Genomic DNA, 451765 nt, shown 5'->3' on the forward strand with positions numbered 1-451765 from the left:
TGCCCGATGGGACGAGGAGTTCTGCGCTCCCCGGGCGCGTCGCAGCTTGAAGTCCTTGGTGATCGATTCGACCGTGAGAGCGATGTCCGTCCCGTTGGTGGCTGAGCTTGTCGTCATCCTTCTCGCCTTCCCGTGATGCCCGCCGGATCCCACTCCAGTTGGGGAACCGCTGCAAGCAAAGACTTCGTGTAGGGGTGCTGCGGCGAGTCGTAGATCTGTCCGACCGGCCCTGTCTCGACGATCGTGCCGTCGTACATGACCGCGACCTTGTCGCACATCTGCGCGATGACACCGAAGTCGTGGGACACGAGCACCATCGACATCCCCAGGTCACGACGCATCTCGGCGAGCAATTCCAGAATCTGCTTCTGAGTGAGCACGTCGAGTGCGGTCGTCGGCTCGTCTGCCAAGAGCAAGCGCGGCTTCGAGGCCGTCGCCAGTGCGATCATCACCCGCTGTCTCATGCCGCCGCTCAGCTCGTGCGGGTACGAGAGGTAGTTACGATCTGGTCGAGGAATCCCGACCCGCTCGAGCAGCGCAATTCCTTCGCGACGTGCGGCCGCGCGATCCAGTCCAAGGTTGCATCGCAAAGTCTCCGAGATCTGAGCACCCACGCGATACACCGGATTCAGCGAGCTGAATGGATCCTGGAACACCATGCCGACGTCGCGGGCTCGAAACCTCCGCAGCTCCCTGGACGTCATGCTGAGCACGTCACGTCCGTCGAAGCGGAGATCCTCAGCCCTGATACGTCCCGGATACTGGATGAGCCGCATCACCGCTCGGGAAGTCAGGCTCTTGCCCGAGCCTGACTCCCCCACCAAGCCCATGACTTCCCCGTTCTCGACCGTCAGATTCACGTCCTTCACGACGGGGACCGGCAGCTTGGTGGTTCCGAACTCGACGCACAAGTTGCGTATGGACAGGAGGGTCATGCGGTGGCCCTGCCCGTCTTGCCGTCCGACAATCCGTCACCGATGAGGCCGACTCCGACGCCGAAGACGACGAGAACCAGTCCTGGCACGGTCGCGACCCACCACGCACTCATGAGGAGCGGCTGCCCCTGCGAGATCATCGCTCCCAGCTCAGCTGTGGGCGCTTGCGCGCCCAGACCCAGATAGGACAAGCCAGCCAGGAGCAACAGGTTGCCCACCAGGTCGACCGTCGAGTAGACCAAGCAGGTGCGCATGACGTTCGGGATGCCGTGACGAAAGATCGCTCTGGACCGAGAGTAGCCGAGCGCCGTCGTGGCCTCCATGAACGGCAGCTCCCGGATCACGACCATCTGCGACCTCGCAAGTCGGGCGTACAGGGCCCATGCAACGATCGGCACCCCGATCAACACTCCGGACATACCCGGGCCGACGATCGCGATCACCGCGATCACGAGGACGATGAACGGGAAGGCAATCATCACGTCAACGAGACGAGAGACCACGGAGTCGACCGCACCACCGAAGTAGCCTGCAGCCACGCCGGCGATCACTCCGAGCGGAAGTGGGACATAGGTGATGAACAGGACCACGAGCAGATCCAGTCGCAGGCCATAAAGGACCCGCGAGAAGATGTCGCGGCCGCTGTCGTCAGTTCCGAAGAGGTGCTGGGGCGACGGCGCGGAGAGCGTGGCTGAGAAGTCCAGGCCATTGGGGTCGTGCGGAGCCACCACGGGTGCCAGCACTGCTCCCAGGACGAGGACGGCAACGATGCCGACACCGATCCTGGCTGGCACCGGCAGCCCGTTCCAATGCGACCACGCAGAACGGGCTCTTGATGTTTGCAAATCTGTCGAGTTGGTCATCGTGCTCCCAATCGCACTCGTGGATCGATGGCGACCTGGACCAGGTCGGTGAGGAGGCTGATGGCCACCACGGCGGTGCCCGAGATGAGCGTCAGAGCCTGGACGATCTCGTAGTCGCGTTGCTGCACGGCCTTGACCAGCAACGAGCCGGCACCAGGGATCTGGAAGACCGCCTCGATGACGACGGTCCCGCCGATGAGATAGCCGATCGCCACCGAGAGGATCGTCAGTGTCGACATCACCGCGTTGCGCATCGCGTGGATACCGACGACACGCATCTCTGAAAGTCCACGGGATCTCGCGGCCTCGACGTACTCGCTCTTGAGTACCTCGATGAGGTTAGAGCGGAGCGTCCTGACCACGATGACCGCGAGGGACAACCCGAGTGTCAGAGCGGGCAGTGTCAGGGTCTTGATGATCCCCCCTACTCCGGTCTCGTAGCCCGACACGGGAAACCAGCCGAGGCGCAGACCGAAGATCAGCGCGAGTATCAGACCGAGCCAGAACGTCGGCATGCCGAAGGCGAAGGTCGCGAAGAACCGGACGGCATGGTCGACGACGCCGTTCGGACGTAGCGCTGCAGCTACAGCAAGCGGCACCCCGATGACCAGAGCGATCACGAGTCCGTAAGCGATCAACCACAACGTTGGTTGAGACCGCGGAGCGACGACTTCTGAGACAGACGAGTTGAGAGCGAGCGATTGACCGAGATCGAAGTGCGCCAGATCGCGCAGAAATGATCCGTACTGAACGAGGATCGACCGGTCGAGACCCAGTTCGTGCCGGAGGCGTGCCACCGTCTCCGAGCTTGCATGCGTACCGAGCGCTGAGCGCACTGGATCACCGGGCACGAGGTGCATGATGAAGAAAGTCGCCGTCGCGAGGCCGAACACCACCACAATGGACAGTGCGAGTCTGTAGAGCAGGAATCGAAGCACGTGCTGGCGCCTCCTCAGTCATGCGGTCAGTGACCGCTTCGGTCGAATACAAGGTCGAGTCGATCGCCGGCGAGCCCCCCTGAGCCAGCCGGCGATCGAGCCGTCAGCCGGCAGCTATCCAGGTGTTCTGGAGCTGATCGGCGCCCAGGATGTTGACGTCAGTTCCGCAGACGTTGGTTCCATGGGCATTGAGGAACGGGACATCGAGGATGTTGACCGTCGGACTAGCGTCCATGAACGCCTGCTGGATCGCCGGCCACTGCTTGGTGCGCGACGCCTCGTCGGGCGTAGAGATGAACGTGTTCACCAGCTTCGTGACCGCCGGGTCCTTCCAGTCGGTGTCGAAGCCGTTCGTTGCCGCATAGAAGTTGGCGAACTCGTCGGGCGCTGCGATGTCACTGGTGAGCTGGGGGTACGGGAAAGTCATCTCGTACTTCGTGTCCGAGAACTTGCTGACGATCTCGGCTGCATCCTGGGTGACAAGCTTGACGTTGATCCCGATGGCCTTCAGGTTCTGCTTCAGCAGCACCGTCATCTGGTTGTAGTAGTCAAAGCCCGTCGGATAGGTCAGCGTCACGCTGAAGCCATCCGGATAGCTCGACTCCGACATGAGCTTCTTGGCTTTTGCGAGGTCCAGATTGAACGGCTTGACGACGTCGTCCGGTGCGTCGTACTTGAACTGCGGAAGCATGCTGTTCGGGATCGTTCCGACACCCTGGAAGATCGAGTCGTTGATTGTCTTGCGGTCGATCGCGTACTGGATCGCCTGACGTACCTTCTGGTCGCCGAGCGGCTTGAACGAGTTGTTCAACGACAGTCCGATCCAGGCAGGCACGGGCACCTTCTGCAGCAGCAGCTTCTTGTTGGCCTTGACGGTCTTGATCTGCGAGAAGGGGATGCCGTCAGCGATCTGCGCCTCGCCACTCGTGAGAGCCAGCAGGCGACTGTTGCTGTCCGTCGCGAAGTTGAATCGGACCGTGTCGAGGTACGGCTTCTTGGCTTCCCAGTAATAGGGGTTTCGTTCGAAGGTGATGTGCGAGCCGCTCACGAACTCCTTCACCTTGTACGGACCCGTGCCGACCGGATTCTTGAAGAAGGCATCACCCTGCTCCTCCACGAGCTTTTTGGGGACGATGAAAGAAGGGAAGATCGCTGCGTTGTCGAGGAACGTCGGCGTGGGCCGGCTCAGGCTGATCGCCACGGTCCGAGGATCGATGACCTTGGCTGTCTCGTAGCCATCGGCAAGCACACCCATGATCTGGTTGATCTTGGGATCGCCGAACCGATCCAGGCTGAACTTGACGTCTTCGGCGGTGACCGCGTCTCCGTTGGAGAACTTGATGCCCTTGCGCAGGGTGAAGGTGTAGGTCTTGCCGTCGGCGGAGACCTTCCAACTGTCCGCGACTCCTCCCTCGATCTTTGCGGACCCGGACGGGTCGTACGAGACGAGCCCGTCGTAGATCAGCTCGTCGGCGAAGATGTCGCCGTTCGCATTGCGGATCGCGATGGGATCGAGGGACTTCGTCTCCACCTGACGCGCGTAGACAAGGTTGCCACCTCGCTTCGGTTCGCCCTTGCAGACGGCAGCGACCTGGTTGGTCCCAAGATCCACCTTCTTGCCGTCCGACGAGCCGCCGGTGCACGCGGTCAGCAGGCCTGCGGCCAGCCCTACGGCGACCATCACTCGAGTCGTTCGCATGTTCACTCCTTGATTGCGGGAAAGGCCGTCGCAACGACGCCTGACGAGCTCGAAGGTCAGGGCCCCCGAGCCTCACCATCGATGGAGTCGGACACTAGCATCACTTCGCAATTCTATGGAAGTAGTAAAATAGTGATGCACTGATGAGGGGTGGAGCAGCCCTGACCGCCTCGAATCAACGGGTGCATGACGAAATCCCCCGTCGCCGAGCGGCGACGGGGATGTTCAGAAAAGTCAGTCGACCGGCGGCCGCAGGGCTTCCGGGTCTGTCGACGGCAACATCAGCACTGACGACATTGCTCCATCGACGGTGAGCGTGGTCCCTGAGATGTAGCTGGCTTCATCAGAGATCAGGAACGAGATGGCGGCAGCGATCTCACCCGTCTCGCCGAGCCTGTTCAGCGGAGCCTGACGCTGCAGATGCTGTCGAGCTGCGTCGGGATTGGCTGCGGTCTCGAATGACTGCTGGAGCGCCGGCGTCGATATCGCCCCAGGCGCGACAGCCACCGCACGAATCCCCAGCGGTCCATAGGTGATCGCGATGTTGCGCGCCAGGGCTTCGATGGCCGCCTTGGTCATCTCGTAGATCCCGGATCCGGAGGCAGCATGCCGCGCATGTACCGACGAGGTGACGACGATCGTCCCGGGACGCCCGGACGCCTTCCAGATCCTCAGAGCCTCGCTCGACCCCCACAGCATGCCGAGCTGATTGATGTCGATGAGTCTGCGCACGTCGGCCTCCGAGACAGTTGTCAGGTCGTGATTAACCGCCACTCCGGCGACGCCGACCCAGGCACCCAACGGAGCCAGCTGCTCCGCAGCTACGATCGCCCGCTCGTGCGTCTCTCGAAGTGCGACGTCGCCACAGACCGCGACCGCTCGATGTCCATCCGCCGTCAGCTCGTCGACCAGACTGTTGAGGGCGTCGCCGTTGGTGTCGACGCACGCGAGTGCCCAGCCATCGCCCGCGAGACGATGGGCGGTCGCGAGACCGATGCCCGATGCCGCACCGGTCACCACCGCGCTTCGAGCGCTTCCCATCACCGTGTCCCGCCCATCATGGGCGCACAGCCTCGCGTAGGGCAGCGACGTACTGGTCGGACTTCTCCTTCAGCCGGTCAGTGGGCGCGAGGACCGTCAGTGCGAACTCAACGCCCTTGTGCTCGAGGCAGGCAGCGATACACGTCACCCTCGGCACGAGCTCTTCGTCGTCAATCGCCCAACCGTCGACCGAGGCCCGCTCGATCGCCTGCTCCAGCGCCGCGCGGCGCGTGATCGTGTGGTCGGTGAACTTCTTGAGCTGTATGTCCTTGAGGATGCGCGCACGTTTCTCCTCGTCAGCACGCGCTAGCAGCACCTTGGCCGACGCGCGGGCATGCAAGGCGCCGCGCTGGCCCACCCGGATGTCCGCGACGCGCACCGCATGATCTCCCGGCTCTTGGGCGATGAGGACCACGTCATCACCGGACCAGACGGAGAGCGAGCAGGTCTCGCCCGTCACGTCACGGAGCTTACGCAGCCGACGGAGAACAGCGTCAGGAGGCGTGAACTGTCGTTCATACCCCTCGATAATGGTGGGGATTGCTCGCCCCAGTCGATAGCGCTGACTCGAGTCCTGCTCGACATATCCGACCTGCCGAAGCGTGTGCAGGAGGTGGTAGGTGGTCTGGGACGAGACACCGATCCGTCGACTCAGCTCTGCCGCCGTGAGCTCTCCATCGCTCTCCGCCACCGCGGTCACGATGGCGAGCCCGCGCGCAAGCGACTGAATCCGAAACGAGCCTTCAGACATAGCAATCCTTAGCTGTCAAACAATCTTGGGCGGAGACTAACACTCTGATACTGGGGCCGTGCGAGCTCATTATCGAGCGTCGCGGATATAACTCGCGATCTGATGTATTGCATCAGAGTACGAACACTGAGTAGCCTATCGTATGACCTCGCCGGAAGGCGGTGGTCGACACATGCACTCGCCGCAGGACGCGACCATTAGAGGAGCAACGATGCCAAGCACCATGAGCCCAAGCGGGACGGTGATCGTGACCGGGGGCGCCAGCGGAATCGGTCTCGCGACGGTCGAGACACTGCTCGAAGGTGGAAGCACGGCGTGCGCCATACTCGACCTCAACCCGGACCCCACCGTCATCGATCGGCTGACCGAGCGCTTCGGGGAGACGCGAGTCTCGGCCGCGGCCTGCAACGTGGCGGACCGAGATGCCGTTGCCCAAATCGTTGACTCCGTCGCTGCCAGCAGCAGCATCTCCGGAGTCGTCAACTGCGCCGGAACCCTTCTGGCAAAGCCCAGTCTGGACCTGACGCTCGAGGACCTGCACCGACTGTTCGACGTGCACGTCGCTGGTTCGTTGTTCGTAGCGCAGGCTGCAGCTCGGTCCTGGATCGAGGCGGGCACGACCGGCGCCATTGTCAACGTCAGCTCTGTCGCAGCGCCGTTCGGTTGGCCAGGTCGACTGCCCTACCCGGTCGCAAAGGCCGGCATCGAAGCCGTGACGAGAACACTTGCTGTCGAGTGGGCTCGCTGGGGCATCCGCGTCAATGCTGTGGCACCCGGGTCCGTCGACTCCCCTCTCATGGCAGAAGGCAAGCGGCCAGCCGGTGTCAGGTCGATCGAGGAGATGGCTGATCGGCACGCGCTGGGTCGGCCCGCAGCATCATCGGAAATCGCTGCCGTCATCGCCTTTCTGCTCTCGGAGCAGTCGTCGTTCATGACCGGGGCAGTCGTTCCGGTCGATGGCGGATTCACCATCACCAAGGACTCAGCGAAGGAGCTGGCACAGTGAAGCGAGTAGTGGCCAAGGCACCATGGGTGGCGGACTGGGGCTACTCACGCGCCACACGCATCGGACCACTGATCGAGGTCGGAGGGACGACCGCTGGCAAGCCGGACGGCTCTATCGAGGGACCGGGAGACCTCTATGCGCAGACCGCCTACGCACTGTCCGTTGTCCTGGCAGCAGTCGAGGAACTCGGTGGACGCAAGGAGGACGTGCTCCGCACGCGAGTCTTCCTCCGCAACATCGAAGACTGGCGCGAAGCTGGACGCGCCCACGCTGAGATGTTCGGCGAGCACCTGCCGACCAGCACTGCAGTCGGCGCCATCGAGTTCCTCAACCCCGATCTCCTGGTGGAGGTCGAAGCAACGGCCTACATCCAGGATCAGTAGAACAATGGCGCTCGCCCGCCGCGCGCGGACAAAGGACGCAGGATGATCGCTGTCGACGACGGCGCCCTCGATCTTCGCATCATTGGTTCGAGGGTTGACGAGCTGGTGTTCACGATGGACCCACCGCTCGAGCTCGCCGGTCGCCAGGTTCCCACGCGAGAGTATGTCGTCGTCCAGGTGGAGCTGGAGGACGGTACCACCGGCACGGCATACGTCCTCACCCGCGGTCAGAAGATTGGCGCCGCTGCCGAAGAGCGAGCGCAGCAGGCCATCGGGCGACCGCTTCGAGATCTGTTTCATCGAGCGGATCGCGGCCCCTCCACGGACCAGCGCGCCAGCGCGGTGCTGGACTGCGTCGGCTGGGATCTCCTCGGCAAGGTGCATCAAGTGCCTACATGGAAGCTCCTGGGCGAGGCGGCGCCACACCGGCCCGCGTTGTTGGTCGCTGGGTACCGCCGTCGTCAGGAGAGCGATCTCGCGATGGCCGAGCGGCTGGTCGGATGGCGGGAGAGAGGCTACCGAGCAATCAAGATCGCGTCAGGTCTCGACGTAGACCGGACGACAGGACTACTGGCGGCTGTCCGTGATCTCGCCTCGCCCGAAGACCTCCAGCTGGTCCTCGACCTAGGATTCGGCGGCCGGGAGGTCACTGCCATCGTCGACGCGACGCGCGCATGGGAATCGTTCGGGATTACGTGGGTGGAAGATCCGATACCAGTGGCTGCTGCCTCCGACATGGCCGCGATACGCGCCGCCTCTCCGCTCCCCATCGCAGCCGGCGACGAAGCCCCGCTCGAGCAGCTCTCGGATCTGCTCGAGCACTCGGCCGTCGACGTGCTCCGAGCCGACGCCACGACGGTCGGTGGCCTCACAGGGGTTCAGACGGTCTTGGAGAACGCGAGCGTGCCTGTGTCCCTCCACATCTATCCCGAGATCCATCGTCACGCAGCGTTCGTGATGACGACCGACAGCCCGGTAGAGCTCTTCCCAGCGGATGACGCCTTCGACTTCGTCGACCGGTTCATCCACACGCAGGACCTTCAGGCCATTGAAGGACAGTTCTCAGCGCCGAGCTCTCCGGGGCTGGGCATCACGTATCGGCCTGAACACGTACTCCCACACGTCGTGCGGTCCAGCTCGTTCGGGCACGGCTAGAAAGCCCACCATGATGGACACCATCGGTCGCGGATTCTCCTTCACCGAGGCTCCTCGCTGGCATGACGGCGCCCTGTGGTTCTCGGACTTCTACACGCAGCGTGTGATCCGCTCGGACGGAGTGAACTTCGAGACCATCTGTGAGGTGCCAGGCCAACCTTCCGGACTGGGATTCACACCCGACGGAGATCTCCTCGTCGTCTCCATGTCCGAGCGTCGACTGATGCGATGGCGGGATGGGGTTCTGGAGGTCGTGGCAGAGCTCGCGCCTTACTTCCCCGGCCTGGCCAACGACATGTGGGTCGACTCGGCGGGCAGAGCGTACGTCGGCAACGACGGGCCTCTCGACCCTCTCGGGCCCACGGTACTCGTGAGGTGCGATCCCGACGGCAGCGTCACGGTGGCCACCGAGGACGTCGTCACCCCGAACGGCGTCATCGTCTCCCCCGACGGCACACAGCTCTTCCTCTCCGAGTCGTTCGCGGGCCGGGTGAGCTCATGGAACGTGCTCACCGACGGTTCGCTGGTCAACCGCCGGACGTGGGCCAGCTTCGGGGATCCGGTCATCGGACGCTCCGTGCGAGACGCCCGACGACGTGTCCTGATGATCCCCGACGGAATCACTCTCGACGCGGCCGGTCACCTCTGGATCGCCGACGCCGCCGGGTCAGGCGTCTGGTGCATCGCCGAGGGAGGTGTCATCGTCGGCCACGTCGACACAGGTCCCTACACCGCTTACTCAGCGGTCCTCGGCGGCGACGACGGGAAGAGCCTCTTCATCACCGCCGGCCCGCCCCTCGACGACATCCGGGCGGACGGACGGGATGCGGCAATCATCATGACCCGGGTGGACGTTCCTGCAGCTGGCTTCTGACGCCGACGCCCCCACGGAGCGCCGGCGTCAGCGGCTGTCTGCCTAGGCAAGCTCCAGATAGCGGGCCAGCTCCCAGTCCGGGACGTGCGCGTCCCGGAGCCCCTCATACGTCGAGGCCTCAGACACCCGGGACGCCGCGTAGTGGTCGACGAAGTCCTCGCCGTACCACTCTCGGGCCAACGAGGAGCCGTGAAGCGCAGCAGCGGCAGCCCTCAACGTCGACGGAAACGCCTCGGCCTGATCGTCCTCGTAGGCGGCCCCGGTCGATGCCATGGGCGGCTCAATCCGATTCTGTATGCCGTACAGCCCGCCGTCCAAGCTGGCTGCGATCGACAGATATGGATGGAAGTCCGCGCCACCTCGCCGATGCTCCAACCTCGTCGCTGACCGCGAGTCCGTGATCACGCGTAGGCACGACGAGCGATTGTCGATGCCCCACGAGATGTTGGTGGGCGCGAAAAACTCCGGGTTGAGGCGCCGGTAGCTGTTCGGGTAGGGGCACTGGAAGACCGACACCTCGCCAGCGGTCGCAACAACCCCACCCACGTAGTGTCGGAAGGCGTCCGACATTCCGGTGCTCACCCCGTCCTCGGGACAGAAGGCGTTGTTCCCGTCTCGAAGCAGACTCTGGTGGAGGTGAGCACCAGCGCCCTCCTGCTGCATGTCCGGCTTGGCTACGAAGCTCGCGATCATGCCGTTTCGGCGCGCCACGTCTTTGCACACCTGCTTGAACCGCGCCCCGTTGTCGGCAGCGCGAAGGGGCGGAGCCGGAGACAACGCTACCTCCACCATGCCGTAGCCGAGCTCGGTCGACCAGGCCTCGATCTCGATGTCGTAGGACCGCAGCGCGAGGTCCAGATCGGCCACGAACTTCCCGTGATCGGGCCAACGGTGAACGCTCAGCGCCTGTCTCTGCCTCCCGACAGGACGCAGGCTCGTGGGTCGACCCTCTCGCAGGATCTGTTCGCCCTCTTCACCGAGCTGGTAGAGATAAAACTCCATCTCGACGCCGATGAGCGCCTCGAATCCTGCGGCGTCCAGGCGATCACATGTCCTGCGCAATGCTGAGCGCGGATCGAACTGTACGGGCTCGCCGGCCTTGGAGCGCACGTCACAGATGACCGCGGCGACGCCTTCCTCGTTCGGTGCGGGCCGAAGCGTCGACCAGTCAGGCAAGGCAAAGAAGTCCGGGAACCCGTGATCCGCCGAAGCGATCGGCACATCGTACGTGCCGTCGTCCACACCGAGTGCGTAAAAGAACTCAGGGAGTCCAATCCCGCCCGAGGACAGCGCCTTCTCCACAGTGACGTACTTGCCGCGAATCCGGCCGTCGGTGTCGATGAACTCCACCCGAACGCGTCGCGCCGCGAGCTTGTCAAGAACCGCCCGCGCGTCGGTCACATCCATCACGGCGTCATCTGGCATCGAGTGTCTCCTCTAGGTCGTGGACTGCCACGGCGTCAGCCCGCAGGTCCTCGGGTTGGCCAGCCTCAGGGCTGGAGTCTTGGGTGCCGCCCACTAACCAACCGAACGCGGCGACAACCACGAAGAGCATGGGCGACCAGGTGATGATCGGTGAGGAGAACCCCGTCAGGTCGGCGTAGTTGGTCAGCACGAGGACGAGAAAGACGGTCAAGGCGACGCTCGCAAGTGCAGGCGACAACACTGTCGTCCACACGCGTCGGTCACGAGTACGTCTGAAGTAGATAAAGATCGCGACGGCGCAAGCAATCTCGAGCCCGAAGACCGCCACCGCGCCCAGGACGCCGAGCAGCGCGGAGACCTGCACGTACGGATCGAGCCCGGCGATCCTGCAGACGATGATAACCGCACACACCAGACCAGCGAGGGCGATCCCGGCGCTGGCCGGCGAGCCGTGGGTGGGATGCAGGCGAGCCAGTCGTGCCCGAGGCGCCACGTCTCGGGCCATGGTCTGCACGTACTGCGCGGTCGTCGACGAGACCGCGATCAAGGTCGCGAAGAGGCTAGTCATCAGGATCACGTTGAAGAGCACGCCCATCCACTCCCCCACGTTCGCCTCCGCCACCCGGGGAATCAGCTGGCCCGAGTCTGGGCCCTGCGAGATCGCGAGTGCCGAGGCCGAGCCCAAGCCGGCGATCGTCACCCACGAGCCCAACGAGAACACCACGATGAGAATCGTGATACCGACCATCGTCGCTCGGCCGATGCTCTTTTCAGGGTCGCGGACGTGGTTGGTGAACACGGCCGTCACCTCGAAGCCGATGAAGCTGAGGAAGGCCAGTGCGAGCGCGAAACCGGGCGCCCCGCTGAAGACATGAGACGGGGAGAAGCTCTCGAGCGGAAAACCGCTCGGCCCTCGGCGGACGAGAACAGCGACAGCAAGCGTGGTGAGGATCAGGAACTCGATCATCAACAGGCCCGCCGTGATGAGTGCGCTCTCCTTCACCCCGATGAAGATCAGGACAGCCACCACCAACACGGCACCGAGTGCCCACACGGCCCAGTCGATGTTCGCTCCTGCGTGCGCCCGGACAAAGGCGTTGGCGAAGTAGGCCAGCAGTGACGCCACGTAGACGGTGATGATCGCGTACGCGCTCGCGGCAACGAAACCCGCTGAGACTCCCGTTCGCTGCCCGAGTCCAGCGCGGATGAACCCGAAGAAGCCACCGGCCGACGGTATAGCGCGCGCCATGGCGGCGAAGCCGAAGGCGAATAGCAGAAGGACCACGCCGATCAGAACGAAGGCGCCAGGCGTCCCGATGCCATCGCCGAGTCCGATCATGAGAGGAACAGTCCCGACGACGACACCGACGGGCGAAGCCATGGCCACGACCATAAGAGCCAGCGTCGTTGGGCCCATAAGTTTGCGGGGGGGTGCCTGAGATTCAGTCGTCATGTTCGTACCTCGCTCTACGGCGATCACCGGGACGGTGGCGCAATCAGTAGGAGCCAACATTACCACCGCCTCATGATTCTATGGAAGGAATAATATGACGATGTTGTCGCGAAGAGTTCTCATCCGTCAGCACGCCCGGCGCGCGACTGTCGCTGCAAGCGGCGCTCCCGTTGACGTCGTGGGTCCGGTACCGGCGCTGCCTCGAGCAAAGCACGCGTGTAGTCCGTGGCCGGCGATGCTGTCACTTCGCGAGTGCCGCCCTCTTCGACCACTTCGCCCCAGCGCATGACCACAAGGCGGTCGCACAGATGCTTCACGACATCCAGGTCGTGGGCGATGAACAGGTAGCTGAGTCCGAGATCGTCCTGCAGCTCGCGAAGAAGATTGAGCACCTGCGCCTGTACGGATAGATCGAGTGCGCTCGTCGGCTCGTCACAGATGATCAGACGTGGCTGGACCATCAGCGCGCGAGCGATCGCGATCCGTTGCCGCTGTCCACCCGAGAATCGACCCGGGTAGCGACTGGCCGCCTCGCGTGGCATGCCGACTCGCTCGAGAAGATCTCCGACCCGCCCCGCGACCTGCTCACGCGTGAGCTCTCGATGCACGCGGAGCCCCTCGGCGAGAGTCTGACCAACTGTGCGCGCGGGGTTCAGGGAGCTGTACGGGTCTTGGAAGACCACTTGCAGCTCCGACGTCAGCGCACGTCGGCGACGCGGCGCGATGTTCGTTATCTCCTCGCCGTCGAACACGATTTGGCCCGAATGCACGGGGGTCAGACCGAGAATCGCGCGGCCGACGGTTGACTTGCCCGAGCCCGACTCCCCCACGACACCGACCGTCTCGCCCTTCGCGACGCTGAGACTCACGTCGTTGACTGCCCTGAAGGGTGGGCGACCACGACCGCCCGCGTACTCGACCGTCAGCCCGCGAACATCCAGCAGAAGCTCGGGCCCGGCGCCCTGATCCACCGTCATGCGCGCACTCCCCTGACTCGTTCGTGATGGAGGCACCGCGTCTCACGCGCGTCGCCCACAGAGAGGAGCGGCACCGGTTCCTCGCGGCAGTCGTCCGAGACGACCGCACACCGATCCTGGAAGTAACAGCCCTTCGGTCGAGAACCGGGAGCGGGAACGCTGCCTGCGATGCTGGGCAGAAGCCGAGCGCCTCCCGCGCCATGAGGGTTGGCCGCGAGAAGCGCTGCCGTGTAGGGGTGCTGCGGCTCTTCGAAGACCGGCACGATCGGCGCCTTCTCGATGACCTGACCTGCGTACATGACGACAGCACGGTCGCACATGTCGGCGACGACGCCCCAGTCATGGGTGATCAGCAGGATCGCCATACCCGTCTGTGCCTGCAGGTTGCGCAGAAGATCGAGGATCTCGGCCTGGACCGTCACATCCAGGGCCGTGGTCGGCTCATCTGCGATCAGGAGCTTCGGCTCGCCCGACAGAGCCCGGGCGATGGAGGCACGCTGTGCCATGCCTCCCGAGAGCTCATGCGGATAGCGGCCGTACACGGCCTCCGGGTCCGGCAGGTTGACCTGACGCAGGAGATCGATGGCGATCAGTCGCGCCTCACTGCGCGAGACCTTGCGATGCTTTCGCACGACTTCTGAGATCTGCCAGCCGACCGTGAAGGTCGGGTCGAACGCAACCATGGGCTCCTGCGACACCAGCCCGATCTCCTTGCCCCGGATGGCACTCATGCCACGTTCCGACAGACCTGCCAAGTTCGTGGAACCAAACATGATCGAGCCCCCCGTAACCCGGCCGTTGCTGGCGAGCAGGCCCATGATGGACATCGCCGTCTGCGTCTTCCCGCAGCCGGACTCGCCGACCAAACCGACCGTCTCGCCCGGCTCGACCAAGAAGCTCACGTCCTCGACGACGCCGACCTCTCGTCCGTCGGGAAGTGTGAAGTCCACCCGAAGTCCCTCGACCGCGAGCAAGGTCGCCGGTTCACGTGTGCCGGTCAGCCGAGTGTCACCACGACGAGACCTGCGAGCGCGACCGCCCTTCTGGTTGGACGGGGCCCACCCCTCGGTCAACGCGTCACGCACTCCGTCCCCGACGAGACCGAGGCACAGGATCGTGAGGGCAGTGGCGATACCGGGAGGCCAGATCAACCACGGCTGGACCAGGATCACATTCACCCCGTCCGCGATCATCCCGCCCCAGCTGGGTGCTGGGGCCTTGATCAAGAGACCGAGGAATGACAAGCCGGTCTGGACGATGAGGGCCGTGGCAGCCAGCACCGAGGTTTGCACGATGATCGGTCCTGCCGCACGCGGGAGGACATGCCTGGTGATGATGTAGAGGTCCGAAAGACCGGCCGCCTTCGCAGCATCGATCGAGAGCTCCTCGCGTAGCGGCAGAACGGCTGCACGCACCACTCTCATCAGAGCCGGGGACACGAGAACACCGAAGGTGACCATCGCCGCGAGCATGCTGTTCTTGAAGACGCTCAACGTCACCAGCACGACCACGAGGCCCGGCAGAGACAGCAGCGCGTCGCAGATCCACATCAGGACCCGATCCAGTCGGCCGCGGAAGTAGCCGGCTGCCAGTCCGAGTGGCACGCCGATGATCAGGATCACGACGACAGCTTCGACCACCCCAAGGATTGTCGGCCGTGTACCCACCGCGAGTCTCTGCAGCACATCTCGCCCCAGGGTGTCCGTGCCAAGCCAGTGACCGGACGATGGACCTTTGCTGATGTTCGTGAGGTCGCCGGCGTCCTGACGCGCTGCGTCGGGCCATAGCAACGGTGCGACGATCGCGACCAGAGTCACGGCCATGAGGAAGACGATGCAGGCCACCGACACACGCTGTTTCAGGAATCGCCTGATGAACCCGGGCTCGCGTGAAGCGACGACCGGTGCTGCGACGAGGTTCTCAGTCATGCGACCCGCACCCTCGGATCGAGCCACGCATAGGTCAAGTCGACCAACAGGTTGACGACCACCACGATGATGGTGAATGTCACGACGACTCCTTGGATCGTGGGAATGTCTTGCTTGGACGCCGACGTGGCGACCAGCCCGCCGAGACCTGGCATCGCGAACACGGTCTCGACGTAGACCGTCCCTCCCAATAACGCTGCGAAGTGCACGCCGACGACGGTCACCACCGGCATGGCGGCATTCCTCAACGCGTGGCGGTAGACGACGGAGCGCTCCGAGGTACCGGCTGCTCGTGCCATGCGAACGTGCTCGCTTCCCAAGGCAGTCAGCATCGATTCACGGGTGAGCCTTGCGAAGGAGGCGACACCGCCGATGGCCAAGGCCGCGACGGGGAGGACGAGCGAGCTGAGCCAGAGGGACGGCGATGCGCTAAAGCTGACGTATCCGGTTGCCGGGAACCATCCCAGCGTCACCGCGAAGACGACGATGAGGATCGCGCCCACCCAGAAGGTGGGTAGAGAGAATCCGATCAGCGAGATGCCGTCGCCGACGTACCCCACCCAGCCGCCACGGACCGCGCTGACGACACCGAGCACGACACCCAGAACCAGGCTGATGAGCAGCGATCCGAGAATGAGGCACAAGGTGATCGGGAGACGCTCCCCTATCGCGTGAGTCACAGGCTGTCCGGTGAAGATCGAGTTACCGAGGTCCCCATGGAGCGCTGATCCGAGCCAGTTGAGGTACTGCTGCAGGATCGGCTGATCAAGGTGCAGCTGCTGACGCACGCGCTCATAGTCCGCCGCACTTCCCTCGAGTCCCACGATCTGTCGGGCCGGGTCGCCCGGCGCGATCGCGATCAGCACGAAGCTCGCAAACGAGACCCCGATGACGAGCACGAACGCCGACGCGAGTCGACGTAGCACCAGACGTACCAATGGACCCCCGACTGTTCGCCGAGTCTGCTCAGCGCCACGGCGCCGAGTGAGCTGTTGGATCGTCATGCCTGCTTCCCTCCGGTCGGCAGGGATGAAGCGAGTCCGAGGACTCGCCGCATCCCTGACGCGTGCTGGTGATCAGTTCTTGAACTGCCACTCGGTCGGCAGCGCGGTCTTGTGCGCCGTGCTGACCTTCACGCCCTCGACCTTGTCGGAGACGTAGTACAGCGTCGGATCCGTGACGACAGGGATCATGTACGCCTTGTCGACGAACTCCTTCATCATCTGCGTCCACGCCTCCTTCGGGTCGCTCGCCGTTGCACCCTCCGTGTAGAGCTTGTCGACAGCCGTGTCCTGCCCGAAGAAGTTCAAGGCCCCACCCTTGGCAAGCCACGACCCGTAGTACGTCGGCACGGTGCTGACAGTCGGCACCAGCTCGAACATCGGCGCGACCTTTCCAAAGACGTCCTTCGCGTATGCCGCATCCGTCGTGTACGACGTGATCTTCATCGTGATGCCCACCGCCTTCAGCTGCTGAGCGACCGCACGCATCAGCGGCTCGCCGGTCAGACCCTTGTAGGGACCTTGGACCAAGGCGTCGAACGAGAAGCCGTCCTTGAAGCCTGCTTCTGCAAGCAGCTTCTTCGAGAGCGCCGGGTCGTACGTCCAGTAGTCGTTGAGGCCGGTGTCGGTGTCGGAGAACAACGGCGACGACGCTGGATCGGCACGGCCGTCCAGCAGAGTGCTCGCCAGCTTCTTCCGGTCGATGGCGTGCGCGATGGCCTGACGGACACGGACATCCTTCAGCACCGGCTGCTGCTTCTCGTTGAGCAGGTCGAAGGTGTAGGCGACCACGCCTTGAGCGACCGTGAGCACCTTCAGCTTCACCTTTGACGCCGCGTCGGCAGTCGTAAGGTCACCGAACGCCACATCGAGCTGTCCCGATTGCTGCGCCTGCAGACGCGAAGACGCCTGCGCGATGACCTTCACGTCCACCTCGCTGAACTTGACCGCAGACTTCTCGAAGTACGTCGGGTTGGGCTTGTACGAGTAGTGGTCGCCCGTCACCGAATTGCCGGCATCCAGAACGTAGGGGCCAGCGCCGTACGTGCCCTTCGCGAAGAGGGCGGGGTTGGCGACCGCCTTGGGGCTCGCCACGAAGCCGATGTTGGGACCGGCATCCGAGAACGTCACGCCCAGGCTGGGGTTGGGTGCTGTCAGCTCCACCCGGACGGTCGTCGCGTCGGTGGCGGTGATCACGGGGTCCGTGCCGAGTGCACCGGCGAAGGCACCACCGGCCTTGATGAAGTACTTCAGCCATGTGACGACTGCGTCGGCATCGACGGGTGCGCCGTCGGAGAACTTGGCGCCGGTCCGAAGCTTGAGCTCGAACACGGTATTGGGAACCTTGCTGTCCTTCACGTAGCCCCAGGACTCTGCGAGAGCCGGCTTGAGCTCGCCCTCCGTGTCGAGGTGGATGAGGGGCTCGTAGGCGAGGTCGTACACGGTCGCGGCCCAGAGTCCGCTGACGGTGGCCTTGGCGGGATCGGGAAGCGCTTCGGTGCCGATGCCGATCCGGAGGACCTTGCTGCTCGAAGCGGAGCTACCCCCGCTGCTGCCACCCGTACACGCTGACAGCAGCAGACCGAGGGCCGCCGCCGCTGCGATCGCGGCAGTGCGTCCACGCTTTCGACTCACCCCGTGACCTGTTGAGTTCTTCATGTGCCCAACCACCTTCCGGCGTTCGTGTGAGCCAGCGTGGCTCGCAACTAAGTGACGGAACGTTAACACCACGTCATGATTCTATGGAAGTAGTAAGATAGTGATGTTCTTGGAGAACAGGCAGACCTCGAACGCCGCGAGGGCAGGCCAAAGCAGGCGCCGACCTCGGCGCCTGCTTCAGAAGATGCCGGTCAGATGAGCGCGCGCAACGCACCCTCGGCCGCATCGACCAACTGCTCGAGGGCGCCTCGAGCAAGGACCGTCTGCCAGGCCTGATACGCGTTTCGGTCGTATGCCTTGTCGTCGGGCAGGTACACCGATCGGCCGTTACTGACGTTGAACACGAAGATGGGAACGCCCGGGATCCGACGTCGCAGCTCGGTCTGGAACCAGTTGTACGCCTCGCCGGGCTGGGCCACCAGCAACGCATCTCCGATGCGCGCCACCCAGAGCCCGTGATCCACCGATTCCGGCCTGTTCTCGAGATCAACGTATCCATCGCGGACGTTGGAGACACGACGAAGTCGCTCTTCGCGACTCTGGGCGGGAATCTCCGCCCATTCGATCTCGAGCTCGGCCACGGACTTCAGTGACTGCAGCGGCAGCTCCACGAATTGCAGCGTCGTCATCAGGCGGGTCGAACGCTCTGCTGGCTCGGGCGTCCAGTACGCGAGAGGAGCACCCGACTCGACTGTCTTGGTCAGGGCCAGGTCCGTGGCAGGCGGCGGAAGGGTCTCGAGCGCTGCGACCACCGCATGACCGATCGCGCGGCCATGCCTGTCGGCAACACCCACGTCCCCGCTGTACTGCTCACGCGGGGAGATGTCGCCCGAGGCACCCTGGAAGAAAATACAAGGGCCGCCGGTTGCGGTTTCAACCGTCTCCCTCAACGCTCCCACGTAGTCCGGGGACAGCAGCAGGTTCTCCGGACCGAGCGTGGTCCCGTGGCAGGCGTAGTTGACCATCGTCGCAAGCGCGGCTCCATCGTCAGCGGTGACCCGACCGATCAGGATCGTCGGGTCAGCAGTCCCTTCGGGGTTGTACCCGACCAGAGCCTCGCCGTCGATGAAGAGGTCACGGTTGACCGCGATGTCCGAGCGACCTGTAGTCCACTCGATGACTGCTGGGCGCAGAGACTCGATGGCTTCGCGTGACGCATCGATGACAGCAGCCGTGATCGCATCCATGTACGCCGGCAGCTCCGCCCCGCCTGGCAGATCGACATCGTTCCGACAGGTGTGAACGCCCGAATGGGTGTGGGACATGTTGATGATGAACTGATCGGCCGTCAGACCCAGAGCGTCCAGCACTGCCGCCTGGAGCAGCTTCCAGTCGTCGACTCGATTCCAGACACAGTTGTCCCATGCCACCAGCACGAGCAGCCCAGAGCGGTCTGCATTCGCCACGACCAGACTCGCGATCTCCAGCGGACGATGGACCCCGACGGCGAGATCCGAGACTGCCGCGCCCCAGTTCCTGTTGCGTATGCCGACCGGACCAGTGACGTCTCGGCGCGCAAAACCTGCCAGACCCCTGAAGCCGGGAATCGGATCACTCAATCGTTCGGGGGAAACAGTCACGCGTACTCCACATCATCATTCACGAAGGATGATGCCCGGAGAGGTTCTCCATACATCATCATATTAGTAGTGTCATAGAATCCTGAGTCAATGATAATCTAGTCCGCACCGCCTGACCAGATGCCGCGCCTTGCGCAAGATGAGGATGGAGCTCTCTATGCCCACTGAAGCCCAGATCGCTGTCTTGCGAGCCGGCACCACGAACCTGGTCATCGAGGACGTCGAGCTTCCCGATCCCGGTCCGGGCCAGGTCCTCGTCAAGAACCTCGGCTCCGGCGTGTGCCACAGCCAGCTCCACGAGCTGCACGCCGACCGCGATCAGACCTACTTCCTGGGCCACGAGGCATCCGGGATCGTCCAAGCCGTCGGACCGGATGTCGAGTCAGTCCGACACGGCGACGCCGTCTCCGTCTCGTGGGTGCCGGGATCGGGAGATGGTCAGGCGTGGAGAGCAGGCGCCACCCTCGCCAACGGCGAGTACGCCAGCACCGCCGAGATGGTCTTCACGTGGGGCACGCACAGCCTGATCGACCAGCGGTACGCCCACCCCATTCCTCACGAGATCGCGAATGACGCCGCGGCCGTGCTGGGCTGCGCCGTTATGACAGGCGCCTCAGCCGTGACTCGAGTCGCTGAGGTGCCGAGCGGTGCCAGCGTCGTCGTCTGGGGCGCCGGCGGCGTGGGGCTTTCGGCGCTCGCAGCCGCCCGTCGTTCCGGGGCCGACACGATCATCGCCGTAGACGTCTCGGACGAGAAGTTGGTCCTGGCCCGTCGCTTTGGCGCCACTCACACGGTGAACGCATCCGAGACGAACGCCGTGCACGCCGTGCATGAGATCACAGCACGGACGAACCAGCCGCCAGGTGCGGACTTCGTATTCGATTGCGTCGCCAGTCAGCAGACACTGGACACTGCGCTCGAGGCGGTACGTCGCGGCGTCCTCGGCAGGGTGCGAGGCGGACAGCTCGTCGTCGTCGGGGTACCGGCACCCGGTGTCGGCATTGCTGCTCGAGAGCTCCTGATCGGGCAGAAAACTGCCACCGCCAGTCTCGGAGTTGCGTCGGACATCGGTACCGAGATCACCCGGCTGGCCGAGTGGTGCGCACACGGTGACATCGATCTGCAAACTCTCGTGACAGACCGCTACGCGCTCACCGACATCAACCGTGCGATCGCGGACCTCGAGAACGGTCGAGTCCGCGGTCGCGCGATCCTCACCTTCGAATAGGGATCCCATGGTCGTCGAAACCTTCGAGGTCACCCGCGCCTGGCTCGTAGGCGACAAGGCGGGACGCGAACCGCATGACCTCGCCAGGAGCAAGGACCCGGACATTTCCAGCGACGATCGCGGCGTCGAGCCGGGCGGGGTGCCCGGTCCACGGCTCGACGCCGATGCAGCGGATGTCGCGCCAGCCTCCATCGACGGCCCATAGCCACACGCTCGGAAGCACCTCCGCAGGGAAGATCATCGCGAATCCGACGTTCCAGACGGCGTCCTCGACCGCGACCCACCCGTCCTCGAGGCCGCACGCGTAGTCGAGCGACCACGTACCGCCCGGTATATCAGCGAACTGTCGCTCCCCTGCCCACGCACGGGGGTCGACTATCGGCTGGACCTCGTCACCAGGACCCGATTGTCCCGGCTCGAGACGGCGTGACGGTACGCGAACCGTGGTCGACGGCCCGATAGGGATGGTGGGGTGCATGCCCCACAGCAGGGGCATCGGGCTAGCGCCGGTATTGGTGAGCTCGTGCTCGAGGCTCACGAAGGTTGCATGCGACTCCAACCGCATCGTGCGCGACACCGTCAGCGGTGAGATCACGGCCGCGCGTGAAAGCTTGACCGCGTTGTCATCGAGCTGCTCGACGGTCCATGGCAAGGACCACAGCTCTCCCATGGATGGCACGTCGATGCCGTCGACCTGGCACGCATGGCCCGTGGGTGCGCCTTCATCGATGCCGCCGGACCACCACATGTCGTACGGCGCACCGAACGGCGCCGGCCGTGGTTCGACTCGCGGGTGGTGGAACAACAAGTCACGATCGGATCGCTTGCAGATCATCGAGTCGATTCGTGCTCCGACCTCAGGCAGGACGACCATCTTCAGGTGCCGGTTCTCCAGCACGACCGTGGTGAGGCCGCTCATGGTCCATCGCAGATCAATCGTCATCGTCATCTACTCCGAGGTCAGAGCGACCAACGCCTGTGTCGCGTCATCCGCGAACTTCTCCAGGGCTCCGACCGCGAAGACCGTCTGCCAAGCCTGATAGGCGTCGCGGTCATACGCGCTCTGGTCCGGAAGGTAGACGAAGCCCGGCCCATTGGTGAGGTTGAGGACCATCACCGGCACGTCGGGAAAGCGCCGACGCAGCTCAGTCTGCAACCAGCTGTAGGCCTCGCCCGGGTGGGCCAGGAGAAGAGCGTCCCCGATCTGAGCGATCCAGTACGGGTGATCGACACTGTCGGGACGTTGTTCTAGATCGATGTAGTCCTCACGGAGATCTCGCACGCGGCGAAGCCGCTCGTCGCGGCTCTGCGGGAGGATCTCTCGCCATTCCTCCTCGAGCTCGGCCAGGGAGGACAGCTCTCGTAGTGGCAGAGCGCTCAGGCCGCTGGCAATGCGAAGGATTGGGGAACCGGACCGCGGCTCGGCCTTCCACACGGCAAGAGGGGCACCCGACTCGACCGCTTCCGAGAACTGGAGGTCGGTCGCGGGAGGCGGCATCGTCTCGAGCGCGGCGAGGACGGCCAGGCCGATTGCCCGACCGTGCTGGTCGGCGAGACCCGTGTCACCGCTGTACTGGAGACGTGGGGACAGGTCACCGGAAGCACCTTGGAGAAATATGCAGGGTGCACCTGAGCCTTCCTCGACAGTCTGCCGCAGCTCGCCCACATAGTCGGGGGACAACTCGTTGTTCTCCCACGCGAGCGTGGTGGGATGGCACGCGTAGTTGACCAAGGTCGTCACGAGCGAACCGTCAAGCGCGCTGACGCGTCCGACGACCACCGTGTCGTCTGCAGGAATCTGGGGGTTGAAGCCGACCAGAGCCCGACCATCGAGGTCGAGATCACGGTTGACCGCGATGGCTGATCGCCCGACGGTCCACTCGACCGATCCCGCTCGAAGGCCTGCCATTGCCTCTCGGCAGCCATCGACCAGCGCGGACGCAAGGTCGTCGAGGTACGGCTGCAAGTATTCGCCGCCCGCAAGATCCGCGTGGCTCGAGGCCAGAACTGGGCCCGAGTGGGTATGGGAAAGGTTCACGATCAGCTGCGACGGCTCAAGTTGCAGCTGACTCAGAGCCGCCTCTTGCAAGCGGGCCCAGTCATCGACCCGTCGCCAGTGGGTTCCATCAAGACCCACGATCAGGAAGGGCTGACCTCCGTCGTTCGAAGCCAGGGCGAGGACCGAGAGACTGAAAGGTCGGTGGACCCCGCGCGCCACATCTGTCGTCGCAGCGCCCCAGTTGCGGCTGCGGATGCCAACCGGAGGCGTGACATCTCTTCTGCTGAACCCCACCAGCCCTTCAAATCCAGGAGTCCTAACCTTCAGGTCGGTCTCATTCGCGTCACTCATCAGCCCTCCATCCGCGCATACGGCGAGTGTGTCGAAATCCGCGTCCGACATTAGAACAGATCGGTCATATGACGAAAAGTGATGTCATATAGCGATGTGATGACTCGCTCTTGCCACACGCATCTGAAAATTGCGGCTGACCTCGGGGCGAGCATCAGACGATGAAGCCAACCAGGGACACGCATGGTCCGGAGTCCGCTCACGATCAGAGGCGCCCAGAGCCATACCGACTCGCACGCTCAGTCTGTACGCAATCGGCTCCGCGTCGCTCGCCTTCTGCCATCGCAGATGGCGGAACATTTCGCCGCTCGGAGATCTCGAACACGAACATCCACACACCCGGTGCATTCTCGGTGGCCCCTTGCGTCCGTACGAAAGGCCTTAGGGGTCATGAGTGCAGACAAAGAGCGAGAAAAGCGCGAGGAGAATGGACGAAAGGTCGCAGGGGGGAACATGCCCTAGATGCGGCAAAGACGTGCAGCGGAAGGCGACCGGTCGGCCACCGATTTGGTGCTCACACGCCTGCCGAAGAGCCGCATACGAGGAACGCCGCGCGGCCGCTCGAGGTGCCATCGCCGTAGAGGTAATCGGCCGAGTTGAGACACTCGAGCACCAAATCGCCGCCTGCGTCGACCGCACGTTGGCCTCACCAGCTGGCTGCCGCCGCGTGGTCTACGAACTGGCCAGACTCGGTCGCGAGGGAACCCTGCAAACAGATCCCAAATGGGAATCGACCTATAACGCCATACGCAATGGACTTATGGACGCCATCTATCTGCCGATGATCCGAAGGCCATGAACTTGAGTAGCGCTAGCCCGGTCGAACCTGCGTCCATATTTGATGCGCAGCACGGCAGCAGGTATTCGACAAATTCACCCTCGCAGCGACTATCTCCGCCTCCCGATGCTGAGCCCCTGGAGCGTGGCCACCCGTGCTTCTTGGAGTTGGGCTGCATGGACAGGAGTCGCCGTCTCGAAGAGGTTCGGGCAGCGGCGCAAGGGCACTTCCACTGAGTTCATCAGAACTCACGACATGCCTTGAACGCTCCCACGCGCCGCTAGTCTCTTGCCTGTGCTCACCGACCTAGCTGACCTCGCCGCGCAATGGCACAGCCACCGCGCGCAGCCCTACTCCGGGCCCGGGACATGGCTAGGTGGCACGCTGCCCCAGTGGCTCGGGGTACTCGCGACCGGGGTGGCATTCGGATGGGCTGTGTTCCTTTACCAGCGCAGCCTTGCGGACAAGCGCGAGGAGAAGGCGCGCCTCGTCTACGCAGTTGCCGCTGGCGTCTGGCAAACCCCCGCCGGACAGGTGCTCGCAACGAGCACAGCGCACGATTCAGTCACGATACCGAGGACCGACATCAGGCCCCTCGACCAAAGCGACTCAACTATCTTCGACAACTCGGACGGTGGAGTGTTCCTTTCCGATAAGGACTTTGCCCATGTCAACGTGCTGCTGTACAACGACTCAGATGAAGTCATCTCGCGCGTGTGGGTCGAGCTCCAGAACGACTACCTGCTGACCTTTCCTCGCGCGATCAGCGATGTGCTCCCGTACGTCACCCCGCGCTCGTCGAAGACGTTGGAGATTTGGTTCCCTTACGAGAAGGACAAAAGCATCCAAGAGAGGGTCTTCCCGATGGTGGTATTCACCGACTGCACCGGTACGCGGTGGCAGCATTCGGTCATCGATCCTGTCCAGCGCGCGGACCCTGGGATCCGCTCCAGGATTGGTAGCCGCCTTCTCGCGCTCATCCACCGGGTCCCATGGCTGGGGCCGCGCGCGCAGCGCTGGGTCATCCGCCATATGTTCAAGAATCGCCAGGGCGACGTCGCGCGGCACTGGGCGGATAGAGCGCTTCCAGACGTGGGATGATGCCGCTTCGCCGCGCTTACGTCATCACGTTCCTGTCAGCTCTCGATTTGGCGGTTTCAGTAAATCTCCAAGCCGCGTACTACGCCTGATAGCTTGCGTCGTAGGCCGCGAACAGATCCTGGTGAATACGTCCCCGGGTTCCGACGGCATACCCGTTCTCGCGGGCCCACTGACGGACCAATGCCGGGTCGGCCGTCGATGCGGTCGGTGGTCTGTCCTGATCGATGGGATGATTCGCCGGGCGCGCGCTCGGGGTCGAAGTTTTCGGCATCTTCTTCCGCTGCCTGGGCAGGGCTGGTTGCAGGTGTTTGAGCATCTCGCGAAATACATCTGGGTGCACGATGTTGCAGTCGACCTGCTTAGCCGCTTCGGCCTTGGTGCCCACGAATCCGCCGTCGCTGATCAACATTGCGGTCTTCGTGGAGACGTTGTTCATGACTCGCACCCCGAGCTTCTCGGCCCGCTCCTCGAGACGCGCCCGGAGCTGCTCGTCACAACCGGTGAAGGCGACCTTGTCGCCGACTCGGAGCGGCTCACCGTGGGGCCACCCGTCGGGGAGCGGTTGTAGACCTGCGCTGAGTCGCTCGTGTCGCGCTGCCTCAGCCTGATCGAGGGTGTGCGCCAACACCGACTTCGGCTGCCCGAGCATCTCGCTGACGGCGACGAGTTCGGCCTTCTCGGCCCGGCTGACCATGCCGTCTTCAAGCGCCAGATGACTGAGCGCGAGCAACAGCGAACGGTTGGCGCTCACGCGATCTTCGTCGGTCAACCCATGCGCTGCGGCCACATCGTTGAGAGCCTGGACCTCCTCTTCGGTGATCTCGCCGTCCTCGAGAGCCTCCGCGAGCTTCTCCAGGTAGGCCAGTGCAGCGGGTGGGGCGCCTTCGTCCATGGCGTCGATCAGCGAGAAGTCCGCGAGCAACTCCACCAAGTCCAGCTGTGGGGGTTTGGGCTTCGACATGCTGATCTGTATGCGGGCCTGGATGTGAGCGGTGGACTCAGGGGTCTGGGGTCGACGTGGGGCCGCTGTCGGCCAAGTGACGCCCGTGGCCTCGGGCAGGAGCGCGAGATGCTCGGGTCGTGGAGTCCCTGTGCGAGGGTCGAGGTAGTAGGCGAGTAGCCCAGCTGTCGCCCGGGCGTCGCCGAGTGCCGAATGCGCGCCTCGGAGTTGGACGCGCGCTGCTGCACAGCAATCGGCCAGCCGGCGCCGGTCCATGTTCGGCAGATAGTGATTGCTGGCGTCGAGGGTGCACAAGGAGGGGAGCCACGGCAGCTCCCATCCGGCGTACGAGTACTCCGCGCGCATGAAGGCCAGGTCGAAGCGTGCGTTGTGGGCGACGATCACAGTTCCTTGGAACCAGGCGTTGAGATCAGGGATGAGGTCGCGGAACTTCGGGGCACCGCGGACGTCGTCTGCCGTGATGCCGTGGATGTGAGTTGCGCCGACGGGTCCTTCGGGATCGACCCGCCGTGACCATTCGCCAGCAATGCGCCCCTGGGTGTCGGTACGCACTACGGCGATCTCTAGGACGCGGTGCTGCCGAGCGCTGAGTCCAGTGGTTTCGACGTCGATGACCGTGAAGCCACCAATCGGCTCGCTGGGTTCGCCGCGGTGTTTGCCCGGCTTTTGCTCGCTACGTCGAAGGCTGCTGAAGATGCCCATGGCTCCTACTTGGTCATGCTGTTCGGGAGCCCTCTGTCTATCAGCGGCGCGGGAAGTGCGTGGGCGTATCTGGGACTTCGCCGCTAGCAATTTGGCCGGCCGTGGACGAGCAGGCGTCGATGCGGACAAACGGCTGGCTTCGCGGATGCCGTCGGGAACAGCGAGGGGGACGTTCCCCCGAACGTTCCCCCTCAACGTTCCCCCGAAAGTTCGACGTTCCCTGGCCCTAGGACGCATGGAATCGGGCCTTAGGGGTTGTGCCCGTATTCCACAGGCGCAGGCCATGCAAGTGGTTCTCCACAGATGTCGATCGAGTCGGAACGTTCCCCACCTCACCGGCTCAGACTGGAGGGTCGAGATGGCTATCCACTATCGGGGTGGGAGGACGGACGAGTGCCATGACAGAGATTCAGCTGCTGACGCCGGCGCAGGTTGGGAAGATCCTGGGCGTCACGCCTTCGACGCTGTGCCGGTTGCGCCAGACCGGCAAAGGCCCACGATTCGTGTGGGTCACCGACCACACGCCGCGCTACCGCGAGGACGAGCTACTCGCGTACATCGAGGAACGAGCGTCCTGATGCCCGTTCGGAAGGACCGCTCGGGTCGGTGGCGAGCGACGCTCAAGAACGGTCGCGAGTACGTCACCAGCAAGACGTTCGACACCAAGCGCGAGGCTGACGGGTGGCTCAGCCGGGAGAAGGCGGCGCTGGCCGGCGGCACCGATCCGCGCGCTGGGGAGATCGCGTGCCGCAAGGCGTTCGCGACCTACATGGAGTCGCGCCGGCACACCGTGGCGGTGAAGACCTACAAGGCAGACATGGAGATGGTGAAGCTGATGCCGCCCAATCTCGGCAACCTCCACGTCGGCCGGGTCACCGATCGCGAGGTCCAGCGGGTCCTGGACGCGTGGTCGCGCCGGTACGCCGAATCGTCGGTCAGGAGGTTTCGCGCGGTGCTGTCGGGCTTCTTCTCGTGGACCGTCCGTGAACGTCTGCGGGTGGACAACCCGGTCGCTCGCACGAGCGTGGCGCACCAGCTGCTGCCCGCCCAGGGCATGCAGCCGTTCACCGAGCCGGAGCTGGTCGAGGTCCGCAGCGACATCGCCGCGTACGACGAGCAGCTTGCCGATGTGGTCTGGCTGCTGGCCTGGACCGGTCTGCGGTGGTCGGAGGCGCGTGAGCTGCGCGTCGCCGACTTCATCGAGGTGCCGATGCCTCGGCTGGTCGTCCGCCGATCGGCGCCCGAGTCGGTGGAGCCCAAGTCGACCAAGAGCGGCCGGACGCGTCACATCCCGCTTTCCGAGGAGCTGCTGCCGCTGGTCCGCAGCATGGCGAAGGACAAGGGTGCCGACGACCTGCTCCTCACGTCGTCCAGCGGCGGGCGTCTGCACGCCGCCGGGTTCAAACGGTCCATCCGCTGGGCCACCACCGGACGAGGCCGGCGTCTCCACGACCTGCGGCACACCGCGGCATGCCTCTGGCTCGCCTCCGGGGTGTCGATCTCCACGGTCCAGGCGTGGCTCGGACACTCGTCCCTGCAGACCACCCAGATCTACGTGCACTACCTCGGCGACAGCGCCGATCGGGCCGGTCTGGAGGTCCTCAACCGGCGGGGGAGCGCCGGGGGTGCGCGGCCCGATTCATCGAACCCGAATTTTCCCTGAGCCTCCGACAGGATTCGAACCCGCGACATCCTCATTACAAGTGAGGCGCTCTACCAACTGAGCTACAGAGGCGTACGGGCCGAAGCCCGGGGTCCATCGTAGTAGGTGCGGGCTGAGGTGGTTTCGAGGCTAGGCACATCAGCCACCGAGCAACGTCAGACCTGGCCGTCGCGGCAGCGCTTGAGGTACTCGGCGTCGACCCGCTCCTGCGCCGGCAGCTCGGGCATCTCGAGCTTGGTGCCCTTGCCCACGCGGATGAACGTCTTGAGGTCCTTGAGACTCTCGTCGCGGTCGCTGTCGGGCACCAGCGAATCGTCGAGGGCCAGGTCGCAGTCGCCCGCGCCGAACTCCTGCCACCCGCCGCCGACGCCGAAGTCGTCGACCGTGTCCTTGTACGCACTGAGGCTGTGCACGCGCAGCACGCCGATGACGCGGGTGCCCCCGTTGCCGAGACGCACCTCGTACGCTGCGCGGGTCTGCAGCTCCAGGCTCATGAACGCCTCGTTGGCCGGGTCCTTGCCGGTCGAGACCTTCCACGCTGAGGTGATCATGGGCGAGCCGACGACCGTGATGTCGTCGCGGAAGACGTTGGCGATCGCGAGGTGCGGCGAGACCTGGCCCTTGAGCTGCTGTTCGTACGTCTCGGCGGCGTCCTTGGGCAGCACGGCCCGGATGTCGCTGAGCGGGTCGTCGCTGTGCCACATGCCCTCGTCCACGGTGCTCAGCCGGGCCCACTTCTCGAGCACGGTCGCCATCCGGTCGAGCGTCGCCGTGTCGAAACCGCCAGGCGCGGCCGGCAGCTTGGGCGCCTCGAGCTTGCCCTGAGCCTTGGGCCAGTCGAGGTCGAGCGACTGGAAGGTCACCGCCCGGGTCGCGTTGGGTGCGGGGCTCGGCGACGGCTCGTCCGACCCCGAGGTGCATGCCGCACACGACATCGCGACGGCCAGGACGAGTGCTGGGAGCCTGCGCATCGGTCCAGTATCCGTGACCGGTTCCTGCACCGACGGTGCGACATACTGACGGCGTGCCACAACTGTCCAGCCCGTACGCCCGACTGCTCGCCGCGACCCAGGACCTGGACACGCCGTTCGCGGTGATCGACGAACCGGCACTGTGGGCCAACGCCGACGACCTCGTGCGGCGCGCCAACGGCGTCCCGATCCGGATCGCCAGCAAGTCAGTACGCGTGCGGTCGATCCTCGAGGGCACGCTCGCGCGCGACGGGTTCGCCGGCGTCATGTCCTACTCACTCGCCGAGTCCAACTGGCTCGTCGACAACGGCATCGACGACATCCTGCTGGCCTACCCGACGACGAGCCGCCGCTCGCTCGACTACCTCGTCGCCGACGAGCGGCGCCGCGCCCAGATCACCGTGATGGTCGACAGCACCGAGTCGTTGGACCACATCGACAGCCTCCTCGGTGCTGGGCACCCGCCGATCAGGGTGTGCATCGACGTCGACTCCTCGCTCAAGCTCGGCCCGGTGCACTTGGGCGTACGCCGCTCCCCCGTGCACACCGCCGAGCAGGCTGGAGCGCTGGCCGCGGCGATCGCCGACCGGCCGGGATTCGACCTCGTCGGCGTCATGTTCTACGACGCGCAGATCGCCGGGCTGCCCGACTCGTCGCCGGCCGTGCGCCTGGTCAAGAAGCGTTCCGCCGCGGACCTGCTGGAGCGCCGGTCCAAGGTCGTCGCCGCGGTGTCCGAGCACGCGAAGCTCGAGATCGTCAACGCCGGCGGCACCGGCAGCCTCGAGGTCACCGGCGCGGATCCGGCGATCACCGAGCTCACTGCCGGGTCAGGCCTGTTCGCGCCTACGCTGTTCGACGGCTACGACGCGTTCGAGGCGCGGCCCGCGGCCTACTTCGTGCTCTCGGTCGTACGCAAACCGGCTCCCGACATCGCGACGCTGTTCGCCGGCGGCTACATCGCGTCGGGGCCGACCAACAAGAACCGCCAACCCACGCCGACCTGGCCCGCAGGGCTCAAGGCGATCGGCACGGAGGGTGCCGGCGAGGTGCAGAGCCCGGTCAAGGGCGACGCCGCCCGCAACCTGAACATCGGCGACCGCGTAGTGATGCGCTACGCCAAGGCCGGCGAGATGTGCGAGCGGTTCGACGAGGTCGCGCTGGTCTCGGCCGACGGCACGATGCGGCAGGTCCCGACGTATCGCGGAGAGGGCAAGAACTTCGGATGACCGAGCTGACCACCTGGACCAACTGGAGCCGCAGCGTCGAGGCCCATCCCGTACGCGTCGAGCATCCCGCCTCGACCGCCGACGTCCAGCGGATCGTCCGCGAGGCCGCAGCAGCTGGCCTCACGGTCAAGGCCGTCGGCGCCAGCCATTCCTTCACACCGATCGCCGCGACCGACGGTGTCCAGCTGCGGCTCGGCCGGATGAACCGGGTCGTGGCGTATGACCCGGCGACCGGGCGCGTACGCGTGCAGGCCGGCATCTCGCTGCACGACCTCAACCCGCAGCTCAAGGCACTGGGCCTGGCGCTGCCCAACCTCGGCGACGTCGACCCGCAGTCCGTCGCGGGCGCGGTGTCGACCGGCACGCACGGCACCGGCGGCAAGCTGTTCGGCATCTCGGCGGCCGTCGTCGGGGTGCAGCTCGTCACCGCCGACGGTGAGGTCCTCGAGATCGACGAGAGCCACGCGTGGTTCGGCGCAGCCCGGGTGACGCTCGGCGCGCTCGGCATCGTGACCGAGGTGACGCTGCAGTGCGTACCCGCGTTCCTCCTGCACGCCCGCGAGGAGCCGATGGCTCTGCCCGACGTGCTCGACCAGGTCGATGCGCTCGTCGACGACAACGACCACTTCGAGTTCTACTGGTTCCCGCACACCGACAAGGCGCTGACCAAGCGCAACAACCGCGTCGCCGAGGGCACCGAGCGCAGGCCCGTCGGCCGGTTCCGGCACTGGCTCGACGACGAGTTCCTCAGCAACACGGTGTTCGAGGGGCTCAACAGGGTCGTCGCCCGCAAGCGCTCCTGGATCCCGCGGGTCAACTCCGTCGCGGCCTCGGTGCTCAGCCCGCGCGAGTACGTCGACGACTCCTTCAACGTGTTCGTCTCGTCGCGCACCGTGCGGTTCCGCGAGTCTGAGTTCGCGATGCCGCGCGAGGCGCTGCCGTCGGTGCTGGCCGAGCTCAAGGCGTGGTTCGGCGCCGGCCACGAGAACATCTCTTTCCCGATCGAGGTACGTTTCACGGCCGCCGACGACGTGTGGATGTCGACCGGCAACGAGCGGGACAACTGCTATGTCGCGGTGCACCAGTACTGGCGCACCGACTACCAGGCGTACTTCGCCGCCGCCCAGGACATCTTCACGGCGCACGAGGGTCGGCCGCACTGGGGCAAGATCCACACCCTCGACGCGTCGTACTTCGCGAAGACGTACTCGAGGTTCGAGGAATTCGTGAACGTACGCGACGAGCTCGACCCGAACCGCACCTTCACCAACGACTACCTCACCCAGGTCCTCGGCTGACCGGTTGCGTCATACCTTCTGAGGCCCCCGACCCCAGAAGGTATGACGCAAGGTCCCTACGCGCTGACCACCGCAGTTTCCCGCGCGTGGAACTGGTTGGCGGGCTTCGCGAGACCGTAGTGCTCCCGCAGCGTCGACCCCGTGTAGTCCTCGCGGAACAGCCCCCGCGCCCGCAGGATCGGCAGCACGTGCTCGATGAACGCCTCGAGCCCCGACGGCAGCGCCGGCCCCATGACGTTGAAGCCGTCCGCCGCACCGCTCTCGAACCACGTCGTGATGGTGTCGGCGATCTGCTCGGGCGTGCCGGCGACGGTGTAGTGACCACGACCCCCGCCGAGCTTCGACAGCACCTGGCGGACCGTGAGGTCCTCCCGCGTTGCGAGCTCGACGATCAGGTCGGCACGGCTCTGGAAGCCCTCGACCGTAGGCCGGTCGACGATGAACTGCGGCAGCCGTTCGTCGAGCGCCAGCGCGTCGGCCGGCACCTCAAGGATCGTCGACAGCTGCAGCAGGCCGTACTCCGGCACCCGCAGGTCGTCCAGCTGCTGCGCAAGCAGCTGGGCCTCCGCCTCGGTCGAGCCGATGACCGGCACGATCCCCGGAAGCACCTTGATCCCCTCGGGATCACGGCCGATCCTGCGGGCGCGGTCCTTGATGTCGGCGTAGAAGTCCTGCGCCCGCTCGATCGTCTGGTGCGCGGTGAAGATCGCCTCCGCGTACGCCGCGGCGAACTGCTTGCCGTCGTCGGACGACCCGGCTTGCACGAGCAACGGATAGCCCTGGGGCGGACGCCGTACGTTCAGCGCACCCTCGACGCGGAAGTACTCACCGCGGTGCCGGATCGGGTGGATCCGCGACGGGTCGGCGAACCGCCCGGCGGCCTTGTCGCCGACGCGCGCCTCCTCCTCCCAGCTGTCCCAGAGCTTGAGCGCGACGTCGAGGAACTCTGCCGCCCGCTCATACCGAGCCCCGTGGCCGAGCGTGAAGTCGAGGCCGAAGTTGTCCGCCTCGCGCTGCGTCGCCGAGGTCACGATGTTCCAGCCGGCGCGCCCGCCACTCACGTGGTCGACCGAGGCCAGCCGGCGCGCGAGGTTGTAGGGCGAGTTGTACGTCGTGGAGACCGTCGCGATGAGCCCGATCCGACTGGTCGCCGCTGCCAGGGCGGTCAGCAGCGTCAGCGGCTCGAGCTGTCCCGGCGGCCGGAATTCCCCCGAGCCTTGCAGCGCCGGACCGTCGGCGAGGAACAGCGAGTCGAACTTCGCATCCTCCGCGAGCCGCGCCAGGCGTACCCAGTGCTGCAGGTCGAAGTCGGCGTCGACGTTGCTCTCCGGCAACCGCCAGGCGGCTTCGTGGTGACCTGCCTCCATCAGGAACGCGTTGAGATGGAGCTGTCGCGTGCTCATGAGGCACCGAACCCAGCAGGCAGGATGTTGTCGATGACCTGGTCGACGTCGACCTTCGTGGTGATCTCGCCCGCGTCGTAGAAGTTGTCGGCCAGCTTCTGCTCACCCTTGGCCTGTGCCGGGGTCACGGCGCCGATCTTGAAGCTCCACGCCGCGATGTTGCTCTCGATGACCTTGGGGTCGAGCCCGGTCTCCTTGACCAGCGCCTCGACGTGCTTGTCGGGGTTCTTGTGGGCATACCCGTACGCCTTGGAGAGCCGGGTCAGCACATCCGCGAGGGCCTTGCGCTTGACCGGGTCGTCGAGCGTCTTCTTGGAGCCGACGTAGAACTGGCTGCCGTAGTCCAACGGCGGCACACCCTTGGCGATGACCCGGGCACCCTGGGACACCGCGAGCGAGGATTGCGGATCCCAGATCGCCCATGCGTCGACCTTGCCGGCGGCGAACGCGCTCTGCCCGTCGGCCGGCGGCAGGAACACGAACTTCACGTCCTGGGGCGTGAGCCCGACGCTCTGGATCGCGTTGAGCGCCAGGCCGTGCGCCGAGCTGCCCTGCGGGATCGCGATGCGCTTGCCCTTGAGGTCCGCCAGCGTCTTGATGGGCGACCCCTTCGGCACGAGGATGTTCTCCAGCGCGCGATTCGGGTCGGTCGGGGTCTGGATCGCGACGATCCGGAAGCCGAGGGTCTTGGCGGCTCCGGTGATCGGCGGCACCGCGCCGACACTGCCGAGGTCGATGTCGCCGGACGCGGCAGCCTGGACGAGCGGCGGGCCGTACTCGAACTTGGCGAACTTGATCTTGTACGACGCGGAGTCGAACGCGCCGGACTCCTTGGCGAGCTCGACGATGCCGTCGCTCTGCTCGCCGATCGTGAAGGTGTACTTCTTCCACTCCGGGTTGACCTTCTTGACGGTCGACGAGTCGGCAGCCCCACCGCACGCGGTGAGCGTGCTCGCGAGTGCGAGCGCGGCGAGCGCGGCGGCGATTTTGGGCATGGTGCGGTTCATGGTGGTGCTCCTTGTGGGGGTTAAGGGGTTACAGGGGATGGTCAGTGGACGGAGGCCAGGCCGAGGTCGCCGAGCAGCGACGCCCGGAGGTCCTCACGCGCGGTGCCGACGTCGCGTTCGTCCTGGTCGAGCCGGACGTCGTACGTGCTGCCGATCCGGCCGTCGCTCATCACGAGGATCCGGTCGGCGAGCGCGATGGCCTCGTCGACGTCGTGGGTGACGAGCAGCATCGCGGCGTTGTGCCGGTGCCGCAGGTCGCGCACGAGGTCGTGCATCCGCAGCCGGGTGATGGCGTCGAGGGCGGCGAACGGCTCGTCGAGCAGCACCAGGTCGGGATCCGAGACGAGTGCGCGGGCCAGCGACACCCGCTGCGCCTCTCCACCGGACAGCGTCTTGGGCCAGGCCCGTGCCCGGTCCTTGAGCCCGACCTCGGCCAGGACGGCAAGCGCACGTTCGTCGGCGCTGGCTTCGTAGAGGCCGATCGTGACGTTGCGCAGCACTCGCTGCCATGGCAGCAGCCGGTCGTTCTGGAACACGATGGCTCGCGCCTTCGGCACCCGAACCGTCCCGGCGTCGGGGCGGTCGAGGCCTCCGAGCAGTCGCAGCAGCGTGCTCTTGCCGCACCCCGACGGGCCCAGCAGCACGACGAACTCGGACTCGCCGATCGTCAGGCTCAGGTCGTCGAGGACGACCCGGTCGCCGAACTGGCGGCGGACGTTGCGTACGTCGACGGAGGTCGTGGTCGTGGTGCTCATTGCGCCTCATAACTCGGGCGCCACTGCAGCAGCACCCGCTCGAGAATCCGGACGAACTGGTCGGCCAGGAGCCCGAGGACGGCGTAGATCACGAGCCCCAGGTAGACCTGATCGGTGCGCAGATAGGTCTGCGCGCGGTTGATGAGGTAGCCGATCCCCGCATTGGCGTTGATCGTCTCCGCCGCGACCAGCCCGAGAACGCTGTACGCGAGGGAGAACCGCAGCCCGACCAGGAATCCCGGGAGGGCGCCGGGCAGCAGGACCCTGGTGATGAGCCGCCATCGGCGAACTCCGGCAGCGCGGGCCATCTCGATGAGCCGTTGGTCGACGCCGCGGATCGCCGCGAACAGGTTGAGGTACATCGGCACCCCGGCGCCGAACGAGATCAGCAACACCTTGGTCAGCTCGTCGATGCCGAACCAGACGATCATCAACGGCAGGATCGCGAGCAGCGGGATCGTGTGCACGATCTGTACGACACCGTTGAACAAGTACTCCCCCGAGCGCAGGAGCCCGGCGATGATGCCGGTCGAGATGCCGATCGTGAGGCCGATCGCCAGCCCCAGGCCGACCCGGTGCAATGAGGTGGTCAGGTCCGTCGGGAGCTCGCCGATCTTCCACAGGTCGATGCCGGCCTGGACGATCGCGGTCGGCGCGGGGGCGATCTTCTCCGGAAGCCAGCCGGCCTTGCTGGTGACCTGCCACAGCACGAGGATCGCGACGGGCGTCGTGTAGATCCCGAGCGGCCAGCTCAGCCGGCTGCGCAGTCGGTTGACCCGGCTGCCCTCGCGACCGGCCGGGGCCGTGAACGTCTCGGTGGCCCGCTCGCGCGGAGCTGGCACCGCATGACGTGGCGGACGTACGCGCGCGGGCGCGAACCCGGTGCTCATGCGGCCGACCGGCTCTCGGCGATGCTCGAGTAGTGGCTCGAGTCGCCCTTGATGGCGTACGACTGCTTGCCGTCGATCGAGACGGGGACGTCGCCGGCGACCGTGATCCGCTCGAGGCGCCGGGGCTGGTCGTCGTAGTTGTCGATCGCGTAGTGCTGCGTGATCCGGTTGTCGAAGATCAGCAGCTGACCCGGCGACCACGACCAGCGCAGGATGTTCTCGGGCCGCGTGACGTACGACTGCAGGAGGCGCAGCAGGTCGCGCGACTCGGTGTTGGACAGCCCGACGAGCCGGCGCACGAACCCGCCGATGAACAACCCGCGCTCCCCCGTCTCGGGGTGCACGCGGACGACCGGGTGCGCGGTCTCGTAGACCGTCGAGGTGAACGTCTCGTTGTACGCCTTCTGGTGGTCGCTCAGCGTCTCGGGCGGCACCGCGTAGTCGTAGTCGTTCGAGTGCACCGCCCACAGGCCGTCGGCGAGCTCGCGCAACGCCGGAGGGAGGTCGCGGTAGGCGCCGGCCGAGTCGGCGATCAGCGTCTCCCCGCCATACGGCGGCACCGTGATGCTGCGCAGTGTCGAGATCGCCGGCGGGTTGACGACGAACGTCACGTCGGTGTGCCACTGGTTGGCCTTGCTCTGCGTGCTGTCGACCGCGAGCACAGCGGCGCTGCCGTCGGCGGCGGGCACGGTCGGGTGAGCCGCGGTGAGGTCGCCGAGGTAGCCGGCGATGCGCTCCTGGCCCCGCTGGTCGAGGTCGGCCCCGTCGAACACGATCGCCTTGTGGGCGTTGAGCGCCTGGCGGATCGCCGAGATCGTCTCGGGGTCGAGCGGGGAGCTGAGGTCGACGCCGGAGATCTCGGCGCCGATGCGGCTGGTGAGCTTGCGGATGGAGATGGTCATGCGAGTTCCTTCGATGGACATGAGGACGTACGGGACGGACGCGGAGCTGGTCAGCAACAGGTCGCGCTGTGGGTCCGCATCAGGTCGACCGCAAGGCGTGCGACGAGCGTGGTCATCGAGTTCATGCCAACGACGCTAGGGCGGTGAAAGTGCAGGTCGCGGGCGGTTTCGCGGGTTGGAACGCCCTGTCGCGTCGTCGCGAACTGTGCTATCTCGCGCAGCGCGCGCGAAACCACATCTCGGCGGGTTCCGGCATCCGATCTCAGGATCCGGGCAGCCGCCTGGCAGTAAGTCGTACGGCCCAGACTCGAAACCACATGCTCTCGGGAGAGGACACACGAATGACCGTCACCACTGACATGCGGCTGGAGCAGGGGCTGCGGGCCACGATGGGCAACCTCGTCGCCGGGCTGAACGTCGTCACGACGTCGGCCGGTGGCTCCCCGCACGGTACGACCGTCAGCGGCGTCATGTCGTTGTCGATGGATCCGCCGATGGTGCTGGTCTCGCTGGGCGTACGTTCACGGCTGCTCGCCCGGCTCTCCGAGGGAGCCCGGTTCGGGATCAACATCCTCGCGTCACACCAGGATCAGGTGGCGCTGCGGTTCTCCGGGTCCGCCGAGGACCGGTTCGCCGACATCCCGTGGTTCGAGGACCATGGCGCACCGCGCATCGTCGACGCGCACGGCTGGGTCGCCGCCGATGTCGAATCGCTCGTGCCCGGCGGAGACCACGTCATCGTGCTCGGCCGGGTGGTCGACGCGATCCCGTCACCCGGAGCACCGCTGGCGTACCACCAACGAACCTTCGGCACCCACCAAGCCTTCTAGATCCCCCGAGATTTGGATGCTGTTGCACCACGTCGGCGCCCCGCGTGGTGCAGAACGATCCAAATCTCGGTGACTCAGCCGCGGACTTGGGCGATCGCGTAGAGCGCGATGCCCGCAGCGACGCCGGCGTTGAGCGACTCGAGGCCCGTCGACATCGGGATCGAGACGATCTCGTCGCAGGTCTCGCCGACGAGGCGGGACAGGCCCTTGCCCTCGCTGCCGATCACGACGACGACCGGGCCGTCGACCATCTGCGACTGACCGATGTCGACCGTGCCATCAGCAGCCAGACCGATGACCATGCAGCCGGCGTCCTGGAACTGCTTGAGCGTGCGGGTCAGGTTGGTGACCCGGGCGACCGGCACGCGCGCTGCGGCACCAGCCGACGTCTTCCACGCCGCCGCGGTGATCTGGGCGGCGCGGCGCTCGGGGATGACGACGCCGTGCGCGCCGAACCCGGACGCCGACCGGATGATCGCACCGAGGTTGCGCGGGTCCGTGACGCCGTCGAGCATCACGATCAGCGCAGGCTCGTCGCGCTCAGCCGCCAGGTCCAGCAGGTCCTGCGGGTTGGCGTACTCGTACGCGTTGAGCTTGGCCGCGATGCCCTGGTGAACGGCGCCACCGGTGATCTTGTCGAGCTCGATGCGGCCGATCTCAAGGAGGCTGACGTGCTGCTCGGCGGCAAGCTTGAAGATCTCGCGGATCTTCTCGTCGCGGTCGGTGCCCTCGGCGACGTAGAGCGCGTGCACCGGGACGGTCGCCCTCAGCAGCTCGAGGACCGAGTTGCGTCCGGCGACCCATTCGGCGGCGTCACCCTGCTTGCGCTTGGGCCGGGCGGCCTCGCGCTTCTGGGTGGCGTTCTTCATCTTGTAGATCTTGTGGTTGGGGCGGTCCTCCGCACGCGGGGTCGGGCCCTTGCCTTCGAGTCCCTGGCGGCGGCGGCCACCCGAGCCGGCGGTGGGGTTGCCCTTGCCGGTCTTCTTGATCGCGCCCTTGCGCTTGCTGTTGCCTGGCATGTCTAGTTGTCGCCCTTCACGGACCATCTCGCGCCCTGCGGAGTGTCCTCGATCTCGATGCCGGCGGCCGTGAGCTGGTCACGCACTCGGTCTGCCGTGGCGAAGTCCTTGTTGGCTCGCGCCTCCTGGCGCTGCTCCAGCAGGCCGCCCACGAGGGAGTCGATCACCTGCGCGTACGCCGCATCGTCACCTCCACGGTCCCACGTCGGGGACAGTGGGTCCAAACCGAGCACGTCGAGCATCGAACGTACGCTCGCCAGGATGCCGGCCAGCTCGGCGCTGTTGCCGTCGGCGAGCAGCTTGTTGCCCTCGCCGATCGTGGCCTGCAGCACCGCCAGCGCGGCGGGCACCGACAGGTCGTCGTCCATCGCAGCGGCGAAGGCCTCGGGCACCTCGCCGACCTCGCCCCCTACTCGCAGAGCTCGTGGGGGGACCCCCACCTCCCCGGCGATCTCGGCCGCCCGGCGTACGAATCCCTCGATCCGCTGGAACGCTGTCGCGGCCTCGGCGAGCGACTCCTCGGAGAACTCGACGATCGACCGGTAGTGCGACGCCGCGAGGTAGTAGCGCAGGTCGATCGGGCGTACGCGCTTGACGACCTCGCTGACCAGCAACGTGTTGCCGACCGACTTGGACATCTTGGACCCGGCGAGGTTGAGCATCGCGTTGTGCATCCAGAGCCGGGCGAACTGCTGGCCCGCCGCGCGGGACTGCGCGAGCTCGTTCTCGTGGTGCGGGAAGCGCAGGTCGAGCCCGCCGCCATGGATGTCGAACTCGTCGCCAAGGAACTTCGACGCCATCGCCGAGCACTCCAGGTGCCAGCCCGGACGGCCCCGGCCCCACGGCGTCGGCCACGAGGCCGACTCGGGGTCGCCCTCCTTGTGGCCCTTCCACAGCGCGAAGTCGCGGGCGTCGCGCTTGCCCTCGGGTGGCGCGTCCTCGGCGGCTTGCATGTCGTCGATCTTCTGGTTGGACAGTTCGCCGTATGACGGCCACGAACGTACGTCGAAGTAGACGTCACCCGAGCCGTCCTCCGCGGCGTACGCATGGCCGCGCTCGATCAGCGTCTGCATCATCTCGATCATCTCGGGCACGACGCCTGTCGCCCGCGGCTCGTACGTCGGAGGGACGCAGCCGAGCACCTCGTAGGCAGCGTGCAGCGCGCGCTCGTTCTCGTACGCGACGGCGAACCACGGCCGGTCCTGCTCGACGCCCTTGGTGAGGATCTTGTCGTCGATGTCGGTGACGTTGGCGACGATCGTGACGGCGTATCCCGAGCGCTCGAGCCAGCGCCGCAGGACGTCGAACACGACCTCCTTGCGGATGTGGCCGATGTGCGGCGGGCCCTGCACCGTGAGCCCGCAGTGGTAGATCGAGACTCGTCCCGGCTGGACCGGGACGAGGGGCTTGATCTGCCGGGACGCAGTGTCATAGAGCTGGAATGCCACGCGCCAACCTTATCGGCTCCGCTCGCATCCTCCCGACGCTCGGCCGAGCGGGCAATTGGTCACTTCAGTCCCACAAGCCCCACTGGTCACTTACCATGGGTCGATGCGCCATCTTCCCCGACTCGCCGCCGTCGCACTGCTCGGACTCGCGATGTTGCCGGCCGTCCCGGCGGCCGCCGCTGGCGACCAGGCGGCATACGCACGCTGGACCACCACAACCGACTTCGCCACGGGCACCTCGATCGGTCTCGCCGCCAAGACCGGCGCCGTCACCCTGGGCGCGGGCACGTCTGTCATGGCGTACGACGATCCGAGGGTGAGCGGTGGGGTGCGGCACTACGACCGCGGCTACTGGACCTCGCCGTGGCAGACGACCGCGTTCCCCGCCAAGAGCCTGATCCCGTCGTGGAACATCAGCACCCCGAGCGGCACCTGGGCGAAGGTCGAGGTGCGGGTCCGCAACGGCACCACGACCGGCAGCTGGGACAGCGTTGCTCGCTACTCCGCGGGCACCGCCTACATCAAGCGCTCGTCCTACTCGAGCCAGACCGACGACCTCGCCAAGGTCTCGACCGACACGATCATCGCCAACACCGGCACGACGTTCACCGGCTGGCAGGTCCGCGTCCAGCTCATGCGACACGTGTCGGTCGACGCCGGCCCGACCCTGGAGGCGGTCGGCGGTGTGGCCGCCACCTACACGACCCGCACGGTCGGCACCAGCACGACGACGATGACCGCGTCCAAGGAGCTCGCGGTCCCGCGTTCGTCGCAGATGATCCACAAGGGTCAGTTCCCTCAGTGGGGTGGCGGCGGCGAGGCCTGGTGCTCGCCCACGTCGACCTCGATGGTCATGCGTTACTTCGGCAAGGGCCCGACCCCGTCGGCGTACGCCTGGTCGCCCTACACCGACAGCTTCGTCGACCATGCCGCGCGCGACACGTTCGACTACGGCTACGACGGCACCGGCAACTGGCCGTTCAACACCGCGTACGCCTCCCGCTACTCGCTCGACTCGTTCGTCACGCGGCTCTACAACCTGCGCGAGGCCGAGGCGTTCATCAATGCCGGCATCCCACTCGTCGCGTCGATCGCGTTCGCCCGGGGCGAGCTGGACGGTGCGCCGATCTCGTCGACGCCCGGGCACCTCCTGGTGATCCGCGGGTTCACCGCAGGCGGTCGCGTCATCGCCAACGACCCGGCGGCTGGGAGCAACTCGACGGTGCGGCGCGTCTATTCGCGGGCACAGTTCGAGCGTGCCTGGCTCAAGGGCAGCGGCGGCGTGGTCTACGTCATCCGCCCCGCGAGTCGTGTCCTGCCACCCGACACCGCCCGCTGGTGAGCGAACATTCCTGATGCGCACCACGGCATCCGGGGGTCGATTCCGGGATGGCGATCAGCCCGCGGCCCGGACAACGAATCCCCAAGGCGCCGCTCGCGCAAGTGGTTAGCTCACCGGCTACACCACCGATTCCTCACTCCACCGTGACGGTGATCTTCGGGTAACCCGTCGCGCCGTCCGGCAGCACGCCTGCTCGTTCCTCGGTCTGCGGCTTGCCATGGGCGTTCGTCGCCCGCGCCTCGATCGTGTGGTCCCCTGCCTCGGCGGTCCACTCGAGCCGCCACTGGACCCAGGTGTCGACGTTCGGGACCGTGCCGAGCGTTGCCGGCTGCCACGCCCCGCCGTCGATCCTGATCTCAACGCCCTCGACTCCCACGTGCTGCGCCCACGCGACGCCCGCGATCGCGGTCGTACCGGCATCCAATGTCTGACCGCTCTTCGGCACGTCGATGCGTGACTCGGTCTTGACCGGTCCGCGCTCGCCCCAGCCGCGCTGGGTCCAGTACGCCTCGAAGTCCGCGAACCGGGTCACCTCCCAGTCGACGACCCACTTTGTCGCGGAGACATAGCCGTAGAGGCCCGGGACCACCTGGCGTACGGGGAAGCCGTGCGGGATCGGCAGCGCCTCGCCGTTCATCGTCAGCGCCAGCAGCGCGTTGCGGCCGTCGGTCAGCGCTGCGAGCGGCGTGCCGCAGGTCCAGCCGTCGTCGGACGTCGAGAGCAAGGCATCCGCGCCGGCGTGGACCCCGACCTCGTCGAGGATTCCCTTGATCGGCACGCCACCCCAGACGGTGTTGCCGATCAGGTCGCCGCCGACCGGGTTGGAGACGCAGCAGATCGTGATCCACTCGTGCTCGAGGCCGCGGTCGAGCAGGTTCTGATAGGTCAGCGTCAGCTCCTTGTCGACCATCCCGTGGATGCGCAGGGTCCACGACCCCGGATCGACGAGTGGCGGCGAGAGGGCGGTGTCGATGCGGTAGAAGTCGCGGTTGCTCGTCAGCCACGACCCCTGGCCCTTGACCGCGAGGTCGGCGCCCTTCGGCGCTTCCACCTGGCCCGACGGGAGCTTGAGTGCCGCGCGCACGCGTTCGATCGCCTGCCTGCGGCGGTGACGCGAGGCGAGCACCTCGCCCGCGGATCCGACGATGATCGTGGCGATCGCGATGACGGCGGACGTACGAATGAACGAACGCCGGCTCTCGTCCACGGTGTGCTCAGGGCGCCTCCGGAGCAGGTGGAGCGCTCCGATCATCACGCCGCCGGCCGCAACACTGGCCAGCACTCCGCCCGCGTCACCATACGGACGCGACAGCACCGCGGCGGACGCGAGGACGACGAGCGCGACCACGAGGGCGTATGCACGTGGGCGCGGCCACCAAGTGCCCGCGAGCGCTCCAAGCAGCAGGATCGCGACCACGACGCTCGCAACCGCCAGGGGCTTGTCGGCATGACCGACCACGCCGATGATCGCCTCGGCCATCGGCCCGGGCGTCAGCTTGATGACGGACTGGCCGACGGCCAGCACGGGCGACTCGCGCAGGTTCAACAGCGCCGCCAGGCCCTCACTCGTCGCAATGGCTGCAGCCGCCGCGAGGAGACCGCTGAGGACCGACCGCCGGGACGTCACCCGTCCATCCTCTCGCGCATGTCCCAACCGCCACGGGCGTACGGCATGATCGACATGTGACATCTGCGCGCATCGGCATCGGCACCGACGTCCATCGACTCGTGTCCGGCCGCCCGATGTGGCTCGCCGGCCTGTTGTGGCCCGACGAGGAGCAGGGGCTCGAGGGTCATTCCGACGGAGACTGCGTCGCCCACGCGATCGTCGATGCGGCCCTCGGTGCGGCCGGGTTGGGTGACATCGGCAGCATGTTCGGCACCGGCGAGCCCGAGTGGGCCGATGCGTCCGGGGTCGACTTCCTGATCGAGATCGAGCAGCGCCTCCGCGATCACGGCTGGCGGGTCGGCAACGCGTCCGTGCAGATCATCGGCAACCGCCCCAAGATCGGGCCTCGCCGCACCCAGGCGCAGCGCGTGCTCGCCGATGCGCTCGCTGCGCCGGTCAGCGTCTCGGCGACCACGACCGACGGCCTGGGGCTCACCGGCCGCGGCGAAGGCATCGCCGCGATCGCCACCGCCCTCGTCCTCCCCCTCTGACCCCACCGGACATGACGAAGCCCCCGTCTGCGTGAGACGGGGGCTTCGTACGTGTGTCAGATCAGGACGCGAGGACCTCGTCGAGACGGGTCTCGGCCTTGTCCTCGTTGGTCTTCTCGGCGAGCGCAAGCTCGGAGACCAGGATCTGGCGAGCCTTGGCCAGCATCCGCTTCTCACCGGCCGACAGTCCACGCTCGTGATCCCGGCGCCAGAGGTCACGGACGACCTCGGCAACCTTCAGCACGTCACCCGAGTGCAGCTTCTCGAGGTTTGCCTTGTAGCGCCGCGACCAGTTGGTCGGCTCCTCCACGTGCTCGGCACGGAGGACTCCGAAAACCCGCTCAAGCCCTGCTTCGTCGACGACGTCTCGAACTCCGACGAGATCAAGGTTGCAAGCGGGGACGCGAACGACCAGGTCGTTCTGCGAGACGATGCGCAGCACGAGGTATTCACGCTCCTCGCCCTTGATCGTCCGGGTCTCGATGTCCTCGATGACTGCAGCGCCGTGATTGGGATAGACAACGGTTTCGCCGACAACAAAAGTCATAGAGAAAACACCTTTCCTAGGTGACCAGTCTAACATGCGTAACGGATGTCGATCCCTGCCGTTTCAGGCCATCCCGCCCATAGCAGATGACATCGCAGCAGGTCAAAGGCAGAGTTCGAAGCGTCCTCCGATACGATCTCGGAGACCCTTCGACGCATCAACGACGGACTGAAAGCAGTGATCTCGTGAGCACCGTACGACGTCGCCGCCTCGCGGCCACCGCCCTTGCCACGACGGCACTTCTGGCCCTCGGCGCCTGTGGCACGGGCTTCAGCGCCCAGACCAATCAGGTCTACCAGGCCGGGGTCGGCGCCAACCATCGCGGCGACATCGACGTGCTCAACACGTTGTTCGTCGCCAACGATGACGGCTCCGCCACACTCTCGGCGGCGATCGTCAACAACACGGGCGCCAAGGACAAGCTGACGTCGGTCACGGTCACGACCCTCGACGACAAGCAGCTTCAGGTCAGCGGCTCCAAGCACGTGGACCTGCCCGCCGGCGACCTCAAGACGGCCGACGGCTTCTTCATCTCCAAGGGCGCGACGGCCGGCGACTACGTCAAGGTGACGCTGGAGTTCGACGACACGGCACCCGTCACGATCGAGGCTCCGGTCGTGACCCGCAGCGAGGAGTACGCCGACGTCGCCTCGGCGCCCGAGCCCACACCGACGCCCACCGAGACCGAGTCCACCGAGGACTCCACCGAGTAAACCTGTCACCAACCTGCTCCGCGAGCCCTAGGCTGCGGGGCATGAAGCCGCCCGCGCGTCAGTTCATCGCGCTCGCCACGACCCTGTTCATGCTCGCCTCGTGCGGCTCGGAATCTGATCCCGGCAAGAGTGCTCCCAAGCCGTCAACCAGCGCGACCCCTCGCGCTGACGTCGAAGTGCTCGACGCCGTGCTCGTCATGAACGACGACGGCTCAGCCACCCTGTCGGCCCAGATCGTCAACCACACGGACACAGACCAGGAGATCTCCGACGCGTATGTCGGGGAGCAGTACGGCGACGGGCCCACGGTTCGCGTCTTTCGATCTGATCACAACGTCATCGCGGCCGACGGGACAGCGACCACAGGCGGCGAAGACGACCCGGCTACGATCCGGATGCCAGACGCGAACAAGCTCGGGGACTCCGCGCCACTCAGCCTGGAGTTCCGCCAGGCCGACAGCGTTGTCGAAGCCCCAGTCATCGTCCCGCTCAAGGTCCCCGTCGTGGCGCGCTCGCCCAAGTACGACGCCGTCGTCGGCAACGAGCCCAACACGGCGATCAAGGTCGAGCACGCCCGCATCACGGTCCTCCCGGGCCAGCGCAAGGCGTACGTCGACGGCACCGTGATCGCCACGATCAACGACGGCGCGTTGGAGCTGCCCACGGCCGTGGACGCGGACGGCAAGCCCGTCCGCTACCGGCACCAGACGGCGACTGGCGGACCGTACGGAATCGAGGCAGTGAAGGGCGAGAAGACCGAAATCGGCAACGGCGCGCCCTACGAGGAACACGAGGGCGACGCCGACTACTTCGACGCCGAGGACCTCACGGTCGGCGAGACGATCACCGTCACGATCCCGTTCCAGTCCGGCGACGTGATCGTGCCGTTCAAGGTCGTCGCCGGCTAGGCGTACGTCAGCTCAGCTGGCCGGTGACGAGGTAGACGACACGGCGGGCCATCGAGACGGCGTGGTCGCCGATGCGCTCGTAGTAGCGGCCCAGCAGTGCCAGGTCGACCGCCGGCTCGACGCCGTACGACCAGCTGTCGCCGAGCAGCGAGCGCAGCAGCTCCTTGCGGAGCCGGTCCATCTCGTCGTCCTCGTTCTCGAGCTGGCCCGCGGCGTCGACGTTGCGGTTGGCGACGATGCGCGAGGCCGAGTCGATCATCGAGTCGGCGACGGTCGCCATCGCGGTGATGTTGGGGTGCAGGTGCTCGGGCACCGCGGAGTCGGGCATCCGGCGCCGGGCCACCTTGGCCACGTGCACCGACAGGTCGCCCATCCGCTGGAGGTCCGTCAGCATCCGCAGCGTCGCGACGAGCTGCCGGAGGTCGGTGGCGACCGGCTGCTGCGTGGCGAGCAGCAACAGTGCGCGCTCCTCGATGATCTCGGTCGCCTCGTCGATGTCCTTGTCGCCGGCGATGACGGACTCCGCGATCTGGGCGTCTGCTTCGAGCAGAGCCTTGGTCGCGTCGGCCACGGCACGGCGTACGGTCCCGGTCAGGTTCACCAGGTCGTCGACGATGGCATCGAGCTGTTCGTAATACTGATCGCGCATGACCCAGACGTTAGGCAGCCGGGATGAACGGACGGCGACCTCCGGTGAACGCGGTGTGAACAGCAACCGAAAGGCCTGTCGCTGCAGGGGTCAGAGTGACTACTGAGCGTCGAAAGCCCTCTACGATCGATGCTGTGGACACCAGTGCAGGATTGTTGATCGCGGGGGCGATCGGCGCCGTCGTCGGCGCGATGATCACCTATCTGTGGCGCTACAGCGAGCGCCGCGAGGCGACCGTGCCCGAGCCCTCACCGCTCGTACCGCCCGGGGCCGACCAGGTGCTGTCGGTCATCTCATCCTCGGCTGTGTTGATCGATTCGTCCGACACCGTCATCAAGGCGTCGGCCCCCGCGTTCGCAATGGGCATCGTCCACGAGGACCGGCTCGAGCCCGAGGAGCTGATGACCCTCGTCCGGCAGGTGCGCCGCGACGGCCAGGTGCGCGAGGCCGACGTCTCCCTGCAGCCGCGCCGCGGGACCACGTCGTACGTCCACGCGCGGGTCGCGCCGCTGACCTCGCGGCTGATCCTGGTGCTGGCCGACGACCGTACGCGTGAGCACCGGGTCGAGTCGATCCGCCGTGACTTCGTCGCCAACGTCAGCCACGAGCTCAAGACGCCGGTCGGCGCGCTCAACCTGTTGGCCGAGGCCGTCGGTGAGGCCAAGGACGATCCCGAGGCGGTCGTCCGGTTCTCCAGCCGCATGCACCTCGAGAGCGAACGACTGACCCGTCTGGTGCAGCAGATCATCGACCTGTCGCGACTCCAGAACGACATGCTGAGCGACGACGCGACGACGATCAAGATCGGTGAGCTGGTCTCGGAGGCGACCGAGCACTCCGCGACCGACGCCGAGCACAAGGGCATCGAGATCGTCACGGCTGTCGAGCCCGATCTCTTCGTCCACGGCGACCGGGCCCAGCTGCACGCCGCGGTCAGCAACCTGGTCGAGAACGCCGTGACCTACAGCCCCGACGGTTCGCGAGTCACCGTGACCGCGCAGCTCGACGGCGAGGACGTACGCCTGACCGTCGCCGACAACGGCATCGGCATCCCCGGCGACGAGCTCGATCGCATCTTCGAGCGGTTCTACCGCGTCGACCCGGCGCGCGCCCGCACAACCGGCGGCACGGGCCTCGGACTGTCGATCGTCAAGCACGTCACAGCCAGCAACGGCGGCACGGTCGAGGTGTGGAGCGAACCGGGACTCGGGTCGTCGTTCACGCTGGTCCTGCCGGCACACAGCCATGAGATCGATGAGGAGAACGCGTGACCAAGGTACTGGTCGTCGAGGACGAGACGAGCTACAGCGAGGCGCTGTCGTACGTCCTGCGCAAGGAGGGGTTCGAGGTCGCGATCGCCGAGACCGGCCCTGATGCGCTGACCGAGTTCGACCGCGGCGGCGCGGACATCGTGCTGCTCGACCTGATGCTGCCGGGGCTGTCCGGCACCGAGGTGTGCCGTGCCCTGCGCGCCATCTCGTCGGTGCCGATCATCATGGTCAGCGCCAAGGACACCGAGGTCGACAAGGTCGTCGGCCTCGAGCTCGGCGCCGACGACTACGTCACCAAGCCCTACTCACCCCGCGAGCTCGTCGCCCGCATCCGCGCCGTGCTGCGCCGCGGGTTCACCGACGAGGTCGATGACAACGCCTCGCTCGAGCAGGGCCGCGTACGCATGGACGTCGACCGGCACCTCGTGACGATCGACGGCGCGGAGACGAAGTTCCCGCTCAAGGAGTTCGAGCTGCTGGAGTACTTCCTGCGCAACCCCGGCCGCGTGCTGACTCGCGGACAGCTGATCGACCGGGTGTGGGGCGCGGACTACGTCGGCGACACCAAGACCCTCGACGTCCACGTGAAGCGGCTGCGCGCCAAGATCGAGAAGGACCCGGCGAACCCCATCACGCTGACGACGGTGCGAGGACTGGGCTACAAGTACGATTCCTGACCCCTCGCCGCAAGGCGTTGAGCTCGCTGCGGACGGCGCCGAGCTGACGAGTCCGTTAGCGCGCGTCGACGAGCGGACGACGCAACGCGAGCTGGTCATCGAACGGCGCTTGTCGATGGGCGCTAACTGACTTGTCAGCGCTGGTGAGCGCCTCGAAGAGCAAGCCAACGAGCTGAATGCGGGAGCCCGAGTCTTGGAAGGTTCAGCGCCCCTGGCTTGCCACAGCTGCGATTGCCTCTTCGGCCGCCGCCGGGTCGAGGTACTTGCCGCCCTTGACCGTTGGCTTCAGGTTGTCGTCGAGCTCGTAGACCAGCGGGATGCCGGTCGGGATGTTGAGGCCGACGACGGCCTCCTCGCTCAGCCCGTCGAGGTGCTTGACGAGGGCACGCAGCGAGTTGCCGTGCGCCGTCACCAGGACCACGTGGCCGTCGAGCAGGTCGGGGACGATCGAGTCGTACCAGTAGGGCAGCATCCGGTGCAGCACGTCGGCCAGAGCCTCGGTGCGCGGCAGGAGCTCATCGGGCAGCGCGGCGTAGCGGGCGTCGGAGGCCTGGCTGAACTCCGAGTCGTCCTCGAGCGGTGGCGGCGGGGTGTCGTACGACCGACGCCACGTCATGAACTGCTCCTCGCCGAACTCCTCGAGCGTCGCCTTCTTGTCCTTGCCCTGCAGCGCTCCGTAGTGGCGCTCGTTGAGCCGCCACGACCGGCGTACGGGGATCCAGTGGCGGTCGATGCCGTTGAGCACGATCTCGGCGGTGCGGATCGCGCGACGCAGCAAGGAGGTGTGCAGGACGTCGGGCGCGAGGCCGGCCTCGGCCAGCAGCTCGGCGCCGCGGGAGGCCTCGGCGAGCCCCTGCTCGTTGAGGTCGACATCGACCCAGCCGGTGAACAGGTTCTTGGCGTTCCACTCGCTGTGACCGTGGCGCAGGAGGATCAGGGTGCTCATGGAACTGAGCCTATTGGGGGTTTCGACAAGCTCAACCGGCGGGAGGGGCTCATTCGGCGGGAGGGGGCTCAATCGGCGGATCGGATTCCTTCCACTCGCGATAGATCTGGCTGAGCGCCTGCACGTAGTCGTTCTGCGAGTGGATGCCCTCAAGCGTCCACTGCTGCTCGATCACGATGTACGGCAGCTGCGTGATGCCGAGGGCTTCCCCGGTCGCCACCTGCGCACGGACCTCCTCGGCGTACTCCGTGCTGGCCAGCAGCGCCTCGGCGGTCTCGAGGTCGAGCCCGACGAGCGCCGCCCTGGTCGCCAGCGCGAACGGGTCGCCGATGTCGGACCCTTCGAGGAAGTGCGCGCGCCACAGCTGATGGGCCAGGTCACGCTGGAACCCCGGCCCCGCCTCGTCGGCCCAGGTCAGCAGCCGCCAGGCATCGAACGAGTTGGCGTGCACGGCCTCGTCGAAGTTGAGGTCGATGCCGGTGATCTTGGCGGCCGCGGTGACCTGCACGTTGATGAACTCGGCCTTGTCGGCGCCGCCGAGCTCGTCGGCGCTGACGTCCATCAGCAGCCGGCCGTCGTTGGCCGCGTCGGGATCGAGCTGGAAGGCCCGGAGCGTGAACTCGATCGGCTCGCCGGTGAGGATCGAGAACATCGCGGCGGCGCGCTCGAACCGGGTGGCGCCGATGTAGGACCACGGATCCGTGACGTCGGCGAAGATCAGGACCTTCACGACCGCAACGCTACGCGATTCCGAAGGCGTCGTTCTCCCCCTCTAGATTCGTGTCATGCCTCATCACGACGCGACCGGCATCAGCTGGAACGAGCTCGGCACCGGCATCCCGGTCGTCATGCTCCACGGCCTGGTCGGTGACCACCGCCTCATCAGCCGGTTCACCGAATCCGTCCTCGGGCCGCGACCCGGGCTGCGGCGGCTCCACGTCGACCTGCCCGGTCACGGGATGAGCAGCGGCGACGGCGTCTCCTCGTCGGATGACGTCGTCGAGCGGGTCGCCGCATTCCTCGACGACGTGCTCCCCGGGGAGTCGTACGCGGTGGTGGGCAACTCGTTCGGCGGTGGCGTCGCTCGGGCCCTGACGGCGCGCGAGCCGTCGACGGTGCTCGGCATGGCACTCATCGCGCCGATGATCATCGCCGATCACGCGCGCCGCGACGTGCCGGCTCTCGTCCCGATCGACGTCGAGCCGCTTGACGGTGGCACCGACGACGACCGGCAGGACTTCGCCGAGTTCACGTTCCGCCAGACGAAGCAGCATTGGCAGCTCTACCTCGACGAGGTCGCGCCCGGCGCCCGCCTGGCCGACATGGACGCCATCGGGCGCATCTCCGCGGCATACGAGTTCTCCGTCCGCCCCGAGTCACGCTTCACGACGTATGACCGCCCGGTCACGTTCATCCTCGGCCGGCAGGATCCCGTCGTGGGTTACACCGATGCGCTCGCGCTCGCGGCGTCATACCCGCGCGCGACCTACCTGGTCGCCGACGGAGCGGGCCACAACCCGCACCACGAGCAGCCCGAGCTGTGCGCGGCCGCCCTCGGATCGTGGATCGACGCGGTGCTCAGCTCGACGGCTTGAGGTGCTTGAACGCCTCGAGGTTGCGGGTGGACTCCCCGCGCGACTCCCGCCACGCCCACTCCTTGCGGATCGACGACGCGAAGCCGAGCTCAAGGATCGTGTTGAACGACTCGTCGGCATACGTCAGCACGGCGCCCAGCACGCGGTCGACCTCGTCCGCCGTGACGGCATGCAAGGGCAGCCGGCCGTCGAGGTAGATGTCGCCGGCCGAGTCGACGGCGAAGGCGACGCCGAACATCTTGAGGTTGCGCTCCAGCAGCCAGCGGTAGACCGTCTCGTGGTTCTCGTCGGGGTTGCGGCACACGAACGCGTGGATGCCGAGCGCGTGCTTGCCGATCTCGAGCCGACACGTCGTCTGCAGCTTGCGCTCGCCGGGCAGGGTGACCTCGAAGACGCCGGGCCGGTGCTCGGTGTGCTCCAGCTCGGCTGCGCGCAAGGCTTCCAGGATCGTCTCGCGAGCATCTGTCATGCCTCGTTCTCCACGTGCGTGAGGTGCCACTCGATGGCTTCCTCGTAGACCCTGAGCGTACGGTCGGCCGTCACGTCCCAGCCGAAGCCCTCGGCATGGCGTACGGCCTTGTGACTCATCGCGTCGCGCAGCTCGGGATCGGTCAGCAGAGGGTGCAGGGCTGCGGCGTAGTCGCGCGGATCATGCCCGTCGACGAGTACGCCGGAGACGCCGTCGGACACGGCCGTCGAGAGGCCGCCGACCCGGGCCGCGACGACCGGGGTGCCACAGGCCTGCGCCTCGATCGCGACGAGACCGAACGACTCGTTGTAGGACGGCACGCACACGACGGAGGCTGCGGCGTACCAGTCGGCAAGGTCCTGCTGCGCCACGGTCGGGATGAAACGGACGACGTCCTCGAGGCCGAGCCGCGCGCTCAGGTCGGTCAGCGCCGTCGGCCGGTCGAGGCCAGACCCGGACGCGCCGCCGACGATCGCGACGACCAGCCGCTCGCGCAGCTCCGGGTCGTGCTGCAGCATCCGCGCTGCCGCCTCGAGCACGATGTCGGGTGCCTTGAGCGGCTGGATCCGGCCGGCGAACAGCAGCAGCGCGGCGTCGTCGGGCACGCCGAGCGTCGCCCGTGCCTCGGCCTGCCGGCCGGCACGGAAGACCTCGAGGTCGACGCCCGGGTGCACGACCGCGACGTGCTCAGGCCGGGCTTCGTACATCTCGATGAGCTCGCGGCGCTCCTCCATCGTGTTGGCGATGAGGCGGTCGGCGAGCCGGACGATCTCCTCCTCGCCGTAGATGCGGCCGATCGGCTCGGCGTCGTCGCCCTCGGCGAGCATCGCGTTCTTGACCTTGGCCATCGTGTGCATCGTGTGGACCAGCGGCACGTTCCACCGCTCGCGCGCGACCGTGCCGACCTGGCCCGACAGCCAGTAGTGCGAGTGCACGAGGTCGAAGTGACCGGGCTCGCGCTCGACCTCGGCGCGGAGCACGTCGCGTACGAACGAGCACAGCTGCGACGGGAGGTCGTTCTTCTGCAAGCCCTCGAACGGCCCTGCGGGCACGTGATGCACACGTATGCCGGGCTCCGCGTCGACGTGCTGAGGCTGGTGTCGGGAAGTGGCGCGGGTGAAGATCTCGACCTCGATGCCGCGCGAGGCGAGCTGCCGGGAGAGCTCGAGCACGTAGACGTTCATGCCGCCGGCGTCCCCGTCGCCGGGCTGCTCGAGGGGCGACGTGTGCGCCGAGAGCATCGCGATTCGCTTGATCATCGATCAGCCGCCTTTCGGCTCCATCGTCTCACCCGGTGCCCAGCCCGCATCGGTGTGGCCGTCTGGCACCATGACGTCATGCCCACCGCCGTCGTCACCGGGGCCAGCAGCGGCATCGGCGCTGCCACCGCACGCGCCCTTGCCCAGGCCGGATTCCACGTCTTCTGCGTCGCGCGACGCACCGAGCGCATCGAGGCACTCGCCGGCGAGATCGACGGCACCGCGATCACCTGCGACGTGACCGACGAGGCGCAGGTCGCCGCCCTCGCCGAGGCGGTCGGGCCGTCGCTGGACCTGCTGCTCAACAACGCCGGCGGTGCGGTCGGCACCGACCACGTCGCCGTGAGCAACCCTGACGACTGGCGGCACATGTACGAGGTCAATGTCATCGGCACGCTGCTCGTGACCCGCGCACTGCTGCCCGCGCTCGTGGCCAGCGGCGCCGGAACGCTGGTCAACCTGGGCTCGACGGCGGGCCACATCACGTACGAGGGGGGTGGCGGCTACACCGCGGCGAAGCACGGCGTCACCGCGATGACCGAGACGCTGCGGCTCGAGCTCAACGGCCAGCCCGTGCGCGTCACCGAGATCGCGCCGGGCATGGTGCGCACCGACGAGTTCTCGCTCAACCGTTTCGGTGGCGACCAGTCCCGCGCCGATGCGATCTATGCCGGGGTGCGCGAGCCCCTCGTCGCTGAGGACATCGCCGACGCGATCGTCTGGGTCGCGACCCGGCCGCAGCATGTCAACGTCGACCTCATGGTGCTCAAGCCGATCGCCCAGGCAGCCGCCCACAAGGTGCACCGCGAATGACGAATGGCCCCACCGCGTCACGGTGAGGCCATTCGTACGGGCGAGGGTCAGTGCAGGATGACCGGCGTTGCACCCTCTTCGTCGTCGAGCAGGTGCACGACCTCACGCTTACGCGGGAGGAAGTAGACCGGGATCAACGTCGCGAGGAGCACGCCGAAGGCCACCCAGTAGGACGACTGGAACGCATCGGCCAGGTCCTGGAAGCCCTTCTGCAACGTCGCGTCCGAGACATTGAGCAGCTCGACGAGCTTGCCGCCGTTCTCGGTGTGCGAGCTGGCCGCCAGCTGTGCGGCGGTGAGGCCACCGTCGACGCCCGGCAGCTTCTCCGAGCCGGCGATGATGTCGCCGCTCCTCATCGACTTGGTGAGGACGACCGAGATCGTCGCGATGCCGGTGGCGCTGGCCACCTGCTGGGTCACGTTGAGCAGGGTCGACCCGCGAGCGACATCCGCTGCCTTGAGCGTCTTGAGCGCCGAGGTGAACAGCGGCATCATGGTCGCCCCCATGCCGAGGCCGGTCACGAACAGCCACGCCATGATCGTCCAGTCCGAGGTGCCCGGGTCGGTGTTCTGAGCCAGGCCGAACACGCCGATCAGGATGCCGAGGAAGCCGAACGGGACGATGCGACCCACCGGCATCTTGTCGGTCAGCGCACCCGCGATCGGCATCGTCAGCATGGCGCCGATGCCCTGGGCTGCGACGAGCACACCGGCCTTCTTGACCGAGTAGCCGTCAACCTGCTGGAAGTAGGTGGGGACCAGCAGCAGCGCACCGAAGAACGCACCGGCGAACAGGAACATCGTGATGATCGACACCGTCAGGTTGCGGTCCTTGAACAGCCGCAGGTCGAGCAAGGGGTGCTCGGGCTTGAACGACCAGTAGACGAACGCGCCGATCAGGGCGATGCCGATCGCTGCCGGGATCAGTACCTTGCTGGTGAGGACGGTGCCCTCAGCCATGCTGGACACGCCGTACAGCAGCGAGGCGAGACCCGGCGACAGCAGGATCATCCCGACGACATCGAACGACTCGCTCGGCTCGGGAGCGTCCTTGGGCAGGACCCGCCAGGAGTAGACCAGACCGATGAGGCCGATCGGCAGGTTGATGAGGAAGACCCAGTGCCACGAGGCCGCGTCGATCAGGATGCCACCGAGGATCGGGCCCATGATCGGCCCGAGCAGCATCGGGATGCCGAGGATCGCCATGAGACGGCCCATGCGGTGCGGGCCGGCGGCCTTGGTCATGATCGTCATGCCGAGCGGCATCAGCATGCCGCCACCCAGGCCCTGGAGCACCCGGAAGCCGATCAGCGCTTCGATGTTCCACGCCGTCGCGCACAGCAGCGAACCGATCGTGAACAGCGCGATCGCGGTCATGTAGAGGCGCTTGGTGCCGAACCGGTCGGCCGCCCAGCCCGTGAGCGGGATGACCGCCGCGAGCGCGAGCATGTATGCGGTGGCGGTCCACGCCACGGTCGAGTACGCGAGCGGCTCGTCGCTGCCGGACAGCTCGGTCTGGAACGTCGGCAGCGCGACGTTGACCACCGTGACGTCCAGGATCGACATGATGGCGCCGAGCACGACGACGCCGGCGATCTTGAGGAGCTCAGGTGTGATCTTGTCGCTGTCGTCGATCTGTCCCGTTGGGGAAGTCATACGCAATCTCCTAATGGGTATGCCGGCGCAGGGTGTCGCCGGCGAGGATGGTGCTGAGCGCGCGATGAAGGTTGTCGCGCTGGTCTTCGGGCAGGTCCGCCGTGAAGGCCTTGATCGACTCACGCTTGGAGTCGATGTGTTGCATGCTGAGCTTCTCGCCGACCGGGGTGAGCGAGACGAGCTTGACCCGACGGTCGTCGGGACTTTCCTGCCGTTCGACGACGCCGAGCTTGAGCAGCTGCTCGACGTTGCGGCCGGTCGCCGCGTCGGAGAGGCCGAGCGCCTTGGCGATCGCATGGATCGGCGTGGGCTCGCCCTTCTTGGCGAGGAAGAACAAGGTGCGTGCCTGGGAGAACGAGAGATCGAGCTCGACCATGGCGTCCATGCCATCGCTCTCGGCCAGCGTCATCAGGCGCATGACGAAGTCCTCGAGCACGGCGTAGAGCTCGTCCGGTGAGGTGGGCACCGAAAAACCATAACCAAAACGCAACCTTTGATCAAATGAAGTCTTTGTGAACCGTCAATGACCAGAGCACGACCGCGATTCGTCTCCCAGCGGTCGTCCCCCGTAGAATGGCAAGGCTCCGAGGTTCTCGAGCATTCCCCACGCATAGGACTTTTTTCGCATGCCCATTCGCTCCGACCTGCGCAACGTCGCAATCGTCGCCCACGTCGACCACGGCAAGACCACGCTGGTCGACGCCATGCTCCAGCAGCAGGGCCACTACGACGAGCACCACCAGCTCGCTGAGCGCGCTATGGACTCCGGCGACCTCGAGCGCGAGAAGGGCATCACGATCCTCGCGAAGAACACCGCCGTTCGCTACAACGGTCCCGGTGCGCCCGACGGTGGCGTGACGATCAACATCATCGACACCCCCGGCCACGCCGACTTCGGTGGCGAGGTCGAGCGCGGCCTCTCGATGGTCGACGCCGTCATCCTGCTCGTCGACGCCTCCGAGGGCCCCCTCCCCCAGACCCGTTTCGTCCTGCGCAAGGCGCTCGCCGCCCACATGCCGGTCGTCCTGGTCGTCAACAAGGTCGACCGTCCGGACTCGCGCATCGCCGAGGTCGTCGACGAGACGTACGAGCTGTTCCTCGATCTGCTCGAGGACGGCGCCAGTGAAGACGCCCTCGACTTCCCCGTGGTCTATGCCTCGGCCCGCGCCGGTCGCGCGTCACTCAACAAGCCCGACGACGGTGGCATGCCCGACAGCGACAACCTCATCCCGCTGTTCCAGACGATCATGGATGCCGTACCGGCTCCGGAGTACACCGAGGGTGCGCCGCTGCAGGCCCACGTCACCAACCTCGACGCCTCGCCGTTCCTCGGCCGGCTCGCGCTGGTCCGCGTCTTCGAGGGCACCCTCAAGAAGGGCAGCCAGGTCGCGTGGATGAAGCACGACGGCACGACCGAGCGGGTCAAGATCACCGAGCTGCTCGTCACCAAGGAGCTCGAGCGCGTACCCGGTGAGAGCGCCGGCCCCGGCGACATCGTCGCCATCGCGGGCATCCCCGACATCACGATCGGCGAGACCCTGGCGGACCCCGAGAACCCCGTCGCGCTACCGCTCATCACGGTCGACCAGCCGGCCATCTCGATGACGATCGGCACCAACACCTCGCCGCTCGCCGGTCGCGAGAAGGGCACCAAGGTCACCGCCCGCCTCGTCAAGGACCGCCTCGACCGTGAGCTGGTCGGCAACGTGTCCCTCAAGGTCCTCGACACCGAGCGCCCCGATGCCTGGGAGGTCCAGGGTCGCGGCGAGCTCGCACTGGCGATCCTCGTCGAGCAGATGCGCCGCGAGGGGTATGAGCTCACGGTCGGCAAGCCCCAGGTCGTCACGCGCGAGGTCGACGGCAAGCTGCACGAGCCGATGGAGCGCCTGACGATCGACGCACCCGAGGAGTACCTCGGCGCGATCACGCAGCTGCTGGCCGTCCGCAAGGGCCGTATGGAGCAGATGATCAACCACGGCACCGGCTGGGTCCGTATGGAGTTCATCGTCCCGGCGCGTGGCCTGATCGGCTTCCGCACCGAGTTCCTCACCGACACCCGCGGCACCGGCATCGCGCACCAGACGTTCGAGAAGTACGAGCCGTGGGCCGGCGAGATCTCGACCCGCCCGTCCGGCTCGCTCGTGTCTGACCGCGCCGGGGCTGCGACGTCGTACGCGATGACCAACATCCAGGAGCGCGGCACGCTGTTCATCGAGCCGGCGACCGAGGTCTACGAGGGCATGATCGTCGGCGAGAACTCCCGCGCCGACGACATGGACATCAACATCGTCCGTGAGAAGAAGCAGACCAACGTACGCTCGAACGCCGACGAGTTCGAGAAGCTCGTCCCGCCGCGCAAGCTGTCGCTCGAGCAGTCCCTGGAGTTCTGCCGCGAGGACGAGTGCGTCGAGGTCACGCCCGCGAACGTCCGCATCCGCAAGATCATCCTCGACGCCACCGAGCGCAACCGCGCCAACCGCGGCAAGAAGTAACCCTCCGCCCACCGGGGGGTGGGTTAGGCACCTATCGAGCGCGTTGATGGGTGCTTAACCCACCGCTCGCTCGGGCTGGAGGATCGAATCGACTCGAACAGCGAGCGCCAGCGCGGTCCGAAGGTCGGGGCAGGTCCGTCGTAGCCTCCGCGGACCAGTTGCCCGAACACTTCCGCAACCAGCTTCTTTGGAGTGTCGAGCTTCTCGTTCGTTACCTGCACATAGCGCCATCCGTCGTCGCGAAAGCCGCCATACCGATCGATGTCCCGGTTCCACTGGCTGACATCCGTCAGGTGCTGGCGGCCCTCGTACTCAACCAGCAACTTCCACAGCAGATAGACGAGATCGCCGCAGCCAAGGAGCTCACCGCGAGCAGTGCGTACGTCCTTGTTGACTTCGGGCTTGGGCAGGCCCGAGAAGACGAGGACCGCTCTCGATTCCGACTCCTTGAGCGATCGGGAGCCCGCCTCCAAATGAGGGATCACCCGACGTATCTTGTTGGCCCCCGGTCGCCAATGGTCGCGGCGGGCGAGCTCCGCGACCTCCAGCACCGTCATGTGGCGGCGATGCAGGAGCCAGTCGCCGACCTTGATGGCGTCAATCATCCGAGCGTCTGCGCAGTACTGAATGAACGCGGCTGCAGGAGTCACTCCGACACCATCGAGCGGCGGTAGCACCTCGGTCCGGTGCAAGAAGATGTCGTCGACATCGAGATGCAGGTCGCCGGCAACTGTGAAGTGGAACGGCTTCGTGTTGCCGAAGTCGAGCCCGAGCGCCTGGATCCGCGTGATGTGGCTCAGCTGCGCACGCTCGGGCGTCGACATGTCGGCAGCCCTAATCCAGTCGAGATCGCTAATCGCGTAGTCGCTCAAAACCCACACGCGGGGAAAGAGCCGCTTGTATCGAATCCCGTTGAGCATGCGGGGCGTCAGTCCGAGCGCCCTCGCTTGTGCGCGGGTGAAGGGGCCGTGTCGGAGTTGATCTGGAATGCGCGGATGAGGTGCCATCTGCCCATCCGACCTAAATCGCGGCGTCGATGGCAGCGCTCGCGCATCGCTTGTGGACAACGGCGGCCGACATGAGATCTGGGGACCACGGAGCGGTGGCTGGCGCACCTATCGGCGCAGTGCATAGGTGCCGGACCCACCGCGCTTGGAAGGGACAGGTGCCTAACTCACCGCTCACGCCAGCGACTGGGCCCTAACTCACCGCCCAGTTAGAGGACGTTCTTGGGGCGGAACTGGATGCTGATGCGGGGGCCGACGGGCCTGGCGGTCTTGAGGATCGCGTGCTCCCACGTACGTTGGCAGGTCCCGCCCATCACGACGAGGTCGCCGTGACCCAGCGAGAAGCCGATCTGCTCGCCGCCGCCACGCGGACGCAGCGACAGCCGACGGGCGGCGCCGAGGGAGACGATCGCGACCATCGTGTTGTCGGTGCGGCCCCGGCCGATGCGATCACCGTGCCACGCCACACTGTCGCGGCCGTCGCGGTAGTAGCAGAGCCCGGCGGTCACGAAGCGCTCACCGAGCTCGCGCTCGTAGTGGTCGCTCAGTGTCTCGCGGGCCTCCAGCAGCAGCTGATCCGGCAACGTCGCGCCGACGCCGTAGTGGCACAGCAGCCGCGGCACGTCGACCATGCGGTCGTACATCTCACGGTTCTCCGCCCGCCACGGCACCTCGGCCTGCAGACGGAGGAACAGCTCGTCGGACCCGGTGACCCAGCCCGGCTGCAGGTCGACCCAGGCCCCGCGCGTCAGGACGGTGCGCTTCGGCGTCAGCGGCCCGAGACCGGTCGGTTGACCCATGTCGAGCAGCGACCCCTGGAAGAACTCCTCCATTCCGCAATCGTACGCCTCGTCGAACGTATGTTCTAGTCGCTAGGGTGGCCGTGTGACGACCGAGACCGCGTGGGACCGGCTGCTCGACCTGCTCGACCACTTCGCCGCCAACCCCGACCTGCCGCTCGGCCCCGACGTCGAGCGTACGTTCGCGACACTCTGCGCGCAGGCCATCGCGGACGGCTCAGTGGATCGCGAGCTCCACGTCGACGACACCGCACGGTGGCTCACCGGGTTGGTCGTCGCTCACCGGGCCGTGCGCGACACCCACCCGGAGGTGCCGGCCGACGCCGACCTGGGCGTGCTGCGGGTCGTGGTCACCCGCTGGCTGCACCCAGCCCGCCCACGCTGACGTCGACGGCTAGTGCGAGGCCGCGCCCCGCACCTGGGCGAGGTAGACCAGCGCGCCCACGGTGCCGGCGAGGTTGAGCAGATCGAGCGGGTTCCACCACACCAGGTGCGCCAGGACGGCAAGCACCAGGATCACGAGCCAGGTCTGCTTGGGCAGCGTCTCGATGTAGGTGAACTTCACGGACGGGCGCGCGACACAGTCGACGAGAGCGAAGCCCTTCGCGGCGAACAGCGCGATGGAGATGATGAACATCAAGCCGTTCTGGATCTCGAACATCCCCGAAGGCTATCCAATGACGTACGCGAGGCGGGCCCCCGTATGGGGACCCGCCTCGTGTGGTGCTGCAGTGGATCAGGCCTTCTTGGCCGGAGCCTTCTTCGCGGGCGCCTTCTTGGCCGGAGCCTTCTTGGCGGCCGGAGCAGCCTTCTTGGCCGGAGCCTTCTTGGCCGGCTCGGGCGTCTTCTTGACGGTCGTGTCGACCTTCTCGGCAGCCTTGCGAGCCGTGGTCGGCGCCTTCGACGTCACCTTGGTGACCTGCGTCTTGGCGTCCGTCACGAGCTGCTCGGCACGCTTCTGGGCGTCGTCAGCGAAGCCCTTGGCCTGCTTGGTGACGTCCTCGACGCCGCTGTCGACGGTCTTCTTGATGTCCTCAACGGTGAGGCCCTTGGCCTTGGCGACGAGCTCCTCACCCTTCTTGGCGAGGTCGGCGTATGCGCTCGTGGCGGTGCCGACTGCGGTCTGCGCGAAGCCCTGAGCCTGCTTCTGCAGCTCCGCGACATCGACCTTCTTGAGCGTCTCGGGCAGCGCCTTGACGTCGTCGACGATGGACTTCACCTGGGCGTTGATGGTCTCGGTGATGGTGGTCATGTGGTTTCCTCCTGGTTGGCTTCGGTCACTGTTGCGGCCAGCTCGGTGTCCGACGCTTCGTCAGTGCCGACGAAGGAGCGATAGATATCGAGCAGCGCGGTCTTCTGTCGCTCCGTGAGACGGGGATCGAGGGCAATCGCGTCCTCGACCATCCGTGCTCCGCTCTCGTCGGCATCGAGGATGCCGGCTCGAACGTAGAGCGACTCGGCGGAGATCCTGAGCGCCTTGGCGATCTGCTGCAGGACCTCTGCTGAAGGTCGGCGCAGACCCCTCTCGATCTGGCTGAGGTACGGATTGGAGACATCCGTGAGCTCGGCCAGCTGCCGGAGAGACATCTGTGCCTGACCCCGCTGCTCACGCAGGTAGTCGCCGAGTCCTTCGACGGTCCGCTGCATGCTCAACTTGGCCATGACTCCAGTGTGCTTGCAAAAGTTAGCAAATGCAAGCAGGGTTGCTTGCGACCTCAGTCACATGCATCACCGCAGGTCAGAACGTGGTTCTGACCTCACCGACAGGCTTGCCTCCGCCGAGCACCCGGGGACGTTCGTGCAGGATCGACGCATCGAGGCCGGCCAGCTCGAGCGCCCGGCACATCACGGCGTACAGCGGTCGCTCGCTGCCGTCCTCGATCTTGATCGCGTACGCGGAGCCGTCCGGCAGGCCCACGACGTAGACACTCTCGGCGCCTGACTTGGCCAGCAAGCCGGGGAACGCGAGCATCAGCTCTCGCTCGGCGCGCGTGGTGCCGCTGAGGTATTCCGGGTGCGCCGTCACGGCACCGACGAGCCGGGCGCCCGGGCTGCCGACGGGGCTCTGCATGATCCGGCCCACGGCGCGGGCGAGCTGCTGCAGCGGGGTGGCGAGCAGGGGGGCACCACAGCCGTCGACGCCGACAACCGCCGGTGGGCCGTCCGTGAGCTCGGTGAACGTCGCGGTGATCTCGAGCTGGAGCGGGTGCTCCGGGTCGAGGTAGTCGTCGATCGTCCACTCGTTCGTCATGCAGGTCAGGAGCATCGCGGCGTGCTTGCCTGAGCAGTCCATGCAGATCGGGTCCCGCGTGCCGCCGGCGCGCAGGTAGTCGGCGTGGACGTGCGGATCCAACGGGTAGGACGGCGGGGTCTGCAACGTCTGTTCGTCCAGTCCGGCCAGCGCCAGGATCTCCCGAACCCCGTCGAGGTGGAACGGCTCACCGGAGTGACTCGCGGTCGCGAGGGCCAGCAGCCGCCCGTCGAGCGGCAGCCCAGCGCGGAGCATGCCGAGCGTCTGGATCGGCTTGTTGGTCGACCGTGGGAAGACCACAGTGCCGGGATCACCGATCGACCAGATCACCTCGCCGGCCGGATCGACCCCGACAGCGACTCCCCGATGACGGCTCTCCACCAGTCCAGAACGTACGACTTCGGCTAGTACTTCCACGTCGGCCACTCTAGGAGACGACGCGGGTCGCCGCGCCGGGCAGCGCCGCGATCGAGGTGTCGTCGTGGCGGCGGCACACATCTGCGATTCGCATTCCTCCGGCATTCTGGGGAGTTTTCATCTATCCTCGGATGACTACTGGTCGGCTCAACCGAGCCGCTTCCCCACCAGCGAGGTTGATTCTCATGCTCGACGCGTTCCGCCGCATGTCCATGCCATCCGTCGAGGGCGACGTCCTGTCGCGCATGCCTCATGCTCACACGGCGCTGATCTCGTGATCGCCGGACACGGCGGCCTGCGCCGATCTACGATTCGACACATGCGAACCGCTCTCGGGGGCCTCGCGGCCGTTCTCCTTGTTCTCCTCGCCGGCTTCCAGCCTGCCCAGGCGGCGACGACGCCGCCCAAGGTCGGCCTGGTGTCGTTCATCTCGGCGTCGTACTCGACCAGCACCGGGACAGCGGGCCTCACGATCGACTGGCCTGACACGCGCTACGCCAAGTCCTACCAGGTCTACATCTCGCGCAGCTACACGATGTCCAACGCCAAGCGCTACGGGTCGACCTCGAGCGCCAAGACGTTCACCGGCCTGGTGCGCGGCGTCCCCTACTTCGTGCAGGTCCGCGCGCTCAACGGCAGCGCGGTCGGCCAGAAGTCGTCACGGGTCGGCCACTCCACGATCCGGCAGATCCCGCCCGGCACCGGACCGACCTACCGCGTCATGACCTACAACCTGTGCTCGCAGAAGTGCTCCAACTGGGCTGGTCGGCAGCCGGCAGCCTTGGGACGCATCCGGGCCTACCTGCCCGACGTCATCGCCGCCCAGGAAGCGATCTACCTGAGCGTGCCCGCAGAAATGGGCTACACCGAGGCGATCGAGAAGAGCTCGAAGCGACTGCTCTACAAGACCTCACGATTCACCCTGGCACCCGCGACGACGTCCGTGCCCGCGAAACCGGCAAAGACGTCCGCAGGCTGCGACGCGACGTGGCCGCAGAGCACCAAGGGCTACGTCCTGCTCGGCTACCACGGCGGCGGCTGCCGGTATGCCGTGTGGGCCGTGCTGGTCGACAAGCAGACGGGTGACCGCACGGTGTTCGTCGACGTGCATCTCGTCTACGGCGACACCGAGACCGCCGCCACCCAGCGCAAGGCCGAGATCACGACGCTCACCCAGCACCTCGCGTCGATCAACCCGGGCAATCTTCCGGTGGTCTACGCCGGCGACTTCAACTCGCACAAGAACCGTTCGAACGACTATCTGGCCGGCGTGTTCCACAACCAGGGCTACTACGACGCGTACGACCTGGCCTCGAAGCTGCGCCTGCAGCACACCAACAGCTACAACGACTTCCAGGTCGTGCCGCGGATCAGCTACAAGTGGGGCGACCACGTCGACCACGTCTGGATCAGGCCCGACGAGGGCCGCATCCTGTCGTGGGCCAACGGCGCATACATCTCGGCCAGCCGGATGGTGACGCCCATCCCGTCGGACCACAGCCCCCTCATCACGGACGTACGGCTCAGCCGCTGACGGGACTCCGCGCGGCAATCACAGGGCAACCCGTAGAATTCAGCCACCTGTACACCCGCGTACGTCCTGGAGCCTCCCGTCGTCACCCGAAGAAAGATCGCCCCGCGTCGGCGTGCCGACACGCCCGGGCGGTCCCGCCGCACCGCGCGCATCGCCGGCCGCCGCAGGACTCGCGATCGTCGTCGCCTCCTGATGGGTGTCGTCGGCGTGCTGGTCGTGGGCGTGCTGGCCACGGGCCTCGCGGTGACGTACGCGACGCCTGACTCGCTCGACGCACCCACCGAGCTGTCCGCCACCCCCCTGTCACCGACGAGCGTCAAGCTCGCCTGGGATGGCTCCGATGATGTCGACTCCTACATCGTCAAGGTGGGATCGGACCGCGCGCTGTCGAAGGCCCGGACGACCAAGGTGCCGGCCAAGGGCACGAGCGTGACCCTCGCCGACCTCGGAGCCGCGACCCCCGGGATCGACCAGTTCTACCGCGTCGACGCGGTCCGCGACGGCAAGATCAGGTCCTCGCGGACCGCCCGCTTCACCCTCAAGCCCGCCGCCGTCGGCCGCCTGAGGATCAGGCAGACCACCGCCGACGGCGTTCGAGCGACGTGGAACAAAGTCGCGAACGCACGCCATTTCGACGTCGAGGTCGCCCGCGACCGGGCCTTCACCAAAGAGGTGACGTCGGTTCGTACGCTCGGCGCAGCCAACTCGTTCGTGACCCGCGGCCTCTCGGCGGCGACCGCCTACTGGATCCGCGTCCGGCCGGTCAACGGCGACCAGGTCGGCCGGATCAGCGAACCCGTCAAGTTCCGCACGATGGTCCGCAAGACGTCGTTCAAGGTCGGCACCTGGAACGTGTGCTCCGAGAAGTGCTCGGGCTATGCCGGACGGGCGCGCATCGGCGCGGCGTTCTTCAACGAGAACAAGATCGACATGTTCGGGCTCCAGGAGTCGGGCGGACAGCGCGTTGGCCGCACCACGAACGCCATCTGGAGCGGTGGCTCGCAGAATTTCGTCCGTGCGACCGGTGGTGCCGAGGCGCGCTACATCTTCTACCGGCCCAAGCTGTTCAAGCAGCTCAGCGGCAGCTACTTCCCGATCGGCGACGGCCGCCACACGACGTGGGCCAAGTTCAAGGTCAAGGAGACCGGCCGCGTCTTCTACTTCGTCGACATCCACCTCGACAACGGCAAGGGCAACGACTCCGCGAGGGCTCGCGAGATGAATGTCGTGCTCGCGCGGATGGCTCAGATCAACGACACGAACCTGCCGGTGATCTACGCCGGCGACTTCAACTCCGGCAAGCACCGCAATCCGGACTCCCCCGGCGTCAAGATGCGGGCCGCCGGCCTGCAGGACAGCGTCGACCTGGTCAAGAACCCGGTCAACGCGCAGTTCAACACCAGCTATCCCGACGGCGGAACTCTCCGGTCAGGAGCACACGTCGACCACATCTTCGTGTCCAGGCAGTTCACGGTGCTGGGGTGGAAGCAGCTCGTACGCCTCTCCGGCACCAGCTACGCCAGACCGGCCGTCTCGGACCACAATGCGCTCAGCGCAGTCGTGGCTCTTGACGCTGTGGCGAAGGAGCTCGGCGAGCCCACCGCGACGACCACCGTGGGTGGCCTCAGCACCCCGTCGCCCTAGATCACCACACCCTAGGATGACGTGGTGCCTGAATCGTCCGACGTGAGCCTCGCCCATTTCCATGCCGTGATCCCTGCCGGCGGTGCGGGCACCCGGCTGTGGCCGCTCTCGCGCGCCTCGCGACCCAAGTTCCTCCTCGATCTCGACGGCTCGGGGCGCTCGCTGATCCAGCAGACCTGGGACCGCCTGGCCGACCTGATCCCGCCTGAGCGCATCCACATCGTGACCGGCAGCGCCCACGCCGACGCCATCCGCGCCCAGCTCCCGGAGCTCACGAACCTGCTGGTCGAGCCGTCACCCCGCGACTCGATGCCGGCGATCGGCCTGGCTGCCGCGGTCATCGGCACGCTGGATCCTGACGCCATCATCGGCTCGTTCGCCGCCGACCACGTGATCGACGACCAGGTGTCGTTCGCCGAGGCCATCGGTCAGGCCGTCGCCGTCGCCGCGGAGGGCCTCATCACGACGATCGGGATCACGCCCGCAGGCCCGTCAACGGCATTCGGCTACATCGAGTCCGGCGAGCACCTGACGGTCGACGGTGCGGGATCGGCTCGTGCCGTCGTGAAGTTCGTGGAGAAGCCCGACGCCCCGACCGCAGCGACCTATGTCGCCAGCGGCGTGCACAGCTGGAACGGTGGCATGTTCGTGACCCGCACGGATGTCCTGCTGGGTCACCTGGCGCGCCTCCAGCCCGGCCTCCACGCTGGACTCACGACGATCGCGACGGCCTGGGCCACCGACAAGCGGCAGCACGTGCTCGACGAGGTGTGGCCGACACTGACCAAGATCGCGATCGACCACGCGATCGCCGAGCCGGTCTCCCTCGAGGGCGGCATGGCCGTCGTGCCCGGAGCGTTCGACTGGAACGACGTGGGCGACTACGCGGCTCTCCAGGACGTGGGCGGCATCTCGTCGTCAGACACCGTGTGGGTCGACGCCGATGGCCTGGCGATCGCCGACGACGGCACCACGATCGCGGTGGTCGGCCTGCGCGACGTCGTCGTCGTGCGTACGTCCGACGCGCTCCTCGTGACGACCCGCGAGCACGCTCAGCAGGTCAAAGATGTCGTCACGGTGCTGAAGGACCGCGGTCGCGCCGACGTCGTCTGAGCTGGCGCTCGCTGAACGGCGGGATGAGGTCGATCAGCTCGCCTGCCACGGTCTCGGGCGTCGGCATGTAGGCCTGCGCGACCTCACCCGTGCCCACGACACGGACGTCGCCGTCGTCCGGGCCGGCATAGACCGAGTCGCCGCGACTCAGCTTGAGCCGCTCACCCGCCGTGTTGACGAGCTCGACCTCGCCGCCCGTGCACACGACGATGCGCTGCCCCGCGGACGGCAGGAGGGTGCCCGCGGGCTCGGCGCGTGAGCACTGGCTCACGGCGAGTGCGAACTCCCGCACGTCCGGACTGAAGACGTCGGTGGAGAACCCGAACGGCTCGGGTGTCACCCGGGCGAGCCGGGACATGCCGCGGTCGAGGCACTTGATGAGCCCCTCGGGGTCCAGCGGCTTGCTCGTGAGTCCGGCGCGCAGCACGTTGTCGGACGCCGCCATGACCTCCAGGCACATGCCGCGCAGATGGGCATGGATGATGCCGGTGCCGAGGAATGCCGCTTCACCCGGCTGCAGCGTCAACCGGTTGAGCGTCAGGGAGATCACGACGCCGACGTCGTCCGGGTAGTGGTCAGCGATCTCGACGGCCGTGGCGTACGCCCGCTTGACGTCGATGCCCTGGTCGACGAGGTCGCGGCAGCACACCACGATCTGCTCGATGTCAGCCGCCGAGACCTCTTCGGTCAGCAGCCGCTCGATGAGGCGCACGATGCCGCGGAAACCGGGCTCGGCGTGCAGGTCCTCCGCGAGGCTCTGCGCCAGCGGCGTCTCGACACCGTTGAGGACGCGCAGGATCTCCGCCGTCGGCCGGAACCCCACCAGGGTGTCGAACGTCGTCAGGGCGTACGCCATCTCCGGCTTGTGGTGCGGGTCCTTGTAGGTCCGGTGCGGGGCGTCGAGCGGCACGCCCGCGGCCTCCTCGGCTTCGAAGCCGGAGCGGGCCATCGCCTCATTGGGGTGCACCTGGAGCGACAAGGGCCGGTCGGCCGCCAGGATCTTGAACATGAACGGCAGCTCGCCTGCCACCTCGGCCAGCGACATCGAGCCGTCCGGACCTTCGATCGTCGACGATCCCAGCGGGTGCGTGCCCATCCAGATCTCGGCGAGCGGGATCTCGCCCGGTTCGCCGCCGACGAACTGCGGGATGTCGGTCCGCGAACCCCAGTCGTACGCCCTGGAGGCGTTGTCGAGCCTGAGCATCACTTGTGCCGCGGCTTCCGCCCTGCGGGTGCGGTGGCCGTCTTGTCGGTGGTCGACGCCTTCTTCTTGTACGGCTTCTTCTCGGGCGCCTTGGACGGGTAGGCGCGATTCTCATGGCTCTTCTTGTACGGCTTGCGATCCTCGCGCGTGCGGCGGATCGGCGGGCCGGTGTCGGGCTGCAGGTCGATCAGCTTGCCGGAGATGCGGGTGTTGGCGAGGGCCTCGAAGACCGCATCGGGCAGGTCGGCGGGCAGCTCGACGAGCGTGTGGTCCTGGCCGATCGTGATCTTGCCGAAGTCGGACCGTTTGAGGCTGCCTTCGTTGGCCAGCGCGCCGACGATCGCGGACGGCCCGATCTTGTGGCGCTTGCCCACCGCGACGCGGTAGACCGCCGCACCCTCGGCAGGCAGCCGGTCGGAACGGTCGAAGCCAGCGGGCTTCTTGCGCGGCTCGAAGTCCTCGCGGGGAGCGCGGACGGTCTTGGGCGGGTCGGGCCGCAGGAAGAACTCCTTGTCCGACTGGCTCATGACGGCGAGCGCGGCGGCGACATCGGTCATCGAGACGTCGTTCTCGCTGGCGTACTCCTCGACCAGCGAGCGGAACGCGTGGAAGGACGGCGACCCCATGCTGGACGTGATGGCCTGCGCGAAGCGGCCGGCGCGGCGCTCGTTGACCTCTTCGGCGGTCGGGACGGACATCTCCTCGACGGGGCGACCCGACACCTTCTCGATCGCCGACAGCATGCGGCGCTCGCGCGGCGTGACGAAGAGGATCGCTTCGCCGGTGCGGCCCGCACGCCCCGTGCGGCCGATGCGGTGGACGTACGCCTCGGTGTCGTGCGGGATGTCGTAGTTGACGACGTGCGTGATGCGGTCGACGTCGAGGCCGCGCGCGGCGACGTCGGTCGCGACGATCAGGTCGATCGCGCCGGACTTGAGCTGGGCGACGGTGCGCTCGCGCTGGGCCTGGACCAGGTCGCCGTTGAGCGCCGCGGCGGAGTAGCCCCGGCTGCGCAGCTTGTCGGCGAGCTCTTCGGTCGCGGACTTGGTGCGCACGAACACCAGCATGCCGTCACCGGTCTCGACCTCGAGCAGTCGAGTCAGTGCGTCGAGCTTGTGGTGGTGCGAGACCTGGATCCAGCGCTGGCGGACCGTTGCGGTCGACGTGGTCGCCTTGGGCGTCGCGATGTCGACCGGGTCGTGCAGGTACTTCTTGGCAAGCGACCGGATCTGGCGAGGCATCGTCGCCGAGAACAGCGCGACCTGCTTGTACTCCGGCGTGTCCGCGAGGATCCGCTCGACATCCTCCGCGAAGCCCATGTTGAGCATCTCGTCGGCCTCGTCGAGCACGAGGTACTCCAGCGACGTCAGGTCGAGGCTGCCTCGCTCGAGGTGGTCGATGACGCGACCCGGCGTGCCGACGACGATGTGCGCGCCCTTCTGCAAGCCGGAGAGCTGGAAGCCGTAACCCTGGCCGCCGTAGACCGGGAGCACCCGGATGCCCGGGATGTTGGTCGCGTAGGCCGTGATGGCCTCGCAGACCTGCAGCGCGAGCTCACGCGTCGGCGCCAGCACGATCGCCTGGGTCTTGGTGTTGGCCGGATCGATCTTCTGCAGGATGGGCAGCGCGAACGCGGCGGTCTTGCCGGTGCCGGTCTGGGCCAGGCCGACGACGTCCTTGCCCTCGAGCAGGGTGGGGATCGCGCGTGCCTGGATCGGCGTCGGGGTCTCGTAGCCGAGCGACGCGAGTCGGTCGACGAGCGTGTCGACGAGGCCGAGATCCGAGAAGGTCGGCGTCTCGACGGGTGTGTCGGTGGTCATGGAAGCTCCTGGGTTGATGGCGCGGGACCGGATCGGCCAAGTCCCGTGCAACCCGTCGGCAGCCACATGCATGCCAAGGTCGTGTGAGACGTACGCGCCCACGTCCAACGGTATCGGTCGAGCACTGCTTCGGAGAAACTCAGCGACAGTGTGATGCGACTCAGTAGGCGCCGGCGGACGACACGACGGCGCGGAACGTCTTCCAGAGGATCAGCATGTCCCCGACGAGTGACCAGTTCTCGACGTAGTAGAGGTCGAGGCGCATGGTCTCCTCCCAGTCGAGGTCGGAGCGACCGGAGATCTGCCACGGCCCGGTCATGCCGGGGCGGACGAGCAGGCGACGACGGGCCTCGGCGGCGTATCCGGAGACTTCGGACACCAGAGGCGGCCGGGGGCCGACGAGGCTCATGTCGCCCTTGACCACGTTGAGCAGCTGCGGCAGCTCGTCAAGGGAGTAACGGCGCAGGATTCGGCCCACGCGAGTGACCCGTGGATCGTCGCGCATCTTGAACATCACGACGTTGCTGGTGTCGGGCTGGAGGTCCGCGAGCATGGCGTCGGCGCCCTCGACCATGCTGCGGAACTTGATCATGCCGAACGAGTTGCCGTCACGGCCGACCCGCTCCTGCACGAAGAAGACCCGGCCCGGACTGGTGAGCTTGATCGCCGCCGCGAGGGTCAACAGGATCGGCGAGAACAGCAGGAGCAGGCCCAGCCCGCCCACGCGATCGAGGAGGTCCTTGGCCCAGCGCTGAGCACCGCGGTAGGACGGCTGCTCGACGTGCAGGAGCGGGAGTCCGGCGACCGGGCGGATGTGCACGCGAGGACCGGCGATGTTGGCCAGCGAGGGCGCGATGATGATCTCGATGCCGTAGCCCTCGAGGTCCCAGCCCAGCCGGCGGACCATCTCGGGGTGCGTGGCATCCGATGAGGTGATGATGACGGCGTTGGCGCCCGACGACACCATCGTCGTGGTCAGCTCTTCGACACCCCCGATCACCGGTACGCCGGCGACGTGGCTGGGTCGCTCGCCACTCGTGATGCAGGCCCCGGCGAGCCGGTAACCGAAGACGGCGTTGCGGTCGATCACGGCCGCCAGGTGCTCGATCGCGTCGATGCTGCCCACGACGATCGCCTGGTGAGTCATCTTGCCGTGCTGTCGACGCACCAGGAGCCACTGCCGCCACGACCAGCGGCTGAGGGCCAGGAGGATCAGGCCAAAGGGCAGGAGGACGACCACGTAGCTTCGCGGCACCTGGACCTTGAGGACGTAGCCGACGAAGGCGATGACCGCGAAGACCACGAGCGTCGAGTTGAAGACGCGCTTGTACTCCTCAGGCCCAGCGCCGAAGACGCGGTAGTCGCGGGTGCCGGCGGCGGTGAGCACACCGTGCCACAACAGCAGCATCGCGACCGACACCAGGATGGGATAGGGCCCGTAGGGGTTCGCGTCCATGTCCGGGAGGTTCTGGGCCCACACGACGTGAGCCGTGATGAACACCCACGTCAGGACCACGAAATCGGAGATCACGAGTCGGCGGCCGTAGCGGCGTTCCCACGCCGTGCCACGGTAGTCCGCCGCCGGAGCCACGTGTTCGCCCCTCCCGTCCGGTACCGGAGGAGCTGTGGTCTCCGCCTGAAGTGTCACGCCCGCGCTGGGCGCCGGACCAAGCGACGACCGATCGAGACCACCAGGACAGGTGCCCCGATCACCGCCGCAGTCAGCGCCACACTACCTGCCACGAGGAGCGCACCGCGGATGGCTCCGCCCTGATCGAGCGCAAAGTAGAGGACGGGAAGGAGCGCGACGAACATCGTCAGCGCGAATGCCACGAGGACACGGCGTGTGCTGATCGGCGTGTAGTCCATGCTCACTCAACTTCGGATGGGGCGCCTCGGGGGCGGCGCCTGTCACAGTAGAAACGATTCTGTGCGGCGTGGGTTACGTTCACATCGATGATGAGTCGGCAATTGGCGACCGGGTGTCGTAATCTTCCCGGTGACACGGTGTCCACGTCCCTGAAGGAGTGAATGGGTGAGCCAGCGCCAACTCGCCAAGCCGCTGGCTCGACGGTGGCCGTCCATCATCCTCACGATCCTGATCGGTGTCGGCCTTGCCGTGCTCTGGCTGAATCTCGCGACCCCGCGCTACACGGCGCATGCCGACGTCCTCGTCTCCCCGCCGGCCGCCAAGAGCACCGACGCGGTCGCCGAGCGGACGATCGCGTCCTACGCCCATGTGCTCGGCGGCCGCAGCATCGCCGGCCAGGTCGTGGATGACCTCGGGCTCACCGGCACCACGGGTTCGGCCGACCGGAACCTCTCCGCGCGGGTCCTCGACGGCACCTCCGTGCTGCGGGTCACTGCTGACAGCACCCAGCGCCAACAGGCCGCGGACATGAGCCAGTCAGCTGCCGAGGCATTCGTGACCTGGCTCTCCGAACAGAAGACCAACCTGTCGGCATCAGTCGTCGATCCGGCGACCGCCCCGTCAGATCCTTCGAGCCCGGCACCCGTTCCGTGGATCGTCGCCGGCGGCCTCCTGGGCCTGCTGGCCGGCCTCGTGATCGCCGCGGCCCGCAACGCGTCCGATCGCAGCGTCCACACCCCAGCGGAGCTCGAAGAGGCCGCCGGCGCGCCCGTCCTCGGCGCGATCGCCTATGACCGCGTCGCCGTGCACACTCCGCTCATCACCTCGCTCGGCACGCACCATCCGCGGTTCGAGGCCGTACGCATCCTGCGCACCAACCTGCAGTTCCTCGACATCGACAGCGACACCAAGGTCATCACGATCACCAGCTCGCTGGCCGGCGAAGGCAAGTCGACCACAGCCTGCAACCTCTCGATCGCCCTTGCGCAGGCCGGTTCGCAGGTGGCGCTCGTCGAGGGCGACCTGCGGCGTCCGCGCGTCAGTGAGTACCTCGGCATCGAGAAGTCCGTCGGACTCACGACGGTCCTCGTGGGTCGCGTCACCCTCGACTCCGCGCTCCAACAGGCCGCCACGCCGGGGCTGGACGTCCTGGCCAGTGGTGCTCTGCCCCCCAATCCATCCGAGATCCTCCAGACCAACGCGATGCGGTCCCTCATCTCGGAGCTGCGCCAGCGCTATGACATCGTCCTGATCGATGCGCCGCCCCTGCTCCCGGTCACCGATGCGTCGCTGCTGGCGTCCATCTCCGACGGCGCGATCCTGGTCGTCCGGCACGGCAAGACGGGGCTCGAGGAGGTGCGGACCGCCACCGAGCGCCTGCACTCGGTCGGTGCCCGGTTGCTGGGGACCGTGCTCAGCATGGCGCCGGTCAAGGAGCTGTCGCGCTACGGCTATGGCTACGGGTACGGCTATGGGCCGGAGTACTTCGAGAAGACCACGAGCGGCAGGCGCAGCAGCCGGACGCCCTAGGCTCAGCCGACCGCGACGAGGGCGTTGAGACGTTCGCTGATGGTCTGCACCGCGGCATCGATCTGATCGGCTGTCTTGCGGTGGACGTCCGGGCTGCGCCGGTAGGGGTCTCCGATGTCGATGTCGGCGGGGGCCTTGCTGCGCTGTCGCGCCGCCTCGGCTACGAGGTCGCCCGGATCGGCGCCGTGGACCAGGTCGCAGAGCGCCGCGAACTCACGCAACGTGAAGGTACGTCGGAGGGCGCGCGGGTTGACGCTCAACACATCCGAGCGGTGCACCCGGGTCGCCGTGACGATCAGGTCGGCCGAGTCGACGAGATAGGAGTCGATCGCGTGGGAGCGGAACGACTCTGCCGAGTGCCCCAGCCGCAGGAGCTCCATGGCTGCCATGGCATCCATCGGCTGGCGGTCCCAGCCCTGCACTCCGGCGCTCGCCACCTCGAACTTGTCACTGTCGAGCCGGGCTCGCAGCAGCGCCTCGATCATCGGCGACCGGCAGATGTTGGCCGTGCACACCGCGAGGATCGCGAAGCGTTGCGCCGGCATCAGCGCAGGACCGGACGTACGTGGAGCCCTGCCTCGGGGTCGACGAGCACCTCCTGGTTGGCTGCGACGCCGTCGGCCAGCAGCGTCGCGCCGGGATCGACGTTGCGCTTGATCACGGCGAGCGCGATCGGCCCCAGCTCGTGGTGGCGGGCGGACGAGCCGGCGAATCCCACCCGGACGCCGTCGAGGGTCACGTCCGAGCCATGCGCAGGAAGGTGGTCGACGGAGCCGTCGAGGAGGAGACGGACGAGCCGGCGCGGCGGACGGCCCAGCGTGTGCACGCGAGCGACGGTCTCCTGTCCGCGGTAGCACCCCTTGTCGAGGTGCACGGCGACGCCGAGCAGCCCGACCTCGTTGGGGATGGTCTTGTCATCGGTGTCGAGCCCGACCCGCACGATGCCGGCCGCGATGCGCTCGGCCTCCCACGCCCACAGCCCGACCGGGTCGCCGAGCTCGGCCGGCAGCTCCATCAGGGATGCGCGCGGGACGAGCTTCCACTGCAGTCCGGGCAGGCCGATCACAGCCCAGTCGTCCGTGACGGTCGCGACCTCAACGCGCATCATGAACCGCATACGGTCGAGGAACTCCGCGAGCGCCGAGCCGGCCCCGGGTTCGGTGTGCGCCCAGAACGTCTCGCCGTCGTCGATGCCGGAGAACCCGTGCTCGATGCGCCCCTGCGGCGACAGCAGCAGGACTTCGGTCGGCACACCCGGCGCGAGGTTCTCGAGGAACTGCGTCGTGAGCGAGTGCAGCCAGGTCAAGCGGTCGGGACCGGTGATCGTCACGACGTCGCGGTGCGACAGGTCCACGAACGTATGGCCTGCGGTGAGACGGCGCTGCTCGGCCGAGATCGCGCCGTAGTGCGCTGCGACTGCGTGATCCGGCGAGTCGCCGCCGACGGCGCCGTGCAGGGCCAGCAGGGGGCTAGACACGGGCCAGCCTCCCCCACAGGTGCGACTGCATCTCCTGGCCCTCGGCGGCCATGTCGTACGCGTACATCAGGTCGCCCTCGACCAGGCCGTACATGCGCTGGCCGGCCGTGTACTCCTTGGCGGTCGACGTGCGCGCGACGACGTCGGTCGCGAGCGTGATCCGCGGGCCGTCGACCTCGCCGTACCAGACCTCGGCATAGCCCGTGGGGTGCGCGAGGACTAGCTCGAGCTGGCCGTCGTCCTTGGGTCGCAGGAAGCCGGTCTCGAGCGCTCCCGGACGTACGCGTTCACCCTTGTCGTCGGTGATCCACGTCCGGCTGAAGTAGTGAAGGAACGGGCGGGTGTCGTGCGCGAACACCACATCCTGCTCGAACGTGAAGGAGTCGATCGTCGGGTAGTCGCCGTGCCCGTCGCCGTGCCAGTTGCCGAGCAGCCACACGACCGGCATGAGGTCAGGGTGGAGGTCGGACGGGATCTCGAACGGCATGTTCCCAGTCTACGGGCGCCCTTTACGCTGACGTGCATGAGAGCGGTCGTGCAGAGGGTCAGTCAGGCCCGGGTCGAGGTCACCGGGAAGACCGTCGGCGAGATCAGCACGGGACTCGTGGTCCTGCTCGGCGTCACGCACGACGACACCACGGACCTCGCAGACCGGCTGGCCGCCAAGATCTGGAACCTGCGCATCCTGCGTGAGGAGAAGTCCGCAGCCGAGCTCGGTGCCGGGATCCTCGTGGTCAGCCAGTTCACGCTCTACGGCGACGCACGCAAGGGCCGGCGCCCGACCTGGACCGCCGCGGCGCCGGGGCCGGTCGCGGAACCGGTCTACGACCACTTCTGCAACGCCCTGCGTTCGCTCGGCGCGACCGTGGCCGAGGGCGTCTTCGGAGCGGACATGGCGATCTCCCTGACGAACGACGGACCGACCACGCTGGTCCTGGAGCTCTGACTGCGTACCGACTTGGACGCGCCTTGACGCGACCCGGCAGAATGGTCGGGATTCCCTGAGGACGGAGCACGATGGCAGGCAGGCTCGGCAATTACCGCGACGCCGGCAAGAGGCGAGCGGATGGCGACAAGTTTCGCCGGCGCCACCGCAAGACCTTCCTGACCCTCGTGACCCTGGCAGTCGTCTTCAGCGTCGGTGTCGCCGCGACCGCCGCATACGCCTACATGCTCAACAACAAGCTCGGCAACGTCGAGAAGGTCAAGCCGAAGATCAAGGAAGAGGACCGCCCCGACCCCGACAAGGGCAAGGCGCTCAACATCTTGCTGATCGGCTCGGACAAGGGCAAGAAGATCGCCGGCGAGCCTCAGGACACGTCGATCGCCGACGACGCCAAGGCCGACAAGTGGCCGACCGGCAAGTACCGCTCGGACACGCTGATGATCGTGCACATCACGTCCAACCGGAAGTACGCCTTCTTGATGTCGATCCCCCGTGACACGTTCACGACGATCTACAACGAGAAGGGCGAGCCGCAGGGGCAGAACAAGATCAACGCGGCGTTCTCCGAGTACGGCCCCAGTGGCACCCTCTCGACGGTCGAGCACCTCACCGACCTCCGCATGAAGCACCTCGCGATCATCGACTGGGAGGGCTTCAAGGACCTGTCGACCGCGGTCGGCGGCGTCCCGGTGACGATTCCCAGGGCGTTCTACGACCCCAAGCAGAAGATCCAGTGGGATGCCGGCCAGCAGAACCTCGAGGGCAAGAAGGCGCTCGCCTACGTCCGCACCCGCTACGGCCTCCTGCGCGGCGACTTCGACCGCATCGCGCGCCAGCAGAACTTCCTCCGCGCGCTGATGGGCAAGATCCTCGCGAAGGGCACGATGCGCAACCCGGTCAAGCTCATCAACACCGTCAGCGCCCTCACCAAGAACCTGACGGTCGACGAGGCCTGGACCGCAGGCGACATGCGCGGCCTCGCGCTCTCCCTGCGGGGCGTGCAGACCAAAGACGTCATCTTCCTCACCGCGCCGGTCGCCGGCACCGAGACGATCCCGACGTTCGGCAGCATCGTGCGGCTCGATGAGCTCAAGTCCGACGAGATGTACACCGCGTTCCGCAAGGACAACCTGCGGGCCTATCTCAAGAAGTACCCGGACGACGTCCTGAAGCCGCCCGACGAGGTCGGCTGACCGTCAGTCGCACGCGGAGTTGACCCGTACGTCGTTCAGCGTCGGCTGAACCCCAGGCGTGGTGCTGAACACCCCGTCGCCGCCCTGGCCGCGTCCGGAGATCATCGTGGCGGTCACGGAGATCTGCTCGCCGGGCTTGATCGTCACGGTCACCGAGGAGATGTTGCGACCGCCCACGCGACCCGCGGACACGGTCTGCGATTCACCGTTGATCCGGACGCCGGTGATCCCACCGTCGTACGGAGAGTAGATGTGCAGGGTGATCCGCATCGTTCCTCTCGGGGTGAATCCCCCGATCCCCGCGATATAGGGGGACAGCTGCGCGGCGTTGGCCGGCGCGTTGGAGACCAGCTCCGTCGTCGTGCTCAGCTCCTGGATGTCCCCGTTCAGGCAGCGACCAGGACGCACCACGGTCGTGTAGTCGAGGTAGTACTCCATCTTGGTGGAGGCGGCGTCGCTCAGGTAGACGCCGATGTGCGGCCGGTTGCCGTCGTCACCCCCGACGCTGCCCGACAGCCCCGTCGGAGCGATCTCCTTCTGCTCGACCTCATGGCTCGACCACATCGTGAGCCGGTTCTCGTTCGCGGCGGTGACCAGCGCGGAGATGACCGTGCGCGAGTCCCCGCGGCCCGACTTGACGACATCGAAGATCTTGCGGGCGGCGCTCTGGAACACGTCGTCCTGCTTGTCGTTGTCCTGGTACGCGGCATAGATCCCGTTGAGCAGCACACCGACAGCGTTGGACTGGTCGAGCGACGTGCCATCGGACAGCTGCACCGGCCCAGTGCCCCCCAGGATGTAGGACAACGCGATGGGGTCGACCGAGATGACCCCGTCGACGTCGACGTCGAGGCCCTTCTTGACCAGGGCGCGAGCGATCTCCGCACTGCGCGGGAAGTCAGGGGTGCTGTTGACGTCACGGATGTCGGTCACGAGGTCGGAGGAGAACACCGACCGTTCATCTGCCGTCATCGGCACGACCGGCTTGCTGGCCGGCGGCAGGTCCTGGATCGACCCCTGCTCACCCATCGACAGCTTGCCCTTGTCGGCCTTGAGGATCGCGAACGATCCGGCGATGCCGCCGGTAGGTCGTACTTCGGCGTTGTTCTGGATCAGCAACAGGTAGCGACGAGTGCCGTTGGCGCCCAGCATCGAGGGCATCAGGCGAGCTGCGGACCGGCTGGACACGGCGGCGGACTGTGCCGAGGCGATCTTGTACTGGATCGTGCTCACCGGCCCCCGGATGGGGACCAGCAGAGAGGACGCGTCGATGCCGCTCAGCTTGTCGTCCGCCCGGGTCAACGCGTCTGCGGCGGCGATGACCGAGGGCCGGATCTTGCGGATCTTGGCCAGATCGACCTTGCCGTTGCGTGGGCTGAAGGCGTTGAGGTTGACCTGCGCCGACAGGTTGACCAGTGGCGGCATGGCCTGGGTGGCGATGTCATCGGCCACGACGGCGACCGTCCGCACGGCCGAGACGTTCTTGCCGAAGTACGGCACCTTGGAGCCGATCGACCACAACGGCCCTTCGGTCTTGGCACGCGCCCGCTCTGTCGACGTCTGGAGGCCGCTGAGCGTGACCTTGGCCCCGGCCTCGTCGCCTGCCACGATCTGGTTCTGGAGCACCTCGGCCTGGTTGGAGGCCAGGCGTAGAGACGAGCTGGCCTGGGACGCCTGGAACGCGAAGACGACGAGCAACAGACCGAGGACCACGCCGACGGCGAGAACGACATGACCACCAGTGATCCGCCGATACCAGGGACCGGCGTGTCGCTGGGGTGGCCGCGACCTGAGCTGCGGAAGTCTCATGGCGTAGGTGCTCCGACATCACTCATGCGAGCCCCGATGACAGGGCTCGCATGAGTGGTGGTGGACTTTCGAGGAATCAGTGCGAGGAGCGACGACGCGCGGCGTACGTGACGCCGGCTCCGCCGACCACCAGGGCTCCGCCCAGGGCCAGGAGCCAGAGCTTCGAACCACCGGTGTCGGGCAGTGCGCTGTCACCTTCGTCGCCAACGCCATCGGCGAGCAGCGTGACGGTGGCCGAGATGGGGCACGTGACGTCGACGGCCTGCAGGGCGGTGGCGGTTCCGGTCGAGTAGAACGCCGGCGTCACGTCCGAGGAGGCGCTTGCCGTCGCGGCGGAGGACTCGGTGGCCTCGTGCGTGCACTTGGCGACGATCTTCGACGAGGTCGTCTTGTCGACGTCGGGAGTCGAGAACGAGCCGGTGATCGAGGTGCCCGATCCGGTCTTGGTCTTGCCCCGGTAGGTCACGGTCCAGGCGCAGTCGGTCTCGCCCGCATCAGCCTTGAACGTGAAGCTCTTGCCACCCACGACGGTCGAGTTGTTGAGGCTGAGCGACACACCACAGGCGGGATAGGCCTGGGCAACACCCGACGACAGCAGGGTGATCCCGCACGCGATCACAGCCGCGGCGACAAGCCGAAGTTTGAACATTGAATACTCCCGTGAAGATCCTGGTTTGACAGGCCGTGACCATGAATGTGGAACATGTTGCCGCAGTGAGACGAGTTACGCGTGGAACAACGAGCGTCACCGGCACTTCGTTACGCGGAACTCTAGCGCAACCGACGGCGGGTTCGAGCCAGTTAGTGCCTACCTGTCATCGACGGGTCCCGCCGGCTCTCCCGACGTGACGACGAGGTGCACCCGGCTGAGCCGGATGCACCTCGTCATGTCCTTCTGCGCAGGTCAGACCGCGACGGCAACCTCGGCAACGACGCCCTTGGCGGCCGTCACCGCGTTGTCGACCGAGATCGACTTCGGAGCGAGCGTGCGGAGGGTCCACTCGCCGGGTCCGGCGAAGAACCGGAACTGGCCGGTCGCCGAGGTGGGAACCTCTGCGGTGAACTCGCCGGTGCGGTCGAGCAGACGTACGTACGCATTGCCGACCGGCTGGCCGTCACGCGTCACGATGCCCTGGATCACAGCTTCATTCGCGACGTCGACGCCGTCGAGGCTCGGACCGCCCTTGATCGCGCCGCACATCAGGCGACACCCGGCTCGTCGCCGAGGGCCACCGGCACGGCACGCAGGGCACCGTATTCGGTCCACGACCCGTCGTAGTTCTTGACGTTCTCGTGACCCAGGATCTCCTTGAGCACGAACCACGTGTGCGAGCTGCGCTCACCGATGCGGCAGTAGGCGATCGTGTCCTTGGCGTCGTCAAGACCAGCGTCGGCGTAGAGCTCCTTGAGCTCCTCGTCGCTGCGGAACGTGCCGTCGTCGTTGGCAGCCTTGCTCCACGGCACGTTGCCGGCGGTCGGGATGTGACCGCCGATCTGGGCCTGCTCCTGCGGCAGGTGCGCCGGGGCGAGGAGGCGGCCGGCGTACTCATCAGGGCTGCGGACGTCGATGAGGTTCTTGGTGCCGATGGACGCGATGACTTCATCGCGGAACGCGCGGATCGACTCGTCCGCGTCCTTGGCGACGTACGTCGTCGCGGGACGCTCGGTGACCTCGGTCGTCAGCTCACGGCTGTCGAGCTCCCACTTCTTGCGGCCACCGTCCAGCAGACGCAGGTTGTCGTGGCCGTAGTACTTGAGGTACCAGTAGGCGTACGCGGCGAACCAGTTGTTGTTGCCGCCGTAGAACACGATCGTGTCGTCGTTGCCGATGCCCTTGGCCGACAGGAGCGCCTCGAGCTTCTCCTTGCTGACGAAGTCGTGGCGGACGCCGTCCTGGAGATCCTTCTTCCAGTCGAGCTTGATGGCGCCGGGGATGTGCCCCTTGTCGTACGCCTCGGCGTCCTCGTCGACCTCGATGAGAACGATCGACGAGTCATTGAGATGTTCCTCGACCCAGTCTGCGGTGACGAGCGCGGATTCGCGGCTCATGCTGTACCTCCGTTGTGTGCCCTGGATGGGCGTTGGTTGATGAGACAGTGCTTGTTCGTGGGGCAGATGAAGTTGTCAGGCACGTGCCGGCGTGAGCCGGCGCAGCACCAGGTAGAGCTCGCATCCGAGGCACAGGCCGACGGATGCGTTGAGCAGGGCTGCCACGAGTGCGAACACCGTGGCGAGGTAGCCGACCGTCGTCGCTCCCGCGAGGAAGGCGATGAGGGCGGCGCTGGTGAACGCGAGTCCGACGACTTGCGCGAACCGTGGCGGTCGGGCGTCCTCCACGTCGGCAGGCGGCCCGATCCGGGGACGCACGACCTTGGCGAAGAAGACCGAGTAGGGCGAGACCTGCAGGCTGACCAGTGCCGAGACCGCGAAGACCGCGACCTGGATCGCGAGCAGCACGACGTTGACCGGCTCAGGCGTCACCAGCACCAGCGCGAGCACGACGGCGGTGATGCCAGCGGCTACGCGCAGACCACGAGGGTCCACGTGTGTGGGTTGGGGCATGTTGCTCCTGCGCTGAGGCACGGCCCGGCATGGCCTGGGCGTGCGGGAACTGACGGACGAAAGGTGTCAGCGCATTCGACACAGCGAGGAGCGGGTGCGGCAGTTGTCGACTGCGCGCCGCCTCGTCAGGTGTGTCGTCTCAAGCATGTGTCCAAGAGTAGGGACACCTGCTGGGTTAATCACTCCATTGTCTCGCGATGTGGACACTTGTCCCACATGTTGGCGCACTTGCTGGCATTGCAGGCCTTTATCGTGGGTCTCCGACGGCCTCTCCGAGCGCTGCGAGCACCTGTTCGCGACGCGGTAGGCCCGATGCGCGGGTCGAGACGACGCCGTCAGCGTCGAGCACGAAGACCGTCGGCGTGCGCATGATGCCGAACCTGCGGACCATCTCGAGATGCTCCTCGGCGTCGATGTCGACAGCCACGACGCCGTCGACCTTGGCTGCAATGTCGTTCAGCAGCACACGGGTTGCCCGGCACGGGCTGCAGAAGGCAGTCGAGAACTGGACGAGCGTCGCACGCTCGCCCAGCTCGGTCCCGATGTCGGACGGGAAGAGCACCTGGGCGTCGGCTCGTGGCGGCTGCTCGGCGAACCGGCCATTCCTGGCCTCGACGATCGCCGCCACGGCCACCGTCACCACGACGGCGGCAAGGAGCGCCACGATTCCAGCCATGCTTCCAGCGTACGTGGGGCGGCCCGGGCTACCTTGGCTGTCTCAGAGGCCGGGCGCACCCACGAGCTGGCCGCCGACGTAGACCAGCGGGGCGGCGAGCGCGACCGACATCGCACCGGGAAAGCCCCAACCGGCAGCTGCGTGCGTACGCCCTTGGGACCAGGCCCGCCCGAGCACCTGACCCAGGACGCCGAACAAGGCCGCAGCCGAGCCGATCGCGGCGCCATAGACCCAGGTGAGAATCGTCGAGTCGACGCCGAGCACGACCGCGGCACCGCCAGCGGCTCCGGCGACCACGGCCATCGAGGCACAGATCCAACGGTCCATGGGGATGAGCCAGACCAACAGCCCGGCGGCGAGCCCGCCGGCTCCGACGGCGACGGCTTCGGCCTCGGCGAGCGACTGGGCCGCGCCGATCCATCCCGACGACAAGGCCGCGAACGTCCCGAGCGTCACGGCGTACGCCGTCGACGGCACGAGGTCGGGGCGGCCGTCGGTGCGAAACATCTGTGCGACCAGGGCCACGAACACCGATACTGCGATCGCCGGAAGGATCCCGGCCAACATCCCGTTGTCGGTCGCACCCACCACGTCGGCCGTCGTGCCGTCCGCCCCATTCAGCAGGTCGGGCGCCAGCGTGATCACCGTGGCCACCGCGCCGCCGCTCAATGCCGCCACGAAGTGGGGTGACTGGATGGAACGTCCGGACGGGTCGACCGCGCGGGGCGCCAACGCGATCAGCACCTGGACGAGGAAGACAGCCGCGCCGACGAAGACCGGATCGGTGTAGGCCGCGAGCGTGATGACCCCGGCCAGTGCGAGGGACAGCAGGGTCGATCCAAGGCGTGACACCCCCGCATGATGCCAGTACGTGGAGGGCGGTCGTGCGCTAACCGCCGGCGAACGGCGGGAGGAACTCCACGGTGTCACCCGGATGCAGCGAGATCGTCGCCGGTTCGCGCGCGCCGACAGGGGTGTCCCCCAGGAGGATCGAGCAGGTCGAGATCACGTCGTCGAACCGGTCGCGGTCGCGATGCCGCCGACTGATCTCGTCGAGGAGCTCAGCGAGGGTCCCAGCGGGAACCTGCTCCTCGGCGATGCCTGCCGCAGAACGTGCGGACGCCCAGTAGTGCACTGTGACGTCCTTCTCATTCACGTCACCTCGTGGCAATTGGTCGGACACATGAAGTATTGTTGACCATGCAACGAGGCCACGGTGTTCCGCCATGGCCTTTTCGCATATCTGGACCAGATCGACCCGGCTAACTCACGCGGCACCGGAGGCTGACCTCATGTCCCACCTGCTTCTCCTCACCAAGAGCACGCAGTCGTCGGTGGAGGTGCTGCCTGCCCTCGCCCTGTTGCCGCACCACGTCAAGATCCTCCCCGCCGAGGCGAGCGCCCTGCTCGATGCACCGCCCTGCGACGCCGTTCTCGTCGACGGCCGCCACGACCTCGCCCAGGTCCGCAGCCTGACCCGGGTCATCCGCACGACCGGCATCGAGTGCCCGCTCATCCTGATCCTGACCGAGGGCGGCCTCGCCGTCGCTGCGTCCGACTGGGGCATGGACGACGTCATCCTGACGACCGCCGGACCCGCCGAGCTCGAGGCCCGCCTGCGGCTGGGAATCGGCCGCGTCGCCGCGACCCACGACGGCGACAACGAGAGCCACGTCATCTCCTCCAGCGGACTCGTGGTCGACGATGCGACCTACACCGCCAAGCTCGAGAACCGCACGCTCGACCTCACGTTCAAGGAGTTCGAGCTCCTCAAGTTCCTCGCCCAGCACCCGGGCCGGGTCTTCACCCGCCAGCAGCTGCTGCAAGAGGTGTGGGGCTACGACTACTTCGGTGGCACGCGCACGGTTGACGTGCACGTACGCCGGTTGCGGGCCAAGCTGGGCACCGACAACGAGACCTTGATCGGCACCGTGCGCAACGTCGGCTACCGTTTCGTTGCCACCAAGACCGAGCCGGCCCGCGACACCGCCGACGCCTAGGCGCTAGAGCAGCATCGTCAGGCCCACGGTCAGGCCCATCGCGACGACGAGGACCCGGAAGAGCCACGGCGGAAGCCTGCGTCCGATGAGCGCGCCCAGGTAGCCCCCGACGAGCGAGCCCAGGCCGACCAGCACGACGGCAGCCCAGTCGAGGTCGGCCCAGAAGACGAACACGACTGTCGCCACGACATTCGACGCGAAGATCGCCAGGGTCTTGAGGGCGTTGATGATGCGCAGCTCGACATCGATGCCGAGGGCATAGAACGCGACCAGGATGACACCCTGGGCGGCGCCGAAGTATCCGCCATAGATGCCCAGGAGGGTCGAGAGCCCAGCGACGGGTCCCGACATCGTCTGCCGGTCGCGGGGCGCGAGGCCTCGTCGGAGGGTCCTTCGCCGCGCCCATGCCGAGATCGCCGGCTGCGTGGCGACGAGTGCCGAGGAGAACAGGATGAGCCACGGCACGATCGCCTCGAACACACCGGGGTTGAGGACCAGGAGCAACGTCGCGCCGACGACGCCGCCCAGCCCGCTCGTCGCGATGACCGCCCCGCTGAGCCGCGGGTACTCCCGCAGCTCACGGCGGTAGCCAACAGCCCCACCGACGCCGGCCGGCACGAGGCCGACGGTGTTCGACGCGTTGGCGACGACCGGCGGCAGGCCGACCGCGACGAGAATCGGGAAGCTGATGAGCGACGCGGCGCCGACGGAGGATGACGCGATGCCGGCCAGGAGCCCGCCGGCCAGCAGCGCGAGCTGGTCCAGGTTGTCCATCCCGAGGTCAGTCGCGCAGCAGCGCCACGTCGCTGACCATCTCGACGTGGTCGTGCATCGCCTCGGCTGCGGCGCGGGGGTCCTTCCGCCGGATTGCCTCGGCGATCTTGCGGTGAGCCTTGAGGGAGTCGCGGGGGCGACCAGGCTGCGACAGCGACTCGATGCGGGTCTCGAGGATCAGGTCACTGATCTCCGCCATCATCCGAGCGAGCAGGGATGAGTGGGCTGCTGCGGTGATCGCGGCATGGAACTGCTCATCGCCCTCGACCCCGCGGCCACCTGCTTCGATGTCACGCTCCATCTCGTCGAGGGCGCCGTCGATGCGAGCCATGTCGTCGTCGCTCCGGCGCTGGGCGGCGAGCGCGGCGAGCTTGGACTCGAGGGCGTCGCGCGCCTCGATGACCTCAGGCAGCCGGGTCGCGTGGGCGCGGATCGCGTCGATGATCTTGGTGGACGAACGGGTTTCCGTCAGCATGGCGCCGTCACCGTGGCGTACGGCCACGACACCGATGACCTCGAGTGCGACCAGGGCCTGGCTGACCGTCGCCCGGCTGACGCCGAGCCGCGCCGCGAGCTCGCGCTCGGGCGGGAGCCGGTCACCCGGCTTGAGCCCGTTCTCGTCGATCCACCCCATGATCTGTTCGGCCACCTGCTCGTACAGCCGAGGTCGACTGACCGGCTTCAGGCCGGTGAATGATCTGCTGCCCATGGGACAAGGGTATTGACAATTGGCAAAGATGACTATTGGCTAGGCCACTGAACCAGTGATGGTGACGTGGCTCACGGGGGCCGCATCGAGAAAGGAATCGATATGGGTCCGGAATGGGTTGCGATCATCGCGCTGGTCGCGCTGTTCGCCATCGGCACGCTGCTGCCGATCAACATGGGGGCGCTCGCGTACGTCGCGGCGTGGCTCGTCGGCATGTACTCGCTCAAGCTCGACGAGAAGGAGATCCTGGCGGGGGTGAGCGGTGACCTGGTCCTGACGTTGATCGGCGTCACGTACCTGTTCGCGATAGCCAAGAACAACGGGACGGTGGACCTGATCGTCACCAAGGCGGTCAAGGCCGTCGGCGGTCGCGTCGCCCTGATCCCCTGGGTCATGTTCGGCGTCACGGCGTTGCTGACCGGCATCGGGGCAGCGAGTCCCGCCGCGTGCGCGATCATCGGTCCCATCGCTCTCGGGTTCGCCGGCAAGTACAAGATCAATCCGCTCATGATGGGCATGTTCGTCGTGCACGGCGCCCAGGGCGGTGGCTTCTCCCCCATCAGCATCTACGGCACGATCACCAACTCCGTGATGCGCGAGAACGGCCTCGAGGTTGGCGAGATGACGCTGTTCCTGTCGAGCCTCGTGGTCAACCTGATCATGGCCAGCATCCTGTTCGTCGTGCTCGGCGGCGGCAAGCTGATGTCCCAGCGCATCGATCTTGACGAGGACGAGCTGCTCGACGACCTGCACAGCGGCGGCGCGACCGTCCCGGCTCGCGGCTACGGCACCACGGCACCGACCGGCACCAAGGCGCAGGGCGTGCGGGTCGACCAGCTGCTGACCCTCGTCGCGTTCGTCGGGGTCGCGGTCGTGTCCCTCGCATTCGACAAGAACATCGGGTTCGTCTCGATCACGGCGGCGGTCATCCTCAACATGCTCGCCCCGAAGCAGCACACCGACGCCGTGCGCGCGATCGCCTGGCCGACGGTCCTGCTGGTCGCGGGCGTCAGCACGTACGCCGCCATCCTCACGCAGGCGGGATCGCCCGAGTTCGTCGGCAAGTGGGCGGCCGGCCTCGGCGCAGCCGCGATCGGCGCCCTGATCCTCTGCTACGTCGGCGGCGTCGTCTCGGCGTTCGCCTCCTCCACCGCGCTGCTGCCGATCATCATCCCGATCGCGCTGCCGATCATCGCCGAGCACGGCATCAATGCCGTGGCGCTCGTCGCAGCCCTCGCGATCGCCTCGACGATCGTCGACGTCAGCCCGTTCTCGACCAACGGCGCGTTGATGCTCGCCAACCGGCCGGACACGATCGGTGAGCAGACGTTCTACAAGCAGATCCTGACGTACAGCTTCATCGTCGTCGCGGTCGGTCCATTCTTCGTGTGGGCAGCCCTCGTGCTGCCGGGATGGTGACGGATGACATCACGTTTCGGACCGCTCAAGGACCTGCTGGTCGTCGACCTGTCGCGCGCCCTCGCCGGGCCGCACGCCACGATGATGCTGGGCGACCTCGGTGCTCGCGTCATCAAGGTCGAGAACCCGCGACACGGAGATGACACCCGTGGCTGGGGGCCGCCGTTCCGCTGGCCGGAGGACGGCGGGCACACCGGGACAGCCGGCGACGACGCAGCTCGTGAGTCGACGTACTTCCTGTCGGCCAACCGCAACAAGGAGTCGATCGCGCTCGACCTGAAGGACGACGCTGACCGCGACGTCCTGCTCGAGCTGGTGTCGCGTGCTGACGTGCTCGTCGAGAACTTCCGTACGGGAGTGCTCGAGCGCCTCGGGCTGGGGATCGCCGCACTGCACGAGCACAACCCCGGACTCGTCGTGCTGTCGATCACGGGATTCGGCCACGACGGCCCTGAGGGCGGGAGGGCCGGCTACGACCAGATCGCTCAAGGCGAGGCCGGGCTGATGTCGATCACGGGATCAGGCCCCGAAGACCCGCAGAAGGTCGGCACTCCCATCTCCGACATCCTCGCCGGGATGTACGGCGCGTACGGCGTCATAGCGGCGCTGCACGAGCGGGAGGCGACCGGTGTTGGCACTGTCGTGCGTACCTCCTTGTTGGCGGCGACGGTTGGCGTGCACGGGTTCCAGGGCACGCGGTGGACCGTCACAGGCGAGGTAGGGCAGGCGCAGGGCAACCATCACCCGTCGATCTCGCCGTACGGGCTGTTCCACTGCCGCGACGGCGCTGTGCAGATAGCGGTCGGCAGCGAGGGCCTGTGGCACGACTTCTGCGCAGGGTTCGGCCTTGACCCGGCCGCGCCCGGGATCGCCACGAACCCAGAAAGGGTCGCCCAACGCGAACGAGTCGTCGAGATCGTCGAGAAGGCATTCGCCGATTGGGACGCCGCCGCGCTGCTCGACCGGCTCGCCGAGGTCGGCATACCTGCAGGCAGGGTGCGGACCATCGACGAGGTGTACGAGTGGGAGCAGACCGCGAGCCAGGGCTTGCTGATCGACGTCGAGCACAGCACGCTCGGTAGGTTGACCCTGCCGGGGCCTCCGCTGCGGTTCTTCGACGCCGACGGCGGCGAGGTCACGGTGACCTCGCACGACTCCCCGCCGGTGCTCGACGAGAATGGTGACGACATCAGGGCCTGGCTGAAGGAGACGTCATGAGCGAGCAGGAGGGAAAAGCATGAGCGAGCGCCAGCGAGCGAATCATGAGGCAGGGATCATGCCGGCGCCTCCGTATCGTGGGTTCTTCTCGGAGGCGGCGGCATGAGCGATCGGCTGATGGCGCGGGAGCTGCTCGACCTCGTGCTGGACGAAGGCTCCTTCGAGTCGTGGGACGAACCGGTCGACCACTCCGGGCTCGACCCGAAGTACCAGCAGGAGCTCGTCGCGGCCGCCGAGCGGGCCGGTACCGACGAGTCCGTGCTGACCGGCCGCGGCCTGATGCACGGCCGGCCCGTCGCGGTGCTGGTCAACGAGTTCCGCTTCCTTGCCGGGTCGATCGGGCAGGCGGCGGCCAAGCGGATCGTGTCGGCCGTTCGCCGGGCCACGGCTGAGGGCATACCCCTGCTGGCGACCACGGCGTCCGGTGGCACGCGTATGCAGGAGGGCACCCCGGCCTTCGTGCACATGGTCGACATCTCGCGGGCGATCATGGATCACCGTGCGGCGGGGCTGCCGTACCTCGTCTACCTGCGGCATCCGACGACCGGCGGCGTGTTCGCGTCGTGGGGATCCCTGGCACACGTGACCGTTGCCGAGCCCGGGGCGCTGATCGGATTCCTCGGGCCGAAGGTCTACGAGCTCATGGAGGGCCGGCCGTTCCCGCCCAACGTGCAGACCGCCGAGAACCTCGCCGATCGCGGCATCATCGACGCGGTGGTCCTGCCCGACGAGCTGCCGCTCCTGGTCGATCGTGCGCTCAGCCTGCTGATCGACCCGCCGAAACCGCAGACCCGCGAGCTGCGCACCGGCGAGGTCACCCGCAAGCGGTCGGCATGGGAGTCGATCCAGATCACGCGCAGCCGGCACCGCGCGGGCGTACGTGAGGTGCTGCGTTACGGCAGCGACGCGACGCTGCGCCTGCAGGGCACCGAGAAGGGTGAGCGCGACAGCGCCATGATCGTGGCGATGGCCAGGATCGACGGCCAGCCCTGCATCGTGATCGGTCAGGACCGTACGACCCAGACCCGCTTCAAGCCCATGGGTCCCGCCGCGCTGCGCGAGGCCCGGCGCGGGATGCGCCTGGCCAACGAGCTGCGCTTGCCGCTGGTCTCGTTCATCGACACCCCCGGCGCCGAGCTGTCCCCCGAGGCCGAGCAGGGGGCGATCGCCGGCGAGATCGCCCGCTGCATCTCGTGGATGTCGACGATGCGGGTGCCGACGGTCTCGGTCATCCTCGGTCAGGGTTGTGGCGGCGGAGCGCTGGCGTTGCTGCCGGCGGACGTCGTGATCGCCGCCGAGAACGCGTGGTTGTCACCGTTGCCGCCTGAGGGCGCCAGCGCGATCGTGCACGGCGACCTCGACCATGCAGCCGAGATGGCCGAGGCGCAGCGGGTCAGCGCGATCGACCTCTACGAGAACGGCACGGTGCACCATCTCGTCGCCGAGCCCGAGGGCGACACGCCTGAGCTGCTGGCGCAGGCGATCGCCGCTGAGGTGGGATCGCAGCTCGTGGCGCTGCGGGCCCGATGAGCATCCTCGCCCTGGCCGAGCGGGCCGCAGCCGCCGACGGAGTCGAGCCGTTCAACGAGGCAAGCCTGTTCGCGCTCAGGGACGGTTCGCCTGCGCGGGTCCTGGTGCAGCAGACCGAGCCCGACGGAACGATCTCGGCAGCGGCGTACGCGGTGGGCGATGCGCCGGTCGAGATCGTCGTCGACCCTGCGCACCGGCGCGCTGGCAAAGGGCGCCGCATCCTCGACGAGCTCATGGCCGATGGCGAGGACCGCTACTGGGCGCACGGTGACCTGCCGGCTGCCCAGGCGCTGGCAGCCTCCGCGGGGCTGACGGCCGAACGCATCCTGCTGGTGCTGCGGCTCACGTTCGACGGCCCGCCGGCACCCGAGCGCGTACGCGACGGCGTCACGATCCGGTCGTACACGCCCGCGGATGCCGAGCAGGTCATCGCGGTCAACGCCCGCGCGTTCGCCTCACATCCGGAGCAGGGTGCGATGGACGCCGCAGACTTCGGCCGGCGTACGTCCGCGGAGTGGTTCGACCCGGCCGGGCTCTTCGTCGCCGAACGCGACGGCCGGATCATCGGGTTCCACTGGACCAAGGTGGAAGACCATGTGGGCGAGGTCTATGTCGTCGGCATCGACCCGGATGCGCAGGGCGGCGGGCTCGGCACGGCGCTGACGGCTCGCGGACTGCGCCACATGTACGAACTCGGGGTCCCGGTCGTCGACCTCTACGTCGAGGGCGACAACGCGCCCGCGTTGGCCGTCTACCGCAAGCTCGGCTTCCAGGACTGGAAGAAAGACGTCCTCTACGCTGCCGGCTGATTGAGGTGCGAAGGCCGTCCGCGGCCGTAGCCTCGAAATCGTCGGTGGTTTCGAGGCTCCGCTTCGCTCCGCACCTCAACCACCAATTGTCAGCTCAGGCCGCGTTGGAGGGCGTTGGCGGCCCGGCGCATCGCCCGCGGGGCGGAGGTGCCCACGCCGACCATGTTCGCGAACGAGTGGATCAAGCCCTCCTCGCAGACGTACTCGACCGGCACGCCGGCCGCCTTCAGCTTGTCGGCGTACGCCTTGCCCTCGTCGAGCAGCAGGTCGAAGCCGGCCGTCACGACGTATGCCGGCGCGACGCCCGCGACGTCCTGCTGCAGGGGCGACAACCGCGGGTCGGCCCGGTCCTCGTCGCCCAGCAGGTAGCTCTCCTCGCCGAGCGTCATGTACGCCTCGGTGAGGTAGAACCCGTCCGCGTACGTCTTGCGGCTGACGCTGGTGTCGAGGAAGTCGGTCACCGGATAGATCAGCAGCTGGAAGGCCGGCTTGATCCCCTCGTCCTTGACGGCGTGCTGCGCGACGAGAGCGGCGAAGCAACCACCCGCGCTGTCGCCGCCGACGGCGATGCGAGTGGGGTCGATCGCGATGCCCTTGGCGTGCTCCGTGATCCACTTCCACGCCGCCCGCGCATCCTCGAACCCCGCGGGGAACGGGGCCTCTGGCGCGAGGCGGTAGTCGACCGCGATGACCCTGACCTGCGCCTCCTCGGCGAGGAACCGGCAGATCGCGTCGTGGCTCTCGAGGTCGCCGTAGATCCACGCGCCGCCATGGAAGAACACGAGCGCAGGCGCATCGCCGGTCAGGCCGCGCGGCGTGTAGAAGCGCAGCGTCAACGGACCACCCGGCCCGTCGATGGTCCGGTCTGTCACGGCGCCGATCGGCAGGTCGCCACCCACGATCCGCGCAGCGTCGACGACCTTGGCCCGGCCCTTCCGGATCGGCAGGGTCTCGGTGGCCGGCCCTTCGATCCGCTGCAGGCGCAGCAAGAGCTGCATCTCGGGATCAAGCGTCTTGCCGTCGATCACGACGGGCGCTCCGGCCAGCCGCCGGATCACCGGGCGGGGCAGCTTGAGGAGCGAGCGGGCGGTGACCCCGCGAGCGGTACCGGACAGCTGGGCCACGAGCGACATGGTGGCCAAGGTAGCGCATCGCGATTTCGTTCAATCCGCGTTCATCTTGGCCTGTCAAACTGGACGACGTGGAGACCCATGACATGGCCGTTGCCGACCTCGAGGCCCCGGCATCGCCCGACGAGTTCGACGTCGACCCGCCGTTCGACCCTGCGGAGAGCACCCTGCCGCACGACCGGTTCCTCGACCGCGAGCTGTCATGGATCGCGTTCAACGCCCGCGTCCTCGAGCTCGCGCAGGACGACGCTCTGCCGCTGCTGGAGCGCGTACGCTTCGCGGCGATCTTCGCGAGCAACCTCGACGAGTTCTTCATGGTCCGCATCGCCGGCCTCAAGCGCCGCATCGCGGCCGGCGTCGCGGTGCCGTCGGCCAGCGGCCTCAACCCCCGCGACGTGCTCTCCCGCAGCCTCGCGGCGAGCCTGGAGCTCATGGTCGCGCACGCCCAGACGTACCACCACGAGCTGGTGCCGGCCCTCGCGGCCGAGGGCATCGAGCTGCTCCACTGGGACTCCTTGCGACCCACCGAGCAGGAGCAGATCAGCGCGCTCTACCGCGACCGTGTCTTCCCGATCCTGACGCCGCTGGCGGTCGACCCCGCCCACCCGTTCCCCTACATCTCGGGGCTCTCGCTCAACCTCGCGCTCGTGATGCGCAACCCCGAGACCGGCAAGGACCACTTCGCGCGGGTCAAGGTCCCGCCGATCATCAACCGGTGGATGGAAGCCGACCCGGGCCGGTTCGTCCCGCTCGAGGAGGTCATCGCCGCCCACCTCGACCTGCTGTTCCCGGGCATGGAGCTCATCGCTCACCACGCCTTCCGGGTCACCCGCAACGAGGACCTCGAGGTCGAGGAGGACGACGCCGAGAACCTCCTCAAGGCGCTCGAGAAGGAGCTGCTGCGGCGCAAGTTCGGTCCGCCCGTACGCCTCGAGGTCGAGGAGTCGATCGATCCCGGCGTGCTCGACCTGCTCGTGTCCGAGCTCGGCATCAGGGTCGACGAGGTCGTACGCCTGAGGGGCCCGCTCGACCTGCGCAGCCTCAACGAGATCGCCGACCTCGACCGGCCCGAGCTCAGCTACGAGCCGTTCGTCCCCGGCACCCACGAGCACCTCGCCGAGGTCGAGACCTCCAAGCCCGCCGACCTGTTCAGCGCACTGCGCAAGCGCGACGTGCTGGTGCACCACCCCTACGACTCGTTCGCGACGAGCGTGCAGCGCTTCATCGAGCAGGCCGCCGCCGACCCGCACGTGCTGGCGATCAAGCAGACGCTCTACCGGACGTCGGGCGACTCCCCCATCATCGACTCGCTCGTCGACGCCGCGCGGGCCGGCAAGCAGGTCCTCGTGCTCGTCGAGATCAAGGCACGATTCGACGAGCAGGCCAACATCCGCTGGGCGCGCAAGCTCGAGCGGGCCGGCTGCCACGTCGTGTACGGCCTGGTCGGCCTCAAGACGCACTGCAAGCTCGCCCTCGTCGTGCGCGACGAGCCCGACGGGCTGCGCCGCTACGCGCACATCGGCACCGGCAACTACAACCCCAAGACCGCGCGGCTCTACGAGGACTTCGGGCTGCTGACGTCCGATCCCGACATCAGCCACGACCTCACGGACCTGTTCAACAACCTCTCGGGCTTCGCGCAGGACTTCTCCTACCGCCGGCTCATGGTGGCCCCCGCCGGCCTGCGTCACGGCATCGTCGAGCGCATCGACACCGAGATCGCACACCACGCGGCGGGACGACCCTCAGGCATACGCATCAAGGTCAACTCCCTCGTCGACGAGACCGTGATCGACAAGCTCTACGAAGCGTCACGAGCCGGGGTCCAGGTCGACCTCATCATCCGCGGCATCTGCACGCTACGGCCCGGAGTCCCCGGCCTGAGCGACAACATCCGGGTGCACAGCATCCTCGGCCGGTTCCTGGAGCACAGCCGGATCTACTGGTTCGCGGGTGGCGGCGAGCCCGAGGCATGGATGGGCTCGGCGGACCTGATGCACCGCAACCTCGATCGCCGCGTCGAGGTGCTCGTACGCGTGCCGTCCGCCGCGCACACCGAGCAGCTCGGCGACCTGCTCGCCCGGTCGGTCGACGCCGAGACCACGTCATGGCACCTCGGCCCCGACGGGGAGTGGAAGCGCTACGTCGGCTCGTCCGACCTGCAGTCGGTGCTGATCGATCGCGCCAAGGCCCGCCGAAGCCGCTGAGGCAGGACTCGATCCCTAAGGAGGCCGCCCGCGGCCGACTGGGAGCGAGCTCTGCGAGCGAAGGGCGGTGACTTGCCCCGCTCGCCCAACCCTCTCGCCGTACGCCCCTTCGGTCGCTCGTCCCTCGCTCCCTCCCGCGACTTCGTCGCTAGGGGCCGGGAATCTACACAGGGCAGCTGGCGAAGAGGAGGGGGCCGTCGCCGGTCATGTATCCCGCGGTGTCCGGATCGTGCCTGAACCGCAGCACGGCAGTGCTTCCTTGCACCGACGACGAGCGCAGCACGAGTGAGTCCTCGACTCGCCCGGATCGCCCGATGAACGCCCCCGACGCGAGCGCCGTACGCGTGCGCAGCTGACCAGCGGCCTTCGACGGCGAGCGGAAGCCGAGCGCGAATCGCATCGTCTCGCTCTTCTTCGAACCGGCGTCGAGGGCGCGGCCGGCGTATTCGGGCTTGGCGAGCTCACCGGCCCGGTCGATGGCTGCGCGGGCCTGGGCCTTGACGTCGGCGCCGGCCTCCTTGAGCGAGGTGGCCAGGCACGCGGACGAGCCGGCCTGCAGGATGACGCTGTCACCCCCGGCGAGCGTGCCCGCCACATCGGCCGCGCTCCGCACGCCCAACAGTGAGGGTGCATCGCGGTCGATCGTCTCGAGGACCGTCGACACGTACGTGGCGCGGTCTGCCGCGATCACGAGGCGACGACCGGGGACCAGTGCGATCGCGCTCAGCGTCGAGGCCAGCTCGGGGCTCTCGACGTCGCTGCCGTCGGCGATCGTCCACACGCGACCATCGCGCGAGTAGCCGAGCTCTCGCAGGTGCGACTGCACCGACCCGAACGACACCGAGTCGTCGAGCCGGGCGACCATCGCGGCGCCATCCGGGGCCTGTCCGTACGCCTCCCAGTCGAGGTCGGCGGTCGACCAGCCGTAGGCGTCGTGCATCTCCTCGGTGAACTGACCGATGACCGAGCGGGTCGACAGGTCGCGCAGACCGGCATCGTCGGCCAGCGCCGCCCGGTCCGCTGCGGTCGACGCCGAGCCGAGCCCGAGCACGCGGCGGATGCGCGACCAGTCGGTGAAGCCGGCCACCTGGGTGTCCGCGGGCAGGGAGTCGAGTGCGGAGGTCAGGGCCGAGCGGGTGTCGCCTCCGACCTCACCGGCGGCCCAACGGCCGCCCACGACGGCAGCCACGATGACGAACGACGGGACGACGACGGAGATCAGCACGAGCCGCAGTCGCATCCCGTCCATACCTCCTTCATCCCCCGGTCATCTCCTCAGGGGAGAATACGCGTATGCCAAGTGAACGGATCATCAACGCTGCGGGCGGAGTCGTGTGGCGCAAGCGGGCGGGATCCGGTCGCGCCGAGCCCCGGGTCGACGTGCTCGTCGCGCACCGGCCGTCGTACGACGACTGGACCTTCCCCAAGGGCAAGGTCGATCCCGGCGAGGCACTGCAGGCCACGGCGGTCCGCGAGATCGCCGAGGAGACCGGCCTGCGCGTGCGCCTGGGCCCGCGGCTGGTCCAGGCCAGCTATCCGGTCGCGGCCGGCACCAAGGTCGTCGACTACTGGTCCGCGCGCGTCATCGGCCCAGGTGCGACCGAGCCGTTCACCCCCAACAAGGAGGTCGACGAGATCCGTTGGGTCGGCATCCGCGAGGCCCGCGAGCTGCTGACGTACGAGCACGACATCGAGGTGCTCGAGGACTTCCGCCGCCTGCGCGAACAGCAGGGCCACCGCGCTCGTACGCTCATCGTCGTGCGCCACGGCAAGGCCGCGCCTCGCGAGGACTACGACGACGACCTGGAGCGCCCGCTGACCCCGGTCGGCGTCGAGCAGGCCTCCGCTCTGGTGCCGCTGCTCTCCGCGTATGGGGTGCGCCGCGTCGTGAGCAGCCCCGCGGTGCGGTGCGCGCAGACCGTCGAGCCGTACGCGCACTCCATCAGCACGTTCCTCGAGATCGACGACCGGCTCTCCGAGGACAGCCGCGCCGCCCAGGTCGACCGCTCCGTCACCGCGCTGCTGGATCGCAAGAAGCCCGTGGCGCTCTGCTCGCACCGCCCGACCCTGCCGTGGATCTTCGACGCGATCGGCACGGATGTGCAGGAGCTGGCCACCGGCGAAGCCGTCGTCGTTCACCATCGCAAGGGCAAGGTCGTCGCGACCGAGAAGCTGCCCTGACAGGGCATACGGCCATCACCGGGCACCACCGTTACATCACCGTTCACCCCGCGTTCACCCACGGTCGGACATCGATACACCTGCAACTCATAGCGTCACGGGACGTAAGCATCTAAAGATCCCAGAGAGGGACCCCCGTGAACCGCAACCCACTGCGCATCGCCGCCCCCGCGGCCGCGCTCGCACTTGCCCTCGGCCTCAGCGCCTGCGGTGCAGCGAACGAATCTGACGACTCCGGCTCGAAGGACTCCGGCACCAAGGTGTCCGGCACGCTCAACGCCGGCGGATCCAGCGCCCAGGAAGCCGCTGTCGGCGCCTGGAAGAAGGCCTTCCAGACCGAGAACCCCGACTCCACCGTCAACTACGACCCAGTCGGTTCGGGCGGTGGCCGCGAGCAGTTCCTCGCCGGTGGCCTCGCCATCGCGGGCTCCGACGCCTACCTGGACGACGACGAGCTCGCCAAGGCGAAGGACGTCTGCAAGGGCGACGTCGTCGAGGTCCCCGTCTACGTCAGCCCCATCGCGGTCATCTACAACCTCGACGGTGTCGACGAGTTGAACCTCGCGCCGAAGACCATCGGCGCGATCTTCCAGGGCAAGATCACCAAGTGGGACGACGCGGCCATCAAGGCCGACAACCCCGACGCGAAGCTGCCCGACAGCAAGATCACCCCGGTGCACCGCTCGGACGACTCGGGCACGACGGAGAACTTCACCGACTACCTCGATCAGGCTGGTGAGGGCTCTTGGACCGGTGGAAAGACGAAGACGTGGCCGCTCAAGAGCGGTGAGGCCGCTGAAGGCACCTCCGGCGTCGTGGCTGCGGTCACCAGCGGCAAGGGCACGATCGGCTACGCCGACGAGAGCCAGGCCGGCGATCTCGGCCAGGCCAACGTCAAGGTCGGTGACGAGTTCACCGCCCCGACGCCCGAGGCTGCTGCCAAGATCGTCGACTCGGCGACTCCGGTCGCCGGCCGCGCCGCGACCGACATCGCACTCGACATCGACCGCAAGTCGACCGAAGCGGGCGTCTACCCGATCGTCCTGGCGTCGTACCAGATCGCCTGCCAGGCACCCGCGAAGGACGCGGCGCTCATCAAGGCCTGGCTGACCTACGTCGCCAGCGACGAGGGCCAGGCCGCAGCCGCTGAGAGCGCCGGGTCCGCCCCGCTCACCGCGGAGTTCGGCAAGAAGGTCCAGGCCGCGATCGAGACGATCAAGGTCAGCTGACCCCGACCCTTGAGCTTGTCGGAAGGGCGCACGTCCTTTCGACAGGCTCAAGGACCGGGTTCCGGTCCCCCACATCCTGAAAGGCACCACCTGTGACCAGCACGCAGGCTCCCGCTCCCGGCCGGACCCCGGTCCGCCGGCCTGGTGACCGCATCTTCTCCGGGCTCTCGCTGAGCGCGGGACTGCTCATCCTCGCGATCCTCGCCGGGGTCGCGATCTTCCTGACCGTGCAGGGCATCCCAGGCATCACCGCTTCTCCCGACGAGGTCAAGAGCGGGCAGCACTTCCTCCCGTACGTCTGGCCGCTCGTCTACGGCACGCTGATCGCCGCGACCATCGCGATGCTGATCGCGGTGCCGGTCGCCGTCGGCGTCGCCCTCTTCATCTCGCACTACGCACCACGCAAGCTCGGCCAGAGCCTCGGCTACCTGATCGACCTGCTCGCCGCCGTGCCGAGCGTCGTCTACGGCCTCTGGGGCATCCAGTTCCTGTCGCCCCGCATGGTGCCGTTCTACGAGTGGCTCGAGAAGCACCTCGGCTTCCTCCCCTTCTTCGACGGTCCGGTCTCCGCCACCGGACGTACGATCCTCACCGCCTGCGTCGTCCTGGCCGTCATGATCCTGCCGATCATGACCGCGATCTGCCGGGAGATCTTCCTCCAGACCCCGCGCCTGCACGAAGAGGCAGCCCTGGCTCTCGGCGCCACACGTTGGGAGATGGCTCGGCTGGCGATCTTCCCGTACGCCCGCTCGGGCATCGTGTCGGCCGCGATGCTGGGTCTGGGCCGTGCCCTCGGCGAGACGCTCGCGGTCGCGATGGTCCTGTCGGCCACTGCCGGCGTCGTCACCGCCGACTTGATCAGCAGCACCAACCCCAGCACGATCGCCTCCAACATCGCCCTGACCTTCGCCGAGGCCAGCGGCAAGAGCGTCAACGCCTTGATCGCCAGCGGTCTGGTGCTCTTCGTGATCACGTTCCTCGTCAACTTCGCCGCGCGGGCCATCGTGGACCGCCGCAAGGAATTCTCCGGAGCCAACTGATGACGACCACACTCACTCCTCCGCCCGTCGACGTCACGCGGGAGCTCTATGGCGCCCGCCTGCCCAGCTGGGGACCCCAGGTCGTCGTCGCGGCCGGCGTCGTCGCGGCCGGAGGCTCGTACGCCGCGGGCGCCAACGCCCTGCAGGCCGCGCTGCTCGCCTGGGTCGTCTGCATGGGTCTGCCGCTGTGGTCCGTCGTCGTCGAGGGTCGCCGCAAGGCCACCGACCGGCTCGTCACAGTGCTGGTCTCCTCGGCCTTCGTGCTCGCGCTCTTCCCGCTGTTCAGCATCCTGTGGACCGTCGTCAGCAAGGGCAGCAAGGTCCTGTCGGCGGACTTCTTCACGTACTCGATGCGCAACGTCGTCGGCGAGGGCGGCGGCATCTACCACGCGCTGGTCGGGACGCTGCTGATAACCGGTGCAGCCGCCGTCATCTCGATCCCGATCGGCATCTTCTCGGCGATCTATCTCGTCGAGTACGCCGAGGGCAACCGGCTCTCGCGCTGGATCCGGTTCCTGGTCGACGTCATGACCGGCATCCCGTCGATCGTCGCCGGCCTGTTCGCATACGCGATGTTCGTGCTGTTCTTCGGCGAGGGCGTGCGCATGGGCATCGGCGGCGCGGTCGCCCTGTCGGTGCTGATGATCCCGGTGTTGGTCCGCTCGACCGAGGAGATGCTCAAGCTCGTCCCGAACGAGCTGCGCGAGGCGTCGTACGCACTCGGCGTGCCGAAGTGGCGCACGGTCGCGAAGGTCGTCCTGCCGACGTCGCTGGCCGGCATCGTCACGGGCATCACGCTCGCGATCGCCCGTGTCATCGGTGAGACCGCTCCCCTGCTGATCATCTCCGGCATGACCGACTCGGTGAACTTCAACCTGTTCGACGGCCGCATGGCGACCCTGCCGGTGTTCGCCTTCGCCTCGCAGCGCAACCCCGGCATCCCGCCGGAGTTCAGCCTCGACCGCGCCTGGGGTGCGGCCCTCGTGCTGCTGCTCATCGTCATGCTGCTCAACCTCATCGCCCGCCTCGTCTCCTACTTCTTCTCGCCCAAGGGCGAGCGCTGAGTTCAGAAAGGACTCTGTCATGGCCAAGAGCATCGATGTCTCTGACCTGAACATCTACTACGGCGACTTCCTCGCCGTCGAAGATGTCACCATCCCGATCGCCGCGAAGTCCGTCACGGCGTTCATCGGCCCGTCCGGCTGCGGCAAGTCGACGTTCCTCCGCTCGCTCAACCGTATGCACGAGGTCATCCGCGGCGCCCGAGTCGAGGGCAAGGTGCTGATCGACGGCCAGGACCTCTACGGCGCCGACATGGACCCTGTGAACGTACGCCGGATGATCGGCATGGTGTTCCAGCGGCCCAACCCGTTCCCCACGATGTCGATCTACGACAACGTGCTGGCCGGGCAGAAGCTCAACAGCAAGCGCATGAAGAAGACCGAGGCCGACGACATCGTCGAGCGGTCGCTGCGCAGCGCGGGCCTCTGGGCCGAGGTCAAGGAGCGCCTCGACCGTCCCGGCTCGGGTCTCTCCGGCGGCCAGCAGCAGCGCCTCTGCATCGCCCGCGCGATCTCGGTCGAGCCGGAGATCCTGCTGATGGACGAGCCGTGCTCGGCCCTCGACCCGATCTCGACGAGCGTCATCGAGGACCTGATCCACGAGCTCAAGTCGCAGTACACGATCGTCATCGTCACGCACAACATGCAGCAGGCGGCCCGCGTCTCGGACGAGACCGCGTTCTTCAACCTGTCGGGCGTCGGCAAGCCCGGCCGGCTCATCGAGCACGGACGCACGGAGACGATCTTCTCGAACCCGACCGACTCCGCGACCGAGGCCTACATCCAGGGCCGATTTGGCTGAGGTCGAGGCCGCCCGCGGCCGAGCGCCGAAGCCAGGTTGAGCCGAGGCGCGGCGAAGCCGCCACCTAGTCGAAACCTCGTGAGATCAAGCCCGAGCGCGACCACGGTTGCGTTGGGACTTGATCTCACGAGGTTTCGAGGCTTCGGGCGCTGAGCGCCCTCGCACCTCAACCACCTCGACCGGTCGCGCGCGGAGCGCGCTCGGGCCTCGGTCAGTTGCCGGGGATGAGGATGTGCAGGAAGAAGTACGTCACGGCGCCGACGGTGGCCGCCGCGGGGATCGTGATGACCCAGGCGGTGACGATGCCGCGGGCGACTCCCCAACGTACGGCGCTGAACCGCTTTGTCGCTCCGGCTCCCATGACGGCAGACGTCATGGTGTGCGTCGTCGAGACCGGGGCGTGCGCGCCGATCGCCATGCCGTAGAGCACGATCGCAGCGGTCGACTCGGCGGAGAATCCGCGCGGCGGGTCGAGTGCGATGATGCGACGGCCCATCGTGCGCATGATGCGCATGCCACCGGACATCGTGCCGAGCGAGATCGCAGTGGCCGACGCGAGGATGACCCACAACGGGATTTCGTCACCCGTGTGCTCACCCCCGGCGATCAAGGCGAGGACGATGACGCCCATGGTCTTCTGCGCGTCCTGCAGGCCGTGACCGAGCGACAGCGCTGCAGCTGAAACGGTCTGGGACAGCCGGAACCCGCGGTTGAGCGTGTGCGGGTTGGCCCGGCGGAACACCCACATGATCGTCAGCATGATGAGGAACGCTCCGCAGAAGCCGAGCGCCGGGCTCACGACCATCGGGATGGCGACCTTCTCGACGACCTTGTCCCAGTCGACCGTCACGCTGGCGGCTACGCCGGCGCCGATCAGGCCGCCGATCAGGGCGTGGGACGAGGACGACGGGATGCCGAAGTACCAGGTGACGAGGTTCCACACGATCGCGCCGACCAGGGCGCTGAGGACAACTGTCAGGGCATGGTTGGGCGTCATGTCGTCGAAGCCCGTGAGGATGTCCTTGATCGTCTTGGCGACGCCGACACCCAACAAGGCGCCGACGAAGTTGAGGATCGCGGCCATCGTGAGGGCCAGCCTCGGGGTCAGGGCCCGGGTCGAGACCGAGGTCGCGATCGCGTTGGCGGCGTCGTGAAAGCCGTTGGTGTAGTCGAAGAACAGGGCGATGGCGACAGTGGCGATCACCAGCGCCAGGGTGAGGTCCACGACTCAGGACTCCTTGACGGCGATCTGCTCCACCGTGTTCGCGACGGATTCCAGCGCGTCGATGGCGTGCTCGAGGGAGTCGACGACGTCCTTGAGCTTGAGCACCTCGAGCGACTTGAAGTTGCCGCTGAAGAGGTTGGCCAGGATCCGGCGATAGGAACGGTCGCCCTGGTTCTCGAGACGGTTGATCTCGATCCAGTACTCGTCGAGGTCCTTCATGGTGCGCAGCCGGGGCATCGCCTCGGCGGTCAGCTGCGTCGCGCGCTGGAGCACCTCGACCTGCGGGGCGAAGTCGGCCGGCAGGTCGCCGAGCTCGTACAGCCCGACCAGGTCGACGGTCTCCTCCATGAAGTCCATGACGTCGTCGAGGCTGCTGGCGAGGCGGTAGATGTCCTCGCGGTCGAACGGGGTGATGAACGTGGAGTTGGCGCGCTTGATGATCTTGTGCGTCGTCTCGTCGGCCTGGTGCTCGGCCTCGCGCATCTGCTCGCCGATCAACTTCTTGTCGGTGCCGGAGTCCAGCATCTGTGCCAGGAGATCGGCACCGAGGACGAGGTGGGTTGCCATTTCGGTGAACAGCTCGTAGAACGTCGTTTCAACCGGTCGGATGCGAAAACGCACGACTAGCTCCTGTCAATGCTGGGTAGGCCACGCCCATGCTAGAGGCACGGCGTTCCAGAGTGTCAATCGCGGTGCCGCTCAGGCGTCAACCAGCTTTCGCGATCCCGAGGATCTCGTCGACTTCGCGTTGGGAGAGGTGACCGTCCTTCGACGAGGCCGCAATGATCAGCCGACTCGTCAGCTCGATCTCGTCGAGCGCTTGGTCGTCACGAAGGCGACTGTCCAAGGGCTCCGGCATCAGGGGCGCTCCATCTTGCATCGATCTGCTCAACACACGGTCAGCCTGATCGCAGCATCACGACAGGATCGTCCTCCCCTTGACCTCAGGTTATCGGGTCGCTCAACCCGGCGCACCCCCTTTGCGGTTTCACGACCGGTTGCCCGCGCCCATGTCACAAGATCCCGGGCTGTCTCGTCCCAGTAGCAAGGAGAGTCTCGAATCTGAAAGGTGATGACCATGCGAGTTTTCGTGGCGGGTGGGACCGGAGTGATCGGGCAGCGTCTCGTGCCGCAGCTGGTGGCCAACGGGCACCAGGTGACGGCGACGACCACCAGCAGGGACAAGGTCGACATGCTGCGGCAGCTGGGTGCTGAGCCGGTCGTCATGGATGGCTTGAACGCGGCAGAGGTCGGCGAGGCGGTCGCCGCTGCTGCGCCGGACACGATCATCAACCAGATGACCGGCCTGTCGCCGACTCATGGTGGCCGGATGAACCCACGGAAGGCCGACCGATACTTCGCCGCGACCAACCGGCTGCGCAGCGAGGGCATCGACCACCTCCTGGCAGCGGCAGAGGCGACCGGCGTGTCCCACGTCGTCTCGCAGAGCCACGCCAGCTTCAACGGGATTCGCGAGGGTGGATGGGTCAAGACCGAGGAGGATCCGCTCGAGGTCGTCGAGGGCACCAAGGCGGTGAACTACCTCGAGGACGTCGTGGCCAGAGCCGGTGGCGCGGTCCTGCGCTACGGCGGGTTCTACGGCGCCGGCGCCGACGACGAGCAGCTGAAGTTCGTACGCAAGCGCCTGGTCCCGATCGTGGGCGGTGGCACCGGATACACGTCGTTCGTCCACATCGACGACGCCGCGAGCGCCACGGTCCTGGCGGTCGAGCAACGAGCGCGAGGCGTGTTCAACATCGTCGACGACGAGCCGGCACCCTTCAGCGAATGGCTCCCCTACTACGCGGCGTGCGCCGGCGCCAAGCCTCCACGACGGATCCCCGCCTGGCTCGCTCGGCTGGTGATGGGCGAGATGATGGTGGGCATGATGACCGAGGGCCGGGGCTTCGCCAACGCGAAGGCCAAGCGCGAGCTGGGCTGGGAGCTGCGCTACCCGTCGTGGCGGCAGGGCTTCGAGAAGGAGCTCGCGTGACCCGCGCCGAGGAGTTCGAGGACCTGCGAGGCCTGCTGTTCTCGATCGCCTACCGGATCCTCGGCAGCGTGGCCGAGGCCGAGGACGCGGTCCAGGAGACCTGGCTGCGCTTCGAGTCCACGCCGACAGAGCCCATGTCGACCAAGGCGTTCCTCTCTGCGGTCGTGACGCGGATCTCGATCGACGTGCTCCGCTCGGCGCGCGTGCGACGGGAGTCGTATGTCGGTGAGTGGCTGCCCGAGCCGTTGGTCGAGGATCCGTATGAAGACCCGGCGCGATCGGCGGAGCTGGCGGACTCGGTGTCGATGGCCGCCCTGCTGCTGCTCGAGCGACTCAGCCCGCTCGAACGTGCCGTGTTCGTGCTGCGAGAGGTGTTCGGGTTCGGCTTCCCCGAGGTCGCCGCTGCCGTCGGCCGGTCCGAGGTCGCGTGCCGCCAGCTCGCCGCACGGGCGCGACGTCACATGGATGGCGGACGCACCCGCTTCGAGGCCGACCGCAAAGAGCGGGACGAGCTCGCTGCGCGGTTCTTCGACGCGCTTCTGGGCGGAGACGTCGATGGTCTGCGGGAGCTGCTTGCCGCCGACGTGCAGATGGTCGGCGATGGCGGCGGCAAGGCGCCCGCGTTCGCCAGGGTCGTCCTCGGCGCCGACAACGTGGCGCGGGTGCTTGCCGTGAACTTCCCGCTGTTCGCCGACATCGACGCCACGATCGAGCCGTGCCAACTGAACGGCGACCCGGGCGCGGTCCTCCGCGATCGCACGGGCCGGGTCGTCGGCACCATGACGTTGGACGTCCTCGACGGGCGGATCCAGGCCATCCGCTCGGTCGTGAACCCCGACAAGCTCGGGCACGTCGGCCCCGTGGGTGACGGCTGGGCCGTGGCCCGCGAGATCCAGCAGGCCCGACGGTCGAGCAACTGACCTTTCCGGTTTAACGAACACGTCTGGCCACTGGCAGACTGTGTACGCGCGTCGTACGACGCGGGCCTCTAGCTCAATTGGCAGAGCAGCGGACTTTTAATCCGCGGTCGCTCGTTGCAATGGCGGGGAATAACCCGGCTTTGACAGCCAGCGTGTCAGCCAAGGACCCTTAAGCTAATCCGTGGGGGGCGAACCCATCGGCGTTCATCAGCTCCGCGGGCGTGACCTCGAGCGCCTCCGCGATCCGCCCAATGTCGTCCGCGTTGAACACCCGGTCTCCAGCGAGACTCCGGTGCAGCGTCATGTGATTGATCCCTGACGCCGCCGCAGCCTGCCTGATCGACATCCCGCTACGGAAGATCGCCGCCGAGATCTGGTCATTCAGATATTCGGCGAAGGTTCGCCCCTGGCCATCACGGAGACCTGCGTGGGAGCGCACGCCTCATCATGAGCGCTACAACCTGTCAGGCGGGGGTTAACGCAAACATCGTCTTGCGCTGTCTCAGATTTGTGACACGTTAGAGGGTCAAGGCTGGCCGTCTCAAATCTGTGACACGTTTGTGGGCGGAGGAGAGGGAGGGGGTAGTCATGGCAAATACACCAAAGCGAACGTTCCGATCGCCTGCCCGGATCTGGAATCTAGCGGTGCGCAAATCGAAGCGGACAGGGAAGCCAATCGCTCACGTACTGAACGAGTGCCTGTGGGTGTGGACCAAAGATGAGCGCGAAAGGCGCCGGGATTCGAGCACGGATTAAGGGTGTCATGACACCTGAGCGGCGAATCCGTAACCTTTTCCGCTCAGGTGCCGCACCCTTTGGCTATGCCTTTCGACAACCAAGGGCACATCATCTCGGGGAGAACAACAATGGGGATTGACTTCGTGCGAGTGCTGGGTGTCCAGGTCTATGAGGTGGATGGACTCGAAGACGTCGCACTCTATCTAGAAGAAGATGGCATCCTATTCATCAGGTCCGGCCTTGACCCCGAGGAGTGTCGGACGATTTGTGATGACGTGCTGGGTTGCCTTGTCCCCCTGGCTTCTTAGCTGCCGACTTCGCCTTGCGCACGGTCTTCTGACCTTCATCTTCCTGCGCTGGTTGCGAAGCCTTCGGGTGCCGGACCGTGATTGCCAAACCCAAACGACTAGCAAGCTCCTTGACAAGTTCCTCATCACTGACCGCCTTCACCTCGTGCGTAATTGAGGGGGCCGCAGAACGCGGCAACCCCATCGCCTCGGCGACGGCAGACCAGACCGATTCATCGGAGAGTCGGAACGCTTTTGCCAAGGCTTGCACAGTCTCTGCGTGGGGTGGCTGTGGCAGCCGGCCCCTGTCATCGGTTACTAGCCGATGTACCTGCGCCCGCGAAAGCCCAGCCTCCCGCTCCAGGTCCTGGCGGTCCCATTTGCGGGCCACCATTTCCTGGTCGATGAGCTTCCGGTATGCGTGCATAAAACAACCTTCCGCCGTGACAACTTGCCGTGTCCAATGGACAATTCTGTTCGCGTCAAGCGCCTTCGTCGCATTTCGTGAAGCAATCCGTCAAGCAAGAGTATCGGGCGTCAAGCGGTTCTGACCGGTGGCTGAGCAATTTCTCGACGATTTGGTCTTGACGACTTGTCAAGCACTATGCAACACTCGGTCACACGGGGGTTGACAATCAAGAAGGAGGCGACAACAATGAGGAACACACCCAAACGCCGACGTTCCAGGAGTCGATGGATGAAGCTCGAAAAGCCAGAACTCATGGCCGACTACATGAAGGCCAAGGGCTTTTCTCAGGCCCGCCTTGCCCGATACGCAGAGTGCTCCCGCCAGTTCATCTGGGCGCTTCTCAACGGAGACCGGAACACCTGCACCAAGGCGGTGGGCGACCGCATCGAAGAGGCGCTGAGCCTCCTGCCCGGAACCCTTTTTTTGGACTCGGTGTCAAGTGATGCGCGACCGACCGTCAAGGGGCATGCGACAGACAAGGTCGCCGTATGACGACGCTCTCGGTATCGGTCAGAACCGCGGCGCAGCTGACCGAGATCAGCGAGACGACGATTCGTGACGCGATCAACAAGCAAGCGCTGCCGGCGCATCGCGTTGGGCGATCCATCCGCATCCTCACCAGTGACCTCGAGCAGTGGCTTCGCACCCTTGTTCGCGTCGGAAGCGAGGACGACTCATGAGCCAGACCAAAGCCTCGCTCGCGTGGCACAGGCACCCAGACCGCGAGGCACGGTGGCAGCGCAAGTACGGCGACCTGACGACCGCCAAGTACTACGTCTACTTCCTCAACGACGCTGATGGCAACGCGGTCTACATCGGCCGCTCAGTCGATCCCAAGTCTCGCCTTCGCGCCCACGAACGCAACCAGGGCAATCCGAACGGCGGCTTCTACGACACCTCGAGCTGGTACCCACTGGTCGATCACATGGAAGTCGTCGGCCCGTTCCCGTGGGACGAAGCCGTTGCGGTTGAGCGCGAGGAAATCGGCAAGCACCAGCCGCCGGCCAATCGTGACCTGACGGCCCGTGACCACCGCCCCGCTGTTGCTGCCGAGTCGCAGCGAATCCGTGACGAGTACCTGACCGAGCTTGGAGAAGCCTCATGACCGCCCTCCAGCGCCGCCTCAACGCACCCAAGCCACTCCCTGCAACCGATGTAGCCGACCGCATCCAGGTCCGCAGCGCATCAGCAACCTTCGAGTCATCCACCCGTGCGCAACTCGAAGCCGCGATTGCCAGTCGCACGTGGTCGCAAGGGTGCGAGGTGTGTGGCTCGGTGCAGATGTTCACGGGCAGCCTCGACGAGTGGCTGTCGAAGTCCGCAGCGTGGGATGAGAGCCACGAGTGCATCGCGCAGGTGTCGGCATGAGTTACGAGATGTGCGCTTTCCTCGTCGCTGCGTGGTTGATCGTCTGCCCTTGGATTGTGTCGCGTCGTCCTAGTGGCGGTGCGCGATGAAGACGCCGATCGAGGTTTCCGAGATCCGCAAGGGTGATCGGATCGTCGCAAAGTACAAGGTGTTCGACGCCGAGTACGAGGTCACCTACACCGCGTCTGGCAGCGGGCAGCCGTGGAGGTCGAAGAAGGATGTCGACATCAACTCGGAGGTGGAGCACTACCTCTTGGACCGTCCCGCACCCGCCGTGGACCTGCCGACCGAGCCGACGTTGGGATGGCTGGAGGTCAGCGACACTGGGCAAGCGAACTTCACGCGAATTCCCGGCCGCGTTCTTGGTGTCTTCAAGAATCGCAAGACGGTTGTTGATGGCGGCACCATCGGCTCTTGGTCGCACGATCTGGTCACCGCCTTCACTCCCGCGACCGCCGTCCCAACGTCCGCGCTGGACGAGTTGCGCGAGTACATGAGGAAGTTCTCAGACGGCGCGATGCTGACACGTTCCGGCAACCAGATTCGCGACTTCCTCGCCGCCGTCGACAGGGCCGGTGATCCCCGATGACCGCCGCATCCACATCAGACGCACGTAAGCGCAACACGTCGCCAGTCGATCCGGTCGAGGTTGTGGCGCGGGCGATCACCACAGCAATAGGTGAGGACTTCGACGACAACGACCGCATTGATCAGGCACTCGCGCTCGACTGTGGCCGCGATGTCGTCAACGCCCTCCGAGCCGAAGGACTACTCGCATGACCGCCCCCGACCTCGACGCAACGATCGCCGAAATCGTCGACACGGCCACCGTCATCAACGCGGCGTTCGATCGGATGCTCGCTGATGAGGACGCGCGACATGCGGCGTGGATTGCTGCGTTGGGGGGCGTGGCATGAGTGCGCAACAGGGCAGGGCCGTGCTGTTCATCATGCAGGCCAACGGTCGTGTCACGGCAGACGAGTTCTTCGAGGGAAGCTCAGAGACTGATCCGTATCACCGTGCGCGCCAATTGTGGGCGTCTGTCGAGGACGACTTCCCCGACGCTGCACACGCGATCTACATGGACGATCGCGCTCGCGAACTGATGACTGCGGCGCGCATGGCGGCGATGGGACTTTCCTCATGACCATCGAGACACCGGACCTGTTCGACGCGATTGCCGACGCGGAAGCTGAGGCGTATCCCTCGGCGCCGATCGAGGGTGAGACGAAAGCGACTGTCGATCTGGTCGCGAATGACTGGCGCAGTGATGAGGACTGGCTGTCGTTCGTCCTCGCCGCTCGCAGTGCCGCCGTGCCGGACTACAACGATCCGGTCATCAGGATCATCTGGCGCGTGGACCCCAATGTCGTCAGAGAGCGCTTGACCAACAAGCACGGCCTCACCATCGAGCCTCGCCGCTACTCCGCGTTCTGGAGTCGAGCGGCTGGCAAGAACGGCTTCCTGATTGCCGACGGATGGACGGTCAACGACGACGCCAAGGGTCACAACAAGGGCAAGCCGCAGCGGATGTATCGACTCCGCACCTGATCGCCCTGCGGCGGGGTCGTCGGCACTCCACCCTCCCCCGAGTGCGCGACAACTCCTGGCCCTGCCGCAGGTGCCTACTTCACCAACAGCAAGAAGCCCGATCGCATCAACCGACCGGGCTCCATACAAGAAGGAGTCTAGCAATGACTTGTCCACACGCTCAGTCCAAGTGGGTCGGCATCGTGTCGAACAACCCGCACCCGCCGATCACTGGAGCGCACATGTCGCAGGTGACGTGCGCCCGCGAATCCTGCATCAAGAGAGCAATCAGCGAGGTTGCAGGATTCACCAACCAGACCGCGCGGCTCTACACCTACGAAGAGTTGCGTGCCTCATGATCCCCGCCGACGCATCAACCGCAACAGAAGCTCGACACAGCGAACCGTACTCAGGTCTCGTTGACCACCTGTTCGCGATCGGCAACGCAGGCTACGAGGGGCGTCACATCGCACGCGGTCGTCACGCTGATGGTGACTACTCGTATCTCGCCGAGGAAGCAGCGCACGTCGTCTGGTGCGCACAGTCGTACCCGCTGGTCCCGTGGCCGCAGCACGCTGGGGTGACGGCATGAGTGCGGGCATCGACCTCGTCGTCGACCACGACGGCGACCGGAAAGCATGGGTCGTTCGACCGTTCGGCGACTACGGGATCAACGGCAAAGTCTTTGCCGTCACGCACACCAAGGCTGAGGCCATCGCGATCGGCGAGGTGCTGGGCAAGGTCTTCGCCGAGTTCAACAACAACAGCGATGCGTGCGAGCTCTACATCCGCACGAAGAACGGGCGCATCCAGGACAAGCGCACCTATGGCCGCGACCCCGAAACGAGTGTCGGATGACCGCCATCATCGTCGCTGGCATCGCAACCGCCGCAGCCATCGTCACCCTCTGGCGACTCGCGTACAGGTTCGCGTGGGGGCTGTGATGACCGCCGACTACTACAACGCGGCCGGTGTCATCTGCGGACTCATGGCACTCATCGTGCTCGCGTGCTGGACGTGTCTGCGGAGGCCGATGTGATGCAACTCGACCTGTTCGCCGACGACACAACGGCCGGCGTCACACACATCTGCCTGCCTGACTTCTCACTCGCATGCGGCATCGGCTACCTCGAGAAGCCTGCCAATGACCGCGTGCTGTTCGGCTGGTCCAAGCCGCCGACATGCCCGTGGTGTCACAGCCTTGGACGCGCGTATTGCCAGCACGTTGCCAGCGAGATGCAACAGAGGGCCGCATGACGTGTCACAGCCCAGATGCCTGCACTGCCGACCAGTGCTGGGTCTGCGAACCCGACGAATGCCCAGATTGCCTGCCGCGGTCCGAGTGCCTGGCTTGCTCTGACGACCGCAGATACGACGAAGAACGCGACGCCCGACTTGAGGAGAACCTATGACTTTCGAACCCGGACTGCACGAGGACGTCCCGAACGCGGCCTACCACAGTGGCCTCAGATCGAACCCGAAGCCACTATCGGCATCCATGGCGAAGTGCTTGGTCACGAAGTCGCCCGCCGAGTTCAAGTGGGAGCAGGAGAACCGCACCGAGAAGACGGCGTTTGATGAGGGGCAAGCGGTTCACGAGCTCGTCCTTGAGGGTGAGTTCAAGACGATCGACGTGTACGACTTCGATTCCTGGCGCACGAAGGAATCACAGCAGGCGAAGGCTGAGTCGTATGCCAATGCCCGTCACCCGATGCTGCGTAAGGATGTGCGCAACCTTGAAGCAATGGCGCTCGCGGTTCATTCGTCGCCGCTCGCATCGTCCATCTTCACGAACGGTCGCGCTGAGGTGTCGGCGCTCGTACAAGACCCCGGCACCGGCATCTGGTTACAGGCGCGGTTCGACTGGCTGACACTCCCCGACATTGGCGCACCACGCATCGGCGAACTGAAGACGACGGCCAAGGGTGCGAATCCGCGTTCGTTCAACCGTGAGATTGCCGAGTACCGCTATCACCTTGCGGGCGCGTTCTATGGCCGCGTTCTCAAGCTGCTCGGTTACGACGACCCGACATTCACGTTCGTCGCTGTCGGCAAGAGCGCACCGCATTTCGTGTCGGTGCTCGAACTGTCCGAAAAGGATCGGCTGATCGGCGACATGTTGGTCGACAAGGCGATCAGCACGTATGCGACCTGCCTCGAGCGTGACGACTGGCCTGGTTTCGATCGGGAGATTCACGCGACCGACCTGCCGAATTGGAGCCTGTACGAGGCCGAAGAGATCGCGGGTATCAATGGCGACATCCAGGTTCCAGCATGACCGCCCGGAAGTACGCGCCGATCTGTTCGTACCCCGGATGCGGCAGGGCGCATAACGCCCGTGGCCTATGCAACCCGCATGGGGCCATGCAGCGCCGGGGTGAACCACTCCGACCAATTCAGGACCGCACCGGGCCTGTCGCACGACCTGTCGTCGATCGATTCGCAGACATGGTCGCACTTGCCGACAGTGGGTGTCTTGAGTGGATCGGTGGGCTAACGCTGGGTGGCTATGGTTCGTTCGCCGTAGATGCCACGAAGGCGACACCGCGTAGGGATATGGCGCACCGATGGTCATACGAGCATCACGTCGGCCCGATCCCGGATAGCTACGACATCGACCACCTGTGCCGCAATCGTCGATGCGTCAACCCTGACCACCTAGAGGCAGTCACCCGGCGCGTGAACATCCAGCGCGCCACGGCCCTCATTACTCATTGCCCACAGGGTCATGAGTACAACGCGGGGAACACGGTCGTCAATGCAAAGGGTCACCGCAAGTGCCGTGCCTGCGTGCAGGAACGAGAGCTGAAGCGCAGACCGGTCCGCCTCGCAACCAGGCGGGCAGAACGCGCCGCACGAGGGCTCAAGCGGGGCGGCCCTGAGCGCAAGACCCAGTGCCATCGGGGACACCCGCTAGCTGGCGAAAACCTCTACGTCTCCCCGAAAGGCACTCGAGGCTGCCGCGAATGCAGGCGCCTCAACCACCTACAGCGAAAGGCAGCATGACCATGGACATCACAGCAACCACGGCGCCACGCAGTGACCAGCAGAACTTTGATGACTACGCAGCCGGCGTGGCGCGTGTCGTCACCATCACCGAGGTCAAGGCTGGGTCATCGGAGCAGCCCGTCGAGATTCACCTGACTGAGTTCCCTGGCCGCCCGTACAAGCCATCCAAGAGCATGCGTCGCGTACTCGTCGCAGCATGGGGGGCGGAAGCGTCTGAGTACGCAGGCCGGCGCATGAAACTCGTAGGCGATCCAGACGTGAAATTCGGCGGCGTTGTCGTGGGGGGCATCAAGATCGCAGCCCTGTCGCACATCGACAAGCCGCTGAAGTTGGCGCTCACTGTCACCCGCGGCAAGAGAGCACCGCACGTCGTCGACCCGTTGCCCGACGCCCCATCATCCCCGCCACTCGAAACAACAGCCGAACGTGCAGCCAAAGCCGTCGACTACTTCGCAGGCCGCAACGTGTCCCAGAGCAACCTCGAAGCACACGTCGGCAAGCCAATCGCCGAGTGGGATGACGCGGATCTCGCAGACCTGAAGTCGAACGCTGACTCGATCGCGGACGGTGCAGCATGAGCGCGGAAGAGTTCGGCATCGAAGACCTGCCGACAATCATGGAGGGCCTTTCGCCCAGCAGTATGGCTGCGCATCTGGACCGTGACAGACCCTATGACGGCCAGCCACACACAGACATGGGCGAGCGTGGCAAGACGCTGGTAGAGGGTCTGACCTACCGCGACGTGCGCGACTGCTTCATCCGTGCATGCTTTGAATCCAGCGGCCTGCCGATCAGTGGGTGGCCCGGAAGCGTGTACGACCTGCCGTGGGACGACATGGACATCATCGCCGTCGCTCAGAACCTCTCGGTCCAGATGGAGAAGTACCAAGGCATCTATCCGAACGTGCCGAGGTTGCTGCCGACCGATCCAACCGAACCGCACTGGTGTGGTCCCACCCTTGAGCGGTCCGACTGGGGCACGCATACCGGTCCGTGTGACGGACGCTTCGGCTTTCGCGAGGCGGCGATATGAGCACCCACGAAACCGAAGCCGACCTCGAAGCCGCACGCCAGATCGACCAGTCCTCGAACGAAACTCGCGCCTTCGAACGGTCGGACGCGGCGAAGGTTGCGGCAGTGGCGGCGCTCGCGGATTGGTACGACGCGCAACCGAACTGGCGCGAGTGGCGAATCGGAGCATCTATCCGGAATGCCGTCGCAGATCCGGACGCAGCGCTGGCGAGAGTGCGGGCCGAGACGCGCGCGGAGGTGGCGTGGGAGATCGCACGGGCAATTGAAGCGGCGGGCGTCAAGGTGGCGGCGATGGGCACGCCCGAATTCGCGCAGGCCATACAGGACGCCCGCATCGCCCGCGCCAAGGCGGTGACCCCCGATGTCTGAGCACACCATCACCCGTCGCAAGGTCGACCGCTACCCACTCGACCCCCACTTCATCGCCACATGCTCAACCTGCGGCCCGCTCGGACCACCCGTCGACCTCGAAGACGCAAGACGCGCTGGCAGACGGCACGAGTCGTCACAGGCGCAGGAGTCGGTTGCGGGAGGGGTGAGCGAGTGATGGCGGCAGACATTCTAGACCCGGCATCTGGTAGTCGGATGTTCTATTTCGACAAGGCCGATCCGCGCGTCGAGTTCGGAGACATCCGCACCGAGGAACACATCCTCTGTGATGGCCGGACGCTGACCATTGCGCCAGACCGGGAGATGGACTTCCGCGACTTGCCGCACGATGACGAGTCCTTCCATCTCGTCATCTTCGACCCGCCACATCTCGTCCGCGTGGGTGAGAACGCATGGATGGGCAAGAAGTACGGACGCCTTGACCGGGACCACTGGCAGGGCGACCTACAGGCCGGATTCGCCGAATGCTTCCGCGTCCTGAGGCCCAACGGCGTGCTCATCTTCAAGTGGAACGAGACCCAGATACCCGTCCGCGAAGTCCTCGCCCTCACACCCCTTGCGCCGATCGTCGGACACCGCTCCGGCAAGACCGCCCGCACTCACTGGGTCACATTTATGAAGCCGGTGGCCACCTCATGACCCCCCGGCGCAACGTGCACATCCTCACCGCCGCAGGAACCACACGCGACACCACAGCCACCCTCACCACCCGCGAAACCGACCGCGCAACACACGTCGTGATCGCCATGGACGACGGGGAGACGTGGGAATGCGAGGTGGTGGGGAAGTGAACATCTACTCGAACGACGACTGGAAAGAACAAGCACTCTGCGCGCAAGTCGACCCCGAGCTGTTCTACCCCGAAGAGGGCGGATCGGGAAGAGAAGCCAAGTTCATCTGCTCACAATGCCCCGTCCGCGCTGAGTGCCTAGAAGCGGCCATCGACGAGGTCCACGGCTACTGGGCAGGCACATCACCCACCGAACGAAAGCTGATGCGGAGGGACGCGGCATGAGTGTCAAGACAGTTGTCCACACGCACCTCACACAACCTCGCGAGGTGTCGCACCGGTCGACCACAATAGAAGCAGCCCCGGAGAAGGCTGCAACCTCGCTCCAGGGCCTAACCAAATCCGCACCCGCACCAGCAAAGACACAGGGAGCATCAATGGCCTCACCTCAGGATAAACCAGCCCTCAGACCGGACGACAACCGTCACGGAACAACCCGCGGATTCCATGCCGGATGCCGGGATACATGCTGCCGCCGAGCCATCGCACGCTACGAGAAGCTGACCAAGCACCGCCGTCGCGCCGGCATCTCGTGGGCAATACCCGCCACCGGCACCCAGCGCCGACTCCAAGCCCTCATGGCCCTCGGATGGACCAGTACGCAGATCGCGCACGAAGCGGGCTGGGGGAACCGTAACGGCGTATTCCGCATCCTCCACGGACAAAAGGGCCGCCCCTGCCAATGGATTGAACGGAAGACATACCGCACCGTGGCCGAGGTCTACGAGCGGCTGCACATGACCGTCCCCGAACACACCCCCGCCAACGCCCGGACGAGATCCCTCGCAGCCAAGAAGGGATACGCCCCGCCTCTCATGTGGGACGACATCGACAACGATCTCGCACCAGCCGAAGCCGACGACGACGCCGACACGGTCGACGAGGTGAAGGTACAGCGCATCCTCAACGGCTGGCTCGAGGACTGCAACATGGCCGAACGCTTCGCCGTCATCGAACGCTGGGACGGCTCGATCGCCAAGCTCGAGCAACTCACCGGCTGGCACGTCCACCGCATGATGAAACGAGAGGCAGCCTAGTGCGCATCCGATCCATTCGCCCCGAGTTCTGGAGCTCAGAAGACGTCGCACAGATGGACTGGCACACCCGCCTCGTCTACATCGGCCTCTGGTCTTACGTCGATGACAACGGGGTCGGCAGAGATGTCGAGCGTCTCATCACCGCCGCTCTCTTCCCCCTCGATGAAGACCTCAGTGAGTGCTCACTGAGGGTTCACGGAGCCCTCAAGCACCTAAAAACAGGTGGTCAGATCACTCGGTACAAGGTCGACCGGAAGCCCTACCTGCATGTCACGGCGTGGGAGACGCATCAGCGCATCAACAGACCGTCCGCCGACCGCTACCCCATCCCCACCAGCGGAAACGCCAAACCCGCACGTGCATTCAGTGAGCCCTCAGTGAGCCCTCACGACACCCTCAGTGCTGGAGAAGGGGAGAAGGGGAGAAGGGGAGAAGGGGAGAAGGGTAAAGAACTTGCGCGAGTCGACCCGGTTCTGTTCGACGAGTTCTGGAACGCCTATGGCAAGAAGGTCGGTCGCGGCAAGGCGGAGGCGGCATTCGCGAAAGCCCTGAAGGCTGCAACCGGCCTCGACCTGATCCGCGCCGCAGCCGAGCATGCCGAGTGGCACGCACGCGCAGGAACCGAGTCTCGATTCATCCCCCACGCAACGACATGGCTCAACGAGAAGCGCTGGATGGACGAGAGACCCGAGCCAGCCGCACCCCGTGGCACCAACAAGGCGGCCGACCGAATGCAAACCAACCTCTCCGTTGTCGAAGAGCTCAGACGACGAGAAGCGCAACAGGCAGACCCAACCCGGCTAGCGATAGGCGACAACACATGAGTACCTACATCAGTGACAAGCAACTCGGAGACCTACTCAGCCCCGCTCATGGATTCGTCGACGTCGCCCCCTGTGTCCTCGGTGGCGGTGTCCGCCTGATCGTCCACGATGGCACCCTCCGCCTGGAACCCGACGAGGCTCGAGCGCTCGCCGCTGCGCTGGGTCGCGCCGCAGACGACACCGAAATCTGGGCCAACGAATGAACGCGTCAGACGTGGCAGCAGTCCTCACAGTGGCATCAGGCATCGACAACCGCACCATCACCACCGACGTCGCAACCATCTGGGGCCAAGCGCTACTGGCCGACATGTCACCGAGGGAAGCGATCGACGGGGTGATAGCGCACTACGCCGAGTCCGCCGAGTTCGTGAAGCCCGCACACATCAACGCCCTGGTCCGACAGAAGCGCCGAACGATGGCCCGCGATGTACCACCCGTTGTGCCACCGCGCGAGCTTGCCGACGAACCCGCAAAGGAGATTCGTTGGACCCGGCTGTGGGAGGACGCGTTCATTGCGGGTCACACGGAGGACGCGTCGAGGGTCATTGCGAATCGCGAGTTCGACATCACCGAGGACGAACCGCCACTTGCGATCGAGTCACACGTCGGCGCGCTACGGGAATCGCTGGACCGGACTGCGCGCGAGATGGCTGACAGGGCACGGATGGCACAGATCCAGGCCGAGGTTGATCGACAGGCCAAAGCGAAACGGCGCGAGGAACAGGCCGCACGTATCGAAGCCGAGAAGAAACTCACCGCCGCACGTGAACCCGAGCCGACGCGTGAAGTGCGCGATGCGGCGGAAGTTGTCCAGTCGCACCTTGAGGAGTCCGCATGAGTGCAATCCATCAGCCCTACACGGATGACGGTGTGACCTACTGCGGCTGGGACGGACATGAAGGTTGCGGAGAACTCTGGCCGTGCTCAACCGTTCGGCCACCACGACTCGCATGCATCTGCCTTGGCCGATACGAGAGCGCCCACCCCCGATGCCCGATTCACATCCCAACATCAACCCCCGCCGACACGACGCCGGCCAGATTGCAGGAGGACGCATCGTGACCCGCGACGACGGATTGCTCACCGACGTCGATTGGGACGTGCTCGGCGGGGACCAGATCGAGGCCGCACAGATAGCCGCCGCGAACAACCGCGCACCAGTGAAACCGGTGGTACCGCCCGTAGTACCACCGGACGACCAGCCGCGTCTCGTTGGTGACTTAGCGGCCAGCGCTATACCCCGCGGCTACGGAATCGCACACAGGATCGCGCGCAATGTTTGGCAGCGAGCAACGACAGAGGGAGATGTGGCATGAGTGAGTTTCGCGACCGATACCCGCATGGAGTCCTGACCGAGCAGGAGGGTGGCGTGCCGAACGACGTCTACTGCTGGGAATCCGCCCGCCACGTCTGCCGCAAACACCGCGTTCCCGAATCTGTCTGCATTGACGCCACCACCGAGGGAGTAGCCGAATGAGCACCGAGACGATCTGCCAGGTAGCCACATGCGACAGACCGAGCGACGACTGGATCGTGTGCAAGACGTGTGCGGGCCACTTCGAGCAAGTGCTGGCCGAGATGCCGTGGATGCTGGACGAACTCGACACGGTCATCACGCAGCAGACCCGCTACACGACCGAGTCATCTGGCAAGGCTGCCGAGACTCCGATGATGTTCAACGTCAAGGCGTCCGACATGCGTGGCCGACTGGTGACCGAGCTCGAGACGGCGACACGAATGGTCGCCGAGTCCAACGGCTGGAAGTTGTCGCACACCGACGCGGCCGGCGCTTCGAGGTGGCTCATGCGCTCACTGACGGCGGTTCGGCTCCACGAGGGTGGCGCGCTGATCGTTGACGGGATCATGGCGACGAACGCGGGGTGCCTCTGGGTGATCGACCGACCAGCAGCGAAGCAGTACCTCGGCGACTGCCCGCAGACTCACGGTGAGTCCGCACTGGCCGAGAAGTGTCAAGGCCGCATTTACGGGCGCCAGGGACGCGACACGGCAGCGTGCGACACATGCGGCACCGAGTGGCAGGCGGCAGTGTTGCGCGAGTACCTGCTCAAGCAACTGGACGACCGCCTCTGCACGGCGTCGGAGATTGCGCACCTGTCGACGTACCTCGGTCTAATCGCAGGCCGTGAGCAAGTCCGGAAGCGGATCAACCAGTGGCACGCGCGCGGCCTGATCGCCTCCCACGAAACCAGTCCCGATGCGATGTTCAGGTTCGGCGAGGTGTACGTGATGCTGGCTCAGGACGATACTGCTAGGCGGTCTGCATAGCACGGTGCGTCGGTCCTTGACAAGGGGCCTTCTTGCCGTCACCATTGGATGAGAGCGACCGACGCATCCCAGAACCGGGAACCGGTCGCTCTTGTCATGCCCGAGACGCGGGAGGTCACATGCCCCGCCTCCGCGTAGACCGCGACACGTCCGAAGCTGAGATCGTTGCCGCGATACACAACCTGTTCGACGCGTCCCACACCATCGACGCCGAACTCGCATCCGGTCGTCTAAGTCGGGCGCATCGTGAGATTCGCAACCTGGCCCGCGACAACATCCACGACGAGATCGAGCGACTGACGAACATCGTCAGGTATCGCCGCTCTCGTGTACCGGCGTAACTGATATCACCCCGATAGCGGGTGATATCACGACGTACAACATCTTGTACGTCTTGTACAACACGCTGACATCGCACGCAGCGCCGACCCACCACGAACGTGAACCGCGGCCGACTCGTGCGACCAGCAACACCCCACTTCTCGTTTAGCGACCTAAGTGGGAATACCGACAGACCAGTTCCCACTTGGGAACCTGTCCGTCAATGGGGATCAGCAGCGTCAGGGCACAAGGCACCGACGCGCTAGAGAACGGCAGTCACATGTCGCTTGTTGAAAGAATCCAAACGCCACGGCAACGAAGCTACGGCCTAGAATGCTCAGTCGGCGTCATCCTAGACACGCTCAAGGGTGACGAACTCGACGCGTTCAAGGTCATGCTCGGGACGCCCGAGAAGCGCGGATGGTCACAGCAAGAGATCTACGAAGCGCTCACATCAGAGGGCTACGAGGTGGGTCGCCAGACGATAAATAGGCACCGCGCCAAAGGGTGCAGGTGCTTCAAATGAGCCGCGTCGGTTGCCCGTCCTGCGATCGGGACCTCTCGTATCCCGGCGCACCCGGTCACGAGTGCTACACCTACGACGAGTGGCTCGAACGCATTGCGGCCAACGAGCGGTCCGAATCATGACCCTCGCCGAGCAGGTCGAGGCCAAGACCGCCCCGATGCTCAAGGGTCACAACATTGTGACGCTGGACATCGAACGCATCCCCGGCGTGTTCACCGCCGACTTCTGGGACCTCAACGCGTTCAAGAACCGCCGCATCCACCCCGACCTCGTTGTCTCATGGCCGCGGACCATCTGCCTCGCATGGCGTTGGTACGGAGCGAAGAAAGTCGAGTTCGCCGCAGAGTGGGAGCCCGGTGGACATGCGGCCATGCTCGTTGCTGCGTGGGAGGTGTACGACAAGGCCGACATCATCGTCGGCCACAACGTTGCACGCTTCGACAGCAAGCACCTGCAAACCGGGTGGCTCGAGCTCGGACTACCAATGCCGTCGCCGTACAAGACCGTTGACACGCTCGCGGTCGCACGCAAGCACTTCGGCATGGAGTCCAACACCCTCGACGCCATCTGCAAACGTCTCGGCGTACCCCACAAGACGGACAAGTACGAGGTCCAGGTAGCCAAGGACGCATGCGCCGGCGACGTGAAGATGCAGCGGAAACTGCGGGCCTACAACTGTGGTGACATAGTTGCTTCCGAGGGTCTGTACGACCGGCTTCGAGGTCGCATCCCGAACCACCCGCACGTCACGTCCGGCAACTCGCTGGACGCGTTGCACTGCAATCAGTGCAACGGTCGCAACCTTGACCGGAACGGCGTCAAGCTCGCCGACCAGATCCTGTACCTGCTCTATCGCTGCGACTCGTGCGGGGCCAACGTCCAAGGCACCCGGCACTCACGGGCTGCAACCACACGTGGTGCAGCATGAGGCGGCATAAGCACAACTGGCAAGACGGTGGATCGTGGTCGGGCGAGGGTCGTGCCGACTTCACCTATCGGCAGTGCCACGGTTGCCGGGTTGTTCACATCACGTTCGTTCGCTCACGGCACGAAGTCGAGCCGGTGATAATGCTGTGGCTGACATTCGGCTACTCGATCAGCATGGAATCCGGAGCCATGCGACCCCGTCCAGCCGGTGCGCGATGACCGCGCCACAGTGGATACCGCTGGTTCGCGATGAAGCCAAGTTCAACGCCGCAATGGGACGACTGATCGAATCCACTGCTGGCCTCGTCGGATACGCCAACGACCTGCAACTGACACGCACCGTTGGACTGCGACCATGCCCACACGGTCAGCACGATGACGGCTGCGGGTGTTTGTTGTGAGACTGCGCATCAAGTTCTCCATCAGCCTCAACGAACCCGAGTCGCAAGGTGTAGATGCGCCCGACAATGAAGCGCAGATCGGCCACATTGAGACCGCTGGCTATGTCGACACGGGTCTCGGCTTCGTGCCACCCGGACCCAAGCAAGACGAGGCGTGGGAATGACTGAGCCACACGATCGATTCGAGAACGACCGCGAGGCACACCCCGACTGGCAGCCAACGCCCAAGCCGTGGTGCCGCGAGTGCTGTGTGCCGTTGGGATCATGCGGATGTCCTGCTGCTGAGGCTGAGCTCGACAGGCTGAGGGCCATGCACCTTGATGGCATGGGCAGCGAGTAGGTGGCCAAGCATCCATGCCTTGAGGTCGGATGTCCCACCCTCGTCGACCCTGGCACCACACGCTGTACCAAGCACGAGCGCGAGAGGGACAGGGCACGAGGCACCAGCAGTGAGCGTGGGTATGGGTCGAAGCACCAGCAACTACGCGCACGCTGGCAACGCAGGCTAGACGCAGGCGCACTCGTCCGATGCTGGCGATGCAGCAAGCCGATCGACCAGACCAGCTGGACACTCGGACACTGCGACATAGACCGCGCCAAGTACCACGGCCCCGAGTGCCCACGCTGCGACTACGCGGTGGCAGGACGCACGGGTTGTCCACACCCCTCGCACGGCATATCACCACGCGGGTAAGCCTGTGGACAAGACCCAGGGGGATGGGCCTAGCCCCGCCTGAGCCTAGACCGTGGGTGAGGTGTCTCGCTGTCCAAGCACTCTGAGTTTTGTATCGAGGCTTGTACCAACATGCTTCCCATGAGATATCCCGTGCCGTAGCGCGATGCTGCGGCTGTTCGGCGCGATGCCGTAGGAGGAACCATGACGACAACCCCCACCGGTCTTGGTCCTGGCGGTCACTCGCTCTGGACCTCTGTCACTGAAGCGCATGAGCTCGAAGCGGTCCAACTCGTTCAGCTCGAGGAAGCGTGCCGTGCGAAGGATCGTTGCGACCGTCTTGCCGTGCTGCTGAACGAGGCGCACGACTCCAAGATTCAGGCTGATGCGAACACGACCGCGAACCTGATGAAGCAACTTCTCGCGGCGCTGCGTCTTCCTGATCCCGAGTCGGGCAAGCGTCCGCAGTTCCGTGGGGCGCGCGGTGCTCAGAAGCCGTCGATCGCTGGCGGTTCGCAGGTTTCCTCGCTCGATCGGGCGAGGGCTCGCAAGTCTGGTGCGTAGACCTCATGGGCTTCGTCCCGCTGTTCGACGGGCAGGTTTGCTCGCTCGGCTACATCGCAGTGGACTGGATCATCGAGAACTGCTGCTACGGTCCTGGCGATCTTCAGGGCGAGTACCCGGTCCAGGTCGATGACGAGATCTTCGACTTCATCGTCGATGCCTACGAGCTCGATCCCACGACTGGCCGCAAGGTCCGCGACGAAGGTGTCCTGAGCCGGCCGAAAGGTCGCGCGAAGACGGAGATCGCGGGTTGGCTGGTCTGCTTCGAGGCGTTCGGTCCCGCACGGTTTTCGCATTGGGGTGACGATGGTCAGCCGGTTGGCAAGCAGGTTGTGTCGCCGCTGATCAAGTGCCTTGCCACTGAGGAGTCGCAGGCTACGGCTGCGTTCTCGGTAGTCGCGTACATCGTGAACGACTGGGGCAAGGAGAACCGCCCCGAGGTCTACGGCGACATCCGCGGCGTCCGTCAGTATCAGTCGGCGACCGCGATCTACCTGCCGAATGGTGGTGAGATCCGCGCCTCAACTTCCGGCTCTGCGTCGAAGGATGGCGGCAAGGAAACCTTCGTCGTCGCGGACGAGACCCACCTGTACGTACTGCGCGAGCTGAAGTTGATGTACGGGACGATCCGCCGCAACCTCGGTAAGCGCAAGTTGGCTGAGCCGTGGCTGTTGCAGACCTCGACTGCGTACCGCCCTGGCGAGATGTCGATCTTCGAGGAAACGCTGACCGCTTGGCGCAAGAAGGAACTCTCGCCGCGGGTGTACGTGAATCATCGCGAGGCCAAGGGCAAGATCGACATTCTTGACGAGGAGCGCACGCTCAAGCAGTTGCGCTACGTCTACGGACCGGCGTCTGAGTGGATGGACCTGGACCGGATCTATCGCGAGATGCTGGACCCGCGTTCGTGTCCTGATGAGGCGACGGCGGCCCGGTACTTCCTGAATCGGCCGATGTCGGGTCAGGATGCGTGGATCGCTAAGGCCATCCACGAGCGCCAGACCCGACCTCGACCCAACGAAGACCCAGCACCGTGGACCGTTACGCACGGTACGGCGATCGCGCTCGGCTTCGACGGCTCCCTGAACGATGACACCACAGTCCTACGGGGATGCCGGATGTCGGATGGTTTCCTGTTCAAGATCGGCGCATGGGCCAAGCCTGACGGTGCTGCCGGCGAGGGCTGGCAGGTTCCCCGGCTCGAGGTGCTGGCGACCATTCGCGAGACCCACGAGCTCTACACGGTGGCTCGCGGCTACTACGACCCGCACGAGTGGCGCTCTGACATTGACACCCTCGCGCAGGACCTAGGCGAGGATCGCGTCGTCGAGTTTGCGACGTCGAGCTACGTCCGCATGAATGAGGCGTTGGACCGGCTGCACAGTGGCTTGACCATCGGCGAGGTGTGGCACGACGACGATCCGTTGGCGGCCGAGCACTACGGCAACGTCATGGTGGCGCCCCGTGGCCGCATGCGCCTCGTGCGCAAGGAAACCCCGAACTCCGCACGCAAGATCGACTCTGTCGTCGGTGACGCGCTCGCGCTCCAGGCCCGCGCAGATGCCATCGCGGACGGCTGGTCCGAAGAACCGACTGAGACGTACTTCCGCCTACCGCGATGACCCGAAGGAGGGCTTGTGGCGCTCTCCACGGACGAACTTGACCTGATTGCTCGCCACAAGTCCGAGCTCGACTCACGGTCGCTCAATGACGAGTTGCTGCTCCGGTACTACAAGGGCCGGCAGCGCGTCGAGCAGCTGGGCATGGCGATCCCGCCGAACATGCGCCGCTTCCTGACGATCGCGAACTGGTGTCGTGTCGTCGTCGACACGATCAACGACCGCCAGCAGGTCCGCTCGCTGATTCTGCCTGGCGAGGAGACGGCCGACCCAGCGCTTCGTGAGATCTGGGACGCGAACAACCTGACCTCGCATGTCGGCATGTTCAACCGTGACCGGATGATCTACGGCCGCTCGTTCATGTCGGTCGGCAGCAACGAGGCAAACAAGGAACTTCCCCTCGTCCGTGTCGAGTCACCACGCGAGTTGAACGCGATCGTCGACGTTCGCAAGGAAACGATGTCGTCGGCTGCGCGCTTCTACGGCACGACCAATCGCGGCCACGGCCCCACGCAGGTCACGTTGTACCTGCCGGACGAGACGATCTGGGCCAGCCGCGAAGGTGTCACTCAGGAGTGGGAAGAGGTCGACCGCGACCCGCACAAGCTCGGCGCGGTGCCTGTCGTGATGCACCTCAACCGCCGCATGTCGGGCGGCTGGGAGGGCGAGTCGCAGATGAGCGACACGATCCCCCATGTCGACGGCGCAGCGCGGTCGCTGACCAACCTGCAATTCGCGCAGGAGGCCCACGGCATTCCGCGCATGTGGATGACCGGCGTGGCCAAGGGTGACTTCGTCGATGTAGACGGCAAGCCCATCCCGCAGTTCGAGGCGTACTTCGACGCGATCCAGATGCTCACGAGTGACAAGGCGAAGATCGGCCAGCTTGACGCTGCCGACCTGAAGAACTTCGAGACGTCGCTGAACATCTACCGCACCGAGGCTGCGAACGCGAACGGCTTCCCGGCCAGCTTCTTCGGCATCACGTCAGCCAATCCTCCGACCGAGGGTTCCATTCGTGCCGAGGAGGCGCGGCTGGTTCGTAGCGTCGAGTCCCAGAATGACGAAGTCGGTATGACGATCGGCTGGGTTGGTGCGCTGGCTCTGCGGTTCCGTACCGGCGAGTGGGTCGAGGGTAACCGGGTTCGTGTCGACTGGTTCGATCCGTCCACGCCGACCGTCTCGCAGCGTGAGGATGCGCTGGCGAAGCGACGTGCGGCCGATGTGCTCTCGCGTGAGGGCTACTGGGACGAGCTCGGCTGGTCTGAGGCCCGCAAGGCTAAGGAGCGCGCCTACTTCGCCGCGGAATCTTCGGATGCCCTGATATCCACACTGCTGCGACCCACCGCGGGTACGCCACCGACCACGCCGCCTGATGCTCCAGTCGGCGCTTGAGTTCTACCGGCGACAGCAGCAGTTCACCACCGCGGCCCTGATCGCGGCGCGGCGCAAGGGGATCACTCCGCTCGAACTCGCCAAGATCATCGCCGCGATCCAACTGACCGCAGCGCGGGATTCGTTGGACTGGATTCAGCCGATGCTCGATGAGCAGAACATCTCGGCACCACTTCCGGGCGCAATCCCCGCTAGCGCGTTCGCCGGCACGGCGACAGATGGCCGCCCGCTCGAATCCCTGTTCGGCCAAGCGACCAGTCCCGAATCGCTGGGACTGATGGCAATCACTCAGATCCAGGATGCGGCACGACAGGCGGCCTCGGTCTCGATCGCGGCACGTCCCCACATCGGCTATGTGCGGATGCTGAATCCGCCCTCATGCTCACGGTGCGGCGTTCTGGCCGGGAAGTTCTACAGGTTCAACGCGGGGTTCGCCCGCCATCCCCGTTGCGACTGCCGCCACATCCCCTCCACCGAGGATCGTGCTGGCGACTTGACCACCCGGCCTGACGTGTACTTCGACAGCCTCTCCAAGGCCGACCAAGACCGCATCTTCACCGGCGCGGGCGCCGAGGCTATCCGAAGCGGTGCCGACATCTCGCAGGTCGTCAATGCGCGCCGCGGCATGACAACCGCACAGTCCAACCGGTTGGTAAGAAACCAGTACGGCGACTTCTCCACGACGGCGGGCATTAGCTCGCGCAGCGTGTACGGGCGCACGCAGACCCGCGAGAAGTTGGCCGGCAATCGCTACACGACCGCGACCCGGATCAGGTTGATGCCTGAATCAATCCTCGAGATCGCGAAGGACCGCGAGGACGCACTGCGCCTCTTCCGGCTCTACGGCTACATCTCCTAGCCCCCCACATTCTTCCTGACGGCGCGAGGCCGACAGGACAACTCCGCGATGGAGGAAACCATGTCCGACACCACTGCTGTACCCACTCCCCCCGCACCGCCCGTCACACCCGCCGAACCTGTCACTCCGAGCGATTCGGAAGACAAGCCACTCGGCGAAGGTGGCGAGAAGGCGCTGAAGGCCGAGCGCGAAGCGCGGGCCGCTGCCGAGAAGTCGGCCGCAGCCTTGCAGAAGCAGCTCGACGAGATCAACGCAGCGAACCTGTCTGATCTCGAGAGGGCACAGAAGGCCGCCAAGGATGCCGAGGAAGTCGCCACGAAGGCGACCATCGAGGCCCTTCGGTATCGGGTCGCCGCGAAGCACGGCATCAGTACGAAGCCGGGCGACAACGGTGAGCCCTCGGACGCAGACCTGTTCTTGACCAGCTCCGACCCGGAGATCGTCGAGAAGCAGGCCGTCGCACTAGCGGCACGGACATCAACGGCACCCCGCCCCGACCTCAGTCAGGGCGGCAAGCCCCCGACTGGTTCCTCCCCTGAGGGCGACTTCGCGTCGTTCATCAAGGGCCAACTCTCCTAGGAGGAGAACCCCAAATGGCTACATCACTCTCCGCAATCAACAGCACCCTGCTGCCGGCAACCATCGCCGGACCCATCTTCGACCAGGCCGTCGAAGAGTCCGCCGTCATGAAGTTGGCGCGGCGTGTACCGCTGTCGCTGACGGCTCAGACCGCGATCCCCGTTTCCATGGACGTCCCCGCTGCTGGCTGGGTGTCTGAGGGTGGCGTCAAGCCGGTCGGTAACGGTCAGGTCGGCATCAAGACGATGGTCGGCAAGAAGGTCGCCCTGCTGGTCCCGGTCTCGCAGGAGATCGCCATGACCAACGCGGCCGGCCTCTACGACCAGCTTCGTCAGGATCTCCCGACCGCCATCGCGCGCGCGTTCGACTACGCCGCGATCCACGGTCTGGACCTCCGCACCGGAGCGGCTGGCCCGTTCGCCGACTACCTGAAGCGTGGTGTCAGCTCGATCGAGCTCGGTACCGCGTCGCAGGCCACTGGCGGCATGTACGCCGATCTGGTCGGCGGTGAAAAGCTCGTGGTCGATGCTGGCTACGACTTCACCGGTTTCGCGGCGGACCCCCGCCTCAAGCCGACACTGAAGGTCACCACGGACACGACCGGTCGCCCCCTGTGGGTCGACTCGCCCGACAACGGCCGCATCTCCGGCAACCTCATCGGCTACCCGGCGTACTACAACCGCGGCGTCTCGGGCGACTACCGTCGTCAGGGCGGTCGTGTTCAGATCGTGACGCTCGTCGGTACGCCGACCGGTGGCACGTTCACCGTTACCTACGGTGGCAACACGACGTCGGCACTGGCCTACAACGCGGCCGCTGCCACGATCCAGACGGCCGTCCGGCTCCTGCCGGGCCTGTCCGCTGCGACCGTGACCGGTACGGCTCCCGGCCCGTTCACGTTCACGCTGAACGTGGTTGGCGGCGCCTCTGGCCCGCTGAGCGTCGATCAGCGTTCGCTCACGGGTGGCACGGCTGCGGCCTCGCAGGCGACCATCACCGAGTCGCCGGTCCAGGACACGAAGCTGCGCGCCATCGGCGGCGACTTCTCCCAGTGCGCCTATGGCGTCGGCATGGACATCAACATCAAGGTGTCCGACTCGGCGTCCTACGTCGATGAGAACGGCACCACTCACTCCGCGTTCCAGGAGAACCTCGTTCTCCTGCTCGTGGAGGCGTACTACGGCTTCGTGAAGTCCGACGCGCTCGGCGCGTTCGTGGCGTACACCGACGCCTCGTAGTCCGCACCAACCACCGATAGACGAGAGGGGCGGTCATGTCATACGCAAGTCCTAGCGATGTTGCTGTAGAACTTGGCCGTCCCTTCTCGTCCGTCACCGACGAGGAATTAGCACAGTGGCAGGCGTGGCTTGATCGGGTCGAGCGTTCGATTGAGCGCGGCTTCCGCCGTGCCGGTTTGGTGCTTGAGGATCAGATCGCGCTCGGCGATCCGACTGAAGAAGATGTGCTCGATGTCGAGGTCGCACGCGTCGTCGACCGCGTCAACAACCCGAAGAAGATCACATCGGTAACGCGCTCGGTGGACGATGCTTCGATCACGGAGCGCAACGAGTCCGGCGAGACGGGCGACCCGCTCGACCTGACCGATTCGGACTGGCAGGCGCTGTTGCCAAACGATGACCGGGCGGCATTCTCGACTCGCCCCGGCTTCGAGGCGGACTACGGGTCGGGCACACCGCAGACGACGTTCGACGCTTTGAATCCGACTGGCGTCTGGCCGTGACCGCTGACTTCTGGTCCGCCGTCGAGCAGGTCACGTTCGAGGGCCGCGCACTGGCTGAGTCGCTGATGACGGCAACTGTGCGGGTCTCGTACAAGACTGGTCAGACGTCGCAGAACGAGAGCAGCGGCAAGCAAGAGCCGGTTTACGCAACACGGTTCGAGTCCCCTGCCAAGTTTCAGTCGACAACTCTCGCCACGTCGGACGTCGATGTAGCCGGGCGTCGCGAGGTCATCGACCAACTCCAGATTCACCTGCCCGTCAGCACCGCACAGGTCCATCAGGACGACGTGATCGAGTGCCTGACGAATCCAAGCGACCCGCGCCTCGTTGGCCGCAAGTTTCTCGCCGGTGCGCCGATGAACAAGACCTACGCCACGGCGACTCGGCTGAACGTCAAGGAGATGGCATGAGCATCTCTGTTTCGACCAACGCGCCTTCGGTCATAGCCGACCTGGGCAAGATCTCGGGTCGCGCATTCCGCAATGTCGAGGTGGCTGTGCGTGTCGGCGGTCGTCAGGTCGAGCGGGACTGGAAGGCGAACGCCACGCAGACGGCCGGCGAGCATGGCAAGTGGTACCCGCTGGCGATCAAGGGTCGTTCGACGGGCGCGCTTGAGTACACAATCAAGCCCGACGAGGCGATGAAGCAGGGAGCTATGTCGTTCGAGGACGGCTCCCGTAACCAGCCCCCCCACCTCGATGCCTTGCGCGCTTTTCAGGGTCGCGAGGCGTCTGTTCAGCGCATGATCAAACGCGCCGTGGAGAACTCGCTGTGATCCGCGCTCACGCTCGAGCCGTTGAAACCCTGTTGAGCACTGCGACGAATCTGGTCTGGTACGACGGCGCGGCACCCTCGACGGCGTCCGGTCCATACGCGATCTACTTCTTGGCAACACCCGCAGGCGTGTCTCAGTCGCGCAGGGTTTCGGCGGACATGCCCAAGGCACAGTTCAACCTCGCCGTGATGTACGTCGGCGACACGCCGGATGAGATGCGGTGGGTTGCCGAGAAGGTCCGCACAGCCGTGATCCGCAACCGGCTGACTGTGACCGGCCGCACCTGTGACCCGTTCCTGCCGCCTGCCACATCTTCGACGCCACGCAAGGACGACTCCGCGCTACCTGTCGCGTGGGTCTCGACCGACGTGTGGCAGTTCAATTCCTCACCCGCAACCTGACCAGGAGGCACCATGCCTGAGTTCATCGTCGTCAAGCCGAAGGGCGGCGGCTCGAAGTTCGTCATCGACCGCATCAACTTGAACGACTCTCTTGAAGAAGTCGGCGAGCCCGAGCTTCGAGCCGGTGGCCCCGTGTCGCCCAAACCGCACGTCTCGCTAACGAAAGCGAGCACCGCGAAAGCGGATACCACCGCCGGGGACACCGGCTCCAAGAAGGAAGGCTAGTCATGCCTGTTGTGATGCCCGAAGGTGTCCCAGTTCTGGGGAACACCGCCGTCAAGTGGGTGGCGACCATCGCCGACACGGCTGCGCCGAAGCTGGCCACCGAGCTGAATGCAGCCTCGCCTGCGTCGCTGGACATCTCGTGCTATCTCCTCGCAGATGCGTGGGAGCCAGGTCAGGATGTGTCGAAGGGTTCCGGCCCTCGGCGCCTCTGCGAGCGTTCGCAGTTTGAGCGCTTCACGACCACGACCGTTCAGCTCGGCGATCTGAGGTACGTCATCAGTCCGCAGGCTGCCGCTGGCTCGGATGGCAAGAAGGCATACGAGATTCTGACGGAGGGCCTGTCGGGCTACTTCGTCGAGCGCCTCGGCCTGGATGCCAAGACGTCGGCGTGGGCCGTTGCTCAGTTCGTGAACGTCATCCCGGTCACGCTTGGCCCGCGCATCATCGTGGGCGACACGGACGAGAACGGCGACTACACGGTCATGCAACCGGTCTCGATCCGGTCGGCGATCATCCCGAACGTCGCGATCGTCACCTGATCCGACCCATCAACACCCTCGCGCCCGTTGGCAGGCGGGCGCGAGGGCCTGCCACTACTGCCGTGGAGAAATCATGAGTAAAGCCAAGGTTGACTTCGCCGCCGTCATGGCCGCGAAGACGAATGGGCGCAGGCGGTCACACACACAGGTCTGCTTCTCGTCCGAGTTGGACTCCGAGTTCGAGCAGCTCGGTTTTGAGTTGCGCGATGCTCTTGCTATCGAGCAGGCGGCGTCGGGACCGAAAGATCCCGACAAGGTCAACACGAAGCGACGGCTGGCTGGCGACGAACTGGCTTCGAAGGTCATCGCGCAGAAGATGGCGTCCCTCATGGAGGCCAACCCCGAGGCGTTCTACGAGCTCGAGTTCGAAGCGCTTGAGCGCGACGGCTGGCTTGCGTTGCGCGACCAGCATCCCCCGCGGGATGGCAACACTGACGACCAGGGCATGTTCAATTCGGCCACATTTGGTCCCGCTGCGATCGAGGCTTGCCTGGTCGACCCCGAGCCCTCTGCGGAAGTCATGGCCTTCTTCGCCTCGAAGCTCTCGACGGGCGAGTGGGAGCGGCTGTCGATGCTCGTCTGGTCGCTGAATGAAGGTGGTCGCGAGGCCCCAAAACTGGATCTGGCCTTGTCGATTCTGAACGGAAACGCAGCCGGGTAGAGGCCGCCCGCGCGTGGGGTGTCACCCTGCGCGAGTTCAACGGTTGGATGTCCGAAGAGGTTCACATCCACTACGACGTCGAAGGCAATGAGGCTGGGAGAACCGTTGTCACACGGCAGTCGCCGTGGGATGACGAGCAGCGCGAGATCGCGTTGGACATGCAGTCCTATGAGCGGCAGCTATGCCCCTCGTGCCACGGCCACATGTCAAAGACGATGGACGCCTCCGTAGCCCGGGACGTGCAACATGAGCACGTTGAGTGCTTGGACTGCAAGGCGATTGATCAGGTGCGGGCCGCGCATCACAAGAACAGTGGTCACACCGACGACCGTTGCGACTGTAATCGGTTCATGACGTGGGTCGACCGGTACGTGCCCGTCCCGCCCCCTCGTTAGGGCGAGACGTGTACGCCGGTCGTCGTCCAGTGGCCTCCGTCGCCCGACTCGGCCGTGCACTCGTAACTGCTGCGAAGGCTCGCGCCATAGGTGTTCTCGGCGTCGACACTGCCCCTCACGTACCACCTATTGTCGCCGACCTTCTCAGACGTCTCGTCTGAGTACTCGGCAGAGCGAGGGCTTTTCAGCATCGTCTCAACATCCGTGTGGCAAGCCTTAGCGGCACCATCTCCGGTCGGACCAGCGCCGTAGCCGAACAGGCCGCCAACCCACACGGCGACAACGAGAACTACCAGCGTCGCGCCGACCCCCGCGGATAGCTTCAGCGCCCTCATGGGGTCATTCAACACCACATCGACGTCACGGGAGGCTGCCACGTGTCTAGTGACCTGATGGTCCGCATCCGCGCCGACGTCTCGGGGCTGTTGAACGGCGTCCGTTCAGCACAGCAGTCCGTGGCGAATTTCGACAAGGAAGTTCGCAAGTCGGCGGCGAAGCGTCAGGCGATCAACGACCTGGGCACGTCGTTCGGCAAGGTCGGTTTGGCCGCTGCGGCTGGTCTTGGTCTGTCGGCTAAGGCTGCGATGGATTGGGAGACCGCCTGGGCGGGCGTCACAAAGACGACCAGCGGCAGCACGGCCCAGATGGCGGCGCTCGAGAGTGAGCTCCGCGGACTAGCGAAGACCCTGCCGACGACGCACGCTGAGATTGCCGCCGTCGCTGAGGCTGCTGGTCAGCTCGGCGTGAAGCGTCAGGATATAGCGGCGTTCACGAAGACGATGATCGACCTTGGTCAGTCGACGAACCTGTCGGCCGACGAGGCTGCGACATCGATCGCTCAAATGGCCAACGTCATGGGCACCGCTCCAAGCGAGATCGACAACCTCGGCGCGGCCCTGGTCGCGCTCGGCAACAATGGCGCATCGACCGAGCGAGACATCATCCAAATGTCGCAGCGCATCGCAGGTGCGGCGAAGGTGGTCGGCGCCAGCGAGTCGGACGTCCTTGCGATCTCCAACGCGGTCGCCTCGATGGGCATCGACGTAGAGGCGGGCGGCACGGCGGTCTCCCGCGTCTTCGCGACCATGTCTCAGGCGGCAACGTCTGGCGGCAAGCGCCTTGAGGCGTTCGCGAAGATCTCGGGCGTCAGCGCGTCGCAGTTCGCCAAAGCGTTCAAGGAGGACGCAGCCGGCGGCCTGGTCACATTCATCAAGGGTCTTGAGAAGACCCAGAAGGCCGGCGGCGACCTATACGGCCAGCTGAAGGCGGTCGGTCTCAGTGACATCCGCGTTTCTCAGGCGCTCATCGGCATGGCCTCGTCGGGCGATCTTTTGACGGACTCATTGGAGCTCGGTTCGAAGGCGTGGCAGGAAAACACCGCCCTCACGAAGGAAGCGGACAAGCGCTACGCCACGACCGCCTCGCGCGTAAGGGTGGCCGCGAACCGCATCAAGGACGACATGATCCAGGTAGGCGACGCGATCCTGCCCGTGATCGCCGAAATGACGGAACACATCTCAGGCATGGCGGACGCGTTCGGCGACTTGCCCGCCCCGCTAAAGGACACGATCGTCAAGGCCCTGGCTCTCACGGCAGCGCTTGGAGGCGGCGTCTTCGTTCTCTCGCGAGCGATCACCGGATACGCGAACTTCCGGAACAACCTCACGCTGCTCGGCGAGACGATGGCCGACGTCAACAAGAAGCAAATGTTGATGCGCGGTGGCGCGCTGGTCGCCGGCATCGGCCTCATTGCGTTGTCGGACAAGGCGCGCAAGAGCGATGACAGTCTCGGTGACCTCACGCAGACGCTGGGATACGCCGCGACCGGGTTCGCGATCGGTGGTCCGATTGGTGCGGCCATCGGCGCCCTGACGGGCATCGCAACAGCATCGGGCAACACGTCGAAGAAGTTCGACAGTGGCCGCGCATCGGTCAAGGAGTACGCGGCCACGTTTGACGGGCTGAGCGCCTCAATCACAAAGGCCACCCGCGCGCAGGCGTTCGACGATCTCACCAAGACCAACGCGCTCAAGGCGGCATCGGCACTCGGCATCGCCAACCGCGACCTGGTTGGCTTCACTCTCGGGAACGAGGACGCTACTCGGCGAGTGAACATCCAGCTCGACAAGTACCAGAAACTACTGATCGCGGGCAAGGACGTTCCGATGATCAGCCTCGCCAACGGCGGTCAGGTCGACGCGGTCAACGCGCTGTCTCAGGCGCTGGGTCTCGTCACCCCGAAGATCGCGAAGGGGCGGGCGGAGGCGCTGACGGCTGCGCGGGCGACGGCAACGTGGAGCGAGGCTTTGCGAGGCCTGCCGAAGGGTGTCCAGGTTGAGCTCAAGAACCTAAACTACGCGCCGACGACGGCCGAGATCGAAAGCCTGCGGAAGAAGTACAACCTGACGCCGAAGCAGGTCAAGACGATCCTTAAGGCTATCGACAATGCGTCCGGCCCGATCGGCACCGTGCAGCGTGCGCGCGACCGCTTGCAGGACAAGACGATCACGATTACGACGATTCGCCGAACGATCCGAGAGTTCTACGACGCATCGAAGGATGCGCCGAGCCAGCACAGCCTTTCCGAGATGTTGCAGCCGTACACGGGCATGCGGCTGCCGACCGGCTATGCGGGCGGTGGCGTGGTGCCGGGATCTGCCCCGGCCGACCCGACGGTCGACAACGTGTGGGCGCGCGGCGCAAACACGGGTCGTCCGCTGATGGTTCGTTCTGGTGAGTGGATCATCAACGAGAAGCAGTCCAAGGCGAACGATGCGTGGCTGCGGTGGGCGAACTCGGGCGGGAACTTCAACGACCTCTTTGGCCGCGCTCAGGGCTTCGCGGGTGGCGGCACGCAGCGCGGAAGTTCCACCTCGCAGACACCCGGCCGCCCAAGTATCAGCAAGGCGGATCTCAGGGATGTGCTGCGGGAAGTCCTGCCCGGCCTCGAGTTCGGCCTCACCGGCACGGTCGGCAATCAGCGACTCAAGATTAACGGAGCCTAACTGTGCCAACTTACGCATTCGTGGACGCGCCAACCACGAGCCCGACGATTCTGCTGAACCTGGATGACCAGTTGCCGCTCTCGGTGGTCGAAGGTACTTCGACCTCGCCCCCACAGCGCCGGGTCTCCTCGTTCGGTTCGTCGGCGCAAAACGGCGACGTGGTGTCGCAGAAGTCGTACCAGGACCGCCGCATCACGATTGTGTTGAAGTTCAAGCTGGGTACTTCAGCCGATGCGCAGGCCACGACCATCCAGGCCCTTGGGCGCATGCTCGATGGTCCGCAGTGGCTGAAGTGGCAGAGCCAAGCCAAGACGGCCCCCGTCTTCTACCGCACGAAGTACGGCGACATCGACATTGATGACGTATTTCTCGACAACACCCCCGAGCGTCTCGTAACTCTGACTATTGTTGCGGACCCTTGCGCATACGGCATCGAGGTCACCGGCAGCGCGACGATCACGAACGACACCTCAACCGGCACCAACCGCATGTCGTACACGATGCCCACGATCACGGGTGACGTCCTCACGCCGTTGCGCCTGAAGATCAGCTCGGCAGCAACCCCTTCGTCCATGGTCGTGGCTTCGTGCTCGCATCCGACCGCTCCCCCGACGCCGTACTTTGGCGATTACACGGCGACTCTCGGTGGCGCTGCGTCAGGTTGGACGCACAGCACTGACACGGTTTCGACGTACATCGGTGGCACGGCTGGCAAGGGCGTGAAGGTCAACCCTGGCGCGGTCGAGGATCTGTTGGCGTCGGCAACGTCGGCAGCCAGCGGGCCGATTGGCAACTATCGACTGTTCCGCCGCGAGTCCGTGCCTGTCGGTTGGACAGCTTCGACCAAGGGCAGCACGGGTATCACGGCTCTGGCGACTCACACGTCGACTGACGCAACGATGTTCTGGCGCGACTATGGCGTGGTTGCGGTTCCGAAGACTGCGGCGAAGGATCACCAGTGGCCTACCACGGAGACGGCGACTCAGACGTCAACGGTTCCTGCCACGATTGTCACCCCGGCGACCACGAGCGCGGGAACGGTCATCGAGGACGCATGGATCATGGTCCCGGCCGGTTTGGTCAACTCGCGCGACTCTGCGATTGCGCTGATCCAAACCGTTGACGGCACCGCGCTGCCGATGTCGACGTATGACCTGTGGGTGGACGGCTACACGACCGAAGCGTCTTTGAAGACCGGCACAGTCCGCAACCCTCTTGGCGTCATCGCTGTTGGCGGCTTCCCGAACGTTGTGCCGGGTGCCGCGAATGTGCTGCACGTCTTCAGCCCCAAGGATGCGAAGACTGTCACGTTCACGGTCAACTGGTCGTACTACCCGGCGTACCTCTATGACCGTCCGGCGACCACGTGAGTCTTCAGCTTCGGATGGGTGACACGATCATCACCGATCAGGTCTCCAACATCCAGACGAAGAACATTCAGTTTGGTGGCTACGCGTCGGTCACGTTCAACGTGAAGCGCAAACTCGATCAGTCGTTGTTCGACACGTTCACGGACGTGTTCACGTATGACCCGATGACTGCCGAGCAGACTGGTGGCGGCCGGCTGCTCGAGCAGGGCCGCAATGATGACGGCACGTGGCAGGTTACGTGTCTTGGTGAGGGTTTGGCGTCGATGCAGGATGTGACGTCGCCGTGGTTCGCGATCGACACGAACCTTGACACGTTCTACCGGAACTACCGCAGCACGAAGCGCATGGATGCGACGGTCGGGAACTACCCGGTGCAGTCCGATGACGAGCCGACCATTGTCTGTGACGTGACGCAGGAGGGCATCCAGGTTGCGGCCCTGTCGTCCGTTGAGATGACGACGCGACTTCCGACCCTGTGCAATCAGCGCCTTGGTGGGATCGCGTTCAAGGACAAGGCCGGGATCACCAACTCGAACTGGCGAACCATCGCGTGCGTACTGAGTTTTGACCGGGTGACTGTTGATGTGGTTCAGGACGATTCGTGGTCGACGACGATCAGCCCGTTCAGGATCAAGACCGTCAATGGCGATTTCACTGACCGGTATGACGTGTTGTTTTTGTTCAAGCGGATCACGTCGTTGTCGTCGGTCACGGATGAGGACTATTGGGCGACGGTTCGTGACTTTGCGATGCGTGCCCAGTTGTATGGCGCTGATGGTTCGCTGACGACGACGGGTTATGACACTCGGTACAACTATGTTCTGCCGCAAGAGGTTTTGACTGATTGGGTTGTGCGTTACTGCCCGCGGTTGAACGCTGCGACCGGGAGCATCGGTACGAGTGCCCAGTTCATTTACCAGATGGCGTATATCGACGGCATCCACGGCATGCAACTTGCTGATGATGTTGCTGCGATTGAGCCGGGGTTTGTGTGGCAGGTTTGGGAGCAGGGCACGGATGGGCGCTGGCCGTTCAACTATGTGGCGCTCCCGACAACCGTCCGCTACGAGGCTTCCACGGATGACGGGTTCACTGCGCCGACGCCGACGACCGAGCTTTACAACAAGGTCATCGTCACGGGCAAGACTCCCCTAGGCCGTGACGTCAACAGCACGGTCACTTCAACGGTTCCGGTTCTCGACGCTGAGGGCATCACTCGTTGTGCGACGATCCCGCTTGGTTCGGAGATTTGGTCAACGTCGGCGGCTACGGCTGTCGGTACCGCATTCCTTGCCGCTCATGCCGTGGCACCGAACGCCGGCACGATCACGATTGCTGGACCGATTAGGGATTGGACGACGGGTCGCATGGTTGGCCCGCAGCACATTCGCGCGGGTGAGTTGATTCGCGTACGTGGCGTGCAGCCGACACCGAGCACCTTGACCGCTACGGCTTCGGATGGTGCGACGGTGTTTCGGATTGTCAGCGCCAGTTTCGACAATGACAGCAACTCTGCCGTTCTGGAGCTCGACTCGTACACGCCCACGGAGGAGCGCGCGATTGCCGATCTGGCTCGTGCGCGCATCCGTCGCAAGTGAACTAGTCGGACTCGTTAATGACGCGGGCGCGTTCACGCAGCCAATGCGCGATCTCGGCGCGGGTTGGCTGCATCCCCATGCCGATTCCGCTCCCTGGTGCGAGGAGGTCGGCCGCTTCGAACAGCGTCTCGGCGGCGACCTCCCGCGCGAGGTGTTTCCGTTGAACGGCTAGGATCTCGGCCGCGTAGTCAGCCTCGTAGCCATCCCGGTCACGCTCGTAGCGCCGCAGCATCGCGCACACATCCTCGGTCATCTGAAACGCGCTCACACCGTATCCCCATTCCGCCACGACACGCTGTCAATATCGGTACTGTTCATTTGTCTACCTCTCCGACTTCGCGTTTCCAGCGTTGAAGGGTGTTGGTTGAGAGGCCTGTCAGGTGGGCTACGTTTCGCACCGACGACTTACCCATCATCTCGACGCACACGCTCCGGTAGCGGGTGCGCATGGCTTCGGCCTCCTGGTCTGCGGCTTTGGCTTGCAGGAGGCGGTCGAGGTCTTCGGCGGATAGTTCTCCGCGTTGCGTCACGGTCATAGTGTCCACTGTAGCGCTACTCGCTGCACTTCTGTAGCGCCTATCGCTTCACTTCTGTAGCGGAATGCGCTACGGTGACTTGCACCAAGACTTAGGAGACCCGCACGCATGACCGGATTCAAAGAAATCGGCCGCTTCATCACCGTTCTGGTGGCTACCATTGCCATCATCGGCGCGAGCATCGCAGCCACGATCGCCGTGAACACTCCCGAGTCTGAGCCGGTCATCGCGTCACAGTCCGGCATCATCGAGCGCACGGCTGTGATCCGTCTCGGTACGTCGGTCTACCTGCACACCAACAGCGCACATGGGTCCATTGGCATCACGTCCATCAACCTGTCCGGTGGTTGCCGTCTCGTCGTCAACATGGATTTGCAGCCGGGTGAGAAGGTGCTGCAGGTCGACGCCGAGGAAGACGAGTTCATGGCGAAACTCGGCGTGCAGGCTGGCGGCAGTGGCGGTCTCGGTTCGGTGACGATCTTCCTGTACCGGGCTGGCAAGGAAGTGTGCGCGAACTCCAGCATCTTCGGCACCACGTCGAACGTGTGGCTTGAAGTCACGTCCGAGATTCCGACCGCCTGACCTAATCCACGGCCCCGAAAGCCGCGCACACTCTCCGGAGTTGGCGCGGCTTTCGCATACCCCAAACTCCCGGAGGATCTGTGACCGACTTGCCACCGCCCATCGTCGAATCTCCCGCCGTACAGGCAGCCCGCATGGAAGGAAAGATCGACCGGATATTCGACAGAGTCGACGACCTTCGCGGGGATGTCAGAGAGCACACCGACCATCTCGGCAGGAATGACGAGAAGCTCGACAATCACGGCTCGCGCATCCAATCGCTCGAGGAGGGCGCAGTCGCCGACAAGAAGACCGTCACCGCGACCGCCCTGGCCCTCAGTGAAGCGCAGGAAAAGGTGGAGAAGGCCGCGAAGGCCGAAGCCGACAAGGCCGACAAGTCGTGGAAGCCGATCCAGTATCTCGGCTGGTTCATCGGCGCAGCGATGGTGCTCATCGAGATCTTCCAGCGCATCAGCACCGCCAGTTAAACCAGCCCACCAGACCGAGCGAAGGAATGCGCCATGCCCGAAACCGACGAGCAACCCACCGACCTATTTCAACTGACGATCACCGCCTCGGGGACCGTCTCGCAAGGCACCGCCCCCGATGAAGGAGAACAGTCATGACCGCAGGGATTTCGACCGTCAACACGGCCAACGCTTGGTTGAACTGCATCCGCGCGTCCGGCACGACTCGCACCGTTGTTGCCGGCACGTTTGTGAAGCTGCACACGGGCGATCCTGGTTCGGCTGGTGCATCGAACGCCGCAGCCGGTTCGACGACTCGTGTTGCTGTCACTCAGGCCGCGGCGTCGGGTGGCGCAATCGCGCTGAACGGCACCGCTCCGGTTTGGACGAATGGTGGCACGTCGGAAACGATCACGCATATCAGCGTGTGGGACGACATCTCGGCGGGCAACTTCCTGTATTCGGCCGCTCTGACCGCATCGCAGGCTTGGGTGTCTGCGAACACGTTCACGCTGAACACTTTGGGAGTCTCGCTTACGCCGCTCGCCGCCTGATCCACGTCGTTGAGGCGGTCCCATCGCCGACTAAATAGTTAGGCGGTGGTGACTGTGACGATCGCTCACGAAAGCGCCAACAACGGCAACGGGTTCGCCGGTTCGGGCACGGTTGGATTCGTCGGCACCGCTTCGACCAAGGCCGCCGTCGTCATGATCGAGCAGAACGCCTCGACCACCGACGCGGTCACTGGCGTCACATACCTCGGGGTCGCAATGACCCGGGCGCTGTTCCAGACCGAATCCACCGAATCCGGCGCGGTCTACATCTACTACCTGCTCGGCCCGCCCACAGGCTCGGGCAACGTCGTAATGACGGCGACCGGTACGCCGGCTCTTCAGATGTTCGTGGCGTCCATGTCAGGCGATCCGGCGAGGTCGATCGCGGTGGCGGGCACCGGGACTGGAACTTCAACGTCGGTCGCTAACCCGTCGTGGAACATCACCAGCCTGCCGACCGGCGTAAAACTTGAAGCCTACGAGATCATCCACACCGGCCTGAATGCGATCACCTCGACCCCGGCATCCGGCTGGACCCTGATAAACAACCCAGATCTTGGCAACCAGGGGGTTGGGACCGCGCGGCAAACCGTCGCGTCGTCCAGCGCCACACTGGCCTCTGGGTGGACCGCCTCCACCGCCGACGACTTCGTAGGCGCGTCGATTGCGTTCTACGAAGTGGTCCCGCCCAACGGGGACGCCTCTGTTCCGGCAACGGCCACCCTGACCGCGACCGGCACGGTGGGCAGGTTCGGTGACGCATCCCTCCCGGTCACCGCGAACCCCTCTGGCGCAGGTGCCAACCAGCGTAGTGGCGACACCTCCCAACCGGTAACCGCGACCCTCGCGGCTTCGGGCGCCAAGGGCTTCGTTGGCACCAGCGCGCTCGTCGCAGCAGCAGCCATCGCCGCGACCGGCATCGTCGGCACCGTGGGCAACACCAGCCAGCCCGTCACGGCTACAGTCTCCGCGACCGGAGTGGTGGGTCGCTCTACCGGTTCCACGCTCGCCGCGACTGCCGCTCTCGCCTCAACAGGTACGGTCGGCAAGGTCGGGGACTCGCCACTTGTCACCACGGCAACGATCACCGCAGCGGGCGTCGCCGAAAGCCCCGGCGTCAGTGCAGACGCAGCACTCGCCCCGACCGCGAGTGTGTCCACTACCGGTGCGAGGGGCGTGTCCGCCGACTCTGTGTTGGCGACCACCGCAGCCATCACGGCCACCGCGTCACTGAACCGCAACGCAGACTCCAACCTCGCGACGACCGCCACAATCTCGGCAAGCGCGACGGTTGCCCGGAGTGGCGACTCGGCACTAGCCACAACCGCCACGACCACAGCAACCGCCACGGTCGGACGCAGCGGCGACATCACCATTGCATTCGCCTCGCCAATAACGGCCACCGGCTCGCGAGGAACGGCGACGAGCTCCGACCTTCCGACCACGGCCGCCATCGACGCATCCGGCACCATCTCTGGCGCAGGAGTGGCACAGCTCGCACCAGTCGCCACGATCACCGCTTCGGCCATCGTCGGCACCTACGCGAACGCCACAAACCCTGTCGCCACCACATTCGCCGCCACGGGTTCGGTCAACAGCAACGCCAACGCGGACACACCCCTTGTCGCCACGCTCGCGGCAACGGGAACGGTCGGCACGCGGGCCGACTCAACGCTAGCGACCACGGCGACCATCGCCGCGTCCGGTTCAGTCTTCGATCCTAGCGCACCCCGAGACGTCCAGATCCTCGCCGTCATCGAGGGCGCACGAGTCGTCACCACCGCCGAAGCCTCACGCAACGTCCCGATCACCCAGACCACGCGCAACATCCCGATCACCGAAGGCGCGCGCGACACGGCGGCCGTCGAGGGAACACGCACCGTCACCATTGCCGAGAGGACTTGACATGGAGTTGCACAAAGAGGCACGCGAGTTCTACCGGCTCCAGATCGCCACCGAAACCAGCGACGGAACACCCATCGAACTCGACGAGTGGCAGGCATCGTTCGACAACGGCGGCACCTGGCACGACTCCCAGATCGTCGAATGGGACGGACAGGACTGGGCGGCATGGCTCGTCGCTGGCCCGAACGCCGACAGCACGGGCGCAGTTGCAGTCATCCGCGACACGCCCTCGAAGAATCCCATCGTCCGCGTGACCGACAGCCCCGAAGTTGTCGTCCGTGACGGGCCGACCATCAGCCTGACGTAACCCCCCAACTCGCAACACACGGGACGCCGCAAGCCGCCGCGCTCCCGAACTTCGCAAACCCAGGAGCCGACATGGCCTTGCCCGTAGGAATCACCACATGCGCTGTCAGTGTTGGCCCCCTGAGTGACTTCGCGGGTGACGGCTACATCGAGAAGGTCGAGTGGCAGCCCGTCCTTGATGGCAAGGGTTCCGCGGGGAATGTCCGCTCGATCGTGTGGACCGCAACCGGTCAAGCCCTCGCGTCCTTCCCTGAGAAGGTCGAGTCAAGTCCGGGTGGCACGGTCACGCTTCAACTGCCGCACGTCGACCAGCCGGGATTCATTGACGGCTCCGGTGATGCGGTCACCGACTGGACGTACCGGATCAAGGTCACCGCACGAGACAGCGCACGCAAGACGTACACCAAGGTCAAGTACATCCAACCCGTTGTCGGTCAGTCGACGCTCGACTTCGACCTGATCGAAGACGGCACAGTCGTTGTACCTGTTGTCACGCCGACCGGTCGAGTGACGTCGGTCAATGGTGACGTCGGTGCAATCACGGTCCCCTCGCTGGCTGACCTCGCCGACGAGATTGAGGCCCGCGAAGATGCCGACGCGCTCTTGCAGCCCATCGCGACATTGCCCGACGCCATTGAGGCGCGTGTCGGCGCGCTCTACGCCGGCCCAACACTCCCCGCCTATGACCCGGGCGCGAAATACGTCTGGATCAAGACCGACGCCGTGACGGGCGACCTCATCGACATCATCACGGGAGTTGCATCATGACCAGCCTCACCGCCGCGCTCGGAGCCAAATATCCGGACAGCACGGTTCTGTACGACTACGACTTCCTAGCCAGCCCAAACCTTCACGGGTTCGAGCAGCTCTACTCCGGCACGTACAACCCGCCGATTGGGTGGGACCGCAACGGCATGTGGATCGGGCTGGATAACACCAACGGCCAGATCGCCACAGCCATCAAGCGCCTGACCCATTACCAACGCTTCAACCGGATCACCGTCGAAGCGTGGGTGTCACTGGCGCAGTGGTACGGCGACAACAACATCCGGTCCATCGAGATCGGCGTCGACCAGGCAGACAACGCGGGCGCACGCAACTACTACTCGCTGCGTCGGGTGTTCACGAAGACCACGGGCGCAGTCGACGCCACGGACCGCTTCGACGTAAAGACTGGCACCGATTCTGTGCCGTCGTACACGATCCTTCCCGGCCATGGTGGCGCATCCGGCACAGTACTTGGCGCTGCTGACACCGAGCCGACCATCAGCACCTTCGACTGGTCCGCGTGGCCACCGAACGAGAACAAGCGCAACGTCGTATTGATGGCGTTGGAGATCGACCCCGTTGCCAACGCCTACAAGGGTGCCCGGTTCAACGACAGCAAGTACGGGACGCTGCGTGACTCCGGCGCCAACGACACGACCATCTCGGCACTACAGGGCCAGTCGTCCACGCTGACCCGGTTCGCGAATGGTCTCAACGTGTCGATCGACCTGCGCGGGCTGACCACGGGCTCGAGGACCGCAGCAGACGCCTACGTGTCACGGATTCGCCTGACCGGAAGGAACGTCTGATGGTCATGCACAAGATGGGCTTCTACCGAGGTCAGGCATTCACGGCATCGTTCGCGTCGTTCCGCATCCCCGCACGTTGGGCCAACGAGATCGACTGGCTGCTGACCGTCGAGGGTGTCACTGGCACGCCGACCACCGCATCGTTGCGGGTCTATCCCCAGATCGCGGCCATGCACACCCGCAACCAGACCGAGGATGTCCGGTTCGCTTCCACACAAGACCCACTGTGGCTGTCGCTCAACCCGGTCGAACATCGCGGGATGCTGCCCGATGGCGCGTTCGGTGAAGTCGCCACAGAGACCATCGGCCCCGTCGACAACACCGGAGCCAACAGTCTCGTGATCCCGAAGCGTCAGGCGGGCGGCTACTGGTCCCGGCTGTACTTCGACATGACATTCACGGGCGGTTCGACTCCTGGTTTCCAAATCTCCCTTGAGGCGGTCCTGAAATGATGACGATCCCCTTCACCGGCAACCTCGACGCCGCGCGCAGGATCAAGACCTGTCACCGCATCGACGTGACCGAGAACGCCGGCACGTCCGCGGTTGCACGCGTCCAGCTGAAGGACACCAACTCGTCCGGCACGCTCTACTGCGACATCCGGCTGAACCTCGCTGAGGACAAGCACATCACGTTCGATCCGCCGTTGCAGTTCCCCGGTGGCATGTACGTGCAGGTCTCGGCTGGCACCGTCCGCGGCTCCGTCACCGGCCAGTAACCCCCACAAACACAACAACCCGCCAACGTGCGGGCATCTCGTCGACCCTTCAGGAGGTCACCATGGCCGCACCGATGACGTATGACCAGATCGTCAAGGCACTCAAGGCGGAAGGCTGCACCGTCGTCCAGTACGCCGGGTCACGTGATCGTTGCCGATGCCACACCGGTTCGCATGCAGCCGGTGGGACGAAGGTTCGCGCATGGGGTCCGATCAACGGGACGATGACCCACATCACGGCAGGCAACCTCGGCACACGCACCGTTGAGCAGTACATCGCCAGCATCATCAACGGCGACCCGAACACGCCATGCAAGGCACAGTTCGTCGTCGCACCCAATGGCACCGTGTACGTCAACTCTGTCGGCCGCTGCAACCACGCTGGGACGATCGGCTCCAAGTCGCTCGCACACGCCGTTGCAGCCGACTTCCCGCTGACCGGTTGGACGGGTGCATGGCGCGGACACGACGTCGACGGCAACACCCACTTCTACGGCATCGAGAACATCGCCGCATCGTCCATGACCGCAGCACAACGTGAGGCATCGGTTCGCATCAACGCCGCCATTGCCCGCTTCTATGGCTGGGACGGTGGCGAGTCTGTCGGTCACGGCGAATGCTCAGACCAGCGCGGCTATGCAGACCCGAACCTGGACATGGGCAAGTTCCGAGCTGACGTTCGGGCGCGCGTGAAGGCTGGTACCACCAGCAGTACCACCCCCGCGCCAGATTCTGTACAGAATCCTGTACAAGATCCTGTACCTACGTCCGATCCGAAGCCGACGCCTGTCCCTGACGATGGCGTTCTGGTCGAGACAATCAGCGCCAACCTCGCGGGCTACGACAAGGTCCACGGCATGGCCAACCGGGTCAAGCGCGCACAGACCAGCATCCCGGCCTACTTCAACACCAAGTCGCCGCTGTGGTTCCACTTCCAGGAATGCGCGATCGACATGTGGCCCGAGCTCGACAAGCGCATGCCGAAGTATGCGCGCGTGCCACAGGGTGGCAAGGGCCGAGAGTCGTACTACCTCAAGGGTGCTGGCATCAGGATCATCGAGGCGCGACTTCTGAACGTTGAGCACATGCTGTTGAAAGACACGAAGGAACACCTCGTGATCGCGTGGGAGAAGGAAGGACATCGGGCGGTAGACGTTAACTTCCACAACGAGAACGAAGGGAGTACCTACCAGGCTGTCCAGTTGCGCGACGTGATGAACCACGCCCGCGACATGGCAGACAAGCACGGCATCCCCCGCGCCAACATCCTCGTCACCGGAGACTCCAACACCAAGGCCGCGGCATCACTCGCGCGGCTGTGGGGCTGGACCGAAGCCATCTACAAGGCCGCGAAGAAGATCGACCTGCAGTATCACTCGACGAACGGGTGGCGCACGTGGCTGACCGGTGGCCTGACACTCGGCCGGCGCATCGATGTTGACATCACGCAGCGCGACGCCGACGTCCTCGAGGCCGAGCAGTTGTACGGCGCGCTGACCGGAGACCACTGGGCGCACCGACTGTTGCGCCGACTCAAGTAAGCCCACCACTTCACATCCGCCGATATTAGGAGAAACGCATGAGCAATCCGTCCCCCACTACCCGCCGCTACATCTACCGTCTCGTCAACGCTGGCCTCGCTGTCGTCGTCCTGTACGGCGTCATCAATGGTGAGCAGTCGGCCGCGTTCCTCCTGGTCGCCAATGCCGCTCTTGGTCTCGCCGACCTGAACGTCAGCGAGTAGCCCGTCATGTGCTCGCCCTTCGATGTTGACGGGTTCCTAGCCACCCTCGGCCCCGAGTTCGACGACGTGGGTGTCGATCCGTGGGGCGGCGGGAATGCCGTCTGCCACTGTCTCGCACCGGTCAGATGGGGCTATGACGACAACCCGCACCACCATCGCGGCATGTGCGACCACTGTGACTCGGTGCGTTGCGACGTTGATCCACGAAGCTGCGGAAGATGAGGCTCGAGCAGGCGCGCGCATACGCCGTTGGTGTAGGCGCTGTCGTCCTCGTTGCCGTCGCCGCTGTCGTGTTCCTCGTCGGCCTCGGCACCTCCGCGTACTTCATCGGCCGGTGGACAGTATGACCAGCCACCACCCACCGTTCGAGTCGCTGGCCCACTTGCCCGCCGACCTCGGCAAAGCGTTCTACCTCGTCACATGCGCCCTCGTTGGTATCGGCGTCGACTACGTGCGACCACGACTCTCACACGCGCTCACTGCGATGGGTGCACGGTTGGCGTAGGATCGTCGCACACAGAGAAGAACCGCCCCGTCTGGACTTCGGTCTAGGCGGGGCGGTTCTGTGCGTTGGTGGATCAATCGTCGTAGTAGCCGTTCAACCACCAAATAGCGCTGGCGTCGCCGTTGATCAGTTCGATGTCCCGAAGTATCTCCATCTCGTCGCTGGCCGCACTGTCGCCAACCCACTTCTCAATCCCGTTGACGATGCCACGCCAGTTCGAGAGAGGCATCCGCAGTGTGACCATCGGCTCCGCATTCTCGTCACTCACAGCGCCCACCTCGCGTCGTAAGAGTCGTGGTCGGCCCAGATGGATGCGAGGGCGCGGAGGGTGAGTAGCGCCAACTCCTGCGCATCCTGATCGTCTTGGTACTCCCAAAGGTGAACGTCGAGGGGGACGCGACATCCCTCCACGATCGCCCGGTGCGCCTTGCACGTGGCGAGGATGATCCCCGGCTGCACGAGCAACTGGCCGTAGTTGTCGCGTTCGAAGTCACGGTCCCATGGCGTGAACGATCCCGCCTTGTTCGCCTCGCGTTCCCACTCGTCAAGGCGCTCCAAGACGAACGCGGTGATCGTGAGGGTTTCGGTGGTCATGCGGGAGTTGCCCTGATCTGCGCAGCGTTGAACATCGCCAGGAACTCATCCGCAGGCATCGTCGCGATACCGTCCCAGCGGATCACCGCGTGTTCACCGACGACCGTCCAAGTCATCGACCCGGCGAGAGCTTGATGCGGGTCGGCCTCAATTCGCTCGAACACGATCTGGGCGAAACGATCAGCCTCGGTGTTGTCTATAGAATGAACCATGGTCGACTCCTAACAGTCGGCTGGCCCTCATCGCCCTTGCCGGCGGTGGGGGCACTTTCGTTCATCCTACGCGCTGCCACCCACGTTTGTCCGCAGTCGCGAGGGGTGGCGGGTGGGGTGGGGGCTAGTCGTCATACACGAGCTCGGTCAATGCGTCCATGGCAGAACGGCGCCGCAACTCGTCGCCATGTAGGTAGTGGCGCTGAGTAGTCGACACCTGAGCGTGTCCTAGGATCTCGGCAATCAGCGTGGGGGATACGCCGGCATCCTCCAGTAGCGAGCCACAGGTAGCGCGCGCAGCGTGCAGCGGCCGGTGAGGGACGCCGACTTCGGCGAGCATGTCTTTCCATGCCTGCCAGTCGGCGCGAGGTCCGATCGGTTTGTCGCCGCCCCACACGTATCCGGTGTCGCGTCGCTCCTCCCACAGGAGCGCACGGACGGGCTCGAGCATCGGGATAGCGCGGTGGGCCGCGTTCGACTTCAACCCGACGACCTGCAACCCCTTGCCGGGAACCTGCTGGATCGCCTGCTCGATGATGATCAGGCCCTCGTCAAAGCTCACCCGCTCCCACGTCAGGCCCAACGCCTCGCCTTGACGCAGGCCCTCTAGTAGCGCGCACGACCAGCGGGACCGCATCGGGTCGCTGCCGATCGACCGCAAGATGAGCTTGGCTTCGGGCAGCGTGAACTTGCCGTGCGATCCCTGCCCGATGGACGGCGGCTCCTCGACTTTCTGGGCGGCGTTGAACATCACCTTGTCGCGCTTCTCCGCGATCGACAGCGCCCGGTGCATGATCGCGTGGACTTGGCGCTGTGTTGCATCGGAGCGACCCGCGTCCTCCATGTCGGCGTACAGGGCCTCCAGGTGCTCGGCCCGGAGTTTGTCCAGCCGCTTCTTGCCGATGCTCGGTATCACCCACTTGTCGACGTAGCGGCGGTAGGTCGTGAGGGTGCTCGGCCTCAGCTTCTTGGCCGCGATGTTGTCCAGCCAGTGGTTCATCCACTGCTCGACCGTGCCGTCATCGGGAGTCACCCCGGACTCGACTTGCTTTTGTAGCGCCTTGTACTTGGGGCGCAGATCCTTGAGCGTCTTGGCACTCACGGTCTTGCGTACCCGCTTGCCGTTGACCCACCCGAGATCAACGACACCGATCCATCGCCCGTCCGATTCGCGCTGATAGATGCTGCCCTCTCCGGGCTGTCTCCGGGTCGGCACTAGACTGGACTCAGAGTGTAGCCAACATGACAGCCTAGCCAGTGATATGTAGCCATACTCCACCGTAGCAGAATCCCCGGCATTTCAGGGCATTCAGGCTACGGGCCTCTAGCTCAATTGGCAGAGCAGCGGACTTTTAATCCGCGGGTTGTGGGTTCGAGTCCCACGGGGCCCACTCTCATCCCGTCGGTGCGGCCGGAATGACTCCCAGCTGCTGCATGAAGCTCAGCTGGTCCATCGACAGCCAGTGCTCGGTGATCCGGCCGTCACGTACGCGCATGATGTCGACGAACTGGAGCGTCACGGGCTTGCCGGTCGGCGGGATGCCGGCGAAATCGGCCGTATGGGTTCCGCGGAACGTCTTCTTGGTCACCACCTGGTCCCCCTCGGCGATCATGTCGTCGACAGTGAAGGTGCAGTCCGGGAAGCCGTTGAGGAAAGCGCCGAGGTACTCCTTGCTTCCCTCCTTGTCGGTCATCCCCGGAGGGCCGCTGTGGTTGACGAACTCGGGATCGTTGAGCTCGTCGTAGACCTCCCAGTTCTTCTGGTTCTGGACCTCCTCGACGAACCTTTGGATGACGGCCTTGTTCCGCTCGGTCTCGGTGTTCGCATTCATGCTGACCTCCTGGTGGATTCCTCCTGATTCCACTATGCGACTTCGATCAGCTTTGACCACCGGAGCGGACGGCATCACCGCCTCGGTCCGCCCGTCGGTCCCCGACATGGGTCCCCAGCACGCCGACCGCTGCCACGAGCGCGATCGCGGCGAGGATGAGAAACGCGTCGCGCTGGCTGCCGGTCGCGGTCGCCAGGACCGCGCCCGCGAATGGCGCGACGGCGGCCGCGAGCAGGATGGGCGCCGAGAGGATCGAGCTCAGGTGCCCGTACTGGGAGGTCCCCCACCGGTCGCTGACCGCCGTCGCCTGGATGAGCGTGTAGAGGCCGCGGGACACTCCGACCAGGGCCGACACGGTGAACAGGACCCAGACCTCTGTCGGCGCGACCGCGAGCATCGCTGTCGTGACGCCGACCGACGCGATCACGACGGATGCCCTTGAGACCGGGCTCGTGGCGGCGGCGAGACGGGCATACCCGAGGCGACCGGCGACCTGGCCGAGACCACCGATGCCCAAGCCGATGGCCGCCTCGGTCGAGCTGAAGCCGCGCTCGACAAGGAGCGGTACGAGGTTGACGACGGCGGCGTACACGACGAAGGCGGCCGCCGCCGAGGTCAGCATCAGGACGAGGAACGGTCGCGTCCGTGCCGCGCCGCCCGACGCCGGGTCCTCCTCCGCTGAGCTGGATCCCACCCACGGCAGATCGAGACCGCGCCAGTGCAGCGGGATCGTCACGGCTCCGAGGATCAGAGCCATGACGACGTAGGTCGTACGCCAGTCCGTGGCTGCCTCGAGCCCGGCGGCAAGCGGCGCGAAGATCGTGCTGGCGAGGCCGGCGACGAGTGTGAGAGTTGTGAGCGCGGCAACCCGCCGGCCCCCACCCCAGTGCGTCAGTGCGGCGAACGCGGCGGGATAGAGAACGCCGGCCATGCCGACGCCGGTGATGATCCATGCGGCGAAGAACCAGACGTACGACTGGGCGGCCGCGATCGCGAACAGGCCGAGGACCGACACCACCGAACCCGCCGTCATGATGACCCGAGGGCCGTACCGGTCCAGCCTCCGGCCGAGCACGACCCCGATGATGCCGGAGACGACCTGGCTGGCCGAGAATGCTGCGGTGAGCTCGACTGCGCTCCATCCCGTGTCGTCGACGATCGCGGACGACAGCACGGCGAACGTGTAATAGAGCGCGCCATAGCTCGTGATGACCGTGGTCGACAGGACCCAGACGACACGGCGCAGTCCGGGACCGTCGAGGGTCCCGGGCCGGCTGGTCTCCGTCACGAGGAAGGGCGGCTTCCGAGCGTGATGAGCTCGGGCGCCGCAGGTGCGCCGCAGCATCCGCCACCAGCGGCTTCGTCGTCGAACAGGCCCGAACCACCGCAGACTCCGGTCTCGGGCAGGGTCAGCTCGACGCGAGCGGCCGACTCGTGGTCGCCGGCGATCTCGGCCACCACCGAGCGGGTCTGCTCGAAGCCGGTGAGCGTCAGGAACGACGTTGCCCGGCCGTAGGACTTCATGCCGACGAGATAGAACCCGGCCTCGGGCTGGGCGAGCTCCTTGGCGCCATGGGGATAGACGGTGCCGCAGGAGTGCACGTTGGGGTCGATCAGCGGGGCGAGCTGGCGGGGCGCGGCGAGCACCGGGTCGAGGTCGAGCCGGATCTCCGAGAGCATCGACAGGTCAGGGCGGAATCCCGTCAGCGCGATGACCTCGTCGACCTTGTCGACGACCTGGCCGTCAATCGACGTCAGCGTCAGGGTGCCGTCGGTCTCGCGCTCGATCGAGGTCGTGCGGAAGCTGTTGAGCGTACGGACTGGGCCCGATGCCACCGCCTCCTTGGCGCGACGACCCAGTGCCCCGCGCTCGACGAGCTCGTCATCCTCACTGCCCTCGAAAGCCGCCCCGACGCTCGCCCTTCGGACCAGCCACGAGACGCGGGTCGACGGGTCGTTCTCCGCGAGCGCCGCCAGCGCGATCAGCGCGCCCTTGGCGGAGGCACCGGTGCCCGCTACGACCACGTGCCGACCGGCATACCTCGCGTGCGTGGCGGGGTCGTTGAAGTCCGGGATCCGGTACGTGATGCGGTCCGCCGCCGCGCGTTCGCCGAGGGCGGGGAGGCCATCGCCGCCGAGCGGGTTCGGCCCGGTCCACGTGCCGGAGGCGTCGAGGACGGCGCGGGCGGCGATCAGCTCCTCGCCGGCTCCCGTCTCGACATGCACCGTGAAGACCTCGTCCTCGCGACCCGAGTCGACCAGGCGATCGCGTCCGCGCTTCGCGACTCCGACGACCTTCGTGCCGAACCGCACGGTGTCGCCGAGGGCGTCGGCGAGGGGCTGCAGGTAGTCGTCGGCCCACGTGCCGCCGGTGGGATAGCTGTCGTGCCTGGGGCTCTTCCAGCCCTTGCTTTCGAGCAGCTCTGCGGCAGCCGGGTCGACGAGCTCGGACCACGGGGAGAACAGTCGTACGTGCGACCACTCGCGCACCGCAGCGCCGGCGACGTCGCCTGCCTCGAGTACGAGGAACGGCAGCTCGCGGCTGCGCAGCTGGGCGGCGGCGGCGAGTCCGGCCGGTCCGGCGCCGATCACGACGACGGGGAGCTCGGGGTTCTGCATGATGTCTCCTGATTCATTCAAAAGTTTCGATGAATGCGACGATACCCTTTCATCGATAGATGTCAATGAAGGGGTATGCTGACTCCATGACCACCCAGCTCACCGTGCTCGAGTCCGCCGCCACCGCGTGCTGCTCCCCCATCACCGGCGGAGCCATGAGCGCGGATGAAGCGACTGCCCTGGCCGCCCGGTTCAAGGCGATCGGTGATCCAACCCGCCTGCGACTGCTGTCATTGGTCGCGGCGCACGAGGGTGGCGAGGCGTGCGTGTGTGACCTCAACGAACCACTCGACCTGTCCCAGCCGACGGTGTCGCACCACCTCAAGATCCTGGTGGACGCCGGGCTGCTGACCCGCACGAAGCGGGGGACGTGGTCGTACTACGCGCTGGTGCCAGGCGCCCTGCCGATGCTGGCCGACACGCTCAAGGTCTAGCCGCGTCGCAGGGCTCGTGAGTCCATCCTTGCAGAAGGGTCGGACACTCAATTTTGTTTGCAATTCCAGTAGATTCCTCTTGACGATCGAACATCTGTTCGACTAGAGTCGAGGCATGAATTCGGGGGCTGTGGTGGACGCGATGCGCACTGCCGCGCAGACGCTCGCTTCCGGTGATGTGCGGGACAAGATCCACGCAATCCAGGCTGCGCAGGACGCTCTCGATGCTGCGAAAGCCGTGCTGCTGGCCGACCTCGAGGCGTCCAAGGACTTCGAGCTCGACGGCGCCTCCACTCTGAACGCCTGGGTCCGCACCCAGCTGCGGATGAACTCCGGACAAGCCCGCACCTTGGTCAAGAATGTCCTGGCAATGCGCGACCTGCCCTTGATGGGCGAGGCCGCGTGGGCTGGTGAGATCAGCGCCGCTCATGTTCGCGTGTTCGTCTACGGGCTCGCGCACATCGGCCTCGGACCGATGCGGCAGTTCGAGGACGTGTTCGTCCAAGTCGCTCGTGACTACGAACCCGGAGAGCTGTTCGAGGCCGTCAAACACCTCAAGGACAAGGTCCATCCCGAAGACCTCGACGACGCGTGGGAACGCGGCATGGACAAAGAAGACTTCCAGGTCAACGCCGTGCCCGACGGCTGGCACGTCAACGGGTTCCTCAACACCGTGACTGGTGCGAAGCTCAAAGCTGTCCTCGACTCGGTGTCGGCGCCGCGGGACAAGGACGACGACCGCACCGGCTCCCAACGCCGGGTCCAAGGTCTGGACGACCTGTGCGACGCGGTCCTTGCCAACGGCCTCCCCTCGGACAAGGGCGTCCGTCCGCACCTGTCAGTGTTCGTCGACGCCGACACCCTCGAAGCTGCCGCCCAGCACGTCAAGCAGACCAGCGAGAGGCGCTACCTGATCCCTGACCCCATTCCACCCACCGAACCAGCCAAGCTCGCCGGGCACGGCGCGATCGGCCCCCACCTGCTCATGCACTTCCTGTGCATCTCCGACTTCACCGCGTTCCTGATGAAACAGGACGGCGGCAACCGTCAGGCGCAGATCCTCAACGCCGGCACCGCCCGTTACCAACCCAACATCCTGCAACGCCGTGCGGTGATCGCCCGCCAACAGGGGGTCTGCGCCACACCCGGCTGCAATCACACGCATTTGCAGATCCATCACACCATTTGGTGGTCACACGGCGGACCCACCGACCTCGACCTCCTCATCGGCCTCTGCACCAGATGCCACACGCTCCTGCACCGCGGCCGGCTCCACATCACAGGCAACGCCGTCGACGGATTCACCTTCACCAATCGCGACGGCCGGACCCTCCGCAAACGACGACGAACCACCTACCGCCAAGCCGCCTGACCACGAGTCCGGCGGCCCGGAGGGCTGCGCGGGGGTGAAATCAGAAGGTCTACTCGCAACAACCGTCCGAGCAGCCCTGCGAAGCCGCGGGCGCGCAACAGCCTTCGCCCCGCCAGGCCTCGAGGCCCTCGCGGACCGCGACGGCGGCGATCACCAGGCCGGCGACCGGGTCGGCCCATGACCAGCCGAGCGTCGCGTTGAGCACGAGGCCGATCAGCAGCACTGCCGACAGGTACGTGCAGAGCAGAGTTTGGGTTCCGTCGGCGTAGACCGCGTTCGACCCGAGCGCGCGCCCGGTTCGCCGCTGAGCGTACGAGATGAACGGCATGATGATCAGCGAGGCGATCGCCAGACCGATGCCGACCCGCGAGTGATCCGCCTCGGCTCCGGTGACCAGGGCTCGTACGGACTCGAACCCGACATAAGCCGCCAGGGCGAAGAACGAGACGGCCAGCAGCCGCAAAGCCTCCCGCTCACGGGACTCGGGAATGCGATGCGAGAACTGCCACAGGATGATCAGGCCGCTCGAGACCTCGACCGCGGAGTCGAGGCCGAACCCGACGAGGGCGACCGAGCCAGCCGCGATGCCTGAGGTGATGGCGATGACGCCCTCGACCACGTTGTAAGCCACCGACAGCATCGCCAACAGCTTCGCCCGGCGGCCGAGAGCCGCCCGGTCGGTCAGGGTCGTAACGCCGAGCTCAGCCATGAGAGATCTCGACGAACGGCAAGGGACAATCCTCTTCCTGCGCGCACTGGGCGAGGTCGTCGCAGCCTGCTTCCTGTGCCGCGACCAGGCTGGCACGGATGACGTTGAGGTCGGCGATCTTCTGGTCGACCTCGGCGATCTTGGCCTCCGTACGAGCCAGCAACCCGGCCCCGGCGCCATGGTGATGCTTGCCGGTCTCGAGCAGTTCGGCCACCTCATCGAGCGTGAACCCCAGCCGTTGAGCGACCTTGATGATCCGCAACGTCGTGACGGTCTCCTCGGGATACAGCCGGTGGCCTCCCAGGGACCGCTGCGGTTCGTCGATGATCCCGCGACGCTCGTAGTAGCGCAGCGTCTGCACGTTGACCCCGACCGCCTCGGCAACCTGACTGGTCCGCATCGCGGTGCTCATGCTGCTGTCCCGACCAGCGAGGCGGCACGAGACGCCAGAGCAGCGAGAACGTCTTCGTGCCGAGGATCTGACGAGACGACCATGTCGAGTCGCCCTTCGGTGATCGTGATGCCGAACGTGAAGAACGAGCAGCAGTCGGTTTCAGCTGCGGCCAGGTGCGCCGCGCGCGCCGCGACGTGCGACTCCGGCCTCAGGGCGAGGGCAATTTCGCGCGATGACGTCTGCTCGACCGAGAGGACATCCTCGGCGAACAGCGCGTCGAACTCAGCGAGACGCAGCGGCTGCTCGGCCGTCGGCATCGTGCACGAGGAGGGGATCCAGCCGCCTGGCATCTGGAGATCCTGGTTCATGTCTCGACCATAAACCTGTACCCAAGTACCGGATGCAAGCCCGCAGTTGTCAGCTCAGCTCGGGTTCGAGCGACTCGATCAGTCGCTCCACGCGACGCTTGATCTCGTCGCGGATCGGGCGGACCGCCTCGATGCCTTGACCGGCAGGGTCGTCGAGCACCCAGTCCTCGTAGCGCTTGCCCGGGAAGTACGGGCACTCGTCGCCGCAGCCCATCGTGATGACGACGTCGGAGGCGACGACGGCGTCGTCGGTCAGCTTCTTGGGCTGCTCGCCGGCGATGTCGATGCCGACCTCGGCCATGGCCTCGACGGCGACCGGGTTGATCGCGTCGCCAGGCATGGACCCGGCCGAACGTACGTCGATGCGTCCCTCGCCGAGGGACTGCAGGAAGCCCGCCGCCATCTGCGAACGACCGGCGTTGTGCACGCAGACGAACAAGACGCTGGGGCGATCAGGCATGAGGTTCTCCTTGATGGGCGTGCGGTGTGACCGCTTGCGCGGGATAGAGCGCGAGGACCAGGGCGACGCCGATTGCACCGCCGATAACCTGCGCGAGGACGAACGCCGGCACGGAGCTCGGCGCGATGCCGGCGAAGGTGTCGGAGAACATCCGACCGAGGGCCACCGCGGGGTTGGCGAAGGACGTCGAGCTGGTGAACCAGTACGCGGCGCCGATGTAGGCCCCGACCGCGGGCGCCGCCAAGGTGACCCGGTCGGAACGGACGAGCGCGAAGATCAGCAGGACCAGTCCCGCCGTCGCAACGACCTCACCGAGCAGATGACCGCCGCTCGCACGTTCGTGATCGGAGAACGTGGTGCCGACGTCGAACATCGCGTTGGCCAGGAGGGCACCCGCCACGGCACCCACAGCCTGCGCGGCCACGTACGGCGCGATGTGACCCGCCGAGAATCCTTCGGGATCGCGGCGGGTCAGGAACCAGTCAACAATCGTGACCACGGGATTGAAGTGCGCACCGGACACCGGGCCGAGCATGAGGATCAGGGCGGCCAGGCCGAAGACCGTCGCCATGCTGTTCTCGAGGAGCTGCAGTCCGATGTCGTCAGGCGAGAGGTCACCTGCGGCGATGCCCGAGCCCACCACGACGGTGACGAGCAGGCCCGTGCCGAGGAACTCCGCGAGCAGTCGCCGGCTGAGTGGCTGCGGAGAGCTGGGTGCTGCCGGCGAGTTCACCCACCCATCTTGGACCTTGCCCATGAACGCTGGATGAACGGGGACGCTGGGACAACGACCGCCGAGATCACACCTTGACGGCGGGCATGTCGACGTCCCGGACGACGCCCTGGATGGCGGCGTTGCCCTCGGTTCGCCGGTCCAGCATCGGGTTCAGCAATCCGCGCAGGACCGAATAGACCGTCCAGCGCCTCGGCGCGATGATCCGGGCGGCCCGTCGCTCGATGCCGTCGACCAGCACCCGGCCGGCGACGGACGGAGCGAGTCGTCGACGCAGGAAACGCGGGAAAGTCGCCTCGAAGCGCTGCGCGACGGGGCTCGCGAAACCCTCACGGACCATCGCGGTGTCGATGAACCCGAAGTACGCGACGCTGGCCGAGGCGCCATGCGATGTCAGTTCGGCTCGGAGCGCGCGGCCGAACTGCTCGACGCCGGCCTTGGTCATGGCATACGGAGCCATCATGACGCCGTTGACGAACGCGTAGACCGACGCGATGACGACGACGTGCCCACCAGCCGCCGTCACGTGCGGCAGCGCGGCGTGCACCGTCCGATAGACACCCAACAGGTTGACGTCGATGACCCGCTCGAACATCGCAGAGTCCATCGCCCGCACCGTCTCCAGCTGCGGCGCAATGCCGGCGTTGGCGACGACGATGTCGAGGCCGCCGAGCTGTCGGACGATCTCGGCGACGACCTCGCGCATCCCGTCAGCGTCGGTGACGTCGGCGGCGATGCCGATCGCCCCGCCGCCCAGCTCGCGCACCGCCTCGGCCGTTGCGACGGGGCCGAGGTCGACCAGCGCGACGCGAGCACCTCTCTCACACAGCTGCCGCGCCGTCTCGAAGCCGATGCCTCGAGCGGCGCCAGTGACGAGCGCGACCTTGCCGTCGACCGGGTATGAGTTCATGAGCTGCGCACTTCCTGGGAGACGAGTGATGATCTGGTCGCGAGGTGCCGGCCGAGGAACTCGATCTGGTCGGAGAGAGCACGTTGCTGCCCTTCACCGTCGTAGACGTCGAAGTGATCGACCGGGTACGTGAGCACCTCTGCGTAACGTCCGGCCCGACCAGCAGCCCGATGAGCCGCGGCGGGCGGTGCGACGGAGTCGTGATCTCCGATCTGCACCAGCAGCGGAGAGCGCACTCGTGAGGCAAACCGGATCGGCCGGTTCAAGCCGACCTCCAACGCGGCGCGTGCGCACACCTCGTTGCGCCACGTCGGTCCGGCCACGGCCGCGTAGCCCTCGAGTGCGCCGGCCGACGTGATCATGGCGGTCGTACCGGGCTCGCCGACGACCGCGAGGTGATGGGGCGCCCGACGCAGGACGGCACGTACGACATCGCGTACGCCGTGGACGACGAGCGGCACCAGCGCCCGCACTCCGTGGTGCCTGGCGATGGCGAGCATGGCCGCGAGCCCGTCCATCGCAGGTGTCATCGACACGATCGCGGCGATGCGTCCGTCCGCGACAGCGACCGGCAGGACGTGGCCACCGGAGTACGACGTGCCCCACAGGATGATCCGATCGGGGTCGACGCCGTCGAGCTCACGTGCCGCAGCGACCGCCGCGCGATAGTCCGCTCGCTGGGCGCGGTACGAGACCCGCTGACGGGGCGTGCCGTCCGAGCCACCGAACCCGCGATAGTCGAACACGACGACATCGAGTCCCGCATCGGCGAACCCCTCGGCGTATGAGAGGAGCCCCGTGTCGCGCGTGCCGCCGAAGCCGTGCGCCATGACGACGCAGGGACGCCGGCCGTCGTCGCCAGTGAACGTCGAGGGCGAGCCGGGCAGGTGCCACGCGGCGCAGCGCACGCCGTTGCTGGTGAACTCGATCTCCCGGATCTCCGAGGTGCTCATGAGCGGCCGCCCGCTGCAACGAGCTGGCGCGAGCCGTCGACCGCCCCGGACTCGAACCGCAGGAGTCCGTCCTCGATCGGGTCCTCCAGCAGCAGCTTGGAGTCCTGGCCGTAGTGCATGAGCACCTTCCACGGGTTCTTGGTGCCCTGGCGCGGGAGCGTCTGCTTGGCCCGCTGCACATAGCCCGACTGCAGCTGGTCGAGCATGCCCATGTCGAGCGCGGAGTTCTCCGTGTCGCGCGGTGTCGCGACGACCTGGCCGTGGTCGTCCATGTACCTGAGCAGCCGGCACAGGTACTCACCGGCGATGTCGGACTTCAAGGTCCACGGCGCATTGGTGTAGCCGAAGATCCAGGCGAGGTTCGGCATGCCCTCGAGCAGGACGCCCTTGTACGTCATCTGGTCGTGCAGCTCCCGCGGCTCGCCGTCGACGCTCAGCTTGAGCCCGCCGAGCATCTGGACGTCGAGGCCCGTCGCGGTCACGATGATGTCCGCCTCGAGCTCGTCGCCGGAGGTGAGCCGGATGCCGTTCGTCGTGAAGGTCTCGATGTGGTCCGTGACGATCGACGCCTCACCGGAGGCCAGCGCTGTGAACAGGTCACCGTCAGGGACAGCGCACAGCCGCTCGTCCCACGGCATGTACGCCGGGGTGAAGTGCTTCATGTCGATGCCAGGTCCGACCTTGCGGCGTACCTGCGACAGGAGGAACCGGCGCATCGCCCTGGGCCAGCGCCGGCACGCGATGTAGAGGCCGCGCTGGATGGCGATGTTGCGTCGGCGCGCTGCGGCATACACCCATCGGTCGGGCAGGACCCGGCTGAGCACGGCAGAGATCTTGTCGAACGCCGGAACCGAGAAGATGTACGACGGAGAGCGCTGCAGCATCGTCACGTGGTCGGCGCCCGCCGCCATCGACGGCACGAGGGTCACGGCGGTGGCGCCGCTGCCGATGACGACCACCTTCTTGCCGGTGTGGTCGAGGTCCTCGGGCCAGTGCTGGGGGTGCACGAGCTGACCCTCGAAGTCAGCGGCACCGGGAAACTCCGGCAGGTAGCCGGCGTCGTAGTTGTAGTAGCCGGTGCAGCTGATCAGGAATCGGCAGGTGTAGGTCTGAGTGTCCCCAGTCGCCTCGTGCAGCGCGGTGACGGTCCAGAGGCTGTCACCGCTGTCCCAGTCTGCGGTCACGATCTGGAGGCCGTAGTGGATCTTCTCGTCGATGCCGTACTCGGTCGCGGTGTCGGCGATGTACTGACGGATCGAGGCACCGTCGGCGAGGACCTTGAGCTCGTGCCACGGGCGGAACTTGTAGCCGAACGTGAACATGTCGGAGTCCGACCGGATGCCGGGATAGCGGAACAGGTCCCACGTGCCGCCCAGTCGCTCGCGCCGCTCGAGCACGGCGATCGTCCGGTCGGGGAACTCACCGGAGATCTGGCAGGCGGTGCCGATGCCGGAAAGCCCCGCTCCGATGATCAAGACGTCGACGTGCTGTGCGGTCATGGCAGATCCTCACCCTCATCGCCTGCTGGTCAGCAGCGCGCTCACCTCGAGGATGGCCGTCGCAAGGGCGACAGATCTTGACACGATCGGACATACTTTTGTCATTTCCCGACACTGAGGCGGCGCCATGGGCAGCATGATCCGGGCGACCAACCTCTGGGGCTACGTCGACCTGGTCCGTGAGCTCGGCGGTACGCCCGAACGTCTCCTCTCGCGGTTCGACATCCCGGCGGGCATCGAGCACGAGGATGACGCGTTCGTGCCGTTCGCCCCGTTCGTCCGTCTGCTGGAGGCCAGCGCCGACGAGCTCGGCTGCCCGGACTTCGGGCTGCGCCTCTCGCGCTGGCAGGGGCTCGACATCCTCGGCCCGATCGCGGTCATCGCCCGGAACGCGGCGACGCTCGAGAGCGGTCTCGCGTCGATCGCCCACTACCTCTACGTGCACTCGCCGTCGCTCCATCTCGCGGTCGAACCCACCGCCACGGCGACCCGGTACGCGTACGAGGTGACCGAGCTGGGCCTCCCGGAGCTGATCCAGGGTTACGAGCTGAGCATGGCCAACGGAGCCCGCATGATCCGGCTCCTCGGCGGACCTGAGGTGGAGCCCGAAGCCGTCTCGTTCCTGCACGATCAACTCGGTTCCGATGACGCGTATGCCGAGGCGCTCGGCTGTCCGGTGCGATTCGGCCAGGCTTGGTGTGGTTTCGAGCTTCGCCCCGACCTGGCCGGGACGCCGATCCCCAACGCAGACGCGGAGACGCGGCGGATCGCGACGAGCTACCTGGAGTCCCGCTACCCGCCGAGCACCGCGTCGCTCGCGGAGCGCGTCGCAGAGCTCGCCCGACGCCTGCTGCCGACCGGACACTGCAATGCCGACGAGATCGCCGGGCAGCTGAACCTGCATCCGCGGACGCTGCAGCGGCGGCTGGCCGACGAGGGCGTGCGGTTCCAGGACGTCATCGACCAGGAACGAAAGACCCTCGCCGCCCGCTACCTTGCCGAGCCCATGCTGCACCTGAGCCAGGTCGCCGGGCTGCTCGGCTATGCCGAGCAGAGCACGCTCAACCGTTCGTGCCGGCGGTGGTTCGGGATGACCCCGCGGCAGTACCGCGCGGCGCTCCGGCCAGCCTGAGCATCACCCCACGTGCATCAGGTCGCCGGCCAGGGCGAACAGGCGGCCGCCCAGCTTCATGACCGGGATGCCCAGCGGGATCAGCAACACGGTCAGGCACAGCACGAAGCCGAGCACCCACACCACGGACGCGACGACTCCGAGGAGAACGCCTCCTACGGCCGAGACCAGGCCGAGCACCACATTGAGCAGACCGTTGAGAGCTCGCATGTCCTTCCTCCTTGTTCACCGGCCCCGTCATTCAGAGCAGGCTCTTGGGCTTCCGGCCGGTCAGCGTGCGCTTCGTGGTCTTCTTCCGGATCTTCTTCTTGGCCTTCTTGGTGGAGTCCGAGACCAGCGAGCCGACGCCCTCGCCCTTCTCCTTCGCCTTGTCGCCGACGTCGGAAACGGCAGAGCCGGCTTCCTTGCCCTTCTTCTTGGACTTCTTCTTGGATTCCTTGACCGGGTGCGCGAGCGAGTGCGGCAGCATCAGCTGCACGGCCCGCGTGATCAGCCGGCGGGAAAGGCCGAGAATGGGTATGCCCAGGGGAAGCAGGATGAGCGTCACGCACATCACCAGGCCGACCAGGCCCAGGAGCGCCGCGACGATCCACAGCAGTGCGCCGAGCAGACCACGAAGTAGTCGCATTGGGTATCCCTCCCGTAGGGAGGACTACCCCGTCGCGAGATGACCAACCCCGTCGAGCCCCGCGCTGCATACTGACTGGATGACGACAGCCACCGTCGTCGGCAGTGGCCCCAACGGCCTCGCCGCGGCCCTGACCCTCGCGGCGGCAGGTGTCGATGTCACGGTCCTCGAGGCGGCGGAACGGCTCGGCGGCGGTGCCAGGTCGAGCGAGCTCACGCTGTCCGGACTCGTGCACGACGAGTGCTCCGCGATCCATCCCCTGGCGGTCGGCTCGGCGTTCGCGAAGGAGTTCGACCTGGCAGCCGCCGGCCTGGTCTGGCGCTGGCCCGAGGTGCAGTTCAGCCATCCGCTCGACGGTGGGAGCGGCGCGGCGGTGTGGCGCTCGGTCGACGCGACAGCGCAGGGTCTGGGACAGGACGGTCGCTCGTGGCGACGTCTCATCGGACCGCTTGCCGAGCGGTTCGGCGACCTGACGGCCGACATCCTCGGGCCGGTCGTGCACCTGCCGGCTCACCCGATCGATCTGGCGAGGTTCGGCGCGTATGCGGCACTGCCGGTCCCGATCCTCGCCCGTCGGTGGGAGACGCCCGAGGCGAGAGGCCTGTTCGCGGGTGCGGCAGCGCACACGTTCCGGCCGTTTTCCGGGGTCCTGTCCTCGTCGATCCCGCTCGCCCTGGCCGCATCTGCCCACGCGTTGGGCTGGCCGGTCGCCGAGGGCGGCACCGGTGAGATCAGCCGTGCGGTCATCGAGCTCGCCACCGCCCACCGGGTGACGTTCGAGACCGGCGTCGCGGTGAACTCGCTCGATCAGATCGCGGCCGACATCGTCATGCTCGACACCTCTCCACGGGCCGCAGCCGCCATCGTTGGTGACCGCATGCCGTCGCGCGTGTCCCGGGCGTACCGGCGCTATCGACACGGGCCCGGCGCGTTCAAGGTCGACTACGCGGTCGAGGACGGGGTGCCGTGGACCCACGAGCCGTCCCGCTCGGCCGGCACGGTCCACCTCGGCGGGACGTTAGAACAAATCGCCGCCGCCGAGCTGGCCGTGTCGAAGGGGCAGATGCCCGATCGCCCGTTCGTGCTCGTCGGTCAGCAGTACCTCGCCGATCCCACCCGCTCGCGCGACGGCGTGCATCCCTTGTACGCCTATGCGCACGTGCCGTCGGGCTACACCGGCGACGCCACGGAAGCCATCACGAGTCAGATCGAGCGGTTCGCACCGGGATTCCGCGACCGCATCCGGGCGACCAACGTACGCTCGACGGCCGACCTCGAAGCCGGCAACGCCAACTTCATCGGCGGCGACATCATCGCCGGCGCCAACACCGCACGGCAGCTGGTGTTCCGGCCGCGCACGACCCTGCATCCGTACGCGACGGGCGTCGCAGGCGTCTACCTCTGCTCCGCCGCAACCCCGCCGGGTGCCGGGGCCCACGGCATGTGCGGCTACAACGCAGCGCGCTACGCCCTCCGGCGCGCCTGACCGGCCGCGGCATCGCGCAGGCGGCGCGCCTTGACGAGCCGCACGGCCAGCCGGCTGTAGGGATCCCGCGGCTCAGGGCAGGCTGCGATCCACCGCTCCAGCACCTCGACCTCCGCGGCATGGTCCCGCCGCCGTCGGTGGATCACGGCTGCCCGGTGCGCGTAGACCGGCGTCGGGATGCCCTGCGAGGCCCACGCGTCACGCTCGGCCGCCGCCATGCACTCGACCAGCAGCTCGAGCCCCGCCTCGTCCATGCCTCGCGCGCGCAGCCGGTCCAGGGTCGCCATCCACTCACTGTGGTGGCGACCCCGGACGCCGCGGTCCAGCTGATGCAGCACGGCCATGCCTAGCGCGTGACCCGCAGCGTCACGGTGCGGGTCACCGGATCGACGGTCGAGCTGCCGGCATACGAGACGCTCAGGGTGTACGACCGGGCGCCCAGCTTCGGCAGCGTCACGCTCACGCGTCCGCTCGAGTCGAGCGTCACGGTGCGCCGCACGTAGTCCTTTCCGTTCGCCCTGACCCGTATCGTTGCGCGACCGGCGACCGGTGTCGTCGGGCTGGCCAGGACGGCGACCTTGATCTTCGCCTGCGACGACTTGGTGATCCGCGACGGGATCGTCAGCGAGACCTTCGACGACGCCTTGGTCACCGTCAGGGTCACGACGTCGTCGGAGGCGCGGTACTCGGCGTCCCCGTCGTACCGCACGGTGAGTGCGTGCGTCCCGACCCCGCCGAGGTCGGCGGTCTTGACGGTCACCGTGGTGCGGCCGTCGACCAGTGTCCCCGTGCCGACGAGGGTGTCGCCGGAGAGCACCCGGACGGCACCGGTCGGTGTCGGTCCGGAGCCGTTGACCTTGGCCGTGACGGTGACGCTCGAACCGTAGCGGACCTTGGTCGCCGACAGCGTCGCGACGGTCACCGAGTCGTGCAGGCCCTGCCCGACGGCCGGCACGGTCACGGTGTTCGGCGTCTCGGCGTTGCCGGCCTTGTCGACCGCGCGGAACTGCACGACCGTCTCGCCGGAACCAACGGCGACCGATGCTCCCGCGACCCACTCCCCCGTGCCGATCCGCGACTCGACGTGGTCCACGCCCGAGGTCTCGTCGGCGGAGACGATGCTGACGGTACGCGCTGCGGTGTTGACCGAGCCCTTGCTGATCGGCGCAGCGGTGTCGATCTTGAGGTCGAGCGTCTGCACCGGCGAGACGTTGCCGCTCGCGTCGGTCGCCCTCGCACGTACGGAGTGCTCGCCCTCGCCGGTGACCGGCACCGTGACCTCGTCAGCATCGACAGGGGTCCACGGACCCTCATCGACGGACGTCTCGACCTTGGCGACCTCGCGGTCGTCGAAGCCGGATGCCGTGACGCTGACCGGCGCGGACTTCCACCAGCCGGCCGCACCGTCGGGGTTGACCGGGTCGGTCGTCAGCGTGACGCTCGGGTCCAGCGCGTCGGTGACCGTGACGGTCGCCTTGGCGCGGACCGTCGAGCCCGGCGCGACGTCACCCTCGACCTCGAACGTGCCGACGTCGGCGTACTTCGCGGGGTCGATCTCGTCCCAGTCGACGGTCTTCTGCTGCGTCGAGCCGTCGGCGAAGTGCACCGTCGCCTTCTCCGGCAGCACCGGCGCGGTGCCGGCCTTGGTCGTCGCCGTCAGCGCGTCGACCGAGTCGACGAGCAGGTTGGGCTGCAGGTTGAGCCGCATGCGATCCAGCTCTTCTTGCGTGACGGGCAGGACCGTGCCGTGCCGCGGGCTGCTCGGCAGGTCCGCGTCGGGCACCGACGTCCAGTCCGCCGACGCGATGTCGTGCGTCTCGAACGCCATGTAGCCCTGACCGCCGTGATAGCTCGGCTGGTCGATGAACATGATCCAGTGGTCCGGGTCGTCGTTGTCGCGGAAGACCGTCGGGCCCTCGCCGCCGGTGAACGTGCCGCCCCAGGGGTTGGGCTGGCCGAGGCCGACCTTCTCCTTGATGAGCTGCCAGCCGGGTGAGGAGGTCGTGGTCGGCAGCGAGCCGGTGACCGTGGCACGGAGGTCGGTCGACTTCTCCTGGCGCGGGATCATGTACGCCTCGTCCTTGACGACGCGATAGAACGTGTCGCCGTCCTTGACGACGGTCGCGTCGATCATGCCGCGGCCCGTGCCGCGCTTGACGTCGATCCACGGCTTCGGGTCGCTGAACGTCACGAAGTCGCGCGTCGTGGCGTACATCATCCGCTGGTACGACGTGTTGATGTCGCGGCCGGCCGTCGAGGGCGTCGGGTAGAGCGCGGACGCCCAGTAGACGACGTACTCACCGGTGTTCTCGTCGTAGAACGACTCCGGCGCCCACGTGTTGCCGGCGAAGTCCGACGACACCTTGATGTGCCGCTGATTCGACCAGTTCACCAGGTCGGTCGACTCCCAGACCTCGAGGTACTTGCTGCCGGTCTCCTGCGCCTCGCCGAAGTCCACGGCGGGGTACGCCTTGAGGTCGGTCGCGAGCAGGTAGAAGCGGTCGCCCTCGTGCGAGCGGATGATGAACGGGTCGCGCAGGCCCTTGGTGCCGAACTGCGACGACAGGACGGGCTTGCCGTCGTTGAGCTCGTCGTAGTCGAGCGGGTCGTCGCCCTTGCTCGCGCCCATGTAGATCTTCTCGCCGTCGTCCGTGCTCTCGCCGGCGAAGTACGCGAACGCGTACGCCTCGAAGTCGAGCGCGGCCGGCGCCGGCTTGACCGTGACCACGAACTCGCGGGTGTCGGTCGTGGAGTTGAGCGTGCCGGTGGCCGTCAGCGTCACGTCGACGGGGTCGGCACCGTGCGCGGGGCGCGTGACCTCACCGGTCGGTGTCACGACGCCGGGCTTCGACGACGCCCAGCTGAACGCCGTGTTGGACGAGCCCTTCGTCGGCAACGTGAGGTTGCCGCGTACGTCGTCGGGGTGCACGAGCTCGATCGCATCGAGCGCTGCCTGGACCTTGCCGGCGTCGTCGACCTCTTCCTCGAGCACCGTGATCTGGAACTCCTTGGTCGTGCTCACGGCGCCGTGGGTGATGGTCGCCGTGAGGGTCACGGCGGCGTTGCCGGCACCGTGCGCGGGCCGGGTCACGGCACCGGCGTTGCTGACCGTGGTGGGGGCTGACGAAGCCCACGTGATCGTCGACCCGGCGCTGCCCGTGGCCGGCAGCGTCAGGTTGGCGATGACGGCCGAGGTGTCGCCGAGGCTCAGGGCTGCCTTGTCGGCGTTGGTCGCGGCAGTCGACGTCTTGGCCGACAGCGTCGCTGCGTCCGCCGCGTCGAGCGCCCGGCTGTAGATCCGGAAGTCGCGGATGTTGCCCTTGAAGGAACGGTCACCCGAGTACGCCGAACGGCCGATGAAGTTGCGTGTCGACGTGCCGTCCGGCTCGCCAATCTGCGACGGCTTGGCGGTGACGTTGTTGTTCGTCGCGACGAGCACGCCGTCCTCGTACAACTTGCTCGTGCCCGGCTCTGCCGGTGTGCCACCGTCGACCGTCAGGGTCACGTGTTTCCACACGCCCGTGCTCAAACCGCCGGCGCGTGAGGCGCTCTGCTCCGTCGCGAAACCGCCCGAAGCCATCGTTCCGCGATAGAAGCCGTTGGAGTCCTTGCCGGTCACGAACAGATAGCCCGTGCCGTTGGGGTATGTCGCGAGGTTGCCGAGGTTGAACATGAACCAGTTGCCGGTCAGGGTCGGGTCGACCTTGACGTCGAAGTCGACGCTCACGTCGTCGAGCCCCGACAGCAGGTTGTTGGGCAGCGCGATCGCGTTGCCGGCGCTGCTCGCGCCACCCGCGAACGTGAACCCGTCGCCGGCGTTCCACGACGCCGTGCCGGTCACCGTGCCGTTGCGCCCGTTGCCCGACGAGTCGACGGCGGTCGTGCCGCTCGTCTCGTCGAGCTTGTACCAGGCGACGAGCCCGGTCGAGACGTCACTGGCCGAGGCCGGCATCGCCGCCAGACCCGCAGCCGTGACCGCGATGAAGCCGCGCGAGACCTTGGTGGTGACCTTCATGGAACGCCCCTTGCTGATGGTGGTGAACACGGCGGCCTACTTGACTCGGAGGGAGACGGATGCGGCGGACGAGCCGAGCACGGTCGGCGACCCGGCGTACTTCACCCGGAGGGTGTAGGTGTCCCGCCTCGACAGCTTCGGCAGCGTGATGCTGGCCTTGCCCGTCGAGCTGACCTGGACTGTGCGCTCGGTGACGAACTTGCCGTCGCGGTAGACCTTGACGGTCGCCGTGCCGGCGAGGGTCGTCGTCGGGCTGGCCGAGACCAGCACCGACACCTTGGCGTGCTGCGACCTCGTGACGGTCGTCGACGAGAGCGACGCCTTCGTCTTCGAGGACGCCTTCGACACCGTGATGGCGACCGAGTCCTCGGAGCCGGCGAAGTCGGCGTCGCCCGCATACCTGGCGACCAGCGTCTTGGTGCCGACACCGATGCTGGCTGCCTTGATGCTCAGCACCGCCTGACCGTTCGTCAGCACCTTGGACCCGAGCAGCGTCGAGCCGGACAGGATCGACACCTCGCCCGTCGGGACACCACTGGTGCCCTTGACCCGCACGGTCGCCGTCACCTTGTCGCCGACCTTGACCGCGGTGCTCGACAGCGTCAGTGCAGTGACGGTCGCGCCGAGCTGCTTGCCCTTCGCCGGCACGGTGCTGGTGTTGGCCGCCTCGACGTTGCCGAGCTTGTCGAGCGCGCGGAACTCCACGGTCGTCTCCTCGTCACCGACCGTGACGGGATCCGCGTACGTCGACCACTCTCCCGACGTGCCGACGCGGTACTCGATGTGGTCGAGGCCTGCGCCGGAGTCCGCTGCCGTGATCGTCACGGTGCGGGCATCGGCGTCGACGACGGCCTTGGAGACCGGCGGCGTGGCGTCGATCGTGAACGTCACCGGCCGGATCTCGCCGACGTTGCCGGACGAGTCGACCGCGCGGACGGCCACGGAGTGCACGCCGTTGCCGGCCACCTCGAACGATGCCGTCGCACCGTCCTTCGAGGTGAACCCGCCACCGTCGACGGAGACCTCGACGTGGTCGACCTTGCGGTCGTCCTGCGCCTCGACCTTGACCGTCACCGGGTCGGCGTAGTTGCCGCGCACGTTGTCGCCCACGAGCTCGAGGCTCGACACGACCGGCGCCTCGGCGTCGACCGTCTCCATCCGGAGGAACGTGACCGACGAGGCCGGGAACTCGTACGCGAACGAGTCCGACAGTCCGTTGACCGAGCTGGTGACCGGGACGACCTTGGTCGGGTTGGACTTGGAGTTGGTGTCCGTGAGCGACGACGCGGTCAGCTGCGTGACCTTGCCGGCGCCCTTGATGCCGACGCCCGAGACGTCGACCGTCGTGCGGACCGGCTTGGTCGAGGTGTTGACGACCTTGGCGACCAGGTCACCGGACTTCTTGTCGCGGGTGACGACCTGGAACAGCTTCTCGGTCGAGGCCGCCTCGTCGTACGTCATCTGCAGGTCACCGTCGAGGTAGAGCTTGATCGTGTGCCCCTCGACCACGACCTTCACGTGGTACGTCTGACCGGTCACCAGGCTCTTGTTCTCCAGCGCCTTGACCTCGCTCGCGGCACCGCCGGACGCCTTCTGCAGCACCGAACGGGTGTTGCCCCAGCCACCGATGTTCCACCAGTAGAAGTCGTTGGTGCTCTTCGCGCCGAAGCCGACGAGGAATCCCTCGGCGCCGGACTGCTTGGTGGCGTCGAGCTCGAGCGTGTAGTTGCTCCAGTCCTTGGCGTACGCACCCGTGACGATGCTGCGCGCGTCGTTGACCGACGTCGACGACTGGACGTACTTGCCGCCGCTCGCAGCCCAGGTGCCCGACTGCGGCGACCACTTGGATGCGTCGTCGAACGTGTCGGAGAACAAGGTGCTGCCGTTGTCGTTCGACTTCACCGTGAGGTTGTCGTACGACGCTGCGGTGCTCCAGGTCGACAGGAAGACCCCGCCTGAGATGTCTTCCGGCTGGTTGACCGCGCCATCGAACGTGCTCGGCACGACCTCGTCGCCGACGTTGTTGCCGAACATCTTCTGGACTTCCCAGTTGGCCGACGACCACGACTCGTCGTTGTCGAACCAGATCGCGTCCGGCGTCCACTGCACGTTCGACTCGTTCGCGAGCAGCGGTGCGTACGACGCGAGGCGTACGACGTCGGCGTTGCGCTGGAGGGCCGTCATGTAGGACGCCTCCGAGAGCGCGTTGCCGAACGTGTTGCCGCGCGAGGCGTACTCACCGAGGAAGACCTTCGGTCCACTGCGGTCGTACGTGTCGTAACGGTGGTTGTTGGCCAGGAACCAGCTCGGGTCGCGGTAGTAGTGCTCGTCGACGAGGTCGACCTTCTGCGCCTGGTTGAAGTTCCACAGGGTGTCGAAGCGTGCACCCGACGAGTCCGGGCCTGAGTTCGAGATGATCTTCATGTCCGGGTACTTCGCCTTGATGGCGTCACGGAACTGCGGGAAGTTCGCCTCGAACGTCGTGGTGTTCTCCTCGTTGCCGAGGCCGATCATCTTGAGCCCGAACGGCTTGGGGTGTCCGAGTGCGGCACGCCTGGCGCCCCACTCCGTGTCGGTGCCGCCGTTGGCGAACTCGATCAGGTCGACCGTGTCGTCGACCCAGCGGGCGATCTGCGTCGGGTCGTGCATCTCGGCCAGCCCGGCGCCGCCGCAGCCATTGGCGCCGACGGACAGGACCGGGAGCGGCTCGGCGCCGAGGTCCTCGGCCAGCTCGAAGTACTCCAGGTAGCCGATGCCGTACGACTGGTTGTAGCCCCAGAAGTTCCAGTTAGTCGGGCGCTGCTCGACCGGCCCGATGGTTTCCTTCCACTGGTACGTGCGCTTGCGGTCGGTGTAGTTGCTCTCCTCGTACGACTTGAACGTGCCGACGTTCGTGACGCACCCGCCCGGGAAGCGTACGAACGAGGGCCTCATGTCGGCGACCTTCTCGGCGAGGTCCTTGCGGAGCACGGACTTGCCGTTGACCGGTCCGACCCAGCGGTCCTCCGGCACGAACGACACCATGTCGAGCCGGACCGTGGAGGCGGCACCGGCGAGCACGGCGTAACGGCCCGCATCGGTCGTCGCTGTGGCGGTGACCTCGACGTCGTACTTCTTCCAGACGTCACTGCCGTCGATCGCGACCGTCGCGGTCGCGGCTACCGCGGTGTTGCCGGTGTTCTCCACGCGCAGGGTCAGGTCCTGGGCGGTCGTGCTGCGCGCCCAGACCGACGCGGTGTAGGTCGCGTCCTTCTTGACCGCGACACCGTTGTTGAAGCTGATGTTGCGCACGCCGTCGCCGGCAGCGGCCGCGTCGAGCTTGAGGTAGTTGCGGTTCATCGCGTTGAGGCGCTCGCCGTCGTTGAGGACGGTCGCCGTCGTGCCGTTGCCGCTGCGGTTCAGCGTCTCCCAACCGGTCATGCCGTTGAAGCCGCTGCGGTCGGAGGAGTTGAACTCGAACGAGCGGTTGCGGACCAGCTCGGCGTAGAGGCCGCCGTCGGCGGCGTAGTTGATGTCCTCGAAGAAGATGCCGAACATCGTGTCGCTGATGGACGCGCCCTTGCCGTCGCCGTCGATCTGCAGGGAGGCGATGTTGTCGTCGACCTCGATCAACGTGAAGCGCGCGGCGTCCTGTCGGTCGCCCATCTGGATCGTGCCGTTGTCGCCTTCGGTCGCGTACGCGTCGCCGTCCGACGAGCGGATGAACAGCTTGCCGCCGCCGGCGTCCGTGAGGCGCAGCGCGGTCGGGTCGTCGGACGCTGTCCCCAGGGTCAGCTTGTCATCGGCGATGACGACGGGCAGGCCGCCGTCCTTGGTCCGCAGGTTCGCAGCACCGTCGCCGGCCGCCTCGGCGGTCAGCCGCAGGCTTGCCGTCGGGGGCGTGTCGCTGAGCGTCAGGTCGGTGCCGTCGCTGACGAGGTAGGGCTTGTCGCCGGCGCTCTTGAGGGCGAAAGTCGTGGCGGGCACGATGTCGGCGCCCTGCGCCGCGTCGACCGAGAAGTAGTCGAAGGTGGCCGGCAGGGCCGTGCCGTCCTGGGCGCCGAGGGCGTAGAGGCCCACCTCGGTCGTGTCGAAGGCGACGTCGACCGATCCGGCGGCAACCCACGCGTTGGTCTCGTCGTTCCAGTAGCTCGTGGTGATCGTGTTGCCGGTGCGCTTCAGCTGCAGGGTCGCTGACGTCGCGCCGGGGCGGTCCGCGAAGGACGCGGCACGGAACGAGGCGCCGGTCTCGACGTCGTTCTCGATCGCGACGCCGGACGGCGAGAAGCTCCCGACGAACGTCAGCCCGGAGCGTACGTAGTTGTCGATGTCCTTCCACGCGATCAGGCCGGCGCCCTGGTAGACCTTGCCGACCGGCGCCGAGACCTTGGTGACCGCGGTGAAGTCACCGGCCGGGATGTCGACCATGAAGATGTTCTTGGCGGTGTTGACGTCCTGGTACGTGTCGCCGGCCTGGCCGGTCAGCGCGAGCTTGCCGTCGGCGATCGAGTAGTTGCCGGCGTCCTCGTTCGTGACGCTCCAGTCGGCGCCGAGGCTGCTGCCGTCGAAGTCGTCGCGCCACCCCGTCGTCGTGGGATCGGCCGCGCCTGCGATCTGCGGAGACAGCATTGTGAGCGTTAACAATCCGGCGACGAAAAGAAGGATGCCGCGGCGCAGCGAGCGCCGTCCGGTGGTCGAGGTCTGAGTTCTCACGATGTGCCTTCTCCCGATTGACGTGCCGACAGCTGGTGATGGATTGAACCGGCCGGCACCACCTCACTGGAGGAGAGGAGGTGGTGCCGCCCGGGGCTTCAGCGGACGCGGATGGTGACCGAGTCCGAGCTTGCGAGCACAGCGGCCGATCCTCGGTACGAGAACCGGAACGTGTGCAGACCCCTCTTGACGACGCGGTAGCTCGACGAGATCTTGCCGTCGCGCACCGTGAGCGTCTTGATCAGCCGGCCGCGATACGAGACGTCGACCTTGCCGTCGGGCACGATGCCGCTGGCGCTGATCGTCGCGCGCAGCTTGACGGTCGTGCCGCTGCGCACCGAGGTGTCGTTGAGCGAGGCGCTCGTACGGCTGACAGCCTTGGCGACCGTGGCCGTCGGGGCCGAGACCGCGGTGCCCGGAGTCACGCCGGCCTTGGTGACGGTGACCTGCACCGAGATCCGGTGGCCCGCGTCCTTGCCGGTCAGGCGGTACGTGCGGGCGACCTCGCCCTTGATCGCCACGCCGTCCCGCAGCCACTTCCGCGAGAACGTCAGCCCGGACTGGTCCCAGTCACCGTCGAACGCCGTCAGGAGCGACCCGACCCGCGGGACCCCGAGCACGACCGGTGCGGTCGTGGCGACGGGTGCCGGTCCCGGACCCGGGTCGACCGCCTTGGCGATCTCACGGGAACCGGTCGCGCCGGTGTTGCCAGCCACGTCCGTCGCACGGAACTCGATCGTGTGAGCCGCGCCGTCGACCTTGACCGCAGCGGTGTACGCCAGCCAGTCGCCGCCGTCGAGGCGGTACTGGATCCCGGCAACGCCCGAGTCGTCATCCGACGCCGTCAGGGTCACCGTGCGGTCGTCGAGCTGGTCCGAGACCGTCGGGTCCGTGAGGTCGACCTTGGCGTCAAGCGACGAGACATCGCTCCACACCAGGTTGTCGCCCTGGGCCCGGTAGTCGATGCCGTACGTCCCGGCGTCAAGCGTGACGGGTACGTCGTCGTACGTCGCCCAGTCCCCGTCGCCGATCCGGTACTGCAGCTTCTTGACGCCAACGCCGCCGGTGAGGGTCAGCGCGGCACCCTTGCCGTACCAGCCGTTGCTGCCGGGGTGCGAGATCGCGGCCTGCGGTGCCGGGCCCTCGTACGTCAGCGCGGCGATCTCGCGCGAACCCGTCGCGCCGGTGTTGCCGGCCGCATCGGTTGCGCGGAACCCGATCGTGTGAGCCGCAATGCCGTCGACCTTGACCGGAGCGGTGTAGGCCAGCCAGTCGCCGCCGTCGAGGCGGTACTCGATCCCGGCAACACCCGAGTCGTCATCCGACGCCGTCAGGGTCACCGTCCGGTCGTCGAGCTGGTCCGAGACCGTCGGGTCCGTGAGGTCGACCTTGGCTGCCAGCGACGAGACGTCGCTCCACACCAGGTTGTCGCCCTGGGCGCGGTAGTCGATGTCGTACGTCCCGGCGTCAAGCGTCACCGCGCTGTCGTACGTCGTCCAGTCGCCGTCGCCGATCCGGTACTGCAGCTTCTTGACGCCGTCGCCACCGGTCAGGGTCAGCTCGGCACCCTTGCCGTACCAGCCGTCGCTGCCCTCGTGCGAGATCGCAGCCTTCGGGGCGGCGCCCTCGTACGTCAGCGGGTCGACGCTCTCCAGGGTCGGCACGACCTTCTTGATCGAGCCGTCCTCGTTGAAGTAGAGCCGGTCGATCGTGGTCTCCCGGTGCGTGCCGTCGCCACCGGGCATTCCGAAGCGGTGATACGCGATGTACCAGTCGTCGGTGCCTGGCACCTGGATGATCGAGTGGTGTCCTGTGCCGAGGATGCCCAGGCTCGTGTCCTTGTTGAGGATCTCGCCCTTGTTGACGAACGGGCCGGTGGGGCTGTCGCCGATCGCGTAACCCACGCGGTAGTTCTCGCTGCCCGTGTCGTCGATCGACCACGAGGCGTAGTACTTGCCGGCCCGCTTGTTCATGAACATGCCCTCGCGGAAGTTCGTCAGGCCGGTGAGCTTCACGCGCTTGGTCACGTCGTACGACGTCATGTCCGAGTTGAGCGGCACGACGTACGCCGAGCCGTTCCCCCAGTAGAGGTAGGACTGGCCGTCGTCGTCGGTGAACACCGCGGGGTCGATCTGCTGGGCGTTGTTGTAGTCGGCCTTGCTGACCAGCGGCTTGCCGAGCGGATCCGTGAACGGTCCGAGGGGTGAGTCGGAGACCGCGACGCCGATGTTCTGCTGCGCCGAGAAGTAGAAGTAGTACTTGCCGTCCTTCTCCGTCGCGGTCGGGGCCCAGGCGTTGCTGTCAGCCCACGAGATGTCCGGGCCCAGGTCGAGGATCGTGCCGTGCTCCGTCCAGTCGACCAGGTTCTTGGACGACCACACCTTGAACTTCGAGCTGCCCCAGCCGGCGAAGCCGTCGGTCGTGGCATAGATGTAGTAGGTGTCGCCGAATCGCACGATGTTCGGATCGGCGTTGTAGCCCGGCAGGATCGGCGACTTCATCTCGACCGCGCGGACCTTCCAGTCCTGGGTCGCTCCGCCGGCCGCCGTGACCGTGAACGTCTTCTCCTGGCTCAGGTCGATCGGGCCGGTCACCTCGGGCGTGATCGTCGAGGTCGAGGTGATCTCGAACGTCGGCTGCAGCGCCTTCAGGTCGGTGCCCTTCTTGACCGGCAGTGTCACGGTGTGCGACGCCGCGTCGATGATCGGGTCGATCTTGAGGCTGTCGAGCTGCACGCCCGTGATCGCGGTCGGATCGGCGCCGATGTCCTTGACCTCGGTCGCGGACAGGGCGCGGTTGTAGATGCGGAAGTCCCGCACCTTGCCCTTGAGGTACTTGTCGGCGTTGTAGACCGACCGGCCGATGTAGTTGGCCGTCGTCCTCCCGCCGCCGATGTCACCCGGGACGATCGTCACGCCGGTCTTCTGACCGACCTTGATGCCGTCGAGGTAGATCGTCGCGGTGCCGTCCTTGAGCGTGTAGGTCATGGTCTTCCAGGCACCCCGCGGTGCGGACGCGTCGTCCGTCGCGGTCTGCTCGGTCGTCCAGTTGCCCGTGGCGATTGAGGTCCGGTACTTGTCGTTGCCGCTCGTGAACAGGTAGCCGCTGCCGACGCCTCCGGAGTCGGTGTTGCCGAGACCCCAGATGAAGTACGGGTTGGCCTGGGTGGGATCGATCCACACCTTGGTCGACACCGTGATCTGGTTGAGGCCCGTCAGGATGTTGTCCGGCAGCTTGACGTGCCCGTTCGTGCCGCCGAGGTTCAGCGAGCCGTCGGTCCAGGACGCGTCGCCGCTCAGGGTCCCGTCATAGCCGTTGCCGGACGAGTCCTTGGCCGTCGTCCCGGAGGTGTCGTCGAGCTTGTAGTGCACGACCTCGCCGTCGGCGTTCGCCTTGACCGGATCGGGATCGTTGCGCAGTCGCTTGAGCTCGGCAGCCGTGACCGGGATGACCGTGCCGTGGCGCGGGCTGCCGGGGAGCTTGTAGCTCGCCGGGACCTGCCAGTTCGGCGCACTGAGGTTGTCGGTGCCGAGCGGGATGTAGCCGCGGCCGCCGAACTCGTCGGTGAACAGGTAGTACTTCGAGCCCGACGTGTCGCCGGCATTGGCCTTGAACGCCGTCGGCCCCTCGACCGCCTTCGTGCCGGCCTTCTTGCCGATGCAGGAGTCCTCGATCGTCCACGCCGGGTTGTTGATGTCCCAACCGGGCACGCTGGCGTCGTCGGCCTCGAGCAGGTCGTCGTTCTTCTCCTGGATGATGTCCGAGCAGCCGGTCACGCCGCCCTCGTCCTTGGTGAAGCGGTGGTACGTGTCGCCGTCCTTGAGGACGGTCGAGTCGATGCGCGAGGCGCCGAAGTCCTGCCAGATCTTGGGCTTGCTGAACGTCCGGAAGTCGCGCGTCGTGGCGTACAGCATCTTCTGGTAGGTCGAGCCGGTGTGGTTGGTGTCGCTCTCGGCGTACAGCTTCGACGCCCAGAACACGACGTACGAACCGAGCTCGTCGGACCAGTAGGCCTCGGGCGCCCAGGTGTTGCCCGCGGTGTCGGGCGAGACCTTGACGTGCCGCTGCGCGGACCAGTTGACCAGGTCGGTCGACTCCCAGACCTCGAGGTACTTGCTGCCGGTGCGCTGCGAGGCGTCCCAGTTGGTCGCCTCGATGTCGAGGTCGGTCGCGATGAGGTAGAACTTGTCGCCCTCGGGAGAGCGGATCAGGAAGGGGTCACGCAGGCCGGTCGTGCCCTGGGTGGACTTGAGCGTGGCCTTGCCGCCGTTGAGCTCGTCCCACTGCAGCGCGTTGTTGCCGCGGCTCGCGGCGAAGAAGATGCTCTCCTCGGCGCCGGTGAAGTAGCTGAAGGCGTAGCCCGCGTACGGGCCTAGGTCCGGCTTGGGCGTCACCGTCGCGGTGATCTGGCGGGTGGCGGTGGCCGAGCCGACCTTGACCGTGGCCGTGAGGTGGACCGTCACCGGGTCCGAGCCGTGGGCTGGACGGTGCACGATGCCGTCGGTGTCGATGACCGAGGTGTTGTCGGATGCCCATGCGATCGTTGAGCCGTGGCTGCCGCTGGTGGGCAGCGTGATGTTGCCGCGCACGTCGTCGACGTCGGGGATGCTGATGGCCGCGGCGTCGGCATCGGCCTTGGCCTGGTCACCCTCGGCCGGCAGGACGGTCGCCTGGAACGTCTTGGTGTCCGTGGCCGAGCCACGGGTGAGCGTTGCGGTGAGCGTGACGTTGGCCGGGTCGTCGGTCGCCGCCGGGCGGGTCACGGTGCCGTTGTTCGCGATGACCGCGGTGTTGCTGGACGCCCAGGTCACCGCGGACCCACGCTGGCCAAGGGTCGGCAGCGTCAGGTTGCCGGTGACCGCCGAGAGGTCGCCGAGCGAGAGCGCAGCCTTGTCGGACGCCACGATGTCGGCGTCACTCGGTGCGAGCGACGTGACCTCGGCGGCCGTCAGCGCGCGGTTGTAGATGCGGAAGTTGCGCAGCTTGCCCTTGAGGAACTTGTCGGCCGCGTAGTTGGACTTGCCGATGTTGTTGTTGGTCGTGGTGCCGCCGCCGATCGCGCTGGGCGCGACGGTGACGGCGGTGTTCTGTGCGACCTGCACGCCGTCCTCGTAGAGGGTGCCGGTCGTCCCGGTCTGGGTGTAGGTGACGGTCTTCCAGACGCCGCGGGCCAGGTTGGAGCCCTTGCTGGTGACCTTCTCGCCCGACCAGTTCGTCAGCGTCAGGCCCGTGCGGAACGCGTCGCCGCTGGCGAAGAAGTAGCCCGTGCCGGCCGACGAGGTCGCCGAGTTGCCGAGGCCCCAGATGAAGTACGGCGCCGCCTGCGTCGGCTCGATGTAGACCTCGGTCGACACCGTGATCGACGAGAGGCCCGCCATGATGTTGTTGGGCAGCTTGACGTAGTCGTCGGTGCCGTCGAGCGTCAGCCCGTTCGCCCCACCCCAGGTGCCGCCGCCGTTGAGCGTGCCGTCCTTGCCGTTGCCGGAGGAGTCGACGACCGTCGTGCCCGACGCCTGCGTCAGGTCGTACTTCAGGACGAGTCCGGCGGTGACATCAGCCGCAGTTGCGGTCATCGGCAGGCCGACGACGAGGCTCGCGATGAGCGCGAAGACCGCGACGACCGCCGATGTGACCCGGGTCACAGACCGAAAATGGGTAGGGCTGCTCATGATGTCTCCCGAAAAGGTGGTTGGGGTGAGGGTCAGAGACCGGCGGCGAGCCGGTAGTACGCCTGGTTCCAGCGGAGCTCCCTGAGGAAGCTCTTGGGCGTCGTCTCTGCGTTGATGTGCAGCAATTCGGTGCTCAGGATCTCGGCGAGGTCGTCGAACTCCTCGATCCCGACTGCGGTGGACAGCACCGTGTGGTGCGGTCCGCCGGCCATGATCCAGGCCTCGGCAGCCGTCGCGAGCGACGGATGCGCCTGCCAGACCGCGCAGGCGACCGGCAGCTGAGGCAATGGCTCGTCGGGCTCGACGAGCGTGATGTCGTTCGCGGTCAGCCGGAACCGGTCGCCCATGTCCGACAGGCCGACGACGATGCCCTCACCCTGATCGGCGATGAACCGCATGCGTACGGGATCCTCGCGGCCGCCGATGCCCAGCGGGTGCACCTCGATCGTCGGCTTGTTCGACGAGATCGTGGGGCACACCTCGAGCATGTGGGCTCCGAGCGACTTCTCGTTGCCCGGCTCCAGGTGGTACGTGTAGTCCTCCATGAACGACGTGCCGCCGGGGCGGCCGACCGCCATGGCCTTGGTCGTACGGACGAGGACCGAGGTCTTCCAGTCGCCCTCGCCGCCGAAGCCGTAGCCGTCGGCCATGAGGCGCTGGACCGCGAGGCCCGGGAGCTGGCGCAGGCCGCCGAGGTCCTCGAAGTTCGTCGTGAACGCGCGGAAGCCACCCTCCTCGAGGAACTGCCGCATGCCGGCCTCGACCCGAGCGCCGTAGCGCAGCGAGTCGTGGCGCGATCCGCCGACGCGCAGCTCGGCCGCTACGTCGTAGAGGTCCTGGTACTCGCCGACGAGCTTGTCGACCTCGGTCTCGTCGACCGCGTCGACGACCTCGACGAGGTCGTTGACGCCGTAGGTGTTGACCGAGACGCCGAAGCGCAGCTGGGCCTCGACCTTGTCGCCCTCGGTCACCGCGACATCGCGCATGTTGTCGCCGAAGCGGGCGAGCTTGAGCGACCGCATCTCGGCGGCGCCGGCGGCTGCCCGGACCCAGACGCCGATGCGGCGGCCGACGTCAGGATTGCTGACGTGGCCGACGACGGTCTTGCGGGCGATGCCGAGCCGGGTCTGGATGTAGCCGAACTCGCGGTCGCCGTGCGCGGCCTGGTTGAGGTTCATGAAGTCCATGTCGATCGTCGACCACGGAATCTCACGGTGGGCCTGCGTGTGCAGGTGCAGGAACGGCTTGCGCAGCGCGTCGAGGCCGTTGATCCAGGCCTTGGCCGGCGAGAACGTGTGCATCCAGCCGATCAGGCCGATGCACGCGTCGTCGGAGTTCGCCTCGAGCATCATCCGGCGGATCGCGTCGGACGAGGTCAGGACCGGCTTCCACACGATGCGGATCGTGAGGTCGGGGTGAGCAGCCAGCGTCTCGGCGACCTCGCGGGACTGGTCAGCGACCTGCTGGAGCGTCTCCTCGCCGTAGAGGCCCTGGCTTCCGGTGAGGAACCAGATCTCGCGTTCGGCGGTGCTCATGGACGTCTCCTTCTGATGGGTCGCGGGGCTCACTGGCCGTACGCGTTCTGGTAGCGGTCGAACAGGCTGGCGATCTTCTCCGGCGGGATGGGCACCGGTTCGCCGAGCTGGCGGGCAATGTGGGTCGTGCGCGCGACGTCCTCGCACATCACGGCGGCCTTGACCGCCGAGCGGGCGTCCTTGCCGATCGCGAAGACGCCGTGGTTCTGCATCAGGACGGCCGGGGAGTTGCTGTCGCGCAGCGTGTCGACGATGCCGCGGCCGATCGAGTCGTCGCCGATCAGCGCGAACGGGCCGACCGGGATCTCGCCGCCGAACTCGTCGGCCATCATCGTGAGCACGCACGGGATCGGCTCTGCGCGCGCGGCCCACGCCGTGGCATACGTCGAGTGGGTGTGCACGACGCCGCCGACCTCGGGCAGGTGCCGGTAGACGTACGCCTGGGCGGCGGTGTCGGACGACGGTGCCAGGTCACCCTCGAGCACCGTGCCCTGGAGGTCCGTGACGACCATGTTCTCCGGCGTGAGGTCGTCGTAGCTGACTCCGCTGGGCTTGATGACCATCATGTCGGCGCCTGGCACGCGTGCCGAGACGTTGCCTGCTGTCCAGACGACAAGCTCGTAGCGGGTCAGCTCGGCGTGCAGGGCGCAGACCTCCTTGCGCAGGCGGGCGATCGTCGCCTGCACGTCCTGGGTGAGCGTCATGACGCAGCTCCCGTCAGTGCTTCGCGCCGCAGCGCGTTGAGCCGGTGCATCACGTCGTTGCCGCCACGACCGAAGTGGTCGTGCAGGGCGGTGTACTCGGCGAACAGCCGGTCGTAGACCTTGGAGCGTCCCTCATCGGGCAGCACAACTGCCCGATTGAGGGAGCCCATAGCCTTCGCGGCGGCGCGTATGTCCGCGTACGCGCCAGCCGCGACGGCAGCATGGAGGGCAGAGCCCAGAGCGGGGCCCTGCGCGGACCCGATCACCGAGAGCGGCAAGCGAGTCACGTCGGAGTAGATCTGCATGAGGAGCGGGTTCTTGGACAGTCCGCCGGCGATGATGAGCTCCTCGACGGGAACGCCGCTGGCGTTGAACGTCTCGATGATCGTGCGGGTGCCGAACGCGGTCGCCTCGATCAGCGCGCGGTAGATGTCCTCGGGCCGCGTCGCCAGGGTCTGCCCGACGATCAGCCCGCTGAGCTCGTGGTCGACGAGCACCGAGCGGTTGCCGCTGTGCCAGTCGAGCGCGACGAGCCCGTGGGCGCCGACGGGCTGGCGGGACGCGAGCTCCGTGAGGTGCTCGTGGACGCTCACACCCGCGGCGTCAGCCGCCTCGCGGACGTACGCCGGCACGCCGTGGTCGACGAACCAGCCGAAGATGTCGCCGACACCGCTCTGGCCTGCCTCGTAGCCCCACGTCCCGGCGACGATGCCGCCGTCGACGACGCCGCACATGCCGGGAACCTCGCGAAGGACGCTGCCGTTCATGACATGGCACGTCGAGGTGCCCATGATCGCGACCATCTGGCCGGGGTCGACCGCCTGGGCGGCAGGTGCCGTGACGTGCGCGTCGACGTTGCCGACTGCGACCGCGATGCCCTCGGGCAGTCCGGTCCAGCCGGCGGCCTCGGCCGTCAGCGTGCCTGCCGGGCGGCCGAGCTGGCCGATCGGCTGGTCAAGTTTAGCGTTAACAAAGTCTGCAAACAGAGGGTTGAGCCCTGCGAGGAAGTCATCCCCCGGGTAGGCGCCGTCCTGCAGGATGCCCTTGTAGCCGGCCGCGCACGCGTTGCGCACGTACGTGCCGCAGAGCTGCCAGACGATCCAGTCGGCTGCCTCGACCCAGCGCTCCATCGCGGCGTAGACCTCGGGGTCCTCCTCGAGGACCTGCAGGCCCTTGGCGAACTCCCACTCCGACGAGATCAGCCCGCCGTAGCGCGGCAGCCACGACTCGCCGCGCTCCTCGGCGAGGGCGTTGATGCGGTCGGCCTGGCCCTGCGCGGCGTGGTGCTTCCACAGCTTGACGTAGGCGTGCGGCCGGTCGGCGAACTGCGGCAGCTCGTTGAGCGGCGTGCCGTCAGCGAGGGTCGGCACCATGGTGCAGGCGGTGAAGTCGGTCGCGATGCCGATGACCTCCGACGGGTCGATGCCCGACGCGCGTACGGCCTCGGGCACCGCGATGCGCAGGACGTCGACATAGTCCGACGGCACCTGCAGCGCCCAGTCGGGCGGCAGCGGCGAGCCGGGCGTCGTGGGCAGTGCGTCGCTGATCACGGCGTGCGAGTACGGGTGCACCGCGCTGGCGAGCTCACGGCCGTCCTTGACCGAGACGACCAGGGCGCGCCCCGACAGGGTGCCGTAGTCGACTCCGACGACGTACTGTTCGCTCACTTCTGGGCCTTTCGGGGGGTCGGTGCGGAGGTGCTCGAGCGGATGATCAGTTCGGGCTCGATGAGTCGTGGGAGGTCTTCGTTCTCGCCGAGGATCGCGGCGTGCAGGACGGCGATCGCGCGGCGACCGACCTCCTGGAAGTTCTGTCGTACGGTCGTGACGGACGGGTTGAGGAACTCCGTCTCGGGAGCGTCGTCGAACCCGACGATGCTGATGTCGTCCGGCACCGAGATGCCGGCTTCGGCGAGCGCGTGCATCACACCGATCGCCATCTGGTCGTTGGCGATGAACACCGCCGTCGGATCGGTCTCGGTCAGCAGCTGGCGTCCGGCGATGTAGCCGCTGCGCGGTGTCCAGTCGCCGAGGTAGAGGGGCCCGGGCGCGAGGCCGGCATCGCGGAGTGCGGCTTCCCAGCCCTCGCGGCGCGCCTCGGCCTCGGTCCATTCCAGCGGACCGCGGACGTGCGCGATCGAGGTGTGCCCGAGGTCGATCAGGTGCTTGGTCGCCTCGTACGCCCCACGGTGCTGATCGACGCCGACGGCGAACTTCGCCCGGGACAGGTCACCCTCGACGACCACGAGCGGAACGCCCGGGTCCTGGTGGTGGATCACGTCGAGAGCGGCGTGCTGTGCGGCGATCATGACGATGCCCTCGACCGACTGGCGCAGCAGGTGGTCGATCGCATCGGTCAGCGACTGGGTCGTGACGGTCGAGAGACTCACGGATCCGGCGAAGTAGCCGGCCTGACGTGCGGCGTCCTCGACGGTGCGGTGGATGCTGGCGGGCCCGTAGAGGCCGGTCTCGGTGCTGATGATCCCGATCGTCGAGGACTTGCGGGTCACGAGCGCACGGGCTGCGGTGTTGGGGCGGTAGCCGAGCTCCTTGATCGCGGCCTCGACGCGCTGACGAGTCGAGTCCTTGATGTTGGGCATGCCGTTGATGACCCGCGAGACCGTCTGGTGCGAGACACCGGCGACCTTCGCGACATCGGCCATCACTGGCGCGTGGTGAGGGGTGGCCGTCATACGGATCTCCGTGTGAAGATCCGCTGGATCAGCACGAACACCAGCAGCAGGACGCCGATCGTGATCTTGGTCCACCATGAACTGAGTGTCCCATCGAACGAGATGAACGACTGGATCAGGCCGAGCACAAGCACTCCGACTGCCGAGCCCAGCACGAAGCCGGAGCCGCCGGTCAGCAGCGTGCCGCCGATGACGACGGCGGCGATGGCGTCGAGCTCCATGCCGACAGCGGTGAGGCTGTAGCCCGACAGCGTGTAAATCGCGTAGAGAAGTCCCGCCAGCGCCGAGCAGAAGCCGCTGATGACGTAGACACCGACCTTGGTGCGTGCGACGGCGAGGCCCATCAGCAGGGCTGACTGCTCACTGCCGCCCACCGCGTAGACCGTGCGACCGAACCGCGTCATGTGCAGGACCACCGCAGCGATGACCAGCACCACCAGGGCGACGATGACCGATGGGGTGATGAAGTAGTCGCCGATCGTGATCGTGCCGCTGGCGAAGGACGTGAAGGTCTCGTTCTTGATCGGGATCGAGTCGACACTGATGACGTAGCAGAGGCCACGTGCGAGGAACATGCCCGCGAGCGTCACGATGAACGGCTGGATCTCGAAGTAGTGGATCACCAGTCCCATCAGCAGTCCGAGGACGGATCCCGTCAGCAGCACCGCGACGACCACGAGTGGCGCTGACCAGCCGGAGCGCAGGGCCGAGGCCGCGATCATGGCCGACAGCGCGACAACCGAGCCGACCGACAGGTCGATCCCGCCGGTCAGGATCACGAACGTCATGCCGACCGCGAGGACGATGAGGAACGAGTTGTCGACCAGCACGCTGAGGATGGTCTGCGGCGAGGAGAACCCCTCGTAACGGATGCTGCCGGCGCCGAACATCGCGATGAACAGCACGATCGTCGCGATCACCGGCAGGAAGCGCGTCGGGAAGGTGAACCCGCGCGACGAGCGGGGCGATGGGTTGCCGGCAGGGGCCTCGGGCGGAGCCGTGATGGTGGTCATGCCGCTGTTCCCTTCGCGAGCAGGGACGACGGTCGTCGTATGGACAGTGCAGCGCGCGCCTTGGGCGACTGCAACAGGCAGACCACGATGACGACGACAGCCTTGAACAGGTAGTTGGTCTCGGCCGGGATCTTCATCGTCGGGATCGTGGTCGCGAGGGTCTGGATGAACATCGCGCCGATCAGCGTGCCGGTCAGCGAGAACCGTCCGCCGGCCAGCGAGGTGCCGCCGATGACGACCGCGAGGATGGCGTCGAGCTCGATGAACAGGCCTGCGGCGTTGGCGTCGGCCGCGTTGGTGTTGGACGCGATCATCAGCCCGGCGATGCCGGAGCAGAACGCCACGAAGACATAGACGGTCCAGGTGATCGTGCGGGCCCGCACGCCGGCGAGCCGGCTGGCCTCCGGGTTGATGCCGACCGCTTCGATCAGCATGCCGAGCGCCGTGCGGCGGGTCAGCAGCGCGGTGATCGCGAAGACGGCCAGGGCGATGAGGATCGCGATCGGGAGGCCCAGCACGAACCCCGTGCTCACCTTCGAGAACAGCGAGTTGTTGACGGTGGTGATCTGACCGTCGGTGATCAGCATCGCCAGGCCGCGGCCGGCTGTCATGAGCACGAGCGTCGCGATGATCGGCTGGATTCCCAGGACGGACACCAGGAAGCCGTTCCAGACTCCCAGGAGAATGGCCACCCCCACGGCCATGGTCATCGCGACGATCGCACGGCTGGCGGTCGACTCGTTGGGCGACCCGGCCATGTAGGTGCAGGCCACGGCGCCGGAGATCGCGGCGACCGCGCCAACCGAGAGGTCGATGCCGCGGGTCGCGATCACGAGCGTCATGCCGAGCGCGATCAGCAGCGTCGGGGCACTGTTGCGCAGGATGTCGATCAGGCTGCCGTAGAGATGCCCGTCCTGGACCCGGATGGAGAAGAAGTCGGGTGTGCGGGTGACGTTGAGCACCAGCAGCAGCACCAGCGCGAAGGTCGGCCAGAACAGGGCGTGGCCCGTGAGCTTGCGAAAGAGGTCAGGCATCGTTGCGCGCCTCTCCCGCGATGATCTCGAGCACGTCGGAGACGCTGACGTCCTCGTTGGCCCGCTCGTCGATCTTGCGGCGGTCACGCATCACGACGAGACGGTCGCTGAGGCGCAGGACCTCCTCGAGCTCGGCGGAGATGAACACGACGGACATACCGTCCTTTGCGAGGTCGGCGACGAGCTGCTGGATCTGCGCCTTGGCGCCGATGTCGATGCCACGCGTGGGCTCGTCGAGGATGAGAAGCTCCGGCTCGGTGATGAGCCAGCGCGCGAGCAGCACCTTCTGCTGGTTGCCGCCGCTGAGGTTGCGCATCAGCGCCTGCGGGTTGGCGGGGCGGATGTCGAGGGCCTCGATGTACTTGCGGACGAGCTTGTCCTTGGTCCTGGCCGGGATCGGTCGCAACCAGCCGCGAGACGCCTGCATCGCCAGGACCATGTTGTCGGCGATCGACAGGTCGGCGATGACGCCCTCGGAGCGCCGGTTCTCGCTGGAGAACGCGATCTTGTGGTCGATGGCCTGGCGCGGTGTGCGCAGCTTGGTGTGCTGGGAGCGCATCCGCATGTCGCCGCTGTCGGCGGTGTCGGCGCCGAACAGCAGACGGGCGAGCTCGGTGCGTCCCGAGCCGAGCAGGCCGGCGACGCCGATGACCTCACCTTCGAAGACCTTGAGGTCGACGGCCTCGACGCTGCCCTTGCGGGTGAGCTGGAGCACCTCCATCAGCGGAGCGCCCTGCGTCTTGACGGTGTGCTCCTCGGCCTCCTGCTCGATCTTGTCGAGCGTCTCCAGCTCGCGGCCGATCATGGCCTGGACGAGCTGCAGCTGCGTCGTCTCGGCGGTGACGTACTCACCGACGAACTTGCCGTTGCGTAGGACCGTCATGCGGTCGGAGATCTCGAAGACCTGCTCGAGGAAGTGCGAGACGAAGACGATGGCGACGCCGTCGGCGCGGAGCGTACGCATGACCTCGAACAGCTTGGCGACCTCGTCGGCGTCCAGGCTGGAGGTGGGCTCGTCGAGGATCAGGAGCTCGGCGTCGATGTCGACGGCGCGGGCGATCGCGACGAGCTGCTGGATCGCGATGGGGTGCGTGCCGAGCTGTGACTTGGGGTCGATGTCGAGGCCCAGGCGGGTCAGGGTCTCGCCGGCGCGGCGGTTCATCGCGCGGGTGTCGATGCGACCGAGGGAGCGGGGCTCACGGCCGAGAAGCATGTTCTCCGCGACGGTGAGATTGGTGCAGAGGTTGACCTCTTGGTAGACCGTGCTGATGCCGGCGGCCTGCGACTCGGCCGGGCTGTGGAACGTACGCGGCTCGCCGCCGACGATGATCGTGCCCTCGTCGATCGAGTAGACACCCGTGAGCGCCTTGATCAGGGTGGACTTGCCGGCGCCGTTCTCGCCCATGAGGGCGTGAACCTCGCCGGGCCGCAGCGTGAGGCCGACCGACTGGAGGGCCTTGACGCCGGGGAAGCTCACCGACACGCCGCTCATCTCCACGACCGGCTCGGTGCGCGTGACCTGCGCGGCTTCGGCTGTCATCTGGATCATCTCTTCGTTCCTAGAAGTTGGAATGGGGCCCTGCGCCCTGCGGACGCAGGGCCCCAGCTCTTGGTGTTGCTCAGTACTGACGGTCAGCCAGGACGGCCTTGGCCTGTGCCTGGTCGAACTCGCCTTCCTTGGTCTCGACGCGCGCGGGCACGTCCTCGCCTGCGACGACCTTCTTGGCCAGGTCCATCAGCTGCGGGCCGAGGAGCGGGTTGCACTCGACGATGTAGTTGATCTTGCCCTCGGACAGCGCGGTCATGCCGTCCTTGACAGCGTCGATCGTGACGATCTTGATGTCGACGCCCGGCTTCTTGCCGGCCGCCTCGATGGCCTCGATCGCGCCGAGTCCTTCGTCATCGTTGTGCGCGAAGACGACGTCGATGTCCTTCTGGGACTTCAGGAACGCCTCCATGACCTTCTTGCCGCCGTCACGGGTGAAGTCACCCGTCTGCGAGGCAACGACCTTGATCTTGGGGTCGGCGCCGATCTTGTCCTCGAAGCCCTTCTTGCGGTCGATCGCCGGAGCGGCGCCCGTCGTGCCCTGGATCTCGACGACGTTGATCTTGCCGTCCTTGTTGACGTCGTTGGCGTCAGCGTTGTCGACGACCCACTGGCCGGCCTTCTCGCCCTCGAGGACGAAGTCGGAGCCCAGGAACGTCTTGTAGAGCGACTTGTCGCTCGAGTCGACCGCACGGTCGGTCAGGATGACGGGGATCTTGGCGCGCTTGGCTTCCTGCAGGACGGTGTCCCAGCCGGTCTCGACGACGGGGCTGAACGCGATGACGTCGACCTTCTGCTGGATGTAGGAGCGGATCGCCTTGATCTGGTTCTCCTGCTTCTGCTGCGCGTCGGAGAACTTGAGGTCGATTCCGGCGTCCTTGGCCGAAGCCTGGATCGACTTGGTGTTTGCCGTCCGCCAACCACTCTCGGCACCGACCTGGGCGAAGCCCATGGTGATGTCGTCGGAGCTCCCCGAGCCGCCGGAACCGCCGTCGCTGCTGCTGCCGCCACAGGCAGCAAGTCCGCTGGCCAGGACTACGCCCGCGCTCACGGTGATGAGTTTCTTGAACACTGTTTCCTCCATCGGGATGAGACACCCCAAGTCACTCGACTTCGGGAGAGCCAGGACACTCGCGGGCGGACATCCGCTTGCATCCTTGGAGCGTGGCCTCGGATTGAGGTTCGGCCCCGTTGTTAGCGTTCACCTTTGCCACGGTGTGATGTGGACCACGTGAACCCTGCGATGAATTGTTAACGCTAACAACTCCGGCGTCAAGTTAATCTCTCAAGAAATTTTCATGTCGGTCTGTGACAGCCCCGCCAGAATGTGAGCGTGAACAATTTGTTGCCTCAACTAGCAGAATTGGTTGGAATCACTGCGGTTTCAGCCGAATTGTGACATGTCACAACGTGTGGACGACGCGGCCGTGAGCGTACGTCCGGGTGACGCGGACCTCGCCGATCACCTCAGAATTGATCGCGAGGATGTCGGCGTCGATGACGGCGAGATCGGCCGCCATGCCGATCTCGATGGTTCCGCTGCGCTTCTCCCGCCGGTTCACGAACGCGCTGCCCCGGGTGTAGGCGTCGATCGCTTCGACGATCGTGAGCTGTTGTCCCTGCAGGAGCGGCTCGGTGTCGGCGTCGAGTGCCACCCGGTTGACCGCGACATGGATGCCGAGCAATGGGTTGGGGGACGACACCGGCCAGTCGCTGCCGAACGCGAGCCGGGACCCTGAGTCGACCAACGACCGGAAGACGTACTGCTGCGCCCGTGCCGTGGCACTGAGGAACGGCAGGGTCAGGTCGGACATCTGGTCGTCGAGGCACGCCCACAACGGCTGGGCGTTGGCCGTGACCTCGAGCTCGGCGAAGCGTGGCACGTCCTCCGGCCGGACGATTTGGACATGGGCCAGCTGGTGGCGGTTGCCACGGCGGCCGTTGACCTCGATGGCGTGCTCGATGGCGTCGAGGCTGTCGCGGACGGCCCGGTCGCCGAGGGCATGGATGTGGACCTGGAAGTCCTCGGCATCGAGCAGCTGGACATAGCGCGCGAGGTCCTCCGCCTCGATGAACGACAGCCCGTGGTTGTCAGTGGGATGCCCGTGCCGGTCCAGGTAGGGCTCGACGACGGCGGCCGTGAACGTCTCGCAGACCCCGTCCTGCATGATCTTGATGCTGCCGGCGTCGAATCCGGCCGCCGCGGCCCTGGCCCGGCGCTCGACGAGCTCGGCGACCTGGTCCTCGCCTCGGCTCCGGTCCCACCACAGCGCCCCGACGACCTCGGCAGTCAGCGAGCCGCCGCGCTGCGCCGCGAGGTAGGTGTCGAGCGTGTCCGGCATGCCGAGGCCTTCGCCGACCAGGGCGTCCTGCCAACCCGTGATGCCCAGAGAGTGCAGGTATGCCTGCGCGGTCTGCAGCGCGGCGGCGATCTCATCGCCGGTGGGTGGCGGGACCAGCCGGCGTACGAGCTCCATCGCACCCTCGTGAAGCGTCCCCGTGGCCTCGCCGCGATCGTCCCGCTCGATGCGGCCGTCGGCGGGGTCCGGCGTGTTCGCGGTGATGCCGGCTCGTTGGAGCGCCACGGTGTTGACCCAGGCACTGTGGTGGTCGCGGTTCGGCAGGAAGACGGGGCGGTCGGACACGATGCGGTCGAGGACTGCCGCCGTCGGGACGCCGCCCGGGAAGACGTCCATCGACCAGCCGCCCCCGACGATCCACTCGGCTTCAGGGTTCGCCAACGCGTACGCCGCGATGGTGTCGACGTAGTCGCTGAGCTCGTGTCCGTCGGCGAGGTTGCAGGCGTTCATCTCGAGGCCCGCCTGGACCGGGTGGACGTGCGCGTCCTGGAATCCCGGCAGCACCCAGGCGCCGTCGAGGTCCACGACCTCGGCGGAGGGCACAAGCCCGACGAGCTCGGCATGCATCCCCAAGCCCACGACGACGCCGTCGCGTACGGCGATCGAGTCGACGCCCGGGCGCCAGGCACCGTCGCCGTACACGCGGGCGTTCGTGAGGAGCAGCTCCGCCATCAGGTGATGAGGTGTGAGTGGTAGTCCGGGATCTCCAGGTCACTTCGCAGGATGCAGAACTCGTTGCCCTCGGGATCGGCGAGCACCATCCAGCCGAGGCCCTGGGGCGTACGCAGGTCGGCGACCTCGGTCGCGCCGAGGGCGAGCACCCGCGCGATCTCCTCGTTCTGGGTGAGGTCGGTGGGGCAGAGGTCCAGGTGCACCCGGTTCTTGACCTGCTTGGGCTCGGGCACTTCGATGAACAACAGGCGCGTCCGGCCATCGCGCGAGAAGATCATGCACTCCTCATGGCCCGGCTCGTTGGGATCGCGGGGATCCTGCTGCATGCCCAGCACCTCGGCCCACCACACGGACTGGGCGTGCGCATCACGACAGTCGATCGTGGTGCGGGAGATGCGGCTGGTCATGGTTCCAATCTGACACACGTCGCTGGCGCGTGCGATCTGTCGTCAGGCGAGGCTCCCGGCGAGCGCGGCGATGTCGGCCGGGCCGATGCGGCAGCACCCTCCGACGTACGCGACACCGGCGTCGATCCACGCGGGCACGAGGCCCAGGTCGTACGACGGATCGCCGTGCCACGTGTGGGTCGCGCTGTCCCAGGCCTGGCCGCTGTTGGGGTAGGCGACGCCCGCCTTGCCCGTGACGTCGCGCGCGGTGCGGACAGCGGCGAGCACGTCCGAGGGTGCGCAGCAGTTGACGCCGGTGGCAACGACCGCCTCGGCGTCGGCCACGACCGCGAACGCGTCGGTCAGGGGTTGGCCGGCCCGGGTGGCGTCGCCGTCGATCGTGAACGACAGCCACGCCGGGATGCCGATCTCGTCGAGCAGGCCGGCGAGCACGGTCGCCTCGTCGAGGTCGGGGATCGTCTCGACGGCGAACATGTCGGGCTGCTCGGACGCGAGGAGCTCGAGCCGCGGGCGGTGGAAGTCGTACAGCTGCGCTGCGGTGAGCCCGTAGCGGCCGGTGTATTCCGAGCCGTCCGCGAGCACCGCACCGTATGGTCCAACGGATGCGGCGACAAGACGACCCGGAGCCTCGTCGCGTACGTCGCGGGCGACGGCGACGCTGAGCCGGATCAGGGCCTCGGCCTCGGCCGTCGACATGCCGGCCCGCACGAATCCGGGCACGCTCGCCTGGTAGCTCGCGGTCGTCGCGACCTCGGCCCCGGCGTCGAAGTAGGCGCGATGGACGGCCGCGATCTCCTGGGGCGAGTCACGCAGGAGCTCGGCGGTCCAGAGCTCCGACGTCAGGTCGTGGCCACGGTCCTCGAGCGCGTTGGACAGGCCGCCGTCGATGATCATGCGATCCAGTCTCGCGTACGCCTCAAGCCGGCAGAGCACACCTTCACGGGTAGCAATCTCACGTCACGTGGTCTCGATACACCCGCTCGTTCCTCGCGGGCACTCGACCACCGGATACTCGCCGGTCGAATGCCCGTCTGGACCATCCGCCGGTCGAGTAGCCGACCGAGCTCTGCGAGGGAGGCGTATCGAGACCACGCGAGCCGACATGCTCACTTGAGTCCGCCGACGTAGCCTCGAGGGGACATGACGACCCATCTGGTCTACCTCCTCGGTGGCGCCGCCCTCCTCGTGGCCGTCGTCCTGCCGTACGCCCTGCGCACCGCTGCGCTCTCACCGCCGGTCGTCCTGCTGGGGCTGGGAGCACTGATCGGGCTGCTGCCGGGCACCGAGGAGTCGGCGTTCTCCCCCATCGAGCATCGCGTGTTCGTCGAGCACCTCGCCGAGTTCACGGTGCTCGTCGCGCTGATGGGCGTCGGCCTGGCGCTCGACCGGCCGCTGAGCCTTCGGTCGTTCGAGTCGTGGCGGAGCTGGGGTGCGACCTGGCGACTTCTCGTGATCGCGATGCCACTGTCGATCGCGGGGATAGCCCTGCTGGGCTGGTGGGTCATGGGCCTTGCTCCCTCCGCTGCTCTGCTCCTCGGCGCCGCGTTGGCGCCGACCGATCCGGTGCTGGCCTCGGACGTGCAGGTCGAGGGGCCCACCACGACCGAGGGCGATGAGGACGAGATCGACGAGGACGACGAGGTGCGGTTCGCCCTGACGTCGGAGGCCGGGCTCAACGACGGGTTGGCGTTCCCGTTCGTGCAGGCGGCGATCCTGCTCGCGGCGACCGGGCCGTTCGCCGAGTGGGGCGTCCGGTGGTTCGCCTGGGACCTGGTTGGCAAGGTCCTCGTCGGCGCGGCGATCGGTGTCGTGGTCGGCTGGGCGCTGGCCAAGGTCGCGTTCCGGTCGAGCCAACCCTCGCTGCGTACGGCCGACTCCGGCGAGCCATTGCTGGCGCTCGCTGCGGTGCTGCTGGCGTACGGGCTGACCGAGGTCGCCCACGGCTACGGGTTCCTCGCGGTGTTCGCCTGCGCCTTGACGATGCGGTCGGCCGAGCGCGGGCACGACTACCACGCACTGATGCACGACGTCATCGAACGGCTCGAGCGCCTGTTGACGCTGATCGTCCTGCTGCTCCTCGGCGTCGCCCTGACGAACGGCCTGCTCGCCGGGCTGACGTGGCAGGCCGCTGTGGTCGCGGTCCTGCTGCTGTTCGTCGTACGTCCGGCGAGTGGGATGATCGCCCTGTTCAGCGGCCGGCGCGCCAACCTGCGCGTCGGGGACAACACGCTCGGGCCGCGCGAGCGGGCCGCCACGGCGTTCTTCGGGGTGCGCGGCGTCGGCTCGATCTACTACCTGGCGTACGCCTCGGGCCATGCCGACTTCGCCGACCTGCCGCTGCTGTGGTCGACCGTCGGCCTGGCGATCACGCTCTCGGTGATCATCCACGGCGTCACCGCGACACCTGCGATGCGCTGGCTCGAGGCCAAGCGCGACGACGTCGAGACCTGACGGCGCGGTTCGGAGCCGCTGCTGGTTTCGAGACGCTCGTTCCTCGCTCCTCAACCAGCGGTCCTGCTGACGGTACGGTGCTGGCATGGCTGTGAAGAGTCCGTGGCTCATCGCGTTCGGCGTGGTGTCGGTCCTGCACCTGGTGCTCAATGCCGCCGATGCGACGCCGTGGGACAGCATCAGCAAGTGCTTCATCGCTCCGCTCCTCGCGGCCTGGGTCATCGAGCAGCACGGCCCGCGACTGCTCGTCGCGGCCCTGGTCTTCTGCTTCTTCGGCGACCTGTTCCTCGAGCTCGGCGACGACCTCTTCGTCGTCGGCATGGCGGCGTTCGCGGCGGCACACTACTGCTTCATCCGGTTCTTCATCCTTCGCGGCGCGCTCGAGCAGCTCCGCGCCAAGCCGTGGATCCTGGTGGTCTACGTCGCGGCCGCAATCGGTCTCGTCGCCTGGGCGTGGAGCGGGCTCGAGGTCGGGCTCAGGCCGATCGTCCCCGTGTATGCCGCGCTGCTCCTCGGCACCGCGTCGACGTCACTCGCCACTGACCTGCGGGCCGGCATTGGCGGGGCCTGCTTCCTGGTCTCGGACGGCATCATCGCGCTCGGCGAGGCCGACCGGATCGACAAGGACGCCACCGGCACGGGCCTGGCGATCATGGGTCTCTACATCGTCGCGATCCTGCTCCTGACGACCGGGATCCTCGACCGCGAGAAGCGGACGATCGCCGCCGGACCCGGCTTCGACCCGACGATCCGCACCGACTGCTGGCCCCGGTTGCCCGACCAGGTGTAATGCCCGGCGGCGACGTGGACATAAACGGTCATGACTGCCGATGAGGACGAGCGCCGCCGCGCCTTCGAGACGCTCTACCGGATCACCCTCCCGTCGATCCGCTCGTACGCCCGACGGCGTGCGCCCGACGACCTCGCCGACGACGTCGTCGCGCAGACGTACCTGACGGCCTGGCGGCGCTGCGACGAGGCGATCGCGGGCGGCTTGCCGTGGCTCTACCGCACAGCGCGGTTCACGCTCGCCAACCACCAGCGCACCGAGCGCCGTCAGCTCCGGGTCGCCCAGCGCGTCACGAGCACGACCGAGCTCGCCGAGGCCGATGGCACGGCTGCGGCCGACGAGCGGTCGCTCATGCTCGACGCGATCGAGCGGCTCACGGACGACGACCGGGAGATCCTGCTGCTCGTCTACTGGGAGCACCTGAGCATCAAGGCCGTCGCGGTCGTCCTCGACTGCCGGCCAGGCACCGCGGCCGTACGTCTGCACCGCGCTCGCCGCAAGCTCCGCGACGCGCTCTCCGACCCACCGGGTCCGCAGCGCACGCCGGCCCATCCCACGACCCACACCGCAGAGGTGCCCTCATGAACACCATCACCCGCACGCTTGCCGAGCTCGACCCTCAGACCGGCGCATCCACCGAGATCACTGCGCTCGACGAAGACCTCCTGCGCGCCATCATGGCCACGCCGATCGCCCAGCCGGTGCGCAAGCAGCGCACCCACGTACGCCGCACGCTGATCGTCGCCGGAGCCGTCGCCGCCACGATCGCTCTGGGGCTGACGAGGGTCGATTTCGGCGGACACGAGGTCGGCGCATCCACCGCGGCCGCGGTGCTGGAGCGTGCCGCCGACGTCACGATCAAGACCGCCGACCCGGTTGTCGGACCCGGTCAGTACCTCCGCATCACGACGGTGCAGGAGGGCTGGACGCACATAAGCTACTTCTACCCCGAGGGCAAGGCGCCCGAGAAGGAGCCCATCGACATCGGTGACGACGGTCGGCCGCAGTTCTACAAGGTGCGGTCCGTCGACCGCACGTTCATCCCGTACGAGCATGACCGCGGCACATGGATTTTCACCAAGGACTCCACGATCGTGCAGCACATGAGCACCGACCACACGCCGTACGACCGCGGGCCCTTTCACGAGGCCTCGACGTCCAAGGGCGGGGCGTCGACCGACCTCGGGGAGTACTCGAAGTATCTCGACGCCGACTGGTACACGACGCTCCCCCGCGATCCCGACGCGCTGCTCAAGGAGCTGCTGAAGGATGCGCATCACTACGCGCCGATCGAGCACTACGTGGCACTCGAGGAGGCCGCCGCTCCGGTCCTGACCAGCGGCGTCGCACCCGCCGACATCCGGGCGGCGCTGTTCCGGGCCCTCGCCAAGGAGCCCAAGGTGCGGATCGCCGACGAGGCGCCCGTCATCGACGGCCGACGGACATTCGCGCTCCACATCGGCTACACCGAGCTGCTGTTCGACCGAGCCACCGCGCAGTACGTCGGGCGGCAGTCGATCCCGGACCCCGCGGACGACGAGCCGCGGGTCCCGGGCCTCGGCGCCCAGGAACCGGTGACGATCACGACGTTCCACGTCGACGTCGTCGACTCGGCGCCGGGACAGGACTGACTTCGCCGGTTCGCGTAGCCTGAGCGGCGTGCCTGGATCCGACCTCACCTACCGGGTGGTGGTCCGGATCTTCGGCACGCTGTACCGGTTGATGGGCTACCGGATCGACGTCCGCGGCGTCGAGCACCTCCCGACGGCGGGCGCCGGCGTCGTGGCCGGCAACCACATCGGGTTCCTCGACTTCACGTTCATCGGGTATGCCGCGCGGCCCCGCAAGCGCCGCATCCGGTTCATGGCCAAGCGTTCCGTGTTCGAGCTGCCGGTCGTCGGATGGCTGATGCGCGCGATGCACCACATCCCGGTCGACCGGAAGTCCGGCGCGCGGGCATACCGGCACGCCCTCCGGTTGCTCGATGCCGGGCAGCTGGTCGGGGTCTTCCCCGAGGCGACCATCAGCCGCTCGTGGTTGCTCAAGCCGTTCAAGCGCGGCGCCGCAGGAATGGCGGTCAACCGGCAGGTGCCGCTGATCCCCGTGATCGTCTGGGGTGGCCACCGCATCTACACCGTCGACGGGCACCGGTCGGTGCGTCGGCGGATGCCGATCACGATCATGGTCGGCGAGCCGCTCACACCCGGCGAGGGCGAGACTGTCGACGAGCTGTCGCTGCGGCTGCGCGTCGCGATGGATGTGCTGCTTGCCGAGGCGATCGACTCCTACCCCGCGATGCCCCGGAACGACGAGGACCGGTGGTGGCTCCCCTACGATCGCGGTGGGAGCGCGCCCGACCCGGAGAGGGCAGCGGTGCTCGACCGTGAGGCCGTCGCACGCATCGGCGACAGCTTCGACTGACCGACGCGAGGAGCGCCATGACGTACGACGAGACAACGCCCGTGACGGTCGGTGGCCTGACGTTCGACGTACGCACACTGGGCGCCGAGGACGGCGAGGTGATCGTCCTGCTGCACGGCTTCCCGGAGAACTCGCTGTCGTGGTCCGGCGTCGCGGCGCTGCTCGTCGGTGCGGGGCTGCGGGTCATCGCTCCCGACCAGCGGGGCTACTCCCCCGGCGCTCGGCCGGAGGGCGTCGAGGCGTACACGACCGACCTGCTTGCCGACGACGTCATCGGTCTCGCGGACGCGCTCGGGGTCGGCACCTTCCACCTCGTCGGACACGACTGGGGCGCTGCGGTCTCATGGGTCACCGCAACGCGGCACCGCGACCGCCTGCGCACCTTGACCGCGGTCTCGGTGCCGCACCTGGCGGCATACGGTGCGGCCCTGCGCGGCGATGCCGACCAGCAGCAGCGCGCGTCATACATCGGGCTGCTGCGCCAGGCCGGCAAGGCCGAGCACGTGCTGCTGAAGGACGACGCGCAGCGGTTGCGGGCGATGTACGAGGGCCACGTCCGGCCCGCCCAGATCGACAGCTATGTCGCGCAGCTGTCGGCGCCGGGGGCGTTGACGGCGGCCCTCAACTGGTACCGGGCGATGCGACCTGACCTCGCCTCGTTGCCGCCCGTGACGGTGCCGACGACGTTCGTGTGGAGCGATCAGGATGCGGCGATCGGCAGGGCTGCGGCCGAACGATGCGGCGAGTTCGTGGACGCCGACTTCCGGTTCGTCGAGCTGACCGGCATCAGCCACTGGATCCCGGAACAAGACTCCGAAGTGCTCGCCGAAGCGATCCTGGCGCGCATCGAGGGATGACGTGACGCTCGCCGAGGACTTCGCGCGGACGGCATCGCCGTTCACGCTGCGGACCCTCCAGGTGCGGGCGCTCGAGGCGGTCGACGCCGCGGCAGCACAGGGTCGCAAACGGCTGTGGGTGTCGCTGCCTCCCGGCACCGGCAAGACCCTGCTGGGCCTCGAGCTCGTACGCCGGCTCGGCACGCCCGCCGTCGTACTTGCGCCGAACACCGCGATCCAGGTGCAGTGGGGTGACACGTGGGAGCGGTTCACGCCGGCGACGGTGTCCACCGGGACGGAGCGCGATCTCGCAGCGCCGGTGACGGTGCTGACGTACCAGTCACTGGCGACCTTCGAGCGTACGGACGAGGATGACGACGCCGAGCCCGCCGAAGAGGAGCTGCTCGTCGACCGCTTGCACGAGAACGGCCGCAAGCTCATCGCGGCCCTGCGCGCCGCCGGGCCGATCACGATCGTGCTCGACGAGTGCCACCACCTGCTCGAGGTGTGGGGGCGGCTGCTCGCCGAAGTGCTGGCCGACCTGCCGGAGGCGACGGTCATCGGGCTGACCGCGACCCCGCCGACGGTGCTCGACACGCGGCAGGCAGCGCTGGTCAACGAACTGTTCGGCGACATCGTGTTCAGCGCGTCGATCCCCGCGGCCGTACGCGAGGGGCACCTGGCGCCGTTCGCCGAGCTCGCCTGGCTGACGTTACCGACGGCGGAGGAGGCCGAGTGGCTGCGGGACCAGTCGATGCGGTTCGTCCAGCTGACGACCGACCTGGTCGACACCAAGCTGGGGTCGACCCCGATCCTCGTGTGGTTCGACCGTCGGTTCCTGGAGCTGACGACGCCGTGGTCGCGGTTCGAGCGCGACGATCCCGACCTCGCCTGTGCTGCACTGCGGCTGGTGCACGCCGAGCTGCTCGCCCTGCCCGACGGCGCGCGGCTGCGTGAGGAGCACCGGCAGAAGCCGACCGCCGACGACTGGGCCGCGCTGATCGACGACTGGGTCAAGAAGTGCCTGCGCAGGTCCGAGGCGCCCGACGACGCCGCGGTGATCGAGGCGCTCCGCGAGGCGCTGCCGGGCGTCGGGTATCAGCTGACCCGCACGGGCGTACGCCGCGGCCGCTCGCCGGTCGACCGCGTGATCGCCCGGAGCGAGAGCAAGATGCGAGGCTGCCAGCAGGTGCTCGAGGCCGAGCATCTCAACCTCGGCGACCGGCTCCGCTCGCTGGTGCTCTGCGACCACGAGATGGCGGCCGCGACGACGCCGACCGGGCTGCGGCCGATGCCACAACGTTCCGGATCCGCGCGGCAGACCCTGCGGCATCTCGTCGAGTCGCGCGCGACCCGCGCGTTGCGGCCGGTACTCGTGACGGGTCGCACGGTCGCGGCGACGCCGGAGGTCGCGCAGCAGGTCGTCGACCTCGTGCGTACGACCGACCCCGCGCTGGCCGGCAAGCTCACGCTGGAGCCGCTCGACGATGCTCTTGGACCTGAATCCGTCGTTTCGATCGTGGGGCCGTGGTCGAGCCGGGAGTGGGTGCGCGTCGTCACGCGGTTCTTCGAGAGCGGCGGCAGCCAGGTGCTGATCGGCACGCGCGCGCTGCTCGGCGAGGGCTGGGACGCCAAGGGTCTCAACAGCCTCGTTGACCTCACCACCGCGACGACGACCAGCGCCGTCGTGCAGACGCGTGGCCGGGCGCTGCGGCTCGACCCCGACTGGCCCGACAAGGTCGCGATCACCTGATCGGTCACCTGCGTCGCGCCGGAGCACCCGCGGGGAGACGGCGACTGGCAACGCCTGGTCCGCAAGCACCAGGGCTTCTTCGGCGTCGACGACCTCGGCGAGGTCATCTACGGGGTTGCGCACATCGACGCCCAGTTCTCACCCTTTGCCCCGCCCCCAGCATCGTCGTTCGATGCGATCGACGCGCACATGCTGGAGCGAGCCGGCGAGCGCGACGTCGTACGTACGCGGTGGGCCGTCGGGACGCCGTACGACGACACCCTCGTGCACACGTTGCGCGTGCGCCCTGCGCGTCCGACTCGCCCACGGGTGACCACGGAGGGGCGGGTGGTGATGGAGCCGCCGGCTTTCGTGCCCAGCTCGCGAGGGCCCGCCGCCACGCGACCCGGGCACTCGCCGCGGCTGTCGCCCTGGAAGTCGACGCGGGCGGCGGCGCAGGATCCGGGCACCATGGCGTACGCCTGCGCGATCGCCGATGCCTTGCACGTCGCCGGCTTCTCGCCGGTCGGGGCTGATCATGTCGAGGCGACGATCGACCCGAGCGGCGAGTACCGCCTGCGGCTGCAGGGCGTCGACGAGGCCACCTCGCAGGTGTTCGTGGCGGCGCTCGACGAGCTGCTCGGGCCGGTGCGGTCGCCGCGCTATCTGGTGGCGCGGTTTGTGTATGGCGAGCCCTCGTGGGTCGACGGCTGGCGGGTGCTCGTGGGGCGTCTGCGGCCCGAAGCACGGGTGTGGCACGCCGTGCCGACGGTGTTCGGCACCCACGGCAAGCTCGTACGCCACTTCGATCGCGCCTGGTCGCGGTGGATCACTCAGTCATCGGCGGTCTATGCGCACAGTCCCGAAGGCATCGCCGCGCTGTCGAGCAGCAACGGTACGGCTCCTCTGGACGTCGTCACGGTGCTGCGCTCGGCGTGGTCGTAGGGCGCTTGAGCAATCCCCCGATTTGTGAACTTTCAGGCGCTACGCGTGCCCGATAGCGCCTGGAAGTCCACAAATCGCGGAGATCACGAGGGAAGTCGGTCGTAGGCGCCACCTACCAGCCGAGCACCTCGCCGGCATTCACGTCGCCGGTCTCGTTCTGGATCGCGTCGGCGAGCTTGGCGACCTCGTCGGGCTCGACCTCGACCCCGACTTCGTCGAAGCCCTTGCGCAGCTCCTCGGCGATCGTCTCTTCGGTTGCGCCGTCCTGCCATGAGGAGACGCGGTCGACGACCAGTTGGACGGCCTCGAGCTCTGGTTTGTCTGGCGTGTCTGTCTCAGTCATGTGCGGGGGTATACCCAACCCGCACCTGCGTACGCGTCAGGCGATCTGCGCTTTGCTGATCACGGGCTGCGCCAACGGCCAGCCGGCGGGATCGTCGAGCGGACGACCGACCCTGCGGGCGTAGTGGTTCCAGTCCTCGGCCCGCCCCGCGAACCAGACGATCTGGCGCAGCATCAGGCTCTCGAGGTCGCCGGCCGCAATCGTCGGGTGGCGCCGGCCGATCTCGTAGGCGATCTCCCGAGCCGCGCGAGCGTCCGCGGTCGCGTCGTGTGCGTTGTCGAGCGGGACCTCGTAGTAGGCAGCCACATCGGTCAGGCGCCGGGGACCGAGCCCGCCGCGCTCTATGCCCCAGTCGATGACATAGGGATCGACGACGAACAGGCGCTCCCAGTCGGGCTGCGCGAGGCCCCAGCGGGCGGCCTCGGCGCGCAGCATCGTGAGGTCATAAGCAGCGTTGAACACGACGAGGCCCACGCCGCGCTCGATCAGGTCCTGCACCCACGCAATGACCTCGGCCAGCGCGTCGACCGGCGCCGGGGCCCCGGCCAGGGCCTCTGCGGTGAGTCCGTGGACCTCAGCAGAGGCCGGCGGGATCGGAATGCCGGGATTGATCAGGCCAGAGAAGTCATGCCCGCGATCGTCGAGCAGGGCATAGCTCAGCACTCGGTCGGTCAGCGGGTCGACGCCCGTCGTCTCGAAGTCGAGGGAGGCCAGCGCGACGTGGTGCCAGCCCGGATGGTCGCCGCGCGGGGGCGGCGTCGGCGAGCAGTCCAGGCAGATCGTGCGCCAGCGGCCGGGGAAACCGATGAGCTGTCCCGCCGCGATCTCGACAGTGGCATCGCACTCGGCACACAGTCCGGCGTACTTGTTGGCCCTCATGGTGATCACGGTAGGTGCCGGGGCGGACAACGGACTTCAGACACACCGATCCTGACGGTTTCGTGTCAACGCGAGGCAGCCGCCACCAGTGCGCGGAACAAGCCAGCGTCCTCGATGCGCTCGGGGTGCCACTGCACCGCGAGCCAGAACGGTCGCGACGGGTCCTCCATCGCCTCCAGCACGCCGTCGGCCGCATGCGCCGCGGCGACGAAGCCGGGGTGCTCGCGCACGGACTGGTGGTGGTGGCAGTGCACCGAGCCCTTGTCGCCCACAGCCCGACCCAGCAACGTACCCGGCACGACATCGACGTCGATCACGCCGAACTCGTCGCCGCCCGGCGAGTGTTCCTCGTGCCCGGCGATGTCGGGCACGTGCTGGTCGAGCGAGCCGCCGGCGTGCACTGCCATGACCTGCATGCCCCGGCAGATGCCGAGCACCGGGAGCCTCGCTGCGGCGGCTGCGTCGAGCATCGCCAGCTCCCAGGCGTCGCGGTCCTCGCGCCAGCCGACCGTACGCTCGTGCGGCTCCTCGTCGTACCGGTTCGGATCGACGTCGGCACCGCCCGCGATGATCAGCCCGTCGATCCGCGCCGCCACCGACTCCGCGCCCTCGGGATCACCCGGAGGCAACAGCACCGCGACACCGCCGGCCGCTTCGATCGAGCGCGAGTAGACCGCGTGCAGCACGTCGGCCTGCTCGTGCCAGATGCCCCACCGCGACTGCTCGCGGTAGGTCGTGACTCCGATCAGCGGCTTCATGCTCACACCGGCGTGACGTACGCCCCGGAGATGCCGCCGTCCACGAGGAACGTCGACGCCGTCATGAAGCTCGACTCGTCGGATGCCAGGAACAGCACGGCGTTGGCCATCTCCTCGGGCTCGGCGAACCGGCCCAGCGGCACGTGCACCAGCCGGCGCTCGGCCCGCTCCGGATCGCTGGCGAACAGCTCCCGCAGCAACGGCGTGTTGACCGGGCCGGGGCACAGGGCGTTGACGCGTACGCCCTCGCGCGCGAACTGCACGCCGAGCTCACGCGACATCGACAGCACTCCGCCCTTGGACGCCGAGTACGAGATCTGCGAGGTGGCAGCGCCCATCACCGCGACGAACGACGCGGTGTTGATGATCGAGCCCTTGCCCTGCTCCAGCATGTAGGGCAGCGCCGCCTTGCAGCACAGGTAGACGCTCGTGAGGTTGACGTCCTGCACGCGCTTCCACGCCTCGAGGTCGGTGTCGAGGATCGAGTCGTCGTCCGGCGGCGAGATGCCGGCGTTGTTGAACGCGATGTCGACCGAGCCGTACGTGTCCTTGGCGGTCTTGAACAGCGCGTCGACCTGCTCCTTGTCGGTGACGTCGACGTGCACGTACGTCCCGCCGACCTCCTCGGCGATGCCGGGGCCCTTGGCGTCGTCGACGTCGCCGATCACGACGTTGGCGCCCTCCTCGGCGAACCTGCGTACGGTCGCCAGCCCGATGCCCGAGCACCCGCCGGTCACGACCGCCGTACGGCCTGCAATGCGTCCTGCCATGTCTGTGGTTCCTATTCGCTTGAAATGAAGACGTTCTTGACGTCGGTGAAGGAGTGCGGGGCGTCCGGGCCGAGCTCGCGGCCGATGCCGGACTGCTTGAAGCCGCCGAACGGCGTCCAGTAGCGGACCGACGAGTGCGAGTTGACGCTCAGCGCGCCGGACTCGACGGCACGCGAGACGCGCAGCGCCCGCCCGACGTCGCGGGTGTAGATCGAGCCTGACAGCCCGAACTCGGTGTCGTTGGCGAGCTGCACGGCCTCGGCTTCGTCATCGAACGGCATCACCGCGACGACCGGCCCGAAGACCTCCTCGCGCCAGATCCGCTGCTGCGGGTCGTCCGCGAGCACGACGGTCGGCGCGAACCAGTAGCCCGGGCCCTGGGGCGCCGACCCGGCGAACGCGACGTCCACCTCGTCGACGAAGCCCTTGACCGTCGCCTTCTGACCGGCCGAGATGAGCGGCCCCATCTCGCTCGTGCGGTCCGACGGGTCGAGCACCTTGACACCCTTGACCGCGGGCTCCAGCAGCGAGACGAACTCGTCGTACGCCGACCGCTGCACCAGGATCCGCGACCGCGCGCAGCAGTCCTGCCCGGCGTTGTCGAACACCGCCGACGGCGCGGAAGCCGCAGCCTTGGCGAGGTCGGCGTCGGCGAACACGATGTTGGCGCTCTTGCCGCCGAGCTCCAGCGTCACCCGCTTCACCTGGTCGGCGCAGCCGGCCATGATCTTCTTGCCGACCTCGGTCGACCCGGTGAAGCACACCTTGCGGACGGCTGGGTGGGTCACGAACCGCTCACCGACGACCGAGCCCTTGCCGGGGATCACGGTGAACACGCCTTCGGGCAAGCCCGCCTCGAGGCCCAGCTCGCCGAGCCGGATCGCGGTCAGCGGGGTCAGCTCCGCTGGCTTGAGCACGACGGTGTTGCCGGCCGCCAGGGCGGGAGCGAAGCCCCAGCCGGCGATCGGCATCGGGAAGTTCCACGGCACGATGATCCCGACGACGCCGAGGGGCTCGTGGAACGTCACGTCGATGCCACCGGCGACCGGGATCTGGTGCCCGGTCAGTCGTTCGGGCGCTGCGGAGTAGTAGTTGAGGACGTCCCGGACGTTGCCGGCCTCCCAGGTGGCGTTGCCCCAGGTATGCCCGGAGTTGCGCACCTCGAGCTCCGCGAGCTCCTCGACGTGATCGTCGACGAGCTGCGCGAACCGGCGCAGCAGCCTCGCCTTCTCGCCGGGCGCGACATCGCGCCAGCGCGGGAACGCCTCGGCAGCCCGCGCGATCGCCGCGTCGGTCTCCTCCAGCGACGCCAGGTGGACGTCGGTGACCTGCTCCTCCGTGGCCGGATTGACCACGGTGTACGTGTTGCTCACTTGATCTCCTGAGTTCTCGGTGGTTGAGGTGCGGAGCGAAGCGGAGCCTCGAAACCACCCTCGGTCTTGCTGGTTTCGAGGCTTCGGCCGCGGGCGGCCTCCGCACCTCAACCAGCGGTTGGTGCGTCACATGCGTTCAAAAGTTCTGCGCAGCTCCCAGTCGGTCACGGCAGAGTCGAATGCGGCGAGCTCGACGTCGGCCATGTTGGTGTAGTGGTCCACGACCTCGTCGCCGAACACCGCGCGGGCGATCGCCGAGCCGGACCAGGCCTCGCGCGCCTCGCGCAGGGTCGTCGGCACCTTGGGCTTGTCCGAGACGTACGCGTTGCCGGCCTGCTCCGGCTCGAGCTCCAGCTCGTTCTCGATGCCGTAGAGGCCGCCGGCCATCATCGCCGCGAGGGCGAGGTACGGGTTGGTGTCGCCACCCGGCACCCGGTTCTCCAGCCGCGCCGACGGGCCCTTGCCCACCAGTCGTACGGCGCAGGTCCGGTTGTCGAGCCCCCAGGCCACGGCCGTCGGCGCGAACGAGCCGCCGGCGAACCGCTTGTAGGAGTTGACGTTGGGCGCGTACAGCAGCGTGAAGTCGCGCATCGTCGCGAGGATGCCCGCGATGAAGCGGTCGTACGTCGGCGTGCGACCGTCACCGTCCCAGAAGGCGATGTCGCCGTCGGTCGTGCGCAGCGACAGGTGGATGTGGCACGAGTTGCCTTCGCGCTCGTTGAACTTCGCCATGAACGTGATGGCCTGGCCGTGCGCCGAGGCGATCTCCTTGGCGGCGGTCTTGTAGACCGCGTGGTTGTCGGCGGTCACGAGCGCCTCGTCGTAGAGGAAGCCGATCTCGTGCTGGCCGAAGTTGCACTCGCCCTTGGCGCCCTCGACGTTCATGCCCGCGGCGTACATCGAGTTGCGGATGTCGCGCAGCAGCGGCTCGACCCGCGTCGTTCCGACGATCGAGTAGTCGATGTTGTACTGGTTGGCCGGCGTGAGGTCGCGATAGCCGCTGGACCACGCGGCTTCGTACGTCGTGTCGAACACGATGAACTCGAGCTCCGTGCCGGCGAGCGCCGTGAAGCCCGCGTCGGCCGCCTTGGCGAGCTGCGTCTTGAGGATCGTCCGCGGCGACTGGACGACCGGCTGGTGGTCGAGCCACACGAGGTCGCACTGGATCATGGCGGTCGCGGGCAGGTGCTTCAGCAGCCGGATCGTGTCGAAGTCGAGGGCGAACTCCATGTCGCCGTAGCCCTTGTCCCACGACGACATCTCGTAGCCGTCGACCGTGTTCATGTCGACGTCGACGCTGAGGAGGTAGTTGCAACCCTCCGTCCCCTGCTCGATGACATAGTCGAGGAAGTACTGGCCGTGCAGCCGTTTGCCCTGCAGCCGGCCCTGCATGTCGGTGAAGGCGACGATGACGGTGTCGATGTCGCCCTCCTCGATCTGCACGCGCAGCTGCTCGAGACTCAGCATGTGGGGGTGTCGCTTGGTCATCGACTCGTACCTCTCATCTTGGGCAGATTCACATGAGCCCCCGGAGCAGGGCTGCGGTGTCGTCGCAGTGGCTCTCCATGACACGTCGCGCCTTGGTGGCGTCACCGGCGAGGATGGCCTCGGCGATCGCGGCGTGCTGCTGGCGGGAGTGATCGATGTTGCGGTCGAGCACCGGGATCGCGCCGAGCATCTCGTGCAGCCGGACCTGGACGTTCGTCACCGCGTCGATCAGCAGAGGCGAGTCGGTCAGGGCGGCGATCGCGAGGTGGAACTGCGAGTCGGCCTGACGGTGCACGGCCTTGCTGGACGGAGAGCTGACCCGCTCGAGTGCCGAGCGCAGCATCTCGGCCTGCGACTCGGTCAGCGTACGATTGGCCGCCGCGTGCGCGGCTCCCGGCTCGACGATCCGGCGGAACACCAGCGCGTCGAGCAGCTCTTCGCGCGGACGTTCGAGCTTCGACGAGGCACCGGGCTCCTCGGGATGGAACGCGACGACGCTGCCGCCGCCGCGGCCGCGACGCGTCGTCAGCAGGCCCGCGTCACGCAGCGCGCCGATCGCCTCGCGCAGCGTCGAGCGGGACACGCCCATGCGCTCGGCGAGCTCGCGCTCAGGTGGCAGCGTGCTGCCGTCGGGGTAGATGCCGAGGCGGATCGACGTCGCCAGCATCTCGACGCACGACTCGAACGCGTGGTGCGCGCGAAGCGGCCGGAGCACGGCGGCGGCGAGATCGTCCTGGGCGTCCGGGAGTACGTCTTCAGGTGTCGCCATGCCGCCTCCCCTCGTGCGTCCGGGCTTAAGGTCTGATATCGAACCTTATCTGCACGGCGAAGCGTATGTCTACGGCCTCTTGATCCGCTCGCCCGCGGGATCGAGCAGCGGTTTCAGGCTCACCGTGACGGGAACGCGCCGGCCGCCGACGTCGAGCTCGTAGTCGCCCGCGCGGACGTATGCCGCATCGACCGTCATCCCGTCGGCGCACTGCACCCAGGCCAGTCCGACCCCGGTGCCGAGGGTCGCACCCCAGGCGCCCGAGGTGGCCTGCCCGGCAGCGACACCGTCGCGCACGAGGAGCTCGCCGCCCCAGACCATGACGTCAGGATCCTCGAGGGCGAACGAGACGAGCCGGCGCGTCGGGCCCTTGGCCTTGGCCTTCTCGACGGCCGAGCGACCGAGGAAGTCGATGTCGGTGCCGAGCTTGCAGGTGAAGCTCAGCCCGGCCTCGACCGGATCGACCTCGGGCGTGAGCTCGCGGCCGAACGCGCGATAACCCTTCTCGAGGCGCATCGACTCGATCGCGTAGTAGCCGGCATCGACCAGGCCCAGCTCGGCGCCAGCGGCCTTCACCGCGTCGTAGACCGCGAGCGCGTGATCGATGCGGACATACAGCTCCCAGCCGAGCTCACCGACGTAGGTGATGCGGGTGGCTCGCACCGTGAAGCCGGCCAGGTCGATCTCGCGGCTGGCGCCGAACGGAAACGCGTCCTCGCCGAGATCGGACCCCGACAGCCCGGACAGCAGCTCGCGCGAGCGCGGCCCCATGACGCCGAACACCGCGAGCTTGTCGGTCACGTCCTGGACCCGTGCGTCGAGCCCCGTCGGGATGTTGCGCCGCAGCCAGTCCTGGTCGCGCTCGGTCGTCGCCGAGCTCGCGACGAGGAAGAACTCGTCGTCGAACACCCGGGTCACGGTCAGGTCGGACTCGTAGCCGCCGCGCTCGTTGAGCAACGCGGTGTAGACCGTCTCGTCCGGCGCGACGGCGACGTCGTTGCTGCAGATCCACTGCAGGGCTGCCTCGGCGTCGGGGCCGTGCACGACGTACTTGGAGAACGACGACTGGTCGAAGATCGCGACGGCCTCCCGGCAGGCGACCTGTTCGGCCGACGACCACGGCAGCCAGTTCTGCTTGCCCCAGGCGTACTGGATCGCGGGGTCGACGGCGGGTGGTGCGAAGTAGTTGGCGCGCTCCCAACCCATCTTGCTGCCGAAGCCGGCATTGGCCTCGGCCAGGCGGTCGTAGACCGGCGAGGTCCGCAACGGTCGCGCGGTGTCGTACTCGCGGTTGGGCCACGGCACGGCGTAGTGCAGCCCGAGAACCTCGGTGACCCGTGCCCGCAGGTATGCCTTGTCGTTCTGGAACGGCGCGAACCGGCGGATGTCGACCGCCACGAGGTCCACTGTCGGCTGGCCCTCGAGGACCCACTCGGCCAGCGCACGCCCCGCGCCGCCCGCCGACGCGATGCCCACCGAGTTGAACCCCGCGCCGACGAAGAAGCCCCGGACCGAGGGCGCCTCGCCGAGGATGAACTGGTTGTCGGGCGTGAAGCTCTCCGGCCCGTTGTAGAACTTCCGGATGCCGATGTCGCCCAGCGCAGGTATGCGTTCGATGGCGCTGTCCATCAGGATCTGGAAATGGTCCCAGTCCTCGTCGAGCAGCTGGAACTCGAACGGGTAGGGGATCTGGTCAGGCGCGACCCACGGCTTGGCGTCGGGCTCGAAGCCGCCGACCACGAGGCCGCCGACCTCCTCCTTGAAGTACGTGTAACCGTCCGGGTCACGCAGGATCGGCAGGTCCGGGCGTACGCCGTCGATCTGGTCGGTGACGACGTAGAAGTGCTCGGCGGAGTGCAGCGGCACCGTGACGCCGATCCGTGCGGCGAGGTGGTGCGCCCACTGCCCCGCGCAGTTGACCACGATCTCGGCCTCGATGTCGCCCTGGTCCGTCCGCACGCCGGTGACCCCGCCATCGTCGACCAGCACCTCGGTGACCCGTACGTGCTCGATCACCGTCGCCCCGCGTTGCCGGGCGCCCCGCGCCAGCGCCTGGGTCAGGTCGGTGGGGTTGGCCGTGCCGTCGCCGGGCAGCCAGATGCCGCCGAGCAGGTCACTGGTCTCGAGCAGCGGGTAGCGCTCGCCGGCCTGCTCCGGCGTGAGCAGCTCGCACTCCAGGTCGTACGCGGCGGCGGTCGCCACGGTCCGGCGGAGCTGTTCCATGCGGTCCTCGGTGCGCGCGACCGTGACGCCACCGCAGCGCTTGAAGCCCGAGCTCAGGCCCACCTCGGCCTCGAGCTGCTCGTAGAGACCGGCGCTGTACTGCACGAGGGTCGTGCCGGCCTGCGTCGCGCGGAGCTGGCCGACCAGCCCCGCCGCGTGCCACGTCGTGCCGGAGGAGAGCGCGCCCTGCTCGAGCAGCACGACATCGCTCTCGCCCGCCTTGGTCAGGTGATACGCGACGCTCGTGCCGACGACGCCGCCGCCGATGATGACGATCCGCGCCCTCGCCGGAACCGTCATTGACCGGCCGCCGTCGCGAGCCAGGTGTCGAACTGCGGGTTGCGGAAGTCCTCCACAGCCAGGTCGAAGCGCTCCTGGCCCCAGCAGTGGAAGTCGAAGTCATCGTCGTTCGTCGCTGCCTGGATGAAGCCCCACAGCGACCAGCCGTAGCGCGACACCGTCGCCTGGAGCCGGGCCCGGGCGATCAGGGCTGGGTCCTCGCGGCCGGCGTACGCAGTGACGAGCTCGGCCAGGTGGTCGTCCTCGAGCGCGCACTCTGTCCACGAGTTGCCGAGCTCGAAGTAGGCATCGTTGTTGCCGGCGTAGTCGTAGTCGATCAGCCAGAGCCGTTCGCCGTCGTCGACGATGTTGCCGGCGAGCAGGTCGTTGTTGCACGGGACCGTCGGCAGTGGGCGAGACGCCAGGGCCCCTTGGATCCGGAGGAAGTCCGCGCCGTACGAGACGTAGTCGTCCGGGATCGGGAAGCCGAGACTGACACACGTACGCAGGTAGGTCGGCTGACGCACGAACATGTCGAAGTCTGTGGAGAACCGTGGGCCACTGTGGAGCTGGCGCATCACCGCGGCGAGGCGCGGGAGGGCGCCGGGCGCGCGCAGGTCGTCGTTGACGTAGCTGTGGCCGCCGACGTAGCCGATCACGAGCACCCCGAGGTCAGGCCGGTAGTCGACGAAGGGCGCGCCGGCGCCAGACGCCTCGGCGGCCTTGGTGTTGTACGACTCGGCATCCCGGTCGATGCCGAGCAGCGAGTTGTCGCTGCGGGCGAGCCGGACGACGTAGTCGCCGGTCGGCGTCGTGACCCTGAGGTTCTGGTTGGTCAGGCCGCCAGAGAGCTCCTCGACGGTGCGCGGTGACCCCGCGAGGGTCGGCACCTGGTCCAGGATCGCCTCGACGTCCGCCATTTCCCGCTCCCTGTCCGCGAACCGGGCGTGCGAGGGGTCGTCGACCTGCAGACCCCTCACACGCCCGAACGCATCGGTCAGTCGTTGAATGCCTCGATGACCGCCTCGTCGATCGTGTGCTTCGGTCCGGTGAACCACTTCTTGGCCGACACGTGCCACCAGATGGTCAGCGCGAGCAGTGTTCCGAACGTCAGGATCGGTGCGTAGTTGACGAACTTCCAGGAGAAGTCGTCGTTCCACGGGATCGCAGCTGGGGTGAACGGCAGGATGAAGTAGACCGAGATGATCGCGATCTCCGCCACGGCGACCAGGTTCATCCACTTGTACTTCTTGCCGTTGTTCCAACTCCCTGGGACAAAGTCATCGCCCATCTTCCAGCGCAACCAGATCGGGATCAGGAACGCCAGGTAGAGCCCGATGACCGCTACCGAGACGACTGCGTAGAACGCGACCGGGACTGGTGCGCCGTTGATGTCGACCTCAATGAGTGCCGGCAGCGTGATGATCGCACCGATGACAGCCACAAAGACCACCGCGTTGGCGGGCACCTTCGACGCCGAGACCTTGGACCAGAGCTTCGAGCCGGGAATCGCGCCATCACGGCTGAACGCGAATGTCATGCGGGAGGCGCTGGTGAGGCACGCAATCGTGCAGAAGAACTGACCGGCAGTCGAGATCGCCAGCACCAGTACGTGCCAACCCTGCCCCAGGGCCTGATCGAAGATCAGGTTGACTCCACCGCCACCCTTGGTGATGGCGTCCTTGTCCTGGACCGCGAACAGGAAGGCAAGCAACAGGATCCAGCCGCCGATCGCCGAGTAGGCGATGGACCGCCAGATTCCCTTGGCAGCTGCTTCCGACGCCCCCTGCGTCTCCTCCGACAGGTGGGCCGAAGCGTCGAAGCCGGTGATCGTGTATTGCGTCAGCAGGAATCCGAGCGGCAGGACGAGGAACCAGTACGTGCTCCCGTTGGAGGCTGCGTCGGCGTAGCCGGAGTTGTTGACCTTGCCGCCGAAAACCTCGCCGATTGCCATGTGGGTCTTGGGCACGATCGCGAGGATCAGGACCACGATGGCCACACCCGCGACGTGCCACCACACCGATACGTTGTTGATGACGGCCAGCAGGTGACCGCTGAAGATGTTGAGCGTCGCTGCGACGGCCAGGATGATGACGAACAGCAGGAAGACCCGCTTGAGGCTGTAGTCCTCAGCCCAGCCATCACTCAGCGTGCCGAGCGTCAGGTCGAGGAACGTCGCACAGCCGTACGCGACAGAAGCTGTGACCGCGAGCAGACCGATCAGGTTCAGCCAGCCAGTGAAGAATCCTGCTGCCGGACCGCCCATCTTGGAGGCCCACCAGTAGATCCCTCCGGACGTCGGATAGGCCGACACCAGCTCGGACATGGTGAAGCCAATGAGGAGGATGAACAACGAGATGACCGGCCATCCCCAGGAGATCGCGACCGGGCCGCCGTTGTTCCAGGCCTGGCCAAAGGTCGTGAAGCAGCCGGCAAGGATCGAGATGATCGAGAAGGAGATCGCGAAGTTGGAGAAGCTGGACCATGAGCGGTCCAGCTCCTGCTTGTAGCCGAGCTCTGCGAGACGCTTCTCGTCCGCGCTGAGGGGAACCTCTGTCATGTGATGCACCCAACTTTCAGTGAAGTTGGTGCATGCTAGCGCGGGTCAGAGGTATGAATCTAGACCTTTGATGGACAGATTCACGGAGTTCACACGACGGAAATCGAACCCGCACATCTACAGAACGCCCCTATCCGTCATCCGGACAGGCTCTCGCGAGCCGCGCGATGCGAGCCGAGTGACCCGAGCAGGTCACTCGTCGCCGGCATCCTCCGAGGCGGCGCGGTGCGCCCGCTTGAGCTCGTCCCGCTCGCCGCGGAGCCGTTTGACCTGGCTCTTGCGGTGCTTCATCTGCATGCCCGTGCCGGTGATGATGAGCGCCAGCACGGCGCCACCGATGACCCCGCCGAGGGTGCCGGCACGGAATCCGGGCGCCTCGACGTCGAAGATCCGCTCCCCCGCGTGTGACGCCTTGCTGTCGCCGGCCACGACCGAGAGCGTCAGCCAGTTGGGCGCGGCGAGCAGGAGCGCGATGACCGCGACGACGATGCGCCACGTCCAGTTGAAGAACCGCTTGCGGATCTGGAACAGCAGGAGCACCGGGACGAACGTGAACACGAATCCGTAGAACAGGCCCCACAACGTGCCCCTGACGAGTGTGTCATCGACCTGGTCGCCGACCCGGTGGGCCCACCACCGCGGGAAGAACGCCGCCGAGACCCGGAAGCCGATGTAGGCCGCCGCGAGCAGGACGATCGCCAGCACGATCCGTTTGACCCACGCGCCGGGGGCGATGTCGGGTTGGTCCCGGATCTTGCGATCGAGCTCGTCGTCCTCGTGTGGCTCGTTGGTCGCCGCCGACTCGTCCTGGGTCATGGCCAACATCATGGCATCGCGGACGACTCGGCGCCCGTCACCCGAGGGCGTCCGCCATGGCCTGCCACTCCTCGGCACTGACGATTCCGTCCTGCGTCAGGCCCGCGGATGCCTGCAGGCTCAGCACAGCAGCCAAAGTCGCGGAGTTGAAGAATCCGTTGCGATCGCGCGTCGGCATCCCCAGCGCGGTCTGCAGGAACAGCGCCGACCTGCCGACATACCCGCGCTTGATCGTGCCACCGGAGTAGTTCGCGAGCCCGTAGGCGATTGCCTGGCTCCGGGTGTAGCCGGCCACGACGTTGCTCGTCACGCTCGACGGGCTCAGCGACGCCCAGGTCGGCTGGTCCAGCGTGCCGGTGAACGGGATGTCGTGGGCACGCTGGTATGCCTTGACGGCGGTCCACGTCGCGGCGTCGAACTTCGCCGTCTTGGAGACGCCCAGCAGGCCCTGCGCCTTGGCGACGGTGGCCCCCGTACGCCCGTAGGCGCGGTTGCCCAGCGAGGTGGACTTGAGCAGCGACGCGGTTGTGGGGCAAGCGCCGGCCCGCGGCGCGTTGGTCAGCACGCCGTACGACCCGGTGAACCGGATGCACGGTCCGTAGTCGATCGTGCCGACCTTGCCGGTCCAGAACGACGTGTTGCCGCGGGCACCGTTCCAGCTGAACGAGATGTGCACGTGGTCGGTGTGGCCCGAGCTGGTCCGCCACCCTTCCGACGCGCGATAGACGCCCCAGATCTTCTTGTTGTAGATGATGTACATGATCCCGAGACGGCGGGCGTTGCGACCGCTGTTGGCGGTCACCCAAGCCAGGAAGTTCGCTGCGGCAGTCCGCTCACTCGTGTCGCCGACGTCGACCATCCAGTCCCACGCGCGACCCTCGCTGTGCTCGGAGACCCCTTCGGTGCAGCCGTGGCTGATCCCGCCGGCACCACCCTCGCCGTAGGTCTTGAGGACCAGCGCGCGGAGCTTGACGACACCCGGCATGTTGACGGGGCTGCACGAGGTCTGCGGCAGGTACGGCGACACCGGGTCCACGCCCGACGGCAGGGTGACCGGGGCCGGAAGCCCCTTGGGGCTCGACGGGAAGGGGACCGGGGGGCTCGCCGCCGAGGGTGATGCCAGAACGGCTGAGGCCAGCACGATCGAGGCGAATGCGAGCATGAATCGGCGCACGATCTGCGCTCCCTTCCCGAGACAACCCATTCATCATGCGTCGCATTCGCCCCGTGTGTCCCTCAAACCCCGGAATCCTCCGGTGCGGGAGCGAGAAACGCCACGATGACCGCGGTGACCGCCACGACCGCAGCAGCGATCAGCAGTGCCCCGCCGATGCCGTCGACGAACGCGTTCTGGGCGGCGGTCACGAGCTGCTGACCTGCAGACCCCAGCTCACTGACGTGCGGCGACTGGGTGAACGCGATCGAGCTCTGCGCACCCTCAGCGACCTCGGACGGCAGTCCGTGCACGGCCTCGGTCATACCGTCCCGGTACTGCTGGTTGAGCACGCTGCCGAGGATCGCGATGCCGAAGGCACTGCCGAGCTCGCGTGCCGTGTCGTTGACCGCTGAGGCGACGCCCTGCTTGCTCTCGGGCAGCGACTCGGTGATCGCGGTGGTCGACGGCGTGCCGGCGAGTCCCATGCCGGCCGCGAACAGCACCAGGCCGAGGGCGAACCAGCCGTACGTCATCTCCGTGCCGACCTGCGAGACCACGACGAGCCCGCTCGCCGTGAGCACCAGGCCGAGAGGAGCGAGGCGCTTGAAGCCGACCTTGTGCGCGATGCGAGGTGCGTTGCGCGCCAGCGGGATCATGACCAGCGGAAGCGGCAGGAGTGCCACGGCTGCACCGAGCGGCGAGCGGCCGACGACGAACTGCAGGTACTGGATCACCACGAAGAACAGCCCGAACGTGGCGAAGAACTGCACCATGACCGTCAGGGACCCGGCGCTGAAGGCCCGGTTGCGGAACAGCCGCGGATCGAGCATCGGCTGGGCAACGCGGAGCTCCCAGCGCACGAATGCGACGAGCGCGAGGATTCCGACCACGAGGGCAGTCACCGTCAAGCTGTCGCCCCAGCCACGATCGGGACCTTCGATGATTCCGAAGACCGTCGCCGCCACCGCGACGAGTGAGAGCAGGGCGCCGACGAGGTCGAGCCGCGGAGGGTCCGCGTCGACCGAGGTGGGCACGACGAGAAGGGTGCCGACCAGGGCAAGTCCGGCGAGGACCACGTTGAGTCCGAAGAACGAGCTCCACGAGAAGAACTCGAGCAGGATGCCGCTGCCGAAGAGGCCCAGCACGGCGCCACCGCCGGCCATCCCGACCCACACGCCGATGGCCTTGGCACGTTGCTCGACCGGGAAGGACGTCGTGATGATCGACAGGGTCGTCGGCATGATCGCCGCGGCACCGATGCCCATCATGGCTCGCAGGGCGATCAGCTGTGCGGGATCGCTGGTGAGCATGCCGAGTCCAGCGGCGACGCCGAACACGGCCAGTCCGCCCGCGAGCAGCTCACGCCGGCCGAACCGGTCTCCCAGTGCGCCGGCGAACAGCAGCAGCCCGGCGAACACGACGGTGTACGCGTCGACAATCCAGGTGATCTGGGTCTGGCTGGCGCCGGTCTCCCGGGCCAGGTCGGGCAAAGCGACATTCAGGCCACTGACCGCCGAGACGACGGTCATCAGGGCCAGTGAGACGACGGCAAGGATCGGGCCCGTACGTAGGCGGGTCCCGTCCCGGGTGTCGGTGGTGGTCATGATCTTCTCCTTGGATTAATTCTACGTTTGATGAATTATTATTCATCGTGTGTTGAATTGTCAAGGTTCGGGCATGGCAAGGCCGACCGCCGACCTGAGAGCCGCGGCGCGTGACGGGGTCGGCGACCTACTCGGGGACGTCGCCCAGCCGTGAGATGTGCGTTGCGCGCTCCTGCCACGCCTGCGAGGGCAGCGGCCCCAGCACCTCGGTGTAGACGTCGCGGACGATCTCGGCCTGCCCTGCCCACGAGAACCGGTGGCGCAGCTTCTCGTCCTCCCGGATCCGCTTGGCGAGCCGGTCGTGGTCGGTCAGCGCTTGCTCGACCGCTCGGACGAATTCAGCAACGTCGTTGGCCCGGTGCACCGTGCCGAGCCCCAGGTCGCGGACCAGCTGGGCCTGCACCGGGGTGTCGCTGGTGACGATGGGGAGCCCTGCCGCGATGTACTCGCAGAACTTGTTCGTCAGCGCCACGTCGTGGTTGCCACTGCGGAGCAACGGGCTGAGCCCGAGCGTGGCGCTGCGGATGTAGTCCGGGACGAGTCCCGGTTCGACGTAGGGCAGGACGTGGAACCGGTCGACCACACCCAGCTTGCGGGCGCGGGCGCGGAGCTCGCCGGTGATCAGGCCCTCGTGCGCCACGACGAGCAGGTGCGCGTCGGGGAGGCCGGCCAGGCCGTCGACCGCGGTCGCCACACCGCGAGCGCGGTTGAGTCCACCCACGTAGACCAACAGAGGGGTCTCGGGCTGGAGGTCGAGCAGCTCGCGAACGCCGGTGACCGTGGCCCCAGGAGGCGGATCGATCGGAGCATTGAGCACGACGTCCGGCTTCGCCCGGAGTCCGTGGTCGCGCTGCAGGTGCTCCGCCAGCGGCTCGGACACAGTGATCACCCGGTCGGCGGCGTGGATGAACTCGCTCTCGAGGTCGCAGTACGCCGCGACCACCCGCGGGTCGACGACGGCGAGACCGGGGAGGTATTCGTGCGCGTCGTAGATGACTCTCACGACCCTGCCGCTGGTGGCCGCGCGCTGGGCGGCGCGGACTGCGACACCGAGGAGGAAGACGTCGTGCACGTGGATGAGATCGGGCCTCAGCTTGTCGAGCATCGGCCCCAGGACGTACTCGCGATCGAGCGTCTGGGGCAGCGCCCGGCGCCACCTGCCCAGCCCCGACCGCCGGTAGAAGGCCAGCACCCGCTTGCGGTGCTCGCCCACGCCGAGCTCGATGTCGGCCGAGTATCGCGCCTCCCAACGGCGTACCAGTCCCACCTTGACGCCACGCGCACGGAAGACGGCCTTGCGGACCTTGAGCCCGAGCTTCGCCCGCGCGAGGGTACGCCTCGCCCGGCCCTCGGCGGGCCGGTCTGCGGCGACGGGCTCGCGGTAGCGGTCTCGCCGCATCCCGCCTTGCAGCGCAGTGAGCTCGCGCTGCCGATGCTCGAGGAGACGCTTGGCGCGCTGCTGCTCGGCCTGGTTGCTGAACCACGGCGTGATGCGCTCGATGAGCCCACGACCCGGATCCGAGAGCGGCTCGCCGATCACCGGGGTGTTGACGACGACGCCCGCGACGACGCTCCTGCCCCGATGCGCACGCCCGGCCACACCGAGTGCCGTGACGTCCATGCCCCAGCCGGCGACGGTCTGGGCGTACTTCATGACCCGCGCGTCGATGACCACGTCGTTGCCCGACACCATCGCGACCCGTGTCCCGATCACGGGCGGGAGCCAGTCCGCGGGCACGCGGTCTGGGCCGTTCACGAACGACGACAGCGCATCAGCGGACTGCGCACCGGCATGCACCTGCTCGACGAAGGCCCGCCCTTGAACCGCCGTCTGGCGGGCCGCCTCTGGCTCCGCGATGAGCTCGCGGATCCGGTCCACGATCGTGTCGGCGTCCACCTCGACCACTGGCAGCTCCGCACCGGTGAGATCCCGCACGGTGGACCGGGTCGACTCCGAGACGTGTCCCAGCACGACGCGCCCTGCCGCCATGCCCTCGCAGGCCGCCACGCCGTATGACCCGATGGCCAGCTGGTCGATGACGATGTCGGAGCCACGGAAGACCGCCGGCATGTCGGCGTGCGGAATGCCCTGCAAGCGGCGGTAGACGATCACCCCGTCGTCGTGGAGCTGCTGGAGCAGCGGGTCGACGAGCTCCGACCCTTTCATCCAGCTCTGGCTCGGCGCATGAGCCACGACGGGAACCCGGCGCTCCATCACCGGGTCATCGGTGTGCCACGCGTCGACGTCCACCACGACCGGGCACCAGGTCGCGTTGGGCGCGAACTCCAGGAGGTCGGGGGTCGACACGAACACCGACCCCGGAAAGCCGTTGTACATACGCGATGTCCGGCGGGCGAACCGCTCGTAGTTGTCGACCTCCACCGGGTCCGCGTCCCGAAACGGCGACCGGGGCTCGATCTCGATGTGCCGGCTGGGCAGCCGCAGGTCCGACCCGTGCGCCAGGAACGCTACCTTCAGCCCCTTGGCGAGGAGCCGCGAGACGTCCCGCATCGCGTCACGGTCCTTGGCCGGACCGAACAGGGCTCGCCCGGCCTCGACCACGACGTGCGTGTAGTTGGCTGCCACGTAGTCCAGGAACTCGCGATGGAAGCGTTTGTCGTTTCGATAGGTCTCGAGGTCGACCTGGATGTCGGCAGGGAAGTCGAAGCCCTCGTTGCGGGGCGCGTAGCTGTGCGCCGACACGTCCGGAACTCGCAGGTCCAGCGCCCGCGCCCACAGCGTCGCCTGGCCGCTGAAGTTGGCCGGACCGATGAGCACCCGTTTGGGTGTCGTCAGCCGTGGTACTGGTCCGAGCGGGTGGAATCCCTCGACCAAAGCCACTGGTTCTCCTTGTCGACGGTATCGAGTGCCTTAGCGTACTGACCGTACCCGTGAAGCTGGTGGCACCGGTGTGGTGCTTGACTCAGGCAGAACCTTCTACCGATCTGAAGCTCAGGAGCTGGTGAGATGTCGGCAACGATCAAGGAAACGGCCCAGGTGGCCGACTCCGCCGCCATCGGCGACGGGACGACGGTGTGGGACCTCGCCCAGGTGCGCGAGGACGCGGTGATCGGGACCCGGTGCATCATCGGCCGAGGGGCGTACGTCGGCACGGGCGTACGCATCGGTGACAACGTCAAGATCCAGAACCACGCGCTCGTCTATGAACCCGCGGACCTCGCCGACGGAGTCTTCATCGGCCCTGCCGTCGTGCTGACCAACGACGAGTTCCCCCGCGCAGCGAACCCCGACGGGACGCTCAAGAGCGCCTCCGACTGGGATCCGGTAGGCGTCACCGTGCTCGAGGGTGCATCTCTGGGAGCCCGCTGCGTGTGCATCGCCCCGGTGACGATCGGCCGATGGGCCCTCGTCGCGGCGGGCGCCGTCGTCGCCAAGGACGTCCCCGACTTCGCGCTCGTGGTCGGTGTGCCCGCACGCCGCGTGGGCTGGGTCGGCCGGTTCGGGGTGCCGCTCGAGGAGCGCTCCCCCGGTGTCTGGGTGTGTCCCCGCACCAACGCCCTCTACGACGAGACCGACGGTCAGCTGACCGAGCGGCAGTAGCCCGCTGCGTCAGCCACCGATGACGATCCGGCGCACGCCTTCCCAGCGCTCGGGATCGGTGATCCGCCGACCGTCGACCAGGACCCGGGCCGCCGGGAAGTCCGCCGCACCGATGTCTCGGTATGCCGCATGGTCCGCCTGGACGACGACTGCCTGGACCTCCTCGCCGCGGTGCGGGGTCAGCCCCAGCGACTCCAGCTCGCCGTCGTCGTACAACGGGTCGGAGACGTACGGCACGGCGCCGCGCTTGCGGAGGTCCTCGACGAGGGGGAACACCCCTGAGAACGCGGCTTCCTTGACCTCACCGCGGTAGGCGGCACCGAGCACGAGCACGGCCAGGCCATCGAGGTCTCCCTCAGCGGCAGCGAGCAGGTCCACGGCATACGACGGCATGCCGGCGTTGGCCTCACGCGCAGCGCGTACGACCGTGGCAGCGGGGTCGTTCCAGAGGTACATCCGCGGGTAGATCGGGATGCAGTGACCGCCGACGGCGATGCCGGGCCGGTGGATGTGACTGTAGGGCTGGCTGTTGCACGCCTCGATGACCTTCATGACGTCGATGTCCTGCGAGTCGGCGAAGCGGGCGAACTGGTTGGCCAGCCCGATGTTGACGTCGCGGTAGGTCGTCTCGGCCAGCTTCGCGAACTCCGACGCCTCGGAGCTGCCGAGGTCCCACACGCCGTTGGGCTGGGGGAGGTCGTCACGCTCGTCGAAGTCGAGCGTGGCCTCGTAGAACTCGATGCCCCGAGCGGTCGAGGACGGGTCAACGCCTCCGACGAGCTTGGGGTAACGCTTCAGGTCGGCGAACACGCGACCTGTGAGCACACGCTCGGGGCTGAACACCAGCGAGAAGTCGTCGCCCACCGTGAGCCCGGACCCGTCCTCCAGCATCGGGGCCCAGCGGTTGCGCGTCGTGCCGACCGGGAGCGTCGTCTCGTAGCTCACCAGCGTGCCGGGCTTCAGGCCGCGGGCGATGTCCTGGGTGGCTGAGTCCATCCAGCCGAAGTCGGGCACACCTGCGGCGTCGACGAACAGCGGCACGACGACGACGACGGCCTCTGACTCGGCGACTGCCTTCGCCGTGTCGGTCGTCGCGCTCAGCAGTCCCGCGTCGACGGCGGCACGCATCTTGGTGCCGAGCTCGAACTCGCCGGGGAATGGCTCGACCCCGGCGTTGACCGCGTCCACGACGGACTGGTTGACGTCGGCACCGATGACCTGGTGCCCCTTGCTCGCGAACTGGACGGCCAAGGGCAGTCCGATCTTGCCCAGTGCCACCACACAGATCTGCACGTTCATTCTCCTGACAGAAGTCGGCTATAGGTGCGCTCGAGCTCCTCGGCCTGACGCTCCCACGTCCAGGCTTCGAGGAGACCGGGCGCGTCGTACGCGCGCCGGTAGCGGTCGGGGTCGGCCAGCACGTCCTTGACGGCGCGCACGTAGTCGTCGAGATCCTCCGCGATGAACACCTCGCCCTGGCCGGTCTCGCGGACCTTGGCCGCCATCGCCTGGACGTCGCTGACCACGATGGGCAGGCGGGCATGCGAGTACTCGAAGAACTTGGTGAGCAACGAGATCTCGTGGTTGGGCCAGTGGTGCAGCGGGATCACGCCCACGTCGGCGGTCGAGAGATAGGGCACGATGTCCTCGATCGGGACGTACGGCATCAGGTGCAGCCGGTCCCGTGCCCCCAGGGACTCGGCCCGACGAGACAGCTCGACGACGTACGGCAGCTCGGGGTCCGAGACGACCATCGCGACATGGACGCCGTCGAGCTTCGGCAGCGCGTCGACCATGGTGTCCAGACCGCGCTTCTGAGCCGCAAGACCGCTGTAGACGAGGAGGGGCGTGCCCGGCGTGAGTCCGCAAGCCGTACGGATGTCGACCACGGTGGACGACTCGGCAGCGACATCGCGCACGAGCGGCGCATTGAGGACGACGCCCGGTCGCTGCTGGAGGCCGTGCTCCTGCATCAGCATGTCGGCCAGCTCCTCGCTCACCGTCAGGACGGCGTCGGCACGCGGCGCGAACTCGCGCTCGAGTGCCTCCATGGCCGGGCGCCACCGCGGGTGCGAACCCTGCGACCCCCACGACCGCATGCCGGGCAGGAACTCATGGGCGTCCCACACCAGCTTGACCGGCCGTCCGGAGGCCTTGGCTCGCGCAGCCGCCCGGGCGCCGACCGCCAGCATGCGGAAGTCGTTGGCGTGGATCAGGTCCGGCTTCAACTCGTCGATCACGGGACCGTAGGCGAGCTCCCAGTCCCACACTCCCGGGTCGAGCCGGCGCCACGCCCGGTCTCCGAGCAGCTTCTCCCACATGGCCGTGGTGAGCCGGTCGAGGGGGCGATCCATCTTCTTGCGCCGCCGGTTGAGCGAGTCCGTGCGGGCCGCCCGGAAGCCGACCCAACGGCCCGCCACCTTGGCCACGAAGAGCTGGACGCCCAGTGCGAACCTGCGCACGGGTGCCCATGCCGATCGACGGTCTGAGACCACCGAGCGGCGGAACTCCAGGTCGGACTTCCAGCCCTTGACCGACTGCACGCGGTAGGCGGCCAGCGGACCCGGCGGGTATGCGAGCGGCGAGCGCAGTCCGCCGCGGCGGAACTCGAAGCGACGTACCTTCATCGGGTTCAGCACCCTGACCAGACGAACCTGCGCCTGGCCGATGCTCCACTCGACGCGCTGGTCCCCGGCGGGCTTGCGGCCCAGGAGGACGACGTCCCAGCCGCGCTCGGCGGCCGAGACCGCCTCTTTCTGGACCCGCGAGTCGAACCGCACACCGTTGTCCACGAGCATCACGATCCGGCCACGAGTGTTCAGTGGCTCGGTCATCACTGCCCCTGCGCGACGGGCGTGGACACCACACGACCGGTGGCCGCCGCTTCGAGGATCGCGGCCGCGACCTCGACCGTGCGGAGGCCCTGCTCGAGGGTGACGATGTCGGCATCCTTGCCCAGCACCGCGTCGCGGAAGCGTTCGTGCTCGACCAGCAGTGGCTCACGCTTGCCCAGCGCAAATCGAGTCATGTCGCCCTCGGAGACGCCGCGGAACGCCTTCATGAGCTCCCACTCGGTGTTGACGACACCGTTGGCATAGAAGGAGAGGTCCGCACGAAGCGTGTCGGCGATGAAGCAGCCCCGCTCACCGGTGACGACGGTTGAGCGCTCCTTGAAGGGGCTCAGCCAGTTGACCAGGTGGTTCGCGATCACGCCGCTGCTCATCTGCGCGACGACCGCGACCATGTCCTCGTGAGGACGACCACTCTTCTTGACCGTGTGGGCCGAGACCGACGTGTAGTCGTCGCCGGTGACCCAGCTGGTGAGGTCGATGTCGTGGGTCGCGAGGTCCTTGACGACGCCCACGTCGGCGATGCGGTGGGGGAACGGCCCCTGGCGACGGGTCACGACCTGGTAGACCTCGCCGAGGTCGCCGGCGGCGAGCCTGTCCTTGAGGCTCTGCAGTGCGGGGTTGTAGCGCTCGATGTGCCCGACGCCGGCCACGAGGCCGTTGGCGGCGAAGGCCTCGGCGAGCTTCTGAGCACCCTCGACCGTGTCGGCCAGCGGCTTCTCGATCAGGGCGCTGACCCCGGCGGCCGCCAGCGCGAGGCCGACAGACTCGTGCAGGCCGGTCGGGCAGGCCACGACGGCGTAGTCGAGGCCGAGCGCGATGAGCTCCTCGACGTCCGCGACGACGGGTGCGCCGTGCACGGGCCCGGCGATCAGGGGATCTGCGACCCCGACCAGCTCGACTCCCTCGAGGCCGGCGAGCACGCGGGCGTGGTTGCCGCCCATCGCGCCCATGCCGACCAGTCCGGCGCGGAGGGTCATACGTTGGCCACCACGTCGTTGACGCCCGCGATGATGCGGTCGAGCTCGTCGTCGGTGAGGGACGGGAAGACCGGGATCGAGAGCACCTCGAGCGCGGCGCGGTCGGTCTCGGGTAGATCGGTGCCGACCGAGCCGTCGGCGCCGAGGTAGGGCTTGAGGCGGTGGATCGGAGTCGGGTAGTAGACCGCGCTCCCGATCCCCTGGGCCTTCAGGCCCTCCTGCACGGCGTCGCGGTCGGACTCCACGCGGATCGTGTACTGGTGATAGACGTGCCGGTAGCCCGACGGCACGGCCGGGGTGGTGACGCCCTTGAGCTCTGCGTCGAAGCGCGCGGCGTTGCTGCGCCGCCTCTCGGTCCAGCTCTCCAGCTGGGTCAGCTGGCGGCGACCGATCGCGGCAGCGACGTCGGTGAGCCGCATGTTGGCGCCGACGATCTCGTTGGCGTAGCGCTGCTCCATGCCCTGGTTGCGGAGCAGCCGCAACGTCCGCGCGACCTCTGCATCAGCCGTCGAGATCATGCCGCCCTCGAGCGAGTGCATGTTCTTGGTGGGATAGAAGCTGAAGCAGCCGACAGTGCCGAGGCTGCCGACGGGCTGCCCGTCGATCGCTGCGCCGTGGGCCTGCGCCGCGTCCTCGACGATGGCCAGACCGTGCGTCTCCGCCAGCGCTTTGATCGCGTCCATCCGTGCCGGAAGCCCGTAGAGGTGGACGGGCATGATCGCGACCGTACGGGGGCCGATGAGCGCAGCCACGGCGTCGGGATCGATGTTGAGCGTGTCGGGCTCGATGTCAGCGAAGATCGGTTCGGCGCCGACGAGCCGTACGGCGTTGGCCGTCGCGGCGAAGGAGAAGGAGGGGACGATGACCTCGTCACCGGGTCCGATGCCGAGCGCAAGCAATGACAGCTGAAGAGCCGAGGTGCCGGAGTTGACGGCCACGCAGTGAGCCCCGCCGACAACCTCGGCGAACTCGTCCTCGAAACCCTTGACCTCTGGACCCTGGACGACCATGCCGCTCCGGAGGACGCGGACCGCAGCCTCGATGTCCTCCTCGGCGATGACGGGACGTGCCGAGGGGATGAATGATTGGCTCATAGATGCGCCACGATATCCGCAAGCCAAACCTCTCCGCCAATTGCCGCGTACCACCACGGCAGGCCAGCGGCCGTCGTCGCCGCCTCCCTGCTGGGATAGGTTCGCGGTGTGCGTATCGCGACCTGGAACGTCAACTCCATCCGCAGCCGCATCGACCGGGTCACCGGCTGGCTCGAGCGCAACGACGTCGACGTGCTCGCCATCCAGGAGACCAAGTGCCGTGAGGACCAGTTCCCCGGCCTCGAGCTCGCTGCGATGGGCTACGAGTACGCCCATTTCGGGCTCAACCAGTGGAACGGCGTCGCGCTGATCTCCCGCGTCGGGCTCGACGACATCACGACGTCGTTCGCCGAGGACCAGCCGATGTTCGGCGACCCGGAGATCGTCGAGGCGCGGTCGATCGCCGCGACCTGCGGGGGCGTACGCGTGTGGAGCCTCTACGTCCCCAACGGACGTACGCTCGACGACCCGCACTACGTCTACAAGCTCGCGTGGCTCGAGCGGCTGCGCGTCGCCTCGATCGAGTGGCTCGCCGACAACCCGAAGGGCGAGATCGCCCTGACGGGTGACTGGAACGTCGCACCCCAGGACGAGGACGTCTGGGACATGGCGAGGTTCGAGGGCCACACCCATGTCTCGAAGCCCGAGCGGGACGCATTCCAGGGCATCCTCGATGCCGGCTACGCGGATGTCGTCCGTCCGCACACGCCGGGCCCCGGGGTCTACACCTACTGGGACTACACGCAGCTGAGCTTCCCGAAGAAGCGCGGCCTCCGGATCGACTTCATCCTCGCGTCACCCGCACTGGCCGATCGCGTCGACTCGGCGTGGATCGACCGTGAGGAGCGCAAGGGCAAGGGCGCCAGCGACCACGCGCCGGTCGTCATCGAGATCAGCTGACCGCGACGACCCTCAGGAGCGCGCCCCGAACAGGCCGCGAGTCGCCTTCCACAGCTGTGCGGAGAGCCGTTGCTGCGCGCTGTCGATGAACGCCGCGGTGAGATGGCTGCCCTGCCGGTAGACCAGCACATTGCCGATCACCGGGGCGCACCGATCCGCGTCGGGACACACGGTGTCGGCCATGTCCACGACTGACACACCCGGGACCTGATCGGCGGCGGCACGCTGCACCAGCGCACCCGAGCTGCCGATCGCCTTCTTCTTGTCGAACGCACAGCGCGTCAGGTCCTTGGAGTGCTGGGCGACGCACTCGTAGACCACCTTGTCCGGCGACGGGTTGTCCAGCAATGCGACGACGGGGATGTCGGCCTTCGTGAGCGTCGACCAGTAGTCGACGAGGCCGGCCTGCATCGCGTCGCGGTCGTGCGGCGCGCCCTTCGTCTCCCCGGGGGGCAGTGCCGTGGAGTGCCGATGCGAAGCGATCACGAGGTCCGGTTTCATCGCCAGCACCTTGCGCATCACCGATTCACCCCAGGCGTGGCAGTTCTCGCCGTCAGCGCCTCCCCGCCTGGCAGCGGTGAACGGGCAGGCCGACTTGGCGAACTGGACGAGCCTCCAGTCCTGCGCCTTCGCAATCGAGCTGAGTGCGGGCTGCCACTGCAGCATCTTCGAGTCGCCCACGATGACGACCGTGCGGGTGCCGTTCAGGTCCCCGAAGTCGCACTCCTGCGGCTTGGCGCTGCCTTCGTTGACCTCGCACTCCTTGCGGGTGTCGTACTGCGCCGGCCGGTCCTTGGGTGCGTCGATCGGCAGGGGCCGCATCCGGTCCACGGCCTTGATGTCGCTCCAGACGACACCGGCATCGGCGGGGTCGTCGAGTGCGAGCGCGCCGGGGCTCTCTGCACGCGAGGCCTCCTTGACCACGTCCCCGAACGCGACCGAGGCGTTGAGGGAGAAGCCGATGACCACGCCGAGTGCCGTCAGAGCGGCACCGATGCCCAACGCGCGACCGGTCGGCTTGAACGGCGTGCCGAACCGCACCGGGTTCTCGATGAGCTTGTGGCACAGCCACGCAGGGACGACCGAGGCGATCATCAGCAGGACGGTCCAGCGAAGTCGCAGGTCGGGATACTTCGCCTGCGCGGCGATCAACATCGGCCAGTGCCACAGGTAGATCGAGTAGGACAGCCCGCCGATCCACACCATCGGTGCAGCGCTGAGCAACCGCTGGGGCGAGAACCTCGCATCGGTGATGCCACTGGCGATCATCAGCGCGGCACCGACCGTCGGCACGAGGGCATGGACACCCGGCCAGGTGGTCGAGCCGTCGAAGACCACCGCGGCGTATGCGATTGCAGCCAGACCCAGCCATCCCCCGATCCCGCGCAGGACGGGATGGAGCCGACCGACCCGCACCGCCGACAGGGCGAGGAGGGCGCCGATGCCGAGCTCCCAGATGCGGGTCGTCGAGACGAAGAACGCCGTGCCCGGGTTGCTGTGCGACTGCTGGACCGAGAACGCGAAGGAGGCGAGGGTCACGAGCCCCAGCACGCCGAACGCGCCGAGCTTCCATCGCCTGGCGGCCACGACGGCGACGAGCACCATCAGCAGCGGCCACAGGACGTAGAACTGCTCTTCCACCGACAGCGACCAGTAGTGCTGGACCGGTGAAGCGCCGATGTCCTCGGCGAGGTAGTCGACGGACCGGTCGGCCAGTCGCCAGTTCACGACGTAGAGGGCTGCCGCGACGATGTCGCCGCCGAAGTCCTGCCGCTGGGTGATCGGCAGCCATACGTACGTGACGAGGGCCGAGAAGGCGAGCACCGTCGCGCTCGCGGGGAGCAACCGTTTGACCCGGCGCGCCCAGAAGTTGGCGATGCGGATCCGGCCGGTCTGGGCCACCTCACGGGCGAGCAGGCCGGTGATGAGGAACCCCGAGAGGACAAAGAACACGTCGACGCCGACGAATCCCCCGGTGAACCACGGCAGACCGGCATGGAACGCCAGCACCGAGCCGACCGCGATCGCCCGCATCCCCTCGATGTCCAGGCGCAACAACCGCCCGTGGTCCTCGCGCACCGCAGCCGTACGGTGGCGGGCTCGGAGCATCGGTGAAGGTTCCAATCTGCGGCGGGGGAAGGGAGAGCGCGGGCATCGGCCAGTCAGCCGGCAGTCATGCTCACGGTCGTCGAAGGGCGACGTAGCGCGTGCCAGAATACCCGACGGCCTCCTGGCCACCCCAATCGTCGGCCTCTCACCACGGGTCCGCCCGAGTGGACCGCCAGCCGGGCATTGGTGGGTGTTCGCCCCGTTGAGGTAACCTTCCGCAGGCAGCAAACCCACCCTCAAGGAGCCTGCTTTGTCCATCGACATGGCCATCATCGGCCTCGGCTACGTCGGGCTCCCCCTGGCCCAGCAGGCCGCCCGCTCCGGCCTCAGCGTCGTCGGTTTCGACGTCAACGGCGCGATGGTGGACACGCTCAACGGCGGCACCAGCCACATCGACGACCTCTCGGACGCCGACATCGCCGAGATGATCTCCCTCGGCTTCAAGGCGACCACGGACGAGAGCGCGCTCGCCGATGCCGACGCCATCGTGATCTGCGTTCCCACGCCGCTGTCGATCGAAGGTGAGCCCGACCTCGGCGCCGTCATCGGTGCGACGACCACGATCTCGCGGCAGCTGCGCAAGGGGCACCTCGTGGTGCTCGAGTCGACCACCTATCCCGGCACCACCGACGAGGTCGTCAGGCCGATCCTGGAGAAGGCCGGACTGATCGCGGGCACCGACTTCCACCTGGCGTTCAGCCCGGAGCGCGTCGATCCGGGCAACCCGACGTACGGCATCGCCAACACCCCCAAGGTCGTCGGCGGCCACACCCCGGTGTGCACTGAGGTCGCGACCGCGTTCTACGGCCGATTCATCGACACCGTCGTGCCGTCGAAGGGCACGCGCGAGGCCGAGATGACCAAGCTGCTGGAGAACACCTACCGGCACATCAACATCGCGCTGGTCAACGAGATGGCCCAGTTCTGTCACGAGATGGACATCGACCTCTGGGAGGTCATCCGCAACGCGGCGACCAAGCCCTTCGGTTTCCAGGCCTTCTTCCCCGGCCCCGGCGTCGGCGGCCACTGCATCCCGATCGACCCCAACTACCTGTCCTACAAGGTCCGGTCGACCTTGGGCCGCCCGTTCCAGTTCGTCGAGCTCGCCCAGTCGATCAACCTGCAGATGCCGGCGTACGTCGTGGAGCGCGTCACCGACCTGCTCAACGAGGAGGGCAAGGCGCTGCGCGGGGCGACGATCCTGTTGCTCGGTGTCACCTACAAGCCCAACATCGCCGACCAGCGCGAGTCTCCCGCCACGCCCCTGGCTCAGCTGTTGCTGGACAAGGGCGCCAAGCTGGTGTTCCACGACCCGCACGTTGAGGACTGGCGACCCGGCGGCACGTCGGTCGAGCGCGCAGCGGACCTCGACGAGGCACTGCGCTCCGCGGACCTGTCAGTCCTCCTGCAGAACCACCACGACTACGACCTCGGACACCTGGCCGCCACGGCTCGCCGGTTGTTCGACACGAAGGGCGCGACGGACGATCCGTCTGTCGTCCGTCTCTGACCTGTCACCTGCCGTCGATCACTGACTCGTCTACGGAGCATCTCCGTCGGCCGATCCGGCCACGCCTTCGGCATGAGGGCGGCCGGCCTGCAGGTCCGCCTGGAGCGCCCGCGACTCGGTGACCACACGCGCCGACACATTGCTGACGTCACGGCTGAGCCGCTCGAGTGCTGCCACGTGCCGCCCGCTGCGCCTGATCGCCTCGAGCATCGCGACGAGGGCTGATGCCTGCAGGACCAGCATGCAGATGACCGCGAGAGACCACGCCTCGGCGACAGCCGCCACCGCTCCGATCACCAGCACCCCGCCCACGCCTGCGCCGACGAGGAGGAACTTCCGATTGGGCAGTCTCACGCTGATTCCTTCCGTTCAGCCCCCGCAAGGAGAGCCCCGATCCTGGCGGCGAACACCTCAGGAGACAGCTCTGCGTCGATGAACTCGTACGCCCGTGCCTGCTGCTCCCGGTGGAGGTCGGGCCGCGAGACCATCTCGTCGACCAGCTGGCGGGCAGTCCTGCCGCGCAGGTAGAGCGCCGCGGGCCCGAAGACCGGCTCGTGGGCCGGGTCGAGGAGCACCACGCAGCCATGGGCCATCGCCGACAACGCAGCCTGCACGGTCTCGGGACTGGCCGAGCGGAGCGGCAACCCGACCAGGAAGTCGAGCTGATCGACGAATGCGGCGTCCGACGGTTCGGTGGTGCGCAGCCAGTTGGGCGGGATCGTGCGGCCGGCGGCCACCGAGGCGAAGGCCCGCTCGGAGTCGCGAATCCGTACGTCGTAGCCGTCATCGTCGGGGAAGATGTCGAGCCATTGCTTCCAGGTCGGCGGATCGTGCGGGAGCGCGTCGGCCGTGGCGCCCATGATCGGGCGCTCCCCACCTCGCAGGCCGGTGCGCCGGATCGCAGCACGAGACACGGCGCCCAGCAGCAGCCGTGGATGGATCGTGCGATCGGGGGCGGCGGCCAATGAGTCTGCGATGTCCTCGCTCGCCGGCACCCACTCGGGCTGGATCCCGAACAGCTCGCGGGCGTGTCGCTCGACCACGAGCGGGTCGTAGACCAGGTCCCCGGTCGGCGACGTCGCGGCGTGACTCGCCACGATGACCACACGCTCGGCCCTGATCTCGCTGGAGTCTGGGCGCCTGGGATAGCTCAGCAGCTCCGGGTCGCGGACCAGGACCAGCGGGGCTTGGAGAGGGTCCTCCCAGCGCACGGGCGTCACCGCTCCGGAAGCGCGGAGGTCCATCGTCTCCGGCGAGGGGGCAAGTCGCTCTCGCCGGGCGAAGCGCATCGTCACCGCGTGCGCCGATGCGATCGTCAGTCCTGTTGCTGCCAGCGCGGCGATCTCGGCGGGACCGCCCTCGTAGCGGCTGATCCCTTGCCGGCAGTCGGACATGAGCACGATGTCGAAGCGCCGTTCGGGGTCCACGGGTGCGCCGACGTACGGCAGCGGCGCCGGGAACGCTCGCGGGCCGCCGGGCACGAGCCGCGCCTCCTGGCGTGTCCCGATGCGGGTGTGCCAGTGCATGTAGGACTCGCGGTAGAAGACCCGGTTGGCATTGCGCCAGCCGAACATGAAGTCACCGCGCGACAACGAGTCGCTCGTCAGCTGCACGAGTGCCAGCGGCACGTCCAGGTCCAGGATGCTGGCGGTGCCGAACACGGCCTCCAGGCGAGACGTGAACTCCGAGTCGGCCGCCTTGCGCACCTCGTCGTAGCCACCGAGTGCCGCGAGGACGGGTTCGCGGCGGAACAGCAGGGACGACGCATTCTGCCGGAGGGAGCTGAAGCCGACCTTGTTCTGGCTCAGCTCGGCCTCGAGGCGCACCGCGCGACTGAGCGACGCCATCAGGCGAGGGTCGTCCAGCAGCGGCCGCAGCTGGCGCTCGATGCGCTCCGGATGGGACCAGTCGTCGGAGTCCTGGAACGCGACGAACTCGCCGCGTGCCTGGGCCATCGCGAAGTTGCGGATCTTGTAGGTGCCGCCGTTGACCGGCATGCGGAGGAGCTCGATGCGGTCGTCCAGCGCGACCGCCTCGGCGATCAGCGGCTGGAACTCGTCGGGCGAGCAGTCGTCGACCACCAGCACCTGCAGGTGCGGCCAGGTCTGCGACATCAACGAGCGCAGCGACGTCAGCAGGCTCTCGTCCGGCTTGAAGACCGACATGATGATCGAGACGGTCGGGCCGGGTTCGCTCACGGGCGCAAGGGTCGTGGCCGGCTCGATGCGGTCGAACCTCGTGCCGCTGCCGTCGCGCAGGGTGATCGGCACCAGACCACGGTCCTCGAACAGCCGGTTGAACGAGCGCAACCAGCCCTCGACGGTCGAGCCGGCGCGACCCAGCTCAGGGTGCGCCAGCTCGGTCTCGAGCATCCAGCGAGAGACCTCGTCGATGCGGAAGGTCGGGACGATCGAGCTCACGTAGTCGACTCGGCCGGCCGCGAGGTTGGTCTGGGCGTCGAGGCGGTCCGTGTAGCCCGGCAGGCCGAGGCCGGCCCTGGACCGGCCGTCCGACAGGATCAGCCGCGTGGCCTGGTGCAGATCGGCCGACTCCGTGTAGTCGAGGCCCGGGCCCGGCCAGCCTGCCTTGGCGCGCGCCAGGGCCGCGACCGCCACGACGTCGAACTCGTTGCCGGCCGTGGACGACCCGGACGCGACCAGCTCACGCAGCCTGTCCAGCGTCTCGGCGTAGCTCATGGTGCCGCCGGTCGCCATGGCCGCGAGGAGCTCGAGACCGGCCGGCGACTGATAACGCATCGTCGTGCTGGCGATCGTCATCGGATGCTTCTTGAGGTGTCGAGCGTGGTCGCGAAGATACTGCGGCACGGAGATTTCCATGGGCGAGTGGACTCCAGGCGATCGGTGGTGTGTCGGCGCTCGGGCGCCTCGTCGAGCGTATCCGGTGTGCTCTAGGAGCCGCGAATCACGTGGCTAGCTGGCCCAGGTCGGGCGCAGCGGCCAGTCGGCGTTGCCGTGTGCGTCGGTCTTGACCGCCAGCACGTGGTGCAGCTCGACCTCGTTGCGCTCGAACGCAAGCCGTGATCCGGCCATGTAGATGCCCCACACCTTGGCGCGACCGATGCTGACCTCGCCGAGCGCCTCGTCCCAGTGCTCGACCAGGTTCTCGCACCAGCCCTTGAGCGTGAGCGCATAGTGCTCGCGCAGGTTCTCGACGTGACGCACCTCGAGGCCGGCGTCCTGAGCCGCCACGGTGATGCGGCCGACGCCCGTGAGCTCGCCGTCCGGGAAGACGTAACGGTCGATGAACGCGCCGGTCGACATGGTCTTGTTGTGGGGCCGGGTGATGCAGTGGTTGAGCAGCCGGCCGCCGACCTTGAGGTGGTCGCGCAGGAACCCGAAGTAGGAGTTGTAGTTGCGAACGCCGATGTGCTCGGTGAGGCCGATCGAGCTGATCGCGTCGAAGTTGGTCTCGGTGACGTCGCGGTAGTCCATGAAGCGGACCTCGGCAAGGTCGTCGAGGCCCTGGCGCTTGATCTCCTCCTGCGCCCACGTGGCCTGCTCGCGCGACAGCGTCACGCCGATGACCTTGACGCCGTAGTGCTTGGCGGCGTGGCGGACCATGCCACCCCAGCCGCAGCCGATGTCGAGAAGGCGCTGCCCGGGCTGGAGGTCGAGCTTGCGGGCGACGAGGTCGTACTTCTCGAACTGCGCCTCCTCGAGCGTCGCGTCCGGCCGGGGGAAGACCGCGCAGGTGTAGGTCATCGACGGGCCGAGCACGAGCTCGTAGAAGCGGTTGGAGACGTCGTAGTGGTGGTGGATCGCCTCGGCGTCACGCTTCTTGTTGTGGCGCATGCCCTCCATCGCGCGGCGCCACTTGGGGAGGTGCTCCTCCGGGGGCGGCGGCGGGGGCTTGAGGTTGCCGAAGCCCAGGCTGCGGACGATCTGGACCATCTCGGCGGCCGACGGGACCTTAAACTTGAGCTGGCTCATGATCAGGACCATGGCGTCGTAGGGGTTGCCCGGATGGACGCCCTCGAGCTCGAGGTCGCCCGACACGTACGCCCGTGCGAAGCCGAGGTCGCCCGGCGCGGTCATCAGGTAGGACAGGCCGCGCTCGTTGAGCAGACGCAGCTTGATCGGTGCGTCCTCGGGCCCCGCGACGCTGCCGTCGAAGGCCTCGAAGCGGAACGGCAGGCCGTCCTTCATGAGCCGTCCGAGCGCATCCGCGACCGTCAGCCGTACTCCCACATCTGTGGTCATGAGTTCCTCACCGCTTTCTCGTACAGGGTGCTCAGTCTGCCCTCGGGGTCGTATCGCCCGCGGGCGGCGGCAAGCACCTCGCCGCCGTACATCTGCTCGAATGTCGCCTGGTCGTAGAACGCCTCGGAGTAGAGGGACTTGTGCCCACCGAGGTCGTGCACGAAGTCCTCGATCTTGCGGTTGACCATGCCCTCGGCGCTGCCGGCGGGAACCTCGACGGTGCCCCAGAACCCGACGTTGACGTAGGTCTCGCCGGGCGTCAGCGGGTAGACCGGCCACGCGCGCGTCGTGCGGAGCGGGCACAGCCAGACCGGGCGCATGCCGACCTCGGCGTCGAACCACTCGAGGAACTCGGGAAGTCGGTCGACCGGCACCTCGACGTCCTGGATCACGCGCTCACGTCCTGGCACCTTCTTGATGCGGTCGAGGACCTTGCTGAGCCCGATCTTCTCGTCGAGTCCGACGAGCCGGTGGTAGACGTCGCTGCGGCGCCACTTGGTCGGCCAGACCTTGCGGACCCACTTGTTCTGCGCGCCGAAGGCACCCGAGCACCAGAACCAGTCGGTGTCCCAGCGCCAGATGTAGTCGTTGATCGTCAGGGCGTCGGTCTCACGGGTCTGGATCGACCGGTAGTAGATCTGCTGGCCGGTGTAGTCGCTGACGGTCTGCGGAACGTCCGTGAAGTGGGCGAGGGTCAGGTAGATCTCGTCGGGGCTGAACGCCGTGCCGTCGAGCCCGTCGACTCGCTCGCCGTGCCACTCGCCGGTCTCGGCGATGACCTCGATCGCCTTGACCGCGGCGGCGGCATCGGCGACCTGCACGTGCCGCAGGCTGACGAACGGCGGGACCTTCTCGAGCTTGATCTTGAGCCGCGTGGCATAGCCGAGGCTGCCGTAGGAGTTGGGGAACGCCTCGAAGAGGTCGGCGTGATCGCCCTCGGGTGTCGCGGTGACGACCTCACCCGAGCCGGTGAGGATGTCGAGCTCGAGCACCGACTCGTGCGGGAGGCCGCTGCGGAACGACGTCGACTCGATGCCGAGCCCCGTCACGGCTCCGCCCAGCGTGATGGTGCGCAGCTGCGGGACGACGTAGGGGATGAAGCCGTGCGCCAGCGTCTCGGCGACGAGCTGCTCGTACGTGCAGATGCCCTGCACGTCGGCGGTCTGGGCGTCGGTGTCGATCGCGATGACGCCGTCGAGCCCACTGACGTCGAGGCCCGGCGAGTCGTTGCCCTGGCGCGGCCGGAACAGGTTGGACGTCTTCTTGGCCAGGCGTACGCGGTCTCCGGGCGCTATCCGTCCGTAGGACGCCAGCAACCGGTCAACGGCTTCCCCGTGGGCCTGCCAACCTTTCACGTGATTCAGGTTAGACCCGCAAGGGGACACTCCGCTTCGAAGGTCGACCTAAGAGACAGCCAGGTACCTAATCGCGGCGGCGTAGCCCTCGAGGCCCATCCCGACGACGACCGCCGCGGCGATGTCGCTCAGGTAGGAGGTGTGGCGGAACGACTCACGCGCATGCACGTTGCTGAGGTGCACCTCGACGAGCGGAGCGCTGAGCTGGCTCGCGGCATCGCGGACCGCGACCGACGTGTGGGTCCAGGCGCCGGCGTTGAGGATCACGGGCGAGCCCGCATCGGCGGCGTCGTGCAGCCAGCCGATCATCTCGGACTCAGTGTCGGTCTGGCGGACGTCGACCTCGAGCCCGGTCTCCTTGGCCACCTCTTCGCAGCGCGCGACCAGGTCGGCGTACGTCGCGGTGCCGTAGACATCGGGCTCGCGCACGCCGAGACGGCCGAGGTTGGGGCCGTTGAGGACGAGGACCGTCATGCGTTCACCTCTGCAGTTGCCAGACCAGGACTTCGCCGCCGTCATCGGCAGCACTCAGATCGTACGCGTCCCCGTCCGCCATGCGAGCCTCGTCGCCGCTGGTCAGCGTGGTGTCACCGAGCTGGATCGAGCCGCGCGTGACGTGGACGAGGCTCCGCTTCGCGGTGGGCACCGTCACGGACTGCCCGGCCTCGAGGCGTACGACGAACAGCTCCGCACCCGTGTGGACCTCGACCGTCGGAGTCAGCTCGCCGGGTTGTGCGTCGACGTCGACCTGGGCGTACTCCGGCTCGGCGTCGTGGTCGGAGCTCAGCATCATCTGCACGAAGACCAGCGGGTGGTCGTCGGAGGCGTTCTGCTCCGAGTGCTGTACCCCGGTGCCGGCACTGAGGCGTTGCGCGGTGCCCGGCCGGATGATGCCGCGGTGTCCCGTGCCGTCCTGGTGCTGGAGCGCACCCTCGAGAACCCACGTCACGATCTCGACGTCGGCATGGTGGTGCAGCTCGTAGCCTCGGCCGGCGTCGATGCGCTCGGTGTTGATCGCGATGAGCGGCCCGAAGCCCACGTTGTCGGGGTCGTAGTGCGCGCCGTACGAGAAGCTGTGCCATGTCGAGACCCCGTCGCCGTCGGTGCGGAAACGGTCGCCGGCGCGGCGGATGTCAGGCATAGCCGAGCTCGTGCAGTCGGTCGTCCTCGATGCCGAAGTGATGGGCGATCTCGTGCACGACCGTGATGCCCACCTCCTCGACGACGTCCTGCTCGGTGTCGCAGATCGCGAGGGTCGGATTGCGGTAGACGTAGATGCGGTCAGGCATCACCCCGCCGTAGGAGGTGTCGCGCTCGGTCAGCGGTATGCCGTCGTAGAAGCCCAGCAGCGTCGGGTCGTCAGCAGGCGCGTCGTCCTCGATGAACAGCGCGACGTTGTCGAGCAACGCCGCGAGCTCGGCGGGCACCGCGGCGAACGCAGCCTCGACGAGCTCGGCGAAGCGATCCTCGCTGACCTCGATCATGACTCCATCCTGCCCGATGCGGTTTGGGCGCGCCTGATGTCACCCACTATGCTGAACGGGCTTTCCGGCCCCCATCGTCTAGCGGCCTAGGACGCCGCCCTTTCACGGCGGTAGCACGGGTTCGAATCCCGTTGGGGGTGCCAGTCTCATACGGCATCTGACCTGCAGCGATGCCCTCCAGCAACTTGGACAACCGCTCATCTGAGTGCCCGATTGGCAACACTTTGGCAACAGCACGTTCAGCGGGCACTGCAGGAGTCGTTCCGCGCTCCAGAGTGCGAGCAGCATCCATCGCGTCGGCGACCTCGTCGAGCCGGTTCTCAAACAGGTGGCCGTACGTATCGAGAGTCATCGTTGCCGATCCGTGCCCGAGCATCTGTTGTACGACCTTGACGTCCGCGCCGGAGGCGATCGCGAGTGAAGCTGCCGTGTGCCGCAGCTCGTGCGGGTAGAGATCGGGCATGCCGATCGACGCCGCCGCCGGCCGGAACACCTTGCGGAAGGCCGACACCCGCAATGGGTTGCCGCTGCGGATGCCGGCGAAGACGAGATCGTCAGGCTCCCTGCCTTCGAGGTGTCGAGCAAGGTCGTCGACGAGGAATCTCGGGATCGGCACCTCGCGGCGTTGGTGCGTCTTGGTGGTGCCCCACACCATGCCGAGGCCCTGCACCGGGGTGACTGACTCGGCGATGACAGCCCGACGTTTCTCGAGGTCGATGCGTCGCACTCGCAGCGCCGCCATCTCTCCGAACCGCACACCCGTATAGGCCAGGAACAGGACGACGAGGCGATACATCTCGTTGGTGCGCTCGTCGTGAGCCCGGTGCTTGCTGACCTCAGCCGGGTAACCACAGGCCTGGGCCAAGGCATCAACCTGCGCGTGGGTCAGGTAGCGCCTTTCGTGCTTGACCGGTCGCGGGAGGTTGACCTGAGACGCGACGTTGCGAACGAGCCGTCCGTCCCTGACGGCCATGTCGAGGATGAGCGAGAGCACGCGGTGGATCTTGCGAACCGACGCTGGGGACTGCGTCCTCGTCAGTTCGGTGACCCACACCTGGACCTCGGAGTGCGAGACCGCGGAGAGCTTGACGCTGCTCCACGTTGGATTGATGTGCTTGCGCACGACACCCTCGTACCGCTCCTGGGTCGTGGGTTTGAGCTGGGTCTGGCCCGCCAGCCACAGCTTGGCCCATTCCCCCACGGTCACGCGCGAGAGTGCCGGGTCGACGTACGAACCGGTGTTCTTCGAGCTCTCGACGCTGGTCAGGAACCGCTCGGCATCAACCTTGCGGTGAAAAGTCTTGTTGCGTTGCTTCCCGGCGGGCGTTCGGTAGTGCGCTCGCCAGACGCTCCTGCCGTTCGCGGTGCGCTTCTCGATGCTTGCCATGACTGCCTCCTCGTCCCAGTCTCGATGGGTCCCCGAAGGGCATCAAGGACTACCTACGCCGCTGTGGATTGTCTGCTCGTGCAGCCAGGCGACCACGTCAGCCCGCCAGTAGCGAATGGCACGGCCGACGCGGAAGCTCCGTGGCCCGGTGCCCATGTGGCGCCAGTAGCGGAGAGTTGCGACAGGAGTGCGCACCAGCGCAGCGGCTTCGTCGAGCGTCAGCATGATGTCTTCAGCGTTGTCCGGGCGATTGAAGCTTTCGGTCATCGTGTGCTCCTCGGAGTAGTTGCGTGCTCCCTAAGGCCGCCGAGGAGTCAGCGAGTGGCCACTCCACCAAGAGAAACTCCCCACTCCTAGGGGTCGGGCAACCACAGAGGACGAATTCTCAACTGGCTCCGGCGCGCCTAGCGCTCTGCCAGACCTAAGAGCGTTCCGGGAGCGGTGAGCAACGGCTGGGACCTTGCCTGGGTGACGTGAGCGCTAGGCCCGGTCGGCCGAAGCGGCTCGGCGGCATGCCGGGCACCGGCACCACCAGTTCACATAGGTGGACAGTTGGCCGTGTGCGTCGGCGGGGGGCTTCTTGCCTTTGCGTTCCAGACGTCGCCGTTGCGATCTGGCGGTGTTGGCCTCGGTGCACTCTTCGCAGCGACATCCGTAGTTTGTGTACCCGGAGCCAGACCCGCCGTGACTGACGGGATTTCCGGCGGGACTGAAAAGGACTTGGAGCACACCGCCTTTGGAGTCAGCGCACGACCGTGCCGTGGCGACGATGTCGGCGATCAGGCCGTCCAGTCGGCGAGGGGTCGGTGTGGCGTCTCGGAGGGCTTCGAGTCCGCGGACCACGGCCAGGAGCGGGAGCAACGCCGGCCGCACCGGTCCTCCATGCTCCACAGCGCGGGCGAACTCTTCCGCCGCGCTTGTCCAGGCGCGCTTGACGTCGCACATGAGTTCTAGCTGACCGTGATCTTCATTGACACGCTGGACGACGGGCCGCTGGCAGCATCGGTCGGGACAAAGTCGGCGCGGATGTAGTGGGTCCCCCGGCTGAGCTTGGGCAGCTGGATGCCCTTGGCGCCGTTGTTGGCTGGACTGAGCGTCGTCGTCGCAAGAGTGGTCAACCCCTCACGGATACTGATGATTCCTGTTGGTTGTGGCTGATAGGTGGCCGTCCGAGCGACCTGGACGGTCGTGTAGGGGTAGGTCGCGGCGGTGATCGTCGCATCGGCAAAGACGTGGCTCGTGGTCGTCGCAGTCCGGTAGGGCGACACCGTTCTGGACCCCAGAAGGACGCGAGCCGCACCCGCAGTCCCGGTGTTGTTGAGCGCGTACGCGTAGACCGTGGTCGCGTTACTGGTGACGAAGGTGGTCCGCCGGGTCCATGACGGAAAGACCTGTCCCACGAGCTGTTGCGTGGTCCCGGTGGCACCGACTGGGCCGCCCCAAGACAGCAGGAGTCGAACCTGGGTCTGGAGGGAGTCCGGGTCGGTAGCTCGTCCCTGCAGCGTGAACTCACCAGGCGCCGTCGCCGTCACTGACACCAGCGTGCCAGTTGGCGAACCATCCGACTGCGGATAGCGGATGAACCCCGACGGCCAGCCCTGGCCCAAGAGTCCTCGCGAGAGGTGACGCCATCGGAAGTCACCGCCCAGATTGTCCTCCGAGATGGTGATCGACCCATCGGCGTGCACCGCCTCGACCATCGCGACGTGGTTGCCAACGTCGCCCAGCCCCACGTCACCGACCCCGAGGACTCCTTGGAGGTCCGGACCCCACCAGGCGACATCGCCTTTCGCCGGCGTAGCCAGTACCGGAACACCGGCAGCGCGGGCCGCGGCGCCCCAGGTGCTGGCCGAATTGGTGCCGTAAGGCCGGGCGACGAGACGCCCCTGATGAGTGAGCCGGTAGGCCACGTAATTCGTGCAATTGTGTCCCGCGGTCATCCCCCAGAACGACTGCAAGTAGACCTTGGCGTATTCGTCCGACGCAACCGAACGGCCTGCACAGTTGACGAACGACTTGCACAGAACTTGCGAGTCAGCCTGGGCCGGCGCCGACAATGCTCCAAGTCCCCCTGCCGCCAACAGAATCGACGCCACCCACCCACATCTTCCTCGAGGGTTCATCTTCAGGAAACTAGGACGTAAACGCAGGTCACAGGCATGTTATAACTCCAAGCGCCCTCGGCCTGGGCACAAAGCGCTCCAATTTCAGACCAAATGTCGTCTCACCATCCAATATGCAGTCAGCCTGTAACTGACCGGGTTTCTCATTTGGCTGCGAGCAATGGCCGCCCCGAGACACAGTTTCGTCAAATGCCTGCGCCGAAGTCGAGGTCCATCGATTGCTCCGCTTCAACGGCTTGTCGACGGTGCGGAACTTCCGTAGCTCAACGCAACATCCTCACCACGAGTGACGCCGGATTGAGTTTTTGCCTGTCATTTCAGTTGCATCCGTGGTCCCGGAGCCGCTGATTTCGCCGCGGGGGTGCGCCGGGGGTGCGCAGGACCATGAGCGCCTCGGCCGGTCGTCGACACCCGTCGAACGTGCGCCTGTGGCACCCGCCAGGTCAAGGTCGTGCGCGCTCGAGACGTCCCTTTCACCAGGTATGCTCCAGAGCGGTCAGCCGAGATTGAGGAACGTTGACTGCGTCTCGGTGAAGCCGTCGATCGAGTACTCGCCGAGCTCGCGGCCCCAGCCGCTCATTCCGAAGCCTCCCCAAGGCGCCCCCGGGTCGATGAGCGGAAGCTGGTTGACGAACACCGTGCCGAAACGCAGCCGCGGAGGCAGGGTGTGCGCCGTGACGAGATCCTTGGTCCACAGGACGGCCACGAGACCGAAGTCGGTGTCGTTCGCGCGGGCGACGACCTCGTCCATGTCATCGTAGGCCATGACGGACAGCACAGGCCCGAAGATCTCGTCGCGAGCGATCGTCATGTGGTCCGTGACGCCTCCGAAGACGGTCGGACGATAGAAGAAGCCCTCGGCCAGATCGCCGTCGACCCGCGAGCCGCCCGTGATGAGCTCGGCACCCTGGTCGCGGCCCGTCTGCACGTACGAGTGGACCCGGTCGAGGTGCTCTTGCGAGACCAGGGGGCCGACAATGGTGTCGGCCCGGTGACCCGGACCGATGACCAGCGAGTCCGCGGCCGCGGCCAGCTTGGTGGTGTACTCGTCGACGCGCGAGGAGTGCACGAAGAAACGCGTGTACGCACCGCACGCCTGGCCGGTGTTGAAGATCGCACCCTGCACATTGCCCATGACGGCAGCGTCGATGTCGGCGTCGGCGCACAGGATGCTGGGGGCCTTGCCGCCGAGCTCGAGGGTCGTGCGCTTGAAGTCGTCTGCCGAGGCCCGGGCGATGTATTGCCCGACCTCAGTGGAGCCCGTGAACGAGATCTTGTCGATGCCGCGGTGGTTGACCAGCGCCTTGCCGACCTCGGGACCGCCTGTGAGCAGGTTGACGACGCCGGCGGGGACGCCGGCCTCGCGGCAGATCTCGACGAGGCGCACAGTCGACAGCGGCGTCTGCTCGGCCGGTTTGAGGATGACAGAGTTACCCGTCGCCAAGGCTGGCGCCAGCTTCCATGCGGCGATCGCGAGCGGGAAATTCCACGGCGTGATGAGCGCACACACACCGAGCGGCACGCGACGTTGATAGGTCAGATTGCCGGGAATCGATATCGGCGACACCTTGCCCTCGATCTTGGTCGCGAAGCCCGCGTAGTAGCGGAAGACCTGGGCCGCGAGCGGCAGGTTGATGCCCGCGCTCACGAACGACGGCATGCCCTGGTCGAGCGTCTCCAGCGCGGCGATCTGGTCAGCGTCCCGCTCGAGCAACTCGGCGATGCGCCAGAGGACCTTGCCGCGCTGATCGGGGGTCATGCCCTGCCAGGCGTTGGACTCGAAGCCGGCCCGCGCCGACGCCACGGCCGCGTCGACGTCGGCCGCCGTCGCCTCGGCGAACGTCCCAATGACGGTGTTTGTGGCCGGGTCGAGGGTCTCGCTGGTGGACCCGTCGGAGGCCGAGACCCACTCGTCCCCGATCAACAGCTGTGCGCTCTGCATGGTGTCTCCTCTGTGCGTCGTCCGACCCCGGCGGTCTCAGCCAATGTGCCACGCGCTCCCGCACGCGATCGCGCTGCTGGTCCGGTGACCGAACCGTCTCAAGACGATGTCCCAAGTAAACGCTGTGTTGCATTTGCATGATTCGCTGGACTTCTGCGTTATCCACTTGGATAATAACGTGACGGGGAGCACATCCGGTCGAACAGGAGACATGTATGAGCGTCATGGCACACGACATCGACACAGTCGAGGACACGCCCAACCCCATCCCCAACTCGGTGCTCGGCAAAGCGTTCTCGATCCTGTCTGCCTTCGACGACAACGACACCCTGCGCCTGGTCGATCTGAGCCAGCGCAGCGGCGTGCCGAAGCCCTCGGTGTACCGGCTGGCCCAGGAGCTGGTGTCGCTCGGTCTGCTCGAGAGGGTCGACAATGGCTACCGCGTTGGATTCAGCGTGTTCGCCCTCAGCCAGCGGGTCGGCAGCGCCTCGCTGCTGCGCACTGTCGGGCGTCCCGTGTTGGTCGATCTCGTCGCCATGACGCGGGGGACGGCACATCTGGCGGTACTCGATGGCACCCACACCTACTACCTCGAGAAACTCGGTGGCACCCGCAGCGTTCACGCATTGTCGAAGGTCGGCGGCAGGCTACCCCTGACCTGTACTGCGTCGGGCAAGCTGCTGTTGGCCATGGCTCCGCACGCTGACGACCTGCTCGACGCTGTGCTGGCCGACAGGTTTCAGCGGCTCACGAGTCACAGTCAACTCGACCACGCGGCCCTGCGCCGCGAACTCGACACGATCCGCGAGCACGAGCTGGCCAGCGAGCACGAGGAGGCGTTGATCGGCTTCAAGAGCTTCGCCGTCCCGATCTACGACAGCGGCCACAGCGTGATCGCCGCCCTGTCGCTCACCGTGCCCGTCTCGCACTCGGGCGACGAGCCGTTGGTCCGTACCCTGCGCATGGCGTCGGCGGGGATCACCCGGCAGCACACCAAGCTCGCGATGCGCGGAGACTGCGAGCAGCGGACCCCCGCGCTCAGCCTGTATCGCTGACCGGAACCGGATGGTGTCATCGGCCGCCGCGCTCTGTGACAGTGGCGGTCGCGACGCCGGGGGCCTGGCCCACCGACGCGCCACCATCCGTCGGGGCGAGCCCGAGGTCCATCCAGCGAGGTCAGCATGAGCACACCCACCAAGGTCGCCATCATCGGCTCGGGCAACATCGGCACCGATCTCATGATCAAGGTCAACCGTTCCGAGCACCTCGAGATGGGAGCGATGGTCGGCATCGATCCCGACTCGGACGGCCTCGCGCGAGCCAAGGCGCTGGGCGTCACCGTGACCCACGAGGGCGTCGAGGGACTCATCGCCCTCCCCGGCTTCGACGACATCGAGCTGGTCTTCGACGCCACGTCGGCCAAGGCCCACGAGGCCAACGCCGCCCGGCTCCAGCCCTTCGGCAAGACCATGATCGACCTGACGCCCGCGGCGATCGGCCCGTACGTCATCCCCGCGGTCAACCTCGAGGAGCACCTCAACGCCCCCAACGTCAACATGGTCACTTGCGGCGGACAGGCCACGATCCCCGTCGTCGCCGCGGTCAACCGCGTGCTGCCCGTCGCCTACGCCGAGATCGTCGCCTCGATCGCGTCGCGCTCGGCCGGCCCCGGCACCCGAGCCAACATCGACGAGTTCACCGAGACGACGTCGGCCGCCATCACCGAGGTCGGCGGTGCAGCCCGCGGCAAGGCGATCATCATCCTCAACCCCGCCGAGCCCCCGCTGATCATGCGCGACACGGTGCTCGCACTGGTGGTCTCGGACGGCCAGCCCGACGTCGAGGGACGCATCCGCGCCTCGGTCGAGGCCATGGTCGCCGACGTCGCGGCGTACGTCCCCGGCTACCGCCTCAAGCAGGAGGTGCAGGTCAACCCCGTGCCCCACGACCAGCCGGTCGAGACGCTGCTCGACGACCCCTCGTCGCCGCGGCCCACGCACCAGGTCTCGGTGTTCCTCGAGGTCGAGGGCGCCGCCGACTACCTCCCGGCGTTCGCCGGCAACCTCGACATCATGACCTCGGCCGGCATCCAGGTCGCCGAGCGCTTCGCCACCCGGAAGGCGGCCGCCCGATGAGCACGCCCATCTACGTCCAGGACGTCACCCTGCGCGACGGCATGCACGCCGTGCGCCACCGCATCTCCCCCGCTGACGTCAAGCGCATCGTCGTCGCGCTCGACGACGCCGGCGTCGACGCGATCGAGGTCGCCCACGGCGACGGGCTCGCCGGCGGGTCGCTCAACTACGGCCCGGGATCGAACTCCGACTGGGAGTGGATCGAGGCTGCGGCGTCGGTCATCCAGAACGCGAAGCTCACGACCCTGCTGCTGCCCGGTGTCGGCACGATCGACGACCTCGAGCACGCCTACGACCTCGGCGTCCGGTCGGTGCGTGTCGCGACCCACTGCACCGAGGCCGACGTGTCGGCCCAGCACATCGCCGCGGCCCGAGAGCTCGGCATGGACGTGTCGGGCTTCTTGATGCTGTCGCACATGGCCGAGCCCGAGAAGCTCGCCCAGCAGGCCAAGCTCATGGAGTCGTACGGCGCCCACTGCGTCTACGTGACCGACTCGGGCGGACGCCTGACGATGGACGGCGTCGCCGCCCGCGTCAAGGCCTACCGCGACGTGCTCGACGCCGACACGCAGATCGGCATCCACGCCCATGAGAACCTCTCGTTGTCGGTCGCCAACTCGCTCGTCGCCGTCCAGCACGGCGTGTTCCGCGTCGACGCGTCACTCGCGGGCCACGGTGCCGGTGCCGGCAACTGCCCCATCGAGGCGTTCGTCGCCGCGGCGAACCTGTCGGGCATCGAGCACGGCAGCGACCTGTTCAAGCTGCAGGACGCGGCCGACGACATCGTGCGACCACTGCAGGACCGCCCCGTGCGGGTCGACCGCGAGACGCTGACGCTCGGCTACGCCGGCGTCTACTCCAGCTTCCTGCGTCACGCCGAGAACTCCGCGGCCCGCTACGACGTCGACGTGCGCGACCTGTTGATGGAGTGCGGACGTCGGCGCCTCGTCGGCGGCCAGGAGGACATGATCGTCGACATCGCCCTCACCCTCGTCGCGCAGAAGCAGACCCAGTCGGCGTGACCCGTCCGCGGTCGTTCGCCGAGGCCGTCGAGCTTCGCGCGCGCCGCGACCCGGACGCGGAGCTGATCCGCCGCGTCGGGGGGCCGGCCGTCAGCGCCGGTGCCCTGCTCGACCGTGCGCTCACGATGGCCGGACGACTCGCGACCCTCGTCAGGTCGGGCGACACCGTGGCCACGGCCATGCCGGCGGGCCCCGAGGCAGCCGCGTTGACCACCGCGATCTCGTGGCTGGGCGCGATCGAGCTGCCGGTTCCCGACGGACTCGATCCAGTCCTGGCCCGCGCACTGGCGCACTCGACGCGGTGCGTGACGACCGTAGCCTCACCTGCCCGGCTCGAGGCCGAGCCGCTCCTCGCCAGCCTCGGCGACCACGCCGCCCACCCCGTCACGACCGTCGAGGGTCGCTGCTCCGGCATCGCGTCGCTCGACGAGCTGTCCGCACGTCCGACACCCGTGCACCGCGCCGAGCTCGACGCGCCGTCGGCCGTCATGGTGACATCGGGCACGGGTGGCCGTCCCAAGGGCGCGCTGCTGCCCAGCAGCGCAGGACTCGGCCAGGCTGAGCGAGTACGGCGCGCGATGGGCTACGACTCCCACGACGTCCTGCTCAACGTCTTCCCGTGGCAGCACATCAACGTCCGGCACGCCGCCTTCCTGCCCGCCGTGCTCTCCGGAGCACGGGTCGTCGTCGGGCCGTTCTCCGCCTCACGCTTCTGGACGACGGCCGCCGACGAGCAGGTCACCGCCTTCAACTTCATGGGCGCCCTGTGCGCGATGCTGCTGCGGCAGCCGGCCTCCCCCGGTGACGTCGCCCACCAGGTGCGGCAGGCCTACGGCGGCCCGGCACCCGACTGGCTCCACCAGCAGGTACGTGACCGGTTCGGGGTCGAGCTGCGCCAGGCCTACGCCTGCACCGAGCTCGGCGACGTCGCGACGACGGGCCGGGAGGTGCGTCCCGGATGGGCCGGCACGGTGGTCCCCGAGTACGACGTGCGCGTCGTCGACGAGCACGACGTGGCCGTGCCCGACGGCAGCATCGGCACCGTCCACGTGCGTCCACGCCACCCCGGCCTGACGTTCACGGAGTACGTCGGCGATCCCGCGGCCACGGCGTCCGCCTGGCGCGACGGCTGGTTCGTCACCGGCGACCGCGGCCGGATCGACGACGGCTGGCTCAGCCACGAGGGCCGTGCCGCCGACGTCATCCGCCGACGCGGCGTGACGATCGACGCCGAGCGCGTCGCTCAGGCTGCCCTGTCGCACGCCGACGTCGAGGAGGCGGCCGCCGTGGGCGTCCCGTCCGAGCTGACCGATGACGAGGTGCTGCTCGTCGTCGTGGCACGGCCAGGCGCCGATCTCGACCCTGCCGACCTGCACCGACACTGCGCCTCGCACCTTCCCCGCCACTCGGTTCCGCGCTTCGTGAGCATCGAGACCTCCCTACCACGCACGGGCAGCCACAAGATCGTCCACCGCAGGCTGCGCGACCGCGGCCTTCCAGCGTCGGCGTGGGACGCCGACGCCTCGACCACTCAGGAGACCCCGTGACCACCCCACCGCTGCGCGTCCTCGACCTCACCGATCCCCTCGGCCACCAGGCCGCCCGGCTGCTCGTCGGTCTCGCCTCGGACGTCGTCCGCGTGAGGATCGACGGCGAGCGGACGGACGGAGCCGAGGCCCTGCACTGGCATGCCGGTAAGCGATGCGTGGCCGTGCCCGACGCCGAGCACCTCGACGCCGTCGTCTCGTCGCTCGTCGCCCGCGCCGACGTCGTCCTCGAGTCGGGTGCCCGCGGCGACCTGCGCACCCTCGCGCTGCGCGAGGCCGACCCGGCGGCGTGGGAGCACGTCGCGCACGTCGTCATCACGCCGTTCGGGCTGACCGGTCCGCGTCGCGACTGGCTCGCCGACGACACCGTCCTCACCGCAGCGGGCGGCATGGCCTGGCTCGGCGGCGATCCCGGGCAGGCACCAGAACCCCCGCCGCGCGAGCAGGGCCTCCAGCTCGCCGGCACGCACGGGGCCATCGGCGCGCTGCTGGCCCTGAACGCCCTCGACCGCACCGGCACGGGGCAGCTCGTCGACGTGTCGGCCCAGGAGGCCGTCGCCGCGACCCTCGAGACCGGTGCCATCGCCTGGATCCACGGACGGTCCGTGCCTGGACGCTCGTCGGGCGTCTACGGTCACGTCGCGCATCGCGTGTTCCGCGCCGCCGACGGCTACCTCGCCGGCGGATACTCCGGCAGCCCCCGCATGTGGGACGACCTGCTGGCGTGGATGGTCGAGGAGGGAGAGGCCGAGGACCTCGCCGACGAGAAGTGGCAGGATGTCGACGCGCGCTGGGCCGGACGTCCCCACGTCGACGAGGTCGTGGCGCGCTTCGTCGCACGCAGGCCGGCCGCTCCGTTCGCAGAGGAGGCTCGGCGTCGCGCCCTGCCGTGGGCCGAGGTGGCCTCGGGTGCCGCCCTGCTCGCCAACCCTCAGCTCGTGGCACGCCGCTTCTTCGTCGACATCGACGAACCCGAGGGGCTGCGCGACGTGGGACTCGGCTGGGAGCCCTCGTCCGCGCCCCGACCCCTCCGGCTCGCACCGCCGCGGCCCGCCGCCGTGGACGACGTCTGGTCCGAGGCGTCGCCCAAATCGGTCGCACCGACTCGACGCCGTCCCACGGTCGAGCTCGGCGCCTCGCTCGACGGCGTCCGCGTCCTCGACCTGACCTGGGTGCTGGCCGGACCGTACGTCACCAAGACCCTGGCCGAGCACGGTGCCGAGATCGTCAAGGTCGAGTCGTTCCACCGCAAGGACCCGACCCGCTTCGCCCCCGGCATGCGGCTGCGCCCCGAGGCCGGCTTCGAGGACGGCGGCTACTTCCTCAACTTCAACCGCAACAAGCGCAGCGTGGCCCTCAACCTCCGCACCGACGAGGGGCAGCACCTGCTGCGCAGGCTCGTGCCGCACGTCGACGTCGTCGTCGAGAACTTCAGCCCCGGCGTGCTGTCCAAGTGGGGGCTGGACTACCCGAGACTGCGCGAGCTCAATCCCGATGTCGTCCTCGTGTCAATGGCGGGCACGGGGCAGGACGGACCGTGGCGTGACGCCGTGACGTTCGCCGACACTCTCGCCGCGATGTCCGGCCTGACCGCCGAGACGGGGCGCCACGACCGCGCACCGCAGGGACTGACGTTCGGTCTTGGCGACATGGTCGCCGCCAACTCCGCCGTCGTCGCGACGCTCGACCTGCTCCACCGCGGCGAGGGCGGTCACGTCGACCTGTCGCAGCTCGAGGCCATGGCCTCGCACCTCGGCTCGGCGCTGCTGCAGAGCCAGCTGCCCGTCGAGGCACCGCCGTCCTCGATGCCGAGGACCGTGCGCACGGCGGGCGACGACCGGTGGCTAGCGGTCGGGGCCGTGGCACCCGACGTCCTGCGAGCGGCACTCGACGCTCTCGAGGTGGCCGCCGTGGAGCTCGAGCCCCTCGACGACCTGGAGCGGCACGCGGCGGGCACCGATGCCGAGCCACTCGCCGAGCGGCTCCAGTCGCACGGCGTGCCCGCCTACCCCGTGCGTGACGGCCGGGACCTCGTCGAGCACGACCCCCAGTTGGCCGCTCGCGGCTTCTACCAGTTGCTGGAGCACCCGCTCGCCGGCTCCGTCGTGCACGAGGGCCTCGTCGCACGGCTCTCCGCCACGCCCGGCGGGCTGTGGGAGCCGGCACCCCTGCTCGGCCAGCACACCGACGCCATCCTCTCCGACCTGCTCGGTCTGACACCGGCCGAGCTCACCGACCTGCACGACCAAGGAGCACTCTCATGACGACGTCGTCGCCCACCGGCTTCCGGATCGAGCACAATGGTCCCGTCGCGACCGTGGTGATCGACCACGGCCGCGTCAACATCGTCGACCCCGAGCTGATCGAGTCGATGCTCGAGCACCTGCCGAGCGTGCTGGACGATCCCGCGGTGCGCTGCCTCGTGGTCCGCGGCAAGGACCGCATCTTTGTCGGCGGTGCCAACCTCACGGTCATGCGCCGTCTCGATCCCGACACCTACCGGGCGATGCGTCGCTGGGTCGACGTTCAGCGCCTGCTCGAGCGTGCTCCCAAGCCCGTCGTCGCGGCCCTCAACGGGCACGCGCTGGGCGGCGGGGCGGAGCTCGCCCTCGCCTGCGACCTGCGCATCCTGCACGCTCGGGCGACGTTCGGCTTCCCGGAGACCGACCTCGGCATCTTCCCGGGGGCCGGGGGCTCGCAGCGCCTGCCCCGACTCATCGGTCCGCACCGCGCCAAGCGGCTCATCATGGACGCCACCCGGCTCACGGCGGACGAGGCGCTGGCCCAGGGCCTCGTCGACCTCGTGGCGGGTGACGACTTCGGCGAGGTCGTGACCCGCGAGGCGCACCGCCTCGCCTCCCGTCCGACGGCCACGATCGGCCTGGTGAAGGCCGTCATCGACGAGGGCTGGGGACTCCCGATCGACGAGGCGATGGCCGTCGAGGAGGCGCACGTCATGCGCAACCTCGAGCTCACCGATGCGGCCGAAGGCATCCAGGCCTTCCTCGACAAGCGCAAGGCCGAGTTCGAGGGACGCTGAGCCACGCCGTCACCGTCGTGGGGCGTCAGTTGATGGCGTGGGCCGCCGCGACCTTCTGGCTCACCGTGCGCAGCACCGCCGCGTGGCGCGACAGGTCGGCGCGGACGACCGGCGTCGTCAGCGACAACGATGCCAGCAGCATGCCGCTCGCTCCGAAGATCGGCACCGCGACCGAGCAGTATCCCGCCGTGGTCTCCTCGATCTCGGTCGCGTACCCGTCGGTGCGCACCCGGCGCAGCTGGTCGAGCAGGACTCCGGGCATCACGATGGTCGTCGGGGTCACGCGCTGCAGCGGCGAGCTGTCCAGGATCTCCTCGACGAGCGATGTCTGGCCGAAGGCCATCAGCACCTTGCCGCTCGCGGTGGAGTGCAGCGGCAGACGTCCCGCGATGCGCGAGGGACGGGCCGACTGCGGGGCACCTGCGACCTTCTCGAGGTAGAGCACCTCGAGCCCGTCTAGCACCGCGAGGTGCACGGCCTCGTGGGTCTGGTGGTGCAGGCTCTCCATGTACGGCCGCACCGCGTCGCGCAGCACACGGAACCGTGGCACTCGGCTTCCCAGCTCGAAGGCACGCATGCCGAGCCGGTACTCCAGGCCGATCCGCTCGAGCATTCCCCACTCCAGCAGCTCCTGGTTGAGCCGGTGCACCGTGGCCTTGGAGATGCCGGTCCTGGCGACGATCTCGGTCAGCGTGAGGCTGTCGTCGTCGAGCTCGAACGCCTCGAGGATCAGACGGGCCTTGCCGAGGACGCTGTTGGCACCGCCCTCGCGGACCTCGTCGTCAGTCATCACGCTCGCCGGGCAGGAGCATGACGGTACGCACGAGCACCTCGGCGAGCTGCCGCATCGCTCGCACGTCGACGAGGTTCATGCCCCGGGTGAAGTCGATCTCGCGGCCGTCGGGCGTCGCCGTGACCTTGGGCATGCCCGTGCGGGCCGTCGGCACGCCACGCATCCGCAAGATGTTGGCGTCCGTCGCTCCGCTGTTGCCCATCGTGATCTGGTGCGGGTGTCCCGCGACGCTCTCGAACGCCGCGACGGCGGCCCGGACGACCGGCGAGTCGGGCGGCGTGTGCGTCGCGGGGATCGCTGCGACCTGACGGACCAGCAGCTCGACGCCCAGCTGCTCGGACAACCGCCGCATCTCGTCGCGGACCTCGCGGACGACCCCGGCAGGTGTCTGCTGCGTCGTCAGCCGCAGGTCGAGCCGCAGCCTCACCTGGGCGGGAGTCGACGCCGCGAGCCGGTCGAAGCCCCCGTGCACCGACGACACGATGCCGTGGGGCTGCATCGTCCCGTGCTCGTGCCGCACGGCGTAGCCCTCGAGCCACTCCTCCAGCGCGATCGCGACCCGTCCCGCCGTGGCGACGGCGTTGCTGTAGGGCAGGCGATGGCGGCTGCCGGCATAGGTGTGGAGACCAGGCACCAGGACGTCGATCCAGACCAGTCCGACCTCCTCGTGCAGCACGTGCCAGCCGGGCTTGGCGATGACGGCGTAGTCGGTCGTGAATCCCCGCTCCAGCAGCAGGGCCGCACCGACGCCGTGACCCGTGTTGACGCGCTCGGGGTCGCCGACGCCCGGCACGGCGAACGACGGCATGCCGCCCGCACCGAAGGCGCCGATGACGTCGCCGGGCGGCACGACGCCGGACGCGCGGAAGGCCTGCAGCACCGCCATGACGACGGCGGCGTGCCCCTTGGGGTTGCCGGCGCCGAGACCCTCGACGACGTCTCCGTCGACGACCGCCTGGGCCGCCAAGTCTTCCCGCCACGTCTCCGAAGCAGCGGGGACGTCGAGCGACTCGTCACCCGTCGTGAACGTGTCGATGGGGGCGTAGAGCATCAGCGAGGGGCCGACGCCGCCCGCGACCGTCGCGGCCGCACTGGCCTGGAAGGCGTCGACCGGCTGGACGGCCGCGTCGACGCCGCGTGCGGTGAGCGTGTCAGCGATCCAGGTGGCGAGGGGACGCTCACCGCCGGTCGGGCTCGCGATGTCGACCATGCCGCACACCGACTCGAGCAGCAGCTCGCGCGTGACGTGGTCGAGCACCGTGGCGACCGAGTGCTCGAGGTCGGGGGGCGTCACACGGCTCACGACGCCTCCTCGGACGTGGTTGGTCGGGGTGCGCCCAACCGGATCGAGGCGATGACCTCGCCGTCGACCTCCGCAGCGTACCGGCCGTCGCCGACCAGCGGCATCGCCGTGCCGAACGAGTCGAGCAGCACGACCTCGCCGACTCGGAGCGGGCTGCCGTGCTGAGCGACGGCGGTCCCGAGCGCGGCGAGGCGCTCTATCGTGCGGTCCCAGCCGGTCTCGAAGGATGGTGCCAGGGGGCGACCGTCGAGCAGCACCCGTGCCCGCCACGGGCCCGGCGCCTCCCGCGGCGACCGCTCCGGTCCGAGCACGACCAGTCCGGCTCCGGCGTTGTCGGCGACGACATCGACCGCCGTGGCCCGGTCGGCGAAGACCCTCATGTCGGCGACCTCCAGGGCGGCACCGACGGCACCGATCGCCTCCCGCACCGCCTGGGCTCCAGCATCAGCATCGATATCCCGCGCGAGCCTGACGGCTAGGCGCACCGCGACGCGCGGCTGCACCAGGTCACGGCCCGTCACGACCTCGTCGTCGCGGACGACCATCGCGTCGACGAGCGTGCCGGCGGCCGCCGCGGGTCCGTCGTGCGAGTCGGTGAGGTCGAGCATTTTGCGGCCCCACACGAGGGCCCCGCTGATGACCTGCAGCTCGGTCACGAGCCGCTGCACCGCATAGGCCGCAGCCAGGTCCTCGCCGATCAGGTCGCTGACGGGCTCGCACGGTCGGTGGACCGAGTCGGCGTGCCGGAGCCTCTCGGCGGCGTGCTGCACCTCAGGCGCGGCGTCCGACCCGGCGTCCACGACCGCTGCCTATGCCGGACGGACGACGGCGCGACCCCGCACACGACCCGTGCGAAGGAGCTCGAGAGCCAGTCCGAGGTCGTCCATGCCGAAGGTCTCGTGGTCGAGCGTCAGGTCGCCGGACACGAGCATCGCCGCCAACTCGGGCAGCAGTGCCCGGGCCTCGCGCTCGCGCCGGATCATGTTGACCGGCAGCAGCGCGACGTCGTCGAGCAGCCAGTTGGACAGACCGAGGCGCACGTCGTCGCCTGCGACGTAGCCGATCGACACGGCGCGTCCGCCCGGGCGGACCCAGCGTGCGCGCGCCGGCAGGTCGGAACCTCCCAGCGTGTCGACCAGCAGCGTCGCCGGACGATCAGTGGCCAGCGCCACGAGGGCGCCGTCGTCGCCGGATACGACGACGGTCGCGCCAGCAGCGACGCGCTCGACCTGCGACTCGTCGGCCACAAGGGCCGTGACCCTCGCCCCGCTCAGCAGCGCGAGCTGAGTGACCATGGAGCCGACCGCCCCCGCCGCACCGGCGACGGCGACGTGCTCGTCGGCCACCGGGACGTCGGCGAACCAGGTACCGAGGCGTCCGACGCCGTGGAGCGCGGTGTGGGCCGTCGTGGTCGGCTGGAAGAACGTCGCGCCGACCGCAGGCGCCAGGCCCTCGGGAAGCTCGGTGAGCGTCTTGTCCTTCGTGACGACGAGCTCGGCCCACGTGCCGTCGCGCATGAGCCCGATGCCGCCGCCGCGCAGGATGACTCGGGTGCCGGGTGCGAAGCGGTCGGACGTCACGACGACGCCGCAGCCCTCGACCCCGCCGACGTAGGGCAGGTTCGGCTTGATGCCGAAGTCGCCGCCGGCCACGGTGACGTCGAGGTGCGATACCGCCGCGACCTCGACCCGCACGAGGGCCTCGCCCTCACCCGCTACGGGAGCGGGGACGCTCTCGACGACGGGTGCCTCGCCCCATCCGTGGATGCGGGCGGCGCGCATCGTGTCGCTCACGCCGGGTGCTTCTCGAGGAATGCCAGGCTGAGCTCGTTGTACTTCGCGGCCTGCTCGTGCTGGGGCCAATGGCCGCAGTCGTCGAACAGCACCAGCTCGGAGCCCGCGATGTTCTGGTGCATCGCCTGGGCCTCGGGGACGTCGCCGAACGGGTTGTTGCGTCCCCACACGACAAGCGTCGGCACCGTGATCTGCGCCAGCTGGTCGGGCGTCAGGATGTTGCGCAGGCGCGTGACCATGTCCTGCAGCGACAGCAGGTTGTCGATGTTGGCGACGAAGTCGGGCTGCTGATAGATCGCGTGACGGATCGCGACGAGCTCCTCCGTCGCGTTGGCCGGGTCGTGCATCAGCAGGTGCATGCGCTTGCGGGTCAGCTCGACGTCGTTGGACTCGACCGCCCGACGCGTGCTGGTGCGGATGCGCTCCATGACTTCGGGGACGGCGACGGTGCCGCCGGCCGCGAGCAGCTGCAGCGAGATGATGCGCTCCGGGTTGTCGATCGCGGTGCGTCCGCCGACCCAACCGCCCAGCGACTCGCCGCCGATGTGGGCCTTCTCGATGCCGACGGCGTCGAAGTACGCCAGCAGGTGGTCGCGGTAGCGCGGGATCTCGTACGGGTAGTCGGGCTTGCCGGTGTAGCCGTGGCCGAGCATGTCGATCGCGTGCACCGTGTAGCGCTCGGCATGCGGCTTGATGTTGCGCATGAATGCCTCGAGGTGGCCGCTCGTGCCGTGCAGGAAGACGATCGTCTCGTCGCCGTGCCCGGCCTGCAGCGAACGGGTCGGAACACCCCCGGCGTCGACGGTCGAGAGCGAGAACTCGAGACCGGCGAGCTCGGTCCAGATGGTGTGGGTCAGTTCTTGGGTCATGTCAGGTCTCTCCTCGTCCGCGGCTTGGTGCCGCGAGTGGTCACTGGTTGATGCGGTGGACCTGCGTGTTCACGCGGGCCAGCGGGTTGGGGATGATGCGCTGGTGCGTCGCAAGCCGGTGGCTGACGACTCGTCCGCCAGCAAGGACGGCGACCGCGGCGAGCGCGATGGTGATGAGCTTCATGGATGCCTCTTCCTAGGTGGGCTGGGATGCGTCAGCGGTGGTCGATGGCCCGCAGGAAGCCGTCGACGACGGCGTGGAAGGCACCGGGGCGCTCCTCCTGCAGGTGGTGGGACACGTGGTCCATGACGTGCAGGTTGCCCCGCTGCACCATGCGCGCCAGCATCATCGGGTAGTCGGGCGTCAGGAAGGCGTCCTCGCGACCCCACATGAACAGCGTCGGTGCCTCGATCTGGCCGAGACGCTCCGTCAGGTCCTGCCACTCGCCGCGCGGCGAGTCCGACATCGCGGCCAGGCCGCGCTCGCCCTCGTCGAGGCTCTGCTCGAACCGCATGTCGAGGGTCTCCTCGGGCAGGCGGTCGGCGTCGAACCACTCGAGCGACGTGATGAGCTTGCGCATCTTCTCGCGGGTGGGCCCCTCACCGCCGTAGTAGACGTCTCGGGCCGTGCGGCCGCGGTGGCCGCGCTCGGGGAGCGGTGCCAGGGGGCCGTAGAACACCGGCATGCTGCCCGTCACCACGAGCGACCGCACGCGGTCGGGGTAGAGAGCCGCGAGGTTGAGCGCGATCGTGCCGCCCCACGAGTTGCAGATGAAGTCGGCCTTCTCGATCCCGAGCTCGTCCATGAGGGCGATGGTCTTGGCAGCGTGGAAGTCCCACATAGGCCCCGTGATGAGGCACTTCTCGGACTGCCCGTACTGCAGGATGTCGACCAGCACGCAGTGCCGGTCCTCTGTGAAGTACGGCGCGACGGGTCCGAAGTCGCTCCACGCCGTGCAGCCGGGGCCACCGCCGTGCAGGAAGATCGTGTCGGGGCCCGCGCCGAGCTCGTAGTAGTGGTAGCTCACGCCGTCAGCGGTCGCGAACTTGCTCTCGGGTGCCGGTCCCGCAGCGGGCGAGGTGAGCGCCGGCGAGGTGGTGTCGATCGTCATCGGTGTCCGTCCTGGGTCGTGGTCTCGGAGGGCTCGATCACGGCGACGCCCATGCCGGTGAGCCACTCGGGCATCTCGGAGTAGGCCAACGCCTTGCCCGGCGCGAAGCCGAGGGCGGCGATCATGACCATCCACGTGCGCAACTCCTGGCCGCCGTTCCCGGCGACCTCGGCGATCTGCTCCGTGGTCAGCTCGGCGTACTGCCGCATGTCGCCCTTCTCGAGGTCGGCAAGCCACTTCTCGTCGAACTCGGGGAAGATCGTGGGCTGCGCGGACACGATGATCTCGCGACGCCGGTCGTTGTAGCGCTCCCACTCGCCGCGCCCGTTGAGCCAGGCGTCGACCAGGAACTCCTCGTCGTCGCCCTCGGGGGCGGTCCAGTCGCTGGGCCACGGGAGCTGGTGCGAGAGCCCGCCCGACGCGATGACGACGACACGCTTGTCGCCGCCGATCTCGGCGACCGCGCGGGTGATGTTGGCACCCAGCTCGGCCACGCGCGGCATCGTCGGCAGCGGTGCGGCGAACACGTTGACGACCAGCGGCACGACCGGCACGTGGATGCCGTCGAGCAGGTACTGGATTGCGTGCGCCTGGCCGTGGTCGATCTGCAGACGGGCCGAGATCGCGACCTCGGTGCCACGGTTGACCAGCTGCTGGGCCAAGGCCTGCGCGAACTCCGGATCGGTCTTTTGCGGCCCCTTGGGGGTGCCGCCGTCGCCAGCGGCGATGACCTCACCCACCCCCATCGTGAACGACGGGATCATGTCGAGCCAGAACCCGCGGAAGTGGTTCGACCCAACCAGCACCACGACGTCCGGTGCCGCCGCGGCGATGCGGTCGCGCGCGGCGGCCAGGCCGTCACGGAACGCCTCGGCGCGGTCGGTGTGGACGACCTTGTCCCAGTGGGTGTTCATGAGGGTGGAGTGCGATGCCGCCACTCCCAGCACGATTGATGCCATGGTGCTCCTTGCCTACGTCGCTGCTCGGTGGGTGGTGGTCAGGCCGGCTCGGGCACGTCGATGCCCTGCTCGGCCAGCGCGTCGACCCGGTCCTCGGTGGTGTCCTCGGCGAGCTTGCGCCACTGCAGCAGCGAGTCGTCGGGACGGTAGAGCTTCTCCGGCGGGGCGTCGGTGACCTCGACCATCCACTTGTCCTGGCCCGAGAACTGGCCGTGAAACAGCCAGCGGACGGCGCCGAGGTACTTGAAGTAGAAGGGGATCGTCTTCAGGCCCTTCTTGAAGTCGGCCATGACACCCACGTAGAGGTGGTTGTCGGCGTCCGTCGGCACGTAGAACTCGTAGTGGATGAAGGTCGGGTACGCGATGCGCAGCACGCCGGGCATCGACACCGAGGCGAAGCCCGGGAAGTCCTGCTCGGCGATGACCGGGTTGACCTCGCGGTGCGAGCCCGTGTTGCCGATGTTGGTCGTCATCTTCGGCGGCTTGGACTTGTACCAGGCTTGGCCCGTCCACTTGCCCAGCTCGGGGAAGTCGGCGTCCCAGTACTGCTCCTGCTGCACGCGGTAGATCCAGCGGCCGCGCTTAACGATCTTGGTGGTGTTCCAGACCGGCATGGCCTTGAACAGGCGCCACAGCGCGGTGCGGTGCAGGTACTTGGCGTGCCCCTCGTCGTAGCCGTTCTCGCACGCGAAGCGCCAGTTGCCCTCGCGGGGCATCATGCGCGAGCCGATGACGGCCGCATTGCTCACGAGCTCCTCGGGCAGCTGCTCGTCGATGGGGTGCGGCTCCTCGCCGTCGCCCACGAAGATCCAGACCATCCCGAGGCGCTCCTCGACGTGGTACGTCGGCTGCGTGACCTTGCCGCAGATCGGCGACTCAGGACCGTCGGTGATGGCGGCCTTCAAGTCGCCGGTCTCGAGGTCGAACGTCCAGCCGTGGTAGACGCAGGAGATCGTGCCGGGGAACTGCTTGTTGCCGTAGCTCAGCGGGACGCCGCGGTGCGGGCACCGGTTGGCCATGCCACGGACGACGCCCTTGTCGCGAATGACGAAGATGTCCTCGCCGAGCAGCTTGACCCGCACGGGTCGCTCGCCGACCTGGGAGGAGTAGACGACGGGGTACCAGTAGCCACGGAAGCCCGCGGCCGCCGCCTGGTAGTGAGGCCAGCTCGACCAGTCCTGACGTCCCGGCAGGTGTCCGTCGTGCCGGCGCTTGGCCGACGTCTTGGGACGCTCCGAGGTCGGCGCGGTCTTCTTGGGGGCGCGCTCGGCCGCCGGTGCGGCTTGCGAATCCAGCGTCTCGCTCATCGTCTCTGCTCCAGGTCTTCGGGGTCGTAGGTGCATCAGCAGACCATCGGAGTCTCGCGGCGACAACCGTCCCGGTTCGCCCAGCGGACTTCGTGGACAGGCACCACACCAGAAAGCGTGGATTCCGCTCAGCGATCCCGGATCGGTGCCATGGTGACCCAGCCCACCTAGAGTCCGTCGGACCCGATCACCCCCTGTGATCACCTAGCGAGGAGCTGTCGTGAGCGCACCGTCCACCGTCATCGAGACCGACGTCGTCATCGTCGGTGCCGGCCCGACCGGTCTCTACGGCGCCTACTACGCGGGCTTCCGCGGCCTGTCGACCGTCGTGGTGGACGTGCTGCCGCAGCCCGGCGGCCAGGTCATGGCCCTCTACCCCGAGAAGCAGATTCGCGACGTCGCGGCGCTGCCGTCCATCCGCGGTCGCGACTTCGTGGCCAACCTCGTCGAGCAGGCCGCCACCTACGAGCCCACCTACCTGCTCGGACGCCAAGCCGTGAACCTCGAGCACGTCGACGAGGCCCCCGTCCTGACGCTCGACGACGGGACGGTGCTGCGGGCCGGAGCGGTCGTCATCACGGCCGGCATCGGCACGCCGACGCCGCGCGCGCTCGGCACGGGTGACGAGTGGGTCGGCAACGGACTGTCGTACTTCGTCGTCGACCCCTCGAAGCACGCCGACCAGGACGTCGTCATCGTCGGCGGCGGCGACTCGGCCCTCGACTGGGCCGACGCGCTCGGGACCATCGCGCGCTCGGTGACGCTGGTGCACCGCCGTGCCGCCTTCCGTGGTCACGCCGCGACGCTCGACCGCGTGCGCAGCGGCCCCACGGCGATCCACACCGACACCGAGGTCGTCGCGCTGCACGGCGACGCCACCGCCGAGGTGCTGCAGAAGGTGACCCTGCAGGCCAAGGACGGCACCGAGACCGTCGTCTCGTGCGACCACGTCATCGCAGCGCTCGGGTTCATCAGCGATCTCGGCCCGCTGCGCGAGTGGGGCGTCGAGCTGCTCGGCCGGTCCATCGCGGTCGACCGGTCCGGTCGCACCAACCTGCCCCGCGTGTACGCCGCCGGCGACGTCACCGACTACGACGGCAAGGTCAAGCTCATGTCGGTCGGCTTCGGTGAGGTCGCCACCGCCATGAACCACGTCGCGGTCGACCTCGATCCCGATCTCGTGCTCTTCCCCGGTCACTCGACCGACGGCGCCTGAACCGCCCCACCCACGGACGCACCCCAGGAACAAGGAGACATCTGATGGCCTACGTGATCGGATCCGACTGCATCGACGTCCTCGACCGCTCCTGCATCGAGGTCTGCCCGGTCGACTGCATCTACATCGGCGACCGCCGCAGCTACATCAACGCCAACGAGTGCATCGACTGCGGCGCGTGCGAGGTCGAGTGCCCCGTCAGCGCCGTCTTCGTCGACCGCAAGGCACGCAAGGACCCCGAGCTCGGCGAGTTCCTGGCCGACTCGGTCGCCTTCTTCGAGCTGCCCCTCCCGGGTCGCGACGAGGCGCTCGGCGACCCGGGTGGATCGCAGAAGCTGGGCCCCGTCGGCGTCGACACGCAGTTCACGGCCGACTACAGCGCATGACCGGGCTGCGTCCGGTCGTCGTCACGGGCGGGACCAGCGGCATTGGTTGCGGCGTGGCCCGGCGACTCGTCGCCGACGGACGCCCCGTCGTGATGCTGGGACGTGACCGCGAGCGGGCGGACGGCGCGATGGCACAGCTGGTCAACTCCGGGGTCGATCCCGAGATGATGACCGTCGCGGTCGGCGACACGACCGACCCCGACGTCCTGGCCCACGCCGTCGCCCTCTGCGCCGAGCGGTGGGGCCAGGTCTCCGGCCTCGTGACCGCCGCGGGCCGACTGGCGCGGGGCAGCGTCACCGACCTGCCTGTCGACGAGCTGCGTGCCGCGCTCGAGACCAACGTCGTGGGTACGTGGCTCGCCGTCCGCGCAGTGCTGCCGACGATGGTCGAGCAGCAGCACGGTCGCATCGTGACGATCGGCTCGGTGCTGGGGTCGGTGGGGGCCGCCGACCGCTCGGGCTACGCGGCGACCAAGGGCGCCGTGGCCGCGATGACCCGGTCGATCGCGCTCGAGGTCGCAGCCGACGGCGTCACGGTCAACTGCGTCGCCCCCGGCCCGGTGCGCACCCCCATGAACGCCGACCAGCACGGCACGGAGGCCGACCGCGCAACCGAGGCCGCGTTCACGTCCTCGATCCCGATCGGACGATGGGGCAGCCCCGACGACGTCGCGCATGCCGTCGCCGGCCTGCTCGCTCCCGAGGCCGGGTGGACGACCGGTTCGGTCGTGCACGTCGACGGAGGCTTCACGGCCCGATGAGGGCTGTCGCGGCGGCCGCACTGTCGATGACCATGGTGGCCGCTCCCCCGTTCGTCGTCGGGACGATGGGTCCCGGCATCTCGGCCGATCTCGGGCTGTCGGTCCCGGCCCTCGCCGGCACCGTGTCCTTCGGCTACCTGGTCGCGGCGGTGGCCAGCCCCCTCGGAGGACTCGTCGTGCAGCGCGTGGGTCCCTCACGCGCGCTGCGGCTCGCAGCGGCCCTGGCCAGCCTCGGTGTCGCCCTCGTCGCCGTCGCCCAGGGCCCGGCGACGTTGGCGACGGCCTTCGTGGCGCTCGGGATGGCCAACGCCGTGATCCAGCCCGCCTCGAACGGCACCCTGGCCACCGCGGTCACCGGATGTCGACAGAGCGCGGTCTTCGGCATCGTCCAGTCGGCTGTGCCGGCGGCAACGCTCCTGGCCGGGCTGCTGCTCGCGTCGTTCGACGACGTGCGGCCCTGGCGGCAGGCCATGGTGATCCTGCTGGTCGCGACCCTGTTGCCGCAGCTCGTCGTGCCCCGCATGCCTGGGGGCCTGCCCCGCGCCCCGCGCCGGGCTCGCGGGTCATCGAGACTGGCGCACCGTGGCACGTTGCTCGCCCTGTGCATCGGAGGATTCATGGGCTCGGCGGCGGCCACGGCCGTGGCGGTCTTTGGCGTCGCCAGCGGGCTCTCGTCCGGGCTGTCCCCCGCCGTGGCTGCCGGCGGGCTCGTGCTCGGCAGCCTGTGCTGCATCGCCGGCCGCATGCTCACGTCGTGGCGCTGGGGCGATCATACGCCCCGCCGTCTGCTGCTCGACATCGCCGGACTGCAGCTCACCGGCGTCCTCGGCATCGTGCTGGTCGGCACAGGCACGACGGCCGGCTACCTGGTCGGCATCGCGTTCGCCTTCGGCTGCGGCTGGGGATGGACCGGGCTGCTCAACATCGTGATCACGCGGGTGTGGAGCGGACGCCTGGCATCGGTGACCGGGGTGATGCAGAGCGGGCTGTTCGGTGGCAGCGTGGCCGGGCCCCTGGTGTTCGGGGCGGTGGCCGACGGGACCGGCTATCTCGACGCGTGGCTCGTGGCAGCCGCGGCCCTGGCCGTCGCCGCGTCCGCGAGCGCCGTCGCCGGACGGCGCGTGGGCGCTCCCGCCTCCCTCGACGCAGCACTGATCAGCAGACCAGGCGGGTGAGGACGTCACCCGCGCTGTCGTCGACGCGTCGTCTTGGTGAGCAGAACCGGAAGGGACTGCGCCGGGCGCGTCGTCGCTAGCCTCGGGACATGAAGATTCTCGACGCACCGATCACCCGCCTCGACGGCACGCAGACGACTCTCGGCGCGATCACGGGCGGCCGTCCCGCGCTGCTCGTCAACGTCGCCTCGAAGTGCGGCCTCACCCCGCAGTACACCGCGCTCGAGCAGCTGCACGAGAAGTACGCCGACCGTGGCTTCACGGTGATCGGCGTGCCGTGCAACCAGTTCGGTGGCCAGGAGCCGGGCACGTCCGGCGAGATCGCCGACTTCTGCTCGACGACGTACGGCGTGACGTTCCCGATGACCGACAAGGTCGACGTCAACGGCGAGGGACGCCACCCCGTCTACGCGACGCTGGTCGCCATGCCCGACGACGACGGTGAGGCCGGCGACGTGGAGTGGAACTTCGAGAAGTTCCTCATCGCGGCTGACGGCACGGTCGTGTCGCGGTTCCGCCCGGCCGTCACACCCGACGACGACCGCGTGGTCGCTGCCGTCGAGGCCATCACCTCCGGCACCTGACGCACCCGCTGAGCTCGGCTCAGTCCGCGAGGCGGGCGAGGATGTCGCGCAGCGCGTCGAGCAACTGCTCGGTGCGCAGGTCATCGCGGAAGATCAGGTGCTGCAGCGCGAGGCCGTCGAGGGCCGCGAACACCAGGGACGCGACACGACCGTCCGGGTCGTCGACGCCGACGGCGGCGAAGGTCTCGCGCACCTTGTCGATGTAGCCCTCGTACTGCAGGCGGATGTTATCCATGGGAAGGGCGCCGCGGATGGCCTGCGTGGTCTCATCGAACTGCAGCACCGATCGCTCCCACGAAGCGTTGAAGTACTCGACGAACGTCGAGGCGAACTCCTCGACGCTGTCCGCCCTCAGACGCACGCCGTCGGAGTCCTGCTCGGCGGCGTGGCGGAAGGCCTCGTTGAGCAGCTGCTCGCGCGTGCCGAAGTGGTGCCGCACCAGACCGTGCGCGACGCCGGCCCGTGCGGCCACCGCCCGGTAGGTCACCGCTGACAGGCCTTCTCGACCCGCGATCTGGATCGCGGCGTCGAGGAGCCTGTCCTTGCTGGAGAGCCGCTCGTCCTCACGAGCGCCTCCGGGGATGGAGTCCATGTGGACAGCCAATCACGATCCGGTCACCGACCGGACAGCCCCCACAGCGGCGGACGATCCGTGCTCAGGTCGATGTTGACAGACTTGACCGCGCTGTACTCGCGCAGCGTCTCGAACGACAGCTCGCGCCCGAAGCCGCTGTCGCCCCGGCCGCCCATCGGCATGCCCGGTGCCAGGTCGAACCAGCGGTTGACCCAGACGATGCCGGCGTCGAGCTCGTCGGCCATGCGGTGGGCGCGGCGCAGGTCGTTGGTCCAGACGCCGGCCGCGAGACCGTAGCGGTTGGCGTTCGCCCGGGCGATCGCCTCCTCATCGGTGCTGAAGCGCTCGGCGACCGTCACGGGACCGAACACCTCGCTGCGCGTGATGGTGGCTGCGCCCGCGGGATCTGCGAGCAGCACGGGCCGTTGGTAGAAGCCCCCGGCGAGCGAGGGGTCGAGGTCGAGCTCCTCGTCCCCCACCACGACCGTGACACCCTCGGCGCGTGCACCGTCGAGGTGTCCCCGGACGAGGTCGAGCTGTTGACGGGACACCAGGGGCCCCATCTCGCTAGCCGGATCAGTCGCGTCGCCGACCGTGATGCTGCGGGCCACCTCGCTGAAGCGGGCCACAAACTCGTCGTGGATGTCGTCGTGCAGCAGCAGCCGCGACGACGCGATGCACGCCTCGCCGTTGGCCAGGTAGATGCCCATCAGGGCGTCCTGCACCGCGACCTCGAGGTCGGCGTCGGCCGCGACGATCATCGGTCCCTTGCCACCTAGCTCCATCAGGCTGGGCGTGAGCGTGCGGGCCGCGGACCCGAGGATCGCGGTCGCGGTGGCAGGACCGCCCGTGAAGGTGATCTTGGCGATGTCGGGGTGCGACACGAGCGCAGCCCCGGTCTCGGGACCGACGCCGGTGACGATGTTGAGCACTCCGGGCGGCAGGGCGTCGCCGATGACGGCCGCGAGCTCGAGGATGCTCGCCGAGGCGTACTCCGACGGCTTGACCACGATGGTGTTGCCGGCCGCGATCGCCGGAGCCACCTTGTTGGCGACGGTGATGATCGGCGAGTTCCACGACAGCACCGCCGCCACGACGCCCAGAGGCTCGCGCTTGGTGTAGAGCAGGGTGTCGGGGTTCGCCAGCGGGATCTGCTCGCCGTTGAACGCCCGGATCGCGCCGGCGTAGAAGCGGAAGATGGCCTGCACCGTCGGGATGTCGGCGATGAACGCCTCGCGGATCGGACGGCCGTTCTCGGTGGCCAGCAGCGAGGCGAACCGCTCGCTGTCGGCCTCGAAGCGATCGGCGATCTCCAGCAGCACGGCCTGACGACGGTCGACCGTCGTCCGCCGCCAGTCGCGGAACGCGGCCTTGGCGGCCGCCACCGCCCGCTCGACGTCGTCGGCCGAGCCCTGGGCGAGCAGCGCCCACGGCGTGCCGACGCTCGGGTCGATCGCCTCGAACGTCCCGGAGCCGGTGACCCAGTCGCCACCGATCAGCTGAAGGTAGTCGGCGGTCGGGGCGTAGGCATTGCGACTCGCCGCGCTCATGCGATGCTCCGACGGCTCGGACGCAGCGCTGCCCCGGCGGACAGCACGACCTGCATGGCTGCGAGGGCCAGGCCCGCGTTCATCAGCCCGTCGACGAAGCCGGACGACACCTGCCCGTCCGACGACGCCATCTGCATGCCCGCGTGGCCCATCGCGGCATGGTCCATGCCAGCGTGGCCCCCGACACCCGACGACATCATCAGCAGGTGCACCACGATCATCGTCAGCGCCACCGCCGCGGCGACCGAGTGGTCACGCCGGCCGTGCGTCGATCCGGCCCGCGACGTGCACGCGACGCACAGGCCCGACAGCACCAGCATCGTCACGCTCATCGTCAGCATCGACGTGCCGGTCGCCACGAGCAGCACGACGTGCACCGCGAAGCAGGTGACCGCCACGACGGGGATCGCCGTCGCCGCGAAGTCTCGCGCCGGGCGGTTCGCCCGGCCGGGCGAGCGGGTGCTGCTGGTGTCCATGAGGGTCCTTCCTGGGGCCGACACGTCAGTGGCAGTGCTGGTCGGTGGTGCGGTCGCCGTGACCGCTGCCGCCGGTGTGGGCGGACTGCGAGGCGGGAACGTCGAGGGCGGGGTTCTTGTCAAAGAAGTTGGCCGGCATCAGCATGAAGCCCGCCACCTCCGTCGGCATGACGGGCCAGTCCTCGGCCCGCGGCACGTGCGTCACGCCGAGCGTGTGCCAGAGCACGACGTCGGTGTCCTCGGTCGGCCGGTCGGCCGCCGTCCAGCGGGGCAGACCGTCGCCCGACCGGCTCTGGTTCGGGAAGTCGCCGCTCGGACGCATCTCGTCGGGCGAGTAGGGCGTGACCCACATGTTGCGGGCCGCGAAGCCGGCCCGCTTGGCCACCAGCGACGGAGCCTGGGCGAGCATCGTGGCCGACGACCAGCCGGGCAGGAACTTGTAGCCCACCGGGTTGCCCCACGCGTTGGTCTTCGATCGGTTGACGACCGACCAGTTCCGCGACGTCTGCGTGTTGGTGTGGTCGTCACCCGCCAGCTCGTGGTCGATGACGGTGCGCTGGACGCCGATCGCGTTGCCGTACGGGTTGTCGGGGCCCACCGGCACGCCGTAGGCGTCGTTCTGCACGACCGTGTTCTCCCAGCCGTCGACCTCGGGGTCGAGGCGGAACGAGAACAGGTGCTGGTGGTAGGTCGCGACGAGGTTCTCCGCGATGCGCGTGCCGTGCTTCGACGTCTCACCCTTCTCGACCGCGCGGGTCTGCACGATGCCCAGCAGCTTGACCTCGACCTGGATCGAGGCGTCCTGGAAGAAGTTCCAGTAGAAGCCGTAGTGGTAGTTGCCGACCGTCGCGATGAAGCTGACGACGAGCTTGCGCGAGCGACGCACGTCGACGTCGCCGGTCACCCAGTCGGTGTGCTTCCAGAGGATGCCGGCGTCCTCCTCATGGATGCAGATCGCGTTCTCGACCGTGGTCGGCTCGCCGTCCTCGCTGGCGTTGACGGCGTCGAGGTAGACGATCTCGCCGAGGCAGTCGCAGCCCAGGCGCAGGGAGTTGGCCAGCTTGCCGAGGCCGAACTCGCCGGCGTCGAAGGCGCTGCGCCAGAAGTGCTCTTTGGACGGGTCGCCGTAGGGGACGACCATCTCGCCGAGCGAGGCGCGGTGCAGCACCGAGCGGTACTCGCCGTCGTCTTGGTACTCCACGGCGTGCAGCACGAGACCCTCGAGCGGGTGCCAGTTGATGCGGAAGCGCCACTTCTGCCACGTCAGCTCGGGGCCATCGATCGTGAAGCCGACGCCCTGGGGCTGGGTGATCTCCAGCGGCGCGATGTCGGTGCGCATCGGCTGGTTGGCGTCAGCGGTGTAGTTGGCCTGCTCCTTGTTCATCGGGCGCACGCCGAAGTCGTGCACCTCAAGGACCTCGAGGGTCACCAGGTCGACGACGGCGATGACGCCCTCGACGGGGTGGGCGTAGCCGTTGTCGGACGGGAAGTCGCGGTAGTACGTGACCGAGCCGGCCAGCCGGCGTCCCTCGACGGCGTAGTCGAGCACGCCCGGCACCGCCATGTTGGCGACGCCCCACGGATCGATCTGCACCTTGTCCATGTCGGTGATGCCGCGCTTGGCGAGTGCCTCGATGTAGCGCGGGTCCTTCTTGATGAGATCCGGCACCAGGTCGAACTCGTCGAGCAGCACGGGCGCCGCACCGTCGTTGATCTGCTTCGACGAGACCAGGGCGTCGGCGTCGAGGTCGACGACGAGGTCGTGGGTGGCGCCCGTCGCGCGGTCGACGAGCAGCACGCGTGCACGCCGTGCGACGTCGACCCCTTCGCGCAGGAGCCGCTTGTCGGGCTCGTCGGTGTAGACCGCGGAGAAGCCGGGACGCTCGGCGACGTTCTCCCGCCGGACGATGGCCGCCACGCGGCGCATCTCATCTGCGGTCAGGGAGTCGAACAAGGGGTTGCGCACGGGGTGGGTCCTTTCGTCGTGCAAGTTCTCGTCCAGACAACCACCGCATCGACCTCCGCAGGGGTTCGGCGTTTCGCTCAGCGGGCCGTGTGCCGCCTGCACGGACGACGGTGGCGACACCCCGTGGGGTGCCGCCACCGTCGATCGTGCCCGTGCCGCGTGTCTAGCCCTTCGTGAGCCCGTCCAGGAACGGGACCACGGCGGCCGTCACCGCCTCCGGCAGCTGTTCCGTCATCGGGATCGTGCCGCCCTCGACGACCGCGACCTCGACGCTGCGCGCGCCGACGAGCTCGGCCCGCACGACCTCGACGTCAGGGAACGAGAACGGGTCGGCGTCGCCGCCCACGATCAGGACGGGGGCTGAGACCAGCCCGATGCGGTCCTCCATGGCGTAGCGGGCGCACGCGACGTGACCCTCGAGCGGGTCGACGCCAGGTGCCAGCGCGTCGCGGACGAACCGGTTGAGCAGGTCCGGCCGCCCGGTCGGGTAGTGAGGGCGGCGCTGGTTCCACCACGTGACGAGGTGACCGCCCTCGTCGTCCACCTCGGCGTCGTCGACGCCGCCGGGGCCGTTCGCCTGGGCGGCACGGAACTCGGGGCCGGTGTAGGCCGGCGACGACAGGATCATCCCTGCGACCCTCTCGGGCGCAGCGGCCGCCACCTCGACGGCGACGACGGCCCCGGTGTGGTGGCCCATCACGGCGAACCGCTCCAGGCCCAGCGCGTCGGCCAGGTGGAGAGCACCCGACGCGTACTGCTCGATGGTCTGGGGCCCCTCGGGCTTGGCCGACTGGCCGAACCCGTACATGTCCATCGCGATGATGCGATGGTGCGGGCCGACCAGCGGCATCAGCTCGGCGAACTCGTCGTGGGACCGGGGGGTCTGGTGCAGGCAGATAACCGGCGTGCCCCCCGATCCCGACTCCGCGTAGTGCAGCTGGCCCAACGGTGTGTCGGCGTACCCTAGGCGCACGGGTGCGTCGACAAGGTCAGTCGACAAGTGTCCGACCCATGTTCGCGTAGGTCTCCGGGCGCTCCTGGCGTGCGCGCATCGCCACGGCCACCGCGACGACGATCGTGAGCAGGTGCAGGTACGGCAGGCCGTTGATGACCTTGGAGTCGGTGCCCGTGATCGCGGTGAAGTTCGTCAGGGCGAAGTAGGTGATAGCGCCGAATCCGATCAGCGAGAGGCCCGGTGCGACGGTCTGCGCCCAGCCGTAGATGCCCTGACGGGCGAAGTACACGACGACCGCCAGCGACGTCGTGGTGATCAGCAGCATCAGGCCGACCGCACCGAAGCCCGTGAGGGCCGACGAGAGGTTGGTGAGCGGGTCGAGCCCGGCGAGGGCGAAGCCGATGACGATGAGCGTTTCGACGACGTAGCCCGTCGAACCGGCGACGACGGGCGACTGGTGCTTGGGGTGCAGGGTGCGCAGCTGGCGCGGCAGGAAGCCGTCGCGGCCGAGGGCGAACATGTAGCGCGAGGCCCCGTTGTGGAAGGCCAGCATGCCGGCGAAGCAGCTCGTCACGATGAGCACCTCGAGGATCGTCGTCCAGGCCGAACCGACGAACTCGTCGCTGAGGTCGAACGCGAACGTGCCGGGGCTCTTGGCCGCCGCTGCGGTCGCGCCGCCCGAGCTGGCGAGGAACGCCCACGACGTCAGCACGAAGAACACGCCGATGCAGGCCATCGAGATGTAGGTCGCCCGCGGGACGGTGCGCTCGGGGTCCTTGGCCTCCTCGGCATAGATCGCGGTGCCCTCGAAGCCCTGGTAGCACGAGAAGGCGAAGATCATGCCGACACCCACGACACCCGGGGCGAAGACGTTGTCGAGGCTGAACGAGGCGGCCGGCAGGCTGCTTAAGCCGTTCTGCGCGATGATCGCAATGTCCAGCACCAGCACGACGACGAGCTCGAGCACCAGCGCGACCCCGAGCACGCTGGCCGCGAGGGTGATCTTCAGGTAGCCGAGCGTGAAGACGATGACCAGGCCGACGAGGGTGTAGACCCACCACGGCAGGTCGATGTTGAAGAGCTTGTTGGCACTGCCTGCGGCGAAGAAGCCCATCGCCCCGCCGGTCGCCGACGCGAGCGCGAGGTACGCAGTGGTGGCCATGTAGGCACCCGCGAGACCGACGGGGCGTCCGATCCCCTTGACGATGTAGGCGAAGAAGGCACCCGCGTTGTGCACGTACGGGACCATTTTGGTGAAGCCGACGGCGAACAGCAGCATGATCGCCATGACGAACACGTACATGCCGGGCGTGCCGACGCCGACGCCCAGGCCGATGGCGAGCGGCAGGATCGCGACCGCACCGCCGGCCGGAGCGACCGTCGCCATGACCATGAACACGATGTGCGAGACGCCGAGGCTTCCTTGCGCCAGCTCCGTCTCCTTGCCGGGGAGAGACCGGCCGGTCTCTGTTCGTTCCGCCATGGGAAAGCTCCTCCTGCTGGGACGGCTCAAGGGGTGTACGGCCGTCGACTAGCGGACAGTGTGGAGAGTCACGTTCACGCTGACCACGCGTCCGGTTCGCTGAGTGACACGCGCCGGCTCCGCGACCCAGGACTGATCCTCCCGCGTTCTGGTTGCGGGGCTGCCACGAACGTGGATAATTCCGCGTCGGATCAGGCCAGACCGAGCAGGGCGACGCCCGAGAAGGCGACGAGCGCGCCGATCTGCTGCGCCGCAGCATCCGCTCGTGCAGCACCCACCCGGCGAGGAGCACCGTGAAGACCGGGTAGAGCGAGGCCACCACGCCGACGAGGCTCACCAGTCCGAGGGTCGTCGCGTGGGCGAGCAGCAGCGTGCCGGCGACGTCGATGACGCCGATCGACAGGACGACGCCCGCCAACCAGCGCCGAGGCACGTCGGCGAGCGTCCGGCGACGACGCGCCAGCACGGGCACCGACAGCACGACGATCGTGGCCTTGAGGATCACCACTGTCCACACGACGCCGCCGTCGGCCGCCTCGCCGATCGCTCAGTGGACTCGAAACATCGCCGAAACCGGGGCGTCACCCGAGCCGCTCGACAGCCGGTCGTGGACCGCTCAGCGGACCGGTCGGGGTGCCGGCCCGACCCGCCTCGCCGATACTCCGATGACCCCTACACTCGGTGACGGAGACCCTCATGAGCATCGGCACCCCGCGACGCGCCTACGCCGACACGCCCCTCGGGCAGGTCCACTACGTCGAGCAGGGCGAGGGTCCTGTGATCGTCCTGATGCACCAGACGCCGCGGTCGTTCGACGAGTACCGCGAGGTCCTGCCGCTGCTCGCGGAGTCCTACCGCGTCCTGGCGATCGACATGCCCGGCTTCGGCCTCAGCTACGAGATCGCGGCACCGCAGTCCATCGAGGCCATCGCCGACGGCGTGCTGGCGTTCCTCGACGCGCTCTCGATCGAGACCACCGATCTGCTCGGGCACCACACCGGCGGTGCCGTGGCCGTGGAGATCGCAGCGCGAGCCCCCCAGCGCGTCCGCTCGCTCCTGCTGTCGTCCGCACCGTGGGCGGACGAGACATACCGCGACGCTCACGCCGGCGGTCCGGGAGTCGACGAGGCAGACATCGCCGACGATGGCTCGCACCTGACGACGCTGTGGGCGCTGCGGCAGCCGTACTACCCGGCCAGCCGCCCCGATCTCCTCGACCGGTTCGTGCGCGACGCGCTGGCACCGGGCGTCACCCCCGCCGAGGGTCACATGGCCTGTGGTCGCTACGTCATGGAGGACCGGATCGGTCACGTCGTGGCCCCGACGCTCCTGATCGGGGCGAGCGACGACCCGTTCGCCCTGCCGTCCGTTGCCAAGCTCGCCGAGCACCTGGTCAACGCTGAGCGCGTGGATCAGGCGATCATCCCCGGCGGAACCATCCCGCTGATGGAGACCAAGAGCCGCGAGGTCGTCGACGCCGTGGAGACGTTCCTCCGGTCGTAGGGCCTCGACGCTCGAGCCGATCGCGCCCGGCGGTCCGCTCATCGGACCGCCGGGCCTTGGCGGCGACGTGGCGTCGAGCACCATGGCAGTCCCCCTGGAGAAGGAGCCCCCGTGACCGTTGACACGACGCCCACCACCGACATCCGCCTGCTGAGCGCACTGTGCGACACCATCGTGCCGGCCATCGACGTCCCGGCCGAGGACGCCGCCGAGCAAACCCTGTGGACGACGAGCGCGACGGACCTCGCCGTCGACCAGATCCTGGCGTCGGTGCTGCCGCTGTGGGCACCCCACGTGCAGGACCTCGTCACGACGACGCTCTCCGCCCTCGGTGACGACTTCGCCACCGAGGACGCCGATCGCCGCGTCGCGGTGTGGCGGGACGCGCTCGAGTCGGACGCGACGCGTCCCGGCGCCCTCATCCTGCAGAGCACCGTGCTGGCGATGTTTTACACGGTCCCCGACGAGCAGATGTCGAACCCGACGTGGCCGGCGCTGGGCTTCCCGGGGCCGCTGCTGGCACCTCCCTCGGAGGACGCCTTCCCCAAGACGCTGCGCCACGAGGAGCTCCCGGCCGAGGCCGAGCAGACGCTGCAGGCCGATGTCGTGGTCGTCGGCTCCGGTGCCGGCGGCGGCGTCGCGGCCGCCCGCCTGGCCCATGCCGGACTCGACGTGCTGGTGCTCGAGAAGGGCTCCTACCGCAACGAACCCGACCTCCCGCAGCTCGAGGCGCTGTCTTTCCCCAACCTCTACCTGGGCGGCGGCTTCATCTGGTCGACCGACGCCAGCGTCGGCATGCTCGCCGGCTCGACGGTCGGAGGTGGCACGACAGTCAACTCGATGGCCTGCCTCCCGACCCCCGACTACGTGCTCGACGAGTGGACTGCCGCCGGCATGGTGGGTGCCACGCCGGCCGAGCTGCAACCTCATCTCGAGTCCGTCATGCGACGCATCAACGCCGACCCGGCCAACACCGTGCACAACCGTGTCAACCAGATCCTCAACCGGGGCTTCGACGCGGCGGGCATGAAGCACGAGACCCTCGCCCGCAACGCCCGTGACGACGACGCGCGCTTCTGCGGCGAGTGCAACGCGGGCTGCCTGGTGGGCTGCAAGCAATCGACCATGAAGACCTTCCTGCAGGACGCCAGCGACTCCGGCGGCCGCTTGCTGGCGGACTGCGACGTGCGCGAGGTGCTGCACGCCGACGGTCACGCGACCGGAGTGCGGGCCGTCGTCCGCACCGCCGACGGCGAGCGAGAGGTCGTCATCGAGGCATCCGTCGTCGTCGTGGCGGCCGGTGCACTCGCGTCACCGACGCTGTTGCAGGGCTCGGGCCTCGGCGGCCCGGCGGTGGGTCAGAACCTGCACGTCCACCCCTCGTACTTCATGAGCGGCGTCTACGACGAGGTCGTCGAGGGCTGGGCGGGCCAGATCTTGACGAGCGTCTGCCACGACTTCAACCAGGTCGAGGACGGCCACGGATTCGTCGTCGAGGCCGCGCCCATGGGCCTCGGCTTCTGGACCGGCCTGACGCCGTGGCACGACGGCGAGCAGCACAAGCGCGAGCAGCTGCGCCTGAAGCACGTGTCAGGCGTCTGGGGCTTCGCCCGCGACCACGGTGCGGGGCACATCGAGCGCGACGCCGCCGGGATGCCCGTCGCGACGTGGGGCCTCGACGATCCCGTCGACCTCGCGATCGTGCGCCGCACGCACCAGGAGCTCGCCCGCATCATCAAGGCCTCGGGTGCCAAGGAGGTCTTCACGTTCCTGCCCGGTGATCCGCGCTGGCGCGAGGGCGAGGACTTCGACGCGTTCCTCGACGTGCTGGGATCTTTGGAGAAGGACGATGTGCTGACGCTGTCGGCCCACCAGAGCGGCACCTGCGCGACGGGCACCGACCCGGCGACGTCGGTCGTCGACGGGCGCGGCCAGCTGCACGACTGCGCCGGCGTCTACGTCGTCGACGCCTCGGCGCTGCCCACGGCACCCGGCGTCAACCCGATGGTGTCGATCGAGGCCTTCGCCAGCAAGACCGCCCAGCACGTCGTCGACGTCTGGCGCAGCCGCTGACACCCAGGACGCGTGACGGGCTACTGCGGGTGCAGCACGGCCTTGCCGCTGATGCGGCCCGTCGTCAGACGGTCGAGGGCCTCTCCGACATCGCCCATCTCGAAGGCCTCCAGGGCCACCGTGAGCTCGCCTTCGACAAGCAGGCGGGTCAGCTCGTCGACCACCGCATCGCCCTCGCCCGCGCGACGGAGCAGGTTGACGGGCAGCACCGAGACGTCGCCCAGCAGCCAGTTGGGCAGGTCGAGTGTCGCGGCTGTGCCGGCCGTGTAGCCGACGACGGCCACGCGCCCTCCCGGCCGCACCCACGTCATGCGCTCGGCCAGGCCCTCGCCGCCGACGGTGTCGACCACCAGGGTGACGGCGGGATCGGCTGCGAGCTCGGCCGCGCGAGCGACGTCCTTCATCGACACGACCTCGGCACCCTTCGGCACCAGGGGGAAGCGCGCCTCGGACGAGACCAGCGCGATCACGCGTGCTCCGGCCCTCAGCGCCACCTGCACGACCATCGAGCCCACTCCGCCGGCGGCGCCCGTCACCACGACGACCTCGTCGGCGACGGACGCGACGCCCGCGTCGGGCCAGTCGCCCAGGCGTGCGACCCCGGTGAGGCTGACGTGCGCCGTCGTGAGGGGGTCGTAGGCGACGGCCGCGAGATCGAGGTCGAGGCCGCCGGGCACCTCGGTAAGGGCCTCGTGCGGGACGACGACGAGCTCGGCCCACGTGCCGGGCGTCGTGACGCCGACCCCTCCCCCGCGGATCGACACCCGTGCACCCGGTGCGAACACGTCGGACTGCACGACCGTCCCCGCCCCCTCGACACCGGGGACGTAGGGCAGCTCGGGCCGGATGCCGAACTCGCCGCTCGCGACCGTCAAGTCGAAGTGCGAGAGGCTCGCCGCCGCGACCTCGACCAGCGCTTCGCCGGGACCGGGCCGCGGCACCGCGACCTCGGCGAGCCGCGGCGGCTCCCCCCAGGCGTGGATCCGCAGCGCTCTCATGCTCGTGCGCCCCGTCATGCCGCCGACCGTGACTGGAGCTTGTCGAGGAGGACCGCGACGATGAGCACGATGCCGGTGACCACGCCCTGCCAGAAGGCGGAGACGCCCATGAGGCCGAGGCCGTTCTGGAGGACGGCGATGAGCAGGACCCCGATGACGGTGCCGCCAACGCCGCCGACGCCGCCGTAGAAGCTGGTGCCGCCGAGCAGCACTGCGGATCCGGCAGTCAGGGCGAGGGTGGCGCCGGCGGTGGGTGAGGCTGAGGCGAGGCGGCTGGCGTCTACCATGCCTGCGGTGGCGGCCAGGAGGCCGCCGATGCCGTAGACGCAGACGTAGACCCACGAGACGTTGATGCCGGCGAGCCTGGCAGCCTCGGGGTTGCCGCCGACAGCGTAGATCGCGCGGCCGAAGGACGTCAGGCGCAGGACGTACAAGCTGATCACGAGCACGACGAGGCTCAGGATCACCGGCACGGGGATCGTGAGGACGCTGCCGTTGCCGAGCCGGTAGAACAGGCTGGTCTCGGATTCGTTGATCGAGCTGGTCTTGCCGTTGGTGACAACGTTCAGCGCGCCGGTGAACAGCGATGAGGTGCCGAGGGTGACGACGAAGAAGTTGAGGCGTAGGCGGCCGATCAGGACGCCGTTGACGACACCGCCGAGGAACATACCCATGGCGCCGCCCAGCAGCAGGGCGACGATCGGGGGCAGTCCCGCGTCGAGGGAGCGGAACGCGACGTAACCGGCGGCGGCGTAGATCGCGCCGACCGAGAGGTCGAAGCCGGCCGATAGCACGATGAACGTCAGCCCGATGGCGGTGATCATCATGGCGCTGTTGCCCGACAGGACGTTCAGGATGTTCGCCTTGGTCGCGAAGAACTCCTGGGTGACGGAGAGGTAGACGACCATCACGAGCAACGCGGCGAGCGCACCGCCGAAGCCGCGGAAGCGGTGCAGCAGGGTGCCCGCGACGCCGGGGCCGCGCAGTGACGGCGGGGTTCCGCCGGACGGCGCGCCAGGCGGGGTCTCGGGCGTGGTCTCGGGCGGGGTGGCGAGGGTGGGCTCAGACATGGTGGACTCCTGCGACGTGTTCGGCGATGGTCAGCTCGTCGAGCTGGTGGGCTGGCTGGTCGGCCACGACGTGGCCGCGGAACATCATCAGGACCCGGTCGCACACGCCGAGCAGCTCGACGTTCTCCGAGGAGCTGATGACTACGGCGACGCCCTGCGAGGCCAGCTCGCGGATGAGGCGGTAGATCTCGGACTTCGCACCGACGTCGACACCGCGCGTCGGCTCGTCCATCAGCAGCACCTGCGGGCTGCCGGCGAGCCAGCGGCCGATGACGACCTTCTGCTGGTTGCCGCCCGACAGGCTCCCGGCCGGCAGCGACGGGTCGTCAGGACGCACGTGCAGCTCGCGCATCGCGTCGACGGCGTCGCGACGTTGCCCGGAGGCCTTGATTGGCATCAGCGACAGCCGGCTGTTGGGGATCATGGTCAGGTTGTGCATCACACTCGCGGCCGGCACGAGGCCCTCGCCCTTGCGGTCACCGGTCACCAGCGCCAGGCCCCGCTTGATCGACCCACGGGGCGTGCGGCGGGGGTAGGCCTTGCCGGCCACGGTGACCTCGCCCGACGCGGCATCGGCACCGAAGATCGACCGCACCACCTCGACGCGTCCGCACCCCACCAGGCCTGCCAGGCCCACGACCTCACCGGGCCGCACGTCGAAGCTGATTCCCTCGACCCGGTTCGGCACGGCCAGGTCACGCACCGACAGCACCGGCTCGGCCGCCGATGAGTCGCCGGTGGAGATCTCCCGGTGGAAGTAGTCGGTCAACGAACGGCCCACCATCAGGCGAGTGATCGTAGACTCGTCGGCGTCGCCGATGTCCAGGGTGTCGACCAATGCCCCGTCACGCAGCACCGTGACCCGATCGGCCACGGGTTCGATGTCCTGCAACCGCTGGGAGATGAACGCGATTGCGATACCGCGCTCCTTCATGCGGCGGATGATCTCGAACAGCGACTCGGTCAGCTCGGCGGTCAACGAGCTGGTCGGCTCGTCGAAGATCACGACCGACGACTTCACGGCCACGGCCCGCGCGATCGCGACGACCTGCCGGTCGCCCGGCCCCAACGACCCGACGAGCTGGTCGACCCGGATGCCGGACCCCAGCTCGTCGAGGGCTTCGGCGGCCGCACGGCGCGCATCGCGCCAGTCGACCCGCACCGCTCGACCGGGCAGGCGCCCCAGCGCGATGTTCTCCGCGACGGTCAGACTCGCCACGACCGGCACCTCCTGGGCGACCATCGTGATCCCCGCACGCGAGGCCTGCAACGGGTTGGCGAAGCTCACGGGCTCCCCCCTCAGCAGCACCTGCCCGCCCGACGGCACCACCTCCCCGTAGGCGACCTTCATCAACGTTGACTTCCCGGACCCGTTCTCCCCCAGCAAGGCGTGCGCCTCACCGGCCCCCAGCTCGAAGTCCACGCCCTTGAGAGCGTGCGTGCGACCAAAGTGCTTGTGCACGTCCCGCATCTGCAGAACAGGTGGCTCCATGCTGATCTCCTTCAGGTGCTGACGGGTGGAACGGGTCCGAGACGGTCAGCTCACTGAACCAGGGCTGCGACGTCGTCCGGGCACCCGGCGTCGGCGCACGTCATGCTGCCGTCGGCGATCTTGCCGGCAGCGTCATTCCAGTCGACCCGCTCGCCCAGGTTGTCGTTCGAGTACACGACCGCAGTCGTCTCAACGTAGGTGGGGAACTTCTTGCGCTCGAGGATCGCCTTTGAGAGCGTCTCGAGGATCAGGCCAGTTCGCCACGGCACCAGGTCGAGGGTTGCGTCGATGCGTCCGTCCTTGACAGCCGCGATGCCGTCGTCGTCGCCATTGGCACCGACGATCACGAGGTCGTCGAGACCGGCGGCCTTGGCCGCTACGGCCGCGCCGATGGCCGACGAGTCGTTGTAGGCCATGACTCCCTGTACGTCGTTCCGGTACTTCGTGAGCGTCGTGGCCATGACCTTCTGGGCACCGGCGATGTCGTCGGTGGGGTTGTCGACGCGACCCAGCCACGAGATGTCAGAGTCTTCGGTGACAAGCTCCTGGTACTGCTTCAGCAACAGGTCCAGTGCCGGAACCGGGGCACCTAGTCCCACGCCGAGCACCTTGCCCTTGCCCCCCAGCTGGGTCTTGACGAAGTCGGCAACCTGCACCGAGGCGCTGAGGCCGCCGGTCTCGACGTTGGCCGACAGCAACCCGAGATCGGAGTCGGGCGATGGGAGGGCCGCCCAGCCGATGACCTTGATGCCGGCGTCAGTGGCCCGCTTCAGGGCCGGCTTGAGGGAGTTCTGGTCGAGCGGGTAGACGATGATCAGGTCGACCTTCTGCGCGACGAGCTGGTCCACGTCCGTCACCTGCTTGGCGGCGTCGAGCTGGGCGTCGAGCGCCTTGACCTCGATGCCGTCCCTCTTGGCGGCGGCCGTGAGCGTGTCCTGGGTGAGCTTCAGAATCGGCTGGGCCCCCTGAGGGTTCGAGATGCCGATCGTGAACTTCTTGCCGGAGCCGGAACCACCATCGGAACCGGACCCCGAGTCCGAGCTGGATGCGCAGGCCGACAGCACCAGCGAGGTGCCTAGCACCAGGGCGAGAGCCGCGGAAAGGCGGCGAGGGGCGAGCAAGGACATGTGATTCCTCCAAGGGGGGACGCGCCGGATCCCGGCACGGGACGATTCGGCCGGCACCGAGAGGGATGCACACCGGCCGAGAAGGTGCCCGATGACAGCACGGCGAGCCGCCCCTCTGGATGACGGGGTTTCGCTGACCGAACCATCCCGTGCACATACCCGCCGACGTGCCGCACCGCGGGACGTCGCGACCCCTCCCTGGACGCGCCCCCGAACAGTCGCTCCGGGTCGGCGCGGAGGGGCGGCTCAGGCGAAGTCGACGGAGACCGAGCCGAGGCCCAACAGCGTCGCACTGACGCGCTGACCCGCCACGACGGGTCGCATCGGCCCGAGCGCACCCGAGAGGATCACCTGCCCGGCACGCAGAGGCTCTCCGAGGTCACGCGTCGTGCGCGCGAGCCACACCACAGCCTCGACGGGGTCGCCCAGACAGGCTGCGCCGCTGCCGGTGGACGCCTCAGCGCCGTCGATCGACATCGTCATCTCGACCTCCGCTGGCACCACCTCGTCGAGGCTGCGCTGGTCGGCGCCCAGCACGAAGGCCGCGCCCGACGCGTTGTCGGCGACGGTGTCGCCGAAGCTGATGTCCCAGTCGCGGATGCGGCTGCCGCACACCTCGAGCGCCGCGACGACGTGATCGGTCGCGGCGCGCACCTGCTCGGCGTCGAGCGGACCGTCGACGAGATCCGCGCCCAGCACGAAAGCGATCTCGGCCTCGACCCTCGGCTGCATCAGGTCGGCGACTTCGATCGTGGCACCGTCGGCATGACCCATCGAGCCGAACAACACACCGAAGTCGGGGCGGTCGACGCCCAACTGCTTCTGCACCGCCAGCGACGTCAGGCCGATCTTGCGCCCCACGACCTGTTCGCCGTCGGCCACGCGGCGTGCGGTCAGCACGTCCTGGACGGCGTACGCGCTGTCGAGGTCGTCGCGACCGATCAAGTCGCGGACGGGTTCGCACGGCTGCCTCGTGTCGGCGGCCTGGGCGAGACGCTGGGCGGCGGTAGTGACGTTCTCCTGATTCACGGTCATGAGGACACACTCCCGCCCCCGCGAGCGGGAGTAAACGCAAGCGTCTCGCTCAGCAGTACCGCTGCCAGATCACAGCAGGTCGTGGACCGTGCGGCCGCCGACCACGGTCCTCAGCACGACCGTGCCGCCGATCTCGTCGGTCGGGATCTCGAACAGGTTGCGGTCGAGCACGATGAAGTCGGCGTCCTTCCCCATCGCGAGCGTTCCGCGCCGATCGGCGACACCGACGGCCCGCGCCCCGGCGGTCGTCATCGCCGCCAGGCCTGTCTCGAGATCGATCGACTGGTCACCGTGCTCGATCGCTCCCTGCAGCGCCGGGAACAGGTTGGGGGTCTCGGACACGCTCCAGTCGGTGCCGAAGGTCATCTCAGCCCCCGATGCGACGACGGTGTCGAACTCGTACAAGTGGCTCACGCCCTGCTCGGCGATGTGCCACACCGCCGGAGACATCTCAGCGCCCACCCGCAACGCGGAGAAACGCGGAAAGTCGGCCGGGTCGATCAAGGCACAGTGCGCCAGCTCATGGCGCGGACCGCCCGGCCCGTTGACGGATCGAGCGTGCTCGACGGCGTCCAGGCCCCGACGCACCGCACCCTCGCCACCGCAGTGGATCTTCACCATGAGCCCCGCAGCGTCGAAGCGCACCATCGCGGCGTTCATCTCATCCTGGGGGATCAGCAGGTGATCCTCGTCGACGGTGCCGTCCTCATGGATGCACGAGTGGGTCCAGTACGGCGGGATCGGTGCTCCGTCGAGCCAGAACTTCACGAAGCGCGTGTCGACGTGCTCGGACGCGTAGTCCTCGTGGTGGTCGATCATGCGGTTCAGCTCGTCTGACCCGGCCATGCCGAAGAACTCCTCCCGCCAGACCAGGTGAGCAGCCACGTGGAGATCGAGCTGGTCCGCCTCGTCGAGGCTGCGCAGGACCTTCAACAGCTGGCCCGTTGACGAGGCGTCCTGCACCGACGTGACACCGAACTGGTGGTTGAGGTCCCGTGCGTGCCGCACAGCGAGCTCCATGATGCTGTCGTCGTGCACGCCCATGACCCGGAACAGAGGCCACCGGGCTTGCTCGTAGAGCTCGCCCGTCACACGTCCAGAGGCGTCGCGGATGACGCGGCCGTTCTTGGTGTCAGGGGTCGACTCGTCGATCCCGGCGAGCTCGAGAGCGTACGAGTTGACCAGCGCGTTGTGCGCCGATCTGTCGTGCAGCAGCACCGGCACGTCGGGAAACGCTTCGTCGAGGAAGGCACGATTGGGCCCGGCATCACCGAACACCTCGGGCCAGTACCGGCCGCCCACGAGCCAGCTGTTGCCCTGCGCGTCCTTCGGGCGGGGGCCGTCCCACGCCAGAAGTGCCTCGAGGATCTCCTCCGGACCAGCGTGTGCCGCGAAAGCGACCTCCCAGCGGTTGAGTCCGCTCACGAGGTGGGTGTGGGCGTCATGGACGCCCGGCATGACCATCCGCCCTCCCAGGTCGACGACCTCATCGGCCGCCGCGACGGCGTCGGAAAACGCCGCGGCGTCACCGATCGCCGAGATGACCCCGTCCTGCTCGATCATGGCCGCCGCCCAGGGCGCACCCCCGGTCGCGGTGTAGATCGCAGCATTCACGTAGGCCTTGGACATGGTGGCACCTCTCGTCGTGGTCGTGCCCATGCAAGACCATCGCGGTCGACCGCGCCATGGCGGCGACTCGCTCAGCGGACTGCGGGCTCGACAGGCCTCGGTCAGTCGCGCCGCGCGAGCGCCCGGACGAAGTCGACGTTCTCCTCGTCGCGATTGGTCGCCTCGTCCGGTGACGTGCCGTAGGCGCGGTTGGCGGACAGCTTGACGACGACGCGACGACGAGACGGGTCGACGTAGACCAGCTGGTTGTAGACGCCCAGTGCGGTGAACTCGCCGTCCGACCCGTCCGGCAGCCACCACTGGTAGCCGTAGCCCAGTCCCACGGGGCCTGCGCCGACGATCGGCCGGCCCGGCGCGCGCAGCGGGTCGTCGAACGAGGTGGCCGCCGCGACCCACTCGGCCGAGACGAGCTGACGTCCGTCGACGGCTCCGCCGTTGCGGAACAGCTCGCCGATCCGGGCGTAGTCGTGCGCCGTCGCGTTGAAGCACGCGAAGGCCAGCTCCATGCCGGTCGAGTCGACGAGCCAATAGCTCGGGGCGGTGAATCCGAGAGGCTCGACCAGTTTCTCCTGCATGTAGTCGGCCAGAGACCGACCGGTCGCCGCGACGATCAGCAGGCCGAGGGCGAGGGTCTCGCCGGAGTTGTAGCGGCAGACGGTTCCCGGCTCGGACTCCTTGGCCATGCCGGCCACGAAGTCCTGCGCGGTGGCCAACCCGGCCATGACACCCGTGAGCCCGAAGACGTCCGAGGCGGTGTCGGCGTAGTCCTCGTTCCAGCGGGCACCCGACGACATGCGCAGGGCGTCCTTGATCGTGACCCCGTCGTAGGCCGATCCCGGGTTGACGGTGATGTAGTCGCTGATCGGCTGGTCGATGCTGGCGATGTGACCCTCTTCGAGGGCGATCCCCACGAGGGTCGAGACGAAGCTCTTGGCGACCGACATCGAGAGCCACGGCACGTCGGGCCCCCCGGTGAGGGCGTAGCGCTCGTACCGGATCCTGCCGTCCTCGAGCATCATCAGCGCTGCGGTGTCGGTATCGACGAAGAACTGCTCGAACGACCGGCTCTCCCCGTGCGTCTCGTAGGTCTCCGGCGCGTCGACGGGCGTGCCGACGTCCCAGGCGCGCGGCGAGCTCGACGGCTCCATCCGGGCTGACGGGAGGATCTGGCCCATCCGATTGAAGTTCTCGTGCTGCGGGACCCCCGTGAACAGGCCGATGTGCTGGTAGGTGGTCAAAGGATCAGAGGTCATGGCGTCTCCCGGGTCGAGGTCAAGACGGACGGTGTGGTGGGCGTCACGGTAGGCGCGCCGCCCTGCCTCCGCCACGCGTTGTGCCGCAGAGCGGTCCCACGAGCCGTACGGTCCGACGCAGGCCTGGGCACACCCCGAGTGCTTAGCGCTGCTCGGTCGGGCCGAACTGAGGAACGCCGGGGAGCGTCGTCACCATGTGCACCAGCGCCGACGCTGACAACGCCTCGTACGTGTGCGGCGTGTCGGCCGGAAACCTGACGAAGTCACCTTGGGCGGCAACGACGGTATCTCCGTCGGGGCCCAACCGGATCTGGCCGGCGACGACGTAGCAGTGGTGCAACGATCCCCGGGCATGGCCGTCGCTCCGGTCGATCGCCGGCGAGGTCCCGATGCGCTCCAGACGCAGAAGAGATGTGCGAACGAATCCGGAGCCGTAGATCTCATCGAGCAGCTTCGACTGCCGCAGCTCGCCGCGGGCCCAGTCTCCGTCGTCCTTGGGAACAACGTAGACCGGCGACCCCCATTCAGTGAGGAGGCGCCGCACCGACAGGTTGAGCGCGGCGGCGACTGCATCGAGCGTCTCGACCGTGGGGTTGCCTTCACCTTGCTCGAGCTTGGACAGCGTCTGCTTGGAGAGGCCGCTGCGCCGGGACAGCTCTCCAATCGAAAACTGGCGCTCCGTCCGGTAACGCCTCACGTTGCGGGCCGCCAGCTGACCGATCTCCGACACGATACCTCCTCGTCATTTATAATATACCACCTGAACTACTTGACCGAACCCCTGGCGCGGAGCAAGATCGACGGGTACCTCCGACAGAACAGGACCTCACATGTCGCCAGCCGCTGGTGCCCCCGAGCGCGACACCCGAGCTGCCGTCGACAAGGCCATCAGCCTGTTGACCGCATTTGGTGACGATGCGCACTCCGGTCTGGGGGTGAGCGAACTCGCGCGCCGCAGCGGCATGAGCAAGTCGACCGCATTCCGTCTGCTGGGCCTGCTCACGCGCAACGGCGTCGTCGACAAGAACGGCAAGACCTACCGGCTCGGGCACCAGCTGCAGCTGCTCTCGGCCTCGACGGAGACACGCCGGCACGGGCTGATCCGCGAAGGGGTGACCCCGTTCCTCGCCGAGCTCTACGAGGCCACGCACGAGACGACGCACCTCGCCGTCCTGCAGGGCTCTGACGTCGTCTACCTCGGCAAGATCTTCGGGCACCGCTCCGCGGCGGCACCCTCTAGGGTCGGCGGACGGGCTCCCGCCCACTGCACCGGAGTCGGCAAGACGCTGCTCGCGTACGACCCCGGCGCGCGCGAGGCTCTCATGGCGGGCACGCTGCGCGCGCTGACGACGCGCACCATCACTGACCCCGCCGATCTCGCGATCGAGCTCGACCAGGTGCTGCGCCGTGGCATCGCCCACGACACCGACGAGGCCGTGGCCGGCCTCTCCTGCGTGGCGGCACCGATCATCGTCCGCGGCACCGTCGTGGCCGCGCTCTCCGTCTCGGGTTCTTCCGACAGCTTCGCGACCGCAGCGCTGGAGCTGGTGCTGCGCCGCGTGTGTGCGGCAGCAGGCCGGCACCTGACCGCGACGCGCCGCCTGTCGCCGTCTCGCTCCACGGTTGGACAGCGCCCTGCCGACGGGCTGCTCCGCGTCGGGTAGGTGACGATCCCTCTCAGGTCTGCGGCACCCGATCGAGATCCATGTCGACCGAGGTGACCCAACCGGGCTCGACGACCAGCAGGCTGAACCCCCCGGCGGCGGTCTCGACGTCGGCGACGTACCGGTACCCCGCCCGCTCGGCGACGTCGATCACCTCGAGGCGCCCCTCGGGCGCGGCGAGGACGAGCCGTCGGCACGCAGGGTCCGCCGGGGCGAACGCTGACGCGTGCCTGGTGAGCAGGTCGCCCACCGCGTCGGGGTCGTCGCAGGGTCGCACCTGGACGAGGAGGTCGTGCTCCCCAGCCGGGAACGCATCCCGGAACGACCCTGCCACGGCTCGCTCCAGCGCGACCTCGATCGAGACGCCTGCGCGGTGCACCTGCCGCCGCACAGCAGTCGTCGACCTCGTCTCCCCCTCCACCTGCCAGTCGGGGCCGAGCTCGATGACGGGCACGGGACCGGAGCCCGTGCCCGTGCCCGGCGTTCCGCTCACGAACCGTCCCGCAGCAGGCTGCGGATGGCGATCTTGTCGAGCTTCCCGGATGCGTTGCGTGGCACCACCTCCACGACCCTGAGCTCGGTCGGCAGCTTGTAGCGGGCCAGCGACCGCTCGGCGTGGGCGCGGACGTCGTCGAGCGTGACCTCGCTGCCCGCCGCGGTCGCGACGACCGCGACGACGGTCTCGCCCCACGTCCGGTGCGGTGCGCCGACGACCGCGACGTCGAGGACACCCGTCAGGTCGGCGAGGGCCGACTCGACCTCGGCGGGATACACGTTCTCGCCGCCCGTGATGATCATGTCCTTCAGGCGGTCCACGATGAAGAGGCAGCCGTCGTCGTCGAGATACCCGACGTCGCCCGTGTGAAACCAGCCCTCGTCGTCGAAGGCGATCCGGTTCGCGGCCTCGTTCTGCCAGTAGCCGGGGGTGACGTTCGGACCCCTGACCACCACTTCGCCGGACTGGCCTTGCAGCAGCTCGGTGCGGCCGTCGGCGACGTCGACGATCGCCACCTCGGTGAACGGCATCGGCAGACCGGCGGATCCTGTCTTGGTGCGGGTCAGCTCAGGGGGGAGGTACGACGCGAACGGGGCCGTCTCGGTGAGGCCCCACGCCTGCTGCAGCAGCACGCCCCGATCGGCGTACTCCACGATGAGCGACGGCGGGACCGGTGCCGCCGCGACGACTGCGGACCGCAACGCCGACAGGTCCTGGTCGAAGAAGCCCTCGGTTCTCGCCAGGGCCGCGAACATCGCGGGCACGGCGAAGAACGTGTTGACACCGTGCTCAGCCAAGTCGCGCATCGTCCGCGCCGGGTCGAACTCCCGGCGCAGTACCACCGTGCCGCCGCGGGTCAGCGTCCGCACCGTGAACGCGTTCAATCCGCCGATGTGGAACAACGGTGCCACCGCCAGGGTCACGTCGTCGCGGCGGGTGTCGATCACCGAGTCGACGTTGAGACCGTTCCACCACACGTTGCCTGCCGTCAGGATGACTCCCTTCGGCCGGCCCGTCGTGCCGGAGGTGAACATCAGCACGGCCACGTCGTCGAAGCCGATGGCCACCGGGTCGGGCACCCGACCGGTCGACACCTTGGCGGCCGACAGCATGACCCAGCGGTCGTCGTGCTCGTCCCCCACTGGGATCGCCGGGTCGTCGTCGACGAGCAGGTGATGGCGGGCGCTGGTCGCGCCGGCCGCCTCGACGACTGCTCGGTGCCCCTCCTCCGACACGATGACGACCGGCTCGGACAGCGCGAGGATGTCAGCCACCTCAGGTGCGGCGAGACGGAAGTTGAGCGGAACGAAGATGGCTCCGAGGCGCGACGACGCGAACAGCGTGACGAGGAACGTGCCGCTGTTCATGCCGAGGTAGGCCACCCGGTCTCCGCGGCCCACGCCACGCTCGGCCAGCGCTGCTGCCGTCGCCGCGACCTCCGCCTCCAGGCAGGCGTAGGTCAGGTCGCCGCCGTCGTACACGAGCGCCGGGCTGTCGGGCCTGTGGGCCGCGTGCCGGGCCACGAACCGGGCCAGACTCACGTCTGCTGCCCGTGCTGCCGTGATCACAGTCGATCCCCTCCAGCCGCGCTGGCGAACCCGCGCACTCCGAGGCCACCGTCGACCTCGATGGCCTGACCCGTGATGTTGCCGCTCTGCGCGCGGGCTGCGAGCAGCACGTATGACGCGGTGAAGTCGGCCGGCTCGACGCTCGAGTCGTGCAGCGGGATCGGCATGGTCGCCCCACTCGCCTCGCGCTTGTCGAACGAGGCGGCCAGCGAACGATCGGACAGGTCGAGCGTCTCGGGACCTCGCAGGTCGGTGCGCATGCCACCGCACGCCACGCCGTTGACCCTGACCTTGGGGGCCAGCTCGTAGGCGAGCTCCTTCATCAGCCCGAGGCACGCGTGCTTGCTCGCGGTGTAGATCGGGCCGCCGCCGTTGACGTAGAAGGACGCGTTGGAGAGCGTCATGACGATGCTGCCCCTGGTGGCGACCAGCTCACGCCAGGCCGCCTCGGCGGCGAGCAGGTAACCCTTGACGTTGACCGCGAAGACCTCGTCGAACGCGGCACCCAGCCGCGGGCCGTCGAGCTGGGTCAGCTGACGCTGGTAGTCCCAGATGCCGGCGTTGGCCACCAGCGTGTCGAGCCTGCCGAACGCGTCGACCGTGACGGACACCGCCCGGTGCATGTTGTCGGACGACCGGACGTCACCGACGATCGTCGTCATGCGCGCCGGCTCGCTCGAGCGTTCGACGGTCTCGCGCAGCCTGTCCTCGTCACGTCCGACGATCGCGACCCGTGCTCCCTCGCGGACGAACCGCTCGGCGACCGCCGCCCCGATGCCGGAGCCGCCGCCGGTGACGAGGGCGACGTCGCCCTCGAGCCAGCCGCTCATGCGTGGTCTCGCACGAAGTCGGCCACCATGCGGTCGAACTCGGCCTGTCGCTCGAGCTGCACCCAGTGCCCGCAGCGGCCGAACACGTGCAGCTGGACATCACGGATCTGCTTCAGCATGATCCCCGCGCCGTCCAGCGTGATCGTGCGGTCGTCGCGGCCCCACAGCAGGAGCGTCGGTGCCGAGATCTTGTGCAGGTCGCGCCACAGCGGGTCCATCCCGCCCCGGCGGGCGAAGGCCGCGTTGTAGCGGTGGTAGAACTCGATGTGGGTCTCGTCGAGGGATGCCTCGTAACGTGCTGTGACGATCTCGGGCCCGAACCGCTTGGGCTCGGCCACCATGACCGAGATGAACGAGGCCATCGTCTTCTCCGACGGGCCGCCGGCGTTGTAGTACTTCCACATCGCCTTCTGGCCCTCGGTGGGCGTCGGCCCCGTCGGGAGCCATCCCCCGCCCGGTGCCATCAACACCAGCGAGATCACGCGGTCGGGCACGGTGATGGCCAGGTCGAGCGCGGCCGCCCCGCCGAGGCTGTTGCCGAGCAGGTGGAAGCGCTCGATGCCGAGCGCCGTGAGCGTCTGCAGCAACGCGTCGGTCGTGATCTGCGTGATCGAGTGAGCATCCAGGTCGGCCTCGGTCGGCCGGTAGCTCTCTCCGAAGCCGGGCTGGTCGGGCAGCAGCACCCGGAACTCGCGGCTCAGCGCCGGCAGGTTCTGGTGGTAGTTGCTGACGCCCGACGCCCCCGGCCCGCCTCCGTGCAGCATCACGAGCACGGGCCCGGCACCCACCTCGGCGACCGAGATCGTGCCGAGGCTCGTCCCGACGGCGTGCCGGGTCAGGGCCGGGTCGGGGGCGTGGTCGGCGGTCATCGAGAGCTCCTGGGTGCGACGAGGCGATGGTGGTGCAGGGGTCAGAAGAAGGTGCTGATGTTCTTGGCGAGCAGGACGTTCTGGTCGAGCAGGATCTCCCGGCGGGCGATCCTCAGCTCGGTGCCGTCCCTGCGCAGCACGTCGGTACGGCTGCCGGCGTAGACGTCGACCTCTCGCTCCAGCCGGTTGCGGTACAGCAGGAAGACAGATCGCACGACGAGGTCGTCGGGCGACAGCTGCGGCTGGGCCGACGGGTCGACGTGGCGTACCACGACGTTGGTGATGAGGTGCCGGGTCCGCGACGGGGGGTCCTCGGCCCAGGCCATCCCCGAGTCGAAGCGGCGGATGCGCCAGGCGAGACTCTCCTTCGTCTCGTCGTAGTACGCCGCCTCGCCGGGAGCGGCGATCGACAGCGCCTGCTGGCGTCTCAGGCGGTTGCTCCGCGTGGGCATCCAGTAGCGCAGGTCGTCGGCCAGCAGGTCCAGCCAGTCGGCGAACCGTCCGTCGTCCAGCAGCTCGGCCTCGCGGTAGTAGAGCTGCTCGACCGCGAAGTGGGTGACGTGGTCGGCCAAGGTCCCCGCGGTCGCCCCGATCTCTCCGGCCGGTGGGGTGGATGCTGTGCTCACGATGCCATCAGACCGTCCGGACCGCGGATGCACCACGCGTCGTGCCGTGCGCCGGCACACCACCCGCCGGCCGGACGAGCTGGCGCGGATCGGTCGACACATCAGCCAACGCGGCGGGATCGACGCGGATCTGCTGGTCGATGATGCGACGAGCCGCACGGACAACCTTGGTGTCATCGACGGCCACCGCCCCCAGCAACCGGTCGCCCTCGATCGCGAAGACCGCGAACGGCGCCGCGGACGGATCGCCTCTCCACACGAGCTCGGACCCGTCGACCAGCGCGCCGACCACCTCGACGTGATGACCGTGCCGATCGCTCCAGAACCACGGTGCTCGGTCGGCCGGCGCGTCCAGACCCATTAGGTGGGCCACGAGCCGGGCGGCCCCGTCCTGGGCCCCCTCCCAGTGCTCGACACGGGGCAGCGGGAGACCCGCCTCGTCCCGCTGCCGTGCGACGTCACCGATCGCGAAGACGCCCGGGCGAGAGGTGCGCTGACAGTGGTCGACCAGCACCCCTCGATCGACGTCGAGCCCGGCCACCGCTGCCAGCTCGTCGCGTGGCACCATGCCGACACCCAGCAGCACCTGGTCCACCACGACCGGGGTCGAGCCGTCGTCGAGGTGCGCCACGATCCCCTCGGGAGAGGCCACCAGCCTGGCCACACCGGCGTGGCGCAGGTCGATGCCGCGCTCCACGTGGGAGTCGTGCATCCAGCGGGCCACCGCGGTGCCCACCACCGCGGCCAGCGGAGGATCGACCGGATCGACCATGGTCACCGACATCCCGAGGTCGACGAGGGTCGAGGCGGCCTCGGCACCGATCAGCCCGGCCCCGACCACGAGCACGCGGCAGCCGGGTCTCAGCGCGTCCCTCAGGCGCTCGGCGTCCTCCACGTCGCGCAGCACGTGCACACGGGCATCGGCGACACCCGGCACGGGCGGCACTGCCGCCCGTCCGCCCGTCGCGATGACGACGGCGTCACCGGAGACGTCTCCGGCCGACGTGCTCACCGTCAACGTGCCGGTGTCGAGACCCAGCACCGTCGTCTCGCTCATCAGCTCGACCTGGTGCTCGGCATACCACTGCGAGGGCTGGAGCGCGATGGCCTCGCCATCCTTCTGACCCGCCAGGTAGCCCTTGCTCAGCGGCGGACGGTCGTAGGGACGCTCGCCCGCATCGATCAGCAGCAGGTCGCCCCGGTAGCCGGCGGCCCGGAGGCCGGCGCACGTGGCGACTCCCGCGATGCCGGCTCCGACCATCACGACCCTCCGCGGGGGCACCACGGTCATGGTGTCTCCGCGGCACGAGGGCGCAGCCAGACGCAGCCCTCGCGCACCTCGACCTCGTGGGTCGTGGTGTCGCGCGTTGCGGGCATCGACAGGACCTGGCCGGACTTGAGGCAGAACGTGCCCGCGTGGAGCGGGCATTCGACCTCGCCGTCGCCGATCCACCCGTCGGCCAGCGAGGCGTCCTCGTGCGTGCAGGTGTCGTCGAGCGCGTAGAACGTCCCGTCGTCGTCGCGTAGGACCGCGATGTCGTCGGACGTGCCGGTTGCGTCGCGTGACACGACCATGCCCTCGCCCTCGTCGACGTCGTCCACCTCGGCGACCTTGATCCACTCGGTCATGACTGCTCCTCGTGCCAGGCGGGCGTGCTCATGAGCTCTTGCCACCGCGCGTAAAAAGAACGACCTGCGGCGTCGCTGTAGAGCTCGCTGGTCAGACCGGGGTGGCGACCGTCGTCGCGCTCGGACCCCATGCCCATCTGGTAGTTGAGCGGCACATTGTTGGTCACGAACCCGCGCGAGATCGCCTGGACCTCGCTCCAGTTCTCGCCGTCGTCCTGCTCGAAGATGCCCGAGGGACCGAACGTGCGCAGGTTGTAGAGGCGCTGCGCCTCACGCACCTCGGGCGGCATCGACTTGTCGAGAACGGTCCACGCCCAGACCTCCATGCGGTCGGGACCCTTCGGGTGCCAGACGCGAATGCTGCCATTGACCGGCATGTAGGAGAAGTTCGGGAATACCGTAGCGTGACCGTTCGTGAGCGGGCCCTCCACCCGGGCGTCACCCAGTCGTTCGCGCAGGGCGGCGTAGTCGTAGTACTCGTGGACAGTCTTCGCGTCGAACCGGTTCTTGGGGTGCACCGGGAAGCCTGCCCCGTGTCCCTGCGGGTCGACGTACTGGCGTCCCGAGCGGTGCACGATCTCGTCGCGCGACCCTCGGCCCGTCGGCGACAGCACCATCAGCGCCGAGGCGTGGCTCATGTTGACGTGGTACCAGTCGGTCGCGAACTGCTCGGCCGCGAGCTTCCAGTTACCTGCGAGCTCCCACTTGTGGATGCCGCCGACGACGACCGTGCCCTCTTCGTCCTTGTCGAGCATCGCGTCCATGTACCAGGCCATCTGGCCCAGCGACTCCGTCAGCGCCGGGGCCTGCGGGTTCCACGTGCCGAACACGAGGCCCCGGTAGCTCTCGACGAGCGGCACCTCCACGAGGCCCCAGTCCTTGCTGTCGAACGAGTCGGGATAGCCGGCGGAGTTGGGCACGCTGACGAGCTTTCCCTCAAGGTCGTACGACCAGCCGTGATAGGTGCAGGTGAAGTTCTTGGTGTCACCGAAGTCGGCCCGGCAGACACGGGCGCCGCGGTGGCGGCACGAGTTGAGGTAGGCGCGCAGCCGCTTGCCCTTGTCGCGCGTGACGATGACGGGGTCCTCGCCCATGTAGGTCGTGAAGAAGCTGCCGGGCTTCTTGAGCTGGTCCTCGTGCGCCAGGAACAGCCAGCTCGTCGCGAAGACGCGGCGCTGCTCCTGCAGGTAGATTTGCCCGTCGGTGAAGATGGCCCGGTCGAGCAGGCCCGTCTCGACGTCGACGAGACCGCTGACGTCGACGCTCGGGGCAAGCTCGGGAGGACGTGTCAGGTTGCCGCGAGGCACCGTGGTGTGCTCCGGAGTGGTCGCCATGACCGCAACGATCCAAGGTCGGCACGTCCTGATCCATGCCACGTGCCGCGCTCCGGCACACCACGTCCGGGGAGCGCGCGCGGTCGACGAGGATCGCCCCATGCGTGCTGCCGTCGCCATGTCCCAGGACCCCCACGACCCCCTCGCGTGCCTCGAGGTGCGCGACGTCCCGCGCCCGGAGGTCCGAGCGGGCTGGTCGACGGTCAAGGTGCTCGGCTCGTCGATCAACATGCACGACCTGTGGACCCTGCGCGGCGTCGGTCACTCGCCCGACAACATCCCGATCGTGCTCGGCTGCGACGCCGCGGGCATCGACGAGGACGGGAACGAGGTCATCGTGTATCCCGTCATTGCCGATGCCGACGCGGGCGGCGGGGACGAGACCCTCGACCCGGGGCGGGCGCTGCTCTCCGAGCAGCACAACGGCGCCTTCGCCGAGTACATCTCGGTGCCGACCCGCAACCTGGTGCCGAAGCCGGCCTTCCTGTCGTTCGACGAGGCGGCGTGCCTGCCGGTCGCCTGGGGCACTGCCTACCGGATGCTCTTCACCCAGGCGCGGATCTCCGCCGGTGACCGGGTGCTGGTGCAGGGCGCTGGCGGCGGGGTCGCCTCGGCGGCGATCCGGCTGGCCGTGGCTGCGGGTGCCGTCGTGTACGCGACCAGCCGCAGCGCGGAGAAGCGCGCCGCGGCGGTGGCCTGGGGTGCCGCAGCGGCAGTCGCGACCGGCGAACGACTCCCCGAGCGGGTCGACGTGGTCATCGAGACCGTCGGCGAGGCCACGTGGTCGCACTCCTTGAAGTCGCTACGTCCCGGCGGGACCGTCGTGATCGCCGGGGCGACCAGCGGCATGAACCCGCCCGCCGATCTCGGACGGGTCTTCTACCTGCAGCAGCGCATCATCGGCTCGACCGGCTGCACCCGGCACGAGCTCGTGGCTCTCCTGCGCATGCTCGAGGCCACCGACACCCGTCCGATCGTCGACCGGACCCTCGACCTCGACGACATCCACCTCGGCTTCACCGCCATGGCGTCGGGGGACGTGACCGGCAAGATCGTCGTCCGCCCGCACGGTGCGGCTGCCGCGTCGTCCCCTCGCCGCTGACCATCCGACCCGCAAGCCATCCGACACCGCTGAACAGGAGCCACCATGCCCATGGCACTCGTGGGACTGTCCCACTCACCACTGATCGACACCAATCCGCCGGCTGCCGAGGTCGTCGCCGCGGTCGACGCCGCCATCGGGGAGGCGCGAGCGTTCATCGCGGACTTCGCTCCCGAGCTGGTCGTGCTCTACGCCCCCGACCACTACAACGGCTTTTTCTACAAGACGATGCCGCCGTTCTGCCTCGCCACGGCCGCCGAGGCGGTCGGCGACTTCGGATCGGCCGCTGGACCGCTCTCGGTCGACGAGGCGGCTGCCAAGCGTCTCGCCGAAGGCGTACTGGCGCGCGGGATCGACCTGACCGTCTCGGCCCACATGGTCGTCGACCACGGCTTCGCCCAGCCTCTCGAGGTGCTGTTCGGCGGGATCGACGCGGTGCCGGTCGTGCCCGTCTACGTCAACGGTGTCGCGACGCCGCTCGGACCCGTCAGTCGGGTGAGGGCCCTGGGTGAGGCGATCGGGCAGTCGGCCGCGGAGCTCGACCGTCGGGTGCTGTTCGTGGCCTCGGGCGGTCTGTCGCACGACCCGCCGGTGCCGGTGCTCGAGGGCGCCCCGCCCCCCGTCGCGCACGCCCTGATCGAGGGTGTGCCGCCGACGGCCGAGCAGCGGGCACGCGGCGAGCGACGAGTGCTGCAGGGTGCCCTGGACTACGTCGCGGGCACGTCCTCGATGCGGCCGCTGAACCCCGCCTGGGACAATCTCGTGCTCGACACGTTCGAGTCTCAGCGCCTGCACGACGTCGACACGTGGACCAACGAGTGGTTCGAGAGCGAGGGCGGCGGCTCGGCCCACGAGGTGCGCACGTGGATCGCCGCCTACGCCTCGCTGGCCGCCGCCGGGCCCTATGAGATGACAGAGCGCTTCTACCGTGACATCCCCGAGTGGATCGCCGGGTTCGCGGTCACCACGGCGCGGACGTCCGACTGACCCCGGTCAGCGGGCGGGACTCTCGACGACGGCTGCACGCAGCTGGTGCTTGAACGTCTTGCCGGTCGCGTTACGAGGCAGGTCGTCGAAGACAACGCGGTGACGCTCGCGGAGCTGACGGATCGGACCGGTCTACCCAAGAGCAGTGACGCCCCGGACTCAGTGCGAGCAGGTGCACTGACCGGGCGGGCAGTGGCTGCAGCCCGCCGCCGGGACGTCGAGTGCCGGACTGCGGTCGAAGAAGTTGGCCGGCATCAGCATGAAGCTCGCGACCTCGTTGGGCATGACGGGCCAGTCCTCGGACCGGGGTATGTGGGTCACGCCGAGCGTGTGCCAGAGCACGACGTCGGTGTCCTCGACCGGCCGGTTCGCGGCCGACCACAGGGCCAGTCCGTTGCCCGACTTGTCCATGTTGGGGTGGTCACCCGCGGCATGGATCTCGTCGGGCGAGTACGGCGTGACCCACACGTTCTTGGTGGCGAAGCCCGCGCGCTTGACCATCAGCGAGGGCTCTTGGGCGATGAGGGTGTCCGACGCCCAGCCCGGCAGCAGCTTGTAGCCGACGGGGACGCCCCACTGGTTGGTCTTGTGCGGGTTGACGACGGTCCAGGCGCGGGCCGTCTGCGGGTTGGTGAGGCCGTCGCCGTCGAGCTCGTTCCTGATCGGGGTCTTGGTCACCCGGATCGCGTTGCCGTACGGATTGGTCGGTCCGACCGGCTCGCCGTCGACATCGGTCTGGTAGACGGTGTTCTGCCAGCCGTCGACCTCCATGTCGAGGCGGAAGTTGAACAGGTGCTGGTGCCACGTCGCGGCGAGGTTCTCGGCCACGGGGCTCGCCTGTCCGGGCAGCTCACCCTCGTAGGCGATGGTCTGCACGATGCCCATGAGCTTGGTGTCGACCTCGATGTGGCCGTCTTGGAAGAAGTTCCAGTAGAAGCCGTAGTGGTAGTTGCCGACCGTCGCGATGAAGCTGACGACGAGCTTGCGCGAGCGACGCACGTCGACCTTGCCGGTCACCCAGTCGGTGTGCTTCCAGAGGATGCCGGCGTCCTCCTCGTGAATGCAGATCGCGTTCTCGATCGTGGTCGGGTTGCCGTCGTCGTCGGCCATGACAGCGTCCATGTAGGTGATGTCGCCGAGGCAGTCGCAGCCCAGCACGAGCGAGTTGGCCATCCGGCCGAGCCCGTACTCGCCGGCGTCGAAGGCGCTGCGGAAGTAGTGGTTCTCCTGGGGGATGCCGTAGGGCACGATCATCTCGCCGACCGCGGCGCGGTGGATGATCGAGCGGTAGTCCTCTCCGTCCCGGTACTCGATGCCGGTCAGCACGAGGCCGTCGATGGGGTGCATGCCGATGCGGAAGCGCCACTTCTGCCACGTCATCTGCGGGCCGTCCAGCACGAAGCCCGGACCGTTCGGCTGCGTGATCTCCAGGGGCGCGACGTCGGTGCGCATCGGCTGGTTGGCGTCGGCGGTGTAGTTGCCGCACGTCATAGGCATCGGGCGCACTCCGGCGTCCTCGACCGCGACGACCTCGCGCGCGACCGTGTCGACCAGCACGATGACACCCTCGACGATGTGCGCGTACGCGTTGTCGTCCTCGAAGTGCCGGAAGTAGGTGACGCCGGCCCAGAGGCGCCGGCCTGCGAGGGCTAGGTCGGCGCGGTTGCCGACGCCGAACGGGTCGAGCTGCACGAGCGTCAGGTCGTCGATGCCGCGCTTGGCGAGTGCCTCGACGAACTGCGGGTCGGCCTTGGCGAGGGTGTCGACGATCTCGACCTCCTCGGCGAGCATCTGCGCGCTCCCCTCGGTCAGCTGGTCGGCCGACACGATGGTCTCCTCGTCGAGGTCGACGACGACGTTCCACGACGCGGCCGACGTGCGGTCGAGGACGATCGCACGCGCCCGGCGGGTGACGGCCTCTCCGGCACGCACCTTCGCCTTGTCGGGCTCGTCGAGGAACAGCGAGCCGAAGCCCGGCCGGTCACCGGCGATGCCGTGCTGCTTGATGAGCGCCGACGCGAGGGAGATCTCGCTGGCCGTGAGGGAGTCGAAGAGGGCGGAATGCATGCAGAGAAGGTGCCACGCGGACAACCCGTCCCCCAAGAGGAGGTTCGTTGACCGAACCGTCGGCCTGTCGGTGTTGGCACCGCCGGAGGATCGTGACGTCATGAGCTCACCCGACGTCCTGACCGCCGACACCGTGCTGCGTGGCGGCCCCGTCCTCGACCTGACCGACTGGAAGCCCGGCGACGAGGTCACCGCCGACTGGATCGCGTCCCGCCCTCGCGCCCTGGCCGTCCGCGACGGAGAGATCGTCGCCCTCGGACCCGACGCCGAGCAGCTGATCGGCCCCGACACCCGCGTCGTCGAGCTCGACGGCGACACCGTGATCCCCGGCATCAACGACGGCCACCTGCACTTCACGGCGTACTCGGTCACGACGCACACCTACGTGAAGATGGGCACCGACGTCTTCACCGACCTGGCGCAGTTGCCGTCGTATCTCACCGCCGACCGCATCGACGCCAGCGGGTGGATCCGCGGCCACGGCTGGGACGAGCTGGTGCTGGGTCGCAAGATCACGGCGCGCGACATCGACGACGCCTTGGAGGTCAACGGCATCGCCGGCACGCCCGTCGCGCTGTTCGACTGGAGCGGACACTCGCTGTCGGCGAACTCCGTGGCCCTCGAGCTCGCGGGCATCACCGCGGCGACGTCCGATCCGGCCGGTGGCGTCATCTACCGCGACGCCGACGGGGGGGCTGAGGGCTTCCTGACCGATGCTGCGATCTCGTTGATGATCGCGGTTGTCCCTCCCGTGCCCACGGAGCACCTGCTCGACGCCTACCGCAAGGGACAGGCCGATCTGCACGCCCTCGGCATCACGGCCCTGACTGAGCCCGGTCTCGGACCGGGTTACCTGGCCCTGCTCGACGGCTCCGGCTCGGTCGAGGCGCTCGACGCCCTCGGCGACCTGGCGGAGGCCGGCGACCTGACGCTGCGCGTGTCGGTGCTCGTGCTGCCCAACGGCACGGGTGGTGCCAACGCGGCCGACGTCAAGAAGCACCTCGAGGCCGGGCTCGCCCGCCGCTACGACGACCGTGACGTCGACCCGCGACGCCTGACCATCGCCGGCGTGAAGGTGTTCGCCGATGGCACGCCCCAGAACGGGACGACCTGGCACAAGGAGCCCGTGCACGAGGACAACCCTCCGGAGCACCGCTGCGGCCACATGGTCGTGGTCGGCGACTCCGACGTCGACAAGGTCGAGGAGCTGCGCGACATAATCCGGTTGGTCGACGCCGCGGGGCTGCAGGTCGCGATCCACGCCATCGGCGACCAGACCGTCGAGACCGTCATCGACACGATCGCCGAGATCGCACCGAACAGCCCGTTGCGGCACTACCTGATCCACACCACCGAGCTGTACCCGCACGGCTGGGAGACGCTGGCCGCCAACGGCATCGGTGCCTGCTTCAACCCGGTGATCATGAGCACCTTCGCGCGTTTCCTGCCGGCCAACCGGGTGCTGCGCACCGAGCCGATCCGTTCGACGTTGCACGCGGGTGTTCGCCCAGGCATCACGTCCGACGCACCCGTCGTGCCGCCGGACTGGCGTCCCGCTGTGGTCTACGCAGTGACTCGTGCGCACTGCTGGGAGGGCGAAGTGCCATCGGAGGACACCGAGGGGATCACGACCCTCGACGCGTTGGCGCTGCTGACCAGTGGTGCGGCCTTCCGTGATCGCGCGGAAGGCTGGCGCGGGACCCTGGCTGTCGGTCAGCGAGCCGACCTCGCGGTGCTGCAGGGGTCTTGGCCCGGCGACGACGAAGTCGAGTCGCTCATCGATCGTCCGATTCGCCTCACCATGGTGGACGGAGCCGTCGTCCACTCTGCCTGACGCCACGAGCCAGATGGGGCAGTCGGCCGTCTGCGAGCCGATCGGGAATTGTTCCCGTCGTCCACCATCGGACAGATCAGGAGCTCGCCGCGCGCCATCCACACCTAAGCTCCGGCCGCCCCTTCGTGGGTCAGCTCAATCATGCGCCCGAAAGCTTCTGCCCAGGAAGTGCCCGGCGCCGGCAAGCTCCTAACCTCGGAGGCAGCTGTGGACCCAGAGTGTTGCCGCCCGAACATCCACACGCCTCATTGACCCAGCGGTGCCACACCGCGCCGATCGACTAAACGGGATCCACAACCCGCCCGGGGTCCAATGATCTAGCCACGGTCCGCTTCCCTCCCGACGCCGGAAGCGAGTCCGGAGGGGTCATCGGCGTCCCCGTTGGAACAACCCGAAACGCTACATGGTGAACCGACTCGACGAGACGAGCAACTGCCCGAGCGGAAAGCGCCCGTCCGACGTGCTGAGCGGCTTCATGTCGAGGACCATCTCGGCCACGTCGTCCACCACCAGCGCCATCGTGAGCACGACTAACGGACGAAAGCCCTGCGAACGTCCAGGCTTGCCTCGCCGCAAGTTCAACAGCTCCAAGGAGTCCCGATCCTGCAGACTCCGAATTCGGCAAACGGCCACCACGCCCGTGGCGACCCATCAGGTAGCCGCGACATCGTCGAGGAAGTAGTCGACGAGCGCGGCCGCCCGGACTCGGATCTCCTCGTCCAGGGAAGCAATATGATCCAGCAGCACGTCGGGGTCGAGCCCGCTGTCCCGGGCGTCCTGCGCGCCTCCGTCCTCAATCCAGGCGCGGACGCTGTCGGCGTCGACCTCCGGGTGGAACTGCACTGCGAAGTTGCGGCGGAGCACGAACGCCTGCGGGGCAGCGGCGTTGACGCCGACGACCGTCGCCTCCGCCGGCGGCACGAACCGGTCGTGGTGCCATTGCGTCCAGACCCCGGTCACTGCTGGCACTCCCAACACGACGTGCGGGCCGATCTCCGAGGCCGGCGATGCGACGACGTCGCCACCATGTGCTTGGGCGAGCATCTGCCCGCCGAAACAGATCCCGAAAACGGGCACTCCGGACTCGTCAGCGGTGTGAAGCAGCTCGAGCTCGGGCTTCACCCACGACGCGATCTGGTCGCTGTAGACACTCCACCGGGCACCCAGCACGAGGATGGCGTCGTAGTCCCGTGCGTCCGGGAACTCGAAGTCCACGCCGGGATCGTCGGTGCGGTCCGGCGGAACCACCCGGACACTGGTGACGTGGTAGCCGCGCGCAACGAAGCGCTCCTCGATCGACCCGGCCGAAAGGTAGTCGTGCCCGATGATCAGCAGCTGCTTCATCAGATCAGGGCGCCGGTCGCGAGACCACGGAGACGGGGAACTTCTTGATCCCGTTCACGAAGTTGCTGCGTACCCGGGTGACGTCACCGTTCACCTTGATCGACTCGATGCGCGGCAGGAGGGTCTCGAACAGGATGCGGATCTCCATGCGGGCGAGGTTGCTCCCCAAGCAGAAGTGTGGGCCGCCCTTGCCGAACGTGACGTGGTCGTTGGGATAGCGCCTGACGTCAAGCTGGTCGGCGGCGTCGAACACGGTCTCGTCGCGGTTGCCGGAAGCGAACCACATGACGACCTTGTCGCCCTTCTTGATCTGTGCACCGCCCAGCTCGACATCACGGGTCGCCGTCCTTCGGAAGTGATAGACCGGTGACGCCCAGCGGATCAGCTCCTCAACCCCGACAGCCATGGCCTCAGGGTTGTCGCGCAGGTATGCCAGTTGCTCAGGGTTGTTGATCAGGGCCAGCATCGCGTGACTGATGGCGTGTCGGGTCGTCTCGTTCCCGGCGACGACGAGAAGGAGGAAGTAGTTGTCGAACTCGGTCGCGGTCAGCGGCTCACCGTCTTCGGGCACCCGGTTGACGAGCTTGCTGACGAGGTCGTCGCCGTCACCTCCGCGCCGCTCAGCCGCGAGCTTTCGGCCGTACTCGAACACCTCCAGCGAGGCCGGAGACCTGAACGGCAGATGCTTGTAGGTCTCGCTGTCGCTGCTGCCGAGGAGAACGTCGGCATAGTCGGGATCGGTGTTCCCGATGATCCGGTTGCCCCACTCGATGAGCTGATCTGTGTCGGTCTCGGGCACCTCGAGCAGACGGGCGAGAACCTGAATCGGGAAGTCAGCGCTGATCTTCTCGACGAAGTCGAACTCGTCCTGGGCCAGCGCCTCCTCGACTGTTTGGCGCGTTAGGTCCCGGAGAAATTCCTCGTAGCGCCCGAGCATGCGACCACCGAAGTCACGCAGCAGCAGCTTGCGCAGCGCCATGTGGCGCGTGCCGTCGCTCTCGAGCATGGAGCGACGCAGGGCGACGTAGTCCTCGTCGTCGACCTCCTCGAGGTTCACGTACTTCGTCGATGTGAAGGTCTCCGGATCGCTGTCGACCGCCTTGATGTCGGCGTGCCGCGTCACCGACCAGAACCCGGAGTTGGGCGGCGCCTCAGCATTCCAGTGCACCGGCGCCTCGGCCCGGAGGGTTTCGAACGCGGCCCAAGCCTCATTGCGCTCGAACAAGCTGAGATCGGTGAGATCGATTCCCGGGAGGGTGTGCTGTGTTGTCATGCTTGCTCCGCATCGGAAGGTGTTCAGAGGTGGTAGGCGTACTCGCGCGATTCCCAGTCGGTCACCCAGCGGGAGAACCTTTCGAGCTCGTTGCGTTTGTAGGCGACGAAGGAGTTCACGAACGTGAGCCCCAAGATCTCCGTCAGTTCCTGGTCCGCCTCCAGTGCGTCCAGGGACGCACCGAGCGATGACGGAAGCCGCGGAGCCTTGGTCTCGTCGTAGCCGTAGCCCTCAAGAGGACTCCCGAGCTCCGCCTTCGACTTGATCCCCAGATATGCGGCAGCCAGCGTCGCCGCGATCGCAAGATAGGGGTTGGCTGTCGCGTCGCCGAGGCGGAGCTCAAGCCTGGACGCCATCCCCCGCTCGGGCGGGATCCGGACCATCGCGCTCCGGTTGTCCAGCCCCCAGTCGATCAGCCATGGCGCAAGGGTGTCGGGTCCGAATCGCTTGTAGGAGTTGATGGTCGGGTTGCACAGTGCCGCGATGGCTGGGGCGTGCTGCAGGACGCCGGCGATCGCGCTTCGTCCCGTGTCGGACAGGCCATGAGCGCCAAGGGGATCGTCGAACGCGGCGGCGCCGTCATCGGTGAGCGCCGAGAAGTGCAGGTGGAATCCGGAGCCACCCTCGTCGTTGAACGGCTTAGCCATGAAGGTGACGCTCTTCCCGGCGCGGCGCGCCAGCTCCTTGATCGCCGCCTTGAACCGGAACGCCCGATCCGCTGCGTCCAGCGCGGTCGAGTGCCAGAGGTTGATCTCGAACTGTCCACTCGAGAACTCGTGGTTGCCGGCCACCACCTCGAGGCCGTAGCCATCGAGCTGCCTGAGTGTGTCCAGGAGAAAGTTGTCGGGATCGCCCTTGCGCCCGGAGACATATACGTTTCCGGTGGCTTCGCCGTATCGTGACCATCCGGTCGGCGTGGACGGATCAGCATCCAGCACGAAGAACTCGAGCTCTGGTCCGAGAACCGGTGACAAGTCAAGCTCGGCGAACTTCTCCACCACGCGCCGCAGGACGTTGCGAGGGCTCTCCTGTGATGGCGTCCCGTCCGGATTGAAGACGTCGACGATGCAGTGTGCGACGCCGGGCTCCCACGGCATGGCGATCAAGGTCGCCAGGTCGGGTCGAGTAACTACGTCAGGCAGCCCGTCGGCCTGTCCGCCCTCGAAATCAACCACGTCCCCGCGGGGGGTCGTGCCGTACACGGAGCGGCAGAACGCCACCCCGCCGGCGGTTGTTCGGGCAAGGCGGCTCGTCAGCACATCCCGTCCGCGCTCCGAGCCGATGAAGTCGGAATAGCCGAGTCGAACCACGTCGATGTCTTGATCTCGAAGTCGCTGCTCTGCTGCGGCGAGACCCTCCAGGTCGTGCTGCACGGGCTGCTCCTGACGTGGGTGTGAATGAACGGTACGCGACAAACTTGCCATCTGTAAAGTTTCTCGGTCAGTCATCGCGACTCACACGTGCGCGAGTCCTCGTCGCGATCGACCCCAGAGGCGTCTCGCCCTGCTCGATCAGCATCGCGCGGATGATCCGACGCACTTCGAGGGCGGCCGCGTCAGCACTGACATGAACCTCACGCTCGAGGGGGTCGCGGTCGTTGCTGGACTGCAGGATCTCCAGGACGTCCTTGACGCGGGTGTAATAGCTCCGGAATGTCGCCTCGAGCTGTTGGCTCACCCGCGTGTCGTCAACCGCGAAATTGCGACTCAGCCGCCAGATCAATCCAGTGCTCCCCACTGCGCGAGGAGTGACCGCCTGGACGAAACGCAGGTGATAGAGCCCGGCCGGGACAGATTCCGAGTCAGCGACGCGGACGTCGAAGCTGTCGATCCAGAGACCTGGTCCGACGAACGAGCCTTCCTCGGTCTGAACGTGCTGCTCCTCGGGTGACACGCCCAGGAGGCCGGCGTGCCACGTGGCCAGTGGTGACCGTGGGAAGGACCTGATGTGCGTCACGGTTGTTTCGTTGAGCTTGACCTCGAGAGGCGGCGGTGAGTCGAGCAGGACGGCGGGCGCAATGTCCGGGGCTACAACGGGCACATGCGTGATGTCGGCGAAGTTCTCGTGCAGCAGGAGAAAGTTCGCCTCGACCTCATCCTCGCCCGCGACGGTTCTCCAGCTCGGATCCTCCAGCCACGGGAGCTCCGGTGGAGTACGTCCGTCCGACGCATTGGCGGATCCCGGCCACAGCCACACGAACCCGTTGAGCTCGACGACCGGAAAGGCGCGGACTTCGGCGCCGAATGGCACGTGCGACTGTGACGGGACGCGGATGCAGCGACCATCAGGAGCGTACGTGAACCCGTGGTAACCATCGACGATGTTGTCGCCGTCGACATGCCCGCGACTCAGCGGGTATCCGCGATGTGCGCACTTGTCGATCAACGCGACAGCAACTCCGCTCTCGGTCCTGTAGAGCACGATCGGCATGTCAGCCATCCGGCGGCGGATGGGAGTCCGGGTTACTGCCTCCGCTGCTGCAGCGACATACCAACAGTTGAGTGGAAATTGATCGAGTCGGTCACGCCGCGCACGTTCTGCTGAGCGAATCATGGTGAAGTCCCGTCTGTCAGAGGTCGAGGGTGAGCCGGCCGGAGGTGCAGCGGGAGACGCAGATCAACATGTACTCGTTCGACTCGCGCTCCTCGTCGGACAGGATCGAGTCGCGATGGTCCACGTCTCCGCTGATCACGCCGGTCTCGCACGTACCGCAGACGCCCTCGAAGCAGGACCCGAGCACGCTCACGCCGGCCTCCTGCACCACGTCGAACACGGACTGACCGGGCTCGACCGTGAGCGTCTTTCCAGATCGCTGCAGGACGACCTCGAACGCATCCTCTGGACCGTCGTCGTCGACCGCGGCCTTGGCCGCGAACCGCTCGACCTTCAACGAGCGCGAGCGATCCGGACGAGTGCTGACCACTGATTCGACGGCCTCCAGCAATTCTTCTGGACCGCAGCAGTAGATCAACGAGCCGTCGTCGTCCCCAACGGCTTCGGCAAGGTCGATCCGTCCCACTTCGTCGCTGGGCGCGATGCGTACCTTGTCGCCGAATTCGAGGAGCTCGTCGACGAACGCCATGGAGGCGATACTGCGTCCGCAGTAGGTCAGCGACCACTCGTCTCCGGCCGCTTGCACCTCCCTGATCATCGGCAGCAATGGCGTGATACCAATACCCCCCGCGATGAACCGGTAGGACGATGCACGCACGAGGGGGAAATGGTTGCGCGGTCCGCGGACTTTGAGGCGCGAGCCCGATTTCAGGCTCTCGTGGATCGATCGGGATCCACCTCTGCCGTCGTCGGAACGGAGCACCGCTACTCGCCATCGATGGGAGTCCCTGGGGTCACCGCAGAGCGAGTACTGGCGCGTGAGCCCGGACTCGAGCATCAGGTCGACGTGGGCGCCCGGCGTCCAGCGTGGCAGCGCGGATCCCGACGGATCGACCAGCGTCAATGCGAGCACGCCATCGGCTGCTGCATGAGCCTGATCGACCTCGAGCTCAAGCTCCACTTCTCGGACCACGGTCATCGTGTCAGTCGTCATCTGCGGGCCTCCAAGACCTGTCGCTTCTCAGCGCTGCGGCGCACGTTGGCCGCGGTGCTCCCAATCGCCGCCCAGTGCAGTCGAAAGCACTTCTTCACTTTCGGTCGGCTGGGCTCCGCAGTCCTCACGGACCGGAACAGGACCGGAGACGATGTGGTTCCGCAAGGTGCCCAGCCCTTCGACCTCGACCTCGACGATGTCCCCCGGGTACACCGTTCGCGACGTTGCCGGCGTCCCCGAGAGGAGCACGTCGCCCGGGAACAGCGTGATGGTCCGCGCGATGTCGGCCACCAGGTAGTTCATGTCCCACTTCATCTCGGACGTGTTGCCGTCCTGCTTGACCTCCCCGTTGACCAACGTCCGAATGCGCTTGTCGTGGAAGTCCCAGTCGTCGATGAGGCCGGGGCCAAGCGGGCACAGGGTGTCGGATCCCTTGACGCGCAGCATCGATCCAGCGTCAGTGTCCCGGAAGTCGTGCAACCCGTAGTCGTTGGCGATCGTGTAGCCCGCGATGTGGTCCCCCGCCTCGTCCGGGCTCACGTTGCGCGTCGTCTTGCCGATGACGATGGCGATCTCGCCCTCGAAGTTCAACCACTTGCATCGCTCGGGACGCACGACGGCACCGTCATGGGCGTTGAGCGCCGAAGTCGGCTTGTGGAAGTAGGTCGGTGCGTCCGGCAGCCCGATCCCGAACTCGGCGACCCTGCTCTCGTAGTTGAGATGGACAGCGACGATCTTGGAAGGCACGACGGGGGGCAGGTGGGTTGCCTCCTCGATGGCGACGGTTCGACCATCGGGAGCTCGGAGCTCCTCCCCCACTCGTACGGTCTGGACGACGTTGCCGTCGAGAAGGATTCTTCTGAACTCGGTCATGCGGGATCTCCTGCTGTCAGTGGGAAGTAGCGGGCATCGGCCTCGGTCAGCTCGGTGCGGCGGGGCGCCGGAAAGCCAGCTGCGGGCCGGTCGAACCACAGGTGGACCTGGCCCGTGCCGATCGAGTTCTCGTACTCGCCATACATGCGGGACGGCGCAGTGCAGTCGCCTTCGCCGAGGGCGCCGATCATCATCAGGTAGTGCCCGAAGCGCGCCTCGGGCCGGAAACGGTAGAACTCCGGCATCGTGTCGAGCACCTGCCGGTGGTCACCTGCCGCGAGCCACTCCAGTCGTACGCGGTCGGCTTCTGCGGCTTCTGGGGTGAAGATGTGGTCGACGCCGGCGGACTCGTGCTGGCGGAGCTCGCGCAGCGGCCAGAACGTGTGCGACATCGCTCCGGAAGCGATCAGGAGCACACGTCGGTCTGACGCACGAATCGCGTCACCCAAGGCCCGGCCCAGTCGGAGATTGTCCTCGGTGTCCGCGGTCTGGCAGACCCCGATCGAGACCCATCGCTTGTCGGGCAGCCCCTGTCCCAGGAACTCCCAGAGATTCGTCGTCGCGTAGAAGATCGGCAGGTGGTCGTCGTCGATCGCCGTGATCCACGTGCCGTGCTCAGCACCCCTCGCCGCGATCGCATGGGCGAGCTCTGGATCGCCTGCGAAGTCGTACGGCCGCCGGCACATGCCGCGCGGCAGCTCCTCGGACGTGAAGAGTCCGGCCCGCCTGTTCTGCGCTGTGACGACGAACTCGACTGTCGTCGCCCAGTGCGAGTCGAGGACCACGACAGTGTCGTAGTCGAGCACGTCGAAGACCTCGGCGCGAAGTTCCTCGAGCCCCGAGACGAGCGTCGAGTCCTGGCCGTGGTTGAGCTCGCGTCGTGTGGCCTCAGGCAGGACGATGGTCGGTACGTGCGCCAGCAGACCGGCGCCGACGATGTCACCCATGATGTTCTCCCGTGGTCGATGTGTCCGTGCGCCAGCCCTCGGGTGAGAACACGGTGTTCTTGATGTCGGAATAGAACTCGAACGACCAGTCGCCGCCTTCTCGGCCGATCCCGGACCGTCCTGAGCCGCCGAACGGCGCACCGAGATCGCGTACGAAGAAGCAGTTGACCCACACGGTGCCGGCGACCAGGGCAGAACTGACTCGTTCAGCCCTGACGGGATCCCCGGTCACGAGTGTCGCGGCCAGGCCGAAACGGCTGTCGTTGGCCATGCTGATGGCCTGCTCCTCGGTGCGGAACGTCTGGATCGTCAGGACCGGCCCGAACACTTCTTCGGTCAGGATCTCGCTGCCCGGTTCGGCATCGACCAGCACCGTCGGCTGGTAGTACAGACCACCGAGCTCTGCATTGGGTCCACCGCCGACCAACGCCTTCGCGCCCGACTCCAGGGCTCGACTGACGAAACCGTCAACCTTCTCGAAGTGCGATCGCGTGATGAGACAGCTCATGTCAGTCTTCTCGTCGCGAGGATCACCCTGGACGATGTCGCGGGTACGGCGCGTCACCTCTTCGACAAAGGAGTACGCGATGGTTTCCTCCACGAGGATCCGGAACGCACCGAGACACACCTGCCCGGAGTTGTCGAACTGCTCGACAGCGAGACCGACGGCAAGGTCGAAGTCTGCGTCGGCGAACACCACCAGAGGCGACTTGCCACCCAGCTCGTACGACAACGGGACGATGTTGGCTGCCGCAGCTCGCGAGATGACGCCAGCGGTGGGCACCGAGCCGGTGAACGCCAGCCGGTTGATGTCCGGGTGCGCAGTCAGAGGCGCACCCGCCTCGACGCCTGCCCCCTGGACGACGTTGAGCACCCCGGCCGGCAACCCCGCTTCATGGGCAATGTCCGCCAAGAGGGATGCCGTCAGCGGCGCCCACTCCGGGGGCTTCAGCACCACGGTGTTGCCCGCGGCAAGGGCGGGGCCGATGCGCCAAGTGGCGAGCATCAGCGGAGCGTTCCACGGTGTGATGACCGCGACGACTCCGGCCGGATCGTACGTGACGCGCTGCCGGTGTCCGCGGATGCTGCCCTCCGGACGGCCGAGCGTCTGGAGATGGTCGGCGAAGTGCCGGAAGTTCATGGCCACCCGCGGCATGACGCCTCGCCGGTGCGACCTCAGGAGGGCGCCGTTGTCAGCGGTCTCGACCTGCGCGAGGTCCTCGGCGCGGGCGTCGATGCCGTCGGCAACCCGGTGCAGGATCGCTGCCCGCTCACCGATCGGCATCGAGGCCCAGGCGGGGAACGCCGATCGAGCGGCAGCCACCGCGCGATCGACCTCGCCAGGTCCACCACTGTGCACGTGCGCGAGGACGGTCTCATCGATCGGAGAGACATCCTCGAACGTCTCGGCGGACGCCACACGTTCGCCGTCGATCCAGTGCCGAAGGTCGACCTGGACACCAGCCACTGTTGCCTGGGTCGTCATGCGGGCGCCCCGACCGTGGGACGGCTGTGGATCAGCTCGCCACCGTCCCAGACGACGCCGACCTGACGGTAGTACCCGCCGATGATCTCTCGCGGCGCGAGCCGATCGAGCTCCTCCGTGGGGGACGCGAAGAGCTCGAAATGGTCGACGTCTGCCGCCCATGCTGGTCCCGCCTCGAATTCCTTGGCGCCGGTACTGATGATCTCGTCCAAGGAGAACGCGCTCGGGTCGGCGATGTCCGTGACCAAGCGATCGTGCGCCATCTTGTGCCCGTTCACGAAGCCGTTCGTCTCGGTCTCGCGCGTCAACGTGATCCTGGCCTCCGCGAGTCGGCGGTCTGACGCGGCAAGCGACGCGCCGAAGACGCCTCCCGCAGCGATGCGGGGCGCGGGACCGAACGGATGTGGCCGCGTCTGATGGATCGAGCCCAGCTTCTTCGGATAGCCCTGATAGGCGCCGCGAGCGATGGCGAAATCGGTGTCGACCCAGATGTAGACGCAACGGCTGTACGTGCGTCCCTCGAACTGGCATCTCACCACGACGAACGCTTCCTTGTACTGGCCGCGGACCGGGTCGGCCAGCTCAGCGCGATCGGTCGCGCAGGACTGCCAGTCAGCCCAGATGAACGCCACGGCCCCCGGGTCCTCGTCTGCGAGGGCCAGCGGCTCGGGCAGCAACTCGGCGACGCGATCCGGATCGACCCGGAACTCGATCGTCAACAGGTCGCCGGAGTAGTGCCATGGCGGGGCCGGGAGAAGTGACGCCTTGCCGGTCGCAGTACGCGGACCGTAGAAACCAGTCAAACGGCTCACGACGCCACCTCTTCCCTCGTTCGGTTCCGAACGGTATTGTCCATATCGAGCAACCTATGCGGATGGATAGTTTTCGTCAACCCCTTCCGCCTAAGTCCGAAGCCCACGAGTCAGGGAGCCGTCATGACGACCACCACCGAGTCCGCAGTTGACTGGATCGGGCGCGCCGCCACGATCCGCGTCCCCGAGCGCATGATCATCAATGGGCAGGACGTCGACGCAGCAAGCGGCACGTCCACGGCGATCTTCTCCCCACGCGACCGACACATCGTGGCGACGGTGCCGGACGCCGGCACGGCGGACGTCGACCGCGCCGTCGAGGCAGCCCGGACTGCGTTCGACGCGGGCGCCTGGTCGAGAATGCCCCCACTGCAGCGCAAGCGCGTCTTGCAAACGTTCTCCGACCTGGTTGAGGCGCATCGCGATGAGCTGGCGCTCCTCATCGCCCTCGAGATGGGCAAGCCGGTGGAGATCGCCCGCGACATCGAGATGAAGACCACCGTGGCCTGCTATCGCTGGTACGCGGAGTTCGCCGACAAGATGAACGGCGAGTCACCCGACACGGGTGAGGGTGCGTTGGCACTCATCACACGGGAGCCAGTCGGCGTTGTCGGCGTCGTCACTCCTTGGAACTTCCCCATGACTCTTGCCGCATGGAAGATCGCTCCAGCACTCGCCGCTGGAAACTCGGTCGTCGTCAAGCCGTCCGAGCTGTCGCCGCTGTCGATGTTGCGCATCGCCGAGCTTGCTCGCCAAGCCGGACTGCCGGACGGCGTCCTGAACGTCGTCACCGGCAACGGTCCAACCGCCGGTCGGGCACTTGGCTCGCATCCTGATGTCGACGTGCTCGCCTTCACTGGATCGACCACCGTGGGTCGGGAATTCTTGCGATACTCAGCCGACTCCAACCTCAAGAACGTGTGGCTGGAGCTGGGCGGCAAGTCCCCGAGCGTCGTGCTGCCCGATGCTGACCTCGAAGCGGCCGCCGACGTGATCGCGGGGAACATCTTCTTCAACAGCGGTCAGATGTGCACTGCGCCGTCGCGACTGATCGTCCACGCCGACGTCGCGGCTGATCTCACGGCGGCGATCGTCGACCGTGCCGCCAAGAACGTGATCGGAGATCCACTGCTGCCGGGCACCACGATGGGTCCGCTCGTGAGCGAGCAACGCCTCAGATCGGTCGAGCGCTACGTCGAGCAAGCAGCTGTCGAAGGCGTCGCGATAGCCACCGGTGGCTGTCGTGTCGCGCCCACCGGCGCAGGCGCCTACTATGCACCGACTGTGCTCACCAACGTCGACCCACAGTCCGCTGTGGCACGCGAGGAGATCTTCGGTCCGGTGCTGTCCGTCCTGGTCGCGTCCGACGTCGAGCAGGCGGTCCGACTCGCAAACGACTCCGACTACGGGCTGGGCGCGTCGGTCTGGACCAGGAATGTCAGCACTGCGCACCGAGTCGCCCGACGCCTCCGGGCCGGGACAGTGTGGGTCAACTGCTACGAGGAAGGCGACATGACCGTCCCGTTCGGCGGATACAAGCAGAGCGGAAACGGCCGGGACAAGTCAGCGCATGCCCTCGACAAGTACACCGAGCTGAAGACCACCTGGATTGCGTTGTGACCACCCGGCCGCTGATCGCGATCCCGAGCCGGTTCTCGAGCTCCGCGTCAGCCCTGCGCTATGCCGCCGAAGTTGGCGCCGCCGCTCTGCTCGAAGCGGTGTACGAGGCCGGTGGCGAACCCTTGCTCGTCCATCCGGCGCGACCGTCTGACGACGGGTCGGAAATCGCCCACCGGATGCGCTTCGCCGACGGAGTGCTCCTGCCCGGTGGAGGGGACGTCGCGGCCAGCCACTACGGCGCCGAGCACCACGAGGCGCTGTATGACGTCGACGAGGTGCAGGATGCCTTCGACTTCGCCATCGCTCGCTGGGCATGGGCCGACCACGTGCCGCTGCTCGCGATCTGTCGCGGGCTCCAGGTGGTGAACGTGTCGCTCGGCGGCACCTTGGAGCAGGACATGAAGGATCATCACCGACACGTCGTGTCAGAGCTCTCGTTGAGCACGAACACCCGCCTCCACAGCGTGACGGGAAACGACACCGCGACGATCAGCTGCTTTCACCACCAATCGATCGCACGGCTCGGCGAAGGGCTGGTCGTCGCCGCCCGAACCAGCGAAGGCGTCATCGAGGCGGTCGAGGCGGTCGACTCAGCCGGTTGGTTCCTCGGCGTCCAGTGGCACCCGGAAGACACCGCCGCAGCCGATGTCTCGCAGGCAAACCTCTTCGCAGCGCTGGTCGAGGCGGCCGTCGAGTTCAGGATGTCTCGGGTTTGAGCTGCTTGCCCGCGCGTCGCTCTTCACCTTCGTCTTCCAGGAGTCCATGGATCACGCGAAGGGCGTCAGTCAGCTGTTGCTGTTGACGACTCGACAGCCGGGACACGATGAACGACTCCTCCTCGTTGAACTGAAGGTAGAGGGTCGAGATCAGCTCACGCCCGCTGTCGGTGAGCTCGACAAGCACCAGTCGGCCTTCACTCTCATGCGGTCGTCGCACGAGGAGCCCCTTGTTCTCCAGCGTGCTGAGGACTCCGCTGAGGGTGCTCCTGTTGACGTTGACCTCATCAGCGAGGTGGCGAGTCTGCATCTCGCCCCAGATCCACAGCACCCACAGCGTGACGAAGCCCGTCCACGTCAGCCCTGTCTTGCGCAGGATCCCCTGCTCGAAGTGGTTCCGCATACGAGCCGCGACGCGATAGAGGTTCGACACAAGAGTCATGGCCTGGATGTCGACGCCGAGACCGGCCACCTGTTTCGCGGCGAGCATCTCTGACATCGTCCTGCCGGTTCGGTCCTCGACCTGACTTCCAAGACGCTTCATCCCGGCTGAGGTTCGTGTCATGTCGACAGCATAGTCATTCGCTACCGCACAATCTGGTCGACCGCTCGCGCGCACGCCGATCACGTCCCCGATAGGCTGTCCATGAGGATAGGAGTCAGGGTGCCCGAGCTCAGGACTGAGAACACGGACAAGCCAAAAGCACGTCCTGCCTACGGCGAGGGACGCGAGGCCCTGTTGCGCGCGGCGGTCCACGTCGTGGCGAACCGAGGCCTGCGCAACCTCACGTTCCGCGCTGTCGCGGCAGAGGCAGGCATGACCCACGGCTTGGTCCGGCACCACTTCGGAACCCGTGACGCGCTGATCGAGGCCGCGCTCGAGCACTCGGTCCTGACCAGCATGGAGTCAGGGGCCTTGGAGCCCGGCACAGGCGAGATGGCTGACTTCTCCGCGGGTCTGGCCGCCGCGGTGACGAAGGAGCCCGACACCCAGGCATTCCAGTACGAGCTGATGCTTGAAGCGCGCCGGACGCCGGCCCTCTCGCACCTGACGGAGAAGGTCTACAGCAGCTATCGCGAAGCGACGCGCCGTGAGCTCCTCGCACTCGGTCTCGGCGACGACACCGCCCTGACCGACCTGGTGTTCGCGGCCCTGGACGGGCTGGTGTTCGATCAGCTGACCCACGGCCTGGACGAAGGCCGCGCGGAGCGGGCGATCGAGCGCCTACGCGAGATCCTCACCGGTTTGCGAAGCGCAGGAACATGATCATTCATCTGGTGGTCGACAGCGGAAGCGACTGCAGGCACCGGTAGACGTTCCCGGCCCGCCAGGCGATCTCCTCGGCCGGGACTCCGAGGTGAATCGGGCGTCGCACCAGCTCCTGGAACACCTCCATGCTGACCATGCGGGCCAACGGGTGTCCCGCGCAATGGTGGTTGCCGCCGCCAAAGCTGGCAATGCGGGGCTCGGCCGGACGATCAACGATGAGGCGGTCGGGGTCGGGGAATGCCAGCTCGTCGCGGTTGGCAGATCCCAGCAGCAGCTGCAGGGACTGGCCCGCCGCAAGTGCATGCCCGTTGACTTCGCACGCCTCCCTGACTGTTCGGAGGGTCGACTGCAGCGGGGTGTCGTAGCGGAGCAGCTCCTGCTGGACCGCTGCCCCACCATCGTCGTCCGTCCGAAGCCTGGTGACGAGGTCGGGATTGGTCAGCAGATGGAAGATCCCGCTGGCGATGAAACAATGAGTCTCCTCATACCCCGCCCCGTACATGAAATGGACGTTCGCCAGCAACTCGTACTCCGTGACGTCGTCAGAACCGTCCGCGACCTGCACCATCGTGCTGATGAGATCATCCCCCGGTCGGGCCCGTCTCGCCTCGACCTGAGCCTCGAAGAAGGTGTCGATCTCGGCGACCGCGGCATTGGCGGCATCCACCATCTCCGGGGTTGGCGTGGCCTCGAACAGGACGGCCGCCACGTCCGCGGTCAACGCCGCCAAGCGAGGGCGCTCCTCGGCCGAGATCCCCATCAGCTGACAGATCACGCGGGAGGGAACCTCGAAGGCAAGGTCCTGGAGCCCCTCGCCTGCCCCGACTCGCTCCAAGGTGTCGAACGCTTCGGACACGATCGTCTTGGTGCGTTCCCTGAGCAGCTCGACCTTTCGCGGCATGAACGCCGGTCCGATCAGGCGTCGCAGCGCCGCATGACGAGGGTCGTTCATGGACAGCAACCAAGAACCGATGTTGCTCGCAAACGCTCCAGCGCCTGTCCGGCTCTCGACCCCTGCGATCGGGTCATCCTCGTATCCGATTGCCTTGTCCGCGAGAAGAGCCATGACGTCGGCGTGCCGACTCACCACCGTGTACCCGTCGGGGTGATCGAACCACGGCGCTTCGTGACGGAGCTGCTGGTACGCCGGGTAGGGGTCCGTCAGCGTCGTCGCGTCCCGCGTCGTCCAGGTCAGTTCGGTGGTCATGCCATCTCCTCAATCGCTAGGAAGTTCAGCCGGGCAGGTCGGACTCGAGAGCTCGCTCATCGGCCGGCCGACCAGCGCCGCGATTCATCGCGACCCCGATCATGAACGCCACCGGCACGGTCGCAATCAACCACGCTGCAGTCGTGCCGGAGCCACCGATGAGGGTCTTGAAGTTGAGCAGCACCAGGACCAGCGCTCCGGTCACCAGGACGACTGTCACTGCCGGCGCGACCAGCGTCGGCCAAGCGCGGCGATCGACTCCGGTACGCCTGAAGTAGACAATCACCGAGACCGAGGTGAGAACGTACAGCCCGAGCAGTGCCACAACCGCCACGCCGCTGAACCAGGAGAACAGCGTCAGGACAGGATCCTTGGACAAGATCGCGAAGGGAAGGACAAGGACCGCCGCGACTGCGGTCTGGACACGGCCGGCGATGTGGGGAGCGCCGTGACGGTTGACTGTGCTCAGCGCACTAGGCACCGACCCGTGGTGAGCCAGCGAGTACAAGTACCGGTTCAGAGCGTTGTGGAAAGCCAGGATTCCAGCAAGCAATGAGCTGGCCAGGAGGAAGCCGAGGACATCGCTTGTCCACGCGCCCAGCTTGTCACCGACGGGTGCGAACAGGAACGTCGTCGCATCTCCGGACTCGAGCGCCTTGCCGGCCGCGCCCTGCACGCCTGAGGCGCCGTAGTAGGACACGAGCATCCACGTCACGAACGCGAAGAAGATTGCGATCACGCCCACAGACACATACGTCGCCCGTGCCACAGTGCGCTCAGGGTCCTTGGCCTCCTCGGCATAGATGGCTGTCGACTCGAAACCAAACATCGACGCGACCGCGAACATGATCGCCACGCCCGGGGCCCCGTAGAGAACCGCAGACGGCGAGAAGCTGTCGGTCAGTCCCATGCCCTCAGGACCGCCGCCACTGAAGAGCACTGCCAAGGCGAACGCCAGCAGGATCGCCATTTCGGCTGCCACGAGAACGGCGAGGAACTTCGCCCCGATCTCGATGTTGAGGGCACCGAGCGCCATGACCGCCACCATCGTGACAACTGCGGCAACCCACCAGTCCACCGAGATGCTGGTGTACTCACCGAAGAGGAAACTCACGGTGACCCCATAGAGCCCGTACATCGCCGCCTGGACTGTGCTGTACGACCACAGGGCCAGGACTGCCGAGCCGGTCCCCATCGGGCGCCCGAGTCCCTCACCGATGTAGGCGTAGAACGCGCCTGCATCCTTCACGTGCCGGCTCATGGCAATGAATCCGACGGCGAAGATGGTGATCATGATGCCGACCAGAAGGTAGGCGCCCGGTGCGCCTGCCCCGTTGCCGAGAGCCACGGTGAGTGGCGAGGCGCCCGCGATGCCTGTCAAGGGAGCCTGCGCGGACAGCACGAAGAACAAGATGCCGAACACGCCGAGGGCCTCTGGTCGAAGTCGGCGCGACTTCTTGTCGTGCCCGGATGAGGCTGAGCTGGATGGCTGAGTCGAGGCGGTCATGCGATCTCCAATGTGGAAGTGAACAACGGGTGTGACGCAACTCATTCGGTGCCGAATGGAAGGAGATTAATCCAATTGGATAGTTGTGTCAATGGATTCCGCCGCTGCTTTGCGCTCGGCCTCCTCGACAACGTTCAGGAGCAACATCGCGCGGGTCATCGGACCGACGCCGCCAGGCATCGGTGCGATCCACGCGGCGACGTCACGGACGGAATGATGCACATCCCCTACCAGTCCCGCGTCCGTCCGCGTGATCGCGACATCGACGACGGTCGCTCCCGGCCGGATCATGTCCGCCGTGAGCATTCCCGGCACACCCGCTGCCGCCACCACGATGTCGGACGACCTCGTCAACGCCGCCACGTCTCGCGTGCCGGTGTGGGTCAGCACCACGGTTGCGTTCTCCTGCCTTCTGGACAGCAGCAGTCCCAATGGCCGGCCCACCGTGACGCCGCGACCGACGACACAGACCTGGGCACCCTCGATAGGCACCTCGTGTCGGCGCAACAGCTCGACGATCCCTCGTGGCGTGCACGGCAATGGACCGGGCGCTCCGAGGACGAGACGGCCGAGATTGAGCGGATGCAGGCCGTCGGCGTCCTTGCGCGGATCCATCCGCTCCAAGACGGCGTGAGCGTCCAGCCCGCTCGGGAGGGGCAGCTGGACGATGTAGCCGGTGCAAGCAGGATCAGAGTTCAGCTGGTCGACAGCCCTGGTGACATCGCGTTCGGTAGCCGCGGCAGGCAGGTCGACGCGGATCGACTCGATGCCCACCTCGCCGCAGTCCCGGTGCTTCCCGGTCACGTAGGCGTGACTACCTGGGTCGTCACCAACCAGAACGGTCCCAAGACCCGGGACCACGCCTCGGCGCCTCAACGCCTCGACACGGCTGGACATCTCCTGCTTGATCGCGGCCGCTGTCGTCTTGCCGTCCAAGATCTGAGCACTCATGCGAAGACGACCGTTCGCTGCCCTAGCAGCAAGATGCGGTCCTCAGAGAAGTTGCGGACTGCCCGTGAGAGGACGACGCGCTCCACATCGCGACCGCGTCTGACGAACTCCTCGACCGGTTCCTGATGCCCCACGCGTACGACGTCCTGCTCGATGATGGGTCCTTCGTCAAGGTCCGCCGTGACGAAGTGCGCTGTCGCCCCGATGAGCTTGACGCCGCGCTCGTGCGCCTGGTGGTAGGGCTTCGCGCCCTTGAAACCCGGCAAGAAGGAGTGGTGGATGTTGATGCATCGCCCGGCAAGAGCGCGACAGAGATCGTCGCTCAAGATCTGCATGTAGCGAGCCAGCACCACCAGATCAACATCCAGGTCCGCGACGAGGCGAAGGATCGATGCCTCGGCCGCGGCCTTGGTGTCGCGGGTGACGGGCACATGGATGAACGGGATGCCATGAGCCTCGACCTCCGATCGCAGGTCCTCGTGGTTCGAGACAACCGCGGGTATGTCGACGAGCAGCTCACCCGTTCTCCACCTGTAGAGGAGATCGTTCAGGCAGTGGTCGAACTTCGAGACCATGATCAACACACGACGTCGCTTGCTCACCGGCCGCACGGAGATCATCGGGTCCAGTGGCGCCACCCTGGTCGCAATCGTGTCGCGCACCGTCTCACCCGGTTCGAGCGACGTGTCGATCGTCATGCGGAGACAGAATTGCGACGTCTCGAGGTCAGAGAACTGGGCGCTCTCGACGATGTTCCCACCGATCGCCGACACCCCTTCGGTGACCGATCGGATGATGCCGGGCTGATCGTCGCACCGCAGTGTCAGGACGTAGCGCTCCATGTCAGCTCCTGACCCGAAGACGATCGGGATCGAACGCCGGAGTGCGGTGAACCAGCGCCGTGTGACCTGCAACGACCACCTTGGTCCCGATCTTCGCGGCGTCCTTGTGCACCCGCGCCAATGCCAGCGTGTTGCCGCCCATCACGGGAGACGGCACACCCATCGTCACGAAGCCGAGGTCCTGATCGTCGATCGTCACCCGAGACCCGTCCACGTCGCCAACGTCCCTGTCGAACGCCAAGGAGACGACGCGCCCCGTGACTGCTTCTCGCGCCGCGAGCAATGCGTCTCTGCCGACGAAATCGCCCTTCTCGAGGTCGATCGCCCACCCCATGCGGCATTCGAACGGCGAGACGGTGTTGTCGTACTCGAGCTCGCCCATGATCATCCCTGCCTCGACACGACACATCATGAGGGCGGCGGCGGAGGCCGACGCGATGCCGAACTCAGCGCCTGCAGCGAAGACTGCGTCCCAGAGCTCTTCTGCTCGGTCGACCGGGACCATGATCTCGTATCCGAGCTCGGCGGTGAATCCCATGCGGTTGACATGCGCCTCGATCCCAGCGACCTGCATGTCGGGAACGAACGTGTAATAGGGGAACGCGTCGTTGGAGACGTCCGCGGCCGTCAGCTTCGCGAGCACCTCTCTGCTTCGCGGACCTTGGAGGGACAGCACCGCAAGCGTGTCCCGCACCTCTTCGAGCGTCGTCCCCGTCGGCGCTCGCTCCTCGAGCATCCGCGCCGTCTGCGGATTGCCGCCGATCACCCGGACGTGGTCGTTCGCGAGCACGACAGCCGTGACGTCGTCGACCATCATTCCGCGCTCGTCGACCACGACGCCGTACGCGATCCGCCGGGCGCCCAGCTTGCGTACGTTGCGGGAGAACACGGCATCCGCAGCGTCGATGGCTCCCGGGCCGCGAAGATCCCACTTGTACAACATGGAGAACTCGAGAGCTGCGACCCGGTTGCGAATCGCTGTGTACTCCTCGACCGGGTCACTGATGAAGGCCGGGACCGCGAAGCCGTAGATGTCGATCCATTCGACGACATCGCTGGGAAACCTGGATGAGAACGGTGTGGGTGTGAGCCCTTGGGGGATCGGCATGACTGTCCTTCGTTGTGCGGGTCGGGGCAATCCATCCATCTGGACGGCTGCGATTGGAGACCTCGTCGGTCAAAGTGGGAGGAGTGGCAGGAGCGTTTTCGCACCAAGCTGGAAGTCGTCTTCTGTGCTGGCCAGCAGGCGTCGCTCACGAATGAACGGCAGCGGCGTATCGGGATCCGGGGAATCGATCTCGCGCGCGAGGCGATGAGCGGAGAACACCGCTTGGGCGATCATTCCCGGCGTGTGGGCGTCGCCAATGAGATGGAGCTGACTGACTCCCGCTGCGGCCCGGCCGTCCTCGTCGTCGAGCAGCTGGTCGTACACGTCGCAGTGGGAGTAGCGATGCGTGACCAGCACCATGGAATCGGCCTCGACGACGCGTTCCGCGCCACTCCAGGCATGGATCAGCCCGACTTTGCCGGGTTCGAACGAAAGGGCGACCTGCTGGGACAGGACCTCAACTCCGAGCTCAACGAGCCGCTGGTACATCCGCTGTTCCTCGAGCGTGTTCCGCAGGTAGGGGCCGAGATTGTCAAAGTGAGTGATGTAGGTGACCTTGCGTCCTTGGAGCGCCAGGAACTCCGCGACCGTGCAGCCCATGTGATAGCCATCGCTGTCGACCACGGCCACGTGGCTGCCGAGCTGCTTGCCCTCGATGACGAGCTGCTCCGGAGTGGCGACCTCCGGCATCGATGAGTTCGCTCCTTCGATCGTGTTGTGGAGTGATCCGTTGATGCCGTCCCCAGACCAGCGAGACCCCGTGGCGTTGATGATGATCTCCGCTCCGTAGTCCAAGGCACCTGCGGCGTCGAGGCTCACGTTCGGGATGAATTCGACGTTCGGGAGCTTGCTGATCTGCCGCTCGCGGTACTCCGTCACGCGTCGCCAGGCGGCCAGCCCGGGCATCGTCGTCATCCACGTCAGGTGTCCACCAAGCTCGGCCGACGCGTCCACGAGGTGCACGGCATCGAAGCCGCGCTTGCCGAGAACCGTCGCGGCCTCCATGCCTGCCGGACCGGCGCCGATGATCAGGACTGGCTTTTGCTTGTTGGCTGCTTCGGAGAACTTCTCCGGGTGCCAGCCACGGCGGTACTCCTCGCCGCTGGTCGCATTCTGGGTGCACCAGATCGGCGGGCCGCCCATCTCCCACCGCGAGACGCACACGTTGCAGCCGATGCACTCGCGGATGTCCTCCAGCTGGCCCAGCTCGATCTTCTTGGGCAGGAACGGATCGGCGATCGACGGCCGAGCAGCGCCGATGATGTCGCACTGTCCTGAGTTGATGACGTTGACCATGACGTCGGGATCGGTGAATCGGCCAACGTTGATCACCGGCTTGGTCGCCACCTCCTTGGCCACGCGCGTGTATTCCGCCTCATGGTTCGTGTCGAAGAACCGGCTGGAGCCGGCATCCTCTCCCCAGTTCAAGGTGCCGATGTTGATGTCCCAGTAGTCGACCAGGTCATCGAAGGCAGCGATGAAGTCCTTGCCTTCCTCGTGGGCCCTCACGCCGCCATCGCCGTAGCCGTACGGCTCCTCGAGCGTGTCGATGACGAAGCGCATCCCGATCGCACAGTCGTCGATCTCCGAGCGGACGTCCTCCAGCACTTCCCGGGTGAACCTTGTCCTGTTCTCGAAGGAACCGCCGTACTCGTCGGTACGGCGGTTGTAGAACGGGTACAAAAAGAAGATCGGGAACGTCCCCAGGCCCGCATAGAACGTCAACAGATCGAACCCGGCGTCCCGTGCGCGCTTGAAGCCCTCCACGTGCAGGCGGCGAAGGTCCCGAATCTCCCGCTTGCTCATCGCACGACCGTTCGCCATGTGATTGATGTCGTTCGGCAGCTGCGAGACCGTCAGGCCACCAGCGCGCGTCTCCGCATTGTTGGCAAGTCCGCCCGAGTGCACCAACTCGACACCCGCGAGCGAACCATGCTCGTGGATGGAGTCACACATCTGTGCCAGGTTCCGCACGTCGCCGGCGTCCCACAGCTTCGAGGCCACCCAGGGCATGATGTCGCCGCCCGGTGCGATCGAGCAGACTTCGGTGAACACCGCTCCCCAGCCGCCTTCGGCTTTCATCCCCCGGAATGCCGCCTGGAACCCGGGCCGATCCGAGCCGGCGCCGTTGCAATGCGGGACCTGCCAGAAGCGGTTCCGCAACGTCTTGGGACCGAGCTGGATCGGGTCGAACAGAACGTCATACCGGGATTCGCGGGCCATGGGGATCACACCTTTGGACGGTCGGCGGGGCACGCCGATGCACGGGTGTCCAGAATTATCCAATTGGCAAGTTCTGTCAATGGTGGGCCGCGTTTACCCGATCGACCGGACGAGATACACATCCGGTCGGGGGCCCGATCCAGATCGACGAGCGGAGGGTGCAGCGTTGACATTTCCCTACGCTCGCGCCCCACTTCGAGAGCGGTGCCCTGCGCCCCGTCGTTCCCGCTCGCCGCGGGCCACGCAGGCGCACCTGACCCTCGAGGACTGCCGGACCACCAGCAACGTCGGGCTAATTTCCACGGGGACATCAAGATTTCGTTGAGCCGCTTGTCAGTAGCGAGCGCGTCAGACGAGTCCACTCGGATTCACGTCGAGACGACTTGTGGCAGAGCCACATAGACCTTTCGCAGAGTCTCGTAGATGACCCACGTCGTGCGATCTCCGACCTTGAGGAGCACGACCGTTCCAGGAGCCATGAGAATGGCCGAGCCGTCCGCGAACTCCACCCTCCCGCGACCAGACAGGACGACGAATATCTCATCCACCTCGATGTCAGTCGCCACTCCGGAGGTGATCTCCCAGATCCCCACCTCGACACGTTCATCGGAGTGCAACGGAGCGAGCGCAGTCGTCGGGTCGCCGGCCACGACGTTCTCCGCATCCAAGGCTGAGTGCTCCAGCGCGAGCTGCTGCGCGTCCTCGACCAGCAAGGCGGCCGATGCCCGATCCGATGTCACGAGTCGAACCCTAGTCCCAGGCGATCCAGGGTCCGCAACAAGAAGTTGCGTCGGCCCTCGCGGTGATCGGCGCGATCCAGTGACCATTTGGTTGCCTCAATGCCGATCTTGGCGAGTGGTTCGGGTGGGAACGGCAGCGGCTTCTTGCGCACCATCTCCAGCTGCGTCCTCGGCGTCGCCCGACCGGCCAGACGATCGAGCATCACCTCGGCGGCGAAGCGGGTCGCGCTCACGCCAAGGCCGGTGAACCCTGCGGCGTACGCGACCCGACCTTGGCGGGCCAGGCCGTGGAAGGCGCAGAACTGCGTCGAGGCGTCGACGGCACCGGCCCATCGGTGACTGAACCGCACGCCCTCGAGCTGCGGGAACGTGGTCAGGAAGTGCGAGGCGAGCCGCTCGTACGTCACCGGGCGATCCTCGTACTGCGACCGCACCCTGCGCCCGGCGTGATAGACAGCGTCGTAGCCGCCATAGAGGATCCGATTGTCGGCGGTCGGCCGCGAGTAGTGGAACTGGTTGGCCAGGTCCGTCAGGCCTTGGCGGTTGCGCCAGCCGATCTGGGTCATCTGCTCGGACGTGAGTGGTTCCGTCATCAGCACGTAGTCATACACCGGCACCGTCATGAGTCGGGTACGCCGCAGAAGAGGTCGGAAGACATTGGTGCACAGGGCAATCCGCTCGCTGACGACAGCCCCGCGGGCGGTCCGCACTCGGATTGGACCTCGACGGGTCGACTCGAGTCCGGTGACACCAGAATGCTCGTGGATCTCCACGCCAAGCTCGGCTGCCGCCCGGGCCAGCTCTTTCGCCAGCTTGCCGGGATGGACGAGAGCGCAGTCATCGGTCTTCCACCGGCCGGCGAGGAAGATCGGGCTGTTGATCTCCGCCTTCACCGCCGCCTCGTCAAGCCAGACCCCGTCCTCCGCGTCCTCGAGCCAACGCACCTGGTGCGGCTCATACGCCACGGCCAACCCGCCTGTCCGCTCGAGCTCTGCGTCAAGACCCAGGTCCTTGACGTCCAGCTCGAAGGCGTCGAGGTTGTCGCGACCCAGGCGATCCAGCGTGTCGTACTCGTCAGGCCACCGGGATCGCCCGTTCTCGTCGCCGTGGGTGAGGCTTGCTTCGGCGAAGCCGCCGTTGCGACCCGATGCTGCCCAGCCGATCTGCTCGGCCTCCAACAGGACTACGCGCTGAGCTGGGTTGCGTCGCTTCGCCAGCACCGCAGTCCACAAGCCGGTGTAGCCGCCGCCGACTATCGTCAAATCTGCACGGGTCTCACCGCGCAGTTGCTCGTAGGTCTCCGACTCGATCCCGTCGAGCCAGTACACCGACTGCGCCGACGCTCCGAGCGCGTGCGCGACGGCCGCCGAGTTGGCCGGTAGCCGTTCGAATACTGTCTCGTGCTTCACAAGCGGGTCCCTCCAAGAACCTGAGCGGTCATCTGCATGATGAAAGCAGGTAGTACCGCGGGTGTTTTACAAAGACTAGCGAGCCACAGCGTTTTGCGTAACACTTGTTGTATTAATGCTGTTGCGCCGTCCGAGGAGCTACCGATGACGTTCGAGATCGTCGAGACGATGACGTCCGAGGAGCCGTCTCCTGCCGCGACGGAGTTCATGGTGCAGACCCGGGACGGGGTCGAGCTCGCGACGGATGTGTACCTGCCTGAAGGCGAGGGACCGTTCCCGTCGATCATCGTTCGGACGCCATATGACAAGTCCAGTCGCTACACCGGGCTGCGGTTCGAGGCCGAGTACTTCAACAGCCGCGGCTACGCGTTCGTCGCTCAGGACGTCCGGGGAAAGTTCCGATCCACGGGCGCGACGGTCCCCTACGAGTTCGATGTCGCCGACAGCCGGGACACCCTCGAATGGATCACCCAGCAGGCATGGTCGGACGGAACAGCCGGCGCGGTGGGCGCCTCCTACTACGGCTTCGCGTGCTGGGCCGCAGTCGCGAGCGGACACCCTGCGCTGAAGGCAGCCGTCCCTCAGGTCACCGGGATCGACATGGGTGCCCGCCACGTGGCATCGCGGTGGTCGCTCGACAACCCCGCGAACATCTCCTTGCAGGACTTGATCCAGATCTGGACCAACAACGACGGCTACCTCATCGACATCGACTGGGGCTCCGCCGACGTCCTCGCCCTCCTCGACCAGGCACGACAGCAGTTCGGAACGTCCATCGGCGTCGAGGCGCTCATCGAAGGGACGCACCACCAGGGATGGAACAACCCGTACGGCGACCGCAATCCATGGCACACAACCAGCGTGCCGATCCTGCACTGGCAGAACTACTACGACCCTGGCCTGGCTCCCGAGGGCTTCCGGGACTGGCGCCACTTTCGCAGCCTGACCGGCAGCCGCCACTTGCACTACCTGCGTGTCGGCTCCGCTGACCACGGAGGCTTCAAGCTCGAGGACGTCGACGCAGGCGACGCCAAGAACCCGTACCTCGACGACGACACCCTCATGGACAAGATTCGCGAGGAGTGCGGCGAGATGGCCGACTTCTTCGACGAGCACGTGAAGGGCCAGATCCCGTCAACTCCCCGGCCGCGGGCGCGCTGGCACCTCGGTCATGTCGGCTGGCAGCACTCCTCCGAATGGCCGCCGCTGTCCGCTCCCAGCACGTTCCATCTCGTGCAGGACGGGTCGGGCCCGCACCAACTCGCCATCGGCCCGGACGCTGAGCCGAGCGCGCTCTCATGGACCCACGACCCGCTCGACCCGGTGCCGTCCAGCACCGACATCGAGACGTTCTGGTACCTGCTCGCTGGCTATCCCGACGAGCGGGATCTTGCTGAGCGCGCCGACGTTCTCACCTTCCGTACAGCACCACTCGAGGCGCCCCTCGACTTCGCCGGCCAGCCAGAGCTCAACGTACGGCTCGAGTACGCCAGTACGAGCACGCACGTGTTCGCGAAGCTGCAGGACGTCGATCCGGATGGCAAGACCCGGCCGATCTCGTGGGGCCGCGCCGTGCTCAGTGAGCCCTATGGCACCGACGTCCGACTTCTCCTCGACGACAATGCCTACCGTCTGCAGGCCGGTCATCGCCTGCAGCTGCAGATTGCGACCAGCGACTTCCCCTACTTCCTGGTGCATCCCGGGACCGAGGATTCCCCGTGGAGGGCAAGGACCAAGGTCGCCGTTGAGCAGAAGCTGCTCTTGGGCGGCGCGCACCTGGCGACCCTCACCTTGCCAGTCATCACCGTCGACTGATGCGACACCGCCCCAACGCTCCGGCGAGCACCCGAACCCACTTCTTTGAACTTGGCCATCCAACCGCACACACCCAGGAGTGCCCGTGAAAGCCGCCGTCTACGACGCACCCGGCCCGCCCGACGTTCTCACATACGCGACCGTCGCCGATCCGGTCCCCGGCCCAGATCAGGTGCTCGTAAGAGTTCACGCGATCGGGCTGCAAGGCGGCGACGTTCGCGCGCGTGCCGCCGATGAAGTCCCTTCCCCTCAGCACGTGGTGGGCTATCAGGTTGCGGGCGTGATCGAGGCAGTCGGATCAGGCGTCACAGATCGCACCATCGGGCAGCGTGTCGCCGCGATCATGCTGAACGGATCCCACGCCGAACGCGCCGTCGCTGATTCGAGCTGGACGTGGGTACTTCCCGAAAGCATGGACTTCGACACCGCCGCTGCCGTTGCCGTGGAGTTCGGGACTGCGCACGAGACTCTCTTCGAGTTCGGCGGGCTCACGGCCGGTCAGACAGTTCTCGTCCAGGCGGGCTCCGGAGGGTTCGGCCTGGCGGCGATACAGCTGGCGAAGGCGGCCGGTGCAACGGTGATCTCAACGGCATCCTCGCCGGAACGCCTGGAACGACTCTCCGGATACGGCGTCGACCACGGCATCGACTACACGAAGGTCGACACCGTCTCCGAAGTCATGCGGATCACCAATGGCAGGGGCGTGGATCTCGCGATCGACCCGGTCGGCGGCCCCGCCTTGGCCGCTTGCATCGAGGCGGTGGCATACCGCGGGACGGTCGTGTTCATCGGGACAATGGGCGGCGACGAGTCCGCCCCCGATCTCATCCCGCTGCTCCTGAAGAACGCGAGCCTGCGCGGCTACTACCTCGTCGAGGAGCTGGTACGGGACAACGATCGCGCCACTGCCATCATCGCCGAGCAGCTCGACCGGGTGTTCTCGGGAGAGTTCACAGCCGTGCTGGACCGCACCTTCCCTCTCGCCGAAGCGGCGGAGGCGCACCGCCGGGTTGAAAGTCGCGAGGCATTCGGGCGCGTCATCATCAAGCCCTAGGCAGGCGGGCCCCGATGGCCGGCGACCTCAGTGGTCACGGGTCTCGTCGAAGCCGAAAGCGATCCAGTTGCGGACCTCGACGACCACAGTCGTCATCTCCGTGGACCCGCGCTCGTGCCACTCGCTCCCCAGGTAGCGCTGTGACAGGACGTCGATGTCTTCCAGAACAGGGTCAGCGCGAATGGCGATGGCGATTCCGGTGAGCGAAAGGTGCCGAGGTGGATCGTTGGCCAGGATGCTCAGCGCGACCCGCGGATCTCGTCTGATGTTTCCCAGACGCTTCGCCCGGCCACCCATCGACAGGAAGACTTGTCCGTCCGAGTAGCCGTACCAGCATGGCACTGCAGCAGGACCACCATCGCGCCGTATCGTCGCGAGCACGGCGTCATGCGGCTGTGTCAGATAGCGTTCGGCCCACAAAGGCAGCGGCGTTCGCGGCATGGTGGCTCGTTCTCAGCCTTCAGGGCTCGGCGTCGCGGCACGGCTGTCCCAGCACAAGTCGACTCGGTGCTCGCCGTCCACCATGAGCTTGGCCTTCGGAATCCGTTGCGTCTCCGTGCGTGGGAACGGCTCCATCCGCTCCTCTAGGTAGCGTGGCAGCTTCTGGCGCGACAGCCGCGCCGCCGCGAACGCCGACAGCTCGGCAGGCTCCCACCCCGCACCTTCGACGAGCTTCACGTACGCCTTGATCTCCTCACCCATGACGGCATCCGCGACGGGTACCACCGCGACATCCTCGACGGACGGGTGCAGGCGAAGAACGGACTCGATCTCGGCCGGCGCGACGTTGATGCCGCTGCGGCGGATGAGCTCCTTGCTCCTGCCCTCGAAGTAGTAGACGCCATGATCGTCCCGACGAAGAATGTCCCCTGTTCGCAGCCAGTCTCCATCCATGACCTCAGCGGTGGCCTCCGGATGGCCGACGTACCCCGAGAACACGATCTCTCCTCGGACCTGCAGCTCGCCGAGTCCCGCGCCCACAATCGCCTCGCCTCGCTCGTCGACCAGCCGGGCCTCAACGTCGGGATAAGGGATGCCAAGAGCGCCTGTGCCGACGAACCGGTGACTGTGTTCGGCCGGCATCGCGATGGCGGGCCCGGTCTCTGACGAGCCGTAGACCTCCCGCCAGGGAAATCCGAACCGCTCTTCCAGCTCCGCATGGCGAGCGCGGGGAACCGCGACGGCGACGGCCTCATGAACGCCGTGCGCTCGATCATCTGGGGAAGGAATGTTGTTCAGCAACATGTCGGGGATCGAGCCGATCGTGAAGATGGAGGTGGCTCCCGTGCACCGGGCCACCTCCCAGAACCTGGACACGCTGAACTTACGTACGAGGACGATCGAGGTGCCACCGACGATGGCCGCGAACAGGCCGGTGAGCGGATCTCCGTAGTGCAGCTGCAGCGGGAACAAGAGCCGCTGAGATGGGTCGGTGTGGGTCCGCAGATGCACGTCTACGTATCTCAGCATGCTTCGATGCGTCTCGCCCAGCGCCTTCGGGAGGCCCGTCGTCCCGGAGGTGTAGCCGATGTCGACCACGTCATGCATCGAGGCGTCAACCGTGACGACATCCAGCGGTGCGGCATCCGCAGACAGGTGCCGGAACCCTCGCGGCTCCCCTCCGATTACAGGCAAAACCGCCTCGAGGACGGCGGATGTTGCGGCCAGGTCGTCGAAGACCGCTCGCGCCGTTTCGTCCACGAGTGCGATCCGGCACGATGAGTCGTCGACAACGAACGCCGCCTCGTGCGGGCCGACCTCTGGTGAGAGACACACGGCCACCCCTCGATTGGCGACGATCGCCAAGAAGGCGATGACGAACTCCGCGCGGTTGCCGATCGCCACCACGATCCGGTCACCTACTCCGATGATGTCCGACAGCACTCCCGCGAGATGCTCAGTTTCGGCCAGGAGCTGGCCGGACGTGATCTCGAAGCCATCCTCGAAGACCAGCGGCACATGATCGGGGTTGGATCGCATGGCCCGGCCGAGTACGTGCGTGACAGGTTCAAGAGGGCAGGCGGACCATGCCGCGGCAAGATCTGGGGGCCAGCAGACGACGTTGTCGGCGGCGGCTTCGGGGGACGTCGTCACGAGAGCTCTCCGATGGATCGACTTTATTTACAATGAACGTTTTATCAACGGTAGCGGATGCACGCTCGTTGCGTAACGTCTGTTGTACAAATAAGTTGGTCGACCGGCCACTGAGGGGACGCTGCCGATCATCGTCGACTGAGCCCGCGGCCTACTGCCCGCCAGCTACTTCCGGCCGGCGCGGCTACGCGTGAGGCTCAGACTTGGGTGAGAGCTCGAGAGCACTGACAGGGTCGACGACAACCCCTTGCTCAGCAAGGGGGATCCCGAGCAGAAGCATGAGGTGCTCGACGATGGCGAGCTGGCGCTCGACAGGCCATGAGTCAGGGTGCTCGACCACCGTGAGCACGACGCCGCTGATGGTGACCCGCAACAGCTCGACGGTTCGCTCGACGTCGGCCTGCGGCACCAGTTCCTCGAGGTGGCTTCGCAACACAGACCTGATCTTGACGTCCCACTCCTCCAGAGCAGTGCGGTGCCCCACGCCGAGCAGCTGGGACGAGAGGAGGTTGATGCGTGCACGCTCCTGGGTGAGACCGAGGGGGGTGACCGGCATGAGCCATACCAGCAGGTTCTGGAGGCGCTCCTCGGGCGTCCTGCCCCGCTGGTCGAGTTCGTCGATCTCCTCGACCCACTGCTCCAGCGAGGACGATGCCACCTCGGCAAAGAGTGCGTCCTGATTGGGAAAATAGTGCGTCACCAAGGTCGTGGAGCCACCAAGACGAGCCGCCACCGCTCGAAATGACAGGCCACCGGTGCCGGACTCGGCCAGGATCTCCAGGGTCGCTCGCACAATGTCACGCTTGCGGACGTCGTGGTCGACAAACCTGGGCATCGCACGCCACCTTCCTCACCTTTAGGACAGATCAGTGCCTGGCGGCACGGTCACACGACCCGTTGTATCACGGATGCGATACGACGTGCCTCATGACACGACTCGCTCGCGGTCCCGCTGGTTCTGCTCCAGGCACTCAGGCAGGAGTCTCGTCGCTGATCAGCACGAACGCCTTCCGCACCTGCTTGTGTATCGTCCAGGTTCCACGCCACCCTCGCGGCAGGACGAACAGCGAACCGGCAGCCACCGTGCGATCATCCGACGTACCATCGGTTGCGATGACCGCTTCGCCCTGGATGATGTAGCAGACCTCGGCGAACGACGATCGGTCTGCGCTGAACGTACCTTCGTCGCATTCCCACAGGCCGACTTCGCCGGCCAGTAGTCCTGGAATACTGACCGAGGACTCTGCCTGCCCGTCAACGCTGGTGGGCTTCGGCTTGGCTGCGGGCATGGCTGTGTCCGGCCCGCTGAGAATCTCAAATGTCATGGCGCTTCGCTCTCATTCGACGTGGCCGGTTCTCTCGGCAGCGGTCTTCACGTAGTCGTTCTTGTTGGGACCGGTGACATCGATGACGCTGTCGTTGAAGGGGTCTTCTTCCCGTAGTGCCGCCTTGCGCACCTTGCCGCTCGACGTCATCGGGAGCTCGGCGCGAAACTCGACGTATCGAGGGATCTTGAACGAACTGAGGCCTTTGAGGGCCCCGTCCACGACCTGTTCAGCCGTCGCACTCTCTCCGGGCTTGAGGACCACGATTGCCTTGACGTCCTCGCCACGCTCGCGGTCGGGCACCGGGACGACGCCCACCTCGGCGACTTCCGGCATGGTCAGGATCTGCTGTTCGACCTCGGCGGACGCGATGCTCTCGCCGCTGCGGCGGATGACGTCGCGAAGCCTGCCTTGGTAGTAGTGCAGGCCATCTGCGTTCTTGCGGACCAGATCCCCGGTCCTGAACCATCCACCCGGAAGGAACAGCTCCGCGTTGGTCTCAGGACGGTTGTAGTAGCCCTGCATCATCCCGTCCCCCCGAAGGCACAACTCGCCGACGACACCCGCCTCGACCTCTTCGAGCTGCGCGTCCACGATCTTGGACTCGCGGTTGGGGAAGACGAGGCCCATCGAGCCGGAGCCGACGAGGTCGGTGCGATCGAAGGGGACGAACGTGCCGGAGCCGACCTCGGTGCTCGCATACCAGTCTCGGGCGACGAGGTCGAAGCGCGACTCCAGCTCAGCGTGCAGCTCCGCGGGCAGGGCCGCGACCGGCGCCTTCTTGAGGACGAGCTGTCGGTCCAGCTCACTCCTCGGGACGTCCAGCATCCCGTCGTCGATCCACGCAAAATCGATCCGTTGATCGACCAGCCAGCCCATGAACTTGCGGCGACTGAGTCCGCGCGTCACGTGAAGCGCGCCGCCACCGGCAAGCGCCATCGTGAAGTACGCCTGGTTCTGCAGGTAGTAGAACGGATGGTCGGCGAGGATCCGCTGTGGGTCATCGAACAGTGCAGCCGACTGGACCCCTCCAGCGATCCAGTAACGGTGAGTCAGCATGCAGCCCTTGGGCAGCCCCGTCGTACCGGACGTGAATTGGATGTTGGCGAGATCGTCGACGCCGGGCACCTGAGTTCTTGGAAGTTCCTCGTGACCGAGCAGGTCGACAAATCTCAGCCAGCCTCGGTCACCCTCCTCAGTTTCGTCTCCCACCACGACGACCCTGGCCTGCGCGACACCGCCCAGCGCTCCGTCCACGCTGAGGCTGACTAGCATCGTGGCGTCGGCGATGAGCCAGGTGACGCCGGCGTCACCCATGACGAACTCGATCTCGCGCCGCGTGTACTTCGGGTTCATGGGCACGATGACCGCACCGAGCTCCGCGATGGCGAACCAGCTGACGGGGAACTCGAGCTGATTGTCCAAGAGCACTCCCACTCGGTCGCCGTGGCGGACACCGGCAGTCTGCAAGCCTGAGCGAACGCGCGTCACGTCCTCGCGAAGCTGTGCCCACGTACGATCTGGCCCTCCTCCCTCGAGGAAGGTCAGCGCCGGGTTGTCGCCCCATGTCTCGCCGGCGAAGTCGAGCGCCTCGGGCATGGTCATCCTGGCCACCCGGCGATGATGGTCGCGATAGTCGATCGTGAACGAAGCAGAGGTCGCCCCATCCACCTTCATCCGGCTGTGGTCCAGAGAGCACGGGAGGTCGCGACGAAGCCGGGCTTGGCCCTGCCTCGCACCTCACCCACCACATCGACGACGACGAGGTGACCTTGCGCCCCGCGATCGACGACGTCGACGATCGTGCCTCTCAGTCGAAACGGGTCGGACCGTCGGATGACCGACACGAATCGAGCCTTGTCCACGCCGTAGTTCCACGCGATCCACGGCCCTTCTGACCAGATGCTGTGGTTCAGCAGGAAGTCGAACATGCCGAGCAGGTGGAAGCCTTCCACCAGGTCATCGCCATAGGCGTCGTCGCCTCCGTAGCGGTGGGGGTAGCTGTCGAGATACGTGCCCTTCTCGAACATGTCCGCACGGTCTTCGTCCATCGTGAACCACGGCGTGACGAACTCCCGTCCGAGGAGAGTAGGAGCTTCGCTGGGGTGCGAGACGCTGACCGTCTTCACCTCGGAAAGATCGTCCGTCAGAATTCCCATGATGTCCTTCAGTTATACAATGATTGTCGTATCTAGCGATCGCGCCTGTGCCCTGGCCGCCCCGGTAGCTGCTATTTCTTGGCGGCGCCGACGAACGCCATCTGCGGCATCGACCAGTAGGCGAAGGACGTGATGGCACCCGTGAAGTCATTGGCGAGATAGGTCACCGTGTTGGTCGAGACGATCGGAATGATGCTGGAGTCGTCTTCGACGAGCCCCTGAGCCTTGGTCACCAGCGGCGCCTGCGCGTCTCCATCCAGAGTCTTGCGGGCCGTGGTCAGCAGCTCAGTGACTTCGGGATTGTCCAAGTTCGTGTAGTTGTAAGGCTGCCCGGGAAGGTACGTGAAGCCCATCGGCTCGAGCGGGTTCTGCGTGCCGTTGAAACTCGTCGACATCAGCAGGTCGATGCCCTTGCGTTTGGTCGCGTCATAACCGGCCTGGGTGAAGATCAGCGGCTGCAGCGCCTTGATCTTGATCGTCAACCCGGCCTTCTTGGCATCCTGCTGCAGAAGTTGAGCGGCCCGCGACATGGTCTCGTCGCCCGCGTTGATCGCCAGGACGAGCGGTGAACCGTCGTAGCCCGAGTCCGAGATCAGCTTCTTGCCCGCCGCCGGGTCATAGCTGCGGCTGGCCGCGATCTTGTCGTACGCCTTCTGGTAGACGCTCTTCTGGTCGTTCGGCCATGTCGCCGGCGTGAGAGCGGTGTAGTTCGGAACGGCGGCCTCATGGAAGACGGCTTTGGCGAGGGCTTCGCGGTTGACGATCCGCTGGAGCGCCTGCCGAATCTTGGGGTCCGCGAGGACGCCACCCGTGTTGGCCACGTACACGTTCAGGCTTTGCATCGAGGGACCGAACGTGACTCGTCCTGATGTCGCCTTCTGCAGGGCTGGTACGGCCGAAGCCGGGATCTCGTAGGCACCGTCGATCTCACCAGACTTCAGCGCCTGGGCGAGGGCCGTCCCGTCCGTGACGAAGGAGAACGTCACCGACTTTGCGAACGGACGCCGCTCGGCATTCCAGTAGTCGTCATTGCGGCTGATCCTGATCTCGCTGCCGACCTTCCAGTCGTCGAGCTTGAACGGGCCGCTGCACATCAGTCCGCCTGCGGAGGTGCCCATCGCGTCGCCGGCCCTCTTCGTGAAGTCCTTCTCCAGGACCACGCCGGTGATGTTGGCGAGCGCCTTGAGGAAGATGGCGTCAGGCTGGGTGAAGTCGATCGTGACCTCGTCCTTGGTTGTGGCGACGATCGACTTCACGTTCAAGAACGCGAAGCTGATGATCTTGTCCGGTTTCGAGGCTCGATTGAGGCTGTATGCCACGTCCTCGGCAGTCAGCGGCTTGCCGTCCCAGAAGGTGACACCCTCGCGGATCTTGAGCACCAGCTGCGTGTCGGACACCTGCTTGTAGGTCGCAAGGTTGGGCTTCAGGTTGTAATCGGCGTCAATCGTCAGGAGCGCATCACACAGGTTCATCACGACCTGGCCGGAGCTGTAGTCAGCCGCATTGGCGGGGTCGAGGGTGGTCGGTTCACCGGCGGTGAGGTTCCACTTGACGGCTGCGACGTCCGCCTTCGCCGGAGCGAGGTTCGTGACCAGCTTGTCCGGACCCTTGACGGAGCCGTCGCTGCCGCTGCCTCCTGAGCACGCCGACAGGAGCAGAGCGACGACCGCGGACGTCGCCACTGCGCCAACGCCACGGCGACGTTGATACCGAGCGCGGCGTGCAGGTGATGTCGTCATATCCACTCCTTGATGGGTCGCACCCACGACGGGTAGCAAGACACGCAATATACAACGCGTATCACACTATGTAAATGGCCTCTGTTCTAGAGAGCGGGATGGTGCTCGTGCCACGCGTTCAGGCGCTCGTATCGAGCAGCCACCGAGATCACATCGGCGTCCCCCCACAGCCGGCCGATGAACTGCACACCAATCGGGAGGCCCTGGTCGGTGAATCCGCCGGGAACGGAGAGAGCGGGCAGGCCAGCGTGCGACGGCGGCTCGGTCATCATGTGGATCAGCATGCCCAGCGGCAGGGTGTCATGGCCGTCGACCTGTAGCGCGGGCCCCTTGTCGCCATCACTGGGGAACGCGGAGACAGCGGTGGTGGGGGTCACCAAGACGTCAACCCCTGCCATCGCGTCATTGAAGGCGTTGTACATCTGCGTCTTGACGGCGTGGACGCCGTGCACCTCTCGCCCCGAAAGCCGAGAGCCGCGGTCTGCCAGCTCCCGGATCGACGGCCAGACCTCGACGCCCTCGCGCCGCAGCTCCTCCAGGACGTCGACATAGCTGTATCCATTGACGAGGTCGAAGACGTACTCAGTGTCGGGCAGCTCGATCTCGACGCCCTCGATCGACGCTCCCGCAGCACGCATGTCGCCCACGGCCCGGTCGAACAGTCGCCGCACCTCTGCGTCCAGCACCTTCTGGCCGAGGTCGTGGCAGTACGCCACTCGCACGCCCGTCAGATCTCCGGGAGCGCTGGCGGCGTCGGCATAGCTGCGCGCCTCGCGGGGCACCGAGAATCGGTCGGCAGAGTGATGGCCCGCCGTGGCATCGAGGACCATCGCGGCGTCGAGGACCGTGCGAGCGATCGGACCGTCCGTCGAGTCACTGTCGGTGTTGTCTCTCGTCGGGATTCGGCCGATCGACGGCTTGATGCCGACCGCACCGCACAACGACGAAGGCACTCGGATCGAGCCGCCACCATCAGATCCCCAGGCGACAGGTCCCACACCGGAGACCACAGCCGCCGCAGCGCCGCCTGACGAACCACCGGCGGCGTAGCCCGGGCGCCACGGAGTGCTCGTCGACCCCGTCAGCTTGCTCTCCGTGACCCCGAGAAGTCCGAACTCCGGCGTGGTGGTCTTGCCGAGGAGGATGACGCCCTGCTCCTTCAACCGCTCCCAACCGATGGCGTCGAGGTTGGGGACATGGTCGGCGTAGGCCGTGGATCCGTACGTCGTCCGGACCCCCGCGGTCTCGGCCAGATCCTTGACCGTCATGGGCACGCCGAAAAGCGGTGGGAGGTCTTCGCCGGAGCCGAGTCGAGCCTCGGCCTCGCGTGCGCTCACCCTGGCCTGGTCCGCGGTCGCCGTCACCATGATGTTGATCGACGGGTGAACCTGCTCCATCCGCTCGAGAACAGCATCGATGACCTCGACCGGCGAAACCTCGCGGCGGCGATACATCCGGCCCAGTTCCGAGGCGGTCTTCCAGTGCAGCTCGTCAGTCATGGTTCTCCATACGATCGGTTGTCGCATACTGTATGACACGCGTTGTGTTACGCAACAGACACAAACACTGCGCTGTGGGCAAGCCTGGCTCGCAGAGGCGCGTGCCATAGTGAGAGCTCGATCGAGGAGATGACCAGATGCCCCGCGCTCTCGACCTCGTGCAACGACGTCGCAACATCACCTCGATCGCCATTCGCCTTCTGGCCGAGGTGGGCCTGGACGGGTTGACGCTCAAGGCCATCGCCGACGAGCTCGGCGGGTCGATCACGTTGGTCACTCACATCTACCCCACGCGGCGGGACCTGTTTCTCGGCCTCGCCGAGACGCTCCTGGAGGAGTACGACGCTTTGTTGCCCGAGCTCGAGGCCGGGATGGACAGGCCCGACCGGCTACGGGTTCTGCTGGAGTGGATGCTCCCCCGCAGCGAAGCTGGGTGGAACCAGGAGCGGAGCCGAATCGTGCTGCTGTCGGACCCCGAGACCGGACCGATACTTGCCTCGACGATGGATCGTCGGATGCGGGCACTGATCCACGACCACCTCGTCGGCCTCGTGCCTGCCGACGAGCTCGAGGAGCACGTCGACCTGTTGCGGGTCCTGACCAACGGCATCGTCCTCGCGAGCGTCGAGCACCGCGAGGACTGGCCCGCCGAGCGTCAGGTCAGCACCTTGCACGCGGCACTCAGGCGCCTCAACCTGCTTCCCGCCACCTCAACGGCCTGAGAGGCGGTCGGCGAATCGACCAAGTCGGCTGGGGCGGTCGAGTCCAGCCAACTCTCGTCTGTCCGCAGCACGATAGAGCGCGTACATGCCGTTGACCCCGAGCCAGCGCAGTGGCTCGGGCTCCCAACGTCGCACCGGCCGGTTGGTCCAGGCCAGGGTGGTGAGGTCCGTCTGCTTTCCCAGCACCAAGTCACGCAACGTCCGTCCTGCCAGGTTGGTAGCGGTGAGCCCGCTCCCGACATAACCGCCGGCGAATCCGACCCCAGTCCGGGGGTCGAGGCTGACGCTCGCGCACCAGTCACGCGGCACAGCGAGGACGCCGCACCAGGCATGCTCCAGCGCGATGCCGTTCAGCTGAGGGAAGGCGCGCTCCAAGGTCTCGCGAAGGCAACGAATCGTCCAAGCCTGGGTGACGCCGTCGACGTCCGTGGCAGACCCATAGCGGTACGGGCGTCCGCGGCCGCCCAGTGCGATGCGGCCGTCCGCGGTTCGCTGCGCGTAGTAGTAGGCGTTCGCGAGGTCGCCCAGCAGCTCGTTGCCGGCCCAGCCGAGCTCGGACCAGACGTCTTGGGAGAGCGGTTGGGTGACCACGATGGCGGAGTTCATCGGCAACCAGGTCCTGCGGTTACCGCGCAGGGCCGAGGTGTAGCCCTCCAGACACTGCAGCACGAACGGTGCGGTGACCGTTCCGGAGTCACACACCGCACGCCCCGACTCCACGCGCTGCACCTCTGTCCGCTCGTAGATCCTCACTCCGCGCGACCGGACAACCTCGGCGAGCCCACGCACCAGCTTCGCCGGCTGCACCCGTGCGCATTGTGGATCCAGGACGGCTCCGCGGGTTCCGGCGACCTTGATCCGCGCGGAGCTCTGCTCGGCGTCGAGGATCCGGACCCGAGAACCCGGAGCGGGAGTGGTCGACTGAAGGCGTGCCAGCTGAGCCGCCGAGGTGGCCACGTACATGACTCCACTCTTGACGAGGTCGGCCTCGATGCCTTGGGTCTGGCACACGTCGATGACTCGATCCACCGAACCAGCGAGCTCGGCAGCGAGCCGGTCGACGGCCGCCATGCCGCCGGGACCGCGCGCATACGTCGCCCTATTGCCAGGCAGCTCGGCCGACAACCACCCGCCGTTGCGTCCTGAGGCGCCGTACCCGACGAACTCGGCCTCGAGGACGACGATGTCCAACGTGGGATCCGCCTCGGAGAGGTAGTAGGCGGTCCACAGACCGGTCAGACCACCACCGACGATGCACACGTCCGCCGTGCGGTCACCGGGAAGCGTCTCGCCGGCGGCCGGTAGCCCCACCTGCTGCTGCCAGTGCGACACGCCACCGGTCCTGACCCCTTCGATGGTCTCGATCCGGTAGTCAGGGATCGACCCAGGACCGACGACGACGCGATCACTTCCCTTGCGCACGCGCCGGAACCGCCTGACCCAGTCGAACGAGCTCGGACCAGTCGAGCGCGCCGGACAGGAGGCGCGCCCCTTCGGACTCAATCACCAGGTTGTCCTCCACCGCCAGCACTGCGGGTGAGGTCACGACGGGCTCGAGCGCGAACACCATGCCCTCCTCGAGCACGACGTCAACGTCACCGGAGAGCCAGATGGTGCCACCTTCATGGACGTTGAGCCCGAGACTGTGCCCGAGCCACCAGTCCCACATGCTGAGGCCGTGGTCAGACATGTCCTGGTCGAACCTCCGGTGCACGTCAGAGACCTTCGTCCCCGGTGTCATGGACGCGATGGTCCGGTTCTGGATGTCCATGAGCTGCCGATAGGTCGACAAGACCTCGTCGCTGACCGCCCCGACCCCGACGGTGCGCTGCAGGTCGCAGTAGTAGCCGTCGATGGACAAGCCCATCTCGATGGAAAAGACGTTGCCGTCGCGAATGGGGACGTCGGTCGGATGCGTCCGCTGATCGATGGAGTTCCAGTTCAACGCCAGCCACGTCAGTTCGTCGACGCCCTCCCGAAGCGAGGCGATCCGGAGCTCCAGGCTGAACTCACGATCGGTCATCCCAACGCGGCCGCGCTCGATCGCCGCCGCCATGGCGCGCTCACCCGCCTTTGCGGTTTCGTCGATCAGCGCGATCTCCGCCGTCGTCTTGATCTGCCGAGCCATCATCAAGTCGTGGTCGACGCCGTGCCACGTCGCCGCAGGAAGGGCAGCCTCGCAGCGGCGCATGTCGCTCACCGTCACCTGCTCGAGCTCGACCCCGATGCGGCCCCGGTCGACGCCCAGTCGGCGCAGCTCAGCGGTCAGCGTCCCCCAGGGATCGGTGTTGAAGTCCCAGTACACCGTCCGGATGCCCGACTTTGCCGCGTAGTCCGGAGGCAGGGCGTACGAGGCGACGACAACGTGATCACCGGTAAGCGTGCACACCAGGAACATGTACTCCTCCGGCAGGAACGCCAGGTGCGGGAAGTAGAGACCGGACAGATGACGCAGGCTTTGCCGCGACCACACGACGATCGCGTCGAGGTCCCGGCGCTCCAAGATCTCGGCGGCTCGATCGAGCTGAACGGCCGTAGGGATGTCACTGCTCACTTCTTGGGTCCGATCGATGCGAGAGAAGGCTGGTTCAGGTACGCGAAGGACGTGGTCATCCCGCCGAGATCCTTCTTGAGGAAGCTGATCTCGTTGAGCTGGACGAGCGCCTGGAACCCGTAGTTCTCCTCGTACTTCGCCTGAGCTGCTATGAGGTCATGGGCACCGGCGGCCGCGTCGGGGACCGTTCTGGCCTTGGCGATCAGCGACGTCACCTCCGAATTGTCATAGCCGATGAAGTTGAAGTAGGTGCCGGGCACGAACGTCGTCACCGCCTCGAGGGGGTCCGGCGCGACGTTGAAGCTCAAATTCATGTAGAGATCGATGTCCGCGCGCGCAGCGGGGTCGGTCGTGGCGGCGGAGTAGCGCGCAGGATCGAGCGAACGGATCTTGACCTTGAATCCAGCCATGCCAGCCTGCTGGCGGATCAGGACCGCCATCTGACTGAAGGTCTGGTCACCGGCTGGAACGGCCAGCGTGATCGGCTTGTTGTCGTAGCCCGCCGACTTGGCGAGTTTCTTCGCCTCGGCGATAGCCGCGCTTGAACCCCAGTCCTTGCGCTCCTTGGCGAATCCGTCGTACGCCTTTCGCCACTGCTTGCGACCGGCGTCGCCGGTGGACGGGTTGTCCCAGGCGGAGGTGTTGACCGCCGTGTAGTTGGGTTGGGCCGCGCCGTGGAACGGCCCCTTGGCAAGATCAGATCGATTGATCGTCATGTAGAACGCCTTGCGCAGTTCCGGGGTGTTGAGCGGCCCGTCAGTGCGCATCGGGGAGAGTCCGACGTACTGCTGGCTGGGGGAGCCGAGAGTCAGCGTCCCGGCGTCCACGTCTTTCAGTGCCGGCACAAGTGACGCCGGCACCTCGTAGGCACCGTCGACGCCTCCGGTCTTAAGGGCTTGGCCGAGCGCGCTCGAGTCTGTCAGGAATTTCAGGTTCACGGTCGATGCCTTGGCTGCATTCCTCCTGTCCCAGTACTTCGGGTTCGCAGTCAGGGTGATTCCCGCTCCGGGCTTCCAGGATTCGAAGCGGTACGGCCCGGTGCACATCACGCCGGTCCCGGGCGTACCGAGCTTGTCACCGGCTTGCTCGGAGAATTTCTTCTGCTGAACACTTCCGGAGAACGATGCGAACTCTTTGGGCAGCAGCCGGTCCGGCTGGGCCAGGTGGAGGTCGACGGTGTGCTTGTCGACAGCCTTGATGGACTTCACGTTCTCGTACAAGGGGCCCACGATGCTCTTGCGGGTGTGTTCAAGACTCCAGACGACGTCTGTGCTGGTCATCGGCGTGCCGTCCCAGAAGGTGACGTCGGTGCGCAGCTTCAGCCGAAGCGTCGTCGGGGTCGGCGTGGACAACGACGCCAGACCATCGGAGGTGCTGTAGTCGGCGTTGAGCCGCAGCAGCGACTCGCACAAGTTGTTGGCCACCAGGCCGCTGCTGTAGTACGCCGTGTTCGGCGGGTCGATCGTGTTGGGCTCGCCCAGGGGCAGCGCCCACGTGAGTGTGTCCATGGTTCCGCTCGCCGTGCCCACGACGCTGGGTCGGGGATTGGGGAGTTCGTTCGCGTCGCCGTCGCTCTTCCCGCCGCTGCATGCGGCGAGCGTCAACGCCGCCAGCACCATTGGAACGAAAGCCCGGTGACTCCGTCTCGACCTGATGAGGCTCACGATGTGCTCCTGACGTTGTAGAACGACTTTATATATTGGGAATACACTAAAGGCTGATGCAACACCTGTCACGCTTTTTCTCAACGAAAAGTGCCGCAATCGAACGGCGGTCGCCTCAGACGACCCGGCGGCGCGGCTTCCAGCCCGGTTTCGGCACAGCGTCTATCAGCGCACGCGTGTACGCCTCAGCGGGAGCGTCGAGCACCTGGGTCGTAGGGCCGGACTCGACCAGCTTGCCGCAGTTCAGCACGAGGCAGTTGTCGGTGACCTGGCGAACGACGCCGAGGTCGTGCGAGACGAACAGGTAGGAGATCCCCGTGTTCTGCCGGATGTCGACCAGCAGGTTCAACACCTGGGCCTGCACGCTGACGTCCAAGGCCGAGACTGCTTCGTCGAGGATCAGGATCTTGGGCTCCAGAGCAAGAGCACGAGCGATGGCAACCCTCTGCCGCTGGCCCCCAGATAGCGTCCGCGGCAGGTACGCCGCATGGCGATCATCGAGGCCGACCTGGTCCAAGAGTTCCGAGACCCGATCCGACAGACCGGAACCGGACAGACCGAAGTGGATCGCCAGCAGCTCCTCTAGGCCCTTGCCGATCTTCTGTCGGGGATCCAGTGACCCGAACGGGTCCTGAAAGACCATCTGCACGATTCGTGCCACATCTTTCCGGCGACCGGTGCGAGGTCCACGTGTCACGTCGAGGCCGTCCATGACTACTCTCCCCGACGTCGCTGTCTCGAGGCCGGCCACGATCCGTGCGGTCGTCGTCTTCCCTGATCCGGACTCGCCCACGATCGCAAGCGACTCACCTTCATCCAGGTGGAAGCTCAGGTCATCGACCGCCTTGTGCTCACGACCGCTGCGCCCGAAGACCTTCGTCAGGTGCTCAACCGTGAGGATGGCCGATCCTGCGTTCGGCGATGTTTGCGAATCGGTCGTCACGACACGTGTCGCCCGTCCACCTGCTGGGTCAGACATGCAAAACCACCTTCAGATCGTCAGCGATGGCCTCAGCACGGTGGCACGCGACGTGACTGCCGTCGACCAGCCGCATCTCAGGGCGGTCCGTGCGGCACAGCTCAGTGGCGAACGGACACCGCGCCGCGAAGACGCAACCCTGGCCCACCTCGAAGGCCGCCGCCGGTCGACCCTGAATCGACACCAGGCGCTTGACCTGTGTGGTGCTCGGGCGGGATGCCAAGAGGGCCGCGGTGTAGGGGTGCCGCGGGTCGGCGTACAGATCCTCGGCGCGCCCCGACTCGACCACGGTTCCTGCGTACATGACGACGAGGGTGTCGGTCACCGCGGCGGCGAGGTCCAAGTCATGGGTGACCAAGAGCATTCCGAGATCGCGTTCCGCAATCTGCTCCATCAAGATCGCCATCACCTCCGATTGCACGGTGACGTCGAGCGCCGTCGTCGGCTCGTCGGCGAAGATGAGGCGGGGTTCATTCATGAGCGTCGCGGCGATCATGACTCGTTGGAGCAAGCCTCCGGACAGCTGGTGAGGGTACTGATCCATCCGGCGCCGGGCGTCGCCGATACCCATCTCGGCCAAGAGGCTGACGGCGCGATCGGTCGCCTCGCGCTTGGACATCTTGCGTGTGGCAACCACACTCTCCGCCAAGAACTGGCCGATCGTACGCATCGGGTTGGTGTGCGCCCGTGGGTCCTGGTGGATCAACCCGACGTCGGAGCTGCGGTAGGCGGCCAGCTCCGACCGGCTGAACCGGTCGACCGGTCGGCCGTCGAAGTCGATACTGCCCACCACCTCGGCGTTGCGCGGGAGGAGACGCATCGCGGCCTTGACAGTCATGGACTTGCCCGATCCCGACTCCCCCACCAGTCCGACCGACTCGCCGGGGTGGATGGAGAGCGTGACGTCCTGCACCAGGACGCGATGTGGCACGCGATCCGTCAGCCTGATACCCAGGTCTCGGATGTCGAGCAGCGCGGGTCCGCGTGCGTCAGCGCTCACGCCTGCCGCCGTCATCGTTGACCTCCAGTGCGAGCCGACAGCCGGTCACCGAGCACGTTGAAGGCCACCACGGTGACGACGATGCACATGCCCGCCGCGAGGCTCTGCTGCGGCGCCCCGTTGAGGATCTCAGCACGTCCGTCAGCAACCATGAGCCCCCACTCCGAGGTGGGCGGCTGGACACCGAGCCCGATGAACGAGACCGCCGCGAAGTCAACCAACGCGTTGCCGAAGGCAATCGTCGCCTGGGCGAGGACCATCGGCGAGACGTTCCGCAGGATGTGGCGGGTGCAGATGCGCCACGACGACAGTCCAGCCAGCTGCAATCCCTCGATGTAGGGCATGGCGCACTCCTGGACCGCTGCCGAACGAACCACGCGAGCGTAGAACGGTACGTACACGATCGTGAGGGCGATGACCGGCGCCCAGAAGCCAGCGCCAAACACGGCCGACGCCAGCACTGCGACAAGAATCCCCGGGACCGCGAACATCACGTTAAGCACGCGGTTCAGCGCGCGATCCACCCACCCACCGTTCCAGGCAGAGAAGATGGCCAGCGCTGTGCCGAAGAATGCGCTGCCCACGACGATGATGCCGGCGCCTGCAAAGCTGATCCGAGCACCGGTGACCGCCCGCGAGAAGATGTCGCGCCCGATGCCATCGGTGCCAAACCAGTGCTGGCCACTCGGACCGAGGCTGGCACTCAGCACGTCTGTCTGGTTCGGCGAGTACGGCGCGATCAAGGCACCGAAGGCCGCGACCAGCGCCACTAGTGCACAGATCAGGGCGGAGACGATGAGCAGCTTGTCCTTGGGACGCCGTTCCGCTGGTGCCACAGTGGCACCGGCTGCCGCGATCGTGGCCATCAGCGGCCTTCTCTCTGACGTGGATCCAAAAGCACCTGAGCGACGTCGATGATCGTCATGACGACGACGAAGACGACGACGATGATCAGCGACACTGCGAGCACGACCGGGTAGTCCTTGCTCGAGATGCTCGCGATCAGCAGTGACCCGATGCCGTCGATGGCGAACGCCTGCTCGACGACAACCGCACCGGCCACGAGGCCTGCAATCGCCAGGCCGGACGCCGTCATCACGGGCAGTGCGGCGTTGCGCAGAATGTGCAGAAACACGATGCGGTTGCCCGGGATTCCCCGTCCGCGACTGGTCATCACGTGCTCCTTGCACGCCTCGTCGCGCACCGCCGTCGCCGAGAGCTGTGTGACGTAGGCGCCGTAGCTGATGGACAGCGCGATGGCGGGAAGCACGAGGTGCCTGATTCTGTCGGCGAGGCCTTCGCCCGCTCCGAACGTGGGGAACCAGCCCAGCTGAACTGCGAAAACGCTGATGAGCACGCTCGCGGCGACGAAGGTGGGGACGGAAACGCCGAATCCAGCCACGGCGCTGACATAGGGACGCCACCGCTCACTGATACCGCCCAGCGATCCAAGCGCGATCCCGACCACCAGCATCATCAGTGCTGCCATCAGCACGAGCAAGAACGTGGTCTCGAGTCGTGGCTCGACGAGCTTCGTGACGTCTTCGCGATAGGTGAACGACGTGCCGAGGTCTCCGTGAACCAGCGATGTCAGCCAGTGCCAGTACCGCTCGATCAACGGGTCATCGAGACCGAGCTCTGCAGCCTTCGCTGCGCGCGCCTCGTCGGTGGCCTTGGGCCCCAAGATCTGCGCCACCGGGTCCCCGGGAGCGAAGCTCAGGGCAGTGAAGATGACGAACGAGCCGGCGACGATCGTCCCCACAGCACCGACGAAAGTCGAGGCGACTCGCGCGACGAAACCGAATTTCCAGGCCCGCGGGCCGACGACCGCTAGGCCGACCTCTGGCAACGCACTCATGCGAAAGACCTCCAGCCCGGATAGTTGCTAGACGCTGATATGTAACGGTGAATGTACAACACGGTTCCTACGAGGACAATGGTTTTGCGCGCCCCCTTATTTCGTTGTGGGCCAGGAGTTCCAATACGTGACCTTGTGGGCCTGGACCCGCTTCGCCGGCTTGAAGTTGCGCCCCACCGTGTACGCCACAGGGAGCAAGCAGATCTGACTCACCGAGGCCGGGATCCCGAGCAGGTCGGCCACGGCTCCTTCTTCGTAGAGGTGGAGAGTGGTGAGCGTCGTGCCAAGCCCGCGCGCACGGAGCGCGAGCTGGAAGTTCCATACACCGGGCAGCACAGAGGCAAAATCTGCGACGGCGGAGATGCTGTCCGAGAAGTCGATGCCAGGCTCGATGCAAGGGATGACGAACAGTGGCACACGTTCGAAGTTGGCGGCAAGGAACTTCGCGCTGGCCACAACACGGAGCTTCTGCTGGTCGCCCCGCTTGTACGCATCCTCGAAGGTCTCGTCGAGGTAAGGATCGGCGGCCGTCCGATAGTGCGCAGCGATCTGATCCTTGAGCGCCTGGTCGGTGACGACCACCCAACGACGGACCTCGACGTTACCTCCGATCGGCGCCTGCATAGCGACTTCGATGCAGCTCTCGACCACCTCGCGTGACACCGGACGTTCCAGATCAAGTCGGCGGCGCACAGCACGGGTCGTGCTCAACAGGCGATCGGCCTCATCGAGGTCGAATGCACCTTCGTCAAGGTTCTCGTTCACCCGGTGACCGTAGCGCCAATCAAACGGATATGCAACGGACGTTGTAATTACGGTACCGATCGCTCAACAAACGACGGAGCTGAAACGCCCGGCACGGAAACGACGCCCATCAACTTCCACACACCTGGTGCGCTCTCGAGAACACAACAGAGGCCCCTGACCGGCATTTCTGCTGGTCAGGGATCTTCGAGTGGTAGCGGGGACGGGATTTGAACCTGTGACCTCTGGGTTACGACCCCAGTGCCCAGCCCGATACAGACGCAATTGCGCGCCGCGACACGCATAGCGTGACGTCGAGAGGTGCGCGATTCGTCGAACACAGCAGCGCGATGAATCGACGAACGTCCCCCGATCAAAATCAGCCCACCAACGTCCACACACCTCTTTCATTGAGGGCGCCTCGAGTGGCCACTCGCGCTGATTGCTCGGCCTTAGGGGGCGTGACCATGACGTTGCACAAGCTCTCGGCCGGCTCCGGGTATGAGTACCTGACCCGGCAGGTCGCTGCGATGGATTCGACCGAGAAGGGTCACGCCACGCTCGCGGACTACTACTCGGCGAAGGGTGAGGCACCGGGCGTCTGGATGGGCTCAGGACTGTCCGCGATCGACGGCATCGAGGCGGGCGACGTCGTGACGGCCGATCAGATGCTCCAACTGTTCGGTCACGGGCTCGAGCCTGTTTCCGGCGAGCGGTTGGGCAGGCCGTACCGGTTGTACGACAACCAACTTGCCGAAGACTTCAGGGCTGAGGTGGGGCTTCGCACGCGCGCCCTGAGTGCCGAGAACGAGGTCTCGGCACCTGCTTCGCCGGCCGACGTTCGTGCACGAGCGCGCACGGAGGTGGCCAAGGAGTTCTTTGTCGAGGAGCACGGCCGGGCGCCCTCGAACCCCCGCGAGCTGGACGCAGCGCTGAAGCGATACTCGCGTGCACCACGCGCCGCCGTGGCCGGTTTTGACCTGACGTTTTCACCGGTCAAGTCGGTTTCCACGCTCTGGGCGATCGCTCCGCCAGAAGTGTCTGCGGTGATCGAGAAGGCCCATGACGCCGCTGTGTCCGACGCGTTGAGATTCATCGAGCGCGAGGCGCTGTTCACCCGCGAAGGCTTGAACGGGGCTCGGCAGGTCGAGACGCGTGGGCTGATCGCGGCGGCATTCACGCACCGCGATTCGCGGGCCGGTGACCCTGACCTTCACACGCACGTGGCGGTGGCGAACAAGGTCCAGACGAAGGGCGGCAAGTGGCTTGCCGTCTATGGACGGGTGCTCTATGAGTCGGCGGTGGCTGCGTCGGAGACGTACAACACCGCGCTGGAGCGACACCTATCCGAGAAACTTGGCATCCGTTTCGTCGAGCGGCCCGATGTCCAACGAGCGAGGCGTCCGGTGCGCGAGATCGTGGGCGTCGACCCATCGTTGAACCAGGAGTGGTCGAAGCGACGTCGCGACATCGACATGCGCCGAGACGAGTTGACCGACGATTTCCAGCAGATGCATGGACGCCCGCCGACGCCTGCGGAGACAATTGGTCTGGCGCAGCAGGCGAACCTGGAGACGCGGGACGCCAAGCATGAGCCACGCTCGTTGGCCGAACAACGGTCCACATGGCGCCTCGAGGCCGCCACCAATCTGGGGTCCCAGGCCGCCGTTGACGACATGGTGGCCGAGGCATTGCGCCCGGTCGTCATCAAGCGCGAAGCCTTGTCACCGACCTGGGTTTCGGACACTGCGCAACGCGTGGTCACCGAGCTAGAGGCACACCGCGCGACGTGGAAGACGACCCATGTACGCGCCGAAGCGCAACGCCAAGTGCGCGACACCGAGATCGACCCCGCCCGCCTCGATGCGGCCGTCGGCTGGGTGATCGACCACGTCCTCGAGCGGTTATCGGTCAACCTGACCCCCGGCCTCGACACGACCAACGACCCCGAGCAGCTAACCCGCGCGGATGGTTCAAGCGTCTACCGGCATACCGGCCGCGACCTGTTCACCAGCCCAAGGATCCTCGAGGCCGAGCAGCAGATCATGACCGCCGCGAGCCGTGAAGATGGGCGCGTCACCCCAGTCGAAGCCGTCGAGGTAGCACTGCTGGAGAGTGCCGCGAACAGGGTCGCCCTCAACCAGGGGCAGGCCGGACTGGTCCGGGAGATGGCCTTCAGTGGACGACGTCTGCAGGTCGGCATCGCCGCGGCCGGGTCGGGCAAGACCACCGCGATGCGGGTCCTGGGCGACGCATGGCACGACGCCGGAGGACAAGTCGTTGGCCTCGCGCCATCTGCTGCTGCGGCGTCCGCGCTCGGGGCCGAGACTGGCATTACCTCGGACACCCTCGCCAAGCTCGTACACGACGTCGAGACCGGAAACCCGTCCCCATCGCTGTCGATCGGTCCTGAGACGCTCGTCATCATCGACGAAGCGGGCATGGCCGACACGATGACCTTGGCTCGCGTCATCGACCATGCCATGGACAACGGGGCGTCGGTGCGGCTCATCGGAGACGACCGACAGCTTTCAGCCATCGGTGCCGGCGGGGTGCTGCGCGACATCACGGCCAACCACGGCGCGGCACGCTTGGACGAACTCATGCGGTTCACCGACGCCGCCGAAGCAGCCGCATCCGTCGCCTTGCGTGACGGCGACCCCTCGGCTCTCGGTTACTACTTCGACCAGGACCGCGTCCACATCGGCAGCTCCTCCACGACCACCGATTCGGTGTTCGCTGCGTGGTCGAAAGACCGCGCAGACGGACTGGATTCACTGATGGTCGCGCCCACCCACGACCTCGTCACTGAGCTGAATCAACGAGCCCGAACCGCTCGGCTCAACAGCGCAGTGCCTGACGTCGAAGTCGAACTGGCCGACGGAAACCGCGTCTCGATCGGCGACACCATCCGTACCCGACGCAACGACCGAAGGATCGCAATCAGTCCCACCGACTGGGTGAAGAACGGCGACCGCTGGACGATCACCGGCGTCCACGGCGGATCCCTCACGGCCCGCCACACAAGATCGGGCTTGCGCGCCACACTGCCAGCGCGGTACGTCACACAGCACGTTGAGCTCGGATACGCATCGACCGTCCACAGCGCCCAAGGCCTCACCGCTGACACCATGCACGGCGTCATCACCGGCACCGAGTCCCGCGAGACGCTCTACACAATGATGACCAGAGGACGCCATGCCAACCACGTGCACCTCGCGGTCGGCGGAGATGGCGACCCTCACCAGTTGCTCCACCAAGACACTCGCGAGCCGGCGACTGCGACCGAAATCCTCGAAGCGATCCTCGCCCGAACGGGCGCCGCTGTCTCCGCCACCACCACGGCTCGCGAGGCGACGTCGCCCGGAGCGCGGCTCAACGAAGCCGCGACCAAGTACGCCGATGCGCTCGTCGCCGCCGCCGAAGACGTACTCGGTCCAGATCGCATTCTCGGGATCGCGGACCAGGCCGAAGAGCTGCTGGCCGGCCTCACCGACGCGACTGGGTGGCCGTCTCTGTCGGCGCAGCTCCTGATGATCGAATCAAACGGATTGGATGCTCGCGATCTCCTCGAGACTGCCTTCGCATATCGTCCGCTGGACGACGCTGACGACGCAGCACTCGTGCTCGGGTGGCGGCTGCATACCCTTGCTCCGACAGAGGTCGGGCCGCTGCCGTGGCTACCCGCCATACCCGCAAAGCTCACTGAAGACCCAACCTGGGGCGCCTATCTGGCCGAACGCGCGGAGCAGGTCAGCAACCTCGCCGGGGACGTACGACAATCAACCGATCAGCGTCCGCACGAGTGGCTGCCGCCGAACGCCGCACTCCCGGCCGACCTCACGAGCAGCATCGAAGTCTGGCGCGCGGCCTACGGCATACCCGACAGCGACCGAAGGCCGACCGGTCCACCGCAGGTCGACTTCGCGGCCCACGAACACCAACATTGGCTCGATCAACGCCTCAATCATCACCTCGACAAGCAAGGCGCGGCCTGGATCCGGCCAATCACCGAGCTCGTCGGACGACACGACAACCACACGCCGGTCCTTGCCGAACGGCTCGCGGTACTGGCCACGCAAGGACACGACATACGCCGTCTCCTCAAGACCGCGGAGAGCCAAGGATCGCTACCCGATGATCACGCGACAGCGGCCCTCGACTCCCGGATCACCCGACTCCTTGTGGACGAAAACCGCATATCCGATCGCATCCGTCAGCAAGACGTCGCCTTGTCAAAGCGGTTCGATCCACCCCGAGGAGGGCCGAGCCTAGGGGTATGAACGACTGCGGGTCGTCCGATTTCAGCGAAGCGACTGACACATTCGGCGGACAGGTTGGTTCTTGACCACCGGCTTAGGCTCCCAGCGACGACGCCCCCGGTTGAGATGGCCACGGCCGGGAGTCCAGGGTCTTCTCCCGGGGCGTCGGAGGGGATCTGCGGTCGACTCAACTGCGATAGTTCACATTGGTAGCACGTGCGGCTCTGCCGGACTATGGCCGGGCTGATTGACCGCTGAAAGAATGGCGTCGCGGAGTTGGGCTCTGCGCTGAACGCGGATCTCCCCCGTAGGAGCTCACACGAGGTCGGTGGCTCCCACCCCGAGCTGGTTTTGTGCCACATTGCATCGAGTCCAACTCCGCCCCGAATCGAGATGCGGGCCGCGCCTGGTAGGAATATCTCGCTCCAACACTCAACCGGGCCAGCCGGCTTGTCACGAAATCATGTACGCGCCTCGTCGGGCGCTCTTGTGAATTCGCGGCTTTGGGACCCGTACGAGTCCTACGATGACTGAATGACTCAACTCCTCGGTTTGTTGTCATACCTCATCTGGCCAGCAAGTCAGCGTAAACGCGTTGCGTACAAGCGTCGGAACCTCGACGCGCCAACCGAAACCGGTCCCAAGCCAGGCCGCCATCGCCAGTAGCGAGGTGTGTGATGGATCACCTTTGCCGGATTCGTTCACGCACGAAGGTCTAGCACCCTAGTCTCGACACGGCCGCCCCGCAGTGACCTCACCCCCCGAGGGTTACTGCGGGGCGGTCGTTTGTGGACGACTCAACAACTTGGACGCTGGCGACGTCCTCTGGCTGCCGGGCGCTGAGCGAGGGCATGCCAACGGGCACCCACCGAGGTGAGTGCCCCTGGACCGCTGAGTTGCTGGTCAGTCCCAATCGATGCGGAGCTGCGATGCGCCGCCGCCACTGTTGCCGTGGTCGCCGGGGGCAGCCGTCGCTGCCGGCGCGACGCCCACAACGGTCAGGACCGTCACAAATGCTGCGGCTACTAGACGCTTGAACACGATGTGCACCTACTCCTTAGGGACCCAAGGGCCGCTGCTCTTCGGGTCAACCTATTCGGGCCGCGCACCAGCGTCAGCGGAAAGAGAAGACCTGTACAGATGTCTTAGAAGAAGTTGTTGACCGGCGGCGACGATGCCGCCCTGACAACGGCCGGTCAGGGCGTTCGAGCTATGGAGCTGCGCCACGCGTGAGACTGTCCTGATTGCCGGCGCGGTTCGTTGCCTTGGGCAGCTCGCCCTCCCTGGCCGGCTCGCTGCGGATTCGACAGATGCAGTTTTCAACGGCCATTTCCTCAACCACTACATCAGACCCGCGGAGACGCTCGCGACGAGTACCAGTCGTGACCTGGGGCTGTAACCGATGGGCGCTGACTGTCGGAACCGAGTGATATCATGAGTTCGATATCGGAGGTGATTGTCGTGGAGCAGATCCTAATCCGCAATCTTCCCGCGGGAACCAAGGCCGCACTCAAGGCACGTGCCGAGCAACACCGTCGATCGGTCGAAGCCGAGGTACGGGAAATCCTCGCCGGCGTGTTGGAGCATGAGCCCCTCACCCTCGTTGACCTATTGGCCAGCGACGAAGGCACGGATATTGATTTCGAGCCCGACCGGCTCGGCCTTACTGCTCGTACTCCTGAGCTGTGACTCGTCACGAACTCGAAGGTCGGAGCGAGTGGTGAAGTTCGTCCTGGATACCAATGTCGTGTCCGCGCTTCGGGTGCGAGGGCGCAACCCATCGGTTGAGAGCTGGGCGGCCCCGGTACCGGTTGCCGATCAGTTCGTGACAGCCACGACGATCAGCGAGATCGAGCGCGGTGTCATTGCCAAGGAACGGACCGACCCTGCACAAGGTGATGTCCTCCGTCGCTGGTTCGAGGAGCGAGTGCTGCCGGCGTTCGCCGGACGCGTGCTGCCGTTCGACCTGGCTGCCGCACGGATCCTGGCCACCTACCGTGTCCCCGAATACGCACCGCTGGACGACGCGCTCATCGGGGCGGTCGCCCAAGCCGCCGAGATGACTGTCGTCACCCGCAATACCCGACACTTTGAACCACTCGGTGTCGCCTGCCTCAACCCGTGGGGCGGCGACGGCTCATAACCTGTGGTCCGTAATGGGATCTCGCCCCAGCCTCCTGGTAGACGTTCATCGCAGCGCAATGACGGCCTTGGTCGCTGATGCCAGCAGTCGGGGCCCCTTGGACTTCGTCAAGCGGGAAGGCTTCAAGGGAGGCCGGGATCTGGATGGTCGGTCGCGAAGTGTTGCACCGCGCTGTTGTCGATGAGTCCTTGGTCAAGCAGCCAATCGACGGCCCGGCGCTGCGCTCGAACATCACGTAGGGCATGCCACGCCGAAATCAGTTCGGGGTGGTGCTGATAGACCTCGTTCTTGAAGCGTCTGAACGCTCCTCGCCCTTGCAGTGACTGCATCAGCTGTCGGCCGGCCGCGGTGTCGCTGATGCCGTCAGCAAAGTCGGCCATGTCCTGAAACCACACGTAGGACGGGAGAGGGTCGATGGGTATGAGATCCAGCTCGTCGATCTCGACGGGGTTCTCCCCGTCGATGCCCGTGTCGCTGGTCCAGAACGCGACCTGCCCGGTTCGCGGGTCGATCAGCCAGCGGTGCTCGTAGTCAGTCTGATCAGCGAGCGCGGTTGCGATCTCCTCAACGTCGATTCCGTCCAGGTCGAGCATCCCTCGAGGGTAGAACCCGGACCCGCCGCCTTGGAAGGACCCGTCAAGGACGCCTCGGCGGCCTGCATGCTCGCGGCGATGTGATGCAATCGTCCTGACCTACAGGGCTGTGACAGTCAACGAGGTCAGTTGCCAGGCCGTGTCCATCGAGATGTCGATGCTGACGTCATTCAACCTGGCGTACATGAAGTCGGACATGCCGACAAAGACCCAGACCGTCTTGCCTGCAGGGAAGGCGACGTCTGTGAGGAAGTTCAGCGAACGTCGCTCGCCTGGGCCGACGATCACCTTCGCGCCGGGGTAGCTCTCGCCGTCACCGCTGGCGTCCAGGCCCGGGACGAAGCGCTGCCTGAACGCCTCCGTCATCGGGACGCCATCGTCGTGTTCCCAAAACACGTCAAGTTCCACACCAGACTGGGTGAAGGCGACGAACTCTGACCAGCCCCATTCGTCCGAGGTTGAAATTTTGTGCTCGCAGACAAGGCACGTCAGATCGACCGTGATCATAAGAGGGGAGGTGTTCGGTGTGGTGAAGGGAACGAGGAAGCCGCAGTAGTGGAGGACATTGAACTGGTCGATCTCACCAGCGTCGTGGTTTTGAGCCACCATGCGACTGCCGAGCCGACCCCATTGAGGGTCGAGGTAGCTCTCATACGTCGGGACACTCCCACCGCCGATGGCCTGTCTCCAGCTCGAGCGTTCCCAACCCTCGGCGAAGGGCGGTTGAAAGACGGTGCTCACCGCCAACGGTGGCTCCACCGCGGGTGGCCAGTCGAAGGGGGCTTCCAGCGGACGAACGGTGAGTTCGCCCGGCGAAAAGGCGCCGTCACCACGCAACAGGTCGTCCACCAGATGACGGTCGGATCGATGGGTAGACCTCAGCAGATCGAGATCGATGCCGCGCCGCCTGGCCTCGGCGAGCGAATGAAACCGGAGCCCGGGGCCTCCGGGCTGGTTCGCATGTGCTTCGCGGGCGGCTGACTTGATCGCCGCGGACTCGGCTTGCGGGAGGATCCTGCGAATCTGGTGAGCTTGAGTCGAGCCCAGGTCAAGAAGACGGTCGGCCCGACGAGCCGCATCGTCGTCCCCATGTTGCTCCTTGAGGCGCTGCACGAAACTGCCGTGTTCGTTCGTAACAGCCATGTCCTTCTCCGCTCACCGAGAAGTTGATTACCAGCAGAGTAGTTCCAGACAGATCCCAACCGATGCCGATTGAAAATGAAAGATCGCGCTCGATTACGGGAACCTCGTCGCACGCGCGGCTCGCGGCGGAATGACCGGCCCCGTCATCGGCTGACGACGGGGCCGCTGCGCATCTGGTCTGGGGCTCGGTCGGGCGCATCGTACGCGACCGAAGACACCGGATGGCCGTGATCCGGGCGCCACTCTGGCGGGAGTTCAACTACCCGGTGATGTCGCCGCTGCTGGAAATGACCCTGTCGTTCACGCCCAACTGTGCGGTCCACATCCCGTGGGATCCGCCGTCGTACCTGGCGAATGTCGAAATCGCGTGCCTCCATTTGGCGTCGGGAACATAGGCGTCGTGCAGGCACGGCTGAGCGCAGGTGCCGTTTGCGCATCCCCGATCCCAGACGCCTACGTCGCCAGTCGTCGGCAGCGTCGACGACAGCGTTCCGACCCTTGTGAAGACGCTCGTCTGGGTCATCGTGCCCTCGACGCCCTCGGAGACCACACCCGTCAAGTTCGGACTGGTTGACCCGAACGCTCGGAACGTGCCGGCGTAGTCGACGCGCATGCAGAACCGGCGGTCTCCCACCTGCCAGACCTGCACGTGTTCCTCGGCCGTGTCGATCGCCCACGGGTGATCGTCGATGCCGAAGTCAACGCTGTTCGTCACGTGCGCCGTGACATCGACGACCTTCGGGGATCCGGCCGGCGCGCAGGACGGAGCCCTCTCCTTGTCGTCCCCGCCGATCGCCGCCGAAACCGGCGCCAACAGAACGGTTGAAAGCAGTGTCGCGGCCCCGATCACGGCACCTGTACTCATTCGAACCTTGATCCGCATCGTCTTCTCCTGTTCGCAGGTACTGCTCGCAAGGTCGTCCACACGGCCACCTACTAGGCCGGAGACGGCGACCTGCTGCAGCCGGGTCCTCGTGAGGGACTTGGCATCTCCTCACACCTTGCTTGTTGCGACGAGAGTGCCGAGCGGATCACCCCTGCGGAGGCTTTCTTTCACGGGCCGTCCCGCACGGTGCGCGACGCCCGCGCGTGAAGGTCTGACTCGATGAGCACGAACGCGGCGAAAAGACGCATAGATCGCGTGTCCAGGACGGACAGTCCATGGTGTCTGGTTGGATCACGAGTCATCGCTCGACCAGCTGCAGGCCCTGGAGGCCAAACGCACATCTTGGAAGGCATCGCGCTCGCCCAAGAATGGTGGACCGAGGTTTCGGTGACGTTGTCGCGGTGCTCCGACTTCATGGGCCAGGCTGTCGGATATCTGGCAACACGCTAGAGGCGTACGCCGAGGCGGTTGGGGGGCGTTGACAGCGATCCCGGACGGCTGAGCTGACCGGAACCCTTAGGTGGCGGGAGGGATGTTCTGGTTGTGCCGGAACACGTTGCCGGGGTCCCAGACGCGCTTGATCTTGCGCAGCCGCGCGTACTTCTCGGGTCCGTAGGCACTCTCGACACGGTGCATTCCTTCGTCGCCGATGAAGTTCAGGTAGACGCCTCCGGTCGTCCACGGCTTCATCGCCGCCGCGATCGAGCGGGTCTTGTCGATGTTGGCCTGGTCCTGCGAGGGGTCCGGCGGCCACATCGAGAGCAGGTGCAGGTTGAACGGGGCGTCCCGGTTGCCGAAGGCGGTCGCGTCGTCGGCGATGTCAGCGATCACACCACCGCCGGCGACCACGATCATCTGCGTCAGTGGCGAGATTGGCGGTTGCACGTTGCCGACCCAGGCCTCGATCGCCTCGTCCGGGAACTCTGCGAGAAAGTCGCCGCTCCAGTAGTTGTGCATGCCCTTCGGGTTGGGAGGGTCGAGCAGCTGCTGCACAGCGACGTACGGCATCGGGCCGACCAGGTTGGCCGCGGGGGGCCCGAAGCCGATCAGCGGGTCCATTACCCGGGCGCCTTCCTCGGGATCACCGGCGTAGCAGACCAGTACCCCGCACGCTGGCTGCCCACGGGCCGGTTCGGGGACGAAATCCTCCGGAGGCGCGGTGATCAGCGCGACGCCGCCACCCACTTCCGGGGGCGCGGTCAGCATGAAGTCCCGCCAGTTCTTGAGGACCTCGACTGCCATGGACCCCGGATACAGCAGCATCCCGCCGAGCACGATCGGCCCGAGCGGATGCAGCCGGAAGGTGAACTCGGTGACCACACCGAAGTTGCCGCCACCGCCGCGCAGCGCCCAAAACAGATCCGGGTGTGAATCCTCCGACGCGGTCACGATCTCGGATGCCGCCGTCACGACCTCGGCCGAGATCAGGTTGTCGCAGGTGAAACCGAAAGCTCGCTCCAGCCAGCCGCTGCCGCTGCCGAGCGACAGTCCGCCCACGCCGGTGCCGGAGACCCGGCCGCCGGTCAGCGCCAACCCGTGCTCCTGGGTGGCCGCATCCACCGTCCCCCATGTCGCACCACCGCCGACCCGGACGGTTCTGGCGCCGGGATCAACCTCGACGTGGGCGATCCCGCGGAGGTCCACACAGACGCCGCCGTCGACGACGGCCGAACCGGTCACCCCGTGACCGCCACCGTAGACCGAGACCGGCAGAACGTCGTCCCGCGCCCCGGCGATCGCTGCGGCGACGTCTGTCGCGGTTGAGCACTGCATGATCCGTTCAGGCTTGCGGTCGATCATCCCGTTGAAGACCGCACGGGCCTCGTCGTACCCGGCGTCGGACGCAGTGAGCACGGTGCCCGCAAATTCTGAGGTCATGAACGAACACTCCTCGGTGGTAGAAGCCCGAGATGGTGCGATTCTGCTCCCGCTAGTGCGGTTGCGCAATGGGCAGTGTTGGCCGTCTTACGGCGACAGACCAACGCTACGAGCGGTCGGGCGATAGTGCACCCGCTCGGAATCAGGAGGTGGGCTTGTCATCAGAAAGTTGATCGCGGGCGTATGACGCGCCGCCGGACTGTCGAAAAGGGTGTCGAGAGGGGCGCGTATCGGCGGGCCGGCTCTCAGGCCGCGCGAGTGAGATGATCCCAGCGTGACCAGCGTCTGTCCCTCGTGTGGTCGTCCACTCGACGACCACGATCGGCACTTTCGTTTCCGTCTGCCCGAACCAGCCGTCCGGCAGCCGGAACTTATGGAGATGCCAGACTTTTGGTCCACCGATCCTGACCCTTCGGCGGCCGTGATGATGGTCGTTCCCGAGTTGGGCGGCTTCATCCGCGCCCTGTTTCCGATCAAGATGACCGAGGGGCACACCCTCACGTATGGCGTGTGGATCGGCGTGGATTCGAAATGACTCAACAGAGCATTCAAGCTGTGGTGGTCTCCCAAGTACTCAAAGCTGCGGATCAGTTGAGCCCTGGCGAACCTTATCCAGCCCTGGGGACTTCCGGGGTCGCCCGTTGACCTCGCTGTACTGAACCCAGGCGCGACGCCTTACTGCACATCGAGCACCGAGCAAGCCTGTCAACTCGCGCTGACGAAAGTGTGGGACCACGACGTGCCGATGGAGCCGCTCTGATCCGTCAACCCGGGTTCTTCGAGTTGGACGACAGAGTCGCTGACCCCGACCTGCAAGCGGCGGGATGACGCGAGCCCTTTCGGATGATCGACGTCGTGGTCGGAAGTAGGCCCGTGTGCCTCGTTCGATGAGACTGTCGGTGGCGGCGACGAGCATTGAGCGAATGTTGACCTTTTGTATTGCCGTCGCAGTCTTTGTGGCCACGAGTTTGCAGATGCTCATCGCATTAGTCGAAATGCGCCAAGCGCATCGTCCGGCTCTCGAAGTCGCTCGAACTGAAGACGAGCTAGTCCAACAGGAACCTCGGCTCAGCAGGCGCAGGTGGCGGAAGGAGCTGCGCTCATGGCGGGACGACGAGACGGAGCGCAGTCTGGCTTATGTCGACGCGGTGGCGTTCAGCTGGATGCTGCTGGTATTCGCATCCGCAGCAGCTAGCTTTCAGGCGGGACTCGACCTCGTGTGAACTGGCCACGCACGCGGCGGAATACCGTACGCCTTAGTGGCTGGTCAGGTCATGAAACTGCGCGGACGCTTAGCTATGGGTCGTCGATCTCGTCTGAAGTCCATCCCGGCTAGGTTTGCCGGATGGAACTGGTAGCGACGCTCTTGGCTGCACTCGTGATCGGCTCGATAATCGGGACGAATCTTGGAATTCGCCGACTGCGCGACGAGGTTGGGAAGCAGACCGAAGTCTTACTCATGATTCTTGAAGCGGTCGACGATAAGTCGGAACCGGACTCGCGCTAGCCACGCCCAACCACACCCAGGGACCGGGTCGGTGTGCAGGGTGCGCTATCCCTGCTTGAGTAGGCCGAGCGCAGTCTTCGGGAGCACCTCTCGACCGCCTTCCCGCAGAAAACTCGCGTAGACAAACAGGAATCGCAGCAGCAGTGTGACGCCCGCGAGGAAGCCTCCTATAACGACAGCGCGCGCCCAGGGCGGGAGCGTCACAGGCCCAAAACCCATGATGATCACCGGAGCCGCCATGCCAAGGATCGCGAGCACGCTCAGCACCTGGAGCGCCAAACCGAAACCCTCCGGTTGTCGGGTCGCCTCGTAGGTCTCGTTGGCGAGCCTGCGTTCCTGTTGCACCGCACGGACCTCAGCATCCGCCTGATCGACTCGCCCACGCAGCGACCCAACATGAGCGATCTCGTGCTGGGAACTGACAACGTTTCGTAACCCACTTAACTGCGGGTTCCCGATAGAAATGTTCCTTAGAAGATCGCTGGTGTCATAGCCCGGAATCATCGAGCCGTATCGTGTCTTTGATCGGGCCTCCTCTTCGGCCTTCCTGGCCTCGGCTCGACGCGCATCGCAGGCTTGGTCATACATCCACTCCCAAGCTTCGCGATGACCGATCGCGAAACTGTGCTCGCGCTTGAAGTCCGCCCAGCTCACGTGCTCCTTGCTTGCCGGAACCAGTGGATAAATCTCAGCCAGGGCGCGCTGGAGTTCAGAGGACAATTCCTCCAGTCTGGCGGCCAGCAGTTCCTGGTCGAGGTCATCGCCGTCCTCATCGGCGGCCTCCAGGACGTTCGCAACAGTGGGGTCGAAATCGTGCTCCATAATCGCTTCGAAGACGTCGAAGCTATCGAGGACTTCATCAATGTAATGAAGATCAAGTGCATGTCGCGATTCTGAATGCCGAAATACTGCTTCCTGCTCGCGGCGCGTCAGGTCTTCCACTCTCCGCCGGGCTGCCTGCTGTTCGGCGTGCAGTGCAACGTACCGGGATACCAGAAGACCGCCCACGATCGCGATCAGAGCAGCAGACGCCTGAGCCAAGGCGCTAAGCAGCCAATTCACGTCGGCAGGGGATGCAGTCATGGCTAAACGCTAGTGGGCACGGCTGCCGGCCCGGTCCTGTTCGCTTCAGATATGCGGCGGGTACTTTAACTACGCCGCTGGGCGTTGGTGGAACGTGAAGTTATGCGGTGGCAACCTTCGGGGGTGCTTCCGCACCTCTCATTGCCGGCCCAGCCCAAAGCAGAGAAGCGGATTTCAACGCTGTTCTGGCTGCCTGAGGCGATGTCTCGCCTGATTCCACGGCTCGCCAGAGCCGATATATGTCACGGGTGTCGAAGCATGCGCCGCCATCAACATTCTGGAAATTGTGCAGGTCGACATCTGGATTCCCGACGAATGGCCCGCGATGTTGCGGGTCGAGGGTCATGTTGTGGTTTGCAATCGCCCAGACTGCCGAAGGCGCCTTGTTGTTGTCCTTTAGGAATTGAACAACGGGACGTTGGGTGATCTTGGCAATCTCGTTGACCTTGACGCCTTTGCTGAATCCTTTGACCTCGACGATGGCGACCCAGTCTGAATCGTCGGGGTCCCGGACCTGGAGGTCTTCGAACTTGGTCCCGTGTCTTGCGACGTGAATTGGGTCCATGTTTTCGACTGTGAATCCGAATTGAGTCATAACATTCGTCACTGCGTCGACGAGCGGCTCTCCTTGTCGTGTCACCAGGCGGAGAGCGCCACCGTTTGCCTCGTCCAAGGATGCCTTAAGTGCTTGTTCGTTCTTTCGAATCTGCCTATCAGATTCGGCGAGGAATTCTTCCCGGGTCGTGCTGAGTGCGTTGCGTTCCTGGATGTGTTTCAAGGTCTGAGGTGGTGCCCAATCGGGCGAGGTGCGCCACTCCGCGTCCCCGGCGAACTTGTCGGGATCAACCTCGCGGACGCGCTTCAAGAATAGGCGAAACCATTCGGCTCGCTCAGTTGTCTCGGCGGGGATGGCCCAGCAAATAGCGCTGTGTCGTCCTTTTCTGCGCCGCTCCAAGGCGATAGGCATCCTGGCCGGGCCAACGTGCAGGAACGGAACGCAGTTGCCCTTAAGATCGCCAGTGTTGACATCAGATGTAGGGGATTGAAAACGGCTCACGTGGTAGCCCCAAGTATGTTTCTCGGTGCCGCGGGAAAGGTTGGGGACGATGCTTCGTGAAATTAGTCGCTGTAGGTCGGTGGGCAATTCGTCCGGGATCTCGAGCTGATCGGCGTGAGTCTGGAAGTATCGTCCGAAGCTGGTTGAGTGACCTTCGCCGAGGTCCTCCATGTCCAAGGTTCGAGCATCGATTGCGAGCACGTGAAGGTGCGGGCTGAGCCTGCCGGGGTCCTCTTCGGTCGTGACGGCGGCGTCGTACTCGTCCTCCTCGACAGTTTCGTTCCATTCGACAATTCGCGCTGTCGGGACCAGCGCCCTCATCGCCTCGATGTCGTCATCGCCGATGCCGAAGAACAAGACACGCGGGTGAGGATCGTCATTGAATCTTGCCACGGCTGCACTCTATGTATAAGGGGCGCCGCTCAGGCGTTGACCCGCCACGAAGTCGAACTCGATTGGTGAGCAGCGCAGTTTCTGTTGGAGGTCGTCCAAGATCGACCAGTTCGTTCAGCCAGTGGAGGTGACCCATTCTGGGCGCAATGCAGCAAGTGCCCCGGCGTCTCAGCCGCCAGCTCGCTGACGCCCTAGGCCCCTGCGGAGTGCGTGAGAACCTCAGCCCCTTTTCGTGATTTCGGTCTGCTGCGTTCATCTTGCGAGAGCATCCTGCCCATGGGGGAGACCTCACGCATCTCGATCGACTCTCGATCAAGGCCAGTCAACGCGCGCTGAATCCCCAGCACGTCATTCGTCTCGACCAGACTCTGCCAGCGCTCGAGGTTTCGTGTGTGCGGTTGACCGGTGACCCGGCCACGAAGCCTGACTATGTTGCGCTCGATGGTGGGTCGCCACTGTTCGAACGTCGACCGCGTCAGATGAGACGACAACCGGCAGTGCAGCTCCCACGAGCGGCGTTCAGAGCGGTTCAAGTCCGGCTCTACCGGTCGCCGAATCACCTCCAGCCGAAAGCCCATACATGACAGCAGCCGGTCCAGCTGCTCGTCGCTCAGATCCACCTTGCCCGAGACGAACTGACTGATGCTCGGCTGACGCACCCCACTGATCCGTGACAGTTCGGACTGCGTGGTGCCCGTCTGGGACATCACTCTTTGCAGTACCTCGCCACGACCCGCCATAGGTCAACTATAGCAAAGGGCACTATAACCAAGCCATGAATTTAAACCCGATCTTTGGCAACACTGAGGCAACACGAGACTCCAAAACAGCCAATAACTGTCACAAATGTCCAACAAATCTAGACGACAAAATCACTGCAATTTCAATCAAAAACAGCATCGATCGACACTGTTCCATCGGGCCTTATTTCCACTTTCACGGCGGTAGCACGGGTTCGAATCCCGTTGGGGGTGCCACATTGTGGGGAACGAAGCTGACGGACGTGTCACCGTGGCGCGGTTTCCGGCTCCCGAACGGTCATCACCGCCGAGCGCGCCGGCCGCGCCGTACGCGCAGGCGTCGCTGCCGTGCTCAACGACCTGACCGGAATCGTGATCTGGCTCGACTGACCCGGCACCCGATGCGGCCCCACAGTCAGTCGGTGGCGTCGCGGAACAGCTCGGCGGCCGGACCGACGATGAGCGGGTCCGGCTGCGCGACCAGCTCGTGGTCCTTGTTGTCGTAGTCGAACTGCGCCAGAACGTGGCGCATCGACTCGACGCGGGCGCGCTTCTTGTCGTTGCTCTTGACGACGGTCCACGGCGCCACGGCCGTGTCAGTGCGGGCGAACATCGTCTCCTTGGCGCGGGTGTAGGCGTCCCACTTGTCGAGCGACAGCAGGTCCATCGGCGACAGCTTCCATTGGCGGACCGGGTCGACCTGCCGGATGACGAAGCGCGTGCGCTGCTCCGAGGCGGAGACCGAGAACCAGAACTTGATGAGGTGGAGGCCGTCGTCGACCAGCATCTTCTCGAAGGTCGGAGCCTGCCGGATGAACTCGTCATACTGCTCCTCCGAGCAGAACCCCATGACGCGTTCGACGCCTGCGCGGTTGATCGGTCGAACATCACGATCTCGCCAGCGGCCGGCAGATGTTGCACGTAGCGCTGGAAGTACCACTGGCTTTCCTCGCGCTCACTCGGCTTCTCCAGTGCGACGACCCGTGCGCCTCGCGGGTTGAGGTGCTCGGTGAACCGCTTGATGGTCCCGCCCTTGCCCGCGGCGTCGCGGCCCTCGAACACGATGACGAGCCGCCCACCCGTGCTCTTGACCCAGTTCTGGAGCTTCAGCAGCTCGATCTGCAGGAGCCGCTTCTGCATCTCGTACTCGTTGACGTCCAACCGTGCCGGGTACGGATATCCCTCACGCCACGTGTCGACCGGCCGCCCGCTGTGGTCGAGCAGCACCGGGTCGTCGTCCTCCGTGTCAAACACGGTGTAGTCACCGAGCCGGTCGATGTCGACGCGGGTGGGCGTCCCGAAGTCAGTGCTCATGCGTGGTCGCCGGACGACCTCAGGCCGATGCGCCAACTGGTGACGGAGTGAACCCGTGCACCTCCGCGCGCCCGCCTTGGACGATGACGTAGGTGGACTCCGGGACCTCCTGCCAGGCTCCGCGCAGGTCCCCGAGTGGCTCTGACACCACGAGCCGTGCGTCATCGGAGAGCTGGTGCAGGACAGGGTTGTCGGGATACTGCTCACGGAGAGTGGAGATGTCCTCGCTGCGGAACAGCGATCGAGACATCCTCTCAGAGGAGTAGCGGAACGCCCACGTGGTTTCGCCGTCGGTGGTGGCCACTGTCATCTGGATGGGGTGCTGGATGCCGTGGCGCCGCCCGGTCTCCTCGATGAATCCGACTGCTCGGGCCACCGCGCTCGGCGGGTCTTCCATCAGTCCGAAGGTCAGGGCCAGGAAGAAGAAGAGCTCGGAGTCCGTGGATCCCTCGATCTCGGGGTAGAGGGCCGGCTCGACGGCCATGGCCAGGTCACGCTTCACCGAAGGAAACGCTGCAAGGGCTCCGTTGTGCATCCAGAGCCAACGGCCGTGGCGGAAGGGATGACAGTTGGTCTGCTGGACCGCCGTGCCGGTCGATGCTCGGATGTGCGCGAAGACGCGACCGGCGACCGCGTGCGAGGAGAGCTCCAGCAGGTTGCGGTCGTTCCAGGCCGGCTCGGTGCTGTGGTAGATGCCCGGCGTATCCATCGCGCCGTACCAGCCGACTCCGAAGCCATCCCCGTTGATGGGCTCGACCCCTAGTCGCGAGTGTCTGCTCTGCACCACCAGTGAGTTCTCAGGCTTGAAAAGAAGATCATGCAACTGAACCGGTGAACCTGAATACGCGAGCCAACGACACATGGCCAACCTCACTTTCGGCTCCAGTACACAATGCAGGCACGCCCCGCGGGTCATCCGCAGCGGATGAGGTCGCTCTCACGCGGCTGACGGCTCAGGGTGGCAGGATGCGGAGCGTGCCTGACTGGGTCGAGCTCCTCGCGATCATGGCCGGGAGTCTCGTGCTCCTGTGGCTCGTCATGCTGGCGCTGCTGTGGCGCGCGAAGCCGGACGAGGTGACGTTGCGGGATGCCGTGGGTCTCGTGCCCGACCTGCTCCGACTCCTCAAGCGACTCGCCGGCGACAAGACCTTGCCCCGCGGCGTACGCGTCCGGCTCTGGCTGCTGATCGGCTACCTCGCGATGCCGATCGACCTGGTGCCCGACTTCATCCCGGTGCTGGGCTATGCCGACGACGTCGTGGTCGTCGCGATCGTCCTCCGGTCGGTCGTACGCGCGGCCGGACCCGAGGCGGTCGAGCGGCACTGGCCTGGTACGCCCGAGGGACTCCGCGTCATCCGTACGCTTTGCGGAACCCGCTGACGGCTGCGCTCGGCCAGCTCGTCCGTGGGACGCTGTTCCCGTGAAGGTCATCCGCGCCCAGCTCTTCGATGTCTCCAAGGCCGCTCCCCTGTTCGCGGCGTACCGCGAGTTCTACGGCGAGCCGTATGACCTCGAGGCCTCGGCGTCGTTCCTGGCGAGCCGGCTGGCGCGCGACGAGTCCATCGTGCTGATCGCGCAGGACGACGACGGCGTACCGGTCGGTTTCAGCCAGATCTACCCGGCGTTCTCGTCGACCCGGCTCGCGCCGATCTGGATCCTCAACGACCTGTTCGTGTCGGAGGAGGCGCGGGGCACGGGCGCGGTCGACGCGCTGCTCGACACCGCAGCGACCCTGGCCGTGGAAGCCGGAGCGATCGCGATCGAGCTGGCGACGGCACACACCAACCTGAGAGCGCAGGCCGTGTACGAACGCAGCGGCTACGAGCTCGACACGACGTTCAAGCACTACGAGAAGCCGCTCCCCTGAATCTCAGCGTTGGGCGACGTGGACGACCAGGTTGACCAGGACGGCGAGGAACACCGTGCCGAGGACGTCGAGGTTGACGCGACGGTGACTCACCACCTCGGCCCCGCGAGTCGTCGTGCGCTCGATCAAGCTGAACATCACCCCGAGCACACCCGCTGACACCAGGACCCAGAACGCCGGCTCGGTGTCACCGCCGTTCGCGATGCTCAGGACCAGCGCGACGACTGCTGTTGCGAGCGTCTTCGTGCCGTAGATGAAGGAGCGGGTGCCGATCGGGCGGTCCGCCACGGAGTCGGGCTCGTCCGGCGTGTGGATGTCGGCCATGGGTCGAGCCTAGTAGCGCGACTTGAGCACCGCGCGCCGTGAAGATGGCACTGTGGCGCCATGACTCGCGAGCCCGACTGGTCGTCGATCGGCGACCTCGTCCAGCGCTCGGTCGACGCCGGGGACGAGATCGGGGCCGGCGTCTCGGTGTGGCACCGGGGCCAGAAGGTGCTGGACCTCGCTGTCGGCACGCGCAACGACGCCGGCGACCCGTGGCAGCTGGACACGCTCGTCCACACCTATTCGGTCGCCAAGCCGTTCGCCGCGCTCGCAGCGCTGAGCGCGGTCGCTGACGGCTCGATCGGCCTCGACCAGCCCATCAGCGACGTCTGGCCGGAGTTCGGCGTGAACGGCAAGGCAGCCATCACCCTGCGGCAGGTGCTGTCGCACCAGTCCGGCGTCTTCGCCTTCCCGGAGTCCGCCGCCGCGATCGACCCACTCGACGGCGAGGCGCTCGTCGATCTGCTCGCGGATGCCACGCCCCTGCATCCACCGGGCCAGGGCGTCGCCGAGCACGCGCTGACCTACGGGCACCTGCTCCACGGGGCCGTGCAGAGAGCCACCGGACAAGGCCTCGCCGAGCGCTTCTCCACCCTCGCCAGGACGTACGGCTGGGACCTGCACCTGTCGGTGCCCCAGGCGGACCTGCCGCGGGTCGCCGACCTGGCGTACGCCCAACCGGGCTGGGCGGATCGCTACCGCACCGACCCCAACCCCGCGCTGGCCGACTCGCTGGTGCGGCTGCCAGGCCCGCTCGACGTCGATCTGCTCAACAGCGACCGCTGGCGTACGGGCTGGTTCCCCGCAATCGGGCTGCACGCCACCGCTTCGGCCCTCGCCGGGTTCTACGCCGAGCTGCTCGACCCCGAAGGTCCCGTCGCACGGCTGCTCGGACCGGAGCTTCTCCGCGAGTACACCGCAGTGCAGGCCACCGGCCACGACCTCGTGCTCGACCGCGAGGTGTCGTGGACGTTGGGCTTCCAGCGTGATGACGTCGAGATCGGCATGGGTGGCATCGGCGGCTCGTCGGCGTGGGTGTCGACCGCCAGGGGCTACTCGTGCGCGTACGTCACGCGCGGCCTCGCCACCCACGACCGCGTGGATGCGGTGTGGCAGGAGATCGAGCGCCTGTTGCCCGCCGACATACTGGAGCCGTGAGCGCCGGACGATATGCCCCCTCGCCGTCGGGCGACCTGCATGTCGGCAATCTGCGCACCGCGTTGCTGGCCTGGCTGTGGGCGCGGCGGACGCGGCGCGACTTCCTGATGCGCATCGAGGACCTCGACCGCGTACGCCCCGGGGCCGAGCAGCGGCAGCTCGACGACCTGCGTGCCATCGGACTGGACTGGGACGGCACGCCCGTACGCCAGTCGGAACGGCTCGACCTCTATGCCGCGGCGATCACCCGCTTGCGGGACGAGGGCCGCGTCTACGAGTGCTTCTGCACCCGCCGGGAGATCCTCGAGGCGCCCACCGCGCCGCACCATCCGCCCGGCGCCTATCCCGGCACCTGCCGTGACCTGACCGAGGCCGAGCGGATCCAGCGGCGCACCGAACGACCCGCCGCTCTTCGGCTCCGTGCCGACGTCACGATGTACACGGTCGAGGACGAGATCCACGGGACGTACGTGGGCGCGGTCGACGACTTCGTGCTGCGGCGCGGCGACGGTGTGCCGGCCTACAACCTCGCGGTCGTCGTGGACGACGCCGACCAGGGCATCGACCAGGTGGTCCGCGGCGACGACCTGTTGGCCTCCGCACCGCGGCAGGCCTACCTCGCCACGCTGCTCGGCGCCCGCCCGCCGACGTACGTCCATGTGCCGCTGGCGCTCAACACCGACGGCCAACGGCTCGCCAAGCGCGACGGCACCGTGACATTCGCCGAGCTGCGCAGTGCCGGCGTGGACGTGTTCGCCCTCATCGCCGGCTCGCTCGGACTCACCGGGTCGACACCGCAGGAGCTGCTCGAGTCGTTCGACCCCGCGACACTGCCGGCCGAGCCGTGGGTCTTCGAGCCGCCGGTCAGTTCTGGTCGATGAACGCCTCGAGCAGGTCGCTGATGGCGTCGGGCTGCTCGATCGTGCTGGAGTGACCGGCGCCGGGCACGATCTCCAGCCGTGAGCCGGGGATCAGCTTGTTGAGCTCCTCGGCCTTGGCGACCGGCGTCGCGACGTCGTCGGCGCCCACCACCACCAGGGTCGGCGCGGTGACGTTGCCGAGCTCGTCGGCGATCGGGTCACGGTCGGTGACGCCGTAGATCGCCTGCTTCATCCCCGACCGCTTGGCGGCCTTGACCTCATTGAGCCACGCCTCGAGCTGCGGCTTCGACTCCGGGCTGTTGAGGTACGTCGGTCCGAACAGCAGCGGCTTGACCCGCGACTGCACAGGTCTGAGGCCGAACAGGCCATAGACCTTGGCGAGCAACCGGTACTGCCCGACCTTCGCCGGATCCTCGGGACCCGCGCTCGTGTCGAGCAGGCTCAGCGAGCGGATGAGCTCGGGCCGCCGTGCCGCGAGCCGCATGCCGACGAACCCACCCATCGACAAGCCCACCCAGTGCACCTTGCCGAGCGCGAGCTCGTCGATGATCGCGGCGGCGTCATCGGCCAGCGTGTCCATGTCGTAGCCGCCGTCCGCTGCGGGCGATCGACCCTGGCCGCGCCAGTCGATCGTCACGCATCGGTAGCGGGGCGCCAGCCGGTCGACCTGGTCGTCGAACATCCGGCCACTGAACAGCAGGCCGTGCCCGAACACGACGGTCGCCGCATCCGGCCGCCCCACGGGTGCCTCGGTGTCCTCGATGTTGATCCGTGCGCCGTTGACCTCGACAAGTGCCATCCAGACCTCCTGTTTCCGTCCCCGAGCATGGCAGTGGTCGCCGTCGACCGCCAGAGTGGAGCACCGGCGTGGTGCCTCCATTGACAAGTATGTGAGTCATCACTAACTTAATTCCCATGGCATCCGGAACCCGTATGAAGGCCGAGGACCGCAAGGTCCTGATCCTCGAGGCTGCGATCGAGGAGTATGGCCGCTCCGGCATGCACGCGACGTCCACGGAGGTCATCGCCGAGCGCGCCGGGGTCTCACAGCCGTACCTGTTCCGTCTGTTCGGCACCAAGACCGGCCTCATCGGCGCAGCGATCGAGCACCACACCGCGACACTGCGCCGCACCTTCCGCGAAGCCGTCGAGCAGCGCGATGCCGACACGTCACCGCTCGAGGCGATGGCGATGGCGTACATCGGCTTCATGAACGACGACGTCAACTCGATGCGGTGCCAGCTGCACACCTGGGCGGCCGGCTCCGACCCAGCGATCAAGGAAGTCGCCCAGCGGACCTACCGCGAGATCTGGGAGGAGATCGCCGCCCTCAGCGGCGCATCGGCAGACGAGGTCCGCGACTTCATGGCCCAGGGGATGCTGCTCACCGTCGTCGCGGCCCTCGACCTCACCGAGCTGTACGGCGACCCGCTCGCCGTGGCAAAGGAGTTCTGATGTTCAGTGCACTCGGCCGTCTGGCCAACACCCACCCGCGCCGTGTCCTTGGCCTGACTGTCCTGTTCTTCGTCATCGCCGGTGCGCTCGGCGGACCCGTCGCGGGACTGCTCAACAGCGACAACGACTCGTTCTCCGACACCGGCGCGACCAGCGCCCAGGCGATCGAGCAGATCGAGAAGGCAGCCGGCCAGGACGCGTCGCCGAGCCTGATCGCCCTCGTCGACGTCGACGACAAGGCGGCGATCGCCGAGACGACCGAGATCCTCTCCGATCCCGCGGTCAAGCAGGTCGTCGGCGGCCCCGAGATGGGTCAGCAGTTCCTCTCGAAGGACGGCACGCAGACCTACTTCGCCGCGATCTACAAGTCCGGCGTCGACGCCGACAAGACCACGGAGCACCTGCGGGACGAGCTCGGCCGGGTCGACGGCGTGCAGGTCGGCGGCTTCGGGCCGGCATACCAAGAGGTCAACGAACACGTCGAGAGCGACCTCGTCACGGCGGAACTGATCGCGTTCCCGCTGCTGTTCCTCGTGTCGCTGTGGGTGTTCCGGTCAGCCGTCGCGGCGCTCCTGCCCCTGCTGGTCGGCGGGCTCACGATCGTCACGTCGCTGCTGATCATCCGCGGCATCAACGAGATCGTCGACATCTCGATCTTCGCGCTCAACCTCATCACGGGCCTCGGCCTCGGCCTCGCGATCGACTACTCGCTGTTCCTCGTCTCGCGCTATCGCGAGGAGCTCGAGCGGGTCGGCCCGGGTGCGGAGGCCGTACGCCGGACCGTCGCCACTGCCGGGCGTACCGTCGCGTTCTCGGCGGTCACCGTTGCCGGCGCGGGAGTCGCCCTGCTGGTGTTCCCGCTGCGCTTCCTCTACTCGATGGGCATCGGCGTGACGGTCGTGGCGCTCGCTGCCGCGGCGGTGTCGCTGATCGTCCTGCCCGCGCTGTTCGCCGTGCTGCAGCACCGGGTCAACGCGCTGGCGCCGAAGCGCTGGCGCGAGGCGCAGATCGCCGAGTCGCGGGCCGAGGTGCACGGGTTCTGGTACCGCGTGTCGAAGTTCGTCATGCGCTTCCCCGTCGGCACGGCGATCGCCGGCGCCGCGATCCTGCTGGCGCTCGGCATGCCGTTCCTCGGGGTCAAGTTCACCGGCGTCGATGCGACGGTGCTGCCTGACGGCAGCCCGGCGAAGACCGTCGACCAGGTCCTGCGCCAGGACTTCGTCGGTGCGGAGTCCTCCCCCGTCATCGTCGCCGTCACGGCGCCGGAGTCCGAGAAGGCCGCCCTCGACTCGTACGCCTCGACGCTCGGCTCGCTCGACGGCGCGGCGCAGGTCGCTCCGCCGCGCTTCCTGGGCGACGACACCTGGCAGGTCGACGTCATCCCGAAGGGCACGACCCTCGACGACGCGACGCTCGACCTGGTCGGCGAGATCCGTGACACCGACGCGCCGGGCAAGGTGCTGGTCGGTGGTGCGAGCGCCGAGCAGGTCGACCAGGTCAAGTCGATCTATGGGAAGAACATGTGGTTGGCGCTGGGCATCCTGGCAGCCCTGACCCTCATCACGCTGTTCCTCATGACCGGATCGGTGGTGCTGCCGATCAAGGCTCTGCTGATGAACGTGCTGACGATCAGCGCGACGTTCGGCGTGCTGGTCCTGATCTTCCAGGACGGTCGCTTCGAGAGCCTCCTGGACTATCAGAGCCAGGGCGCACTGGAGTCGTCGCAGCCGGTGTTCCTGTTCGCCGTGGTGTTCGGTCTGTCCACCGACTATGCGGTGTTCCTGCTGACCCGGATCAAGGAGGCGCGCGATGCCGGAGCCGGCGAGCGCGAGTCCGTCGCGCTCGGCCTGCAACGTACGGGCCGGATCGTCACTGCCGCGGCGCTGCTGTTCGCGATCGCCCTCGGCGCGTTCGCGACGTCGCAGATCATCTTCATCAAGGAGCTCGGCATCGGCACGGCGATCGCGGTGCTGATCGACGCCACGATCGTCCGGGCGATGCTCGTGCCGTCGTTGATGGCGCTGCTGGGACGTCGCAACTGGTGGGCGCCCAAGCCGCTGCGCCGGCTGCACGACCGGTTCGGCATCAGCGAGGCGGACCCCGCCGACCTCGACCCGGTCAACGCCTGATCCTTGGTCCACGCGTGATGGAGCGGTGACTTAGGGCCCAGACGACGCACCCGCGTGAGCCCTAAGTCACCGCTCCGTGGACGACGTGGTCGCTAAGTCACCGCTCAGGCTTGGAGGTAGGCGATCACGGCGAGCACGCGACGGTTGTTGCTGTCGTCGTCGGCGTCGAGGTCGAGCTTCATGAAGATGTTGCTGGTGTGCTTGCTGATGGCCTTCTCGGTCACGAACAGCGCAGCGGCGATCGCGGCGTTGGAGCGGCCCTCCGCCATCAGCCCCAGCACCTCGCGCTCGCGGTCCGTCAGCCGCGCGATGGGGCTGTCGGGCTGGGCCCGGGCGATCAGCGTCGACACGACCTCCGGGTCGAGCACCGTGCCGCCACCGGCGACCGTACGCACGGCATCGACGAACGTCGTGACATCGGCGACGCGGTCCTTGAGCAGGTAGCCGACCGCGCCGTCACCGCTGCCGAGCAGCTCTCGCGCGTACAGCTGCTCGACGTACTGCGACAGCACCAGCACGGGGAACCCCGGCCGCTCGGTGCGGGCCGCGATCGCCGCCCGCAGACCTTCGTCGGTGAAGGTCGGCGGCATGCGTACGTCCACCACCGCGATGTCGACGTCGCCGGCACGGAGCACCTCGCCGAGCTTCTCCGCGTCGTCGACGGCCGCCACGACCTCGAAGTCGTACGCCTCGAGGAGCCTGGTCAGGCCGTCCCGGAGGAGGGCGAGATCTTCGGCGATGACAACGCGCACGGAACCTCCAAGGTCACCACGGTCGGCCCCCCGACGGGACTGACCACGTCCATCGTGCCGTCAAACGCCGCGAGGCGTCTCGCGACACCCGCAAGGCCCGTGCCCGAGGCCAGGGCCGCGCCGCCCTTGCCGTCGTCCTCGACGACGACCTTGAGCGCCTCGCCGTCATGCGTGACCTCGATCGCGGCACGTGTCGCCTCGGCGTGCTTGCCGATGTTGGCGAGCAGCTCGCTCGTCGCGAAGTAGACCGCCGACTCGACCGGCGCCCCGGGCCGGCCGGCCAGGTTGATCAGCACGGACACCGGCACCGACATGTCGAGCGCCAGCGCCTGGATCGCGCCGGCCAGACCGCGGTCGGCGAGCACCGGAGGATGGATGCCGCGTACGACCGAGCGCAGGTCGCCGAGCGCGGAGGTCGTCACGGCACGTGCCTCCGCGAGCATCGCGGCAGCGCCTTCGGGGTCCTTGGCGAGCATCTCCTCGGCCATGCCGAGGTTCATGCCGAGTGCGACGAGGCGGGCCTGTGCTCCGTCGTGCAGGTCGCGCTCGATGCGGCGCAGCTCCGCAGCGGAGTGGTCGATCGTCTCGGCGCGGGACTGCGACACCTGCGCGACGCGGCGCTCGAGGAACTCCCGCGTGGGCGACAGCATGGCCCGGTCGAGCTCGGCCCGCCACCGCATCAGGACGGGCATGAGCCACCACCAGAGGCTGAAGGCCACGAGGAGCCAGCCCCACTCGTAGAACGACTCGGCCTGGCTGTCGATCGTGAAGAACCCGTAGTTCACGTCGAACACGCCGTCGGGGGTCACCCAGTAGACGAACGGGAAGACGAGGTACCAGACCACTCCGAGGCCGAGCCCGAACGCGATCCACGCCAGGGCCCACCCCAGCGTGACCGACATGTACGTCCAGGCGAAGTCGCGCCAGCGAGCCGGGTCGGAGGCCCACCGCTTGAGCAGGCCGAAGCCCGAGACCGACTTGGTGGGCAGGTAGGGCCGCTCGATGCGGATGCCGAGGATCCGGCCCGCGAGCATGCGGTGCACGTTGGCCAGCTGCTGGTTGAGCGGCACGAAGATCAGGAGCAGGGCCATGCCGACGCCGACGATCGCGACGCCCAACGCCGTCGTGAGGATGCAGAGCAGCGCGAGTGCGGGGACCGCCAGCAGGACGTACGCGACCGACAAGGCCGTCAGCTTCAACCGGCGCGACAGGCCGGCGGCGAACGACTCCCCCTCGAACGGCGAGGTGGCGGGGGCGGTGGTGCTCATGGCGGGTGCTCCGATTCGGTATGGGTGATTCGTCCCAATCCTCGCGCATCAGGTGGCTGCGGACAGTGGGCTCAGGCCTACTTCCGATCGGGGTTCCAGCACCATGTCGGCCGAGGTCGCGAGTCACGAGGCTGGTTGTCACGTCAATTCGCAACAGTCACCTCGAGAGAAGGACACACCATGTCTTCGAAATCTCCCACCGTCAGAGTCGCTCGCTGGAGCGCGACCCATCCCTGGCGCGCGATCGGCCTGTGGGTCGCCTTCGTCGTCGCGGCGATCGCCCTGATGTCGACCGTCCAGACCAAGCAGGTCGCGGATGAGGACTTCCGCATCGGCGAGTCTGGGCGTGCCGCCGCCATGATCGACGACGCCGGCCTGGCCGCCAGCCCGACCGAGTCGGTCCTCATCACCGCCCCCACAGGCTCCCTCGACTCCGCGAAGGCGGAGGCAGCTGCCACGCAGCTCTCCAAGGCCGCAGCAGACGTCAAGGGCGTCTCAGACGTAGGACCACCGATCTGGTCGGAGAAACGCGATGCGTTACTCGTGCCGATCACCATGGCCGGTGACGTCGACGACGCTGCTGACCATGTGGGCGCCCTGATCGACGCCACGGCCAAGGTCCAGAAGGCCAACCCGTCGCTCGACGTCGAGCAGGCCGGCGACGCGTCGCTGGATGCCGGCATCAACGACAAGGTCGGCGAGGACCTGGCATCCGCCGAGTCGATGAGCCTGCCGATCACGTTCCTGATCCTGCTGGTCGCGTTCGGTGCGTTCATCGCGGCCGGCATCCCGGTCCTGCTGGCGATCACGTCGGTGTTCACGGGACTGGGCCTCTACGCGCCGATCTCGTACCTCGTGCCCGACTCGGGCACGGTCGCCAACGTCGTGCTGCTGATCGGCATGGCGGTCGGCGTCGACTACTCGCTGTTCTACCTCAAGCGCGAGCGCGAGGAGCGTATGCGCGGACGGTCCACGGTCGACGCGATCGAGATCGCCGCTGCGACCTCGGGTCGTGCCGTGGTGGTCTCCGGATTCGCCGTCGTCGTCTCGATGTCCGGGCTGTTCATCACCCGGGAGCCCGTCTTCAGCGCCCTCGCGGTCGGCTCGATCCTCGTGGTCGTCGTCGCCGTGATCGGCTCGCTGACCGTGCTGCCGGCACTGCTGGCCAAGCTCGGCCGCTGGGTCGACCGTCCCCGCATCCCGCTGCTGTGGCGGCTCAACCGTCGCATCGGCGCGGGTGGCATCAGCGGCCGCCTGATCCGTCCGGTCATCCGCAAGCCCATGGCCGCGGCCGTGATCTCCGGCGGCGTGCTGCTGGCCCTCGCGGTGCCGGCGTTCGGCATGAAGATGCACCAGGGCACGATCGACACGCTGCCCCAGGACATCCCGGCCGTGCAGGCATACCAGCGGATGCAGCAGAGCTTCCCGTCGGAGCGTCCCGGCATCGACGTCCTGGTGCACACCGGCAAGGGCAGCACGGACGCCGCTCGTTCGGCGCTCAAGGCGGTCCAGGCCAAGGCCGTCAGCTCAGGTCTCGCCACGGCTGGCGACGACGCGATCACGGTGTCCAAGGACGGTCGTACGGTCGAGCTGTCGATGTATGCGGCACACCCCGAGGGCGACGCCCGCAACGACGCCGCGATCGAGCAGTTGCGCGACACGATCGTTCCCCGCGCGACCGACTCGCTCGAGGGCACGAAGACCGCCGTCGGTGGCACCGTCGCGGAGAACTACGACTACGAGAACCAGCCGTCGACGCTGCCCTGGATCATCGCGTTCGTGCTGATCCTGACGCTCGTGATGATGGGCTGGACGTTCCGTAGCGTCACGATCGCGATGCTGACGACGGTGCTCAACCTGCTGTCGGTCGGCGCCGCGTTCGGTGTCCTGACGCTGGTCTTCCAGCACGACTGGTTCAACGGCCTGCTCAACTACGAGTCCTCCGGATTCGTCGTCGACTGGATCCCGCTGTTCTGCTTCGTGGTCCTGGTCGGCCTGTCGATGGACTACCACGTGTTCGTCCTGAGCCGGGTCCGCGAGGGCCTCCGTCAGGGCCTGCCGTACGACCGGGCGGTCGAGTTCGGCATCCGCGAGACGGCCAGCGTCGTCACCAGCGCGGCGGCCGTGATGGTCTCGGTGTTCGCGGTCTTCGCGACGCTGAGCATGCTCGAGATGAAGCAGATGGGGATCGGCCTCTCGGTCGCCATCTTGATCGACGCGACGCTCGTACGCCTGGTGCTGCTGCCGGCGCTGCTCCTGAAGCTGCGCGGACGGCTCGAGCGTCTCGGCGAGGTCTCGAGCGTCGAGGACGAGTACGCCCCGAAGCCCGCGCTCGTCTAGGCAGTACCGGCAAAGGGCTCGTGGTTTCGAGGCTTCGCTTCGCTCCGCACCTCAACCACCGGTGGTTGAGGTGCGGAGGCCGTCCGCGGCCGAAGCCTCGAAACCACGACCGACTAGATCAGGCCCTTGTCGGTCAGCCACTGCTTGGCCAGCTCGGCCGGGGCGGTCTTGTCGGCGCCCTGGTTCTTGCTGTTGAGGTCGAGCAGATCAGCCGTCGTCAGCTGTGCCGAGATGTCGTTGAGGACCTTCTCGACCTTGTCCGAGGCCTTGTCGTCGTTGATCAGCGGGATGACCTGCTGCGCAGCGATGAGGTTCTCGGGGTCCTCCAGCGTCACGAGCTTGTTGGCCAGGATCGACGGCGTCGTCGAGTAGATGTCGGCGACATCGACCTTGCCGTCGAGCAGCGCCTTGAGCGTCGCGGGTCCGCCGCTGTCGCTGATGGGGACGAACTTGACGCCCGTGATGCCGTAGACCTTCTCGAGCCCGGGAATGCCGTATGCACGCTCCTTGAACTCCGGGTTGGCGCCGAGGCTCAGGTCCTTGACGCCCTTGAGGTCGGCGATCGTCTTGACACTGTTCTTCGCCGCGAACTCCGGCGTGACGTTGAGCGAGTCCTTGTCCTCGGCCTTGGCCGCGTCCAGGACCTCGAGGTTGTCCGGCAGCGCGTCGTCGAGGGCTTCCTCGATGTCGGCCTCATTGGTCGCCGTCGCCTTCGGGTCGAGGTAGGTCAGCAGGTTGCCGGAATACTCCGGCAGCAGGTCGATCTCACCGTTCTTGAGCGCCGGGATGTAGGCCTCACGAGCGCCGATGTTGAGCTTCTTCTTGACCTTGACGCCCTTGGCCTCGAGGGCCTGGGCGTAGATCTCGGCGATGATCTCGTTCTCCGGGAAGGCCGCCGAGCCCACCGTGATCGTGTCGGACTCCGACTTCTTGCCGGACGTGGGATCGCTGCTGCCACACGCGGCCAGGGACAGGCCGAGAGCCGCCGTGACGGCAACCGCCGCGGTCATCTTGTGGATGGACATTCTTCTCCTTGGGGGTGGGGTCATGCGGACGTCGGTACGAGGGAAGGACGGGAACGAAGGGCCAGTCGTTGCAGCCCGGCGAAGATGCCGTCGAGGACGAGGGCGAGTGCGACCACGACGACGGAGCCACCGGCCATCTGCGCGTAGTCCTTCACCGCCTGGCCGTCGATGATGTAGCGACCGAGGCCGCCGAGACTCACGAACGCGGCCACAGTCGCCGTCGCCACGACCTGCAGCGTCGCGGAGCGGACACCGCCGACGATGAGCGACAGCGCAAGCGGGATCTCGACCTTGGTGAGAATCTGCCACTCGGTCATGCCGATCGCTCTCGCGGCGTCGATCGTCTCGCGGTCGACGGACTCGAGCCCGGAGTAGGCTCCGGCGAGCAGCGGCGGTATGGCCAGGACCACGAGTGCGATGAGGGGCGCGGTCAGCCCGATGCCGGTCATGAGCACGATGTAGGTCAGCAGGCCGAGCGTGGGGAGTGCCCGCAAGGCGCCAGTCACGGCGACGGCGAACGTACGGAACCGTCCGGTGTGCCCGATCCAGAGGCCGAGGGGGATCGCGATGGCCGAGGCGATTGCGACGGTCTCTGCGGTGTAGCCGAGGTGCTCGACGACCCGATGCGGGATGCCGTCGTCACCGCTCCAGTTGGTCGAGTCGGTCAGCCAGTCGACGGTGTCGGAAAGAACGCTCATGCCCTGCTCCTGACCGGCCGGCTGGCCGACGCCCATGGGAGCAGGATGCGCCCCAGGAGGACGAGCACGAGGTCGAAGAACAGCGCGACCAGCACGGTCGCACCGATGCCGATGAGGATCTCGGTCGTGAAGCTTCGGTTGTAGCCGTCCGTGAACAGCGAGCCAAGGCTGCTGACGCCGATCAGGGCACCGACGCTCACGAGACTCACGGTGCTGACCGAGACGACGCGCAAGCCCGCCAGCAGAACCGGCCCTGCGAGCGGCAGCTCGACCCTGAAGGCGCGCTGCGAGGGCGAGAAGCCGGCTGCCGACGCCGAGTCGAGCACCGCCGCAGACACCGAGCCGAACGCGTCGGATGCCGAGCGGATCATGATCGCCACGGCGTAGATCGTCAACGCGATCACGACGTTCAACGGGCTGAGGATGCCCAGGCCGACGACGCCGGGAATGATCACGAACAGCGGCAGCGACGGGATCGTGTAGAGGATGCTGCCCGCACTGAGGAGCGTGCCCCGCAACCGGGGGTGCCGGTTGGCGTACCAGCCGATCGGCAGGGCGATGACGAATCCGAGCACGATCGGGACGGCGCTGAGCCACACGTGTCGCAGGGTCAGCGACCACACGTAGTCGAAGTTGTCGAACAACCAGGTCATTCGGACAAGACCCCCGTCGCCTTGCCGTTCTCGTCGACGATGATGCGTACGCCGTCCTTGTCCTCGACGTGCAGCTTGCGGTGCCCCTTGTCGAGCCCGATGAAGCTCCGGACGAAGTCGTTGGCCGGGTTGGCAAGGATCTCTGCCGGCGAACCGACCTGCGCGACCTCCGCGCCCTTCTTGAGGATCACGACCTGGTCGCCGAGCAGGAATGCCTCGTCGATGTCGTGGGTCACGAACACGATGGTCTTGTCGAGCTCACGCTGCAGGCGGAGCAGCTCCTGCTGCAGCTCGTCGCGCACGATCGGGTCGACCGCGCCGAACGGCTCGTCCATCAGCAGGATGTTGGGATCGGTCACCAGGCCGCGGGCGACACCGACGCGCTGCTGCTGGCCGCCCGAGAGCTGGCTGGGATAGCGATCGGCGAGCGACGCGTCGAGCCCGACGGTCTCGAGCACCGCATGGGCCCGCTGATGAGCGTCCTTGCGACCGACCCCGTTGAGGCGCAGCACCGTGGCGACGTTGTCGATGACCTTGCGGTGGGGCAGGAGCCCGGCGTGCTGCATGACGTAGCCGATGCTGCGCCGCAGCTCGACCTTGTTGCGCGTCGCGATGTCGACATCGTCGATCAGGACCTGGCCCCGCGTCGGGTCGACCATGCGGTTGACCATGCGCAGCAGCGTCGTCTTGCCGCACCCGGACGACCCGACGAACACCGTGGTCGTACGGGAGGGGAGCTGGAGGCTGAAGTCCCCGACCGCCTCGGTGCCATCTGCGAACGTCTTGCCGATGGAGCGGTACTCGATCATGCGGTCCTCCGCGTTTCGCGATAGGTAGGCATTGAACTGGGCAAACAGGCTTCGGACAGTCTGGCGTGAACCCCGCCGAGCGGCAATCCGATGTCGCTTTTCATCTCATGACGAAACGGTGACACCGACCACCATCTCGACCGGCGTCGGCCCGGCCGCGACCGGCAGGCCGGCTGCACGCCACGCATGGATCCCGCCCACGACGTCGCTGGCCGGGAGGCCCAACGACACGAGCGAGGACGCCGCGAGCGACGACGTGTAACCCTCGGTGCACACCACGATCCACTCCTGTCCGTCACGCGCCTGGGGCAGGCTCGCACCCGAGGCCGGGTGCAGGCGCCACTCCAGATGATTGCGCTCGACTATGACAGAACCCGGAATCTCGCCATCTGATTCCCGTTGCCACGCAGGACGGATGTCGACGATCAGTGCGCCGGAGGCCACCCGGTCGTACGCCTGACGCGGATCGAGCCGCTCGAGGGAACCCCTGGCCGAGGTCAGGAGCTCGTCCACCGAGGCATATGTCGCCGTCATGACGCTTCGCGCAACGACGGTGCGGGAGCCTCGGGATCGTCGGTCCACATCGAGGCGAGCCTGGTCAGCTGGTGGCCGTCGACGTCGTAGTAGTTCATCAGCGACAACGGCGGCGAGTACGCGTGGACGCTCACAGCCGTCTCGGCCTGCACGTTGCGCACGTCATGCACGTAGTGCTCCCCGAAGATGACCGAGTCCCCGGCGCCGCGGACGGTCTCGGTGAGGACCTCGGCGCCCGGTGTCCACACCGCCTCGCTGAGCTCGCCGCTGACGACCGTGAACGAGCCGGACGAGCCCCCGTGGTCGTGCAGCTGCGTGCCTTGGTCGTTGGTCCAGCTGATGAGCCACACATCGACCTGGTCGTCGCACCGGATCCTCACGTGCCACCGGCTCTCCGCATCGGCGTGGACCTCGTAGAGGCCCGCGCGTACGTCTTCGGCGACCGTGCTCGTCAGGGCGGCGAGCTCGGCCAGCGACAGGGGTGGAACGGTCGTGGGGCGAGCAGTCATGACTCCATACAAGTCAGATTTTCATCCACGCAAGACGGAGTTCACTCCGTGGACTCGGCGCTCCGAATGATCGGAGATGCGCTAGCCGGCGGCCGGGTTACGCTGAACGGAGTGCCTCGGGGGCACGTCGGGTGCCACAGGGCGCACGACAGGGAGGACATCATGAAGTGGCTCGTCATCATCGTGATCCTGATCGTCATCGCGGTCGGAATGCTGTGGCTGCGCACCGTCAGGCAGGGCCCGGACACCGTCGATTCACGTCAGCCGCACCGTCTTGACGAATCGGTCGAGCCCACCGGGGACGCCGACAACCCGTTGCCTCCCGGTGGCCAGGCCGTCGCGGGCGGAGCGACAGGCGGTCCGTCGATCGAGCCTCCGTCGAACGACACCTGGGCGGCTGAGGAGGCCGGTCCGGGCGAGCCCGGCCGGGGTGAGGATCTGCCTCCTTCGGAGACGCGTCCGCAGGCCTGACCCGTTTTGTTTGCGGGGGTGCCCGTACGTTACAGTTGCGTGCGCGGTTCACCCGCACAGCAAGGCCCCGTGGCGCAGTTGGTTAGCGCGCCGCCCTGTCACGGCGGAGGTCGCCGGTTCGAGTCCGGTCGGGGTCGCCAGCTGAACGAAATCCCACGCACCTGAGTCCAGGTGCGTGGGTTTTTCGTTGTCGGCCGATTTCAACCGCGCCGGTGCGGTGCGATAAGGTGATCGTCGCTCGTTCGCGGGCACGGCCAGGTAGCTCAGTTGGTACGAGCATCCGCCTGAAAAGCGGAGGGTCGCCGGTTCGACCCCGGCCCTGGCCACGAAAAGTACGGGTCTGCGAGGTACGAGCGGGCCCGTTTTTTCGTGGCCGTGGGTGGCACGAGAAACGGCGCGCCTGGGGCGTCACCCGCGTACGTTGACGCGATCGGGCCTACGCTTCGGGCATGAGCCGCATCGTCCAGGTTGCCCAGCACGCCGACGACCTGGATCGTGCTGCGGCGTTCTACGAGCAGCTGCTCGGCCACCCACCCGCTGCCAGGTTCGATCCGCCGGGCCTGCTGTTCTTCACCCTCGGCGACACCCGGCTGCTGCTCGAGCAGGGCGCCCCGTCGGCCACGATCTATCTCGAGGTCGAGGACGTACGCGCGTCGATCGAGGACCTGCGCGCGAAGGACGTACCCATCGAGGGCGAGCCGCACGTGATCTTCCAGCACACCAACGACGACCTCGGCCCGGCCGGCACTGATGAGTGGATGGCATTCATCCGCGACTCCGAGGGCAACCTCGTCGGCCTGGTGAGCCACAGCCCGACCGAACGATGAGCTCGGGCCTAGGCTGAGAGGTATGGACCTCGGACTGCGGGATCGTGTCTACCTCCTCACCGGCGCCACCGGCGGCCTCGGCCTCGCCACCGCCCAGGCGCTCGTCGACGACGGCGCACGGGTCGTGATCTCCTCGCGCTCCCAGGAGTCGGTCGACCGTGCGGTCGCCGAGCTAGGCGAGCTGGCCACTGGCGTCGCAGTCGACAACGCCGATCCGACTGCCCCTGACCAGCTCATCCGCGCGGCCCATGACACGTTCGGGCGCCTCGACGGAGCTCTGATCAGCGTCGGTGGGCCGCCGGCGGGCCCGATCCTCGATCGCACGGAGGACGAGTGGCGCTCGGCGTTCGAGACGGTGTTCCTCGGCGCGATCCGGCTCGCCGTGACGATCGCCGAGGAGCTCGGCGAGGGCGGCGCGATCGCCTTCGTCCTGTCCACCTCCGCGAAGGCTCCCATCCCCAATCTCGGCATCTCGAACGGGCTGCGCCCCGGCCTGGCGATGGCGGCCAAGAACCTCGCGGACGAGCTGGGACCCCGCGGCATCCGGGTCAACGGCCTGCTGCCAGGGCGCATCGACACCGATCGCGTGCGCCAGCTGGACGCGCAGACCGCCGACCCCGAAGCCACCCGGGCGACGACCGAGCAGACGATCCCGCTTCGCCGTTATGGCAAGACCGAGGAGTTCGGCCAAGCCGCGGCCTTCCTGCTGTCGCCCGCAGCAGGCTTCCTCACCGGCGTCATGCTCCCGGTCGACGGCGGCATGAGCCGCAGCCTCTAGACGGGAGGATCACATGGACGGCACGACCGCAGCGCTGGTCAGCGCGGTGTTCGTCGCCTCCCTCGTGGAGTTCGTCGAGGCCTTCACGATCGTCCTCGCCATGGGTGTCACCCGAGGCTGGAAGTCAGCGATCGCCGGCACGGTCGCCGCGCTGGTCGCCCTCGCGGCGTTCACCGCGGTCCTCGGCGTCGCGATCAGCACGTGGCTGTCCGAGTCGCTGCTGCAGCTCGTGATCGGCACCCTGCTGCTGATCTTCGGCCTCCAGTGGCTGCGCAAGGCGTGCCTGCGCGCCTCCGGCTTCAAGGAACTGCACGACGAACAGGACGAGTTCGAGGAGCAGACCAAGGCCGCTCGCGAGGCGGAGCGCACGAGATACGCCGGCATCGACCTGTTCGGGTTCATGGTGTCGTTCAAGGGCGTGTTCCTCGAGGGCGTCGAGGTCGTGTTCATCGTCGTCACGTTCGGCCTCTCCGCCGATGCGCTCGGCATGGCGATCGCGGGGGCGGTCGTCGCAGGCATCATCGTGGTCGCCCTGGGTGTCGCGCTGCGCAAGCCGCTGTCCCGCATCCCCGAGAACACGCTCAAGTACGCCGTCGGCGTCATGCTCGCGTCGTTCGGCACCTTCTGGTCGCTCGAAGGCGTCGGCTGGTTCCGCGAGGGCGGGGAGAGCCTGCAGTGGCCGGGCGGCAAGATCGCCCTGATCGCGCTGATCGCCGCATGGTTCGCCGTGACCCGGCTCGTCATCGCCGGCCTCACCCGCTCCCGCACCACCCCGATCTCGGAGGCGACGGCGTGAAGTTCCTCAAGGCGTTCGGGCTGTTCTGGTACGACTTCGTCATCGGCGACGACTGGAAGATCGCGGTGTATGTCGTGGTGTCCCTCGCGATCGTCGCCGCGCTCGCGGTCAACGACGTCCTCAGCGACGGGGCGATCGTGATCCTCGGCGCCGTGCTGACGATGATCCTCTTCGCGGTCGGCGTCACGCTGGACGCGCGGAGGTCACGTCCGTAGCGACCCTCGAACGTACGACCTCGACGATGTCAGCCGCGACCATCGCGCCGTGGAGGTAGAGCGGGAACAGCCACCACGGCACCCCGAGCAGGCCCGGCGCGAGGTAGTCGAACTCGCCGGCCGCCGAGAGCGCCGACTCCGCGAGCACGCCCCCGGTCGCGATGACGATGCCGGCCGCGACCGCGACGGCCCGCTCGTGCCGTAGCGCGACGCGGATGCCCCACGCCATCAGCAGCACCAGGGCGTACGCCCACGCGAGATCGGGATCCAGCAGCCCCGAGACGAGGTATGCCGCGGTCACCAAGCCCAGGCTGGCCAGCGCACGCCACACGCCGATCGGACGCGGGACCTGTGGCTGGACCCAGCGGCTGGTGTCGAGCATCGCGACACCGGCCAGGAAGAACGTCAGGGGAACGATGATCGTCTGGCCCGCGAGCTGCGGATCCCAGTGGTAGACCAGCGTGTCCGTGCGGACGTGGAACAGCTGGTCGCACACCGTGAGGAAGACCGCGAACATCCCCGCGACCACGACCAGCTGCCGGTTGGTCACGCGTTCTGCGTCTCGCGCGGCTGCTCGGCCTCGGCCCGCTTCTCGCCCGGGTGCCAGCCCGGCGGCATGAAGACGTAGCCGAGCTTCTCGCGCCAGTTCTTCGCGTTGTGGACGTCGCGGAACAGCTCGCCGAACGCGCCGTACTGCAGCCGCAGCACGTTGTAGGTGTCGACCGGCACCGTGAGCCCGTACGTCGGACGGAACAGCTCCTTCTGGAACGTGCCGAACATGCGGTCCCAGATGATCAGCATCCCGGCGTAGTTCTTGTCGAGGTACTCCGGATCACTGCCGTGGTGCACGCGATGGTGCGACGGCGTGTTGAAGATGAGCTCGATGGGCCGCCACATCGTGCCGATGCGCTCGGTGTGGACGAAGAACTGGTAGATCAGGTTGATCGAGAACGCGACGTACAGCGTCCACGGCTCGAAGCCGAGGAACGGGAACGGCAGCCAGAACAGCGCCTCGGCCCATGGGTTCCACTTCTGCCGCAGCGCGGTCGAGAAGTTGAAGTACTCGCTCGAGTGGTGTGCCTGGTGCGCCGCCCAGCCGATGCGCACGCGGTGCACGAAGCGGTGCTGCAGGTAGAACGCGAGGTCGAGGCCCAGGATGAGGGCGGCCCACGACCACCACGCGTCATCCGGCAGGTGCCACGGCGCGAGATGGACGCTGATCGCGACGAAGAGCACGAGGGTGCCGAGCTTGAACACCGCGCTCGAGACGACCGACCCGAGACCCATGATGAGGCTGGTCCGCGCGTCCTTGCGCTCGTAGCCGCGCATCTCCTCGTCGGTCTCGAGGAACTTGAAGGCCGCCAGCTCGATCAGCAGCGACAGGATGAAGAACGGCGCCGCGACGAGCGTGGGGTTCTTCAACGGGTCGAGAAACTCCTGCATGACTCCTCCAGACTGATATGACCTTTGGGTAAGTTACCACGAACTCATATCTCGCCGCTAGACTGCTGACGTGGTCAGACCCAACGCCGGCACCAAGGGTGTCCCCCGCCTGGACCGGGAGACGCAGATCCTCGACATCGCGTCCGAACAGTTCGGCACGCACGGATTCGCCGCGACGTCGGTCGCCACCGTCGCCGACAAGGCCGGCATCTCCAAGCCCCTGATCTACAACTACTTCGGCTCCAAGGAAGGGCTCTACGAGGCGTGCCTCGATCGCGGTGGCGCCCTGCTCGCCGACGAGATCGAGCGCATCGCTCGCGGTGACTCCGTCGGCATCGAGCGCGGCATGGCGACGCTCGCCGGGATGTTCGCTCTTCTGGAGCCCCAGCCCTACCTCTGGCGGCTGTTCTTCGACTCGACCGCCCCGTCGACCGGCTCGATCGCCGACTCGGTCGCCCTCTACGCCGAGCGCATCGGCAAGCTCGCCGACGAAGGTGTCACCGAGCTCATGACCCTCGCCGGCAACACCGACGCGCTCGACATCTCCGCCATGACCGCGGTGTGGCTCGGCATCGTCGACTCGCTGATGAACTGGTGGATGGAGCACCCCGACGAGAGCGCCGACCAGATGATGCAGCGCTGCATGCGCCTGCTCGCCGCGTTGTTCGGCGGCGAGTCCGAGTGACCAAGCTCGCGGGCCAGACGATTGTCCTCACCGGCGCCTCCAGCGGCATCGGCGCGGAGGCCGCCCGCAAGGTGGCACGCCTCGGGGCGACCGTGTGCCTGCTGGCTCGGCGGGCGGACGAGCTCGAGGACGTACGTGCTGGCATCGAGGCCGCGGGCGGGACCGCATACGCGTACGTCGTGGACCTGGCCGACCCGCAGGCCGCGGAGGACGTCGCGGCCAGGCTCCTCGCGGACCGCTCCCGGATCGACGCGCTGGTCAACAACGCCGGCCGGTCGATCCGCCGGCCGATCAAGGAATCCCTCGACCGGGTGCACGACTACGAGCGCACGATGGCGATCAACTACTTCGGTGCCGTACGCCTGACGCTGGCGTTGCTCCCGCGGTTTCTCGAGCAGGGCCACGGCCACGTCGTGATCTCCTCGACCATGTCGACCCAGGTGCCGATCCCGCTGTTCTCGGCCTATCTCGCGAGCAAGGCGGCACTGGAGTCGTTCACCCGCTCCCTGACTGCGGAGCTCGGGCACCAGGGCATCACGTCGACCACGGTCTACTTCCCGATGGTCCGCACCGAGATGTCCGGCGCGACGTCGATCTACCAGGCCATGCCGATGCTGAGCGCCGACAAGGCCGCCAACTGGCTCGTCAAGGCCATTGTCGACAAACCGACACGTGTGACGAGCATTCCGGGCGCGATGGGCGAGCTCGGCATGGCGGCGCTCCCCGGCGTCGTCACCAAGGTCTCCCAGCCGCTGTTCCGGCGCATGGACAAGTCGCTCACCAAGCGGGCCAAGGAGTAGCGGCTGCTAGGCGGCAGGTGCGCCCAGGCGGATGCGAGGATGAGGCATGGCCAACCCGATGACCAGCACCTCATGAACGCCAAGCGCCCGAGATCTTCGCGGGCCGTCCGCCGGCTGGTCCTCGAGATCGTCGGCTGGACCCTCGTGGTCGGTGGGCTCGCGGCGATCTTGCTGCCGGGCCCCGGCCTCCTCATGATCGTGGGCGGGCTCGTCATCCTGTCCGAGCAGTACGAATGGGCCGAACGCCGGCTCGAGCCGGTCAAGGTGATGGCCTACAAGGCTGCTGCCGACGGCGTGCAGACCTGGCCGCGCATCATCGCGAGCTGCGCCGGCGCGATCGCCCTCGCGGCCGTCGGTGTGTTCTGGGGCATACGCCCTGACGCGCCGGACTGGTGGCCCATTGGCGACAAGTGGTGGCTGGTGGGCGGCTGGGGTACGGGTGCGACGCTGATCCTGTCGGCGATCATCGCGTTGGGCTTCATCGTCTACAGCTTCCGCAGGTTCCGCGGCGTTCCTGACCCCGAAGCCGCCGCCGAGAAGGCCGCCCGCGAGGAGGACTGACCGGGAGCTAGACGCGTTCGAGCAGACGGACCGGGCTGAGCCGCGGGACGCGTCTGATCCCTGGTGCCCGCACCGCCGTGGCCAGCCACGCTGCCACGGTGATGACGACCTGGCGGTAGGCCAACCCCACGACGAGCGAGCTCAGGACGGCGAGGATCGGGACCTTCATCTCGAGGTAGGGGTAGACCTGCCAGTGCGTCAGGTAGATGTAGAGCGACGCGGCGGCCAGCGAGCCGAAGGCGCGGGCCGCGACCCGCGGCACCGGGATCGCCGGGACCCACGTGAGCAGCAGCAGCCCGCCGGCCACGATCGCCTCGCGCTGCAGGTCGCCGAAGAATCCCGCGACGCCGACGATCGCCAGGCTCGAGGCGGCGACGCGCTGCCAGGGCGTACGGGCAGCGGCGATGAGCCAGCCGAGCGCGAAGCACCACAGCACGATCGACGGCGTGTAGCGCTCGGTCGGCCCGGCCTCGACGCCGACCAGTGCGTAGCGGGCCCCGAGCGCGGCCGCCGAGAAGGCCAGGGCGAAGCCGAACGGGTGACGGCGCCAGAGACGATGCACGACTGGCAACGACACCAGTCCCAGCGCCACGACCTGCGTCCACACGATCGCCTCGAGGAACCAGAACTGCCACTGCACGGTCCACGAGTCGCTGCCGAACGCACCGTTGAGCAGGAGCACGGTGCTGAGGTCGTACGTCCGCAGCACCACCGCCACTGCGCCGATCCAGATGACGCTCGGGATCACGAGGTGCGCCAACGAACGCAGGCCCGAGCGGGCTCGCGCCCGTGGTGACTCGCCGGCCAGCTGGAAGCGCACGAAGTTGTAGCCGCACACCGCGAGCAGCAGATGGGCGCCGCCGGGGATCGTGAACAGGTTGGCGTGCGTGCCGAGCACCAGCATGATGGCGATCGCTCGCAGCACGATCGACATCTCGACCCGCACTCCCCTGCCGGGCCGCCGCTCGGGCGACGTGACGAGCTCGCGGATCGGCCGGGTGTGCCAGTCGGGCGGCAGATCGAGGCGCAGCTCGGACAGCCGGACCGACAGCTCGACGTACGACAGCGAGTCGCCACCGAGCCCGGCGAAGCTGTCGTCAGGCGTGGCACCGGGTCGATTGAGCAGGTGGGCGTAAAGGTCGCGGACCTGCTCGACGGTGACCGCGCTCGTGGTCGGTGCCGGCTCGTCGCGGGCGGCGTCGACCATCCGCGCAGCGTGCCGCTCCAGCGCCGGATAGTCGGTCTTGCCCGAGGAGCTGCGCGGCACCTCACGGAGCCGGGTCACACCGACCGCGTGCCGCGGCAAGCCGGTGGTCCTCGCCACGAGCGCCTGCAGCTCGTCGGCGTCCTGGTGCCAGTCGACGAACGCGTGCACCCGGTCGCCGGTCGCGACACATCGCGCCGCACCACCGTGGCGGGACACGATCGCCTCGAGATTATCCAGGTCGATGCGCACCCCGTAGGCCTTGGCGAACCGGCTGCGTCGACCCACCCATTCGAGCAGCCCGTCGTCGTCGCGACGCACGAGATCACCGGTGCGCAGCTCGTCGAGCTCAGCACCGCGCGCGAGGTCACCAGTAGTCGTGGCGTAGCCCATCATGACGTTGTCGCCGCGATAGACCAGCTCGCCGACGCCGGGCCTCTGCTCCCCGTCGACCGGGTCGATCCGGAACGATCCGCCCGGCACCGGCACGCCGAGCGCGTGCGGGTGCGACTCGGCCAGCTGAGGCGGCAGGTACGCCATCCGGGCCGTGGCCTCGGTCTGGCCGTACATCGCGAAGAAGTCCCAGCCGCGCTCGCGGCCGAGGCGTGCGTAGGCGGCAACGCGCTCCGGGCCGAGGCGGCCACCGGCCTGCGTGACATACCGGAGTGACGGCAGCTCGCGCTCGGTGAACCCGCTCGTGTCGAGCAGGTCGAACGTGTAGGGGACGCCGGCGAACGAGGTCACGCACTCCCGTTCGGCGAGGTCCCACAGGCACGGGTCGAGCACCGACCACTCGGTCACCACGACACCGGCGCCGACCAGGAGGTGGCTGTTGATGACCGAGAGGCCGTAGCAGTAGTGCATCGGCAGGGTCGTGATCGCGCGATCGTCCGGTGTCAGCCCGAGGTATGCCGCGATGGCCTCAGCGTTGCTGCGCACATTGGCGTGCGACAGCCGTACGAGCTTGGGTGAGCCGGTCGAGCCCGACGTCGTCATCAGAAGGGCGAGGTCAGGATGCAGGTCGTGGTGCGAGCCGTCGTGGCGCTCCACGAACCCGCCGGCCACGGCGTCGAACACCACGTCGGGGTCATATGCGTCGACCAGCGACGCGAGGCCGGCCGGGCTGTCACCGGGCACGAGCAGCACGACGTGACCGTTGGCGATCGCCGACACGTAAGCCACGAGGGTCTCGAGGGTGTTGGCGCCGGGCACCAGAATGAGCCGACGGCCACCCTCGGCCGGCTGCGGCATCGACTCGACGCGATCGGCGAGCTCGGCATACGTCATGGAGTCGTCCGACGCGATCAACGCCGGCCGGGAGCCCCATCGACGCAGGTCAGCGAAGAGATGGCTCCTCATGACTCGCCCCCGACGACGGCGACGGGACCGCCGATCGAGACGGCCAGCAGGTCGTCCATGGCCGGCACGGCGGCACCTGACACCCTGGCCTGCAACGGGATCTCTTCGTCGATCAGCACGAGGTCGACGGTCGCGTCGTGGCCGAAGTAGCTGATGCCCACGACCCGTGCGGCAGTGCCATTGGCCGGGTCCGACGAGAGCATGAGGTGCTCCGGCCGGACCAGGATGCGGCAGGCGCCCTGCGGGCCGCCCGGCGGCACGGTGACCTTGCCGAGGGCGCACGAAACGACGTCTCCGGCGACGTCCGCGTCCAACGTCACGACAGCCCCGACGAACGCCGCGACGGCTGGCGTGGCAGGGGTCCGGTAGAGGTCGGTCGGGCTCGCGACCTGCGCGACCCGGCCGGCCTGCAGCACCGCGACCTGGTCGGCGAGCGCCAGCGCCTCGCCCTGGTCGTGCGTCACGAGGAGCGCCGTCGTCCCGGCAGCCCGGAGCGCCTGCGCGACGGCCTGCCCCGTCTCGAGCCGGAGCCCCGCGTCCAGGGAGGAGAACGGCTCGTCGAGCAGCACGATGCCGGGGCGCGGCGCCAGAGCACGCGCGAGCGCGACTCGTTGCTGCTGGCCTCCCGACAGCTCGTGCGGGAAGCGGGTGCGCAGGGCCGTCGGCAGGTCGACGAGTGCCAGCAGCGTGTCGACGTCGAACTTGCGCCGGGCCGCGCCGCGGATGCCGAACGCGATGTTGGCGGCGACGTCGAGGTGCGGGAACAGCGCGCCCTCCTGCGGGACGTAGCCCACACCGCGCCGCTGAGGCGGGATGCCGCGGTCGCCACTCACGAGCGTACGACCGCCGAAGGCCACGCTTCCGGCGTCGGGCTCGAGGAACCCCGCGATGACGCGGAGCAGGGTCGTCTTGCCGCCGCCCGACGGTCCGAGGACCGCGAGGATGGAGCCTTGGTCGGTGTGGATCGACACGTCGTCGAGCACCAGGTGGTCACCGAAACGCTTGGTCAGCCCGGTGATCTCGAGTCCTGTCATGCCGGCACCAGCCCATCTCGTCGACGACTCAGGAGGTAGGTCGCGGGCAGCGAGATCACGACCATGATGACGGCGTAGGGGGCCGCTGCACCATAGGCGACGGCCGACGAGCTCGACCAGAACTGCGTCGCGAGCGTCGTCGTGCCGATCGGCGACAGCAGCAGCGTCGCCGTCAGCTCAGTGGCGACCGCCAGGAAGACCAGCGCTGCTCCGGCGCCGACCCCGGGAGCAATCAGCGGCAGAGTGACCCGGCGAGCCGTCTCCGCAGGGCTCAGACCCAGGCCGTGCGCGACGTCCTCGAACACCGGTGGCGCCTGCGCCATCGCGGACCGCACCGAGACCAGCGCACGGGGCAGGAACATGATCGCGTAGGCCGCGAGCAGCAGGGCGTACGTCTGGTAGAGCGGTTGCGCGTAGCGGATCGACACGGTCACCAAAGCCAGTGCCACGACGATGCCCGGAAAGGCGCTGGCGACATAGGCGCTGCGCTCTATCGACGTGGTCATGCCGCTGCGAAAGCGCACGGCGAGCCACGCGATCGGGACCGAGAGCGCCACCGTCAGCAGGGCCGCCGCGAGCCCGAGTGCGACCGACGTGCCGGCCGCCGACACGATGTCGCCGACCGGGAATGCCGTCGAGCTGCCGACGATCATCCAGTGCGTGAGGCTGTAGAGCGGCACGCCCAGCGACGCCGCGGTGAGCAGCGTCATCAGGGCCAGGACCGGCACCGTGAGCCGGCCGAGGCGCTGCCGGGACACGGCCCGGACCGCCCCGCTGCCCACCCGTGCGACACGTCGATCCGTGCGCAGCCGGAGGTCGGCGAGCAGCAGGAGCAGGCAGCACAGCACCAGGACGGCAGCGAGGACATTGGCACCGGCGCTGTTGAACGATGAACGGTACTGGTCGTAGATCGCGGTCGTGAACGTCGGGAATCGCAGCATCTGCAGTGCCCCGAACTCGGCCAGCAGGTGAAGCCCGACGAGCAGCGCGCCACCGATCATCGCGGGGCGCAGCTGAGGAAGGACGACCCGCACGAAGGTGCTGAGCCGGCCATGGCCCTGCGACTGTGCGACCTCTTCGAGGGCGGGGTCGAGTCCGCGCAGCGACGCGACGGTCGGGAGGTAGACGAGCGGGAAGTACGACATCGTCACGATCACGAGCGCGCCCGCGTACCCCTCGACGTCCGGCGTCAGCGAGGCCCAGCCGTAGCTGTTGACGAACGCCGGCACCGCGAGCGGGGCGACGGCAAGGACGTGCCACACGTTGCGGCCCGGCAGGTCCGTACGCTCGACGACCCAGGCGCAACCGACGCCGAGGACCAGGCTCAGCAGGCAGCCACCGAGCACGAGGCGGACGGTGTTGTAGAGCAGCTCGCCGACCCTCGGGCGTACGAGCAGGCGCCACGCCTCCGACGGGCCCAGCGACACGGCGTAGACCACGACGAATGCCAGCGGGATCAGCGCGAACGCGGCGATCACCAGGGACAACACCACGAGGGAAGGCGGCGCCGTGCGCTGCCTCCCTCCCTGCCGTGTGGTCGTGTCGATCAGAGGAATCCCGCGTCCTCCATCATTCCGATGACCTTCGGGCCGTTGAGCGACGAGAGGTCGACGGTGGGCGGCTGCAGCTCGCTGAGGGGCTTGACCCCCTGGCCGAGATCCACCTTGGGGTTGAGCGGGTACTCCAGCGCGTAGCTCTCGGCCAGCTCACGCTGCCCGTCGACGCTGCTGAGGTAGGCCACGAACTTCTCGGCATCGCTCTTGTGGTCGCTGGACTTCAGCACACCAGCGCCGGAGACGCTGAGGAACGCGCCCGGGTCCTGGTTGCCGAAGAAGTGCAGCTGGGAGTCCGAGCTGTTGTCGCCGGCCTCCTTCTGGTCGCGGTACCAGTAGTAGTGGTAGATCACGCCGGCGTCGATCGTGCCGTCGTTGACGGACTTCAGCACGACGTTGTTGCCCTGGTAGACCGTGCCGTTGGCCTTGAGGCCGGCCAGCCAGTCCTTGGTCGCCTGCTCACCCTTGAGCTCCAGAACCGCGCTGACGATGGCCTGGAAGTCTGCGCCGGTGGGTGAGAACGAGATGCGACCCTTCCACTCCGGCTTGGCCAGGTCCATCAGCGAGGCGGGCAGGTCGGCGGCCTTGACCTTGTCGGTGTTGTAGACCAGCACGGTCGACCGGGCGGTGAATCCCATCCACTCCCCACTCGCGGGGACGTACTCGGCCGGCACCTGCGACCGGGTCTTCTCGGAGAGCTTGGCGAACAGGCCCTTGCTCTCGACGAGCGACATCGCCGGCGAGTTCTCGGTCAGGAACACGTCCGCGGGTGAGGCGGAGCCTTCCTGAACGATCTGGTTGGCGAGCTCGAAGTCGCTGCCGTTGCGCAGCTTGACCTTGATGCCGGTCTTCTTGGTGAATGCCGGGGCGAGCTTGGCCAGGAGCTCTTCGTGCTGGGCGTTGTAGACCGTGATGGATCGTCCGTCGTCGCCACTCGAACCGCATCCGGCCAGTCCGGCAAGGACCAGTCCGACGGCCACCGCCAGGACAGATTTCTTCACGCGCACTCGTCTTCTCCTAAGAGTCAGGTGTGCCTTACCTTATCGTCGAGTGCTCCCGAGCGAATCGCCGGGCGAGTAGAGTCAACGCTGAGCCACACCACCCCCGTGGCCCCACCGATGGAAGTGCCCACCAACGCACCTCCGACACAACGACAGAGAGCACTACCGTGACCAACTCCAGCACCAGCGCGCCGTCCGCTTTCGGCAGCCGACACGAACAAGTCGTCTTCTGCCACGACGAAGCATCCGGCCTCAAGGCCATCATCGCGATCTACTCCACGGCCCTCGGCCCAGCCCTCGGCGGCACCCGCTTCTACCCGTACGCCTCTGAGCAGGACGCGCTGACCGACGTCCTCAACCTCTCGCAGGGCATGGCCTACAAGAACGCGCTGGCGGGCCTCGACCTCGGCGGCGGCAAGGCCGTCATCATCGGCGACCCGACCAAGATCAAGACCGAGGCACTGCTGCGGGCCTACGGCCGCTTCGTGCAGACCCTCGGCGGCCGCTACTACACGGCGTGCGACGTCGGCACGTTCAGCCCCGACATGGACATCATCGCCCGCGAGTGCGACTTCGTGACCGGGCGGACCGTCGAGCACGGCGGCGCCGGCGACTCGTCAGTCCTGACCGCATTCGGCGTCTACCAAGGCATGCGCGCCTCGGCGCAGCACCTGTGGGGCGACACGTCGCTCGCCGGCAAGCGCGTCGGCGTCGCGGGTGTCGGCAAGGTCGGCAAGCACCTCGTCGGCCACCTCGTCGAGGAGGACGCCCAGGTCGTCATCACCGACGTCAACCCCGCCGCCGTCGCGGCGCTCAAGGAGACGTACCCGTCGATCACCTCGGTCGTCGACACCGATGCGCTCGTACGCGAGCCGCTCGACATCTACGCACCCTGCGCCCTGGGCGGTGCGCTCAACGACGAGGTCGTCGAGGTCCTGACCGCGACGATCGTGTGCGGAGCGGCCAACAACCAGCTCGCGCACGAGGGCATCGAGAAGCGGCTCGACGAGCGCGGCATCACGTACGCACCGGACTACTGCGTCAACTCCGGCGGCGTCATCCAGGTCGCCGACGAGCTCGAGGGCTTCGTGTTCGACCGCGCCAAGATGCGTGCCACGACGATCTTCGACACGACGCTCGGCGTGCTCGAGCGCGCCAAGTCCGAGGGCGTGCCGCCGTCGATCGCCGCCGACCGCATGGCCGAGCAGCGCATGCGCGAAGTCGGCCGACTCCGATCGGTCTGGCTGCCGTAAGGGTCGGCTGAACCACCAGCCTTGCGGTTGGTGAGGACGAAGAAGTGAGCGGCCCGGTCGCCTAGGAGGCGGCCGGGTCTTCTCGATCCAGGTCGCGATACTGAGCGGGAATCGGTTCGCCCGACTCACCGTGGAGTTCGCGCTGCAGAGTGTTGAAGTCCGTATCAGGTGTGCGGTACTTCAAGTCGCGCGCAACTTTGGTCTGTTTGGCTTTCGCACGGCCGCGCCCCATGGGTCGACCCCCTCGCAGAAAAGTAGTCAGTATGTCGTGCGACAAGCGTACCCAAAGGGGACAACAAATCTCGCATCGACCCCCTGGAGACGGCGTGTCTCAGTGGTGCGCCCCGCTCAGCGTGACGGTGCCGCCATCGCCGTGGACCCCTGCGGCCGCGACATCACCGGCGATCCAGGAGTCGATTCCACGCTCGGCGAGGAGGCGTACGGCCGCATCGGCGTCATCCGGGGCCACGAGCGCGACCATGCCGATGCCCATGTTGAGCGCCTGGTCGAGATCGGCCTGGGCGACTCCGCCGAGCGAGCCGACGAGCCCGAAGACGGGGTGCGGCGACCAGGTCGAGCGGTCGACACGCACGGACACCGTGTCGGGGACGACACGGGCGAGGTTGGCCGCGAGACCGCCACCGGTGATGTGCGACATCGCGTGCACCTCGACGGCTTCGGCGAGGGCGAGGCACGGCAAGGTGTAGAGGCGCGTCGGCGTCAGCAGCTCTTCGCCGAGCGTACGACCGAAGTCGGGCACGTCGCGGTCGAGGCGCCAGCCGGCCTGCTCGAAGAACACGTGCCGCACCAGCGAGTAGCCGTTGGAGTGCAGTCCGCTCGAGGCCATCGCGATGACGACGTCACCGGGACGCACGAGCTCGGCGCCGAGCAGCTTGTCGGCCTCGACGACACCCGTGGTCGAGCCGGCGATGTCGTACTCGTCGGGCGCCAGCAGGCCCGGGTGCTCCGCGGTCTCGCCGCCGAGCAGGGCGGTGCCGCTCTCGGCGCACGCCTGGGCAACACCCTTGACGATGTCGGCGATGCGCTCAGGGACGACCTTGCCGCACGCGATGTAGTCGGTCATGAACAACGGCTCGGCGCCGCACACGACGAGGTCGTCGACCAGCATGCCGACGAGGTCGAAGCCGATCGTGTCGTGCTTGTCCATGCGCTGCGCGATCTGCACCTTGGTGCCGACCCCATCTGCGGAGGTGGCCAGGTACGGCTTCGTGTAGGACTTCAACGCGCTGGCATCAAAAAGGCCGGCGAATCCGCCGATGCCACCGACGACCTCGGGACGGCGGGCCTTCTCGACCCACTCCTTCATGAGCTCGACCGCGCGGTCGCCCTCTTCGATCGAGACCCCGGCGCTCGCGTACGACGTGGGCTCTCCCGCCATCAGATGACCTCGAGCGGGAGGGTGTCCTGGACCTCGAGCAGGTGCTTGCCGATCAGGTCGTCCTCGGGCAGCGCCACGGGATAGATGCCGTCGAAGCAGGCCCGGCAGAGGTTGTCCTTGGGCACGTTGGTCGCCTCGACGAGCTGGTCGAGGGTGACGTAGGCCAGCGAGTCCGCACCGATCGAGCGGCAGATCTCGTCGACGGAGATGCCGTTGGCGATCAGCTCGGCCCGCGAGGCGAAGTCGATGCCGTAGAAGCACGGCCACTTGACCGGCGGCGACGAGATGCGCACGTGAACCTCGGCGGCGCCGAACTCGCGAAGCATACGGACCAGGGCGCGCTGCGTGTTGCCGCGGACGATCGAGTCGTCGACGACCACGAGCCGCTTGCCGGCGATGACATCGCGCAGCGGGTTGAGCTTGAGCCGGATGCCGAGCTGGCGCAGGGTCTGCGACGGCTGGATGAACGTGCGGCCGACGTAGGAGTTCTTGACCAGGCCATGCCCGAACGGGATGCCGCTCTCCTCGGCGTAGCCGATCGCGGCCGGGGTGCCGGACTCAGGCACCGGGATGACCAGGTCGGCGTCGACGGGGAACTCGCGGGCCAGGCGACGGCCGATCTCGGCACGCACCGAGAAGACCCGCTGGTCGGAGATCGTGGTGTCGGGGCGGGCGAGGTAGACGTACTCGAACACGCAGCCCTTGGGCTCCGGCTTGGCGAAGTGCTCGGTCCGCAGCCCCTTCTCGTCGATCGCGATGAACTCTCCGGGTTGGATCTCCCGGATGAAGGACGCGCCGACGATGTCGAGGGCTGCGGTCTCGCTCGCGACGACCCAGCCGCGTTCGAGGCGGCCCAGCACCAACGGACGGATGCCCTGGGCGTCGCGGGCGGCATAGAGCGTGTTCTCGTCCATGAAGACGAGGGAGAAGGCGCCGCGCAGCTTAGGCAGCACCTCGAGGGCGGCCTCCTCGACCGAGCGGTCGGGGTAGGACGACAGCAACGTCGCCATGACCGAGGTGTCCGAGGTCGCGGTCTCACCCTTGTTGGCAGCCTTGCCAGCCTCGAGGTCGCGCTCGTGCAGCAGCTCGAGGAGCTCGGCGGTGTTGGTCAGGTTGCCGTTGTGACCGAGGGCCACCGAGCCGGCGGCAGTGGGGCGGAACGTCGGCTGGGCGTTGTGCCAGACGCTGGAGCCGGTCGTGGAGTAGCGGGCGTGCCCGATCGCGATCTCGCCCTTGAGCGACTCGAGCGTGGCCTCGTCGAAGACCTGGGAGACGAGCCCCATGTCCTTGTAGACGAGGATCTGACGGCCGTTGCTCACCGCGATGCCGGCCGATTCCTGCCCGCGATGCTGCAAGGCATAGAGACCGAAGTAGGTCAGCTTGGCAACCTCTTCGCCGGGCGCCCAGACTCCGAAGACGCCACACGCGTCCTGGGGTCCGGCGTCCTGGGGATCGAGGTCGTGGGTCAGGCGTCCATCTCCGCGGGGCACGGTCCAAGTGTAGAGGTCGCAGCCCTTCCCGACCCAATGCGTTTGCGATGTCCCCTACGCTGTCGTGATCCACGTCACAGAGTCGAGGAGCACCATGCCGGTCACCATCCCGCCCGCCACCTATCTGCCCGACTTCCTCGCGCATCGCGCGACCGAGCGGCCCGACAAGACGTGCTGGATCTTCGGCGAGCGCACGTGGACCTGGGCCGAGGCGTGGGAGTCCGTACGCCGGACCGCCGGCGCGCTCCAGGCAGCCGGTGTCGGACGGGGCGACCGGGTCGCGATCCTCGACAAGAACAACCCGGCGATCCTGCAGGTCATCCTCGGTGGGTGTCAGCTCGGCGCGGCCACGACCGTCGTCAACTGGCGCCTGGCCGGCGACGAGCTCGACTACGTCCTCAACGACTGCACCGCCAAGGTGGTGTTCGTCGGGCACCAGCTGCTCGAGCAGTTCAACCTCGTGCGCGACCGGCTCGAGCACGTCGAGACGGTCATCGTGGTCGGCGGCGAGCAGGACGAGTTCGAGGCGTGGCAGGCAGCGGGCACGCCGGCCGACCTGCAGCCATACGTCTCCCCCGACGACGTCTGCGTCGTGATGTACAGCTCCGGCACGACCGGTCGACCCAAGGGCGTACAGCTCAGCCAGCACGCCATGGTCGAGCACAGCGTCAACGGACTGGGCGACGCGACGTACGACGAGGGCGACATGTTGCTCGTCGCGATGCCGATGTTCCACGTCGGCGGCACGTCGTACGCACTGCAGGCTCCGGTCATCGGCGCGACGGGCTACATCGTCCCGGAGGTCGATGGCGCCCTGCTCGCCGGCGGCATGATGGCCGGGTGCACGCACGCCTTCCTCGTGCCCGCGGTCGTCTCCGCGCTGATCGCCGCGGGCCCGCAGGTCATGGGCCTGTTCAGCAAGCTCAAGGGGATCGGCTACGGCGCTGCGCCCATGCCGTTGCCGGTGCTCCGCGCCGCGATGGAGGCCTGGCCCGACACCGAGTTCCAGCAGGTCTACGGCATGACGGAGTTCGCCGGCGTCGTCACGGCGCTCTCCGACGCCGCGCACCGCGACGCGGAGCACCCGGAGCGACTCGTGTCCGCCGGTCTGCCGGTGAAGCACGCCGAGATGCGCGTCGTCGACCCGGTGACGCTGCAGGACGTGCCGCAGGGTGAGTCCGGCGAGGTCTGGTTCCGCACTCCGCAGGCGACCATCGGTTACATCGGCCGGCCCGAGGAGACCGCGGAGCTCATCACGCCTGACGGGTGGGTGCGCACGGGCGACCTCGGCCGGGTCGACGAGGACGGCTTCCTGTTCATCGAGGACCGGATCAAGGACATGATCATCACCGGCGGCGAGAACGTCTACTCGCCGGAGGTCGAGCGTGTCCTCGCCGAGCATCCAGCGATCCAGGAGCTCGCGGTCATCGGCGTGCCCGACGACCAGTGGGGCGAGACGGTCAAGGCCGTCGTCGCGTTCAAGCCCGGCGAGGCCGTGCCCGCCGACGAGCTCATCGCGTACGCCAGAGAGCGGCTCGCGGGCTACAAGACGCCGACCTCGATCGACGTCGTCGACGCCCTGCCGCGCAACCCATCAGGCAAGATCCTGAAGCGCGACCTCCGCAAGCCGTACTGGGCAGACCGCACGCGCCAGGTCTGAAAAGGCCCGTCGGAGAGGCAAGGACGTGACCCCGATCATCCAGGGGAGGGACCGGGGCCACGCCAATTGCAGCGTATCGCCGGAGAGGTGCAGCGCCGCAACCCCGAGTCTCATATCCAAGACATGCCCCGTGCTGGGACGTACCCTCTAAGGATGCGCCTGGTGTCTTCCCCCACCTCGCGGCTCACGATCACCGGCATATTGACCGGCCTGGCCGCGACATTCCTGACCCTTTCTCCCGCCAACGCCGCGGGGCCACGTGCCCCCGGTGACTTCACGGGGCACGGCTTCGACACGTGTGTCGCCCCGAGCCAGTCCGTGATGGACGCGTGGAACCTCCGCTCGCCGTACACCGCGATCGGCATCTACATCTCGGGGAGCTCGCGCTACTGCGGCGACGCCTACCAGCCCAACCTCAGCAAGACGTGGGTCGCCACCAACGCGTCACACGGCTGGCGCTTCCTGCCGATCCACGTCGGTCGCCAGGCTCCGTGCTTCGTCAACAACCCCAACAGCCGGGTCCAGAAGCTGCGGATGTCCTCCACCGTCTCGACCGCCCGGTCGCAGGCGCGTACGGACGCCGCCGAGACGATCGCGGCGCTCACGAAGTACGGCTTCGGGACGGGGAGCTACTCCTACCTCGACCTCGAGTGGTACGCCCGCACGACCAAGTGCGACAACATCGTGCTGGAGTTCGTCGACGCGTGGACCGAGTACCTCCACAGCAAGGGCTACAAGTCCGGGGTGTACTCCAGTGGTTCGGCAGCCATCGCCGCGATCGACGCCGCGCGCAAGGCCGGGCGCCCGGGATTCACCAAGCCGGACCAGCTCTGGATCGCATGGACCAACAAGATCGCCAACACCGACGGCGGGCCCTATCTCGCCGACGACGGATGGGCCAACCACCAGCGGATCCACCAATATCACAACGGTGTCAACGTGACCTACGGCGGCAAGACCCTCAACATCGACAAGGACTTCCTCGACGTCGGCAGGGGCTCGGTGGCGGTCAAGCAGGCCCTCCCGTGCGGCGTGAGGATGTCGTTCAACTCCTACCCGCAGCTGACCGTCGGCAGCACGGGGCCAGAGGTCGCGGCGCTCGAGTGCCTGCTCCACGAGGCGGGCTTCCTCGGCACGGTCAACACCACGTTCCGCAGTGTCACTGCCACGGCCATCGACAACTACCGCAAGACCAAGGGCTGGGCTCCCGTCGGGCGCACCACGCGGCCCACGTGGACCGCGCTGCTGTCGGCCGGATCCAACCCGCGCGTGCTCAAGCAGGGCTCGGCCAACCAGTCCGTGTGGCGGCTGCAGCGGTCCCTGATTGCCGCCGGCCTCCACCCCCGGCTCAGCGGCGTCTACGACTCCAGCACCATCACGGCGGTCAAGGCCTACCGCAAGGCGCACGGCCTGTCGCAGTACTCCACGACCGAGTCGTCGGTCTGGTCACTGCTTCGGCTCGGCAAGCTCGGCTAGCCGTTCGCATGGCCCTCGTGTCGGCGCACCGCGGCGGTGCCGCGGACGATCGCTCGGCCCAGAACACCCTGGCCGCGTTCGAGGCGGCGATCGCGCTGGGCTGTGACTACGTCGAGTTCGACGTACGCCTGACCGCTGACGGCCGGCCGGTCATCTTCCACGACGACGAGGTCGACGACGACTCGATCGTCCGCTCGATCGCCCGGCACCGGCACGACCAGTTCTCGGAGTCCCGCCTGGTCGACCTCGACGCGGTCCTTGCCCTGATCCGCGGGCGCGTCAGGGCACACGTCGACCTCAAGGTGCGCGGCGACGAGATCGCCCTCGTCGAGCAGATCATCGAGGCGCTCGGCACGGATCACGCCATCATCACGACCGCGGAGGACTCGTCCGTCAGGCGTATCCGCCGGTGGTCGAAGGTGCACGCCCCCGACCTGCTCGTCGGGTTGTCGTCGAGCTCCCGCGCCGGCACGAGCAACTGGTTCGTCCGGAGGCTCGTGCGGATCGAATCGGCCTTCCCACGCCTTCGGGTGTTGCTGAGCGGGGCCAACCTCGTCGTCTCGCACAAGGTCGTCGCGCGGCTGACGCTCAAGTCGTACGCCCGGAAGCGCGGGCTGCCGCTGCTGGTGTGGACGGTGGACCGGGCGGACGAGCTGGAGCGCTGGATGAACGACCCGGACGTCTGGATGGTGACGACGAACTATCCCGAGCGCGCCTTCGCGGCGCGGCGGTAGCGCCGCTCAGGCAGAGGCGCCGCGGGTGATCTGCAGGAACTCCTCGACGGGGATCCGGCCGGACACGTACGCCGCGACGGCTTCCTCGCGGCTCATCGTCGGCTGGGGTGTGATCGAGGCGACCGAAGCCATCGGTTGCTCAGGGGCGGTCCAGCGCTGCTCGACGAAGCGAGGCGCCCACTCCGGCTCGACGGGTTGCGGTGCCGACTGATGCACCAGGCCCTCGTGGCCGCCCAGCGAGACGACGATGCCGACCGCATAGTCCTGGGCGTCGATCTCCCCGTTCGCGTAGGCGACGAGGAGGCGTACGGCTTCACGGCCGGCCGGCCAGCCCTGCTGCGCCGACGACCGCAGGGCCGCGACGACAGCTTCGCGTCGATGCCCGGTGAGGCCCGAGAGAAGGTCGGACCACTGCTCGGCAGGGTCGGTGATGCGATTCGTCATGGCTGCGCCTGATGCTGGTGTCGGGTTCCCTCCCTGACCGGGCAAATATAACGGGACGCCATGTCTGCTTGGGCAGGTTTTGCTGGAACTGGGCGAAATCTCAGGCTTCGTCGAGCGGCAGCAACGGCGACAGGTCAGAGCGTTCGCCGGAGGCCCGCACGGTGGCATCCTTCCACTGCAGCCGGCCGCGACCCAGCGCGATCCACGTCGGGGCGTCCATCTCGACGACCGCCGGCGGGGTGCCGCGGGTGTGGCGGGCGCCGGCGATGCACTGCACCGCAGCGAACGGCGGGATCCTCACCTCGACGCTGGCGCCCGGCGCCCTGGCCACGAGCAGCGCCACGAGGTGCATCGTGGCGGCCTTGAGGTCGGCCCGGGTCGGCTCACCCTCGTCGAGCCGCCGGCAGATCGCGGCGAACTCGTCGTGCGACAGCGGCGTCGGCCGGCGAGCCATCAGGCGACGTGCGCGCCCAGGACCGCGGGGATCGTCGCCTGCCATGCCGCCTTGAGCTCGGCGACCGGCACGCTGAACTGGCCCGCGACCTCGATCGCGGCGCCGCCCGTACGTCCGACAGAGGCGAGCTCGACGCCGTGCTTCTCGGCCAGCGACACGAACTCGTCGTGGCGGTCTTCGGCGACAACGACCATGGCCCGTGCGGACGACTCACTGAACAGCTCGAGGAACGGGTCCTCGAGCTCGACCGTGGCGCCGATGCCGTGGCGGAACGCTGCCTCGGCCAGGGCGACTGCCAGTCCACCGTCGGAGAGGTCGTGCGCTGCTTCGACCACGCCGGTCTTGGCGGCTTCGACCATCAGGTTGGCCAGGGCGCGTTCAGCCTCGAGGTCAACCGCGGGCGGCTGACCGCCGAGGTGACCGTGGACGACGTCGGCCCATGACGAGCCGGAGAGCTCGTCACGGGTCTCACCCAGCACCAGCACGTGGCTGCCCTCGGCGACGAACCCCTGCGTGATGCGCGTGCGTACGTCATCGATGACGCCAAGGATGCCCACCACGGGCGTCGGCAGGATCGGCGTCTCGCCGGTCTGGTTGTAGAACGAGACGTTGCCGCCGGTGACCGGGATGCCGAGCACCTCGCAGGCGTCCTTGAGGCCATGCGTGGCCTGCTCGAACTGCCACATGACGTCGGGGTTCTCCGGCGAGCCGAAGTTGAGGCAGTCGGTGACCGCGAGCGGCAGGGCTCCGGTGACGCCGACGTTGCGGTAGGACTCGGCGAGAGCCAGCTGCGCGCCGACGTAGGGGTCGAGCTTGGCGAACCGGCCGTTGCAGTCGGTTGACACCGCGACGCCGAGGTTGGTCTCGTCGTCGATGCGGATGACGCCGGCGTCCTCGGGCTGGGCGAGGACCGTGTTGCCCTGGACGTAGCGGTCGTACTGGTCGGTGACCCACGACTTGTCGGCGAGGTTGGGCGAGGTCACGATCGCGACCAGCTGCTCACGGAGCTCGGCGCCGGAGGCCGGCCGCGCGAGCTGCTCGGCGCCGTCGGCCTGCAGGGCGTCCTGCCACTCCGGCCGGGCGAAGGGGCGGTGGTACGTCGGACCGTCATGGGCGACGGATCGCGGCGGCACGTCGACGACGGTCTGGCCGTGCCAGTCGATCACGAGGTTGTCACCGTCGGTGACCTCGCCGACGACAACCGCCTCGACGTCCCACTTCTCGCAGATCGCCATGAACGCGTCGAGGTGGTGCGGCTCGACGACCGCCATCATGCGCTCCTGCGACTCGCTCATGAGGATCTCCTCGGGCGAGAGCGTCGAGTCGCGCAGCGGCACGGTGTCGAGCTCGACGTGCATACCGCCGTCGCCTGCCGACGCGAGCTCGCTCGTCGCACAGGAGAGGCCGGCGCCGCCGAGGTCCTGGATGCCGTTGACGACCTGGGCGCGGAACAGCTCGAGCGTGCACTCGATCAGCAGCTTCTCCATGAACGGGTCGCCGACCTGCACGCTGGGACGCTTGGCCGGGCCGTCGGCGTCGAACGTCTCGGACGCGAGGACCGACACACCGCCGATGCCGTCGCCGCCGGTGCGCGCGCCATAGAGGACGACCTTGTTGCCGACGCCACTCGCGAACGCGAGGTGCAGGTCCTCGTGGCGGAGCACGCCGACGCAGAGGGCGTTGACCAGGGGGTTGCCGACATAGGTCTCGTCGAACACGACCTCGCCGCCGATGTTGGGCAGACCGAGGCAGTTGCCGTAGCCGCCGACGCCCGCGACGATGCCGGGCATGACCCGGCGGGTGTCCTCGGCGTCGAGCGGGCCGAAGCGCAGCGGGTCCATGACGGCGACGGGCCGCGCACCCATCGCGAGGATGTCGCGGACGATGCCGCCGACACCAGTCGCGGCGCCCTGGTAGGGCTCGACGTAGGACGGGTGGTTGTGCGACTCGACCTTGAACGTGACGGCATAGCCCTGGCCGATGTCGATCACGCCGGCGTTCTCGCCGATGCCGGCGAGGGTCTTGCCGAGCGGCGTCTCCTGGGGCAGGTCGCCGAACTTCTTGAGGTGCACCTTGGACGACTTGTAGGAGCAGTGCTCGCTCCACATGACGGAGTACATCGCCAGCTCGGCACCGGTCGGGCGGCGGCCGAGGATCTCGCGGATGCTGGCGTACTCCTCCTCACGGAGGCCCAGCTCGGACCACGGCTGCGGCTTGTCGGGGGTGGCTTCGGCGGCGGCAACGGTGTCCAGGCGGGGGGCTTCGCTCACGACCCCGATCCTATCGGTCGTACCGGCAGCTTCCGACCGCGCGTTGGGCGGTGGACCAGCGCCCTCCCTCTCCGGCGGGGCGGTGGGTCAGAGGCCGCCGAGGCCGTAGCGGACGAGGAAGTCACGCTCGGTGTCACGGCCGCCTTCGGGGTCAGGCACCGGTTCGGTGTCGGCCGTCGTGACGGTGTCCTCGAGGCGTACGGGCTTGGGCAGGTGCTTGAAGCGATCCTTGTCGGGAGTCATGACCCCAGCACCTCGGTGAGCGGCACACCAGGATCGGCGAGCCTCGCCCGATCCACGCTGCTCCCGATCAGCGAGCGGATGTCCTCGGTGACGTCCCAGATGTTGACGTTCATGCCGGCGGTGACCCGGTCGCCGTCGAGCCAGAAGGCGATGAACTCGCCGTCGTCCTTGTCGCCGCGGATCACGACGTCGTTCGAGGAGCTGCCACGGCCGACGTACTCCATCCCGAGGTCGAACTGGTCGGTGTAGAAGTACGGCTGCCAGTCGTACGTCACCGGCTGCCGCAGCATCGCCTTGGCGACGGCCTCGCCCTGGCGGATCGCGTTGTCCCAGTGCTCGACCCGCAGCCGCGTGCCGAGTGCCGTGTTCTGCGCGTTCGCGACGTCGCCGATCGCGTAGATCGCCGGGTCGCTCGTGCGGAACGACTCGTCCACCGTGATGCCGTTGTCGACGCCGAGGCCGGACGCCTCGGCGAGCGCGGTGTTGGGCGCCGCCCCGACGCCCATCACGACCAGGTCCGCCGTGATGTCCTCGCCGCCGCTCGTCACGACGTAGGGGCCGGTGCCAGTGATCCCCTCGGCAGCCGTTGACGTACGCAGGTCGACGCCGTTGCGGCGGTGCAGCTCCGCGAAGTAGGTGCCGAGCTCGTCCCCAAGGACGTTCTGCAGCGGCAGCGCGGCGTACTCCAGGACCGTCGTGTCGAGCCCGGCCTTGCGCGCGGCAGCAGCGGTCTCGAGCCCGATCCACCCGCCGCCGATGATGACGACCGAACCGGACTGCTCGTATGCCGTGCGGAGCGCGTCGCTGTCCTCGACCCGTCGCAGGGTCAGCGCCAGCTCCGCGCCGGGGATGTCGAGCCGCCGCGGGGTCGCTCCGGTCGCGAGCAGCAGCAGGTCGTACGTCAGTGGTTCACCCGCGTCGAGGTGCACCTGCTTCGTGGCCGGGTCGATCGCCGTGGCGGCGACGCCCATCCGGAGGGAGATGTCGTGCTCGGCGTACCAGTCGGCCGGCTCGAGCAGCATCGCGTCGGCCTCGGACTCACCCTGGAGGTACTCCTTCGACAGCGGCGGCCGCTCGTACGGCGGATGGTTCTCCTCGCCGACGATCGTGATCGGGCCCGTGTGTCCCTCGTTGCGCAGGGCGATCGCGGCCTTGCCACCCGCGTGGCCCCCACCGACGATGACGATGGCTGATGTGGCGCTCATGGCGTTCTCCTTGGCTCGGTCGACAACTCCATTGAACTGCGGATCACCTGACGGCCGCGAGGAACTCGGCACGCGACGCCGGGTTCTCCCGCAACACCCCGCGCAAGGCCGAGGTGCTGGTGGTCGTTCCCGCGACCTGCACGCCCCGCAGCGTCATGCAGGCATGCTCCGCCTCGATGACCACGCCGACCCCCTGGGGCGCCAGGTTGTGGTCGACCCAGTCGGCGATCTGCTGGGTCAGCCGCTCCTGCACCTGCGGGCGCCGGGCGAACAGCTCGACGACCCGCGCCAGCTTGGACAGGCCGACGATTCGGCCGCCGGGCAGGTAGCCGACGTGCGCCACACCGGTGAACGGCAGGAAGTGGTGCTCGCACACCGACTGGACCGGGATCGAGCGGACCACGACGAGCTCGTCGTACGCCTCGTCGTTGGGGAATGTCGTCACCTCGAACGGCCGGGACGTCAGCATCGCGGCGTACGCCTCGGCCATCCGCCGTGGGGTCCGCTCCATGCTCTCGTTGTCGCACGAGACGCCGAGCGCGGTGAGGAACTCTCGCGCCGCTCGGGCTGCTGCGTCCAGGTCGACCGTCGGGGAGGCGAACTCGCGCTCGAGCTCGGAGAGCTGCGTCATGACGACCGGCGCAGGAGGCCGTGGCCGCGCACCTCTGCCAGCTGCGCGAGGGCCAGTGCACCGACGAGCAGACCGAAGTCCCGCAGCGCGATGTCGTAGAAGTCCTTGAGCGTCAGCAGGTCGACGATGATGCCGAGCAGCCACGCGGCGACGACGTAGGCACCGAGCCTCGGCGCGGCGGCGACGAGCAGGCCGGCAGCGATCTCGATGACGCCCACGGCATACATGGCCTGGTCCGCGTTGCCGGGAACGATGTCGTTGATCCACGGTGCGAGGTAGATCGACCAGTCCGTGAGGATGTTCGTGAACTTGTCGAGACCGAACGCGATCGGCGCGATCGTGAAGACCGTGCGGAGCATGAGGAAGGCGCGGGCGACGGGGTCCGCCTTGAGGTCGAGGGGGGTCATGGCTTGTCTCTCCCTTTCTAAAGAACAATAATATTGACAGTAGAGACCTTGAGGTTTTTCGTCAAGATATTTATCTGTTAGAAAGGGATGCCGTGAGCGACTTCGCAACCCGCGTCGCCAGCATCGGCGCACTCGGCGATCCCCTGCGCCGCGATCTCTACCTCTACGTGTGCGCCAAGCCGTACGCCGTGAGCCGAGACGAGGCCGCCGATGCGCTCGGGGTGCCCCATCACAAGGCGAAGTTCCACCTCGACCGGCTCGAGGCCGAAGGCCTGCTCACCGCCGAGTTCGCGCGCCTCACCGGCCGGTCCGGGCCGGGTGCCGGCAGGCCCGCCAAGCTCTACCGGCGCGCACCCGACGACATCACCGTCTCGCTCCCCGGCCGGGAGTACGAGATCGCCGGTCAGCTCCTGGCGGCAGCCGTCGCGACGTCCGAACGTACGGGCGGCTCTGCGATCGACGCGCTCCACGAGGAGGCAGCGCGACAGGGACGGGAGTGGGGGCAGGCCGCCATGAGCGAGTCCGACGAGCGGTCGCCGATCCAGCTGGCGGAGCAGGCTCTGGCCGAGCACGGCTACGAGCCGCGCGACGATGAGCAGCGCGTGATCCTGGCGAACTGCCCATTTCACACCTTGGCCGCCAGCCACACCGAGATGGTGTGCGGCATGAACCTCGCGCTGATCTCGGCGCTCATCGACGAGGTCGGACCGGACGACCTGGAGTGCCGGCTCGAGCCGGACGACCAGCGGTGCTGCGTCGTGCTCTCTAGTCGCTGACCACTGGATCAAGCACCGGCGAACGGCGCCGACCGCCGGGCAGGCGTCCGGCGAGCACGCCGAGTGGCTCGACCGCGCCGCTGAGGATGTTGACGGCAGAGTTGAGGTTGGGGATCGCGTTGCCCAACGCCTCGAGGCGCGGGACGATCGCGTCGAAGGTCGCGCCGAGCCCGATGAGCTGGTCGAGCGTGCCACCGGGAGCCAGCAGCTTCTCGAGGATCCCGTCCTCGGCGAGCAGCTGGTCGAGCAGGCCGCCTTCGGCGAGGATGCGGTCCAGCGCACCTTCTTCGGCCAGCAGCCGGTCGAGCGGGCCGCCGGGCGCGAGGAACCGGTAGAGCGGACCGTCCTCGCTGAGCGCACGGTCCAGCGGGCCTCCGGCCTCCAGCAGCCGGACGAAGGGTCCTTCCTCGTCGGCCATCCGGTCCAGCAGCCCGTCGCGGGCCAGGGCCTTGCCGACCGGCCGGTCGTCAGCTGTGAGATCGGCGAGCGTGTTGGCCAGCCCGATCGGCCCGCGCTCATCAGCCAGGATCCGGTTGAGCTGGTCGAGCAGGCCGCCTTCGCCGAAGATCTGCGCCAGCCGGGTGGCGTATCCGCCCTCACGGAGGATCGGGCCCTGCGGCGACGCGAGCTGGCCGAGGCCGAGCGTTGCCTGGGTGGCGGCGACCGTCACGCGTACGGGGAGCAGGGCCAGTCCTCTGATGTCCATGCGTGAACCCTAGGACCATGACATCGTCGATGTCACGACGTCGCGCGTGCTCGGGAATTTGACTCGTCGATCGGGAGAACATATATTCAACGTATGTTGAATAGTCCGGCCATCGAGGTCAACCGCCTCACGGTGATCCGCGGGAAGAACGTCGTGATCCCCGACCTCACGGTGTCGGTGCCGACTGGGTCCGTCACCGGGCTGTTGGGGCCCAGCGGCTGCGGCAAGTCGACTCTCATCCGCGCGATCGCGGGCATCCAGATCATCAGGTCCGGCACCGTCACGGTGCTCGGCGGCCCGGCCGGCACGGCGGTCGCGCGACAGCGGGTCGGATACGTCACGCAATCCAGCTCGGTCTATCCCGACCTGACGGTCATGCAGAACCTCAGGTACTTCGCCGCGGTCACCGGCAGTGATGAGCGGGCCACGCTGGTGGCGGTCGACAACGTGGGACTCGCGGACAAGCTCGACTCCCTGGTCGCCGACCTGTCGGGAGGTCAACGCACGAGGGTCTCGCTGGCCGCCGCCCTGCTGGCGGACCCCGACCTCTACCTGCTCGACGAGCCGACCGTCGGGCTCGACCCCGTGCTCCGCCGCGACTTGTGGCAGCTGTTCAAGCGCCTGGCCTCACAGGGCAAGACCCTGCTCGTCTCGAGCCATGTCATGGACGAGGCGGGACGCTGCGACCGCGTGCTCCTGATGCGCGAGGGTCAGCTCATCGCCGACGCGACCCCCGACGAGCTCCGCCGCGACACCGGTGAGGACGACCTCGAGCGCGCGTTCCTCGTGCTCGCCGAAGGCGAGGCGGCATGAAGAGGACCTTCGCCACGGCACGGCGCGTGCTGCAGCAGCTGAGTCACGACCCGCGCAGCATCGTGATGATCGTGGTGCTGCCCTCGCTCCTGCTGCTGATGTTCAAGTACGTCTATGACGGCAACCCGGCGGTCTTCAACCGGGTCGGCCCGCAGATGCTCGGCATCTTCCCGTTCATCGTGATGTTCCTCGTGACCTCGGTGACGATGGTGCGCGAGCGTACGTCCGGCACGTTGGAGCGCCTGCTGACGACCCCGCTGCGACGCGGCGAGCTCATCGGCGGATACGGCGTGGCGTTCGGCACGGCGGCTCTCGCCCAGTCCCTCGTGACCTCGGCCGTCGCGATCTGGCTGCTCGACATGGACGTCAACACACCGTGGGCAATCGTCCTGTTCGCGGTCACCGACGCCGTGCTCGGTACCGCGCTCGGCCTGCTGATGTCGGCCTTCGCGGTCACCGAGTTCCAGGCGGTGCAGTTCATGCCGCTGGTCGTCGTGCCGCAGCTGCTGCTCTGCGGCCTCCTGGCATCGCGCGACTCCATGCCGGACGTCCTGCGCTGGCTCTCCGACGTACTTCCCCTCAGCTATGCGGCCGACGCCTTCACCGAGCTAGGGTCGACCAGCGACTTCACCTCGACACTGACCAAGGACCTCGTGATTCTCATCGGCTGCTGCGCGCTGGCCCTCGCCGGCGCGTCCCTGACTCTTCGGCGGCGCACGCCATGACCGTCAAGCGAACGCGGGGCCGCCCGCCGGCAGGCGACGCAGCCGACCGCCGTACCGCGATCCTCGACGCCGCCCGCGCACAGTTCGCGGCACAGGGGTTCGGCGGCACGTCGATGCGGGCGATCGCCCGTGACGCCGGCGTCGACGTCAGCCTGATCAGCCACTACTTCGGCGACAAGGCGGGCCTGCTCATCGCGACGATGGAGCTGCCGGTCAACCCGCTCGAGAAGATCGCGTCGGTCATCGAGGACGGCCCGGAGGGGATGGCCGAGCGGCTGCTGCGGACCTTCCTCAGCTCATGGGACCCCCACCGCGACGTCTTCAGCTCGATGTATCGGACGACTCTGGGAACTGGCGATTCCCAGGCACCCATGCTTCAGCTGGCCCGGAACATCCTCATCACATCGCTCCTGAAGGTGCTCGAGGGAGACGACCGGGACCTCCGCGCCTCGCTCATTGCGAGCCAGCTGATCGGCATGGCGACGATGCGCTACGTCGTGCAGCTTCCAGCGATCGTGGACGCTCCGATCGACGAGGTCGTACGCGTGTACGCCCCCGGGATGCAGACGCTGATCACGCCATAGCCGGGCCCAGATCGGCGAGTCGCTGGATCAGGCCCATGGCGTCGAACGGCGCCCGGACCTTCATGTCGTTGTCGAAGTACGCGTAGACGTCGGTTCCGCCCTCGGCCCAGCCACGGAGCAGCGCCGCCCACTCGTCGAGCGCCTTGTCCGAGTAGCCGCTGGCGTAGAGCTCGGTGTCGCCGTGGAGGCGTACGTACGCGAAGTCGGTGGTGACCTCACGGATCAACGGCCACTTGCCTGCGGTGTCAGCGACGACCATCCCGATGTCGTGCTCTCGGAGCAGACCGAGGAACTCCGGCGCCAGGAACGAGTCGTGCCTGACCTCGACGGCGTGCCGGATCTCCCGCACGTTCGTGACCTCGAGGTAGGCCCGGCCGGCGACGCGTTCGTCGTGCCGCGCACCCAGCTCTGCGGCCGCCGTCGTCGTCCGGGGCAGCTGGTCGAAGAAGGCGGCCAGGCGTGGGGCATCGAAGCCGAGCGACGGTGGCAGCTGCCACAGGACCGGGCCAAGCTTGTCGCCGAGCGCCAACGGGCCGCTGGCGAAGAAGTTCGCCAGGGGGGCGTCGACGTCGGCGAGCTTCTTCATGTGCGTGATGAAACGGCCGCCCTTGACCGCGAAGACGAAGCCCTCCGGCGTCCGCTCACGCCAGGACTGATAGCTCTCCGGACGTTGCAACGAGTAGAACGAACCGTTGATCTCGATGCTGGTCATCCGGCTCGCGGCGTACTCGAGCTCGTCCTTCTGCCGCAGGCCCTCGGGATAGAAGACCTTGCGCCACGGCGCGTACGTCCACCCGGAGATCCCGATCCTGACGGTGCCGGACACGAGGGTCAGAGCGATCCGGCGAGGGTCCCGATCAGGGCGAACAGCGCGACCACGATCGAGATCGGCACGAGCCAGAGGGCGGCGATCGTGAGTGTGACGGTCGTGCCGATCTTGGGCGGCACGAAGTAGCGGGCGCGCGGCAGGTCGCCCACACGGTCGATCCATCGGCCAGTCATCGCCATGCCGCCCCAGGCACCGTTGAGGCGATCGAAGATGCGCCTTCCGCCGCCACCGGCGATGCGCTCGAGAGCGCCGCGGGTCTCGTCGACCTTGTCGCTCAGGCTGATCGCGATGCCGAGCTCGGTGGCCAGCTGGTCCGGGTCCTCGACGGCTCGCAGGATGTTGCGACGCCGCATCCAGAAGGCGCCGCTGATCACCGCCATCACGACACCGGCGATCAGGACGACCACGCGCACTCCGCCGTCGGCGATGAGGCCGAGCATCAGCGTCGCCAGGATGAACGGCACCGGAGCGAGCTGCACGATCGCGGTGGGCACGCGCAGCATCCGGACCGCGACGGTGATGACGCCCGCGACGCGGTGCGCCACCTCACCGGTCCGGCCGTCGACGCGCGAGGCGAAGCCGCCAACCGCCGAGTTGGCCTGCGACCCGAACCCCCGTGCGAACCTCATGCCCCAATCGTACGGAGCAGGGCCGAACTCCGCCGATGTCCGACGGCCCACATAGGCTGCGTTGGTGGCCATAGCACTCGCACTCCTGTCGGCTCTGGCCTACGGGATCTCCGACTTCATCGGAGGCATCCTCGCCAAGCGATCGGCGGCCTGGCAGGTCGCCGTCGTGGGCCAGACGTCGTCCGGCGTCCTCAGCCTGCTGGCCGCGGTCATCGTCGCCGGCTCGCCGACCGGCACCGACATGATGTTCGGATCGCTGGCCGGGCTCGGCGGCGGGTTCGGCGTGGCGTTCCTCTATCGCGGCCTCGCCACGGCCCGCATGGGTGTCGTCGCCCCGTTGTCGGCGATCTGCACGGCTCTGATCCCGGTGGCCGTCGGCCTGGCGACCGGCGACCGGCCGTCAAGGCTGGCGCTGCTCGGGGTCGTGTTCGCCTTCCCGGCGATCGCCCTCATCTCCCGAGTCGACGACGGCCACGAGGACCACGACGCCGAAGCGCATCGCGGCGGTGTGATCGACGGCATCCTGGCCGGTGTCGGGTTCGGCCTGCTCTTCACGTTCCTCGGCCAGGTGGGTGACGACGCGGGACTCTATCCGCTCGCGCTGTCGCAGCTCACCTCGGTGCTCGGCGTGGTGGTCACCGCGGTCGTGCTGCGCCAGGACTGGGTGCCGCGCGGTCGCAAGGTCTGGGGCGCCGTCGTGATGGGTCCGCTCGGTGCGACCGCCCAAGGGGCGTTCCTCTACGCCACGCACCACGGCTTGCTGTCGATCGTGTCGGTCATCTCGTCCCTCTATCCCGCCAGCACGGTGCTGCTGGCCTCCGTCCTGCTGCGCGAGAAGATCCACAGCTGGCAGGGCGTCGGCCTCGTCTTCGCCGCCCTCGCCGTAGCACTGGTCGCGGCCGGCTGAGTCACTTGAGGAACTTGCTCGTCGTGCGGTCCTTGAGGGGCTTGCCGCCGGTCTGGCACGTCGGGCAGTACTGCAGAGCCGACTGCGAGTAGGTCACCTCGAGGACGGTGTCGCCGCACACCGGACACTTCTCACCCGTACGCCCGTGGACCCGCATGCGGATGCGCTTGTCGTCCTTGAGCTCCTCGGCCGGCTTGCCCCGCGCCTCCTCCACGGCCTCGCGGAGGATGTCCTGCACCGCGGCCTCCAGGCGTGCGATCTCGTCGTCCTTGAGGTTCTCGGCGATCGCGAACGGCGACAGCTTCGCGGCATGCAGGATCTCGTCGCTGTAGGCATTGCCGACGCCGGCGATGATCTTCTGGTCCCGCAGCAGCCGCTTGACCTGCATACGGCGGTCGAGCAGTGGGCGCAGCTCGAAGCCCGGCTCGAGCGGATCGGGTCCGAGCGCGGCAATGCCGGGCACCTCTGACGGGTCGCGCACGACATACATCGCGAGGCCCTTGCGGGTGCCTGCCTCGGTGACGTCGAAGCCGATGTGCGGACCGTCGCCGCGGTCGAGGCGTACGCGCGCGGCGATGTTGCTGGCGCCGAGCTTGAGCTTGGTGTCGGGCAGCTGGTTGGACCAGCGCAGCCAGCCGGCCTTGGCGAGGTGGACGACGATGTGGATCCCGTCGACGTCGATGTCGATGAACTTGCCGTGCCGACTGACACCCGTGACCGCGAGCCCCGACAGCGCGGAGACCGGCGGGTCGAACGTCTTGAGCACTGCGAACGACGCGAGCTCGACGCCGACGACCACGGCGCCGGTGATCTCCTTGTCGAGGAACTCGACGAGCGCATTGACCTCGGGAAGCTCAGGCATGGGTCAATGATCGGGGTTGCCGGGCAACTTCTCCAGAGCCGGCTCAGTCGACCGGTGATTCGGCGAGGAAGATGCAGAACGGGTGACCGGCCGGATCGGCGTAGACGTAGAGCGGCTCATCGGGGTCGTCGTAGCGGTCGCGGAGCAGCCGCGCGCCCAGGGACAGCGCCCGCTCGTGGTGGGCGTCGAGGTCCGCGATGGAGGCGACCGTGAGGTCGAGGTGCAGCTGTTGCGGCACCGGCCCCTCGGGCCAGGTTGCCTCGGGCAGCCTCTCGACCTGCTGGAACGCGAGCTGCACCCCGGCACCTCGCAGCACGAGCCAGTCGGCGCCCAGCGGGTCGGGATCGCCCGGCGCGGGAGGCTCGTCGCCGGGCCGGTAGGTGAGGTCGAGCAGCTGGCGATAGAACTCGGCCAACGTGCGGATGTCGATGCTGTCGAGGACGACCTGCCGAACGGTGAGCGGACCCGGAGCCATGCCGCCAGCCTCGCATCGGCCACCGACACCTGCACGTCGACGGATCAACCGGTGAAGGTCAGCCAGAGCAGCGAGACGTTGAGTGCGATGACGATCGCGGCCACCAGGCACGCCGCCGCGGTGGTGCGGTGCGCGTTGGCATACTCGCCCATCACGTCCTTGCGGGCGGTCAGGATCACGAGCGGGATCAGCGCGAACGGGATGCCGATCGAGAGCACGACCTGGGAGATGACGAGAGCGCGGCTCGGCTCGGCACCCAGCGCCAGGACGACGAGGGCCGGGATGAGGGTCACGACCCGGCGGACGAGGATCGGCAGGCGTACGCCCAGCAGGCCCTTCATGACCTCGGCACCCGCGGCGCTGCCGACCGAGGTCGAGGCGAGGCCTGAGCCGAGCAGCGCGACCGCGAACAGCAGGGCGACACCGGCGCCGAGCTCGGAGGTCACGACGGCGTGCACGCCCTGCAGCGTGTCCGTGCCGGGCAGGCCGTCGAGGCTCGACGCGGCGACGACGAGCAGTGAGAGGTTGAGGACGCCGGCCAGGATCAGCGCGAGGACGACGTCGGTGCGCGTGGCCGACAGCAGCTGGCGCACCGTGAGCCCCTCACCCCGGCGGTCGAGGCGAGTGATGGTGAGGCTCGAGTGCAGGTAGATCACGTGCGGCATGACGGTGGCGCCGATGATGCCGGAGGCCAGCAGGACGCTGTCGGTCCCCTCGAACGCCGGCACCAGACCGCCCGTCAGGGCGCCTGCCGACGGCGGGTCCACGAACAGGCCGGCCATGAAGCCGACCGCGATCAGCGCGAGGAATCCGACGATGACGCGCTCGAGCGTCTGCTGTCCGCGCAGGTCACCGATCCGCAGGACGATCATCGCGACGACGGCGGTGATGATCGCGCCGAGCACGAGGGGCAGGTCGAACAGCAGGTAGAGCGCGATCGCCCCGCCCACGACCTCGGCCAGGTCTGTCGCGATCGCGATCGCCTCGGCCTGCAGCCAGTACGCGATGCGCGGTGCGGTCCGCAGCCGCTGACCCATGTGGCCGGCGAGCGACAGGCCGGTCACCATGCCGAGCTTGGCCGACAGGTATTGCACCAGCACCGCCATGACGTTGGCCATCACGACGACCCAGACGAGGGTGTAGCCGAACTTCGACCCGGCGGTGACGTTGGTCGCGACGTTGCCCGGATCGACGTACGCGACGGCAGCGATGAAGGCAGGCCCGAGGAGCCCGATGCGGGGCAGTCTGCTCTTCACCAACATGGTGCCCAGCATCTCGCATGTCCCCCGGCGATCACACACTGGACGTACGTGAATGGTTGCTCTAGAGTAACGGTTACCCATGAGCAACCATTCAGCAGCCCACGCGATCCTCGACGCGCTCGGTGACCCGATGCGCCGCAGCATCACCGAGACCCTCGGTGGCGGCGCCCTCCCCGTCGGCGAGCTCGCCGACCGGCTCCCCATCGGCCGACCGGCGGTCAGCAAGCACCTGCGGGTGCTGGAGAACGCCGGCGTCGTCGAGCACACGAGCGTCGGGACCCGCAACCTGTACGCCCTCGCTCCCGGTGGACTCGCGGCCGTGCAGGTCTGGCTGACGGAGACGTGGGACGACGCGTTGTCGTCGTTCGCGCAACACCTGGAGAACGGAGCAGGATCATGACGATTCCCCCCATCGTGCGTCAGGTCGTGGTGCCGGCATCGGCGTCGGTCGCCTATGAGGCATGGACGCAGCAGATCGACCAGTGGTGGCCGCTCCGACGCCACTCGGTGTTCAAGGACGACAACTCCGTCGCGTTCGTGGACGACCAGATCGTCGAGACGACCTCGACCGGCGAGACCACGACCTGGGGCACCGTGATCGCCGCCGAACCACCCGGCAGCCTGACGTTCACCTGGCACCCCGGTCATGGGCCGGATCGCGCGAGCACGGTCGCGGTCGACTTCGTGCCGATCGCCGACGACCGGACCCTCGTACGCCTGACGCACACCGGCTGGGAGGTCTTCGCCGAGCCGCTCGACGCCCGCGAGGACTACCGCGGCGGTTGGGCCGGCGTGCTCGACGCCTATCGGAACGCCCTGCCCGCCGAGCCGGGCGAGGACGAGGATGTCTGGCTGATCCTCGAGTCGACGCCCGGAGTCGCGGCGGGCGACTCGGTCTTCGCGCATCCGCTGTTCGCCGAGCACCTCGTGTTCATCGACAAGCTCAAGGCCGACGGCGTGCTGGTCGCGGCCGGGCCGTTGCCCGACTCGGCGGGTCACGGACAGACGATCATCCGGGTCCCGGCGTCGGAGGCGGCCGGCTACATCGCCGCCGCGCACGACGACCCCGCGGTCGCCGGCGACCTGCTCGTGCTGCGCGTACGCCCGTGGCACGTCGTGGTGCCGGGTCACTAGCGCGGCGGGACCCCCGTGGCGACCGGTCGGTCGTCGATGTTGCTCCACTGCGACCACGATCCGGGGTAGAGCGCCGCGTCGAAACCGGCGACCGCCAGGGCCGCGACCTCGTGCGCCGCGGTGACGCCGGATCCGCAGTAGGCCGCGACGTCGACGCCATCGCGTACGCCGAGCGCCTCGAACCGCCGGCGCAGCTCCGGCGCCGGCAGGAAGCGGCCTTCGTCGTCGAGGTTGGCCGTCGTCGGAGCGCTGACGGCGCCGGGAATGTGTCCGGCCTTCGGGTCGATCGGCTCGACCTCACCCGCGTATCGCTCGGCCGCGCGGGCATCGAGCAGCACACCTGCGTAGGTCGCGGCGCCGTCGATGTCGATCGTCGCAAGATGTCCACCCTCGAGGGTCACGTCGCCCGGCTCGGGCACGACATCTTCCGTCTCGAGCGCGCCGCCGGCCGCGACCCATGCGGCGAGCCCGCCATCGAGCAGGCGTACGTCGTCGAACCCCGCCCAGCGGAGTAGCCACCATGCACGTGCTGCGGCCTGGCCGCCGTTGTCGTCGTACGCGACCACCGAGTCACCCTCTCGGATGCCCCACCGCCGTGCCGAGACCTGCAGCGACTCGACCGACGGCAGCGGGTGGCGGCCATCCTGTGGCTCTCCGTGCGCCGCGAGCTCTGGCTCGAGCGGCACGAACACAGCGCCCGGGATGTGGCCGGCGAGGTACTGCTCACGACCCGGAGGACCGCCGAGCTTCCACCGTACGTCGAGCAGGACGACCCGCTCCGTCGACGACATCAGCTCCGGCGCCTGGATCAGGATGTTCACGGACCCAGACTAGGCAGGCCGGCCACCTGCCGAGATGACGAACGGCGCCACCCCCGGTGCGTGACCGGGAATGACGCCGCTTCAGTCGTGCGAGCCTCTACGAGGACGAGTAGACGCGGGTGGATCCGCCGGATCCTCCGCCGCTGCGACGACGACCGCCGCCACCGCCGCGGTTGCCTCCGCCACCCTGCGGGCGGCCGCCACCGTTGCCACGGAAGCCCCCCTGCGGGCGTCCTCCGCCACGGTTCTGACCGCCGCCGTTGCCCGAGGTGCGGGCACCCTGGCGTACGGACGAGGCGTGCGGAGCCTCGGTGCCGGCTCCGGAGAGCGCCTCGGCAGTCATCGGCGACGGTGCCGTGCGGGCGTCGTGGTGACGCGCCGTGACGCCGGCCTTGTTCTGCAGCTGGATGACGTCGCGCAGGGCCTCGGGCGTCGTCATCGTGACGACGGATCCGGACTCACCGGCGCGAGCCGTGCGGCCCGAACGGTGCTGGTACGCCTTGTGCTCGGCCGGCGCGTCGTAGTGCACGACCAGGCCGATGCGGTCGACGTGGATGCCGCGCGCGGCGACGTCCGTGGCGACGATGACGCTGGCGCGACCGCTGCTGAAGGCCTCGAGGTTGCGCTCGCGGTGACGCTGCGAGAGGTCACCGTGCATGTCGACGGCCTCGATGCCGTTCTGCGTCAGCTGGCGGGCGAGGCGCATGGCCCCGCGACGCGTACGCGTGAAGACGATGCTGCGCGGGTTGGCACGCAACAGGTCGAACGCGGCCTTGGACTTCTCGGTCGCGGCGCTGACGAGCACGTGGTGCTCCATCGTGTCGACCGCGCTCTCGCCGGAGTCGACCTCGTGGAGGACGTGCTTCGGCAGGTGGCGCTTGACGAGCTTGTTGACGTCGCCGTCGAGCGTCGCCGACAGCAGCAGGCGCTGGCTCGACTCGGGCGTCCGATTGAGGATCGCGTCGATCGGCTTGTAGAAGCCGAGGTCGCACAGGTGGTCGGCCTCGTCGAGGACCGTGATCTCGATGTCGTCGAGCGTCATGCAGCGACGGTCGAGCAGGTCGGTCAGACGGCCGGGCGTCGCGATGACGATGTCGACGCCGTTGCGCAGCGTGCTGATCTGCTTGTTGATCGGCACACCGCCGTAGACCGTGGTCAGGCGGAGACCCATCTTCTGCGCGAGCGGCTCCATGGCCGTACGCACCTGGGTCGCCAGCTCACGGGTCGGGAGCAGGATCAGGCCGCGGGGCGCCTTGGGACGGCTCGTGCGCCCGGCGAGCCGGACGAGGACCGGTAGGCCGAAGGCCAGGGTCTTGCCGGAGCCGGTGCGCGCGCGGCCCAGCACGTGGCGTCCCGCGAGCGCATCGGGGATCACCGCCTGCTGGACAGGACTGGGGTTGACGATCTCCTGGCGAGCCAACGCGGATACCAGCGAGGCGGGGAGGTCGAGGGTGGAAAAGGTGGGCAGCACAGAGCTGCCTTCAGGCTGATTCAAAGAACTCACAGACGATTCGGGAAAGAATGCCCGATATCCATTTCACGCGGATTCGCGCTACTTCGTCGGGCCGGAACAGCACCGGACTGGCGCGTTCACGTGTTCACATTCTAGCAGTCGGTTGCCGCGCCCAACGAATCGTGACGTGTGCGTGACGTCACGCCAGGAGGTCTTTGTACTCCGGGTGCTTGTCGATGAACCGCGAGACGTACGGGCAGGTCGCGATGATGAGCTTGCCGCGCACACGGATGTCGTCGAGCGCAGCGGTCACCAGCTCGGAGGCAAGGCCCTGTCCCTCGAACTCGTCGAAGACAACGGTGTGCGGGAACGTCACGACGTCGCCGTCCTCGAACGCCTGGGTGAAGCCGGCGAAGACATCGTCGACGTGGATCTCGTAGCGGCTCTTGTCGGGATTGTGGGTCACCGTGTGTGTCATGCCAGCGTCAACGCTCAGAACAGCGTGAGGATTCCGAGCAGACCGACCGCGACGGCCAGCGCCAGCGAGATCGCGATGAGGATCGTGTGGACGCGGAGGAACGTCGTGGCGTTGCCGGCCGCGTCGCGCGAGCGCTCGTCCTTGCGTACGCGCTTGAGGAACGGCGGCCAGATCACGAAGTTCCAGATCGCGGTGACGATGAGCACGAGTGACCAGGCAACGGGAAGATCCATGCGGACATTCTGGCTGCCCGCCGTCAGAGCTCCGCGAGCAGGTCGTCGAGCGGCTTCGGCACGCGATCGAGGTCCAGCGCATCGACGAGCGCGCGACCGTACTGCTCCTTGCGACCGCCGTGCGTACCCATGAACCGGTGCAGCCGGTGCTCGTCACTACGTTCCCTCTGAGCGGGCTGCTGGCGGAAGATGTCGTACGCGCGCGTCTCGCCCTCGAGCTCGATGACGGCCTCGACCGCCGCGACGCCGAGGGCTCCGATGAGCTCGCCCTCCAGGTCGGGATCACACACGAAGAAACCGTCGAGTCCGAGCCCGGAGCGTTCGAGCGCACGTTGGAAGAAGCCCTGCTCCGCCCGGTCGCACAGGCCGGCGAGCTCGACCCCGAGACCCTCCGGGCCCACCAGGTCGAGGAAGCGGCCGATGCTCGTCGCGCCGCCCAGAGGCACGACGCAGACCCCTTCGGCGTCGAGGTCACGGCCCCGGCGCACGGCCAGCCTCTCCAGCGCAGCCTGGTCGCTGACGCCCTCGACCAGGACGATCTTGCGCAGCCCGACCGCGGGAGCCAGCTGCTTCGCCGTGTCGCCGGCGACTGCGGCGTCGTCGCCGCCGGCCGCCCAAGCCACGACCGACTCGCGAAGGCGGGTCATGTCGTCCACATCTCCAGTGTGCACTGGAGGTCCGACTACGATCGCGATATGGCAGCGACACCGACCCTCTACGAGTGGTGCGGCGGCCATGACGCCCTGCTGCGCCTGACCGAGGTGTTCTACAGCCGCGTGCTCGCCGACCCGGTGCTCGAGCCGGTGTTCCGCCACATGGGCCCGCAGCATCGCGAGCACGTCGCACTCTGGCTCGGCGAGGTGTTCGGCGGCCCCACGACGTACACCGATGAGCAGGGCGGTTACCCGAACATGCTGAAGCACCACATCGGGCTCGAGATCACCGAGGAGCAGCGGGCGCGCTGGGCCGGGCTCATCGCGGCCAGCGCGGACGAGGCCGGCCTGCCCGACGACCCGGAGTTCCGCTCGGCGTTCGTCGCCTATGTCGAGTGGGGCACGCGGATCGCCAAGGCCAACTCCGCTGCCGGGGCGACTCCCCCGCCGGACCTGCCCTCGCCTCGCTGGGGCTGGGGCGAGGCGCCGCCGTACTTCGGCTGAGGGTCCCGTCAGCCGGCGCCGACGAGGCGCTCGCGAGTGGCTTTCCACGGCTTGTCCCAGCTGACGTCGCCAGCCCGCAGCTCGTCGCCGCACGCGCTGCACACATCGGCCGAGGTCGACTCGGCGCCGCACGTCTCGTGGATCAGCGCCATGTGGGCGCCACCCGCGGGCATACGCGTGTGCTTCTCGGCCCAGATCGACACGGCGTGCATGATCGGCAGCAGGTCAGCCCCGGCCTCCGTCGCGACGTACTCGTAGTGCGTACGCCGATCGGCGCGATACTCGACCTTGCGCAGCAGCCCCTCGTCGACGAGCAGCCGGAGCCGGCGACTCAGGACCGCGTCCGAGATGCCGATGCTCTCGCGGATCTCGTCGAACCGGCAGCGCCCGTGCAGGACGTCGCGCATGATCAACATGATCCACGGGTCGCCGAGCACGTCGAGCCCCCGGCGTACCGGACACAGGTCCTCGGACCAGTCGGATCGCAATGGCATGATGCACCTCGCTTTTGGCTGGATATCGACTTGCTTGAGGAAAGCCAGCACCAGTATCGTCGCCACGTCAACTTTTCTCAAGAAAGTCAGAACCCATGACTCGTACGCGCATCCATCCCGCGTGGTTCGTCGCGGTGACGGCGTTCGTCGCGCTGGTCGGCGCTGCCGGCTTCCGCGCCGCACCGGGTGCGCTGTTCGTGCCGCTGCACGACGAGTTCGGCTGGTCGACCAGCATCATGTCGCTCGCGGTCAGCATCAACCTGCTGCTCTATGGGCTGACGGCGCCGTTCGCGGCCGCACTGATGGACAAGTTCGGCATCCGCAAGGTCACCACGGTCGCGCTGCTGATGGTGTCGCTCGGCAGCGGGCTCACGGTGTTCATGACCGAGTCGTTCCAGCTGCTCATCACATGGGGCGTGCTGATCGGCCTCGGCACGGGATCGATGGCGATGGTGTTCGCGGCGACGATCGCCAATCGATGGTTCATCGAGCGCCGCGGCCTCGTCATGGGCATCCTCACCGCCGGCGGTGCGACCGGGCAGCTCGTGTTCCTCCCGATCGTGGCGGCGCTCGCCGAATCGGTCGGCTGGCGCACGGCATCGTTGACCATCGCCGGTGCGGCCCTCGTGGTCGTACCCCTCGTCATCCGCTTCATCGGCGACTTCCCTGAGGACCGCAGCCTCATGCCGTACGGCGCCCCCGCCGACTGGCAACCGCCCGCCCGGGAGACCGGCGGGTCGGCCAAGCGGGCGATCGACGCGCTGCGCGCCGCGAGCCACGTGCCCGCGTTCTGGGCGCTCGCGGCGGCGTTCGCGATCTGCGGCGCGACGACCAACGGACTGGTCGGCATCCACTTCATCCCGTCGGCGCACGACCACGGGATGGACCAGACCACGGCGGCGAGCCTCCTGGCGGTCGTCGGCATCTTCGACATCGTCGGCACGGTGGCGTCGGGCTGGTTCACCGACCGGTACGACCCGAGGATCCTGCTGGCCGGCTACTACGCGTTCCGCGGCGTCGGGCTGGTCCTGCTGCCGACCCTGTTGGCGTCGAGCGTACGGCCGAGCATCGTCGCGTTCGTCGTGATCTACGGGCTCGACTGGGTCGCGACGGTGCCGCCGACCGTGGCGCTGTGCCGGGAGATCTTCGGCGACCAGGGCACGATCGTGTTCGGCTGGGTGTTCGCGTCGCACCAGTTCGGCGCCGCCGCTGCGGCCTTGGTGGCCGGCGTGATTCGCGACCAGACCGGCAGCTATTCGCTCGCGTGGTTCGGCGGGGCGGGGTTGTGCGCCGTCGCCGCAGTGCTGTCCTGGATCCTCGGCTCATCGCGCAAGCGCGCCGCCGTCCGGGAGTCCCTCCCAGTCCCGATGTGACCCGCCCCCCGCTGGGCGTGACGAGTTGCAGGCGACACGCCGACACGAGCCTGCAACTCGTCACTCCCAGCGGAGCTTGGGTCAGGCGGAGGTGAGGGTGGCCAGCGCCGAGGTGAAGAGGGCGAGCCCGTCGGTGCCGGGACCCGTCAGGTCCTCGACCGCGTGCTCGGGGTGCGGCATGAGCCCGACGACGTTGCCGCGCTCGTTGGTGATGCCGGCGATGTCACGCAGCGAGCCGTTGGGGTTGACGTCGACGTAGCGGAACACGACCTGGCCCTCGCCCTCGAGTCGGTCGAGGGTGTAGTCGTCGGCGATGAAGCCGCCCTCACCGTTCTTGAGCGGGATGACGATCTCGTCGCCGACCGTCAGGTCAGAGGTCCACGCCGTCGACGCGTTCTCGACCTTGAGCGTCTGGTCGCGGCAGATGAACGTGCGGTGGTTGTTGCGGATCAGCGCGCCAGGCAGCAGGTGCGACTCGCACAGGATCTGGAAGCCGTTGCAGATGCCGAGCACCGGCATGCCACCCTCGGCCGCCGCGATGACGTCGGTCATGACCGGTGCGAAGCGGGCGATGGCGCCGGCGCGGAGGTAGTCACCGTAGGAGAAGCCACCCGGCAGGATGACGGCGTCGACGCCCTTGAGGTCGTGGTCACCGTGCCACAGCGCAACGGGCTCGCCGCCGGCGATGCGTACGGCGCGCTGCGCGTCGACGTCGTCGAGGGAACCGGGGAAGGTGACGACCCCGACCTTCATGAATCAACCCGGACGGCGTAGTCCTCGATGACCGGGTTCGACAGGAGCGTGCCCGCGAGGGCGTGCACCTCGGCGAGCGTGGCCTCGTCGGCCACCTCGACCTCGAGCTCGAACCGCTTGCCCTGGCGTACGTCGGTCACGGCGTTGAAGCCGAGCCGCGGGAGGGCGCCGTGAACGGCCTTGCCCTGCGGGTCGAGGATCTCGGGTTTGGGCATGACATCGACGATGACGCGGGCCACGGACGCTCCTATGTCGGGGGTGTGCGCCCATTCTATCGGTGCTGCGCAGGTGCTCCGAACCGCGTTCAGGACAGCTCGCGCTTGAGGATCTTGCCGGTGCTCGTCATCGGCAGCGCGTCGACGAACTCGACGATCCGGGGGTACTTGTAGGCCGCGAACTGCTCCTTGCCCCAGGCGACCAGATCGGCCTCGGAGACGTCGTCATGGTCCTTGTTCTTGACCACGACGGCCTTGATCTCCTCGCCGTGCGACTCGTGCGGCACTCCGATCACGGCGACCAGCGAGACCGCCGGGTGCTCCATGAGGACTTCCTCGATCTCGCGCGGATAGACGTTGAAGCCGCCGCGGATGATCATGTCCTTGGACCGGTCGACGATGTAGTAGAACCCGTCCTCGTCCTTGCGGGCCAGGTCGCCGGAGCGGAACCAGCCGTCGCGGATCGCCTCATCGGTTGCCTCGGGGCGGTTGTAGTAGCCCTTCATGACATTGTGGCCCTTGATCGCGATCTCACCGATCGCATCAGGACCATCGGGGACGTCCGTCCAGTCGTCGTTGATGAGCTTCATCTCGACGCCGGGGATCGGCACACCGATCGACCCCACGCGCGGCTCCTCGCCGAACCGGGCGAACGACGCCACCGGCGACGTCTCCGACAGGCCGTAGCCCTCCAGGATGGTCACCCCAAACCGCTCCTTGAACTGCCGGTGGATGTCCACCGGCAACGCCGACCCACCGGCCGCCGCGACCCGCAGGTTCGCCGCGATCGTGCCCACGTCGACACTGTCATCGAGCGCGCCGAGCAGGCCCCAGTACATCGTCGGCACCCCGGCGAAGAACGTCACCTTGTTCGCCAGCATCAGCCCGAGCGCCGACTGCGCCTCGAACCGCGGCAACATCACCACGGTGCCGCCGAACGCGGCCGACCCGTTCTGGATCACCGTCTGACCGAACGAGTGGAACAACGGCAAGACACACAGGTACGTGTCGGGGTTCGCCTCATCGGCACCGAACAGGTCCTTGCTCGCCAAGGCGTTGTCGCGCATGTTGCGATGCCGGAGCTCAGCCCCCTTGGGCTGACCCGTCGTGCCCGACGTGTAGAGGATCACCGCCGTGTCGTCGTCATCGCGCTCGACCGTGTCGAACGTCGGCGGCTGCTGCGCGACCAGCGGCCCGTAGAATTCCGGCGGCTCCAGCGGCTCGGGCTGCTTGGAGTCCAGCTTGATCAGGAAGAACTCCGTGCACGACTCCGTCGCCTGGAACCCCTCCCACGCCGCATCGCCGATCGGCAGGTCCGGCGTGCCCTCGAACGCGAAGTACGCCTTCGCGTCCGAGTCGGCCAGGTGATAGGCCACCTCGCGGCCCTTCAGCAGCACGTTCAACGGCACCACCGTCGCACCGGCCTTGAGGATCCCGAAGTAGATGATCGTGAAGTACGGCAGGTTGGGGCACGACAACGCCACCTTGTCCCCGGGCTCGATCCCGTGCGACACCAACAGGTTCGCCACCTGGTTCGCAGCACCGTTGACCTGCGCATACGTCAGACGCGTGTCCCCGAACACGATCGCCGTACGGTCGGCGTACTTCTCGGTCGACTGCTCCAACAAGGCGGCGAGATTGGCCACGGTGACTCCTCAGGTGACGGGGTCCTCACCATATCCGGAGTATGTCGCCCGTTGGGCGCAACCTTTTCGGGGCTCGAGGCATCTCCCCCTCGACAGCAACATCACACCCGAGGGGGAAGCATGACCGCACGACTCGTACGACTGACCAGGACCACCATGGCTGCCATCTGCGCCATGGTGGTCCTGGTCGCCGGCGGCACGACCGCCGCGCTCGCCACGACCTCAGCCGTGCCGACGACCGGCACCATCACCGGGACGATCTCGGACCCGAGCGGCTACCCGTTGGCCGGCATCACCATCCAGCTGTGGGACAACGGTGCCGATGAGGGCTCGCTCGTCGCAACTGCGACGACGGACTCCGCCGGGCGGTACCGGTTCGCCAAGGTCGCAACCGACGGCGACGACGCCTACCGGTTCGAGGCAGAGGACCTCTCGGGTGCCCACCTGCAGCTGACGTCCGGAACGTTCGTGGTCCCGGCCGGCAAGACCACGAACCACAACGGGACGATGAAGCTTGCCGGATTCATCCAGGGCAAGGTCTCCACCAAGGACGGCGCCGCTGCGACCCAGCCGGCCAAGACTGTCGTGGTCGAGGCCGACGGCGGCGACGTGGCCCTGGACGCCAAGGTGTCAGCCAAGGGCTTCTTCCGTCTGGGTGGCCTGCCCACCGGGACGTACAGGGTGCGCTTCCAGGACTCGGCCGGCACGTTCACGACGACCTGCTACAACAACGTGCCGACGATCAACCTCGGCCGCTGTCCGGGCATGACCACGGTCGCCGTCACGGCTGGGAAGACGACGACACTCAAGCCCCAGGTCCTCCACCACAAGCTCGGACAGCTCAGCGGTTCGGTGGCCGACACGAACGGCGCACCGCTGCAGGGCATGACGGTCGAGGTCCGCAGGGCGAGCGATCAGGCCATACTCGCCGAGCTGACCACGAAGGCCGACGGGTCGTGGACCAGCGGCATCGGATTCGTCGGCACGGTCAAGGTCGAGGTCTGGGACACCGAGGATGCCTACCGCACGACCTGGTTCAAGAATGCGGTCGACTTCGCCCACGCCACCGCCCTGCAGCTCAAGGATGAAGGCAAGATCACCGGCATCAACGTGGTGATGCCGAAGAAGTAGAAGGTTGCGGAGCCCGGCCTGGGCGTTGGCTCAACAGCCGTCGCGCATCAGGCCGGGCTTCGCGCCGCGGGTGACCTCGACGAACGTCACGGCGTCGGTCGGTTGCACTGCGTCGGGAGTGGCGTTGAACAGGAACCCGATCCAGCCGTTGCCCTCACTGACGAACAGTCCGGTCTGGTTGTAGCCCGCCTGCTCGGGCGCCACGTCGCCGAGAACCCCCTGGACGCTCTCGTACGTGCTGCCGACGCCGAGACCTGAACGCGTACGCGGACCGCCGCCGCGGACGCCGATCGAGTAGACCGAGCCATTGTCATTCGTCAGCACGTCGAGCTGGTCGTTGTAGTTGGCCCTCCAGACCAGGTCGTCGGTGCGGTTGCACGCGGGGACCGAGACATCGGCGTCGAAGTAGCCGGTGCCGTACGCGGCCTGCTTGCTCATGCCGACCTGCACCGGACCGACGGCGCCGGGGATGATGCGCAGCGCGCCCACCGGGGCGAGCGGGAGCTTGGCCGGCTCGGACGCCTTGGTCCCTCCACCACCGCCAGTCCCCGGAGCAGGGGCAGCGGTCTTGCCCGACGACTTGGGCTTGTCGGCCTTCTTGGTCGTCGCAGTTGCTGACGGCTTGGCCCTGGGTTCCGGGTCGGAGTTGCCCTTGAGCTCGTGCGCCACCACGCCGGTGCCCACCCCACCGACCATGCTGATCGCCAGGATCCCGGCTGCTATCTGCTGCTTCATGACTGCCTCCAGCGTGCTGGTGCCCCTGACGGAGCACACCTCGGCAACAGAGATGCCGAGCAGCGGTCAGAAGTTGCCTTCATGCACGCCCAACCTTTCACGCACGAACCCGCGGGCCGTGTGGATGCGGGCCTTGACCGTGCCGAGCGGCGTCTGGGTCAGGGCGGCGATCTCGTCGTACGGCAGCGCGCCGACGTCACGCAGGACGAATGCCTCGGCAGCCGCAGGGTGTGTCTGCTCGAGCGCCTCGATCGCGTCGAGGAGGTCGATACGGCTCCCGGCGATGACGCTCGTCGTACGCGGGTCGGGGCTGACCGGCAGCTCATCGACCGAACGCTCGGCGAACCGTCGTTTCAGGGTGCGGTAGGTCTGCCGCGCCGAGTTGGAGGCGATGACCGTGACCCACCCCATGAACGACCCCTTCGAGGAGTAGTCGCGCAGGTGGGTCGCGATCGACAGCAGCGCGTCCTGCGCCGCCTCCTCGGCGTCGAGGGTGTGCGGCAGCAGACGGGCACAACGACGCACGACCCGAGGCCGGATGGCGGCCAGCAGCTCCTCCATGGCGGCAGCGTCGCCGGCCCGGGCTCGGGCAATCAGGTGCTCGTCGACGTCCATGCCCCGACGATACTGATACGGGTTGTCACGCATACTGATGCGTGATGAAACAGATCGGTCGTTACCGCCTCGACGCGGTCGAGGGGTTCGGCGCCTTTGCCACCGTCTGGCGCGGTTTCGACACCGAGCTCGAGATCCCCGTCGCCATCAAGCTGCTGGCGGAGAACTGGGCCCACCACGCCGACGTACGCGAGCGGTTCCTCGCGGAGGCTCGGCTGCTGCGCCGCATCCACGATCCGCGGGTCGTACGCGTGCACGACATCGGGACGCACGAGGACCGGCCGTTCTTCGTCATGGACTACGTGTCCGCTGGCACCGTGGCCGACCGGGTGAGTCCTCCGGGCTCCACCGAGGACGCCTTGCGCCTGGCGATCGAGTCGGCCCGCGCGGTCCAGGTCCTGCACGAGGCCGGGATGCTGCACCGGGACGTCAAGCCCAGCAACCTGCTGGTGGCCGAGGACGGCCGGGTGCTGGTCGCGGACCTGGGGAGTGCCAAGCGGCTCGCCGAAGCCAGCGGCGTCACCGTCACGACCGGCACGCCGGCCTACATGGCACCGGAGCAGGCTCGGGGCGCACCGGTCGACGCCCGCTCGGATGTCTACTCCCTCGGCGCCGTGACCTACGAGTTGCTGTCCGGTCGTCAGCCGTACGACGTCGCCGACCCCGGCACGCTGCTCAACCGACCCAACGACAGCCGGCCCGAGCCCCTGGCGGGGTCGCACGACATACCCCGCAACCTCGACCATCTGCTGGTGTCGGCTCTCGCGACCAGGCCCTCCGACCGCCCGGCGTCGGCCACCGCGTTCGCGGATGCGCTCGAGCAGATCGCCGGTGGCGCCAAGGTTCGCCACGTCCGGCGCGTACGCCGCGAGGTGTCCCCGGCGCTCGCTGTCACGCTGGCGGTGCTGGTGTTCGGCCTGTCGGCTGCGGCGACGTGGTACCTGATCCGCTGAGGATCAGAACGTCTCGCCGGTCAGCTGCTCGTAGGCCTGGACGTAGCGATCGCGCGTCTTCTCGACGATCTCGGCGGGCAGCGCCGGCGGCTGCCGGTTGCTCGCGCGGTCCCAACCGCTGTCGGGCGAGGTCAGCCAGTCGCGGACGAACTGCTTGTCGTACGACGGCTGGGCCCGTCCGGGCTGCCACGAGTCGGCCGGCCAGAAGCGCGACGAGTCGGGGGTGAGCACCTCGTCAGCGAGGACGATCGTGCCGTCGGGTCGTGCGCCGAACTCGAGCTTGGTGTCAGCGAGGATGATGCCGCGCTCGCGGGCGATCTGCTCGGCGCGCGCGTAGACCGTCAGGGTCAGGTCGCGGAGCGCCGCAGCGCTCTCGGCACCGATCGTCTCGGTGACCTGCTCGAACGACACGTTCTCGTCGTGCTCGCCCATCTCGGCCTTGGTGGCGGGGGTGAAGATCGGCTGCGGCAGCCGCGACGCGTCGACGAGTCCAGCCGGCAGCGGCACGCCGCACACCTCTCCGGTCGCGTTGTAGTCGATCAGGCCCGACCCCGTGAGGTAGCCGCGCGCGACGCACTCGACGGGGAACATCTCGAGCTTCTCGACGATCAGGGCGCGGCCGCGTACGCGCTCGGGCACCGAGGTCGACACGACGTGATTGGGGACCAGGTCCTTGAGCTGGTCGAACCACCACAGCGACATACGCGTGAGGATCTCGCCCTTGTCGGGGATGCCGGGCGTCAGCAGGAAGTCGTAGGCCGAGATGCGGTCGGAGGCGACCATGAGCAAGTGGCCGTCCTGGACCTCATAGAGGTCCCGCACCTTGCCCGAGTGCAGGTGGCGGGCTCCAGGGATGTCGAGTGGCACAGGCTCAGACTAGTGGCGCGCTGGTGCGGTCGCGCCGGGCCACCGCATGATGGGCAGATGACGGGGCGCACCGACACCGCGACGAGGCGGATCGACGCGACCGTCGACGTCCTCTACCGGGCACTGACCGACCCAGAGGCGCGGGCCCGGTGGCTACCGCCGACGGGCATGACCGCCCGGATGGAGCGGTACGACCTGCGGGTCGGTGGCGGCTATCGGATGGTGCTGACCTTCGTCGAGCCGGCAGGCGGTGCGGGCAAGAGCACCGCCGACTCGGACGTTGTCGAGGCGACCTTCGTCGAGCTGGTCGAGGGCGAGCGCGTGGTCGAGGCGATCGAGTTCGAGTCCGACGACCCGGCGTTCGCGGGGACCATGACGATGACCTGGCAGCTCACTCCGCTGCCGGGCGGCACCGAGGTCAGCATCGTGGCGACCGGAGTCCCAACGGGGATCAGTCCGGCCGACCACGCCACCGGCATGCAGTCCTCGCTGGAGAACCTCGCGGCGTACGTCGAGTGAGCCGTGGCCGACCGCCGAGGTTCTGCTACAGGATTGAACCTGGGCTGTACGCCGCTGCTTCGGGGTTTGCGGTGACCATCTGCTCGATGCGATTCACGACGGCGCGGACCTGGCTGACCGCCGCTCCGGTGAAGTCGATCGGCGACGCGACCAGGCTGGCGAGGTCGGCCTCGGACAGGCCGAGCCGTTCGTCGGCAGCGAGCCGGGCGAACAGGTCGTTCTCGGCAGCGCCCTTCTCGCGCATCTCGAGGGCCACCGCGACGGCGTGCTGCTTGACCGCGTCGTAGGCGGTCTCGCGCCCGTGGCCGCTGCGGACCGACGCCATGAGCACCTTGGTCGTGGAGAGGAACGGGAGGTAGCGGTCGAGCTCGCGCTGGATGACGGCCGGGAACACGCCGAACTCGTCGAGCACCGTCAGGAACGTCTCGAACAGACCGTCGGCGGCGTAGAACGCATCCGGCAGCGCGACCCGGCGGACGACCGAGCACGACACGTCGCCCTCGTTCCACTGGTCGCCGGCGAGCTCGCCGACCATCGAGGCATACCCGCGCAGGATCACCGCGAGGCCGTTGACGCGCTCGCAGGAGCGGGTGTTCATCTTGTGCGGCATCGCGCTCGAGCCGACCTGGCCGGGGCGGAAGCCCTCGGTCACGGTCTCGTTGCCGGCCATCAGGCGGATCGTCGTGGCGAGGTTGGACGGCGCCGCAACGAGCTGGACGAGCGCCGTGACGACGTCATAGTCGAGCGACCGCGGGTAGACCTGGCCGACGCTCGTCAGCACCTTGTCGAAGCCGAGGTGGCGCGCGACGCGCACCTCGAGCTCGGCGAGCTTCGCCTCGTCGCCGCCGAGCAGGTCGAGCTGGTCCTGGCTCGTGCCGACCGGGCCCTTGATGCCGCGGAGCGGATAGCGCGCGATCAGGTCGTCGAGCCGCTCGATCGCGACCAGGAGCTCGTCGGCGACCGTCGCGAACCGCTTGCCGAGGGTCGTTGCCTGGGCCGCGACGTTGTGGCTGCGACCGGCCATCACGAGCTCGGCGTGCTCCGTGGCGAGCCGCCCGAGCCGGCCGAGCGTGGCGATCGTACGGTCGCGCATCAGCTCGAGCGAGGCCTTGATCTGCAGCTGCTCGACGTTCTCGGTCAGGTCGCGCGAGGTCATGCCCTTGTGGATGTGCTCGGTGCCGGCGAGGGCCGCGAACTCCTCGATGCGGGCCTTGACGTCATGCCGGGTGACCTTCTCGCGGTCGGCGATCGAGCCGAGGTCGACGCGGTCGATGACCGACTCGTACGCCTCGATGACGCCGTCGGGGGTCTCGACGCCGAGGTCCTTCTGGGCCTTGAGCACCGCGATCCAGAGCCGGCGTTCGAGCACGATCTTGTGCTCGGGCGACCAGATGCGCGCCACCTCGGGCGAGGCGTAGCGGCTGGCCAGGACGTTGGGTGTGGTCACAGCTCTATTGTCCCTTGCTCCGCCGCGAGGGCGATGTCGGTCCGGTGGTGGGCGCCGCGGATGCTGATGAGGTCGACGCCTTCGTACGCCTTGCGGCGGGCCTCGGCGAGATCAGCGCCGACTGCGGTCACGGACAGCACGCGGCCGCCCGCGGTGACCACGGTCCCGTCCCGGAGCGCGGTGCCGGCGTGGATGACGTCGACGCCGTCCAGGTCGGCGACCTGCTCGAGCCCTTCGATCGGGTCACCCGTGTTCGGCGCCTCGGGGTAGCCCTCGGACGCGATGACGACGGTGACCGACGAGTCGGTCGACCACTGCGGCAGGCCGACCTCGGCGAGGCTTCCGGTCGCCGCTCCGTGCAGCAGCGCCGACAACGGCGTGCGCAGCAGGGGCAGGATCGACTGGGTCTCCGGGTCGCCGAACCGGGCGTTGAACTCGATGACCCGCACGCCTCGGCTGGTCAGTGCGAGGCCGGCGTAGAGCAGGCCCTGGAACGGCGTGCCACGGCGGGCCATCTCCTGGACCGTCGGAACGAGCACCCGCCGGGTCACCTCGGCGACGAGGTCGTCGGGCGCCCAGGGCAGCGGGGTGTAGGCGCCCATGCCGCCGGTGTTGGGGCCTTCGTCGCCGTCGAGCGCGCGCTTGAAGTCCTGCGCCGGCTGCAGCGGCAGCACGGTGTCGCCGTCGGTGATCGCGAACAGCGACACCTCGGGACCGTCGAGGAACTCCTCGATGACGACCCGGTCGCATGCTGCGGCGTGGTCGATCGCAGCCTGCCGGTCGTTCGTCACGACGACGCCCTTGCCGGCAGCCAGCGCATCGTCCTTGACGACGTACGGCGGGCCGAACGAGTCGAGCGCTGACTCGACCTGCTCAGCGGTCTCGCACACGTGCGCCAACGCCGTCGGCACCTCGGCACCGGCCATGACCTGCTTGGCGAACGCCTTGGAGCCCTCGAGCTGGGCTGCCGCCCGCGACGGGCCGAAGCAGGCGATGCCCGCATCGCGTACGGCGTCGGCGACTCCCGCGACCAGGGGCGCCTCGGGGCCGACCACGACGAGGTCCGCACCGATCTCGGTGGCGAGCGCGGCGACGGCCGCGCCGCTCATCGGATCGACGTCGTGCAAGGTCGCGACCGCGGCGATGCCGGGGTTGCCCGGGGCGGCATGCACCTCGGTGACCTGCGGGTCGCGGGAAAGGGCGAGGGCCAGGGCGTGCTCGCGGCCGCCGCTGCCGATGACAAGCGTCTTCACGGGTGATGCCTCACTGTTCGGCTGCTCAGAGCAGGTCGTGGCGAACGATGGTCTGCTCGCGGTCGGGGCCGACGCCGATCGTGGAGATCCGCGCACCCGAGATCTTCTCGAGCTCCAGCACGTACGTCTGCGCGGCCTGCGGCAGGTCCTCGAACGTACGGGCAGCGGAGATGTCCTCGTGCCAGCCCTCGAAGTACTCGTAGACCGGCTTGGCGTGGTGGAACCCGGTCTGGGTCATCGGCATCTCGTCGACCCGCTCGCCGTCGACGTCGTACGCGACACAGACCGGGATGCGGTCCCAGCCGGTCAGCACGTCGAGCTTGGTGAGGACGAAGTCGGTGACGCCGTTGATGCGGGCGGCGTAGCGCGCGATCGGTGCGTCGTACCAGCCGCAGCGCCGCGGTCGGCCGGTCGTCGTGCCGAACTCGGCGCCGTTCTTGCGCAGCCGCTCGCCGTCGTCGTCGAACAGCTCGGTCGGGAACGGGCCCTCGCCGACTCGCGTGGCGTACGCCTTGACGATGCCGATGACGCGGGTGATCTCGGTCGGCGCGATGCCCGAGCCGGTGCACGCGCCGCCGGTCGTCGCCGACGACGAGGTCACGAACGGGTAGGTGCCGTGGTCGACGTCCAGCAGGGTCGCCTGGCCGGCCTCGAGCAGCACGGTCTTGTCGGCTGCGAGCGCATCGTGCAGCAGCAGCGGGGTGTCGGCGACCATCGGGCGGAGCCGGTCGACGTACGACAGGAGCTCCTCGACGATCTCGTCGACCTCGACCGCACGGCGGTTGTAGATCTTGGTGAGGATCTGGTTCTTGAGCTCGAGGGCGCCCTCGACCTTCTGGCGCAGGATCTTCTCGTCGAACAGGTCCTGGACGCGGATGCCGAGGCGGTTCATCTTGTCGGCGTACGTCGGACCGATGCCGCGGCCGGTGGTGCCGATCTTGCGGCTGCCCAGGAAGCGCTCGGCGACCTTGTCCATCGTGCGGTTGTAGTCCGCGATGACGTGCGCGTTGGCGCTGATCACGAGCTTCGAGGTGTCGATGCCGCGCTCGTTGAGCCCGTCGATCTCCTCGAACAGCACCTTGAGGTCGACCACGACGCCGTTGCCGATGACCGGGACGCAGCCCGGGCTGAGGATGCCGCTGGGCAGGAGGTGCAGGGCGTACTTCTGGTCGCCGATCACGACCGTGTGCCCGGCGTTGTTGCCGCCGTTGAACTTCACGACGTAGTCGACCCGGCTGCCCAGGATGTCCGTGGCCTTGCCTTTGCCTTCATCGCCCCACTGGGCTCCGACGATCACGACTGCGGGCATGGGAATGCACCCCTCACACATGCGACAAGCCCCGTTCTCGCGGGGCTCTTACTGACGCAGTCTAGCCGAAATCGTCCGTGCGGGCGTGGGTCAGTTCGCCTGGCGGGCGCGGTATGCCGCGACGGCCGCGCGATTGCTGCACGTCGTGCTGCAGAACCGGCGGGACCGGTTGCGCGACAGGTCCAGGACGAGGCCGTCGCAGTCAGCGTCGGCGCACACGCCGAGACGAGACAGCTCGTCGGCGCGGATCACGTCGATCATGGCCATCGCGGTCTCGACCAGCATGCGTACGTGCAACGGGCGGTCGTCCTCGACGGCGTGCAGGTGCCAGTCGGTGTCGCCGTGGCGTACGAGCTGAGGGACAGCCGTGGCGTCGGCCAGGATCTGGTTGACCATCGTCACGGCGTCATCGCGCGAGCTCGTCAGCAGCTCGCGCAGCCGGGGCAGGATGCGGTGCACGGCATCGAGCTCGGCCTGGTCGCCGGCCAGCCGGCCCGTGTAGTGATGTTCCGCGAAGAATGCCGCCAGCTCCTCGGTCGTGGTCATCGTCACCGGCTTGACGGCCGAGTTGACGAGGGCGACTGCGGCCACCAGCGCCGCCTCGGTGTCATCCGCAAAAACCATGTTGACACCTTACATCCCATGGTCGTAATGTCATGTGTCATGGCCACTATGACTCATGACACGGCGAAGGCGCCGCTCTCCCGCCGCACCTCGGGAATCGGGCTCGCCGTGCTGGCTGCGGCCTCGTTCGCAATGTCGGGCCCCTTGGCCAAGGCGATGATCGACTCGGGCTGGACCGCCGGCTCTGCCGTCACGGTTCGCATCCTGATCGCCGGTGCCGTCCTGATCGTTCCCGCGCTCATTGTCCTGCGCGGCCGCTGGTCGCTCCTGCGCCGCAACGCGGGGCTGATCATCGCGTACGGCCTCATCGCCGTTGCCGGTTGCCAGCTGGCCTACTTCAACGCGGTCGACCACATGCAGGTGGGCGTGGCGATCCTGATCGAGTTCACCGCCCCGGTCGCCGTCATCGGGTGGATGTGGTTCCGGCACGGCCAGCGCCCCAGTCGCCTGACCGTGACCGGTGCCGTGCTGGCGATCGCCGGCCTGATGCTCGTGCTCGACCTGATCTCCGGCGCGGACATCGACCCGATCGGCGTCGTCTGGGCGCTCGGCGCGATGGCCGGCGCGGCGTTCTACTGGATCATCTCCGCCGACGAGGACAACGGCCTTCCCGGCATCGTGCTCGCGGCCGGCGGCCTGCTGTTCGGCGGCGTTGCACTCCTGCTCGCCGGCCTGGTCGGTGTCGTGCCGCTCGCGACCTCGCGCTCCGACGTCACGCTCGCGGGATCCGAATGGCCCTGGTGGCTGCCCGTGGTGACCCTCGGCGTCGTGACGGCGGGACTCGCGTACGTCCTGGGCATCGCCGCCACCCGGCGCCTCGGCTCCCGACTGGCGTCGTTCGTCGGGCTCACCGAAGCGGTCGCCAGTGTGCTGTTCGCCTGGCTCCTGCTCGACGAGGCGCCGCGAGCGATCCAGTTCGCCGGCGGCGCGCTGATCCTGGTCGGCGTCATCGCCGTGAGGCTGGGCGAGCCGGCAACTGAGCACGCCCCCGAGGTCGCTGAGCATGCCCCGGAGCCTGTCGCGCCCTAGGGTTGGGGTCTCATGACCTCCCTCCTCGCGATCGCGAACGCCGACGCAGGCACGGCCGATGAACAGGCGATCAGCGATGTGGTCGACGCCCTGCAGCAGTTCGACGTCACGCTGGTCAAGACGGCGTCGCCCGACGACCTGGCCGACGCCCTCGAAGCGCATCCGGCTGTCGACGGCGTCGTCGTGCTCGGCGGCGATGGCAGCCTGCATGCCGTCGTCGACGCGTTGCGCGCTGCCGGACGCCTCGCCCATGTCGTCATCGGGCTCGTGCCGCTCGGCACCGGCAATGACTTCGCCGCGACCCTCGAGCTGCCGGACGAACCGGTCAAGGCAGCCGAGGTCATCACGGCGGGCCAGACCCGCCAGATCGACCTGATCATCGACGGCCGGGACGAAGTGGTCGTCAACGCGGCACACATCGGGATCGGCGCCGAGGCGGCCAAAGCGGCCCGGCCGTGGAAGAAGTCCCTGGGTCCGATCGGCTACGTCATCGGCGCGGTTCTCACGGGCTTGCGGGGCCTGTTGCAGCCCGGGGCGCGCCTGCAGATCACGGTGGACGGCAAGTCCCTGCCGCGCAAGGAGCCGGTGATCCAGGTGGCCGTCGGCAACGGCAGCTTCGTCGGTGGCGGGACACCCCTGCTGCCCCAGGCCGACCCGTCCGACGGCGAGCTCGACGTCGCCGTCTCCTACACCGAGTCACCGCGGCGCCGCATCGCGTACGCCTGGCATGTGCGACGGGGCGATCATCACCGGCGCGACGACGTCGTCTACCTCCGCGGGACCGAGGTGTCCGTGCGCGGCGACAAGCTCGCCTGCACGAGCGACGGCGAGCTCAGTGGGCCGAGGAGCGAGCACTCCTGGCGCATCGAGCCCGCCGCGCTGACGATGTACGTGCCTTAGCCCTTCGGAGCGACCAATTCGGCGTATGCCTCGGGGCTCGACTCGTGCAGGAACTCCCGGCAGCGGTGTGCCTCGCCGACGTCGCCGAACCGCTCCGACGCATCTGCGAGGGCGACGAGTGAGCGCAGGAACGGGCGGTTGGGCTCGTGGTTCCACGGCAGCGGGCCGTGACCCTTCCAGCCGTTGCGGCGCAGCAGGTCGAGCGATCGGTGGTAGCCGGTCCGCGCGAAGGCATATCCCTCGAGGTCGAGGCCATCGGCCAGGGCCAGCTCCGCGAGCGTGACCCAGGCGAGCGCCGAGTCCGGGTGGGTGGCGGCGACATTCTTGGGGTCGTCACCCTCGGCCAGGGACGCTGCGCCCGGGTCTTCGGGCAGCAGGGTTGCGGGCGGTTCACCGAACAAGTTGGTCATGCCCGCACCCTACGGCCTGGGCTCAACACGCGACGCAGTCCTCCAGCTCGCGGTCGATCACGGCGGGCGCGAGCTCCGGCACCGGGCGGCGGAAACCGACCACCGCGAGCGTGCTGACCATGCCGACCACGGTCAGGCCGACGATGACCTGGATCGCCGTCGTCATGCCGGGCAGCAGGGTATCAGGCTTCGCGACGCCGTCACCCGCACCGATCACGGCGGAGATCACCGCGAGCATCACCGCGCCACCGATCTGGAGGCTGGTGTTGACCAGCCCGGAGGCCAGGCCTTGCTCGTGGTCCGCCACTCCGGCGGTGGCCTGCGCGTTGATCGACGGGAAGCACAGCGCGAAGCCGAGCCCCAGGAGCAGCATCGTCGGCAGCAGGAAGTTCGCGTACGCCATGCCGGGGCTGACCCGGAGGAACAAGGCGTACCCGAGGGTGAACGACGCGAGACCGGCGGCGATCACCAGGCGCGTGTCGAAGCGCTGGAGGACCGAGCCCATCTTGACGACGCTCGCGACGACCAGGATGCCTGCCGGCAGGAAGCCGAGCGCCATCGCCAGCGGAGACCAGCCGAGTGCGTTCTGGAGGTAGAGCGTCACGACGAACTGGAACGACACGTACGCGCCGAACATCACGGCGCCGGCCAGGTTGGCGTGCACCACGCTGGCCGAGCGCAGGATCCCCAGGCGTACGAGCGGGTGGTCGTGGCGGAGCTCCACCGCGACGAAGGCGGCGGCGAGCAGGGCGCTGATGGCCAGGAGGCCCAGCGTGCCGACGCTCGTCCAGCCACGCGTCGGCGCCTCGACGACCGCGTAGACCAGGATCAGCAGCGAGGCCGTGCTGGTGAACGCGCCGAGCAGGTCGAAGTGCTTGAGCGACGAGCTCTGGCGCTCCGAGCGCGGGACTACCTTGAGGCCGGCGAACAGCAGCAGCAGGGCCGCCGGGCCGGGCAGCAGGAACGTCATGCGCCAGCCGAGCTCGGTGAGGAGACCACCGAAGACGAGGCCCATCGAGAAGCCGCTCGCGCCGCAGACCGTGTAGATGCTGAGCGCCCGGTTGCGGGCCGACCCTTCGGCGAACGTCGTCGTGATGATCGACAGGCCGGCGGGCACGGTGAACGCCGCGGCGACGCCCTTGACGAAGCGCAACGCGATCAGCGCCAGGTCGTTGCTGAGGAACGCGCTCGCGACTGAGGCGATGCCGAACGCGCCAACGGCGAAGAGGAACACCGACCGGCGCCCGAGCAGGTCGGCCGACCGGCCGCCGAGCAGGAGCAGCCCGCCGTAGCCGAGGACGTACCCCGAGACGATCCATTGCAGGGCCGCCGGCGTCATGTCGAGGTCTTCGCCGATCGACGGGAGGGCCACGCCCACCATCGAGATGTCGAGGCCGTCGAGGAACAGGGCGCCGGCGAGGACGACGAGCAACACCCAGGTGCGGCTGGACCACCCGGAACCCTCGGTGACGTGCAGAGGTGTGGAGTCAGGCTTGGTGCCTGTGAGGACTGAGGTCATGTCAGCCAGTCTTATGCACTTGCATCTAATGCGCAAGCAACTAATGCAAGAACATCTTATGCACACGCGGTGATATGCTTCACACGTGTCGAAGGTGTCAGATGAGAAGCTCGCCGAGTCCTGGCATGAGCTGATGGGTCGCTACAACCAGCTGACCTGCCGGCTCGATCGCGAGCTCGGCGCGCAGCACGATCTGACCTCGAGCGAGTTCGAGGTCCTGCAGCTGCTGCACAACGCCAAGCCCGACGGCAAGGTACGCATGTCGGTCCTCGGCGAGCAGGCTCATCTGAGCCAGAGTGCGCTGTCACGCCTCGTGAGCCGTCTGGAGAATGACGGACTCGTGTGCCGCAACACGTGCGCGGACGATCGCCGGGCGCAGTGGACCGAGATCACTGCGGCAGGTCGGGAGCGCTATGAGGCGGCCCGTCCGACGCACCGCAAGATCCTCCGCGAGGAAGCCGGCGACTGCACCCAGCTCGCGGCCGGCGTGCTCCTGCCCGCCGACCGCTGACCCAAGCTCACGAGCGCCGACGGTTTCCCAGGAGAACGTGGTAAACCGCCACTTCTCCGGGCAGATTCGCCTGGAGAAGTGGCGGCTTTCCCGGTGAAGTTCACGCGAAAAGCGGTATGTACGTCGCATTGCGCGTGTAGAGCCGCTTGGACTGCTCGAGGCCTTGCAGGATGTTGCGCGCGGTCGCGCTACGGCGCTTCTCATCCAGGCCTGCCCACGTCCAACGCGACATGCCGAGCATCAGAGAGCGAACAAGATCTTCGCGCTTCTTCTCGTCCGTGATGGCACGCCCCGGGTCGCTGGCGTACGAGTTGAGGCGACCGTACTTGAACAAGCCGTCGAACTCTCCGATGTGGCGATAGAGAAGCCAGGCGAAGTCAGTGCGCGCGACTTCTCGTCCGTCCTCCGTGCGAATCACGACCTGCATCTCCGGCCTCGGGACCCCTTCTCGCCAGAACATGAAGAGCGACCTCGACTCGCCGACCGACTCGCAGCGGCCATCGGCGAGCCTGATCGCCAGCCGCGCGTTTCGTCCTCCAGGCCACCTCTCGTGGGTCGCCCCCAGCTCCTCGAGCTCCTCCCGCACAAACCTTCCGTCATGCAGCATCGCGCTCATCGTCACCATCCCAGACTCAGTCGAAGATCTGCACGCCGATTCGAACGCAGCACGCGCCGGGGCCACCACCAACCGGCCATCGATCTCGACCAGGTCGTCCTCGCTGGTGTCACCGACATGGAAGACGACGCCGGCCTCCGCGCGGCCGTGTCGACCATTGAGCTGGGTCACGTGGATGACGTCGAGGTCGATCCCGAACGACTGCGGCGTGTGAACGAGAGCGGCCGACTGGTGACTGAGCGCCACGCCAGGGCCGAGCTTGTCCACGATCGAGTATGCGATCAGGACGTGCTTGGCTTCAGGGCTGAGCGGGGCAACAACCGACGTCGGCGCGTACGTGCCATGACGCAGCCGCGTCAGAAGCCCGGCCCGGACCGCCGCACGAATGTCTCGATCCCTGAGGCCATATTCGATGAGGTCGTGCCGGAATACGTATCCCCCACGACGGGCGGCCAGCGCCAAGAAGACATCCTCCATGCCACGAGGGTTCGCGACACCGTCCCTCCGAGCCATCGGTGTCGAGACGGTATGTGGACAGCCGACAACACCTTTCGCGCTGTGGACGGCACTTCTTCAGGAAACGCACCACTTCTCCGCGCAAATTTGCATGCAGAAGTGGCGGTTTACCAGGTTCTCCTGGTAAACCGCCACCCAAGCAGACTCAGAGCTTGGTGCCGGCGCTCCGGAGGTTGGCGCAGGCCTCGGCGACGCGCGCGGCCATGCCGGCCTCGGCGGCCTTGCCCCAGGCACGCGGGTCGTACGCCTTCTTGTTGCCGACCTCGCCGTCGATCTTGAGGACACCGTCGTAGTTGCTGAACATGTGACCGACGACGGGGCGCGTGAAGGCGTACTGCGTGTCGGTGTCGACGTTCATCTTGACGACGCCGTAGTCGACCGCCGCCGAGATCTCCTCGGGCAGCGAGCCGGATCCGCCGTGGAAGACCAGGTCGAACGGGTGGTCCTTGCCGTACTTCTCGCCGACGACCTGCTGCGCGGTCTCCAGCACCTCGGGGCGGAGCTTGACGCCACCGGGCTTGTAGACACCGTGGACGTTGCCGAACGTCAGCGCGGTCAGGTAGCGACCGTTCTCGCCGAGACCGAGGGCTTCGGCGGTGGCGAGGGCGTCCTCGGGCGTGGAGTAGAGCTTGTCGTCGATCGCACCGACGACGCCGTCCTCTTCACCGCCGACGACACCGATCTCGACCTCGAGAACGATGCCCGCCGCGTGGCAGCGCGCCAGGAGCTCCTGGGCGATCTCGAGGTTCTCGTCGAGCGGCACGGCCGAGCCGTCCCACATGTGCGACTGGAAGTAGGGCAGTCCGCCGGACTTGACCCGCTCCTCCGACGCCGAGATCAGCGGGCGGACGAAGCCGTCGAGCTTGTCCTTGGGGCAGTGGTCGGTGTGCAGGGCGACGTTGACCGGGTAGTTCTTGGCGACCTCTTCGGCGAACGCGGCGAACGCCAGCGAGCCGGTGACCATGTTCTTGACGGTCGGGCCGGAGAAGTACTCCGCGCCGCCGGTCGAGACCTGGATGATGCCGTCGCTCTCGGCCTCGGCGAAACCGGCGAGGGCTGCGTTGAGCGTCTGCGAGGAGGAGACGTTGATGGCCGGGTAGGCGAAGGACTCGCGCTTGGCCTTGTCGAGCATCTCGGCGTAGACCTCGGGTGTGGCGACGGGCATGCGAATCTCCTGAGTGGCTGGCGAGGGGGGTGCGGAGTCCAGTATCCCAGTCCGTCCTACTACTGGCGAGTCACCCCAGCGCCTTGACCGCAGCGCGGGCGGCGACCTGGATCGGGCTCCACACCGACGAGAACGGCGGGGCGTACGCCAGGTCGAGCATCACGACGTCGTCGATCGTCAGCCCGGCGGCGAGTGCGGTCGCCGCGACGTCGATCCGCAGGGCGGAGTCCTCACCCCCGACGATCTGCGCGCCCAGCAGACGCCGCGTCGACCGGTCGGCGACCAGCACGACGGTCATCTTGTCGGGATCGGGCATGTAGCCGGCGAAGTTGGTCGTCTCGATGCTGACCGTCACAGGGTCGAACCCGGCGTGCTTCGCCTGCCGCTCCCCCAGTCCCGTGCGTGAGATCTCGAGGGCACAGAACTTGGTGATCGCCGTTCGTACGACGCCGGGGAAGCTGAGCTTCGCCTCGCCGCCCAGCATCTCGGCCGCGATGCTGTCGGCGGCGACCATGCCCTGCTTGTTGGCATGGGTGCCGAGCGGGATGTGGATCAGCTCACCGGTGACCCGGTCCTTGGTCACGACGCAGTCGCCGGCCGCCCAGATGTCGTCGAATCCGACCACTCGCTGGTGCTCGTCGACGACGATCCCGCCCTTGGCGCTGGTCGGCAGGCCCGCGTCAGCTGCAATGCCGGACCGGGCGGTGACGCCGAGCCCGAGGACGACGAGGTCGGCGTCGATCGACTCGTCCTTGGTGGTCACCGCGCTGACTCGGCCCGCGTCGTCGAGCGTGAAGCCTGTGACGGCGGTGTCGCTGAGCAGTCGGATGCCGTGCTTGCGCATCGCGGCGGCGATCTGCTCACCCAGCTGCGGCTCGATGATCGACAGCGGGGCCTTCGAGCGATCGATGACTGTCGTGTCGAAGCCGCGGGCCACGCAGGCCTCGGCGATCTCGAGGCCGACGTATCCGGACCCGACGACCACGACCTTGCTCGGCTTCTCCGCGAGCCCGTCGATCAGCGCCTGTCCGTCGTCGAGCGTCTGCACGCCGTAGATCCCGGCGCCGTCGATCCCGGGAAGGTCGGGGCGTACCGGGTCGGCACCCGTCGCGATGACGAGCCGGTCGTACGCCAGGTCGTTCCCACCCCGGATCGACACCGTGCGCGCCTCGGGGTCGATCGCCGTGGCCTCGACGCCCATCCGGACATCGATGCCGTTCGCGAGGTGGTCCTTCAAGCTGCGCGCGACGAGCGCCTCGGCCGACCCGACCTCACCGGAGATCCAGTAGGGGATGCCGCAGGCGGAGTACGACGTCCAACTGCCGCGCTCCAGCACGACGACCTCGTCGTCCTCCGGCAGCTTGCGACGCAGCGCCGACGCCGCGGTCATGCCGGCCGCATCCCCTCCGATGACGACGACACGCGAGCTCATGTCTCAAAGCCTAGAGCGATTTCTCAAACCAGTGGTCGGGGTAGGGATTGTCGTTGTAGCGCGGGATCTCGACGTAGCCCGCTGCTCGATACATCGCCATTGCGTCGGCCAACGAGCTGTTGGTGTCGAGGCGTACGACCCGGTGGCCGAGCGCGGCGGACTCTTCCTCGAGCCGGCGCAGGAGCCGGCCGGCAAGGCCCAGGCCGCGCCAGTCCCGGTGGACCCACATGCGCTTGATCTCGCCGATGTCGTCGCTCAAGGACTGCAGGCCGCCGCATCCCACGACGACGCCACCGCTGACCGCGACCAGGAACCGACCGGTCGCTCCACCCAGGGTCTGCTCGTCAGCAGAGCCGGCGGCCACGTCGAACCCGCCCTCGAACGTCTCGTCCAGCTCGCGGAAGTACGCCGCGACTGCCGTCCGCGCGTGCTCGGACGCCGGGTCGACGAGGTCCAGCGAGACCGTTGCCGCGCGAACCAGGCGGTCGGCCTGGTCCAGGCAGTCGGCAAGGCGTACGCGCTGACGCTCGGACAGCGCATCGACGAGCCCGTGAGCCAGGGCGTCGGACCGGTCGTCGAGGTCCTGCTGGGCGGCAACCCCGCGCTGGGTGAGGGTCGCGATCCGGCGCCGGGCATCGGCGGGATCGGGCGAGACGGAGATGAGTCCCTCGCCCTCGAGCTGACGCAACAAGCGGCTGAGATAGCCGGAGTCGAGGTCCATCCGCTCCCTCAGCTCGCGCACGCTGCTGCCTCCGCCTCGTAGCTCGAACAGCAGGCGTGACGGCCCGAGCGGTCGACCTGAGCCGAGGAAGGACTCGTCGAGCACGCCCACGCGCTGCGACCACGAACGGTTGAACCGGCGAAGCGTCGCCACGGGATCATCGGGCATTCTCTGACTTTAGTCAGAGATAATCGAAGACGTCAATCCCTCAGTCGCTGCGCTTCTTCCCGGCGCTCCGCGCCTAGGAACCGTCCTCCAGGTCGGCGTGCTGGCGGATCCACGTGTGCATCGCGATCGCGGCCGCAGCGCCGGCATTGATCGACCGGGTCGAGCCGAACTGCGCGATCGAGAGCGTACGTTCGCAGGCTTCCCGCGCCTCGTCGGTGAGCCCTGGGCCCTCTTGGCCGAACACCAACAAGCAGTCCCGCGGCAGCTCTGCGGTCTCGATCGGCACCGAGTCGTGCACGTTGTCGATCCCGATCACGGCGAGCCCCGACGCAGCTGCCCACTCGGCAAGCTCAGCGATCGACCCGTGATGCCGTACGTGCTGATAGCGGTCCGTCACCATCGCGCCGCGACGGTTCCAGCGCTTCTTGCCGACGATGTGCACCTCGGCGACAGCGAAGGCATTGGCCGTGCGGACGATCGACCCGATGTTGAAGTCGTGCTGCCAGTTCTCGATCGCGACGTGCAGGGGGTGCCGGTGCAGGTCGAGGTCGGCGACGATCGCCTCGAGCGTCCAGTAGCGATAGCGGTCGACGACATTGCGACGGTCGCCCTCGCGCAGGAACTCCTCGTCGTAGTGGTCGCCGACGGGCCAGTCGCCCTCCCACGGCCCGACGCCGATATCGACCTCCAGCTCGCGCTCGCGCTCGGTCATGCGATCCCGAACTCGTCGCGGTAGGCCCGGATCGCGTCGAGGTGCTCGGCATGCCGGCCGGACTCCTCGACATACTGGACGATCTGGCCGAAGTCGATGATCGAGACGACGGGGACACCGAAGTCCCGCTCGACCTCCTGGATCGCGGACAGCTCACCCTTGCCACGCTCCTGGCGATCGACCGCGACCATGACGCCCGCGACCTCGGCGCCGGCACCGTTGACGATGTCCATGACCTCACGGATCGCGGTGCCGGCTGTGATCACGTCGTCGATGATCAGCACCCGCCCCTCGAGCGGCGAGCCGACGATCAGGCCGCCCTCACCGTGGTCCTTGGGCTCCTTGCGGTTGAAGCACCACGGCACGTCGCGGCCGAGCTGCTCGGACAGCTGGACCGCCGTCGCCGATGCGATGGGAATGCCCTTGTATGCGGGCCCGAGCAGGACGTCGAACTCCACGTCGCTGCGATCGATCGCGGCCGCATAGAAACGGCCGAGCGCCGCGAGCCGGGCGCCGGTGTTGAACAGGCCGGCGTTGAAGAAGTACGGCGACGTACGCCCCGACTTGAGCGTGAACTCGCCGAACCGGAGGACCTCGTGCTCGAGGGAGAACTCGATGAACTCACGCTGGTAGTCATGCATGGCAGCAGCCTAGGGCCCACGTCGCGGGCCGGACTCAGCCGTTGGTCGTGGTCGTGTCTTCCTTCTTGTCGTACGTCGAGATGAGCTCGCCGATCACGACGCTGCGATTGTTCGTGTGGAACAGCTCTGAGCACGTGACCATCGTGAGGAGTCGCTCGGTCGGCTTCTTGTGACGGCCGTCGGGCTCCGGGACTCGCCAGAGCGGCCACGGCGTCTCGAACGTCACGGTGATCGAGGTGCCGGAGTTGCGGAGCCGGTAGGTGAAGATGTCGCGGCGGGTCTCCACCACGATCTTGTCGCCCTTCTTGAGCTTCGGGAACTTGCTGAACGGCTCACCGTGGGTGACTCGGTGGCCGGCGATGGCGAAGTTGCCGATCTCACCCGGCTTCGCGCCGTCGGGGTCCCAGCCCACACCGCGCGCGAGGGCGCCCTTGTCGAAGCCCTTGACGATCGGCACCTCGTACTTGTCGCCGAAGCGCTTGACCCGCAGCATCGCGATCGCGTCACCGTCGACGCCCTTGTCCCACTGCCGCAGTGTCGCCTTCTTGATCGCCGCCTGGCGGTGCTTGGCGACGATGTTGGTGCCGAAGTACTCCCACGCGAAGTAGCCGATGACGCCGAGCCCCGCGAGCAGGAAGATGACGCCGATCGCCGTGGCGACGCGACGCCGGGGCGTCCTGCGGGGGCGTTGCGGAGCGATCGTTGCGGCCATGAGGAGAATTGTGTCATCCCGGCTGTCACGGTTGACCCGCAAGCAGCAAAATCGCCGCGCCGGGCCGCGGTCAGCCGAAGACCCTCGCGAGGTCCGGTACGTCGCGCAGCTGGCGGTCGAGGATGCGGCGCGCGGTCGTGACCGAGTCGACCAGCGGGTGCAGCGCCAAGGCCCTCACCGCCAGCTCACGTGAGCCGGTTGTCGAGGCCTCGATCGCTGTGCGCTCCACGTCCTTGACGGCGCTGACGAGGGAAGCGGCGTGCGGAGCCAGCGGGTCGAGCGGGAGCGCCCTTGGACCGTTGGCGTCGACGACGCAGGGCACCTCGATCACCGCTTCGGCGTCGAGGCCCGGCAGCGTGTGGCCGTTGCGCACGTTGAGGACGAGCGTCGTCGGGTCGTCGCGGGCGATCGCGTGCATCAGCTCGAGGGCCACGCGGTCGTAGCCGCCGCCATCGAGATCGTCCTCGTCCCGGTCGCCGGCGCCACTCGCCTCGCGGCTGTCGGCCATGTAGGACTCCTCGCGGTCGCGGCGCGTGCGCTCCCAGGACTCGTACGCATCACCCGCTCGGTCGGCACCGGCGTAGAAGGCAGCCTGCTGACGGAGCAGGAACTCGCCGCGGGTCTCCTTCGCCGCCGCGATGCCGGCGATCGCCTCCTTCGTGAAGTACCAGTACCAGAGGTACTCGTTCGGCACGGCGCCGATGCTCTGCAGCCAAGGCGCCCCGAACAGTCGACCCTCTTCGACCGTCAACAGCGTGTTTGAGTCCGCGAGCAGCCGCGGCAGCACGTCCACCCCGTCGACCAGCACCCGCCGGAGCCACCCGAGATGATTGAGTCCGGCGTAGTCGAAGACCGCGCGCGACCGGTCGACGTCCAGCGCTCGCGCCACGCGCTTGAACAACCCGACCGGCGAGTCACAGATGCCGATGACGCGGTCGCCGAGGATCGTGGCCATCGCCTCGGTGACCATCCCCGCGGGGTTCGTGAAGTTGATGACGTACGCCTCGGGGGCACACTCCTTGACCGTGCGAGCGATCTCCATCGCTACCGGGACCGTCCGCAGGCCGTAACAGATGCCGCCGGCCCCGGTCGTCTCCTGACCGAGGACACCTTCGGCCAGGGCGGAGCGCTCGTCACAGACCCGGCCCTCCAGGCCACCCACGCGGATCGCCGAGAACACGAAATCAGCGCCCCTCACGGCCTCGGCGAGATCGGTCTCGAGACGCAGGGTCGGGCCGGCGACTCCGGCCAAGGCCTCGAGCCTCGCGAGCACCTCGCTCACCCGGCGGAGCCGCGCCGGGTCCAGGTCGTGCAGCACGAGCTCATGGACACGCGAGTCCGAGTCGTCGCTCAGCAGCGCGCGATAGACCAGGGGCACGCGAAAGCCGCCACCGCCCAGCACCGTCAGTTGCATGCGTTCAGCCCCTCACCTCTCGTCGACGTGATCACGTTCAGTCCTGTGGGTGCCAAAACCGCTCACCTGCGTGAGACTACGAATCACCGTAGGGTCGCGCAGCCCCCATGCATACAGAAAGGACGAGTCGGTGGACACCGAGGAGCCCAGTGACGTGTTCGTCGCAGGAAGAGTCTTCCTCGACATCATCTTCACCGGCATGCTCCGAGCACCCTCTGGCGGACACGAGATCTGGACCGACGGCATGGGCTCGAGCCCCGGCGGTGTCGCGAACCTCGCCGTCGCGTGCTCGCGTCTCGACCTCTCCACGACGCTGTCGGCGGCGTTCGGGGGCGATGCGTATGGCGACTACTGCTGGAAGGAGCTGTCGGAGGCCGAGAACATCGACCTCAGCCATTCACGACGGTTCCCCGAGTGGCACTCGCCGGTCACGGTGTCGCTGGCCTTCGACGACGACCGGGCCATGGTGACCCACGAGCACCCGCCACCCATCCCGGCAGAGGAGCTGCTCGGCGACGTGCCCCTGACTCGCCTGGCGTTCGCGGACCTGGGTGTCGAACGCGCGTCATGGATCGACGCGATGATCGCGAAGGGTACGAAGATCTTCGCCGACGTCGGCTGGGACGCCACCGAGCGATGGGACAGCGGCGCGCTGCGGGAGCGGCTGGCTGGGTGCCACGCATTCGTCCCCAATGCCGCCGAGGCCATGGCCTACACCCAGACCAGCAGCCCTGGTGACGCCATCGAGGAGCTACGCGACTGGGTGCCGCTCGCCGTGGTCACCGCCGGCGGTGGTGGCGCCTTCGCCTCGGACGCCCGTACCGGCGAGACCGCCAGGGTCTCGTGCATACCGGTCGAGGCGCTGGATTCCACCGGAGCGGGCGACGTGTTCCTCGCCGGGCTGATGGCCGGCGAGCTCGCCGGCTGGTCGCTGCTGCATCGGCTGCGGTTCGCGAACCTGTGCGCCGCCTTGTCCGTACGCGGATTCGGCGGCGCACTCGCGTCGCCGGGCTGGATCGACATTGCGCAGTGGTGGGCCGCCGCCAGGTCCGAGAAGCCCTTCGCCGACGACTACGAGTTCCTCGAGGATGCTCTCTCGGACAAGGAGCAACGGCCGGTGTCACGCGCCGTGGCGACGATCGGGTTCACCGCGCCCGTGTTCACGCCGCCGATCGAACCGTCGTGACAACGGCCTGAAACACCCGGGGCAAAGAATTGTTGATATTTCGTGCAAAACCTCTACACGCTTGTCTTGCTGGCGTAACATCATCTCTGCAGGGTCAATCCGCGTAAAAGCTGTTGGCGCCTGTTGTCGCCCCACCGTTTCACCCCCCGAGAACGGTGGGGCGACTTATGTCCAAAGCCGAGCGAGCCCTGCGAGCGCTTTGGGCAGGTCGAGTCGAAGCACGCCGAAGGCGTCAGCTAATCGAGACCTCGCGAGCCGAAAGACCCGCGCGGGAAGGGCCTAAACCGCGTCGATGACCGACACATCCGCACTCCGGAACGATCGCGCGAACACCAGCACCACCGGGATCAGCACGAGCGGGATGACGAACGCCCACCGCAGGTGGTCCGCAGACGCCGCCGCCCCGATCAACCCGCCGCCCAGAATCGCGCCGAGATAGTTCGCGATGTTCATCCGGGCAATCGCGACGTCGAGCGACTTCGCCGGTACGGCACCGGCCAGTGCGGCGAACGACAGCGGAGCCAGGATCGCCAAACCCAGCCCGGTGACGAAGAACCCACCGATCGCCATGGCGGGCGCGGCCGCCGACACGACAACCGCGAGTCCTGCGACGCCGACGGTCGTACCGATCGCGACCACCTTCGGGGCACCGACCCGTCGAACCAGGAAGTCGCCGCCGAACCGAGAGATCAGCGCGCCGGCCTCGTACGCCCCGTACGCCAGTGGCGCGACGCTCTTCGTCGAGTCGAGCGCGTCCTCGAGGTAGACGCTGCTCCACGTCAGGATTCCGGTGTCCGCGGCGTAGAACAGCAGGATGACGAGGCCGAAGACCAGGATCGGCCGCCACGGCAGCTCGAGGCCCTTGGCCGAGAGACCCGGATCGTGCTCCTTGACCTCGATGAAGTGCGGAGCGGCGAACGCCACGGTGATCCAGGTGACGACCGCGATGATCACGAGCGAGATCGCCAGCGGCAGATCGACCTCGGCAGCACCAGCGCCGAACAACGCCCCGGCGATGCCCGCGATCGACCACATGCCGTGGAAGTTGGCCATGACGCTGCGGCCGTACGCGTGCTGCACGCGAACGCCCTGCATGTTCATGCCAGCGTCAACCGCGCCGACCCCGAGGCCATAGACGACGAAGGCGGCCACGACCAACGGCAGTGTCGGTGCCACCCCGACGAGCAGCGCACCGAGCCCGATCGTGAGCAGGGCCAGCCGGAACGCCACAGCACTCGTCCGTCGCTCGGCGACGATGCCGGCGATGACGCTGCCAACCCCGGAGACCACGGCGACGAGCACCAGGATCCCGGTCAGGCCGCCGTCGCCGATGTCGAACTTGTCCTTGATCCGCGGAGCCTGTGTGACGATCGCCGCGAACACGAGGCCCTGCAGGGAGAATCCGGCGGCCACCGCGATCCGCGTACGCCTGAGGGTCGTCACGTCGACATCGTAGGGCCGCGCGGGGTCGTGCACGCAGACCGTGAACTAGCATCTCCGCATGACTCCGACGTCACACGATGGCCATCGAGTCCCTCGCATGTCGGACGTCGCGAAGCACGCGGGCGTCTCACACCAGACCGTCTCCCGCGTCATCAACGGGATGCCCGGCGTGCTCCCGGAGACGCGCGACCGGGTGCTCAAGGCCGTCGAGGAACTGGGCTACCGCCGCAACCTGGCCGCCAGGCTGCTCGCTTCCCATCGCTCCCGGACAGTCGGCGTGGTGACGTGGGGAGCTGACCAGTTCGGACCCGCCAACGTCCTGCTGGCGCTCGAGGCAGCTGCGCGCAAATCCGAGTACCGGCTGGCCACGGTCAACGTCGAGTCGATGTCCCGCGAGGCGTTCCGTGCCGCGGTCACCGACCTGCAGGAGCGCGTCGTCGAGGCGATGGTCGTCATCGTGCCGCACGAGACGATCCTGCGTGAGGCGCACTCGCTCGACCTCGACATCCCGACCGTCGTGGTCGAGGGCGACATGTCCAGGACCCCGTTGACCGCAGGGTTCGACAACTTCGAGGGCGGACGCCTGGCGACCCGGCATCTGCTGTCGCTCGGACACGAGACCGTGATCCACCTGTCAGGGCCCAACGGCTGGGCCGAGGCCCACGCCCGGCGCGACGGCTGGCGCACCGAGCTGGAGAGCCAGGGCCGGCGGGTCCCGCCGCTGCGCTGGGGAGGCGACTGGAGCGCCGCGAGCGGCTATCGCACCGGCAAGTCCCTGGCCCGCGAACCCGACGTCACAGCCGTCTTCGCCGGCAACGACCAGATGGCTCTCGGCCTGCTCCGTGCCCTGCGTGAAGCGGGCCGGCAGGTCCCCGAGGACGTCAGCGTCATCGGGTTCGACGATCTTCCTGAGGCCGGCTACTTCCTGCCGCCGTTGACGACCATGCGCCAGGACTTCCCCAGGCTCGGGCAGCGAGTCATGGAGGTCCTGACGCGGGTGCTGGACGGGGAGAGCGAGCCGTCGGTCGACCTCGTGCCAACGACCTTGGTGGTACGCCAGTCGACCGCCCCGCCACCTGCCGCATGACCCCCTGAGACGCCACAGGGTGTCACTCCTGAACGCCCCAAATTTGGTGCCGTTGAGGGGTTGACGTGGCTTGTGATCCAAAGCACACTACCCTGATGTGAACGTTCACGTGAGCGCTCACATATAGCCCGGAGGAGGGGCCCGTTTGAACACGCATGCGCCCGATTCCGGCGACACCGCAGTCGTCGTCGGCGTCGACTTCGGCACCCAGTCGGGCCGCGCCCTGATCGTACGGGTCTCCGACGGCGAGGAGCTGGGGTCAGCAGTTCACCCCTATCCACACGGAGTCCTCGACCGCGCACTCCCCGACGGCACGCCGCTGGGACCGGACTGGGCCCTGCAGGTCGCAGCGGACTATCTCGACGTCCTCCAGGTCGCCATCCCGCAGGCTCTCAAGAACGCTGGCGTCGAGCCGGCTGACGTGATCGGCATCGCGACGGACTTCACGGCGTGCACGATGGTGCCGACCACCGAGGACGGAACCCCGCTCTCGGAGGTGCCCGGGCTCGAAGGCGAACCCCACGCGTACGTCAAGCTGTGGCGCCACCACGCTGCCCAGGGCCAGGCCGATCGGCTCAATGAACTGGCTCGCAAGCGCTCGGAGGTCTGGCTCGCTCGCTACGGCGGACTCATCTCCTCGGAGTGGGAGTTCGCCAAGGGCCTCCAGCTGCTCGAGGAGGCACCCGAGGTCTACGCCCGGACGGCACACTTCGTCGAGGCCGCCGACTGGATCGTCTGGCAGCTCTGCGGCACCCTGACCCGCAACGCCTGCAGCGCCGGCTACAAGGGGATCCTCCAGGACGGCACCTATCCGAGCCGCGACTTCCTCGCCGAGCTCCACCCCGACTTCGCCGACTTCGTCACCGACAAGATCGACCGCCCGCTGGTGGCCCTCGGCGACCGCGTTGGCTCGCTGACCGAGCGTGCCGCGGCCGTCACCGGACTCCCGGCCGGTATCGCCGTCGCGGCGGGCAACGTCGACGCCCACGTCACAGCACCGGCGGCCCAGGCGATCGACTCCGGTCAGATGGTGCTGATCATGGGCACGTCGACATGCCACGTCATGAACAGCGACGTGCTCCGCGAGGTACCCGGCATGTGCGGCGTCGTCGAGGGTGGCATCACCCCCGGCCTGTGGGGCTACGAGGCCGGGCAGAGCGGCGTCGGCGACATCTTCGGGTGGTTCACGACCCAGCAGGTGCCGGCCGCGACCAAGCAGGCAGCCGACGAGGCCGGGCTCACGGTGCACGAGCACCTCACGAGTCTCGCCGCCGAGCAGGCTGTCGGCGAGCACGGCCTGCTGGCCCTCGACTGGCACAGCGGCAACCGCTCGGTGCTGGTCGACCACGACCTGTCCGGGTTGATCGTCGGACTGACCCTGGCGACCCGCCCCGAGGACATCTATCGCGCCCTCCTGGAGGCGACGGCCTTCGGCACGCGGCTCATCATCGAGACGTTCGACGAGGCCGGCGTCCCGGTCCGCGAGGTCGTCGTCGCCGGCGGCCTGCAGAAGAACGCCCTGCTGATGCAGATCTACGCCGACGTCCTCAACCTCCCGCTGTCCACGATCGGTTCGGACCAGGGCCCCGCGCTCGGTTCGGCGATCCACGCGGCGGTCGCGGCCGGGGCCTACCCCGACGTGCACGCGGCGTCCGCGGCGATGGGACGCGTCAACCGCGCCAGCTACCAGCCTGACCCGGACCGCGCTCATGCGTACGACCTGCTCTACGACGACTACCGGACCCTCCACGACCACTTCGGCCGCGGCGGCGACGACGTCATGCACCGCCTCAAGGCGCGCAGGCGCGAGGTCCACGCATGAACACCCCACAGACTCGCGCAGGGGCTTTGACGTCTGCGCAAGGAAAAGAAGAAGAACGGACAGGGACAGCCCCTGCAGTCCGAGCAACGATGAGGAGAAAATCAGTGCGAAAGATAATCGCAACAGTCGCAGGCGCCGCAGTGGCGCTGAGCCTGGCGGCGTGCGGCGGCTCCGGTGATGGCGGAGGCGGCGGCGACAAGGGCACCATCGGTGTTGCCATGCCGACCAAGTCGTCGGAGCGCTGGATCGCTGACGGCAACAACATCAAGAAGCAGCTCGAGGCAGCCGGCTACAAGGTCGACCTGCAGTACGCCGAGGACGACATCCCGACGCAGGTCTCGCAGGTCGAGAACATGGTCACCAAGGGCGAGAAGATGCTCGTCATCGCCGCGATCGACGGCACCGCGCTGGGCGACACGCTGCAGAAGGCAGAAGACAGCGACATCCCGATCATCGCGTACGACCGCCTGATCCGTGAGTCCGACGCCGTCGACTACTACACGACGTTCGACAACGAGAAGGTCGGCGAGCTTCAGGCGCAGTCCCTCGTCGATGGCCTCAAGGCCAAGGGCAAGGCTCCCTACAACGTCGAGCTGTTCGCCGGCTCGCCGGACGACAACAACGCGACGTTCTTCTGGAACGGTGCGATGAAGGTCCTGCAGCCCATGATCGACTCGGGCGACATGAAGGTCGTCTCGGGCCAGACCGGCTTCAAGCAGGCCGCGATCCTGCGTTGGGACCCCGCCACGGCGCAGAAGCGCATGGAGGACATCCTGACGAAGAGCTACACCAACGAGACCGTTGCCGGCGTCCTGTCGCCGTACGACGGACTGTCGCTCGGCATCATCGCGGCGCTCAAGTCCAACGGCTACGGCGGTGGCGACAAACCGCTGCCCGTCGTCACCGGTCAGGACGCCGAGGTGCAGTCGGTCAAGTCGATCCTGCAGGGTGAGCAGTACTCGACGATCTTCAAGGACACGCGCGAGCTGGCGAAGGTCACGGTCGCGATGATCAAGGCGATCGGTGCTGACAAGAAGCCCGAGATCAACGATGACAAGACGTACGACAACGGCAAGAAGGTTGTCCCGTCCTACCTGCTGGACCCGGTGCCCGTCACCAAGGACAGCGTTCAGAAGGTCCTGGTCGACTCCGGCTACTACACAGACGCCGACCTCAAGTGATACGTGTGGGGCGCCCCTTCTGCGTGGGGGCGCCCCACAACGCACACCCCACCGGACCAACAGGAAAGCCCGCATCATGAAACCGATCCTTGAGATGCGCTCCATCACCAAGGAGTTCCCGGGCGTCATCGCGCTCGACGACGTCAACCTCACCGTCAAGACCGGCGACATCCACGCGATCTGCGGTGAGAACGGCGCCGGCAAGTCCACGCTGATGAAGGTGCTCAGCGGCGTCTACCCGCACGGCTCCTACGACGGCGACATCGTCTTCGAGGGTGAGGTCGTCGAGTTCAAGGACATCCGCCAGAGCGAAGCGGCCGGCATCGTGATCATCCACCAGGAGCTCGCGCTGATCCCTGAGCTGTCGATCGCGGAGAACATCTTCCTCGGCAACGAGAACGCCGCTGGCGGCATCATCAGCTGGGACCGCACCAACCGTCAGGCGATCGAGCTGCTGGCTCGCGTCGGCCTGGCCGAGAACCCCCTGACCCCGGTGAAGCACCTCGGCGTCGGCAAGCAGCAGCTCGTCGAGATCGCCAAGGCGCTGTCCAAGGAGGTCAAGCTGCTGATCCTCGACGAGCCCACGGCAGCCCTCAACGACGACGACTCCCAGCACCTGCTCGGCCTGCTCAAGGGGCTGCAGGACAAGGGCATCACGTCCATCATGATTTCCCACAAGCTCAACGAGATCGAGCAGATCTCCGACGCGATCACGATCCTGCGCGACGGCAAGACGATCGAGACCCTCGCGGTCGCCGAGGACAAGGTCGACGAGGACCGCATCATCCGCGGCATGGTCGGCCGTGACCTCGAGCACCGCTTCCCCGACCACGAGCCCGAGATCGGCGACGTGCTGTTGGAGGTCCGCGACTGGAACGTGCGGCACCCCGTCGATGGCTCACGCAAGGTCATCAAGAACGCCAACCTCATGGTCCGCCGCGGCGAGATCGTCGGCATCGCCGGACTCATGGGCGCCGGCCGCACCGAGCTGGCCCGCAGCATCTTCGGCCGTTCGTACGGCAGCCACATCGAGGGCCAGCTGATCCTCGACGGCAAGGAGCTGCACCTCAAGTCGGTGCACGCCGCGATCGAGGCCGGCATCGCGTACCTCACCGAGGACCGCAAGGCGCTCGGGCTCAACCTGCTCGACGACATCAAGCGCTCCGTGAGCGCAGCGGGCATCGACCAGCTCCGCAAGGGCCTGGTGGTCGACCAGCGCGAGGAGGTCGTCGTCGCCGAGCGCTATCGCAGCAGCATGAACATCAAGACACCGACCGTCAACGAGGGCGTCGCCAAGCTGTCCGGCGGCAACCAGCAGAAGGTCGTGCTGAGCAAGTGGATGTACACCGATCCCCAGGTGCTCATCCTGGACGAGCCGACGCGTGGCATCGACGTCGGCGCCAAGTATGAGATCTATGGCGTCATCCAGCGCCTCGCGAAGCAGGGCCGCGGCGTCATCGTCATCTCCTCGGAGCTGCCGGAGCTGCTCGGACTCTGCGACCGCATCTACACACTCGCCGAGGGACGCATCACCGGCGAGCTCGATCGCGCCGAAGCCGACCAGGAGACCCTGATGCGCTACATGACCACATCAACACATGGACAAGAGGTAGGACGATGAGCACCGCAAGCACGATGAAGGGCCTGTTGCGAGGCAACGTCAGGCAGTACGGCATGGTCATCGCCCTGGTGGCGATCGTCGTGTTCTTCCAGATCCAGACCGACGGCGTGCTGCTGCGCCCGCTCAACGTCACCAACCTGCTGACCCAGAACGCATCGATCCTGATCCTCGCGATCGGCATGGTCATGGTGATCATCGCCCGCCACATCGACCTGTCGGTCGGCTCCGTCGCCGCCTTCGTCGGCGCGGTCGCGGCGATCATGATGACCAAGTGGGACGTGCCCTGGCCCATCGCGGTGATCCTGTGCCTCGCGCTCGGAGCTGCGATCGGCGCCTGGCACGGGTTCTGGGTGGCATACGTCGGGATCCCGGCGTTCATCGTGACCCTGTCGAGCATGCTGCTGTTCCGCGGCCTGACGCTCGTCGTGCTCGAGGGCGCGACGGTCGGCAACCTGCCCAAGGGCTTCGAGTCGATGGGCAACGGCTTCCTCCCCGAGGTCGGGCCTGACACAGGCCTCGCCAACCTGACGCTCGTGATCGCAGCCCTGCTCGCCGTGTTCCTGGTGTTCCTGGAGTTCCGCAAGCGCTCGTCGGCGCTGCGCTACAACTTCGAGGTCCTGCCGCTGCCGGTCTTCTACGCCAAGCTCGTCGCGATCGTCGCGGTGCTGTTCGGCTTCTCGTACGTCCTCGCGCAGTACCGCGGCCTGCCGGTCGTCGGCCTGATCCTGTTCGTCCTGATCGGCATCTACAGCTTCATCATGGAGCGCACGATCATCGGTCGTCACGTCTACGCGATCGGTGGCAACGTCGACGCCGCGACGATGTCGGGTGTGCGCACGCGCCGCATCGACTTCTTGGTGATGACCAACATGGGCCTGCTCGCCGCACTGGCCGGCATGGTCACCGCAGCGCGCCTCACGGCCGCCAACCCCAAGGCCGGCACCAACTTCGAGCTCGACGCGATCGCCGCGGCGTTCATCGGTGGTGCGGCCGTCACCGGCGGTGTCGGCACGGTCGTCGGCGCCATCATCGGTGGCTTCGTGATGGGTGTCCTCAACAACGGCATGTCGCTGATGGGCACCTCGATCGACTGGCAGCAGGCGGTCAAGGGTCTCGTGCTGCTCGCCGCGGTCGCGTTCGACGTCTGGAACAAGAAGCGCACCTCGGTCGGCGGCGGTGCCGGGTCCGAGGACACCACGACGGCGGCGCCACCACCTGATGACCTCATAGACGAGATCAAGCATGCGGACCTGCCCGGCACGGAGGTCCCGGTCAAGCCGTAGCAACCTAGGATCGACCGCATGAAGACCTCGAGCGCCCGCCTGTCAGGTCTCGGCACCACGATCTTCGCCGAGATGAGCGCGCTGGCGCTCAGGACCGGTGCGGTCAACCTCGGCCAGGGCTTTCCGGACACGGACGGCCCGGCCGAGGTCATCGAGGTCGCGGTCGACGCCCTGCGCGGCGGGCGCAACCAGTACGCCCCCGGAACCGGCGTGCCGGAGCTGCGCGAGGCGATCGCGGCTCACCAGAAACGGTTCTACGGAGTCGACGTCGACCCCGACTCCGAGGTCGGCGTCACCACCGGCGCGACCGAGGCCATCGCCTCGGCGCTGCTGGGTCTCGTCGATCCCGGCGACGAGGTCATCGTGCTCGAGCCCTACTACGACTCGTACGTCGCTGTGATCCAGATGGCCGGTGCCGTGCGCCGGCCGGTGACGCTGCGTGCCCCCGGCTTCCGGCTGCCCATCGACGAGCTGCACGCCGCGGTGTCACCGCGTACGACCGCGATCCTGCTCAACTCGCCGCACAACCCGACCGGCACGGTGCTCCGGCGCGAGGAGCTCGACGCGATCGCTGCCGTCGCGATCGAGCACGACCTCGTGGTGATCAGTGACGAGGTCTACGAGCACCTGACGTTCGACGGGCTCCCGCACATCCCGATCGCGACACTGCCCGGCATGGCCGAGCGGACGCTGACGATCTCGAGCGGGGGCAAGACCTTCTCGTTCACCGGCTGGAAGATCGGCTGGGCCACGGGTCCGGCCGCGCTCGTGCAGGCGATGATCGGCGCCAAGCAGTTCCTGACCTACACCTCCGGTTCGCCGTTGCAGCCGGCCATCGCACACGCGCTGGGCGCCGACGATGCGTACTTCGACGACCTCCGCGCCCAGATGCAGTCGCAGCGCGACCTGCTGTGCGCCGGGCTGGCAGACATCGGGTTCGAGGTCTACGTCCCGGAGGGCACCTATTTCGCGACGACCGACATCACCCCTCTGGGGTTCAACGACGGGGTCGAGTTCTGCCGGGCCCTGCCGGAGCGCGCGGGCGTCGTCGCGATCCCGCACCAGGTGTTCTACGACCACGTCGACGTCGGTCGCCCGTTGGTCCGCTGGGCCTTCTGCAAGCAACCCCAGGTCATCGAAGAAGCCCTGGAAAGGCTGCAGGCCCTCCGCACGTAGCGTGGTCTCGATACACGTGCTCGTTCCTCGCACGCACTCGACCACCGAGGGAAGGCTGGTCGAGTGCCGCCGAGGAACGAGGCGGTGTATCGAGACCCCTACCGATACGCGGGGGCTCTTGAGGTGCTTCCCTCGGCGCCCTTCTTGAGCATCGGCAGAACCCTCGGGCGTACGAGCTCCGACAGCACGATCACGCTGGTCGACCGCACCACCGAGCCCGACTTGCTGATGTGCAGCAGCGTGGCCTGGAGGTCCTCGTGCGACGTCGCCGCGATCTTGCACACGACGTCGGCAGTGCCGCTCGTGACGTAGGCCTCGAGGACGTTCGGCAGCGACTCCAGCTCGTCGGTCACCGCGTCGAGCATCCCCTGGGCGATCTCGAGGGTGACGAACGCGAGCACCGGGTGACCGGCGGCCACGAGATCGATGTCGGGGCCGTAGCCGCTGATGACACCGGCCCGCTCGAGCTTGGCCAGCCTCGACTGCACCGTCGCGCGGGCGACCTTGGTGATCCGGGACAGCTCGAGGTCCCCGACTCGTGGGTGCTCGCGCATCGCCTCGACGAGCGCGACATCGAGCTGATCCATACGTCCTCCAGATATGCAGATTGTCCAGATGATTTGCAGTCTACGCGGCTCATGTAGGACATGTGACCACCCTTGACTGCGCCGCTTGCCCATCCCGCCGCGATGGGTTGATGTAGTGCCATGACCCTCGACCTGACTGACGCCGAACGCCTCGCCCACCTCGACCTGGACCAGCTCAAGCAGCTCGTCGGTCTGGTGGAATACGACACCACGACCGACCCCTTCCCGGTCACCGGGTGGGACGCCGTCGTGTGGGCCGTCGGCAACGCCACGCAGGCCGCGCACTTCTACCAGTCCGCCTTCGGCATGGAGCTCGTCGCCTACTCGGGACCCGAGACCGGCAACCGCGACCATCACGCGTACGTCCTGGAAAGCGGCGCCGTGCGGTTCGTCCTCAAGGGCGGCGTCGCTCCCGACAGCATGATCCTCGACCACCACCGCGCCCACGGTGACGGTGTCATCGACATCGCCCTCGAGGTGCCCGATGTCGACGCGTGCATCGACCACGCCCGCGCCCAGGGCGCCACGATCCTCGAGGAGCCGCACGAGCTGAGCGACGAGCACGGCACCGTGCGCATCGCCGCGATCGCGGCATACGGCGAGACCCGCCACACGCTCGTCGACCGCAGCGCGTACTCCGGCCCCTACCTGCCCGGCTACGTCGAGCGCCGCTCATCGATCGCCAAGCCCGCCGATGCGCCCAAGCGGATCTTCCAGGCGCTCGACCACGTCGTCGGCAACGTCGAGCTCGGGCACATGGACGAGTGGGTCGACTTCTACAACCGGATCATGGGCTTCACCAACATGGCCGAGTTCATCGGCGACGACATCGCGACGGAGTACAGCGCGCTGATGAGCAAGGTCGTGGCGAGCGGCAACCACCGGGTCAAGTTCCCGCTCAACGAGCCGGCCGTCGGCAAGCGCAAGTCCCAGATCGACGAGTATCTCGAGTTCTATCGCGGTCCCGGCGCCCAGCACCTCGCCCTGGCCACGAACGACATCCTCGACACGGTCGACCGGCTGCGCGCCGCCGGCATCGAGTTCCTCGACACGCCGGAGTCGTACTACACGGACCCCGAGCTGCGGGAGCGGATCGGCAACGTACGCGTGCCGATCGAGGAGCTGCAGAAGCGCGGGATCCTGGTCGACCGCGACGAGGACGGCTACCTGCTGCAGATCTTCACCAAGCCGATCGGCGACCGCCCGACCGTGTTCTTCGAGCTCATCGAGCGCCACGGCTCGCTGGGCTTCGGCAAGGGCAACTTCCAGGCGCTGTTCGAGGCGATCGAGCGGGAGCAGGCCAAGCGGGGCAACTTCTGACGCACACAGGGGTTGCGATTTGGCGATGCGGGGAAGACTGTGGGTTGAGGGGTGGCGCGAGGCGCCGTAACCATCCGCAGGACAGGCTCGTTGACCACCTCACAGTCGAGGTACGGAGTCACAATGACCAGCACGCAGATCCTCATCGGGGCGCTGATCGAGGTCCAGGCCCTGCTCATCGCCTGGGCGATCTACCCCAAGATCTTCCGCAAGTCCCAGCGCGGCTGATCAGCGAGTGCGCGCTCGCGCATACTGCCGGGACCGACGGGTAGCACCTTCGCGAGAAGGAGGTACCCATGGCAACCGCAAAGCAGACGCGAGCGGCCAGGCAGAACGTACGCAAGGCAGTGAGCGCAGCCAAGAAGAAGCGGTCCCTCGCGCACATGCCCAAGGCGACCAAGACGGCACTCGGCAAGCAAGGTGCGGCGGTCGCGCAGCGCAAACGCACCGGTGGGAGCGAGCCCAAGACGCGTCAGGAGCTGTACGACGAGGCGAAGCGCCGCGACATCAAGGGCCGCTCCAAGATGGGGCGGGACGAGCTCGCGAAGGCACTCGGCCGCTCCTGAACCCGCTCGACGCTGCTTCAGTCGGGCTGCGCGGCGGGCAGGTGCACCGTGACGCGAAGGCCTCCACCTTCCCGGGCCGTCAGCGTGAGGGTTCCGTCGTGCGCCTGGGTGATGCTCTTGACGATGGCGAGGCCGAGGCCCACCCCCGCGTGGTCGGACCGGATGCGTTCGGTGCCACGCTGGAACGGCTCGGTGAGTGTCGAGACCACGTGAGGGACGAGGTCGGGGCCGGTGTTCTCGACCGTCAGCCGCACACCCTTGGACTCGACGCCGGTCGTGACCCACACCCCGCCCTGCTGAGGCTGGTTGTGGACGATCGCGTTGTGCACGAGGTTCGTCGCCATCTGCAGCAGGAGCGCGTACGAGCCGTTGGTCGGGGTCGCCTCGACGGAGGTCTTGATGGCAAGACCGCGCTGCTCCGCGAGCGGGAAGAGCGTCTCCGTCGCCTCCTCGGCGATGAGGGACAGGTCCACCAGCTCTCGCGTGAAGGACCGCTTATCGGCGCGGCTGAGCAGGAGCAACGCCTCGGTGAGATCGATCGCCCGGGTGTTGACGTAGAGGAGCCGGTCGACCAGCTCGCCGGTGTCGTGGTCCGGATCGTTGCGGGCAACCTCGAGAAGGGTCTGCGTGATCGCCAGTGGGGTGCGCAGCTCGTGTGAGGCGTTGGCGGCGAACCGCTGCTGCTCGGCGACCTGTGCCTCGAGCCGCGCGAGCATCGCGTCGAAGCTGTCCGCAAGCTCGCGGAACTCGTCCTGGCGGCCCTCGAGCTGGATCCGGTGGGACAGTGACCCGTTCCCGGCCTGGCGGGTGGCATGGGTGATGCGGGTCAGGGGTGCCAGCATGCTGCCGGCGAGGATCCATCCGCCCAGCAGACCGAACAGCAGCAGGAACACCAGCGCCCAGGTTGCCTTCGGCACGAACGCAGCCATCAGGTCGGAGCGATTGGGTGCAGCAACCGGGCCGTTCGTCACCTCCGGCACGTACCGCAGCAAGAAGACCCACACGACCGTGAGCAGCAGGCCACCGGCGACGATGAGGAAGCCGGCGTAGCTGAGGGTGAGCTTGAGCCGCACGCTCAAGCCTGCCGGCCTATCCACCGTCCTCCCCTCCGGGAGCCGTGTCGATGCGGTAGCCGACGCCCGGAACCGTGGCGATGATCCACGGTTCGCCGAGGCGTTTGCGCAGCGCCGAGACCGTGATGCGTACGGCGTTGGTGAACGGGTCGGCGTTCTCGTCCCACGCGCGTTCCAGCAGGTCTTCGGCACTGACGACACCGCCCTCGGCAGCGACGAGGACCTCGAGCACGGCGAACTGCTTGCGGGTGAGCGCGACGTAGCGACCGTCCCGGAAGACTTCGCGCCGGAACGGGTCAACACGCAGACCGGCGATCTCCCGCACGGGTGGCCGGCTGTGCGCGCGCCTGCGGTCGAGTGCTCGGAGCCGGAGCACGAGCTCGCGGAGCTCGAACGGCTTGGTCAGGTAGTCGTCGGCGCCCAGCTCGAAACCGGAGGCCTTCTCGTCGAGTCGATCGGCGGCGGTGAGCATCAGGATCGGCATGCCGCTGCCGGAGGCCACGATGCGCTTGGCGATCTCGTCGCCCGAAGGACCTGGGATGTCACGGTCGAGGACCGCGATGTCATACGTGTTGATGCCGAGCAGCTCCAGCGCGGTGTCACCGTCACCGGCGAGGTCGGCTGCGATCGCCTCGAGGCGAAGCCCGTCGCGAATGGCGCCTGCCATCAGGGGCTCGTCCTCGACGATCAACACGCGCACAGTCCTGATGCTACGAGTCGGCGC

Annotated in this window: 448 protein-coding genes, 5 tRNA genes and 3 pseudogenes (1 of these 456 running past the window's edge); 186 read left to right on the forward strand and 270 right to left on the reverse strand. The window is 67.3% G+C overall.

Annotation, left to right across the window (positions count from 1 at the left end; genetic code table 11):
- From AC1DVU_RS00250 to AC1DVU_RS00280, 7 genes are all read right to left on the reverse strand, one after another.
- Positions 1–117, reverse strand: the 5' portion of a protein-coding gene (locus tag AC1DVU_RS00250; protein WP_476920414.1) for an ATP-binding cassette domain-containing protein. 723 nt of this gene lie to the left of the window's left edge; the window shows 117 of its 840 coding nt (coding positions 1–117); it begins with the start codon at positions 115–117; the stop codon falls past the left edge of the window.
- Entirely contained in the window at positions 114–935 is an 822-nt protein-coding gene (locus AC1DVU_RS00255; RefSeq protein ID WP_476920415.1) for an ABC transporter ATP-binding protein, read from the reverse strand. The genes AC1DVU_RS00250 and AC1DVU_RS00255 overlap by 4 nt, the downstream gene beginning before the upstream one ends.
- Positions 932–1729 (reverse strand): ABC transporter permease, encoded by a 798-nt coding sequence (locus AC1DVU_RS00260; protein ID WP_476920416.1) that lies wholly within the window; start codon positions 1727–1729, stop codon positions 932–934. Before AC1DVU_RS00260 ends, AC1DVU_RS00255 begins: the two co-directional genes overlap by 4 nt.
- A gap of 65 nt (positions 1730–1794) precedes the next feature.
- Positions 1795–2736, reverse strand: coding sequence for an ABC transporter permease (locus tag AC1DVU_RS00265; RefSeq protein ID WP_476920417.1), 942 nt, complete (start codon positions 2734–2736; stop codon positions 1795–1797).
- A 103-nt stretch (positions 2737–2839) separates the two neighbouring features.
- Complete coding sequence (locus tag AC1DVU_RS00270; RefSeq protein ID WP_476920418.1) at positions 2840–4435, reverse strand: ABC transporter substrate-binding protein; 1596 nt, start codon at positions 4433–4435, stop codon at positions 2840–2842.
- Positions 4436–4669: 234 nt separating this feature from the next.
- Positions 4670–5476 carry an SDR family NAD(P)-dependent oxidoreductase gene (locus tag AC1DVU_RS00275; protein ID WP_476920419.1) on the reverse strand — a complete coding sequence of 269 codons (807 nt, stop codon included), beginning with the start codon at positions 5474–5476 and terminating at the stop codon, positions 4670–4672.
- Between the two features lie 16 nt (positions 5477–5492).
- Complete coding sequence (locus AC1DVU_RS00280; protein ID WP_476920420.1) at positions 5493–6227, reverse strand: IclR family transcriptional regulator; 735 nt, start codon at positions 6225–6227, stop codon at positions 5493–5495.
- A 211-nt stretch (positions 6228–6438) separates the two neighbouring features.
- On the opposite strand from AC1DVU_RS00280, the gene AC1DVU_RS00285 reads away from it, so the two are divergent.
- Genes AC1DVU_RS00285 through AC1DVU_RS00300 form a run of 4 tightly spaced genes read left to right on the forward strand, consistent with a single transcriptional unit; the run spans position 6439 to position 9645 of the window.
- On the forward strand, positions 6439–7233 hold the full coding sequence (locus tag AC1DVU_RS00285; RefSeq protein WP_476920421.1) for an SDR family NAD(P)-dependent oxidoreductase: 795 nt from the start codon (positions 6439–6441) through the stop codon (positions 7231–7233).
- A complete protein-coding gene (locus tag AC1DVU_RS00290; protein ID WP_476920422.1) occupies positions 7230–7616 on the forward strand; it encodes a Rid family hydrolase in 387 nt (128 codons plus the stop codon). The genes AC1DVU_RS00285 and AC1DVU_RS00290 overlap by 4 nt, the downstream gene beginning before the upstream one ends.
- A 42-nt stretch (positions 7617–7658) precedes the next feature.
- Positions 7659–8771: an enolase C-terminal domain-like protein gene (locus tag AC1DVU_RS00295; RefSeq protein ID WP_476920423.1), complete on the forward strand. Its 1113-nt coding sequence runs from the start codon at positions 7659–7661 to the stop codon at positions 8769–8771.
- A 10-nt stretch (positions 8772–8781) separates the two neighbouring features.
- Positions 8782–9645 carry an SMP-30/gluconolactonase/LRE family protein gene (locus tag AC1DVU_RS00300; protein ID WP_476920424.1) on the forward strand — a complete coding sequence of 288 codons (864 nt, stop codon included), beginning with the start codon at positions 8782–8784 and terminating at the stop codon, positions 9643–9645.
- A 42-nt stretch (positions 9646–9687) separates the two neighbouring features.
- On the opposite strand, the gene AC1DVU_RS00305 is transcribed toward AC1DVU_RS00300, so the two are convergent.
- The 7 genes from AC1DVU_RS00305 to AC1DVU_RS00335 form a co-directional block, all read right to left on the reverse strand.
- Positions 9688–11070, reverse strand: a complete 1383-nt coding sequence (locus AC1DVU_RS00305; RefSeq protein WP_476920425.1) for a glutamine synthetase family protein — start codon at positions 11068–11070, stop codon at positions 9688–9690.
- The gene (locus AC1DVU_RS00310) at positions 11060–12583 is read right to left on the reverse strand and encodes an APC family permease (protein WP_476920426.1); all 1524 of its coding nucleotides are present in this window, start codon (positions 12581–12583) and stop codon (positions 11060–11062) included. The genes AC1DVU_RS00305 and AC1DVU_RS00310 overlap by 11 nt, the downstream gene beginning before the upstream one ends.
- Before the next feature lie 59 nt (positions 12584–12642).
- Positions 12643–13500 carry an ATP-binding cassette domain-containing protein gene (locus AC1DVU_RS00315; protein ID WP_476920427.1) on the reverse strand — a complete coding sequence of 286 codons (858 nt, stop codon included), beginning with the start codon at positions 13498–13500 and terminating at the stop codon, positions 12643–12645.
- Entirely contained in the window at positions 13497–15428 is a 1932-nt protein-coding gene (locus AC1DVU_RS00320; protein ID WP_476920428.1) for a dipeptide/oligopeptide/nickel ABC transporter permease/ATP-binding protein, read from the reverse strand. Before AC1DVU_RS00320 ends, AC1DVU_RS00315 begins: the two co-directional genes overlap by 4 nt.
- Positions 15425–16354, reverse strand: a complete 930-nt coding sequence (locus AC1DVU_RS00325; RefSeq protein WP_476920429.1) for an ABC transporter permease — start codon at positions 16352–16354, stop codon at positions 15425–15427. The genes AC1DVU_RS00320 and AC1DVU_RS00325 overlap by 4 nt, the downstream gene beginning before the upstream one ends.
- Before the next feature lie 150 nt (positions 16355–16504).
- Entirely contained in the window at positions 16505–18088 is a 1584-nt protein-coding gene (locus tag AC1DVU_RS00330) for an ABC transporter substrate-binding protein (protein WP_476920430.1), read from the reverse strand.
- Between the two features lie 191 nt (positions 18089–18279).
- On the reverse strand, positions 18280–19668 hold the full coding sequence (locus AC1DVU_RS00335) for a neutral/alkaline non-lysosomal ceramidase N-terminal domain-containing protein (protein WP_476920431.1): 1389 nt from the start codon (positions 19666–19668) through the stop codon (positions 18280–18282).
- 157 nt (positions 19669–19825) lie between these two features.
- On the opposite strand from AC1DVU_RS00335, the gene AC1DVU_RS00340 reads away from it, so the two are divergent.
- Positions 19826–20896 carry a zinc-binding dehydrogenase gene (locus tag AC1DVU_RS00340; RefSeq protein WP_476920432.1) on the forward strand — a complete coding sequence of 357 codons (1071 nt, stop codon included), beginning with the start codon at positions 19826–19828 and terminating at the stop codon, positions 20894–20896.
- Here AC1DVU_RS00340 and AC1DVU_RS00345 read toward each other — a convergent pair.
- A complete protein-coding gene (locus AC1DVU_RS00345) occupies positions 20883–21839 on the reverse strand; it encodes an aldose epimerase family protein (RefSeq protein WP_476920433.1) in 957 nt (318 codons plus the stop codon). The two genes, AC1DVU_RS00340 and AC1DVU_RS00345, sit on opposite strands and share 14 nt — an antisense overlap.
- 6 nt (positions 21840–21845) lie before the next feature.
- Positions 21846–22805: a hypothetical protein gene (locus tag AC1DVU_RS00350; RefSeq protein ID WP_476920434.1), complete on the reverse strand. Its 960-nt coding sequence runs from the start codon at positions 22803–22805 to the stop codon at positions 21846–21848.
- A 1513-nt stretch (positions 22806–24318) separates the two neighbouring features.
- Here AC1DVU_RS00350 and AC1DVU_RS00355 point away from each other — a divergent pair.
- Positions 24319–25125 (forward strand): hypothetical protein, encoded by an 807-nt coding sequence (locus AC1DVU_RS00355; protein ID WP_476920435.1) that lies wholly within the window; start codon positions 24319–24321, stop codon positions 25123–25125.
- 79 nt (positions 25126–25204) lie between these two features.
- Here AC1DVU_RS00355 and AC1DVU_RS00360 read toward each other — a convergent pair whose 3' ends face one another.
- The gene (locus tag AC1DVU_RS00360; RefSeq protein ID WP_476920436.1) at positions 25205–26788 is read right to left on the reverse strand and encodes an exonuclease domain-containing protein; all 1584 of its coding nucleotides are present in this window, start codon (positions 26786–26788) and stop codon (positions 25205–25207) included.
- A gap of 398 nt (positions 26789–27186) precedes the next feature.
- Between AC1DVU_RS00360 and AC1DVU_RS00365 the strand changes: the two genes are divergently transcribed.
- Complete coding sequence (locus AC1DVU_RS00365) at positions 27187–27366, forward strand: helix-turn-helix transcriptional regulator (RefSeq protein ID WP_056211580.1); 180 nt, start codon at positions 27187–27189, stop codon at positions 27364–27366.
- Positions 27366–28451 (forward strand): tyrosine-type recombinase/integrase, encoded by a 1086-nt coding sequence (locus tag AC1DVU_RS00370; protein ID WP_476920437.1) that lies wholly within the window; start codon positions 27366–27368, stop codon positions 28449–28451. Before AC1DVU_RS00365 ends, AC1DVU_RS00370 begins: the two co-directional genes overlap by 1 nt.
- Here the strand turns inward: AC1DVU_RS00370 and AC1DVU_RS00375 are convergent.
- Positions 28451–28523: transfer RNA gene (locus AC1DVU_RS00375), tRNA-Thr, on the reverse strand. The two genes, AC1DVU_RS00370 and AC1DVU_RS00375, sit on opposite strands and share 1 nt — an antisense overlap.
- Positions 28524–28606: 83 nt before the next feature.
- Positions 28607–29422 (reverse strand): hypothetical protein, encoded by an 816-nt coding sequence (locus AC1DVU_RS00380; protein WP_476920438.1) that lies wholly within the window; start codon positions 29420–29422, stop codon positions 28607–28609.
- Between the two features lie 53 nt (positions 29423–29475).
- Here AC1DVU_RS00380 and AC1DVU_RS00385 point away from each other — a divergent pair, with 53 nt between their 5' ends.
- On the forward strand, positions 29476–30648 hold the full coding sequence (locus tag AC1DVU_RS00385; protein ID WP_476920439.1) for an amino acid deaminase/aldolase: 1173 nt from the start codon (positions 29476–29478) through the stop codon (positions 30646–30648).
- The gene (locus AC1DVU_RS00390) at positions 30645–31946 is read left to right on the forward strand and encodes a D-arabinono-1,4-lactone oxidase (protein ID WP_476920440.1); all 1302 of its coding nucleotides are present in this window, start codon (positions 30645–30647) and stop codon (positions 31944–31946) included. Before AC1DVU_RS00385 ends, AC1DVU_RS00390 begins: the two co-directional genes overlap by 4 nt.
- A gap of 56 nt (positions 31947–32002) precedes the next feature.
- Here AC1DVU_RS00390 and AC1DVU_RS00395 read toward each other — a convergent pair whose 3' ends face one another.
- Genes AC1DVU_RS00395 through AC1DVU_RS00415 form a run of 5 tightly spaced genes read right to left on the reverse strand, consistent with a single transcriptional unit; the run spans position 32003 to position 36903 of the window.
- Positions 32003–33349: an LLM class flavin-dependent oxidoreductase gene (locus AC1DVU_RS00395; protein WP_476920441.1), complete on the reverse strand. Its 1347-nt coding sequence runs from the start codon at positions 33347–33349 to the stop codon at positions 32003–32005.
- Positions 33346–34356: an aliphatic sulfonate ABC transporter substrate-binding protein gene (locus AC1DVU_RS00400; protein ID WP_476920442.1), complete on the reverse strand. Its 1011-nt coding sequence runs from the start codon at positions 34354–34356 to the stop codon at positions 33346–33348. The genes AC1DVU_RS00395 and AC1DVU_RS00400 overlap by 4 nt, the downstream gene beginning before the upstream one ends.
- Before the next feature lie 41 nt (positions 34357–34397).
- Entirely contained in the window at positions 34398–35111 is a 714-nt protein-coding gene (locus AC1DVU_RS00405; protein WP_476920443.1) for an ABC transporter ATP-binding protein, read from the reverse strand.
- Positions 35108–36001 (reverse strand): ABC transporter permease, encoded by an 894-nt coding sequence (locus AC1DVU_RS00410; RefSeq protein WP_476920444.1) that lies wholly within the window; start codon positions 35999–36001, stop codon positions 35108–35110. Before AC1DVU_RS00410 ends, AC1DVU_RS00405 begins: the two co-directional genes overlap by 4 nt.
- The gene (locus AC1DVU_RS00415; protein WP_476920445.1) at positions 35998–36903 is read right to left on the reverse strand and encodes a TauD/TfdA dioxygenase family protein; all 906 of its coding nucleotides are present in this window, start codon (positions 36901–36903) and stop codon (positions 35998–36000) included. Before AC1DVU_RS00415 ends, AC1DVU_RS00410 begins: the two co-directional genes overlap by 4 nt.
- A gap of 341 nt (positions 36904–37244) precedes the next feature.
- Here AC1DVU_RS00415 and AC1DVU_RS00420 point away from each other — a divergent pair, with 341 nt between their 5' ends.
- The gene (locus tag AC1DVU_RS00420) at positions 37245–37733 is read left to right on the forward strand and encodes a flavin reductase family protein (RefSeq protein WP_476920446.1); all 489 of its coding nucleotides are present in this window, start codon (positions 37245–37247) and stop codon (positions 37731–37733) included.
- A gap of 74 nt (positions 37734–37807) precedes the next feature.
- Here the strand turns inward: AC1DVU_RS00420 and rlmB are convergent, their stop codons facing one another.
- Entirely contained in the window at positions 37808–38752 is a 945-nt protein-coding gene (gene rlmB / locus AC1DVU_RS00425; protein WP_476920447.1) for a 23S rRNA (guanosine(2251)-2'-O)-methyltransferase RlmB, read from the reverse strand.
- Positions 38753–38754: 2 nt separating this feature from the next.
- Entirely contained in the window at positions 38755–40200 is a 1446-nt protein-coding gene (gene cysS, locus AC1DVU_RS00430; RefSeq protein ID WP_476920448.1) for a cysteine--tRNA ligase, read from the reverse strand.
- A gap of 103 nt (positions 40201–40303) precedes the next feature.
- Here cysS and AC1DVU_RS00435 point away from each other — a divergent pair, with 103 nt between their 5' ends.
- A complete protein-coding gene (locus tag AC1DVU_RS00435) occupies positions 40304–41542 on the forward strand; it encodes a peptidase C39 family protein (protein ID WP_476920449.1) in 1239 nt (412 codons plus the stop codon).
- A 133-nt stretch (positions 41543–41675) separates the two neighbouring features.
- On the opposite strand, the gene AC1DVU_RS00440 is transcribed toward AC1DVU_RS00435, so the two are convergent.
- Positions 41676–43169 carry a molybdopterin-dependent oxidoreductase gene (locus AC1DVU_RS00440; RefSeq protein WP_476920450.1) on the reverse strand — a complete coding sequence of 498 codons (1494 nt, stop codon included), beginning with the start codon at positions 43167–43169 and terminating at the stop codon, positions 41676–41678.
- 56 nt (positions 43170–43225) lie between these two features.
- Here AC1DVU_RS00440 and ispF point away from each other — a divergent pair, with 56 nt between their 5' ends.
- A complete protein-coding gene (gene ispF / locus AC1DVU_RS00445) occupies positions 43226–43702 on the forward strand; it encodes a 2-C-methyl-D-erythritol 2,4-cyclodiphosphate synthase (RefSeq protein WP_476920451.1) in 477 nt (158 codons plus the stop codon).
- 61 nt (positions 43703–43763) lie between these two features.
- On the opposite strand, the gene AC1DVU_RS00450 is transcribed toward ispF, so the two are convergent.
- Positions 43764–44249, reverse strand: coding sequence for a CarD family transcriptional regulator (locus AC1DVU_RS00450; protein WP_056211551.1), 486 nt, complete (start codon positions 44247–44249; stop codon positions 43764–43766).
- 185 nt (positions 44250–44434) lie between these two features.
- Between AC1DVU_RS00450 and AC1DVU_RS00455 the strand changes: the two genes are divergently transcribed.
- Positions 44435–44962 carry a hypothetical protein gene (locus tag AC1DVU_RS00455; protein WP_476920452.1) on the forward strand — a complete coding sequence of 176 codons (528 nt, stop codon included), beginning with the start codon at positions 44435–44437 and terminating at the stop codon, positions 44960–44962.
- Between the two features lie 41 nt (positions 44963–45003).
- Complete coding sequence (locus AC1DVU_RS00460) at positions 45004–45870, forward strand: hypothetical protein (protein WP_476920453.1); 867 nt, start codon at positions 45004–45006, stop codon at positions 45868–45870.
- 7 nt (positions 45871–45877) lie between these two features.
- Here the strand turns inward: AC1DVU_RS00460 and phoU are convergent, their stop codons facing one another.
- Positions 45878–46519, reverse strand: coding sequence for a phosphate signaling complex protein PhoU (phoU, locus tag AC1DVU_RS00465; protein ID WP_476920454.1), 642 nt, complete (start codon positions 46517–46519; stop codon positions 45878–45880).
- Between the two features lie 134 nt (positions 46520–46653).
- Between phoU and AC1DVU_RS00470 the strand changes: the two genes are divergently transcribed.
- Complete coding sequence (locus tag AC1DVU_RS00470) at positions 46654–47790, forward strand: sensor histidine kinase (RefSeq protein ID WP_476920455.1); 1137 nt, start codon at positions 46654–46656, stop codon at positions 47788–47790.
- Positions 47787–48467: a response regulator gene (locus AC1DVU_RS00475; RefSeq protein WP_476920456.1), complete on the forward strand. Its 681-nt coding sequence runs from the start codon at positions 47787–47789 to the stop codon at positions 48465–48467. The genes AC1DVU_RS00470 and AC1DVU_RS00475 overlap by 4 nt, the downstream gene beginning before the upstream one ends.
- A 202-nt stretch (positions 48468–48669) precedes the next feature.
- Here the strand turns inward: AC1DVU_RS00475 and AC1DVU_RS00480 are convergent, their stop codons facing one another.
- The gene (locus AC1DVU_RS00480; RefSeq protein WP_476920457.1) at positions 48670–49413 is read right to left on the reverse strand and encodes a phosphoglyceromutase; all 744 of its coding nucleotides are present in this window, start codon (positions 49411–49413) and stop codon (positions 48670–48672) included.
- A gap of 49 nt (positions 49414–49462) precedes the next feature.
- Positions 49463–50143: a DsbA family oxidoreductase gene (locus AC1DVU_RS00485; protein ID WP_476920458.1), complete on the reverse strand. Its 681-nt coding sequence runs from the start codon at positions 50141–50143 to the stop codon at positions 49463–49465.
- A 55-nt stretch (positions 50144–50198) separates the two neighbouring features.
- Between AC1DVU_RS00485 and AC1DVU_RS00490 the strand changes: the two genes are divergently transcribed.
- Complete coding sequence (locus AC1DVU_RS00490) at positions 50199–51008, forward strand: alpha/beta fold hydrolase (RefSeq protein ID WP_476920459.1); 810 nt, start codon at positions 50199–50201, stop codon at positions 51006–51008.
- On the opposite strand, the gene AC1DVU_RS00495 is transcribed toward AC1DVU_RS00490, so the two are convergent.
- Together AC1DVU_RS00495 and mshA are read right to left on the reverse strand one after the other, a co-directional pair.
- Positions 50992–51477: a type III secretion system chaperone family protein gene (locus AC1DVU_RS00495; protein ID WP_476920460.1), complete on the reverse strand. Its 486-nt coding sequence runs from the start codon at positions 51475–51477 to the stop codon at positions 50992–50994. The two genes, AC1DVU_RS00490 and AC1DVU_RS00495, sit on opposite strands and share 17 nt — an antisense overlap.
- Positions 51474–52736, reverse strand: a complete 1263-nt coding sequence (mshA, locus tag AC1DVU_RS00500) for a D-inositol-3-phosphate glycosyltransferase (RefSeq protein WP_476920461.1) — start codon at positions 52734–52736, stop codon at positions 51474–51476. The genes AC1DVU_RS00495 and mshA overlap by 4 nt, the downstream gene beginning before the upstream one ends.
- A gap of 78 nt (positions 52737–52814) precedes the next feature.
- Between mshA and AC1DVU_RS00505 the strand changes: the two genes are divergently transcribed.
- A complete protein-coding gene (locus AC1DVU_RS00505; protein WP_476920462.1) occupies positions 52815–53549 on the forward strand; it encodes an SDR family NAD(P)-dependent oxidoreductase in 735 nt (244 codons plus the stop codon).
- Between the two features lie 47 nt (positions 53550–53596).
- Here the strand turns inward: AC1DVU_RS00505 and AC1DVU_RS00510 are convergent, their stop codons facing one another.
- Both AC1DVU_RS00510 and AC1DVU_RS00515 read right to left on the reverse strand, forming a co-directional pair.
- Positions 53597–55204, reverse strand: a complete 1608-nt coding sequence (locus AC1DVU_RS00510; protein WP_476920463.1) for a DHA2 family efflux MFS transporter permease subunit — start codon at positions 55202–55204, stop codon at positions 53597–53599.
- A gap of 10 nt (positions 55205–55214) precedes the next feature.
- Positions 55215–55670 (reverse strand): MarR family winged helix-turn-helix transcriptional regulator, encoded by a 456-nt coding sequence (locus AC1DVU_RS00515; RefSeq protein ID WP_476920464.1) that lies wholly within the window; start codon positions 55668–55670, stop codon positions 55215–55217.
- 160 nt (positions 55671–55830) lie between these two features.
- On the opposite strand from AC1DVU_RS00515, the gene typA reads away from it, so the two are divergent.
- Positions 55831–57696, forward strand: a complete 1866-nt coding sequence (gene typA, locus AC1DVU_RS00520; RefSeq protein ID WP_476920465.1) for a translational GTPase TypA — start codon at positions 55831–55833, stop codon at positions 57694–57696.
- 23 nt (positions 57697–57719) lie between these two features.
- Here typA and AC1DVU_RS00525 read toward each other — a convergent pair whose 3' ends face one another.
- Positions 57720–58703, reverse strand: a complete 984-nt coding sequence (locus tag AC1DVU_RS00525; RefSeq protein ID WP_476920466.1) for a hypothetical protein — start codon at positions 58701–58703, stop codon at positions 57720–57722.
- A gap of 209 nt (positions 58704–58912) precedes the next feature.
- On the reverse strand, positions 58913–59536 hold the full coding sequence (locus tag AC1DVU_RS00530; protein ID WP_476920467.1) for an alpha-ketoglutarate-dependent dioxygenase AlkB: 624 nt from the start codon (positions 59534–59536) through the stop codon (positions 58913–58915).
- Between the two features lie 52 nt (positions 59537–59588).
- Here AC1DVU_RS00530 and AC1DVU_RS00535 point away from each other — a divergent pair, with 52 nt between their 5' ends.
- On the forward strand, positions 59589–59888 hold the full coding sequence (locus AC1DVU_RS00535) for a hypothetical protein (RefSeq protein WP_476920468.1): 300 nt from the start codon (positions 59589–59591) through the stop codon (positions 59886–59888).
- Positions 59889–59897: 9 nt separating this feature from the next.
- Here AC1DVU_RS00535 and AC1DVU_RS00540 read toward each other — a convergent pair whose 3' ends face one another.
- From AC1DVU_RS00540 to AC1DVU_RS00555, 4 genes are all read right to left on the reverse strand, one after another.
- Positions 59898–60164: a DUF2516 family protein gene (locus tag AC1DVU_RS00540; protein ID WP_476920469.1), complete on the reverse strand. Its 267-nt coding sequence runs from the start codon at positions 60162–60164 to the stop codon at positions 59898–59900.
- Positions 60165–60239: 75 nt separating this feature from the next.
- Positions 60240–60755, reverse strand: a complete 516-nt coding sequence (locus AC1DVU_RS00545) for a hypothetical protein (RefSeq protein ID WP_476920470.1) — start codon at positions 60753–60755, stop codon at positions 60240–60242.
- Positions 60752–61165 carry a helix-turn-helix domain-containing protein gene (locus AC1DVU_RS00550; RefSeq protein ID WP_056211511.1) on the reverse strand — a complete coding sequence of 138 codons (414 nt, stop codon included), beginning with the start codon at positions 61163–61165 and terminating at the stop codon, positions 60752–60754. Before AC1DVU_RS00550 ends, AC1DVU_RS00545 begins: the two co-directional genes overlap by 4 nt.
- 76 nt (positions 61166–61241) lie before the next feature.
- Entirely contained in the window at positions 61242–62171 is a 930-nt protein-coding gene (locus tag AC1DVU_RS00555) for an asparaginase (protein WP_476920471.1), read from the reverse strand.
- Positions 62172–62490: 319 nt separating this feature from the next.
- Here AC1DVU_RS00555 and AC1DVU_RS00560 point away from each other — a divergent pair, with 319 nt between their 5' ends.
- The 3 genes from AC1DVU_RS00560 to AC1DVU_RS00570 all read left to right on the forward strand — a co-directional run bounded on the left by AC1DVU_RS00560 (position 62491) and on the right by AC1DVU_RS00570 (position 66462).
- Positions 62491–63705: an endonuclease/exonuclease/phosphatase family protein gene (locus tag AC1DVU_RS00560; protein WP_476920472.1), complete on the forward strand. Its 1215-nt coding sequence runs from the start codon at positions 62491–62493 to the stop codon at positions 63703–63705.
- Between the two features lie 192 nt (positions 63706–63897).
- Positions 63898–65349, forward strand: coding sequence for an endonuclease/exonuclease/phosphatase family protein (locus tag AC1DVU_RS00565; RefSeq protein ID WP_476920473.1), 1452 nt, complete (start codon positions 63898–63900; stop codon positions 65347–65349).
- A gap of 24 nt (positions 65350–65373) precedes the next feature.
- Positions 65374–66462 (forward strand): mannose-1-phosphate guanylyltransferase, encoded by a 1089-nt coding sequence (locus AC1DVU_RS00570; protein WP_476920474.1) that lies wholly within the window; start codon positions 65374–65376, stop codon positions 66460–66462.
- Here the strand turns inward: AC1DVU_RS00570 and manA are convergent.
- The 4 genes from manA to AC1DVU_RS00590 all read right to left on the reverse strand — a co-directional run bounded on the left by manA (position 66422) and on the right by AC1DVU_RS00590 (position 71355).
- On the reverse strand, positions 66422–67666 hold the full coding sequence (manA, locus tag AC1DVU_RS00575) for a mannose-6-phosphate isomerase, class I (protein ID WP_476920475.1): 1245 nt from the start codon (positions 67664–67666) through the stop codon (positions 66422–66424). The genes AC1DVU_RS00570 and manA overlap by 41 nt on opposite strands.
- Entirely contained in the window at positions 67666–69486 is a 1821-nt protein-coding gene (locus AC1DVU_RS00580; RefSeq protein ID WP_476920476.1) for a DEAD/DEAH box helicase, read from the reverse strand. Before AC1DVU_RS00580 ends, manA begins: the two co-directional genes overlap by 1 nt.
- Positions 69487–69646: 160 nt before the next feature.
- Positions 69647–71077, reverse strand: coding sequence for a sugar transferase (locus AC1DVU_RS00585; RefSeq protein ID WP_476920477.1), 1431 nt, complete (start codon positions 71075–71077; stop codon positions 69647–69649).
- Between the two features lie 53 nt (positions 71078–71130).
- Complete coding sequence (locus AC1DVU_RS00590) at positions 71131–71355, reverse strand: hypothetical protein (RefSeq protein WP_476920478.1); 225 nt, start codon at positions 71353–71355, stop codon at positions 71131–71133.
- A gap of 166 nt (positions 71356–71521) precedes the next feature.
- Between AC1DVU_RS00590 and AC1DVU_RS00595 the strand changes: the two genes are divergently transcribed.
- Positions 71522–72886, forward strand: a complete 1365-nt coding sequence (locus AC1DVU_RS00595) for a tyrosine-protein kinase domain-containing protein (protein WP_476920479.1) — start codon at positions 71522–71524, stop codon at positions 72884–72886.
- 2 nt (positions 72887–72888) lie between these two features.
- On the opposite strand, the gene AC1DVU_RS00600 is transcribed toward AC1DVU_RS00595, so the two are convergent.
- The 3 genes from AC1DVU_RS00600 to AC1DVU_RS00610 are packed head-to-tail and all read right to left on the reverse strand — an operon-like array spanning position 72889 to position 74850.
- Entirely contained in the window at positions 72889–73431 is a 543-nt protein-coding gene (locus AC1DVU_RS00600; protein WP_476920480.1) for an arsenate reductase/protein-tyrosine-phosphatase family protein, read from the reverse strand.
- A complete protein-coding gene (ygfZ, locus tag AC1DVU_RS00605) occupies positions 73431–74363 on the reverse strand; it encodes a CAF17-like 4Fe-4S cluster assembly/insertion protein YgfZ (RefSeq protein WP_476920481.1) in 933 nt (310 codons plus the stop codon). The genes AC1DVU_RS00600 and ygfZ overlap by 1 nt, the downstream gene beginning before the upstream one ends.
- Positions 74356–74850 (reverse strand): heme-binding beta-barrel domain-containing protein, encoded by a 495-nt coding sequence (locus AC1DVU_RS00610; RefSeq protein WP_476920482.1) that lies wholly within the window; start codon positions 74848–74850, stop codon positions 74356–74358. Before AC1DVU_RS00610 ends, ygfZ begins: the two co-directional genes overlap by 8 nt.
- Positions 74851–74886: 36 nt before the next feature.
- Between AC1DVU_RS00610 and dtd the strand changes: the two genes are divergently transcribed.
- Complete coding sequence (gene dtd, locus AC1DVU_RS00615) at positions 74887–75309, forward strand: D-aminoacyl-tRNA deacylase (RefSeq protein ID WP_476920483.1); 423 nt, start codon at positions 74887–74889, stop codon at positions 75307–75309.
- 71 nt (positions 75310–75380) lie between these two features.
- The gene (locus AC1DVU_RS00620) at positions 75381–76502 is read left to right on the forward strand and encodes an LCP family protein (RefSeq protein ID WP_476920484.1); all 1122 of its coding nucleotides are present in this window, start codon (positions 75381–75383) and stop codon (positions 76500–76502) included.
- Positions 76503–76505: 3 nt separating this feature from the next.
- On the opposite strand, the gene AC1DVU_RS00625 is transcribed toward AC1DVU_RS00620, so the two are convergent.
- The 8 genes from AC1DVU_RS00625 to AC1DVU_RS00660 all read right to left on the reverse strand — a co-directional run bounded on the left by AC1DVU_RS00625 (position 76506) and on the right by AC1DVU_RS00660 (position 82705).
- Entirely contained in the window at positions 76506–78311 is a 1806-nt protein-coding gene (locus AC1DVU_RS00625; protein ID WP_476920485.1) for a DUF4012 domain-containing protein, read from the reverse strand.
- A 76-nt stretch (positions 78312–78387) separates the two neighbouring features.
- Entirely contained in the window at positions 78388–78960 is a 573-nt protein-coding gene (locus AC1DVU_RS00630; RefSeq protein ID WP_476920486.1) for an LPXTG cell wall anchor domain-containing protein, read from the reverse strand.
- A gap of 255 nt (positions 78961–79215) precedes the next feature.
- Positions 79216–79512, reverse strand: a complete 297-nt coding sequence (locus tag AC1DVU_RS00635; RefSeq protein ID WP_149689855.1) for a DUF1416 domain-containing protein — start codon at positions 79510–79512, stop codon at positions 79216–79218.
- Positions 79512–80360: a sulfurtransferase gene (locus AC1DVU_RS00640; RefSeq protein WP_476920487.1), complete on the reverse strand. Its 849-nt coding sequence runs from the start codon at positions 80358–80360 to the stop codon at positions 79512–79514. The genes AC1DVU_RS00635 and AC1DVU_RS00640 overlap by 1 nt, the downstream gene beginning before the upstream one ends.
- Before the next feature lie 75 nt (positions 80361–80435).
- A complete protein-coding gene (locus AC1DVU_RS00645; protein ID WP_476920488.1) occupies positions 80436–80873 on the reverse strand; it encodes a DUF4395 domain-containing protein in 438 nt (145 codons plus the stop codon).
- Between the two features lie 247 nt (positions 80874–81120).
- Positions 81121–81549, reverse strand: a complete 429-nt coding sequence (locus AC1DVU_RS00650; protein ID WP_476920489.1) for a TlpA family protein disulfide reductase — start codon at positions 81547–81549, stop codon at positions 81121–81123.
- 42 nt (positions 81550–81591) lie between these two features.
- Positions 81592–82401, reverse strand: coding sequence for a hypothetical protein (locus AC1DVU_RS00655; RefSeq protein ID WP_476920490.1), 810 nt, complete (start codon positions 82399–82401; stop codon positions 81592–81594).
- 37 nt (positions 82402–82438) lie between these two features.
- On the reverse strand, positions 82439–82705 hold the full coding sequence (locus AC1DVU_RS00660) for a MoaD/ThiS family protein (protein WP_476920491.1): 267 nt from the start codon (positions 82703–82705) through the stop codon (positions 82439–82441).
- 136 nt (positions 82706–82841) lie between these two features.
- Here AC1DVU_RS00660 and AC1DVU_RS00665 point away from each other — a divergent pair, with 136 nt between their 5' ends.
- A complete protein-coding gene (locus AC1DVU_RS00665; RefSeq protein ID WP_476920492.1) occupies positions 82842–83549 on the forward strand; it encodes a winged helix-turn-helix transcriptional regulator in 708 nt (235 codons plus the stop codon).
- Positions 83550–83552: 3 nt separating this feature from the next.
- Here AC1DVU_RS00665 and AC1DVU_RS00670 read toward each other — a convergent pair whose 3' ends face one another.
- Positions 83553–84323 carry a sulfite exporter TauE/SafE family protein gene (locus AC1DVU_RS00670; protein ID WP_476920493.1) on the reverse strand — a complete coding sequence of 257 codons (771 nt, stop codon included), beginning with the start codon at positions 84321–84323 and terminating at the stop codon, positions 83553–83555.
- Between the two features lie 7 nt (positions 84324–84330).
- Positions 84331–85032 (reverse strand): FadR/GntR family transcriptional regulator, encoded by a 702-nt coding sequence (locus AC1DVU_RS00675; RefSeq protein ID WP_476920494.1) that lies wholly within the window; start codon positions 85030–85032, stop codon positions 84331–84333.
- Between the two features lie 102 nt (positions 85033–85134).
- Here AC1DVU_RS00675 and AC1DVU_RS00680 point away from each other — a divergent pair, with 102 nt between their 5' ends.
- The 4 genes from AC1DVU_RS00680 to mshD all read left to right on the forward strand — a co-directional run bounded on the left by AC1DVU_RS00680 (position 85135) and on the right by mshD (position 90008).
- Positions 85135–86451, forward strand: coding sequence for an SLC13 family permease (locus AC1DVU_RS00680; RefSeq protein ID WP_476920495.1), 1317 nt, complete (start codon positions 85135–85137; stop codon positions 86449–86451).
- A 3-nt stretch (positions 86452–86454) separates the two neighbouring features.
- The gene (locus AC1DVU_RS00685) at positions 86455–87669 is read left to right on the forward strand and encodes a CaiB/BaiF CoA transferase family protein (protein WP_476920496.1); all 1215 of its coding nucleotides are present in this window, start codon (positions 86455–86457) and stop codon (positions 87667–87669) included.
- 102 nt (positions 87670–87771) lie between these two features.
- Positions 87772–89199, forward strand: a complete 1428-nt coding sequence (locus AC1DVU_RS00690) for a carboxyl transferase domain-containing protein (RefSeq protein WP_476920497.1) — start codon at positions 87772–87774, stop codon at positions 89197–89199.
- On the forward strand, positions 89196–90008 hold the full coding sequence (gene mshD, locus AC1DVU_RS00695; RefSeq protein ID WP_476920498.1) for a mycothiol synthase: 813 nt from the start codon (positions 89196–89198) through the stop codon (positions 90006–90008). Before AC1DVU_RS00690 ends, mshD begins: the two co-directional genes overlap by 4 nt.
- An 89-nt stretch (positions 90009–90097) precedes the next feature.
- Here mshD and AC1DVU_RS00700 read toward each other — a convergent pair whose 3' ends face one another.
- On the reverse strand, positions 90098–91141 hold the full coding sequence (locus tag AC1DVU_RS00700; RefSeq protein WP_476920499.1) for an alpha/beta hydrolase: 1044 nt from the start codon (positions 91139–91141) through the stop codon (positions 90098–90100).
- An 83-nt stretch (positions 91142–91224) separates the two neighbouring features.
- Here AC1DVU_RS00700 and AC1DVU_RS00705 point away from each other — a divergent pair, with 83 nt between their 5' ends.
- Positions 91225–93345, forward strand: a complete 2121-nt coding sequence (locus AC1DVU_RS00705) for an RNA degradosome polyphosphate kinase (protein ID WP_476921586.1) — start codon at positions 91225–91227, stop codon at positions 93343–93345.
- A 163-nt stretch (positions 93346–93508) separates the two neighbouring features.
- On the opposite strand, the gene AC1DVU_RS00710 is transcribed toward AC1DVU_RS00705, so the two are convergent.
- Positions 93509–94594 carry a hypothetical protein gene (locus tag AC1DVU_RS00710; RefSeq protein WP_476920500.1) on the reverse strand — a complete coding sequence of 362 codons (1086 nt, stop codon included), beginning with the start codon at positions 94592–94594 and terminating at the stop codon, positions 93509–93511.
- Positions 94595–94638: 44 nt separating this feature from the next.
- Here AC1DVU_RS00710 and AC1DVU_RS00715 point away from each other — a divergent pair, with 44 nt between their 5' ends.
- From AC1DVU_RS00715 to pstB, 5 genes are all read left to right on the forward strand, one after another.
- Positions 94639–95526: an NUDIX hydrolase gene (locus AC1DVU_RS00715; RefSeq protein WP_476920501.1), complete on the forward strand. Its 888-nt coding sequence runs from the start codon at positions 94639–94641 to the stop codon at positions 95524–95526.
- Between the two features lie 137 nt (positions 95527–95663).
- Complete coding sequence (gene pstS, locus AC1DVU_RS00720) at positions 95664–96755, forward strand: phosphate ABC transporter substrate-binding protein PstS (RefSeq protein WP_476920502.1); 1092 nt, start codon at positions 95664–95666, stop codon at positions 96753–96755.
- Between the two features lie 92 nt (positions 96756–96847).
- The gene (pstC, locus tag AC1DVU_RS00725) at positions 96848–97795 is read left to right on the forward strand and encodes a phosphate ABC transporter permease subunit PstC (protein ID WP_476920503.1); all 948 of its coding nucleotides are present in this window, start codon (positions 96848–96850) and stop codon (positions 97793–97795) included.
- Complete coding sequence (gene pstA, locus AC1DVU_RS00730) at positions 97795–98859, forward strand: phosphate ABC transporter permease PstA (protein WP_476920504.1); 1065 nt, start codon at positions 97795–97797, stop codon at positions 98857–98859. The genes pstC and pstA overlap by 1 nt, the downstream gene beginning before the upstream one ends.
- A gap of 19 nt (positions 98860–98878) precedes the next feature.
- Positions 98879–99658, forward strand: a complete 780-nt coding sequence (pstB, locus tag AC1DVU_RS00735; protein ID WP_056402530.1) for a phosphate ABC transporter ATP-binding protein PstB — start codon at positions 98879–98881, stop codon at positions 99656–99658.
- 211 nt (positions 99659–99869) lie between these two features.
- On the opposite strand, the gene AC1DVU_RS00740 is transcribed toward pstB, so the two are convergent.
- The 3 genes from AC1DVU_RS00740 to AC1DVU_RS00750 form a co-directional block, all read right to left on the reverse strand.
- Positions 99870–100883 carry an inorganic phosphate transporter gene (locus tag AC1DVU_RS00740; protein WP_476920505.1) on the reverse strand — a complete coding sequence of 338 codons (1014 nt, stop codon included), beginning with the start codon at positions 100881–100883 and terminating at the stop codon, positions 99870–99872.
- 3 nt (positions 100884–100886) lie between these two features.
- The gene (locus AC1DVU_RS00745) at positions 100887–101504 is read right to left on the reverse strand and encodes a DUF47 domain-containing protein (RefSeq protein WP_476920506.1); all 618 of its coding nucleotides are present in this window, start codon (positions 101502–101504) and stop codon (positions 100887–100889) included.
- An 85-nt stretch (positions 101505–101589) separates the two neighbouring features.
- Entirely contained in the window at positions 101590–101742 is a 153-nt protein-coding gene (locus tag AC1DVU_RS00750) for a hypothetical protein (protein ID WP_188110630.1), read from the reverse strand.
- 219 nt (positions 101743–101961) lie between these two features.
- On the opposite strand from AC1DVU_RS00750, the gene AC1DVU_RS00755 reads away from it, so the two are divergent.
- Entirely contained in the window at positions 101962–102876 is a 915-nt protein-coding gene (locus AC1DVU_RS00755; protein ID WP_476920507.1) for an NAD-dependent epimerase/dehydratase family protein, read from the forward strand.
- A complete protein-coding gene (locus tag AC1DVU_RS00760; protein WP_476920508.1) occupies positions 102873–103796 on the forward strand; it encodes an RNA polymerase sigma-70 factor in 924 nt (307 codons plus the stop codon). Before AC1DVU_RS00755 ends, AC1DVU_RS00760 begins: the two co-directional genes overlap by 4 nt.
- 169 nt (positions 103797–103965) lie before the next feature.
- On the opposite strand, the gene AC1DVU_RS00765 is transcribed toward AC1DVU_RS00760, so the two are convergent.
- Positions 103966–104235 (reverse strand): helix-turn-helix domain-containing protein, encoded by a 270-nt coding sequence (locus AC1DVU_RS00765; RefSeq protein ID WP_476920509.1) that lies wholly within the window; start codon positions 104233–104235, stop codon positions 103966–103968.
- 527 nt (positions 104236–104762) lie between these two features.
- The gene (locus AC1DVU_RS00770; RefSeq protein ID WP_476920510.1) at positions 104763–105248 is read right to left on the reverse strand and encodes a helix-turn-helix domain-containing protein; all 486 of its coding nucleotides are present in this window, start codon (positions 105246–105248) and stop codon (positions 104763–104765) included.
- Positions 105249–105518: 270 nt separating this feature from the next.
- Between AC1DVU_RS00770 and AC1DVU_RS00775 the strand changes: the two genes are divergently transcribed.
- The 41 genes from AC1DVU_RS00775 to AC1DVU_RS00975 all read left to right on the forward strand — a co-directional run bounded on the left by AC1DVU_RS00775 (position 105519) and on the right by AC1DVU_RS00975 (position 129762).
- On the forward strand, positions 105519–105782 hold the full coding sequence (locus tag AC1DVU_RS00775) for a helix-turn-helix domain-containing protein (RefSeq protein WP_476920511.1): 264 nt from the start codon (positions 105519–105521) through the stop codon (positions 105780–105782).
- Entirely contained in the window at positions 105779–105970 is a 192-nt protein-coding gene (locus AC1DVU_RS00780; RefSeq protein WP_476920512.1) for a helix-turn-helix domain-containing protein, read from the forward strand. The genes AC1DVU_RS00775 and AC1DVU_RS00780 overlap by 4 nt, the downstream gene beginning before the upstream one ends.
- The gene (locus tag AC1DVU_RS00785) at positions 105967–106395 is read left to right on the forward strand and encodes a GIY-YIG nuclease family protein (protein ID WP_476920513.1); all 429 of its coding nucleotides are present in this window, start codon (positions 105967–105969) and stop codon (positions 106393–106395) included. Before AC1DVU_RS00780 ends, AC1DVU_RS00785 begins: the two co-directional genes overlap by 4 nt.
- Positions 106392–106658, forward strand: coding sequence for a hypothetical protein (locus AC1DVU_RS00790; protein WP_476920514.1), 267 nt, complete (start codon positions 106392–106394; stop codon positions 106656–106658). The genes AC1DVU_RS00785 and AC1DVU_RS00790 overlap by 4 nt, the downstream gene beginning before the upstream one ends.
- An 85-nt stretch (positions 106659–106743) precedes the next feature.
- Entirely contained in the window at positions 106744–107247 is a 504-nt protein-coding gene (locus AC1DVU_RS00795; RefSeq protein WP_476920515.1) for a hypothetical protein, read from the forward strand.
- A complete protein-coding gene (locus AC1DVU_RS00800; protein ID WP_476920516.1) occupies positions 107244–107438 on the forward strand; it encodes a hypothetical protein in 195 nt (64 codons plus the stop codon). Before AC1DVU_RS00795 ends, AC1DVU_RS00800 begins: the two co-directional genes overlap by 4 nt.
- Entirely contained in the window at positions 107435–107575 is a 141-nt protein-coding gene (locus AC1DVU_RS00805) for a hypothetical protein (RefSeq protein ID WP_476920517.1), read from the forward strand. The genes AC1DVU_RS00800 and AC1DVU_RS00805 overlap by 4 nt, the downstream gene beginning before the upstream one ends.
- 20 nt (positions 107576–107595) lie before the next feature.
- The gene (locus AC1DVU_RS00810) at positions 107596–107805 is read left to right on the forward strand and encodes a hypothetical protein (protein WP_476920518.1); all 210 of its coding nucleotides are present in this window, start codon (positions 107596–107598) and stop codon (positions 107803–107805) included.
- Positions 107802–108209, forward strand: coding sequence for a hypothetical protein (locus AC1DVU_RS00815; protein ID WP_476920519.1), 408 nt, complete (start codon positions 107802–107804; stop codon positions 108207–108209). The genes AC1DVU_RS00810 and AC1DVU_RS00815 overlap by 4 nt, the downstream gene beginning before the upstream one ends.
- A gap of 143 nt (positions 108210–108352) precedes the next feature.
- On the forward strand, positions 108353–108547 hold the full coding sequence (locus AC1DVU_RS00820) for a hypothetical protein (RefSeq protein WP_476920520.1): 195 nt from the start codon (positions 108353–108355) through the stop codon (positions 108545–108547).
- A 202-nt stretch (positions 108548–108749) separates the two neighbouring features.
- The gene (locus AC1DVU_RS00825) at positions 108750–109046 is read left to right on the forward strand and encodes a DUF2188 domain-containing protein (RefSeq protein WP_476920521.1); all 297 of its coding nucleotides are present in this window, start codon (positions 108750–108752) and stop codon (positions 109044–109046) included.
- 150 nt (positions 109047–109196) lie between these two features.
- Positions 109197–109445 carry a hypothetical protein gene (locus AC1DVU_RS00830; protein WP_476920522.1) on the forward strand — a complete coding sequence of 83 codons (249 nt, stop codon included), beginning with the start codon at positions 109197–109199 and terminating at the stop codon, positions 109443–109445.
- 151 nt (positions 109446–109596) lie between these two features.
- Positions 109597–110466, forward strand: a complete 870-nt coding sequence (locus tag AC1DVU_RS00835) for a PD-(D/E)XK nuclease-like domain-containing protein (protein ID WP_476920523.1) — start codon at positions 109597–109599, stop codon at positions 110464–110466.
- Positions 110467–110744: 278 nt separating this feature from the next.
- Positions 110745–111194 (forward strand): HNH endonuclease signature motif containing protein, encoded by a 450-nt coding sequence (locus AC1DVU_RS00840; protein WP_476921587.1) that lies wholly within the window; start codon positions 110745–110747, stop codon positions 111192–111194.
- The gene (locus AC1DVU_RS00845; RefSeq protein ID WP_476920524.1) at positions 111191–111775 is read left to right on the forward strand and encodes a hypothetical protein; all 585 of its coding nucleotides are present in this window, start codon (positions 111191–111193) and stop codon (positions 111773–111775) included. The genes AC1DVU_RS00840 and AC1DVU_RS00845 overlap by 4 nt, the downstream gene beginning before the upstream one ends.
- Complete coding sequence (locus AC1DVU_RS00850) at positions 111772–112230, forward strand: hypothetical protein (protein WP_476920525.1); 459 nt, start codon at positions 111772–111774, stop codon at positions 112228–112230. Before AC1DVU_RS00845 ends, AC1DVU_RS00850 begins: the two co-directional genes overlap by 4 nt.
- The gene (locus tag AC1DVU_RS00855) at positions 112227–112598 is read left to right on the forward strand and encodes a hypothetical protein (protein WP_476920526.1); all 372 of its coding nucleotides are present in this window, start codon (positions 112227–112229) and stop codon (positions 112596–112598) included. The genes AC1DVU_RS00850 and AC1DVU_RS00855 overlap by 4 nt, the downstream gene beginning before the upstream one ends.
- 174 nt (positions 112599–112772) lie before the next feature.
- Positions 112773–113258, forward strand: coding sequence for a class I SAM-dependent methyltransferase (locus AC1DVU_RS00860; RefSeq protein WP_476920527.1), 486 nt, complete (start codon positions 112773–112775; stop codon positions 113256–113258).
- Between the two features lie 148 nt (positions 113259–113406).
- Positions 113407–113634, forward strand: a complete 228-nt coding sequence (locus AC1DVU_RS00865) for a WhiB family transcriptional regulator (RefSeq protein WP_476920528.1) — start codon at positions 113407–113409, stop codon at positions 113632–113634.
- A 152-nt stretch (positions 113635–113786) separates the two neighbouring features.
- Positions 113787–114446, forward strand: a complete 660-nt coding sequence (locus AC1DVU_RS00870) for a hypothetical protein (protein WP_476920529.1) — start codon at positions 113787–113789, stop codon at positions 114444–114446.
- Positions 114447–114499: 53 nt separating this feature from the next.
- The gene (locus AC1DVU_RS00875; protein WP_476920530.1) at positions 114500–115270 is read left to right on the forward strand and encodes a hypothetical protein; all 771 of its coding nucleotides are present in this window, start codon (positions 114500–114502) and stop codon (positions 115268–115270) included.
- Complete coding sequence (locus AC1DVU_RS00880) at positions 115267–115473, forward strand: hypothetical protein (protein WP_476920531.1); 207 nt, start codon at positions 115267–115269, stop codon at positions 115471–115473. Before AC1DVU_RS00875 ends, AC1DVU_RS00880 begins: the two co-directional genes overlap by 4 nt.
- A gap of 11 nt (positions 115474–115484) precedes the next feature.
- Positions 115485–116108, forward strand: coding sequence for a hypothetical protein (locus AC1DVU_RS00885; RefSeq protein WP_476920532.1), 624 nt, complete (start codon positions 115485–115487; stop codon positions 116106–116108).
- Positions 116109–116328: 220 nt separating this feature from the next.
- Positions 116329–116586, forward strand: a complete 258-nt coding sequence (locus tag AC1DVU_RS00890) for a hypothetical protein (RefSeq protein ID WP_476920533.1) — start codon at positions 116329–116331, stop codon at positions 116584–116586.
- Positions 116587–116743: 157 nt separating this feature from the next.
- On the forward strand, positions 116744–117556 hold the full coding sequence (locus AC1DVU_RS00895; RefSeq protein WP_476920534.1) for a hypothetical protein: 813 nt from the start codon (positions 116744–116746) through the stop codon (positions 117554–117556).
- Positions 117557–117675: 119 nt separating this feature from the next.
- On the forward strand, positions 117676–117897 hold the full coding sequence (locus AC1DVU_RS00900; protein ID WP_476920535.1) for a hypothetical protein: 222 nt from the start codon (positions 117676–117678) through the stop codon (positions 117895–117897).
- A 624-nt stretch (positions 117898–118521) separates the two neighbouring features.
- Positions 118522–119331: an exonuclease domain-containing protein gene (locus AC1DVU_RS00905; protein WP_476920536.1), complete on the forward strand. Its 810-nt coding sequence runs from the start codon at positions 118522–118524 to the stop codon at positions 119329–119331.
- 396 nt (positions 119332–119727) lie between these two features.
- Positions 119728–119895 (forward strand): hypothetical protein, encoded by a 168-nt coding sequence (locus tag AC1DVU_RS00910; protein WP_476920537.1) that lies wholly within the window; start codon positions 119728–119730, stop codon positions 119893–119895.
- 713 nt (positions 119896–120608) lie between these two features.
- Positions 120609–120968, forward strand: coding sequence for a hypothetical protein (locus AC1DVU_RS00915; RefSeq protein WP_476920538.1), 360 nt, complete (start codon positions 120609–120611; stop codon positions 120966–120968).
- 5 nt (positions 120969–120973) lie between these two features.
- Positions 120974–122590, forward strand: coding sequence for a hypothetical protein (locus tag AC1DVU_RS00920; RefSeq protein WP_476920539.1), 1617 nt, complete (start codon positions 120974–120976; stop codon positions 122588–122590).
- 15 nt (positions 122591–122605) lie between these two features.
- On the forward strand, positions 122606–123982 hold the full coding sequence (locus AC1DVU_RS00925; protein ID WP_476920540.1) for a phage portal protein: 1377 nt from the start codon (positions 122606–122608) through the stop codon (positions 123980–123982).
- The gene (locus tag AC1DVU_RS00930; RefSeq protein WP_476920541.1) at positions 123963–124841 is read left to right on the forward strand and encodes a hypothetical protein; all 879 of its coding nucleotides are present in this window, start codon (positions 123963–123965) and stop codon (positions 124839–124841) included. Before AC1DVU_RS00925 ends, AC1DVU_RS00930 begins: the two co-directional genes overlap by 20 nt.
- A 60-nt stretch (positions 124842–124901) precedes the next feature.
- A complete protein-coding gene (locus AC1DVU_RS00935; RefSeq protein WP_476920542.1) occupies positions 124902–125420 on the forward strand; it encodes a hypothetical protein in 519 nt (172 codons plus the stop codon).
- Positions 125421–125434: 14 nt separating this feature from the next.
- Positions 125435–126658, forward strand: coding sequence for a phage major capsid protein (locus AC1DVU_RS00940; protein WP_476920543.1), 1224 nt, complete (start codon positions 125435–125437; stop codon positions 126656–126658).
- Between the two features lie 35 nt (positions 126659–126693).
- Complete coding sequence (locus tag AC1DVU_RS00945; RefSeq protein ID WP_476920544.1) at positions 126694–127161, forward strand: hypothetical protein; 468 nt, start codon at positions 126694–126696, stop codon at positions 127159–127161.
- Positions 127158–127571 carry a DUF6093 family protein gene (locus AC1DVU_RS00950; RefSeq protein ID WP_476920545.1) on the forward strand — a complete coding sequence of 138 codons (414 nt, stop codon included), beginning with the start codon at positions 127158–127160 and terminating at the stop codon, positions 127569–127571. Before AC1DVU_RS00945 ends, AC1DVU_RS00950 begins: the two co-directional genes overlap by 4 nt.
- Positions 127568–127936, forward strand: coding sequence for a hypothetical protein (locus AC1DVU_RS00955; protein WP_476920546.1), 369 nt, complete (start codon positions 127568–127570; stop codon positions 127934–127936). Before AC1DVU_RS00950 ends, AC1DVU_RS00955 begins: the two co-directional genes overlap by 4 nt.
- 32 nt (positions 127937–127968) lie before the next feature.
- Positions 127969–128337 carry a hypothetical protein gene (locus tag AC1DVU_RS00960; RefSeq protein WP_476920547.1) on the forward strand — a complete coding sequence of 123 codons (369 nt, stop codon included), beginning with the start codon at positions 127969–127971 and terminating at the stop codon, positions 128335–128337.
- Between the two features lie 12 nt (positions 128338–128349).
- Positions 128350–128562, forward strand: coding sequence for a hypothetical protein (locus AC1DVU_RS00965; RefSeq protein ID WP_476920548.1), 213 nt, complete (start codon positions 128350–128352; stop codon positions 128560–128562).
- A gap of 2 nt (positions 128563–128564) precedes the next feature.
- Positions 128565–129101, forward strand: a complete 537-nt coding sequence (locus AC1DVU_RS00970; protein ID WP_476920549.1) for a phage tail tube protein — start codon at positions 128565–128567, stop codon at positions 129099–129101.
- Between the two features lie 73 nt (positions 129102–129174).
- Positions 129175–129762 (forward strand): hypothetical protein, encoded by a 588-nt coding sequence (locus AC1DVU_RS00975; RefSeq protein ID WP_476920550.1) that lies wholly within the window; start codon positions 129175–129177, stop codon positions 129760–129762.
- 391 nt (positions 129763–130153) lie between these two features.
- Here the strand turns inward: AC1DVU_RS00975 and AC1DVU_RS00980 are convergent, their stop codons facing one another.
- Positions 130154–130492 carry a hypothetical protein gene (locus tag AC1DVU_RS00980; protein ID WP_476920551.1) on the reverse strand — a complete coding sequence of 113 codons (339 nt, stop codon included), beginning with the start codon at positions 130490–130492 and terminating at the stop codon, positions 130154–130156.
- Positions 130493–130534: 42 nt separating this feature from the next.
- Here AC1DVU_RS00980 and AC1DVU_RS00985 point away from each other — a divergent pair, with 42 nt between their 5' ends.
- From AC1DVU_RS00985 to AC1DVU_RS00995, 3 genes are all read left to right on the forward strand, one after another.
- Complete coding sequence (locus tag AC1DVU_RS00985) at positions 130535–133162, forward strand: phage tail tape measure protein (RefSeq protein WP_476920552.1); 2628 nt, start codon at positions 130535–130537, stop codon at positions 133160–133162.
- 158 nt (positions 133163–133320) lie between these two features.
- Positions 133321–134532 carry a hypothetical protein gene (locus AC1DVU_RS00990; protein ID WP_476920553.1) on the forward strand — a complete coding sequence of 404 codons (1212 nt, stop codon included), beginning with the start codon at positions 133321–133323 and terminating at the stop codon, positions 134530–134532.
- A 14-nt stretch (positions 134533–134546) separates the two neighbouring features.
- Entirely contained in the window at positions 134547–136130 is a 1584-nt protein-coding gene (locus AC1DVU_RS00995) for a hypothetical protein (RefSeq protein ID WP_476920554.1), read from the forward strand.
- A 1-nt stretch (position 136131) separates the two neighbouring features.
- On the opposite strand, the gene AC1DVU_RS01000 is transcribed toward AC1DVU_RS00995, so the two are convergent.
- Complete coding sequence (locus AC1DVU_RS01000; protein ID WP_476920555.1) at positions 136132–136398, reverse strand: hypothetical protein; 267 nt, start codon at positions 136396–136398, stop codon at positions 136132–136134.
- 46 nt (positions 136399–136444) lie between these two features.
- Positions 136445–136666 carry a hypothetical protein gene (locus AC1DVU_RS01005; protein WP_476920556.1) on the reverse strand — a complete coding sequence of 74 codons (222 nt, stop codon included), beginning with the start codon at positions 136664–136666 and terminating at the stop codon, positions 136445–136447.
- A gap of 108 nt (positions 136667–136774) precedes the next feature.
- On the opposite strand from AC1DVU_RS01005, the gene AC1DVU_RS01010 reads away from it, so the two are divergent.
- The 12 genes from AC1DVU_RS01010 to AC1DVU_RS01065 all read left to right on the forward strand — a co-directional run bounded on the left by AC1DVU_RS01010 (position 136775) and on the right by AC1DVU_RS01065 (position 144845).
- Positions 136775–137248 carry a hypothetical protein gene (locus AC1DVU_RS01010; protein WP_476920557.1) on the forward strand — a complete coding sequence of 158 codons (474 nt, stop codon included), beginning with the start codon at positions 136775–136777 and terminating at the stop codon, positions 137246–137248.
- A 134-nt stretch (positions 137249–137382) separates the two neighbouring features.
- Positions 137383–137715: a hypothetical protein gene (locus AC1DVU_RS01015; protein WP_476920558.1), complete on the forward strand. Its 333-nt coding sequence runs from the start codon at positions 137383–137385 to the stop codon at positions 137713–137715.
- A gap of 134 nt (positions 137716–137849) precedes the next feature.
- Entirely contained in the window at positions 137850–138248 is a 399-nt protein-coding gene (locus tag AC1DVU_RS01020; RefSeq protein ID WP_476920559.1) for a phage tail fiber protein, read from the forward strand.
- 54 nt (positions 138249–138302) lie between these two features.
- Entirely contained in the window at positions 138303–140153 is a 1851-nt protein-coding gene (locus AC1DVU_RS01025) for a hypothetical protein (RefSeq protein WP_476920560.1), read from the forward strand.
- 1 nt (position 140154) lies between these two features.
- A complete protein-coding gene (locus AC1DVU_RS01030; RefSeq protein WP_476920561.1) occupies positions 140155–140460 on the forward strand; it encodes a hypothetical protein in 306 nt (101 codons plus the stop codon).
- A gap of 71 nt (positions 140461–140531) precedes the next feature.
- Entirely contained in the window at positions 140532–141227 is a 696-nt protein-coding gene (locus AC1DVU_RS01035; RefSeq protein ID WP_476920562.1) for a hypothetical protein, read from the forward strand.
- Positions 141224–142036: a hypothetical protein gene (locus AC1DVU_RS01040; protein WP_476920563.1), complete on the forward strand. Its 813-nt coding sequence runs from the start codon at positions 141224–141226 to the stop codon at positions 142034–142036. The genes AC1DVU_RS01035 and AC1DVU_RS01040 overlap by 4 nt, the downstream gene beginning before the upstream one ends.
- Positions 142036–142488 carry a hypothetical protein gene (locus tag AC1DVU_RS01045; protein WP_476920564.1) on the forward strand — a complete coding sequence of 151 codons (453 nt, stop codon included), beginning with the start codon at positions 142036–142038 and terminating at the stop codon, positions 142486–142488. The genes AC1DVU_RS01040 and AC1DVU_RS01045 overlap by 1 nt, the downstream gene beginning before the upstream one ends.
- On the forward strand, positions 142485–142754 hold the full coding sequence (locus AC1DVU_RS01050) for a hypothetical protein (RefSeq protein ID WP_476920565.1): 270 nt from the start codon (positions 142485–142487) through the stop codon (positions 142752–142754). The genes AC1DVU_RS01045 and AC1DVU_RS01050 overlap by 4 nt, the downstream gene beginning before the upstream one ends.
- Positions 142755–142816: 62 nt before the next feature.
- Positions 142817–144295, forward strand: a complete 1479-nt coding sequence (locus tag AC1DVU_RS01055) for a peptidoglycan recognition protein family protein (RefSeq protein ID WP_476920566.1) — start codon at positions 142817–142819, stop codon at positions 144293–144295.
- Positions 144296–144333: 38 nt separating this feature from the next.
- Entirely contained in the window at positions 144334–144498 is a 165-nt protein-coding gene (locus tag AC1DVU_RS01060) for a hypothetical protein (protein WP_476920567.1), read from the forward strand.
- A gap of 218 nt (positions 144499–144716) precedes the next feature.
- Positions 144717–144845, forward strand: a complete 129-nt coding sequence (locus AC1DVU_RS01065; RefSeq protein WP_476920568.1) for a hypothetical protein — start codon at positions 144717–144719, stop codon at positions 144843–144845.
- Between the two features lie 231 nt (positions 144846–145076).
- On the opposite strand, the gene AC1DVU_RS01070 is transcribed toward AC1DVU_RS01065, so the two are convergent.
- The 4 genes from AC1DVU_RS01070 to AC1DVU_RS01085 all read right to left on the reverse strand — a co-directional run bounded on the left by AC1DVU_RS01070 (position 145077) and on the right by AC1DVU_RS01085 (position 146911).
- Positions 145077–145271, reverse strand: a complete 195-nt coding sequence (locus AC1DVU_RS01070) for a hypothetical protein (protein WP_476920569.1) — start codon at positions 145269–145271, stop codon at positions 145077–145079.
- Complete coding sequence (locus AC1DVU_RS01075; protein WP_476920570.1) at positions 145268–145597, reverse strand: DUF6221 family protein; 330 nt, start codon at positions 145595–145597, stop codon at positions 145268–145270. The genes AC1DVU_RS01070 and AC1DVU_RS01075 overlap by 4 nt, the downstream gene beginning before the upstream one ends.
- Positions 145594–145809, reverse strand: coding sequence for a hypothetical protein (locus tag AC1DVU_RS01080; protein ID WP_476920571.1), 216 nt, complete (start codon positions 145807–145809; stop codon positions 145594–145596). The genes AC1DVU_RS01075 and AC1DVU_RS01080 overlap by 4 nt, the downstream gene beginning before the upstream one ends.
- Before the next feature lie 124 nt (positions 145810–145933).
- On the reverse strand, positions 145934–146911 hold the full coding sequence (locus AC1DVU_RS01085) for a tyrosine-type recombinase/integrase (protein WP_476920572.1): 978 nt from the start codon (positions 146909–146911) through the stop codon (positions 145934–145936).
- Positions 146912–147127: 216 nt separating this feature from the next.
- Here AC1DVU_RS01085 and AC1DVU_RS01090 point away from each other — a divergent pair.
- Positions 147128–147200 (forward strand) — tRNA-Lys (locus tag AC1DVU_RS01090).
- A 3-nt stretch (positions 147201–147203) separates the two neighbouring features.
- On the opposite strand, the gene AC1DVU_RS01095 is transcribed toward AC1DVU_RS01090, so the two are convergent.
- The 3 genes from AC1DVU_RS01095 to AC1DVU_RS01105 are packed head-to-tail and all read right to left on the reverse strand — an operon-like array spanning position 147204 to position 150260.
- Positions 147204–147641 carry an ester cyclase gene (locus tag AC1DVU_RS01095; protein WP_476920573.1) on the reverse strand — a complete coding sequence of 146 codons (438 nt, stop codon included), beginning with the start codon at positions 147639–147641 and terminating at the stop codon, positions 147204–147206.
- Positions 147642–147687: 46 nt separating this feature from the next.
- On the reverse strand, positions 147688–148929 hold the full coding sequence (locus tag AC1DVU_RS01100; RefSeq protein ID WP_476920574.1) for an MFS transporter: 1242 nt from the start codon (positions 148927–148929) through the stop codon (positions 147688–147690).
- Positions 148926–150260 carry an NAD(P)-binding domain-containing protein gene (locus AC1DVU_RS01105; protein ID WP_476920575.1) on the reverse strand — a complete coding sequence of 445 codons (1335 nt, stop codon included), beginning with the start codon at positions 150258–150260 and terminating at the stop codon, positions 148926–148928. Before AC1DVU_RS01105 ends, AC1DVU_RS01100 begins: the two co-directional genes overlap by 4 nt.
- Positions 150261–150346: 86 nt before the next feature.
- Here AC1DVU_RS01105 and AC1DVU_RS01110 point away from each other — a divergent pair, with 86 nt between their 5' ends.
- Positions 150347–150694 (forward strand): ArsR/SmtB family transcription factor, encoded by a 348-nt coding sequence (locus tag AC1DVU_RS01110; protein ID WP_476920576.1) that lies wholly within the window; start codon positions 150347–150349, stop codon positions 150692–150694.
- Between the two features lie 115 nt (positions 150695–150809).
- Positions 150810–152066 carry an HNH endonuclease gene (locus AC1DVU_RS01115; protein ID WP_476920577.1) on the forward strand — a complete coding sequence of 419 codons (1257 nt, stop codon included), beginning with the start codon at positions 150810–150812 and terminating at the stop codon, positions 152064–152066.
- 49 nt (positions 152067–152115) lie between these two features.
- Here AC1DVU_RS01115 and AC1DVU_RS01120 read toward each other — a convergent pair whose 3' ends face one another.
- The 8 genes from AC1DVU_RS01120 to AC1DVU_RS01155 all read right to left on the reverse strand — a co-directional run bounded on the left by AC1DVU_RS01120 (position 152116) and on the right by AC1DVU_RS01155 (position 158092).
- Complete coding sequence (locus tag AC1DVU_RS01120; RefSeq protein ID WP_476920578.1) at positions 152116–152775, reverse strand: cation diffusion facilitator family transporter; 660 nt, start codon at positions 152773–152775, stop codon at positions 152116–152118.
- Entirely contained in the window at positions 152768–153187 is a 420-nt protein-coding gene (locus AC1DVU_RS01125; RefSeq protein ID WP_476920579.1) for a MerR family transcriptional regulator, read from the reverse strand. The genes AC1DVU_RS01120 and AC1DVU_RS01125 overlap by 8 nt, the downstream gene beginning before the upstream one ends.
- Complete coding sequence (locus tag AC1DVU_RS01130; protein ID WP_476920580.1) at positions 153184–153537, reverse strand: hypothetical protein; 354 nt, start codon at positions 153535–153537, stop codon at positions 153184–153186. Before AC1DVU_RS01130 ends, AC1DVU_RS01125 begins: the two co-directional genes overlap by 4 nt.
- 49 nt (positions 153538–153586) lie before the next feature.
- Positions 153587–153997 carry an arsenate reductase ArsC gene (locus tag AC1DVU_RS01135; protein ID WP_476920581.1) on the reverse strand — a complete coding sequence of 137 codons (411 nt, stop codon included), beginning with the start codon at positions 153995–153997 and terminating at the stop codon, positions 153587–153589.
- Positions 153990–154730, reverse strand: a complete 741-nt coding sequence (locus AC1DVU_RS01140; RefSeq protein WP_476920582.1) for an aquaporin — start codon at positions 154728–154730, stop codon at positions 153990–153992. Before AC1DVU_RS01140 ends, AC1DVU_RS01135 begins: the two co-directional genes overlap by 8 nt.
- Positions 154731–154797: 67 nt before the next feature.
- Positions 154798–155640 carry a short-chain dehydrogenase/reductase gene (locus AC1DVU_RS01145; protein ID WP_476920583.1) on the reverse strand — a complete coding sequence of 281 codons (843 nt, stop codon included), beginning with the start codon at positions 155638–155640 and terminating at the stop codon, positions 154798–154800.
- A complete protein-coding gene (locus AC1DVU_RS01150) occupies positions 155637–156593 on the reverse strand; it encodes an alpha/beta hydrolase (RefSeq protein ID WP_476920584.1) in 957 nt (318 codons plus the stop codon). Before AC1DVU_RS01150 ends, AC1DVU_RS01145 begins: the two co-directional genes overlap by 4 nt.
- Entirely contained in the window at positions 156590–158092 is a 1503-nt protein-coding gene (locus AC1DVU_RS01155) for a flavin-containing monooxygenase (protein WP_476920585.1), read from the reverse strand. The genes AC1DVU_RS01150 and AC1DVU_RS01155 overlap by 4 nt, the downstream gene beginning before the upstream one ends.
- Positions 158093–158219: 127 nt before the next feature.
- On the opposite strand from AC1DVU_RS01155, the gene AC1DVU_RS01160 reads away from it, so the two are divergent.
- Positions 158220–159224 (forward strand): AraC family transcriptional regulator, encoded by a 1005-nt coding sequence (locus AC1DVU_RS01160; RefSeq protein WP_476920586.1) that lies wholly within the window; start codon positions 158220–158222, stop codon positions 159222–159224.
- A 3-nt stretch (positions 159225–159227) separates the two neighbouring features.
- On the opposite strand, the gene AC1DVU_RS01165 is transcribed toward AC1DVU_RS01160, so the two are convergent.
- Complete coding sequence (locus AC1DVU_RS01165; RefSeq protein WP_476920587.1) at positions 159228–159434, reverse strand: hypothetical protein; 207 nt, start codon at positions 159432–159434, stop codon at positions 159228–159230.
- A 31-nt stretch (positions 159435–159465) separates the two neighbouring features.
- Complete coding sequence (locus AC1DVU_RS01170; RefSeq protein ID WP_476920588.1) at positions 159466–159852, reverse strand: hypothetical protein; 387 nt, start codon at positions 159850–159852, stop codon at positions 159466–159468.
- A 79-nt stretch (positions 159853–159931) separates the two neighbouring features.
- Between AC1DVU_RS01170 and AC1DVU_RS01175 the strand changes: the two genes are divergently transcribed.
- Positions 159932–161338, forward strand: coding sequence for a phytoene desaturase family protein (locus tag AC1DVU_RS01175; RefSeq protein ID WP_476920589.1), 1407 nt, complete (start codon positions 159932–159934; stop codon positions 161336–161338).
- Here the strand turns inward: AC1DVU_RS01175 and AC1DVU_RS01180 are convergent.
- The 15 genes from AC1DVU_RS01180 to mmuM form a co-directional block, all read right to left on the reverse strand.
- A complete protein-coding gene (locus tag AC1DVU_RS01180; protein WP_476920590.1) occupies positions 161317–161625 on the reverse strand; it encodes a hypothetical protein in 309 nt (102 codons plus the stop codon). The two genes, AC1DVU_RS01175 and AC1DVU_RS01180, sit on opposite strands and share 22 nt — an antisense overlap.
- Before the next feature lie 59 nt (positions 161626–161684).
- A complete protein-coding gene (locus AC1DVU_RS01185) occupies positions 161685–165353 on the reverse strand; it encodes an immunoglobulin-like domain-containing protein (RefSeq protein WP_476920591.1) in 3669 nt (1222 codons plus the stop codon).
- Positions 165354–165389: 36 nt separating this feature from the next.
- Entirely contained in the window at positions 165390–170045 is a 4656-nt protein-coding gene (locus tag AC1DVU_RS01190; RefSeq protein ID WP_476920592.1) for an alpha-L-arabinofuranosidase C-terminal domain-containing protein, read from the reverse strand.
- Between the two features lie 98 nt (positions 170046–170143).
- The gene (locus tag AC1DVU_RS01195; RefSeq protein WP_476920593.1) at positions 170144–175687 is read right to left on the reverse strand and encodes a family 43 glycosylhydrolase; all 5544 of its coding nucleotides are present in this window, start codon (positions 175685–175687) and stop codon (positions 170144–170146) included.
- Between the two features lie 59 nt (positions 175688–175746).
- Entirely contained in the window at positions 175747–177249 is a 1503-nt protein-coding gene (araA, locus tag AC1DVU_RS01200) for an L-arabinose isomerase (RefSeq protein WP_476920594.1), read from the reverse strand.
- A gap of 29 nt (positions 177250–177278) precedes the next feature.
- Entirely contained in the window at positions 177279–177953 is a 675-nt protein-coding gene (locus tag AC1DVU_RS01205) for an L-ribulose-5-phosphate 4-epimerase (protein ID WP_476920595.1), read from the reverse strand.
- Positions 177950–179620, reverse strand: coding sequence for a ribulokinase (gene araB / locus AC1DVU_RS01210; RefSeq protein WP_476920596.1), 1671 nt, complete (start codon positions 179618–179620; stop codon positions 177950–177952). The genes AC1DVU_RS01205 and araB (AC1DVU_RS01210) overlap by 4 nt, the downstream gene beginning before the upstream one ends.
- A complete protein-coding gene (locus tag AC1DVU_RS01215; protein WP_476920597.1) occupies positions 179617–180645 on the reverse strand; it encodes a LacI family DNA-binding transcriptional regulator in 1029 nt (342 codons plus the stop codon). Before AC1DVU_RS01215 ends, araB (AC1DVU_RS01210) begins: the two co-directional genes overlap by 4 nt.
- On the reverse strand, positions 180642–181658 hold the full coding sequence (yjfF, locus tag AC1DVU_RS01220) for a galactofuranose ABC transporter, permease protein YjfF (protein ID WP_476920598.1): 1017 nt from the start codon (positions 181656–181658) through the stop codon (positions 180642–180644). Before yjfF ends, AC1DVU_RS01215 begins: the two co-directional genes overlap by 4 nt.
- Positions 181655–182692 (reverse strand): ABC transporter permease, encoded by a 1038-nt coding sequence (locus AC1DVU_RS01225; protein ID WP_476920599.1) that lies wholly within the window; start codon positions 182690–182692, stop codon positions 181655–181657. Before AC1DVU_RS01225 ends, yjfF begins: the two co-directional genes overlap by 4 nt.
- Entirely contained in the window at positions 182685–184241 is a 1557-nt protein-coding gene (locus AC1DVU_RS01230; RefSeq protein ID WP_476920600.1) for a sugar ABC transporter ATP-binding protein, read from the reverse strand. The genes AC1DVU_RS01225 and AC1DVU_RS01230 overlap by 8 nt, the downstream gene beginning before the upstream one ends.
- 70 nt (positions 184242–184311) lie before the next feature.
- Complete coding sequence (locus tag AC1DVU_RS01235; RefSeq protein WP_476920601.1) at positions 184312–185310, reverse strand: ABC transporter substrate-binding protein; 999 nt, start codon at positions 185308–185310, stop codon at positions 184312–184314.
- 331 nt (positions 185311–185641) lie between these two features.
- Entirely contained in the window at positions 185642–187270 is a 1629-nt protein-coding gene (locus AC1DVU_RS01240; protein ID WP_476920602.1) for an amidohydrolase, read from the reverse strand.
- A complete protein-coding gene (locus AC1DVU_RS01245; protein ID WP_476920603.1) occupies positions 187270–187677 on the reverse strand; it encodes a VOC family protein in 408 nt (135 codons plus the stop codon). The genes AC1DVU_RS01240 and AC1DVU_RS01245 overlap by 1 nt, the downstream gene beginning before the upstream one ends.
- A 42-nt stretch (positions 187678–187719) precedes the next feature.
- Positions 187720–188571, reverse strand: a complete 852-nt coding sequence (mmuM, locus tag AC1DVU_RS01250; protein WP_476920604.1) for a homocysteine S-methyltransferase — start codon at positions 188569–188571, stop codon at positions 187720–187722.
- Positions 188572–188817: 246 nt separating this feature from the next.
- Here mmuM and AC1DVU_RS01255 point away from each other — a divergent pair, with 246 nt between their 5' ends.
- The 8 genes from AC1DVU_RS01255 (at position 188818) to AC1DVU_RS01290 (ending at position 196852) form a co-directional block, all read left to right on the forward strand.
- Positions 188818–190128 (forward strand): cation:proton antiporter domain-containing protein, encoded by a 1311-nt coding sequence (locus AC1DVU_RS01255; RefSeq protein WP_476920605.1) that lies wholly within the window; start codon positions 188818–188820, stop codon positions 190126–190128.
- Between the two features lie 85 nt (positions 190129–190213).
- Positions 190214–190918, forward strand: coding sequence for a lysoplasmalogenase (locus tag AC1DVU_RS01260; RefSeq protein WP_476920606.1), 705 nt, complete (start codon positions 190214–190216; stop codon positions 190916–190918).
- A gap of 30 nt (positions 190919–190948) precedes the next feature.
- Positions 190949–191503: an RNA polymerase sigma factor gene (locus AC1DVU_RS01265; protein ID WP_476920607.1), complete on the forward strand. Its 555-nt coding sequence runs from the start codon at positions 190949–190951 to the stop codon at positions 191501–191503.
- Complete coding sequence (locus tag AC1DVU_RS01270) at positions 191500–192549, forward strand: hypothetical protein (RefSeq protein ID WP_476920608.1); 1050 nt, start codon at positions 191500–191502, stop codon at positions 192547–192549. Before AC1DVU_RS01265 ends, AC1DVU_RS01270 begins: the two co-directional genes overlap by 4 nt.
- Before the next feature lie 28 nt (positions 192550–192577).
- Positions 192578–193339, forward strand: a complete 762-nt coding sequence (locus AC1DVU_RS01275) for a lysophospholipid acyltransferase family protein (RefSeq protein WP_476920609.1) — start codon at positions 192578–192580, stop codon at positions 193337–193339.
- A 17-nt stretch (positions 193340–193356) separates the two neighbouring features.
- Entirely contained in the window at positions 193357–194196 is an 840-nt protein-coding gene (locus AC1DVU_RS01280; protein ID WP_476920610.1) for an alpha/beta fold hydrolase, read from the forward strand.
- Between the two features lies 1 nt (position 194197).
- A complete protein-coding gene (locus tag AC1DVU_RS01285) occupies positions 194198–195928 on the forward strand; it encodes a DEAD/DEAH box helicase family protein (protein ID WP_476920611.1) in 1731 nt (576 codons plus the stop codon).
- A gap of 189 nt (positions 195929–196117) precedes the next feature.
- Positions 196118–196852, forward strand: a complete 735-nt coding sequence (locus AC1DVU_RS01290; protein WP_476920612.1) for a hypothetical protein — start codon at positions 196118–196120, stop codon at positions 196850–196852.
- A gap of 112 nt (positions 196853–196964) precedes the next feature.
- Here AC1DVU_RS01290 and AC1DVU_RS01295 read toward each other — a convergent pair whose 3' ends face one another.
- The 14 genes from AC1DVU_RS01295 to AC1DVU_RS01360 form a co-directional block, all read right to left on the reverse strand.
- Positions 196965–197195, reverse strand: coding sequence for a hypothetical protein (locus AC1DVU_RS01295; protein ID WP_476920613.1), 231 nt, complete (start codon positions 197193–197195; stop codon positions 196965–196967).
- 36 nt (positions 197196–197231) lie between these two features.
- Complete coding sequence (locus AC1DVU_RS01300; protein ID WP_476920614.1) at positions 197232–198074, reverse strand: exonuclease domain-containing protein; 843 nt, start codon at positions 198072–198074, stop codon at positions 197232–197234.
- Between the two features lie 65 nt (positions 198075–198139).
- On the reverse strand, positions 198140–198832 hold the full coding sequence (locus AC1DVU_RS01305; protein ID WP_476920615.1) for a gamma-glutamyl-gamma-aminobutyrate hydrolase family protein: 693 nt from the start codon (positions 198830–198832) through the stop codon (positions 198140–198142).
- Between the two features lie 2 nt (positions 198833–198834).
- Positions 198835–199602 (reverse strand): 3-oxoacyl-ACP reductase, encoded by a 768-nt coding sequence (locus AC1DVU_RS01310; protein WP_476920616.1) that lies wholly within the window; start codon positions 199600–199602, stop codon positions 198835–198837.
- A gap of 11 nt (positions 199603–199613) precedes the next feature.
- On the reverse strand, positions 199614–200975 hold the full coding sequence (locus AC1DVU_RS01315; RefSeq protein WP_476920617.1) for an aldehyde dehydrogenase family protein: 1362 nt from the start codon (positions 200973–200975) through the stop codon (positions 199614–199616).
- Between the two features lie 126 nt (positions 200976–201101).
- Entirely contained in the window at positions 201102–202463 is a 1362-nt protein-coding gene (locus tag AC1DVU_RS01320; protein WP_476920618.1) for a glutamine synthetase family protein, read from the reverse strand.
- A gap of 28 nt (positions 202464–202491) precedes the next feature.
- Positions 202492–203232: a FadR/GntR family transcriptional regulator gene (locus tag AC1DVU_RS01325; RefSeq protein WP_476920619.1), complete on the reverse strand. Its 741-nt coding sequence runs from the start codon at positions 203230–203232 to the stop codon at positions 202492–202494.
- Positions 203233–203301: 69 nt separating this feature from the next.
- Positions 203302–205755, reverse strand: coding sequence for a GcvT family protein (locus AC1DVU_RS01330; protein WP_476920620.1), 2454 nt, complete (start codon positions 205753–205755; stop codon positions 203302–203304).
- Positions 205752–206654: a phosphotransferase gene (locus tag AC1DVU_RS01335; protein WP_476920621.1), complete on the reverse strand. Its 903-nt coding sequence runs from the start codon at positions 206652–206654 to the stop codon at positions 205752–205754. The genes AC1DVU_RS01330 and AC1DVU_RS01335 overlap by 4 nt, the downstream gene beginning before the upstream one ends.
- Positions 206655–206731: 77 nt before the next feature.
- Positions 206732–208294, reverse strand: a complete 1563-nt coding sequence (locus tag AC1DVU_RS01340; RefSeq protein ID WP_476920622.1) for an amino acid permease — start codon at positions 208292–208294, stop codon at positions 206732–206734.
- 192 nt (positions 208295–208486) lie between these two features.
- Positions 208487–209110 (reverse strand): hypothetical protein, encoded by a 624-nt coding sequence (locus AC1DVU_RS01345; RefSeq protein ID WP_476920623.1) that lies wholly within the window; start codon positions 209108–209110, stop codon positions 208487–208489.
- A 37-nt stretch (positions 209111–209147) separates the two neighbouring features.
- Positions 209148–210284, reverse strand: a complete 1137-nt coding sequence (locus tag AC1DVU_RS01350) for a peptidoglycan-binding domain-containing protein (protein ID WP_476920624.1) — start codon at positions 210282–210284, stop codon at positions 209148–209150.
- Positions 210285–210346: 62 nt separating this feature from the next.
- Positions 210347–211870, reverse strand: coding sequence for an MFS transporter (locus AC1DVU_RS01355; RefSeq protein ID WP_476920625.1), 1524 nt, complete (start codon positions 211868–211870; stop codon positions 210347–210349).
- Between the two features lie 127 nt (positions 211871–211997).
- Entirely contained in the window at positions 211998–214712 is a 2715-nt protein-coding gene (locus AC1DVU_RS01360) for a glycosyltransferase (protein WP_476920626.1), read from the reverse strand.
- Between the two features lie 126 nt (positions 214713–214838).
- Here AC1DVU_RS01360 and AC1DVU_RS01365 point away from each other — a divergent pair, with 126 nt between their 5' ends.
- Positions 214839–215432 (forward strand): acyltransferase, encoded by a 594-nt coding sequence (locus tag AC1DVU_RS01365; protein WP_476920627.1) that lies wholly within the window; start codon positions 214839–214841, stop codon positions 215430–215432.
- A 9-nt stretch (positions 215433–215441) separates the two neighbouring features.
- On the opposite strand, the gene AC1DVU_RS01370 is transcribed toward AC1DVU_RS01365, so the two are convergent.
- From AC1DVU_RS01370 to AC1DVU_RS01385, 4 genes are read right to left on the reverse strand one after another with little or no spacing between them, the layout of a single operon-like run.
- Positions 215442–216725, reverse strand: a complete 1284-nt coding sequence (locus AC1DVU_RS01370) for a nucleotide sugar dehydrogenase (RefSeq protein WP_476921588.1) — start codon at positions 216723–216725, stop codon at positions 215442–215444.
- A 2-nt stretch (positions 216726–216727) separates the two neighbouring features.
- A complete protein-coding gene (locus tag AC1DVU_RS01375; protein ID WP_476920628.1) occupies positions 216728–218266 on the reverse strand; it encodes a glycosyltransferase in 1539 nt (512 codons plus the stop codon).
- Positions 218266–219261, reverse strand: a complete 996-nt coding sequence (locus AC1DVU_RS01380) for a Gfo/Idh/MocA family protein (protein ID WP_476920629.1) — start codon at positions 219259–219261, stop codon at positions 218266–218268. Before AC1DVU_RS01380 ends, AC1DVU_RS01375 begins: the two co-directional genes overlap by 1 nt.
- Positions 219258–220355 (reverse strand): DegT/DnrJ/EryC1/StrS family aminotransferase, encoded by a 1098-nt coding sequence (locus AC1DVU_RS01385; RefSeq protein ID WP_476920630.1) that lies wholly within the window; start codon positions 220353–220355, stop codon positions 219258–219260. Before AC1DVU_RS01385 ends, AC1DVU_RS01380 begins: the two co-directional genes overlap by 4 nt.
- Positions 220356–220463: 108 nt before the next feature.
- On the opposite strand from AC1DVU_RS01385, the gene AC1DVU_RS01390 reads away from it, so the two are divergent.
- Positions 220464–221255, forward strand: coding sequence for an exodeoxyribonuclease III (locus AC1DVU_RS01390; RefSeq protein WP_476920631.1), 792 nt, complete (start codon positions 220464–220466; stop codon positions 221253–221255).
- Between the two features lie 12 nt (positions 221256–221267).
- On the opposite strand, the gene AC1DVU_RS01395 is transcribed toward AC1DVU_RS01390, so the two are convergent.
- Entirely contained in the window at positions 221268–223364 is a 2097-nt protein-coding gene (locus AC1DVU_RS01395) for an acyltransferase family protein (RefSeq protein WP_476920632.1), read from the reverse strand.
- Between the two features lie 250 nt (positions 223365–223614).
- Between AC1DVU_RS01395 and AC1DVU_RS01400 the strand changes: the two genes are divergently transcribed.
- Complete coding sequence (locus AC1DVU_RS01400; RefSeq protein WP_476920633.1) at positions 223615–224874, forward strand: nucleotide sugar dehydrogenase; 1260 nt, start codon at positions 223615–223617, stop codon at positions 224872–224874.
- A gap of 30 nt (positions 224875–224904) precedes the next feature.
- Here the strand turns inward: AC1DVU_RS01400 and AC1DVU_RS01405 are convergent, their stop codons facing one another.
- The 7 genes from AC1DVU_RS01405 to AC1DVU_RS01435 all read right to left on the reverse strand — a co-directional run bounded on the left by AC1DVU_RS01405 (position 224905) and on the right by AC1DVU_RS01435 (position 231933).
- Positions 224905–225228 carry a hypothetical protein gene (locus AC1DVU_RS01405; protein WP_476920634.1) on the reverse strand — a complete coding sequence of 108 codons (324 nt, stop codon included), beginning with the start codon at positions 225226–225228 and terminating at the stop codon, positions 224905–224907.
- Positions 225225–227651 (reverse strand): glycosyltransferase family 2 protein, encoded by a 2427-nt coding sequence (locus AC1DVU_RS01410; protein WP_476920635.1) that lies wholly within the window; start codon positions 227649–227651, stop codon positions 225225–225227. The genes AC1DVU_RS01405 and AC1DVU_RS01410 overlap by 4 nt, the downstream gene beginning before the upstream one ends.
- 153 nt (positions 227652–227804) lie before the next feature.
- Entirely contained in the window at positions 227805–229094 is a 1290-nt protein-coding gene (locus AC1DVU_RS01415) for a class I SAM-dependent methyltransferase (protein WP_476920636.1), read from the reverse strand.
- Positions 229091–230449: an FAD-binding oxidoreductase gene (locus AC1DVU_RS01420; protein ID WP_476920637.1), complete on the reverse strand. Its 1359-nt coding sequence runs from the start codon at positions 230447–230449 to the stop codon at positions 229091–229093. The genes AC1DVU_RS01415 and AC1DVU_RS01420 overlap by 4 nt, the downstream gene beginning before the upstream one ends.
- Positions 230450–230497: 48 nt before the next feature.
- Positions 230498–230923, reverse strand: coding sequence for a type II 3-dehydroquinate dehydratase (aroQ, locus tag AC1DVU_RS01425; protein ID WP_476920638.1), 426 nt, complete (start codon positions 230921–230923; stop codon positions 230498–230500).
- 4 nt (positions 230924–230927) lie between these two features.
- On the reverse strand, positions 230928–231590 hold the full coding sequence (locus tag AC1DVU_RS01430) for a pirin family protein (protein WP_476920639.1): 663 nt from the start codon (positions 231588–231590) through the stop codon (positions 230928–230930).
- Positions 231583–231933, reverse strand: coding sequence for a metallopeptidase family protein (locus AC1DVU_RS01435; RefSeq protein WP_476920640.1), 351 nt, complete (start codon positions 231931–231933; stop codon positions 231583–231585). Before AC1DVU_RS01435 ends, AC1DVU_RS01430 begins: the two co-directional genes overlap by 8 nt.
- 67 nt (positions 231934–232000) lie before the next feature.
- Between AC1DVU_RS01435 and AC1DVU_RS01440 the strand changes: the two genes are divergently transcribed.
- A tRNA-Glu gene (locus tag AC1DVU_RS01440) sits at positions 232001–232076 on the forward strand.
- A 233-nt stretch (positions 232077–232309) separates the two neighbouring features.
- On the opposite strand, the pseudogene AC1DVU_RS01445 reads toward AC1DVU_RS01440, so the two are convergent.
- From AC1DVU_RS01445 to AC1DVU_RS01460, 4 genes and pseudogenes are all read right to left on the reverse strand, one after another.
- Positions 232310–233320: pseudogene (locus AC1DVU_RS01445) on the reverse strand (tyrosine-type recombinase/integrase); the annotation flags it as partial.
- A 42-nt stretch (positions 233321–233362) separates the two neighbouring features.
- Positions 233363–233587 carry a helix-turn-helix transcriptional regulator gene (locus AC1DVU_RS01450; RefSeq protein WP_476920641.1) on the reverse strand — a complete coding sequence of 75 codons (225 nt, stop codon included), beginning with the start codon at positions 233585–233587 and terminating at the stop codon, positions 233363–233365.
- A 683-nt stretch (positions 233588–234270) separates the two neighbouring features.
- The gene (locus AC1DVU_RS01455; RefSeq protein ID WP_476920642.1) at positions 234271–235443 is read right to left on the reverse strand and encodes a CHAP domain-containing protein; all 1173 of its coding nucleotides are present in this window, start codon (positions 235441–235443) and stop codon (positions 234271–234273) included.
- A 496-nt stretch (positions 235444–235939) separates the two neighbouring features.
- Positions 235940–237385 carry an aldehyde dehydrogenase family protein gene (locus tag AC1DVU_RS01460; protein ID WP_476920643.1) on the reverse strand — a complete coding sequence of 482 codons (1446 nt, stop codon included), beginning with the start codon at positions 237383–237385 and terminating at the stop codon, positions 235940–235942.
- 215 nt (positions 237386–237600) lie between these two features.
- On the opposite strand from AC1DVU_RS01460, the gene AC1DVU_RS01465 reads away from it, so the two are divergent.
- The 6 genes from AC1DVU_RS01465 to AC1DVU_RS01490 all read left to right on the forward strand — a co-directional run bounded on the left by AC1DVU_RS01465 (position 237601) and on the right by AC1DVU_RS01490 (position 245129).
- Positions 237601–238440 (forward strand): IclR family transcriptional regulator, encoded by an 840-nt coding sequence (locus tag AC1DVU_RS01465; RefSeq protein ID WP_476920644.1) that lies wholly within the window; start codon positions 237601–237603, stop codon positions 238438–238440.
- Between the two features lie 126 nt (positions 238441–238566).
- Complete coding sequence (locus AC1DVU_RS01470; protein WP_476920645.1) at positions 238567–239520, forward strand: acetaldehyde dehydrogenase (acetylating); 954 nt, start codon at positions 238567–238569, stop codon at positions 239518–239520.
- Positions 239517–240542, forward strand: coding sequence for a 4-hydroxy-2-oxovalerate aldolase (gene dmpG / locus AC1DVU_RS01475; RefSeq protein ID WP_476920646.1), 1026 nt, complete (start codon positions 239517–239519; stop codon positions 240540–240542). The genes AC1DVU_RS01470 and dmpG overlap by 4 nt, the downstream gene beginning before the upstream one ends.
- Positions 240539–242089: an AMP-binding protein gene (locus AC1DVU_RS01480; protein ID WP_476920647.1), complete on the forward strand. Its 1551-nt coding sequence runs from the start codon at positions 240539–240541 to the stop codon at positions 242087–242089. Before dmpG ends, AC1DVU_RS01480 begins: the two co-directional genes overlap by 4 nt.
- A complete protein-coding gene (locus AC1DVU_RS01485; RefSeq protein WP_476920648.1) occupies positions 242086–244353 on the forward strand; it encodes a CaiB/BaiF CoA-transferase family protein in 2268 nt (755 codons plus the stop codon). Before AC1DVU_RS01480 ends, AC1DVU_RS01485 begins: the two co-directional genes overlap by 4 nt.
- Positions 244350–245129, forward strand: coding sequence for an enoyl-CoA hydratase/isomerase family protein (locus AC1DVU_RS01490; protein ID WP_476920649.1), 780 nt, complete (start codon positions 244350–244352; stop codon positions 245127–245129). The genes AC1DVU_RS01485 and AC1DVU_RS01490 overlap by 4 nt, the downstream gene beginning before the upstream one ends.
- Positions 245130–245154: 25 nt before the next feature.
- On the opposite strand, the gene AC1DVU_RS01495 is transcribed toward AC1DVU_RS01490, so the two are convergent.
- From AC1DVU_RS01495 to AC1DVU_RS01535, 9 genes are read right to left on the reverse strand one after another with little or no spacing between them, the layout of a single operon-like run.
- Positions 245155–245919, reverse strand: coding sequence for an IclR family transcriptional regulator (locus AC1DVU_RS01495; protein WP_476920650.1), 765 nt, complete (start codon positions 245917–245919; stop codon positions 245155–245157).
- Complete coding sequence (locus AC1DVU_RS01500) at positions 245912–247225, reverse strand: M20 family metallopeptidase (protein WP_476920651.1); 1314 nt, start codon at positions 247223–247225, stop codon at positions 245912–245914. Before AC1DVU_RS01500 ends, AC1DVU_RS01495 begins: the two co-directional genes overlap by 8 nt.
- A complete protein-coding gene (locus tag AC1DVU_RS01505; RefSeq protein WP_476920652.1) occupies positions 247222–248025 on the reverse strand; it encodes a hypothetical protein in 804 nt (267 codons plus the stop codon). The genes AC1DVU_RS01500 and AC1DVU_RS01505 overlap by 4 nt, the downstream gene beginning before the upstream one ends.
- A 9-nt stretch (positions 248026–248034) precedes the next feature.
- Positions 248035–249018: a quinone oxidoreductase family protein gene (locus tag AC1DVU_RS01510; RefSeq protein WP_476920653.1), complete on the reverse strand. Its 984-nt coding sequence runs from the start codon at positions 249016–249018 to the stop codon at positions 248035–248037.
- Positions 249015–249887: an alpha/beta fold hydrolase gene (locus tag AC1DVU_RS01515; protein ID WP_476920654.1), complete on the reverse strand. Its 873-nt coding sequence runs from the start codon at positions 249885–249887 to the stop codon at positions 249015–249017. Before AC1DVU_RS01515 ends, AC1DVU_RS01510 begins: the two co-directional genes overlap by 4 nt.
- A gap of 40 nt (positions 249888–249927) precedes the next feature.
- On the reverse strand, positions 249928–250071 hold the full coding sequence (locus AC1DVU_RS01520) for a hypothetical protein (RefSeq protein WP_476920655.1): 144 nt from the start codon (positions 250069–250071) through the stop codon (positions 249928–249930).
- Positions 250072–250102: 31 nt separating this feature from the next.
- Positions 250103–250999 (reverse strand): alpha/beta fold hydrolase, encoded by an 897-nt coding sequence (locus AC1DVU_RS01525; protein WP_476920656.1) that lies wholly within the window; start codon positions 250997–250999, stop codon positions 250103–250105.
- Positions 250996–251958: a DODA-type extradiol aromatic ring-opening family dioxygenase gene (locus AC1DVU_RS01530; protein ID WP_476920657.1), complete on the reverse strand. Its 963-nt coding sequence runs from the start codon at positions 251956–251958 to the stop codon at positions 250996–250998. The genes AC1DVU_RS01525 and AC1DVU_RS01530 overlap by 4 nt, the downstream gene beginning before the upstream one ends.
- A 38-nt stretch (positions 251959–251996) precedes the next feature.
- Entirely contained in the window at positions 251997–253265 is a 1269-nt protein-coding gene (locus tag AC1DVU_RS01535; protein WP_476920658.1) for an aromatic ring-hydroxylating oxygenase subunit alpha, read from the reverse strand.
- Between the two features lie 220 nt (positions 253266–253485).
- On the opposite strand from AC1DVU_RS01535, the gene AC1DVU_RS01540 reads away from it, so the two are divergent.
- From AC1DVU_RS01540 to AC1DVU_RS01560, 5 genes are all read left to right on the forward strand, one after another.
- A complete protein-coding gene (locus tag AC1DVU_RS01540) occupies positions 253486–254481 on the forward strand; it encodes an NAD(P)/FAD-dependent oxidoreductase (protein ID WP_476920659.1) in 996 nt (331 codons plus the stop codon).
- Between the two features lie 44 nt (positions 254482–254525).
- The gene (locus tag AC1DVU_RS01545) at positions 254526–254867 is read left to right on the forward strand and encodes an indolepyruvate ferredoxin oxidoreductase subunit alpha (RefSeq protein WP_476920660.1); all 342 of its coding nucleotides are present in this window, start codon (positions 254526–254528) and stop codon (positions 254865–254867) included.
- A complete protein-coding gene (locus AC1DVU_RS01550; protein WP_476920661.1) occupies positions 254864–255628 on the forward strand; it encodes an SDR family NAD(P)-dependent oxidoreductase in 765 nt (254 codons plus the stop codon). Before AC1DVU_RS01545 ends, AC1DVU_RS01550 begins: the two co-directional genes overlap by 4 nt.
- Positions 255625–256803 carry an MFS transporter gene (locus AC1DVU_RS01555; protein WP_476920662.1) on the forward strand — a complete coding sequence of 393 codons (1179 nt, stop codon included), beginning with the start codon at positions 255625–255627 and terminating at the stop codon, positions 256801–256803. Before AC1DVU_RS01550 ends, AC1DVU_RS01555 begins: the two co-directional genes overlap by 4 nt.
- 89 nt (positions 256804–256892) lie before the next feature.
- A complete protein-coding gene (locus AC1DVU_RS01560; RefSeq protein WP_476920663.1) occupies positions 256893–257387 on the forward strand; it encodes a glutathione peroxidase in 495 nt (164 codons plus the stop codon).
- A 19-nt stretch (positions 257388–257406) separates the two neighbouring features.
- On the opposite strand, the gene AC1DVU_RS01565 is transcribed toward AC1DVU_RS01560, so the two are convergent.
- The 7 genes and pseudogenes from AC1DVU_RS01565 to AC1DVU_RS01595 all read right to left on the reverse strand — a co-directional run.
- Positions 257407–257979, reverse strand: a complete 573-nt coding sequence (locus tag AC1DVU_RS01565) for a TetR/AcrR family transcriptional regulator (RefSeq protein ID WP_476920664.1) — start codon at positions 257977–257979, stop codon at positions 257407–257409.
- 23 nt (positions 257980–258002) lie between these two features.
- Positions 258003–259511, reverse strand: a complete 1509-nt coding sequence (locus AC1DVU_RS01570; RefSeq protein ID WP_476920665.1) for an aldehyde dehydrogenase family protein — start codon at positions 259509–259511, stop codon at positions 258003–258005.
- Positions 259508–259987: a hypothetical protein gene (locus AC1DVU_RS01575; protein ID WP_476920666.1), complete on the reverse strand. Its 480-nt coding sequence runs from the start codon at positions 259985–259987 to the stop codon at positions 259508–259510. The genes AC1DVU_RS01570 and AC1DVU_RS01575 overlap by 4 nt, the downstream gene beginning before the upstream one ends.
- Positions 259988–260012: 25 nt before the next feature.
- Positions 260013–261953 (reverse strand): primary-amine oxidase, encoded by a 1941-nt coding sequence (locus AC1DVU_RS01580; RefSeq protein ID WP_476920667.1) that lies wholly within the window; start codon positions 261951–261953, stop codon positions 260013–260015.
- Between the two features lie 163 nt (positions 261954–262116).
- Positions 262117–262953: an alpha/beta fold hydrolase gene (locus AC1DVU_RS01585; protein ID WP_476920668.1), complete on the reverse strand. Its 837-nt coding sequence runs from the start codon at positions 262951–262953 to the stop codon at positions 262117–262119.
- Complete coding sequence (locus AC1DVU_RS01590) at positions 262943–264391, reverse strand: APC family permease (protein ID WP_476920669.1); 1449 nt, start codon at positions 264389–264391, stop codon at positions 262943–262945. Before AC1DVU_RS01590 ends, AC1DVU_RS01585 begins: the two co-directional genes overlap by 11 nt.
- Positions 264392–264659: 268 nt before the next feature.
- Positions 264660–264908 (reverse strand): annotated as a pseudogene (locus AC1DVU_RS01595) (hypothetical protein); the annotation flags it as partial.
- 179 nt (positions 264909–265087) lie between these two features.
- On the opposite strand from AC1DVU_RS01595, the gene AC1DVU_RS01600 reads away from it, so the two are divergent.
- Positions 265088–265894: an alpha/beta fold hydrolase gene (locus tag AC1DVU_RS01600; protein WP_476920670.1), complete on the forward strand. Its 807-nt coding sequence runs from the start codon at positions 265088–265090 to the stop codon at positions 265892–265894.
- A gap of 111 nt (positions 265895–266005) precedes the next feature.
- Positions 266006–267967 (forward strand): GMC family oxidoreductase N-terminal domain-containing protein, encoded by a 1962-nt coding sequence (locus AC1DVU_RS01605; RefSeq protein WP_476920671.1) that lies wholly within the window; start codon positions 266006–266008, stop codon positions 267965–267967.
- 20 nt (positions 267968–267987) lie between these two features.
- Here AC1DVU_RS01605 and AC1DVU_RS01610 read toward each other — a convergent pair whose 3' ends face one another.
- The 8 genes from AC1DVU_RS01610 to AC1DVU_RS01645 all read right to left on the reverse strand — a co-directional run bounded on the left by AC1DVU_RS01610 (position 267988) and on the right by AC1DVU_RS01645 (position 277301).
- Entirely contained in the window at positions 267988–268983 is a 996-nt protein-coding gene (locus tag AC1DVU_RS01610; RefSeq protein ID WP_476920672.1) for a quinone oxidoreductase family protein, read from the reverse strand.
- Complete coding sequence (locus AC1DVU_RS01615) at positions 268980–270035, reverse strand: ABC transporter permease (protein WP_476920673.1); 1056 nt, start codon at positions 270033–270035, stop codon at positions 268980–268982. The genes AC1DVU_RS01610 and AC1DVU_RS01615 overlap by 4 nt, the downstream gene beginning before the upstream one ends.
- A complete protein-coding gene (locus AC1DVU_RS01620) occupies positions 270028–271527 on the reverse strand; it encodes a sugar ABC transporter ATP-binding protein (RefSeq protein WP_476920674.1) in 1500 nt (499 codons plus the stop codon). The genes AC1DVU_RS01615 and AC1DVU_RS01620 overlap by 8 nt, the downstream gene beginning before the upstream one ends.
- Positions 271528–271577: 50 nt before the next feature.
- Entirely contained in the window at positions 271578–272654 is a 1077-nt protein-coding gene (locus AC1DVU_RS01625) for a sugar ABC transporter substrate-binding protein (RefSeq protein ID WP_476920675.1), read from the reverse strand.
- Positions 272655–272900: 246 nt separating this feature from the next.
- The gene (locus AC1DVU_RS01630) at positions 272901–273689 is read right to left on the reverse strand and encodes a 2-keto-4-pentenoate hydratase (RefSeq protein WP_476920676.1); all 789 of its coding nucleotides are present in this window, start codon (positions 273687–273689) and stop codon (positions 272901–272903) included.
- 69 nt (positions 273690–273758) lie between these two features.
- Positions 273759–275318 carry an amidohydrolase gene (locus AC1DVU_RS01635; protein WP_476920677.1) on the reverse strand — a complete coding sequence of 520 codons (1560 nt, stop codon included), beginning with the start codon at positions 275316–275318 and terminating at the stop codon, positions 273759–273761.
- A gap of 101 nt (positions 275319–275419) precedes the next feature.
- Positions 275420–276571, reverse strand: a complete 1152-nt coding sequence (locus tag AC1DVU_RS01640; protein WP_476920678.1) for a serine hydrolase domain-containing protein — start codon at positions 276569–276571, stop codon at positions 275420–275422.
- A gap of 142 nt (positions 276572–276713) precedes the next feature.
- A complete protein-coding gene (locus AC1DVU_RS01645) occupies positions 276714–277301 on the reverse strand; it encodes a helix-turn-helix domain-containing protein (protein ID WP_476920679.1) in 588 nt (195 codons plus the stop codon).
- Positions 277302–277401: 100 nt separating this feature from the next.
- On the opposite strand from AC1DVU_RS01645, the gene AC1DVU_RS01650 reads away from it, so the two are divergent.
- Positions 277402–278235 carry an IclR family transcriptional regulator gene (locus AC1DVU_RS01650; RefSeq protein ID WP_476920680.1) on the forward strand — a complete coding sequence of 278 codons (834 nt, stop codon included), beginning with the start codon at positions 277402–277404 and terminating at the stop codon, positions 278233–278235.
- A 13-nt stretch (positions 278236–278248) separates the two neighbouring features.
- Here AC1DVU_RS01650 and AC1DVU_RS01655 read toward each other — a convergent pair whose 3' ends face one another.
- From AC1DVU_RS01655 to AC1DVU_RS01690, 8 genes are read right to left on the reverse strand one after another with little or no spacing between them, the layout of a single operon-like run.
- Positions 278249–278728 carry a hypothetical protein gene (locus AC1DVU_RS01655; RefSeq protein ID WP_476920681.1) on the reverse strand — a complete coding sequence of 160 codons (480 nt, stop codon included), beginning with the start codon at positions 278726–278728 and terminating at the stop codon, positions 278249–278251.
- Positions 278725–280299 (reverse strand): AMP-binding protein, encoded by a 1575-nt coding sequence (locus AC1DVU_RS01660; protein ID WP_476920682.1) that lies wholly within the window; start codon positions 280297–280299, stop codon positions 278725–278727. Before AC1DVU_RS01660 ends, AC1DVU_RS01655 begins: the two co-directional genes overlap by 4 nt.
- On the reverse strand, positions 280296–281129 hold the full coding sequence (gene hcaB / locus AC1DVU_RS01665; RefSeq protein WP_476920683.1) for a 3-(cis-5,6-dihydroxycyclohexa-1,3-dien-1-yl)propanoate dehydrogenase: 834 nt from the start codon (positions 281127–281129) through the stop codon (positions 280296–280298). Before hcaB ends, AC1DVU_RS01660 begins: the two co-directional genes overlap by 4 nt.
- Positions 281126–281998 carry an alpha/beta fold hydrolase gene (locus AC1DVU_RS01670; RefSeq protein WP_476920684.1) on the reverse strand — a complete coding sequence of 291 codons (873 nt, stop codon included), beginning with the start codon at positions 281996–281998 and terminating at the stop codon, positions 281126–281128. The genes hcaB and AC1DVU_RS01670 overlap by 4 nt, the downstream gene beginning before the upstream one ends.
- Before the next feature lie 41 nt (positions 281999–282039).
- A complete protein-coding gene (locus tag AC1DVU_RS01675; protein WP_476920685.1) occupies positions 282040–282624 on the reverse strand; it encodes a 3-phenylpropionate/cinnamic acid dioxygenase subunit beta in 585 nt (194 codons plus the stop codon).
- Between the two features lie 7 nt (positions 282625–282631).
- Positions 282632–283915, reverse strand: a complete 1284-nt coding sequence (locus AC1DVU_RS01680) for an NAD(P)/FAD-dependent oxidoreductase (RefSeq protein ID WP_476920686.1) — start codon at positions 283913–283915, stop codon at positions 282632–282634.
- Positions 283912–284253, reverse strand: a complete 342-nt coding sequence (locus AC1DVU_RS01685; protein ID WP_476920687.1) for a non-heme iron oxygenase ferredoxin subunit — start codon at positions 284251–284253, stop codon at positions 283912–283914. Before AC1DVU_RS01685 ends, AC1DVU_RS01680 begins: the two co-directional genes overlap by 4 nt.
- Entirely contained in the window at positions 284250–285587 is a 1338-nt protein-coding gene (locus AC1DVU_RS01690) for an aromatic ring-hydroxylating dioxygenase subunit alpha (RefSeq protein WP_476920688.1), read from the reverse strand. The genes AC1DVU_RS01685 and AC1DVU_RS01690 overlap by 4 nt, the downstream gene beginning before the upstream one ends.
- On the opposite strand from AC1DVU_RS01690, the gene AC1DVU_RS01695 reads away from it, so the two are divergent.
- Both AC1DVU_RS01695 and AC1DVU_RS01700 read left to right on the forward strand, forming a co-directional pair.
- Entirely contained in the window at positions 285586–286689 is a 1104-nt protein-coding gene (locus tag AC1DVU_RS01695) for a zinc-binding dehydrogenase (RefSeq protein ID WP_476920689.1), read from the forward strand. The genes AC1DVU_RS01690 and AC1DVU_RS01695 overlap by 2 nt on opposite strands.
- 45 nt (positions 286690–286734) lie before the next feature.
- Positions 286735–287676, forward strand: a complete 942-nt coding sequence (locus AC1DVU_RS01700; RefSeq protein WP_476920690.1) for a 3-carboxyethylcatechol 2,3-dioxygenase — start codon at positions 286735–286737, stop codon at positions 287674–287676.
- 159 nt (positions 287677–287835) lie between these two features.
- Here the strand turns inward: AC1DVU_RS01700 and AC1DVU_RS01705 are convergent, their stop codons facing one another.
- Positions 287836–289743 (reverse strand): primary-amine oxidase, encoded by a 1908-nt coding sequence (locus AC1DVU_RS01705; protein WP_476920691.1) that lies wholly within the window; start codon positions 289741–289743, stop codon positions 287836–287838.
- Between the two features lie 100 nt (positions 289744–289843).
- Between AC1DVU_RS01705 and AC1DVU_RS01710 the strand changes: the two genes are divergently transcribed.
- Positions 289844–291577 (forward strand): amidohydrolase, encoded by a 1734-nt coding sequence (locus tag AC1DVU_RS01710; RefSeq protein WP_476920692.1) that lies wholly within the window; start codon positions 289844–289846, stop codon positions 291575–291577.
- Between the two features lie 399 nt (positions 291578–291976).
- Here AC1DVU_RS01710 and AC1DVU_RS01715 read toward each other — a convergent pair whose 3' ends face one another.
- The 10 genes from AC1DVU_RS01715 to AC1DVU_RS01760 all read right to left on the reverse strand — a co-directional run bounded on the left by AC1DVU_RS01715 (position 291977) and on the right by AC1DVU_RS01760 (position 301859).
- Complete coding sequence (locus AC1DVU_RS01715; RefSeq protein ID WP_476920693.1) at positions 291977–292168, reverse strand: hypothetical protein; 192 nt, start codon at positions 292166–292168, stop codon at positions 291977–291979.
- Between the two features lie 60 nt (positions 292169–292228).
- Complete coding sequence (locus AC1DVU_RS01720; RefSeq protein ID WP_476920694.1) at positions 292229–292921, reverse strand: type 1 glutamine amidotransferase; 693 nt, start codon at positions 292919–292921, stop codon at positions 292229–292231.
- Positions 292922–292925: 4 nt separating this feature from the next.
- Complete coding sequence (locus AC1DVU_RS01725; RefSeq protein WP_476920695.1) at positions 292926–294194, reverse strand: cytochrome P450; 1269 nt, start codon at positions 294192–294194, stop codon at positions 292926–292928.
- 23 nt (positions 294195–294217) lie between these two features.
- The gene (locus AC1DVU_RS01730) at positions 294218–295567 is read right to left on the reverse strand and encodes a glutamine synthetase family protein (protein WP_476920696.1); all 1350 of its coding nucleotides are present in this window, start codon (positions 295565–295567) and stop codon (positions 294218–294220) included.
- Between the two features lie 67 nt (positions 295568–295634).
- Complete coding sequence (locus AC1DVU_RS01735) at positions 295635–296747, reverse strand: Rieske 2Fe-2S domain-containing protein (RefSeq protein WP_476920697.1); 1113 nt, start codon at positions 296745–296747, stop codon at positions 295635–295637.
- A gap of 16 nt (positions 296748–296763) precedes the next feature.
- Positions 296764–297741: a PDR/VanB family oxidoreductase gene (locus tag AC1DVU_RS01740; RefSeq protein WP_476920698.1), complete on the reverse strand. Its 978-nt coding sequence runs from the start codon at positions 297739–297741 to the stop codon at positions 296764–296766.
- Positions 297742–297768: 27 nt separating this feature from the next.
- Positions 297769–298614, reverse strand: coding sequence for a fumarylacetoacetate hydrolase family protein (locus AC1DVU_RS01745; protein WP_476920699.1), 846 nt, complete (start codon positions 298612–298614; stop codon positions 297769–297771).
- Entirely contained in the window at positions 298611–299561 is a 951-nt protein-coding gene (locus tag AC1DVU_RS01750; protein WP_476920700.1) for a DODA-type extradiol aromatic ring-opening family dioxygenase, read from the reverse strand. Before AC1DVU_RS01750 ends, AC1DVU_RS01745 begins: the two co-directional genes overlap by 4 nt.
- Positions 299554–301047, reverse strand: a complete 1494-nt coding sequence (locus tag AC1DVU_RS01755) for an aldehyde dehydrogenase (RefSeq protein ID WP_476920701.1) — start codon at positions 301045–301047, stop codon at positions 299554–299556. Before AC1DVU_RS01755 ends, AC1DVU_RS01750 begins: the two co-directional genes overlap by 8 nt.
- Positions 301044–301859 (reverse strand): acetoacetate decarboxylase family protein, encoded by an 816-nt coding sequence (locus tag AC1DVU_RS01760; protein WP_476920702.1) that lies wholly within the window; start codon positions 301857–301859, stop codon positions 301044–301046. Before AC1DVU_RS01760 ends, AC1DVU_RS01755 begins: the two co-directional genes overlap by 4 nt.
- A 123-nt stretch (positions 301860–301982) precedes the next feature.
- Between AC1DVU_RS01760 and AC1DVU_RS01765 the strand changes: the two genes are divergently transcribed.
- Complete coding sequence (locus AC1DVU_RS01765) at positions 301983–303479, forward strand: aldehyde dehydrogenase (RefSeq protein ID WP_476920703.1); 1497 nt, start codon at positions 301983–301985, stop codon at positions 303477–303479.
- Positions 303476–304195, forward strand: coding sequence for a gamma-glutamyl-gamma-aminobutyrate hydrolase family protein (locus AC1DVU_RS01770; protein ID WP_476920704.1), 720 nt, complete (start codon positions 303476–303478; stop codon positions 304193–304195). The genes AC1DVU_RS01765 and AC1DVU_RS01770 overlap by 4 nt, the downstream gene beginning before the upstream one ends.
- Here the strand turns inward: AC1DVU_RS01770 and AC1DVU_RS01775 are convergent.
- Positions 304176–304760, reverse strand: coding sequence for a MarR family winged helix-turn-helix transcriptional regulator (locus AC1DVU_RS01775; RefSeq protein ID WP_476920705.1), 585 nt, complete (start codon positions 304758–304760; stop codon positions 304176–304178). The genes AC1DVU_RS01770 and AC1DVU_RS01775 overlap by 20 nt on opposite strands.
- A 99-nt stretch (positions 304761–304859) precedes the next feature.
- Between AC1DVU_RS01775 and AC1DVU_RS01780 the strand changes: the two genes are divergently transcribed.
- On the forward strand, positions 304860–305462 hold the full coding sequence (locus tag AC1DVU_RS01780) for a TetR/AcrR family transcriptional regulator (RefSeq protein ID WP_476920706.1): 603 nt from the start codon (positions 304860–304862) through the stop codon (positions 305460–305462).
- 4 nt (positions 305463–305466) lie between these two features.
- Here the strand turns inward: AC1DVU_RS01780 and AC1DVU_RS01785 are convergent, their stop codons facing one another.
- The 8 genes from AC1DVU_RS01785 to AC1DVU_RS01820 all read right to left on the reverse strand — a co-directional run bounded on the left by AC1DVU_RS01785 (position 305467) and on the right by AC1DVU_RS01820 (position 315452).
- Complete coding sequence (locus AC1DVU_RS01785; protein ID WP_476920707.1) at positions 305467–306672, reverse strand: cytochrome P450; 1206 nt, start codon at positions 306670–306672, stop codon at positions 305467–305469.
- 25 nt (positions 306673–306697) lie between these two features.
- Positions 306698–308179, reverse strand: coding sequence for an APC family permease (locus AC1DVU_RS01790; RefSeq protein ID WP_476920708.1), 1482 nt, complete (start codon positions 308177–308179; stop codon positions 306698–306700).
- A 66-nt stretch (positions 308180–308245) separates the two neighbouring features.
- Positions 308246–309130 (reverse strand): bifunctional methylenetetrahydrofolate dehydrogenase/methenyltetrahydrofolate cyclohydrolase, encoded by an 885-nt coding sequence (locus AC1DVU_RS01795; protein ID WP_476920709.1) that lies wholly within the window; start codon positions 309128–309130, stop codon positions 308246–308248.
- On the reverse strand, positions 309127–309972 hold the full coding sequence (gene purU, locus AC1DVU_RS01800) for a formyltetrahydrofolate deformylase (RefSeq protein WP_476920710.1): 846 nt from the start codon (positions 309970–309972) through the stop codon (positions 309127–309129). The genes AC1DVU_RS01795 and purU overlap by 4 nt, the downstream gene beginning before the upstream one ends.
- A 1-nt stretch (position 309973) precedes the next feature.
- A complete protein-coding gene (locus tag AC1DVU_RS01805; protein WP_476920711.1) occupies positions 309974–311080 on the reverse strand; it encodes an aminomethyl transferase family protein in 1107 nt (368 codons plus the stop codon).
- A 69-nt stretch (positions 311081–311149) separates the two neighbouring features.
- The gene (locus AC1DVU_RS01810; protein WP_476920712.1) at positions 311150–313303 is read right to left on the reverse strand and encodes an oxidoreductase; all 2154 of its coding nucleotides are present in this window, start codon (positions 313301–313303) and stop codon (positions 311150–311152) included.
- A 368-nt stretch (positions 313304–313671) separates the two neighbouring features.
- Complete coding sequence (locus AC1DVU_RS01815) at positions 313672–314043, reverse strand: cupin domain-containing protein (RefSeq protein WP_476920713.1); 372 nt, start codon at positions 314041–314043, stop codon at positions 313672–313674.
- A complete protein-coding gene (locus tag AC1DVU_RS01820; protein WP_476920714.1) occupies positions 314040–315452 on the reverse strand; it encodes an NAD(P)/FAD-dependent oxidoreductase in 1413 nt (470 codons plus the stop codon). The genes AC1DVU_RS01815 and AC1DVU_RS01820 overlap by 4 nt, the downstream gene beginning before the upstream one ends.
- A 144-nt stretch (positions 315453–315596) precedes the next feature.
- Here AC1DVU_RS01820 and AC1DVU_RS01825 point away from each other — a divergent pair, with 144 nt between their 5' ends.
- Both AC1DVU_RS01825 and AC1DVU_RS01830 read left to right on the forward strand, forming a co-directional pair.
- A complete protein-coding gene (locus AC1DVU_RS01825) occupies positions 315597–317267 on the forward strand; it encodes a CocE/NonD family hydrolase (RefSeq protein WP_476920715.1) in 1671 nt (556 codons plus the stop codon).
- Between the two features lie 85 nt (positions 317268–317352).
- On the forward strand, positions 317353–318321 hold the full coding sequence (locus AC1DVU_RS01830; RefSeq protein ID WP_476920716.1) for a quinone oxidoreductase family protein: 969 nt from the start codon (positions 317353–317355) through the stop codon (positions 318319–318321).
- A gap of 27 nt (positions 318322–318348) precedes the next feature.
- On the opposite strand, the gene AC1DVU_RS01835 is transcribed toward AC1DVU_RS01830, so the two are convergent.
- From AC1DVU_RS01835 to AC1DVU_RS01870, 8 genes are all read right to left on the reverse strand, one after another.
- Complete coding sequence (locus AC1DVU_RS01835) at positions 318349–318762, reverse strand: TIGR03618 family F420-dependent PPOX class oxidoreductase (protein WP_476920717.1); 414 nt, start codon at positions 318760–318762, stop codon at positions 318349–318351.
- Between the two features lie 12 nt (positions 318763–318774).
- Positions 318775–320415 (reverse strand): AMP-binding protein, encoded by a 1641-nt coding sequence (locus AC1DVU_RS01840; RefSeq protein WP_476920718.1) that lies wholly within the window; start codon positions 320413–320415, stop codon positions 318775–318777.
- Positions 320416–320599: 184 nt separating this feature from the next.
- Complete coding sequence (locus AC1DVU_RS01845; RefSeq protein ID WP_476920719.1) at positions 320600–321250, reverse strand: TetR/AcrR family transcriptional regulator; 651 nt, start codon at positions 321248–321250, stop codon at positions 320600–320602.
- Between the two features lie 136 nt (positions 321251–321386).
- Positions 321387–321740 carry a cupin domain-containing protein gene (locus tag AC1DVU_RS01850; RefSeq protein ID WP_476920720.1) on the reverse strand — a complete coding sequence of 118 codons (354 nt, stop codon included), beginning with the start codon at positions 321738–321740 and terminating at the stop codon, positions 321387–321389.
- A 12-nt stretch (positions 321741–321752) separates the two neighbouring features.
- Positions 321753–323345, reverse strand: a complete 1593-nt coding sequence (locus AC1DVU_RS01855) for a class I adenylate-forming enzyme family protein (protein ID WP_476921589.1) — start codon at positions 323343–323345, stop codon at positions 321753–321755.
- Positions 323346–323413: 68 nt separating this feature from the next.
- Positions 323414–323899 carry a hotdog family protein gene (locus tag AC1DVU_RS01860; protein ID WP_476920721.1) on the reverse strand — a complete coding sequence of 162 codons (486 nt, stop codon included), beginning with the start codon at positions 323897–323899 and terminating at the stop codon, positions 323414–323416.
- Between the two features lie 71 nt (positions 323900–323970).
- Positions 323971–325638 (reverse strand): ABC transporter substrate-binding protein, encoded by a 1668-nt coding sequence (locus tag AC1DVU_RS01865; protein ID WP_476920722.1) that lies wholly within the window; start codon positions 325636–325638, stop codon positions 323971–323973.
- A gap of 86 nt (positions 325639–325724) precedes the next feature.
- Positions 325725–327137 carry an amidase gene (locus AC1DVU_RS01870; protein WP_476920723.1) on the reverse strand — a complete coding sequence of 471 codons (1413 nt, stop codon included), beginning with the start codon at positions 327135–327137 and terminating at the stop codon, positions 325725–325727.
- A gap of 137 nt (positions 327138–327274) precedes the next feature.
- On the opposite strand from AC1DVU_RS01870, the gene AC1DVU_RS01875 reads away from it, so the two are divergent.
- The gene (locus AC1DVU_RS01875) at positions 327275–327859 is read left to right on the forward strand and encodes a TetR/AcrR family transcriptional regulator (protein WP_476920724.1); all 585 of its coding nucleotides are present in this window, start codon (positions 327275–327277) and stop codon (positions 327857–327859) included.
- On the opposite strand, the gene AC1DVU_RS01880 is transcribed toward AC1DVU_RS01875, so the two are convergent.
- The 8 genes from AC1DVU_RS01880 to AC1DVU_RS01915 all read right to left on the reverse strand — a co-directional run bounded on the left by AC1DVU_RS01880 (position 327848) and on the right by AC1DVU_RS01915 (position 336679).
- Positions 327848–329281, reverse strand: coding sequence for an NAD(P)/FAD-dependent oxidoreductase (locus AC1DVU_RS01880; protein WP_476920725.1), 1434 nt, complete (start codon positions 329279–329281; stop codon positions 327848–327850). The two genes, AC1DVU_RS01875 and AC1DVU_RS01880, sit on opposite strands and share 12 nt — an antisense overlap.
- The gene (locus AC1DVU_RS01885; RefSeq protein ID WP_476920726.1) at positions 329265–330413 is read right to left on the reverse strand and encodes a M24 family metallopeptidase; all 1149 of its coding nucleotides are present in this window, start codon (positions 330411–330413) and stop codon (positions 329265–329267) included. The genes AC1DVU_RS01880 and AC1DVU_RS01885 overlap by 17 nt, the downstream gene beginning before the upstream one ends.
- Positions 330410–331921 (reverse strand): ABC transporter substrate-binding protein, encoded by a 1512-nt coding sequence (locus AC1DVU_RS01890; protein ID WP_476920727.1) that lies wholly within the window; start codon positions 331919–331921, stop codon positions 330410–330412. The genes AC1DVU_RS01885 and AC1DVU_RS01890 overlap by 4 nt, the downstream gene beginning before the upstream one ends.
- A gap of 271 nt (positions 331922–332192) precedes the next feature.
- Positions 332193–333056, reverse strand: a complete 864-nt coding sequence (locus AC1DVU_RS01895; RefSeq protein ID WP_476920728.1) for an ABC transporter ATP-binding protein — start codon at positions 333054–333056, stop codon at positions 332193–332195.
- Complete coding sequence (locus AC1DVU_RS01900; protein ID WP_476920729.1) at positions 333049–334056, reverse strand: ABC transporter ATP-binding protein; 1008 nt, start codon at positions 334054–334056, stop codon at positions 333049–333051. The genes AC1DVU_RS01895 and AC1DVU_RS01900 overlap by 8 nt, the downstream gene beginning before the upstream one ends.
- An 11-nt stretch (positions 334057–334067) precedes the next feature.
- A complete protein-coding gene (locus tag AC1DVU_RS01905) occupies positions 334068–334922 on the reverse strand; it encodes an ABC transporter permease (protein WP_476920730.1) in 855 nt (284 codons plus the stop codon).
- A complete protein-coding gene (locus tag AC1DVU_RS01910) occupies positions 334922–335914 on the reverse strand; it encodes an ABC transporter permease (protein WP_476920731.1) in 993 nt (330 codons plus the stop codon). Before AC1DVU_RS01910 ends, AC1DVU_RS01905 begins: the two co-directional genes overlap by 1 nt.
- Positions 335915–336010: 96 nt before the next feature.
- Positions 336011–336679, reverse strand: coding sequence for a nitroreductase family protein (locus tag AC1DVU_RS01915; protein ID WP_476920732.1), 669 nt, complete (start codon positions 336677–336679; stop codon positions 336011–336013).
- A 446-nt stretch (positions 336680–337125) separates the two neighbouring features.
- Between AC1DVU_RS01915 and mobF the strand changes: the two genes are divergently transcribed.
- Positions 337126–340941 (forward strand): MobF family relaxase, encoded by a 3816-nt coding sequence (gene mobF, locus AC1DVU_RS01920; RefSeq protein ID WP_476920733.1) that lies wholly within the window; start codon positions 337126–337128, stop codon positions 340939–340941.
- An 882-nt stretch (positions 340942–341823) separates the two neighbouring features.
- Here mobF and AC1DVU_RS01925 read toward each other — a convergent pair.
- Positions 341824–341961 carry a hypothetical protein gene (locus tag AC1DVU_RS01925; protein ID WP_476920734.1) on the reverse strand — a complete coding sequence of 46 codons (138 nt, stop codon included), beginning with the start codon at positions 341959–341961 and terminating at the stop codon, positions 341824–341826.
- Positions 341962–342381: 420 nt separating this feature from the next.
- Here AC1DVU_RS01925 and AC1DVU_RS01930 point away from each other — a divergent pair, with 420 nt between their 5' ends.
- Positions 342382–342609, forward strand: coding sequence for a FitA-like ribbon-helix-helix domain-containing protein (locus AC1DVU_RS01930; protein ID WP_476920735.1), 228 nt, complete (start codon positions 342382–342384; stop codon positions 342607–342609).
- Entirely contained in the window at positions 342506–343063 is a 558-nt protein-coding gene (locus tag AC1DVU_RS01935; RefSeq protein ID WP_476920736.1) for a PIN domain-containing protein, read from the forward strand. The genes AC1DVU_RS01930 and AC1DVU_RS01935 overlap by 104 nt, the downstream gene beginning before the upstream one ends.
- 122 nt (positions 343064–343185) lie before the next feature.
- Here the strand turns inward: AC1DVU_RS01935 and AC1DVU_RS01940 are convergent, their stop codons facing one another.
- The 4 genes from AC1DVU_RS01940 to AC1DVU_RS01955 all read right to left on the reverse strand — a co-directional run bounded on the left by AC1DVU_RS01940 (position 343186) and on the right by AC1DVU_RS01955 (position 347563).
- Positions 343186–343656 (reverse strand): UPF0158 family protein, encoded by a 471-nt coding sequence (locus tag AC1DVU_RS01940; RefSeq protein ID WP_476920737.1) that lies wholly within the window; start codon positions 343654–343656, stop codon positions 343186–343188.
- Between the two features lie 99 nt (positions 343657–343755).
- Positions 343756–344799 carry a hypothetical protein gene (locus tag AC1DVU_RS01945; RefSeq protein WP_476920738.1) on the reverse strand — a complete coding sequence of 348 codons (1044 nt, stop codon included), beginning with the start codon at positions 344797–344799 and terminating at the stop codon, positions 343756–343758.
- A gap of 259 nt (positions 344800–345058) precedes the next feature.
- Positions 345059–345724: a hypothetical protein gene (locus tag AC1DVU_RS01950; protein ID WP_476920739.1), complete on the reverse strand. Its 666-nt coding sequence runs from the start codon at positions 345722–345724 to the stop codon at positions 345059–345061.
- A 477-nt stretch (positions 345725–346201) separates the two neighbouring features.
- Positions 346202–347563: an FAD-binding oxidoreductase gene (locus AC1DVU_RS01955; RefSeq protein WP_476920740.1), complete on the reverse strand. Its 1362-nt coding sequence runs from the start codon at positions 347561–347563 to the stop codon at positions 346202–346204.
- Positions 347564–347837: 274 nt separating this feature from the next.
- Here AC1DVU_RS01955 and AC1DVU_RS01960 point away from each other — a divergent pair, with 274 nt between their 5' ends.
- Both AC1DVU_RS01960 and AC1DVU_RS01965 read left to right on the forward strand, forming a co-directional pair.
- A complete protein-coding gene (locus tag AC1DVU_RS01960) occupies positions 347838–348098 on the forward strand; it encodes a hypothetical protein (RefSeq protein WP_476920741.1) in 261 nt (86 codons plus the stop codon).
- An 810-nt stretch (positions 348099–348908) separates the two neighbouring features.
- The gene (locus AC1DVU_RS01965) at positions 348909–349070 is read left to right on the forward strand and encodes a hypothetical protein (protein ID WP_476920742.1); all 162 of its coding nucleotides are present in this window, start codon (positions 348909–348911) and stop codon (positions 349068–349070) included.
- Positions 349071–349115: 45 nt separating this feature from the next.
- Here AC1DVU_RS01965 and AC1DVU_RS01970 read toward each other — a convergent pair whose 3' ends face one another.
- The 5 genes and pseudogenes from AC1DVU_RS01970 to AC1DVU_RS01990 all read right to left on the reverse strand — a co-directional run bounded on the left by AC1DVU_RS01970 (position 349116) and on the right by AC1DVU_RS01990 (position 354444).
- Positions 349116–350153, reverse strand: a complete 1038-nt coding sequence (locus AC1DVU_RS01970) for a hypothetical protein (RefSeq protein WP_476920743.1) — start codon at positions 350151–350153, stop codon at positions 349116–349118.
- 100 nt (positions 350154–350253) lie between these two features.
- Positions 350254–351603, reverse strand: coding sequence for a hypothetical protein (locus AC1DVU_RS01975; RefSeq protein WP_476920744.1), 1350 nt, complete (start codon positions 351601–351603; stop codon positions 350254–350256).
- A 191-nt stretch (positions 351604–351794) separates the two neighbouring features.
- Positions 351795–352343 carry a helix-turn-helix domain-containing protein gene (locus AC1DVU_RS01980; protein WP_476920745.1) on the reverse strand — a complete coding sequence of 183 codons (549 nt, stop codon included), beginning with the start codon at positions 352341–352343 and terminating at the stop codon, positions 351795–351797.
- Between the two features lie 415 nt (positions 352344–352758).
- Positions 352759–353657: pseudogene (gene ppk2 / locus AC1DVU_RS01985) on the reverse strand (polyphosphate kinase 2).
- Between the two features lie 19 nt (positions 353658–353676).
- On the reverse strand, positions 353677–354444 hold the full coding sequence (locus AC1DVU_RS01990; RefSeq protein ID WP_476920746.1) for a class II glutamine amidotransferase: 768 nt from the start codon (positions 354442–354444) through the stop codon (positions 353677–353679).
- A gap of 188 nt (positions 354445–354632) precedes the next feature.
- Here AC1DVU_RS01990 and AC1DVU_RS01995 point away from each other — a divergent pair, with 188 nt between their 5' ends.
- Together AC1DVU_RS01995 and AC1DVU_RS02000 are read left to right on the forward strand one after the other, a co-directional pair.
- Positions 354633–355037 carry a YkvA family protein gene (locus AC1DVU_RS01995; protein WP_476920747.1) on the forward strand — a complete coding sequence of 135 codons (405 nt, stop codon included), beginning with the start codon at positions 354633–354635 and terminating at the stop codon, positions 355035–355037.
- Between the two features lie 40 nt (positions 355038–355077).
- Positions 355078–355524 (forward strand): GNAT family N-acetyltransferase, encoded by a 447-nt coding sequence (locus AC1DVU_RS02000; RefSeq protein ID WP_476920748.1) that lies wholly within the window; start codon positions 355078–355080, stop codon positions 355522–355524.
- Between the two features lie 3 nt (positions 355525–355527).
- Here the strand turns inward: AC1DVU_RS02000 and AC1DVU_RS02005 are convergent, their stop codons facing one another.
- The gene (locus tag AC1DVU_RS02005; RefSeq protein WP_476920749.1) at positions 355528–355848 is read right to left on the reverse strand and encodes a hypothetical protein; all 321 of its coding nucleotides are present in this window, start codon (positions 355846–355848) and stop codon (positions 355528–355530) included.
- 60 nt (positions 355849–355908) lie between these two features.
- On the opposite strand from AC1DVU_RS02005, the gene AC1DVU_RS02010 reads away from it, so the two are divergent.
- A complete protein-coding gene (locus tag AC1DVU_RS02010) occupies positions 355909–357006 on the forward strand; it encodes a serine hydrolase domain-containing protein (RefSeq protein ID WP_476920750.1) in 1098 nt (365 codons plus the stop codon).
- On the forward strand, positions 357003–357887 hold the full coding sequence (gene gluQRS, locus AC1DVU_RS02015; protein ID WP_476920751.1) for a tRNA glutamyl-Q(34) synthetase GluQRS: 885 nt from the start codon (positions 357003–357005) through the stop codon (positions 357885–357887). The genes AC1DVU_RS02010 and gluQRS overlap by 4 nt, the downstream gene beginning before the upstream one ends.
- Here the strand turns inward: gluQRS and AC1DVU_RS02020 are convergent.
- Complete coding sequence (locus AC1DVU_RS02020; RefSeq protein WP_476920752.1) at positions 357871–358686, reverse strand: alpha/beta fold hydrolase; 816 nt, start codon at positions 358684–358686, stop codon at positions 357871–357873. The two genes, gluQRS and AC1DVU_RS02020, sit on opposite strands and share 17 nt — an antisense overlap.
- Positions 358687–358802: 116 nt before the next feature.
- On the opposite strand from AC1DVU_RS02020, the gene AC1DVU_RS02025 reads away from it, so the two are divergent.
- Entirely contained in the window at positions 358803–359342 is a 540-nt protein-coding gene (locus tag AC1DVU_RS02025; RefSeq protein ID WP_476920753.1) for a TetR/AcrR family transcriptional regulator, read from the forward strand.
- On the forward strand, positions 359342–361471 hold the full coding sequence (locus AC1DVU_RS02030; protein ID WP_476920754.1) for an MMPL family transporter: 2130 nt from the start codon (positions 359342–359344) through the stop codon (positions 361469–361471). The genes AC1DVU_RS02025 and AC1DVU_RS02030 overlap by 1 nt, the downstream gene beginning before the upstream one ends.
- A gap of 104 nt (positions 361472–361575) precedes the next feature.
- Here AC1DVU_RS02030 and AC1DVU_RS02035 read toward each other — a convergent pair whose 3' ends face one another.
- Complete coding sequence (locus AC1DVU_RS02035) at positions 361576–362223, reverse strand: LuxR C-terminal-related transcriptional regulator (protein WP_476920755.1); 648 nt, start codon at positions 362221–362223, stop codon at positions 361576–361578.
- The gene (locus AC1DVU_RS02040; protein ID WP_476920756.1) at positions 362175–363491 is read right to left on the reverse strand and encodes a sensor histidine kinase; all 1317 of its coding nucleotides are present in this window, start codon (positions 363489–363491) and stop codon (positions 362175–362177) included. The genes AC1DVU_RS02035 and AC1DVU_RS02040 overlap by 49 nt, the downstream gene beginning before the upstream one ends.
- A gap of 180 nt (positions 363492–363671) precedes the next feature.
- On the opposite strand from AC1DVU_RS02040, the gene AC1DVU_RS02045 reads away from it, so the two are divergent.
- Complete coding sequence (locus AC1DVU_RS02045) at positions 363672–365831, forward strand: MMPL family transporter (protein ID WP_476920757.1); 2160 nt, start codon at positions 363672–363674, stop codon at positions 365829–365831.
- A 113-nt stretch (positions 365832–365944) separates the two neighbouring features.
- On the opposite strand, the gene AC1DVU_RS02050 is transcribed toward AC1DVU_RS02045, so the two are convergent.
- From AC1DVU_RS02050 to AC1DVU_RS02075, 6 genes are all read right to left on the reverse strand, one after another.
- Entirely contained in the window at positions 365945–366856 is a 912-nt protein-coding gene (locus AC1DVU_RS02050; protein WP_476920758.1) for an ABC transporter substrate-binding protein, read from the reverse strand.
- A 20-nt stretch (positions 366857–366876) separates the two neighbouring features.
- Positions 366877–367554 carry an ABC transporter permease gene (locus AC1DVU_RS02055; protein ID WP_476920759.1) on the reverse strand — a complete coding sequence of 226 codons (678 nt, stop codon included), beginning with the start codon at positions 367552–367554 and terminating at the stop codon, positions 366877–366879.
- Positions 367551–368207 (reverse strand): ABC transporter permease, encoded by a 657-nt coding sequence (locus AC1DVU_RS02060; protein ID WP_476920760.1) that lies wholly within the window; start codon positions 368205–368207, stop codon positions 367551–367553. The genes AC1DVU_RS02055 and AC1DVU_RS02060 overlap by 4 nt, the downstream gene beginning before the upstream one ends.
- Positions 368204–369016 (reverse strand): ABC transporter ATP-binding protein, encoded by an 813-nt coding sequence (locus tag AC1DVU_RS02065; RefSeq protein ID WP_476920761.1) that lies wholly within the window; start codon positions 369014–369016, stop codon positions 368204–368206. The genes AC1DVU_RS02060 and AC1DVU_RS02065 overlap by 4 nt, the downstream gene beginning before the upstream one ends.
- Before the next feature lie 105 nt (positions 369017–369121).
- Positions 369122–369550 carry a rhodanese-like domain-containing protein gene (locus AC1DVU_RS02070; protein WP_476920762.1) on the reverse strand — a complete coding sequence of 143 codons (429 nt, stop codon included), beginning with the start codon at positions 369548–369550 and terminating at the stop codon, positions 369122–369124.
- Positions 369547–370059, reverse strand: coding sequence for a cysteine dioxygenase (locus tag AC1DVU_RS02075; RefSeq protein WP_476920763.1), 513 nt, complete (start codon positions 370057–370059; stop codon positions 369547–369549). Before AC1DVU_RS02075 ends, AC1DVU_RS02070 begins: the two co-directional genes overlap by 4 nt.
- Positions 370060–370221: 162 nt before the next feature.
- On the opposite strand from AC1DVU_RS02075, the gene AC1DVU_RS02080 reads away from it, so the two are divergent.
- The 7 genes from AC1DVU_RS02080 (at position 370222) to AC1DVU_RS02110 (ending at position 373146) form a co-directional block, all read left to right on the forward strand.
- Positions 370222–370530 (forward strand): hypothetical protein, encoded by a 309-nt coding sequence (locus AC1DVU_RS02080; protein WP_476920764.1) that lies wholly within the window; start codon positions 370222–370224, stop codon positions 370528–370530.
- Positions 370531–370593: 63 nt separating this feature from the next.
- Positions 370594–370670, forward strand: a tRNA-Asp gene (locus AC1DVU_RS02085).
- A gap of 112 nt (positions 370671–370782) precedes the next feature.
- Positions 370783–370856: transfer RNA gene (locus AC1DVU_RS02090), tRNA-Phe, on the forward strand.
- Positions 370857–370979: 123 nt separating this feature from the next.
- Positions 370980–371357: a VOC family protein gene (locus AC1DVU_RS02095; protein WP_476920765.1), complete on the forward strand. Its 378-nt coding sequence runs from the start codon at positions 370980–370982 to the stop codon at positions 371355–371357.
- A gap of 22 nt (positions 371358–371379) precedes the next feature.
- Positions 371380–372135, forward strand: coding sequence for an SDR family oxidoreductase (locus tag AC1DVU_RS02100; protein ID WP_476920766.1), 756 nt, complete (start codon positions 371380–371382; stop codon positions 372133–372135).
- Positions 372136–372148: 13 nt separating this feature from the next.
- Entirely contained in the window at positions 372149–372931 is a 783-nt protein-coding gene (locus AC1DVU_RS02105; protein WP_476920767.1) for a COG4280 domain-containing protein, read from the forward strand.
- Positions 372928–373146 carry a hypothetical protein gene (locus tag AC1DVU_RS02110; protein ID WP_476920768.1) on the forward strand — a complete coding sequence of 73 codons (219 nt, stop codon included), beginning with the start codon at positions 372928–372930 and terminating at the stop codon, positions 373144–373146. Before AC1DVU_RS02105 ends, AC1DVU_RS02110 begins: the two co-directional genes overlap by 4 nt.
- On the opposite strand, the gene AC1DVU_RS02115 is transcribed toward AC1DVU_RS02110, so the two are convergent.
- On the reverse strand, positions 373115–373696 hold the full coding sequence (locus tag AC1DVU_RS02115; RefSeq protein ID WP_476920769.1) for a hypothetical protein: 582 nt from the start codon (positions 373694–373696) through the stop codon (positions 373115–373117). The two genes, AC1DVU_RS02110 and AC1DVU_RS02115, sit on opposite strands and share 32 nt — an antisense overlap.
- Positions 373693–374589, reverse strand: a complete 897-nt coding sequence (locus AC1DVU_RS02120; protein WP_476920770.1) for a sterol desaturase family protein — start codon at positions 374587–374589, stop codon at positions 373693–373695. The genes AC1DVU_RS02115 and AC1DVU_RS02120 overlap by 4 nt, the downstream gene beginning before the upstream one ends.
- Positions 374590–374659: 70 nt before the next feature.
- Here AC1DVU_RS02120 and AC1DVU_RS02125 point away from each other — a divergent pair, with 70 nt between their 5' ends.
- From AC1DVU_RS02125 to AC1DVU_RS02135, 3 genes are read left to right on the forward strand one after another with little or no spacing between them, the layout of a single operon-like run.
- Positions 374660–375274, forward strand: coding sequence for a TetR/AcrR family transcriptional regulator (locus AC1DVU_RS02125; RefSeq protein WP_476920771.1), 615 nt, complete (start codon positions 374660–374662; stop codon positions 375272–375274).
- Positions 375271–376074 (forward strand): SDR family NAD(P)-dependent oxidoreductase, encoded by an 804-nt coding sequence (locus tag AC1DVU_RS02130; RefSeq protein WP_476920772.1) that lies wholly within the window; start codon positions 375271–375273, stop codon positions 376072–376074. The genes AC1DVU_RS02125 and AC1DVU_RS02130 overlap by 4 nt, the downstream gene beginning before the upstream one ends.
- Positions 376075–376113: 39 nt before the next feature.
- Entirely contained in the window at positions 376114–376635 is a 522-nt protein-coding gene (locus tag AC1DVU_RS02135) for a PGPGW domain-containing protein (protein ID WP_476920773.1), read from the forward strand.
- Positions 376636–376642: 7 nt separating this feature from the next.
- On the opposite strand, the gene AC1DVU_RS02140 is transcribed toward AC1DVU_RS02135, so the two are convergent.
- From AC1DVU_RS02140 to AC1DVU_RS02155, 4 genes are read right to left on the reverse strand one after another with little or no spacing between them, the layout of a single operon-like run.
- The gene (locus AC1DVU_RS02140; RefSeq protein WP_476920774.1) at positions 376643–379198 is read right to left on the reverse strand and encodes an AMP-binding protein; all 2556 of its coding nucleotides are present in this window, start codon (positions 379196–379198) and stop codon (positions 376643–376645) included.
- The gene (locus tag AC1DVU_RS02145; protein ID WP_476920775.1) at positions 379195–380232 is read right to left on the reverse strand and encodes an ABC transporter ATP-binding protein; all 1038 of its coding nucleotides are present in this window, start codon (positions 380230–380232) and stop codon (positions 379195–379197) included. Before AC1DVU_RS02145 ends, AC1DVU_RS02140 begins: the two co-directional genes overlap by 4 nt.
- Complete coding sequence (locus AC1DVU_RS02150; RefSeq protein WP_476920776.1) at positions 380229–381725, reverse strand: ABC transporter permease; 1497 nt, start codon at positions 381723–381725, stop codon at positions 380229–380231. The genes AC1DVU_RS02145 and AC1DVU_RS02150 overlap by 4 nt, the downstream gene beginning before the upstream one ends.
- A 53-nt stretch (positions 381726–381778) precedes the next feature.
- Positions 381779–382786, reverse strand: coding sequence for an iron ABC transporter substrate-binding protein (locus AC1DVU_RS02155; RefSeq protein WP_476920777.1), 1008 nt, complete (start codon positions 382784–382786; stop codon positions 381779–381781).
- A 167-nt stretch (positions 382787–382953) separates the two neighbouring features.
- Here AC1DVU_RS02155 and AC1DVU_RS02160 point away from each other — a divergent pair, with 167 nt between their 5' ends.
- Positions 382954–384039, forward strand: a complete 1086-nt coding sequence (locus AC1DVU_RS02160) for a Glu/Leu/Phe/Val dehydrogenase dimerization domain-containing protein (protein ID WP_476920778.1) — start codon at positions 382954–382956, stop codon at positions 384037–384039.
- Between the two features lie 61 nt (positions 384040–384100).
- Here AC1DVU_RS02160 and AC1DVU_RS02165 read toward each other — a convergent pair whose 3' ends face one another.
- The 3 genes from AC1DVU_RS02165 to purF all read right to left on the reverse strand — a co-directional run bounded on the left by AC1DVU_RS02165 (position 384101) and on the right by purF (position 386928).
- A complete protein-coding gene (locus AC1DVU_RS02165; RefSeq protein ID WP_149689981.1) occupies positions 384101–384271 on the reverse strand; it encodes a DUF3073 domain-containing protein in 171 nt (56 codons plus the stop codon).
- Positions 384272–384370: 99 nt separating this feature from the next.
- Entirely contained in the window at positions 384371–385438 is a 1068-nt protein-coding gene (gene purM, locus AC1DVU_RS02170; protein ID WP_476920779.1) for a phosphoribosylformylglycinamidine cyclo-ligase, read from the reverse strand.
- Positions 385438–386928 carry an amidophosphoribosyltransferase gene (purF, locus tag AC1DVU_RS02175; RefSeq protein WP_476920780.1) on the reverse strand — a complete coding sequence of 497 codons (1491 nt, stop codon included), beginning with the start codon at positions 386926–386928 and terminating at the stop codon, positions 385438–385440. The genes purM and purF overlap by 1 nt, the downstream gene beginning before the upstream one ends.
- Positions 386929–387022: 94 nt before the next feature.
- Here purF and AC1DVU_RS02180 point away from each other — a divergent pair, with 94 nt between their 5' ends.
- The 3 genes from AC1DVU_RS02180 (at position 387023) to AC1DVU_RS02190 (ending at position 390798) form a co-directional block, all read left to right on the forward strand.
- The gene (locus AC1DVU_RS02180) at positions 387023–388588 is read left to right on the forward strand and encodes a long-chain-fatty-acid--CoA ligase (RefSeq protein ID WP_476920781.1); all 1566 of its coding nucleotides are present in this window, start codon (positions 387023–387025) and stop codon (positions 388586–388588) included.
- 162 nt (positions 388589–388750) lie between these two features.
- The gene (locus AC1DVU_RS02185; RefSeq protein WP_476920782.1) at positions 388751–390064 is read left to right on the forward strand and encodes a glycoside hydrolase domain-containing protein; all 1314 of its coding nucleotides are present in this window, start codon (positions 388751–388753) and stop codon (positions 390062–390064) included.
- A gap of 8 nt (positions 390065–390072) precedes the next feature.
- Positions 390073–390798, forward strand: coding sequence for a glycerophosphodiester phosphodiesterase (locus AC1DVU_RS02190; RefSeq protein WP_476920783.1), 726 nt, complete (start codon positions 390073–390075; stop codon positions 390796–390798).
- Between the two features lie 6 nt (positions 390799–390804).
- Here AC1DVU_RS02190 and AC1DVU_RS02195 read toward each other — a convergent pair whose 3' ends face one another.
- The 7 genes from AC1DVU_RS02195 to AC1DVU_RS02225 form a co-directional block, all read right to left on the reverse strand.
- Positions 390805–391242 carry a hypothetical protein gene (locus AC1DVU_RS02195; protein WP_476920784.1) on the reverse strand — a complete coding sequence of 146 codons (438 nt, stop codon included), beginning with the start codon at positions 391240–391242 and terminating at the stop codon, positions 390805–390807.
- 100 nt (positions 391243–391342) lie between these two features.
- The gene (locus AC1DVU_RS02200; protein WP_476920785.1) at positions 391343–391741 is read right to left on the reverse strand and encodes a sterol carrier family protein; all 399 of its coding nucleotides are present in this window, start codon (positions 391739–391741) and stop codon (positions 391343–391345) included.
- Complete coding sequence (purL, locus tag AC1DVU_RS02205; protein ID WP_476920786.1) at positions 391696–393966, reverse strand: phosphoribosylformylglycinamidine synthase subunit PurL; 2271 nt, start codon at positions 393964–393966, stop codon at positions 391696–391698. The genes AC1DVU_RS02200 and purL overlap by 46 nt, the downstream gene beginning before the upstream one ends.
- A gap of 87 nt (positions 393967–394053) precedes the next feature.
- A complete protein-coding gene (locus AC1DVU_RS02210) occupies positions 394054–394209 on the reverse strand; it encodes a hypothetical protein (RefSeq protein WP_476920787.1) in 156 nt (51 codons plus the stop codon).
- Positions 394206–395414 carry an NAD(P)/FAD-dependent oxidoreductase gene (locus AC1DVU_RS02215; RefSeq protein WP_476920788.1) on the reverse strand — a complete coding sequence of 403 codons (1209 nt, stop codon included), beginning with the start codon at positions 395412–395414 and terminating at the stop codon, positions 394206–394208. The genes AC1DVU_RS02210 and AC1DVU_RS02215 overlap by 4 nt, the downstream gene beginning before the upstream one ends.
- A gap of 43 nt (positions 395415–395457) precedes the next feature.
- The gene (gene folE, locus AC1DVU_RS02220; protein WP_476920789.1) at positions 395458–396045 is read right to left on the reverse strand and encodes a GTP cyclohydrolase I FolE; all 588 of its coding nucleotides are present in this window, start codon (positions 396043–396045) and stop codon (positions 395458–395460) included.
- Positions 396042–396452, reverse strand: a complete 411-nt coding sequence (locus AC1DVU_RS02225; RefSeq protein WP_476920790.1) for a hypothetical protein — start codon at positions 396450–396452, stop codon at positions 396042–396044. Before AC1DVU_RS02225 ends, folE begins: the two co-directional genes overlap by 4 nt.
- 92 nt (positions 396453–396544) lie before the next feature.
- Between AC1DVU_RS02225 and AC1DVU_RS02230 the strand changes: the two genes are divergently transcribed.
- Complete coding sequence (locus AC1DVU_RS02230) at positions 396545–397228, forward strand: helix-turn-helix transcriptional regulator (protein ID WP_476920791.1); 684 nt, start codon at positions 396545–396547, stop codon at positions 397226–397228.
- Here AC1DVU_RS02230 and AC1DVU_RS02235 read toward each other — a convergent pair.
- Positions 397218–397934, reverse strand: coding sequence for a hypothetical protein (locus AC1DVU_RS02235; protein ID WP_476920792.1), 717 nt, complete (start codon positions 397932–397934; stop codon positions 397218–397220). The genes AC1DVU_RS02230 and AC1DVU_RS02235 overlap by 11 nt on opposite strands.
- Before the next feature lie 93 nt (positions 397935–398027).
- On the opposite strand from AC1DVU_RS02235, the gene AC1DVU_RS02240 reads away from it, so the two are divergent.
- Genes AC1DVU_RS02240 through AC1DVU_RS02250 form a run of 3 tightly spaced genes read left to right on the forward strand, consistent with a single transcriptional unit; the run spans position 398028 to position 400056 of the window.
- Positions 398028–398747, forward strand: a complete 720-nt coding sequence (locus AC1DVU_RS02240) for an ABC transporter ATP-binding protein (RefSeq protein ID WP_476920793.1) — start codon at positions 398028–398030, stop codon at positions 398745–398747.
- Entirely contained in the window at positions 398744–399472 is a 729-nt protein-coding gene (locus AC1DVU_RS02245) for an ABC transporter permease (protein WP_476920794.1), read from the forward strand. The genes AC1DVU_RS02240 and AC1DVU_RS02245 overlap by 4 nt, the downstream gene beginning before the upstream one ends.
- The gene (locus AC1DVU_RS02250; RefSeq protein ID WP_476920795.1) at positions 399469–400056 is read left to right on the forward strand and encodes a TetR/AcrR family transcriptional regulator; all 588 of its coding nucleotides are present in this window, start codon (positions 399469–399471) and stop codon (positions 400054–400056) included. Before AC1DVU_RS02245 ends, AC1DVU_RS02250 begins: the two co-directional genes overlap by 4 nt.
- On the opposite strand, the gene AC1DVU_RS02255 is transcribed toward AC1DVU_RS02250, so the two are convergent.
- Positions 400046–400882, reverse strand: a complete 837-nt coding sequence (locus tag AC1DVU_RS02255; protein ID WP_476920796.1) for a DUF72 domain-containing protein — start codon at positions 400880–400882, stop codon at positions 400046–400048. The genes AC1DVU_RS02250 and AC1DVU_RS02255 overlap by 11 nt on opposite strands.
- A gap of 5 nt (positions 400883–400887) precedes the next feature.
- Positions 400888–401514 carry a hypothetical protein gene (locus tag AC1DVU_RS02260; RefSeq protein WP_476920797.1) on the reverse strand — a complete coding sequence of 209 codons (627 nt, stop codon included), beginning with the start codon at positions 401512–401514 and terminating at the stop codon, positions 400888–400890.
- A gap of 64 nt (positions 401515–401578) precedes the next feature.
- On the opposite strand from AC1DVU_RS02260, the gene AC1DVU_RS02265 reads away from it, so the two are divergent.
- Positions 401579–402421 carry an EamA family transporter gene (locus tag AC1DVU_RS02265; RefSeq protein ID WP_476920798.1) on the forward strand — a complete coding sequence of 281 codons (843 nt, stop codon included), beginning with the start codon at positions 401579–401581 and terminating at the stop codon, positions 402419–402421.
- 1 nt (position 402422) lies between these two features.
- Here the strand turns inward: AC1DVU_RS02265 and AC1DVU_RS02270 are convergent, their stop codons facing one another.
- From AC1DVU_RS02270 to AC1DVU_RS02280, 3 genes are read right to left on the reverse strand one after another with little or no spacing between them, the layout of a single operon-like run.
- Positions 402423–403283, reverse strand: a complete 861-nt coding sequence (locus tag AC1DVU_RS02270; protein WP_476920799.1) for an Fpg/Nei family DNA glycosylase — start codon at positions 403281–403283, stop codon at positions 402423–402425.
- Between the two features lie 43 nt (positions 403284–403326).
- Positions 403327–403758: a VOC family protein gene (locus AC1DVU_RS02275; protein WP_476920800.1), complete on the reverse strand. Its 432-nt coding sequence runs from the start codon at positions 403756–403758 to the stop codon at positions 403327–403329.
- A gap of 44 nt (positions 403759–403802) precedes the next feature.
- Positions 403803–405020: an Nramp family divalent metal transporter gene (locus tag AC1DVU_RS02280; protein ID WP_476920801.1), complete on the reverse strand. Its 1218-nt coding sequence runs from the start codon at positions 405018–405020 to the stop codon at positions 403803–403805.
- 79 nt (positions 405021–405099) lie between these two features.
- Between AC1DVU_RS02280 and AC1DVU_RS02285 the strand changes: the two genes are divergently transcribed.
- Both AC1DVU_RS02285 and AC1DVU_RS02290 read left to right on the forward strand, forming a co-directional pair.
- Positions 405100–405420 carry an ArsR/SmtB family transcription factor gene (locus tag AC1DVU_RS02285; protein WP_476920802.1) on the forward strand — a complete coding sequence of 107 codons (321 nt, stop codon included), beginning with the start codon at positions 405100–405102 and terminating at the stop codon, positions 405418–405420.
- The gene (locus AC1DVU_RS02290; RefSeq protein ID WP_476920803.1) at positions 405417–406154 is read left to right on the forward strand and encodes an SRPBCC domain-containing protein; all 738 of its coding nucleotides are present in this window, start codon (positions 405417–405419) and stop codon (positions 406152–406154) included. The genes AC1DVU_RS02285 and AC1DVU_RS02290 overlap by 4 nt, the downstream gene beginning before the upstream one ends.
- On the opposite strand, the gene AC1DVU_RS02295 is transcribed toward AC1DVU_RS02290, so the two are convergent.
- The 5 genes from AC1DVU_RS02295 to AC1DVU_RS02315 form a co-directional block, all read right to left on the reverse strand.
- Entirely contained in the window at positions 406151–406975 is an 825-nt protein-coding gene (locus AC1DVU_RS02295; protein ID WP_476920804.1) for a sulfurtransferase, read from the reverse strand. The two genes, AC1DVU_RS02290 and AC1DVU_RS02295, sit on opposite strands and share 4 nt — an antisense overlap.
- A gap of 97 nt (positions 406976–407072) precedes the next feature.
- Positions 407073–408446 carry a DEAD/DEAH box helicase gene (locus AC1DVU_RS02300; protein ID WP_476920805.1) on the reverse strand — a complete coding sequence of 458 codons (1374 nt, stop codon included), beginning with the start codon at positions 408444–408446 and terminating at the stop codon, positions 407073–407075.
- 181 nt (positions 408447–408627) lie between these two features.
- A complete protein-coding gene (locus tag AC1DVU_RS02305) occupies positions 408628–408906 on the reverse strand; it encodes a GNAT family N-acetyltransferase (protein WP_476920806.1) in 279 nt (92 codons plus the stop codon).
- Positions 408907–408920: 14 nt separating this feature from the next.
- Positions 408921–409139: an SCO4848 family membrane protein gene (locus AC1DVU_RS02310; RefSeq protein ID WP_476920807.1), complete on the reverse strand. Its 219-nt coding sequence runs from the start codon at positions 409137–409139 to the stop codon at positions 408921–408923.
- A gap of 23 nt (positions 409140–409162) precedes the next feature.
- Positions 409163–409786 (reverse strand): TOPRIM nucleotidyl transferase/hydrolase domain-containing protein, encoded by a 624-nt coding sequence (locus AC1DVU_RS02315; RefSeq protein ID WP_476920808.1) that lies wholly within the window; start codon positions 409784–409786, stop codon positions 409163–409165.
- Between the two features lie 48 nt (positions 409787–409834).
- On the opposite strand from AC1DVU_RS02315, the gene AC1DVU_RS02320 reads away from it, so the two are divergent.
- On the forward strand, positions 409835–410296 hold the full coding sequence (locus tag AC1DVU_RS02320; RefSeq protein ID WP_476920809.1) for a group II truncated hemoglobin: 462 nt from the start codon (positions 409835–409837) through the stop codon (positions 410294–410296).
- A gap of 8 nt (positions 410297–410304) precedes the next feature.
- Here the strand turns inward: AC1DVU_RS02320 and AC1DVU_RS02325 are convergent, their stop codons facing one another.
- Positions 410305–410790, reverse strand: coding sequence for a winged helix-turn-helix transcriptional regulator (locus tag AC1DVU_RS02325; protein ID WP_476920810.1), 486 nt, complete (start codon positions 410788–410790; stop codon positions 410305–410307).
- A 95-nt stretch (positions 410791–410885) separates the two neighbouring features.
- On the opposite strand from AC1DVU_RS02325, the gene AC1DVU_RS02330 reads away from it, so the two are divergent.
- Positions 410886–412163, forward strand: coding sequence for an MFS transporter (locus AC1DVU_RS02330; RefSeq protein ID WP_476920811.1), 1278 nt, complete (start codon positions 410886–410888; stop codon positions 412161–412163).
- A gap of 81 nt (positions 412164–412244) precedes the next feature.
- Here AC1DVU_RS02330 and purQ read toward each other — a convergent pair whose 3' ends face one another.
- The 3 genes from purQ to AC1DVU_RS02345 all read right to left on the reverse strand — a co-directional run bounded on the left by purQ (position 412245) and on the right by AC1DVU_RS02345 (position 414777).
- Positions 412245–412916 carry a phosphoribosylformylglycinamidine synthase subunit PurQ gene (gene purQ, locus AC1DVU_RS02335; protein ID WP_476920812.1) on the reverse strand — a complete coding sequence of 224 codons (672 nt, stop codon included), beginning with the start codon at positions 412914–412916 and terminating at the stop codon, positions 412245–412247.
- Complete coding sequence (gene purS, locus AC1DVU_RS02340) at positions 412913–413155, reverse strand: phosphoribosylformylglycinamidine synthase subunit PurS (protein ID WP_364641719.1); 243 nt, start codon at positions 413153–413155, stop codon at positions 412913–412915. Before purS ends, purQ begins: the two co-directional genes overlap by 4 nt.
- Positions 413156–413220: 65 nt before the next feature.
- Entirely contained in the window at positions 413221–414777 is a 1557-nt protein-coding gene (locus AC1DVU_RS02345) for a long-chain-fatty-acid--CoA ligase (protein WP_476920813.1), read from the reverse strand.
- Between the two features lie 120 nt (positions 414778–414897).
- Here AC1DVU_RS02345 and AC1DVU_RS02350 point away from each other — a divergent pair, with 120 nt between their 5' ends.
- Positions 414898–415908 carry a carboxypeptidase-like regulatory domain-containing protein gene (locus tag AC1DVU_RS02350; protein WP_476920814.1) on the forward strand — a complete coding sequence of 337 codons (1011 nt, stop codon included), beginning with the start codon at positions 414898–414900 and terminating at the stop codon, positions 415906–415908.
- Positions 415909–415938: 30 nt separating this feature from the next.
- On the opposite strand, the gene AC1DVU_RS02355 is transcribed toward AC1DVU_RS02350, so the two are convergent.
- Entirely contained in the window at positions 415939–416643 is a 705-nt protein-coding gene (locus AC1DVU_RS02355; protein ID WP_476920815.1) for a hypothetical protein, read from the reverse strand.
- Positions 416644–416709: 66 nt separating this feature from the next.
- Positions 416710–417258 (reverse strand): RNA polymerase sigma factor, encoded by a 549-nt coding sequence (locus AC1DVU_RS02360; RefSeq protein ID WP_476920816.1) that lies wholly within the window; start codon positions 417256–417258, stop codon positions 416710–416712.
- A gap of 44 nt (positions 417259–417302) precedes the next feature.
- Here AC1DVU_RS02360 and AC1DVU_RS02365 point away from each other — a divergent pair, with 44 nt between their 5' ends.
- Positions 417303–418211 carry a serine/threonine-protein kinase gene (locus AC1DVU_RS02365; RefSeq protein WP_476920817.1) on the forward strand — a complete coding sequence of 303 codons (909 nt, stop codon included), beginning with the start codon at positions 417303–417305 and terminating at the stop codon, positions 418209–418211.
- Between the two features lie 3 nt (positions 418212–418214).
- Here the strand turns inward: AC1DVU_RS02365 and AC1DVU_RS02370 are convergent, their stop codons facing one another.
- Positions 418215–419078: a phosphoribosylaminoimidazolesuccinocarboxamide synthase gene (locus tag AC1DVU_RS02370; protein WP_476920818.1), complete on the reverse strand. Its 864-nt coding sequence runs from the start codon at positions 419076–419078 to the stop codon at positions 418215–418217.
- Between the two features lie 57 nt (positions 419079–419135).
- Here AC1DVU_RS02370 and AC1DVU_RS02375 point away from each other — a divergent pair, with 57 nt between their 5' ends.
- Positions 419136–419597 carry an SRPBCC family protein gene (locus AC1DVU_RS02375; protein WP_476920819.1) on the forward strand — a complete coding sequence of 154 codons (462 nt, stop codon included), beginning with the start codon at positions 419136–419138 and terminating at the stop codon, positions 419595–419597.
- A gap of 25 nt (positions 419598–419622) precedes the next feature.
- Here the strand turns inward: AC1DVU_RS02375 and purB are convergent, their stop codons facing one another.
- The 4 genes from purB to AC1DVU_RS02395 all read right to left on the reverse strand — a co-directional run bounded on the left by purB (position 419623) and on the right by AC1DVU_RS02395 (position 424230).
- The gene (purB, locus tag AC1DVU_RS02380) at positions 419623–421044 is read right to left on the reverse strand and encodes an adenylosuccinate lyase (RefSeq protein WP_476920820.1); all 1422 of its coding nucleotides are present in this window, start codon (positions 421042–421044) and stop codon (positions 419623–419625) included.
- Positions 421041–422297: a phosphoribosylamine--glycine ligase gene (gene purD, locus AC1DVU_RS02385; RefSeq protein ID WP_476920821.1), complete on the reverse strand. Its 1257-nt coding sequence runs from the start codon at positions 422295–422297 to the stop codon at positions 421041–421043. The genes purB and purD overlap by 4 nt, the downstream gene beginning before the upstream one ends.
- A gap of 25 nt (positions 422298–422322) precedes the next feature.
- On the reverse strand, positions 422323–423606 hold the full coding sequence (locus tag AC1DVU_RS02390) for an adenylosuccinate synthase (protein ID WP_476920822.1): 1284 nt from the start codon (positions 423604–423606) through the stop codon (positions 422323–422325).
- Positions 423607–423696: 90 nt separating this feature from the next.
- Complete coding sequence (locus AC1DVU_RS02395) at positions 423697–424230, reverse strand: CGNR zinc finger domain-containing protein (protein WP_476920823.1); 534 nt, start codon at positions 424228–424230, stop codon at positions 423697–423699.
- 39 nt (positions 424231–424269) lie between these two features.
- Here AC1DVU_RS02395 and AC1DVU_RS02400 point away from each other — a divergent pair, with 39 nt between their 5' ends.
- Entirely contained in the window at positions 424270–425259 is a 990-nt protein-coding gene (locus tag AC1DVU_RS02400; RefSeq protein WP_476920824.1) for an EamA family transporter, read from the forward strand.
- Positions 425260–425271: 12 nt separating this feature from the next.
- A complete protein-coding gene (locus AC1DVU_RS02405) occupies positions 425272–426159 on the forward strand; it encodes a diacylglycerol/lipid kinase family protein (RefSeq protein WP_476920825.1) in 888 nt (295 codons plus the stop codon).
- Here the strand turns inward: AC1DVU_RS02405 and AC1DVU_RS02410 are convergent.
- Both AC1DVU_RS02410 and AC1DVU_RS02415 read right to left on the reverse strand, forming a co-directional pair.
- Positions 426156–426569 (reverse strand): DUF3151 domain-containing protein, encoded by a 414-nt coding sequence (locus AC1DVU_RS02410; RefSeq protein WP_476920826.1) that lies wholly within the window; start codon positions 426567–426569, stop codon positions 426156–426158. The genes AC1DVU_RS02405 and AC1DVU_RS02410 overlap by 4 nt on opposite strands.
- Before the next feature lie 22 nt (positions 426570–426591).
- The gene (locus tag AC1DVU_RS02415) at positions 426592–428088 is read right to left on the reverse strand and encodes an MFS transporter (RefSeq protein WP_476920827.1); all 1497 of its coding nucleotides are present in this window, start codon (positions 428086–428088) and stop codon (positions 426592–426594) included.
- Between the two features lie 85 nt (positions 428089–428173).
- On the opposite strand from AC1DVU_RS02415, the gene AC1DVU_RS02420 reads away from it, so the two are divergent.
- Positions 428174–428599, forward strand: coding sequence for a MarR family winged helix-turn-helix transcriptional regulator (locus tag AC1DVU_RS02420; protein WP_476920828.1), 426 nt, complete (start codon positions 428174–428176; stop codon positions 428597–428599).
- A 100-nt stretch (positions 428600–428699) separates the two neighbouring features.
- On the opposite strand, the gene AC1DVU_RS02425 is transcribed toward AC1DVU_RS02420, so the two are convergent.
- The 8 genes from AC1DVU_RS02425 to AC1DVU_RS02460 form a co-directional block, all read right to left on the reverse strand.
- A complete protein-coding gene (locus tag AC1DVU_RS02425; protein ID WP_476920829.1) occupies positions 428700–429692 on the reverse strand; it encodes a type IV toxin-antitoxin system AbiEi family antitoxin domain-containing protein in 993 nt (330 codons plus the stop codon).
- Positions 429693–429876: 184 nt separating this feature from the next.
- Complete coding sequence (gene fbaA, locus AC1DVU_RS02430; protein WP_476921590.1) at positions 429877–430902, reverse strand: class II fructose-bisphosphate aldolase; 1026 nt, start codon at positions 430900–430902, stop codon at positions 429877–429879.
- A gap of 64 nt (positions 430903–430966) precedes the next feature.
- Positions 430967–432328 carry an FAD-dependent oxidoreductase gene (locus tag AC1DVU_RS02435; protein ID WP_476920830.1) on the reverse strand — a complete coding sequence of 454 codons (1362 nt, stop codon included), beginning with the start codon at positions 432326–432328 and terminating at the stop codon, positions 430967–430969.
- Between the two features lie 10 nt (positions 432329–432338).
- Entirely contained in the window at positions 432339–433217 is an 879-nt protein-coding gene (locus tag AC1DVU_RS02440) for a bifunctional helix-turn-helix transcriptional regulator/GNAT family N-acetyltransferase (RefSeq protein WP_476920831.1), read from the reverse strand.
- Between the two features lie 73 nt (positions 433218–433290).
- On the reverse strand, positions 433291–433929 hold the full coding sequence (locus AC1DVU_RS02445; protein WP_476920832.1) for a TrmH family RNA methyltransferase: 639 nt from the start codon (positions 433927–433929) through the stop codon (positions 433291–433293).
- Positions 433926–434570 (reverse strand): orotate phosphoribosyltransferase, encoded by a 645-nt coding sequence (gene pyrE, locus AC1DVU_RS02450; protein ID WP_476920833.1) that lies wholly within the window; start codon positions 434568–434570, stop codon positions 433926–433928. Before pyrE ends, AC1DVU_RS02445 begins: the two co-directional genes overlap by 4 nt.
- A 34-nt stretch (positions 434571–434604) precedes the next feature.
- Complete coding sequence (locus tag AC1DVU_RS02455; RefSeq protein WP_476920834.1) at positions 434605–435282, reverse strand: sortase; 678 nt, start codon at positions 435280–435282, stop codon at positions 434605–434607.
- Between the two features lie 70 nt (positions 435283–435352).
- A complete protein-coding gene (locus AC1DVU_RS02460) occupies positions 435353–436696 on the reverse strand; it encodes a 6-phospho-beta-glucosidase (protein WP_476920835.1) in 1344 nt (447 codons plus the stop codon).
- A gap of 130 nt (positions 436697–436826) precedes the next feature.
- On the opposite strand from AC1DVU_RS02460, the gene AC1DVU_RS02465 reads away from it, so the two are divergent.
- Complete coding sequence (locus AC1DVU_RS02465) at positions 436827–437882, forward strand: carbohydrate kinase family protein (RefSeq protein ID WP_476920836.1); 1056 nt, start codon at positions 436827–436829, stop codon at positions 437880–437882.
- Between the two features lie 279 nt (positions 437883–438161).
- Here the strand turns inward: AC1DVU_RS02465 and AC1DVU_RS02470 are convergent, their stop codons facing one another.
- A complete protein-coding gene (locus AC1DVU_RS02470) occupies positions 438162–439325 on the reverse strand; it encodes an MFS transporter (protein ID WP_476920837.1) in 1164 nt (387 codons plus the stop codon).
- Positions 439326–439383: 58 nt separating this feature from the next.
- Between AC1DVU_RS02470 and AC1DVU_RS02475 the strand changes: the two genes are divergently transcribed.
- The 6 genes from AC1DVU_RS02475 (at position 439384) to AC1DVU_RS02500 (ending at position 447495) form a co-directional block, all read left to right on the forward strand.
- On the forward strand, positions 439384–440412 hold the full coding sequence (locus tag AC1DVU_RS02475; RefSeq protein ID WP_476920838.1) for a LacI family DNA-binding transcriptional regulator: 1029 nt from the start codon (positions 439384–439386) through the stop codon (positions 440410–440412).
- Positions 440413–440557: 145 nt separating this feature from the next.
- The gene (gene araB, locus AC1DVU_RS02480; RefSeq protein WP_476920839.1) at positions 440558–442234 is read left to right on the forward strand and encodes a ribulokinase; all 1677 of its coding nucleotides are present in this window, start codon (positions 440558–440560) and stop codon (positions 442232–442234) included.
- Between the two features lie 104 nt (positions 442235–442338).
- Positions 442339–443415 carry a multiple monosaccharide ABC transporter substrate-binding protein gene (gene chvE / locus AC1DVU_RS02485; RefSeq protein ID WP_476920840.1) on the forward strand — a complete coding sequence of 359 codons (1077 nt, stop codon included), beginning with the start codon at positions 442339–442341 and terminating at the stop codon, positions 443413–443415.
- Positions 443416–443491: 76 nt separating this feature from the next.
- Positions 443492–445036 carry a multiple monosaccharide ABC transporter ATP-binding protein gene (gene mmsA / locus AC1DVU_RS02490; RefSeq protein ID WP_476920841.1) on the forward strand — a complete coding sequence of 515 codons (1545 nt, stop codon included), beginning with the start codon at positions 443492–443494 and terminating at the stop codon, positions 445034–445036.
- Positions 445033–446319, forward strand: a complete 1287-nt coding sequence (gene mmsB, locus AC1DVU_RS02495; RefSeq protein WP_476920842.1) for a multiple monosaccharide ABC transporter permease — start codon at positions 445033–445035, stop codon at positions 446317–446319. The genes mmsA and mmsB overlap by 4 nt, the downstream gene beginning before the upstream one ends.
- Positions 446320–446337: 18 nt before the next feature.
- A complete protein-coding gene (locus AC1DVU_RS02500; protein WP_476920843.1) occupies positions 446338–447495 on the forward strand; it encodes a pyridoxal phosphate-dependent aminotransferase in 1158 nt (385 codons plus the stop codon).
- A 98-nt stretch (positions 447496–447593) separates the two neighbouring features.
- Here AC1DVU_RS02500 and AC1DVU_RS02505 read toward each other — a convergent pair whose 3' ends face one another.
- Positions 447594–448082, reverse strand: coding sequence for an Lrp/AsnC family transcriptional regulator (locus AC1DVU_RS02505; RefSeq protein WP_476920844.1), 489 nt, complete (start codon positions 448080–448082; stop codon positions 447594–447596).
- A gap of 120 nt (positions 448083–448202) precedes the next feature.
- On the opposite strand from AC1DVU_RS02505, the gene hppD reads away from it, so the two are divergent.
- The gene (hppD, locus tag AC1DVU_RS02510; RefSeq protein ID WP_476920845.1) at positions 448203–449402 is read left to right on the forward strand and encodes a 4-hydroxyphenylpyruvate dioxygenase; all 1200 of its coding nucleotides are present in this window, start codon (positions 448203–448205) and stop codon (positions 449400–449402) included.
- Positions 449403–449698: 296 nt separating this feature from the next.
- Entirely contained in the window at positions 449699–449968 is a 270-nt protein-coding gene (locus AC1DVU_RS02515; protein WP_476920846.1) for a hypothetical protein, read from the forward strand.
- Between the two features lie 17 nt (positions 449969–449985).
- On the opposite strand, the gene AC1DVU_RS02520 is transcribed toward AC1DVU_RS02515, so the two are convergent.
- Positions 449986–451041, reverse strand: a complete 1056-nt coding sequence (locus AC1DVU_RS02520) for a sensor histidine kinase (protein ID WP_476920847.1) — start codon at positions 451039–451041, stop codon at positions 449986–449988.
- Between the two features lie 16 nt (positions 451042–451057).
- The gene (locus AC1DVU_RS02525; protein ID WP_476920848.1) at positions 451058–451741 is read right to left on the reverse strand and encodes a response regulator transcription factor; all 684 of its coding nucleotides are present in this window, start codon (positions 451739–451741) and stop codon (positions 451058–451060) included.
- Positions 451742–451765 lie beyond the last annotated feature (24 nt).

The organism is Aeromicrobium sp. P2_G6 (assembly GCF_056403535.1).

Excerpts from the sequence above, each read along its gene's own strand:
- AC1DVU_RS00255 (WP_476920415.1), bottom strand. The coding sequence starts at position 935 with ATGACCCTCCTGTCCATACGCAACTTGTGCGTCGAGTTCGGAACCACC.
- AC1DVU_RS00270 (WP_476920418.1), bottom strand. The coding sequence starts at position 4,435 with ATGCGAACGACTCGAGTGATGGTCGCCGTAGGGCTGGCCGCAGGCCTG.
- AC1DVU_RS00275 (WP_476920419.1), bottom strand. The coding sequence starts at position 5,476 with ATGGGAAGCGCTCGAAGCGCGGTGGTGACCGGTGCGGCATCGGGCATC.
- AC1DVU_RS00280 (WP_476920420.1), bottom strand. The coding sequence starts at position 6,227 with ATGTCTGAAGGCTCGTTTCGGATTCAGTCGCTTGCGCGCGGGCTCGCC.
- AC1DVU_RS00285 (WP_476920421.1), top strand. The coding sequence starts at position 6,439 with ATGCCAAGCACCATGAGCCCAAGCGGGACGGTGATCGTGACCGGGGGC.
- AC1DVU_RS00295 (WP_476920423.1), top strand. The coding sequence starts at position 7,659 with ATGATCGCTGTCGACGACGGCGCCCTCGATCTTCGCATCATTGGTTCG.
- AC1DVU_RS00300 (WP_476920424.1), top strand. The coding sequence starts at position 8,782 with ATGATGGACACCATCGGTCGCGGATTCTCCTTCACCGAGGCTCCTCGC.
- AC1DVU_RS00305 (WP_476920425.1), bottom strand. The coding sequence starts at position 11,070 with ATGCCAGATGACGCCGTGATGGATGTGACCGACGCGCGGGCGGTTCTT.
- AC1DVU_RS00310 (WP_476920426.1), bottom strand. The coding sequence starts at position 12,583 with ATGTTGGCTCCTACTGATTGCGCCACCGTCCCGGTGATCGCCGTAGAG.
- AC1DVU_RS00315 (WP_476920427.1), bottom strand. The coding sequence starts at position 13,500 with ATGACGGTGGATCAGGGCGCCGGGCCCGAGCTTCTGCTGGATGTTCGC.
- AC1DVU_RS00320 (WP_476920428.1), bottom strand. The coding sequence starts at position 15,428 with ATGACTGAGAACCTCGTCGCAGCACCGGTCGTCGCTTCACGCGAGCCC.
- AC1DVU_RS00330 (WP_476920430.1), bottom strand. The coding sequence starts at position 18,088 with ATGAAGAACTCAACAGGTCACGGGGTGAGTCGAAAGCGTGGACGCACT.
- AC1DVU_RS00340 (WP_476920432.1), top strand. The coding sequence starts at position 19,826 with ATGCCCACTGAAGCCCAGATCGCTGTCTTGCGAGCCGGCACCACGAAC.
- AC1DVU_RS00345 (WP_476920433.1), bottom strand. The coding sequence starts at position 21,839 with ATGACGATTGATCTGCGATGGACCATGAGCGGCCTCACCACGGTCGTG.
- AC1DVU_RS00350 (WP_476920434.1), bottom strand. The coding sequence starts at position 22,805 with ATGGCAGGCCTTCGAGCGGGATCGGTCGAGTGGACCGTCGGGCGATCA.
- AC1DVU_RS00360 (WP_476920436.1), bottom strand. The coding sequence starts at position 26,788 with ATGGGCATCTTCAGCAGCCTTCGACGTAGCGAGCAAAAGCCGGGCAAA.
- AC1DVU_RS00365 (WP_056211580.1), top strand. The coding sequence starts at position 27,187 with ATGACAGAGATTCAGCTGCTGACGCCGGCGCAGGTTGGGAAGATCCTG.
- AC1DVU_RS00370 (WP_476920437.1), top strand. The coding sequence starts at position 27,366 with ATGCCCGTTCGGAAGGACCGCTCGGGTCGGTGGCGAGCGACGCTCAAG.
- AC1DVU_RS00380 (WP_476920438.1), bottom strand. The coding sequence starts at position 29,422 with ATGCGCAGGCTCCCAGCACTCGTCCTGGCCGTCGCGATGTCGTGTGCG.
- AC1DVU_RS00390 (WP_476920440.1), top strand. The coding sequence starts at position 30,645 with ATGACCGAGCTGACCACCTGGACCAACTGGAGCCGCAGCGTCGAGGCC.
- AC1DVU_RS00395 (WP_476920441.1), bottom strand. The coding sequence starts at position 33,349 with ATGAGCACGCGACAGCTCCATCTCAACGCGTTCCTGATGGAGGCAGGT.
- AC1DVU_RS00400 (WP_476920442.1), bottom strand. The coding sequence starts at position 34,356 with ATGAACCGCACCATGCCCAAAATCGCCGCCGCGCTCGCCGCGCTCGCA.
- AC1DVU_RS00405 (WP_476920443.1), bottom strand. The coding sequence starts at position 35,111 with ATGAGCACCACGACCACGACCTCCGTCGACGTACGCAACGTCCGCCGC.
- AC1DVU_RS00410 (WP_476920444.1), bottom strand. The coding sequence starts at position 36,001 with ATGAGCACCGGGTTCGCGCCCGCGCGCGTACGTCCGCCACGTCATGCG.
- AC1DVU_RS00415 (WP_476920445.1), bottom strand. The coding sequence starts at position 36,903 with ATGACCATCTCCATCCGCAAGCTCACCAGCCGCATCGGCGCCGAGATC.
- AC1DVU_RS00420 (WP_476920446.1), top strand. The coding sequence starts at position 37,245 with ATGACCGTCACCACTGACATGCGGCTGGAGCAGGGGCTGCGGGCCACG.
- rlmB (WP_476920447.1), bottom strand. The coding sequence starts at position 38,752 with ATGCCAGGCAACAGCAAGCGCAAGGGCGCGATCAAGAAGACCGGCAAG.
- AC1DVU_RS00435 (WP_476920449.1), top strand. The coding sequence starts at position 40,304 with ATGCGCCATCTTCCCCGACTCGCCGCCGTCGCACTGCTCGGACTCGCG.
- AC1DVU_RS00450 (WP_056211551.1), bottom strand. The coding sequence starts at position 44,249 with ATGACTTTTGTTGTCGGCGAAACCGTTGTCTATCCCAATCACGGCGCT.
- AC1DVU_RS00460 (WP_476920453.1), top strand. The coding sequence starts at position 45,004 with ATGAAGCCGCCCGCGCGTCAGTTCATCGCGCTCGCCACGACCCTGTTC.
- phoU (WP_476920454.1), bottom strand. The coding sequence starts at position 46,519 with ATGCGCGATCAGTATTACGAACAGCTCGATGCCATCGTCGACGACCTG.
- AC1DVU_RS00480 (WP_476920457.1), bottom strand. The coding sequence starts at position 49,413 with ATGAGCACCCTGATCCTCCTGCGCCACGGTCACAGCGAGTGGAACGCC.
- AC1DVU_RS00490 (WP_476920459.1), top strand. The coding sequence starts at position 50,199 with ATGCCTCATCACGACGCGACCGGCATCAGCTGGAACGAGCTCGGCACC.
- AC1DVU_RS00495 (WP_476920460.1), bottom strand. The coding sequence starts at position 51,477 with ATGACAGATGCTCGCGAGACGATCCTGGAAGCCTTGCGCGCAGCCGAG.
- mshA (WP_476920461.1), bottom strand. The coding sequence starts at position 52,736 with ATGATCAAGCGAATCGCGATGCTCTCGGCGCACACGTCGCCCCTCGAG.
- AC1DVU_RS00505 (WP_476920462.1), top strand. The coding sequence starts at position 52,815 with ATGCCCACCGCCGTCGTCACCGGGGCCAGCAGCGGCATCGGCGCTGCC.
- AC1DVU_RS00510 (WP_476920463.1), bottom strand. The coding sequence starts at position 55,204 with ATGACTTCCCCAACGGGACAGATCGACGACAGCGACAAGATCACACCT.
- typA (WP_476920465.1), top strand. The coding sequence starts at position 55,831 with ATGCCCATTCGCTCCGACCTGCGCAACGTCGCAATCGTCGCCCACGTC.
- AC1DVU_RS00525 (WP_476920466.1), bottom strand. The coding sequence starts at position 58,703 with ATGGCACCTCATCCGCGCATTCCAGATCAACTCCGACACGGCCCCTTC.
- AC1DVU_RS00530 (WP_476920467.1), bottom strand. The coding sequence starts at position 59,536 with ATGGAGGAGTTCTTCCAGGGGTCGCTGCTCGACATGGGTCAACCGACC.
- AC1DVU_RS00540 (WP_476920469.1), bottom strand. The coding sequence starts at position 60,164 with ATGTTCGAGATCCAGAACGGCTTGATGTTCATCATCTCCATCGCGCTG.
- AC1DVU_RS00545 (WP_476920470.1), bottom strand. The coding sequence starts at position 60,755 with ATGACCACCATCACCGAGACCATCAACGCCCAGGTGAAGTCCATCGTC.
- AC1DVU_RS00550 (WP_056211511.1), bottom strand. The coding sequence starts at position 61,165 with ATGGCCAAGTTGAGCATGCAGCGGACCGTCGAAGGACTCGGCGACTAC.
- AC1DVU_RS00560 (WP_476920472.1), top strand. The coding sequence starts at position 62,491 with ATGCGAACCGCTCTCGGGGGCCTCGCGGCCGTTCTCCTTGTTCTCCTC.
- AC1DVU_RS00565 (WP_476920473.1), top strand. The coding sequence starts at position 63,898 with ATGGGTGTCGTCGGCGTGCTGGTCGTGGGCGTGCTGGCCACGGGCCTC.
- manA (WP_476920475.1), bottom strand. The coding sequence starts at position 67,666 with ATGCTCAGGCTCGACAACGCCTCCAGGGCGTACGACTGGGGTTCGCGG.
- AC1DVU_RS00580 (WP_476920476.1), bottom strand. The coding sequence starts at position 69,486 with ATGACCACCGACACACCCGTCGAGACGCCGACCTTCTCGGATCTCGGC.
- AC1DVU_RS00590 (WP_476920478.1), bottom strand. The coding sequence starts at position 71,355 with ATGGACTACACGCCGATCAGCACACGCCGTGTCCTCGTGGCATTCGCG.
- AC1DVU_RS00600 (WP_476920480.1), bottom strand. The coding sequence starts at position 73,431 with ATGCCGGCGCAACGCTTCGCGATCCTCGCGGTGTGCACGGCCAACATC.
- AC1DVU_RS00610 (WP_476920482.1), bottom strand. The coding sequence starts at position 74,850 with ATGCCGTTCGAGATCCCGTCCGACCTCCACCCTGACCTCATGCCGGTC.
- dtd (WP_476920483.1), top strand. The coding sequence starts at position 74,887 with ATGAGAGCGGTCGTGCAGAGGGTCAGTCAGGCCCGGGTCGAGGTCACC.
- AC1DVU_RS00620 (WP_476920484.1), top strand. The coding sequence starts at position 75,381 with ATGGCAGGCAGGCTCGGCAATTACCGCGACGCCGGCAAGAGGCGAGCG.
- AC1DVU_RS00625 (WP_476920485.1), bottom strand. The coding sequence starts at position 78,311 with ATGAGACTTCCGCAGCTCAGGTCGCGGCCACCCCAGCGACACGCCGGT.
- AC1DVU_RS00630 (WP_476920486.1), bottom strand. The coding sequence starts at position 78,960 with ATGTTCAAACTTCGGCTTGTCGCCGCGGCTGTGATCGCGTGCGGGATC.
- AC1DVU_RS00635 (WP_149689855.1), bottom strand. The coding sequence starts at position 79,512 with ATGTGCGGCGCGATCAAGGGCGGTCCGAGCCTCGACGGCGTCGACGTC.
- AC1DVU_RS00640 (WP_476920487.1), bottom strand. The coding sequence starts at position 80,360 with ATGAGCCGCGAATCCGCGCTCGTCACCGCAGACTGGGTCGAGGAACAT.
- AC1DVU_RS00645 (WP_476920488.1), bottom strand. The coding sequence starts at position 80,873 with ATGCCCCAACCCACACACGTGGACCCTCGTGGTCTGCGCGTAGCCGCT.
- AC1DVU_RS00650 (WP_476920489.1), bottom strand. The coding sequence starts at position 81,549 with ATGGCTGGAATCGTGGCGCTCCTTGCCGCCGTCGTGGTGACGGTGGCC.
- AC1DVU_RS00665 (WP_476920492.1), top strand. The coding sequence starts at position 82,842 with ATGTCCCACCTGCTTCTCCTCACCAAGAGCACGCAGTCGTCGGTGGAG.
- AC1DVU_RS00670 (WP_476920493.1), bottom strand. The coding sequence starts at position 84,323 with ATGGACAACCTGGACCAGCTCGCGCTGCTGGCCGGCGGGCTCCTGGCC.
- AC1DVU_RS00675 (WP_476920494.1), bottom strand. The coding sequence starts at position 85,032 with ATGGGCAGCAGATCATTCACCGGCCTGAAGCCGGTCAGTCGACCTCGG.
- AC1DVU_RS00680 (WP_476920495.1), top strand. The coding sequence starts at position 85,135 with ATGGGTCCGGAATGGGTTGCGATCATCGCGCTGGTCGCGCTGTTCGCC.
- AC1DVU_RS00685 (WP_476920496.1), top strand. The coding sequence starts at position 86,455 with ATGACATCACGTTTCGGACCGCTCAAGGACCTGCTGGTCGTCGACCTG.
- AC1DVU_RS00690 (WP_476920497.1), top strand. The coding sequence starts at position 87,772 with ATGAGCGATCGGCTGATGGCGCGGGAGCTGCTCGACCTCGTGCTGGAC.
- mshD (WP_476920498.1), top strand. The coding sequence starts at position 89,196 with ATGAGCATCCTCGCCCTGGCCGAGCGGGCCGCAGCCGCCGACGGAGTC.
- AC1DVU_RS00700 (WP_476920499.1), bottom strand. The coding sequence starts at position 91,141 with ATGTCGCTCGTGGCCCAGCTGTCCGGTACCGCTCGCGGGGTCACCGCC.
- AC1DVU_RS00705 (WP_476921586.1), top strand. The coding sequence starts at position 91,225 with ATGGCCGTTGCCGACCTCGAGGCCCCGGCATCGCCCGACGAGTTCGAC.
- AC1DVU_RS00710 (WP_476920500.1), bottom strand. The coding sequence starts at position 94,594 with ATGGACGGGATGCGACTGCGGCTCGTGCTGATCTCCGTCGTCGTCCCG.
- AC1DVU_RS00715 (WP_476920501.1), top strand. The coding sequence starts at position 94,639 with ATGCCAAGTGAACGGATCATCAACGCTGCGGGCGGAGTCGTGTGGCGC.
- pstA (WP_476920504.1), top strand. The coding sequence starts at position 97,795 with ATGACGACCACACTCACTCCTCCGCCCGTCGACGTCACGCGGGAGCTC.
- pstB (WP_056402530.1), top strand. The coding sequence starts at position 98,879 with ATGGCCAAGAGCATCGATGTCTCTGACCTGAACATCTACTACGGCGAC.
- AC1DVU_RS00750 (WP_188110630.1), bottom strand. The coding sequence starts at position 101,742 with ATGCCGGAGCCCTTGGACAGTCGCCTTCGTGACGACCAAGCGCTCGAC.
- AC1DVU_RS00755 (WP_476920507.1), top strand. The coding sequence starts at position 101,962 with ATGCGAGTTTTCGTGGCGGGTGGGACCGGAGTGATCGGGCAGCGTCTC.
- AC1DVU_RS00770 (WP_476920510.1), bottom strand. The coding sequence starts at position 105,248 with ATGCACGCATACCGGAAGCTCATCGACCAGGAAATGGTGGCCCGCAAA.
- AC1DVU_RS00775 (WP_476920511.1), top strand. The coding sequence starts at position 105,519 with ATGAAGCTCGAAAAGCCAGAACTCATGGCCGACTACATGAAGGCCAAG.
- AC1DVU_RS00780 (WP_476920512.1), top strand. The coding sequence starts at position 105,779 with ATGACGACGCTCTCGGTATCGGTCAGAACCGCGGCGCAGCTGACCGAG.
- AC1DVU_RS00785 (WP_476920513.1), top strand. The coding sequence starts at position 105,967 with ATGAGCCAGACCAAAGCCTCGCTCGCGTGGCACAGGCACCCAGACCGC.
- AC1DVU_RS00790 (WP_476920514.1), top strand. The coding sequence starts at position 106,392 with ATGACCGCCCTCCAGCGCCGCCTCAACGCACCCAAGCCACTCCCTGCA.
- AC1DVU_RS00795 (WP_476920515.1), top strand. The coding sequence starts at position 106,744 with ATGAAGACGCCGATCGAGGTTTCCGAGATCCGCAAGGGTGATCGGATC.
- AC1DVU_RS00800 (WP_476920516.1), top strand. The coding sequence starts at position 107,244 with ATGACCGCCGCATCCACATCAGACGCACGTAAGCGCAACACGTCGCCA.
- AC1DVU_RS00805 (WP_476920517.1), top strand. The coding sequence starts at position 107,435 with ATGACCGCCCCCGACCTCGACGCAACGATCGCCGAAATCGTCGACACG.
- AC1DVU_RS00815 (WP_476920519.1), top strand. The coding sequence starts at position 107,802 with ATGACCATCGAGACACCGGACCTGTTCGACGCGATTGCCGACGCGGAA.
- AC1DVU_RS00820 (WP_476920520.1), top strand. The coding sequence starts at position 108,353 with ATGACTTGTCCACACGCTCAGTCCAAGTGGGTCGGCATCGTGTCGAAC.
- AC1DVU_RS00835 (WP_476920523.1), top strand. The coding sequence starts at position 109,597 with ATGACTTTCGAACCCGGACTGCACGAGGACGTCCCGAACGCGGCCTAC.
- AC1DVU_RS00840 (WP_476921587.1), top strand. The coding sequence starts at position 110,745 with ATGGCGCACCGATGGTCATACGAGCATCACGTCGGCCCGATCCCGGAT.
- AC1DVU_RS00845 (WP_476920524.1), top strand. The coding sequence starts at position 111,191 with ATGACCATGGACATCACAGCAACCACGGCGCCACGCAGTGACCAGCAG.
- AC1DVU_RS00850 (WP_476920525.1), top strand. The coding sequence starts at position 111,772 with ATGAGCGCGGAAGAGTTCGGCATCGAAGACCTGCCGACAATCATGGAG.
- AC1DVU_RS00855 (WP_476920526.1), top strand. The coding sequence starts at position 112,227 with ATGAGCACCCACGAAACCGAAGCCGACCTCGAAGCCGCACGCCAGATC.
- AC1DVU_RS00870 (WP_476920529.1), top strand. The coding sequence starts at position 113,787 with ATGGCCTCACCTCAGGATAAACCAGCCCTCAGACCGGACGACAACCGT.
- AC1DVU_RS00875 (WP_476920530.1), top strand. The coding sequence starts at position 114,500 with ATGGACTGGCACACCCGCCTCGTCTACATCGGCCTCTGGTCTTACGTC.
- AC1DVU_RS00880 (WP_476920531.1), top strand. The coding sequence starts at position 115,267 with ATGAGTACCTACATCAGTGACAAGCAACTCGGAGACCTACTCAGCCCC.
- AC1DVU_RS00895 (WP_476920534.1), top strand. The coding sequence starts at position 116,744 with ATGAGCACCGAGACGATCTGCCAGGTAGCCACATGCGACAGACCGAGC.
- AC1DVU_RS00900 (WP_476920535.1), top strand. The coding sequence starts at position 117,676 with ATGCCCCGCCTCCGCGTAGACCGCGACACGTCCGAAGCTGAGATCGTT.
- AC1DVU_RS00905 (WP_476920536.1), top strand. The coding sequence starts at position 118,522 with ATGACCCTCGCCGAGCAGGTCGAGGCCAAGACCGCCCCGATGCTCAAG.
- AC1DVU_RS00915 (WP_476920538.1), top strand. The coding sequence starts at position 120,609 with ATGACGACAACCCCCACCGGTCTTGGTCCTGGCGGTCACTCGCTCTGG.
- AC1DVU_RS00920 (WP_476920539.1), top strand. The coding sequence starts at position 120,974 with ATGGGCTTCGTCCCGCTGTTCGACGGGCAGGTTTGCTCGCTCGGCTAC.
- AC1DVU_RS00930 (WP_476920541.1), top strand. The coding sequence starts at position 123,963 with ATGCTCCAGTCGGCGCTTGAGTTCTACCGGCGACAGCAGCAGTTCACC.
- AC1DVU_RS00935 (WP_476920542.1), top strand. The coding sequence starts at position 124,902 with ATGTCCGACACCACTGCTGTACCCACTCCCCCCGCACCGCCCGTCACA.
- AC1DVU_RS00940 (WP_476920543.1), top strand. The coding sequence starts at position 125,435 with ATGGCTACATCACTCTCCGCAATCAACAGCACCCTGCTGCCGGCAACC.
- AC1DVU_RS00945 (WP_476920544.1), top strand. The coding sequence starts at position 126,694 with ATGTCATACGCAAGTCCTAGCGATGTTGCTGTAGAACTTGGCCGTCCC.
- AC1DVU_RS00955 (WP_476920546.1), top strand. The coding sequence starts at position 127,568 with ATGAGCATCTCTGTTTCGACCAACGCGCCTTCGGTCATAGCCGACCTG.
- AC1DVU_RS00965 (WP_476920548.1), top strand. The coding sequence starts at position 128,350 with ATGCCTGAGTTCATCGTCGTCAAGCCGAAGGGCGGCGGCTCGAAGTTC.
- AC1DVU_RS00970 (WP_476920549.1), top strand. The coding sequence starts at position 128,565 with ATGCCTGTTGTGATGCCCGAAGGTGTCCCAGTTCTGGGGAACACCGCC.
- AC1DVU_RS00975 (WP_476920550.1), top strand. The coding sequence starts at position 129,175 with ATGAGTAAAGCCAAGGTTGACTTCGCCGCCGTCATGGCCGCGAAGACG.
- AC1DVU_RS00980 (WP_476920551.1), bottom strand. The coding sequence starts at position 130,492 with ATGAGGGCGCTGAAGCTATCCGCGGGGGTCGGCGCGACGCTGGTAGTT.
- AC1DVU_RS00995 (WP_476920554.1), top strand. The coding sequence starts at position 134,547 with ATGGGTGACACGATCATCACCGATCAGGTCTCCAACATCCAGACGAAG.
- AC1DVU_RS01005 (WP_476920556.1), bottom strand. The coding sequence starts at position 136,666 with ATGACCGTGACGCAACGCGGAGAACTATCCGCCGAAGACCTCGACCGC.
- AC1DVU_RS01010 (WP_476920557.1), top strand. The coding sequence starts at position 136,775 with ATGACCGGATTCAAAGAAATCGGCCGCTTCATCACCGTTCTGGTGGCT.
- AC1DVU_RS01015 (WP_476920558.1), top strand. The coding sequence starts at position 137,383 with ATGGAAGGAAAGATCGACCGGATATTCGACAGAGTCGACGACCTTCGC.
- AC1DVU_RS01020 (WP_476920559.1), top strand. The coding sequence starts at position 137,850 with ATGACCGCAGGGATTTCGACCGTCAACACGGCCAACGCTTGGTTGAAC.
- AC1DVU_RS01030 (WP_476920561.1), top strand. The coding sequence starts at position 140,155 with ATGGAGTTGCACAAAGAGGCACGCGAGTTCTACCGGCTCCAGATCGCC.
- AC1DVU_RS01035 (WP_476920562.1), top strand. The coding sequence starts at position 140,532 with ATGGCCTTGCCCGTAGGAATCACCACATGCGCTGTCAGTGTTGGCCCC.
- AC1DVU_RS01040 (WP_476920563.1), top strand. The coding sequence starts at position 141,224 with ATGACCAGCCTCACCGCCGCGCTCGGAGCCAAATATCCGGACAGCACG.
- AC1DVU_RS01045 (WP_476920564.1), top strand. The coding sequence starts at position 142,036 with ATGGTCATGCACAAGATGGGCTTCTACCGAGGTCAGGCATTCACGGCA.
- AC1DVU_RS01050 (WP_476920565.1), top strand. The coding sequence starts at position 142,485 with ATGATGACGATCCCCTTCACCGGCAACCTCGACGCCGCGCGCAGGATC.
- AC1DVU_RS01055 (WP_476920566.1), top strand. The coding sequence starts at position 142,817 with ATGGCCGCACCGATGACGTATGACCAGATCGTCAAGGCACTCAAGGCG.
- AC1DVU_RS01060 (WP_476920567.1), top strand. The coding sequence starts at position 144,334 with ATGAGCAATCCGTCCCCCACTACCCGCCGCTACATCTACCGTCTCGTC.
- AC1DVU_RS01065 (WP_476920568.1), top strand. The coding sequence starts at position 144,717 with ATGAGGCTCGAGCAGGCGCGCGCATACGCCGTTGGTGTAGGCGCTGTC.
- AC1DVU_RS01075 (WP_476920570.1), bottom strand. The coding sequence starts at position 145,597 with ATGACCACCGAAACCCTCACGATCACCGCGTTCGTCTTGGAGCGCCTT.
- AC1DVU_RS01080 (WP_476920571.1), bottom strand. The coding sequence starts at position 145,809 with ATGGTTCATTCTATAGACAACACCGAGGCTGATCGTTTCGCCCAGATC.
- AC1DVU_RS01095 (WP_476920573.1), bottom strand. The coding sequence starts at position 147,641 with ATGAATGCGAACACCGAGACCGAGCGGAACAAGGCCGTCATCCAAAGG.
- AC1DVU_RS01105 (WP_476920575.1), bottom strand. The coding sequence starts at position 150,260 with ATGCAGAACCCCGAGCTCCCCGTCGTCGTGATCGGCGCCGGACCGGCC.
- AC1DVU_RS01110 (WP_476920576.1), top strand. The coding sequence starts at position 150,347 with ATGACCACCCAGCTCACCGTGCTCGAGTCCGCCGCCACCGCGTGCTGC.
- AC1DVU_RS01115 (WP_476920577.1), top strand. The coding sequence starts at position 150,810 with ATGAATTCGGGGGCTGTGGTGGACGCGATGCGCACTGCCGCGCAGACG.
- AC1DVU_RS01120 (WP_476920578.1), bottom strand. The coding sequence starts at position 152,775 with ATGGCTGAGCTCGGCGTTACGACCCTGACCGACCGGGCGGCTCTCGGC.
- AC1DVU_RS01125 (WP_476920579.1), bottom strand. The coding sequence starts at position 153,187 with ATGAGCACCGCGATGCGGACCAGTCAGGTTGCCGAGGCGGTCGGGGTC.
- AC1DVU_RS01130 (WP_476920580.1), bottom strand. The coding sequence starts at position 153,537 with ATGAACCAGGATCTCCAGATGCCAGGCGGCTGGATCCCCTCCTCGTGC.
- AC1DVU_RS01135 (WP_476920581.1), bottom strand. The coding sequence starts at position 153,997 with ATGCCTGATCGCCCCAGCGTCTTGTTCGTCTGCGTGCACAACGCCGGT.
- AC1DVU_RS01145 (WP_476920583.1), bottom strand. The coding sequence starts at position 155,640 with ATGAACTCATACCCGGTCGACGGCAAGGTCGCGCTCGTCACTGGCGCC.
- AC1DVU_RS01150 (WP_476920584.1), bottom strand. The coding sequence starts at position 156,593 with ATGAGCACCTCGGAGATCCGGGAGATCGAGTTCACCAGCAACGGCGTG.
- AC1DVU_RS01155 (WP_476920585.1), bottom strand. The coding sequence starts at position 158,092 with ATGACCGCACAGCACGTCGACGTCTTGATCATCGGAGCGGGGCTTTCC.
- AC1DVU_RS01160 (WP_476920586.1), top strand. The coding sequence starts at position 158,220 with ATGGGCAGCATGATCCGGGCGACCAACCTCTGGGGCTACGTCGACCTG.
- AC1DVU_RS01165 (WP_476920587.1), bottom strand. The coding sequence starts at position 159,434 with ATGCGAGCTCTCAACGGTCTGCTCAATGTGGTGCTCGGCCTGGTCTCG.
- AC1DVU_RS01170 (WP_476920588.1), bottom strand. The coding sequence starts at position 159,852 with ATGCGACTACTTCGTGGTCTGCTCGGCGCACTGCTGTGGATCGTCGCG.
- AC1DVU_RS01175 (WP_476920589.1), top strand. The coding sequence starts at position 159,932 with ATGACGACAGCCACCGTCGTCGGCAGTGGCCCCAACGGCCTCGCCGCG.
- AC1DVU_RS01180 (WP_476920590.1), bottom strand. The coding sequence starts at position 161,625 with ATGGCGACCCTGGACCGGCTGCGCGCGCGAGGCATGGACGAGGCGGGG.
- AC1DVU_RS01185 (WP_476920591.1), bottom strand. The coding sequence starts at position 165,353 with ATGAAGGTCACCACCAAGGTCTCGCGCGGCTTCATCGCGGTCACGGCT.
- araA (WP_476920594.1), bottom strand. The coding sequence starts at position 177,249 with ATGAGCACCGCCGAACGCGAGATCTGGTTCCTCACCGGAAGCCAGGGC.
- AC1DVU_RS01205 (WP_476920595.1), bottom strand. The coding sequence starts at position 177,953 with ATGACGCTCACCCAGGACGTGCAGGCGACGATCGCCCGCCTGCGCAAG.
- AC1DVU_RS01215 (WP_476920597.1), bottom strand. The coding sequence starts at position 180,645 with ATGACGGCCACCCCTCACCACGCGCCAGTGATGGCCGATGTCGCGAAG.
- yjfF (WP_476920598.1), bottom strand. The coding sequence starts at position 181,658 with ATGACCACCATCACGGCTCCGCCCGAGGCCCCTGCCGGCAACCCATCG.
- AC1DVU_RS01225 (WP_476920599.1), bottom strand. The coding sequence starts at position 182,692 with ATGCCTGACCTCTTTCGCAAGCTCACGGGCCACGCCCTGTTCTGGCCG.
- AC1DVU_RS01230 (WP_476920600.1), bottom strand. The coding sequence starts at position 184,241 with ATGATCCAGATGACAGCCGAAGCCGCGCAGGTCACGCGCACCGAGCCG.
- AC1DVU_RS01240 (WP_476920602.1), bottom strand. The coding sequence starts at position 187,270 with ATGGCGGAGCTGCTCCTCACGAACGCCCGCGTGTACGGCGACGGTGCC.
- AC1DVU_RS01245 (WP_476920603.1), bottom strand. The coding sequence starts at position 187,677 with ATGACCAGCCGCATCTCCCGCACCACGATCGACTGTCGTGATGCGCAC.
- mmuM (WP_476920604.1), bottom strand. The coding sequence starts at position 188,571 with ATGATCATCGACGGCGGCCTGTCCAACGCGCTCGAGGACCGTGGCCAC.
- AC1DVU_RS01255 (WP_476920605.1), top strand. The coding sequence starts at position 188,818 with ATGACGACCCATCTGGTCTACCTCCTCGGTGGCGCCGCCCTCCTCGTG.
- AC1DVU_RS01260 (WP_476920606.1), top strand. The coding sequence starts at position 190,214 with ATGGCTGTGAAGAGTCCGTGGCTCATCGCGTTCGGCGTGGTGTCGGTC.
- AC1DVU_RS01265 (WP_476920607.1), top strand. The coding sequence starts at position 190,949 with ATGACTGCCGATGAGGACGAGCGCCGCCGCGCCTTCGAGACGCTCTAC.
- AC1DVU_RS01270 (WP_476920608.1), top strand. The coding sequence starts at position 191,500 with ATGAACACCATCACCCGCACGCTTGCCGAGCTCGACCCTCAGACCGGC.
- AC1DVU_RS01280 (WP_476920610.1), top strand. The coding sequence starts at position 193,357 with ATGACGTACGACGAGACAACGCCCGTGACGGTCGGTGGCCTGACGTTC.
- AC1DVU_RS01290 (WP_476920612.1), top strand. The coding sequence starts at position 196,118 with ATGCTGGAGCGAGCCGGCGAGCGCGACGTCGTACGTACGCGGTGGGCC.
- AC1DVU_RS01295 (WP_476920613.1), bottom strand. The coding sequence starts at position 197,195 with ATGACTGAGACAGACACGCCAGACAAACCAGAGCTCGAGGCCGTCCAA.
- AC1DVU_RS01300 (WP_476920614.1), bottom strand. The coding sequence starts at position 198,074 with ATGAGGGCCAACAAGTACGCCGGACTGTGTGCCGAGTGCGATGCCACT.
- AC1DVU_RS01305 (WP_476920615.1), bottom strand. The coding sequence starts at position 198,832 with ATGAAGCCGCTGATCGGAGTCACGACCTACCGCGAGCAGTCGCGGTGG.
- AC1DVU_RS01310 (WP_476920616.1), bottom strand. The coding sequence starts at position 199,602 with ATGGCAGGACGCATTGCAGGCCGTACGGCGGTCGTGACCGGCGGGTGC.
- AC1DVU_RS01320 (WP_476920618.1), bottom strand. The coding sequence starts at position 202,463 with ATGACCAAGCGACACCCCCACATGCTGAGTCTCGAGCAGCTGCGCGTG.
- AC1DVU_RS01325 (WP_476920619.1), bottom strand. The coding sequence starts at position 203,232 with ATGGCGACACCTGAAGACGTACTCCCGGACGCCCAGGACGATCTCGCC.
- AC1DVU_RS01330 (WP_476920620.1), bottom strand. The coding sequence starts at position 205,755 with ATGACGGTTCCGGCGAGGGCGCGGATCGTCATCATCGGCGGCGGCGTC.
- AC1DVU_RS01335 (WP_476920621.1), bottom strand. The coding sequence starts at position 206,654 with ATGGCGGACGTCGAGGCGATCCTGGACCAGGTGCCGACCCTCGCGGGG.
- AC1DVU_RS01340 (WP_476920622.1), bottom strand. The coding sequence starts at position 208,294 with ATGACAGAGGTTCCCCTCAGCGCGGACGAGAAGCGTCTCGCAGAGCTC.
- AC1DVU_RS01345 (WP_476920623.1), bottom strand. The coding sequence starts at position 209,110 with ATGACCCAGGACGAGTCGGCGGCGACCAACGAGCCACACGAGGACGAC.
- AC1DVU_RS01355 (WP_476920625.1), bottom strand. The coding sequence starts at position 211,870 with ATGACCACCACCGACACCCGGGACGGGACCCGCCTACGTACGGGCCCG.
- AC1DVU_RS01365 (WP_476920627.1), top strand. The coding sequence starts at position 214,839 with ATGTCGGCAACGATCAAGGAAACGGCCCAGGTGGCCGACTCCGCCGCC.
- AC1DVU_RS01375 (WP_476920628.1), bottom strand. The coding sequence starts at position 218,266 with ATGACCGAGCCACTGAACACTCGTGGCCGGATCGTGATGCTCGTGGAC.
- AC1DVU_RS01380 (WP_476920629.1), bottom strand. The coding sequence starts at position 219,261 with ATGACCCTCCGCGCCGGACTGGTCGGCATGGGCGCGATGGGCGGCAAC.
- AC1DVU_RS01385 (WP_476920630.1), bottom strand. The coding sequence starts at position 220,355 with ATGAGCCAATCATTCATCCCCTCGGCACGTCCCGTCATCGCCGAGGAG.
- AC1DVU_RS01395 (WP_476920632.1), bottom strand. The coding sequence starts at position 223,364 with ATGCTCCGAGCCCGCCACCGTACGGCTGCGGTGCGCGAGGACCACGGG.
- AC1DVU_RS01410 (WP_476920635.1), bottom strand. The coding sequence starts at position 227,651 with ATGACGATCGCCAGCACGACGATGCGTTATCAGTCGCCGGCCGGTCTC.
- AC1DVU_RS01415 (WP_476920636.1), bottom strand. The coding sequence starts at position 229,094 with ATGACCACAGATGTGGGAGTACGGCTGACGGTCGCGGATGCGCTCGGA.
- aroQ (WP_476920638.1), bottom strand. The coding sequence starts at position 230,923 with ATGACGGTCCTCGTCCTCAACGGCCCCAACCTCGGCCGTCTCGGCGTG.
- AC1DVU_RS01430 (WP_476920639.1), bottom strand. The coding sequence starts at position 231,590 with ATGCCTGACATCCGCCGCGCCGGCGACCGTTTCCGCACCGACGGCGAC.
- AC1DVU_RS01435 (WP_476920640.1), bottom strand. The coding sequence starts at position 231,933 with ATGATCGAGGTCAGCGAGGATCGCTTCGCCGAGCTCGTCGAGGCTGCG.
- AC1DVU_RS01450 (WP_476920641.1), bottom strand. The coding sequence starts at position 233,587 with ATGACCGAAAGCTTCAATCGCCCGGACAACGCTGAAGACATCATGCTG.
- AC1DVU_RS01455 (WP_476920642.1), bottom strand. The coding sequence starts at position 235,443 with ATGAACCCTCGAGGAAGATGTGGGTGGGTGGCGTCGATTCTGTTGGCG.
- AC1DVU_RS01460 (WP_476920643.1), bottom strand. The coding sequence starts at position 237,385 with ATGCAGAGCGCACAGCTGTTGATCGGGGACGAGTGGGTCTCGGCCTCC.
- AC1DVU_RS01465 (WP_476920644.1), top strand. The coding sequence starts at position 237,601 with ATGAGCGTCATGGCACACGACATCGACACAGTCGAGGACACGCCCAAC.
- AC1DVU_RS01470 (WP_476920645.1), top strand. The coding sequence starts at position 238,567 with ATGAGCACACCCACCAAGGTCGCCATCATCGGCTCGGGCAACATCGGC.
- dmpG (WP_476920646.1), top strand. The coding sequence starts at position 239,517 with ATGAGCACGCCCATCTACGTCCAGGACGTCACCCTGCGCGACGGCATG.
- AC1DVU_RS01490 (WP_476920649.1), top strand. The coding sequence starts at position 244,350 with ATGACGACGTCGTCGCCCACCGGCTTCCGGATCGAGCACAATGGTCCC.
- AC1DVU_RS01495 (WP_476920650.1), bottom strand. The coding sequence starts at position 245,919 with ATGACTGACGACGAGGTCCGCGAGGGCGGTGCCAACAGCGTCCTCGGC.
- AC1DVU_RS01515 (WP_476920654.1), bottom strand. The coding sequence starts at position 249,887 with ATGACCCAAGAACTGACCCACACCATCTGGACCGAGCTCGCCGGTCTC.
- AC1DVU_RS01520 (WP_476920655.1), bottom strand. The coding sequence starts at position 250,071 with ATGAAGCTCATCACCATCGCGCTCGCCGCGGTCGCCGTCCTTGCTGGC.
- AC1DVU_RS01525 (WP_476920656.1), bottom strand. The coding sequence starts at position 250,999 with ATGACGATCGACACCACCTCGCCGGCGCTCACCTCGCCCGCTGCGGGA.
- AC1DVU_RS01530 (WP_476920657.1), bottom strand. The coding sequence starts at position 251,958 with ATGGCATCAATCGTGCTGGGAGTGGCGGCATCGCACTCCACCCTCATG.
- AC1DVU_RS01535 (WP_476920658.1), bottom strand. The coding sequence starts at position 253,265 with ATGAGCGAGACGCTGGATTCGCAAGCCGCACCGGCGGCCGAGCGCGCC.
- AC1DVU_RS01545 (WP_476920660.1), top strand. The coding sequence starts at position 254,526 with ATGGCCTACGTGATCGGATCCGACTGCATCGACGTCCTCGACCGCTCC.
- AC1DVU_RS01550 (WP_476920661.1), top strand. The coding sequence starts at position 254,864 with ATGACCGGGCTGCGTCCGGTCGTCGTCACGGGCGGGACCAGCGGCATT.
- AC1DVU_RS01555 (WP_476920662.1), top strand. The coding sequence starts at position 255,625 with ATGAGGGCTGTCGCGGCGGCCGCACTGTCGATGACCATGGTGGCCGCT.
- AC1DVU_RS01560 (WP_476920663.1), top strand. The coding sequence starts at position 256,893 with ATGAAGATTCTCGACGCACCGATCACCCGCCTCGACGGCACGCAGACG.
- AC1DVU_RS01565 (WP_476920664.1), bottom strand. The coding sequence starts at position 257,979 with ATGGACTCCATCCCCGGAGGCGCTCGTGAGGACGAGCGGCTCTCCAGC.
- AC1DVU_RS01570 (WP_476920665.1), bottom strand. The coding sequence starts at position 259,511 with ATGAGCGCGGCGAGTCGCAATGCCTACGCCCCGACCGCCGACTACCTT.
- AC1DVU_RS01575 (WP_476920666.1), bottom strand. The coding sequence starts at position 259,987 with ATGGACACCAGCAGCACCCGCTCGCCCGGCCGGGCGAACCGCCCGGCG.
- AC1DVU_RS01590 (WP_476920669.1), bottom strand. The coding sequence starts at position 264,391 with ATGGCGGAACGAACAGAGACCGGCCGGTCTCTCCCCGGCAAGGAGACG.
- AC1DVU_RS01600 (WP_476920670.1), top strand. The coding sequence starts at position 265,088 with ATGAGCATCGGCACCCCGCGACGCGCCTACGCCGACACGCCCCTCGGG.
- AC1DVU_RS01610 (WP_476920672.1), bottom strand. The coding sequence starts at position 268,983 with ATGACGGGGCGCACGAGCATGAGAGCGCTGCGGATCCACGCCTGGGGG.
- AC1DVU_RS01615 (WP_476920673.1), bottom strand. The coding sequence starts at position 270,035 with ATGTCTGAGCCCACCCTCGCCACCCCGCCCGAGACCACGCCCGAGACC.
- AC1DVU_RS01620 (WP_476920674.1), bottom strand. The coding sequence starts at position 271,527 with ATGGAGCCACCTGTTCTGCAGATGCGGGACGTGCACAAGCACTTTGGT.
- AC1DVU_RS01625 (WP_476920675.1), bottom strand. The coding sequence starts at position 272,654 with ATGTCCTTGCTCGCCCCTCGCCGCCTTTCCGCGGCTCTCGCCCTGGTG.
- AC1DVU_RS01630 (WP_476920676.1), bottom strand. The coding sequence starts at position 273,689 with ATGACCGTGAATCAGGAGAACGTCACTACCGCCGCCCAGCGTCTCGCC.
- AC1DVU_RS01635 (WP_476920677.1), bottom strand. The coding sequence starts at position 275,318 with ATGTCCAAGGCCTACGTGAATGCTGCGATCTACACCGCGACCGGGGGT.
- AC1DVU_RS01640 (WP_476920678.1), bottom strand. The coding sequence starts at position 276,571 with ATGACCTCTGATCCTTTGACCACCTACCAGCACATCGGCCTGTTCACG.
- AC1DVU_RS01650 (WP_476920680.1), top strand. The coding sequence starts at position 277,402 with ATGTCGCCAGCCGCTGGTGCCCCCGAGCGCGACACCCGAGCTGCCGTC.
- hcaB (WP_476920683.1), bottom strand. The coding sequence starts at position 281,129 with ATGAGCGGCTGGCTCGAGGGCGACGTCGCCCTCGTCACCGGCGGCGGC.
- AC1DVU_RS01670 (WP_476920684.1), bottom strand. The coding sequence starts at position 281,998 with ATGACCGCCGACCACGCCCCCGACCCGGCCCTGACCCGGCACGCCGTC.
- AC1DVU_RS01680 (WP_476920686.1), bottom strand. The coding sequence starts at position 283,915 with ATGACCGTGGTGCCCCCGCGGAGGGTCGTGATGGTCGGAGCCGGCATC.
- AC1DVU_RS01685 (WP_476920687.1), bottom strand. The coding sequence starts at position 284,253 with ATGACCGAGTGGATCAAGGTCGCCGAGGTGGACGACGTCGACGAGGGC.
- AC1DVU_RS01695 (WP_476920689.1), top strand. The coding sequence starts at position 285,586 with ATGACCGCAACGATCCAAGGTCGGCACGTCCTGATCCATGCCACGTGC.
- AC1DVU_RS01690 (WP_476920688.1), bottom strand. The coding sequence starts at position 285,587 with ATGGCGACCACTCCGGAGCACACCACGGTGCCTCGCGGCAACCTGACA.
- AC1DVU_RS01700 (WP_476920690.1), top strand. The coding sequence starts at position 286,735 with ATGCCCATGGCACTCGTGGGACTGTCCCACTCACCACTGATCGACACC.
- AC1DVU_RS01705 (WP_476920691.1), bottom strand. The coding sequence starts at position 289,743 with ATGCATTCCGCCCTCTTCGACTCCCTCACGGCCAGCGAGATCTCCCTC.
- AC1DVU_RS01710 (WP_476920692.1), top strand. The coding sequence starts at position 289,844 with ATGAGCTCACCCGACGTCCTGACCGCCGACACCGTGCTGCGTGGCGGC.
- AC1DVU_RS01720 (WP_476920694.1), bottom strand. The coding sequence starts at position 292,921 with ATGAAGCAGCTGCTGATCATCGGGCACGACTACCTTTCGGCCGGGTCG.
- AC1DVU_RS01725 (WP_476920695.1), bottom strand. The coding sequence starts at position 294,194 with ATGACAACACAGCACACCCTCCCGGGAATCGATCTCACCGATCTCAGC.
- AC1DVU_RS01735 (WP_476920697.1), bottom strand. The coding sequence starts at position 296,747 with ATGATTCGCTCAGCAGAACGTGCGCGGCGTGACCGACTCGATCAATTT.
- AC1DVU_RS01740 (WP_476920698.1), bottom strand. The coding sequence starts at position 297,741 with ATGACGACTGACACGATGACCGTGGTCCGAGAAGTGGAGCTTGAGCTC.
- AC1DVU_RS01745 (WP_476920699.1), bottom strand. The coding sequence starts at position 298,614 with ATGACCGAGTTCAGAAGAATCCTTCTCGACGGCAACGTCGTCCAGACC.
- AC1DVU_RS01750 (WP_476920700.1), bottom strand. The coding sequence starts at position 299,561 with ATGGGTGACATCGTCGGCGCCGGTCTGCTGGCGCACGTACCGACCATC.
- AC1DVU_RS01755 (WP_476920701.1), bottom strand. The coding sequence starts at position 301,047 with ATGACGACCCAGGCAACAGTGGCTGGTGTCCAGGTCGACCTTCGGCAC.
- AC1DVU_RS01765 (WP_476920703.1), top strand. The coding sequence starts at position 301,983 with ATGACGACCACCACCGAGTCCGCAGTTGACTGGATCGGGCGCGCCGCC.
- AC1DVU_RS01775 (WP_476920705.1), bottom strand. The coding sequence starts at position 304,760 with ATGACACGAACCTCAGCCGGGATGAAGCGTCTTGGAAGTCAGGTCGAG.
- AC1DVU_RS01785 (WP_476920707.1), bottom strand. The coding sequence starts at position 306,672 with ATGACCACCGAACTGACCTGGACGACGCGGGACGCGACGACGCTGACG.
- AC1DVU_RS01790 (WP_476920708.1), bottom strand. The coding sequence starts at position 308,179 with ATGACCGCCTCGACTCAGCCATCCAGCTCAGCCTCATCCGGGCACGAC.
- AC1DVU_RS01795 (WP_476920709.1), bottom strand. The coding sequence starts at position 309,130 with ATGAGTGCTCAGATCTTGGACGGCAAGACGACAGCGGCCGCGATCAAG.
- purU (WP_476920710.1), bottom strand. The coding sequence starts at position 309,972 with ATGGAGCGCTACGTCCTGACACTGCGGTGCGACGATCAGCCCGGCATC.
- AC1DVU_RS01805 (WP_476920711.1), bottom strand. The coding sequence starts at position 311,080 with ATGCCGATCCCCCAAGGGCTCACACCCACACCGTTCTCATCCAGGTTT.
- AC1DVU_RS01810 (WP_476920712.1), bottom strand. The coding sequence starts at position 313,303 with ATGGCCCGCGAATCCCGGTATGACGTTCTGTTCGACCCGATCCAGCTC.
- AC1DVU_RS01825 (WP_476920715.1), top strand. The coding sequence starts at position 315,597 with ATGACGTTCGAGATCGTCGAGACGATGACGTCCGAGGAGCCGTCTCCT.
- AC1DVU_RS01835 (WP_476920717.1), bottom strand. The coding sequence starts at position 318,762 with ATGCCGCGAACGCCGCTGCCTTTGTGGGCCGAACGCTATCTGACACAG.
- AC1DVU_RS01845 (WP_476920719.1), bottom strand. The coding sequence starts at position 321,250 with ATGCCCAGGTTTGTCGACCACGACGTCCGCAAGCGTGACATTGTGCGA.
- AC1DVU_RS01850 (WP_476920720.1), bottom strand. The coding sequence starts at position 321,740 with ATGACATTTGAGATTCTCAGCGGGCCGGACACAGCCATGCCCGCAGCC.
- AC1DVU_RS01855 (WP_476921589.1), bottom strand. The coding sequence starts at position 323,345 with ATGACCATGCCCGAGGCGCTCGACTTCGCCGGCGAGACATGGGGCGAC.
- AC1DVU_RS01860 (WP_476920721.1), bottom strand. The coding sequence starts at position 323,899 with ATGGGAATTCTGACGGACGATCTTTCCGAGGTGAAGACGGTCAGCGTC.
- AC1DVU_RS01865 (WP_476920722.1), bottom strand. The coding sequence starts at position 325,638 with ATGACGACATCACCTGCACGCCGCGCTCGGTATCAACGTCGCCGTGGC.
- AC1DVU_RS01870 (WP_476920723.1), bottom strand. The coding sequence starts at position 327,137 with ATGACTGACGAGCTGCACTGGAAGACCGCCTCGGAACTGGGCCGGATG.
- AC1DVU_RS01875 (WP_476920724.1), top strand. The coding sequence starts at position 327,275 with ATGCCCCGCGCTCTCGACCTCGTGCAACGACGTCGCAACATCACCTCG.
- AC1DVU_RS01890 (WP_476920727.1), bottom strand. The coding sequence starts at position 331,921 with ATGGACACACTCACGTGGGCGCTGCCCCTGGGCGAGCCCAACACGATC.
- AC1DVU_RS01895 (WP_476920728.1), bottom strand. The coding sequence starts at position 333,056 with ATGTCTGACCCAGCAGGTGGACGGGCGACACGTGTCGTGACGACCGAT.
- AC1DVU_RS01905 (WP_476920730.1), bottom strand. The coding sequence starts at position 334,922 with ATGGCCACGATCGCGGCAGCCGGTGCCACTGTGGCACCAGCGGAACGG.
- AC1DVU_RS01910 (WP_476920731.1), bottom strand. The coding sequence starts at position 335,914 with ATGAGTGCGTTGCCAGAGGTCGGCCTAGCGGTCGTCGGCCCGCGGGCC.
- mobF (WP_476920733.1), top strand. The coding sequence starts at position 337,126 with ATGACGTTGCACAAGCTCTCGGCCGGCTCCGGGTATGAGTACCTGACC.
- AC1DVU_RS01935 (WP_476920736.1), top strand. The coding sequence starts at position 342,506 with ATGAGCCCCTCACCCTCGTTGACCTATTGGCCAGCGACGAAGGCACGG.
- AC1DVU_RS01940 (WP_476920737.1), bottom strand. The coding sequence starts at position 343,656 with ATGCTCGACCTGGACGGAATCGACGTTGAGGAGATCGCAACCGCGCTC.
- AC1DVU_RS01945 (WP_476920738.1), bottom strand. The coding sequence starts at position 344,799 with ATGGCTGTTACGAACGAACACGGCAGTTTCGTGCAGCGCCTCAAGGAG.
- AC1DVU_RS01955 (WP_476920740.1), bottom strand. The coding sequence starts at position 347,563 with ATGACCTCAGAATTTGCGGGCACCGTGCTCACTGCGTCCGACGCCGGG.
- AC1DVU_RS01965 (WP_476920742.1), top strand. The coding sequence starts at position 348,909 with ATGGAACTGGTAGCGACGCTCTTGGCTGCACTCGTGATCGGCTCGATA.
- AC1DVU_RS01970 (WP_476920743.1), bottom strand. The coding sequence starts at position 350,153 with ATGACTGCATCCCCTGCCGACGTGAATTGGCTGCTTAGCGCCTTGGCT.
- AC1DVU_RS01980 (WP_476920745.1), bottom strand. The coding sequence starts at position 352,343 with ATGGCGGGTCGTGGCGAGGTACTGCAAAGAGTGATGTCCCAGACGGGC.
- AC1DVU_RS02005 (WP_476920749.1), bottom strand. The coding sequence starts at position 355,848 with ATGGCCGACATCCACACGCCGGACGAGCCCGACTCCGTGGCGGACCGC.
- AC1DVU_RS02010 (WP_476920750.1), top strand. The coding sequence starts at position 355,909 with ATGACTCGCGAGCCCGACTGGTCGTCGATCGGCGACCTCGTCCAGCGC.
- AC1DVU_RS02020 (WP_476920752.1), bottom strand. The coding sequence starts at position 358,686 with ATGGCACTTGTCGAGGTCAACGGCGCACGGATCAACATCGAGGACACC.
- AC1DVU_RS02025 (WP_476920753.1), top strand. The coding sequence starts at position 358,803 with ATGGCATCCGGAACCCGTATGAAGGCCGAGGACCGCAAGGTCCTGATC.
- AC1DVU_RS02030 (WP_476920754.1), top strand. The coding sequence starts at position 359,342 with ATGTTCAGTGCACTCGGCCGTCTGGCCAACACCCACCCGCGCCGTGTC.
- AC1DVU_RS02040 (WP_476920756.1), bottom strand. The coding sequence starts at position 363,491 with ATGAGCACCACCGCCCCCGCCACCTCGCCGTTCGAGGGGGAGTCGTTC.
- AC1DVU_RS02045 (WP_476920757.1), top strand. The coding sequence starts at position 363,672 with ATGTCTTCGAAATCTCCCACCGTCAGAGTCGCTCGCTGGAGCGCGACC.
- AC1DVU_RS02050 (WP_476920758.1), bottom strand. The coding sequence starts at position 366,856 with ATGTCCATCCACAAGATGACCGCGGCGGTTGCCGTCACGGCGGCTCTC.
- AC1DVU_RS02055 (WP_476920759.1), bottom strand. The coding sequence starts at position 367,554 with ATGAGCGTTCTTTCCGACACCGTCGACTGGCTGACCGACTCGACCAAC.
- AC1DVU_RS02060 (WP_476920760.1), bottom strand. The coding sequence starts at position 368,207 with ATGACCTGGTTGTTCGACAACTTCGACTACGTGTGGTCGCTGACCCTG.
- AC1DVU_RS02065 (WP_476920761.1), bottom strand. The coding sequence starts at position 369,016 with ATGATCGAGTACCGCTCCATCGGCAAGACGTTCGCAGATGGCACCGAG.
- AC1DVU_RS02070 (WP_476920762.1), bottom strand. The coding sequence starts at position 369,550 with ATGACGGCGACATATGCCTCGGTGGACGAGCTCCTGACCTCGGCCAGG.
- AC1DVU_RS02075 (WP_476920763.1), bottom strand. The coding sequence starts at position 370,059 with ATGACTGCTCGCCCCACGACCGTTCCACCCCTGTCGCTGGCCGAGCTC.
- AC1DVU_RS02080 (WP_476920764.1), top strand. The coding sequence starts at position 370,222 with ATGAAGTGGCTCGTCATCATCGTGATCCTGATCGTCATCGCGGTCGGA.
- AC1DVU_RS02095 (WP_476920765.1), top strand. The coding sequence starts at position 370,980 with ATGAGCCGCATCGTCCAGGTTGCCCAGCACGCCGACGACCTGGATCGT.
- AC1DVU_RS02100 (WP_476920766.1), top strand. The coding sequence starts at position 371,380 with ATGGACCTCGGACTGCGGGATCGTGTCTACCTCCTCACCGGCGCCACC.
- AC1DVU_RS02105 (WP_476920767.1), top strand. The coding sequence starts at position 372,149 with ATGGACGGCACGACCGCAGCGCTGGTCAGCGCGGTGTTCGTCGCCTCC.
- AC1DVU_RS02120 (WP_476920770.1), bottom strand. The coding sequence starts at position 374,589 with ATGCAGGAGTTTCTCGACCCGTTGAAGAACCCCACGCTCGTCGCGGCG.
- AC1DVU_RS02135 (WP_476920773.1), top strand. The coding sequence starts at position 376,114 with ATGAGGCATGGCCAACCCGATGACCAGCACCTCATGAACGCCAAGCGC.
- AC1DVU_RS02140 (WP_476920774.1), bottom strand. The coding sequence starts at position 379,198 with ATGAGGAGCCATCTCTTCGCTGACCTGCGTCGATGGGGCTCCCGGCCG.
- AC1DVU_RS02145 (WP_476920775.1), bottom strand. The coding sequence starts at position 380,232 with ATGACAGGACTCGAGATCACCGGGCTGACCAAGCGTTTCGGTGACCAC.
- AC1DVU_RS02165 (WP_149689981.1), bottom strand. The coding sequence starts at position 384,271 with ATGGGGCGCGGCCGTGCGAAAGCCAAACAGACCAAAGTTGCGCGCGAC.
- purM (WP_476920779.1), bottom strand. The coding sequence starts at position 385,438 with ATGGCGGGAGAGCCCACGTCGTACGCGAGCGCCGGGGTCTCGATCGAA.
- AC1DVU_RS02180 (WP_476920781.1), top strand. The coding sequence starts at position 387,023 with ATGCCGGTCACCATCCCGCCCGCCACCTATCTGCCCGACTTCCTCGCG.
- AC1DVU_RS02190 (WP_476920783.1), top strand. The coding sequence starts at position 390,073 with ATGGCCCTCGTGTCGGCGCACCGCGGCGGTGCCGCGGACGATCGCTCG.
- AC1DVU_RS02195 (WP_476920784.1), bottom strand. The coding sequence starts at position 391,242 with ATGACGAATCGCATCACCGACCCTGCCGAGCAGTGGTCCGACCTTCTC.
- AC1DVU_RS02200 (WP_476920785.1), bottom strand. The coding sequence starts at position 391,741 with ATGGCAGGCGACGATCCCCGCGGTCCTGGGCGCGCACGTCGCCTGATG.
- AC1DVU_RS02210 (WP_476920787.1), bottom strand. The coding sequence starts at position 394,209 with ATGACTCCCGACAAGGATCGCTTCAAGCACCTGCCCAAGCCCGTACGC.
- AC1DVU_RS02215 (WP_476920788.1), bottom strand. The coding sequence starts at position 395,414 with ATGAGCGCCACATCAGCCATCGTCATCGTCGGTGGGGGCCACGCGGGT.
- folE (WP_476920789.1), bottom strand. The coding sequence starts at position 396,045 with ATGACGCAGCTCTCCGAGCTCGAGCGCGAGTTCGCCTCCCCGACGGTC.
- AC1DVU_RS02225 (WP_476920790.1), bottom strand. The coding sequence starts at position 396,452 with ATGACCCCCCTCGACCTCAAGGCGGACCCCGTCGCCCGCGCCTTCCTC.
- AC1DVU_RS02235 (WP_476920792.1), bottom strand. The coding sequence starts at position 397,934 with ATGGACATCAGAGGACTGGCCCTGCTCCCCGTACGCGTGACGGTCGCC.
- AC1DVU_RS02240 (WP_476920793.1), top strand. The coding sequence starts at position 398,028 with ATGTTGAATAGTCCGGCCATCGAGGTCAACCGCCTCACGGTGATCCGC.
- AC1DVU_RS02245 (WP_476920794.1), top strand. The coding sequence starts at position 398,744 with ATGAAGAGGACCTTCGCCACGGCACGGCGCGTGCTGCAGCAGCTGAGT.
- AC1DVU_RS02250 (WP_476920795.1), top strand. The coding sequence starts at position 399,469 with ATGACCGTCAAGCGAACGCGGGGCCGCCCGCCGGCAGGCGACGCAGCC.
- AC1DVU_RS02260 (WP_476920797.1), bottom strand. The coding sequence starts at position 401,514 with ATGAGGTTCGCACGGGGGTTCGGGTCGCAGGCCAACTCGGCGGTTGGC.
- AC1DVU_RS02270 (WP_476920799.1), bottom strand. The coding sequence starts at position 403,283 with ATGCCTGAGCTTCCCGAGGTCAATGCGCTCGTCGAGTTCCTCGACAAG.
- AC1DVU_RS02275 (WP_476920800.1), bottom strand. The coding sequence starts at position 403,758 with ATGGCTCCGGGTCCGCTCACCGTTCGGCAGGTCGTCCTCGACAGCATC.
- AC1DVU_RS02280 (WP_476920801.1), bottom strand. The coding sequence starts at position 405,020 with ATGTTGGTGAAGAGCAGACTGCCCCGCATCGGGCTCCTCGGGCCTGCC.
- AC1DVU_RS02285 (WP_476920802.1), top strand. The coding sequence starts at position 405,100 with ATGAGCAACCATTCAGCAGCCCACGCGATCCTCGACGCGCTCGGTGAC.
- AC1DVU_RS02290 (WP_476920803.1), top strand. The coding sequence starts at position 405,417 with ATGACGATTCCCCCCATCGTGCGTCAGGTCGTGGTGCCGGCATCGGCG.
- AC1DVU_RS02305 (WP_476920806.1), bottom strand. The coding sequence starts at position 408,906 with ATGACACACACGGTGACCCACAATCCCGACAAGAGCCGCTACGAGATC.
- AC1DVU_RS02310 (WP_476920807.1), bottom strand. The coding sequence starts at position 409,139 with ATGGATCTTCCCGTTGCCTGGTCACTCGTGCTCATCGTCACCGCGATC.
- AC1DVU_RS02315 (WP_476920808.1), bottom strand. The coding sequence starts at position 409,786 with ATGACCCGCCTTCGCGAGTCGGTCGTGGCTTGGGCGGCCGGCGGCGAC.
- AC1DVU_RS02320 (WP_476920809.1), top strand. The coding sequence starts at position 409,835 with ATGGCAGCGACACCGACCCTCTACGAGTGGTGCGGCGGCCATGACGCC.
- AC1DVU_RS02325 (WP_476920810.1), bottom strand. The coding sequence starts at position 410,790 with ATGCCATTGCGATCCGACTGGTCCGAGGACCTGTGTCCGGTACGCCGG.
- AC1DVU_RS02330 (WP_476920811.1), top strand. The coding sequence starts at position 410,886 with ATGACTCGTACGCGCATCCATCCCGCGTGGTTCGTCGCGGTGACGGCG.
- purQ (WP_476920812.1), bottom strand. The coding sequence starts at position 412,916 with ATGAAGGTCGGGGTCGTCACCTTCCCCGGTTCCCTCGACGACGTCGAC.
- AC1DVU_RS02350 (WP_476920814.1), top strand. The coding sequence starts at position 414,898 with ATGACCGCACGACTCGTACGACTGACCAGGACCACCATGGCTGCCATC.
- AC1DVU_RS02355 (WP_476920815.1), bottom strand. The coding sequence starts at position 416,643 with ATGAAGCAGCAGATAGCAGCCGGGATCCTGGCGATCAGCATGGTCGGT.
- AC1DVU_RS02360 (WP_476920816.1), bottom strand. The coding sequence starts at position 417,258 with ATGGACGTCGACGAGCACCTGATTGCCCGAGCCCGGGCCGGCGACGCT.
- AC1DVU_RS02365 (WP_476920817.1), top strand. The coding sequence starts at position 417,303 with ATGAAACAGATCGGTCGTTACCGCCTCGACGCGGTCGAGGGGTTCGGC.
- AC1DVU_RS02375 (WP_476920819.1), top strand. The coding sequence starts at position 419,136 with ATGACGGGGCGCACCGACACCGCGACGAGGCGGATCGACGCGACCGTC.
- AC1DVU_RS02390 (WP_476920822.1), bottom strand. The coding sequence starts at position 423,606 with ATGCCCGCAGTCGTGATCGTCGGAGCCCAGTGGGGCGATGAAGGCAAA.
- AC1DVU_RS02395 (WP_476920823.1), bottom strand. The coding sequence starts at position 424,230 with ATGGTTTTTGCGGATGACACCGAGGCGGCGCTGGTGGCCGCAGTCGCC.
- AC1DVU_RS02400 (WP_476920824.1), top strand. The coding sequence starts at position 424,270 with ATGGCCACTATGACTCATGACACGGCGAAGGCGCCGCTCTCCCGCCGC.
- AC1DVU_RS02405 (WP_476920825.1), top strand. The coding sequence starts at position 425,272 with ATGACCTCCCTCCTCGCGATCGCGAACGCCGACGCAGGCACGGCCGAT.
- AC1DVU_RS02410 (WP_476920826.1), bottom strand. The coding sequence starts at position 426,569 with ATGACCAACTTGTTCGGTGAACCGCCCGCAACCCTGCTGCCCGAAGAC.
- AC1DVU_RS02415 (WP_476920827.1), bottom strand. The coding sequence starts at position 428,088 with ATGACCTCAGTCCTCACAGGCACCAAGCCTGACTCCACACCTCTGCAC.
- AC1DVU_RS02425 (WP_476920829.1), bottom strand. The coding sequence starts at position 429,692 with ATGGAGGATGTCTTCTTGGCGCTGGCCGCCCGTCGTGGGGGATACGTA.
- AC1DVU_RS02435 (WP_476920830.1), bottom strand. The coding sequence starts at position 432,328 with ATGAGCTCGCGTGTCGTCGTCATCGGAGGGGATGCGGCCGGCATGACC.
- AC1DVU_RS02440 (WP_476920831.1), bottom strand. The coding sequence starts at position 433,217 with ATGCCCGATGATCCCGTGGCGACGCTTCGCCGGTTCAACCGTTCGTGG.
- AC1DVU_RS02445 (WP_476920832.1), bottom strand. The coding sequence starts at position 433,929 with ATGACCGAGCGCGAGCGCGAGCTGGAGGTCGATATCGGCGTCGGGCCG.
- pyrE (WP_476920833.1), bottom strand. The coding sequence starts at position 434,570 with ATGCATGACTACCAGCGTGAGTTCATCGAGTTCTCCCTCGAGCACGAG.
- AC1DVU_RS02455 (WP_476920834.1), bottom strand. The coding sequence starts at position 435,282 with ATGGCCGCAACGATCGCTCCGCAACGCCCCCGCAGGACGCCCCGGCGT.
- AC1DVU_RS02460 (WP_476920835.1), bottom strand. The coding sequence starts at position 436,696 with ATGCAACTGACGGTGCTGGGCGGTGGCGGCTTTCGCGTGCCCCTGGTC.
- AC1DVU_RS02475 (WP_476920838.1), top strand. The coding sequence starts at position 439,384 with ATGACTCCGACGTCACACGATGGCCATCGAGTCCCTCGCATGTCGGAC.
- mmsA (WP_476920841.1), top strand. The coding sequence starts at position 443,492 with ATGAAACCGATCCTTGAGATGCGCTCCATCACCAAGGAGTTCCCGGGC.
- mmsB (WP_476920842.1), top strand. The coding sequence starts at position 445,033 with ATGAGCACCGCAAGCACGATGAAGGGCCTGTTGCGAGGCAACGTCAGG.
- AC1DVU_RS02500 (WP_476920843.1), top strand. The coding sequence starts at position 446,338 with ATGAAGACCTCGAGCGCCCGCCTGTCAGGTCTCGGCACCACGATCTTC.
- AC1DVU_RS02505 (WP_476920844.1), bottom strand. The coding sequence starts at position 448,082 with ATGGATCAGCTCGATGTCGCGCTCGTCGAGGCGATGCGCGAGCACCCA.
- hppD (WP_476920845.1), top strand. The coding sequence starts at position 448,203 with ATGACCCTCGACCTGACTGACGCCGAACGCCTCGCCCACCTCGACCTG.
- AC1DVU_RS02515 (WP_476920846.1), top strand. The coding sequence starts at position 449,699 with ATGGCAACCGCAAAGCAGACGCGAGCGGCCAGGCAGAACGTACGCAAG.